Source organism: Mycobacterium sp. GA-0227b, assembly GCF_001499855.1.
GTDB lineage: Bacteria > Actinomycetota > Actinomycetes > Mycobacteriales > Mycobacteriaceae > Mycobacterium.
In genome coordinates, this window is the sequence record NZ_LQIK01000023.1 from 1 (window position 1) to 454,797 (window position 454,797).

The 454,797-nt window shown below is 67.5% G+C and carries 470 protein-coding genes, 6 tRNA genes and 8 pseudogenes (1 of these 484 only partly in view); 174 read left to right on the plus strand and 310 right to left on the minus strand.

Going from position 1 to position 454,797, the window contains the following annotated elements; genetic code table 11:
• Positions 1-225 (plus strand): annotated as a pseudogene (locus AU185_RS13355) (serine hydrolase); the annotation flags it as partial.
• Here AU185_RS13355 and nusB read toward each other — a convergent pair.
• The 3 genes from nusB to AU185_RS13370 are packed head-to-tail and all read right to left on the minus strand — an operon-like array spanning position 222 to position 2,412.
• Entirely contained in the window at positions 222-734 is a 513-nt protein-coding gene (gene nusB / locus AU185_RS13360; RefSeq protein ID WP_059099949.1) for a transcription antitermination factor NusB, read from the minus strand. The pseudogene AU185_RS13355 and the gene nusB sit on opposite strands and share 4 nt — an antisense overlap.
• Complete coding sequence (gene efp, locus AU185_RS13365) at positions 727-1,290, minus strand: elongation factor P (RefSeq protein ID WP_059099948.1); 564 nt, start codon at positions 1,288-1,290, stop codon at positions 727-729. Before efp ends, nusB begins: the two co-directional genes overlap by 8 nt.
• 18 nt (positions 1,291-1,308) lie before the next feature.
• Positions 1,309-2,412 (minus strand): M24 family metallopeptidase, encoded by a 1,104-nt coding sequence (locus tag AU185_RS13370; protein ID WP_059099947.1) that lies wholly within the window; start codon positions 2,410-2,412, stop codon positions 1,309-1,311.
• Between the two features lie 33 nt (positions 2,413-2,445).
• On the opposite strand from AU185_RS13370, the gene AU185_RS13375 reads away from it, so the two are divergent.
• Positions 2,446-2,991, plus strand: a complete 546-nt coding sequence (locus AU185_RS13375) for a B-4DMT family transporter (RefSeq protein WP_059099946.1) — start codon at positions 2,446-2,448, stop codon at positions 2,989-2,991.
• Here AU185_RS13375 and aroQ read toward each other — a convergent pair.
• The 13 genes and pseudogenes from aroQ to AU185_RS13440 form a co-directional block, all read right to left on the minus strand.
• Positions 2,940-3,425 carry a type II 3-dehydroquinate dehydratase gene (gene aroQ, locus AU185_RS13380; protein ID WP_059099945.1) on the minus strand — a complete coding sequence of 162 codons (486 nt, stop codon included), beginning with the start codon at positions 3,423-3,425 and terminating at the stop codon, positions 2,940-2,942. The two genes, AU185_RS13375 and aroQ, sit on opposite strands and share 52 nt — an antisense overlap.
• Positions 3,422-4,516 (minus strand): 3-dehydroquinate synthase, encoded by a 1,095-nt coding sequence (gene aroB / locus AU185_RS13385; protein ID WP_059099944.1) that lies wholly within the window; start codon positions 4,514-4,516, stop codon positions 3,422-3,424. Before aroB ends, aroQ begins: the two co-directional genes overlap by 4 nt.
• Positions 4,517-4,649: 133 nt before the next feature.
• A pseudogene (locus AU185_RS13390) lies at positions 4,650-5,156 on the minus strand (shikimate kinase); the annotation flags it as partial.
• Positions 5,156-6,364, minus strand: coding sequence for a chorismate synthase (aroC, locus tag AU185_RS13395; RefSeq protein WP_059100162.1), 1,209 nt, complete (start codon positions 6,362-6,364; stop codon positions 5,156-5,158). The gene aroC and the pseudogene AU185_RS13390, both read right to left, overlap by 1 nt.
• A gap of 37 nt (positions 6,365-6,401) precedes the next feature.
• A complete protein-coding gene (locus AU185_RS13400) occupies positions 6,402-7,004 on the minus strand; it encodes a TetR/AcrR family transcriptional regulator (protein ID WP_059100161.1) in 603 nt (200 codons plus the stop codon).
• Positions 7,005-7,095: 91 nt separating this feature from the next.
• On the minus strand, positions 7,096-7,584 hold the full coding sequence (locus tag AU185_RS13405; RefSeq protein ID WP_059099942.1) for a DUF3237 domain-containing protein: 489 nt from the start codon (positions 7,582-7,584) through the stop codon (positions 7,096-7,098).
• Complete coding sequence (locus AU185_RS13410) at positions 7,581-7,958, minus strand: nuclear transport factor 2 family protein (RefSeq protein WP_059099941.1); 378 nt, start codon at positions 7,956-7,958, stop codon at positions 7,581-7,583. The genes AU185_RS13405 and AU185_RS13410 overlap by 4 nt, the downstream gene beginning before the upstream one ends.
• A 63-nt stretch (positions 7,959-8,021) precedes the next feature.
• The gene (locus tag AU185_RS13415; protein WP_231740338.1) at positions 8,022-8,438 is read right to left on the minus strand and encodes a prepilin peptidase; all 417 of its coding nucleotides are present in this window, start codon (positions 8,436-8,438) and stop codon (positions 8,022-8,024) included.
• Positions 8,439-8,526: 88 nt separating this feature from the next.
• A complete protein-coding gene (locus AU185_RS13420; RefSeq protein WP_059099939.1) occupies positions 8,527-9,333 on the minus strand; it encodes a shikimate dehydrogenase in 807 nt (268 codons plus the stop codon).
• Positions 9,330-10,571, minus strand: coding sequence for an endolytic transglycosylase MltG (locus tag AU185_RS13425; protein WP_059099938.1), 1,242 nt, complete (start codon positions 10,569-10,571; stop codon positions 9,330-9,332). The genes AU185_RS13420 and AU185_RS13425 overlap by 4 nt, the downstream gene beginning before the upstream one ends.
• Positions 10,564-11,154, minus strand: coding sequence for a Holliday junction resolvase RuvX (ruvX, locus tag AU185_RS13430; RefSeq protein ID WP_059099937.1), 591 nt, complete (start codon positions 11,152-11,154; stop codon positions 10,564-10,566). Before ruvX ends, AU185_RS13425 begins: the two co-directional genes overlap by 8 nt.
• 4 nt (positions 11,155-11,158) lie before the next feature.
• Positions 11,159-13,882 carry an alanine--tRNA ligase gene (gene alaS, locus AU185_RS13435; RefSeq protein WP_059099936.1) on the minus strand — a complete coding sequence of 908 codons (2,724 nt, stop codon included), beginning with the start codon at positions 13,880-13,882 and terminating at the stop codon, positions 11,159-11,161.
• A gap of 122 nt (positions 13,883-14,004) precedes the next feature.
• A complete protein-coding gene (locus AU185_RS13440; protein ID WP_156425539.1) occupies positions 14,005-14,397 on the minus strand; it encodes a secondary thiamine-phosphate synthase enzyme YjbQ in 393 nt (130 codons plus the stop codon).
• A 110-nt stretch (positions 14,398-14,507) separates the two neighbouring features.
• Between AU185_RS13440 and AU185_RS13445 the strand changes: the two genes are divergently transcribed.
• Entirely contained in the window at positions 14,508-14,819 is a 312-nt protein-coding gene (locus AU185_RS13445) for a GlsB/YeaQ/YmgE family stress response membrane protein (protein ID WP_059099934.1), read from the plus strand.
• 54 nt (positions 14,820-14,873) lie between these two features.
• Here the strand turns inward: AU185_RS13445 and AU185_RS13450 are convergent, their stop codons facing one another.
• Together AU185_RS13450 and AU185_RS13455 are read right to left on the minus strand one after the other, a co-directional pair.
• The gene (locus AU185_RS13450; RefSeq protein WP_059099933.1) at positions 14,874-15,347 is read right to left on the minus strand and encodes an SRPBCC family protein; all 474 of its coding nucleotides are present in this window, start codon (positions 15,345-15,347) and stop codon (positions 14,874-14,876) included.
• Positions 15,344-15,700: an ArsR/SmtB family transcription factor gene (locus AU185_RS13455; RefSeq protein ID WP_059099932.1), complete on the minus strand. Its 357-nt coding sequence runs from the start codon at positions 15,698-15,700 to the stop codon at positions 15,344-15,346. The genes AU185_RS13450 and AU185_RS13455 overlap by 4 nt, the downstream gene beginning before the upstream one ends.
• Before the next feature lie 219 nt (positions 15,701-15,919).
• On the opposite strand from AU185_RS13455, the gene AU185_RS13460 reads away from it, so the two are divergent.
• Entirely contained in the window at positions 15,920-16,540 is a 621-nt protein-coding gene (locus AU185_RS13460; RefSeq protein ID WP_059156982.1) for an antibiotic biosynthesis monooxygenase, read from the plus strand.
• 5 nt (positions 16,541-16,545) lie between these two features.
• Here AU185_RS13460 and AU185_RS13465 read toward each other — a convergent pair whose 3' ends face one another.
• On the minus strand, positions 16,546-17,874 hold the full coding sequence (locus tag AU185_RS13465) for a replication-associated recombination protein A (protein WP_059099930.1): 1,329 nt from the start codon (positions 17,872-17,874) through the stop codon (positions 16,546-16,548).
• Between the two features lie 88 nt (positions 17,875-17,962).
• The gene (locus tag AU185_RS13470) at positions 17,963-18,793 is read right to left on the minus strand and encodes a DUF3097 domain-containing protein (RefSeq protein ID WP_059099929.1); all 831 of its coding nucleotides are present in this window, start codon (positions 18,791-18,793) and stop codon (positions 17,963-17,965) included.
• A 205-nt stretch (positions 18,794-18,998) separates the two neighbouring features.
• On the opposite strand from AU185_RS13470, the gene AU185_RS13475 reads away from it, so the two are divergent.
• Positions 18,999-19,754: a TIM barrel protein gene (locus AU185_RS13475; protein WP_059099928.1), complete on the plus strand. Its 756-nt coding sequence runs from the start codon at positions 18,999-19,001 to the stop codon at positions 19,752-19,754.
• A gap of 102 nt (positions 19,755-19,856) precedes the next feature.
• Here the strand turns inward: AU185_RS13475 and AU185_RS13480 are convergent, their stop codons facing one another.
• Positions 19,857-20,771 carry a DUF389 domain-containing protein gene (locus tag AU185_RS13480; protein WP_059099927.1) on the minus strand — a complete coding sequence of 305 codons (915 nt, stop codon included), beginning with the start codon at positions 20,769-20,771 and terminating at the stop codon, positions 19,857-19,859.
• A 32-nt stretch (positions 20,772-20,803) separates the two neighbouring features.
• On the opposite strand from AU185_RS13480, the gene AU185_RS13485 reads away from it, so the two are divergent.
• Positions 20,804-21,178 (plus strand): MmcQ/YjbR family DNA-binding protein, encoded by a 375-nt coding sequence (locus AU185_RS13485; RefSeq protein WP_059099926.1) that lies wholly within the window; start codon positions 20,804-20,806, stop codon positions 21,176-21,178.
• 132 nt (positions 21,179-21,310) lie between these two features.
• Positions 21,311-22,289, plus strand: a pseudogene (locus tag AU185_RS13490) (methyltransferase).
• Here the strand turns inward: AU185_RS13490 and AU185_RS13495 are convergent.
• Positions 22,261-22,740, minus strand: coding sequence for a winged helix-turn-helix transcriptional regulator (locus AU185_RS13495; protein WP_059099925.1), 480 nt, complete (start codon positions 22,738-22,740; stop codon positions 22,261-22,263). The pseudogene AU185_RS13490 and the gene AU185_RS13495 overlap by 29 nt on opposite strands.
• 94 nt (positions 22,741-22,834) lie before the next feature.
• Here AU185_RS13495 and AU185_RS13500 point away from each other — a divergent pair.
• Positions 22,835-24,017: pseudogene (locus AU185_RS13500) on the plus strand (thiolase family protein).
• A 36-nt stretch (positions 24,018-24,053) separates the two neighbouring features.
• Positions 24,054-24,845: an SDR family NAD(P)-dependent oxidoreductase gene (locus tag AU185_RS13505; RefSeq protein ID WP_059099924.1), complete on the plus strand. Its 792-nt coding sequence runs from the start codon at positions 24,054-24,056 to the stop codon at positions 24,843-24,845.
• Here the strand turns inward: AU185_RS13505 and aspS are convergent.
• On the minus strand, positions 24,842-26,632 hold the full coding sequence (gene aspS / locus AU185_RS13510; RefSeq protein ID WP_059099923.1) for an aspartate--tRNA ligase: 1,791 nt from the start codon (positions 26,630-26,632) through the stop codon (positions 24,842-24,844). The two genes, AU185_RS13505 and aspS, sit on opposite strands and share 4 nt — an antisense overlap.
• A 78-nt stretch (positions 26,633-26,710) precedes the next feature.
• Here aspS and AU185_RS13515 point away from each other — a divergent pair, with 78 nt between their 5' ends.
• Positions 26,711-27,628, plus strand: a complete 918-nt coding sequence (locus tag AU185_RS13515; protein ID WP_059099922.1) for an oxidoreductase — start codon at positions 26,711-26,713, stop codon at positions 27,626-27,628.
• Positions 27,629-27,737: 109 nt separating this feature from the next.
• The gene (locus tag AU185_RS13520; protein ID WP_059099921.1) at positions 27,738-28,241 is read left to right on the plus strand and encodes an SRPBCC family protein; all 504 of its coding nucleotides are present in this window, start codon (positions 27,738-27,740) and stop codon (positions 28,239-28,241) included.
• Positions 28,242-28,428: 187 nt separating this feature from the next.
• On the opposite strand, the gene AU185_RS13525 is transcribed toward AU185_RS13520, so the two are convergent.
• Positions 28,429-29,934, minus strand: a complete 1,506-nt coding sequence (locus tag AU185_RS13525; RefSeq protein WP_059100160.1) for a carboxylesterase/lipase family protein — start codon at positions 29,932-29,934, stop codon at positions 28,429-28,431.
• A 31-nt stretch (positions 29,935-29,965) separates the two neighbouring features.
• Between AU185_RS13525 and ypfJ the strand changes: the two genes are divergently transcribed.
• Genes ypfJ through AU185_RS13550 form a run of 5 tightly spaced genes read left to right on the plus strand, consistent with a single transcriptional unit; the run spans position 29,966 to position 34,831 of the window.
• Positions 29,966-30,862: a KPN_02809 family neutral zinc metallopeptidase gene (gene ypfJ, locus AU185_RS13530; protein WP_059099920.1), complete on the plus strand. Its 897-nt coding sequence runs from the start codon at positions 29,966-29,968 to the stop codon at positions 30,860-30,862.
• A complete protein-coding gene (locus AU185_RS13535) occupies positions 30,855-32,501 on the plus strand; it encodes a DUF885 domain-containing protein (protein ID WP_059099919.1) in 1,647 nt (548 codons plus the stop codon). The genes ypfJ and AU185_RS13535 overlap by 8 nt, the downstream gene beginning before the upstream one ends.
• A 40-nt stretch (positions 32,502-32,541) precedes the next feature.
• Positions 32,542-33,219 (plus strand): MBL fold metallo-hydrolase, encoded by a 678-nt coding sequence (locus AU185_RS13540; protein ID WP_059099918.1) that lies wholly within the window; start codon positions 32,542-32,544, stop codon positions 33,217-33,219.
• A gap of 28 nt (positions 33,220-33,247) precedes the next feature.
• Positions 33,248-33,994 carry an SDR family oxidoreductase gene (locus AU185_RS13545; RefSeq protein ID WP_059099917.1) on the plus strand — a complete coding sequence of 249 codons (747 nt, stop codon included), beginning with the start codon at positions 33,248-33,250 and terminating at the stop codon, positions 33,992-33,994.
• Positions 33,995-34,009: 15 nt separating this feature from the next.
• A complete protein-coding gene (locus AU185_RS13550; protein ID WP_059099916.1) occupies positions 34,010-34,831 on the plus strand; it encodes a mycofactocin-coupled SDR family oxidoreductase in 822 nt (273 codons plus the stop codon).
• A gap of 108 nt (positions 34,832-34,939) precedes the next feature.
• Here the strand turns inward: AU185_RS13550 and AU185_RS13555 are convergent, their stop codons facing one another.
• Positions 34,940-35,836, minus strand: a complete 897-nt coding sequence (locus tag AU185_RS13555; RefSeq protein ID WP_059099915.1) for an acyl-CoA thioesterase — start codon at positions 35,834-35,836, stop codon at positions 34,940-34,942.
• 81 nt (positions 35,837-35,917) lie between these two features.
• Between AU185_RS13555 and AU185_RS13560 the strand changes: the two genes are divergently transcribed.
• The 4 genes from AU185_RS13560 to AU185_RS13575 all read left to right on the plus strand — a co-directional run bounded on the left by AU185_RS13560 (position 35,918) and on the right by AU185_RS13575 (position 40,384).
• The gene (locus AU185_RS13560; RefSeq protein WP_059100159.1) at positions 35,918-36,577 is read left to right on the plus strand and encodes a TetR/AcrR family transcriptional regulator; all 660 of its coding nucleotides are present in this window, start codon (positions 35,918-35,920) and stop codon (positions 36,575-36,577) included.
• Between the two features lie 110 nt (positions 36,578-36,687).
• Entirely contained in the window at positions 36,688-37,911 is a 1,224-nt protein-coding gene (locus AU185_RS13565; RefSeq protein WP_059099914.1) for an amidohydrolase family protein, read from the plus strand.
• Positions 37,912-37,985: 74 nt separating this feature from the next.
• The gene (locus AU185_RS13570; protein ID WP_059099913.1) at positions 37,986-39,131 is read left to right on the plus strand and encodes an acyl-CoA dehydrogenase family protein; all 1,146 of its coding nucleotides are present in this window, start codon (positions 37,986-37,988) and stop codon (positions 39,129-39,131) included.
• Entirely contained in the window at positions 39,128-40,384 is a 1,257-nt protein-coding gene (locus tag AU185_RS13575; protein WP_059099912.1) for an acyl-CoA dehydrogenase family protein, read from the plus strand. Before AU185_RS13570 ends, AU185_RS13575 begins: the two co-directional genes overlap by 4 nt.
• Here AU185_RS13575 and AU185_RS13580 read toward each other — a convergent pair.
• Entirely contained in the window at positions 40,381-41,397 is a 1,017-nt protein-coding gene (locus AU185_RS13580) for an Rv2578c family radical SAM protein (RefSeq protein ID WP_059099911.1), read from the minus strand. The genes AU185_RS13575 and AU185_RS13580 overlap by 4 nt on opposite strands.
• Before the next feature lie 158 nt (positions 41,398-41,555).
• Between AU185_RS13580 and helR the strand changes: the two genes are divergently transcribed.
• Positions 41,556-43,733 carry an RNA polymerase recycling motor ATPase HelR gene (gene helR, locus AU185_RS13585; protein WP_502687987.1) on the plus strand — a complete coding sequence of 726 codons (2,178 nt, stop codon included), beginning with the start codon at positions 41,556-41,558 and terminating at the stop codon, positions 43,731-43,733.
• Positions 43,734-43,760: 27 nt separating this feature from the next.
• On the opposite strand, the gene AU185_RS13590 is transcribed toward helR, so the two are convergent.
• Positions 43,761-44,180 (minus strand): Rv2576c family protein, encoded by a 420-nt coding sequence (locus tag AU185_RS13590; RefSeq protein WP_156425520.1) that lies wholly within the window; start codon positions 44,178-44,180, stop codon positions 43,761-43,763.
• Positions 44,181-44,312: 132 nt separating this feature from the next.
• On the opposite strand from AU185_RS13590, the gene AU185_RS25360 reads away from it, so the two are divergent.
• Together AU185_RS25360 and AU185_RS13600 are read left to right on the plus strand one after the other, a co-directional pair.
• A complete protein-coding gene (locus AU185_RS25360) occupies positions 44,313-44,843 on the plus strand; it encodes a hypothetical protein (RefSeq protein ID WP_172800213.1) in 531 nt (176 codons plus the stop codon).
• Between the two features lie 17 nt (positions 44,844-44,860).
• The gene (locus AU185_RS13600; RefSeq protein ID WP_059099910.1) at positions 44,861-45,505 is read left to right on the plus strand and encodes a carboxymuconolactone decarboxylase family protein; all 645 of its coding nucleotides are present in this window, start codon (positions 44,861-44,863) and stop codon (positions 45,503-45,505) included.
• On the opposite strand, the gene hisS is transcribed toward AU185_RS13600, so the two are convergent.
• Both hisS and AU185_RS13610 read right to left on the minus strand, forming a co-directional pair.
• Positions 45,502-46,767, minus strand: a complete 1,266-nt coding sequence (gene hisS / locus AU185_RS13605) for a histidine--tRNA ligase (protein ID WP_059099909.1) — start codon at positions 46,765-46,767, stop codon at positions 45,502-45,504. The genes AU185_RS13600 and hisS overlap by 4 nt on opposite strands.
• 9 nt (positions 46,768-46,776) lie before the next feature.
• On the minus strand, positions 46,777-47,463 hold the full coding sequence (locus AU185_RS13610) for an MBL fold metallo-hydrolase (protein WP_059100155.1): 687 nt from the start codon (positions 47,461-47,463) through the stop codon (positions 46,777-46,779).
• Between the two features lie 103 nt (positions 47,464-47,566).
• Here AU185_RS13610 and AU185_RS13615 point away from each other — a divergent pair, with 103 nt between their 5' ends.
• Positions 47,567-48,436: a peptidylprolyl isomerase gene (locus tag AU185_RS13615; protein WP_059099908.1), complete on the plus strand. Its 870-nt coding sequence runs from the start codon at positions 47,567-47,569 to the stop codon at positions 48,434-48,436.
• Positions 48,436-49,443 (plus strand): peptidylprolyl isomerase, encoded by a 1,008-nt coding sequence (locus tag AU185_RS13620; RefSeq protein WP_059099907.1) that lies wholly within the window; start codon positions 48,436-48,438, stop codon positions 49,441-49,443. The genes AU185_RS13615 and AU185_RS13620 overlap by 1 nt, the downstream gene beginning before the upstream one ends.
• Before the next feature lie 15 nt (positions 49,444-49,458).
• Here AU185_RS13620 and AU185_RS13625 read toward each other — a convergent pair whose 3' ends face one another.
• From AU185_RS13625 to AU185_RS13660, 8 genes are all read right to left on the minus strand, one after another.
• Positions 49,459-49,752 (minus strand): DUF4333 domain-containing protein, encoded by a 294-nt coding sequence (locus AU185_RS13625; RefSeq protein WP_059099906.1) that lies wholly within the window; start codon positions 49,750-49,752, stop codon positions 49,459-49,461.
• A gap of 125 nt (positions 49,753-49,877) precedes the next feature.
• Positions 49,878-52,226, minus strand: a complete 2,349-nt coding sequence (locus AU185_RS13630; RefSeq protein WP_059100154.1) for a RelA/SpoT family protein — start codon at positions 52,224-52,226, stop codon at positions 49,878-49,880.
• 45 nt (positions 52,227-52,271) lie between these two features.
• Positions 52,272-52,853, minus strand: a complete 582-nt coding sequence (locus AU185_RS13635) for an adenine phosphoribosyltransferase (RefSeq protein ID WP_082683885.1) — start codon at positions 52,851-52,853, stop codon at positions 52,272-52,274.
• Entirely contained in the window at positions 52,820-54,430 is a 1,611-nt protein-coding gene (locus tag AU185_RS13640) for an ABC transporter substrate-binding protein (RefSeq protein ID WP_059100152.1), read from the minus strand. Before AU185_RS13640 ends, AU185_RS13635 begins: the two co-directional genes overlap by 34 nt.
• Positions 54,431-54,492: 62 nt before the next feature.
• On the minus strand, positions 54,493-55,749 hold the full coding sequence (secF, locus tag AU185_RS13645; RefSeq protein WP_059099905.1) for a protein translocase subunit SecF: 1,257 nt from the start codon (positions 55,747-55,749) through the stop codon (positions 54,493-54,495).
• A 3-nt stretch (positions 55,750-55,752) separates the two neighbouring features.
• Positions 55,753-57,534: a protein translocase subunit SecD gene (gene secD / locus AU185_RS13650; RefSeq protein ID WP_059099904.1), complete on the minus strand. Its 1,782-nt coding sequence runs from the start codon at positions 57,532-57,534 to the stop codon at positions 55,753-55,755.
• Positions 57,535-57,612: 78 nt separating this feature from the next.
• The gene (yajC, locus tag AU185_RS13655; protein WP_059099903.1) at positions 57,613-57,948 is read right to left on the minus strand and encodes a preprotein translocase subunit YajC; all 336 of its coding nucleotides are present in this window, start codon (positions 57,946-57,948) and stop codon (positions 57,613-57,615) included.
• Positions 57,949-58,086: 138 nt separating this feature from the next.
• Positions 58,087-58,926: an alpha/beta fold hydrolase gene (locus AU185_RS13660; RefSeq protein WP_059099902.1), complete on the minus strand. Its 840-nt coding sequence runs from the start codon at positions 58,924-58,926 to the stop codon at positions 58,087-58,089.
• Between the two features lie 58 nt (positions 58,927-58,984).
• Here AU185_RS13660 and AU185_RS13665 point away from each other — a divergent pair, with 58 nt between their 5' ends.
• Entirely contained in the window at positions 58,985-59,449 is a 465-nt protein-coding gene (locus AU185_RS13665) for a MarR family winged helix-turn-helix transcriptional regulator (protein WP_059100151.1), read from the plus strand.
• On the opposite strand, the gene AU185_RS13670 is transcribed toward AU185_RS13665, so the two are convergent.
• Both AU185_RS13670 and AU185_RS13675 read right to left on the minus strand, forming a co-directional pair.
• On the minus strand, positions 59,446-59,694 hold the full coding sequence (locus AU185_RS13670; RefSeq protein WP_231740329.1) for a cytochrome P450: 249 nt from the start codon (positions 59,692-59,694) through the stop codon (positions 59,446-59,448). The genes AU185_RS13665 and AU185_RS13670 overlap by 4 nt on opposite strands.
• Before the next feature lie 299 nt (positions 59,695-59,993).
• On the minus strand, positions 59,994-60,749 hold the full coding sequence (locus tag AU185_RS13675; RefSeq protein WP_059100150.1) for a hypothetical protein: 756 nt from the start codon (positions 60,747-60,749) through the stop codon (positions 59,994-59,996).
• Between the two features lie 73 nt (positions 60,750-60,822).
• On the opposite strand from AU185_RS13675, the gene AU185_RS13680 reads away from it, so the two are divergent.
• Positions 60,823-61,449, plus strand: a complete 627-nt coding sequence (locus AU185_RS13680) for a maleylpyruvate isomerase N-terminal domain-containing protein (protein WP_059099900.1) — start codon at positions 60,823-60,825, stop codon at positions 61,447-61,449.
• Between the two features lie 134 nt (positions 61,450-61,583).
• Positions 61,584-65,114: a carboxylic acid reductase gene (car, locus tag AU185_RS13685; protein ID WP_059099899.1), complete on the plus strand. Its 3,531-nt coding sequence runs from the start codon at positions 61,584-61,586 to the stop codon at positions 65,112-65,114.
• Between the two features lie 24 nt (positions 65,115-65,138).
• On the opposite strand, the gene AU185_RS13690 is transcribed toward car, so the two are convergent.
• From AU185_RS13690 to ruvC, 4 genes are read right to left on the minus strand one after another with little or no spacing between them, the layout of a single operon-like run.
• Entirely contained in the window at positions 65,139-65,777 is a 639-nt protein-coding gene (locus AU185_RS13690; protein WP_059099898.1) for a hypothetical protein, read from the minus strand.
• Positions 65,778-65,788: 11 nt separating this feature from the next.
• The gene (gene ruvB / locus AU185_RS13695) at positions 65,789-66,853 is read right to left on the minus strand and encodes a Holliday junction branch migration DNA helicase RuvB (RefSeq protein ID WP_059099897.1); all 1,065 of its coding nucleotides are present in this window, start codon (positions 66,851-66,853) and stop codon (positions 65,789-65,791) included.
• A complete protein-coding gene (gene ruvA / locus AU185_RS13700) occupies positions 66,850-67,437 on the minus strand; it encodes a Holliday junction branch migration protein RuvA (protein ID WP_059099896.1) in 588 nt (195 codons plus the stop codon). The genes ruvB and ruvA overlap by 4 nt, the downstream gene beginning before the upstream one ends.
• Complete coding sequence (ruvC, locus tag AU185_RS13705; RefSeq protein ID WP_059099895.1) at positions 67,434-68,000, minus strand: crossover junction endodeoxyribonuclease RuvC; 567 nt, start codon at positions 67,998-68,000, stop codon at positions 67,434-67,436. Before ruvC ends, ruvA begins: the two co-directional genes overlap by 4 nt.
• A gap of 161 nt (positions 68,001-68,161) precedes the next feature.
• On the opposite strand from ruvC, the gene AU185_RS13710 reads away from it, so the two are divergent.
• The gene (locus AU185_RS13710; protein WP_059099894.1) at positions 68,162-69,391 is read left to right on the plus strand and encodes a mechanosensitive ion channel family protein; all 1,230 of its coding nucleotides are present in this window, start codon (positions 68,162-68,164) and stop codon (positions 69,389-69,391) included.
• A gap of 18 nt (positions 69,392-69,409) precedes the next feature.
• On the opposite strand, the gene AU185_RS13715 is transcribed toward AU185_RS13710, so the two are convergent.
• Complete coding sequence (locus AU185_RS13715; protein ID WP_059099893.1) at positions 69,410-70,168, minus strand: YebC/PmpR family DNA-binding transcriptional regulator; 759 nt, start codon at positions 70,166-70,168, stop codon at positions 69,410-69,412.
• Positions 70,169-70,252: 84 nt separating this feature from the next.
• Complete coding sequence (locus AU185_RS13720) at positions 70,253-70,687, minus strand: hypothetical protein (protein ID WP_059099892.1); 435 nt, start codon at positions 70,685-70,687, stop codon at positions 70,253-70,255.
• An 82-nt stretch (positions 70,688-70,769) separates the two neighbouring features.
• Here AU185_RS13720 and AU185_RS13725 point away from each other — a divergent pair, with 82 nt between their 5' ends.
• A complete protein-coding gene (locus AU185_RS13725; protein WP_059099891.1) occupies positions 70,770-71,981 on the plus strand; it encodes an acyl-CoA dehydrogenase family protein in 1,212 nt (403 codons plus the stop codon).
• A gap of 63 nt (positions 71,982-72,044) precedes the next feature.
• Here the strand turns inward: AU185_RS13725 and pdxT are convergent, their stop codons facing one another.
• From pdxT to AU185_RS13780, 11 genes and pseudogenes are all read right to left on the minus strand, one after another.
• Positions 72,045-72,629 carry a pyridoxal 5'-phosphate synthase glutaminase subunit PdxT gene (pdxT, locus tag AU185_RS13730; RefSeq protein WP_059099890.1) on the minus strand — a complete coding sequence of 195 codons (585 nt, stop codon included), beginning with the start codon at positions 72,627-72,629 and terminating at the stop codon, positions 72,045-72,047.
• Positions 72,626-73,462, minus strand: a complete 837-nt coding sequence (gene tesB, locus AU185_RS13735; protein WP_059099889.1) for an acyl-CoA thioesterase II — start codon at positions 73,460-73,462, stop codon at positions 72,626-72,628. The genes pdxT and tesB overlap by 4 nt, the downstream gene beginning before the upstream one ends.
• A 10-nt stretch (positions 73,463-73,472) precedes the next feature.
• Positions 73,473-74,384 carry a pyridoxal 5'-phosphate synthase lyase subunit PdxS gene (gene pdxS / locus AU185_RS13740; protein WP_082683887.1) on the minus strand — a complete coding sequence of 304 codons (912 nt, stop codon included), beginning with the start codon at positions 74,382-74,384 and terminating at the stop codon, positions 73,473-73,475.
• A gap of 66 nt (positions 74,385-74,450) precedes the next feature.
• Positions 74,451-75,481, minus strand: a pseudogene (locus AU185_RS13745) (NUDIX hydrolase).
• Positions 75,478-76,680: a glycosyltransferase family 4 protein gene (locus AU185_RS13750; RefSeq protein WP_059099887.1), complete on the minus strand. Its 1,203-nt coding sequence runs from the start codon at positions 76,678-76,680 to the stop codon at positions 75,478-75,480. Before AU185_RS13750 ends, AU185_RS13745 begins: the two are co-directional and overlap by 4 nt.
• On the minus strand, positions 76,680-77,618 hold the full coding sequence (locus AU185_RS13755) for a phosphatidylinositol mannoside acyltransferase (RefSeq protein WP_059099886.1): 939 nt from the start codon (positions 77,616-77,618) through the stop codon (positions 76,680-76,682). Before AU185_RS13755 ends, AU185_RS13750 begins: the two co-directional genes overlap by 1 nt.
• The gene (gene pgsA / locus AU185_RS13760) at positions 77,615-78,289 is read right to left on the minus strand and encodes a phosphatidylinositol phosphate synthase (RefSeq protein ID WP_059100149.1); all 675 of its coding nucleotides are present in this window, start codon (positions 78,287-78,289) and stop codon (positions 77,615-77,617) included. The genes AU185_RS13755 and pgsA (AU185_RS13760) overlap by 4 nt, the downstream gene beginning before the upstream one ends.
• Positions 78,286-78,858 (minus strand): ATP adenylyltransferase, encoded by a 573-nt coding sequence (locus AU185_RS13765; RefSeq protein ID WP_059099885.1) that lies wholly within the window; start codon positions 78,856-78,858, stop codon positions 78,286-78,288. The genes pgsA (AU185_RS13760) and AU185_RS13765 overlap by 4 nt, the downstream gene beginning before the upstream one ends.
• On the minus strand, positions 78,855-80,909 hold the full coding sequence (gene thrS, locus AU185_RS13770) for a threonine--tRNA ligase (protein WP_059099884.1): 2,055 nt from the start codon (positions 80,907-80,909) through the stop codon (positions 78,855-78,857). The genes AU185_RS13765 and thrS overlap by 4 nt, the downstream gene beginning before the upstream one ends.
• Positions 80,910-80,973: 64 nt before the next feature.
• The gene (locus AU185_RS13775) at positions 80,974-81,393 is read right to left on the minus strand and encodes a TIGR02611 family protein (RefSeq protein ID WP_059099883.1); all 420 of its coding nucleotides are present in this window, start codon (positions 81,391-81,393) and stop codon (positions 80,974-80,976) included.
• Complete coding sequence (locus tag AU185_RS13780) at positions 81,390-82,019, minus strand: PaaI family thioesterase (RefSeq protein ID WP_059100148.1); 630 nt, start codon at positions 82,017-82,019, stop codon at positions 81,390-81,392. Before AU185_RS13780 ends, AU185_RS13775 begins: the two co-directional genes overlap by 4 nt.
• Before the next feature lie 93 nt (positions 82,020-82,112).
• On the opposite strand from AU185_RS13780, the gene AU185_RS13785 reads away from it, so the two are divergent.
• Entirely contained in the window at positions 82,113-82,610 is a 498-nt protein-coding gene (locus AU185_RS13785) for a DUF1990 domain-containing protein (RefSeq protein WP_059099882.1), read from the plus strand.
• A 132-nt stretch (positions 82,611-82,742) separates the two neighbouring features.
• Positions 82,743-83,444, plus strand: a complete 702-nt coding sequence (locus AU185_RS13790; RefSeq protein WP_059099881.1) for a GAF and ANTAR domain-containing protein — start codon at positions 82,743-82,745, stop codon at positions 83,442-83,444.
• An 8-nt stretch (positions 83,445-83,452) separates the two neighbouring features.
• Here AU185_RS13790 and AU185_RS13795 read toward each other — a convergent pair whose 3' ends face one another.
• The 3 genes from AU185_RS13795 to AU185_RS25160 form a co-directional block, all read right to left on the minus strand.
• A complete protein-coding gene (locus tag AU185_RS13795) occupies positions 83,453-84,205 on the minus strand; it encodes an alpha/beta hydrolase (protein WP_059099880.1) in 753 nt (250 codons plus the stop codon).
• 42 nt (positions 84,206-84,247) lie between these two features.
• The gene (locus tag AU185_RS13800) at positions 84,248-85,123 is read right to left on the minus strand and encodes a L,D-transpeptidase (RefSeq protein WP_059099879.1); all 876 of its coding nucleotides are present in this window, start codon (positions 85,121-85,123) and stop codon (positions 84,248-84,250) included.
• Positions 85,124-85,357: 234 nt separating this feature from the next.
• A complete protein-coding gene (locus AU185_RS25160) occupies positions 85,358-85,831 on the minus strand; it encodes a hypothetical protein (protein WP_059100147.1) in 474 nt (157 codons plus the stop codon).
• Positions 85,832-86,197: 366 nt separating this feature from the next.
• Between AU185_RS25160 and AU185_RS13810 the strand changes: the two genes are divergently transcribed.
• Entirely contained in the window at positions 86,198-86,599 is a 402-nt protein-coding gene (locus tag AU185_RS13810; protein WP_172800215.1) for a phage holin family protein, read from the plus strand.
• A complete protein-coding gene (locus tag AU185_RS13815; protein ID WP_059099877.1) occupies positions 86,596-86,925 on the plus strand; it encodes a DUF3618 domain-containing protein in 330 nt (109 codons plus the stop codon). The genes AU185_RS13810 and AU185_RS13815 overlap by 4 nt, the downstream gene beginning before the upstream one ends.
• Here AU185_RS13815 and AU185_RS13820 read toward each other — a convergent pair.
• Positions 86,922-87,338, minus strand: a complete 417-nt coding sequence (locus tag AU185_RS13820) for a pyridoxamine 5'-phosphate oxidase family protein (protein WP_059100146.1) — start codon at positions 87,336-87,338, stop codon at positions 86,922-86,924. The genes AU185_RS13815 and AU185_RS13820 overlap by 4 nt on opposite strands.
• Before the next feature lie 87 nt (positions 87,339-87,425).
• Positions 87,426-87,497 (minus strand) — tRNA-Val (locus tag AU185_RS13825).
• Between the two features lie 278 nt (positions 87,498-87,775).
• Between AU185_RS13825 and AU185_RS13830 the strand changes: the two genes are divergently transcribed.
• The 5 genes and pseudogenes from AU185_RS13830 to AU185_RS25635 form a co-directional block, all read left to right on the plus strand.
• Positions 87,776-87,848 (plus strand) — tRNA-Gly (locus AU185_RS13830).
• 27 nt (positions 87,849-87,875) lie between these two features.
• Positions 87,876-87,946: transfer RNA gene (locus AU185_RS13835), tRNA-Cys, on the plus strand.
• Positions 87,947-87,959: 13 nt separating this feature from the next.
• Positions 87,960-88,034: transfer RNA gene (locus AU185_RS13840), tRNA-Val, on the plus strand.
• A gap of 340 nt (positions 88,035-88,374) precedes the next feature.
• Positions 88,375-89,046 carry a thermonuclease family protein gene (locus tag AU185_RS25900; RefSeq protein ID WP_156425521.1) on the plus strand — a complete coding sequence of 224 codons (672 nt, stop codon included), beginning with the start codon at positions 88,375-88,377 and terminating at the stop codon, positions 89,044-89,046.
• An 89-nt stretch (positions 89,047-89,135) separates the two neighbouring features.
• Positions 89,136-89,237: pseudogene (locus tag AU185_RS25635) on the plus strand (excalibur calcium-binding domain-containing protein); the annotation flags it as partial.
• A gap of 780 nt (positions 89,238-90,017) precedes the next feature.
• On the opposite strand, the gene AU185_RS13855 reads toward AU185_RS25635, so the two are convergent.
• Together AU185_RS13855 and AU185_RS13860 are read right to left on the minus strand one after the other, a co-directional pair.
• Positions 90,018-90,686 carry a hypothetical protein gene (locus tag AU185_RS13855; protein ID WP_059099875.1) on the minus strand — a complete coding sequence of 223 codons (669 nt, stop codon included), beginning with the start codon at positions 90,684-90,686 and terminating at the stop codon, positions 90,018-90,020.
• Positions 90,687-90,862: 176 nt separating this feature from the next.
• The gene (locus tag AU185_RS13860; protein WP_231740328.1) at positions 90,863-91,153 is read right to left on the minus strand and encodes a hypothetical protein; all 291 of its coding nucleotides are present in this window, start codon (positions 91,151-91,153) and stop codon (positions 90,863-90,865) included.
• Between the two features lie 254 nt (positions 91,154-91,407).
• On the opposite strand from AU185_RS13860, the gene AU185_RS25165 reads away from it, so the two are divergent.
• Together AU185_RS25165 and AU185_RS13865 are read left to right on the plus strand one after the other, a co-directional pair.
• The gene (locus AU185_RS25165; RefSeq protein WP_156425522.1) at positions 91,408-91,578 is read left to right on the plus strand and encodes a hypothetical protein; all 171 of its coding nucleotides are present in this window, start codon (positions 91,408-91,410) and stop codon (positions 91,576-91,578) included.
• A gap of 132 nt (positions 91,579-91,710) precedes the next feature.
• A complete protein-coding gene (locus AU185_RS13865; protein WP_059099873.1) occupies positions 91,711-92,130 on the plus strand; it encodes a hypothetical protein in 420 nt (139 codons plus the stop codon).
• A gap of 5 nt (positions 92,131-92,135) precedes the next feature.
• On the opposite strand, the gene AU185_RS13870 is transcribed toward AU185_RS13865, so the two are convergent.
• Entirely contained in the window at positions 92,136-92,489 is a 354-nt protein-coding gene (locus tag AU185_RS13870; protein WP_059099872.1) for a helix-turn-helix transcriptional regulator, read from the minus strand.
• Between the two features lie 76 nt (positions 92,490-92,565).
• Here AU185_RS13870 and AU185_RS13875 point away from each other — a divergent pair, with 76 nt between their 5' ends.
• The 6 genes from AU185_RS13875 to AU185_RS13900 are packed head-to-tail and all read left to right on the plus strand — an operon-like array spanning position 92,566 to position 96,008.
• Positions 92,566-93,054 carry an SRPBCC family protein gene (locus AU185_RS13875; protein ID WP_059099871.1) on the plus strand — a complete coding sequence of 163 codons (489 nt, stop codon included), beginning with the start codon at positions 92,566-92,568 and terminating at the stop codon, positions 93,052-93,054.
• Positions 93,055-93,086: 32 nt separating this feature from the next.
• Positions 93,087-93,812: a Clp protease N-terminal domain-containing protein gene (locus tag AU185_RS13880; protein ID WP_059099870.1), complete on the plus strand. Its 726-nt coding sequence runs from the start codon at positions 93,087-93,089 to the stop codon at positions 93,810-93,812.
• Between the two features lie 35 nt (positions 93,813-93,847).
• Positions 93,848-94,330, plus strand: a complete 483-nt coding sequence (locus tag AU185_RS13885) for an RNA polymerase sigma factor (RefSeq protein WP_231740327.1) — start codon at positions 93,848-93,850, stop codon at positions 94,328-94,330.
• Positions 94,327-94,920 carry a methylated-DNA--[protein]-cysteine S-methyltransferase gene (locus AU185_RS13890; RefSeq protein WP_059099868.1) on the plus strand — a complete coding sequence of 198 codons (594 nt, stop codon included), beginning with the start codon at positions 94,327-94,329 and terminating at the stop codon, positions 94,918-94,920. The genes AU185_RS13885 and AU185_RS13890 overlap by 4 nt, the downstream gene beginning before the upstream one ends.
• Positions 94,921-94,976: 56 nt before the next feature.
• Positions 94,977-95,468 (plus strand): hypothetical protein, encoded by a 492-nt coding sequence (locus tag AU185_RS13895; protein ID WP_059099867.1) that lies wholly within the window; start codon positions 94,977-94,979, stop codon positions 95,466-95,468.
• A gap of 6 nt (positions 95,469-95,474) precedes the next feature.
• Positions 95,475-96,008, plus strand: coding sequence for a GNAT family N-acetyltransferase (locus tag AU185_RS13900; RefSeq protein WP_059099866.1), 534 nt, complete (start codon positions 95,475-95,477; stop codon positions 96,006-96,008).
• A gap of 48 nt (positions 96,009-96,056) precedes the next feature.
• Here AU185_RS13900 and zapE read toward each other — a convergent pair whose 3' ends face one another.
• Positions 96,057-97,094, minus strand: a complete 1,038-nt coding sequence (zapE, locus tag AU185_RS13905) for a cell division protein ZapE (protein ID WP_059099865.1) — start codon at positions 97,092-97,094, stop codon at positions 96,057-96,059.
• A 34-nt stretch (positions 97,095-97,128) separates the two neighbouring features.
• Here zapE and AU185_RS13910 point away from each other — a divergent pair, with 34 nt between their 5' ends.
• The 4 genes from AU185_RS13910 to msrB all read left to right on the plus strand — a co-directional run bounded on the left by AU185_RS13910 (position 97,129) and on the right by msrB (position 101,385).
• Positions 97,129-97,911, plus strand: a complete 783-nt coding sequence (locus tag AU185_RS13910) for a pyrimidine reductase family protein (protein ID WP_059100144.1) — start codon at positions 97,129-97,131, stop codon at positions 97,909-97,911.
• Positions 97,912-97,947: 36 nt separating this feature from the next.
• A complete protein-coding gene (locus AU185_RS13915) occupies positions 97,948-99,513 on the plus strand; it encodes an alpha/beta hydrolase (protein WP_059099864.1) in 1,566 nt (521 codons plus the stop codon).
• 6 nt (positions 99,514-99,519) lie between these two features.
• Entirely contained in the window at positions 99,520-100,881 is a 1,362-nt protein-coding gene (gene aftC, locus AU185_RS13920; RefSeq protein ID WP_156425523.1) for an arabinofuranan 3-O-arabinosyltransferase, read from the plus strand.
• Between the two features lie 90 nt (positions 100,882-100,971).
• Complete coding sequence (gene msrB / locus AU185_RS13925) at positions 100,972-101,385, plus strand: peptide-methionine (R)-S-oxide reductase MsrB (protein ID WP_059099863.1); 414 nt, start codon at positions 100,972-100,974, stop codon at positions 101,383-101,385.
• 15 nt (positions 101,386-101,400) lie between these two features.
• On the opposite strand, the gene AU185_RS13930 is transcribed toward msrB, so the two are convergent.
• The 4 genes from AU185_RS13930 to hemE are packed head-to-tail and all read right to left on the minus strand — an operon-like array spanning position 101,401 to position 104,895.
• Positions 101,401-101,712, minus strand: coding sequence for a hypothetical protein (locus tag AU185_RS13930; RefSeq protein ID WP_156425524.1), 312 nt, complete (start codon positions 101,710-101,712; stop codon positions 101,401-101,403).
• A 39-nt stretch (positions 101,713-101,751) separates the two neighbouring features.
• Complete coding sequence (hemQ, locus tag AU185_RS13935) at positions 101,752-102,447, minus strand: hydrogen peroxide-dependent heme synthase (protein WP_059099861.1); 696 nt, start codon at positions 102,445-102,447, stop codon at positions 101,752-101,754.
• A 4-nt stretch (positions 102,448-102,451) separates the two neighbouring features.
• On the minus strand, positions 102,452-103,834 hold the full coding sequence (locus AU185_RS13940; protein WP_059099860.1) for a protoporphyrinogen oxidase: 1,383 nt from the start codon (positions 103,832-103,834) through the stop codon (positions 102,452-102,454).
• On the minus strand, positions 103,831-104,895 hold the full coding sequence (hemE, locus tag AU185_RS13945) for a uroporphyrinogen decarboxylase (protein WP_059099859.1): 1,065 nt from the start codon (positions 104,893-104,895) through the stop codon (positions 103,831-103,833). The genes AU185_RS13940 and hemE overlap by 4 nt, the downstream gene beginning before the upstream one ends.
• Before the next feature lie 165 nt (positions 104,896-105,060).
• Between hemE and AU185_RS13950 the strand changes: the two genes are divergently transcribed.
• Both AU185_RS13950 and AU185_RS13955 read left to right on the plus strand, forming a co-directional pair.
• Positions 105,061-105,597, plus strand: a complete 537-nt coding sequence (locus AU185_RS13950; protein ID WP_231740335.1) for a DUF3000 domain-containing protein — start codon at positions 105,061-105,063, stop codon at positions 105,595-105,597.
• A 2-nt stretch (positions 105,598-105,599) separates the two neighbouring features.
• Positions 105,600-106,880, plus strand: coding sequence for an HRDC domain-containing protein (locus AU185_RS13955; RefSeq protein ID WP_059099857.1), 1,281 nt, complete (start codon positions 105,600-105,602; stop codon positions 106,878-106,880).
• Here the strand turns inward: AU185_RS13955 and AU185_RS13960 are convergent.
• From AU185_RS13960 to AU185_RS13980, 5 genes are all read right to left on the minus strand, one after another.
• Positions 106,877-107,788: an alpha/beta fold hydrolase gene (locus tag AU185_RS13960; protein WP_059099856.1), complete on the minus strand. Its 912-nt coding sequence runs from the start codon at positions 107,786-107,788 to the stop codon at positions 106,877-106,879. The two genes, AU185_RS13955 and AU185_RS13960, sit on opposite strands and share 4 nt — an antisense overlap.
• Positions 107,789-107,801: 13 nt before the next feature.
• Positions 107,802-108,992, minus strand: a complete 1,191-nt coding sequence (locus AU185_RS13965; RefSeq protein WP_059099855.1) for an alpha/beta hydrolase family protein — start codon at positions 108,990-108,992, stop codon at positions 107,802-107,804.
• Positions 108,993-109,095: 103 nt separating this feature from the next.
• On the minus strand, positions 109,096-111,009 hold the full coding sequence (gene dxs, locus AU185_RS13970; RefSeq protein ID WP_059099854.1) for a 1-deoxy-D-xylulose-5-phosphate synthase: 1,914 nt from the start codon (positions 111,007-111,009) through the stop codon (positions 109,096-109,098).
• A gap of 28 nt (positions 111,010-111,037) precedes the next feature.
• Positions 111,038-112,366, minus strand: a complete 1,329-nt coding sequence (gene nhaA, locus AU185_RS13975) for a Na+/H+ antiporter NhaA (protein ID WP_059099853.1) — start codon at positions 112,364-112,366, stop codon at positions 111,038-111,040.
• 177 nt (positions 112,367-112,543) lie between these two features.
• Complete coding sequence (locus tag AU185_RS13980) at positions 112,544-113,410, minus strand: SAM-dependent methyltransferase (protein ID WP_059100142.1); 867 nt, start codon at positions 113,408-113,410, stop codon at positions 112,544-112,546.
• Positions 113,411-113,529: 119 nt separating this feature from the next.
• Here AU185_RS13980 and AU185_RS13985 point away from each other — a divergent pair, with 119 nt between their 5' ends.
• Entirely contained in the window at positions 113,530-113,994 is a 465-nt protein-coding gene (locus tag AU185_RS13985; RefSeq protein ID WP_059099852.1) for an Rv1443c family protein, read from the plus strand.
• On the opposite strand, the gene AU185_RS13990 is transcribed toward AU185_RS13985, so the two are convergent.
• The 3 genes from AU185_RS13990 to AU185_RS14000 are packed head-to-tail and all read right to left on the minus strand — an operon-like array spanning position 113,976 to position 116,373.
• Positions 113,976-114,734, minus strand: a complete 759-nt coding sequence (locus AU185_RS13990; RefSeq protein WP_059099851.1) for an Rv2686c family ABC transporter permease subunit — start codon at positions 114,732-114,734, stop codon at positions 113,976-113,978. The two genes, AU185_RS13985 and AU185_RS13990, sit on opposite strands and share 19 nt — an antisense overlap.
• Positions 114,731-115,471, minus strand: a complete 741-nt coding sequence (locus tag AU185_RS13995; RefSeq protein ID WP_059099850.1) for a fluoroquinolone export ABC transporter permease subunit — start codon at positions 115,469-115,471, stop codon at positions 114,731-114,733. The genes AU185_RS13990 and AU185_RS13995 overlap by 4 nt, the downstream gene beginning before the upstream one ends.
• Entirely contained in the window at positions 115,468-116,373 is a 906-nt protein-coding gene (locus AU185_RS14000) for an ABC transporter ATP-binding protein (protein ID WP_059099849.1), read from the minus strand. The genes AU185_RS13995 and AU185_RS14000 overlap by 4 nt, the downstream gene beginning before the upstream one ends.
• Before the next feature lie 208 nt (positions 116,374-116,581).
• Between AU185_RS14000 and AU185_RS14005 the strand changes: the two genes are divergently transcribed.
• Entirely contained in the window at positions 116,582-116,995 is a 414-nt protein-coding gene (locus tag AU185_RS14005; protein WP_082683910.1) for a GbsR/MarR family transcriptional regulator, read from the plus strand.
• On the opposite strand, the pseudogene AU185_RS24740 reads toward AU185_RS14005, so the two are convergent.
• From AU185_RS24740 to AU185_RS14020, 4 genes and pseudogenes are all read right to left on the minus strand, one after another.
• Positions 116,950-117,430 (minus strand): annotated as a pseudogene (locus AU185_RS24740) (MSMEG_6728 family protein). The gene AU185_RS14005 and the pseudogene AU185_RS24740 sit on opposite strands and share 46 nt — an antisense overlap.
• 4 nt (positions 117,431-117,434) lie before the next feature.
• On the minus strand, positions 117,435-119,543 hold the full coding sequence (locus AU185_RS14010) for a catalase (RefSeq protein ID WP_059099847.1): 2,109 nt from the start codon (positions 119,541-119,543) through the stop codon (positions 117,435-117,437).
• A gap of 19 nt (positions 119,544-119,562) precedes the next feature.
• On the minus strand, positions 119,563-120,810 hold the full coding sequence (locus tag AU185_RS14015) for a class I SAM-dependent RNA methyltransferase (protein WP_502687752.1): 1,248 nt from the start codon (positions 120,808-120,810) through the stop codon (positions 119,563-119,565).
• Complete coding sequence (locus AU185_RS14020; RefSeq protein ID WP_059100141.1) at positions 120,798-122,792, minus strand: APC family permease; 1,995 nt, start codon at positions 122,790-122,792, stop codon at positions 120,798-120,800. Before AU185_RS14020 ends, AU185_RS14015 begins: the two co-directional genes overlap by 13 nt.
• Positions 122,793-122,878: 86 nt before the next feature.
• Between AU185_RS14020 and AU185_RS14025 the strand changes: the two genes are divergently transcribed.
• Both AU185_RS14025 and AU185_RS14030 read left to right on the plus strand, forming a co-directional pair.
• Positions 122,879-123,550, plus strand: a complete 672-nt coding sequence (locus AU185_RS14025) for a potassium channel family protein (protein WP_059099845.1) — start codon at positions 122,879-122,881, stop codon at positions 123,548-123,550.
• A gap of 37 nt (positions 123,551-123,587) precedes the next feature.
• Positions 123,588-124,253 carry a potassium channel family protein gene (locus AU185_RS14030; protein ID WP_059099844.1) on the plus strand — a complete coding sequence of 222 codons (666 nt, stop codon included), beginning with the start codon at positions 123,588-123,590 and terminating at the stop codon, positions 124,251-124,253.
• A 27-nt stretch (positions 124,254-124,280) separates the two neighbouring features.
• Here AU185_RS14030 and AU185_RS14035 read toward each other — a convergent pair whose 3' ends face one another.
• Positions 124,281-124,985, minus strand: coding sequence for a DUF3159 domain-containing protein (locus tag AU185_RS14035; protein WP_059099843.1), 705 nt, complete (start codon positions 124,983-124,985; stop codon positions 124,281-124,283).
• Complete coding sequence (locus tag AU185_RS14040) at positions 124,982-125,353, minus strand: OB-fold nucleic acid binding domain-containing protein (RefSeq protein ID WP_059099842.1); 372 nt, start codon at positions 125,351-125,353, stop codon at positions 124,982-124,984. The genes AU185_RS14035 and AU185_RS14040 overlap by 4 nt, the downstream gene beginning before the upstream one ends.
• A gap of 134 nt (positions 125,354-125,487) precedes the next feature.
• Between AU185_RS14040 and AU185_RS14045 the strand changes: the two genes are divergently transcribed.
• Positions 125,488-126,189: an alpha/beta fold hydrolase gene (locus tag AU185_RS14045; RefSeq protein WP_059099841.1), complete on the plus strand. Its 702-nt coding sequence runs from the start codon at positions 125,488-125,490 to the stop codon at positions 126,187-126,189.
• A 107-nt stretch (positions 126,190-126,296) separates the two neighbouring features.
• Here AU185_RS14045 and AU185_RS14050 read toward each other — a convergent pair whose 3' ends face one another.
• On the minus strand, positions 126,297-127,097 hold the full coding sequence (locus AU185_RS14050) for a DUF3710 domain-containing protein (RefSeq protein WP_059099840.1): 801 nt from the start codon (positions 127,095-127,097) through the stop codon (positions 126,297-126,299).
• A gap of 1 nt (position 127,098) precedes the next feature.
• Positions 127,099-127,563, minus strand: a complete 465-nt coding sequence (dut, locus tag AU185_RS14055) for a dUTP diphosphatase (protein WP_059099839.1) — start codon at positions 127,561-127,563, stop codon at positions 127,099-127,101.
• A 25-nt stretch (positions 127,564-127,588) separates the two neighbouring features.
• On the opposite strand from dut, the gene AU185_RS14060 reads away from it, so the two are divergent.
• Complete coding sequence (locus AU185_RS14060) at positions 127,589-128,065, plus strand: DUF3093 domain-containing protein (protein ID WP_059099838.1); 477 nt, start codon at positions 127,589-127,591, stop codon at positions 128,063-128,065.
• Positions 128,066-128,087: 22 nt separating this feature from the next.
• On the opposite strand, the gene AU185_RS14065 is transcribed toward AU185_RS14060, so the two are convergent.
• Positions 128,088-128,390, minus strand: a complete 303-nt coding sequence (locus tag AU185_RS14065) for a DUF4193 domain-containing protein (RefSeq protein WP_014815424.1) — start codon at positions 128,388-128,390, stop codon at positions 128,088-128,090.
• A 165-nt stretch (positions 128,391-128,555) separates the two neighbouring features.
• Here AU185_RS14065 and cei point away from each other — a divergent pair, with 165 nt between their 5' ends.
• On the plus strand, positions 128,556-129,212 hold the full coding sequence (gene cei / locus AU185_RS14070) for an envelope integrity protein Cei (RefSeq protein WP_059099837.1): 657 nt from the start codon (positions 128,556-128,558) through the stop codon (positions 129,210-129,212).
• A 38-nt stretch (positions 129,213-129,250) separates the two neighbouring features.
• Here the strand turns inward: cei and AU185_RS14075 are convergent, their stop codons facing one another.
• Positions 129,251-130,099, minus strand: coding sequence for an inositol monophosphatase family protein (locus AU185_RS14075; protein ID WP_059099836.1), 849 nt, complete (start codon positions 130,097-130,099; stop codon positions 129,251-129,253).
• Positions 130,100-130,234: 135 nt separating this feature from the next.
• Here AU185_RS14075 and ppgK point away from each other — a divergent pair, with 135 nt between their 5' ends.
• Entirely contained in the window at positions 130,235-131,041 is an 807-nt protein-coding gene (gene ppgK / locus AU185_RS14080) for a polyphosphate--glucose phosphotransferase (RefSeq protein ID WP_059099835.1), read from the plus strand.
• Positions 131,042-131,220: 179 nt separating this feature from the next.
• Positions 131,221-132,750 (plus strand): RNA polymerase sigma factor, encoded by a 1,530-nt coding sequence (locus tag AU185_RS14085; protein ID WP_059100140.1) that lies wholly within the window; start codon positions 131,221-131,223, stop codon positions 132,748-132,750.
• A 4-nt stretch (positions 132,751-132,754) separates the two neighbouring features.
• Here AU185_RS14085 and AU185_RS14090 read toward each other — a convergent pair whose 3' ends face one another.
• The 3 genes from AU185_RS14090 to AU185_RS14100 form a co-directional block, all read right to left on the minus strand.
• Positions 132,755-133,234, minus strand: a complete 480-nt coding sequence (locus tag AU185_RS14090; protein WP_059099834.1) for a hypothetical protein — start codon at positions 133,232-133,234, stop codon at positions 132,755-132,757.
• Positions 133,235-133,393: 159 nt separating this feature from the next.
• Positions 133,394-134,176, minus strand: coding sequence for a hypothetical protein (locus AU185_RS14095; protein WP_059099833.1), 783 nt, complete (start codon positions 134,174-134,176; stop codon positions 133,394-133,396).
• Between the two features lie 67 nt (positions 134,177-134,243).
• A complete protein-coding gene (locus AU185_RS14100) occupies positions 134,244-134,603 on the minus strand; it encodes a DUF952 domain-containing protein (RefSeq protein WP_059099832.1) in 360 nt (119 codons plus the stop codon).
• Positions 134,604-134,734: 131 nt separating this feature from the next.
• On the opposite strand from AU185_RS14100, the gene AU185_RS14105 reads away from it, so the two are divergent.
• The gene (locus tag AU185_RS14105) at positions 134,735-134,929 is read left to right on the plus strand and encodes a DUF7455 domain-containing protein (protein WP_059099831.1); all 195 of its coding nucleotides are present in this window, start codon (positions 134,735-134,737) and stop codon (positions 134,927-134,929) included.
• A gap of 64 nt (positions 134,930-134,993) precedes the next feature.
• Positions 134,994-135,983 (plus strand): YihY/virulence factor BrkB family protein, encoded by a 990-nt coding sequence (locus tag AU185_RS14110; RefSeq protein WP_059099830.1) that lies wholly within the window; start codon positions 134,994-134,996, stop codon positions 135,981-135,983.
• Here the strand turns inward: AU185_RS14110 and AU185_RS14115 are convergent.
• Positions 135,973-136,209 (minus strand): DUF3039 domain-containing protein, encoded by a 237-nt coding sequence (locus tag AU185_RS14115; RefSeq protein ID WP_059099829.1) that lies wholly within the window; start codon positions 136,207-136,209, stop codon positions 135,973-135,975. The two genes, AU185_RS14110 and AU185_RS14115, sit on opposite strands and share 11 nt — an antisense overlap.
• 66 nt (positions 136,210-136,275) lie before the next feature.
• Between AU185_RS14115 and AU185_RS14120 the strand changes: the two genes are divergently transcribed.
• From AU185_RS14120 to AU185_RS14130, 3 genes are all read left to right on the plus strand, one after another.
• On the plus strand, positions 136,276-136,689 hold the full coding sequence (locus AU185_RS14120; RefSeq protein WP_059099828.1) for a DUF3099 domain-containing protein: 414 nt from the start codon (positions 136,276-136,278) through the stop codon (positions 136,687-136,689).
• Between the two features lie 147 nt (positions 136,690-136,836).
• Positions 136,837-137,796, plus strand: a complete 960-nt coding sequence (gene sigB / locus AU185_RS14125; protein WP_059099827.1) for a sigma-70 family RNA polymerase sigma factor SigB — start codon at positions 136,837-136,839, stop codon at positions 137,794-137,796.
• A gap of 137 nt (positions 137,797-137,933) precedes the next feature.
• Positions 137,934-138,626, plus strand: coding sequence for an iron-dependent transcriptional repressor DtxR (locus AU185_RS14130; RefSeq protein WP_059099826.1), 693 nt, complete (start codon positions 137,934-137,936; stop codon positions 138,624-138,626).
• A 43-nt stretch (positions 138,627-138,669) separates the two neighbouring features.
• Here the strand turns inward: AU185_RS14130 and AU185_RS14135 are convergent, their stop codons facing one another.
• Positions 138,670-139,710, minus strand: a complete 1,041-nt coding sequence (locus AU185_RS14135; RefSeq protein ID WP_059100139.1) for a DUF4192 domain-containing protein — start codon at positions 139,708-139,710, stop codon at positions 138,670-138,672.
• Positions 139,711-139,881: 171 nt separating this feature from the next.
• Here AU185_RS14135 and sthA point away from each other — a divergent pair, with 171 nt between their 5' ends.
• The 4 genes from sthA to AU185_RS14155 all read left to right on the plus strand — a co-directional run bounded on the left by sthA (position 139,882) and on the right by AU185_RS14155 (position 144,306).
• Entirely contained in the window at positions 139,882-141,288 is a 1,407-nt protein-coding gene (sthA, locus tag AU185_RS14140) for a Si-specific NAD(P)(+) transhydrogenase (RefSeq protein ID WP_172800232.1), read from the plus strand.
• A gap of 186 nt (positions 141,289-141,474) precedes the next feature.
• Entirely contained in the window at positions 141,475-142,473 is a 999-nt protein-coding gene (locus tag AU185_RS14145) for a proteasome assembly chaperone family protein (RefSeq protein WP_059099825.1), read from the plus strand.
• A gap of 65 nt (positions 142,474-142,538) precedes the next feature.
• Positions 142,539-143,561 (plus strand): alpha/beta fold hydrolase, encoded by a 1,023-nt coding sequence (locus AU185_RS14150; RefSeq protein WP_059099824.1) that lies wholly within the window; start codon positions 142,539-142,541, stop codon positions 143,559-143,561.
• 58 nt (positions 143,562-143,619) lie between these two features.
• A complete protein-coding gene (locus AU185_RS14155) occupies positions 143,620-144,306 on the plus strand; it encodes a PhzF family phenazine biosynthesis protein (protein WP_059099823.1) in 687 nt (228 codons plus the stop codon).
• Between the two features lie 19 nt (positions 144,307-144,325).
• Here AU185_RS14155 and nrdR read toward each other — a convergent pair whose 3' ends face one another.
• Positions 144,326-144,796, minus strand: a complete 471-nt coding sequence (nrdR, locus tag AU185_RS14160; RefSeq protein ID WP_059100137.1) for a transcriptional regulator NrdR — start codon at positions 144,794-144,796, stop codon at positions 144,326-144,328.
• 159 nt (positions 144,797-144,955) lie between these two features.
• On the minus strand, positions 144,956-145,408 hold the full coding sequence (locus AU185_RS14165) for a LysM peptidoglycan-binding domain-containing protein (RefSeq protein WP_059100136.1): 453 nt from the start codon (positions 145,406-145,408) through the stop codon (positions 144,956-144,958).
• Between the two features lie 219 nt (positions 145,409-145,627).
• Between AU185_RS14165 and lexA the strand changes: the two genes are divergently transcribed.
• On the plus strand, positions 145,628-146,320 hold the full coding sequence (gene lexA / locus AU185_RS14170; RefSeq protein WP_059099822.1) for a transcriptional repressor LexA: 693 nt from the start codon (positions 145,628-145,630) through the stop codon (positions 146,318-146,320).
• Here lexA and AU185_RS14175 read toward each other — a convergent pair.
• Positions 146,317-148,398 (minus strand): LGFP repeat-containing protein, encoded by a 2,082-nt coding sequence (locus AU185_RS14175; RefSeq protein WP_172800388.1) that lies wholly within the window; start codon positions 148,396-148,398, stop codon positions 146,317-146,319. The genes lexA and AU185_RS14175 overlap by 4 nt on opposite strands.
• A gap of 610 nt (positions 148,399-149,008) precedes the next feature.
• Between AU185_RS14175 and mbp1 the strand changes: the two genes are divergently transcribed.
• Positions 149,009-149,269 (plus strand): microaggregate-binding protein 1, encoded by a 261-nt coding sequence (gene mbp1, locus AU185_RS14180; RefSeq protein WP_059099821.1) that lies wholly within the window; start codon positions 149,009-149,011, stop codon positions 149,267-149,269.
• A 63-nt stretch (positions 149,270-149,332) separates the two neighbouring features.
• Here the strand turns inward: mbp1 and hflX are convergent, their stop codons facing one another.
• The 5 genes from hflX to AU185_RS14205 are packed head-to-tail and all read right to left on the minus strand — an operon-like array spanning position 149,333 to position 154,184.
• Entirely contained in the window at positions 149,333-150,778 is a 1,446-nt protein-coding gene (gene hflX, locus AU185_RS14185; protein WP_059099820.1) for a GTPase HflX, read from the minus strand.
• Between the two features lie 45 nt (positions 150,779-150,823).
• The gene (dapF, locus tag AU185_RS14190; RefSeq protein ID WP_059099819.1) at positions 150,824-151,696 is read right to left on the minus strand and encodes a diaminopimelate epimerase; all 873 of its coding nucleotides are present in this window, start codon (positions 151,694-151,696) and stop codon (positions 150,824-150,826) included.
• 4 nt (positions 151,697-151,700) lie between these two features.
• Entirely contained in the window at positions 151,701-152,609 is a 909-nt protein-coding gene (gene miaA, locus AU185_RS14195) for a tRNA (adenosine(37)-N6)-dimethylallyltransferase MiaA (RefSeq protein WP_059099818.1), read from the minus strand.
• Complete coding sequence (locus tag AU185_RS14200) at positions 152,606-153,286, minus strand: class III extradiol ring-cleavage dioxygenase family protein (protein ID WP_059100134.1); 681 nt, start codon at positions 153,284-153,286, stop codon at positions 152,606-152,608. The genes miaA and AU185_RS14200 overlap by 4 nt, the downstream gene beginning before the upstream one ends.
• 10 nt (positions 153,287-153,296) lie before the next feature.
• Entirely contained in the window at positions 153,297-154,184 is an 888-nt protein-coding gene (locus AU185_RS14205) for a DMT family transporter (protein WP_059100133.1), read from the minus strand.
• 159 nt (positions 154,185-154,343) lie between these two features.
• On the opposite strand from AU185_RS14205, the gene AU185_RS14210 reads away from it, so the two are divergent.
• The gene (locus tag AU185_RS14210) at positions 154,344-155,669 is read left to right on the plus strand and encodes a DUF349 domain-containing protein (RefSeq protein ID WP_082683894.1); all 1,326 of its coding nucleotides are present in this window, start codon (positions 154,344-154,346) and stop codon (positions 155,667-155,669) included.
• Between the two features lie 4 nt (positions 155,670-155,673).
• Here AU185_RS14210 and AU185_RS14215 read toward each other — a convergent pair whose 3' ends face one another.
• Positions 155,674-156,087: a lipoprotein LpqH gene (locus AU185_RS14215; protein WP_059099816.1), complete on the minus strand. Its 414-nt coding sequence runs from the start codon at positions 156,085-156,087 to the stop codon at positions 155,674-155,676.
• Between the two features lie 144 nt (positions 156,088-156,231).
• On the opposite strand from AU185_RS14215, the gene AU185_RS14220 reads away from it, so the two are divergent.
• Positions 156,232-156,669: a lipoprotein LpqH gene (locus AU185_RS14220; protein WP_059099815.1), complete on the plus strand. Its 438-nt coding sequence runs from the start codon at positions 156,232-156,234 to the stop codon at positions 156,667-156,669.
• On the opposite strand, the gene AU185_RS14225 is transcribed toward AU185_RS14220, so the two are convergent.
• The 3 genes from AU185_RS14225 to AU185_RS14235 form a co-directional block, all read right to left on the minus strand.
• Positions 156,666-157,745: a S1C family serine protease gene (locus tag AU185_RS14225; protein ID WP_231740325.1), complete on the minus strand. Its 1,080-nt coding sequence runs from the start codon at positions 157,743-157,745 to the stop codon at positions 156,666-156,668. The two genes, AU185_RS14220 and AU185_RS14225, sit on opposite strands and share 4 nt — an antisense overlap.
• A gap of 92 nt (positions 157,746-157,837) precedes the next feature.
• Positions 157,838-158,164, minus strand: a complete 327-nt coding sequence (locus AU185_RS14230) for a hypothetical protein (RefSeq protein ID WP_231740324.1) — start codon at positions 158,162-158,164, stop codon at positions 157,838-157,840.
• A gap of 14 nt (positions 158,165-158,178) precedes the next feature.
• On the minus strand, positions 158,179-159,036 hold the full coding sequence (locus tag AU185_RS14235) for a SigB/SigF/SigG family RNA polymerase sigma factor (RefSeq protein WP_286131902.1): 858 nt from the start codon (positions 159,034-159,036) through the stop codon (positions 158,179-158,181).
• 239 nt (positions 159,037-159,275) lie between these two features.
• Here AU185_RS14235 and AU185_RS14240 point away from each other — a divergent pair, with 239 nt between their 5' ends.
• The 3 genes from AU185_RS14240 to AU185_RS14250 are packed head-to-tail and all read left to right on the plus strand — an operon-like array spanning position 159,276 to position 162,691.
• Positions 159,276-160,337 carry a glucose 1-dehydrogenase gene (locus tag AU185_RS14240; protein ID WP_059099813.1) on the plus strand — a complete coding sequence of 354 codons (1,062 nt, stop codon included), beginning with the start codon at positions 159,276-159,278 and terminating at the stop codon, positions 160,335-160,337.
• Between the two features lie 5 nt (positions 160,338-160,342).
• Complete coding sequence (locus tag AU185_RS14245) at positions 160,343-162,160, plus strand: glycoside hydrolase family 15 protein (RefSeq protein ID WP_059100130.1); 1,818 nt, start codon at positions 160,343-160,345, stop codon at positions 162,158-162,160.
• 9 nt (positions 162,161-162,169) lie between these two features.
• Positions 162,170-162,691 (plus strand): copper chaperone PCu(A)C domain-containing protein, encoded by a 522-nt coding sequence (locus AU185_RS14250; RefSeq protein ID WP_059099812.1) that lies wholly within the window; start codon positions 162,170-162,172, stop codon positions 162,689-162,691.
• A 20-nt stretch (positions 162,692-162,711) separates the two neighbouring features.
• Here the strand turns inward: AU185_RS14250 and AU185_RS14255 are convergent, their stop codons facing one another.
• Together AU185_RS14255 and miaB are read right to left on the minus strand one after the other, a co-directional pair.
• The gene (locus tag AU185_RS14255; protein ID WP_059099811.1) at positions 162,712-163,308 is read right to left on the minus strand and encodes an Rv2732c family membrane protein; all 597 of its coding nucleotides are present in this window, start codon (positions 163,306-163,308) and stop codon (positions 162,712-162,714) included.
• Complete coding sequence (gene miaB, locus AU185_RS14260) at positions 163,296-164,849, minus strand: tRNA (N6-isopentenyl adenosine(37)-C2)-methylthiotransferase MiaB (RefSeq protein WP_059100129.1); 1,554 nt, start codon at positions 164,847-164,849, stop codon at positions 163,296-163,298. The genes AU185_RS14255 and miaB overlap by 13 nt, the downstream gene beginning before the upstream one ends.
• Positions 164,850-165,006: 157 nt before the next feature.
• Between miaB and AU185_RS14265 the strand changes: the two genes are divergently transcribed.
• From AU185_RS14265 to AU185_RS14280, 4 genes are read left to right on the plus strand one after another with little or no spacing between them, the layout of a single operon-like run.
• Complete coding sequence (locus tag AU185_RS14265) at positions 165,007-165,735, plus strand: amino acid ABC transporter ATP-binding protein (RefSeq protein ID WP_172800233.1); 729 nt, start codon at positions 165,007-165,009, stop codon at positions 165,733-165,735.
• 29 nt (positions 165,736-165,764) lie between these two features.
• Positions 165,765-166,577: a glutamate ABC transporter substrate-binding protein gene (locus AU185_RS14270; RefSeq protein WP_059099809.1), complete on the plus strand. Its 813-nt coding sequence runs from the start codon at positions 165,765-165,767 to the stop codon at positions 166,575-166,577.
• Positions 166,578-166,604: 27 nt separating this feature from the next.
• A complete protein-coding gene (locus AU185_RS14275; protein WP_059099808.1) occupies positions 166,605-167,288 on the plus strand; it encodes an amino acid ABC transporter permease in 684 nt (227 codons plus the stop codon).
• Entirely contained in the window at positions 167,285-168,166 is an 882-nt protein-coding gene (locus tag AU185_RS14280) for an amino acid ABC transporter permease (RefSeq protein ID WP_059099807.1), read from the plus strand. Before AU185_RS14275 ends, AU185_RS14280 begins: the two co-directional genes overlap by 4 nt.
• A 19-nt stretch (positions 168,167-168,185) precedes the next feature.
• Here AU185_RS14280 and AU185_RS14285 read toward each other — a convergent pair whose 3' ends face one another.
• From AU185_RS14285 to AU185_RS14310, 6 genes are all read right to left on the minus strand, one after another.
• Positions 168,186-169,007 carry a TIGR03560 family F420-dependent LLM class oxidoreductase gene (locus AU185_RS14285; RefSeq protein WP_059099806.1) on the minus strand — a complete coding sequence of 274 codons (822 nt, stop codon included), beginning with the start codon at positions 169,005-169,007 and terminating at the stop codon, positions 168,186-168,188.
• A gap of 9 nt (positions 169,008-169,016) precedes the next feature.
• Complete coding sequence (locus AU185_RS14290) at positions 169,017-169,274, minus strand: hypothetical protein (RefSeq protein ID WP_059099805.1); 258 nt, start codon at positions 169,272-169,274, stop codon at positions 169,017-169,019.
• 60 nt (positions 169,275-169,334) lie between these two features.
• Positions 169,335-169,862, minus strand: coding sequence for a recombination regulator RecX (gene recX, locus AU185_RS14295; protein WP_059099804.1), 528 nt, complete (start codon positions 169,860-169,862; stop codon positions 169,335-169,337).
• Positions 169,828-171,960 (minus strand): intein-containing recombinase RecA, encoded by a 2,133-nt coding sequence (recA, locus tag AU185_RS14300; protein ID WP_059099803.1) that lies wholly within the window; start codon positions 171,958-171,960, stop codon positions 169,828-169,830. The genes recX and recA overlap by 35 nt, the downstream gene beginning before the upstream one ends.
• A gap of 250 nt (positions 171,961-172,210) precedes the next feature.
• Positions 172,211-172,405, minus strand: a complete 195-nt coding sequence (locus AU185_RS14305; protein WP_059099802.1) for a DUF3046 domain-containing protein — start codon at positions 172,403-172,405, stop codon at positions 172,211-172,213.
• Between the two features lie 9 nt (positions 172,406-172,414).
• Positions 172,415-173,587, minus strand: coding sequence for a glycosyltransferase (locus tag AU185_RS14310; protein ID WP_059099801.1), 1,173 nt, complete (start codon positions 173,585-173,587; stop codon positions 172,415-172,417).
• Positions 173,588-173,629: 42 nt separating this feature from the next.
• Between AU185_RS14310 and AU185_RS14315 the strand changes: the two genes are divergently transcribed.
• A complete protein-coding gene (locus tag AU185_RS14315; RefSeq protein WP_059099800.1) occupies positions 173,630-174,070 on the plus strand; it encodes a limonene-1,2-epoxide hydrolase family protein in 441 nt (146 codons plus the stop codon).
• Between the two features lie 8 nt (positions 174,071-174,078).
• Here AU185_RS14315 and pspM read toward each other — a convergent pair whose 3' ends face one another.
• The 4 genes from pspM to pgsA (AU185_RS14335) all read right to left on the minus strand — a co-directional run bounded on the left by pspM (position 174,079) and on the right by pgsA (AU185_RS14335) (position 176,922).
• Positions 174,079-174,909 carry a phage shock envelope stress response protein PspM gene (pspM, locus tag AU185_RS14320; RefSeq protein WP_059099799.1) on the minus strand — a complete coding sequence of 277 codons (831 nt, stop codon included), beginning with the start codon at positions 174,907-174,909 and terminating at the stop codon, positions 174,079-174,081.
• Between the two features lie 12 nt (positions 174,910-174,921).
• Positions 174,922-175,737 (minus strand): phage shock protein PspA, encoded by an 816-nt coding sequence (gene pspA / locus AU185_RS14325; protein WP_059099798.1) that lies wholly within the window; start codon positions 175,735-175,737, stop codon positions 174,922-174,924.
• 113 nt (positions 175,738-175,850) lie between these two features.
• The gene (gene clgR / locus AU185_RS14330) at positions 175,851-176,171 is read right to left on the minus strand and encodes a transcriptional regulator ClgR (RefSeq protein WP_059099797.1); all 321 of its coding nucleotides are present in this window, start codon (positions 176,169-176,171) and stop codon (positions 175,851-175,853) included.
• A gap of 154 nt (positions 176,172-176,325) precedes the next feature.
• Positions 176,326-176,922, minus strand: coding sequence for a CDP-diacylglycerol--glycerol-3-phosphate 3-phosphatidyltransferase (pgsA, locus tag AU185_RS14335; RefSeq protein ID WP_059099796.1), 597 nt, complete (start codon positions 176,920-176,922; stop codon positions 176,326-176,328).
• Between the two features lie 41 nt (positions 176,923-176,963).
• On the opposite strand from pgsA (AU185_RS14335), the gene AU185_RS14340 reads away from it, so the two are divergent.
• Positions 176,964-177,473: an amino-acid N-acetyltransferase gene (locus AU185_RS14340; protein ID WP_172800218.1), complete on the plus strand. Its 510-nt coding sequence runs from the start codon at positions 176,964-176,966 to the stop codon at positions 177,471-177,473.
• Positions 177,474-177,521: 48 nt separating this feature from the next.
• Here the strand turns inward: AU185_RS14340 and AU185_RS14345 are convergent, their stop codons facing one another.
• Positions 177,522-179,993, minus strand: a complete 2,472-nt coding sequence (locus AU185_RS14345; RefSeq protein ID WP_172800389.1) for an FtsK/SpoIIIE family DNA translocase — start codon at positions 179,991-179,993, stop codon at positions 177,522-177,524.
• 136 nt (positions 179,994-180,129) lie between these two features.
• Between AU185_RS14345 and AU185_RS14350 the strand changes: the two genes are divergently transcribed.
• Both AU185_RS14350 and AU185_RS14355 read left to right on the plus strand, forming a co-directional pair.
• The gene (locus tag AU185_RS14350; RefSeq protein ID WP_059100127.1) at positions 180,130-180,444 is read left to right on the plus strand and encodes a putative quinol monooxygenase; all 315 of its coding nucleotides are present in this window, start codon (positions 180,130-180,132) and stop codon (positions 180,442-180,444) included.
• Positions 180,444-181,259 carry a mycofactocin-coupled SDR family oxidoreductase gene (locus AU185_RS14355; RefSeq protein WP_059099794.1) on the plus strand — a complete coding sequence of 272 codons (816 nt, stop codon included), beginning with the start codon at positions 180,444-180,446 and terminating at the stop codon, positions 181,257-181,259. Before AU185_RS14350 ends, AU185_RS14355 begins: the two co-directional genes overlap by 1 nt.
• Before the next feature lie 2 nt (positions 181,260-181,261).
• Here the strand turns inward: AU185_RS14355 and AU185_RS14360 are convergent, their stop codons facing one another.
• The 3 genes from AU185_RS14360 to thyX are packed head-to-tail and all read right to left on the minus strand — an operon-like array spanning position 181,262 to position 184,620.
• Positions 181,262-182,941 (minus strand): ribonuclease J, encoded by a 1,680-nt coding sequence (locus tag AU185_RS14360; protein ID WP_059099793.1) that lies wholly within the window; start codon positions 182,939-182,941, stop codon positions 181,262-181,264.
• On the minus strand, positions 182,941-183,843 hold the full coding sequence (gene dapA, locus AU185_RS14365; RefSeq protein ID WP_059099792.1) for a 4-hydroxy-tetrahydrodipicolinate synthase: 903 nt from the start codon (positions 183,841-183,843) through the stop codon (positions 182,941-182,943). Before dapA ends, AU185_RS14360 begins: the two co-directional genes overlap by 1 nt.
• 24 nt (positions 183,844-183,867) lie before the next feature.
• Positions 183,868-184,620, minus strand: a complete 753-nt coding sequence (thyX, locus tag AU185_RS14370; RefSeq protein WP_059099791.1) for an FAD-dependent thymidylate synthase — start codon at positions 184,618-184,620, stop codon at positions 183,868-183,870.
• A gap of 104 nt (positions 184,621-184,724) precedes the next feature.
• Here thyX and AU185_RS14375 point away from each other — a divergent pair, with 104 nt between their 5' ends.
• The 4 genes from AU185_RS14375 to AU185_RS14390 all read left to right on the plus strand — a co-directional run bounded on the left by AU185_RS14375 (position 184,725) and on the right by AU185_RS14390 (position 186,301).
• Entirely contained in the window at positions 184,725-185,027 is a 303-nt protein-coding gene (locus AU185_RS14375; protein WP_059099790.1) for a DUF4193 domain-containing protein, read from the plus strand.
• 55 nt (positions 185,028-185,082) lie between these two features.
• Positions 185,083-185,538 carry a cyanase gene (gene cynS / locus AU185_RS14380; protein WP_059099789.1) on the plus strand — a complete coding sequence of 152 codons (456 nt, stop codon included), beginning with the start codon at positions 185,083-185,085 and terminating at the stop codon, positions 185,536-185,538.
• 86 nt (positions 185,539-185,624) lie between these two features.
• Positions 185,625-185,867 (plus strand): type II toxin-antitoxin system VapB family antitoxin, encoded by a 243-nt coding sequence (locus tag AU185_RS14385; protein ID WP_197413441.1) that lies wholly within the window; start codon positions 185,625-185,627, stop codon positions 185,865-185,867.
• Entirely contained in the window at positions 185,864-186,301 is a 438-nt protein-coding gene (locus tag AU185_RS14390) for a type II toxin-antitoxin system VapC family toxin (RefSeq protein ID WP_059156983.1), read from the plus strand. Before AU185_RS14385 ends, AU185_RS14390 begins: the two co-directional genes overlap by 4 nt.
• Here AU185_RS14390 and AU185_RS14395 read toward each other — a convergent pair.
• The 3 genes from AU185_RS14395 to AU185_RS14405 all read right to left on the minus strand — a co-directional run bounded on the left by AU185_RS14395 (position 186,269) and on the right by AU185_RS14405 (position 188,956).
• Positions 186,269-187,534 (minus strand): winged helix-turn-helix domain-containing protein, encoded by a 1,266-nt coding sequence (locus AU185_RS14395; protein WP_059099787.1) that lies wholly within the window; start codon positions 187,532-187,534, stop codon positions 186,269-186,271. The genes AU185_RS14390 and AU185_RS14395 overlap by 33 nt on opposite strands.
• Before the next feature lie 142 nt (positions 187,535-187,676).
• Positions 187,677-188,159 (minus strand): dihydrofolate reductase, encoded by a 483-nt coding sequence (locus AU185_RS14400; protein WP_059099786.1) that lies wholly within the window; start codon positions 188,157-188,159, stop codon positions 187,677-187,679.
• Complete coding sequence (locus AU185_RS14405; protein ID WP_059099785.1) at positions 188,156-188,956, minus strand: thymidylate synthase; 801 nt, start codon at positions 188,954-188,956, stop codon at positions 188,156-188,158. The genes AU185_RS14400 and AU185_RS14405 overlap by 4 nt, the downstream gene beginning before the upstream one ends.
• Before the next feature lie 43 nt (positions 188,957-188,999).
• Here AU185_RS14405 and AU185_RS14410 point away from each other — a divergent pair, with 43 nt between their 5' ends.
• A complete protein-coding gene (locus AU185_RS14410; RefSeq protein WP_059099784.1) occupies positions 189,000-189,740 on the plus strand; it encodes a dienelactone hydrolase family protein in 741 nt (246 codons plus the stop codon).
• Positions 189,741-189,797: 57 nt separating this feature from the next.
• Positions 189,798-190,721 carry an HpcH/HpaI aldolase/citrate lyase family protein gene (locus tag AU185_RS14415; RefSeq protein WP_059099783.1) on the plus strand — a complete coding sequence of 308 codons (924 nt, stop codon included), beginning with the start codon at positions 189,798-189,800 and terminating at the stop codon, positions 190,719-190,721.
• Here AU185_RS14415 and AU185_RS14420 read toward each other — a convergent pair.
• From AU185_RS14420 to dapB, 4 genes are read right to left on the minus strand one after another with little or no spacing between them, the layout of a single operon-like run.
• Positions 190,715-191,185: a hypothetical protein gene (locus AU185_RS14420; RefSeq protein WP_059099782.1), complete on the minus strand. Its 471-nt coding sequence runs from the start codon at positions 191,183-191,185 to the stop codon at positions 190,715-190,717. The two genes, AU185_RS14415 and AU185_RS14420, sit on opposite strands and share 7 nt — an antisense overlap.
• A 2-nt stretch (positions 191,186-191,187) precedes the next feature.
• A complete protein-coding gene (locus AU185_RS14425; RefSeq protein ID WP_059099781.1) occupies positions 191,188-191,646 on the minus strand; it encodes a flavodoxin family protein in 459 nt (152 codons plus the stop codon).
• Positions 191,643-192,107 (minus strand): hypothetical protein, encoded by a 465-nt coding sequence (locus AU185_RS14430; RefSeq protein WP_059099780.1) that lies wholly within the window; start codon positions 192,105-192,107, stop codon positions 191,643-191,645. The genes AU185_RS14425 and AU185_RS14430 overlap by 4 nt, the downstream gene beginning before the upstream one ends.
• A complete protein-coding gene (gene dapB, locus AU185_RS14435) occupies positions 192,107-192,841 on the minus strand; it encodes a 4-hydroxy-tetrahydrodipicolinate reductase (protein WP_059099779.1) in 735 nt (244 codons plus the stop codon). Before dapB ends, AU185_RS14430 begins: the two co-directional genes overlap by 1 nt.
• A 52-nt stretch (positions 192,842-192,893) precedes the next feature.
• On the opposite strand from dapB, the gene AU185_RS14440 reads away from it, so the two are divergent.
• Entirely contained in the window at positions 192,894-193,796 is a 903-nt protein-coding gene (locus AU185_RS14440) for an NAD-dependent epimerase/dehydratase family protein (RefSeq protein WP_059099778.1), read from the plus strand.
• Between the two features lie 15 nt (positions 193,797-193,811).
• Here the strand turns inward: AU185_RS14440 and aldR are convergent, their stop codons facing one another.
• Positions 193,812-194,354, minus strand: coding sequence for an HTH-type transcriptional regulator AldR (aldR, locus tag AU185_RS14445; protein ID WP_082683896.1), 543 nt, complete (start codon positions 194,352-194,354; stop codon positions 193,812-193,814).
• A gap of 64 nt (positions 194,355-194,418) precedes the next feature.
• On the opposite strand from aldR, the gene ald reads away from it, so the two are divergent.
• Positions 194,419-195,534 carry an alanine dehydrogenase gene (gene ald / locus AU185_RS14450; protein WP_059099776.1) on the plus strand — a complete coding sequence of 372 codons (1,116 nt, stop codon included), beginning with the start codon at positions 194,419-194,421 and terminating at the stop codon, positions 195,532-195,534.
• A 195-nt stretch (positions 195,535-195,729) separates the two neighbouring features.
• Here the strand turns inward: ald and bla are convergent, their stop codons facing one another.
• From bla to AU185_RS14475, 5 genes are all read right to left on the minus strand, one after another.
• Positions 195,730-196,623, minus strand: a complete 894-nt coding sequence (gene bla, locus AU185_RS14455; protein WP_059099775.1) for a class A beta-lactamase — start codon at positions 196,621-196,623, stop codon at positions 195,730-195,732.
• 18 nt (positions 196,624-196,641) lie between these two features.
• Positions 196,642-197,982, minus strand: coding sequence for a M16 family metallopeptidase (locus AU185_RS14460; RefSeq protein ID WP_082683897.1), 1,341 nt, complete (start codon positions 197,980-197,982; stop codon positions 196,642-196,644).
• Positions 197,960-200,218 (minus strand): polyribonucleotide nucleotidyltransferase, encoded by a 2,259-nt coding sequence (locus tag AU185_RS14465; protein WP_059099774.1) that lies wholly within the window; start codon positions 200,216-200,218, stop codon positions 197,960-197,962. Before AU185_RS14465 ends, AU185_RS14460 begins: the two co-directional genes overlap by 23 nt.
• A gap of 287 nt (positions 200,219-200,505) precedes the next feature.
• Positions 200,506-200,775, minus strand: a complete 270-nt coding sequence (gene rpsO, locus AU185_RS14470) for a 30S ribosomal protein S15 (protein WP_059099773.1) — start codon at positions 200,773-200,775, stop codon at positions 200,506-200,508.
• 135 nt (positions 200,776-200,910) lie between these two features.
• A complete protein-coding gene (locus AU185_RS14475; RefSeq protein WP_059099772.1) occupies positions 200,911-201,891 on the minus strand; it encodes a bifunctional riboflavin kinase/FAD synthetase in 981 nt (326 codons plus the stop codon).
• Positions 201,892-201,973: 82 nt separating this feature from the next.
• Between AU185_RS14475 and mntR the strand changes: the two genes are divergently transcribed.
• Positions 201,974-202,669, plus strand: a complete 696-nt coding sequence (gene mntR / locus AU185_RS14480) for a manganese-binding transcriptional regulator MntR (protein WP_059099771.1) — start codon at positions 201,974-201,976, stop codon at positions 202,667-202,669.
• On the opposite strand, the gene AU185_RS14485 is transcribed toward mntR, so the two are convergent.
• Genes AU185_RS14485 through pptH form a run of 4 tightly spaced genes read right to left on the minus strand, consistent with a single transcriptional unit; the run spans position 202,666 to position 205,649 of the window.
• Complete coding sequence (locus AU185_RS14485; RefSeq protein WP_156425527.1) at positions 202,666-203,085, minus strand: DUF6632 domain-containing protein; 420 nt, start codon at positions 203,083-203,085, stop codon at positions 202,666-202,668. The two genes, mntR and AU185_RS14485, sit on opposite strands and share 4 nt — an antisense overlap.
• A 52-nt stretch (positions 203,086-203,137) precedes the next feature.
• Entirely contained in the window at positions 203,138-204,019 is an 882-nt protein-coding gene (gene truB / locus AU185_RS14490) for a tRNA pseudouridine(55) synthase TruB (protein WP_059099769.1), read from the minus strand.
• Positions 204,016-204,696: a 4'-phosphopantetheinyl transferase PptT gene (gene pptT, locus AU185_RS14495; RefSeq protein ID WP_059099768.1), complete on the minus strand. Its 681-nt coding sequence runs from the start codon at positions 204,694-204,696 to the stop codon at positions 204,016-204,018. Before pptT ends, truB begins: the two co-directional genes overlap by 4 nt.
• Positions 204,693-205,649 (minus strand): ACP phosphodiesterase PptH, encoded by a 957-nt coding sequence (gene pptH, locus AU185_RS14500; protein ID WP_059099767.1) that lies wholly within the window; start codon positions 205,647-205,649, stop codon positions 204,693-204,695. Before pptH ends, pptT begins: the two co-directional genes overlap by 4 nt.
• 132 nt (positions 205,650-205,781) lie before the next feature.
• On the opposite strand from pptH, the gene AU185_RS14505 reads away from it, so the two are divergent.
• On the plus strand, positions 205,782-206,351 hold the full coding sequence (locus AU185_RS14505; RefSeq protein ID WP_059099766.1) for a DUF3558 domain-containing protein: 570 nt from the start codon (positions 205,782-205,784) through the stop codon (positions 206,349-206,351).
• 19 nt (positions 206,352-206,370) lie between these two features.
• Here the strand turns inward: AU185_RS14505 and AU185_RS14510 are convergent, their stop codons facing one another.
• Both AU185_RS14510 and AU185_RS14515 read right to left on the minus strand, forming a co-directional pair.
• Positions 206,371-207,435 carry a DUF7064 domain-containing protein gene (locus AU185_RS14510; protein ID WP_059099765.1) on the minus strand — a complete coding sequence of 355 codons (1,065 nt, stop codon included), beginning with the start codon at positions 207,433-207,435 and terminating at the stop codon, positions 206,371-206,373.
• Positions 207,425-208,558 carry a sulfotransferase family protein gene (locus AU185_RS14515; protein WP_059099764.1) on the minus strand — a complete coding sequence of 378 codons (1,134 nt, stop codon included), beginning with the start codon at positions 208,556-208,558 and terminating at the stop codon, positions 207,425-207,427. Before AU185_RS14515 ends, AU185_RS14510 begins: the two co-directional genes overlap by 11 nt.
• A gap of 53 nt (positions 208,559-208,611) precedes the next feature.
• Here AU185_RS14515 and AU185_RS14520 point away from each other — a divergent pair, with 53 nt between their 5' ends.
• Positions 208,612-209,229, plus strand: a complete 618-nt coding sequence (locus AU185_RS14520) for a TetR/AcrR family transcriptional regulator (protein ID WP_059099763.1) — start codon at positions 208,612-208,614, stop codon at positions 209,227-209,229.
• A gap of 82 nt (positions 209,230-209,311) precedes the next feature.
• Positions 209,312-210,904, plus strand: a complete 1,593-nt coding sequence (locus AU185_RS14525; RefSeq protein WP_082683912.1) for a CocE/NonD family hydrolase — start codon at positions 209,312-209,314, stop codon at positions 210,902-210,904.
• 12 nt (positions 210,905-210,916) lie between these two features.
• On the opposite strand, the gene AU185_RS14530 is transcribed toward AU185_RS14525, so the two are convergent.
• Together AU185_RS14530 and AU185_RS14535 are read right to left on the minus strand one after the other, a co-directional pair.
• On the minus strand, positions 210,917-211,462 hold the full coding sequence (locus tag AU185_RS14530) for a DUF1802 family protein (protein WP_059099761.1): 546 nt from the start codon (positions 211,460-211,462) through the stop codon (positions 210,917-210,919).
• Positions 211,463-211,469: 7 nt separating this feature from the next.
• Positions 211,470-211,745 carry a DUF2277 domain-containing protein gene (locus tag AU185_RS14535; protein ID WP_059099760.1) on the minus strand — a complete coding sequence of 92 codons (276 nt, stop codon included), beginning with the start codon at positions 211,743-211,745 and terminating at the stop codon, positions 211,470-211,472.
• A gap of 22 nt (positions 211,746-211,767) precedes the next feature.
• Between AU185_RS14535 and AU185_RS14540 the strand changes: the two genes are divergently transcribed.
• Both AU185_RS14540 and AU185_RS14545 read left to right on the plus strand, forming a co-directional pair.
• The gene (locus AU185_RS14540; RefSeq protein WP_059099759.1) at positions 211,768-212,526 is read left to right on the plus strand and encodes an enoyl-CoA hydratase; all 759 of its coding nucleotides are present in this window, start codon (positions 211,768-211,770) and stop codon (positions 212,524-212,526) included.
• Positions 212,527-212,630: 104 nt separating this feature from the next.
• Positions 212,631-213,194: a class I SAM-dependent methyltransferase gene (locus AU185_RS14545; protein WP_059099758.1), complete on the plus strand. Its 564-nt coding sequence runs from the start codon at positions 212,631-212,633 to the stop codon at positions 213,192-213,194.
• Between the two features lie 30 nt (positions 213,195-213,224).
• On the opposite strand, the gene AU185_RS14550 is transcribed toward AU185_RS14545, so the two are convergent.
• The 7 genes from AU185_RS14550 to rimP all read right to left on the minus strand — a co-directional run bounded on the left by AU185_RS14550 (position 213,225) and on the right by rimP (position 220,868).
• The gene (locus tag AU185_RS14550) at positions 213,225-214,532 is read right to left on the minus strand and encodes an MATE family efflux transporter (RefSeq protein WP_172800234.1); all 1,308 of its coding nucleotides are present in this window, start codon (positions 214,530-214,532) and stop codon (positions 213,225-213,227) included.
• Between the two features lie 28 nt (positions 214,533-214,560).
• Positions 214,561-215,559, minus strand: coding sequence for a DHH family phosphoesterase (locus tag AU185_RS14555; RefSeq protein WP_059099756.1), 999 nt, complete (start codon positions 215,557-215,559; stop codon positions 214,561-214,563).
• Positions 215,534-216,037 (minus strand): 30S ribosome-binding factor RbfA, encoded by a 504-nt coding sequence (rbfA, locus tag AU185_RS14560; RefSeq protein ID WP_059099755.1) that lies wholly within the window; start codon positions 216,035-216,037, stop codon positions 215,534-215,536. Before rbfA ends, AU185_RS14555 begins: the two co-directional genes overlap by 26 nt.
• Positions 216,038-218,740 carry a translation initiation factor IF-2 gene (gene infB, locus AU185_RS14565; protein WP_082683899.1) on the minus strand — a complete coding sequence of 901 codons (2,703 nt, stop codon included), beginning with the start codon at positions 218,738-218,740 and terminating at the stop codon, positions 216,038-216,040. It abuts the gene before it with no gap.
• Between the two features lie 67 nt (positions 218,741-218,807).
• The gene (locus AU185_RS14570) at positions 218,808-219,212 is read right to left on the minus strand and encodes a YlxR family protein (protein WP_082683900.1); all 405 of its coding nucleotides are present in this window, start codon (positions 219,210-219,212) and stop codon (positions 218,808-218,810) included.
• Positions 219,213-219,288: 76 nt separating this feature from the next.
• Positions 219,289-220,332 (minus strand): transcription termination factor NusA, encoded by a 1,044-nt coding sequence (gene nusA, locus AU185_RS14575; protein ID WP_059099753.1) that lies wholly within the window; start codon positions 220,330-220,332, stop codon positions 219,289-219,291.
• Entirely contained in the window at positions 220,329-220,868 is a 540-nt protein-coding gene (gene rimP, locus AU185_RS14580; protein ID WP_059099752.1) for a ribosome maturation factor RimP, read from the minus strand. Before rimP ends, nusA begins: the two co-directional genes overlap by 4 nt.
• Positions 220,869-221,001: 133 nt before the next feature.
• On the opposite strand from rimP, the gene AU185_RS14585 reads away from it, so the two are divergent.
• Positions 221,002-221,511 carry a hypothetical protein gene (locus AU185_RS14585; RefSeq protein ID WP_156425528.1) on the plus strand — a complete coding sequence of 170 codons (510 nt, stop codon included), beginning with the start codon at positions 221,002-221,004 and terminating at the stop codon, positions 221,509-221,511.
• A complete protein-coding gene (locus AU185_RS14590) occupies positions 221,508-221,978 on the plus strand; it encodes a ferritin-like domain-containing protein (protein ID WP_059099751.1) in 471 nt (156 codons plus the stop codon). Before AU185_RS14585 ends, AU185_RS14590 begins: the two co-directional genes overlap by 4 nt.
• Before the next feature lie 3 nt (positions 221,979-221,981).
• Here the strand turns inward: AU185_RS14590 and AU185_RS14595 are convergent, their stop codons facing one another.
• From AU185_RS14595 to mqo, 11 genes are all read right to left on the minus strand, one after another.
• Complete coding sequence (locus AU185_RS14595; protein ID WP_231740322.1) at positions 221,982-223,142, minus strand: sulfotransferase family protein; 1,161 nt, start codon at positions 223,140-223,142, stop codon at positions 221,982-221,984.
• An 8-nt stretch (positions 223,143-223,150) separates the two neighbouring features.
• A complete protein-coding gene (locus AU185_RS14600; RefSeq protein ID WP_231740321.1) occupies positions 223,151-224,131 on the minus strand; it encodes a zinc-binding dehydrogenase in 981 nt (326 codons plus the stop codon).
• Positions 224,132-224,242: 111 nt separating this feature from the next.
• Positions 224,243-224,881 carry a TetR/AcrR family transcriptional regulator gene (locus tag AU185_RS14605; RefSeq protein WP_059099750.1) on the minus strand — a complete coding sequence of 213 codons (639 nt, stop codon included), beginning with the start codon at positions 224,879-224,881 and terminating at the stop codon, positions 224,243-224,245.
• An 8-nt stretch (positions 224,882-224,889) separates the two neighbouring features.
• Entirely contained in the window at positions 224,890-226,641 is a 1,752-nt protein-coding gene (locus AU185_RS14610; RefSeq protein WP_059099749.1) for a proline--tRNA ligase, read from the minus strand.
• Positions 226,642-226,832: 191 nt separating this feature from the next.
• Positions 226,833-228,242, minus strand: coding sequence for an MFS transporter (locus AU185_RS14615; protein ID WP_502687753.1), 1,410 nt, complete (start codon positions 228,240-228,242; stop codon positions 226,833-226,835).
• A 215-nt stretch (positions 228,243-228,457) separates the two neighbouring features.
• Positions 228,458-229,663 (minus strand): uroporphyrinogen-III C-methyltransferase, encoded by a 1,206-nt coding sequence (gene cobA, locus AU185_RS14620; RefSeq protein WP_059100121.1) that lies wholly within the window; start codon positions 229,661-229,663, stop codon positions 228,458-228,460.
• A gap of 269 nt (positions 229,664-229,932) precedes the next feature.
• Entirely contained in the window at positions 229,933-231,339 is a 1,407-nt protein-coding gene (locus tag AU185_RS14625; protein ID WP_059099747.1) for a cobyrinic acid a,c-diamide synthase CobB, read from the minus strand.
• Positions 231,340-231,427: 88 nt separating this feature from the next.
• The gene (cobO, locus tag AU185_RS14630; RefSeq protein ID WP_059099746.1) at positions 231,428-232,042 is read right to left on the minus strand and encodes a cob(I)yrinic acid a,c-diamide adenosyltransferase; all 615 of its coding nucleotides are present in this window, start codon (positions 232,040-232,042) and stop codon (positions 231,428-231,430) included.
• A 14-nt stretch (positions 232,043-232,056) separates the two neighbouring features.
• Entirely contained in the window at positions 232,057-233,877 is a 1,821-nt protein-coding gene (locus tag AU185_RS14635; RefSeq protein ID WP_059099745.1) for a magnesium chelatase subunit D family protein, read from the minus strand.
• Positions 233,874-234,320: a GNAT family N-acetyltransferase gene (locus tag AU185_RS14640; RefSeq protein WP_059099744.1), complete on the minus strand. Its 447-nt coding sequence runs from the start codon at positions 234,318-234,320 to the stop codon at positions 233,874-233,876. The genes AU185_RS14635 and AU185_RS14640 overlap by 4 nt, the downstream gene beginning before the upstream one ends.
• Positions 234,317-235,876, minus strand: a complete 1,560-nt coding sequence (gene mqo, locus AU185_RS14645; protein ID WP_082683901.1) for a malate dehydrogenase (quinone) — start codon at positions 235,874-235,876, stop codon at positions 234,317-234,319. Before mqo ends, AU185_RS14640 begins: the two co-directional genes overlap by 4 nt.
• Positions 235,877-236,017: 141 nt before the next feature.
• Here mqo and AU185_RS14650 point away from each other — a divergent pair, with 141 nt between their 5' ends.
• Complete coding sequence (locus AU185_RS14650; protein ID WP_059100120.1) at positions 236,018-236,989, plus strand: alpha/beta hydrolase; 972 nt, start codon at positions 236,018-236,020, stop codon at positions 236,987-236,989.
• 3 nt (positions 236,990-236,992) lie between these two features.
• On the plus strand, positions 236,993-238,408 hold the full coding sequence (mtr, locus tag AU185_RS14655; protein ID WP_059099742.1) for a mycothione reductase: 1,416 nt from the start codon (positions 236,993-236,995) through the stop codon (positions 238,406-238,408).
• Here mtr and AU185_RS14660 read toward each other — a convergent pair.
• From AU185_RS14660 to AU185_RS14705, 10 genes are all read right to left on the minus strand, one after another.
• Entirely contained in the window at positions 238,405-239,139 is a 735-nt protein-coding gene (locus AU185_RS14660; protein WP_059099741.1) for an energy-coupling factor ABC transporter ATP-binding protein, read from the minus strand. The two genes, mtr and AU185_RS14660, sit on opposite strands and share 4 nt — an antisense overlap.
• On the minus strand, positions 239,136-239,909 hold the full coding sequence (gene cbiQ / locus AU185_RS14665) for a cobalt ECF transporter T component CbiQ (RefSeq protein ID WP_059099740.1): 774 nt from the start codon (positions 239,907-239,909) through the stop codon (positions 239,136-239,138). The genes AU185_RS14660 and cbiQ overlap by 4 nt, the downstream gene beginning before the upstream one ends.
• Positions 239,910-239,911: 2 nt before the next feature.
• On the minus strand, positions 239,912-240,271 hold the full coding sequence (locus AU185_RS14670) for a PDGLE domain-containing protein (RefSeq protein WP_059099739.1): 360 nt from the start codon (positions 240,269-240,271) through the stop codon (positions 239,912-239,914).
• Positions 240,268-240,945 carry an energy-coupling factor ABC transporter permease gene (locus AU185_RS14675; protein ID WP_059100119.1) on the minus strand — a complete coding sequence of 226 codons (678 nt, stop codon included), beginning with the start codon at positions 240,943-240,945 and terminating at the stop codon, positions 240,268-240,270. The genes AU185_RS14670 and AU185_RS14675 overlap by 4 nt, the downstream gene beginning before the upstream one ends.
• Before the next feature lie 82 nt (positions 240,946-241,027).
• The gene (locus AU185_RS14680) at positions 241,028-241,885 is read right to left on the minus strand and encodes a class I SAM-dependent methyltransferase (RefSeq protein ID WP_059100118.1); all 858 of its coding nucleotides are present in this window, start codon (positions 241,883-241,885) and stop codon (positions 241,028-241,030) included.
• Positions 241,886-241,995: 110 nt separating this feature from the next.
• Entirely contained in the window at positions 241,996-242,325 is a 330-nt protein-coding gene (locus AU185_RS14685; RefSeq protein WP_059099738.1) for an ArsR/SmtB family transcription factor, read from the minus strand.
• 57 nt (positions 242,326-242,382) lie between these two features.
• Positions 242,383-243,159 (minus strand): 3-oxoacyl-ACP reductase, encoded by a 777-nt coding sequence (locus tag AU185_RS14690; RefSeq protein ID WP_172800235.1) that lies wholly within the window; start codon positions 243,157-243,159, stop codon positions 242,383-242,385.
• Positions 243,156-244,520 carry an aldehyde dehydrogenase family protein gene (locus tag AU185_RS14695; RefSeq protein ID WP_059099736.1) on the minus strand — a complete coding sequence of 455 codons (1,365 nt, stop codon included), beginning with the start codon at positions 244,518-244,520 and terminating at the stop codon, positions 243,156-243,158. Before AU185_RS14695 ends, AU185_RS14690 begins: the two co-directional genes overlap by 4 nt.
• On the minus strand, positions 244,517-245,452 hold the full coding sequence (locus AU185_RS14700) for a gamma-glutamyl-gamma-aminobutyrate hydrolase family protein (RefSeq protein WP_082683902.1): 936 nt from the start codon (positions 245,450-245,452) through the stop codon (positions 244,517-244,519). The genes AU185_RS14695 and AU185_RS14700 overlap by 4 nt, the downstream gene beginning before the upstream one ends.
• A complete protein-coding gene (locus AU185_RS14705; protein ID WP_059099735.1) occupies positions 245,349-246,716 on the minus strand; it encodes a glutamine synthetase family protein in 1,368 nt (455 codons plus the stop codon). The genes AU185_RS14700 and AU185_RS14705 overlap by 104 nt, the downstream gene beginning before the upstream one ends.
• Positions 246,717-246,840: 124 nt before the next feature.
• Here AU185_RS14705 and AU185_RS14710 point away from each other — a divergent pair, with 124 nt between their 5' ends.
• Genes AU185_RS14710 through ngg form a run of 3 tightly spaced genes read left to right on the plus strand, consistent with a single transcriptional unit; the run spans position 246,841 to position 250,853 of the window.
• Entirely contained in the window at positions 246,841-247,233 is a 393-nt protein-coding gene (locus AU185_RS14710) for a DUF6463 family protein (protein WP_059099734.1), read from the plus strand.
• A gap of 57 nt (positions 247,234-247,290) precedes the next feature.
• Complete coding sequence (locus AU185_RS14715; protein WP_059099733.1) at positions 247,291-249,090, plus strand: N-acetylglutaminylglutamine amidotransferase; 1,800 nt, start codon at positions 247,291-247,293, stop codon at positions 249,088-249,090.
• Positions 249,087-250,853, plus strand: coding sequence for an N-acetylglutaminylglutamine synthetase (gene ngg / locus AU185_RS14720; protein WP_059100116.1), 1,767 nt, complete (start codon positions 249,087-249,089; stop codon positions 250,851-250,853). Before AU185_RS14715 ends, ngg begins: the two co-directional genes overlap by 4 nt.
• A 1-nt stretch (position 250,854) precedes the next feature.
• Here the strand turns inward: ngg and AU185_RS14725 are convergent, their stop codons facing one another.
• The 4 genes from AU185_RS14725 to map all read right to left on the minus strand — a co-directional run bounded on the left by AU185_RS14725 (position 250,855) and on the right by map (position 254,563).
• Positions 250,855-251,418 carry an alpha/beta fold hydrolase gene (locus AU185_RS14725; protein ID WP_059099732.1) on the minus strand — a complete coding sequence of 188 codons (564 nt, stop codon included), beginning with the start codon at positions 251,416-251,418 and terminating at the stop codon, positions 250,855-250,857.
• A 62-nt stretch (positions 251,419-251,480) separates the two neighbouring features.
• Positions 251,481-252,143: a hypothetical protein gene (locus AU185_RS14730; RefSeq protein ID WP_059099731.1), complete on the minus strand. Its 663-nt coding sequence runs from the start codon at positions 252,141-252,143 to the stop codon at positions 251,481-251,483.
• A complete protein-coding gene (locus tag AU185_RS14735; RefSeq protein WP_286131907.1) occupies positions 252,140-253,684 on the minus strand; it encodes a cobyric acid synthase in 1,545 nt (514 codons plus the stop codon). Before AU185_RS14735 ends, AU185_RS14730 begins: the two co-directional genes overlap by 4 nt.
• A gap of 18 nt (positions 253,685-253,702) precedes the next feature.
• Positions 253,703-254,563, minus strand: coding sequence for a type I methionyl aminopeptidase (gene map / locus AU185_RS14740; protein ID WP_059099730.1), 861 nt, complete (start codon positions 254,561-254,563; stop codon positions 253,703-253,705).
• An 84-nt stretch (positions 254,564-254,647) separates the two neighbouring features.
• On the opposite strand from map, the gene AU185_RS14745 reads away from it, so the two are divergent.
• Entirely contained in the window at positions 254,648-255,034 is a 387-nt protein-coding gene (locus AU185_RS14745; protein ID WP_059099729.1) for a PaaI family thioesterase, read from the plus strand.
• Between the two features lie 9 nt (positions 255,035-255,043).
• Entirely contained in the window at positions 255,044-255,490 is a 447-nt protein-coding gene (locus AU185_RS14750; RefSeq protein WP_059099728.1) for a nuclear transport factor 2 family protein, read from the plus strand.
• On the opposite strand, the gene AU185_RS14755 is transcribed toward AU185_RS14750, so the two are convergent.
• The 7 genes from AU185_RS14755 to dxr all read right to left on the minus strand — a co-directional run bounded on the left by AU185_RS14755 (position 255,487) and on the right by dxr (position 263,279).
• Positions 255,487-256,059 (minus strand): DUF1707 SHOCT-like domain-containing protein, encoded by a 573-nt coding sequence (locus tag AU185_RS14755; protein ID WP_059099727.1) that lies wholly within the window; start codon positions 256,057-256,059, stop codon positions 255,487-255,489. The two genes, AU185_RS14750 and AU185_RS14755, sit on opposite strands and share 4 nt — an antisense overlap.
• A 22-nt stretch (positions 256,060-256,081) precedes the next feature.
• Complete coding sequence (locus tag AU185_RS14760; protein WP_059099726.1) at positions 256,082-257,890, minus strand: penicillin-binding transpeptidase domain-containing protein; 1,809 nt, start codon at positions 257,888-257,890, stop codon at positions 256,082-256,084.
• A 188-nt stretch (positions 257,891-258,078) separates the two neighbouring features.
• Complete coding sequence (locus tag AU185_RS14765; protein WP_059099725.1) at positions 258,079-258,738, minus strand: GNAT family N-acetyltransferase; 660 nt, start codon at positions 258,736-258,738, stop codon at positions 258,079-258,081.
• 36 nt (positions 258,739-258,774) lie between these two features.
• Positions 258,775-259,629 carry a GNAT family N-acetyltransferase gene (locus tag AU185_RS14770; protein WP_059099724.1) on the minus strand — a complete coding sequence of 285 codons (855 nt, stop codon included), beginning with the start codon at positions 259,627-259,629 and terminating at the stop codon, positions 258,775-258,777.
• A 56-nt stretch (positions 259,630-259,685) separates the two neighbouring features.
• A complete protein-coding gene (gene ispG / locus AU185_RS14775; RefSeq protein WP_059099723.1) occupies positions 259,686-260,867 on the minus strand; it encodes a flavodoxin-dependent (E)-4-hydroxy-3-methylbut-2-enyl-diphosphate synthase in 1,182 nt (393 codons plus the stop codon).
• A 7-nt stretch (positions 260,868-260,874) separates the two neighbouring features.
• Positions 260,875-262,098 (minus strand): M50 family metallopeptidase, encoded by a 1,224-nt coding sequence (locus AU185_RS14780; RefSeq protein WP_059099722.1) that lies wholly within the window; start codon positions 262,096-262,098, stop codon positions 260,875-260,877.
• Positions 262,095-263,279 (minus strand): 1-deoxy-D-xylulose-5-phosphate reductoisomerase, encoded by a 1,185-nt coding sequence (gene dxr, locus AU185_RS14785; RefSeq protein WP_172800390.1) that lies wholly within the window; start codon positions 263,277-263,279, stop codon positions 262,095-262,097. Before dxr ends, AU185_RS14780 begins: the two co-directional genes overlap by 4 nt.
• A gap of 141 nt (positions 263,280-263,420) precedes the next feature.
• Here dxr and AU185_RS14790 point away from each other — a divergent pair, with 141 nt between their 5' ends.
• The gene (locus AU185_RS14790; protein WP_059099720.1) at positions 263,421-264,092 is read left to right on the plus strand and encodes a fasciclin domain-containing protein; all 672 of its coding nucleotides are present in this window, start codon (positions 263,421-263,423) and stop codon (positions 264,090-264,092) included.
• A 57-nt stretch (positions 264,093-264,149) separates the two neighbouring features.
• Here the strand turns inward: AU185_RS14790 and AU185_RS14795 are convergent, their stop codons facing one another.
• The gene (locus AU185_RS14795) at positions 264,150-265,025 is read right to left on the minus strand and encodes a TIGR03619 family F420-dependent LLM class oxidoreductase (protein ID WP_059099719.1); all 876 of its coding nucleotides are present in this window, start codon (positions 265,023-265,025) and stop codon (positions 264,150-264,152) included.
• Between the two features lie 39 nt (positions 265,026-265,064).
• Here AU185_RS14795 and AU185_RS14800 point away from each other — a divergent pair, with 39 nt between their 5' ends.
• On the plus strand, positions 265,065-266,357 hold the full coding sequence (locus AU185_RS14800) for a cryptochrome/photolyase family protein (RefSeq protein ID WP_059099718.1): 1,293 nt from the start codon (positions 265,065-265,067) through the stop codon (positions 266,355-266,357).
• A gap of 3 nt (positions 266,358-266,360) precedes the next feature.
• Here AU185_RS14800 and AU185_RS14805 read toward each other — a convergent pair whose 3' ends face one another.
• Positions 266,361-267,194: a mycofactocin-coupled SDR family oxidoreductase gene (locus AU185_RS14805; RefSeq protein ID WP_059099717.1), complete on the minus strand. Its 834-nt coding sequence runs from the start codon at positions 267,192-267,194 to the stop codon at positions 266,361-266,363.
• 80 nt (positions 267,195-267,274) lie between these two features.
• Between AU185_RS14805 and AU185_RS14810 the strand changes: the two genes are divergently transcribed.
• Complete coding sequence (locus tag AU185_RS14810; protein ID WP_059099716.1) at positions 267,275-267,529, plus strand: DUF2631 domain-containing protein; 255 nt, start codon at positions 267,275-267,277, stop codon at positions 267,527-267,529.
• 9 nt (positions 267,530-267,538) lie between these two features.
• On the opposite strand, the gene AU185_RS14815 is transcribed toward AU185_RS14810, so the two are convergent.
• Together AU185_RS14815 and AU185_RS14820 are read right to left on the minus strand one after the other, a co-directional pair.
• Complete coding sequence (locus tag AU185_RS14815) at positions 267,539-268,111, minus strand: hypothetical protein (protein WP_231740319.1); 573 nt, start codon at positions 268,109-268,111, stop codon at positions 267,539-267,541.
• Positions 268,112-268,235: 124 nt separating this feature from the next.
• A complete protein-coding gene (locus AU185_RS14820) occupies positions 268,236-269,663 on the minus strand; it encodes a WS/DGAT/MGAT family O-acyltransferase (protein WP_059099715.1) in 1,428 nt (475 codons plus the stop codon).
• Positions 269,664-269,767: 104 nt separating this feature from the next.
• Between AU185_RS14820 and AU185_RS14825 the strand changes: the two genes are divergently transcribed.
• The gene (locus AU185_RS14825) at positions 269,768-270,466 is read left to right on the plus strand and encodes a DUF427 domain-containing protein (protein ID WP_059099714.1); all 699 of its coding nucleotides are present in this window, start codon (positions 269,768-269,770) and stop codon (positions 270,464-270,466) included.
• Between the two features lie 59 nt (positions 270,467-270,525).
• On the opposite strand, the gene AU185_RS14830 is transcribed toward AU185_RS14825, so the two are convergent.
• Complete coding sequence (locus AU185_RS14830; protein WP_059099713.1) at positions 270,526-271,446, minus strand: LLM class F420-dependent oxidoreductase; 921 nt, start codon at positions 271,444-271,446, stop codon at positions 270,526-270,528.
• A gap of 102 nt (positions 271,447-271,548) precedes the next feature.
• Between AU185_RS14830 and AU185_RS14835 the strand changes: the two genes are divergently transcribed.
• Positions 271,549-272,496, plus strand: a complete 948-nt coding sequence (locus AU185_RS14835; RefSeq protein ID WP_286131904.1) for an LLM class flavin-dependent oxidoreductase — start codon at positions 271,549-271,551, stop codon at positions 272,494-272,496.
• Here the strand turns inward: AU185_RS14835 and AU185_RS14840 are convergent.
• The gene (locus AU185_RS14840) at positions 272,493-273,656 is read right to left on the minus strand and encodes an acyl-CoA dehydrogenase family protein (RefSeq protein ID WP_059099712.1); all 1,164 of its coding nucleotides are present in this window, start codon (positions 273,654-273,656) and stop codon (positions 272,493-272,495) included. The two genes, AU185_RS14835 and AU185_RS14840, sit on opposite strands and share 4 nt — an antisense overlap.
• Before the next feature lie 68 nt (positions 273,657-273,724).
• Between AU185_RS14840 and AU185_RS14845 the strand changes: the two genes are divergently transcribed.
• Positions 273,725-274,192, plus strand: coding sequence for an SRPBCC family protein (locus AU185_RS14845; protein WP_059099711.1), 468 nt, complete (start codon positions 273,725-273,727; stop codon positions 274,190-274,192).
• Positions 274,193-274,194: 2 nt separating this feature from the next.
• On the opposite strand, the gene AU185_RS14850 is transcribed toward AU185_RS14845, so the two are convergent.
• Genes AU185_RS14850 through AU185_RS14880 form a run of 7 tightly spaced genes read right to left on the minus strand, consistent with a single transcriptional unit; the run spans position 274,195 to position 281,022 of the window.
• A complete protein-coding gene (locus AU185_RS14850) occupies positions 274,195-275,109 on the minus strand; it encodes an alpha/beta hydrolase (RefSeq protein ID WP_059099710.1) in 915 nt (304 codons plus the stop codon).
• A 3-nt stretch (positions 275,110-275,112) separates the two neighbouring features.
• A complete protein-coding gene (locus AU185_RS14855) occupies positions 275,113-276,630 on the minus strand; it encodes a flavin-containing monooxygenase (protein WP_059099709.1) in 1,518 nt (505 codons plus the stop codon).
• Positions 276,612-277,340 (minus strand): SDR family NAD(P)-dependent oxidoreductase, encoded by a 729-nt coding sequence (locus AU185_RS14860; RefSeq protein WP_059099708.1) that lies wholly within the window; start codon positions 277,338-277,340, stop codon positions 276,612-276,614. Before AU185_RS14860 ends, AU185_RS14855 begins: the two co-directional genes overlap by 19 nt.
• Positions 277,337-278,083, minus strand: coding sequence for an HpcH/HpaI aldolase family protein (locus tag AU185_RS14865; protein WP_059099707.1), 747 nt, complete (start codon positions 278,081-278,083; stop codon positions 277,337-277,339). The genes AU185_RS14860 and AU185_RS14865 overlap by 4 nt, the downstream gene beginning before the upstream one ends.
• Complete coding sequence (locus tag AU185_RS14870; protein ID WP_059099706.1) at positions 278,080-279,048, minus strand: zinc-binding dehydrogenase; 969 nt, start codon at positions 279,046-279,048, stop codon at positions 278,080-278,082. The genes AU185_RS14865 and AU185_RS14870 overlap by 4 nt, the downstream gene beginning before the upstream one ends.
• A 1-nt stretch (position 279,049) precedes the next feature.
• Positions 279,050-280,288, minus strand: coding sequence for a cytochrome P450 (locus AU185_RS14875; protein ID WP_059099705.1), 1,239 nt, complete (start codon positions 280,286-280,288; stop codon positions 279,050-279,052).
• Positions 280,285-281,022, minus strand: coding sequence for a hypothetical protein (locus tag AU185_RS14880; protein ID WP_059099704.1), 738 nt, complete (start codon positions 281,020-281,022; stop codon positions 280,285-280,287). Before AU185_RS14880 ends, AU185_RS14875 begins: the two co-directional genes overlap by 4 nt.
• An 81-nt stretch (positions 281,023-281,103) precedes the next feature.
• Between AU185_RS14880 and AU185_RS14885 the strand changes: the two genes are divergently transcribed.
• Entirely contained in the window at positions 281,104-281,922 is an 819-nt protein-coding gene (locus AU185_RS14885; protein WP_059099703.1) for an SMP-30/gluconolactonase/LRE family protein, read from the plus strand.
• Positions 281,919-282,761 (plus strand): thioesterase family protein, encoded by an 843-nt coding sequence (locus AU185_RS14890; RefSeq protein ID WP_059099702.1) that lies wholly within the window; start codon positions 281,919-281,921, stop codon positions 282,759-282,761. The genes AU185_RS14885 and AU185_RS14890 overlap by 4 nt, the downstream gene beginning before the upstream one ends.
• On the opposite strand, the gene AU185_RS14895 is transcribed toward AU185_RS14890, so the two are convergent.
• From AU185_RS14895 to AU185_RS14905, 3 genes are read right to left on the minus strand one after another with little or no spacing between them, the layout of a single operon-like run.
• Complete coding sequence (locus AU185_RS14895; protein ID WP_059099701.1) at positions 282,762-283,544, minus strand: MarP family serine protease; 783 nt, start codon at positions 283,542-283,544, stop codon at positions 282,762-282,764.
• 39 nt (positions 283,545-283,583) lie between these two features.
• The gene (locus AU185_RS14900) at positions 283,584-283,775 is read right to left on the minus strand and encodes a ferredoxin (RefSeq protein ID WP_059099700.1); all 192 of its coding nucleotides are present in this window, start codon (positions 283,773-283,775) and stop codon (positions 283,584-283,586) included.
• 10 nt (positions 283,776-283,785) lie between these two features.
• A complete protein-coding gene (locus AU185_RS14905; RefSeq protein ID WP_156425529.1) occupies positions 283,786-285,027 on the minus strand; it encodes a cytochrome P450 in 1,242 nt (413 codons plus the stop codon).
• Positions 285,028-285,065: 38 nt separating this feature from the next.
• On the opposite strand from AU185_RS14905, the gene AU185_RS14910 reads away from it, so the two are divergent.
• Together AU185_RS14910 and AU185_RS14915 are read left to right on the plus strand one after the other, a co-directional pair.
• On the plus strand, positions 285,066-285,614 hold the full coding sequence (locus AU185_RS14910; RefSeq protein WP_059099698.1) for a TetR/AcrR family transcriptional regulator: 549 nt from the start codon (positions 285,066-285,068) through the stop codon (positions 285,612-285,614).
• Entirely contained in the window at positions 285,611-286,657 is a 1,047-nt protein-coding gene (locus AU185_RS14915) for a phosphotransferase family protein (RefSeq protein WP_059099697.1), read from the plus strand. The genes AU185_RS14910 and AU185_RS14915 overlap by 4 nt, the downstream gene beginning before the upstream one ends.
• Positions 286,658-286,670: 13 nt before the next feature.
• Here the strand turns inward: AU185_RS14915 and AU185_RS14920 are convergent, their stop codons facing one another.
• The 3 genes from AU185_RS14920 to AU185_RS14930 are packed head-to-tail and all read right to left on the minus strand — an operon-like array spanning position 286,671 to position 290,058.
• Positions 286,671-287,726 carry a phosphotransferase family protein gene (locus AU185_RS14920; RefSeq protein ID WP_059099696.1) on the minus strand — a complete coding sequence of 352 codons (1,056 nt, stop codon included), beginning with the start codon at positions 287,724-287,726 and terminating at the stop codon, positions 286,671-286,673.
• Complete coding sequence (locus AU185_RS14925) at positions 287,723-288,856, minus strand: Rv3169 family protein (RefSeq protein ID WP_059099695.1); 1,134 nt, start codon at positions 288,854-288,856, stop codon at positions 287,723-287,725. Before AU185_RS14925 ends, AU185_RS14920 begins: the two co-directional genes overlap by 4 nt.
• 29 nt (positions 288,857-288,885) lie before the next feature.
• Entirely contained in the window at positions 288,886-290,058 is a 1,173-nt protein-coding gene (locus tag AU185_RS14930) for a CaiB/BaiF CoA transferase family protein (protein ID WP_059099694.1), read from the minus strand.
• A 44-nt stretch (positions 290,059-290,102) separates the two neighbouring features.
• On the opposite strand from AU185_RS14930, the gene AU185_RS14935 reads away from it, so the two are divergent.
• Genes AU185_RS14935 through AU185_RS14950 form a run of 4 tightly spaced genes read left to right on the plus strand, consistent with a single transcriptional unit; the run spans position 290,103 to position 293,754 of the window.
• Positions 290,103-291,206, plus strand: a complete 1,104-nt coding sequence (locus tag AU185_RS14935; protein ID WP_059100112.1) for a phosphotransferase — start codon at positions 290,103-290,105, stop codon at positions 291,204-291,206.
• A 21-nt stretch (positions 291,207-291,227) separates the two neighbouring features.
• On the plus strand, positions 291,228-291,773 hold the full coding sequence (locus AU185_RS14940) for a TetR/AcrR family transcriptional regulator (protein WP_059099693.1): 546 nt from the start codon (positions 291,228-291,230) through the stop codon (positions 291,771-291,773).
• Between the two features lie 56 nt (positions 291,774-291,829).
• On the plus strand, positions 291,830-293,326 hold the full coding sequence (locus AU185_RS14945; RefSeq protein WP_059099692.1) for an aldehyde dehydrogenase family protein: 1,497 nt from the start codon (positions 291,830-291,832) through the stop codon (positions 293,324-293,326).
• On the plus strand, positions 293,323-293,754 hold the full coding sequence (locus tag AU185_RS14950; RefSeq protein ID WP_059099691.1) for a nuclear transport factor 2 family protein: 432 nt from the start codon (positions 293,323-293,325) through the stop codon (positions 293,752-293,754). Before AU185_RS14945 ends, AU185_RS14950 begins: the two co-directional genes overlap by 4 nt.
• A gap of 79 nt (positions 293,755-293,833) precedes the next feature.
• Here AU185_RS14950 and rlmN read toward each other — a convergent pair whose 3' ends face one another.
• The 5 genes from rlmN to AU185_RS14975 all read right to left on the minus strand — a co-directional run bounded on the left by rlmN (position 293,834) and on the right by AU185_RS14975 (position 298,056).
• Positions 293,834-294,967, minus strand: coding sequence for a dual-specificity RNA methyltransferase RlmN (gene rlmN / locus AU185_RS14955; RefSeq protein ID WP_082683903.1), 1,134 nt, complete (start codon positions 294,965-294,967; stop codon positions 293,834-293,836).
• 27 nt (positions 294,968-294,994) lie between these two features.
• A complete protein-coding gene (locus AU185_RS14960; RefSeq protein WP_059099689.1) occupies positions 294,995-295,873 on the minus strand; it encodes a phosphatidate cytidylyltransferase in 879 nt (292 codons plus the stop codon).
• Positions 295,873-296,430 carry a ribosome recycling factor gene (gene frr, locus AU185_RS14965; protein WP_059099688.1) on the minus strand — a complete coding sequence of 186 codons (558 nt, stop codon included), beginning with the start codon at positions 296,428-296,430 and terminating at the stop codon, positions 295,873-295,875. Before frr ends, AU185_RS14960 begins: the two co-directional genes overlap by 1 nt.
• 57 nt (positions 296,431-296,487) lie before the next feature.
• Positions 296,488-297,291 carry a UMP kinase gene (gene pyrH / locus AU185_RS14970; protein ID WP_059099687.1) on the minus strand — a complete coding sequence of 268 codons (804 nt, stop codon included), beginning with the start codon at positions 297,289-297,291 and terminating at the stop codon, positions 296,488-296,490.
• Positions 297,292-297,378: 87 nt separating this feature from the next.
• A complete protein-coding gene (locus AU185_RS14975) occupies positions 297,379-298,056 on the minus strand; it encodes a class I SAM-dependent methyltransferase (RefSeq protein ID WP_059099686.1) in 678 nt (225 codons plus the stop codon).
• Positions 298,057-298,092: 36 nt separating this feature from the next.
• On the opposite strand from AU185_RS14975, the gene AU185_RS14980 reads away from it, so the two are divergent.
• Complete coding sequence (locus AU185_RS14980; RefSeq protein ID WP_082683904.1) at positions 298,093-298,527, plus strand: MarR family winged helix-turn-helix transcriptional regulator; 435 nt, start codon at positions 298,093-298,095, stop codon at positions 298,525-298,527.
• A 62-nt stretch (positions 298,528-298,589) separates the two neighbouring features.
• A complete protein-coding gene (locus AU185_RS14985; RefSeq protein ID WP_059099685.1) occupies positions 298,590-299,714 on the plus strand; it encodes a glycerate kinase in 1,125 nt (374 codons plus the stop codon).
• Positions 299,715-299,720: 6 nt separating this feature from the next.
• On the opposite strand, the gene AU185_RS14990 is transcribed toward AU185_RS14985, so the two are convergent.
• From AU185_RS14990 to rpsB, 3 genes are all read right to left on the minus strand, one after another.
• Positions 299,721-301,127: an amidase gene (locus tag AU185_RS14990; RefSeq protein WP_059099684.1), complete on the minus strand. Its 1,407-nt coding sequence runs from the start codon at positions 301,125-301,127 to the stop codon at positions 299,721-299,723.
• A gap of 179 nt (positions 301,128-301,306) precedes the next feature.
• Positions 301,307-302,122 carry a translation elongation factor Ts gene (gene tsf, locus AU185_RS14995; protein WP_059099683.1) on the minus strand — a complete coding sequence of 272 codons (816 nt, stop codon included), beginning with the start codon at positions 302,120-302,122 and terminating at the stop codon, positions 301,307-301,309.
• Positions 302,123-302,133: 11 nt separating this feature from the next.
• Positions 302,134-303,000, minus strand: coding sequence for a 30S ribosomal protein S2 (rpsB, locus tag AU185_RS15000; protein ID WP_059099682.1), 867 nt, complete (start codon positions 302,998-303,000; stop codon positions 302,134-302,136).
• A 282-nt stretch (positions 303,001-303,282) separates the two neighbouring features.
• Here rpsB and AU185_RS15005 point away from each other — a divergent pair, with 282 nt between their 5' ends.
• Together AU185_RS15005 and AU185_RS15010 are read left to right on the plus strand one after the other, a co-directional pair.
• Entirely contained in the window at positions 303,283-303,783 is a 501-nt protein-coding gene (locus tag AU185_RS15005) for a M23 family metallopeptidase (RefSeq protein WP_059099681.1), read from the plus strand.
• Positions 303,784-303,880: 97 nt separating this feature from the next.
• Positions 303,881-304,846, plus strand: coding sequence for an LLM class F420-dependent oxidoreductase (locus tag AU185_RS15010; RefSeq protein WP_059099680.1), 966 nt, complete (start codon positions 303,881-303,883; stop codon positions 304,844-304,846).
• Here the strand turns inward: AU185_RS15010 and AU185_RS15015 are convergent.
• The 7 genes from AU185_RS15015 to AU185_RS15045 form a co-directional block, all read right to left on the minus strand.
• The gene (locus AU185_RS15015; RefSeq protein ID WP_059099679.1) at positions 304,830-305,717 is read right to left on the minus strand and encodes an alpha/beta fold hydrolase; all 888 of its coding nucleotides are present in this window, start codon (positions 305,715-305,717) and stop codon (positions 304,830-304,832) included. The two genes, AU185_RS15010 and AU185_RS15015, sit on opposite strands and share 17 nt — an antisense overlap.
• A gap of 68 nt (positions 305,718-305,785) precedes the next feature.
• A complete protein-coding gene (locus AU185_RS15020; protein WP_059099678.1) occupies positions 305,786-306,688 on the minus strand; it encodes a tyrosine recombinase XerC in 903 nt (300 codons plus the stop codon).
• A 32-nt stretch (positions 306,689-306,720) separates the two neighbouring features.
• Positions 306,721-307,881: a lactate 2-monooxygenase gene (locus AU185_RS15025; protein WP_059099677.1), complete on the minus strand. Its 1,161-nt coding sequence runs from the start codon at positions 307,879-307,881 to the stop codon at positions 306,721-306,723.
• Positions 307,882-307,905: 24 nt separating this feature from the next.
• Entirely contained in the window at positions 307,906-308,760 is an 855-nt protein-coding gene (locus AU185_RS15030; protein ID WP_059100110.1) for a siderophore-interacting protein, read from the minus strand.
• Between the two features lie 119 nt (positions 308,761-308,879).
• Complete coding sequence (gene dprA, locus AU185_RS15035) at positions 308,880-310,001, minus strand: DNA-processing protein DprA (protein ID WP_059099676.1); 1,122 nt, start codon at positions 309,999-310,001, stop codon at positions 308,880-308,882.
• Positions 309,998-311,512, minus strand: a complete 1,515-nt coding sequence (locus tag AU185_RS15040; RefSeq protein ID WP_059099675.1) for a YifB family Mg chelatase-like AAA ATPase — start codon at positions 311,510-311,512, stop codon at positions 309,998-310,000. Before AU185_RS15040 ends, dprA begins: the two co-directional genes overlap by 4 nt.
• A complete protein-coding gene (locus tag AU185_RS15045; protein ID WP_059099674.1) occupies positions 311,513-311,881 on the minus strand; it encodes a YraN family protein in 369 nt (122 codons plus the stop codon). It abuts the gene before it with no gap.
• Positions 311,882-312,018: 137 nt separating this feature from the next.
• Between AU185_RS15045 and AU185_RS15050 the strand changes: the two genes are divergently transcribed.
• The 5 genes from AU185_RS15050 (at position 312,019) to AU185_RS15070 (ending at position 319,094) form a co-directional block, all read left to right on the plus strand.
• A complete protein-coding gene (locus tag AU185_RS15050; RefSeq protein WP_059099673.1) occupies positions 312,019-312,837 on the plus strand; it encodes a DUF1206 domain-containing protein in 819 nt (272 codons plus the stop codon).
• 127 nt (positions 312,838-312,964) lie between these two features.
• On the plus strand, positions 312,965-313,981 hold the full coding sequence (locus AU185_RS15055) for an iron ABC transporter substrate-binding protein (RefSeq protein WP_059099672.1): 1,017 nt from the start codon (positions 312,965-312,967) through the stop codon (positions 313,979-313,981).
• Complete coding sequence (locus tag AU185_RS15060) at positions 313,982-315,562, plus strand: ABC transporter permease (protein ID WP_059099671.1); 1,581 nt, start codon at positions 313,982-313,984, stop codon at positions 315,560-315,562.
• On the plus strand, positions 315,559-316,608 hold the full coding sequence (locus AU185_RS15065) for an ABC transporter ATP-binding protein (RefSeq protein ID WP_059099670.1): 1,050 nt from the start codon (positions 315,559-315,561) through the stop codon (positions 316,606-316,608). Before AU185_RS15060 ends, AU185_RS15065 begins: the two co-directional genes overlap by 4 nt.
• Positions 316,605-319,094: an AMP-binding protein gene (locus AU185_RS15070; protein WP_059099669.1), complete on the plus strand. Its 2,490-nt coding sequence runs from the start codon at positions 316,605-316,607 to the stop codon at positions 319,092-319,094. The genes AU185_RS15065 and AU185_RS15070 overlap by 4 nt, the downstream gene beginning before the upstream one ends.
• On the opposite strand, the gene AU185_RS15075 is transcribed toward AU185_RS15070, so the two are convergent.
• From AU185_RS15075 to AU185_RS15100, 6 genes are all read right to left on the minus strand, one after another.
• Positions 319,072-319,878 carry an acyl-CoA thioesterase gene (locus tag AU185_RS15075; RefSeq protein ID WP_059099668.1) on the minus strand — a complete coding sequence of 269 codons (807 nt, stop codon included), beginning with the start codon at positions 319,876-319,878 and terminating at the stop codon, positions 319,072-319,074. The genes AU185_RS15070 and AU185_RS15075 overlap by 23 nt on opposite strands.
• Positions 319,875-321,095, minus strand: coding sequence for a CoA transferase (locus AU185_RS15080; protein WP_059099667.1), 1,221 nt, complete (start codon positions 321,093-321,095; stop codon positions 319,875-319,877). Before AU185_RS15080 ends, AU185_RS15075 begins: the two co-directional genes overlap by 4 nt.
• Before the next feature lie 36 nt (positions 321,096-321,131).
• Positions 321,132-321,872, minus strand: a complete 741-nt coding sequence (locus AU185_RS15085; protein WP_502687754.1) for an HAD-IIA family hydrolase — start codon at positions 321,870-321,872, stop codon at positions 321,132-321,134.
• 64 nt (positions 321,873-321,936) lie between these two features.
• Positions 321,937-322,281 (minus strand): heme-binding protein, encoded by a 345-nt coding sequence (locus AU185_RS15090; RefSeq protein ID WP_059099665.1) that lies wholly within the window; start codon positions 322,279-322,281, stop codon positions 321,937-321,939.
• 42 nt (positions 322,282-322,323) lie between these two features.
• A complete protein-coding gene (locus AU185_RS15095) occupies positions 322,324-322,569 on the minus strand; it encodes a hypothetical protein (RefSeq protein ID WP_059100109.1) in 246 nt (81 codons plus the stop codon).
• A 169-nt stretch (positions 322,570-322,738) separates the two neighbouring features.
• Positions 322,739-323,524, minus strand: a complete 786-nt coding sequence (locus AU185_RS15100; RefSeq protein WP_059156984.1) for a spirocyclase AveC family protein — start codon at positions 323,522-323,524, stop codon at positions 322,739-322,741.
• Positions 323,525-323,716: 192 nt separating this feature from the next.
• Here AU185_RS15100 and AU185_RS15105 point away from each other — a divergent pair, with 192 nt between their 5' ends.
• Complete coding sequence (locus AU185_RS15105) at positions 323,717-324,379, plus strand: TetR/AcrR family transcriptional regulator (RefSeq protein ID WP_059099663.1); 663 nt, start codon at positions 323,717-323,719, stop codon at positions 324,377-324,379.
• Between the two features lie 12 nt (positions 324,380-324,391).
• Here AU185_RS15105 and AU185_RS15110 read toward each other — a convergent pair whose 3' ends face one another.
• From AU185_RS15110 to AU185_RS15150, 9 genes and pseudogenes are all read right to left on the minus strand, one after another.
• The gene (locus AU185_RS15110) at positions 324,392-325,270 is read right to left on the minus strand and encodes a mycofactocin-coupled SDR family oxidoreductase (RefSeq protein WP_059100108.1); all 879 of its coding nucleotides are present in this window, start codon (positions 325,268-325,270) and stop codon (positions 324,392-324,394) included.
• Between the two features lie 22 nt (positions 325,271-325,292).
• The gene (locus AU185_RS15115; protein ID WP_059099662.1) at positions 325,293-326,561 is read right to left on the minus strand and encodes a cytochrome P450; all 1,269 of its coding nucleotides are present in this window, start codon (positions 326,559-326,561) and stop codon (positions 325,293-325,295) included.
• A gap of 95 nt (positions 326,562-326,656) precedes the next feature.
• Positions 326,657-327,865: pseudogene (locus AU185_RS15120) on the minus strand (cytochrome P450); the annotation flags it as partial.
• A gap of 41 nt (positions 327,866-327,906) precedes the next feature.
• Positions 327,907-329,355 carry an aldehyde dehydrogenase family protein gene (locus AU185_RS15125; RefSeq protein ID WP_059100107.1) on the minus strand — a complete coding sequence of 483 codons (1,449 nt, stop codon included), beginning with the start codon at positions 329,353-329,355 and terminating at the stop codon, positions 327,907-327,909.
• A 28-nt stretch (positions 329,356-329,383) separates the two neighbouring features.
• On the minus strand, positions 329,384-330,274 hold the full coding sequence (locus AU185_RS15130) for an SDR family oxidoreductase (RefSeq protein WP_059100106.1): 891 nt from the start codon (positions 330,272-330,274) through the stop codon (positions 329,384-329,386).
• The gene (locus AU185_RS15135) at positions 330,267-331,400 is read right to left on the minus strand and encodes a spirocyclase AveC family protein (protein WP_059099661.1); all 1,134 of its coding nucleotides are present in this window, start codon (positions 331,398-331,400) and stop codon (positions 330,267-330,269) included. Before AU185_RS15135 ends, AU185_RS15130 begins: the two co-directional genes overlap by 8 nt.
• A gap of 6 nt (positions 331,401-331,406) precedes the next feature.
• Entirely contained in the window at positions 331,407-332,519 is a 1,113-nt protein-coding gene (locus AU185_RS15140; RefSeq protein ID WP_059099660.1) for an ABC transporter substrate-binding protein, read from the minus strand.
• An 87-nt stretch (positions 332,520-332,606) separates the two neighbouring features.
• The gene (locus tag AU185_RS15145; protein ID WP_059099659.1) at positions 332,607-333,425 is read right to left on the minus strand and encodes a CbbQ/NirQ/NorQ/GpvN family protein; all 819 of its coding nucleotides are present in this window, start codon (positions 333,423-333,425) and stop codon (positions 332,607-332,609) included.
• Between the two features lie 71 nt (positions 333,426-333,496).
• Positions 333,497-335,176 carry a nitric oxide reductase activation protein NorD gene (locus AU185_RS15150; protein ID WP_231740318.1) on the minus strand — a complete coding sequence of 560 codons (1,680 nt, stop codon included), beginning with the start codon at positions 335,174-335,176 and terminating at the stop codon, positions 333,497-333,499.
• 297 nt (positions 335,177-335,473) lie between these two features.
• Here AU185_RS15150 and AU185_RS15155 point away from each other — a divergent pair, with 297 nt between their 5' ends.
• A complete protein-coding gene (locus AU185_RS15155; RefSeq protein WP_059099657.1) occupies positions 335,474-336,769 on the plus strand; it encodes a TetR/AcrR family transcriptional regulator in 1,296 nt (431 codons plus the stop codon).
• On the opposite strand, the gene AU185_RS15160 is transcribed toward AU185_RS15155, so the two are convergent.
• The 14 genes from AU185_RS15160 to rplS form a co-directional block, all read right to left on the minus strand.
• On the minus strand, positions 336,770-337,966 hold the full coding sequence (locus AU185_RS15160; protein WP_059099656.1) for a cytochrome P450: 1,197 nt from the start codon (positions 337,964-337,966) through the stop codon (positions 336,770-336,772).
• A gap of 43 nt (positions 337,967-338,009) precedes the next feature.
• On the minus strand, positions 338,010-339,083 hold the full coding sequence (locus AU185_RS15165) for an NAD(P)H-dependent amine dehydrogenase family protein (RefSeq protein ID WP_059099655.1): 1,074 nt from the start codon (positions 339,081-339,083) through the stop codon (positions 338,010-338,012).
• A gap of 15 nt (positions 339,084-339,098) precedes the next feature.
• Positions 339,099-340,067 (minus strand): LLM class flavin-dependent oxidoreductase, encoded by a 969-nt coding sequence (locus AU185_RS15170; RefSeq protein ID WP_059099654.1) that lies wholly within the window; start codon positions 340,065-340,067, stop codon positions 339,099-339,101.
• A 142-nt stretch (positions 340,068-340,209) separates the two neighbouring features.
• Positions 340,210-340,689 carry an Rv2253/PknI dimerization domain-containing protein gene (locus AU185_RS15175; RefSeq protein ID WP_059099653.1) on the minus strand — a complete coding sequence of 160 codons (480 nt, stop codon included), beginning with the start codon at positions 340,687-340,689 and terminating at the stop codon, positions 340,210-340,212.
• Positions 340,686-342,398, minus strand: a complete 1,713-nt coding sequence (locus AU185_RS15180; RefSeq protein ID WP_059100105.1) for an MCE family protein — start codon at positions 342,396-342,398, stop codon at positions 340,686-340,688. Before AU185_RS15180 ends, AU185_RS15175 begins: the two co-directional genes overlap by 4 nt.
• Positions 342,398-343,558, minus strand: coding sequence for an MCE family protein (locus AU185_RS15185; protein ID WP_059099652.1), 1,161 nt, complete (start codon positions 343,556-343,558; stop codon positions 342,398-342,400). The genes AU185_RS15180 and AU185_RS15185 overlap by 1 nt, the downstream gene beginning before the upstream one ends.
• Positions 343,555-344,988, minus strand: a complete 1,434-nt coding sequence (locus AU185_RS15190) for an MCE family protein (protein ID WP_059100104.1) — start codon at positions 344,986-344,988, stop codon at positions 343,555-343,557. The genes AU185_RS15185 and AU185_RS15190 overlap by 4 nt, the downstream gene beginning before the upstream one ends.
• Positions 344,985-346,085, minus strand: coding sequence for an MCE family protein (locus tag AU185_RS15195; RefSeq protein ID WP_059099651.1), 1,101 nt, complete (start codon positions 346,083-346,085; stop codon positions 344,985-344,987). Before AU185_RS15195 ends, AU185_RS15190 begins: the two co-directional genes overlap by 4 nt.
• A complete protein-coding gene (locus tag AU185_RS15200; RefSeq protein ID WP_059099650.1) occupies positions 346,085-347,110 on the minus strand; it encodes an MCE family protein in 1,026 nt (341 codons plus the stop codon). The genes AU185_RS15195 and AU185_RS15200 overlap by 1 nt, the downstream gene beginning before the upstream one ends.
• Complete coding sequence (locus AU185_RS15205) at positions 347,107-348,300, minus strand: MCE family protein (RefSeq protein WP_502687988.1); 1,194 nt, start codon at positions 348,298-348,300, stop codon at positions 347,107-347,109. Before AU185_RS15205 ends, AU185_RS15200 begins: the two co-directional genes overlap by 4 nt.
• A gap of 582 nt (positions 348,301-348,882) precedes the next feature.
• Positions 348,883-349,188: a DUF2469 domain-containing protein gene (locus tag AU185_RS15210; RefSeq protein WP_059099649.1), complete on the minus strand. Its 306-nt coding sequence runs from the start codon at positions 349,186-349,188 to the stop codon at positions 348,883-348,885.
• A gap of 54 nt (positions 349,189-349,242) precedes the next feature.
• Positions 349,243-349,965 (minus strand): ribonuclease HII, encoded by a 723-nt coding sequence (locus tag AU185_RS15215; RefSeq protein ID WP_059100102.1) that lies wholly within the window; start codon positions 349,963-349,965, stop codon positions 349,243-349,245.
• A gap of 38 nt (positions 349,966-350,003) precedes the next feature.
• Positions 350,004-350,873 carry a signal peptidase I gene (gene lepB, locus AU185_RS15220; RefSeq protein WP_059099648.1) on the minus strand — a complete coding sequence of 290 codons (870 nt, stop codon included), beginning with the start codon at positions 350,871-350,873 and terminating at the stop codon, positions 350,004-350,006.
• A gap of 35 nt (positions 350,874-350,908) precedes the next feature.
• A complete protein-coding gene (rplS, locus tag AU185_RS15225; protein ID WP_059100101.1) occupies positions 350,909-351,250 on the minus strand; it encodes a 50S ribosomal protein L19 in 342 nt (113 codons plus the stop codon).
• A 326-nt stretch (positions 351,251-351,576) separates the two neighbouring features.
• Between rplS and AU185_RS15230 the strand changes: the two genes are divergently transcribed.
• Positions 351,577-352,521: a serine hydrolase gene (locus AU185_RS15230; RefSeq protein ID WP_059099647.1), complete on the plus strand. Its 945-nt coding sequence runs from the start codon at positions 351,577-351,579 to the stop codon at positions 352,519-352,521.
• On the opposite strand, the gene trmD is transcribed toward AU185_RS15230, so the two are convergent.
• The 5 genes from trmD to AU185_RS15255 form a co-directional block, all read right to left on the minus strand.
• Positions 352,518-353,204 (minus strand): tRNA (guanosine(37)-N1)-methyltransferase TrmD, encoded by a 687-nt coding sequence (gene trmD / locus AU185_RS15235; RefSeq protein ID WP_059099646.1) that lies wholly within the window; start codon positions 353,202-353,204, stop codon positions 352,518-352,520. The genes AU185_RS15230 and trmD overlap by 4 nt on opposite strands.
• 2 nt (positions 353,205-353,206) lie before the next feature.
• Entirely contained in the window at positions 353,207-353,722 is a 516-nt protein-coding gene (gene rimM, locus AU185_RS15240; RefSeq protein WP_059099645.1) for a ribosome maturation factor RimM, read from the minus strand.
• A gap of 6 nt (positions 353,723-353,728) precedes the next feature.
• Positions 353,729-353,971, minus strand: a complete 243-nt coding sequence (locus AU185_RS15245; RefSeq protein WP_003928628.1) for an RNA-binding protein — start codon at positions 353,969-353,971, stop codon at positions 353,729-353,731.
• Between the two features lie 8 nt (positions 353,972-353,979).
• On the minus strand, positions 353,980-354,510 hold the full coding sequence (gene rpsP / locus AU185_RS15250) for a 30S ribosomal protein S16 (protein ID WP_059099644.1): 531 nt from the start codon (positions 354,508-354,510) through the stop codon (positions 353,980-353,982).
• Positions 354,511-354,789: 279 nt separating this feature from the next.
• Positions 354,790-355,218 carry a nuclear transport factor 2 family protein gene (locus AU185_RS15255; protein WP_059099643.1) on the minus strand — a complete coding sequence of 143 codons (429 nt, stop codon included), beginning with the start codon at positions 355,216-355,218 and terminating at the stop codon, positions 354,790-354,792.
• Positions 355,219-355,250: 32 nt separating this feature from the next.
• Between AU185_RS15255 and AU185_RS15260 the strand changes: the two genes are divergently transcribed.
• Both AU185_RS15260 and AU185_RS15265 read left to right on the plus strand, forming a co-directional pair.
• Positions 355,251-356,129 carry a D-alanyl-D-alanine carboxypeptidase family protein gene (locus tag AU185_RS15260; protein WP_059099642.1) on the plus strand — a complete coding sequence of 293 codons (879 nt, stop codon included), beginning with the start codon at positions 355,251-355,253 and terminating at the stop codon, positions 356,127-356,129.
• Between the two features lie 74 nt (positions 356,130-356,203).
• Complete coding sequence (locus AU185_RS15265) at positions 356,204-357,061, plus strand: D-alanyl-D-alanine carboxypeptidase family protein (RefSeq protein ID WP_059099641.1); 858 nt, start codon at positions 356,204-356,206, stop codon at positions 357,059-357,061.
• Positions 357,062-357,131: 70 nt separating this feature from the next.
• On the opposite strand, the gene AU185_RS15270 is transcribed toward AU185_RS15265, so the two are convergent.
• The 20 genes from AU185_RS15270 to AU185_RS15365 form a co-directional block, all read right to left on the minus strand.
• On the minus strand, positions 357,132-358,220 hold the full coding sequence (locus tag AU185_RS15270) for an amidohydrolase family protein (RefSeq protein ID WP_059099640.1): 1,089 nt from the start codon (positions 358,218-358,220) through the stop codon (positions 357,132-357,134).
• A gap of 2 nt (positions 358,221-358,222) precedes the next feature.
• Positions 358,223-359,800, minus strand: coding sequence for a signal recognition particle protein (ffh, locus tag AU185_RS15275; RefSeq protein WP_059099639.1), 1,578 nt, complete (start codon positions 359,798-359,800; stop codon positions 358,223-358,225).
• A 21-nt stretch (positions 359,801-359,821) separates the two neighbouring features.
• A complete protein-coding gene (locus AU185_RS15280) occupies positions 359,822-362,275 on the minus strand; it encodes a [protein-PII] uridylyltransferase (protein WP_059099638.1) in 2,454 nt (817 codons plus the stop codon).
• A gap of 77 nt (positions 362,276-362,352) precedes the next feature.
• Complete coding sequence (locus AU185_RS15285) at positions 362,353-362,691, minus strand: P-II family nitrogen regulator (protein ID WP_018600748.1); 339 nt, start codon at positions 362,689-362,691, stop codon at positions 362,353-362,355.
• 33 nt (positions 362,692-362,724) lie between these two features.
• Positions 362,725-364,089 (minus strand): ammonium transporter, encoded by a 1,365-nt coding sequence (locus tag AU185_RS15290; protein WP_059099637.1) that lies wholly within the window; start codon positions 364,087-364,089, stop codon positions 362,725-362,727.
• Positions 364,090-364,282: 193 nt separating this feature from the next.
• Positions 364,283-365,587 carry a signal recognition particle-docking protein FtsY gene (ftsY, locus tag AU185_RS15295; protein WP_059100100.1) on the minus strand — a complete coding sequence of 435 codons (1,305 nt, stop codon included), beginning with the start codon at positions 365,585-365,587 and terminating at the stop codon, positions 364,283-364,285.
• Positions 365,588-365,704: 117 nt separating this feature from the next.
• The gene (smc, locus tag AU185_RS15300; protein ID WP_172800391.1) at positions 365,705-369,292 is read right to left on the minus strand and encodes a chromosome segregation protein SMC; all 3,588 of its coding nucleotides are present in this window, start codon (positions 369,290-369,292) and stop codon (positions 365,705-365,707) included.
• Positions 369,293-369,318: 26 nt separating this feature from the next.
• On the minus strand, positions 369,319-369,603 hold the full coding sequence (locus tag AU185_RS15305; protein ID WP_059100099.1) for an acylphosphatase: 285 nt from the start codon (positions 369,601-369,603) through the stop codon (positions 369,319-369,321).
• A complete protein-coding gene (locus AU185_RS15310) occupies positions 369,587-370,003 on the minus strand; it encodes an OsmC family protein (protein ID WP_059099635.1) in 417 nt (138 codons plus the stop codon). Before AU185_RS15310 ends, AU185_RS15305 begins: the two co-directional genes overlap by 17 nt.
• 213 nt (positions 370,004-370,216) lie before the next feature.
• Positions 370,217-371,074 carry a DNA-formamidopyrimidine glycosylase gene (gene mutM / locus AU185_RS15315; RefSeq protein ID WP_059099634.1) on the minus strand — a complete coding sequence of 286 codons (858 nt, stop codon included), beginning with the start codon at positions 371,072-371,074 and terminating at the stop codon, positions 370,217-370,219.
• Entirely contained in the window at positions 371,067-371,768 is a 702-nt protein-coding gene (rnc, locus tag AU185_RS15320) for a ribonuclease III (RefSeq protein ID WP_059099633.1), read from the minus strand. Before rnc ends, mutM begins: the two co-directional genes overlap by 8 nt.
• On the minus strand, positions 371,761-372,336 hold the full coding sequence (locus AU185_RS15325; RefSeq protein ID WP_059099632.1) for a YceD family protein: 576 nt from the start codon (positions 372,334-372,336) through the stop codon (positions 371,761-371,763). Before AU185_RS15325 ends, rnc begins: the two co-directional genes overlap by 8 nt.
• Positions 372,337-372,380: 44 nt before the next feature.
• Positions 372,381-373,118 carry a cell division protein SepIVA gene (gene sepIVA / locus AU185_RS15330; RefSeq protein WP_059099631.1) on the minus strand — a complete coding sequence of 246 codons (738 nt, stop codon included), beginning with the start codon at positions 373,116-373,118 and terminating at the stop codon, positions 372,381-372,383.
• A gap of 228 nt (positions 373,119-373,346) precedes the next feature.
• A complete protein-coding gene (locus AU185_RS15335; RefSeq protein ID WP_059099630.1) occupies positions 373,347-373,913 on the minus strand; it encodes a hemerythrin domain-containing protein in 567 nt (188 codons plus the stop codon).
• An 84-nt stretch (positions 373,914-373,997) separates the two neighbouring features.
• Positions 373,998-374,477 (minus strand): pantetheine-phosphate adenylyltransferase, encoded by a 480-nt coding sequence (coaD, locus tag AU185_RS15340; protein WP_059099629.1) that lies wholly within the window; start codon positions 374,475-374,477, stop codon positions 373,998-374,000.
• Positions 374,478-374,501: 24 nt separating this feature from the next.
• A complete protein-coding gene (rsmD, locus tag AU185_RS15345; protein WP_082683917.1) occupies positions 374,502-375,071 on the minus strand; it encodes a 16S rRNA (guanine(966)-N(2))-methyltransferase RsmD in 570 nt (189 codons plus the stop codon).
• Positions 375,068-378,463 (minus strand): pyruvate carboxylase, encoded by a 3,396-nt coding sequence (locus AU185_RS15350; RefSeq protein WP_059099627.1) that lies wholly within the window; start codon positions 378,461-378,463, stop codon positions 375,068-375,070. Before AU185_RS15350 ends, rsmD begins: the two co-directional genes overlap by 4 nt.
• Positions 378,464-378,498: 35 nt before the next feature.
• A complete protein-coding gene (locus AU185_RS15355) occupies positions 378,499-379,131 on the minus strand; it encodes a vitamin K epoxide reductase family protein (RefSeq protein WP_059099626.1) in 633 nt (210 codons plus the stop codon).
• Positions 379,128-379,904, minus strand: coding sequence for a DsbA family protein (locus AU185_RS15360; RefSeq protein WP_059099625.1), 777 nt, complete (start codon positions 379,902-379,904; stop codon positions 379,128-379,130). The genes AU185_RS15355 and AU185_RS15360 overlap by 4 nt, the downstream gene beginning before the upstream one ends.
• A gap of 35 nt (positions 379,905-379,939) precedes the next feature.
• Positions 379,940-381,028: an alpha/beta hydrolase gene (locus tag AU185_RS15365; RefSeq protein ID WP_059099624.1), complete on the minus strand. Its 1,089-nt coding sequence runs from the start codon at positions 381,026-381,028 to the stop codon at positions 379,940-379,942.
• Between AU185_RS15365 and AU185_RS15370 the strand changes: the two genes are divergently transcribed.
• Positions 381,027-381,857, plus strand: coding sequence for an aldo/keto reductase (locus tag AU185_RS15370; protein WP_059099623.1), 831 nt, complete (start codon positions 381,027-381,029; stop codon positions 381,855-381,857). The two genes, AU185_RS15365 and AU185_RS15370, sit on opposite strands and share 2 nt — an antisense overlap.
• Before the next feature lie 5 nt (positions 381,858-381,862).
• The gene (locus AU185_RS15375; RefSeq protein ID WP_059099622.1) at positions 381,863-382,714 is read left to right on the plus strand and encodes an aldo/keto reductase; all 852 of its coding nucleotides are present in this window, start codon (positions 381,863-381,865) and stop codon (positions 382,712-382,714) included.
• A gap of 78 nt (positions 382,715-382,792) precedes the next feature.
• On the opposite strand, the gene AU185_RS15380 is transcribed toward AU185_RS15375, so the two are convergent.
• Genes AU185_RS15380 through AU185_RS15390 form a run of 3 tightly spaced genes read right to left on the minus strand, consistent with a single transcriptional unit; the run spans position 382,793 to position 387,338 of the window.
• A complete protein-coding gene (locus AU185_RS15380; protein WP_059099621.1) occupies positions 382,793-383,500 on the minus strand; it encodes an HNH endonuclease family protein in 708 nt (235 codons plus the stop codon).
• Positions 383,497-385,722 carry an ATP-dependent DNA helicase RecG gene (gene recG, locus AU185_RS15385; protein ID WP_059099620.1) on the minus strand — a complete coding sequence of 742 codons (2,226 nt, stop codon included), beginning with the start codon at positions 385,720-385,722 and terminating at the stop codon, positions 383,497-383,499. Before recG ends, AU185_RS15380 begins: the two co-directional genes overlap by 4 nt.
• A 2-nt stretch (positions 385,723-385,724) precedes the next feature.
• The gene (locus AU185_RS15390; protein WP_059156985.1) at positions 385,725-387,338 is read right to left on the minus strand and encodes a DAK2 domain-containing protein; all 1,614 of its coding nucleotides are present in this window, start codon (positions 387,336-387,338) and stop codon (positions 385,725-385,727) included.
• A gap of 264 nt (positions 387,339-387,602) precedes the next feature.
• Here AU185_RS15390 and rpmB point away from each other — a divergent pair, with 264 nt between their 5' ends.
• Both rpmB and AU185_RS15400 read left to right on the plus strand, forming a co-directional pair.
• Positions 387,603-387,797 (plus strand): 50S ribosomal protein L28, encoded by a 195-nt coding sequence (gene rpmB / locus AU185_RS15395; protein WP_059099618.1) that lies wholly within the window; start codon positions 387,603-387,605, stop codon positions 387,795-387,797.
• 53 nt (positions 387,798-387,850) lie between these two features.
• Positions 387,851-388,186: a hypothetical protein gene (locus AU185_RS15400; protein ID WP_156425531.1), complete on the plus strand. Its 336-nt coding sequence runs from the start codon at positions 387,851-387,853 to the stop codon at positions 388,184-388,186.
• A 47-nt stretch (positions 388,187-388,233) separates the two neighbouring features.
• On the opposite strand, the gene AU185_RS15405 is transcribed toward AU185_RS15400, so the two are convergent.
• Positions 388,234-388,917 carry a uracil-DNA glycosylase gene (locus AU185_RS15405; RefSeq protein ID WP_059099616.1) on the minus strand — a complete coding sequence of 228 codons (684 nt, stop codon included), beginning with the start codon at positions 388,915-388,917 and terminating at the stop codon, positions 388,234-388,236.
• A 38-nt stretch (positions 388,918-388,955) separates the two neighbouring features.
• A complete protein-coding gene (locus AU185_RS15410; RefSeq protein ID WP_059100098.1) occupies positions 388,956-389,915 on the minus strand; it encodes a thiamine-phosphate kinase in 960 nt (319 codons plus the stop codon).
• Between the two features lie 60 nt (positions 389,916-389,975).
• Between AU185_RS15410 and AU185_RS15415 the strand changes: the two genes are divergently transcribed.
• Positions 389,976-390,542: a DUF3515 domain-containing protein gene (locus tag AU185_RS15415; protein ID WP_059099615.1), complete on the plus strand. Its 567-nt coding sequence runs from the start codon at positions 389,976-389,978 to the stop codon at positions 390,540-390,542.
• A 1-nt stretch (position 390,543) separates the two neighbouring features.
• On the opposite strand, the gene AU185_RS15420 is transcribed toward AU185_RS15415, so the two are convergent.
• The 3 genes from AU185_RS15420 to AU185_RS15430 form a co-directional block, all read right to left on the minus strand.
• Positions 390,544-391,668 carry a D-alanine--D-alanine ligase family protein gene (locus tag AU185_RS15420; protein WP_059099614.1) on the minus strand — a complete coding sequence of 375 codons (1,125 nt, stop codon included), beginning with the start codon at positions 391,666-391,668 and terminating at the stop codon, positions 390,544-390,546.
• Between the two features lie 63 nt (positions 391,669-391,731).
• Positions 391,732-392,835, minus strand: a complete 1,104-nt coding sequence (locus AU185_RS15425) for a cystathionine gamma-lyase (RefSeq protein ID WP_059099613.1) — start codon at positions 392,833-392,835, stop codon at positions 391,732-391,734.
• A gap of 3 nt (positions 392,836-392,838) precedes the next feature.
• Positions 392,839-393,837, minus strand: a complete 999-nt coding sequence (locus AU185_RS15430) for an NAD(P)H-dependent glycerol-3-phosphate dehydrogenase (RefSeq protein WP_059099612.1) — start codon at positions 393,835-393,837, stop codon at positions 392,839-392,841.
• Positions 393,838-393,880: 43 nt separating this feature from the next.
• On the opposite strand from AU185_RS15430, the gene cofC reads away from it, so the two are divergent.
• The 3 genes from cofC to mutT1 all read left to right on the plus strand — a co-directional run bounded on the left by cofC (position 393,881) and on the right by mutT1 (position 397,760).
• Entirely contained in the window at positions 393,881-394,525 is a 645-nt protein-coding gene (gene cofC / locus AU185_RS15435) for a 2-phospho-L-lactate guanylyltransferase (protein WP_059100097.1), read from the plus strand.
• A 53-nt stretch (positions 394,526-394,578) separates the two neighbouring features.
• A complete protein-coding gene (locus AU185_RS15440; RefSeq protein WP_059099611.1) occupies positions 394,579-396,768 on the plus strand; it encodes an RNA degradosome polyphosphate kinase in 2,190 nt (729 codons plus the stop codon).
• Between the two features lie 68 nt (positions 396,769-396,836).
• Positions 396,837-397,760 carry an 8-oxo-(d)GTP phosphatase MutT1 gene (gene mutT1, locus AU185_RS15445; RefSeq protein WP_059099610.1) on the plus strand — a complete coding sequence of 308 codons (924 nt, stop codon included), beginning with the start codon at positions 396,837-396,839 and terminating at the stop codon, positions 397,758-397,760.
• Between the two features lie 132 nt (positions 397,761-397,892).
• Here mutT1 and AU185_RS15450 read toward each other — a convergent pair whose 3' ends face one another.
• From AU185_RS15450 to leuC, 3 genes are all read right to left on the minus strand, one after another.
• Positions 397,893-398,522 (minus strand): HU family DNA-binding protein, encoded by a 630-nt coding sequence (locus AU185_RS15450; RefSeq protein ID WP_059099609.1) that lies wholly within the window; start codon positions 398,520-398,522, stop codon positions 397,893-397,895.
• A 192-nt stretch (positions 398,523-398,714) separates the two neighbouring features.
• Positions 398,715-399,308 (minus strand): 3-isopropylmalate dehydratase small subunit, encoded by a 594-nt coding sequence (gene leuD / locus AU185_RS15455; RefSeq protein WP_059099608.1) that lies wholly within the window; start codon positions 399,306-399,308, stop codon positions 398,715-398,717.
• 11 nt (positions 399,309-399,319) lie between these two features.
• Positions 399,320-400,726, minus strand: coding sequence for a 3-isopropylmalate dehydratase large subunit (gene leuC / locus AU185_RS15460; protein WP_231740332.1), 1,407 nt, complete (start codon positions 400,724-400,726; stop codon positions 399,320-399,322).
• A gap of 91 nt (positions 400,727-400,817) precedes the next feature.
• On the opposite strand from leuC, the gene AU185_RS15465 reads away from it, so the two are divergent.
• A complete protein-coding gene (locus tag AU185_RS15465) occupies positions 400,818-401,519 on the plus strand; it encodes an IclR family transcriptional regulator (RefSeq protein ID WP_059099606.1) in 702 nt (233 codons plus the stop codon).
• Positions 401,520-401,590: 71 nt separating this feature from the next.
• Here the strand turns inward: AU185_RS15465 and AU185_RS15470 are convergent.
• From AU185_RS15470 to AU185_RS15485, 4 genes are all read right to left on the minus strand, one after another.
• Positions 401,591-401,663: transfer RNA gene (locus tag AU185_RS15470), tRNA-Glu, on the minus strand.
• Positions 401,664-401,726: 63 nt separating this feature from the next.
• Positions 401,727-401,801: transfer RNA gene (locus tag AU185_RS15475), tRNA-Gln, on the minus strand.
• A gap of 117 nt (positions 401,802-401,918) precedes the next feature.
• Entirely contained in the window at positions 401,919-403,400 is a 1,482-nt protein-coding gene (gene gltX / locus AU185_RS15480; RefSeq protein WP_059099605.1) for a glutamate--tRNA ligase, read from the minus strand.
• Complete coding sequence (locus tag AU185_RS15485; protein WP_059099604.1) at positions 403,397-404,215, minus strand: fumarylacetoacetate hydrolase family protein; 819 nt, start codon at positions 404,213-404,215, stop codon at positions 403,397-403,399. The genes gltX and AU185_RS15485 overlap by 4 nt, the downstream gene beginning before the upstream one ends.
• 115 nt (positions 404,216-404,330) lie before the next feature.
• Here AU185_RS15485 and AU185_RS15490 point away from each other — a divergent pair, with 115 nt between their 5' ends.
• Positions 404,331-405,542, plus strand: coding sequence for an MFS transporter (locus tag AU185_RS15490; protein WP_059099603.1), 1,212 nt, complete (start codon positions 404,331-404,333; stop codon positions 405,540-405,542).
• On the opposite strand, the gene AU185_RS15495 is transcribed toward AU185_RS15490, so the two are convergent.
• Entirely contained in the window at positions 405,539-406,549 is a 1,011-nt protein-coding gene (locus AU185_RS15495; RefSeq protein ID WP_059099602.1) for a 3-isopropylmalate dehydrogenase, read from the minus strand. The genes AU185_RS15490 and AU185_RS15495 overlap by 4 nt on opposite strands.
• Positions 406,546-408,132, minus strand: coding sequence for a phosphoglycerate dehydrogenase (gene serA / locus AU185_RS15500; protein WP_059099601.1), 1,587 nt, complete (start codon positions 408,130-408,132; stop codon positions 406,546-406,548). The genes AU185_RS15495 and serA overlap by 4 nt, the downstream gene beginning before the upstream one ends.
• Positions 408,133-408,186: 54 nt before the next feature.
• On the opposite strand from serA, the gene AU185_RS15505 reads away from it, so the two are divergent.
• The 10 genes from AU185_RS15505 to AU185_RS15550 all read left to right on the plus strand — a co-directional run bounded on the left by AU185_RS15505 (position 408,187) and on the right by AU185_RS15550 (position 417,507).
• Positions 408,187-409,617 carry a phytoene desaturase family protein gene (locus tag AU185_RS15505; protein WP_172800392.1) on the plus strand — a complete coding sequence of 477 codons (1,431 nt, stop codon included), beginning with the start codon at positions 408,187-408,189 and terminating at the stop codon, positions 409,615-409,617.
• A 164-nt stretch (positions 409,618-409,781) separates the two neighbouring features.
• On the plus strand, positions 409,782-410,879 hold the full coding sequence (locus AU185_RS15510) for a polyprenyl synthetase family protein (protein ID WP_059100096.1): 1,098 nt from the start codon (positions 409,782-409,784) through the stop codon (positions 410,877-410,879).
• Positions 410,879-412,396 carry a phytoene desaturase family protein gene (crtI, locus tag AU185_RS15515; RefSeq protein ID WP_059099599.1) on the plus strand — a complete coding sequence of 506 codons (1,518 nt, stop codon included), beginning with the start codon at positions 410,879-410,881 and terminating at the stop codon, positions 412,394-412,396. Before AU185_RS15510 ends, crtI begins: the two co-directional genes overlap by 1 nt.
• Positions 412,393-413,340: a phytoene/squalene synthase family protein gene (locus AU185_RS15520; RefSeq protein ID WP_059099598.1), complete on the plus strand. Its 948-nt coding sequence runs from the start codon at positions 412,393-412,395 to the stop codon at positions 413,338-413,340. The genes crtI and AU185_RS15520 overlap by 4 nt, the downstream gene beginning before the upstream one ends.
• 2 nt (positions 413,341-413,342) lie before the next feature.
• Positions 413,343-413,687, plus strand: coding sequence for a lycopene cyclase domain-containing protein (locus AU185_RS15525; RefSeq protein ID WP_059099597.1), 345 nt, complete (start codon positions 413,343-413,345; stop codon positions 413,685-413,687).
• Entirely contained in the window at positions 413,684-414,013 is a 330-nt protein-coding gene (locus tag AU185_RS15530; RefSeq protein WP_059099596.1) for a lycopene cyclase domain-containing protein, read from the plus strand. The genes AU185_RS15525 and AU185_RS15530 overlap by 4 nt, the downstream gene beginning before the upstream one ends.
• The gene (locus AU185_RS15535) at positions 414,010-414,741 is read left to right on the plus strand and encodes a class I SAM-dependent methyltransferase (RefSeq protein WP_059099595.1); all 732 of its coding nucleotides are present in this window, start codon (positions 414,010-414,012) and stop codon (positions 414,739-414,741) included. Before AU185_RS15530 ends, AU185_RS15535 begins: the two co-directional genes overlap by 4 nt.
• Entirely contained in the window at positions 414,738-416,255 is a 1,518-nt protein-coding gene (locus AU185_RS15540) for an FAD-dependent oxidoreductase (RefSeq protein WP_059099594.1), read from the plus strand. The genes AU185_RS15535 and AU185_RS15540 overlap by 4 nt, the downstream gene beginning before the upstream one ends.
• The gene (locus AU185_RS15545; RefSeq protein ID WP_059099593.1) at positions 416,252-417,259 is read left to right on the plus strand and encodes a Rieske (2Fe-2S) protein; all 1,008 of its coding nucleotides are present in this window, start codon (positions 416,252-416,254) and stop codon (positions 417,257-417,259) included. Before AU185_RS15540 ends, AU185_RS15545 begins: the two co-directional genes overlap by 4 nt.
• Positions 417,260-417,297: 38 nt before the next feature.
• Positions 417,298-417,507, plus strand: coding sequence for a hypervirulence associated TUDOR domain-containing protein (locus AU185_RS15550; RefSeq protein WP_059099592.1), 210 nt, complete (start codon positions 417,298-417,300; stop codon positions 417,505-417,507).
• A 32-nt stretch (positions 417,508-417,539) separates the two neighbouring features.
• On the opposite strand, the gene idi is transcribed toward AU185_RS15550, so the two are convergent.
• The gene (gene idi / locus AU185_RS15555; protein ID WP_059099591.1) at positions 417,540-418,103 is read right to left on the minus strand and encodes an isopentenyl-diphosphate Delta-isomerase; all 564 of its coding nucleotides are present in this window, start codon (positions 418,101-418,103) and stop codon (positions 417,540-417,542) included.
• A gap of 53 nt (positions 418,104-418,156) precedes the next feature.
• Positions 418,157-418,993: a MerR family transcriptional regulator gene (locus AU185_RS15560; protein ID WP_059099590.1), complete on the minus strand. Its 837-nt coding sequence runs from the start codon at positions 418,991-418,993 to the stop codon at positions 418,157-418,159.
• Between the two features lie 122 nt (positions 418,994-419,115).
• Here AU185_RS15560 and AU185_RS15565 point away from each other — a divergent pair, with 122 nt between their 5' ends.
• Complete coding sequence (locus AU185_RS15565; RefSeq protein WP_059099589.1) at positions 419,116-419,550, plus strand: hypothetical protein; 435 nt, start codon at positions 419,116-419,118, stop codon at positions 419,548-419,550.
• A 51-nt stretch (positions 419,551-419,601) separates the two neighbouring features.
• Here the strand turns inward: AU185_RS15565 and ilvC are convergent, their stop codons facing one another.
• From ilvC to AU185_RS15580, 3 genes are read right to left on the minus strand one after another with little or no spacing between them, the layout of a single operon-like run.
• Complete coding sequence (gene ilvC / locus AU185_RS15570) at positions 419,602-420,603, minus strand: ketol-acid reductoisomerase (protein WP_172800191.1); 1,002 nt, start codon at positions 420,601-420,603, stop codon at positions 419,602-419,604.
• A gap of 42 nt (positions 420,604-420,645) precedes the next feature.
• Entirely contained in the window at positions 420,646-421,152 is a 507-nt protein-coding gene (ilvN, locus tag AU185_RS15575; protein ID WP_059099587.1) for an acetolactate synthase small subunit, read from the minus strand.
• Complete coding sequence (locus AU185_RS15580) at positions 421,149-423,017, minus strand: acetolactate synthase large subunit (protein ID WP_059099586.1); 1,869 nt, start codon at positions 423,015-423,017, stop codon at positions 421,149-421,151. Before AU185_RS15580 ends, ilvN begins: the two co-directional genes overlap by 4 nt.
• Before the next feature lie 339 nt (positions 423,018-423,356).
• Between AU185_RS15580 and AU185_RS15585 the strand changes: the two genes are divergently transcribed.
• A complete protein-coding gene (locus AU185_RS15585; protein ID WP_059099585.1) occupies positions 423,357-423,704 on the plus strand; it encodes a PH domain-containing protein in 348 nt (115 codons plus the stop codon).
• Here the strand turns inward: AU185_RS15585 and AU185_RS15590 are convergent.
• Positions 423,701-424,534, minus strand: a complete 834-nt coding sequence (locus AU185_RS15590; protein WP_082683907.1) for a DoxX family protein — start codon at positions 424,532-424,534, stop codon at positions 423,701-423,703. The two genes, AU185_RS15585 and AU185_RS15590, sit on opposite strands and share 4 nt — an antisense overlap.
• A 138-nt stretch (positions 424,535-424,672) precedes the next feature.
• Here AU185_RS15590 and AU185_RS15595 point away from each other — a divergent pair, with 138 nt between their 5' ends.
• Positions 424,673-425,794, plus strand: coding sequence for a PQQ-dependent sugar dehydrogenase (locus AU185_RS15595; protein WP_059099583.1), 1,122 nt, complete (start codon positions 424,673-424,675; stop codon positions 425,792-425,794).
• 18 nt (positions 425,795-425,812) lie between these two features.
• On the opposite strand, the gene AU185_RS15600 is transcribed toward AU185_RS15595, so the two are convergent.
• Entirely contained in the window at positions 425,813-426,550 is a 738-nt protein-coding gene (locus AU185_RS15600) for an SDR family NAD(P)-dependent oxidoreductase (RefSeq protein WP_059099582.1), read from the minus strand.
• 98 nt (positions 426,551-426,648) lie between these two features.
• Here AU185_RS15600 and AU185_RS15605 point away from each other — a divergent pair, with 98 nt between their 5' ends.
• On the plus strand, positions 426,649-427,251 hold the full coding sequence (locus tag AU185_RS15605; RefSeq protein WP_059099581.1) for a TetR/AcrR family transcriptional regulator: 603 nt from the start codon (positions 426,649-426,651) through the stop codon (positions 427,249-427,251).
• A 69-nt stretch (positions 427,252-427,320) separates the two neighbouring features.
• Here AU185_RS15605 and gatB read toward each other — a convergent pair whose 3' ends face one another.
• Positions 427,321-428,823: an Asp-tRNA(Asn)/Glu-tRNA(Gln) amidotransferase subunit GatB gene (gene gatB, locus AU185_RS15610; protein ID WP_059099580.1), complete on the minus strand. Its 1,503-nt coding sequence runs from the start codon at positions 428,821-428,823 to the stop codon at positions 427,321-427,323.
• A 24-nt stretch (positions 428,824-428,847) separates the two neighbouring features.
• A complete protein-coding gene (locus AU185_RS15615) occupies positions 428,848-429,321 on the minus strand; it encodes a MarR family winged helix-turn-helix transcriptional regulator (RefSeq protein WP_059099579.1) in 474 nt (157 codons plus the stop codon).
• Positions 429,322-429,395: 74 nt separating this feature from the next.
• On the opposite strand from AU185_RS15615, the gene AU185_RS15620 reads away from it, so the two are divergent.
• Entirely contained in the window at positions 429,396-430,091 is a 696-nt protein-coding gene (locus AU185_RS15620; RefSeq protein ID WP_059099578.1) for an NAD(P)-dependent oxidoreductase, read from the plus strand.
• Positions 430,092-430,191: 100 nt separating this feature from the next.
• Here the strand turns inward: AU185_RS15620 and AU185_RS15625 are convergent, their stop codons facing one another.
• The 3 genes from AU185_RS15625 to gatC are packed head-to-tail and all read right to left on the minus strand — an operon-like array spanning position 430,192 to position 433,018.
• Entirely contained in the window at positions 430,192-431,223 is a 1,032-nt protein-coding gene (locus AU185_RS15625) for an ATP-dependent 6-phosphofructokinase (protein WP_059099577.1), read from the minus strand.
• 17 nt (positions 431,224-431,240) lie between these two features.
• On the minus strand, positions 431,241-432,722 hold the full coding sequence (gatA, locus tag AU185_RS15630; protein ID WP_059099576.1) for an Asp-tRNA(Asn)/Glu-tRNA(Gln) amidotransferase subunit GatA: 1,482 nt from the start codon (positions 432,720-432,722) through the stop codon (positions 431,241-431,243).
• Complete coding sequence (gene gatC / locus AU185_RS15635) at positions 432,719-433,018, minus strand: Asp-tRNA(Asn)/Glu-tRNA(Gln) amidotransferase subunit GatC (protein ID WP_059099575.1); 300 nt, start codon at positions 433,016-433,018, stop codon at positions 432,719-432,721. Before gatC ends, gatA begins: the two co-directional genes overlap by 4 nt.
• Positions 433,019-433,060: 42 nt before the next feature.
• On the opposite strand from gatC, the gene AU185_RS15640 reads away from it, so the two are divergent.
• From AU185_RS15640 to AU185_RS15665, 6 genes are all read left to right on the plus strand, one after another.
• Positions 433,061-433,717 carry an ACT domain-containing protein gene (locus AU185_RS15640; protein ID WP_059100095.1) on the plus strand — a complete coding sequence of 219 codons (657 nt, stop codon included), beginning with the start codon at positions 433,061-433,063 and terminating at the stop codon, positions 433,715-433,717.
• 91 nt (positions 433,718-433,808) lie between these two features.
• Complete coding sequence (locus AU185_RS15645) at positions 433,809-434,420, plus strand: DUF4178 domain-containing protein (RefSeq protein ID WP_059099574.1); 612 nt, start codon at positions 433,809-433,811, stop codon at positions 434,418-434,420.
• Positions 434,421-434,428: 8 nt separating this feature from the next.
• A complete protein-coding gene (locus AU185_RS15650; RefSeq protein WP_059099573.1) occupies positions 434,429-434,932 on the plus strand; it encodes a DUF2617 family protein in 504 nt (167 codons plus the stop codon).
• Positions 434,929-435,363, plus strand: a complete 435-nt coding sequence (locus AU185_RS15655) for a DUF4247 domain-containing protein (protein WP_059100094.1) — start codon at positions 434,929-434,931, stop codon at positions 435,361-435,363. Before AU185_RS15650 ends, AU185_RS15655 begins: the two co-directional genes overlap by 4 nt.
• Positions 435,364-435,397: 34 nt before the next feature.
• Positions 435,398-435,853, plus strand: coding sequence for a DUF350 domain-containing protein (locus tag AU185_RS15660; RefSeq protein ID WP_059099572.1), 456 nt, complete (start codon positions 435,398-435,400; stop codon positions 435,851-435,853).
• The gene (locus AU185_RS15665) at positions 435,850-437,433 is read left to right on the plus strand and encodes a polyamine aminopropyltransferase (protein ID WP_059099571.1); all 1,584 of its coding nucleotides are present in this window, start codon (positions 435,850-435,852) and stop codon (positions 437,431-437,433) included. Before AU185_RS15660 ends, AU185_RS15665 begins: the two co-directional genes overlap by 4 nt.
• A 3-nt stretch (positions 437,434-437,436) precedes the next feature.
• On the opposite strand, the gene AU185_RS15670 is transcribed toward AU185_RS15665, so the two are convergent.
• Both AU185_RS15670 and ligA read right to left on the minus strand, forming a co-directional pair.
• Positions 437,437-437,691, minus strand: coding sequence for a metallothionein (locus AU185_RS15670; RefSeq protein WP_059099570.1), 255 nt, complete (start codon positions 437,689-437,691; stop codon positions 437,437-437,439).
• A 94-nt stretch (positions 437,692-437,785) separates the two neighbouring features.
• Positions 437,786-439,858 (minus strand): NAD-dependent DNA ligase LigA, encoded by a 2,073-nt coding sequence (ligA, locus tag AU185_RS15675; protein WP_172800394.1) that lies wholly within the window; start codon positions 439,856-439,858, stop codon positions 437,786-437,788.
• 88 nt (positions 439,859-439,946) lie between these two features.
• On the opposite strand from ligA, the gene AU185_RS15680 reads away from it, so the two are divergent.
• Positions 439,947-440,351: an MmcQ/YjbR family DNA-binding protein gene (locus AU185_RS15680; RefSeq protein WP_059099568.1), complete on the plus strand. Its 405-nt coding sequence runs from the start codon at positions 439,947-439,949 to the stop codon at positions 440,349-440,351.
• 38 nt (positions 440,352-440,389) lie between these two features.
• Positions 440,390-442,003 (plus strand): 4-coumarate--CoA ligase family protein, encoded by a 1,614-nt coding sequence (locus AU185_RS15685; RefSeq protein WP_059099567.1) that lies wholly within the window; start codon positions 440,390-440,392, stop codon positions 442,001-442,003.
• Between the two features lie 694 nt (positions 442,004-442,697).
• On the opposite strand, the gene AU185_RS25640 is transcribed toward AU185_RS15685, so the two are convergent.
• Positions 442,698-443,075, minus strand: coding sequence for a hypothetical protein (locus AU185_RS25640; protein WP_286143156.1), 378 nt, complete (start codon positions 443,073-443,075; stop codon positions 442,698-442,700).
• Between the two features lie 167 nt (positions 443,076-443,242).
• Here AU185_RS25640 and AU185_RS25645 point away from each other — a divergent pair, with 167 nt between their 5' ends.
• The 3 genes from AU185_RS25645 to AU185_RS15710 all read left to right on the plus strand — a co-directional run bounded on the left by AU185_RS25645 (position 443,243) and on the right by AU185_RS15710 (position 445,543).
• The gene (locus AU185_RS25645) at positions 443,243-443,839 is read left to right on the plus strand and encodes a phage portal protein (protein ID WP_059099564.1); all 597 of its coding nucleotides are present in this window, start codon (positions 443,243-443,245) and stop codon (positions 443,837-443,839) included.
• A gap of 69 nt (positions 443,840-443,908) precedes the next feature.
• On the plus strand, positions 443,909-444,304 hold the full coding sequence (locus AU185_RS15705) for a hypothetical protein (protein ID WP_059099563.1): 396 nt from the start codon (positions 443,909-443,911) through the stop codon (positions 444,302-444,304).
• Positions 444,305-444,415: 111 nt separating this feature from the next.
• Positions 444,416-445,543 carry a phage major capsid protein gene (locus AU185_RS15710; RefSeq protein ID WP_231740316.1) on the plus strand — a complete coding sequence of 376 codons (1,128 nt, stop codon included), beginning with the start codon at positions 444,416-444,418 and terminating at the stop codon, positions 445,541-445,543.
• A gap of 179 nt (positions 445,544-445,722) precedes the next feature.
• On the opposite strand, the gene AU185_RS15715 is transcribed toward AU185_RS15710, so the two are convergent.
• The 7 genes from AU185_RS15715 to AU185_RS15745 form a co-directional block, all read right to left on the minus strand.
• Entirely contained in the window at positions 445,723-446,409 is a 687-nt protein-coding gene (locus AU185_RS15715) for a hypothetical protein (RefSeq protein WP_059099562.1), read from the minus strand.
• Between the two features lie 96 nt (positions 446,410-446,505).
• Positions 446,506-447,471, minus strand: a complete 966-nt coding sequence (locus AU185_RS15720; RefSeq protein ID WP_156425535.1) for a hypothetical protein — start codon at positions 447,469-447,471, stop codon at positions 446,506-446,508.
• 149 nt (positions 447,472-447,620) lie between these two features.
• Positions 447,621-448,532 (minus strand): hypothetical protein, encoded by a 912-nt coding sequence (locus tag AU185_RS25175; RefSeq protein ID WP_059099560.1) that lies wholly within the window; start codon positions 448,530-448,532, stop codon positions 447,621-447,623.
• Positions 448,533-448,656: 124 nt separating this feature from the next.
• Positions 448,657-448,977 carry an ArsR/SmtB family transcription factor gene (locus tag AU185_RS15730; RefSeq protein ID WP_059099559.1) on the minus strand — a complete coding sequence of 107 codons (321 nt, stop codon included), beginning with the start codon at positions 448,975-448,977 and terminating at the stop codon, positions 448,657-448,659.
• The gene (locus AU185_RS15735; RefSeq protein WP_059099558.1) at positions 448,974-449,468 is read right to left on the minus strand and encodes an SRPBCC family protein; all 495 of its coding nucleotides are present in this window, start codon (positions 449,466-449,468) and stop codon (positions 448,974-448,976) included. The genes AU185_RS15730 and AU185_RS15735 overlap by 4 nt, the downstream gene beginning before the upstream one ends.
• 166 nt (positions 449,469-449,634) lie before the next feature.
• Positions 449,635-450,318, minus strand: coding sequence for an alpha/beta fold hydrolase (locus AU185_RS15740; protein WP_059099557.1), 684 nt, complete (start codon positions 450,316-450,318; stop codon positions 449,635-449,637).
• 89 nt (positions 450,319-450,407) lie between these two features.
• Positions 450,408-451,418 carry a uroporphyrinogen decarboxylase/cobalamine-independent methonine synthase family protein gene (locus AU185_RS15745; protein ID WP_059099556.1) on the minus strand — a complete coding sequence of 337 codons (1,011 nt, stop codon included), beginning with the start codon at positions 451,416-451,418 and terminating at the stop codon, positions 450,408-450,410.
• A 59-nt stretch (positions 451,419-451,477) separates the two neighbouring features.
• Between AU185_RS15745 and AU185_RS15750 the strand changes: the two genes are divergently transcribed.
• A complete protein-coding gene (locus AU185_RS15750) occupies positions 451,478-452,122 on the plus strand; it encodes a sensor domain-containing protein (protein WP_059099555.1) in 645 nt (214 codons plus the stop codon).
• 5 nt (positions 452,123-452,127) lie between these two features.
• On the opposite strand, the gene mnmA is transcribed toward AU185_RS15750, so the two are convergent.
• The 3 genes in view from mnmA to AU185_RS15765 are tightly spaced (at most 44 nt apart) and all read right to left on the minus strand, a layout consistent with a single transcriptional unit that may run on beyond the window.
• Positions 452,128-453,195, minus strand: coding sequence for a tRNA 2-thiouridine(34) synthase MnmA (gene mnmA / locus AU185_RS15755; RefSeq protein ID WP_059099554.1), 1,068 nt, complete (start codon positions 453,193-453,195; stop codon positions 452,128-452,130).
• Positions 453,195-454,391: a cysteine desulfurase family protein gene (locus AU185_RS15760; protein WP_059099553.1), complete on the minus strand. Its 1,197-nt coding sequence runs from the start codon at positions 454,389-454,391 to the stop codon at positions 453,195-453,197. Before AU185_RS15760 ends, mnmA begins: the two co-directional genes overlap by 1 nt.
• A 44-nt stretch (positions 454,392-454,435) precedes the next feature.
• A protein-coding gene (locus AU185_RS15765; RefSeq protein ID WP_059099552.1) for a lysophospholipid acyltransferase family protein crosses the window boundary here: on the minus strand, positions 454,436-454,797 show its final stretch. It continues 469 nt past the right edge of the window; 362 of the gene's 831 nt are visible here — the last part of the coding sequence; its start codon lies beyond the right edge, outside the window; it ends in the stop codon at positions 454,436-454,438.

Here is a 454,797-nt window from a genome sequence, read left to right on the forward strand (position 1 = left end):
GACTTCGCGGGATCGGTGACCACCGGCACGTTCAGCTGGCCGGGCGCCTACGGCACGTGGTGGCAGGCCGATCCGTCGGCGGACCTGATCCTGATCTATCTGGTCCAGAACCTTCCCGAGGTCAGCGTCGACGCGGCCGCGATCGCCGGCAACACGTCGCTGGCCAAACTTCAGAGCGCTCAGCCGAAGTTCGTCCGCCGGACCTACCAGGCGCTCGACATCTAAAGCGTGCCCCCGTCGCCGGCCCCGCGCACCGCCTGCGCGGCGGCCCGGATCTGCGGCGTCACGAGCATCACCTGGCCCAGTACGCCGTTGACGAAACCCGGTGAGTCATCGGTCGACAACTGTTTGGCCAGTTCGACCGCTTCGTCGACGGCGACCGGCTCGGGCACATCGTCGGCGTGCAGCAGTTCCCACACCGCCACCCGCAGAATCGCGCGATCGACGGCAGGCAACCGCTCCAGAGTCCAGCCTTGAAGGTGCGCGGCGATCAGATCGTCGATGTGCGCGGAATGCTCGGTGACCCCCCGAGCCACCGTCACGGTGTACGGGTTCAGTGGCGCCACGTCGGACTCGTTCTCCGCCAAGGCATTGCGTGCCTCTGCCACCTCCGCCGAGGTGAGCCCGCGGGCCTCGGCCTCGAAGAGCAGGTCGACGGCGCGCTTGCGGGCCTGATGGCGGCCCCGGTCGGCGGGCCGACCAGTCCGGCCGGAGTCTCCTCGACGGTCAGGCATTCACCCGACCCAGATAGCTGCCGTCACGCGAGTCGACCTTGAGCCGGTCGCCGGTGTTGATGAACAGCGGTACCTGGATCTCGGCGCCGGTCTCCACCGTGGCGGGCTTGGTGCCGGCACTGGAACGATCGCCTTGCAGCCCCGGCTCGGTGTGCGTGACCTCGAGTTCGACGGTGACGGGCAACTCGAGGTACAGCGGCGAACCGTCGTGAAAGGCGATCTGCACCGGCATGCTCTCGAGGAGGAAATCGGCGGCGCGGCCGACCAGCGACTCGGGCAGCGGATGCTGCTCGTAGTCCTGGGAGTCCATGAACACGAAGTCGGAGCCGTCGCGGTAGAGATAGGTCGCGTCGCGCCGGTCGACCGTCGCGGTTTCGACCTTCACCCCCGCGTTGTAGGTCTTGTCGACGGTCTTACCGGAGACCACGTTCTTGAGCTTGGTGCGCACGAAGGCCGGCCCCTTGCCGGGTTTGACGTGCTGGAATTCGATGATCTGCCAGAGTTGCCCGTCGATCACCAGGACGAGGCCATTCTTGAAGTCGGCGGTCGTTGCCACGGTCGGTTGTTCTCCTGTTCAGAGGATGGCCAGTTCCTTCGGGAACCGGGTAAGCAAGTCGGAGGTGTCGTCTTGGGAGCCCGCCACGACGAGCGTGTCCTCGATGCGGACGCCGCCACGGTCGGGCAGATAGACACCGGGTTCCACGGTCACCGCAGAGCCAGCAAGCAGTGTACCGGCGGCCGCCGCGTTGATCCCCGGCGCTTCGTGGATCTGCAGACCCACCCCATGCCCGAGCCCATGTCCGAAGTTGTCGGCATAGCCGGCCTCGGCGATGACGCGACGCGACGCTGCGTCGACCTCCTTGAGCGACACCCCGGGCGCCAGCGCCTCCCGACCGGCGCGTTGCGCGGTGGCGACCAGTTCGTAGAGGTCGTGCTGCCACTGCGCGGCCGGTGCGAGCACAAAGGTCCGGGTCATATCCGAGTGGTAGCCGCTGACCAGCGCGCCGAAATCGATCTTGACGAAGTCGCCTGCGCCCAGCACCGCGTCGGTGGGCCGGTGATGCGGGATCGCCGAGTTGGGCCCGGCCGCCACGATCGTCTCGAACGACGCCCCGTCGGCGCCGTGCTCGAGCATCAGCGACTCGAGCTCGCGGCCGACCTCCTTCTCCGTGCGGCCCGCCCGCAGTCCGCCGCCGTCGACGAGGTCCCGCAACGCCGCGTCGGCGGCCTCGCAAGCCAGCCGCAGCAGCGCAACCTCGCCCGCGTCCTTGACTTCGCGAAGCGCCTCGACCGTTCCAGCCGCGCGCACCAGCTCGGTCTGCTCTCCGGCGGCAGCGGTCAACGCGGCGAACGCGTCGACGGTCACCACGTGACTCTCGAAGCCGAGCCGACGCACCCCATCCGCGGCGGCCCGGCGCGCCAGGTGCGGTCCGCAGGCCCGCTCGATGACGATCTCGGCGTCGGGCGCCTGCTGGGCCGCCTGCGTGCGGTAGCGGCCGTCGGTGGCCAGCACCGGCGTTTCCGTGTCTTTCCCGTCCACCCGGATGAGCAGGGCGGCGTTGGAGCCGGTGAACCCGCACAGATATCGCACGTTGACCAGGTCCGAAACCAGCATCGCGTCGAGCCCGGCGTTGGCGAGGCGCTCGCGCAACCGGTCCCGGCGCTGTGAAATAGTCACGGTCGATGACGCTACTCGCTAAGGTGAGGCCCCATGAGTAAGTGGTTGCTGCGCGGACTGGTGTTCGCGACCCTGATGGTGATCGTGCGATTGCTGCAGGGAACGCTGATCAACGCGTGGGAAACCAGGGCAGGGCTGATCAGCGTCGTGCTGGTGGCGCTGTTCGCGATCGCCGCGTTCGTTTGGGGTGTGATCGACGGCCGGGCCGACGCCCGCGCCAACCCGGACCCGGACCGCCGCGGCGACCTGGCGATGGTCTGGCTGCTGTCGGGCCTGTTCGCCGGGATCGTCAGCGGCGCGGTGGCGTGGTTCATCGGGATCTTCTACAAGAGCCTCTATGTCGAGGCGCTCCTCAACGAGGTCACCACGTTCGCGGCGTTCACCGCGCTGGTGGTGTTCTTGATGGCGATCGCAGGTGTGGCGCTCGGCCGCTACCTCGTCGACCGCAAGGCCGACCAGACACCGCATCTGCACCACGCCCACGATGACGACCGCGCCGATACCGACGTGTTCGCGGCCGTCGGCCGTCAGGACGCGGGCGGGTCCTCCGAGACAACACCACGCGACGACCGGGTGTAGCCGCCGAGGCTGGCCAAGTACCGCAGGGCGAGTACGTAGCCCTGCACGCCGAGGCCGACGATCACGCCGGTGGCCACCGCACTCAGGTACGAGTGGTGCCGGAATTCCTCGCGGGCGTGCACATTCGAGATGTGCACCTCGATCAGCGGCGCGCGCAGTTCGGTGCACGCGTCGCGCAGCGCCACCGACGTGTGCGTCAGTGCGCCGGCATTGAGGATCACCGGATCGCCCGCATCGGCGGCGGCGTGGATCCAGCCGAGCAGGTCGGCCTCGCTGTCGCTCTGCCGCACAACGGCTTTCAGTCCCATCTCCTCGGCCTCACGCTCGATGAGCGCGACCAGTTCATCGTGCGTGGCGCTGCCGTACACGTCGGGTTCGCGGCGGCCCAGCCGACCGAGGTTGGGGCCGTTGAGGATCAGCACCGTTCCGGTCATGACGCCACCGCTCCTATTTCTGCGTATGCCGCCGCAAGAAGTGACGGATCTGGGCCCTCCAGACGTCCCGGCTTGCCGAGGCCGTCGAGTACGACGAACCGCAGCACGCCCGCGCGGGTCTTCTTGTCCCCCGCCATGGTCTCCAGCAACTCGGGGAACGCGTCGGCGTCGTAACTGACCGGCAGGCCCAGCGAGGTGAGCACCGCCCGGTGCCGGTCGGCGGTTTCGTCGTCGAGGCGGCCCGCGAGCCGGCCGAGTTCGGCGGCGAACACCAGCCCCACCGACACGGCGGCGCCGTGGCGCCACTGGTAGCGCTCGCGGCGTTCGATCGCATGCGCCAGGGTGTGGCCGTAGTTGAGGATCTCGCGCAGTTGCGATTCCTTCTCGTCGGCGGCGACCACCTCGGCCTTGACCGCGATCGCGCGCCGGATCAGCTCGGGCAGCACGGTTCCGGTGGGATCCAGCGCGGCTTCGGGATCGGTTTCGATCAGGTCCAGGATGGCCGGGTCGGCGATGAAACCGGCCTTGACGATCTCGGCCATGCCCGCGACGAGTTCGTTGCGGGGCAGCGTCTCCAACGTGGCGAGGTCGACGAGCACGGCGGCGGGTTGGTGGAAAGCGCCGACCAGGTTCTTGCCCGCGTCGGTGTTGATGCCGGTCTTGCCACCGACGGCGGCGTCCACCATTGCGAGCAGCGTGGTCGGCACGTGGACGATGTCGATCCCGCGCAGCCAGGTGGCGGCCGCGAAACCTGCGACGTCGGTGGCCGCTCCGCCGCCGAGGCTGACGATCGCATCCCTGCGGCCGATCCCGATGCGGCCCAGCACTTCCCAGATGAATCCGACGACCGGCAGGTCCTTGCCTTTCTCGGCGTCCGGAATCTCGATGCGGTGTGCGTCGATGCCGGTGTCGGCCAACGTCTTGCGGATGAGCTCGGCCGTCTGCGCGAGCACGGGCTGGTGCAGGATCGCGACCTTGTGCCTGCCCTCGAGGGCACGTTGCAATTCGCCGAGCAGCCCGGCGCCGATGATGACGGGGTACGGCGGGTCGACGAGTACGTCTACGGTGACCGGGTCGGTGTGTTCAGTCACGGTTCGCCTTCATGTTTCGGGCGGCGACCGCCGCCGGTGACGGCGGCGCCTCGGTGCTGGGCTCGGCGGTGAGCGCCGACGGTCCGCGGCGCCAGGGTGGGCGACGCTTGCGCCGCTGCGGGTTGGGTGCGCCGGGGTTCTCCAGCCGGGTGACGATGTAGCGCACCACCGCACCGGGGTTGCGCCGGTTGGTGTTGACCCGGATCGTCGCCACCTTCCGGTATAGCGGAACCCGTTGCGACATCAGCGCTTTGAACTTCTCGTCGCGGTCGGCGCCCGCTAGCAGCGGACGCACCGTGCTGCCTCCGGTCCGGCGCACGCCCTCCGCGGCGCTGATCTCCAGGTAGATCACGGTATGACCGGCCAGCGCCTCGCGCACACCCGCCGTGGTGACCGCTCCCCCGCCCAACGACAGCACGCCGTCATGGGTCTGCAGCGCCGATCGGACGACCTCTTCCTCGATCCGGCGGAACTCCTGCTCGCCGTCGGTGGCGAAGATGTCGGCGATCGTGCGGCCCGTGGTCTCCTCGATCGCGGCATCGGTGTCGAGCAGCGAGAGTCCGAGCGCCTTGGCCAACCGCCGCCCGATCGTCGACTTGCCCGACCCGGGCAAGCCGACCAGTACCGCGCGCGGCGCCATCAGCCCGAGGCCTGCACCGGTCGCGTCGCCGGCTCACGGTCGCGCACCGCTCGCAAGTAGTTGTCGATGTTGGCCCGCGTCTCGGTCAGCGAATCGCCGCCGAACTTCTGCAGCGCCGCCCGTGCGAGCACCAGCGCCACCATGGTCTCGACGACCACGCCGGCGGCGGGCACCGCACAGACGTCGGAGCGCTGATGGATCGCGACGGCCTCGTCGCCGGTGTCCATGTCCACCGTCGCCAGGGCCCGCGGCACGGTGGAGATCGGCTTCATCGCCGCGCGCACCCGCAGCGGCTGGCCGTTGGTCATCCCGCCTTCCAGACCGCCCGCCCGGTTCGTCGAGCGCATCACCCCGTCGGGGCCCGGATACATCTCGTCGTGGGCGACGCTGCCGCGTCGGCGCGCGGTCTGGAACCCGTCGCCGATCTCGACACCCTTGATCGCCTGGATGCCCATCACCGCGGCGGCGAGTTGGCTGTCGAGCCGGTTGTCGCCGCTGGTGAACGACCCCAGCCCCACCGGAAGGCCGTTGGCGACGACCTCGACGACGCCGCCGAGCGTGTCGCCGTCCTTCTTGGCGGCCTCGATCTCGTCGATCATGGACTTTTCCGCGTCCTTGTCGTAGGCGCGGACGGGGCTCGCGTCGATCGCGGCCAGGTCGGCGGCCTGTGGCGGCGGGCCGTCGTACGGGTCTGACGCCCCGATCGAGATGACGTGGGACAGCACCTCGACGCCGAGCGCCTCTTTGAGGAACGCGCGGGCGATCGTGCCGGCGGCCACGCGGGCCGCGGTCTCGCGAGCGCTGGCGCGCTCGAGCACCGGACGGGCGTCGTCGAAGCCGTACTTGAGCATGCCCGCGTAGTCGGCGTGCCCGGGCCGCGGCCGGGTCAGGGGCGCATTGCGCGCGACGTCGAGCTCGGCGGGGTCCACGGGGTCCGGTGCCATCACGGTTTCCCACTTCGGCCACTCGGTGTTGCCGATCTCGATCGCGATCGGGCCACCGAGCGTGACGCCGTGCCGGACCCCGGCCAGCATCGTAACCAGGTCCTGCTCGAACTTCATCCGGGCGCCGCGGCCGTACCCGAGGCGACGGCGGGCCAGCTGCCCGGCGATGTCGTCCGAGGTGACGTGCACGCCCGCGACCATGCCTTCGACGACGGCCACCAGGGCGCGGCCGTGGGATTCACCAGCAGTGGTCCATCGCAACACGCGTCCCATCTTCCCACGTCGGCCGCCCGGCCCCGAATCAGCCGATCACCAGGCCATCGAGGATGCGGCCGAGTTCGGCTGCGGTGTGCCGATGCGCGGCCTTCTGGTCCTGCGCGCGGGCGACGATCATCGCCATCTCGCAGAGCGCGCCGAACAAGAAATGTGCCAGCGGTCCTGGTGGCCGCCTGGCGATCCGACCGGCTTCGACAGCGCGCACGATGGCCACTTCCATCATCTCGAGCAGCGGCGCCTCGAGGCGACGCACCTCCTCCCAGCCCAGCGCGGTGAACGCGTCGAGCAGCACGATCCGCTGCAGCCCCGGTTCGAGGCATTCGTCGAGGAATGCCCGGCACGCGGACCCGAACGCGTCCCACGGGTCCTTCCTGCGCCGATATGCGTCGACCAGCGGCCCCGCCATCCGCTCGATTTCGCCGGTGAACACCGCCTCGAACAGTCGGCGCTTGCCCTCGAAGTGGTGGTAGACGGCGCCCTTGGTCACATTCGCCCGTGCAGCGACCACATCCAGCGAGGTGGCCTCGTAACCGCGCTCGGCGAACAGCTGACGCGCCGCGACCACCAGCGCCGAGGTGGTCGCCTCGGTGCGCTCGGCCTGTGTCCGCCTTGCGCCCTTCGTCGCCACCGCCGAACGATATCCGGTCACAGGTCCGCGGGCTGCGTGCGTGGCCAGCGGTCGACAACCCGATTCGACTGCTGGGCAAGCCTTTCGTCGTTCACAACACTCCGTAGACGCGATAGTCGACGTGGTTCGGCGAAAGAACGTTGTAGCCCAGCGCGACGACCTCGCTGAGCCATGCATAGCGCTCGTCGGCGGTGGCGAACCTGGGCGTCGTTCGCACGTAGGTCTCGTCGAAAGGAAGGACCTCACCGCGTGCCAACCGCTCGAGTCCGTCCGCGGGGACCTTGATGATCCCTGCGCTCTCGAAGTGGATGAGCACACCGTCGTGCGTGCGCAGTGTGACGCGGACATCGACCCGACCGGACCCGTCGTCACCGACGAGAAGCCAGTCCCCGCCGCCGGGCAGCACTTCACCCCGCAGCCGTGGCCCATCGATGGTTCCACCGTCCGCGATGAACGTCATCCGGGCACCGGTAGGTGTCGAGATGGGTTGCGCCGGCTGGAGATCGACGTGCATGTCGAACAGGTGCTCGACGGGCAAGGCGTCGACGAGCGGTAGCTGGTCGACCGCGGCCGCCGTCACGCGCCGGCCCCTTTCATCGAGGCCATCATCTGCGCCGAGTCGATGAACGAGTCCTTGCGTGCGACGAGCCCCTCGCGCGAGACAACCACCACATCGAGGCAGTCGAAGCGCACACCGCCGGAGATCAACGCCCAATCGAGTATCCAGTGGGCATCGCCGTAGAGCACCCGATAGGTCTCGAAGGTGAAGTCCGGGAACTGCTCGAAGAACCCGGCGAACGCCTCGCGCGCATTGTCACGCCCGACGACCGGCTCCGCGCCCACATGTGTCCAGAACCGGGTGTCCTCGGTATGCAACCCAGCGATCGCGTCCGGGTCGCGTTTCGCCCACGCGGCGAAATACCGCTCCGAAAGGGCCTTCAAATCAGTTTGCATACTCGCAGTATGCAATAACCTACTCTGAGTATGCAAGAGTAGAGCTGCTCGCCTCGCCTGGCATTAGAGCGTCACCAACGCCGTCGCCGTTGCCGCCGCGAGGCACATCGAAACGCCGTGCGGGACAGTCGCTTCCCGATGCCGAGCCACGACGAGGGCCCACGCGGCCGTGATCAGTGGAGCTCCCATCGCGGCCAGCGTCCACACGTCGATGCCGAACGCACCCGTCAGCGCGCCGACACCGATCGCGAGTTTGACGTCGCCGGCGCCCATCGCCGCCGGTGCGAGCAGATGCGTCGTCACGTAGACGGCGAACAGCGCGACGGCCCCGGCCACCGCCGGAAGCCCGCGATCTGCCATCGCCGCAGCGCTCAGAATGACGAGCGCGCCCGGCAAGGTGAGCCAGTTCGGTAGTCGCCGCTCTCGGATGTCGCAGACGCTCAACGCCACGAACCACCACAGCACCGCAGCGCAAGCCACTCCCCCCATTCACGAAGGCTAACGGGCGCGCAGTACTCCCGGAGTCACCGAATCGGCCCACCGACTTGCACCGCGGTAAGCCGAACGCTCAGCTCGCGTCGAGCGCCGCTGCCATCGCTTCACGCGGTGCCGGGCGACCGGTGAACTGCTCGACCTGAGCGAACGCCTGGTGAAGCAGCATCTGCAGACCACTGATGACCCGCCCGCCGGCGTCCAGTACCGCCGCGGCCAACGGCGTCGGCCACGGGTCGTAGATCGCATCGAGCACAAGCGGGACGTCTGCGAACGCGGACGCGTAGCGCGCGGCCGCATCGGCGGGAATGGTGTTGACCATCAGATCCGCGTCGATGACCGTGCTGCGCAGTTCGGGGCCGTCGACGTCACACCACCGGGCGTCGGCACCCAACCGCGTCGCCAGATCCACCAGCGGCGCGGCCTTCTCGGGGTTCCTCGCCGCCACAGTCACCCGCTGGACTCCGAGCTCTGCCAGCCCGACGACCGCCGCCGGTGCCGTGCCTCCGGAACCCACCACGATCCCGTGCCCGGCCGTCACGTCGCCCAATGCTCCTGTCACACCGTCGATGTCGGTGTTGTCAGCTCGCCAGCCCGCCGGTGACCGGACCAACGTATTCGCCGAGCCGACGAGTTCGGCGCGGGTGGTGCGCTCGTCGGCGACCTCCAGCGCCGCGAACTTGCCGGGCTTGGTCACCGATACGCCGACCCAGTCGGGGCCGAAACCGGTGACGAGGCCGGGCAATTGCTCGGCTGTGCACTCGATTCGCTCGTAGGTCCAGTCGTGCAGGCCCAGCGCACGGTAAGCCGCGAGGTGCAGCTGCGGCGAGCGGGAGTGCGCGATCGGCGAACCGAGCACCGCCGCCCTACGGCGTGCGCTCATCGCGCGGAATCGAGCACACCGTTGCGCTGAGCCAGTTCGATGTTCGCGAGGTGCTCCTGGTAGTCCCTGGTGAACAACGTCGTGCCCTGCATGTCGATGGTGACGAAATACAGCCAGTCCCCGGGCGCAGGTTGCTCGGCGGCGGCCAGCGCCGCTTGGCTCGGCGAGCAGATCGGGGTCGCCGGAAGCCCGGGCCGGACATAGGTGTTCCACTGGTTGTGTTGCGCGCGATCGACGTCGGTGGTGGCCACCTCGATGCGGTCCAGCGGGTAGTTGACCGTGGAGTCGAACTCGAGCGTGCGGTTCTCGGCCAGCCGGTTGTAGATGACGCGCGCCACCTTGGCGAAGTCCTCGGGTGTCGACTCCCGCTGCACCAGCGAGCCCACGGTCAAGATCTGATACGGCGACATCTTCATGGCCGCGGCCGTCTCGAGTAGCCCCCCGTTCGCGTATTGCGTTGCGCTGGCGGAGATCAGGTTCGACAGGATCTCCTGCGGCTGCGCCGACGGGTCGATGTTCCACGTGCCCGCGGCGATCAACCCCTCGAGGCGCCGATGATCGTCTCCCATCGCGGTGACGGGCTCGATGGCCCAGTCCGGCACCGCCAGCGCCGCCGGCGCAACCGTCCCGGCCACCCGCTTCAGCGCGTCCGCCGACACACAGTGGCGCTCGCCGTCGAGGTCGACACACGTCGCGCGGGAGATCAGGCTGAGGATGCCGTCGGTGACCGCGTCGGTCTTCACGTCACGGACATCGTCGAGCTGACGTCCCTCGGGGATGGTGAGCTTACCGACCCGGTTCTGCGGATCTGCCAGCCGCTCAACGGCGTTGGCCGCCGGAATCTCGGTGCGCAGCTTGTAGAAGCCGGGCTGGATCGCCGAGATCGCGTCGTTGCCCTCGGCGGCGTCGACGAACGCGCTGGCCGTCGCGACGATGTTGTGCTCCTGCAGCGTCTTGCCGATCGCGGTGGTGGAGTCGCCGTCGTGTACCTGGATCACCACATCGGCGACGCCCTCGCCGGTGAAGTCGTTGCCGCCGAACAACGAGTGCCACAATTTCGAGCCGAGGAACACCGCGCCGACGACGACCACGATCAGCAGGCCGACCGCCAAGCTGCCCGCCAGGCGACGCCTGCGCCGGTTCCGCGCCTGCCGGATCCGGTCCGCGCGGGTCGTCCGGCGCCGCGGTGGGCCGACCGCAACCGGTTCGGCCCGTTCGCGGCCCCAATGGTCAGTCATCCACGACCTCTCCGTGCGCGGCACGGTGCTCTTGTGCCCCTTGTGTCCCCGGCGCCGCGCGCCGCTGGTCCAGCCAGTTCTGCAGAATGCCTACCGCTGCCGCTTGGTCGATGACCGAACGCTGGCCCCTGGCCCGAACGCCGGCCTCTCGCAACGAGCGTTGAGCCACCACGGTAGTGAGTCGTTCGTCCGCGAGTCGCACGGGTGTCGGCGCGATCCGCGCAGCGAGCGCATCGGCAACCGCGACGGCGTCCTGAGCGGAGGACCCGGAGCGGTCGGCGAGCGTGCGGGGCAATCCCACGACGACCTCCACGGCGCCCAAGTCTTGAACCAGGCCGGCGAGCCGTCGGATGTGCCGGTCCGAGTCCTTGCGCCGGTCCCGCGCCACGGTCTCGACCGGCGTGGCGAGGATGGCGTCCGGGTCACTGGCGGCCACCCCGATGCGCACGCTGCCGACATCGATGCCGATCCGTCGACCGCGTCCCGGGTCCGGAGGGTTCAGGGCACCCCCGGGCCGATCCGGCCGACGATCGTCCGATGCTCGTCGCGCAAGCGGCTCATCGCCGGCAGGTGTGGACTTCACGCGGCTAGCTCCGGTGAATCTCTGCGCGCAGCGCGGCCAATGCCGCGTCGATTCCTGCCGCCCCTTTACCGGAACCCTGTGCGAGATCGGCCTTGCCGCCACCCCGGCCGTTGACCGGCGCGCCCAAGTGCTTGACCAGGTCGTCGGCCCGCAGACCGAGGTCTTGTGCCGCCGGGTTGACCGCCACCACGAACGGGACGGTGTCGTTCTCGCCCTCGGCGATCAGCGCGACGACGGTGGGGTCGGCGCCGAGCTTGCCGCGGACGTCGCCGACCAGCGTGCGCAGATCACCGGCCGACATCCCACCGGCCATCCGCTGCGCCACGAGACGGACCTTACCGACAAGTTCCGCGCCCGCGGCGGCATTTGCTGCGGCGGCGCGCGCGTTCGCCAGGCGCAGCCGGTCCAACTCCTTCTCGGCCGCTCGCAGCCGCTCGACCAGATTCGCCACTCGGTCAGGCACCTCGTCGGACGGCACCTTCAGCGACGAGGCGAGGCCGGCCATCAAGGCTCGCTCCTTGGCCAGGTGGCGGAACGAGTCCAGACCGACGTAGGCCTCGACGCGGCGCACCCCGGAGCCGACCGACGACTCGCCGAGGATCGTCACCGGACCGATCTGCGCGGAGTTGTGCACGTGAGTGCCGCCGCACAACTCCAGCGAGAACGGGCCGCCGATCTCGACCACGCGAACCTGATCGGGGTACTGCTCGCCGAACAGCGCCATCGCGCCCATCGACTTGGCCTTCTCCAACTCCGTGGTGAACGAGTGCACCTCGTAGTCGGCTTCGACGGCTTCGTTGGTGACTTCCTCGATCTGGCCGCGCTGCTCCTCGGTGAGCGGACCCTGCCAGTTGAAGTCGAACCGCAGGTACCCGGGCCGGTTCAGTGAGCCGGCCTGAACCGCGTTCGGCCCCAACACCTGTCGCAGCGCGGCGTGCACCATATGAGTTCCGGAATGGCCCTGGGTCGCGCCGTGCCGCCACCGCGGATCCACGGCAGCGATCACCGTGTCACCCTCGACGAACTCACCGGACTCGACGTTGACCCGATGTGCCCACAGGGTTTTCGCGATCTTCTGCACATCGGTGACGGCGGCCTTCGCCGCGGTGGAGGCCCCCGAGCCGCTGATCGTGCCCTCGTCGGCGATCTGACCGCCGGACTCGGCATAGAAGGGGGTGCGGTCCAGGATCAGCTCGACCCGGTCCGGCTGCGGGCCACCGCCGGCGGCCGCGCCGCCGATACCGGCACCGTCGTGGGATACGACGGGCACCCGCTTGCCGTCGACGAAGATCCCGAGAATCCTTGCTTCCGAGGACAATTCGTCGAAACCGGTGAACTCGGTCGGTCCCGCGTCGACGAGCTCGCGGTACGCCGACAGATCGGAGTGCGCCTGCTTGCGGGCGGCCGCGTCGGCCTTGGCGCGCTGGCGCTGTTCGGCCATCAGGCCGCGGAAGCCCTGTTCGTCGACGGAGAGCCCCTGTTCGGCGGCCATCTCCAGCGTGAGCTCGATCGGGAACCCGTAGGTGTCGTGCAGGGTGAACGCGTCGGAGCCGGACAACACGGTGGCGCCCTTGGCTTTCGTCGCACCCGCGGCCTCGTCGAACAACCGCGAACCCGCGGCGAGCGTGCGGTTGAACGCGGTCTCCTCGGCCACGGCGATCCGCTCGATGCGGTCGAAGTCGGCCACCAGTTCCGGGTACGACGGGCCCATCTCGTCACGCACGGTGGCCATCAGATCGGCCATGATCGGCTGCTCGACCCCGAGAAGTTTGGCCGCGCGGATGATCCTGCGCAACAGGCGGCGCAACACATAGCCGCGACCCTCGTTGCCGGGGCTCACACCGTCGCCGATGACGATCGCCGCGGTCCGGCTGTGGTCGGCGATGATTCGGTAGCGCACGTCGTCGGAGTGGCTGCCCTGCCCGTATCCGCGGGGCGCACGCTCCGCCATGAGGTCGATGACCGGTCGCACCAGGTCCGTCTCGTAGACGTTGTCCACGCCCTGCAGCAGGCAGGCCACCCGCTCGATGCCCATGCCCGTGTCGATGTTCTTGCGCGGTAACGGGCCGAGGATCTCGAAGTCCTCCTTCGAGGTGCCCTCGCCGCGCTCGTTCTGCATGAAGACGAGGTTCCAGATCTCGATGTAGCGGTCCTCGTTGACGACCGGCCCGCCCTCGGCGCCGTAGTCGGGGCCACGGTCGTAATAGATCTCCGACGACGGCCCGCACGGCCCGGGGATGCCCATCGACCAGTAGTTGTCCGCCATCCCGCGGCGTTGGATGCGCTCCGGTGGCAGCCCGGCGACCTCCTGCCAGAGCGCTGCCGCTTCGTCGTCGTCCAGATAGACCGTCGCCCATAGGCGCTCCGGTTCGAGCCCGTAACCCCCTTGATCGACCGGGTTGGTCAACAGCGTCCAGGCGAATTCGATGGCGCCCTTCTTGAAGTAGTCGCCGAACGAGAAGTTGCCCGCCATCTGGAAGAAGGTGTTGTGCCGGGTGGTGATGCCCACCTCATCGATATCGGGGGTGCGGATGCACTTTTGAACGCTGGTGGCCCGACTCCACGGCGGCGCCTGCTGGCCGAGGAAGTAGGGCACGAACTGCACCATGCCGGCGTTGACGAACAGCAGATTGGGGTCGTCGAGGATCACCGAAGCGCTCGGCACCTCGGTGTGGCCCGCTTTCACGAAGTGATCGAGGAAACGCTTCCTGATCTCGTGTGTCTGCACGTCTGATACATCCTTGTAGTTTCGCTGGTACCTGCGACTATTCGACCGCACTACAGTACCGGTCGCCGTTGCCGCGCCGAAAAGTCAACGAACGGGCGTCGCTTCCGGTGCCCGTGCCGCCTTCAGGCTGCGGCGATGAAGCTCAGGCGCACGTTACGGCGCGGGTTGTCGCGGTTGAGGTCGACGAGCACGATGCTCTGCCAGGTGCCGAGCAGCGGTTGGCCGTCCTGCACGGGCAGAGTGACCGACGGCGACACCAGCGCCGGCAGGACGTGGTCGGCGCCGTGGCCCGGTGAGCCGTGCGAATGGCGGTAGCGGTCGTCCCGCGGAAGTAGGCGGTCGAGCGTGTCGACGAGATCGTCATCGGATCCGGCGCCCGTCTCGATGATCGCCACACCCGCGGTCGCGTGCGGTACGAAAACGCTGCACAACCCGTCGCGGTGGCGGCCGCAGAAGGAGCGCACCGCATCGGTCAGGTCGACGATGCGGCGCTGGCCGGTCTCGATGTCGAGCACGTCGGAGTCCACGCCTTCAAGGGTACGAGGCGCGTCCCCGATCGACCCGGGCCGTTTATTGACGTCTGTGTCGGGGTATCTCACGGGCACCCCGAGACCCTGGAGGAACAATGACCATCACCGGCGTAATCACCGCCATCTTGATCGGCGCAGTCGTCGGCGTGCTCGCCCGCCTGCTCCTGCCCGGCAGGCAGCCCATCGGCATGCTGGTGACCGTTCTCGTCGGCATCGTGTCGGCGTTGATCGGCACGGCGATCGCCCGTGCGCTCGGCCTGCCCACCGCCACCAGCGGAGTCGACTGGGTCGAACTTCTCGTCCAGCTTGTCGTCGCCGTGATCGGTGTGGCCCTGGTGTCCGCGCTCATGGGCCGTAGGCGCACCGGCGTGATGGGCACGCGTCGTCGCGGCGGCGTCATCCGGTAGCCGATCTGCCCCCGCGATCCCGGCTGCTTCCCCCGGCAGCCGGGATCGCTTCTGTCACAATGTCTTCAGCAGCGCGTCGAGCTTCTCGTAGCCTTCTTGCATGCCGCCCTCCATGCCGGAGGACAGCAGCGCGTCGCGGGCCTCGACGTTCGGGCAGATGGACCGGCCACGCAGCCTGCTGCGGCCACCGCCGAGGTCCTCGAACCACATGTACTCGATGTTGACCTGATCGGGCGCGCCGTCGAATTCGAAGGTCTGCAGGACGAACTCGTTCTCGCGCACGGTGTGGAAGGTGCCGTTGAAGCGGTACTCCCCACCCTCGTCCTTGTGCGAATAGCGGTAGCCGCCGTGGCTCTTGAAATCCCACTCCTCGATCGTCATCTCCAGCCCGTGCGGGCCCAGCCATTTCTTCATCAGGTCGGCCTCGGCGTGCGCGCGGAACAGCGCTTCGACGGGGGCGTCGAAATCCCGGGTGAACTCCATCGCGAGCGTGTCGACGGGCGCGGTCAGGTTCAGGGCATTGGTCATTTCTCGGTTCCTTTCTCTTCGGTCATGTCCGCCAGCAGGACATCCAGCCGGCGGTAGTTGCGTTCGGCGTCAAGCCGATACCGGTCGATCCATGCAGTCAGCCGCTCCAACGCAGCCGCGTCCAGGTGGACCGGCCGTCGCTGCGCGTCGCGGGTTCTGGTGACCAGGCCCGCCTGCTCGAGCACCTGAATGTGCTTGGACACCGCCTGTTTCGTGATGTCGAACGGCGCCGCCAGGTCGTTGACCGTGGCCGGCCCCCGCGACAGCTTCGCCACGATGGCGCGCCGAACGGGGTCGGCCAGTGCCAGGAAGGCACGGTCCAGCCGGGCGTCTGCATTCCCATCACCTCTCAATTGTCAACCTTTTGTTTGATCAACTGTTTTATTGATTACCAAGGTAGAGGCCCCTGCGGTACGTGTCAAGAGGTTCTCTTTCTCACGGTGAAGCCAGGGTTGTGACATGCGGGCGGATCGCAGCACGGGCACCCGTTGAATTGTTTGCGCTCCGGGAGGAAGCTAGGTAGATCCGGTGGCGCCACCGGGGCGCCGCCCCGACGCAGAGGGGTTGGATCCGTGTACGCACGCTCTACGACTATCGAGGCGCAACCGGGGTTCATCGATGCCGGAACCGCCTATGTCCGTGATGAAGTCATGCCGGCTCTAGAAGAAATGGATGGTTACGTCGGCCTGTCGATGTTGGTCGACCGGGAGTCCGGCCGCTGCATCGTCACCAGCGCCTGGGAAACCGAGGAGGCGATGCGCTCCAGCACGGAGAAAGCGGCTTCGCTTCGGGAACGGGCCGCGGAGATCTTCGGCGGCAGCGCCACGGTCGATCCATGGGAACTCGCGGTGCTGCATCGTGACCACCGCTCGACTGAGGGCGCCTGTGTGCGGGCGACGTGGCTGAAGTTGCCGCCAGATCACGCCGACCGGGCCGTTGAGTTCTATCGGACGTCGGTGTTGTCGGCACTGGAGAACCTCGAAGGTTTCTGCAGCGCCAGCTTGATGATCAACCGCTCGTCGGGGCGCGGGGTGTCATCGGCGACGTTCGACAGCCGCGACGCCATGGAGCGTAACCGCGAGCAAGCGAGCGAACTGAGGAACGCGCGGACCCGAGAATTGGGTGCCGACGTGATCGACGTCGGTGAATTCGAGCTCGCGATCGCACACCTGCGGGTGCCTGAGCTGGTCTGACGGCATCAGCGCTTGCGGCGGATGATCGCGCGCAACTTGTCCAGGCGACCGGCGATGTCGCGTTCGTTGCCGTGGGTGGTCGGCTGGTAGTAGTCGACGCCGACGAGCTCATCGGGCGGATACTGTTGCGGCACAACGCCATCCGGGTCGTCGTGGGCGTACTTGTAGCCGATCGCGTTGCCCAGTTTGGCTGCGCCCGAGTAGTGGCCGTCGCGCAGATGTGGCGGCACCAGGCCCGCCTTGCCCGCTTTGATGTCGCTCATGGCCGCGCCCAGTGCCGTCGTCACGGCATTCGACTTCGGGGCCGTCGCCAGGTGGACGGTGGCGTGCGCCAACGTCAGTTGCGCCTCGGGCATGCCGATGAGTTGGACGGTCTGCGCGGCGGCGACCGCGGTCTGCAGCGCGGCCGGGTCGGCCATCCCGATGTCCTCGCTGGCCAGGATCATCAGCCGCCGGGCCACGAAGCGCGGGTCCTCCCCCGCCACCAGCATCCGGGCCAGGTAGTGCAGGGCGGCGTCGACGTCGGAGCCGCGGACCGACTTGATGAACGCACTGATCACGTCGTAGTGCTGATCGCCGTCGCGGTCGTAACGGACCGCGGCCTTGTCCAGTGACTGCTCGATGGTTTCGACGGTCACCTCGTCCCCAGCTTCAGCGGCCACCTCGAGCGCGGTCAGCGCACGGCGGGCGTCACCGGCCGACAGTTGTACGAGGAGTTCGACGGCCTCGTCGGTGACCGTGACTGTGCCGCCGAGGCCGCGCGGGTCCTCGATGGCGCGACGGACCAGCGTGCGTACGGCGTCGGCGCCCAAGGGCTGCAACTGCAGGATCAGCGACCGGGAGAGCAGCGGTGCGACGACCGAGAACGACGGGTTTTCGGTCGTCGCGGCGACCAGTGCCACGACGCGGTTCTCGACGGCCGACAGCAGCGCGTCCTGCTGCGTCTTGGAGAACCGGTGCACCTCGTCGATGAACAGAACGGTCTGCTCGCCGTAGGCCGCCGCGCGCCGGGCCACATCGATGACCGCGCGGACCTCCTTCACCCCCGCAGACAGCGCCGACAGCGCTTCGAACCGGCGGCCGGTGGCCTGCGAGATCAGCGCCGCGAGCGTCGTCTTACCGGTGCCGGGCGGTCCGTAGAGGATGACCGACGCCGCGCCGGAACCCTCGACCATCCGGCGCAGCGGTGAGCCCGGTTGCAGCAGGTGATCCTGCCCGACGACCTCGTCGAGCGTCGCCGGACGCATCCGCACCGCCAGCGGTGCTGACGCCCCGACGGGGCCGACCGCGCTGGGGCCGGTATCGCCGGGCACATCGAACAGACCGTCGGACACGCTTTCTGCTTACCACCGTTTGCGCCGAACGGGGGTTACCCGCACGCGACGTGCGCTCCGGACGTGTATCGACCACACACTCGAACGCCTATGGGGTCGCGGTCACGAAGTCGATCAACTCCTCGACCCGGCCGATCAGTGCTGGCTCGAGGTCGGTCCAGTCGCGGACGCGGCCGCGGATGCGCTGCCAGGCCCTGGCGGTGTCGGCCTGCTGGGCGGCGGGCCAGCCCAGCGCACCGCACACGCCCTTCTTCCAGTCGACCCCCTTCGGCACGACGGGCCACGCCTCGATGCCCAGCCGTTCGGGCTTGACCGCCTGCCAGATGTCGATGAACGGGTGGCCGACGACGAGCGTGTGCTCACCGCCGGGTCCTTGTCGGACGGCTTGCGCGATGCGGGCCTCCTTCGAGCCCGCCACCAGATGGTCGACGAGCACCCCGAGCCGGCGGCCCGGCCCTGGTCGGAAATCTTCGACGACGGCCACGAGATCGTCGACGCCGCCGAGGTGCTCGACGACAACTCCCTCGATTCGCAGATCGTCGCCCCACACCTGCTCGACGAGTTCGGCATCGTGTCGGCCCTCGACGTAGATGCGGCTCGCCAGCGCGACCTTCGCCCGCGCGCCGGCCACGGCGACCGACCCCGACGCGGTGCGCGTCTGCTTCGGCGCCGTGCGTTTGGGCGCGGTGAGGATCACCGGCTTGCCGTCGATCAGGTAGCCCGGCCCGATGGGAAAGGGCTTGCGACGTCCGCGCCGGTCCTCCAACTCCATCCGGCCGTACTCGATGCGCACGACCGCGCCGACGTACCCGGTCTCGGCGTCTTCGACGACGAGACCCATCTCCACCGGCTGCTCGGTGGAGCGGATCTTGCGATGGGGGTTGTGGGACAGGACATCGGAGCCATAGCGATCAGCCACCGGGTGATCGTAGGGTCACCTCCCCACGCGAGCAGACGCAAAATGCACTCGACACGCCGTAATCCCGGACACTTCGCGACTGCTCACCCCGGGAAAACGGCATCGGAGAGGATGTTGTGGTGATCGACATCGCGCGGTACGGCCCGGCTGTCCATGCGGGGGATGCCGATACGGCGCATCGGGTGGCCGGCCGTTTCGTCACATCGTGACCGTGCACTTGGCCTTGACCCCTGATGCGCGGTGGAGCTGCGCGCTACCCGACCTGCTGGCGGCCGCGCGCACAACGGGTTTCGCGTCAGTCGGGATCAACGCCGACCAATCAGGTTCGGCCGCCTCCGCGTTCACCGCGGCCGGCGTGCCATGCCATGAGGTGCTGGCGCTGGTCATCGGGGACGAGGAAGCAGCGGCGCTCTCGGCGGCCGAACGCCTCGCCGAATGTGCCGCGCTCGTCGGTGCGCCGTGGGTGCTCACCGTGTTCGCCGCGCCGCCGCGCATGTCGCTGATCCGGCAGTGCGCGCGCATCATTGGCGCAGCCGGTGCCGCGATGGCGGTCGAGTTCAGCCCGCTCGGACCCGTATCGGTGATCTCGGACGGGATGGCCGTCGTCCGAGCGGCGCAACGGGATGCGCCGGCCGGCCTGCTGATCGACTCCTGGCACTTCTGCATGGGCCGCAGCACGTGGGCGGACCTGGCGACCGTGCCATTGGACGACATCGCCTACCTGCAATTCACCGATGCACTGGCGCCGGAGTCCGCCGACCGCCTCGTGCGCGAGACATTGCACCGGCGAACACTTCCCGGTGAAGGCGTGCTCGAGTTGGACCGCTTCGCAGGCATCCTGCTCGACCGCGGCTGGGGCGGCGTCGTCAGCATGGAGATCCTCAGCGCTGCGCTGCGGGCGCTCCCGCTCGAGTCCATGCTGCGCCGCGTGTACGACGCGGGCGCATCGTTTTGGCGGTGAGTGGACGCTCAAACCGCGCGACCGACCGCAGAATTTCCGCATTGCGCGGCGTGTCGTGTGCAGACGCGGTCGCGCGCGGGGTGGGGTTATGCCCGCGCGCCGCTACATCAGACGGTCGGCCAGTCGGCGCGTCCACAACACCAGGATGCCGGCCAGCACTATCGCGACGAGGTTCAACGCCAGTTGCGCAGTGGACTTGGCCGCGATGTCCCAATCGCCGACCGTCGCGGCGACGACGGCGAAACCGGCGGCGGGAACCGTCATCACCGAGATGAAAACACCAACGAGCGCGGCGGATTTCGACGAGATCAGCGACAGCATGCCCGCAGTGCCCGCGAGGAAGGCCACGACGAATGACAGCGGACCGACCTGAAAGATGAAGTCGACCTGGTCCAGTTCGCTGATGCTGCGTACCGTGATCCAGCCGATCGCCTCGCCCGCAAGCACCACGAGCGCGGTGACGAGCATCGCCGCGGGAAACCCGACCAGCAGTGCGACCGCCGCTCGTCGCGCGAGATACCCCCGACGGCGCACCAGTGAGACCGCAAGCGCGGCCAGCGGGCCGAACTCAGGGCCCAGCACCGTCGCACCCACGACAGTCACCGGCGAGTCGGTCACCACGCCGATCGATGCGATCAGACACGCCACGCACAAGAAGGCCAGGAATGTGACGTTCAGCGTCGACTCCTCGCGGGTGCGGACCGCCAGCTCGTCCCACACCACGGCGTCGGCGGGGTCGCCCTCGGCCTCGTCCTCGGCGCGGTAGGCGCGAGCGGAGAGGACGGTGTCGACGAAGTCGAGCGTGATGGCCCCACGGTCCTTGACCCGTAACGCCTTCAACGCGCCGACGACGTCGTTGGCCGACTCTCTGGCGATGTCGGCGGTGATCTCGTCACCGCGTGGTTCGACCGCGGCATCGCGGTGGATCACGATGTGGGTGACGCCCGGGTTGTCTCGGAGAACCGCCATGACCGCGTCGCGCTGATCGGTCGGCGAGATCACGCGCAGATGCAGCACACCGGCACACTAGCGACTGGAACAATGCCCTCGTGGCGACATGGACGGACGTGGGCCGCATCGTCGCGGGCCTCCCCGAGACGAGCGAGACCTCGCCGCGCACATGGCGGGTCCGCAAGAAGTTGATCGTGTGGGAACGCCCGCTGCGCAAAGCCGACTACGACGCGCTCAGGGCGGATGCACCCGAAGGCGACATTCTGGGCGCCCGCGTCGCCGACGAGGGCGTGAAATACGCGTTGATCGCCGACGACCCTGCCGTCTACTTCACCACGCCGCACTTCGACGGGTATCCGGCCGTGCTGGTCCGCCTGGCGGCGATCGCGGTCGAGGAACTGACCGAACTCGTCACCGAGGCGTGGTTGGCCCAGGCTCCCAAGACATTGGTGAAGGCGTTCCTGGCCGATTAGTCCGTGCGCGAGGATGACCGCATGGCAACGAAGATTCCACCGGCGGGGGTCGTCAAGGCGGTGGATCGCATACGCCACCACCTGGCGCAGCTGCATCGCAAGCTGACGCCCGCGCCGATCGCACTCATGGAAATGATCTTGGCGACCTGGTTCTCGCAGGCCATCACCGCGGCCGCGCAACTCGGTATCGCCGACGCGCTGGCTGAGCGCCCGCTGACCCGCGACGAGCTGGCGCGCGAAATCGGCGCGGACCCCGACGCCGTCGGCCGCCTGATGCGGGCGCTGATCAGCCGTGGCGTGTTCAAGCAGAACCGCGACGGGCGATTCGCGCTCAACCCTCTCGGCGAGGCACTACGCGCCGACGCGGAGGTGTCGATGAAAGGTGCGGCGCTGTTCTTCGGCTCACGTCAGCACCGTGAGCATTGGACGTATCTGTCCGAATCGGTCCGCAGCGGCAAGCCGTGGGCGCCCGTACTGCGCGGCAAGGAGTTCTTCCAATACCTCGAGGACGAACCTGAGTTCGCGGCGTTGTTCAACGGCGCCATGACCAGTACGTCGGACATGACCGAGGCGGCGCTGTCCGCCGCATACGACTTCAGCCGGTTCGGCGTCATCGCCGATGTCGGCGGCGGACAGGGCGGGCTACTCGCCGGCGTTCTCGCCAAGGCACCGCAGGCGCGGGGCGCTCTTCGACTTGCCGAAGGTGGTCGAGGGGGCACCCGCGCTGCTCACCCAACGTGGCGTCGCCGACCGGGTGGTGGTCGAACCCGGCTCGTTCTTCGAGAGTGCGCCCGCCGGGGTCGACGCGTATCTGATGAAAAACGTCATCCACGACTGGGCCGACGAGGACGCCGTCAAGATCCTGCGCAACATTCACGCCGCCGCCACCCCGAACGCCAAGCTCCTGCTGTTCGAACTGGTGATCCCCAACCACAATCGCGAATTCATCGGCAAGCTCATCGACATGGAGATGCTGTTGTTGGCCGGCGCCAAGGAACGTACCGCGGACCAATGGCGAGACCTGTTGTTGCAAGCGGGATTTCGGCTGACCCGCATCGTCCCCAGCGCGTCGCCGCTGAGCATCATCGAGGCCGAGATCGCGCCAGCCTGACGCCCAGTTCCTCGGCGGGTACGTCGTGTCCGTCGGCGCAGCGGATCGCCACCGTCGCCGGTGCGCCGCAGTTCTTGTGCGTCAGTTGCAGCGGCGTCGGCTTGCCGAGATGGCGCTGACCCCACTCGAACATCGCCCAGACAACGGGCATGAAGTCACGGCCGGCGTCGGTCAGCACGTATTCGTCGCGGCTGCGCTGACCGGGTTCGCGGTACGGCCGACGGCTCAACAGTCCGGCGTCCACCAGGTCGGACAGCCGGGCTGACGCCGCGGCCTTCGTGATGCCGACGCGGCGACAGAACTCCTCGAAACGAGTTGTGCCGTAATACGCCTCACGCATGATGAGGATCGCCGATTTGGTGCCGACCAACTCCATAGTCTTCTCGATCTTGCACACGCCGACGGCCGACCAGGCGTCGCGGTCGGCGAGTGTGCCCTGCAACACATTCACGGAATTCCCCCATTCCTGAGTTGTCACCACTATACCCAGGTGGTATAGCTGGGTATAGAAGGCTTTACTCAGAGTTGAGTCATAGGAGGCAGCAATGTCGGCATTCGGCGGTCGCGACGCGGTCATCGTGGGAGCGGTTCGCACCCCCCATCGGAAAGGGCAAGCCCAGCGGCGCGCTGCACGACGTGCTGCCCGTCGATCTGCTCGCACACAGCCTCACAGAACTGATGGCCAGGACCGGTGTCGAACCAGCGCAGATCGACGACGTCATCGCCGGCGCGGTCACCCAGGTCGGCGACCAGGCGGTCAACATCGCGCGCAACGCGGTGCTCGCCGCGAACTTTCCCGAAACGGTGCCCGGCACCACGATCGACCGTCAGTGCGGCAGCAGCCAGCAGGCCATCCACTTCGCCGCCCAGGGCGTAATCTCCGGCGCCTACGACATTGTGGTCGCCGCCGGCGTCGAGTCGATGTCGCGGGCACCCATGGGTTCCAGCGTGCTTCCCGGCAGTGACCCGTTCGGGGCGATGGCGCAGCGTTATCCCGAAGGCCTTGTGCCGCAGGGCATCAGCGCCGAGCTCATCGCCGCCAGGTGGGGATTCTCTCGTCGGCAGCTCGACGAGTTCTCCGCCGGCAGCCATGAGAAGGCCGCGGCCGCGACCAAGGAGGGCCGGCTCGACAACGAGCTGAGCCCGATCGCCGGACTCACCACCGACGAGATCATCCGTCCCGGCACCACCGTTGACACGCTGGCCGCGCTGAAGCCGGCGTTCTACAACCCCGCCTACGAGCAGCGCTTCCCGCAGATCGGCTGGGAGATCACCCCGGGCAACTCGTCGCCGCTGTCGGACGGCAGCGCCGCGGTGCTGATCACCACCAGCGAGGTGGCCGGGCGTCTCGGCTTGCGTCCACTTGCCCGCATCCACTCGATGACCGTCGTCGGCTCCGATCCGCTCTACATGCTGACCGGTGTCATTCCCGCGACGGAGAAGGTGCTGCAGCGCGCCGGGCTGACACTCGCCGACATCGACCTGTTCGAGGTCAACGAGGCGTTCGCGCCCGTCGTCCTTGCCTGGGCCCAGGACACCGGCGCCGATCTGGCCAAGACCAACGTCAACGGCGGTGCCATCGCGATCGGCCATCCGCTGGGTGCCAGCGGTGCGCGCATCATGACGACGATGGTCAACGCACTCGAGCAGCGCGGCGGCCGCTACGCCCTGCAGACGATGTGCGAGGGCGGCGGTATGGCCAACGCCACCATCATCGAACGTCTTTGATCATGCGGTCTGGGCCTGCCTGAATAATCGAGAGCCATGCGGGCCATCGTCACCGGCGGTAACAGCGGCGTCGGCAAGGCCACCGCGGCGGCGTTGGCGGCCTCGGGCCACGATGTCCTGATCGCCTGCCGCGATGTCGACAAGGCGGTCCGGGCAGCCGACGCAATGACCGGTCATGTCGAGGTGGCCGCCCTCGATCTCGGCGACCTCGCCAGTGTTCGGACGTTCGCCGAATCGGTGGAAACCGTCGACGTGCTGGTGAACAACGCCGGCGTGATGGGCATGCCGCTGACGCGCACCACCGACGGTTTCGAGTCGCACATCGGCATCAACCACCTCGGCCACTTCGCGTTGACCTGTCTGCTTGCCGATCGCATCACCGACCGGGTGATCTCGGTGGCCAGCGCGACGTATCTGTTCAGCAGGCTGCACCTCGAGGACCTCAACTGGCAGCGTCGCAAGTACTCGAAGTGGAGCGCCTATGGCGAGTCCAAGCTCGCCAACCTTCTGTTCGTCGCGGAGTTGGCGCGGCGCGGCGTGCGCGCCTACGCGACGGATCCCGGCGCCACCGACACCGACATCACCCGTTCCCTCGGGATGGGCGAGCACCGGCGGATCCGGCGCCTGATGCACACCCCCGCCCAGGGTGCTCGCGCCATTCTGCAGGCGGTCACGGCCGACCTGCCCAGCGGCACCTATCTGGCGCCGCGCTTCAACCAGTTCGGACCACCGAGGGTGACGCGGTTGCGCCCGAAGGCGGTCGATCCGGTGACGGCCCGCCGGCTGTGGGAGCTGTCGGCCGAGCTCACGGGGTGCGACCGGGCTTAGCCGTTCTTGTCGTCGGCCTTCGGTTTGGCGTCGATGCCGGATTCCTTGCGCTGCTGCGCGGTGATCGGCGCGGGTGCACCGGTCAGCGGGTCGACACCACCGCCGGACTTCGGGAACGCGATCACTTCGCGGATCGAATCCGCCCCCGCCAGCAACGCCGTGGTGCGGTCCCATCCGAATGCCAGCCCGCCGTGCGGCGGCGCGCCAAAGCTGAACGCCTCCAACAGGAATCCGAACTTCTCTTCGGCCTCGGCCTTGTCCAATCCCATCACCGCGAACACTCGCTCCTGAATGTCGCGGCGGTGGATACGGATTGAGCCTCCGCCGATCTCGTTGCCGTTGCACACCACGTCGTAGGCGTCGGCCAGCACACTGCCCGGGTCGCTCTCGATGCGGTCCTCGAACTCCGGCTTGGGCGCGGTGAACGCGTGGTGCACCGCGGTCCACGCACCGGATCCGACCGCGACGTCGCCGTGCGCCGTCGCGTCATCGGCGGGCTCGAACAGCGGCGGGTCCACGATCCAGGTGAACGCCCACACGTTCGGGTCGATCATGTCCAACCGCTTGGCGATCTCGATGCGCACAGCGCCCAGCAGCGCCCGCGAACTCTTCGCCGGGCCGGCGGAGAAGAACACACAGTCGCCCGGCGATGCGCCGACATGGGCGGCCAGGCCGTCGCGTTCGGCGTCGGACAGGTTCTTGGCGACCGGGCCGCCGAGCGTGCCGTCCTCACCGATGAGCACGTAGGCCAGCCCCCGGTGACCGCGCTGCTTGGCGAAGTCCTGCCAGGCGTCCAGCGTGCGTCGGGGTTGAGTTGCGCCGCCGGGCATGACGACGGCCCCGACGTACGGCGCCTGAAACACCCGGAACGGAGTGTCCCTGAAGTACTCGGTGCACTCGACGAGTTCGAGTCCGAAGCGCAAATCGGGTTTGTCCGAACCGAATCGGCTCATCGCATCGGCGTACGTCATCCTCGGCAACGGCAGGGGCACGTCGTAGCCGATCAACCGCCACAGCGCGGCGACGATCTCCTCGGATACCGCGATCACGTCCTCGGCGTCGACGAAGCTCATCTCCAGATCCAGCTGGGTGAACTCCGGCTGACGGTCGGCGCGGAAGTCCTCGTCGCGGTAGCAGCGCGCAATCTGGTAGTAGCGCTCCATGCCCGCCACCATCAGCAGCTGCTTGAACAGCTGCGGGCTCTGCGGCAGGGCGTAGAACGACCCCGGCTGCAGCCGGGCTGGCACCAGGAAGTCGCGGGCGCCCTCCGGCGTCGAACGCGTCATCGTCGGCGTCTCGATCTCGACGAAGTCGTGACGCGCAAGCACTTCACGGGCGGCGGCATTCACCTTGGAGCGCAACCGAATCGCGTGGCCCGGACCGTCGCGGCGCAGGTCGAGATAGCGGTACTTGAGCCGCGCCTCCTCGCCGGCCTGTTCGTCGAGCTGGAACGGCAGTGGTGCGCTCTCCCCCAGCACGGTCAACGACGTCGCGTTGACCTCGATCTCCCCGGTGGGGATCTCCGGGTTGGCGTTGCCTTCGGGGCGGACCTCCACGACGCCGTCGACCGCGATGCAGAACTCGGCGCGCAACCGGTGCGCCGCCTCGAGCACCTGACCCTTTTCGAGGCCTTCGCGGAACACGACCTGCGAGACCCCCGACGCGTCGCGCAGGTCGATGAAGATGACGCCACCGTGGTCGCGGCGGCGCGCCACCCAGCCGGCCAGCGTCACCTTCTGACCGGCGTCGGTGGGCCGCAACGATCCGGCGGCATGACTGCGCAACACTGAAAACTCCTGAGGAAATCGCCTGACGAGACAACTGCCCAAGTGTAGAGGGGGCAATTCCGCCGGTACCTTGGCGCTGTGGATGAGCGCTCGCGCGGAGACCGTGTATCAGCCACCCGCATCGCGCTCGTCGGACCCGGTGCGATCGGGTCGACGGTCGCCGCCCTGCTGTACGCGGCCGGCCATCCGGTGACGCTGTGCGGTCGCACTCCGCGCGATTCGATCGAGGTCAGACCCGACGACCGGGAGCCGATCGTGGTGCCCGGCCCGGTGTTGACCGATCCCGCCGTCATCGACGAAGCGGTCGACGTGGTGTTGCTGGCGGTGAAGGACACGCAGAACGAGCAGGCCGCCGGGTGGCTGGCGAAGCTGTGCGACGAGCGCACGGTGGTGGCGGCGCTGCAGAACGGCGTCGAACAGGTCGAACGCGTCGGCCGGTACTGTCCCGGGTCGACCGTGGTGCCTACGGCCGTGTGGGTCTCGGCGGAGCCGACGCCGGACGGTCACATCCGGTTGCGGACCCAGGCGCGCCTCGTGCTTCCCGATACCGCCGCCGCCCGCGATCTGGCGGATCTATTCGCGGGTAGTGCCGTCACGATCGACACCGATCCGAACTTCGTCACCGCGGCCTGGCACAAGCTTCTGGTCAACGCGGTCGTCGGGTTCATGGTGCTCAGCGGTCGGCGCGCGGGCATGTTCCGCCGCGACGACGTGGCCGTGCTGGCGCGACGCTATCTCGGCGAGTGCCTGGCCGTCGCGCGCGCCGAGGGAGCCAAGCTGGGCGACGAGGTGATCGACGAGATCGTCGACCTGCTAGCGAGGTCCCCGGAGGACATCACCACGTCGATCCTCACCGACCGCGAGGCGAACCAGCGGTTGGAGTGGGACATCCGCAACGGCGTGATCGCCCGCAAGGCCGCTGAGCACGGGCTGCCCACCCCGATCAGCGACGTGCTGGTGCCGCTGCTGGCGGCGGCGAGCGACGGCCCCGGCTAGCCGGGCGACGAACAAGCGGCGAGGCACGAGCCGGGTTATGGGGGCACCTCCCACGCGAAGCGTAGGGGGAAAGGCCGGCCATCAGACTAGACGCCGTCCTCTACTGTGTATGGCCATGCAGTCATGTGAACGCGTCGACCTGGACTTCATCGAGAGCGCGCCGTTCCGATTCGTCAGCAGGGTCGACCTCACGATCACGCCCGAGCAGCTGTTCGAGGTGCTCGCCGATGCCGAGTCGTGGCCACACTGGGCGACGGTGATCACCAATGTCGAGTGGACCAGTCCCGAACCGCGTGGCATCGGCACGACGCGCACCGTGACGATGCGCGGGGGCATCGTCGGCGACGAGGAATTCCTGGCCTGGAACCCGTACAGCCACATGGCGTTTCGGTTCAACGAGGCGTCCACCGGAAGTATCGCTGCGTTTGCGGAGGACTACCGGGTGGTGAAGACGCCGGGCGGCTGCCACCTGACGTGGGTGATGGCGATGAAGCCGAAGGGCGTCGCCGCAAAGTTCGGGATGACGTTCGGGCGGCCCGTCATGGCCTGGATGTTCCAGAAGTTCCTCTACAACCTGCGCGACTACTGCGCGAAACGGTTCGCCACGGTCTGATCCGCGCCGGCGCGTGTTGCTGATCCGCGTCGTTGCGGCACACGAAGTCGCGCTGTGGACACCGAGCTGTCGCACCGGACCTCAGTAGTCACAGCTTTCGACGTTTGGAGACCCGCCCCTCGCACTCTTCCTGCGAGACGTCGATCGGTGTGACGTCTGAGTTGGAAGCGACGCAAAGCGGCGGGGCTCAATACAGCCCGGCCCACGCCCGGCGACGCTCGGCGTCGGGGTCTTCGACGATGTCGTCGCGGGCCGACATGATGATGCGGGTGTAGCGGCGCTCGGTGTCGTACACCGGCCAGTCGTGCCCGCTGGACCACCGGATCTCGCCGGTGTCCCACCCCTTGGCGGCGAAGTCCAGCCAGGTCCGCTGCATGCGCCGACCGACTGACGGCTGCAACCGCCGGCCGAGCGGGTGCATCTTGCGGCCGAGATACGACGCGTAGCTGTGTTGGATGTGCACGATCTCGCTGCCGTGCGTCGCACCGAGGCCGAGCATCCGCAGGCTGAAGCCGACGTGGTCGAAGCGGTACATGTGCGTCGGGGCGTGGCCACAGTAGGCGTCGGCGAACGCCCACGCCGGTCCGCCGAACATCACATCAGAGCCGAACGCGATCAACGCCCTTCGGCGCGGATAGTCGGGATATGCGGCCAGCACCCGGTCCTTGGCGTCCGGGGCGACGCGCTCGAAGTAGGCGTCTATCGAGGCGCGGGTGGTGGGCAGCATCGGCGGTTTGGTCCATGCGAACATCGACGCTTCGTGGCTATTGGTGCCGATGATCAGCGGCACCCTCCGCAGCCTGCCGTCGCGGGCGGCGTCGACCGGGTGGCTCGGCAGCAGGTCGACGCCGTAGGTCAGCCCGTAGGCCAACGTCGGCGTGGTGGCGGCGCTTTCGAGTTGCAGCCCGCCCGCGACGCGACGCAACTGGCGCTGCGGTAGCCGCTTGACCTCAGCGACGGGCACCCCCAGGCGGCGCAGGAACTCGTGGGCCTGCTCGGCCCGCACCTGCCGGTCGGCGATCAGCGGCAGTGCCGGGCTCTGCGCGATCGCCCGGGTGAACAACCCCTCGGCGGCCGGGCTGGCGAGCAGCGCGAGCACCGACGTGCCGCCGGCGGACTCACCGAACACCGTCACGCGGGCCGGGTCACCGCCGAACGCCGCGATGTGGTCACGGATCCACCCGAGCGCGGCGATCTGGTCCCGCAACGCGAGGTTGTCGTCAAACCCTTCGCCGAGGTCACCGAGCTCGAAACCACCGAAGACGCCGATGCGGTAGGTGATGTTGACGACGACCACGTTGCCGTTGGCGGCCAGCCGCGAGCCGTTGTAGAGCTGAAACTGCCCGGCGCCGTAGACGAAGGCACCGCCGGGGATCCACACCATCACCGGCAGCGACGCCTTGGTGTCCGGAGACCACACCGTCAACGTCAGGCAGGCTTCGTCGCGGACCTTGGGGTCGTCGCGGCCACCGCCGACAAACGATTTGCCCTGCGGCGGCAGCGGTCCGTGTTCGATCGCGTCCCGAAGACCCGGCCACGGCCGCTTCGGCTCGGGACCGAGGAATCGGCGATCGCCCACCGGTTGCTCGGCGTAAGGAATCCCGCGCCAGACCCCGACGCCGCCCTCGGTGGTGCCGCGGAGATCGCCGAGGTCGGTGTGCACGACGCTCGAATGTCTGACAACGAGTGCCACGAGCGAATCGTAGTGTGCAAAGCTGAACGTCATGACCTTCAACGAAGGTATGCAGATCGACACGAGCACCACCTCGTCGAGCGGCGGCGGGGGCGGCCCGGGCCGGGGCATCGCGGTCGGTGGTGGAGTCGGCGGCCTCGTGATTCTCGTCGTGGCGTTGTTTCTCGGCGTCGACCCGAGCTCGGTGATGCCATCGCAGGGCCAGTACGACAGCCAGGGCGTGGAGACACCGGGCTTCGATCTGAGCCAGTGCAAGACCGGCGAGGATGCGAACGAGATCGTGCAGTGCCGGGTGGTGGCGACCGGCAACTCGGTCGACGCGGTGTGGGAGCAGTTGCTGCCGGGTGAGTATGTGCGCCCGCGCATGGAGTTGTTCGACGGATCGGTACAGACGGGCTGCGGTCCCGCCGACACCAGCGTCGGGCCGTTCTACTGTCCGCCCGACCAGACCGCGTACTTCGACGTCGAGTTCTTCGACGTGCTCAAGAACCAATTCGGTTCCAGCGGTGGCCCGTTGGCGCAGGAGTATGTCGTCGCTCACGAGTACGGGCATCACGTGCAGAACCTGTTGGGTGTACTGGGCCGGTCACAAGGTCCGGGCGCCGCAGGCGCGACTGGCGCGGGGGTGCGCACCGAGTTGCAGGCCGACTGCTATGCCGGTGTCTGGGCACACTTCGCGTCGATCACCAAGCAGGAGGGCACCGACGTGACGTTCCTGGAGCCGTTGACCGACAAGGACATCGCCGACGCGCTGTCGGCAGCTGCGTCGGTGGGCGACGACCGCATTCAGCAGCAGGCGACCGGCCGGGTCAACCCCGAGGCGTGGACGCACGGTTCCGCAGCGCAGCGGCAGAAGTGGTTCACCGAGGGCTACCGCACCGGCGACCCGAAGGCGTGCGACACGTTCGCGACCAACGACCTTGGGTAGGGCACCCACGGCCGTCGACGCGGTCGCCGAACGCTACCTCGCGACGTTGGCCGAGCTCGACCCCTGTGCGGCAACGGAAATGGGCATCGCAGGCTACGACGACGAGATCACCGACTACTCCCCCGACGGCGTCGCCGCGCGTGCCGACGCAGCACGCAACACGCTGCGTGAACTCGATACCGTCGCCGGAGTCGACGCGGTCGACGAGGTGACGGTGGCCGCGATGCGCGAACGCCTCGGCATCCTCGTCGAAATCAACGACGCCGGCCTCGATGTCGGCGAAATCAACGTGATCGCCTCACCGCTGCAGTCGATGCGCGACGTGTTCGACCTGATGCCGACGGAAACCGACGACGACTGGGCGGTGGTCGCCCGCCGGCTGGCACGGGTTCCCGAGCGCGCGGCCGGCTACGCCGACGCGCTGCGTGCCGCGATCGCGAGCGATCATCCGCCGGCGGTGCGTCAGGTGGTGCGGGGCATCGATCAGGCCGCGAGCATCCAGCACCTGCTGGTGGTGATGGTGGCCGACGCCGCGCCGGATAATTCCGCGCTGCACGACGAACTTCAGCACAACGCCGCCGTCGCCGCGAACGCCTACCGCGAACTCGGCAGGATCCTCGGGGACGAGATCGCCCCGCACGCGCGCGCGGAGGACGCGGTCGGCCGCGACCTCTACCGGTTGTGGTCGCGGTCCTTCCTCGGTGCCGAGGTGGATCTCGACGAGACGTACGAGTGGGGTCGGGCTCAGCTGGAAAGCATTGTCGCAGAACAGGAAAGCCTCGCGCAGCAGCTCTATCCGGGCGCGTCGATCGCCGACGCACTGCGCCGCCTGGACGGTGAAGAGCGCTACCTCGTGCACGGCGTGGACGCGCTGCAGGCCTGGATGCAGGACCTGTCCGACCGTGCGGTGGAGTCGCTCGCCGACACGCACTTCGAGATCGCGGAACCGTTGCGGCGTCTGGAATGTCGCATCGCGCCGACGCACACCGGCGGCATCTACTACACCGGCCCGTCGGAAGACCTCAGCAGACCGGGTCGGATGTGGTGGTCGGTTCCGCATGGAGTGGAGACGTTCCACACCTGGCAGGAGACGACGACCGTGTTCCACGAGGGGGTGCCCGGCCACCACCTGCAGATCGGCCGCGCCGTCGTGCTGGCCGACCAACTCAACCGCTGGCGCAGGCTGGGCTGCTGGGTGTCGGGACACGGCGAGGGCTGGGCGCTGTACGCCGAACGGCTGATGGCCGAACTCGGCTGGCTCGACGATCCGGGGAATCGAATCGGAATGCTCGACGCACAACGGTTTCGCGCCGCCCGAGTGGTGATCGACATCGGCGTGCACTGCGGGCTGACGGCGCCCGACGGCGGCGTCTGGGACGCCGAGCGGGCGTGGGAGTTCCTGGTGTCGCACAGCGCGATGAACGAGGAGCACCTGCAGTTCGAACTCGACCGCTACCTCGGGTGGCCGGGCCAGGCACCGTCGTATGCGATCGGGCAGCGAATCTGGCAGCAGCTGCGCGACGACATACTGGGTCGAGGCGTGTCGCTCAAGGAATTCCACAGCCGCGCACTGGATCTCGGTGGTCTGCCGCTCGACGTGCTGCGGTCCGCGCTGTCGGGCGGTTTCGCCGCCAGCTGAGTCCCTTCTTTCGCTGGCCGAGAGTCTCTACCGTTAGCGCATGGAATCCGTGACCGTCACACCGAAGCTCACCATGCTCGTCGTCGACGGCTGGCAGGTCTACGTGTGGCGGGACGGTGATTCGGTCACGCTGATCGACACCGGCGCGCCCGGGTCGGGTCCGGCCATCAGCGACGCAGTACCGGGTATCGACCGAATCGTGTTGACGCACGGGCACGTCGACCACACCGGCTCGGCGGCGCAGCTACGGGAGTCGACCGGGGCCACGGTGATGGCCGGTGCCGGCGACGCCGCCGCGATCCGCGCCGGCGCCGCCCTTCCCCCACCGGTGTTCGAAGAGTGGGAGCTGCCGATCCATGAGCGGGTCGCCGCCGGACTGCCCGCTGCGGCGGATCCCGTACCGGTGGACCGGGAGCTGCACGACGGTGATGTCCTCGACTTCGGTGGCGGCGCCGAGATCCTGTCCGTGCCGGGGCACACCGAGGGCAGCGTCGCGATCCACCTGCCGCGCCACGGCGTACTGCTCACCGGCGACACCATCGCCAATGTGGGAACCGTCATGCTGGGCACCTTCAACCAAGACCGCGCACGTACGGTGGCATCGTTCGGACGGCTCGCCGCGCTCGACGTCGACACCGCCTGTTTCGGGCACGGCGAGCCGATCGTCTCGGGTGCCGGCGCCCGCCTCCGCGAAGTGGCTGCCACACTGAGCGGGTGACCGGTCCGTCACCGAAAGGGGTCCAGCCATGCGCATCGCTGTCGCGGGAGCGACGGGAAACATCGGCGCCCGCACCGCCGCGTTACTCGAACGCGACGGCCATGAGGTTGTGAGGATCAGCCGCTCACTCGGCGTCGATCTGATGACCGGTGCGGGTCTCGACGAGGCGCTCACCGGCGTGGACGCGGTCATCGACGCGATCAGCGCACCTCCCACCGACCGTGAGAAGACGACCGAATACTTCGGGGCCACCACGCGCAACCTGCTTGCCGCCGAGCATCGGGCAGGAGTGCGCCACCACGTCCTGCTGTCGATCGTGGGGATCCACGGCATCGAGGGCAACGCCCACTACGCGGGTAAACGCGAACAGGAGCGCCTCGTCGCCGAGGGACCGGTGCCCTGGACAGTGGTGCCGGCCACCCAATTTCACGATTTCGCGGCCATGGTCGCCGGTTGGACCGAGCATGACGGAGTGGCCACCATCGCGCCGCTGCTCGTGCAGCCGATCGCGCCCGACGACATCGCCGAGGTCCTCGCCGAGGTCGCCACCGGCCAACCCCAGGGCCGGTATGTCGACGTCGCCGGACCCGAGCCGCAAGACCTCGTCGACATGGCCCGCCGCACCCTCGAAGCTCGCGGCCGCCGGGTCAAGCTCATCCCGACCTGGGATGGCGTTTTCGGCCTGTCGATGGCCGGGAACGTGTTGCTACCGAGCGAGAATGCCCGCATCGCTGCGACGACATTCGACGACTGGCTCGCCGCGGGCGCCGAGTAGACAGGAGCATCCAGCGTGACGGAACTTCCCTTGGCGGGCAAGGTGGCCTACGTGACGGGCGCCGCCCGCGGCCAAGGCCGTTCGCACTGCGTCCGGTTGGCCCGCGCAGGCGCCGACATCGTCGCGATCGACGCGTGCGGACCGGTCGCCGAGCACAACGGCTATCCGCCCACGGCACCCGAGGACCTCGCCGAGACGGTGAGCCTCGTCGAGGGCGAAGGGCGCAAGATCGTCGCCGACCGCGTCGACGTTCGCGATGCGGCCGGACAGCAACGCGTGGTGTCCGACGCGCTCGAGCAGTTCGGCCGCCTCGACATCGTGGTCGCCAACGCCGGCGTGATGAATTGGGGCCGGCTGTGGGAGATCTCGGCACAGCAGTGGCAGGACGTCCTCGACATCAACTTGACCGGCGTCTGGAACACCATCAAGGCGGTGGTGCCACCGATGATCGAGGCGGGCAACGGTGGATCGATCATCAACATCAGCTCGGCGGCGGGCATCAAGGCAGTCCCGGGCGCGGGCCACTACTGCGCCAGCAAGTTCGGCGTTGTCGCACTGACCAATTCGCTCGCGGTCGAACTGGGAGAGTTCGGCATCCGGGTGAACTCCGTTCATCCGTACGGCACCGACACCCCCATGGGCAACGACACCTCGATGTGGCAGACCTTCGCCGACCATCCGACCTATATCCACAGCTTCTCGCCCGGCGCGCTGCCGACCGAGTCGCTGGCCGACCCCGACCTGATCTCCGACATCGTGGTCTGGTTGGCCAGCGACGCGTCGTCACTCGTGACCGCCGCCCAGATCCCCGCGGACAAGGGCTATCTCAAGATTTGATTCCTGCGCGTGGGCCCACGGGTAAGCAGGGGACAGACGCAAATTGACCCATTTTCGCCGCAGTTCGGGACAATTTCCGTCTGCTCGCGGATAGAGGTGACGCCCCGCCTAGAGCCGGGACTGCTCCTTGATCGCCGTGTCGGTCTTGCGCAGCGGCCGGATCAGCGCGTCCTGCGCGAACGACGCGATCAGCTCACCGGATTCGGTGTGCACCGTGCCGCGCACGTACGACATGCCCGCCCCGACCTGAGTGCTCTCGTGGCCGTACAGCAACCAACCGTTCCACCGGAACGGCTCGTGGAAGCTGACCGACACCGTCATCGGCGCGGTCGACACGGTCAGATGCGACTGCGCCGTGCCGATCCCCTCGTGTGCCCGCATTGTCGTCGAAATACCAAGGTGCCCAGTGAGATAGGCAACGAGCGCCTTCGCGAGCTCGTCGCGGGTCGGGATCGGCTCGTAGTGCACCCAGGCGTACAGCTCCGGCGGCCCCACCTCGTCGGGACTGTTCACGTCGACCACGTCGATGAGCCGGATCTCCCTGCCGGTCATGGGCATCCGGGCGTCGTTCGCCTCGGCGGGCGGCTTGACGTCGGGGCGCGGCAACGCGTGGCGGATGACGTCGGGCGTTGGCACGTCGGTCAACACCGTCACCGTCACGCACCGTTTACCGTTCTGCTTGGCCGACACGATCGCCGTTGCGGTCGACCGGCCTTCGTTGACGACGTCGATCTCCAGCTCCAGCGGACCGGCCCCGACCATGACCGCACGCGAGAAGACCGCGTACACCGAGCGCACCGATTTGCCCCCGAAGCGTTTCGCCACCGCCACGATGACCTGGGCGAGCACCTGCGTGCCCTCCACCACCTGCCGGTCCTGCTCGCCGACGGGACCGGTTTCGGCGATGAACCGGTTCTCCCCATCGGGCCGCACGTCGAACAGGTCGAGCAGCTCCTCGACCGTCCACAGCTCCTTGGCTGGCTCCTGCGCTGAGTCTGTCGTCATGACAGGGAACAGTAACCGAGCTTCCGCAAAAGCGGTAACGTCATTACCAGCGAACCACCGATGAGCGGGAAGGTGCCGACGATGGCCAAGCCGAGCGGACGTACGGCGGCCGGAACCGCCCGGGTCGCGTCACCGGACGACCCCGCCGAGTCCGAGTCCCGGCCCAAGCGCTTCATGAAGTCGGCGCTGGCGATCCTCGGTGAAACCGGCCGCACGGATTTCACGGTGCTCGAAGTCGTCGAGCGCTCCAAGACGTCGCTGCGGTCGTTCTATCAGCACTTCTCCACCAAGGACGAGTTGCTGCTCGCACTCGTCGACAAGATCATGTCCGAGTCGACGCGCCGGTGGCGCGAGGACACCGCCGGGCTGCCGGCCACCACCGCACTTCGGGTCCTCGTCGACCGCATCTGCACACCGCCGGAGACGACGACCCAGGACAAGGTCAACCGCGGCCTGACCAACTACAACGACCGGCTCGCCGAGACGTTGCCCCGCGAGTACGCCCGGGTGCTCTCGCCGGTGCACGAGCTGATCAAGGACATCATCAACCGCGGGATCGCCGAGGGCGTCTTCCGCGCCGACGTGAACGTCGAGGCCCGAGCGGCGCTGATCATGCAATCCGCGCTGGGTGCGATCCGGCTGCAGGTGCTCGGCGCCGAGCTCAACGGCGTTCCGATCGGCGCCGACGACATCTACGACTACTGCCTGAGCGGGCTCACTGGCCCGGCCGACCCGGCCTGACCTGCGTCGCGCCGGCAGAAAAACCACCTTCTCGACGCCGCTGTTTTCGCTGGTCCGAAAGTGGTAATGTCATTACCACAATCAGCCAAGCAGACTTCCAGGAGGCGCAAATGGCCCGCCAGCTTCCCTACCCGGTGTTCGACGCCGACAACCACTTCTACGAGCCGAAAGAGGCGCTGACCAAGTTCCTTCCGGACCATCGCAAGCACGTCATCGACTACATCGAGGTCCGCGGCCGCACCAAGATCATGGTGCGCAACCAGGTCAGCGACTACATCCCGAACCCGACCTTCGAGGTCGTCGCCCGACCCGGCGCGCAGGAGGAGTACTTCAAGCACGGCAGCGGCGGCAAGAGCTTCCGCGAGGTCATGGGCAAGCCGATGAAAGCCATTCCCGCCTTCCGCGAGCCCGCCGCGCGACTCGAGGTGATGGACGGGCTGGGGCTCGACTATTCCCTGATGTTCCCGACGCTGGCGAGCCTCGTCGAGGAACGGATGAAGGACGATCCGGAACTGATCCTCGACGTGATCCATGCGCTCAACGAATGGATGTACGAGACCTGGCAGTTCAACTACGAGGACCGCATCTTCTCCACGCCGGTCATCAACCTCGGCATCGTCGACCGCGCCCTCTCCGAACTCGAGTGGTGTTTGGAGCGCGGCGCCAAGACCGTCCTCGTCCGTCCCGCGCCGGTGCCCGGTTTGAAGGGCACCCGGTCGTTCGGCCTGCCGGAGTTCGACCCGTTCTGGCAGGCGTGCGTGAAGGCCGGTATCCCGGTGTCGATGCACGCCTCGGACTCCGGATACGCCGAGTACCTCAACGACTGGGAACCCGCCGACGAGTACTTGCCGTTCAAACCGACGGCGTTCCGCATGGTCTCGATGGGCAAGCGCCCGATCGAGGATTCGATGGCCGCGTTGGTGTGCCACGGTGCGTTGACGCGCAATCCCGAACTGCGCGTCCTGTCGATCGAGAACGGCGCGGACTGGGTGCCCTACCTGTTCAAGCAGTTCGAGGGCGTGTACAAGAAGATGCCCCAGGAGTTCCCGGAGAATCCGATCGAGGCCTTCAAGCGCGGGGTGTACGTCGCGCCCTTCTGGGAGGACGACTTCAAGCAGATGGCCGATCTCCTCGGCGTCGACCGGGTGATCTTCGGTTCGGACTGGCCGCATCCGGAGGGGTTGGCCGAGCCGACGCACCTGATCGACGACCTGCAGGCCCTCGACGCGGAGGGACAGCAGAAGGTCATGGGCGGCAACATGATCGACTTGTTCAAGGTTCCGAACGAGATCGTCCACAACCCCGACGTGCCTGCGCTCGTCATTCCCGCCTGACCTAGAGGCACACGTCGCGAACGTGCGTGTCGACCCGTCGGCACGCACGTTCGCACCACCACGAAAGCGAGCCAGTGACCGACAGCGCGAACAATCCCGAGGTGCTGCTCTTCGCCTCGACGACACAGTCATTCCTCGAAAAAGAGGTGCCGCTGAGTCGAATACGCGAACTGCACGACGCGGGAACCGCGTTCGATCCCGGCTGGTGGCGCCGGGCCGCCGAACTCGGCTGGACGAGCCTGCTCGTCCCCGAGGACCTCGGCGGTGGCAGCGTGTCCGGCGGCGTCTCCGGGGGCGTCAGAGACCTGGCGCTGGTGGCCGAGATCGCCGGAAAGACCGTCGCACCCGGCCCGCTGCATCCGGTCAGCACCGTACTGGCCGGGCTGGCCGAGGCGCCCGACAACCATCAAGACACCATCGAAGCGCTGATCGCCGGTGAGATGGTGGCCACCTGGGCGGTCTACGAACCCGGTCGGCCGTGGTCGCCGCTGACGCCGTCGGTCACCGCGACACCCACCGGCGCCGGCTTCCGCATCGACGGTGTCAAGGACCGGGTCGAGGCCGGCGCTGACAGCGAAACTTTCCTCGTCACAGCGCAATCCGACGGAGCCGTGCGCCAGTTCCTGGTACCCGCGGACGCTCCCGGCGTGCGGGTCGAACCGCAACGCTCGATCGACATGGTGAAGAGCTACGCGCGGGTGCAGTTCGACGGTGTCGAGGTCGGCGAGTCCGCAGCCGTCGGGTCGGCCGAACACACGCCCGCGCTGGTCGAGCGGCAGAGCCAGCTCGCCGTGCTCCTGCAATGCGCCGAGATCGTCGGCATCCTGGAGACGGTGCTGGCCTTCACGATCCAGTGGGGCTTCGACCGGCATTCGTTCGGCCGCCCACTGGGCTCGTATCAGGCGCTCAAGCACAAATTCGCCGACCTGAAGATCTGGTTCGAAGGCTGTCGTGCGACGACGAACGCCGCCGTTGCCGAGGTGGCATCGCGCTCCCCCAGCGCCGAGATGGCGGTCAGCGTCGCGAAATCCTACGTGGGCGAACACGCACCAGGAATGCTTCAGCTGTGCGTGCAGCTGCATGGCGGCATCGGGGTGACCTGGGAGCACGACCTGCACTTGTTCCTGCGACGGGCCACGCTGTACCGCTCGCTGTTCGGCACACCCGAGGACCACAACCTGCGCGTCTACGCGCTCACCAAGGCGGAGCAAGCGTCATGACCGACACGACATCCGCGCGCGCCACCACCCAGGAGTCGGTCGAGGAGTTCGCCGCCCGCGCCGAGCGGTGGCTGGCCGAGAACATGCCGCCGATCGATCCGAACGACCCACCCGAACACGACCGCGGCGAGGAAGAACCCTGGCAGCGGGCTCGGGAACTTCAAAAGAAGCTGTGGGACGGCGGATTTGCCGGAATCTGTTTCCCGAAGGAGTACGGCGGTCTCGGCCTGCCGATCGCATATCAGAAAGCGTTCGACAACGTATCCCGCTGTTACGAGCTGCCGGTCATTCTCAACACCCCGACGTTCACGATCTGCGCGGCCACCATTCTCGACACCGGCAGCGAGGAGCAGAAACGCCAGCACATCTCCGCCGCCCTGCGCGGCGAGGAGGTGCTCGTGCAGCTGCTGTCCGAACCCAGCGGCGGCTCCGACCTCGCCGGCGTGATCACCCGCGCCGACCGCAAGGGTGACAAATGGGTCATCAACGGCGCAAAGACCTGGAGCACAAGCGCCTTCGCGGCCGACTACGGGTTGATGCTGGCCCGCACCAACTGGGATGTGCCCAAGCACGAGGGCCTGACCATGTTCCTGGTGCCGATCAACAGCCCCGGCATCACCTTGCGCCGCATCAAGCAGGTCAACGGTTCGGTCGAGTTCTGCGAGGAGTTCTTCGACAACCTCGAACTCGGCGACGACGCCGTCGTCGGCGAGGTCGACGCAGGCTGGCATGTGGCGTCGCGTCAGCTGTACCACGAGCGGCGCGCGGTCGGCGGCGGCTCGGAGTTCGCCAGCGGCGTTGGCGCCGAGGGCAAGTCCGATGTGCCGATCGACTATGTCGCACTGCTGGAGAAGACCGGACAGCCCGACAACGAGCGCCTTCGCGAGATGGCGGGACGAGCACTGGTGCATCGCGCGGTCCGGGAGCAGTTGATCGACCACGTGTACCACGGCGTGCTCGACGGCTCGCTCCCTCCGGCGGCGGGTTCGATCATCCGCATCGCGCACGCCGACATCCACCATCTGGAGTTCGACACGGCGTTGGCCATCACCGGCAGCGCCGGCGTGGTCGACGTCGATGGTGACCTGATCCGCTACGGCGAGCGGTATCTGTCCCGGCAGGCCGCGGCGCTCGGCGGCGGGACCACGGAGATCGCGCGCAACATCATCGGTGAGCGAGTTCTGGGCTTCCCCCGCGAACCGGCCGCCGACCGCGGTGTGCCGTTCAAAGAGGTCCGGCGCAACAGGGGCTAGAACAGCGTGGGCTGCAGCACCTCGGCCGGCGCTGCGGGCGGCGTGTCCGCGACCCGGAACGAGCGGCGCTCCGGCGCCAGCCCGTGCTTGGTGATAAGCGGTGCGGCCCTGTCGCGCAACGTCTTTCGGTAGTCCGGCGGAAGGTACGCCCCGCGGCGGTAGAGCTCGCGATACCTCGGCACCAGTTCGGCGTGATCGCGGGTCAGCCAGTTCATGAACCAGCCGCGCGTGGAGCCGCGCAGATGAAGTCCGAACACCGTGACGCCGGTGGCCCCGGCCGCCGCGATCTGGGCGAGCAACGCATCGAGGTGCTCGACCGAGTCCGTCAGATAGGGCAACACCGGCGCCACCATCACATGGCAGTCCAGCCCGGCGTCACGGATCGCGGCGATCAAGCCGAGCCGAGCCTGCGGTCCCGGCGTCCCCGGCTCGACCTGCTTGTGCAGATCGTGGTCGCCTACCGCGAGCGAGACCGCGACGCTGACCTCCACCCGTCGCGCGGCCTCGCTGATCAGCGGCAGATCGCGTCGCAGCAGGGTGCCCTTGGTGAGGATGGAGAACGGCGTGCCGGAATCGGTCAGCGCCGAGATGATGCCCGGCATCAGCGCGTAACGGCCTTCGGCCCGCTGGTACGGATCGGTGTTGGTGCCGAGCGCCACGGTCTCGCGCCGCCATGACTTGCGCGACAGTTCGCGGCGCAGCACGTCGGCGACGTTGGTCTTGACCACGACCTGAGTGTCGAAGTCGCGGCCGCAGTCGAGGTCGAGGTACTCGTGGGTGGGGCGCGCGAAGCAGTAGCGGCAGGCGTGCGAGCACCCGCGATAGCCGTTGACGGTGTACTTGAAGGGCAGCGCCGACATGTCGGGCACCTTGTTCAGCGCTGACTTGCACAGCACTTCGTGGAAGGTGATGCCGTCGAACTGCGGCGTCCGCACGCTGCGCACGAAACCGATACGCTGCAGGCCGGGCAGCGCGCCATCGTCGACCCCGACGCCCTGACCATCCCACCGCATGTATTCGATTCGAACCCATGTTCGATACAGTGTCAAGGACCGCTTCCCTCTTTCAAGCTATAAACGCACCGGGGGGCTTGCGGCAAGGCCGGGGTGATGGCTCAAAATCGCTGGCCTGACCCGAAACTCGGTGGTGAGCTGAAAGAAAGTGGGGCGGCGTGCCGATCGATGGCTACGACGACGAATTGCGGTCGGAACAGCGATATATAACCGGTTTGTATGCGCGCCTCGACGCCGAGCGCGCCCGAGTGAAGGAGCGCTATAGCGCGGCGCTGCGTGGCGACGGCGGGTCGCTCGTCGACCGCGATGCGGAGGTGCGCGCGGTCGCCAAGCGGATGAACCGCCTCGACGTGGCCGATCACGGACTGTGCTTCGGCCGGTTGGACAGCGTCGCAGGCGAACGCCTCTACATCGGTCGCATCGGATTGTTCGACGAGGCCGACGAGTACGAACCGCTGCTGCTCGACTGGCGGGCGCCGGCGGCGCGCGCGTTTTACGTCGCGACCGGCGCCCGCCCCGAGGGCATGCGTCGGCGCCGCCAGTTTCACTCCCTCGGGCGTCGCGTCACCGACTTCACCGACGAAGTCCTCGGCAGACCCGCCGGCGGCGAGCGCGGCGACGCGGCGCTGCTGGCGGCGGTCAACGCGCCGCGCGGCGACGGGATGCGCGACATCGTCGCGACGATCCAAGCCGAACAGGACGAGATCATCCGACTCGACCACCCGGGCGTCCTGGTGATCGAAGGTGGACCCGGCACGGGTAAGACCGTCGTCGCCCTGCACCGCGTCGCGTACCTGCTCTACACCCAGCGGGAGCGGATGGAACGCCACGGGGTGCTGGTGATCGGCCCGAACCCGGCGTTCCTGCGCCACATCGGCCGGGTGCTGCCGTCGTTGGGCGAGACCAACGTCGTCTTCATGACGACCGGCGACCTCGTTCCCGGTGTGCGGGCCACCGCCGAGGACGAGCCGGACGCGGTGCGGGCGAAGGGCTCATTGAAGATGCTCGACGTGCTGGCGGCGGCGATCGCCGACCGGCAACGCGTCCCCGAGCAGCCGCTGCCCGTCAAGCTGGCCGACGTCACCGTGCAGATCGATGCCGAAACCGCCGAGTGGGCCATTCAGGAAGCACGGGAAAGCGGTCTGCCGCACAACGACGCCCGGGCGGTGTTCATCGACGTCATAACGTGGGTGCTGACCGAGCGCGCGATCGCCCGGATCGGCAGGGGCTGGCTGACTCGCGACGACAAGCAGGCATGGGAGCACCTGCGGGCCGAACTGCTCGACGAGCTCGGTGATCACGATGAGTTCGCTGCGGCGCTCGACCGGCTCTGGCCCGAGTTGACGCCGCACACACTGTTGGCGGAGCTTTACGAATCCCGCCAACGACTCACGGCCGCAGGCGCGGACGACTCGCTGTGGCGCGCGCAGGGCGACGCCTGGACGGTGTCGGATGTGCCGCTGCTCGACGAACTGGTCGACATGCTCGGCGGCATCAAGCCCGATGCCGCCGCGGAGAAGGAACGGCAGGAGGAGGCCGCGTACGCCGCCGGGGTGCTGGACCTGATGGTCGCCCGCGAGGATCTGATGGACGACGAGGACCATCTGATCGCCACCGACCTGCTCGAGGCCGAGGAGCTCGCCGACCGCTTCGTCGAACGCGATACCCGCGACCTCGCCGACCGCGCTGCCGCGGACCGCGATTGGACGTACCGGCACGTCGTCGTCGACGAAGCACAGGAATTGTCCGAAATGGAGTGGCGGGTGTTGATGCGTCGCTGCCCGAGCAAGTCGTTCACCGTGGTCGGCGATCTCGCCCAGCGCGGATCGGCGGCGGGCGCGGCGTCATGGGCCGCGATGCTCGATCCGTATGTGGCTGGACGTTGGGTCTACCGGCCGCTGACGGTGAACTACCGCACGCCGGCGGAGATCATGGCCGTCGCCGCCGGCCTTCTCGGCGAGTTCGCCCCCGGGGTGCAGCCTCCCGAATCGGTTCGCGCCAGCGGTGTCCGGCCGTGGTCACGACACGTCAGCGAAGACGAATTGCCGCGCGCCATCGAGGATTTCGTCCGCGACGAGGCCGGCCGCGAGGGCACCTGCGTCGTGATCGGACCACCTGGGGCGCAGGGAACGGTGTCACCGGCCGAGACGAAAGGCCTGGAGTTCGACGCGGTTCTGGTCGTGGAGCCGGACCGGATCCTGGCCGACGGCACTCGCGGCGCCGCCGACCTCTACGTCGCTCTGACTCGCGCCACCCAACGACTCGGCGTGCTGCACTGCGAACCGTTGCCGCCGGCTCTGAGTGGACTGAGCCAGGTGGAAGCCGTGGCCGACTGACCGAACGTCAGACGGTCAGCGACGCGTTCACCACTGGCTCAGCTGGCACTGCACGGTGTAGGGACCGTCCTGCTGCACGGCGATCTGACCGTCGATCGTGATCTCGCAGTGCGGGTTCGGCGGGGCCGTCATCGCGTGCACGCCGGTGCTCGCGGTCAGGATCGCCCACTGCGGGTCCTCGAGCGTGGTCTCGAACACCCACGGCACGCCCGGCGCCAAATTCACCGTCTCCTTTTTCAGGTAGGCGTACGCGTCGGCGTTGTAGGCCTCCTTGCTCGGAGGTTGCGCTATCAGATAGTTGAGCTGGAAGTCGGCGGCGCCTGTCGACGTCAACGTGTACCGGACCTGATGACCGGCCGACTGAGCGTCCGCCGTCGCATGGCTGACCGCGACCGACGCCGCTGCCACCATGAAGGCCGCCCCGACCTTGGCTGTAGCTGTTCGCATGACCGTCACATCGCCGGACGGTACCAAATCGTTACGGCCATCTTTGGACGAGCGTGCGCGTCTGCGCGCGACACGCCGCCATCATTCGGCGGTTTGCGCACGTTCGCGACGGGCGAATGGCACAGTTCACCCGTGGACAGCCCAACCGAGAGCCGCGTGCTCGCCGACACCGGCGGGCTCGTCGTCACCGACGACGGCCGGCGGGTACTCCTCGTCGACCGAGGCACCGGATTCCTGACAGTGCTGGCATTCGTGCTCGGCATTGTGACGCTCGTGGTGGCAGGTTTCGGTGTCGTCGCCGTGCTGTCAGGCGTTCCATCCCGCACGTTGGGAGCGGCGTTCGTGGCGGTCGGTGTGGCGCTTGCGGCGGTGACGTTCGTCATCGTGCGCAAGTTCCGTCGCATGCGGAGCCGACCGCTGCACGAGTGCCGGCCGGCAGCGGTACTCGACCGCAAGCTCGGACTGTTCAGCTACCGCGGCGGCGCGCTGGTGCAGCTCGACCAGGTGCGGTTCGCCCGGAAATTCCAGATCGGTTCCAGCTCACCGAAACTCGTAGCGCTGACTCCGGGTGGGACGAAGCTGCTCAAGCGCGGCAATCCGTTCGACGGCGGGGTCGGCCACGTGGATGAGCTGCTCAACTCAGTCGCCCGCGGCGCCGGCTGAATCACCAGGAGAGCACCATGCCACGACTCGATCCGGTTCCGCGCGCGAAGGTCAGCGACGAATTCACGCTGAACATGTACGACTTCATGTTCGGCGACCGCGATCCGATCGCCGAACCCGGCACCATCGGCGGGACGACCGGGGACTGGTGGACGGTGTTCGCCCAATCCCCTGCGGCGTTGCGACACGCGGTCCGCGGCTTTCGGCTCTACCGCGAGGAGGTCACCATCCGGCCCGACCACCGGGAGCTGGGCCAGATTCGGGCCGGCTGGGTGGTGGGTAGCCAGTTCGTTTTCTCCCAGCACTGCAAGGCATGTCGGTCGGCGGGGCTGTCGGAGGAGAAGATCGCCGCGATCCCGTCCTGGCAGACCGCCGACTGCTTCGACCACACCGAACGCCTACTACTCGCCTACACCGACTGCCTGGCGGGTCAGCAGGGCCGAGTGCCCGAGCGGCTGTTCGAACAGTTGCGCGAGGTCTTCGGCGATCGCGAGATCCTCGAATTCACCTACACCACAACGATGTATGTGATGCATGCGATCATGTCGCGGGCCCTGCGGCTGGAGTTCGACGACCGCGACGACCCGGTTGTCGAAGTGAAGGCCGCCGACGGCAGCGACACACTCGACATCGGCGCCGCCACCTCGGGCGACGAGAATTAGGCGCGGTTGAGGCGTGAAAGCACCTCGGCCAACACGCCCTCGACCGCGACGTCCTTCTGCTCCCCCGTCGCCAGGCTCTTCACACCGATGGTGCCCGCCTCGATATCGCGGTCACCCGCCACCAGCGCAAGCAACGCACCCGAGCGGTCCGCGGCGCGCATCGCACCCTTGATGCCCCGGTCGCCGTAGGCCAGGTCGATCCGCACGCCCGCCGCACGCAAACGCGCAGCCAACACCGCCAGCCGCACCTTTGCCTGCTCCCCCAGCGGAACACCGAATACGTCGACCCGCGCCGTCCCGCCGACGCTCTTGCCCTCCTTCTTCAGCGCCAACACCGTGCGATCGACACCCAGACCAAATCCGATGCCGGACAGGTCTTTTCCGCCGAGCTGGGCCATCAGCCCGTCGTAGCGACCACCGCCGCCGATACCCGACTGGGCACCCAAGCCGTCATGCACGAACTCGAACGTCGTCTTGGTGTAGTAGTCCAGCCCGCGCACCATCCGCGGATTGATGACGTACGGCACCTCCAGCGCGTCGAGATGCGCCAGCACACTGTCGAAGTGCTGCTTGGCGACATCGGACAGGTGATCCAACATCACCGGCGCGTCGGCGGTCATCGCGCGCACCGCAGGGCGCTTGTCGTCGAGCACCCGCAGCGGGTTGATCTCCGCGCGCCGGCGTGTCTCCTCGTCGAGGTCGAGCTTGAACAGGAACTCCTGTAACAACTCTCGGTACTGCGGACGGCAGGTGTCGTCGCCCAGCGAGGTGATCTCGAGACGGAAGCCGTCGAGCCCCAGCGAGCGGAAACCGGCATCGGCGATCGCGATCACCTCGGCGTCGAGGGCCGGGTCGTCAACACCGATGGCCTCCACGCCCACCTGCTGCAGCTGGCGGTAACGGCCGGCCTGCGGGCGTTCGTACCGGAAGAACGGTCCGGCGTAGCACAGCTTGACCGGCAGCGGGCCACGGTCGAGCCCATGCTCGATGACGGCGCGAATCACGCCCGCGGTGCCTTCGGGTCGCAGGGTCACCGACCGGCCACCGCGATCGGCGAAGGTGTACATCTCCTTCGACACCACATCGGTGGACTCGCCCACCCCCCGGGCGAACAGCGCGGTGTCCTCGAAGATCGGCAGTTCGATGTCGCCGTAACCGGCACGCCGGGCCGTGTCGAGCAGACCGTCGCGCACGCCGACGAACTGTGCCGAATCGGGCGGCAGGTAGTCCGGGACGCCCTTGGGCGCCTGAAAATCACTCACTGGAGCTCACTAGGTCAAGCCTTCGAGGAACGGGTTGGTGCGGCGTTCGACGCCGATCGTGGTCTTCGGGCCGTGTCCCGGTAGTACCACGGTGTCGTCGTCGAGCACCAACAGTTTGTTGACGATCGAGCCGAGCAGGTCCCGGCCGCTGCCGCCCGGCAGGTCCGTGCGGCCCACCGACTGCCGGAACAGGGTATCGCCCGTGAACACCACCGAGCCGGGGCCCGACCCGATGGCCGAGTCGACGCTGAACACCACCGACCCGCGGGTGTGGCCCGGCGTGTGGTCGATGGTGACCGTGACGCCACCCAACTCGACCTTGTCGCCGTCCCTGTCGAGTTCGACGACCTGCTTCGGCTCCCGGAACAGCGCCCCGAAAGCATTGCGGGCAAGCCCGCCGAGGAAACCGGCCCCGAAGTCCTTGATCGGGTCGGTCAGCATGAAGCGGTCCTCGGGATGGATATATGCCGGGCAGCCGTAGGTGTCCGCCACCTTCTGTGCCGACCAGATGTGGTCGATGTGCCCGTGGGTCAGCAGCACCGCCGCGGGTGTCAGGTGGTTGTCGTCCAGGATCCGGCGCAGCGGCCCCATCGCCCGCTGACCGGGGTCGACGACGATGGCGTCGGCCCCGGTCCGTGGGGCCAGCACGTAGCAGTTACACGCCAGCATGCCGGCCGCAAACCCGGTGATGAACACGGCCTCCAGTTTCCCACCCCGCGATGACGTGGGGCGCAGCGCCACACTCAGCAACGCCTGGCACACTCGTTTCCGACCGATCGACACGAGGAGGACACCGGCGGTGCCGACCAACGAACAGCGGCGGGCGACAGCGAAGCGCAAACTCGAGCGGCAGATGGAACGCCGCGAGGAAAAAGCACGCAAGCGGCGTCTGTACACCATCGTCGCCTCGGTCGCGGGCGCGATCGTCGTGATCGCCGCGGTGGTCGCCACGGTCGTCATCACCAGGGATTCGGGCAGTCAGACGGCGGCCGCCACCGAAAGCTCCCCCGCCTCCGCCGCGCCGTCGGCGCCGGGCGGGCTGCCCGCGTTCGTCGCACCCGCCGGACTTGGCGAGAACTGCCAGTATCCGGCGTCGGCGGAAAAGGCCAGCAAGGACGTCAAGCCGCCGCGCTCCGGCAAGGTGCCCACCGACCCCGCCGAGGTCAGCGTCAGCATGTCGACCGACCAGGGCAACATCGGCCTGATACTCGACAACGCCAAGGCACCGTGCACGGTCAACAACTTCGCCAGCCTCGCCCAGCAGGGCTACTTCGACGGCACCACCTGCCACCGGCTGACCACGGCCGAACAGCTCAAGGTGCTGCAGTGCGGTGACCCGGTCGGCGACGGCACCGGCGGCCCGGGTTACTCGTTCGCCAACGAGTATCCGACCAACCAGTACCAACCCGGCGACCCGAAGCTTCAAGAGCCGGTCACCTATCCGCGCGGCACCGTCGCCATGGCCAACGCCGGCGCGAACACCAACGGCAGCCAGTTCTTCCTCGTCTACCAGGACTCGAAGCTGCCACCGAACTACACGGTGTTCGGCAGGATCGACGAAACCGGCCTGGCCACGCTGGACAAGATCGCCAAGGCCGGCGTCGCCGGCGGCGGTCAGGACGGTGCACCGGCCACTCCGGTCAAGGTGAAGTCGATCCTGCTGGACTGATGACGACACCGCCGAGCGGCGGATTCCAGCCGCAGCCACCGCCGCACGCCTATCCGCCGCATTACTACGGTTATCCGCCGCCCAAGCAGACGAACACGCTGGCCGTCGTGGCGCTGGTGTGCGCGTTCGTCTTTGCGCCGCTGGGCATCCTGTTCGGCCACATTTCGCTGTCGCAGATCAAGAGAACCGGTGAGGAGGGCCGTGGCCTGGCGATCGCCGGCCTGGTCATCGGATACCTGGTGACCGTGGCGACGGTGCTGATCATCGTCGTCAGCGTCATCTTCGTCGCGACGGTGGCGCGCGAACTCGAGTCGCTCGACGGCACGGACCCGAGCTACCCGGACGTCACGGCGACGCCGGGCCTGCAGACCAACGAGCTTCCGGAATTCAAGCCGCCCGCCACGCTCGGCGCGAACTGCCAGTACCCGCCGGCCTCCGAACCGGCCAGCAAGCCGGCCAAGCCGCCGCGAACCGGCCGGGTGCCGACCGACCCCGAGCTCGTCAGCGCCAGCATGACCACCAACAGGGGCAACATCGGCCTTCAGCTCGACAACGCCAAGGCCCCGTGCACGGTCAACAACTTCGCCAGCCTGGCCCAGCAGGGCTTCTTCGACGACACGCCGTGTCACCGCCTGACCACGAGCGACACCCTCGGGGTGCTGCAGTGCGGCGACCCGAGCGGCACCGGCATCGGTGGGCCGGGCTACCAGTTTCCGAACGAATATCCGACCAACCAGTTCCGGTTGAGCGATCCGGCGATCGAGACGCCGATCCGCTATCCGCGCGGAACGCTGGCGATGGCCAACGCGGGCGTCGGAACCAACGGCAGCCAGTTCTTTCTCGTCTACGAGGATTCGCAGCTACCGCCGACGTACACGGTGTTCGGCACGATCGACGAGACCGGCCTGGCCACGCTGGACAAGATCGCGGCCACGGGCGTCGCCGACGGCAGCGAGGACGGCGAGCCCGCCGCCGAGGTCTTGATCGAATCGATCCGACTCGACTGACCCGCCGACTCGCGACTATTCGCTGGGTGCGGTCTCGATGTAGAACTCGACGTCGTCACCTTCGACTTTGGTCACCCGCAAGTTCGCGGTGTACTCCTTGCCCTCCGGCCCGGTGAACGTGCACTCGAACTTCGTGCCCTCTTCGGCCTCGACGCCCTCGGGGCACTTCACGTCTGTGGGCTTGAACCCGGTCTGCTCCGAGACGAGGTCGACGACCGATTGCGCGGCCCCTTCCGGCTTGATCGTGGAACTGCAGCCGGCGAGCACGACGCCGAGCGAAACGAGAACAACGAGCAAGGCGGGACGCATCGTCGCAGTATCGCAGACCCGGCAAAAATTGACGGGTGTCATCTCAATTTGCCGGCGGAGCACCGAACGCGGCTCACGCCGCTTCTGCCCCATTGCGGCTCACGCCGCTTCCGCCCCATTGCGGCTCACGCCGCGGAAGTGACCCGGTAGACGTCGTACACGCCTTCCACATTCCGCACCACGTTGAGCACATGGCCGAGATGTTTGGGGTCGCCCATCTCGAAGGTGAACCTGCTGATCGCCACCCGATCGTTGGATGTCGTCACCGACGCGCTCAGAATGTTGACCTTCTCGTCGGCCAGCACCCGCGTGACGTCGGACAGCAACCGGTGCCGGTCCAGCGCCTCGACCTGGATCGCGACCAGGAACACCGACGACGGCGACGGCGCCCACTTCACCTCGATGATGCGCTCCGATTGTTGCTGCAGCGACGAGGCATTCGTGCAGTCGGTGCGGTGCACGCTCACGCCGCCGCCGCGCGTCACGAAGCCCATGATGTTGTCGCCGGGTACCGGCGTACAGCACTTGGCCAGTTTGGTCAACACACCCGGGGCGCCTGGAACGGCCACCCCGACATCGTCGCTGGTGCGGTGGCGCACCGGCATCGTCGCAGGGGTGGAGCGCTCGGCCAGTTCGTCGGAGGCTTCCTCGTCACCGCCGACCTGGGCGACCAACCGCTGCACCACATGCCGCGCCGAGACGTGACCCTCGCCCACCGCGGTGTAGAGCGCGGAGACGTCCACATACCGCAGTTCGCGGGCCAGTGCGCCCATCGATTCGGCATTCATCAACCGCTGCAACGGAAGCCCGCCACGGCGAACCTCGCGGGCGATCGCGTCCTTACCCGCCTCGAGCGCTTCCTCGCGGCGCTCCTTGGCGAACCACTGCCGGATCTTGGCCTTCGCGCGTGGCGACACCACGAAGGTCTGCCAGTCGCGCGACGGGCCGGCATTGAGCGCCTTGGAGGTGAAAACCTCGACCACTTCCCCGTTTTCGAGCTTTCGCTCGAGCGCGACGAGGCGGCCGTTGACCCGTGCGCCGATACAGCGGTGACCGACTTCGGTGTGCACCGCGTAAGCGAAGTCGACGGGTGTCGACCCGGTCGGCAGCGTGATCACGTCGCCCTTCGGGGTGAACACGAAAATCTCCTGCACCGCAAGGTCGTAACGCAGCGACTCCAGGAACTCGCCGGGGTCGGCGGCCTCACGCTGCCAGTCGAGAAGCTGTCGCATCCAGGCCATGTCGTCGATCTCGGCCGACGAGTGCTGGCTCGGAACGCCGTTGCGCCCCTTGGTTTCCTTGTAGCGCCAGTGCGCGGCGATGCCCAGTTCGGCGGTCTTGTGCATATCGTGCGTGCGGATCTGCACTTCCAGCGGTTTGCCCTCGGGCCCGACGACGGTGGTGTGCAACGACTGATAGACGCCGTACCGCGGCTGCGCGATGTAGTCCTTGAACCGCCCGGCCATCGGCTGCCACAGCGAGTGCACGACGCCGAGAGCCGCGTAACAATCCCGGATCTCGTCGCAGAGGATGCGCACGCCGACGAGATCGTGGATGTCGTCGAAGTCTCGGCCCTTGACGATCATCTTCTGGTAGATCGACCAGTAGTGCTTGGGCCTTCCTTCCACGACCGCATCGATCTTCGACGCGCTCAGCGTCGCGTTGATCTCCGCGCGCACCTTGGCGAGGTAGGTGTCGCGCGACGGCGCCCGGTCGGCGACCAGCCGCACGATCTCCTCGTACTTCTTCGGGTGCAGGATCGCGAACGCCAGGTCTTCGAGCTCCCACTTGACCGTTGCCATCCCCAGCCGGTGCGCAAGCGGAGCAATCACTTCCAGGGTTTCGCGCGCCTTGCGCGCCTGCTTCTCGGGCGGCAGGAACCGCATGGTGCGCATGTTGTGCAGCCGGTCGGCGACCTTGATCACCAGCACGCGGGCGTCGCGCGCCATCGCGATGATCATCTTGCGGATGGTCTCGCCCTCGGCGGCGGTGCCCAGCGCAACCTTGTCCAGCTTGGTGACGCCGTCGACCAGATGACCGACCTCGGTGCCGAACTCCTCGGTCAGCGCTTCCAGCGTGTACCCGGTGTCCTCGACCGTGTCATGCAGCAGCGCTGCGATCAGCGTGGTGGTGTCCATGCCGAGCTCGGCCAGGATGTTCGCCACCGCCAACGGGTGGGTGATGTACGGATCGCCCGAGCGGCGCAACTGATCGGCGTGGCGCTGTTCGGCGACCTCGTAGGCGCGCTGCAACAACTGCAGATTCGCCTTGGGGTAGATCTCTTTGTGGACCGCGACCAGCGGCTCGAGGACCGGGTTGATAGCGCTGCGCTGCGACGTCATCCGCCGCGCCAGCCGGGCGCGCACGCGGCGCGACGCGCTGGCTGAGGCTTTCGGTGTCTCCGGCGTCGGCGACTCGGGCTGCGTTTGCGGCGGCGACTGCACGGCCTGGCCCGTGCCGGGTTCCTCAGCCATGGTCACCTCCTCCAGCGATGTGTGGCCCGCCTCCGAGGATATCCCTCAGACCCGGTGCAACGATGTGACCGGCAGCGGCTCGAGCACTGCGCGACCGTTGAGCGCGGTCAGTTCGAGCAGCACCGCGGCACCGGTCACCGACGCGCCGGCGTGCTGCAGCAACCTGGCCGCCGCGGCCGCTGTTCCGCCGGTGGCGAGCACATCGTCGATGATCACCACCTTGCGGCCGCCGATGTCGATGCCGTCGGCCGGAATCTCCAGGGTCGCGGTGCCGTATTCGAGCGAATAGGTCTCGCTATGCACCGGCGGCGGCAGCTTGCCGCCCTTGCGGATCGCCAACACGCCCGTCCCCAGTCGCAGTGCGACCGCCGCACCGAGCAGAAATCCGCGCGCGTCGATGCCCGCCACCAGATCCGCGTCGGCGGCAGCTTCGGCGAGCGCATCGGTGACCGCGGCCAACCCGTGGCCGTCGGCCAACAGCGGGGTGAGGTCCTTGAACGCGATGCCCGGTTCGGGGAAGTCGGGCACCTCCCGCATCCTCTTCGCGATCAGCGTCGAGATGTCTCCCGCCGTCGGCCGGCCGGGTCCGTCGCTCACTGCTCGAGCACCCAACGGTCCATGTTCCATCCCGCGCCCCACCGGGTCGGGTTGCTGCTGACCGCGAACATCTTCTTGGACTTCAGAACGGTCCGCTGCTGTCGGTACAGCGGCAGCGTCGGCATATCGGCCCACAGCACCGGACCGCCCTCGCCGAGCAGTCGGGCCAGCTCCTTGGGGTCGTTGGTGATGGCCATCGTCGCGATGATGCGGTCGATCTGCGGGTTGGAGTACCGCGGCAGGTTGTTGCCGTTGCCGGTGTGGAACTGGTACGCGTCCATCGCCGAGGAACCGGACGACCCGCTGCCCGCCGCCCCGCCGGTGCTGGCGATGAGCACGTCGATCTCGTTGTTGCGCAACGACAGTGGGCCGACGGTGTTGCTCGCGACATCCTGAACGGTGATGCCCGCCGGCGCGCACGCCTTGGCAATCGCCCCGACGGTGGCGGCCAGCCGCGCGTTGGGGCTGTGGTAGCCGATCCTGACCGTCAACGGCCGCGCGTTGAGCGCAGCCCGCGCCGCCTCGGGGTTGGCGGCGACGAACTGCCCCGGTGCGGGGCCGCCCTCAGCCGCGCTGTACGCGTCCTCGGCGGAGGGGTTGAGCCGCGAGTTGGCGATGGGCACTTCGGCGTTGCGGGCGATCTCGTCGCGCGGTGTGCACAGGGCCAGCGCACGGCGCGCGGGCGGCGCGGCCATCACGCCCCGCGGGGCGAAGATGAGCTGTTCGATGCCGGCCGAGGGGGCGTCGGTGCGCACGTAGTCGTCGGGCATGTTCAGCGTGCCCGACGAACCGGCTGCGATGTCGACGACGTCGTAGGCGCCCTGGTTGACCTTTTCCTGGATGTCGGCGCCGCGCGGCCACACCGTCACCGTTTCGGTCACCGGTTCGGCGCCCCACCACTTGTCGTTGGCGACCAGCACGACCGCGCCGTCCTCGGTCACCTCGTCCAGCTTGTAGGGCCCCGAGGAGGGGAACTTCTTCAGGTCGATGCCCGGTTTGAGGTTCCACCCGGTGTTCCAGACCTGGGCGATGCGCTCCACCGCCGCACCGTCGTTCTGCAGGATGGCCTTCGTGACGCCCCCGTCGCCGAGCCCGAGCTGATCGGCGATGACGTGCGACGGCATCATCGACGTCGCGGAGAACAGCTGGCCGAAGTCGACGAACCCGCGATCCGGCGCGAACGACACCCGCGCCTTCTTCTGCCCCGGCGTGCAGTCCACTGATGCGATGTCGCTGTAACCGGCGCGGCTGGCGGCGTCGAAGGTTGCGAACCTGCCGGACTGCGATGCCCACGCCAACACCAGATCGTCGCAGGTGATCGGCTTGCCGTCGGAGTAGACCGCGTTGGCGTTGATCTCGTAGTCGAGCACCAACGGTTGCCTGCCGACCACAGAAATCGTTCCGAAGTCGTGATCTCCGACGATCTGCCCGTCCGGTCCGTGGTAGTTGAATCCGGTCAGGACCCGCGCGAACGCCTGCGGGCCGCCCGAGGCGGCGCCGGCGACGGTGTTGGTGTTGTAGGTGATCAGCGAGCCGTCGACGGCATAGTCCACGCTGTCGGCGGGGCTGGACGTACACGCCGACGCCAGCGCTGCGGCCAGCACCATGACCAGCGCCAGCACGCCGCAACGTCGCACCGGCCCCGGCCTTTTGCCGACGATCATCTCCCCTACCGCCGCCGGGCGTCGCGCTTGCCCGACGGTCGCCCGGTCCGGCTGCCGGTCGGCCGCACCGGACGGGCACCCGGGGCCGGCTTGTCCGGCGGCGGCGTCGTGTCGGCGCGCGCGCCTGCGGTGGCGCCGACGGTCTCCGGTTCTTCGGCGGTGCCCGTTTCGGCGGCTCGCGCCGTCGCGCCCTTGCGGCGGTTCATCACCCGGCGGGTGTGGTTGCGCACCAGTTCAGTTCGCTCCCGCAACGACACCAGCAGCGGCGTGGCGAAGTAGATCGACGAGTACGTCCCGACGATCACGCCGACCAGCTGCACCAGCGCCAGGTCCATCAGCGTGCCCACGCCCAGCAGCCACACCGCGACGACCATCAGCGCCAGAATCGGCAACACCGAGATGAGGCTGGTGTTGATCGATCGCATGAAGGTCTGGTTGACGGCGAGGTTGGCGTGCTCGGCGAACGTGCGCCGCGTCGTGTGTTCGAAGCCCTGGGTGTTCTCCTCGACCTTGTCGAACACGATGACGGTGTCATACAGCGAGAAGCCGAGGATGGTGAGCAGGCCGATCACGGTCGCGGGCGTCACCTCGAAGCCGACGAGCGAGTACACCCCTGCCGTCACCACGAGGTCGAACACCAGGGTGGCCAACGCCGCGATCGCCATGTAGCGCTCATAGCGCACGGTGATGTAGATGGCCGCCAGGACCAGGAACACCACCAAGGCGATCAACGCCTTCTGGGTGATCTGGCCGCCCCAGGTCTCCGACACCGCCGAATCACTGATCGCCTGCTTGCTCGGCTGGCCGTCGGCGCCTCTGGGCTTGAAGGCGTCGAAGAGCGCGGTGCGCAGCTCCTCGGTCTCGGCATTGGTCAGGTGCTCGGACCGGATCTGCACGGTGGCCGATCCGCCGCTGCCGACGACCACCACCGACTCCGGGCTCTGGCCCAGCGTCTTGCTGAACACGTCTTCGACCTGTTGTGTCGTCACCGTGCCCGACTCCGTCGCGGTCGGCATCGACACCTTGGTGCCGCCTTCGAAGTCGATACCGAAGGTGAAGCCGCGCAACAGCATGCTGGCCAGGCAGACCGCGACTATCAGGCCGCTGACCGTGTACCACAGCCTGCGTTTGCCGATGACCTCGAACGCACCGGTGCCGGTGTAGAGCCGGACGAAGAACCCGTGCCGCGGCGTTGCGGCCGCGAGGTCGGGCGCCTCCACCGCGCTGGTCTGTTGTTCGTCCGATGACTGCTTGGCCGCCATGTGTTAATCCCGTCCCGTCGCGTGCGCGGCTGCCCGTCGCTCCCTGGCGATCTGTTGCACCGCACCGAGGCCGTTGAGCGAAGGCTTGGCCATGGTCGGCGACTTCGACGCCATGTACACCAGCGGCCACGTCACGAGGAAGACCACCACCACGTCGAGAACCGTTGTCAGGCCGAGGGTGAACGCGAAGCCCTTGACCTGACCCACGGCCAGGATGTACAGCACCACCGCGGCAAGCAGTGTCACCGCGTTGCCGGAGACGATGGTCTTGCGCGCGCGTGCCCAGCCGCGCGGTACCGCCGACCGGAACGAACGCCCTTCGCGGATCTCGTCTTTGATGCGTTCGAAGAACACCACGAAGGAGTCCGCCGTCATGCCGATACCGATGATCAGACCGGCGATGCCGGCCAGGTCGAGCGTGTACCCGATCCATCTGCCGAGCAGCACCAGTATCGCGTAAACCATTGCGCCGGAAGCGACGAGCGACAGCGCGGTCAGTACGCCCAGCATCCGGTAGTAGAGCAGAGAGTAGAGCAGAACCAACGCCAATCCGACCGCGCCGGCAATGAGACCGGCCCGCAGTGACGACAGACCCAATGTGGCGGAGACGGTTTCGGCCTCCGACGACTCGAACGACAACGGCAGCGAGCCATACTTCAGCACGTTGGCCAATTCACGCGCGGTCTGCTGGTTGAACTGACCCGTGATCTGGGTACGTCCGCCCGGGATCGCCTCCCGGATCTCGGGTGCGCTCATCACTTTGGTGTCGAGCACGAACGCGGTCTGGGTGCCGACGTTGGCGGCGGTGAAGTCCGCCCAGGTCTTCGCTCCCTCACCCTTGAACTGGAGGTCGACGACGTACTCGCCGCGCTGCTGGTCCAGACCGGAGGTGGCGTCCTCGATCTGCTCACCGTTGATGATCGCCTTGTCCAGCAGGTACACCTGGCTGCCGTCGTCCGAGCAGGTGACGAGCGGAAGGTTCGGATCGTCATTGCCGGCGAGGACGTCTTCCTCATCGCAGCGGGTGGCCTGGAACTGCAGGGCCAGAATCTGGATCTGCTGGTCGGTGCTCTGCCGCAACTGCTTCTCGTCGGCGATGCGCTGCTGCAGCGGAACGTCCTCCGGTGACTGCGGCTCAGCCTGCGGCGGCGCGGGCGGTGCCGACGAGGGCGCCGGGGTGGGAGGCGGCTCGGGCGCCGGTTGCGTCGGCGGTTGCTGCGGATAGGGCCGCGGCTGCGGGGCCGGCGGTACCGCCGGGGCGGCGGGTGGCGCGGCGGGTGGCTCGCCCGGTTGCGTCGGAACCCCGGGCTCCGCGGGTGCGCCCGGCGGCTGGCCGGGCAGCATCGGGGCACCCGGTGGTGCGCCCGGCGGGGCCTCCGCCGGCGGCTGCTGGCCGGGGCTTTCGGCGGGGATGACATGGATGACCGGCCGGATGTACAGCCGCGCGGTCTGGCCCAGGTTGCGGGCGTCGCTGCTCTCGCTGCCGGGCACCGTGATGACGAGGTTGTTGCCGTCGATGATCACTTCGGAACCGGACACGCCGAGCCCGTTGACTCGGTCGTTGATGATCTGCTGCGCCTGGTTCAGCGCATCACGGGTGGGCGGCGACCCGTCGGGCGTGCGTGCAGTCAGGGTGACGCGGGTGCCGCCCTGCAGGTCGATGCCCAGTTTCGGCTCGGGCTTCTTGTCCCCGGTCAGAAAGACCAGGCAGAAGGCGCCGACGAGCAACACCAGAAACAGCGACAGGTAGCGGGCAGGGTGCACCGGCGTCGAAGACGATGCCACGTTTCCTCAGGTCTCCTCGAGATCGGTTCGTCAGCACCGCAAGGGTACGGGCTCCAGCTGTGTCCTTGGGCCTCGGACTCAGCCGTCGGTCTTGGTGTTCGGGCTTTCGGTGAGCTCGGTGGCCGTCGACTCGGGCTCGACGTCGTCGAACTCGTCGTCATCGGTGATGCGGTCGCGCACGGCGAGCTTCATCCAGGTGGTGACGACGCCGGGCGCGATCTCCAGCTCGACTTCGTCGTCGGTGATGCCGGTGATGGTTCCGACAAGACCCGACGTGGTGTGCACGCGGTCCCCGATTTGCAGCGAATTGTGCAGGTCGATGGTGGCCTGCATCGCCTTTTTCTGGCGGCGCGACGCGAAGAACATGAACGCGCCCAGCACGATGAGCAGGGGCAGGAAGACGACCAGATCCATGGCAACAAAGTCTTTCGTTAGGTCTTGTGGTCACGGCGCAGCGACAGTGGGGCCGCGCGCCCATAACTGACCAGTGTGCCATTGCGCATGTCCGCGCCGATGGGCCCGCCCTCCCGAGCCATCGCGATTTGCGGAGTCCTAACGGCGCTGACCGCCGGTGCGACTCCACAAATCACTCAGTAACCGGACGATTCGGTCGCGGTCGACCAGCAACGGAGACACATGCCCGGTCCCTGCGACCTCCTCGACGCGGCAGTCCGGGATGGCGGTGCACGTTCGGCGGGCCTCCTCGGGGCGCCAACCCATCACGTCCTCGCGCACCGACATCACCAGCGTGGGGACCTTGACGTCGGCCAGTAGGCCTTCCACGCCGGCGCGTTTGAGCATCATCGACCGCATCGCGTGATACATGCCGCTGCGGTCGGCATCTCGGAATGCCGCCATCGTCACCCGTGCGTGTTCCGGATGACCTGTCACGGATTCGGCGCCGAGCAGCGAGTCCGACAGCTGCTTCATGATGAAGCCGTTGGGTCCGGCAAACCGGTAGATCTCGACGAGCGGCCAACCCTTCGTGAGCTTCTCCGCCATGGTGAACCCCCGTACCGGCGTCCCGATCGTCGTGAGCGTGCGCAACCGTGGCTTGTCCGCGGCGGCGAGCCAGATACCGATGTGCCCACCCCACGCGTTGCCCACCCAGTCGACGGGCTCCGTGATGCCGAGACGATCCAATGCCTGCTCTGCTGCGGCGACGACTTCTTCGAAGGCGAAGTCGCGCCGGACGGCCTCACTCTTGCCGTGGGACGGACCGTCGATCGTGTAGACGGTTCGGTCGCGGGCGAGTGTGTCCACCAGGGCACCCCAAGACCGCGAGTCGACGAAGAGGCTGTGCCACAACACCACCGGCGGCCCCGCTCCCGTGCGACGAACGTGTAGCCGGCAGAGGTCGGTGCTGACGAAATTCGGGCTGGAGGCGGTCATGGGGCCCTCGATTACTTCGGAAACCGAAACTTCGGTAACCGTAGTATCCTCGGTGGTCATGGCTTCGTCAAGGCATCAGACGCCAGACCGTCAAGCGGTCGGACAACTACTCCTCCGTCTGCTGCGGGAGTTTCGCGACGATCTGGCAGCCCCCCGCGCCGAGGCCGGCTACGGCGATGTACGCGAGCCACACTTGGCGATCTTCGGCAATATCCGGACGGGCGGCATCCGGCTCACCGAACTCGCCGATCGCGCCCAGCTGAGCCTTGCTGCGACCTCGGAGCTAGTCAACGACCTCGAGTCGCTGGGCTACCTCAGCCGAGCGCCGGATCCCGCGGACGGCCGGGCCAAGCTGATCGATCTGACCAAACGCGGACGAGCTCTCATGGCCGACGCCGGCGCCCGCGTCGCCGACATCGAAGCGCGCTGGGCGGACGTCGTCGGTGAACGGAACTTCGCTCAGATGTGCCAGACGATGCAACGCCTGTTGGACGGACTCAACCCCGAAGATGCCCGGCGCTAGAAGGTGGCGGCGCCCACCAGCGTGGCGACGAAACGGTGGATGTCGTCGGCGGTGAGTTCGACGCCGTCGACCTCGAGGTCGATCAGGTGCGAAAGGAGATCGTCGGTCGGCTTCCAGCAGCGGTCGGCGATCATCACATCGACGTACTGGTACAGCGCTTCTTCGTCGTGCGACGTCATCGGACCCGCGGCCCACCGCGCGAACATCGGCCAGTCCTCTTCAGGGAAGCCGAGTGCCTCACACACCGCAGTTGCTGAATGTTGGCGTGCGGCAATGGAATCAGTGATGCCACGCCTCTCGGCCATCCGGGTCTCCTAAGCAATAAGTGAAAAGGCGGTTTATCGGCGCCACCGATACGGCGCGGTTACATAGCCAGGCTAGCTTCTGTGCAGGACTCGTTCAGTCATGCAGATCACAGCGACCCGGTGAGACTCGTCGCACGGGCGTCGACTTGGGACCTACGTCACCCGAACCCGGACACGACGAGACGCGCAGTGCCCCGAACACGGCGCGCGTCGGGGCACTGCGCGTCTGATACAGGCAGTTACCGGTGTGCGAAGCGGCCGCGGCTCCCACCACCGCTGCGGAACCTGTCCAGCAGGCTGCGGCGGCGCGGCGGCGTGGTGTCGGCCGTGGGGCCGACGACCTCGGTCCGCTGCTCGGCCATCGCGGGCTGCGCAGCCGCCACGGGTTGGTCCGTAGACGTCGTGCGTTGCTCTGCCATCGCGGGCTCACCGACAACGGGAGCAGGTTCGGCGACGGTGTGAGCCGGCTGCTCGGCGACCGCGCCCGCAGTCACCGGGCGGTCCGCCCACTCGACGTCACGAACGCTGCGCACCGAGATCCGCCCCAGCGCGGCCGCGCCGAGGAAGACGATCAGCGCGCCGAGCCCGTAGAAGTACGTCAGCTCGAGCGCGACCTCTTTGCCTTCGGTCGCGGCGACAGGCACACCCGCATCGCCGATCCCCAGCGGTCCGGCCAGGGCACGGCCGATGATGAACCACGCGCCGCCCGCGACGGCCAGCCAGCCGCCCAGCATCGCCGTCGCGCGGTTACGCGACATGAGCAGCAGCAATCCGCCCAGCACGGTCACCACGCCCGGCAGCACCTCCAGCCAGCCACGCCCGGTCGTCCACGTCCACGCCTGATCCGGGCTGAACGCGAAATTGAACAGCGGGCCGACGAATGGAACCAGCGCACCCCACGCGCCCAACAGAATCAACAGGAAACCGCTCATGGCCCCGCGGCTGCGCGGCATCCGCATCCGCCCACCCCGCGGCCGTACACGCGTATCGGTCATCATGCCTCCTAGGTCGCTGGCTGATTACCCACGTTGACGGCCCCGTAACCGGTGTTTGGCTACGTTTGGCCCTATGCGACTCGACGGTGACACAGCCCGCCGCGTTTTGGCCGACGCGTGGGACCGCTGGGCACGCCGGTGCGCGCAACTGACGGCGCAGGAGTGGGCGACACCGACCCGATGTAACGGCTGGGACGTTGCGGCGCTGCTCGCCCACGTCACTCCCGAGCCGGCCATGTTCGACCGGTTCGCCGACGCGGTCATCGCAGGGCCCGCCGCGGTCACGGACGCCGCGGTGCTGTTGCGCCGCTTCAACGAGCCCGACGGGGTGGCCAACACGGACGCCGAGAGCCTCGCCGAGTCGGCCGTGTCGCGAGCCGCAGCCCTGACCCCGCAGGCCGCCGCCGACCGGTTCACCGAATGCGCGCGGCTCCTGCGCGCCACCCCGATGCCGGCCGACATCGCGATCGCGTATCCGTTCGTCGGCAGCACCACGTTGGCGGTCGTCGCCGAGACCGCCTTGATGGAGGCGACGGTGCACCTGCTCGACCTTGCCGACGCGGTCGGCGGGGTCGAACCGTCCACCGAAGCGGTGACGGCGACGCGCGACTTGCTGATCGCCGTGCCGGATCCCACCGCCGCTGTCGAAGTGCTCGCCGGGCGCTCGGCCCCAGAAGCGGCCGTCCCGGCGATCCGCTGACCAGGCGCTACGCCACACGCCAAGCCCGGTCGCATGCCGGACGGGCATCAGGAATACAATTAGTTTTACTAACGATGTAATTGGTGGACGCAACGGCGCGCCCCTCATATCCGTGCACTTCGAAAGATTCCGTGATGACTTCTGATATTCGTGAAACCAGGTTGGCCCGCCGCATCTCCCACCTGTTCGCCAGCGATCCCCAGTTCGCCGCCGCCCAACCGAACGAACACATCGCCCACGCGATCGAAGCGTCAGACCTGACCCTCCCCCGTGTTCTCCACACGATCTTCGACGCCTACGCCGACCGGCCCGCGCTCGGACAACGCGCGCTCGAGTTCGTCACCGACGCCGATACCGGTAGGACATCTGCGCAACTGCTTTCGCGGTTCGACACCATCACCTATCGCGAACTGTCCGACCGCGTCGACGCCGTCGCCGCCGCGCTGACGCACAACGGCGTCCAGCCTGGTGATCGGGTCGCCATCCTCGGCTTCACCAGCATCGACTACACCACCATCGACATGGCACTGCTGCGTGTGGGCGCGGTTTCGGTGCCCCTGCAGACCAGTGCGCCGGTCGGACAACTCCGGCCCGTCGCCGCCGAAACCGAGCCCGTCGTGATCGCCTCGAGCGTCGACCTCCTCGACGACGCCGTCGAGGTGATGCTCACCGGCCACCTCCCGCAGCGACTGATGGTGTTCGACTATCACGCACAGCTCGATGACCACCGCGACGCACTTGCGGCCGCGCGATCGCGGTTGGCCGAAACCGACGTCGTGGTCGAGACGTTGGTCGACACGCTCGCTCGCGGCCGGGCACTGCCGACTCCGACTCCGTTCGACTTCGGCGACGACGACCTCGCGCTGCTGATCTACACCTCGGGCAGCACAGGAACGCCGAAGGGCGCGATGTACCCGGCCAAGATGGTGGCGGGCTCCTGGCGTCGGTCGAGCATGGCCACGTGGGGGGCCGGAGAAGCGCTTCCGTCGATCACGTTGAACTTCATGCCGATGAGTCACATGATGGGCCGCGGCATCCTGTACGCGACGTTGGGCGCCGGCGGCATCGGTTATTTCGTTGCCAGGAGCGATCTTTCGACGTTGTTGGATGACCTCGCGTTGGTGCGGCCCACCCAATTGAACTTCGTTCCGCGGGTCTGGGACATGATCTTTCAACAGTTTCAAAGCGAGGTCGACCGCCAAAGCGCCGCCGGCGTCGGCCGCGGTGCCGCCGAGACCGAAGTCCTGGCCGATCTACGCCAGAACCTGCTCGGCGGCCGGTTCGTTTCCGCGATGACGGGCTCCGCGCCGATCTCGGCGGAGATGACGGCGTTCGTCGAATCGCTGCTCGACTTGCACCTGACCGACGGTTACGGATCGACCGAAGCCGGCGCGGTTTTCGTCGACGGGCAGGTGGCCCGGCCGCCGGTCATCGACTACAAGCTCGCCGATGTCCCGGACCTCGGTTACTTCCGCACCGATCGGCCTTATCCGCGAGGCGAATTGCTGATCAAGTCCGAGACGATGTTCCCGGGCTACTACAAGCGCCCGGAGACCACTGCGGAGGTGTTCGACGCCGACGGGTACTACCGGACCGGTGATGTCGTCGCGGAATTGGGCCCGGACCGCCTGACCTATCTCGACCGGCGCAACAACGTGCTCAAACTGTCGCAGGGCGAGTTCGTCACGGTGTCCAAACTCGAAGCGGCGTTCGGCACCAGCCCGCTTGTTCGCCAGATCTTCGTCTACGGCAACAGCGCTCGCTCGTACCTGCTCGCGGTGATCGTGCCGACCGAGGATGCGCTCGCCCGCCACAGCGACGACTCGCTGAAGAGTGCGATCACCGAATCCCTGCAGGACGTGGCCCGGACCGCGGGACTGCAGTCCTATGAGATCCCGCGCGACTTCATCGTGGAGACAACGTCGTTCACGCTCGAGAACGGTCTGCTGACCGGTATTCGCAAGCTCGCGCGCCCGAAGCTGAAGGAGCGCTACGGCGAGCGGCTCGAACAGCTCTACAGCCAGCTGGCCGACACCCAGGCCAGCGAATTGCGCGACCTGCGCCTTCATGGCGCCGACCGACCCGTCATCGAGACGGTCAGCCGCGCCGCAGGTGCGCTCCTCGGCGCCGCGGCAGCCGACGTGCAACCCGATGCGCATTTCACCGACCTGGGCGGTGATTCGCTGTCGGCGTTGACCTTCGGCAATCTGCTGACCGAGATCTACGACATCGACGTGCCGGTCGGCGTCATCGTCAGCCCTGCGAACGACCTGACGGCGCTGGCGAACTACGTCGAGGCGGCCCGGCGCGGCTCCGTGCGCCCGACGTTCGCATCGGTGCACGGCCGCGACACCGTCGAAGCCCGCGCCGGCGACCTCACGCTGGACAAGTTCGTCGACGCGGAGACGCTCGCGGCGGCACCGTCGTTGCCGGGTCCGGCCTCCGAGGTGCGCACGGTGCTGCTGACCGGCGCGACGGGTTTCCTCGGCCGGTATCTGGCCCTCGAATGGCTCGAGCGGATGGAGCTGGTCGACGGCAAGGTCATCTGCCTGGTTCGGGCCAAGGACGACGCGTCGGCACGCGCACGGTTGGACGACACGTTCGACTCGGGTGATCCCGAATTACTCCGTCACTACCGTGAATTGGCCGTCGAGCACCTCGAGGTCGTCGCCGGCGACAAGGGCGAGGCCGACCTCGGCCTGGATCGGCACACCTGGCAGCGGCTGGCCGACACCGTCGACCTGATCGTCGACCCGGCCGCGTTGGTCAACCACGTGCTGCCCTACCGCCAACTGTTCGGCCCCAACGTCGTCGGAACCGCCGAGCTCATCCGGCTGGCGCTCACCACGAAGATCAAGCCGTTCGTCTACGTCTCGACGATCGGAGTGGGCGCGGGCGTCCCGCCCGGCCAGTTCACCGAGGACGGCGACATCCGGGTGATCAGCGCGACGCGCAAGGTCGACGACAACCCCACCACCGGATACGCCAACGGCTACTCCAACAGCAAGTGGGCAGGCGAGGTACTGCTGCGCGAGGCACACGATCTCAGCGGGCTGCCGGTGTCGGTGTTCCGCTGCGACATGATCCTCGCCGACACCACCTACGCGGGCCAGCTCAACCTGCCCGACATGTTCACCCGGTTGGTTCTCAGCCTGGTTGCGACCGGCATCGCGCCGTTCTCGTTCTACGAGGTCGACGGCGATGGGAACCGGCAGCGGGCGCACTACGACGGGCTGCCGGTCGAGTTCATCGCCGAGGCCATCTCGACGCTGGGCGAGCAGGTGGGCCATGCACCCGGTGCGGCGTTCGAGACCTATCACGTGATGAACCCCTACGACGACGGTCTCGGGCTCGACGAGTTCGTCGACTGGCTCATCGACGCGGGATATCGGATCGAACGCGTCGGTGACTACGCCACCTGGCTGCACCGGTTCGACACCGCGATTCGCGCGTTGCCGGAACGGCAACGTCAGGCGTCGCTGCTTCCGCTGCTGCACAACTATCAGCGGCCGGAAACGCCGATTCGGGGATCGATCGCGCCGACCGAGCGCTTCCGGACGGCGGTACAGGACGCGAAGATCGGCCCCGACAAGGACATTCCGCACGTGACCCGCGACGTCATCGTCAAGTACGTCACCGATCTGCAGTTGCTGGGGCTGGTGTAGACCGCTCGCCGAGCGTGCGGCGCCTTACGCGCCGACACTTTCCACGTGCACGACCGGCGGTATCGCCAGCATCAACAGCCCGGTCAACGCAATCCACGCGATCACGCTGTACGCGGCCGGCAGGCCGATCCAGGTGTGCAGCAACGCCGGCACGCCCAGCACCGCCAGCGCCGCCGACCACTTCGGCAGCACGCCAGTGCGCCAGACGATGTATGCGGTGGCGAATATCAGTGCCGCAGAACCGATATGGCTGTAGTGGTACAGCCACACCGCCAGGTCGAGGAACGGTTGGGAGTAGGCCGTCACGGTCATGTCGTCGAACCGCACGATGGCGGCTGGCACGGCGACCTCGGCGGCCAGTCCGGCAGCGGTCACGGACAGGAATACCGCCCCGCCGAGCGCGGCGGTGTACACCGCGCCCGTTGGCCCGGCGGCCGACCGCAGGATCGCCACGAGCACGCCGAGGAACAGCAGACCGAACAGGAGATGCAGCAACGGCAGCGTGCCGTTGACGGTGAGAAACGTTGGGGCGCCGTCGAAATAGGCCTGGACACCGTTGGCGTCTTTCGGCGTCTCCGGAGACCCCGCCACATACGCCGGCACCACGACGCCTGCGGAGGCAACGCCGAGTATTCCGCCGAGCCTGATCGTGCCGCTTCCCATCGCCGTCCTCCTCAGTCGAACAGGCCGACCTGCCCGAGACCGCCGACACCGCTCGGCGGCGTCATGCCGAGATGCGTCCACGCCTGCGCGGTGGCGACGCGACCGCGGGGGGTGCGTGCGAGCATCCCGGCCCGCACCAGGAAGGGCTCGCACACCTCCTCGACGGTGGTCGCCTCTTCGCCGACCGCGACCGCCAGCGTCGAGACGCCGACGGGCCCGCCGCCGAAACTGCGTATCAGCGCGGACAGTACGGCTCGGTCGAGGCGGTCCAGCCCGAGTTCGTCGACGTCGTAGACCTCCAGCGCCGCCTTGGCGATATCGCGGGTGATCACCCCGTCCGCGCGCACCTCCGCGTAGTCGCGGACTCGGCGCAGAAGTCGGTTCGCGATGCGCGGTGTGCCGCGCGAACGACGTGCGATCTCGGCCCCCGCATCAGCACCCAACTCGATGCCGAGGATCCCCGCCGAGCGCGCCAGCACCCGCTCGAGTTCGGCGGGTTCGTAGAAGTCCATATGAGCGGTGAAACCGAAACGATCCCGCAGCGGACCCGTCAGCGCACCGGACCGGGTGGTCGCCCCGACGAGCGTGAACGGCGCGACCTCGAGCGGAATCGACGTGGCCCCGGGGCCTTTCCCGACGACGACGTCGACCCGGAAGTCCTCCATCGCGAGGTAGAGCATCTCCTCGGCAGGCCGGGCGATGCGGTGGATCTCGTCGATGAACAGCACATCGTGCTCGACGAGGTTCGACAGCATCGCCGCCAGGTCGCCGGCGCGCTCCAACGCCGGACCGGAGGTGACCCGCAGCGACGACCCTAGTTCGGCGGCGATGATCATCGCCAGCGAGGTCTTCCCGAGGCCCGGCGGGCCCGACAACAGGATGTGATCCGGTGTGCCGCCGCGGTTCTTGGCGCCCTCGATGACCAACTGCAGCTGCTCCCGGACCCGGGGCTGGCCGATGAACTCCCCCAGCGACCGCGGCCGCAGGCTGGCGTCGATGTCGCCCTCACCGACGGTCAGCGCCGGGGAGACCTCACGGTCCTCGGACTCGGCGTCGTCGTCGGTGAACCGGCTCATTTGTTCCCCAGCATGGACAACGCCGCCCGCAATGCAGTCGACTGAGAGGCTTCGGGCTCGTTGGCCAACACCTTGTCGGTGGCCTCTTCGGCCTGCTTGGCCGCAAATCCAAGTCCGACAAGCGCTTCGACCACCGGACCGCGCACCGAATGCCCGTTCACCGTGGTGGCGCCCGACGGTGTACTCATGCCGACCTTGTCACGCAGGCTCAGCGCCATGAATTCGGCGGTCTTCTTGCCCACCTTGGGGATCCGGGTCAGCGCGGTGATGTCGCCGTCACCGATGGCCTGGCGAAGGGTGGGGCCGTCGTACATCGCCAGCGCCCCGAGCGCGATGCTCGGCCCGATGCCGGAAACCCCGAGCAGTGTGAGGAACAGGTCGCGCGCGTCGGCATCGGCGAAGCCGTACAGCGTCTGGGAGTCTTCGCGCACGATCATCGCGGTGATCAGGCGGGCCTCGGTGCCGCGCCTCAGCGTGGCCAGTGTCGACGGGGTCGCCATCACCTTGTAGCCCACCCCGGCCGCTTCGATCACGACGTGGTCGAGTGCGATGTCGAGAACCTCACCGCGGATGGATGCGATCATCGTGCCGCCTTCGCTTTCGCCTTGAGCGTCGCCTTGTACTTGCGTTGTTGTTCGGCGGCGAGAGCCTCTGCCGCCGCCATCCGGGCGATCATCGGTGCCCGCCAGCAATGACAGATCGCCAGCGCCAACGCATCGGCGGCGTCTGCCGGTGTCGGTTTGGTCTGTAGCGCAAGGATTCTGGTCACCATAGCGGTGACCTGGGCCTTGTCGGCGTTGCCGTTGCCGGTGACCGCCGCCTTGACCTCGCTCGGTGTGTGGAAATGCACGTCGATGTCGCGCCTGGCAGCGGCGAGTGCGATGACGCCGCCGGCTTGCGCGGTGCCCATCACGGTCGAGACGTTCTGCTGGGAGAACACTCGCTCGATCGCGATCACGTCGGGTTTGTGCGTGTCCATCCAGTACTCGACGGTGTCGCTGATCACCAGCAGCCGCCGATGCAGCGGATCCCCGGACGGAGTCCGTACCACGTCGACGTCCAACGCGATGACCTGCCGGCCCTTGCCGCCCTCGATGACGGACAGCCCGCAGCGCGTCAACCCGGGGTCGACTCCCATCACCCGCACGCCATGCCCTTCTGTGAACACTTGTTCGAGAGCTTAGCCGCCCGGGAGGACGACGCCCGGTAGGGACACGCCCTCGCCGATCGTGATGTGACGGCGGGCGGCCCCGCCGCTACCGTCGCGGAGAGACCGTGTCCCCGATTCGTGGAGTTGAGCTCATCCCCATGCCGGACGAGACCGAACTGCAGACCGCAAGCAACATCGCCGTCACCTTGGCCTGGGCGGCCGGAGCAATTGCCGCCGTATACGTCTTCGGGGTGGTGTTGACCTGGCTGATGGCGCGGATCAGTCGCCGCAGCGGTCTGATCAAGGACATCGAGGTGCTCACCCGCAAGCCCGTGCGCCTGCTGCTGATGGTGCTCGCGGCGACGATCGCGGTCCGACGGACCTCCGACACCGCCGACTCGTGGCGCGGATGGGTGGATCACTGGTTGCTGATCCTGCTGATCGCCTCCATCACTTGGCTGCTCACCGGTCTGGTCCGCGTCGCCGAACAGCGCATGATCGCCCGCTACGGCGGCGGCGGTGAGGAGATCTCGGACGCCGACCGGCTCTGGCGTCGAGTCCGGACACAGGTCACGGTGCTGCGCAGGCTCGCGATCGCCATCGTCGTCATCCTCGGCGGCGCCGCGATCCTGATGACCTTCCCGTCGTTCTCCGACATCGGCACCACGGTGTTCGCCTCAGCGGGGGTGTTGTCGGTGGTCGCCGGCCTGGCTGCACAGACGTCGCTGGGCGCGGTGTTCGCCGGTATGCAGATCGCGTTCTCCGGCGCAATCCGCGTCGGCGACATCGTGCAGCTCGAGAACGGCCAGTGGTGGGGCCGCATCGAGGAGATCACGCTGACCTACGTCGTCGTACGAATCTGGGACGAACGCCGGCTGGTCCTGCCGTCCACCTACTTCACCACCGAGCCGTTCGAGAACTGGACCCGCAGCGCCACCGAGATCATGGGCGCCGTGGAGTTCGACGTGGATTTCAACGTCCCGTTCAACGACATGCGCGCCGAGTTGGACCGCCTACTCGCCGAGAGTGACCTCTGGGACGGCCGGCGCGGCGTGTTGCAGGTGACCGACGCGGTCGGCGGTGTGGTGCGAGTGCGGATCGTCGTCAGCGCGCACAACGCGGGCGCGCTGTTCGACCTTCAGTGCGCGGTGCGCGAAGGGCTGGTCGACTGGGTCCAGCGCACCGGCGGCGTGGTGCCCATCCAGCGCATCGAACCCGCGGCGCCCGCCCCGGAAGCGCAGACCGACCGCGAAGTCGCCGGCGAGACCAAGCGCGTCGCGGCGGGAATGTTCTCCGGCAGTCCCGAAGCCGAGGAACGCGCCAAGGCGTTCGATCACACCATCGAGTGCGAGGACGACGAGCTCGTGCGGTCCAACGGCAGCCGCTGAGGCTGGACTGTCCGACCTCTAGTCGTCGTTGTCGAGTTCGGCCGCGACCTCGTCGGGGATGTCGATGTTGGTGTAGACGTCCTGGACGTCGTCGAGATCCTCGAGCGCGTCGACCAGCTTCATGATCTTGCGCGCACCGTCGACGTCCAGCGGCACGCTGACCGACGGCTCAAAACCGGCCTCGGCCGACTCGTAGTCGATGCCGGCGTCCTGCAGAGCGGTGCGCACCGCGACGAGATCACTTGGCTCGCAGAGGATCTCGAAAGAGTCGCCGAGATCGTTGACGTCTTCGGCCCCGGCTTCGAGCACTGCCATCAGCACATCGTCCTCGGTGAGGCCGTTCTTCTCCAGCGTGATGACGCCCTTGCGGGAGAACAGGTAGGACACCGATCCGGGGTCGGCCATGTTGCCGCCGTTGCGGGTCATCGCGACGCGGACCTCTCCGGCCGCTCGATTGCGGTTGTCGGTGAGGCATTCGATCAGCACCGCGACGCCGTTGGGGCCGTAGCCCTCATAAGTGATGTTCTGGTATTCGGCGCCGCCGGCTTCCTCGCCGCTGCCGCGCTTGCGGGCCCTTTCGATGTTGTCGTTGGGCACCGACGACTTCTTGGCCTTCTGGATCGCGTCGTACAGCGTGGGGTTACCCGCCGGGTCGCCGCCGCCCACGCGGGCCGCGACCTCGACGTTTTTGATCAATTTGGCGAACATCTTGCCGCGGCGGGCATCGATGACGGCTTTCTTGTGCTTGGTGGTGGCCCACTTGGAATGGCCGCTCATGCAGGTAGTACCTCTCCGTGCGCTGTTGGTGCGCCAAGTTCGTGTGCAGAGTCCGCCCGACGAGTCTACGTGGACGTTTGCGCCCTACCGAACAGCGTCGGGCGACGTCAGCGCGACGACACGGTAGTCCACCGCGGCCGGCCAACCCAGGTGACCCTGAACGTGCAATTGGAGCCACGTCGGGGCGCCCGACGGGTCGTCGGTGAACGTCGCCGCGGCGTCGACGATCACGCCCGTCTCCCCGGCGGCCCGCAGGACAACCGAGACAGACAGGGTCGGACTGCCCAGCGTGGCCCGGTCGTACGCGAGGCTGTCCGGAATGAAAAACGACACCGAGAAGTTCGGCGTGCGGATGCCCTTCGGTGTGTTCGCCGGTCGGCGCAGCACGAGGCCCGACACGATGGGCTTGCCGTCGAACCAGGCGGTTCCGACGTATTCTGTGCGCCGCACATCGCCGCCGCTCGCGAGCCGCACGATCGTGTCGATGCGCGGCTGCGGCTCCACTTCGACCATCGCCATGTGAGTTCCCGGGACTCAGCAGTGCTGTTACCTCGGACACAGTACTTCGCAGCTATCTTACTCCGGAGTAAGATATTGCTTCATGTCCTTCTCGCTGGAGCTCTCGCCCGATCTCGTTCACATCCGGGACTGGGTGCACGATTTCGCCGCCGACGTCATCAGGCCCGCCGCCGCCGAGTGGGACGAACGCGAAGAGACGCCGTGGCCGATCATTCAGGAGGCCGCGAAGGTCGGGTTGTACTCGATGGAGATGTTCGCCGAGCAGGCCGCCGAACCGTCCGGCCTCGGCATGCTGGTGGTCTTCGAGGAAATGTTCTGGGGCGACGCGGGCATCGCACTGTCCATCCTGGGCACCGGCCTCGCGGCGGCATCGTTGGCCGCCAACGGAACTCCCGAGCAGATGGCCGAATGGCTGCCGCAGATGTTCGGCACCGTCAACGAGCCGAAAGTGGCGTCGTTCTGTTCGTCCGAACCGGGCGCCGGTTCCGACGTCGGCGCCATCCTCACCCGCGCCCGCTACGACGAGGCCAAGGACGAGTGGGTGCTCAACGGTGTGAAGACCTGGGCCACCAACGGCGGAATCGCCGAGGTGCACATCGTGGTCGCCTCGGTGTATCCCGAACTCGGCACGCGCGGACAGGCGACGTTCATCATCCCGCCGAACACGCCCGGTTTCCGGCAGGGGCAGAAGTTCCTCAAGCACGGCATCCGCGCTTCGCACACCGCCGAGGTGGTACTCGAGGATGTGCGCATCCCCGGCGGGTTGATCGTCGGCGGCAGAGACAAGTTCGAGGAACGCATTGCGCGGGTGCGCGAGGGCAAGAAGGCCAAGGGGCAGGCGGCGCTGGCGACGTTCGAGCGCACGCGCCCCAGCGTCGGCGCGATGGCGGTCGGCGTGGCCCGCGCGGCCTACGAGTACGCCCTCGACTACGCCCGCCAACGTGAGCAGTTCGGCCGCAAGATCGGCGAATTCCAGGCGATCGCATTCAAGTTGGCCGATATGAAGGCCCGCGTCGACGCCGCCCGGATGTTGGTGTGGCGTGCCGGATGGATGGCGCGCAACGGCAAGCCGTTCGACAACGCCGAAGGCTCGATGGCCAAGCTGGTCGCGAGCGAGACCGCGGTCTACGTCACCGACGAGGCGATCCAGATCCTCGGGGGCAACGGCTACACCCGCGAGTATCCGGTCGAACGGATGCACCGCGACGCCAAGATCTTCACGATCTTCGAGGGCACCAGCGAGATTCAGCGCCTGGTGATCGGTCGCGCGGTCACCGGCCTGGAGATCCGCTAGCCCTCCGGCGATTTGTGGAGTGTTGGCGGCGCTCACCGCCGGTGCGGCTCCACAAATCGCGTCTTAGAGCATGTCGACGAACAGCTTGTGGATGCGGCGGTCGCCGGTCATCTCCGGATGAAAGGCCGTCGCCAGCCGCTTGCCCTGGCGCACCGCGACGATGTGCCCCGCCGCCTCGCCGAGCACCTCGACGCCGGGACCGACACGTTCCACCCACGGCGCCCGAATGAACACCGCGTGCACTCGGCCGTCGACGCCGCCGAGCTCGATGTCGTCCTCGAACGAATCAACTTGACGGCCAAACGCGTTGCGCCGCACCGTCATATCGATGCCCTTCAACGGTATGGCCTCCCGGCCGGGCGCCCCGGCGTCCAGGATCTCCGATGCGAGCAGGATCATGCCCGCGCACGATCCGTAGGCCGGCATCCCGTCGGCCAATCGCGACCGCAGCGGCTCCAGGAGGTCGAGTTCGCGCAGCAGGTGGCTCATCGCGGTGGACTCCCCGCCGGGGATCACCAGCGCGTCGACGGCCTCCAGTTCCCGCACCCGCCGCACGGTCGACGCCTCCGCGCCTGCTTCGCGCAGCGCGGCCACATGCTCGCGGGTGTCCCCCTGCAGCGCGAGCACGCCGACGTGTCGACCGCTCACGGCAGGTAGTCGCGCTTGTAGCGGGTGAGCCCCTCCTGCATGACCGCCGCCACCATCTCGCCGTACTGGTTGAAGATCTTGCCCTGGCACAGCGAGCGGCCGCCCGACGCCGACGGCGACGACTGGTCGTAGAGCAGCCATTCGTCCGCGCGGAACTGGCGCATGAACCACATCGCGTGATCCAGCGAGGCCACCTGCAGATGCCGGCGTTTGTCGGCGTGATGCACCTGCGCCGAACCCAGCAGGGTGAGGTCGCTCATGTAGGCCAACGCGCAGATGTGCAGCACGTAGTCGTCGGGCAGCGGGTCCCGGTGCCTGAACCACACCTGCTGCTGAGAAGCCTTGCCGGGCAGCAGCGTCATCTTCTCCTGCGGAACAATGCGGACGTCCCACTCGGCGAACTGGTTGAAGCCCGCGTCGTCGAACGCCTTGATCTCGGTCAGCCCCGGGCAGTCGTCGGGCGGCGGCGCCACGGGCATCGCGTCCTGGTGCTCGATTCCGCTCTGGTCGGTCTGGAAGGACGCCGACATCGAGAAGATCGTCTCGCCGTGCTGAATGGCGTTGACGCGGCGGGTGATGAAGGAGCCGCCGTCGCGCAGCCGCTCGACGATGTACACCGTGGTCGCCTTGGCATCGCCCGGCCGAAGGAAGTATCCGTGCAACGAATGCACCTGGAACTTCGGATCGACCGTGCGGACCGCCGAAACCAGTGACTGACCGGCGACGTGTCCGCCGAAAGTCCGTTGCAGGAAACCGGATTCGGGGCTGAAGACGCTGCCACGGTAGATGTTGACCTCGAGCTGCTCGAGGTCGAGGATCTGTTCGATCGCCATCTAGGAAGTCTTACCAGCCTCGCTCCGCGAGCCGGTGTGGGGCTGCGACGTCCTCGACGTTGATGCCCACCATGGGTTCGCCCAGGCCGCGCGACACCTTGGCCAGCACGTCGGCGTCGTCGTAGAACGTGGTCGCTTTGACGATTGCGGCGGCGCGCGCGGCGGGGTCACCGGATTTGAAGATGCCCGAGCCGACGAACACGCCCTCGGCGCCCAGTTGCATCATCATCGCCGCGTCGGCCGGAGTCGCGATGCCGCCCGCGGTGAACAGCGTCACCGGCAGCTTGCCGGCCCGCGCCACCTCGACGACGAGGTCGTAGGGCGCCTGCAGTTCCTTTGCCGCGACGTACAACTCGTCTTCGGACAACGACGTCAGCCGGCGGATCTCGCCGCCGATCTGGCGCATATGCGTGGTCGCGTTGGACACGTCGCCGGTGCCGGCCTCGCCCTTGGAGCGGATCATCGCCGCACCCTCGGTGATGCGCCGTAGCGCTTCGCCCAGGTTGGTCGCACCGCACACGAACGGCACGGTGAACTTCCACTTGTCGATGTGATGGGTGTAGTCGGCGGGGGTGAGCACCTCGGACTCGTCGATGTAGTCGACGCCGAGGCTCTGCAGGATCTGGGCCTCCACGAAGTGGCCGATACGAACCTTGGCCATCACCGGGATGGTGACCGCGGAGATGATGCCCTCGATGAGATCGGGATCGCTCATCCGCGCGACGCCGCCCTGGGCGCGGATGTCGGCGGGCACCCGTTCGAGCGCCATGACCGCCACCGCACCGGCGCCCTCGGCGATGCGCGCCTGCTCCGGGGTGACGACGTCCATGATGACGCCGCCCTTGAGCATCTCCGCCATGCCGCGCTTCACCCGGGCGGTTCCGGTCTGGGTCACCGACCCATTGTTAGGTGCGGTATCCACTGCTATCTCCTCCGAATCGCTACTGATCCAGTCTAAACGCGGTCGCAAATGTATTGATTCCGCAAGTCAGCGGATCGATTGCAACTGCTGGCGCGGACCGCCCCCGCGCGCGTCGGCGAACGCATTGGCGTCTTTCAGCAGTTCGCCGAGTTGCAGCGGGTAGACGGTTTCGCCATTGGCGACCAGCTCTTGGATCATTGTCTCATCACACCAGCGGTGGCCGTGAATCGTGCGCCGTTCCAGGGCGGTGTGGCCTCCCGTCGTCGGCTCGAACCGGATGGTGCGGTGCACGAAGAACAACTCTTCGCTGCGGATCACGGCGCCATCGAACTCGAACACCGCTTGACGCCGCCACAGCGGCCCGACGAGGTCGGCGGCGGCCACCTGTAAGCCGGTCTCCTCCCCGATCTCTCGCGCCGCGGCATCGGCCAGGCTCTCCCCCGGCTCCACCGCGCCACCGACGGTGAACCACCAGCGCGGGGCGTCGACCATCGAAGGATCCGAGCCACTGAGCAGCAGCACCGCGCCGGCCTCATCGAGCAGCACCACCCGCGCCGACGTGCGCCAGCTCACCGGCGGCCGACCTCCGGTGCCGTTTCGGGCCGCTCGACGATCTCGAAATACGTTGGCAGCGCCGCGGTTCCGCCGAGCCGCAAGATCCGCACCGCACGTCGCTCGCGCAGCGCAAGGGTGTCGCGCACCGCATCGTTGTGAAAGCGGCGGGCCAGCACCACCCGCGCTTCCGCGTCGGCCAGTTCGGTGATCAGCGGCTGCGGCAGCGACGCCGGGTCCACGATCGCCAGGGCAGCCGACAGTTCGTTCTCGGCGGCCTCCCGCGCAGCCCGCGGGGCCCGCTCGGCCGCGTCGGCCAGTACCGCCAGCCGCTTCCCTTCCGAACCGTCCCCGTAGGCGTCGACGGCGACCGCCCGGGCGACGACGGCACGGCGGGCCAATGCGCCGTCGAGCGCCTGCCAGGACAGGTCGTAACGGACATGCAGCCGGTCCAGCCGGTTGGCGGTCTGCAACGCCCACCCGCCGATAGCCAGGATGACGACGAGCAGCACCGCGAGCGTGATCACCACGATCCAGGTGATCACCGGACGCCTCCGGTCGCCTTCCCTGTCCTCGCCGTCCGCGCTGCCCTCGCGGCCTTGGCGCTGCTGCCACTGTCACCGCCGGCCACCCTCACCTTGGCTCCCGACCCGGAGACGGTCTCGTACACCCGCATGATCTGCCGGGCCACCACCGACCAGTCGTAGCGTCGGACCGCTTTCGTTGCGGCCTCGATGTAGCGCTCGCGCAGCCCATCGTCGGCCAGCACTTCGATCAGCCCGTCGGCCAATGCCGACGCATCGTCGACCGGGACCAGGCGCCCGGCCACCCCGTCGGCGAGTACCCGCCGAAACGCGTCAAGGTCGCTGGCCACCACCGCAGTGCCCGCCGCCATCGCCTCGACGAGGACGATGCCGAAACTCTCACCGCCGGTGTGCGGCGCGCAGTACACGTCGGCGCTGCGCATCGCCGAGGCCTTGGCCGCATCGTCGACCTGACCGAGAAAGCGTAGATGGGTGACCAGGTCACCGGCATCGTCGCGCAGCTCGTCCTCGTCACCGCGGCCGACGACCAGGACCTCGACGTCGGGGAACCGCTTCACCAGCTTCGGCAGCGCGCGAAGCAGCACGGCCATGCCCTTGCGGGGTTCGTCGAAGCGGCCTAGAAACAGCACCGATTTGCCCGCACGCGGGTAGCCGTCGAGCAGCGGCGCGGACGCGAACGACGCCACGTCGACCCCGTTAGGGATCTCGACCGCGTCACTGCCCAACGCCTCCATCTGCCAGCGCCGAGCGAGGTCCGACACCGCGATGCGGCCGACGATCTTCTCGTGCATGGGCCGCAGGATCGGCTCGAACACGGTGAGCGTCAACGATTTCGTCGTCGAGGTGTGGAACGTCGCGACGATCGGGCCCTCGGCGATGTTGAGCGCAAGCATCGACAGGCTCGGCGCGTTGGGCTCGTGCAGATGCAGCACATCGAAGTCGCCGTCGGCCAACCACCGCTTGACCATGCGATGCGTGGCGGGCCCGAACCGCAGCCGCGCGACCGATCCGTTGTACGGGATCGGCACGGCCTTGCCGCCCGAAATCACGTAGTCGGGCAACGCCATTCCCGGCGAGGAGGGCGCGAGCACGCTGACGTCGTGGCCGCGGTCGTGCATCACCGCGGCGAGCTGAAGCACATGCGACTGCACGCCGCCGGGCACGTCGAACGAATAAGGGCAGACCATGCCGATGCGCACTAGCCGGCCTCCAGTTTCGCGCGCCGGGCCGCGGGCAGGTCGGCCAGCCACTGCGGTTGCATCATGTGCCAGTCGGCCGGGTGCGCGGCGATGTTGCGGGCGAACCGGTCCGCCAGCGCCTGGGTGAGGACGGTGACGTCGCCGGAGGACGTGTCGACTTCGGGATACACCCGCATGCCCCAGCCGTCGCGCTCGTACCAGCAGTGCACCGGAAACAGCGCCGCGCCGGTGGCGATGGCGAGCTTGGCCGGGCCCGCCGGCATACGGGTCGGCTCACCGAAGAAGTTCACCTGCACCCCGCTGCGGCTCAGGTCGCGGTCGGCCATCAAGCAGACGGGCCTGTTGTCGCGCAGGCGGTCGGCGAGCACCTCGAACGGCGGGCGGTCACCACCGGTCAGCGGAACGACCTCGAAGCCGAGGCCTTCCCGGTACGCGACGAACCGGTTGTACAGCGACTCCGGCTTGAGCCGTTCGGCGACAGTGGTGAAGGTGCCGTAGTTCTGCGCCAGCCACACCCCGGCCATGTCCCAGTTACCGCTGTGCGGCAATGCCAGGACCGCACCGCGGCCTGCGTCCAGGGCGGCCCACAGGCGCTCGATATCGTCCACGACGAGTTCGCGGCCGAGCGCCTCATGGTCCATCGTCGGCAACCGAAACGCCTCCCGCCAGTATCGGGCGTACGAGGCCAGCGAATCACGAATCAGCGCGTCAGGCACCTGTTCGGGTGGTACGCCGATGACACGGGCCAGGTTCTTGCGCAATTGAGCCGGCCCGCCTCCGCGCGCCGCGTAGAGCGCCCCGGCGTCGAAAGCGTTGCGCGCCACGAATTCCGGCATCGCCCGGACCAGCCGCCAGCCCGCGGCGTACCCCCAGTCGGTGATCCAGCCACCCAACGGGTTAGCGAATACCGCCGTCGGCCCGGAGGGTGTGCTGGTCACGGTTCGTTCGCCTCGGTCTCGTCCTCGGTGCCCGACCCGCCGGGCTTGGTGATCTTGTCCATCGCGCCCGGCGACGTACGCACGCTGTGCACCCGCTGGCCCAGCGTGACCAGGCTGGTCACCGCGAGCGTCCACATCGCGACGTGCAGCAGCCACACCACGCCGAACAACCCGGACAGCCCGGCCCCGACCAGCACGATGATCAGCCGCTCCGGTCGCTCGATCAAACCGCCCTCCGCGGACAGTCCGCTGGCTTCGGCGCGCGCCTTGATGTAGGAGATGACTTGCGACGTCACCAGGCAGATCGCCGTCGCGACCACCAGCGACGTGCTCCGCAGTCCGAAGGCGGCCCACCACAGCAGTCCGCAGAAGATGGCGCCGTCGCTGATCCGGTCGCAGGTGGCGTCCAATACGGCGCCGAAACGGGTGCCACCACCACGCTGACGGGCCATCGCGCCGTCGAGCATGTCGGCGAGTACGAAGAACCACACGGCGACCGAGCCCCACCACAGCTGGCCGATCGGGTACAGCGTCAGCGCGCCCAGCACCGAACCCGCGGTGCCCAGGATCGTGATGCTGTCGGGTGTGAATCCGGCCCGTAGTGCGCCTTTGGCGATGGGCGTGCTGAGCTTCTCGTACGCCGCGCGCGTCATCAGGTAGAAGTTGCTCACCGCTGTTTCGCCCACTCCGTCGCCAGCAGTTCACGGGTCTCGCGCAGCAACTGCGGCACCGCTTTCGAGCCGCCGATGATCGTGATGAAGTTCGCGTCCCCGCTCCAGCGCGGGACCACGTGCATGTGTAGATGGTCGGCGAGCGAGCCGCCCGCCGACTGACCCAGGTTGAGCCCGACGTTGAAGCCGTGCGGCCGGGAAACCGACTTGATCACCCGAATCAGTTTCTGCGTGAACGAGATCAGCTCAAAACTCTCATCGGGGTTGAGGTCCTCCAGCTCGGAGACCCGCCGGTAGGGCACCACCATCGAGTGCCCCGGGTTGTAGGGGTACAGGTTGAGCACGATGTAGACAGACTCACCGCGCGCGACGACCAGGCCTTCCTCGTCGGGCATCGTGGGGATGTCGGTGAACGGCTGGGTGGATTTCCCTGATCCCGCCGATCCGGCCTTCATCGGCGACTCGGCGATGTAGCTCATCCGGTGTGGTGTCCACAGCCGTTGCAGGTGGTCGGGTTCACCGACGCCGCGGTCGATTATGGTCCGCTCTTCGCGTTCTTCGCGGCTCACTTCGACGCGCCCACCTCGAGCAGTTCTGCGGTGGGAGCGGCGTTCTGCCGGCTCGCGATCCAGTCGGCGATCGCGGCGACGGCCTCCTCTCGCGGCACGCCGTTGAGCTGGCTGCGGTCACCGAAGCGGAAGCTGACGGCGTCGGCCTCGACGTCGCGGTCCCCCGCCACCAACATGAACGGCACCTTCTGGTTGGTGTGGTTGACGATCTTCTTGGCCATCCGGTCGTCGCTGGCGTCCACCTCGGCCCGGATACCTTTCATCTTCAGTTGTGTCGCAAGGCCGTTCAGATACGGGACGTGGTCGTCGGCGACCGGGATGCCGACCACCTGCACGGGCGCCAACCAGGCGGGGAACGCACCGGCGTAGTGCTCGGTGAGGATTCCGAAGAAGCGCTCGATCGACCCGAACAACGCGCGGTGGATCATCACCGGCCGCTGCCGCGACCCGTCGGCCGCGGTGTACTCCAGCTCGAAGCGCTCCGGGAAATTGAAGTCCAGCTGGATCGTCGACATCTGCCAGCTGCGGCCGAGCGCGTCTTTGACCTGTACGGAGATCTTGGGGCCGTAGAAGGCCGCGCCGCCGGGGTCGGGCACGAGCTCCAGTCCCGACGCGGCACCCACCTCGGCCAGCACGTTGGTGGCCTCCTCCCACAGCTCGTCGGAGCCGACGAACTTCTTGGGGTCTTTGGTCGAGAGCTCCAGGTGGAAGTCGGTCAGGCCGTAGTCGCCGAGCAGGTCGAGCACGAAGCGCAGCAGGGAGGCCAACTCGCCACGCATCTGGTCACGCGTGCAGTAGATGTGCGCATCGTCCATCGTCAGCCCGCGCACCCGGGTCAACCCGTGCACGACGCCCGACAGCTCGTAGCGGTAGACGGTGCCGAACTCGAAGAGCCGCAATGGAAGTTCGCGATACGACCGCCCGCGCGATCGGAAGATCAGGCAGTGCATCGGGCAGTTCATCGGCTTGAGGTAGTAATCCTGGCCAGGCTTGCGCACGGTGCCGTCGGGATTGAGCTCGGCGTCGAGGTGCATCGGCGGGAACATGCCGTCGGCGTACCAGTCGAGGTGCCCGGAGATCTTGAACAGCTCCGCCTTGGTGATGTGCGGGGTGTTGACGAACTGGTAGCCGGCCTCGGTGTGCTTGCGTCGCGAATAATCCTCGAGCTCGCGGCGGATGATCCCGCCCTTGGGATGGAAAACCGCCAGCCCCGAACCGATCTCGTCTGGGAAGCTGAACAGGTCGAGTTCGGCGCCGAGCTTGCGGTGGTCGCGCCGCTGCGCCTCTTCGATGAACTCGAGGTGCTTGTCGAGGGCTTCCTGCGACTCCCACGCCGTGCCGTAGATGCGCTGCAGGCTCGCGTTGTCCTGATTGCCGCGCCAGTACGCCGCCGAACTACGGGTGAGTTTGAACGCCGGGATGTATTTCGTCGTCGGGATGTGCGGCCCGCGGCACAAATCGCCCCACTCCCGTTCGCGCGTGCGGGGATTGAGGTTGTCGTATGCGGTCAGCTCGTCGCCCCCGACCTCCATGACGTCGGGGTCGCCGGACTTGTCGTCGACCAGCTCGAGCTTGTAGGGCTCGTCGGCGAGTTCTTGGCGCGCTTGGTCTTTGGACTCGTAGACGCGCCGGGAGAACAGCTGGCCTTCCTTGACGATCTGGCGCATTCGCTTCTCCAGCGCGGCCAGGTCCTCGGGCGTGAACGCGCGTTCCACGTCGAAGTCGTAGTAGAACCCGTCGGTGATCGGCGGTCCGATGCCGAGCTTCGCCTCGGGAAACAGGTCCTGCACGGCTTGGGCCAGCACGTGGGCGGTCGAGTGCCGGATGACGCTGCGACCGTCGTCGGTGTCGGCGGCCACCGGAGTCACCTCGACGTCGGCGTCGGGTGCCCACGACAGGTCGTGTAACCGCCCCTCGGCGTCGCGGACCACCACGATCGCGTCGGGCGCCCCCCTACTCGGCAGCCCCGCCTCGCGGACCGCCTCGCCCGCGGTGGTCCCTGCAGCGACCCGGATCGGGGCTGCGGGGGCGGGGCGGGCGGCGGCGCTCATCGGGGGCTCTCCAGTTTCGTTGTCAACAGAGTCGAGGACGCGACCATGCTATCGGGGTGAGTCGTCAGTCTCCGATGCCGATCGGACTGTTCAGCCACTCGTGTTCGAACCCGACGAATTCGGCGGACCAGTCGAGTGCGCCCAGCAACCACAGTGTCAGCGCAACGACGAGCGCGGTGAACACGCCGCCGAGAATCTGCACGACGGCGTGCTGGCGGTGAAACCAGTCCATCACTTTGTCGTAACGCTCCTTGGCGTAGGCCAGCAGTCGTCGGGCCCAGTCGAACTCGGTGGCCAGGATGCCCAGCCCGATGAACACGATCGCCCACCCCGGCCCCGGATACGGGATGGCGAGGATGCCCGCGCCCAGCACGATCAGGCCCACGACCCCGACGACGATGCGGTAGACGAACTCCGCTCGGCGACGTTCGCGCAGCCGATCGCGCCAGCGTGCCCAGCGTCGTTTGACCTCGGGGCCGTTCACGGCTGCCCCGGCTTGAGCTTGACGAACAGCGCATGCGCTTCGGCGAGAACCGTGTCGGCGTCCAGCAGCCGCCCGGAGACGAAGATCTTGCGGCCCTCGATCCTGTCGATGCCGGCGACGACCTGGAACTGCTTTTCGACGTGTGCGATCTTGCGGTAGTCGACGTGCAGGAACGCGGTCCGCTGTGCCCTGCTGCCGCTCAGTTTGAACGCGGTGAAGCCGAGCAGCGAGTCGAACAGCATCGCGACCGCACCGCCGTGCGCGGCGCCGTTGCGGCCGAGGTGGAAGCGGCGGAACTCCGCGGTGCCGACGATGCGCCGGTCATCGGTGACGTGCACGTCCAGCGGCACCGCCAGGACGTTGCCGCGGTTCGGCAGGTCCATCCGCCGGCCGGAGGGCGAGGCCCACTCGTCGGCGTAATAGGGCGCAAGCAGCTGCGACACCTTCTCGATCTGGTCCGCGGCTTCGGTGATCACCTCGTCGGGAGCGTCGGCCGCGCGCGCATGGTCCTGCAGCGTGCGGACGGCTTCGATGAAGCGTCCGTAGTCGGGTCCTCCGCGCTCGGTGGGGACGGGCGGATTGAAGCCCCCACCGGGCTCCGCCGCGACAGGCTGCTCAAAGGTCACCGGACCACCGTATTGCCTCGCTCGGTCGCCGGCCGCTCCGGCGTTGCTCATGGTCACCGCACGACGGTACGGCGACGATGACAAGGTAGCCGGATGAAGCTGAGCGATCTCGCCACGCTGCCGCTCACCTATCTTGAGGTGGGCGCCACCGCGCACGTGCTGCCGTCCGGGTATCACCACGTGCACAAGACCGCCGTCATCGGCCGCGGCCGAAGCCGCTTCGAGGAGGCCGCCGCGGCGGGCATGCGATGGGGCATGCTGCGCGGTGCCGGAGTACGCGTGGAAGCGACGACGGAAGTCGCGGAGGTCGGATCCGAAGTGATCGTGCACCTCGGTCCGATCGGGGCGCCGTGCCGCGTGGTGTACGTCGTCGACGAACCCGACCGTCGGGGGTTCGCTTACGGCACCCTGCCCGGCCACGCAGAGTCGGGCGAGGAGCTGTTCCTGGTGCGCTACGACCCGGCATCGGAGCAGGTGTCGGCCGTGGTGACGGCCTTTTCCCGGCACGCGACCTGGTGGAGTCGCCTGGGGTCGCCGGTGACGTCGCTGGTGCAGCGGGTCGTCACCGAGCGGTACCTGCGGGCGCTGTAACGGATGTAGATCTGCGGTGTAGGCCTTACTCTGCACTGACGGTTTCTTGCGTCGCCGATAATTCCCGCCCGAACGCAGGATCAACCGCGGGCTCGTGCGCGTAGCCTTGAACGACTGGAAGAAGGACCTCAGATGGTGATGGCGAACGAACCCGACGAGCGCGAGGGCACGCACTTGCGCATCGCCGAACTTGTGCGCGGCCTCTACAACCGGCCCGACGCCGACACGGTGATCGCCGAGCTGGCCGAACATGCGGCCGTCGAGATCCCCGGCGCCCAGTACGCCGGCATCACCATCACCCGCAAGTCCAAGAGCGTCGAGACCCCCGCGGCGACCCACCTGTACCCGATGCTGTTGGACAAGATCCAGCAGCGCCATCAGGAGGGCCCGTGCCTGACCGCGGCGTGGGAGAAGAAGATCGTCTACGTCGCCGACCTCGAAACTGACGACCGGTTTCCGAACTATCGCCGAGATGCCCTCGCGGAGACGCCGATTCGGTCGATCATGGCGTTTCAGCTTTTCATCGAGGGTGAGACGATGGGTGCGCTCAACGTCTACTCGGAGGAGCACGACTCTTTCGGCGACGAATCCAGAAGCATCGGAATGGTTTTCGCGGCGCATTCTTCGGTGGCGTGGAACGCGGCACGTCGCGACGAACAGTTCAGACAGGCCTTGGCCAGCCGCGACACCATCGGCCAGGCGAAGGGCATGATCATGGAGCGCTACGGCGTCGACGCCGTTCAGGCGTTCGACCTGCTGCGCAAGCTGTCTCAGGACTCCAACGTGCCGCTGATCAAGATTGCGACGGAGTTCGTGGAGAACGCCAAGGCCTGAGAGCCTGGTTAGCCCACGAGGTCGAGCTGTTTGTTCAACCAGTCCAGGACCGGCGGCGCGACGTCATCGACCGCGGACTGCGCGATGATCCAGTGCGGCAAGCCGGGATGGACCTGATGCTCCGCGTTGTAGCGTGCCGCGATCCGTCGTGAGATCCATTGTGCGACATTTCGATCAGCACCCGCGCTGACACACAGCACGGGGCACGTGACGTCTCGGGCGCTCACCTTGGTGGACGACGCTCCCATCGACATCTCGCGGAAGACCCTGCCCGAGTCACGAACGAGTCGGGGCAGCAGATCGTCCTGTTCGGCCCGGTCGAGCGTGCTGAGCGGAACCTCCCGCATGGTGCGCTCGGACGGCAGGAACGGCTTGCCCGCGAGGATGCGCGGAAGCAGCGGGAACAGGTGTGGCAGGACGCGAAGTTGCGGCCAGAGCACGCCGGGCGGGATGGACGCCAGCAGCACCGCAGCACGAGGATCACGCGCTGCGGCGATCTTCTGAGCCAGCAGGCCGCCCATGCTGTGGCCGATGACGATCGGCGCGGCGTCCAGTTGGTCGTATGCCGCCAGCGCCACCCGGAAGCAGTCCTGGATGCCGGTGCGCGCCAGCACCTCGCCATTGGTCGGGTCACGCCCCGGCAGCACCGGCGCGTGGCATTCGAAGCCGGCGTTCTCGAGGAATCGGGTCCACGGCTGCACCAGTGACGGTCGACCGAACACGCCGTGCAGAAACAGAACGGGGGGCTTGGCCTTGTCCACTCGGGTCGGGGTCCTTCCGGTCGCGGTCGGCACGAAGCCTTGTCAACGGGCGATTACTCGAGGAACTTCCGGGTTTTCCGGTTCGACCCTCGGCCGTGGCACCTCGACGCTGTTCTGTTGCACGATAACCGGATCACCGACCTTCACGGTGTTGAAATACCACTCGGCGTCCTCGGGGCTGAGACTGATGCACCCGTGGCTGACGTTCTCGTAGCCGAGCGAATTGACCGCCCACGGTGCCGAATGCACGAAGATGCCGCGTCTGGTGATCCGGACGGCCCATTCGACGTCGAGCAGGTAACCGTCCTCCGAGTTGACCGGGATGCCGACGCTGCTCGAATCCATCATGACGTTGCGTTCCTTGGCCAATACGGTGAACGTGCCGACGGGCGTCGGATATTCGGGTCTTCCCATTGACGCCGGAAAAACGCCGGGCTTGCCGAAGTGTGGCCGGTGGTGTGGAGCAGGCAGGATCGAGGGCGGTCCCGCGTCGACGCCGTCAATCGTCACGGTGAACGTGTGTTCCGAGGTATTGGCAACACCGACGACCGCCGGACCCGTCGCGACGTTCGTCTTCAGGTTGCCTACGGAAAGCGCAATGGTGCTGTGCGCCGGCCAGAATCGGTCCGGCACCCATTGCACGGTCTCGTTGTCGAGCCATTCGAACTTGCCCGTCATGGCGGGCGTCGATGTGATGTCGAGAAACCGCTCGGCGGCGCGCTTGTCGACGACGGGCGTCTCGAAGGTCACCACGACGGGGTGCGCCACCCCGACGATCTGGCCTTCCGCGGGCAGGATGGAGGCGATGGCGATTCGCACCGACTGGCTGGCAGCTGCCGCGCCTTCGTCGGCCGGCCCGGCCACCACACAGGTAGCGACGACGACCGCGGCAAGAACACACCTGATGACCGCACGCAATCTTGGTGCCTCCCTCGAAATTACAACGATGTCAATAATGCTAAGGGAGCCGCGGCGGATTAAGTCCAAGTGTACGTAGGCAATTCGATTAAGTCTGCGTCACGTTTGGGCCACGGCCGACTGGACGAGCATTCTTCGGAGAGGTGAAGCTCGTTGTCCAGAAACGGATTTGGCCCGGCGGCTGGTCGTACTCGCCGCCGGGCCGAACCCGGGTGATTTGTCCTCAGCGCACCGTTAGCCCGCAGGACCGGGCGGTGTGGGCTGACCCGGCGCGGGCGCGCCCGGCCGCGGTGAGCCGACAGAGTCGCCCTTGCCGCCCTTACCGGCGGCGCCACCCATCGTGGTGAGTGGGGCGCCGGCTGCCACCGGAGCACCGGCCGCAATCGGCGGCACGACGGGCGGCGGCACCAGGGGCGGAGGCACGGCCGGTGGCACGAGCGGCGGGGGCACGATCGGCGGCACCAGCGGCGGCGGCACGACCGGTGGCGGCGCGACGGGCGGCGGACCGGGGAACGCCATCGGCACGCCGGCCATGTCGGTGAGCGGAGCGCACACCGCTCCGGGCGGTGCACCTGCAGGGGCTTCCCCAGTCGACGTCTGGACACATTCGTAGCCCCCGGCCAGCGCCGCCGGGCTCAACGCCATCGCCAACCCACACAATCCAGCCCCGATGGCTGCCGCGATGTTGACTCGTTCAAAGGTCGTCATCGACGTTGATCCCTTCATTCACGCTCGTACTTTCGTTCAACTGAGGCAGCAGAGGTGCATGCCGCATTGAAGTCGCGCCTCTGCGACCGCGTTAATATCAGCAGCGAACGGCCGGCGACGCACCACGCCGCACCGCACCGTTTCCAATTGGTGACCGGTTCGGAATGGTTGGACGACCGGGTGTCCCGCCGCCGGTGCCGCCGGCGCCCTGCCAATCGGTCTCACCTGCGGTTCTGTGTCGGGTCGACCGCTTCGTGCGCCCCGTCGCAGGTCTCGATGCATTCAAAGTCGACACGGGGTTTCGGGGCCGTTGACCACGGGCATCACTGTCGCGACAGGTCAGGACAAGTCAGAGGTTGGTATGTGATGACGGTGGAATCGAGGTCTACCGCAGACCCGTCGATCGGCGAACTGATGAGTCAGTTGTCGACGCAGACGTCGCGGCTGATTCGCGACGAGATGCGGTTGGCGCAAAAGGAATTTCAGGAATCAGCAAAGCACGCCGGAATCGGCGCGGGTTTGTTCAGCGTCGCGGGCTTGTTGGCCTTCTTCGGCGCGGCGACGTTGATCGCCGCGGCGGTGGCGGCGCTGTCCCTGGTGCTGGAGGTGTGGGCTGCGGCGCTGATCGTGGCGGCAGCGCTGTTCGTCGTCGCGGGTATCGCCGCGCTGATCGGACGCAAACAAGCTCGGGAGGTCACTCCCGCGGCTCCGAAGACCGTCGAGACGGTGAAAGCCGACATCCAGGAATTGAAGGACGCCCGTTCATGACCGCACCGGATTCACGTCCCGAACCAGGCCCGGAAGCGGGCGTTGACGATATTCAGGCCGACATCGAGCAGACCCGCAACGAACTCGGCGAGACGGTCGAGGCGCTGCAGGCCAAGTTGGATGTGAAAGGGCGCGCCAAGGACAAGGTCGACGAAACCAAGGAACGCGCCAAGGACAAGGCGACAGAGACGAAGGAGCGCGTCGTCGAGAAGGCGGACACGCTGCGGCATACGGCCACCGACAACCCGAAGCGGACGGTGCCCGTGGCGGCGGTCATCGCCATCCTTGCGGTGCTCGGGATCGTCGTCTGGCGTCGCCGCCGCTAGCCTTCCGACGGTCCGAACCGGAAGCGGCGGCCCGTGACCCTTGTCGGAAGTATGCGGACGTAGTGCTGTTTGACGTGCGAAGTCCACGACAGCAGTTGCGCCCGTTCGGCCTCCGCGAGGTCGTCGTCATCGCGCACCGGGCGGGCCACGCCCCGAACGACCACACTCCAGCCTTCGGCGACGTTGTGGTCGTCGGCTTCGAACACCACGTCGCGGTTGATCGCGGTGCTGACCAACTTGGTGCCATCGGCGGTGCGGAACAACAGCGTCCGACGCTGAACGACGAAGTTGACGGGGAAGATCTCCGGCTGGCCGTCGGCGCTGGTGACGAGTCGCCCCAACGACGCGCTGCCCAGCAGCTTCCAGCATTCGCTTTCCGGAAGTATCTCCCCGGGCTGGTTCACTTCAGACATGGTCACCCGCCGTCACCAGACCGATCACGTAAGGCATGGTCCCGAGTCTAGGGAGGCGCGCGGTGAGTGCCGAAGGCTGTGGCGGAGTGGTCCCGGCTGGGTTCGAACCAGCGACCTTCCGCGTGTGAGGCGGACGCTCTCCCACTGAGCTACGAGACCGGAGAGTCGACCGAATGGCCGAACGACGTCGAAGACTAGCACGGTAAGGCGTCACGACCCGAATCCGCCCGAGGTTTCAGCAGCGTCCACGGCTGCGGATTCCGACACGTGCCGCGCGGCCGGCTCGGCCCGCGGTTTCTGCGTCTCCTGCGAGTGCTACCAGCTGGTTTGAAATGCAAACGGGCGGAGACGCACCGGCAAACGCGGAGATTTGTGCAGCTACACTTTGGTGGACTATCGTCGTGCTTCGCGACGGGCGACGATGTCGTTCGTGGCGCGCGGATGTAGCGCAGTTGGTAGCGCATCACCTTGCCAAGGTGAGGGTCGCGGGTTCGAATCCCGTCATCCGCTCGAAGGTGCAGTGGCATCAACCCCAGCGGTGGAGTGGCCGAGTGGTGAGGCAACGGCCTGCAAAGCCGTGCACACGGGTTCGATTCCCGTCTCCACCTCAACGATGATCTGGCGCGATTAGCTCAGCGGGAGAGCGCTTCCCTGACACGGAAGAGGTCACTGGTTCAATCCCAGTATCGCGCACCAGTACCGCCGCACTTCAACGACTGGTTCTGAGGCCCCAACCTGCCGGCGTACGATTCCCAGGCCTGGGACTTGTGTCCCAGATAACATGTTAGCTAGAGTGCCTTTCAGGCCGGGGGGCTAATTTCACCAAGATCGTTATTCATGTGGGGGAACACATGCTTCGAGTCGTGGTTTGTGCTGTCGCCTTGGCCGTAGCTGGCTCAGGGTTCGCGCCAGCGATAGGCTCCGCTCCCTACGATTCCGGCCTGGACCGCGACCGCGACGGAATCGCGACCGAACCGAACACGTGAGGTTCGCAGCTTCTGCAGCGTGGCGCGTCTGCGCTGCAACCTCCGGCCTGATGGCAGCCGTTCCCCTGGCACCGTCGGCGGCCGCTGAACCGGTCGCCGCCACGGCGACGGTCCTCGAGGTGGTCGATGGCGACACCATCGACATTCGCGATGACAACCGCGGTCACTTGCGCGTGCGGGTCCTCGGCATCGACACCCCCGAGACAAAGAAGCCTGGCTCTCCCGTCGAGTGTTGGGGACCCGAGGCGACTGAGTTCGCCACGTCGAACCTCCTCGGGAGCAGAGTTGCGGTCGTCATCGACCCGACACAAGATCGAACCGACCGCTACGGCCGCACCCTCGCGTACCTTGTGCGAGCCGACGGCTGGAACTACTCGGTCGAAACAGCCCGCGCGGGTGCGGCCCGGTCGTACATCTACGGCGGTAACCCGGTCAGCCTCTACGACGAAATAGAAGCCGCTGAGCAAGAAGCCAGAAACGCTCCGCGTGGACTGTGGGGCCCGCCATGCAACGGTGACACGGCATCGACCGCCGCAGATACAGGAGCTCCGCCTCCACCGCAGGCTCTGCCAGCCGCTGACATCCCGCCGCCGTCCTCGAGCGTCTACTACGACGACTGCGACGCAGCGCGCGCAGCCGGCGCCGCACCTCTGCGAGCCGGCGAGCCCGGGTATCGCGCCGGCCTCGACGGCGATCGGGACGGGTCCGCATGCGAAACGTGATGCTGCGGCGAACTTTTCAGATCATTGGAGCCACTACGGTGGCAATGCCCCTTATGTTCAGCCCTACGGCCGTGGCGTTGCCCTTCAGCAACTGCGATCAAGCTGAGGCGGCAGGCGCGGCGCCCGTCTTCGCCGGCCAACCCGGTTACAGTGCGGAACTTGATCGCGACGGAGACGGCGTGGCATGCGAACAAGGCAACGGCTCTGCTAGCCCACTTAGACCGTCCGCCAACACATATACGACTCTCATCGCCTGGGACGGAGCGCCATGCATCGATGTGATCTGGCCGAACAACAACCAGATGATTCGGCAAAATATTTGCCACGAACCCGGAGAAGTGAAGCTGATTTTCCACACAGCTGCCCCAGGTCAGTTGATCGGCGCCGATCCGATCATCGGCGCGGCGAATGGCGTCGCCTGCTCGGTCATGCGCGACTCCGACAAGGCGATCCTGATCCGAAGCGACGCTGATGCGGGTGACGGCAGAGACGTTAACTGCACCATCGCCGCTTCCTGAGGGGGCGGGCGCGGTCGACACGTCGGATGATCAACAACGCCCGCGACTGGTAATGCTGCGCACCGCGGTCCCGTTGCAGTCCGCATTTTGAAGCGACATTGCCGTCCATGCCATTGCTGAATTGCAGACGCTGACTGTTTGCCCGGTGGATACTGCAACCTATGGTCAATGACGCTCAAGACGATTCCGTTCAGTACCCGAACGATCCCGAGAACTGCACCCACTCGCGCGTCAGCGTCAAGGGGTCGGGCGCAATGCAGGACGCCCAAATCGACGCTGGCACATCGAATTGGGGGACGTGCCAGGACTGCGGAAAGCGGGTCCCCAATCCGGCGCCAGGAGTAGGCGGGTCGACCGGCGCCGCGGACGATAAACCCTGAGCGGGTGACCGCAGCCGGCTATCTATAGGCGTCACCCCTGCCAAACAAATCAGTTGCGGAAGTCTGGCGTCAGTCAGGCCTCTACGCCGTAGCCACCGCGAAGATCCTTGTGCGCGGCTTTGAGAATGGTCTTGCACAGCTCCACCAGCGCCTCGACGTCGATATCCGCCTCATCGCCCAGTCGCTTGAGCCACTCTCCTTCTTCATCTTTCAGCTCGGTCCACTTGCGCTCCGCGAAGATCGCCTGTTCATCGGTTGGTGGGACGTCGCCCGCCGTCTGGACCAGTCGTCTCTTGCACGCATCCAGCTGCGCCAGCGAGTAGCCGTGCTCACGGAACTGGCGGTCCCATTCGTCAAGCACCACTTCGGTGAGGTCGCGAACCGGTTCGGCGGCATACATCATCAACTCGGCGATTCCGTCGTCGAGACCCAGCCGAACACGGAATTCATAGAGCTGCCTGATGGCTTCCGCCCGCCTCTGGCTGAGGCTTTGTTCGGTCGCTTCGGATCCGGCGAGTTGTTCTGCCCCGCGCTTGAGGTGGAGGGTCGCTGAAATGAGGCGCTTCAATGCGGCCTTCTTGTCTTCCCCCGCCCGCTTCTCGTAGTCCAAGACCAGTGCGTGGTCTCGTTCTTCTTTCTTGGTCTTCGCGTCGATGCGTTTCGTCCAAATCGCTACGGCCGCAGTGGATACGACGGATGCGAAAGGCACCAAGGTGGTCGAGACCATAGTTGCCAAACTCATCGGGTCGCAACTCCTCGCTAGGCAGACACGACTCCCCCGTATTCGCACGCTGTCGTCATTTGCCCGTGATTCAGTCTGCATGACTGCGCCCAAGCGCATGCAGTTTTGACGCTTCCGCCAATAGCTACTTCACACCGGAACTTTCCGAATGCAAGAGTCCTAGGAGCTGTCTGTCGTCACACCATGGCAGCGATGATCGCCAGCAGCGCGAGCACGACGACGATGAGCCCGACCATGACGAAAAACGCGCCCGTGGCCGTCAACTGCTGCACGCGGCTTGCCTCGTCGTTGAGCATGTCTTTGATCGACGTCTTCATCCGGGCAAAGAGGTCTTTCCACGAGATGCTCGTCAGGCCGCGCCCGGTGGCTGCCGGCTCGCGGCCGGGTTCATCGGGGACTTCGCCGACGCCGTTGCCGTAAAGCACCAGGCCGAACACGATCATGACAGCCGCCAGGACCAGCAGCACCACCGCGATTGCAATCAATTGCCGCTCTATCCGTCGAGTCGAAAGTCGTTACTGCGCTGATCGTCTCATTCGCATCGAGCAAGTTCAATGACATCCCTATCAGCCTCGCATAGAACTTCCGAAGCGACATTTCCCCCGATCGGTGGAGTCGATGTCCTCCGGAAGAACGGCCGATCAGACGACGCGTCCAAGCCCGAAACGTCAATACCTTCATGCCCGTATCCGCCATCCCCAAACACAGAAAAAGATTTCCGATGACCACCACCAATCTGATGGACGATCACTACACCGTCATCAGCCGCGCCGGCGGAGTCCGAACCTCCCGTGTCGTTATCGCGGGCAGCTGCGCCGACGCTGCAGAGACGCATCGTGAGCACTACCCGGGCGGCCACATCCTGCGCGTCTTTCACGATCGGCGTACATGACCTCAGTGCCTGGGACTACCGGCGGGCTCAGGTCCGTCGGTGCCCGCGTGTCGGGAAAACGCTCGGCGGTCGGCTCCCACCTACTACGCTTTGCTGCAGACCGACCGGTCATGACGACCCAAAGGGTGGGACATGATTCGCCAACTATTCGCCGCCGCTGCGATCGCCTGCGCCGCCGTCTGCGCGGCCCCGTTCGCCTCCGCTGACGACAGGGACTACCCCGACACGCCCGGTCGCTACGCCAGCGATGTACCGGGCATGAACTACGACGCGCACCTCACCGCCCCGTGCACCAACATGGAGCGCTTCACGTTCGGCCGCGGTCCCGGCGGCGAAGTCTTGCAGTGCCGCTGGATCGAAAACCAGTGGCCGCCGGTCTACACCGGCTTCTGGGTCACCGCCTACGAGCTGTACGGCGTGCAGGAAGTCGGATCGCCCTGCCCCAAGCCACAAGCCGCCGCCCAGGCGCCCGACGGGCGGCCGATGCTGTGCCTCGGAGCGCGAGGCTGGCAGCCCGGCTTCTTCACCCGCGAAGGCTTCTTCCCGAGATAAGCCCTTCAGGTGCGTAGCGTCTCGCTCGGCGCGGTCCCGAAGGTCCGCTTGTAGACGCTGCTGAATCGGCCGGCGTGACTGAATCCCCACCGGCCCGCGATCGCCATCACGGTGTCCCTGCGCGGGTCCGCAGTTTGCAGTTCACGGTGCGCGCGATCGAGGCGCACCCGCCGGAGATACTCCAACGGAGTCATGCCGAGGTGTCGCCGAAACGCGTACTGTACCGAACGCGGCGTCACGTTGACGGCGGCGGCAATATCGCTGAGTGTTATTTCCCTGTGCGCGTTCTCGTTGATGAACGTGATCGCGCGACGCAAGACGGCAGACTGTACGCGGGCCGGGTCAATGTGGTTGCGCATAGCAACTTCCGGATACCCCGGCCGCATCGGCCAAAACGACTCCCCCTAAGTTCTGCCACCTTGGCATGATTTGCCAATGGCCGACCGAATCGAAGTACAACGCACCATCGACGCACCCGCGTCCGACATATTCGCCGTGCTGACCGACCCTCAGGGGCACGTCGCAATCGATGCGACCGGAATGCTGCAGGACGCCGAGGGCGATCGGGTCCGCGCAGCCGGCGACACCTTCGTCGTACACATGGACCGCGAAGCGCTCAACGACTTTCCGATGAGCAAATACGACGTCACCGTGTCGATCCGCGACTTCGAGCAGGACGCCCTGATCTCGTGGACCATTCTCGGCCGAATCCGCCCGCAGATCGGTCACGTCTACGGCTATCGCCTGCAACCCGCCGCCGACGGCACGCTGGTGACGTCGTTCTACGACTGGTCCGACATCGACCAGCACTGGCGGGACGCGGGCATCTTCCCCGTCGTCTCCGAAAGTGCGTTGCGGGCGACGCTGGGCATCCTCGACCGCACCGTCAAGCGCGGGTATCCGCGATCGTCAACCAGCGGTTGACGCAGGCACTGTCGTCAACTTAAGGTTGACGCATGACGGAGAACGCGAAGATCACCAACCCGGTACGGCTCGACGACCTCATCGTCGTCATCAAAAATGTGCACTCCGAGCCGCTCGACCAGCTCACCGACGCGGTGTTGGCCGCCGAAGCCCTCGGCGAGATCGCCGATCACCTAATCGGCCACTTCGTCGACCAGGCCCGCCGGTCCGGGGCGTCGTGGACGGAGATCGGCAAATGCATGGGCGTCACCAAGCAGGCCGCCCAGAAGCGCTTCGTTCCCAAGACGCCGACCGATGCCGACGTGCTCGACCCGAACGCCGGGTTCAGCCGGTTCACGCCCCGCGCTCGCAACGTCGTCGTGGAGGCGCAGAACCTGGCCCATGCTGCCGGCAACCCAGAGATCGGCTCCGATCACCTGCTCTTGGCGTTGTTCAAGGACCCCAACGGCCTGGCCGCCAAGTTGCTGGCCGCACAGGGCGTCGACGTCGATGCGGTGACGAAGGTGGTGTCGCTGCCGGAGCGGACCGCAGATGAGCTTCCCACGCTCATCCCGTTCAACGCCGCCGCGAAGAAGGCGCTCGAGCTGACGTTCCGTCAGGCACTTCGGTTGGGGCACAACTACATCGGGACCGAGCACATCCTGCTCGCGCTGTGGGAAGCCGAGGACGACGACGGTCCCCTGCACCGCGTCGGCGTCGACAAGGACCGCTTCGAAAGCGAACTCGTCGCCGCGCTGGAAGCCTTCACCAAGGACTGATCTCACACCTGGCGACGCCGCGACGTCTTCATGATGTGAGAGTGCGACCGTTCGAAGAGGTGGTGGCCCAGCACGGACCGACCGTGCTGCGGGTCTGCCGCGCGGTCGTCGGCCCCGTCGACGCCGAGGACGCCTGGTCCGAGACGTTCCTGTCCGCATTGCGCGCCTACCCTCAGTTGCCCGCGGACGCGAACGTCGAGGCTTGGCTCGTCACCATCGCCCACCGCCGCGCCCTCGACGTCGGCCGTGCCCGCACGCGCCGGCCGACGCCCACCGACCCGATGCCGGATCTGGCGTCACCGCGCGCGGATCCAGCGGCCCGCGACCACGACCTCTGGGATGCCCTGGCACGCCTGCCCGCCAAGCAGCGACAGGCCGTCGCCTACCACCACATCGCCGGCCTGCCGTTCGCCGAGATCGCCGACCTGCTCGGCAACACCCCCGACGCCGCACGCCGCGCTTCCGCCGACGGCATCAAGACCCTGCGCAAAATCTACCGTGAGGACCAAATATCATGACTGCCAACGTGTTTGACGCTCTACACCCCGATCAGGAGACGCTCGACCGGCTGCACCGACGACTGGAACGCGCCGCCGATGACGACGGCATGCTCGACATCGCCTACCGCACGATCGAAAGTCCCGTCGGTCCTCTGCTACTGGCCGCCACCACCGCCGGGTTGGTACGCGTCGCCTTCGACATCGAGGGCCACGACAGCGCACTTAACCGGCTGGCGGAGGTCGTCAGCCCCCGCATCCTGCACGCGCCGGCCCGACTGGACCTCGTCGCACGCCAACTCGACGAGTACTTCGCCAAACGCCGCACGGTGTTCGAGGTGCCGGTCGACCTGCGACTCACCGGGGGCTTCCGGCGCAGCGTGATCGAGCACCTGCGCGACATCGGCTACGGCCGGCGCGAAAGCTACGCGACCGTTGCCGCCGCCGTCGGGAATCCGCGCGCCGTGCGCGCCGTCGGGACCGCATGCGCGCACAACCCGCTGCCGGTGGTGATCCCGTGCCACCGCGTCGTGCGGTCGGACGGATCGACCGGGCAGTACGTCGGTGGTCCGGCGGCCAAGTCGGCACTGCTGGATCTCGAAGCCGCCTGAGCGTGCCTGACGCGGAAGCAGCTGTAACACGTTTCAGTGTGTGCGATCATGCGGGGATGCGTCGCTGGTTCGTGCTCCTCGTCGCCGTCATGGCGACTGTCGCCGGGATAGTCGCTGCGCCTGCGTCGGCGGTCACCGCTCCGATCGGCAGGCTCGGCGACACGTTGCAGGTCAAGTTCAAGGGCCTGGTCGCCGACATCACCGTGCACAGCGTGGACCCGTCCCCTGTCCCGCCCGGCTTCGGCTATCCCCCGCGGCCGCCGCGCCACCAGGTGTGGCGCGCCTGGGTATCCGTGCATTCGATCCAGGTGCCGACGCCGTATGCGCAGTCGATCACCTACAGCTTCCGCGGCGTCACGGCGACCGGCGACAGCTACGAGCCGCGCAACACCGACGCTCCCGACGCCCTGCAGCCCGCGCTCAGCAATGCGCCCGCGGGGTCGACGGTCAGCGGTGCGGTGTTCTGGGACTGCTACCGCGACCTGGTGTCCAACGTGGTGCTGCTCGACCGGGTCACCGGCGAGCACCTGGCTCAATGGAACGTGTAGTCGCCGTTGGACATTGACGTCGCGACGGCCGTCGATTCCGACTTGGCCGAAGTCGCCGACGTCGCGGCCCGCACCTTCCCGCTCGCCTGTCCGGCGGGGGCGACACCGGACAACATCGCGGCGTTCATCGACGAAAACCTGTCCGAGGCGCGCTTCCGCGACTACCTCGCCGACCCCGACCGGGCGGTGCTCGTCGCTCGTGCTTCCGATGGGGCAATCACCGGTTACGCGCTGCTGATTCGCGGCGTGCCCGACGACCCCGATGTGCAGCGCGCCGTCGAACTGCGACCGGCCGTCGAGGTGTCGAAGGTCTATGTGCTGCCCGAACGCCACGGCGCCGGCGTGGCGGCTGCGCTGATGTCCGCGGCGCTGTGGGAGGCGGAGGGTCTCGGCGCCAAGGTGGTCTGGCTCGGCGTCAACCAGGAGAACCACCGTGCGCAGCGGTTCTACGCCAAGCACGGGTTCGCGGTCGCCGGCACGAAGACCTTTCGGTTGGGCGGCGGCATCGAGAACGACTACGTGATGGTGCGGGCCATCTGAGCGCGAGCAGACGCTAAGCGCCCGAAAAACTGGCGTTTTCCGGGCATTTCACGTCTGCTCGCCGAGGGAAGTGCCCTCCCTCGACAGCGCGAGCAAGCGCGAGATCGCGCGCAGGTACTTCTTGCGGAAACCGCCCGCCAGCATGTCCTCGCTGAAGAGGGTGTCGAGCTTGGCGCCCGACGCCACCACCGGTATCCCGGCGTCGTACAGCCGGTCGGTCAGCGACACCAGACGCAGCGCGACATTCTGGTCGTCGACCGTGTGCACGCCGGTGATGAAGACCGCGCTGACACCCTCGATCAGCGTCAGATAGCGCGACGGGTGCATGGTGGCCAGATGCGCGCACAGCGCATCGAAGTCGTCGAGCGTCGCGCCGGTTGACTGCGCCGCAAGCTCGCTGACCTCGGCGTCGCTCAGCGGCTCCGGCGCGGGCGGTAGATCGCGGTGCCGGTAGTCCGGCCCGTCGATGCGCACCGTCTCGAAAATCGCTGCCAGAGTGTTGATCTCGCGCAGGAAGTCCTGTGCGGCGAAGCGGCCCTCGCCCAGCTGCTCGGGCAGGGTGTTCGACGTCGCGGCCACCGACACCCCGCGTTCGACGAGTTGTGAGAGCAGCCGCGAGATCAGCGTCGTGTTGCCCGGATCGTCGAGTTCGAACTCGTCGATGCACACCACGACGTAGTCGGCCAGCAGGTCGATGCACTCGACGAACCCGAAAACGCTTGCCAGCTGTGTCAACTCGCCGAAGGTCGCGAACGCCTTCGGCCCCGGCAGCCGGTAATACGACGACGCCAGCAGGTGCGTCTTTCCGACGCCGAAGCCGCCGTCGAGATACAGCCCGACACCGGGCAGCACCTGACGCCGGCCGAACAACTTCTTCTTGCCCGCCCGTCGCTGCGCCGCCTGATTGCAGAACCGCACGCATGACTGCACCGCCGCGGCCTGCGACGGCTCGGCGGGGTCTGGGAGGTAGGTGTCGAAGCTGACGTCGGAGAACGTGGGCGGCGGGACCAGTTGAGCGATCAACCGGTCCGGTGTGACGTCCGGGTGGCGGTCGACCAGATGTTGCACCGCACCGGACCCGTCCATGCAGGCACCCTATCGACGTGCTGCAATCGTGTTCATGCCCGATACCGCCGCTGCGGCGCAGTTCACCGTGCTGGGGACCGATGGCGCCCCGATCGACAGCGCCGACCGGCGGCTCGCCGACTTCTACGCCTATCCCGCCGACCTGCAGACCTGCTGGGTGCGCGGCAACATGATCGCCAGCATCGACGGCGGCGCGACCGCCGGCGGCAAGACCGCTGGGCTCGGCGGGCCGGGCGACCGCAGCGTCTTCGAGCTGATGCGCTATGCCGCCGACGTGATCCTCGTCGGCGCCTCCACCGTGCGCACGGAGAACTACTCCGGCACCCAGGTGCCCCTCGCGCAGCGCCGCAACCGGCAGGCCCGCGGCCAGGCCGAGGTGCCGCCGATCGCCGTCGTCACCCGATCCGGGAACCTCGACCCCGGCGCCCGGTTTTTCACCCGCACCGAGGTGCCGCCGCTGATCCTGACGTGCACCACCTCCTATGCCGAAACCCACAGCCGCCTCGGCGCGGTCGCCGAGGTGATCAACGCCTCCGGTTCGCGCCCTGACGCAGTCGACGGTTTCACCGCGCTGCGGGCACTGGCCGAGCGCAATTTGTTCCGGGTGCTCACCGAGGGTGGGCCGCTGTTCCTGAGCGAGCTGATCGAGGACGATCTGCTCGACGAGCTGTGCCTGACCGTGGCGCCGTTGCTGGTAGGCGGCAGGGCGCCGCGGATCGCGACGGGATCCGGCGAGGTGCTGACGCGCATGCGGCCGGCGCATGTGCTGACCGACGACGACGGCTACCTGTACACCCGCTACGTCCGGCTCGGGTGAGCCGCGGCTGAACCGCGCATCAGTACTGTGGTCGGCATGAATCGGCGTGGTCAGCTGGTCCGGCTCCTGAGCCTGGCATCCGTCGCGGCGGTCGTCGCGGCGTGCTCGCCGGGCCTTGCCGCCAATCCCCGCTTCGCCACCGACTCCGGCGCGGGCCCGCAAGGCGAGCCGACGTCGACCCAGCAGGAGCAGGGCCCACCGGCCGTCGAGGCGCCGAAGAACAAGCTGGCGTGGCGGGACTGCACGGCTCGAGTGTTCAGCGACGCGGCGGTGCCTGCCGTTCCTGGGGTGACCCTGGACTGCGCGACGTACGACGCCGACCTCGACCCGATCAACGGCGTGTCGGGCTCGGTCAGCATAGGTGTGGTCCGCGCCCGCAGTCCGCAAACCCCAGCCGACGCCGGCCCGCTGGTCATGACGACCGGGTCGGACCTGCCGTCGTCGACGCAGCTGCCGGTGTGGTTGTCGCGCGCCGGCGCCGACATGCTCAAGACCCGCCCGATCGTGGCCGTCGACCGGCGTGGCATGGGCATGTCCAGCGCACTGGACTGCCGCGACCTGTTCGACCGCCAGGAGATGCTCGACCAGGCGCAGTTCCAGGCCGGCGACGACCCGGTCGAGAACCTGGGCGCGATCGTGCAGACCGCGACGACAAGCTGCACCGACACCATCGCCCCGGGTGACTCGGCCTACGACAACTCGCACGCCGCGGAGGACATCGAGCGCCTGCGCAGCACCTGGGACGTGCCCGCGCTCGCGTTGCTGGGTATCGGGAACGGAGCGCAGGTGGCGTTGGCGTACGCCGGATCGCACCCCAACAAGGTCGCGCGCCTGGTGCTCGACTCACCGTTGCCGCTCGGGATCGCCGCCGAAGCCGCGATGGAGCAGCGCGTCAAAGGCGAACAGGCCGCGCTGGACGCGTGGGCCGCGCAGTGCGCAGCGACGAACTGCCCGCTGGCGCCCAACCCGAAGGCCGCGGTCGATGAACTGCTCTCGGCGGCGCGTCAAGGTCGTGGGCCCAACGGCGCCGCGGTCGCGACCGTCGCGAACGCGATCTCGACAGCCCTGGGCTACCCGCGTGGAGACCGGATCGCGGCGGGCAACGCCTTGGCCGCGGCGGTGGCCGCCGCACGGTCTGGGGACACGAACCCGTTCACCAACCTGATCGCCCAGGCCGAAACCCTGCGCAACAGCGACGGTCAGTTCGTCAACGGCTGCAGCGACTCGCTGAACCGGCCGACCCCGAACCGGGTGCGGGAACTGGTCGTGGCGTGGGACAAGCTGTACCCGCAGTTCGGCGCCGTCGGTGCGCTGAACCTGGTCGACTGCCTGCACTGGCCCAGCGGGACCACGCCGCAGGAACCGAAGAACCTCGACATCCCCGTCCTGCTGCTCGGCACCCAGAACGACCCGATCGTCGGCAACGAGGGGGTCGCCGCGGTGGCGGCCACCGTGATCAACGCCGGGTCGGCCAACAAGCGGGTGATGTGGCAGGGCATCGGGCACGGCGCCTCGATCTACTCGCCGTGTGCGCTGCCACCGGTGATCGGCTACCTGGACAGCGGCAAGCTGCCCGAGACCGACACGTTCTGCCCTGCCTGACGCCTGATGTCGACGGCGGTCGGGTACCGTGCGGTCGTGCGCGATCTTGTGGCCAGTTCACTAGCGACGGCCTTCCGGCCCCGCACCTCCCCGCCGAGCGTGGCAGATGTGCTGAAGCTGATCCTGTGGCCGCTGGCGATCCTGTTCATCATTCACCGCAGCTACGTGCTGGCGACCAACGGCTACATCACCGACGACTACGGGCCCGTCTACCGGGCCGTCGTCAATTTCAAGATGGGCTGGGACATCTACAACGAGCACTTCGACCACGTCGACCCGCACTACCTGTACCCGCCGGGCGGCACGCTGCTGATGGCGCCGTTCGGCTATCTGCCCATCGACGCGTCGCGGTACTGGTTCATCTTCTTCAACACGGTGGCGATCGTGCTCGCCGCGTACTTCCTGATCCGGCTGTTCGGCTACACCTACCGCTCGGTGGCGCTGCCCGCGCTGCTGGTGGCGATGTTCAGCACCGAAAGTGTCATCAACACACTGGTTTTCGGCAACATCAACGGCTGCATCCTGCTGTTGGAGGTGCTGTTCTTCCGCTGGCTGCTCGACGGAAACAAGAAACACGAATGGTGGGCCGGTGTCGCCATCGGCCTGACCGTGGTGGTCAAACCCATTCTGCTGCCGCTGATGTTGCTACCGCTGCTGAACCGCCAGTGGCGACCGTTCGTGGGCGCCGTCGCGGTACCGTTGGTGTTCAACGCCGCCGCCTGGCCGTTGATCAGCGATCCGATGAACTGGGTCACCCGCACGCTGCCCTACATCCTGACCACCCGCGACTACTTCAACAGTTCCATCGCGGGCAACGGCATCTACTACGGCCTGCCGATGTGGCTGATCCTGTTGCTGCGCATCGGATTTGCGCTCCTGGCGGCCTATACGCTGTGGTTGCTCTACAAGTACTACCGCACCCGCGATCCGCTGTTCTGGATGCTGACGTCCTCGGGCGTGCTGCTGATCGCGTCGTTCCTGGTGCTGTCGCTCGGCCAGGGTTACTACTCCATGATGTTGTTCCCGTTCCTGATGACGGTCGTGCTGCCGAACTCGGTGCTGCGCAACTGGCCGGCGTGGCTGGCGATCTACGGGTTCATGAGCGCGGACCGCTGGCTGCTCGGGCATTGGCCCACGACGGGCCGGTTCCTCGAGTACATGAAGTTCACCTACGGCTGGGGGCTGATGCTCGTGGTCGTGTTCTCGGTGCTGTACTTCCGCTATCTGGACGCCAAGGCCGAGGGCCGACTCGACGGCGGGATCGATCCGGTGTGGTTGAAGAAGCGTTCGGCGCCTGAACCTTCTGCACCCGCGGAGCCTGTCGCATCGACGGCGCCGGCGAAGCCCACAGCACCACCGATCAGCTGACGCCAGCCCCGAGATTGCACTGAGGGTCGTGATCCGTCGCGTGGCTACAACCCTGGCTGCAATTTCGGGAATGGCGACTAGCGTGGAGGCATGACCACACCGGCTCCCAAACTGCAGCTGACCGATGACGAGTGGCGCCAGAAGCTCAGCCCGGAAGAGTTCCACGTGCTGCGCGAGGCCGGCACCGAGCGCCCCTTCACCGGCGAGTACACCGACACCAAGACCGAGGGTATCTACGAGTGCCGCGCCTGCGGTGCCGAGCTGTTCCGCAGCACCGAGAAGTTCGAATCGCACTGCGGCTGGCCGTCGTTCTTCGATCCCGCCGACTCCGACGCCGTCATCCTGCGGTCCGACGACTCGCTGGGTATGCGCCGCGTCGAGGTGCTCTGCGCGAACTGCCACAGCCACCTCGGCCACGTCTTCGAAGGAGAGGGCTATCCGACGCCGACCGACCAGCGCTACTGCATCAACACGATCTCGCTGCGGCTGGTGCCGAACAGCTGACCGCCGAGCGACGACCTACCCCGGGTAGACGGCGAACTCGGCGCGGTCCTCGGTGTCGGCGACACACTGGAACAGCAGCGGCGCGGTCATCGCGTTACCGGAGTAACAGGTGAAGGGGCCGATCACCTGGTACTTGTCGCCGTTGAGGTCGTACTGGACGGCGTAATCCGATGCGGTGATGCAGTCGATGTCACCGGCGGTGATGTCGATGACCTGACCGAACCGCGGAGCGCACCGCTCGCTGTCCGGTGGCTGCGCGAAGCTGCTGGGCGCTGTCACCAGCGCAGCAATTGACATCGTGGCGGCAACCAGTGCCTTCGTCCTCATCGACCAATGATGAACGAGCGCAACCGCCGGTGTGGCCTTTTACGGCAGGCGTTCGATCAACTGCTCGGCGCTGATCCGCGGGCCGGTGAAGAACGGCGTCTCCTCGCGGGTATGCCGGCGCGCGTCAGTGGCGCGCAGGTCACGCATCAGGTCGACAATCCGATGCAGTTCCGGCGCCTCGAACGCCAGGATCCACTCGTAGTCGCCGAGCGCGAACGCCGGCACCGTGTTCGCCCGGACCTCCTTGTAGCCGCGCGCAGCCATCCCGTGTTCCGACAGCATCCGCCGCCGCTCCTCGTCGGGTAGCAGGTACCACTCGTAGGACCGGACGAACGGGTAGACGCAGATGTAGTTGCCGGGCTCCTCGCCGGCCAGGAACGCCGGGATGTGGCTCTTGTTGAACTCCGCCGGGCGGTGCAGCGCGACGCTGCTCCACACCGGTTGGCTCGCGCGCCCCAATGCCGTGGTGCGACGGAAGTCGGCGTAGGTGGCCTGAAGCGCCTCGACGTTGTCCGCGTGCGTCCACATCATGAAATCCGCGTCGGCGCGCATGCCCGCGATGTCATACAGGCCGCGCACCACCACGCCGCGTTCCTCCTGCTGCTTGAGGAACGTCGCGGTCTCGTCGACGACCGCTGCGCGCTCCTCTCCCAGCTCGCCCGGCCGCACCGAGAACACCGAAAACATCAGGTAGCGGATGGTGGAGTTGAGCGTGTCGTAGTCGAGTTTGGCCATGGCCCTATCGTGCCACGCGCGGAGTGACCAGCGACGCCGCCGCCCTGGTCGCCGCCGTCACACACGCGGGCACGCCGATGCCGTCCAGGAACCCGCCCGCCACCGCGATCGTCGGCGGCAGCCCTGCCCGCAGCTCCGCTACCAGCTGACCGTGGCCGGGCCCGTACTGCGGCATCGCGTCGATCCACCGCTGCACGTGACAGTCGACCGGCTCCGTCCTCACCCCGAACAACGTCGCCAGATCTTGCGCAGACCAGGTAAGCAGCTCCTCGTCGCCGGCGCTGCGGGCCAGGTCATCGCCGAATCGGCCGAAAGACAACCGCACCAACTCGACGTTGCCGCGCGGACCCCACTTGCGCGAGGACAAGGTCACCGCTTTGGACCGCAGGCGTTCACCGCTGGCCACCAGCACCCCGGATTGCCGTGGCAGCGGCGTCCCGCCCGGCAACGCCAAGGCCACCAGCGCCGTGGAGGCCACCGGGATGCGTCGCGCTGCGGCGGCGGCACGCGGGGCCACGTCGGCGATGAGCCGCGCCAGCCGCGGTGCCGGCACGGCCAGCACCAGCGCGCCTGCGTGATGGCGGGCGCCCTCGTCGTCGACCACTTCCCAACCGTGCGGGGCTGGGTGCACGCTCTCGGCGGTGACCTGCCGCCAGCGCACCCCAGCGCGGCGGACGAGCTCCTCGACCAGCACCGCGTAGCCGCCGTCGACCGCGCCGAAGACCGATCCGGACACCGCAGGAGGCAGCGCTTCCCGCACGGCGTCGGTCAAGCTGGGCGCGCCGCGGTCCAGTACGGCGGTCAGTGCCGGAACCGCCGCCCGCACCCCGATCGTCGCCGCGGAACCGGCATAGACCCCGGCCAGCAGCGGCTCCACCGACCGGGTCACCACCTGCTCACCGAACCGGTCGCCGATCAGTTCGGCGACGGACGGATCGGCGCCGGGGCGCCACGACAACGGCCGCTGGCGTTCGGCGTGTATGCGCGCGAGCGTCGCGTCGTCGACCAACCCGGCCAGCGCCGACGCCTGCGCCGGTATCCCCTGCAGCGTGCCTACCGGCAATGGATGCAGGCGGGCCTGGCTGTAGATCAGCGGGCGCGCACCCGTCGTACCGATCTGCCTGTCGGCCAACCCGAGCTCGGCCAGCAACGCGGGGACTTCCGGCCGCCGCGCGACGAACGCCTCGGCGCCCACATCCATCGGCTGGCCGCCGACCCGTTCCGTGCGCAGCACGCCGCCCAACCGGTCCGCGGGATCCAACAGCGTGATCGATGCGTCAGGTCCCGCCGCAACGCGCAGTCGATAGGCGGCGACGAGACCCGAAATGCCGCCGCCGACAACGCAATACGACGGAACCCGGTGGTGCTCCTCGCGTGCGCGGGTCACAACGAATGCACCAGCGCCACCACATCGGTGATCATCCCCGGATCGGTGGCGGGCAGCACGCCGTGGCCCAGGTTGAACACATGGCCGGCCGCTCCGGCGTCGACAGCGCGCCTGCCGTCGTCGACAACGGCACGCGCTGCGCGTTCCGCGACCGGCCAGCCCGCCAGCAACACCACCGGGTCGAGGTTGCCCTGCAACGCCGTCCCGGGCACGACTCGGGCGGCGGCGTCGGACAGCGACGTGCGCCAGTCGACCCCGACGACGGCCGGGGCGCCGTGGCCGGAGGCCGCCTGCGACATCGCGCCCAGCAGTTCGGCGGTACCCACCCCGAAGTGCGTCATCGGCACCCCGGCGCCGGCCAACGTCGCGAACACCCGGGCGCTGTGCGGCAGCACGTAGCTGCGGTAATCGGCCAGCGACAGGGTGCCCGCCCACGAGTCGAACACCTGGATCGCGTCCACGCCGGCGTTCACCTGGACCTGCAGAAACGCGATCGTGATGTCGGTCAGCGCCGTCATCAATGCATGCCAGGTGTCGGGTTCGCCGAACATCATCGCCTTGGTGCGCTCGTGGTTGCGGCTCGGTCCCCCTTCGACCAGGTAGGACGCCAACGTGAACGGCGCCCCGGCGAACCCGATCAACGGCACGTCGCCGAGCTCGGACACCAACATGCTGACGGCCTCGACGACCGGCGCGACCTGCTGCGGCTCGAGCGGCCTGAGGGTGGCGACGTCGCCGGCAGTGCGGATCGGATGCTCGATCACCGGGCCGACGTCGGGCACGATGTCGAGGTCGATACCGGAAGCCCGCAGCGGCACCACGATGTCGGAGAACAGGATGGCGGCGTCGACCCCGTGCCTGCGGACCGGCTGCAGCGTGATCTCGGTGATCAGCCCGGCATCGAAGCAGGCCTGCATCATCGTGTTCTTCGCCCGCAGCGCGCGGTATTCCGGCAACGACCGGCCGGCCTGTCGCATGAACCACACCGGCACACGACTGGGTTTGCGGCCGCTCGCGGCGGCCAGATACGGCGACTCGGGCAGCTCACGGCGGATGTTCATCGCTTTCAATGCTGCCATGCGGACCGCCAACGACCGCCCTCGCCTCGAGGCGGACCGATGCCCGGCCGAATCGGCGCGCCATGCGCACAGACCAGCTCAGATCGGCTAGCGTGGATCGTCGTGACCACCGCCGAACCGGCTCAGTTCCGCGAAGCGGTGGCGGCAATGACTGCCACCACCGTCCGACCGGAGATCGAGCTCGGCCCGATCCGCCCGCCGCAGCGTCTGGCGCCGTTCAGCTATGCGTTGGGCGCCGAGGTCCGACATCCCGAAACGGTGATCGTCCCGGAGCGCTCGGAAGGCGATGCGTTCGGTCGGCTGATTCTGCTGCACGACCCCGAAGGCGCCGAGGCCTGGGACGGCACCATGCGGCTGGTCGCCTACATCCAAGCCGACCTGGACCCCAGCGAGGCGGTCGATCCGCTGCTGCCCGAAGTGGCGTGGAGCTGGCTCGTCGACGCGCTCGAGGAGAGGGCCGAACACGTCACCGCGCTGGGCGGCACCGTCACCGCCACCACCTCGGTGCGCTACGGCGACATCTCCGGCCCCCCGCGCGCTCATCAGCTCGAACTGCGAGCCTCGTGGACGGCGACGACGCTCGAGTTGGGGCCGCACGTCGAGGCGTTCTGCGAGGTGCTCGAGCACGCGGCCGGTCTGCCTCCTCAAGGCGTCACCGACCTGGGCTCGCGCACCCGCGCTTGACGATGACCAAGGCTTCATCGGAGGCATCTGGGGCCGAACACGCCGAGCCGGAAGCCACGCCGCTGCTGAGACCGCACGGCGGGGTGCCCCAACTGTCGAGCAGCGTCAGCGAAATCCGCAGGGCCGCCGACCTTCTGGCGTCCGGCCACGGGCCGTTTGCGGTGGACGCCGAACGCGCATCCGGGTTCCGTTACTCCAACCGCGCCTACCTCGTGCAGATCCGGCGCGACGGCGCGGGCACCGTCTTGATCGACCCGGTGAGCCACGGCGCCGATCCGGTCGAGACCTTGGCGCCGGTGGCCGAGGTGCTGGCCAGCGACGAGTGGGTGCTGCACGCCGCCGACCAGGATCTGCCGTGCCTGGCCGAACTCGGTATCCGGCCGGTCACCGTGTACGACACCGAGTTGGCCGGCCGACTGGCCGGCTTCGAGAAGGTCAACCTCGCCGCGATGGTGCAGCGCCTGCTGGGCCTGCAACTCATGAAGGGGCACGGCGCCGCCGACTGGTCCCGGCGACCGTTGCCCGACGAATGGCTCAACTATGCGGCGCTGGACGTCGAGGTGCTGATCGACCTGCGCGACGCGATCGCCGCGGAACTCGAGAAGCAGGGGAAAACCGACTGGGCGGCACAAGAATTCGACCAGCTGCGAAACTTCGAGGGGGCACCGACGCGGCGTGACCGCTGGCGGCGCACATCGGGCATCCACAAGGTCCGCGACCCGCACGCCCTGGCCGCGGTGCGCGAACTGTGGACCACCCGCGACCATATTGCCCAGCGTCGCGACATCGCGCCCGGCCGCATCCTGCCCGACTCGGCGATCATCAACGCCGCCACCGCCGATCCCGACACCGTCGAGAAGCTGACCGCGCTCCCGGTGTTCGGCGGAAACCGGCAGCGGCGCAGCGCGAAGGTGTGGCTGGACGCGCTCGCGCGGGCGCGCACCACGCAGGACCTGCCGTCGTCGCAGGAGCCCTCGAACGGGCCACCGCCCGCATCCCGGTGGGTCAGGCGCAAACCCGAAGCCGCCGCCCGGTTGGAGGCGGCACGGGCCGCGATATCCGAGGTGTCGCAGCGGGTTTCGGTGCCGCCGGAGAATCTCGTCTCCCCCGACGTCGTGCGCCGGTTGTGCTGGGATTGGGAGCCGCCGCGGGACTCGACCGTCGCCGCGGCGGTCGAGGAGTTTCTCCGCGAGGCGCGGGCCCGCCCGTGGCAACGCGAGTTGACCGTGCCGGTGCTGGCCGACGCTTTGGAGCGCACGCCAAGCCCCGGCGAGCCGAGTTAGCCGGTCACCTTATCGACGTGGGCGAAGAAGTGGCGCACCACTTCTGCGGGCGCCTCGAGTTGCGGCCAGTGACCGATGTCGTCGGCAAGCATCACGACGTCGGCATCGGGAATCACCTCGGCGTAGCGACGGGCCATGTGGGCGCCGGAGTTCGGGTCGACCGGGCCGTCGATCAGGCGCATCGGCACCGCGGTTTCCCGCATCGCGCGCACCCAGCGGTTGCGATGCGTGTAGCGGTCGCCGAGGAAACGTCCGACCTTGTGCAGCACCCGTTTCCCGTCGTTGTACTCGAGGATCTGGTGGAAGCGGTCCATCAGCTCACGTGACGGTTTGGTGTTCGGGCCGAACATCTCGTTGATCGTGGACTCGAGCAGGCGCCGCGACAGCGGGCTGCCCTGCAGCGGGCTCATCAACCCGCCCAACGGTGTTGCCGACATCAGCTTCTGCATGGTGCGCGGCGTGTACGCCTCGTTGAACAGCCCACCGTTGAGCCAGGTGATCGACTGGTACTGCACCGACCCGTAAGCCTGTTCGCGAAATTCGCTGCGGGCCAGCAGTTCCTGACCGACCGAATCGCCGAGGTCGTGGACCAGCACGTGGCAGCTCTCGACGCGCAGATGGTCGAGCAGCGCCTCGTGCATGTCGGCGTGATCGGCCACCGAGTACCGGTAGGCAGCCGGTTTCGCCGAGAACCCCAAGCCGATCATGTCCGGCGCGATGACGGTGAAGCGCTCTGTGAGCGTCGGCCAGATCAGCGACCAGTCCCACGAGTTGAACGGATAGCCGTGGATGGTCAGCAGCGTCGGCGCCTCGCCGAGCGGCGGACCGTCGACCCGGTAGAAGATGTCGAAGCCGAGGTAGTCGAAGTATCGGCCCGCGGCCTTCCAGCTCTTCAGCTCCGCATCCATCACCGCAGCCTAGTCAGCGGAACTGCTGCGCCAAGAACGGCGTGGAATCCGGCAGCGAAGCCAACACGGTGCCGCTGTGGTCCTCGTCGGGGTAAACCTTCAACGTGACGTCTTGACCGTTGGCGGTGAGCCGGTCGTTGAACCGCAACGTCAGGCTCGGCGGCACGTCGCGATCGAGCAGTCCGACGCCGAGAAATATCGGCCGGTCATACCCGTCCGCGGGGATTCCCATGAACGCGTCGACGGCCTCGACAGCGCCCGGAATCGACGCCAGGGGTTCATCGAAGAAGCCGGGCACCGTCATGTCGGCCAACGCCGCGGACAGCTCAGCGACACACACGGTTTCGGCCTGATCGGCGGCGGCGCGGCCGGCCGGGGTGAGGATGCGGTTGATGTCGAGGTCGGGGCGAGCCTCCCGCAGCGCGGCCACGATGTAGGCGGTGTAGGCGTTGGCGACCGGACCGAGTTCCGGGGGGACAGCCATGTTCGGGCCTGCCTGCTTGACGATGCTCTCGACATCGGCGGGGGTTCCGGTGGCGACAACTGCGCGATAGTCGAGACCCGAACCGGCACTGAACTCCGTGGCCCATCGGGCGGTGGCGACGGCTGCTCCACCGCCCTGCGACTGACCCACCACAGCCCATTTGGGTGACAGCGGCAGACCCATCTGGTGTGCCGCGATCATCGAATCCACCACGCCTCGGGCCGTGGTGACGCTGTTGAGGTAGCTCATCAATCCCGGGGTGCCCAGTCCCGCGTAGTCGCTGCCGACGACCGCGTAGCCCTGGTTCAGCCAATGCGTCAGGTACTCGTTGTCGCGTTCACTGCGCGGCTGTGCCGACGGCGTGCAGGCGTCACCGAGCCCGACAGTCCCGTGCGCCCAGGCGATGACGGGCCAGCCGCCCTGTGGCGGAGGGTTTTTCGGAGTGAAGACGACTGCCGTGCTCACCGCGGGGCGGTCGTGCTGGTCGATGGTGGCGTACAGGATGCGATAGGCCTCACCGGCTCCGGCCACCGAGAGAGCAGGGTCGAGCGGGACCGTCTCGATCAAACCGCCCGGCGCCGGGATCGGACCGTCGTAGGCGCGCGCATCGAGACCCGACCACTGCGGCGCCGCAGCCGATGCCGTGCCGGTTGTCCCCACCAGTGCGACCGCACACACCAGCGCGACAATCAGAACACGAACTACCCCAGCGAATTTCATTTCTACAGCCTAGACGCCTGCCCCCTACCGAGCTGACCAGACGCTAATTGCCCCAATACGGCGGCGTTTCGGGGCATTCTGCGTCTGCTCGCGCTGTCAACGACTAGTCGAACCGCTCGCTGACTTCGGGCTCGGTGGCCGCCGCGCCCTGCGCGGCGACCCACCCGGTGATCTGGCGGGCCACGGTGCGATCGGTCAAGCCGACCTCCGCGAGCACCTCGCTGCGGGACGCCTGCGCGAAGAACTCCTGCGGAAGGCCCACGTCGCGGCACGGCACGTCGATCTCCGCGCGACGCAGCGCCGCCGAGACCGCCGACCCGACACCGCCGTTGACGCCGTTGTCCTCGAGCGTCACGACGAGTTTGTGCTCGCGCGCCAGCCCGGCGATCGCCTCCGGCACGGGCAGCACCCACCGCGGGTCGACGACCGTCACGCCGATGCCCTGGTTGCGCAGCAGTTCGGCGATGGCTAACGCCATTGACGCGAACGGGCCGACCGCCACCAACAGCACGTCGTCGGCGAGACCGTCGGCGGGCACGGCCAGCACGTCGACGCCGCCGCGCCGTTCGACAGCCGAAATGTCTTCGCCGACATCGCCTTTCGGGAACCGGATGGCGGTCGGACCGTCATTGATGTCGAGGGCCTCGCCGAGTTCCTCACGTAGCCGGGTGCCGTCACGCGGTGCGGCCACCCGTATACCGGGCACGATGCCCAGCATCGACAGGTCCCACATGCCGTTGTGGCTGGCGCCGTCGGGGCCGGTGATCCCGGAGCGGTCCAACACCATCGTCACGGGCAACTTGTGCAGCGCCACGTCCATCATGACCTGGTCGAACGCGCGGTTCAGGAACGTCGAGTAGATCGCGACCACCGGATGCAGCCCACCCATCGCCAGCCCCGCCGCCGACGTCATCGCATGCTGCTCGGCGATGCCGACGTCGAAGAACCGGTCCGGGAAGCGCTGCCGGAACGCGCTGAGCCCCGTCGGGCCGGACATCGCCGCGGTGATCGCCACGACGTCGCGACGACGGGCGGCATAGCCGACGAGCGCCTCGGAAAACGTCGACGTCCAGCCGGGGCCGGGCACCGACGTCGCCAACCCGGTCTCGGGATCGATGACGCCGCACGAGTGCATCTGGTCGGCTTCGTCGTTCTCCGCGGGCGCGTAGCCCATGCCCTTACGGGTGACGACGTGCACTATGACGGGCCTGCTGAAGCCCCGCGCCCGGCGCAGCGCGATCTCCACCGCATGCTCGTCGTGGCCGTCGATCGGGCCGACGTACTTCAGCCCGAGGTCGGTGAACATCACCTGCGGCGACAACGCGTCCTTGATGCCGGCCTTGATGGAGTGCATGCTCTGATAGCACAGCTCACCGATGATCGGGACGCCGCGCACCGCCTTGCGGCCCTCTTCGAGCACCCGTTCGTAGCCCGGTTGCAGCCGCAGGCCGGCCAGGTGCTCGGCGAGACCGCCGATCGTCGGCGCGTAGCTGCGGCCGTTGTCGTTGACGACGATCACGACCGGCCGTCGCGCGGCGGCGATGTTGTTCAGCGCCTCCCAGCACATGCCGCCGGTCAGGGCGCCGTCGCCGACGACGGCGACCACGTGCCGGTTGCGGTGCCCCGACAACTCGAACGCCTTGGCCAGCCCGTCGGCGTACGACAGCGCCGAACTGGCGTGGCTGGACTCCACCCAGTCGTGCTCGCTCTCCTCGCGCGACGGGTAGCCCGACAGGCCGCCCTTCTTGCGCAGCGTGTCGAACTCGTGGCTGCGTCCGGTCAGCATCTTGTGCACGTACGACTGGTGTCCGGTGTCGAAGACGATCGGGTCGTGCGGCGAATCGAACACCCGGTGCAGCGCGAGCGTGAGCTCGACGACGCCGAGGTTCGGGCCGAGATGTCCGCCGGTCGCAGCAACCTTGTGGATCAGAAACTCGCGGATCTCACGTGCCAGATCGCTTAGTTGCGACTGCGTCAGGTGCTGCAGATCGGCGGGACCGCGGATCTGTTCAAGCATTCGTTCAGTTTACGCACGCCTGTGGTGGTCAGTCGTGTCGAGCTTCATAGATGTCGGGCACACCGTCGCGGTCAGTGTCGGCGGTCTCCAGCCGCCAGATGGCCCGGTAGCGGCGGTTGCGCAGCCGTAACAGCACCGCCGCCAGCAGCGCCGCGCACACCGATCCGGTCAGCACGCCGATCTTCACGAATTCGTCACGTTCCGACCCGATGCCGTAGGCGAGGTCCCCGATGAGCAACGACACGGTGAACCCGATTCCGGCCAGCATTGCGATGCCGAGCACGTCGATCCACCGGAGCGCCTCGTCGAGGTTGGCGCGCGTGACCGCGGCCAGCACTCTGGTGGTCAGGTAGATGCCCACGGGTTTGCCCACTACCAGCCCGAGCACGATGCCGAGCGTGATGGGATCGCCGAGCGCCCGGGTGAAGCCCTCGACACCGCCGATGCCCACACCGGCGGCGAAGAAGGCGAACACCGGCACCGCGACACCCGCCGACAGCGGGCGCAGGCGGTGTTCGAAAAGTTCGGCAAGGCCCGGTCCGGCCTCCGGCCCGCCCGCCGCAGCGGAGCGGATCACCGGCACCGTGAAGCCGAGCAGCACACCGGCCACCGTGGCGTGGATGCCCGATTCGTGCATCAACGCCCATGTCGCGACCCCGAGCGGTACCAACAGCCACCACGACCGGACCCGGCGTTGCACGCAAACCGCGAAAATAGCCAGCGGCGCGAACGCGGCCAACAGTGCCGCCCCGTTGATGCCTTCTGTATAGAAGACCGCAATCACCAACACCGCGAGCAGATCGTCGACGACCGCGAGAGTCAACAAGAACGTGCGCAGGGCCGAGGGCAGGTGGGTTGAGACGACCGCCAGCACCGCGACCGCGAACGCGATGTCGGTTGCGGTCGGGATGGCCCAACCTCGGGTGGCGCCGTCGCCGACGTGCGCCGTCGCCGCGACGAAGATCAGGGCGGGTACCACCATTCCGCCGACGGCGGCGGCGATCGGCAGTGCCGCGCGGGCGGGGTCGCGTAGATCGCCGGCCACGAACTCCCGCTTGAGTTCGAGACCGACCACGAAGAAGAACACCGCCAGCAATCCGTCGGCCGCCCACGTGCCCAGAGCGAGGTCCAAGTGCAGGCCGAACGGCTCTGCGCCCACTTTCAGATCTCGCAGCGCGAAATAGCTCTCGGACCAGGGGGTGTTGGCCCAGACGAGGGCCACAGCCGCCGCCAGGAGCAGGATCGCGCCGCCGACCGTTTCCTTGCGCAGAATCGCGGCGATGCGGTTCGTCTCGGACCACGACCCCCGCGAGAACAACGTCCGACGTGCGAACCGACGGGGTTGATTGGCGGTCAAGGCAAGTCCCGATCTGTGGCTGCGGTTGACAAAGAATCGCCGACCAGACTTCCCGGCACACCTGCAATCAGCTTATGCCACCGATAGGTAGGTCTGCGGCGGCGGGTCTCGTGCGCCCAGCGGACGCGAGTGCATTCCTCGCTAGGTGCGCGCTACTTCGTGCTCGCCTGACGGAGCTCAGCGCTCGGCATAGACGGCACGCTCGATCTCCGAGACCCCGTCGTCACGGCCGGCAGGCTTGAGATACCGGGACGCGTATTCATCGGGCCCGACCTGTTCGACCTCATGCCAGCCGTATTCGGCGAGGAATCCGCTCACTTGATCGGGATTCAGTCCGAAGTGCCAGAGTCCCCGTTTCACCACGGCTTCTTCGTGGATACCGCCCGCTCCATACCTTTCGTGGCCGTCCAGAAAGTCCCTGCGAATGAAGGTGAAAATCAGCCTGCTGCCGGGCGCCGCGCCCGACAGGTATTCCATCGTCTTGCGCACGGCCGGCTCGGTGAGATACATGGTCACGCCCTCCCAGATGTAGAAGATGCGCTTGTCTGGTCCGAAACCTTCTCGCGTGAGAGCCTCTGCGAGACTGTCGGATTCGAAATCGACGGCCAACAACCTCACGTGCGTCGGCACGCAATCGAAGCACCGCCGCACCGCGGCCGCCTTTTGTGCGACGTTACCGGGCAAGTCGACTTCGCAGACCGGGACAGTCGCCAACTCGGATAGGCGATACGCGCGGGTGTCGAAACCGGCGCCCAGAATGACGACCGCGTCGATGCCTTCGTCGACAGCGCTGAGCAGTTGATCGTCGACGTACCGCTTCCGGCACAAGAAGTTGGACCAGCCGCCGCCTATGCGCCTGTCGGTTATCGCCTTGAACGCACGTCGAGCCGCTGCCCACCGGGTCGACGATGCGGCGAACCGGCCGCCTAAAGGCAGTATCTTCGCGGCCCACGGATCGACGACCAAGGGCGGAGTTTCGTACTGGTCCGCCGCGACGATCACCATCGGACCGATAGCGGTTCGCTCAGCAGGATTCTTCACGATGTGCTCCCTGTTAGTCGGAATCGAATTGCCGACCAGGCTTCCCGGCACACCGCTGCCCAACCTAGCAGTGCATGCGGTGGCGCCCCGGGACCCGGCCACGTCGAATACCGTCAGAGGGCATGATCATCGAGCGCCAGAGCATCGTCGAGGCACCCGCCGAAGCGGTATGGGCCCGCGTGGTCACCCCGGAAGGCATCAACGACGAACTGCGGCCGTGGATGACGATGTCGATGCCGCGCGGCGCCGGGGATCTGACGGTCGACACTGTTCCGGTCGGCACTCCGGTCGGCCGGTGCTGGCTGCGGCTGTTCGGCGTGGTGCCCTTCGACTACGACGACCTCACGATCGCCGAGCTGTGGCCCGGGCGAGGCTTCCACGAGGAGTCGACGATGCTGTCCATGCGGCGCTGGCGCCATGAGCGCACCATCGAGTCCACCGCCGACGGCAAAACCATTGTGCGCGACCGCCTCACGTTCGACCTCAGAGCGCTTTTACGGCTTTTCACACCGCTCGTCGGGGCAGGCATCGGCGCGCTGTTCGGCCACCGGCACCGACGGCTGGCACGCTACTTCGCCGGACGCTGAGCCTTCGCCATGAAGCGCTGGAACAACATCCAGGCGACGGTCACGTTGTACACGACGCCACCAACGAGATATGGCCACCAGACGCCATGATCACTGGCTACCCAGAACGCCTTGGCAGCCCAGTAGGGCGGCAACACTCCAAAGGCCAGGTTCCACGCCGAGTCGATGAACCACGGCAGGCAGGGCAGCCCGGCGATCAGCATGCCAAGGGCGCGAATCATCGCGATGCCCTGAATCTTGTTGCTCGCCACCGCGACGATCAGCAGCAGCGTCACCACAGCCGACAACCCCGCCACCAGCCCGATCGGAATGAGGACAGGAATTAGCCCAGGCTCCAAAATTCCGCTGAAACCCATCGTTGCGACCACATAGATGGTGGTCACCACCATGACGGTGCCCGCACGATAGGCGAAGTAGGTAACCAGCGGTACCGGCGTCACCCGCAGCGCGGCCATCGTGCCGCCGTCCAGCTCGTCCAACACCAACATCGCCGCCAACCCGCCGACGATGATGATGCTCGTCAGCAGCAGGAACGCGGTGAGCACCAAGGGGTAGTACGGCACCAGGTCGAAACCGTAACGCTGCGAGAGCATCTCGGTGAACATCGGTGTCAGAAACGCCACCCCGGCAGTCCAGATGACGGGTGCGAGGACGACCATCACCAGCAGCGGTTCCCGATAGGTGCCGCGAATGTCGTTGCGGCCGAAGGCGGCCAGTGCGTTCGCCGATGCCGCCCTCACAGCACACCCGACCTCTCGACGACGTACCGGTCGAAGGCCGCCTTCGCCACCCAGCACAGTCCGGCCACGCAAACAAGCGGATACAGCACCGCATAGAGGACTTGCCACGGCGCGAGCGTCACCTGACCGAACGCCGAACCCAGCAGCAGCAGCGGCCCCTGCGAGGGGATGAGGTACATCACCGGGTTCGGCCACACGCCGGCGTAGAAGAGAATCGGCAAGCTCAACACCGCGAGCGGGATGGTCGCGGCGAGGAACCAGTCGGTCACCGACGAAAACGGCAGTGAGCTGATGAAACTCACCAGGAGCATCACCAGCGTGCCCAGCACAACACCGACGACCACGCGAACAGGGTCATAGCCGAACCCACTGGAGATCGTCGCCACGACAACCGCCACGAAGAGTGAAACAAACACCAGCACTGCGATTTTCGCAGACAGATACTCCCAGAACCGCAGCGGGGTGGAGACGATGGCGCCGATCGTGCGCTCCTGCTTCTCGAAGAAGACGATGCCCCCGATGAAGAAGAACCCGATGATCGAGATGTCGCCGAAGAGAACGTAGGGTTCGGTGACCGGGCGCAGGCTTCGCGGCATCGGCAACAACACCGCCAGCCACATCAGCCCGGAGAAGACGCCCGCGTGCAGGAACTTCTGCCTGTACTGCAGCGTCGCCTCGATGCGCACCGCACTGATCCACCTGGCCCAATGTCGCCGGAGTCCCGGCTCCGGTGTCATGTCAGTTGCCTTCCGGTGGTCTCGACGAAGACGTCGTCAAGCGTCGCCTCCCTGCTGTGGATCGTCTCGACGTGTTGGTTGCGGAGTACGGCGTGAAAGCCCGGGTCGTCTGCGAGCCCGTCCATACCGAACTCGGCCACATCGAGGCGTCCGCCTTCGCCGCGGTACTCCACGCGCACGCGCCGCTGGCTGCGGGCGATCTTGAGCTCGGCCGGGGTATCGAGCGCGACGATCCGGCCGTCGACGACGAAAGCCACTCTGTCGCAGAGCTCATCGGCGGTTGACATGTCGTGAGTGGTCAGAAAGATCGTTCGACCCCGCGCCTTCAGATCCAGGATGATGTCTTTGACCTTGCGCGCGTTGACCGGATCGAGACCCGAGGTGGGCTCGTCGAGGAACAGCAGCTCGGGGTCGTTGATCAGCGACCGGACGAACGTCAGCCGCATCTGCATTCCCTTGGAGTACTTGCCAACCCGCGTGTGCGCGTCGTCGGCCAGGCCCACCGCCTCCAGCAGTGCCACCGGGTCCGCCCTTTGGCCGCTGTAGAGCGAAGCGAAGAACTGCAGATTCTCCAGCCCGGTGAGCTTTTGGTAGTGATTCGGTAGCTCGAACGAGACGCCGATGCGCTCGTAATAGTCGGATCCCCAGGCCCGCGGATCCTTGCCCCACACCGTGGCATCTCCGCCGTGGCCATGCAGCAGACCGATCAGCAGTTTCTGGGTGGTCGACTTTCCGGCACCGCTGGGTCCGAGAAAGCCGAAGATCTCGCCCCGGCCGACGGCGAAGTCCATGCCGCGTATCGCCGGCTCGGCGGCCTCTGGATAGGTGAACGTCAGTCCACGGACACTTATCACGTCGGTTTCGACCCCACAGGGTGCGCCGGCCGATTCGGCAGTGTGCATCGCTGGTCAGATCCCTTCTGCGAACGAGTCAACAAAGATTCCGACCAGACTTCCCGGAGCGCCGCCCGCTAATATACTGAACTTTCAGAGAATTCTGAAGACGATTGTCGTTCAAGGCTTTGAGAGGAGTGCGGTGCCGGAAGCGCGCGACCAACAGGAGGCCGCCGAACGGCTCGCCCTGGTGTTGACCGATCACGGTCTGCAACGGATGACGGCTCGCGTTCTGTCCACGCTGCTGTGCACCGAGCAATCGGCGATGACTGCCGGCGAGCTGGCGGATCGCTTACAGGCAAGCTCCGGCGCGATTTCGGGTGCGGTCAAGATGCTCACCTCCGTCGGACTTGTCGAGCGCGTGCCCGTGCCGGCGAGCCGGCGCGACCACTACCGGTTGCGCGATGACGCGTGGGCCACTTTGTATACCGCGCAGAACGACGTGATCGGCGCGATGCAGGCGGCGGCAGATGACGCAATCGCTGTTACCGGCCGCGACAGCACTGCCGGGCAGCGGCTGACGCAGATGCGCGACTTCTACGCCTTCCTCATGGATGAACTTCCGGCGCTGCTGGACCGGTGGCGTCAGATCGACACCCGTCGGACGCGGTCTGACGCGGGCCAGACATAGGGCAGATCGTCGGGCACGTCGGGGAAAGAACCGGCGGTAGTGCTGCGGGTCCTTGCGCACCAGCACCGACTGGTGGCTGCGGTGAAACGCCGGATCGCCCAGCCACGGCGGCACCTCCCCCGCCGCCACCAGCTCCTCCTGCGTGCGCGGCGTGCCGATCCCGGTGCCGGTGGCGAGGTCGCTGACCATCGTCGCCGCGCACGTGTCGGCATGGCCCAGTCGACACCATGCAGCGCAGATGTCGAGCCCGTAGCGGACCAGGGCCTCTTCGTAGCCGGCCCACATCGCCGCGGCGGGGTGATGGCGCCACCCGTAACCCGGGACCGTCAGCGCCCGGACCACCTGGATGGCCTCCACCCGCTGCTTGCCCAGCCGCTTCGTGTCCAGGACGCCGGCGGTGTCGCCGAAGCCCGGGTAGGGCAGGAAGGTCTGCACGCGATCAGGCCGGTACCGGATCGGTCTCCCGGTCCCACGCCCGATGTTGGGCCAGCACCGAAGCCAGCGCCTCGGCGAACTCGTCGGTGAGGTCGCCGGCGGCCGCGGCGGTCGAGACAACGCCGTGGGACACAACGACGTTCGTGTCGTCGGCGAGTTCTTCGGCGACGCCGGCCTTGGGCAGCAGGTCCACGCCGGAACCCCATGCGCCGACGGCCTTGAGATGCTTGTACGCCTCGGTGATGAAGTGCATCGCATACCCGTCACCGGAGAGCGTCTGCGCCGAATCCGGCCCGCACGGCACGATCACCGCGTCGTACAGCACCGAAGCCATCGTCGTGATCGCGCGGTCGACGGGCAGTTCGCCGCCCGATCCGCCGGACAGCGTGCCGCCCGCGACCGGCGCCAACACCTCGACCACCGCACCGCGTTGCTGCAGCGCCTCGATGGTTCGCTGCGCGCCCTCCACGTCGACGCCGTCCGCGGCCAGCACCGCGATCTTGCGGGTGGCGATGCTGTCGGTCGCCGTGTTCAGCTGCGACAACGCCGGTGACGCGGGCATCTTGTCGTCCACCGCCTGCTCGGCGGGTTCGGGTAGCCCCAGCTTGCCTGCGACCTGCGCGGCCAGGTCGTGATCGACCTGGTTGAGCTGTTCGACGGTGCGCGCCCGAATCTCCTCCACCTCGACCTTGCCGAGTTCGAACGCGAACGCCGCGACGATGTGCTTGGCCTCCGGCGCGGACATGCTCTTCCAGAACATGCGCGCCTGGCTGTAGTGATCCTCGAAACTCTTGGCGCGCTGGCGGATCTTGTTGCCGTCGACTTTCTCGGTGTAGTGGCGGAACACGTTCTCGTCGGCCAGTGCCGGGCAGCCGCCCCCGAGGCTGTTCGGGAAGTAACTGGAGCGTCCCCGCGGTATCGCGTGCTGTCCGTAGCCGTCGTGCTGATTGTTGCGGACGTCTGCCAGCGGTCGGTTGACCGGCAGCTGCGCGAAGTTGGGCCCGCCCAGCCGGATCAGCTGGGTGTCGAGGTAGGAGAAGTTGCGGAACTGCAGCAGCGGATCGTTGGTGAAATCGATGCCGGGCACCACGTTGGCGGTGTGGAACGCGACCTGCTCGGTTTCGGCGAAGAAGTTGTCCGGGTTGAGGTTGAGCACCATCTTGCCGACGGGCCGGACGGGAACCTGTTCCTCCGGAATGATCTTGGTGGCGTCGAGCAGATCGAAGTCGAAGTTGAACTCGTCGCTCTCGGGCACCAGCTGCACGCCCAGCTCGTACTCGGGGAACTGGCCGGCCTCGATGCTGTCCCACAGGTCGCGCCGGTTGAAGTCGGGGTCCTTGCCCGCGATTTTCTGGCACTCGTCCCACACCAGCGAATGCACACCCAGGCGCGGCTTCCAGTGGAATTTCACGAAAGTGCCTTCGCCGCGGGCGTTGACGAACCGGAAGGTGTGCACGCCGAAGCCCTGCATCATCCGGTAGCTGCGCGGCAGCGCCCGGTCCGACATCAGCCACATGATCGTGTGCAACGTCTCCGGTTGCAGCGACACGAAGTCCCACAATGTGTCGTGCGCGGACTGCGCCTGCGGAATTTCGTTGTGTGGCTCGGGCTTGACGGCGTGCACGAAGTCGGGGAACTTGATCCCGTCCTGGATGAAGAACACCGGAAAGTTGTTTCCCACCAGGTCGTAGTTGCCTTGGTCGGTGTAGAACTTCGTGGCGAAGCCGCGCACGTCGCGCACGGTGTCGGCCGACCCGCGGGAGCCGGCCACCGTGGAGAACCGCACGAAGACCGGCGTCTGCTTGCCTGGCGTGGTGAGGAACTTCGCGACGGTGTATTCGGCGAGCGAATCGTCGTACGGCTCGAAGTAGCCGTATGCGCCGGCGCCGCGGGCGTGCACGACCCGCTCCGGGATGCGTTCGTGGTCGAAGTGGGTGATCTTCTCCCGGGCGTGGAAGTCCTCGAGCAGCGTGGGCCCGCGCTCCCCGACCGTCAGCGCGTCGTCGGTGTGGTCGACCCGCACCCCCTGCTGCGTGGTCAGGTAGCCCGTCGTCTTGTCGAACCGGGATCCGTCGAGCTGTTCTTGCTTTGCGTTCTGGCCATTGTCCGTCATGCCGGGGCGGGTACCCAGATCAGCGGGTGAGAACCGCGATGCACTCGACGTGATGCGTCAACGGGAACGAGTCGAAGACCCGCAGCGCCTGCACCGCATAGCCGTGCCCCTGGTACAGCCCGATGTCGCGGGCGAAAGAGGCTGCCTCACATCCGATGTGGATCACCCGCGGCACCCCGGCGCCGGCCAGCAGGTCGATCACCTCGCGACCCGCCCCCGTCCGCGGCGGATCCAGCACCGCGACGTCGGCCCGCTCAGGCTGGGCCATCAGCGCGCGGCGCACGGAGTCGGTGATGACCGACACCCAACCCATGTCGGCCAACGCGGCGCGTGCCGCCCGCGACGACCCCCGCGACGTGTCGACGCTGACGACCTTGCCCGTCTCGCCGACCTGCTGCCCCAGGACCGCTGCGAAAACCCCTGCCCCGCCGTACAAGTCCCATGCCGTCATTCCGTGGCTCAACTGCGCCCACTCGGCGATCAGGTCGCTGTAGAGCCGTGCCGCGTCCCGGTGCGACTGCCAGAACGCGGTCACCGGCACCCGCCAGGTCCGGTGCCCGACGCGCTGGACGGCTTCGTACTCGCCCTCGATCACCTGCGTATGGGCCTTGCGTCCACCCTTGTGTCGCGCCCGCGGCCCGGACTGCACGACGTGGCGCGCGCCGTCGTCGTCGAGCGCGACGTGCAGCGCCGCGCCAGGCGGCCAACTCCGGTCGGCCAGTCCGTCGAGCATGCCCGCGGGCAACTGCGCGCAGTCCAGCTCGGTGATCAGTTCGGCGCTGTGGAAGCGGTGAAAGCCCGCTCGCCCGTCGGGGGTGGTGTCCAGTCGCACCCGTGTGCGCCACCCCGTGGCGCCGGCGTCTCCGACCGGTTCGGCGGTCGCGTCGGTCTCGTCGCGCCAGTGGTAGCCGCCCAATCGCGTCAGCTGGTTGGCGACGACCGCGCCCTTGAGCCTGCGTACCGCCGCGGGTTCGGCGAACGCCATGTCGCAGCAGCCCGCACCGTCCGCACCGGCGATCGGGCACAGGGACGCGATCCGGTCGGGGGACGGCTCGAGGATCTCGACAGCGTCGGCGTGCCAATACTTTCCGTGGTCCGCTCGCACCCGGACTCTGACCCGCTCACCGGGCAGCGCGTATCGGACGAACACGACCCGGCCGTCGTGTCGCGCCACACAGCTGCCGCCGTTGGCGGGCGGCCCGGCGGTCAGCGTGAGTTCCAACGGCGGTCCTGGCGAACCGCCGGGGTCGTCGGTCAATCGAGGAATCCCCTGCGCGCGTCGCCGGGGGCGGACTGCGGCTGCAGCGTCTTGAGCCGCTCCGACGAGCTCAACTGCCACGGAACAGAGGTCACCATGACGTTCGGCTCGAACAGCAGTCGGCCCTTGAGCCGCAGCGCGCTCTGGTTGTGCAGCACCTGCTCCCACCAGTGGCCGACGACGTACTCGGGGATGAACACGGTGACAACGGTGCGCGGCGACTCCCTGCTGACCCGCTTGACGTACTCGAGCACCGGGCGGGTGATCTCCCGGTACGGCGAGGCGATCACCTTCAGCGGGACGCTGATGTCGCTGTCCTCCCACTTGTGCACGAGTGCCCGCGTCTCGCCGTCGTCGACGCTGACGGTGATCGCTTCCAGCGTGTCCGGCCGGGTGGCCCTGGCGTACGCCAGCGCACGCAGCGTCGGCAGGTGCAGTTTGGACACCAGCACGATCGCATGATTGCGGCTCGGTAGCACCATGTCGCTTTCGGCGGCGGCCTGCTCCTCGAGTTCGCGCGTCACGGTGTCGTAGTGCCGATGGATCAGCTTCATCATCCCGAAGAGCGCGCCCATCGCCAGGATCGCAATCCACGCTCCGACAAGGAATTTGGACACTACGACGACCACCAGCACCGTCGCGGTGCAGATGCAACCGATCGAGTTGATCACCCGCGACCGCATCATCTTGCGCCGGACCACGGGCTCGGTCTCGGTGCGCAGCAACCGCGTCCAGTGTCGGACCATGCCGACCTGGCTGAGCGTGAAGGAGACGAACACCCCGACGATGTAGAGCTGGATCAGCGCGGTGACCTCGGCGCGGAATGCCACCACGAACGCGATCGCCGCGAACGCGAGGAACAGGATGCCGTTGGAGAACGCGAGCCGGTCACCGCGGGTGTGCAACTGGCGCGGCAGATACCGGTCCTGAGCGAGGATCGATCCGAGCACCGGGAATCCGTTGAACGCGGTGTTGGCAGCCAGCAGCAGGATCAACGCGGTGACACCGGCGATGATGAACAGCCCGGCGCTGAAGTCGTGGAACACCGCGTCGGCCAACTGCGCGATCAACGTCTTCTGGTGGTAGTCCGCCGGCGCGCCGACCAGTTGTTCGTGTGGGCGCTCGGCCAGCTGCACACCGGTTTCCTTGGCCAGCATGACGATGCCCATGAACAGCGTGACCGCGATCAGCCCGAGCAGCGCCAGCGTCGTTGCGGCGTTGCGCGACTTCGGCTTACGGAACGCCGGCACCCCGTTGCTGACGGCTTCCACACCGGTCAGCGCCGCACTTCCCGACGAGAACGCCCGCGCGACGAGCAGAACCAGCGCGAAGCCGAGGATTTCGCCGTGCTCGGAATGCATCTCGAAGTCCGCGGATTCGGCCTGCAGTGGCTCGCCGAGCGCGTAGAGCTGGAAGAACCCCCAGCCGAGCATCACGAACATGCCGACGATGAACGCGTAGGTGGGGATGGCGAACGCGGTTCCGGACTCCCGGATGCCGCGCAGGTTCAGCGCCGCCAGCACCAGGATCGCGATGACGGCGAACAGCACCTTGTGGTCGTTGATGAACGGCACGGCCGAGCCGATGTTCGACATCGCCGAGGACATCGACACCGCGACCGTGAGTACGTAGTCGACCAGCAGCGCGCTCGCCACCGTCAGGCCGGCAGTCGGCCCGAGATTGGTGTTGACCACCTCGTAGTCCCCGCCGCCCGACGGGTAGGCGTGCACGTTCTGCCGGTAGCTGGCGATGACGATCAACATGACCGCCGCGACGGCCACGGCGATCCACGGCGCCATCGAGTAGGCGGCCAACCCGGCGACCGAGAGCACGAGAAAGATCTCCTCGGGCGCGTACGCCGTCGACGACAGCGCGTCCGAGGCGAACACCGGAAGGGCGATCCGCTTGGGCAGCAGGGTGTGCGAAATCCTGTCGCTGCGAAACGGCCTGCCGAGGACCAACCGCCGCGCGAACCTGGATAGCTTGGACACGAGTGCCAAGAGTAAGCCCAGCGGCAAATGGCCGTCAGGAAGCTGTAGCGTTCCGACTGCGCGGGTTCGACAGGAAGGACCGTGGAGTGCGTGTAGTGGTGATGGGCTGCGGCCGGGTGGGTGCGTCGCTGTCGGACAGCCTGGCCCGGATCGGTCACGACGTCGCGGTCATCGACCGTGACAGCACGGCATTTCACCGGCTGTCTCCGGAGTTCTCCGGCGAACGGGTGCTCGGTATGGGCTTCGACCGCGACGTGCTGCTGCGGGCAGGCATCGAGGAAGCCGGCGCCTTCGCGGCGGTCTCGTCCGGCGACAACTCCAACATCATCTCGGCGCGAGTGGCCCGCGAGACGTTCGGGGTGGAGCGTGTGGTCGCCCGTATCTACGACGCGAAGCGCGCGGCGGTCTACGAACGGTTGGGCATCCCGACGGTGGCCACCGTGCCGTGGACGACCGACCGGCTGCTCAACGTGCTGACCCGGGAAACCGAGACCGCCCGATGGCGCGACCCCACCGGCAACGTCGGCGTGACCGAACTGGCCATGCACGAGTCGTGGGTGGGTCGGCGGATCACGGATCTGGAGACGGCCACCGGCGGCCGGGTGGCGTTCCTGATCCGCTTCGGCGCGGGCCTGCTGCCCGACGGCAAAACCGTCATCCAGGCCAGCGACCAGGTGTTCATGGCCGCGATCGCCGGCCACATCGCCGAAGCGCTGGCCATCGCCGCCCTGCCGCCCAGCGAGGATCTCGAGAGCTGATGAAGCGCGCCGACGACGACATCGAGGAGTGGCGTAGTTGAAAGTCGCCATCGCCGGGGCCGGCGCCGTCGGCCGATCCATCGCACGCGAGCTCGTCGACGCCCACGAAGTGACGTTGCTCGAACGCAACCCCGACCACATCGACGTCGACGCGATTCCCGCCGCGCAGTGGCGGCTGGGCGACGCGTGCGAGCTGAGCCTGCTCGAGTCGGTGCAGCTCGAGGAGTTCGACGTCGTGATCGCCGCCACCGGCGACGACAAGGTCAACGTGGTGGTCAGCCTGCTGGCCAAGACCGAATTCGCGGTGCAGCGGGTGGTCGCGCGCGTCAACGACCCCCGCAACGAGTGGCTGTTCGACGAGAGCTGGGGAGTCGACGTGGCGGTGTCGACGCCCCGCATGTTGGCCTCCCTGGTGGAGGAGGCCGTCGCGGTCGGCGACCTGGTGCGGTTGATGGAGTTCCGCAAGGGGCAGGCCAACCTCGTCGAGATCACGCTGCCCGACGACACCCCGTGGGGCGGTAAGCCCGTCAAACGCCTCGAGTTGCCCCGCGACTGCGCGCTGGTGACGATCCTGCGGGGCCCGCGGGTGATCGTGCCGGAGTCCGACGAGCCGCTCGAGGGCGGCGACGAGTTGCTGTTCGTGGCCGTCGCCGAGGTCGAGGATCAGTTGCAGGATCTGCTGCTGCACCCGCAGCCGCGCTGACTCGCCGTGAGCGACGCGCCGCTGTTCTCAGCCGGCGTCGGGTCGGGTCGTCTCGGGCACCGCGTCGCGGAGATCCTCTGAAGCCTGGTCGCCGGTGAGGGCTTTCTGCGCCGTCCGGATGGCCAAATAGGTCACCAGCGCGGCGACCGCCGTCAGCGGCCACCCCATGGAGATGCGCGCGACGCCCAGCCAGCCGGTCTGTCCGGCATCGTAGAGATGCTGCTGCACGACGAACCGCGAGGCGAACACCAGCACCCAGAACAGGGTGGCGATGTCGAACGCCGTCAGCGCCCTGCGCACCCGGCGCCAGTCCGTGCCGCCGCCGCTGACCCAGCTCCACACGTAGCCGACGACGGGACGCCGGATCAGCACCGAGATCGTGAACACCGTCGCCCACAACAGCGACATCCAGATGCCCCAGAGGAAGTAGCCCTCCGACTCCCCGGTCACGTAGGCGATCAGCGCGCAGATTCCCACCCCGAAGAAGCCCGAGACCGCCGGCTGGGTGGACTCGCGGCGAGCCAGTCGCCACGCCAGGATCACCGTCGCCACGCCGAGGGCCGCGATGATCGCGGGCATCAACCCGAAGATCTGGGAGACCGGAACGAATGCCAAAACGGGCAGCGAGGAGTAGATCAGCCCGCTGACGCCGCCCATCTGTCGCAGGACTGCGTGGGCCTTGCTGGTCTGTTCGGTGGAGGGCTTCCCCGGTTCGGTTCCGGGATCGCTCACTTCTGAATCTCGTAGTGGGGGTTGTAGATCGCCTTGGCGCCGTTGTCGAGCTTGCCGACGCGGCCGTGCACCTTCAGCGTGCGCCCCGACTCGATGCCGGGGATGCGCCGCTGGCCGAGCCAGACCAGCATCACCGAGTCCGTACCGTCGAACAATTCGGCCTTCACACCGCCGGCACACGCCTTGCCGTTGCATTCGACGCTGCGCAGTGTGCCGACCATCGTGACTTCCTGACCGCGTTGACAGTCAATCGCCTTCTGGGCGCCGGTCGAGGCGACTTCGTCACTGAGTTCCTCGACGTCGAGCTGCTCGGGATCTTCTGTCAGCCGCCGGGTGAGCCGGCGCAGATACCCTTCGGCCGTAGCCATGGCCTCTCCTGACCTATCGCAGATCCACTATGGATCTACCCAATCCAACGCCACGCTAGACCTCTTGGTTCCGATTTGCCACGCGGGGTCGGGTCGGCGCGCCGAGCGGTCACCGGGCCGGGCACGATCAACGCATGACGGTCAATCTGCGCGGCGTCCCCACGGTGCTGTTGCCCGGCACGGGTTCCGACGACGACTTCGTCTACCGGGCGTTTTCCCCCGCCCTGCGTGACCGCGGCGCGACGGTCATCACCCCGGCGCCGCAACCACACCGACTGGTCGAGGGTTACCGCGCCGCCCTCGAGGACGCGGCCGTGACGGGGCCCATAGCCGTCGGCGGCGTGTCGATCGGCGCCGCCGTGGCCGTCTCGTGGGCGCTGGCACATCCCGGTCGGACGGTCGGTGTGCTCGCCGCCTTGCCGGCGTGGACGGGCGCGCCGCTGCGGGCGCCCGCAGCGGCCGCGGCGCGGCATTCCGCAGAGGTGCTGCGCCGCGACGGGCTGGCCGCCGCCACCGCAGCGATGCAGGCGTCGAGCCCGCAGTGGCTGGCCGACGAGCTGACCCGGTCATGGCTGGCCCAGTGGCCCGCACTGCCCGATGCGATGGAGGAGGCGGCGCGCTACGTCGCACCGAGCTGTCCGGAGTTGGCGCGGTTGACCGTGCCGCTCGGCGTCGCCGCGGCAACCGACGACCCGGTGCATCCCCTCGAGGTCGCGATCGAGTGGGTGACGGCGGCTCCGAAGGCGGCGTTGCGCACGTTCACACTCGATGAGATGGGCGCCGATCCAGCGGTGGTCGGCGCGGCATGTGTGGCGGCGTTGAGCGACGTTGACTAGCGAGCGGAGGACGGCGACCACGCGCGCGACCGTTCAGGTGGCACTGACTGGTGGATTGCATGCACCCGATGCGTGGGATCAACCCGTCAGTCGCAAAGTCCGAAGGGTCAGCCGCCGGTGATGGTGCGCAACTGCTGCATCGCCGAGCCCTGAGCGCTGCGCCGCGCCACGGGCTGCGCGGGCGGCGGCTCCTGCTGCTGCCCCTCCTGCTGACCTTGCTGCGCCTGTTGGGCAGCCTGTTCGGCGGCGGCGCGCAGCTGGTTGGCCATCGGCTCGGGCAACTCGACCGGCAGCGGAGTCCGCACCGGCAACGGGGTGTCACCGCGACGAACCACGGTGTCGGCCAACGCTTCTCGCGCTTCGGCTGCGAGCGCGTCGAAATGTTCCTCAGGGCCGTTGACGACGCAGCGGATCATCCAGCGGTAGCCGTCGACCCCGATGAAGCGCACCGCGCCGGGCTGACCCTGCTGCGCGGCCTCGCCCTGCTGCGCGGCCGCCACGCCGACGACCTCGCGGCCCCACGGCCCGTCCTTGATCGACACCTGGGCGCCGTCCTTGCGCAACGAGTCGGCCAGTTCGGTGGCGATCTCGCGCCACAGGCCGGCGGTCTTCGGAGCGGCGTAGGCGGCGACGGTGAACCGGCCGTGGGGTGTGACGACCCACACGGCGCTCGGCACCCCCTGCTGCGTGAGCTCGACCTGCACCTGACCGGCCGCTGGCAGCGGGATCAGGACCGAGCCCAGATTCAGCCGGCCGGTGGCGGCCGCCTCCGGGTCGTCGAAGTCCTCGATGTCGAAGGGGCCCTCCAGTCCGCTCTCGACCTCGTCGCCGGTCTCCTGCCCAGCACCGGTTCGATCGGCCAGGTCGCCGCCGATGTCGTCGTTGTCCTTGCGTTTACCGAATGCCATTTCACAAACTCGCATGTCCGCCGGAGGAGCCGTGGCCACCATCGCCACGGGATGTGTCACCGAGACCGGCCTCGTCGAAGGACGTGACCTCGACCAGCTCGGGCAGCTCGACCCGCTGGACCAGCAACTGCGCGATGCGGTCCCCGCGGTGCACGACGATCGGCACCTGCGGATCGAGGTTGATCAGCGCCACCTTGATTTCACCGCGGTACCCGGCGTCGATCGTCCCCGGGCTGTTGACGATCGAAAGCCCAACGCGGGCAGCCAAACCCGAGCGCGGGTGCACCAGACCGACCATCCCGTGCGGAATGGCCGCCGCGATGCCGGTCGGCACCAGCGCACGCTGGCCGGGGGCCAGTTCGATGTCGAGCGCACTGAATAGGTCGATGCCCGCGTCGCCGTGATGGGCGCGGCTGGGCATCGGCAGATCAGGGTCGAGGCGGACGACCGCCAGGGTGGTGGGCACGACGTCAGAGATTACTCTTGGCCGCGTGTCCGACACGCGCGCCACGTCGCAATCCGTGCGCTACCGCGAGCGGCTTTGGGTGCCGTGGTGGTGGTGGCCGCCGGGCCTGGGCCTCGCGGCGTTGATCGCCGTCGAAATCGAGATGGGCGTGCCCGGGGTGCCCGGATGGCTGCCTTATGCCCTGCTGCTGCCGGTCGCGGCCGTCGTCCTGCTGTGGCTGGGCCGGACCGAGGTGCGGGTCGTCGGCGGACCGGACGGCACCGAGCTCTGGGCCGGGGCCGCGCACCTTCCTGTCGATGTGGTCGCGCGCTCGGCCGAAGTGCCGCGCAGCGCCAAATCCGCGGCGCTGGGCCGTCAGCTGGACCCGGCCGCCTTCGTCGTACATCGCGCCTGGGTGGGTCCGATGGTTCTGCTGGTGCTCGACGATCCAGATGATCCGACCCCGTATTGGCTGGTCAGTTGCCGGCATCCGGACCGGGTGCTGTCCGCTCTGCGCAGTTGAACTGCGAATCCAGACCGCGCAGCTAGGCCGCGCAGTCCGAGCAGATCATGACGCCGTTCTTCTCGCTGGCCAGACGGCTGCGGTGGTGTACCAAAAAGCAGCTCGAGCAGGTGAACTCGTCGGCCTGCTTGGGAATCACCCGCACCGACAGTTCTTCGCCGGACAGGTCAGCGCCGGGCAATTCGAAGGACTCCGCGGACTCCGACTCGTCGACATCGACAACCGCCGACTGGGCCTCGTTACGCCGCGCCTTCAACTCCTCGAGCGAGTCTTCCGAGACGTCATCGGTCTCGGTCCGCCGTGGGGCGTCGTAATCGGTAGCCATCTCGTCCCCTCCGAATAAAGCTTGTGCGACAGAGCTTTGTACCAGCGTCGAACGCATCCGCCAAACGATTCGTGCCCGTATTGATACCCGTTCCACTGTGATTTATGTCACAGGTCGTATCGTGCCACGCGAACAAGGCGGCACCTGGGGCTTTAGAGTGCACTCGTGGTCGCGCAAATCACCGAGGGAACCGCGTTCGACGAGCACGGTCGCCCCTTCCGCCGGCGGTACTACCTGCCGGGAATCGTGTTGTTCGTCGCGCTGTCGGTGGTGACGCTGTTCGTCTGGGTCGTCGCGCTGAACCGTCCCGCCGACGTGCAGGAGGCGGCCATCTGCAATCCGCCGCCCGCGCCCGCCGACCCGGCCGCGCCCGCCCCGACGCTCGGTGAACAGGTCTCGCGCGCCGACATGGTCGACGTGGCTCCCGCCCGCCTCGCCGATACGAAGATCAAGGTGCTCAACGCCAGTGGCCAGGGTGGACAGGCCGCCGAGGTGGCCAGTGCGCTGAAGGATCTGGGGTTCGCCGAACCGACCGCGGCCAACGATCCGCTCTATGCCACCGCCCGCCTCGAGTGCCAAGGCCAGATCCGGTTCGGCGAGGCCGGACGCGCCGCGGCGGCCGCGGTGTGGCTGGTCGCGCCGTGCACCGAACTGTTCCAGGACGGCCGCGGCGACGACAGCGTGGACCTCGCCCTCGGTACCGAGTTCACCGAGCTGAGCAGCAGTGACGCCATCGAGGCGGTGCTCGCGAGCCTGCGCCCGGATGCCACCCAGCCGGCCGATCCGGATCTGTTGTCGGAGATCCACTCGGGCGCCTGCTGAGCCTGTAATCGGTTGTCCGGCAACCGCTTCTCGAAGACCTACACCGCGCCCGCGCGGCGCAGCGCGGCGTCCAGGGCGGCCGCGACGGCCGGCGCTGCGGCCACGATGAAGCCGGGACCGCCCGCCGACCCCTCCCCCGGCGGCAGGCGCAACGTGGCGCCCGCTTCGGCGGCGATCAGCGCCCCGGCCGCCCAGTCCCACAGGTGCACGCCGTCCTCGTAATAGGCATCGAGTTGACCCGCCGCCACCATGCACAGATCCAGCGCACACGAGCCGATGCGGCGCACGTCACGCACCGCGGGAAGCATCCGGGTCAGCACCTCGGCCTGTCGGGCCCGCTGCTCGCGGTCATAGGAAAATCCGGTGCCCAGCAACGACATTGACAAATCGTCGGCTGTGGTTGTGCGCAGCGGCGTGGTCGCGTCCGCGTGTCGCCGATGCGCGCCGTGGCCGACCGCCGCCGAGTACACCGCGCCGGTCGGCACGTTCGCGACGGCACCGGCCAACGAGACGCCGTCGCGTTGCACGGCGACCGAGACCGCATAGGCGTCCAACCCGTAGACGAAGTTCACCGTGCCGTCGATCGGGTCGAGCACCCAGGTCAGTTCGCCCTCTTGGGCCGGAGTCCCGCCTTCTTCTTCGCCGAGCACATGTTCGCCGGGACGGAGCACGGCAAGCCGGTCGCGGATCAGCCGTTCGGTTTCGGTGTCGACGATCGTGACCGGGTCGGTCGGCGAGCTCTTGGTCCTTACCCCGGGCGTGTCCGGTGACGACGCGGCGTCACCGAAAACCTCTGCGCGACGGCGTCGCACGAAGGCGGCCGCCTCGGTGGCCAGTTGCTCGGCGACCGAGCGCAGCAGGACGGGATCGGCGTCGTTGTCGGGCATTGACCCATCGCAGCATGTCCGGCCGACGTTGTCGCGACCTGCTCGCCCGACAGCCACGCGCAGCCTTCCGCGAGCCACTAAGGTGTGGGTCGCACGAAATCTCGGGCACGCCCTGGCTGAACTGGAGGAGCGCTCATGACCGCGACCGATTCGCCCTCCGTCGCGCCGAGCACCGCCGAGGGCCAACGCCGCGGGTTCGGCGTCGATGTGGGCGGCAGCGGCGTCAAGGGCGGCATCGTCGACCTGGACACCGGCCAGTTGATCGGTGAGCGGTTCAAGCTGCCCACGCCCCAGCCGGCGACGCCCGACGCGGTCGCCGAGACCGTCGCCGCGGTGGTCCGTGAGTTCGGGTGGACCGACAAGCTGGGGGTCACCTATCCCGGCGTGGTGACCGACGGGATCGTGCGCACCGCGGCCAACGTCGACAAGCGCTGGATCGGCGTGAACGCCCGCGATGCGATCGTGAACCATCTCGGCGGGCAGCAGGTGACGGTTCTCAACGACGCCGACGCCGCCGGGCTGGCCGAGGAGAAGTTCGGCGCGGGCCGGGACAACACCGGCGTCATCGTGCTGTTGACCTTCGGCACGGGCATCGGTTCGGCGGTCATCCACAATGGTGTCCTGCTGCCCAACACCGAGTTCGGTCACATCGAGGTCGGCGGCAAGGAAGCCGAGCACCGTGCGGCGTCGTCGGTCAAGGAACGCAAGGACTGGAGCTACGAACGCTGGACCGTCGAGGTGACAAAGGTGCTGGTAGCGATCGAGAACGCGATCTGGCCCGACCTGTTCATCGCGGGCGGCGGCATCAGCCGAAAGGCCGAGAAGTGGATTCCACTGCTGAAGAACCGCACGCCGGTGGTCGCCGCGGCGCTGCAGAACACCGCGGGCATCGTCGGTGCCGCGATGGCTGCTGCGGTGGACGTCACAGCTACTGCCAAGTAGCCACGCCCGGAACCTGCAATTTGCCGCTCGAGGCGGCGTTATCCCACACTGTCGTTACAATGGTCGACGGCGGCCGCAGCCCGGATAGCGGCGATTATCAACCGCCAATATTCGACAGCCGACGCTCCTCGATGGGGACACCCATGCCCACCGACGAGTAGCACAAGGAAAGGGTGTACGTGGCAGCGACAAAGGCAAGCCCGGCGACCGATGAGCCGGTGAAGCGCACCGCTACCAAGGCCGCCCCCGCCAAGAAGACAGCGGCGAAGCCCGCCAATGCGACGGCGCCGGCCAAGAAGGGCGCCAAGGCGCGCACGGCTACCAAGGCACCCGCAAAGAAGGCCGCCAAGACCGCGGTGAGCCGCGAAACGGGTGCCACCGCGACCAAGGCACCGGCCAAGCGAGCGACGAAGGCCGCGAAGTCAGCTGCGCCCCGCGGTCGCGCCAAAAAGGCCACCGCCGCCGATCCGGACACCACCAAGACCGACGTCGAGTCCGACGAACTCGAGACCGACGAGCTGGAAGCCGAGCCCGGCGACGACCTCGCGGTCGAGGAGGCCGACATCGACCTCGACGATCTCGAGGACGCCGTCGACGAGCCTGCCGAGGACGTTGCCGAGGCCGCCGACGGCGACGCCCCCGTGGCGGAGTCCGCCGATGAGGCTGCCGCTGCCGAGGACGACGAGATCGCCGAGCCGTCGGAGAAAGACAAGGCCTCCGGTGACTTCGTCTGGGATGAGGAGGAGTCCGAGGCGCTGCGGCAGGCTCGCAAGGACGCCGAGCTCACCGCGTCGGCCGACTCGGTCCGCGCCTACCTCAAGCAGATCGGCAAGGTCGCGCTGCTCAATGCCGAGGAAGAGGTCGAGCTGGCCAAGCGCATCGAGGCCGGTCTCTACGCCACCCAGCTGATGGCCGAGATGACCGAGCGCGGCGAGAAGCTGCCCGCCGCGCAGCGCCGCGACATGATGTGGATCTGTCGCGACGGTGACCGCGCGAAAAACCATCTGCTGGAAGCGAACTTGCGTCTGGTGGTGTCGCTGGCCAAGCGCTACACCGGCCGCGGCATGGCGTTCCTGGACCTCATCCAGGAAGGCAACCTGGGTCTGATCCGTGCCGTCGAGAAGTTCGACTACACCAAGGGTTACAAGTTCTCCACCTACGCCACCTGGTGGATCCGCCAGGCGATCACCCGCGCGATGGCCGACCAGGCGCGCACCATCCGTATTCCGGTGCACATGGTCGAGGTGATCAACAAGCTCGGCCGCATTCAGCGTGAGCTGCTGCAGGATCTGGGCCGCGAGCCGACACCCGAAGAGCTGGCCAAAGAGATGGACATCACGCCGGAGAAGGTGCTGGAGATCCAGCAGTACGCGCGTGAGCCGATCTCGTTGGATCAGACCATCGGTGACGAAGGTGATTCGCAGCTCGGTGATTTCATCGAGGATTCCGAGGCTGTGGTGGCCGTCGACGCGGTGTCCTTCACGCTGCTGCAGGATCAGTTGCAGTCGGTGCTCGAGACGCTGTCCGAGCGTGAGGCCGGCGTCGTGCGGCTGCGGTTCGGGCTCACCGACGGGCAGCCCCGCACGCTCGACGAGATCGGTCAGGTGTACGGCGTGACGCGCGAGCGTATCCGCCAGATCGAATCGAAGACGATGTCGAAGTTGCGCCACCCCAGCCGTTCTCAGGTGCTGCGCGACTACCTGGACTGAACGCCTACGTCGGCGTCGGCGTCGGCGCGGGTCCGGTCTTGGTCAGCATCATGTCGTTGTAACCGTTGTACGCCTCGCCACATATCCCGGGTTCGTAGAAGGACTGCACGGCCTCACCCGTCGCGGCGTCCCATGCGTAGTTCATCGGCAGATCGTGCTTCGAGCCGTCCTCGCACACGAGCGCATCACGGGTCAGGGCTTCGCGGGCGATCCACCAGCCGACCTGCCAGTAGGCGTTCGCACTCCATACCGGGGACTTCCGCTCGGTGTCGGCCGGATCGTATTCGGTGACATGCACACACTGGAACGCGTCGCCCTCGCAGGGTGTGACGACCCACGTCTTCGTACCCCACTCGTATTCGGCGTCGTACGTGCCGACCGCATTCGCCGTGATCTGGTCCGTGCCGTATGCCGGCGCAGCGAACGCAACCGCGACTACGCCCGCCGCGAGAACAGACGCCGGAGTTGCTCCCCTGAATCCCATGGCGCTCCTCGATATCTGCCGCTGCGTAGAGGGAAGTATGCATCACGGGCAAGCGAGCCCGGACGGAAGTCGCGAGTGTCGGGTTGTTACACGCGATTTCGCGTCAGGCGTGTATCAACCACACACTCGTCGTGAATTGGGTGCCGGGTCCGATCGGGATCATCGCTTCTTGTCGCGCACCTTGTACGTCGACGGCCAGGACTCGCGAGTCTCGTCACCGGTCAACGGAATTCCCTTGCTGCCGATTTTGATGTCGTAAGCCTCCTTGCCCGGGCCAACCTCGCGATTGGCGTGTTCGGTGGCCAGGTATATCAACTGATCGATCTCCGCCTCCGCGAACGCGACGAACGACGTCTTGCGGACGATGTCGTCCGCACCGGCCGCGATCCGGTCCGGTAGCACCCTCGTCGCAAACGCCGCGGCGGCCAACAACGCGAACGGGATCACCCAGTAGCAGATGAACGACAGCGGGGTCTTGGTGTCCAGGATGGTCGCGTCGCCGTACACGATCGGCGGGATCGCCGACGACAGCGTCATGCCGCCGAACGCCGCCACCCAGATCCAGGTCAGCAGCGAGGTGATCTTCGCGAAGAGGTCGCTTTTGACGACGTGTGGCGGCTGGCCGACCTCGGCGAACTCACGCACAAACGGCTTGCCGATCAGCACGCCGGTGAGTGTCACCAGGAAGATGCCGGCGCTGCTCAGCGGCTGCATCCACTGTTCCATGAACGACCGGTCGAGCGTGAAGGTCAACACGGTCAACACCAAAAAGGTTGCCAGCGCGCCTATTTCGAGTACCCGACCCGGTCCGCCGCGCACCTGCCCCAGCACGAATGCCGCGACCGCGACCGCCAGGGCGGTCAGTACCGCGACGGTGAACGGAACGTTGCCGATGAGCACCCAGTAGACGATCCAGGGTGCGAGACCTAACAGAATGCCCACGATTTGTAAGTGTACGTAGAAGCCCTCGGGCCGCGGACCGTGAACACCACGGCGCGGGCGAGGCCGCCTAGGGTGTGAGCGGAGCGAACCGGCCGTCGGCCCCGGGCAGATACGGCGTGACGCGTATCACAGCGTCCGTTGGCAAAGGCCCATACAGATGTGGGAACACCATTCCCACTGGATCAGCGGGCATACCGGGTTCCCAGCGAACGGGAGAGGACAGTTGCGCGGCGTCGATGTGCAGCAGCACCAGGTCGGTACGACCGGCGTAGAGCCGGTTGGCCGGCAGGTGTACCTGCTCGGCCGTCGAGAGGTGGACAAACCCGTTCGCGCCGAGCGAATCGGGGCGATGCGCGCCGAGCGCTTGTGCCGATCGCCACTCGTCCGTGCTACACAGGTGGACCAGCACTGGCGGCGAGTGGTTCATATCGCCAGCCTGCCGTGTCGGCAACTCGAGGTAACGGTGAGACACGACACACCGGTAAACCCCTTGGGAACAACGCCGGAAGCCAATACGTCTGAGACAGTAGATGCACGCGAACAGTACGGAGGTCCGCAATGACGAACGCAACGCTCACTAGTCCCCCGTTGAGCCGGGCTGACCGCTGCGATCGTTGCGGTGCCGCCGCCCGGGTTCGCGCGACGCTTCCGTCGGGAGCGGAGTTGCTCTTCTGCCAGCACCACGCCAACGAGCACGAGACCAAGCTGATCGAATTGGCCGCCGTTCTCGAAGTCAGCCCGGTGGAGGCATAACGCCCGACACGGCGCAGAGCCGCACTGGGCAGGAGCACACTTCGTCAGGAATGCTGGACTGGTCATGACCGACCAGCCCCAGCCGTTGCCGCGCAAGCCGTCACGCCACCACATTCGACACATTCTGCGGCGCACCTTGTCGAAGAGCTGGGACGATTCGATCTTCTCGGAGTCCGCGCAAGCTGCGTTCTGGTCAGCGTTGTCGCTGCCGCCGCTGCTGCTCGGCATGCTCGGCAGCTTGGCGTACATCGCTCCGCTGTTCGGTCCGGAGACTCTTCCGACCATCGAGACCCAGATCATCGACACGGCCGGCAGGTTCTTCTCGACCAATGTCGTCGCCGAGATCATCGAGCCGACGATCCGCGACATCGTCAAGGGCGCCCGCGGTGAAGTGGTCTCGGTCGGCTTCGTGATCTCGCTGTGGGCGGGCTCGTCGGCGATCTCGGCGTTCGTCGACTCCATCACCGAGGCTCACGACCAGACTCCGCTGCGCCATCCGGTCCGCCAGCGGTTCTACGCGCTCGGCCTCTATGTGGTGATGTTGGTCGTCGCGATCCTGACCGCGCCGTTCATCGCGTTGGGCCCGCGCAAGATCGCCGAGTACCTACCCGACAGCTGGGACCGCATCCTGCAGTTCGGCTACTACCCGGTGCTGATCTTCGGGCTGGTCGTGGCGGTCAACATCCTCTACCGGGTGTCGCTGCCGAAACCGTTGCCGTCGCACCGGCTTCTGCTGGGCTCGATACTGGCCACCGCGGTGTTCCTGGCGGCGACGTTCGGGCTGCGCTTCTACCTGACGTGGATCACCGCGACCGGCTACACCTACGGCGCCCTGGCGACGCCGATCGCCTTCCTGTTGTTCGCGTTCTTCCTCGGGTTCGCAATCATGATCGGCGCCGAACTCAACGCCGCCGTGCAGGAGGAGTGGCCGGCCGCCGAGACGCATGCCAAGCGGTTCCGCTGGTGGCTCGAAGAGAAGGCCGAGTCACGCAATGGGGCGCGGACGACCGAGGGGGTCTCACCCGAGACGGCAGCAGACGGGATTACTTCTTGAGCTTCTCGTAGATGCGCTTGCACTCCGGGCACACCGGCGAGCCCGGTTTGGCCGACTTCGTCACCGGAAAGACCTCGCCGCACAGTGCGACGACGTGGGTGCCCATCACTGCGCTCTCGGCGATCTTGTCCTTCTTGACGTAATGGAAGTACTTCGGGATGTCGCTGTCGGTCCCGTCGTCGACGCGTTCGTCGGTGTCGGTGCGCTCGATGGTCTGGGTCTGCATGACAACCATTTTGCCCGTAAGGAAACCGACCCGTACAGCGGAGCGACAATGTGCGACAGTGGAGGTATGAAACACGGCCCCGAGCTGAGTTTCGACGACGACGGCCGGCCCGTCTTGATCACTCGCGCCGCGCCCGCCTACGAAGAACAACACCGTCAACGGGTACGCAAGTACCTGACCATCATGTCGTTTCGCATTCCGGCTCTGGTGCTGGCTGCGATCGCGTACGGCATCTGGCACAACGGCTTGATCTCGTTGGGAATTCTGGTGGCCTCGATTCCGCTGCCATGGATCGCCGTGCTCATCGCCAACGACCGTCCGCCGCGGCGTCCGGAGGAACCGCGGCGCTACGACGCGCAGCGCCGCGCTGCGCAGTTCCCGACCGCCGAACGGCCGGCGTTGGAACACGGCCTGAAAAGTGACGGGGTCTCCCCGCCGCAACCGGATGGACCCGCCCGCAACGGCGATGTTCCCAGCTGAGCCGCTTCTGTTCCTTTTCTAAGGACATTCTCAGGTCGGCGGCGAGAAACCGCTGATCAGAAGGTGTGAACCGGTCGAGGGCCGGGAACTCTTACGTCCTCGTGGGCGTTGTAGCTCATGACAGTGCGACTTGATCAGGAGGCCGTCATGGCAAATGCCAGCACCATCCGCGTCGACCAGGACCTGGACGCGCAGAGTCCAGCGGCTGACCTCGTACGCGTGTATCTGAATGGCATCGGCAAAACGGCCTTGCTCAACGCCGCCGACGAGGTCGAGCTCGCAAAACGCATCGAGGCAGGGCTTTACGCCAAGCATCTGCTCGAAACACGGAAGCGCTTGGGCGAGAACCGCAAACGTGATCTTGCCGCGGTGGTCCGCGACGGTGAGGCTGCGCGACGCCATCTGCTGGAAGCCAACCTGCGCCTTGTGGTGTCGCTGGCGAAGCGCTACACCGGCCGCGGCATGCCGCTGCTGGATCTGATCCAGGAAGGCAACCTGGGTTTGATCCGCGCGATGGAAAAGTTCGACTACAGCAAGGGATTCAAGTTCTCGACGTACGCCACGTGGTGGATCCGGCAGGCGATCACCCGTGGGATGGCCGATCAGAGTCGCACGATCCGGCTGCCGGTGCACCTCGTCGAGCAGGTGAACAAGCTCGCCCGGATCAAGCGTGAGATGCATCAGAACCTCGGCCGCGAAGCGACCGACGAGGAACTGGCGGCCGAGTCCGGCATTCCCGTGGAGAAGATCACCGATCTGCTGGAACACAGCCGCGACCCGGTGAGCCTCGACATGCCGGTCGGCAGCGACGAGGAAGCGCCGCTGGGCGACTTCATCGAGGATGCCGAGGCGATGTCCGCCGAGAACGCCGTGATCTCCGAACTGCTGCACACCGACATCCGGCACGTGCTCGCGACCCTCGACGAACGCGAGCAGCAGGTGATCCGGTTGCGCTTCGGCCTCGACGACGGTCAGCCCCGCACTCTCGACCAGATCGGCAAGCTCTTCGGGCTCTCCCGTGAGCGGGTGCGACAGATCGAGCGCGAGGTCATGGCCAAGCTGCGCAACGGTGACCGCGCCGACCGCTTGCGGTCGTACGCCAGCTAGTCCGTCGACGACGCCTCCCCGCCGGGACGACCGGCGGGGACGCGTCTCGTCGCGCGCCCAGGGGCCGGTGTCGCGGACGTAACAACGCAGTTCAGGCCCTCACACCGGTAGACTCATCGCTGACGGAGGGTTAGCGAATGAATGATCTAGTCGACACCACAGAGATGTACCTGCGGACGATCTACGACCTCGAAGAAGAGGGCGTGGTGCCTTTGCGTGCACGCATCGCGGAGCGTCTGGATCAGAGCGGCCCCACCGTCAGCCAGACCGTGTCCCGCATGGAGCGCGACGGCCTACTGCACGTCGCCGGCGATCGCCACCTCGAGCTCACCGACAAGGGCCGCGCCCTGGCCGTGGCCGTCATGCGCAAGCACCGGCTCGCCGAGCGACTGCTTGTCGACGTGATCGGGTTGCCCTGGGAGGAGGTCCACGCCGAGGCCTGCCGGTGGGAACACGTGATGAGCGAAGACGTCGAACGCCGACTCGTTCAGGTTCTCAACAACCCCACCACCTCGCCCTTCGGTAACCCGATTCCCGGCCTCTCGGAGTTGGGCCTGATCAACTCGTCGCCGGGCGACGGATTGAACTTGGTCCGGCTCACCGAGCTGCCCGCCGGTATGCCCGTCGCGGTCGTGGTGCGGCAGCTGACCGAGCACGTCCAGGGTGACGTCGATCTGATCAGCAGGCTCAAGGATGCGGGCGTGGTGCCCAACGCCCGCGTGACCGTGCAGACCAACGAGCACGGCGGGGTGATGATCGTGATCCCCGGCCACGAGCAGGTCGAGTTGCCCCACCACATGGCGCACGCCGTCAAGGTCGAGAAGGTCTGACCCGCGATCTGATTCGCCGGAGCGAGCGCCCGCCGGGCCGCGGTCAACCGGCCCGCCGACCGAACACCTGTCGCGCCGGTAAGCGCACTCCCAGTTGGTCGGCCAACCGGTAGCCCGTGGTGGCCAGCTCACGAATGCGTTCGGGCCGCAACCCCGATTGCAGCGCGGTGTCGAGCATGCCCGCCATCCGATGCGTGCCGTCGCACCGTAGCGCCGCCTCCAGCGACACCCCCGCCAGCGGACCGTCACCCCGCGAATAAGCCGAAAAAGCCAGCAGCACAAGCGCTTCCACCCGCCACGGTTCGGGGAGCCGCCGGGACAGCTCAGCCCACAACGACTCCGCGGCTGTCGCGCTCTCCCCGACCGCCAGCGCGTAGAGCGTGTCGCGCACCTGCAGGTCGGTCAGCGCGGCCGCGATCCGGGCCACAACTGGATCCGGCAACTCTTCACCGTCGGCGACCCGGGCCGCCGTTGCGATGACGGACTCGATATCCCGGCGCGCGTCGGCGTGCGACCGACCCGACTGCGCGTCGGCGATGGATCCGGCCAACGCCGCGGCGCGGGCGGAATCGGTGACCGCTATCACGTCCTGAAGCTCGGCGCGCCGGGCGTAGAGCCTGCGCCCGTCGAGCACGGCGGCCATCGCGAGCGGCGACGCCGACGGGTCCTCCACGGTGCCCGCCTCGCCGCAACCGTCGGCGCAGTGCCACCGCCCTCCTGCCGCGACGCGGTCGACGACGTGCGCGGCGAGCAGTTCGATGCCGTGTCCGGCCAGGGCCGCCGCCAACATCGCGGCGAGTTCGCCGTACTCGTCGTTACACAGGCGGCAGCCGGCGCCGTCCTCGTCGACGATGACGGCGATCGCCGAGTCCGGTCTGGCGGCTGCGGCCACCTCGGCGATGTGGTCGACGGACTCGGGCAACTCATCGGAGAGGTCCACACGCATGACGCATCCCAGCGCGCCACGCTCCACGGTTACGAGCACGAGGGATTTCTCCGGGACGAAACCCAGGACGGCGGGCAGCGCCGCGATGAGGACTGCGGGGCGGTTCAGTTGGAAATCGGGTGATGGTGAGGTCGTCATGGGCCGACCTTCCCCGGCCGCTCGGACGCCCAGCGTCCGTCGCGGGTCGCAGCCGGCGAAGCTGTGGATCAATTCGAGGTTGGGGATGAAACTCATCCCCGGTGCCGCCTGTCGGCCTGCGGAATCCGCCCAACCGGCGTACACCTTGTTGCTATGGGTGCCGTGGGTTCCATGCTGGAGTACGACCTCGTTGTCCTCGGTTCCGGTCCCGGCGGTCAGAAAGCCGCGATCGCCGCTGCGAAGCTCGGCAAGACGGTCGCCGTCGTCGAGCGGGGCCGGATGCTGGGCGGTGTTTGCGTGAACACCGGAACCATCCCCTCCAAGACGCTTCGCGAGGCGGTCGTCTACCTCACCGGCATGAGCCAGCGCGAGTTGTACGGCGCCAGCTACCGCGTCAAGGAGAAAATCACGCCCGCCGACCTGCTTGCGCGCACGGCGCACGTGATCGGCAAGGAGCAGGACGTCGTCCGCTCGCAGTTGATACGCAACCGCATCGACCTCTTCCAGGGCCACGGCCGGTTCATCGATCCGCACACCGTGCTGGTCGAGGAACCCACCCGCGGTGAGCGCACCACGGTCAGCGGCGAATACGTCGTGATCGCCACCGGCACCAAACCGGCCCGGCCGGCCGGCGTCGAGTTCGACGAGGACCGCGTGCTCGACTCCGACGGGATCCTTGACCTCAAGTCGCTGCCCGCGACGATGGTCGTGGTCGGCGCGGGGGTGATCGGGATCGAGTACGCGTCGATGTTCGCCGCGCTCGGCACCAAGGTCACCGTGGTGGAAAAGCGCGACACCATGCTGGATTTCTGCGACCCGGAGATCGTGGAAGCGCTCAAGTTCCACCTGCGCGACTTGGCGGTGACGTTCCGGTTCGGCGAGGAGGTGACGGCCGTGGACGTCGGCGCGGCGGGCACCGTCACCACGCTCGCCAGCGGCAAGCAGATCCCCGCCGAGACCGTGATGTACTCGGCAGGCAGGCAGGGCCAGACCGAACACCTCGACCTGGCCAACGCGGGCCTGGAAACCGACGCGCGCGGCCGCATCGACGTCGACAGCAACTACCAGACAAAGGTCGACCACGTCTATGCCGTCGGCGACGTGATCGGCTTTCCGGCGTTGGCCGCCACCTCGATGGACCAGGGCAGGCTCGCGGCCTACCACGCGTTCGGCGAGCCCGCCAAGGGCATGACCGATCTGCAGCCGATCGGCATCTATTCGATTCCGGAGGTGTCCTATGTCGGCGCCACCGAGGTCGAGTTGACCCGCAACGCGATCCCGTACGAAGTCGGGGTGTCGCGCTACCGGGAGTTGGCCAGGGGCCAGATCGCCGGTGACTCCTACGGCATGCTCAAGCTGCTGGTCTCGACCGACGACCTGAAGCTGCTCGGCGTGCACATCTTCGGCACCAGCGCCACCGAGATGGTGCACATCGGTCAGGCCGTCATGGGCTGCGGGGGCACCGTCGAGTACCTTGTCGACGCTGTGTTCAACTACCCCACCTTCTCCGAGGCCTACAAAGTCGCCGCGCTGGACGTGATGAACAAGCTGCGGGCGCTCAACCAGTTCCGCACCTAGCCGCGCGACGATCAAGCGGCGAGGGACGAGCCGCGTTGAGGAGTGCGGCCATCGGATACACCGGCAAACAATTCGCTGGATCGGGCGTGGGATGACCGGCAACGGGAACGCAACGTGCGCGAGACTAGTTGTCACAGGTACGGAGGCACTCACTGTCTTGGCACCACCGCGAGGAGGCGAGGTTCGATGGCTGACCGCCCAGAACACCCTGGTAACCCCGACCAGCACTACCAGCCGGAACAATCCGGCATGTATGAGCTGGAGTTCCCCGCACCCCAACTGTCCTCGACGGATGGCCGCGGCCCGGTGCTCATCCATGCCCTGGAGGGGTTCTCCGACGCCGGACACGCCATCCGGTTGGCCGCCCAGCACCTCAAAGACACGCTCGACACCGAGCTGGTGGCGTCGTTCGCGATCGACGAGCTGCTGGATTACCGATCCCGACGTCCGTTGATGACCTTCAAGACCGACCACTTCACGCACTACGAGGACCCCGAACTCAACCTGTACGCGATGCGCGACAGCGTCGGCACCCCCTTCCTGCTTCTCGCCGGGCTGGAACCCGACCTGCGCTGGGAGCGGTTCATCACCGCCGTTCGGCTACTGGCCGAACGGCTCGACGTCCGCCGGGTCGTCGGACTGGGCACCATCCCGATGGCCGTGCCGCACACCCGACCCATCACCATGACCGCGCACTCCAGCGACAAGGAGCTCATCGCCGACCACCAGCCGTGGGTGGGAGAAGTACAGGTCCCCGCCAGCGTGTCGAATCTGCTCGAGTTCCGGATGTCGCAGCACGGACACGAAGCCGTCGGGTTCACCGTGCACGTACCGCACTACCTCGCGCAGACCGACTACCCCGCCGCGGCAGAGGCGTTGCTCGCCGAGGTGGCCAGGAACGCTTCGCTGGAGATCCCACTGGAGGCACTGGTGGCGGCGGGTGCCGAAGTGCTGGCCAAGATCAACGAGCAGGTCGAACAGAGCCCCGAGGTCGCGCAGGTGGTGGCCGCCCTCGAGCGCCAGTACGACGCCTTCGTCGCCGCCCAGGAGAACCGGTCGCTGCTGGCCAGCGACGAGGACCTGCCCAGCGGCGAAGAACTCGGCGCGGAGTTCGAACGGTTCCTCGCCCAGCAGGCCGAGAAGAAGTCCAGGGATCCGTTCCAGGACGGCGACGACGCCGGTTGACCACGTCGCTCGACAATCAGCGTCAATAATTAGCGCGTCTCGCGAACGCCAGCTAAGTTGGCGCAATGGCCGCGCGAAAGCCGAACCTCCGCCCGGTACGGGAACTGACGCCGATCCTGCAGTACCGCACCATCCACGGCTATCGCCGGGCGTACCGCGTGGCGGGTTCGGGCCCCGCGATCCTGCTGATCCACGGCATCGGCGACAACTCCACCACCTGGAATGCGGTGCAGGCGAAGCTCGCCCAGCGGTTCACCGTCATCGCGCCCGACCTTCTGGGCCACGGAAAATCCGACAAACCGCGCGCGGATTACTCGGTCGCCGCCTACGCCAACGGGATGCGCGACCTGATGAGCGTCCTGGACATCGACCGGGTCACGGTAATCGGTCATTCCCTCGGTGGCGGGGTGGCCATGCAGTTCGCCTACCAGTTCCCGCAACTGGTCGACCGGCTCATCCTGGTCGGAGCGGGCGGGGTCACCAGGGACGTCAACATCGCGCTGCGCTTTGCTTCGCTGCCGATGGGCAGTGAGGCACTGGCGCTGCTACGACTGCCGCTGGTGCTGCCGACACTGCAGGTGGTGGGCCGCGTCGCCGGCGGGGTGTTCGGATCCACCGGCCTGGGCCGCGACCTGCCCCAGGTGTTGCGCATTCTCAATGACCTGCCCGAACCGACTGCGTCTTCGGCGTTCGCCCGCACACTGCGTGCCGTCGTGGACTGGCGCGGTCAGGTCGTGACCATGCTGGACCGCTGCTACCTGACGCAATCGGTTCCGGTGCAATTGATCTGGGGCAGCGGTGACGCCGTGATCCCGGTAAGTCACGCCCGGATGGCACACGCCGCGATGCCCGGTTCGCGGTTGGAAATCTTCGAGGGTTCCGGCCATTTCCCGTTCCACGACGACCCTGACCGTTTTGTCGAGGTGGTGGAGAAGTTCATCGACGGCACCGAACCAGCGGTCTACGACCAGGAGTACCTACGCGGGCTGTTACGGGCGGGCGTCGACCAGGGCACGATCTCCGGCTCGGTCGACACCCGGGTCGCGGTGCTCGACGCGATCGGCGCCGACGAGCGCAGCGCCACCTGACCGCCGGACCGACCGCGGCCTCGCCGCTGCGATGCCACTAAGAAGTAGCATCGGCCCCATGGCTATCGACGTGAGCGTGCTGCGCGTCTTCACCGACCCTGACGGCAACTACGGAAACCCGCTCGGCGTCATCGACGCCAGCGTCGTCGACCCGGACGCCCGCCAACGGATAGCGACCCAATTGGGTTACAGCGAAACGATATTCATCGATTTGCCGACAGCCGGCACCAGCACGGCGCACGCCCACATCCACACGCCGGCCGTCGAACTGCCGTTCGCGGGACATCCCACCGTCGGCGCGGCCTGGTGGCTTCGCGAACGAGGCACGCCAATTCACACGCTGAGGGTTCACGCCGGCATTGTGCAGGTGTCCTACACCGACGACCTCACCTCGGTCAGGGCGCGAGCGGAGTGGGCGCCGGAATTCGCCGTCCACGACGTCGCCTCCGTCGACGACCTCCTCGCTGCCGACCCGGCCGATTACCCGGACGACGTCAACCACTACCTGTGGACGTGGGTCGACCGGGAACAGGGGATGGTGCGGGCGCGGATGTTCGCCACCGACCTCGGCGTGCCCGAGGACGAGGCCACCGGCTCCGCCGCCGTCCGGATCACCGACTATCTGAGCCGCGACCTCACGATCGTGCAAGGGAAGGGTTCGCACATCCACACCGAGTGGAGCCCCGATGGCTGGGTGCGCGTCGCGGGCCGCGTCGTCAGCGACGGCGTCAAGCAGATCGATTGAGTTTCGCCCCTGCGGCTGCTCAGCTGGCGGTCGGCTGCGGTGAATCGCGATGCGCGCGCAGCGCCTCGATTTCGCGCTCGAAGTCTTCCGCCGAGGTGAACCCCCGGTACACCGAGGCGAAGCGCAGGTACGCCACTTCGTCGAGGTCACGCAGCGGGCCCAGGATGGCCAGGCCCACGTCGTGGCTCGGCACCTCGGGCGAACCGGCGGCGCGCACAGTGTCCTCGACCTGCTGCGCCAGCAGGTTCAGCGCATCGTCGTCGACCTGGCGGCCCTGGCACGCTCGACGTACGCCCTTGACCACCTTCTCGCGGCTGAACGGCTCGGTGACACCGCTGCGTTTGACGACCGCCAACACCGCGGTCTCCACCGTGGTGAACCGTCTTCCGCATTCGGGGCAGGAGCGCCGCCGCCGGATCGCCTGACCTTCGTCGGTTTCACGCGAGTCGACCACTCGTGAATCGGGGTGACGGCAGAACGGACAATGCATCACCGCTCCTTCGCCGCGCCAACAAACGACCAACTCGAACCTCTCCGAGCGTACCTGCGGCACGCTCCTGAAACCCGTGACCGGGGTGATCGGCACGTAGGCCGACGATCTGTCGGTGAACACGATTGCGCGCCAGGCGTTCCACGAGCCGGCCGGCGATCAGCCGACCGGGGCGATGAGCGTCTGCCCCGCATCCAGCGCAGCCGAGTCGAGCTGGTTGAGCTCGCGAATCCGGTCCGCCACCTGACCCACCGGGGCGTCGGGCGCCACCCGCTGCGCCACCTGGTGCAGGCTCTCGCCGCTCTGCACCTGGACCACTGCGAGCCGATCGGGAACGGCTTCCGCGCCGGCGCCGACCACCCCGCCGAACTGTGCCACCAGGCCGAGCCAAACCGTGATCCCGGCGGCCACCAGCGCCAGGAGCACCGTGGTGCCCGGGGTGATGGGCCGCCGGCGGTGCGAGGCGCGCGACATCAGCACGCCGGTACCGCGGTACCGGACCGATGCTCCGCGGGGCCTGCCGGGCCGCGGGCCCCGCCGGGCGTCGGTGGGCCTGATACGGGGCCTGACCACCGGCGGGCCCTGAAATTCCCTGGTGTCGAGAGTCGTCATCGTGATGCCTTCCGGTCCGCTGCTTTCGCTCCTGTGTTCGAACATACTCGCTCATGCGTTCGAGCGATAGAACATGTGATCGAACTGTTGCCAACGATAAAACAGGCCACCGACAAAAAATTTGGGTCCGCTTTCGGGGGGCTCAAGTGGGCTCAAATGGTCCGACACACCTCGAACACATGTTTGATTAATCGCGTGCCGCGGGTTACATTCGGCGTCATGGATTCCAGCAGCGGTACTTCGGACGGCGCCGGCGGGGGGCGGGCACTCGATGGCCTAACCGAACGCCAGCGCACCATTCTCGACGTGATCCGGACATCGGTCACCACACGCGGCTATCCCCCGAGCATCAGGGAGATCGGCAACGCAGTCGGGCTGACTTCGACGTCGTCGGTGGCGCATCAACTGCGCACCCTGGAACGGAAGGGTTACCTGCGGCGTGACCCCAACCGACCGCGCGCCGTCGACGTGCGTGCTGCCGACGAGGCAGTGACCGCCATCGTCGCCACCGAGGTCGCGGGCTCCGACGCGCTACCGGAGCCGACGTTCGTGCCTGTGCTCGGACGGATTGCCGCCGGCGGGCCGATCCTCGCCGAAGAGGCTGTCGAGGACGTCTTTCCGCTGCCGCGCGAGCTGGTGGGTGAGGGCTCGCTCTTCCTACTCAAAGTCGTCGGCGACTCGATGGTCGACGCGGCGATCTGCGACGGCGATTGGGTGGTCGTGCGTCAGCAGAACGTCGCAGACAACGGCGACATCGTGGCCGCGATGATCGACGGCGAGGCCACCGTGAAGACGTTCAAGCGCACCCGCGGCCAAGTGTGGCTGATGCCGCACAACCCGGCCTTCGATCCGATCCCGGGTAACGACGCCGCGGTTCTCGGCAAGGTCGTCACCGTCATCCGGAAGATCTAGTCGGCTTTGACGAACCCGTTCGTGCGCGCGAATTCCTCGCTGGAGAACCAAATCTCGGCGCGCACCTCGTCGTAGTCGGCGGTGCCCGGCAGCCAGTACCGGCCGGACTGGGTGTCGGCCTTGATCGGGTATCCCTGCGGCGCCTCATCGGAACCGCCGACCGGTAGGCGGAATGCGGGACTCGGCACTTCCGGTTCGTCGACGATGATCTTGGCGTGACGGCCGGTGTCGGTCAGTGGATCCCGTTGGAAGCGTTCGGGTTCGGACTCAGGTTCGACTGGTTCGGCGAACGTATCGTGTCCGGCGGAAGGCTCGTCATCGATCGGTCCGTCGATCGGTTCGCCGGTCGTATCGCGCTCGACGACCGTCGGCGGTATCAGCGTCGGGGCTGTATCGACGTTGTCGGGATTCTCCTCCGGCTCGCCAGCGCCCTCGCCGAGACCCTCGCCAAGGCCATCGTCGACGCCCTCGGCGGCGTGGCCCGGCGCTGCCGCCTCGTCGCCGCGTTGCGGCGCCCCCCAGGGGTCGAAGGACGAGCCGGCAGACTCCCCCGATGGTGCGAGCGCCCCAAGCCCCTCGCTGGCATACCGGTCGCCGAACATCGCCGCGGAGTAGTCGCCGCCGCTGGATGCCTGCTCCCCGGCGCCCGCCGTGCTGTAGACCGGCTCGCCGTCGGCGCCGTACCGGCCGTAGTCCTCGTCGAAGCCGGGATGATCGTCGGCGCCGTGGCGGCGGTTACGCATGGCCGCGAACGCCACCAGGGCGAGGAGCACGAGCACCGGCACGATCGCCAGCAGCCACCACCAACTCCACTCGAACCAGCCGTTGTCGCCGGCGGAGTCCGAGGCCTGCGGCGCGCCCGGTGTTTCGGGGGTCTGCTGGGCGGGCACCTCGAGGCCGGCCAACCCGGCCGCCAGATTGGCCGGCTCGGTGCTGAACTCGCCGGTCGACCGGTCCCAGGAGATCACCCCGCCGCTGAACCGCTGGGTGACGACGTCGCCCTTCTCGGTCTGGTCGGCCACCGGTGCGCCGAGCTTGCCCTCGGCGCCGTCGAGCTTGTCCCAGGCTGCGCTCATCGCGCCGCGCACCAGGACCGCGCCATGATCCGGCGTCCAGAAGATCACCGGCTTGTCTTCGGCGGCGAACCTCGCCACGCGACTTGCGGTGGGCAGTCCTCCGTCGGCCTCGCTGGACACCGGGAACCCGAGCTCCCCCTCGGGCCCACCGAGGCTTTCGTACTTGGCGAGAACCTGACCGGTGACCACCCTCGCGCCGGTGGCCGGACTGTAGAAGATCTTGCCGCCGGCGAAGTTCTGCCCGAGGCCGTCCTCGCCGATCTGATAAGGCGGTCCTTCCGCGGCGCCGAGCGGTCCCAGCGGTCCGCCGGCAGCGCGGCGGGCCGCATTGATCTGCGCAGTCGGATCGTCCGGCACCTGCAGATCGGTCAACTGCTCGGCCAGTTCGGGCGGCACGGTGGTGAACGTCTTGTCGCGGGTGTTGTAGGTCAGCTCGCCGCCGGTGAACTTCTGGGAGATGAGATCTCCGCGGTAGGTCTCGTCGCCGGCGGGCACTCCCAACGCTCCCGTCGAGCCGCCCAACTTGTCCCACGCGGCGTTGATCGGGCCACGCACCACCCGCGCGCCGGTCTCCTGCGTCCAGAAGATCACCGGCTTGTCGCTGGCGCTGAACGTGGAGTTGAAGCTGCCCGGAGCGCGTCCGGGCCCGTCGTCGATGGTGGGGAAACCCAAGTCGCTGTCCGCGGGCCCACCGAGCGATTCGTACTTCTCCAGGATGGCGCCGCGCATGTAGTGGGCGCCGGTCTCGGGCGTGAAGAACATCTTGCCGCCGGCGAAGTTCTGCGCGAAGCCCTTACCCGCCGGATACACATCGCCCTGTTTGGGTCCCAGCGGGCCGCCGTCGCCGCCGCTGGCTTCCCAGGCCGCCGTGATGGCCGCATTGGCGGCATCGGATTCCGGCGTCGCGCCGGCCACCGGCGCCAAGAGCAGGGCGACGGCTGCGAGCAGACCTATCGCCATCCGGCCCCACACCGTCGTGCCTCGGCTGTTCTGCCCGATCATTCGTCCTCCCTGGTCGGCACGAAATTTCGCTCGAAGATTTCGCGCCCGTCAACTGTGTTGTCAGCAGACGTCAATAACCAACGAACACGCCGATCTTGGAAAGAAAATACCCGCCAATCCCCCGTTCGCTGTGGATAACCCCGCCGTGCCGCTCGGATTTGTCTGGAAACAACCCCAAGCCCGAGGCCGATGACTTTGCCCATGCGCCACCGTCTGCGAACCCCAAACAGTTTGCGCGTGTGCACCGTTGGAGCCTCGTGCCACGCGATATCACGGATATACCCGTAGCCAGCGCGCAATTGCGAGTCCCCCGATGATCATTTCCGCGTGCATTTCCGACGAATACGATTTCGTCCACGGCGCTGAGCCCATCTGATCGACATCGTCCCTCCGCCGGCGGCTGATCGCCGACACAGCGAGCCGAACAGATCGGCTGCGACGGAAGGATCTCGATCAGCCCAATCAGAGCTCGTTCTGGCGCGCAGTACCCGACAGCGGAATGGTTCGACATCCAGCGACCAAAGGAGTGTGACCTAGCCCACTCTTCGTTTGCCGGACAACGCGCTCAGGGAACCCCTGGGCCACTACCGAACCGAAGGGGAGGAACACCGTGTCCGACAAGAACAACAGTGGGCCAGAAGAAGCCGTCAAGGGTGTCGTCGAAGGCGTGAAAGGCAAGGCCAAAGAGGTCCTCGGTGCCGTCGCGGGCCGCGACGACCTGTACCGCGAGGGTCAGGCGCAGCAGGACAAGGCAGACGCGCAGCGCAACGCCGCTCAGAAGGAAGCCGAAGCCGAGAGCGCCCGCGCCGCCGCGAAGACCGCCGAGAAGCGTCAAGAGGCCGAGCAGCGGCCATCGGGCGAGCGCGACTAGTTCGGACCACAGGAAAGGCGCAGAGGGGCAATCCCTCTGCGCCTCTTCGCTTGTGGGGACGGTTTAGAACGTCGCGTAGTCGCGCAGGGCGGCGGCCAGCGGGACCGGCACCCGGGCCTTGATCCGAGTGCCCTCAGCGGTGTGCTCGGTGGCGTCGACCCGCCCGTCGGCGTGCACCCGGTTCACCAGATCCCCTCGGTCGTACGGGATCGTCACGTCGACCATCGCGTCCGTCGGCGTGATCAATTCCGCCATCCGCTGCTGCAGCCGATCCAGCCCGTCACCGGTGCGGGCAGAAACGAACACGGCATCAGGCAGGGCGCGGCGCAACTGTGCCAGAGTGAGACCGTCGGCGGCGTCGATCTTGTTGACCACCAACAGTTCCGGTGCCGGGGCGCCGTCGTGGTCGGCCTCGCTCGATGTCGCCGCCGGAGCGGCTCCCATGACGTCGTTGACCACTTCGCGCACCGCATTGATCTGGGCCAGCGGGTTGGCGTCGGACCCGTCGACGACATGCACCAGCAGATCGGCGTCGACGACCTCTTCCAACGTGGAGCGGAACGCCTCCACCAGCTGGGTCGGCAGGTGGCGCACGAATCCGACCGTGTCGGTCAGCACGAACGGCCTGCCATCGGCGAATTCGCCTCGGCGCGTTGTCGGTTCGAGGGTGGCGAACAACGCGTTCTCGACCAGGACCCCCGCGCCGGTCAGCGCGTTGAGCAGACTCGACTTGCCCGCGTTGGTGTATCCGACGATGGCGATCGACGGGACCTCGCTGCGGCGCCTGCCACTGCGCTGCGTATCGCGGATCTTCTTCATGTCCTTGATGTCTCGGCGCAGTTTGGCCATCCGCTCGCGGATGCGGCGACGGTCGGTCTCGATCTTGGTCTCACCGGGACCGCGGGTACCCACGCCGCCGCCGGCTCCGCCGGCGCGACCGCCGGCCTGTCGCGACATCGACTCGCCCCAGCCGCGCAGCCTGGGCAACATGTACTCCATCTGCGCCAGCGTGACCTGCGCTTTGCCTTCCCGGCTGGTCGCGTGCTGGGCGAAGATGTCGAGGATGAGCGCCGTGCGGTCGATCACCTTGACCTTGACCGCCTTCTCCAACGCCGTCAGCTGGGCGGGGCTGAGTTCACCGTCACAAATGACGGTGTCCGCGCCGGTCGCGAGCACGATCTCGCGCAGTTCGGCGGCCTTCCCCGAGCCGATGTAGGTGGAGGCGTCCGGTTTGTCCCGTCGCTGAATCAGTCCTTCGAGCACCTCCGAGCCGGCGGTCTCGGCGAGCGCGGCCAGTTCGGCCAGGCTGGCCTCGGCGTCGGCAGAGCTGCCTTCGGTCCAAACCCCTACCAGCACAACGCGTTCCAAGCGCAGTTGGCGATACTCGACCTCGGAGACATCGGCGAGTTCGGTCGACAGACCGGCCACGCGGCGCAGCGCCGTGCGGTCTTCGAGGGCCAGCTCGCCCGCGCTCGGGGTGTCGCGGATCGGGAAATCGGGATACGTCATGGGCGAATAGAGATTCGCACGGAGATCACTTTTCATGCACCCCAATTAACGTTGCGCAACGCTCCACCATTCCTCGGACAGCTCGCCGTGCGCCACCAGAATCGACGGGCCACGCAGGTAACTGCTGGCCTCGGTGATGGTGACGCAGACCTCGCCGCCCGGAATCCGCACGTCGAGGGTGCCGGTGGTGACACCGGAGAACGCCAGCGCCGCGACCGCGGCCGCGACGGTGCCGGTACCGCATGACCGGGTCTCCCCGACGCCGCGCTCGTGCACCCGCATGGACACCGCACCGTCGTGGGGCGCCGTCAGGACCTCGATGTTCACGCCCTCGGGGAACTGCGCATCGTCGAACGACACCGGCGCTGCAACATCGAGCGCGAGCAACTCTTCGAGCGTCATGTCCGGGTCCACGCACGCCAGGTGCGGGTTGCCGACGTCCACCGCCAGGCCGGCGAACGGCCGTCCGCCGACGATCGCCTCGCCGCCACCCAACTGGTTCACCTTGCCCATCTCGACGGTGACGTCGGCGGTCGTCGTGTCCCAGTCGTGCAGCACCACCGGCCGCGGGCCAGCCAGCGAGCCGACCACGAACTCATCGGTGGGCTCCAAGCCGGTGGCACGCAGGTAATGGGCGAACACCCGCACGCCGTTGCCGCACATCTGGGCGATCGAGCCGTCGGCGTTGCGGTAGTCCATGTACCAGTGCTCGGCCTCGACGCCCTCGGGCAGCTGTTCGAACAGCCCGGCTCGCCGGGCCGCTTCGGCGGTGGTCACCCGCAGCACACCGTCGGCGCCCAGCCCGCGGCGCCGGTCGCACAGTGCGGCCACCACTTCCGGAGACAGCTTCAACTCGAAGTCGATGTCGGGGAGCAGCACGAAGTCGTTCTGCGTGCCGTGTCCCTTGGCGAACTTCACGTGTTCAGGGTACGTCGCGCCACACCCGCAGCGTGTCCTCGACCAGATCCGATGCGGCGCCGTCGAGCCAGGTGATTCGGTGGTCGCGGCGGAACCACGACCGCTGCCGCCGGACGTAGCGTCGGGTGCCGACGAACGTCGGTTCCCGGGCGGCGGTGCCGTCGCCACCGGCGTCGAGGTCGGCGAGCACCTGTGCATAACCCAGCGCCCGTGAGGCGGTGACACCCTCGCGCAGTCCGCGAGCGAGCAGTGTTTGCACCTCGTCGACGAGCCCGTCGGCGAACATCTTGTCGGTCCGTTTTGCCAACCGGTCGTCCAGAGACGTTGTCTCCCAATCGAGCCCGATTATCGCGGTGTCCCAGCGCGGGGTGCCGATCGGCGGGAACGACGCCGCGAACGGCTGGCCGGTCAGTTCGACGACCTCGAGCGCGCGCACGATGCGACGCGCGTCGGTGGGCATGATGGCCGCGGCGGCGTCGGCGTCGACCCGCGCCAGCTCCTCATGCAGCGCGCTCACCCCGACCTCGGCGAGCCGCTGCTCCCACCGGGCGCGCACCGCCGGGTCGGTGGCCGGGAAGGTCCAGTCGTCGAGCAGCGACTGGACGTACATCATCGAGCCGCCGACCACCACCGGCACGGCACCGCGATTCCCGATCGCCTCGACGTCGGCGGCGGCCGCCTGCTGGTAACGAGCGACGCTGGCCGTTTCCGTCACGTCCAGCACGTCGAGTTGGTGGTGCGGGATGCCGCGACGCTCGTCGACCGTCAGCTTCGCGGTGCCGATGTCCATGCCGCGGTACATCTGCATCGCGTCCGCATTGACGATCTCGCCGCCGAGCCGCTCGGCGACGGCCAACGCCAGCGCCGACTTGCCGGTGCCGGTCGAGCCGACGATCGCGATCGGCCGGTTCACGGCTGCCAGACGCCGGCGAAATACCCGACGCCGTAGGGCGCGCCGCGGTAGAGCTCCTTGGCCGACCGCGGTTCAGCCAGGCCGGCGAGCACCTGGTAGGCCACTCGGCCGACGACGTTGCCGGGCAGCCGGGCCAGTGCCGCGGCGTCGCCAGTCGCCAACGCCTCGTCCAGCTCGGCCTGCACGGAGACGGATTCGGGGTCGAAACCGCCGGGCGCGGACTGGGTCAAAGTGGTCAGCCCGTCGGCGACGACCAGCACCCCGATGGCGTCGGCGGCCTCGTCGATCTCGGCCCGCAACCGCCTGCCGCGGGCCAGTGCGGTGTCGGCGTCGTGCGCGTCGGAGTAGACCCGCACGTCGGCGCGGGCGTCGGCGCGCGCCGCACCGCGCACCCAACCGGTGATCAACGCGCACAACGGCAGTGCGGCCGGGTCTCCGTCGGCGCCGGGCGACAACGAGACCCGCAGATCGACGCCGTAGCCGGCGAACGTGCCGACACGGTGGGCACCGATGTCGGCGTCGGTGTGCCCTACCCCGACGGCGATCCAGCGCGGCGGCAGCCCGGCGACCGCCGTGAACACGGCGTCGCGAAGATCGGCCAGCTCAGGGGCGGCCCCCGCGGCCAGTTCGGGCACCATGACCGGTGGCGACGGGACGATCGCGATCGCGCTCAGCACGCCGTCCACGCTAATGCGGGGCGACGGCCCGGTCCGCGCTGACCGCCTCGCCACGGGCCAGCGCGGCGGTCGCCACGACCATCACCGTCACGGCCGCGATCAACGTCAGCCAACCCGCCTCCCCCGGCCGCAGCGCCTCTCCCAGCACGACGACCCCGAGCACCGACGCGACCATCGGTTCGGCGACCGTCATCGTCGGCAGCGACGCGGTCAGCGACCCCGCCCGGAAGGACGCCTGCTGCCATGCCGTCCCGGTGAGGGCGACCAGCGCCCACACGTACAACTCGGGCGTGCGCAGCAGCTCCCACAGCCCGTCGTCGAGCCGGTCCACCACGCCCTTGGTCAGCACCGCGAACAGGCCCCACAGCGCCCCGGACGCCAGCGCGAGCAACACCGCGCTCACGGGGCCCTTCCAGATGCTGGCGCCGATCACGCACAGCACCAGCGCCGGACCCAGCACGGCGACCACCGCCGCCCACGTCTCCCACGAGGCGCGGGAGTGGCCCGCGGTCGGGTTGCCCACAGTCACGATCACCGCGACCGAAGCCGCCAGCAGCACGGCCCAGGTCCACTCCCAGCGCGTCACCCGGCGCCGCTCCTGCCGGGCGTGGATCGGCAGCGCGAACAGCAGCGACGTGACCAGCAGCGCCTGCACGAGCAAAACCGAACCGAGGCCCAGCGCCGCAGCCTGCAATGCGAACCCGCCGGCCGCGACGGCGCTACCGAGCCACCACCGCCGATCGCGAAGCAGCCGTGCGAACAGCGCCATGTGGCTGACCGATTCGTCGGTGACCTCCTGGGCCTGGCGCAGGTGAATCACATCGCCGATCGCGACGAACAACGCCGCGCCGAGCGCGAGCAGAGCAGCGAGGTCCGCCTCCCCGTTCAGTCCGGTCATCGCAGTGCTCTCGCCACAGCCGCTGAGCTTAGGCAAGTCCTGGCGAAACCCGTGCGCATGCGTCGCGGCGACCTGTTTGAATAGCGTTCGACAGCGATCAGGCGCCGCGGTGCGCGGCAGGTGCGCGGTGGTCCGCGCGGAGGGCACGAGGATAGGGACATGACGACCAGCGAGCCAGGAGGCCAGTCCTCCTCGCCCAAACCCGCTCCCCGGCCCGGTCCGCCGCGTCCCGTCCCCCGGCCAGGGCGCCCCGCGCCGACGGTGGCCGCGCCGCCGTCCAGCGATCCGCACCGGTTCGGCCGCGTCGACCCCGACGGCACGGTGTGGCTCATCACCGGCTCAGGTGAGCGGGTCATCGGATCCTGGCAGGCCGGCGACACCGAGGCGGCGTTCGCGCACTTCGGTAGGCGCTTCGACGATCTGCACACCGAGGTGGCGCTGATGGAACGCCGGTTGGAGTCCGGCACCGGCGACGCCCGCAAGATCAAGGCGGCCGCCCAGGCGCTGGCCGAGACACTGCCGACCGCTCATGTGCTCGGCGACGTCGACGCGATCGCCGCCCGACTGCAGGCGATCATCGCCCACGCCGACGAGACCGCGCAGGCCGACAAAGCGCGCCGCGAGGAGCACCGCGCCGCCCAGACCGCCCGCAAGGAGGCATTGGCCGCCGAGGCCGAGGACCTCGCCGCCAACGCCACCCAATGGAAGGTCGCCGGCGACCGGCTGCGCGAGATTCTCGACGAGTGGCGCACAATAAGCGGATTGGACCGCAAGACCGACGACGCGCTGTGGAAGCGTTACTCGGCCGCGCGCGAGCAGTTCAACCGAAGGCGCGGTTCGCATTTCGCCGAACTCGACCGTGAGCGCGCCGGTGCCCGCCAGGCCAAGGAGGCGCTGTGCGTGCGCGCCGAGGAGTTGGCCGATTCGACGGACTGGGGCCCGACGAGCGCGGCGTTCCGCGAATTGCTGACCGAGTGGAAGGCGGCGGGCCGCGCGGCCAAGGATGTCGACGACGCGCTGTGGCAGCGGTTCAAGGCGGCTCAGGACAAGTTCTTCACCGCCCGCAACGCTGTCACCGCCGAACGCGACGCCGAGTTCCGCGCCAACGCCGAGGCCAAGGAGGCGCTGCTGGCCGAGGCGGAGAAGATCGACACCTCCGATCTCGATGCGGCGCGGGCCGCGCTTCGCGTGATCGGGGACAAGTGGGACGCGATCGGCAAAGTGCCCCGCGAGCGCGGCGCCGACTTGGAGCGGCGACTGCGGGCGATCGAGAAGAAGGTGCGCGAGGCGCCGACGCACGGCGTGGACCCGGAAGCGCAGGCGCGCGCCGACCAGTTCCGTGCGCGCGCAGAACAATTCGAGCGCCAGGCCGAGAAGGCGGCCGCGGCCGGGCGGGACAAGGACGCCGCGGAGGCGCGGGCCAGCGCCGAACAGTGGCGGCAGTGGGCCGACGCGGCCGCCGAGGCCCTGAGCAAGGGCCGCTGAGTGCTCAGCAGTCGGTGGAGATCTCGAACGGCGCTTTGGTGCGTTCGCCCGGATCGTCGTGGAAGAACCCGACCGCCGTGCCGGTGATCGTGAACTTGCCGTCCACCAGGCTGGCTTCGGCCTCGCCGGTGGTCTTGTCCCAATAGCTGCCCGTGAACCCGCCCAGGTTGTTGATCTGCACCGATCGTGCGACGACCGGATCTCCGGTGCGAACCTGAGCGATGAGGCCGGGCGTCTGCTCGAGCGTCTCGAGATTCCACAGCCACCCCACCTGGGTGCACTCGACGAGGTGCCCGCCGGCGTCCTTCCCGTCGATGCTCACGTGGACGAGGTGCTTGGCCAGCAGTTCCGGGCCCGACGCGCATCCCGTCGGGATCATCAGCACGGCTGCTGTTGCAACGGCGAATCGTTTGTCCATGGTGCCGCCTCGATGACTTCCCGGCTACTCGTCTTCGCCGGGCGTTGACATTCGCATTCCCCACGGAGATTTGCTGTATACCTCCGGCGTATGGCCGGCAGCCATTGCGGGTATCACTTTGACCCGACTCCCGAAGGTCCGGTCATGGTCGAAGATGTCAGCGTCGCGCGCACCGCGGCAGCGCTGTTGCTGACCGCATGGCTCTCGGGCTGCTCGTCGCCACCGCCGGCTTCACCCGACACCATGGGCGGCACCGCGACGGTGTCCATCAACTCGCATCCCACCGGTGATCGGCACTACGTCAGCTGCGCCAAGGTGAATTGGCTGCTGACCATCGAAAGCGGGGACACCGACACGGGTTTCACGGCCATCGTCGATACGGACGGCGGCCCCGACGCGCAGGTCGTCAAGATCCGCGACCTCGGCGGGTTCACCGGTTCCGCGTGGACGGGTGGCGTCGGTCAACTGCGGGCAACCCGCGACAACGGCCGGATCACGATCAGCGGCACCGGTTACGGGTACTTCGCCGACGACCGTCACCGCCCGGCGACCGCGGCGTTCGACATCACGGCCGGATGCTAGCCCGGTTGTGAGAGCGAGCCCGTACGCGAACCGATCGTCACGGTCGTTTGCTCACGGTCACCGCCGCGCATGAACGCCATCGATTGCTCGGAACCCGGCTGCGTCTGGCGCAAGCCACCGAGTAGGTCCTCGACGGAATGCACCGGCTTGCCGGCGAACTCGACGATCACGTCGCCGGGCCGAAGCCCCGCACGGGCGGCCGGTGCGCCGGGATCGACGCTGGTCACCAACGCGCCGCGGTCGACCTGCACGCCCCGCAACTGCTGGATCGCCGGGGTCAGCCGGCCCAGGGAGATACCGAGGTACGGGTGCGTGGCTTCGCCGTCGGCGAGGAGTTGATTCGCCACGTCGAGCACCGTTGCCGCGGGAATCGCGAACCCCAACGACACCGCGCCCACCGCCGGCGGAATGTACGCCTCGTTGATCCCCACTACTCGACCCTCGGCGTCGAGCAAGGCGCCGCCGGAGTTACCCGGCGAGATGGGCGCGTCGGTCTGGATCAGATCCACCAACGACTGCGTTTTCGCCGCCGAGCCGGGGATGTCTCGGTGCAGGCCCGAGATGACGCCGACGGTGACGGAGTTCTGGAACCCCAGCGGACTCCCGATCGCGACGGCGACCTCGCCGGGCCGGGGTAGATCCTCACGGAACTGCGGTACCGGCAGGTCCTGGCCTTGCGTGCGCACCACGGCGAGGTCGGTCACCTCGTCCGTGCCCACCACGACGCCGGGCGAGCGTTCCTCGTCGGCGGTTATGACGGTCACTTCGCGGGCGTCTCCGACGACATGCGCATTGGTCACCACCACGTCGGGGCGAAGCACCACACCGCTGCCGACGCCGCCGTCGCGCTCGACGGTCACCACGCTCGGGCTGACGCGTTCCACCAGATCGGCGTAGCCGGTGCGGTCCAGCGCCGAAGGCGGGGAAGCCTCGGTCAACGGCGTCGATGCCGGAGTCGGTGTCGACGCCGGAGTCGATGTCGACGCGTCTTGCGTACTGGACTGCACCGTGCAGCCGGCGACCGCCACGAGCGCTGCCGCGGCAGCCGCTCCGACGCGAAAATGCTTGGCCTGCAAAGGTTTACCTCCTGAATTCAGTATGCACACGGCACGGTCCGGCCGCCGGCGGTAAGCGGCGGCTCGGACTGCCGAAGCGGTGGACGGGCCGGCTACGTGGACCGCGCGCCTCGCTTCCAGCGGGCACCCAGCGCGAGCGCACCGGCGGCGGCGACTGCACCGGCGACCGCCAGCGTGATCGTCCAGATCCGCCGATCCTCGAGATTCATCTGACACAGCCGCGTGAAGTCGGTGTCGGCGACCACCCCACCGGGAACCGGGATGTTGGCTGCGCTGCCGTCGTCGTGGGCGCGGGCGGCGGACAGGTCGGGCGCCACGGCGCTGCCGCACTCGATCGTCAGATTCTCGGGTGATGCCGAAACGGGAGTGAACAAGCCCGCGACGCCGACGATCGCCGCGACGACACCAACGAAAAGCACTATCCGTAGCACAATCATGCGACTGACATACCCATTGCCGCGGATTCCTCGCGGCAAGATTGCCGCAGCCGCTCCAGCGTCGCGGCGAGCAGCCGCGATACCTGTACCTGCGATACGCCGAGGCGCCGGCCGATTTGACTCTGCGGCAGGTTCTCACAGAACCTCAGCCGCAGGATCAGCCGTTCACGATCGGAGAGCGTGCTCACCAGTCCGGCGACGGTCAGCGCGTCCTCGATGCTGTTGTAGCGCGGGTCGTCGAGGCCTTGTCGTGCGGCGACCGGTTCGGATTTCCCGTCACCGGGGGCCGCCGCGTCGAGCGAGGACGGTCGGTACGCGACGGCCGCGTCGACCGACTGCACCACCTCGTCTCGGTCGACACCGAGTTCGGCGGCCAGTTCGGTGGCCGACGGCGCTCGGCCGAGACGCTGTGACATCGGACCGATGGCGGCGCGCACGCGCTGGCGGGTGTCCTTGATCCTGCGGGGCACGTGCATGACCCAGGTGTGGTCGCGGAAGTGGCGGCGAACCTCGCCCATGATCGTCGGTACGGCGTAGCCGAGAAACGGCCCCTTACCTGGGTCGTAGCGGTCGATCGCCTTGATCAGGCCCAGCCGGGCCACCTGCCTCAGGTCGTCGGCCGATTCGCCGCGGCCGACGAAACGGCCGGCGATATGGTCGGCCAGCGGCAAACATCTGGTGATGATCTGGCAACGAAGCGAGTCCCGTCGCGCCCCCTCCGGGGTGCGGCGGAGCTCGCAACACTGCGGGTGCACGTCGTCGTAGTCGTCGTCGTGAGTCCCCCCCGCGTCCGCGTAACCCATCGGTTCCACGAAATCCACGCGATTGTCAGCCTCCAGCAGGGCCGATACCATGACGGCCTCCCCTCTCGGTATTGACGTCGGACCGGGCTGCCCACTGTTCGACTGGGCGCTGTCGACCGGCCTGTAAGTGCAGCCTATCGGCGCAGGAATACCGCAACCTGAAAGGAATCTGATAAGAACCCGTGAACCCGGACTCGCAATTTCAGCAAACATAAGCAGGTGGTGTTGGCCCCGTCGCCGGTCGACCGCCGAACGTATAGGGACGCGGTCCGCGGGGAACTCGTGCCCTCATGCAAGCCCTCACCGTTGACCCGACCAAAGCCCAGTCGCTGCGAGTGGAAGACCTCGCCGATCCCACTCCCGGTCCAGACGAGTTGTTGGTCGAAGGGCTGGCGATCGGCATCTGCGGAACCGACAAGGAGATCGTGCGTGCCGAGTACGGCTGGCCGCCGCCACACCGCGACCGGCTGGTGTTGGGCCACGAGTCGCTCGGGCGGGTCGCGCGCGCACCCGGGGACAGCGACTTCCACACCGGCGACCTGGTCGTCGGAGTGGTGCGCAGGCCCGACCCGGTGCCCTGTGGGGCGTGTGCGCGCGGTGAGTTCGACATGTGCCGCAACGGGCGCTACACCGAGCGGGGCATCAAGGCACTCGACGGCTTCGGCAGCGAACTCTGGTGCGTGGAAACCGATTACGCGGTGAAGCTCGATCCCGGGCTGGCCGAGGTCGGTGTGCTGATGGAACCCACCACCGTGGTCGCCAAGGCGTGGGAGCAGGTCCGCCTGGTCGGCGAGCGCACATGGTTCGAGCCCGAGCGGGTGCTGGTCACCGGCGCCGGGCCCATCGGGCTGCTCGCCGCGCTGCTGGGCGCGCAACGAGGCCTCGACGTCCACGTGCTCGACCGCGTCACCGACGGTCCCAAGCCCGCGCTCGCCGCGGCGCTGGGTGCGACCTACCACCACGCCGACGTCGACGAGGTCGCCGGCCGTCTGCAACCCGATGTGGTGATCGAGGCCACCGGCGCCAGCAAGGTCGTCTTCGATGCGATCGCCAACACCAGTTCCAACGGCGTCGTCTGCCTGACCGGGGTGTCGGCGGCCGGGCGAACGCTGCACGTCGATGCCGGCAGCATCAACCGCGAGATCGTTCTCGAGAACGACGTGGTGGTCGGGTCGGTCAACGCCAACCTGCGTCACTACCGTCAGGCCGCCGAGGCGCTGGCCAAGGCCGATCCGGCGTGGCTGACCGGTTTGATCACGCGCCGTGTGCCGCTGAGCCGATTCGCGGAGGCCTTCTCCGCCCAGGACGACGACGTCAAAGTGGTCGTCACGCTCGACCAGGGCACGAGGTGAGCGGCATGGCCCCCATCGAGGACTACGCCCTGCTGGGTGATCTTCAGACCGCGGCGTTGGTCTCCCGCGAAGGCGCGATCGACTGGCTGTGCCTGCCGCGCTTCGACTCGCCGGCATGCTTCGCCGCGCTGCTCGACGACGATCCCGCGGGCACGTGGCGGCTGGCGCCGGCCTCCGGCGGGCCGGCTACCCGCCGGGCCTACCGCGGTGACTCTCTGGTACTCGACAGCGAATGGGACACGCCGGAGGGGACGGTGCGCGTCGTCGACTTCATGCCTCCGCGCGACGAATCCGCCGAGGTGGTGCGGATCGTCGAAGGAGTCACCGGCCGGGTGCCGATGCGCATGACGCTGCGTCTGCGTTTCGACTACGGGCACGTGGTGCCCTGGGTCCGCCGAAGCGGTGACGACCTGTCCGCTGTCGCCGGGCCCGACGCGGTGTGGCTGCGCACCCCCGTGCAGACCCAGGGGCGCGACCTGACCACCATCGCCGAATTCGACGTGGCGGCCGGGCAGCGCATCCCGTTCGTGCTCACCCATCAGCTGTCGCACCTGCCGCGGCCGCAGCCAGTCGCCGCCGGACAAGCCCTGCACGACACCGAACGGTTCTGGGCCGAATGGATGTCGCGGTGCTCCTACACCGGACCGTGGGAAGGCGCGGTGCGCCGCTCGCTGGTGCTACTCAAGGCCCTGACCTATTCGCCCACCGGAGGCATCGTCGCCGCCGCGACCACGTCGCTGCCCGAGGAGATCGGCGGGATGCGCAACTGGGACTACCGCTACTGCTGGCTGCGCGACGCGACGTTCACCCTGCAGGCGCTGCTCGGCACGGGGTTCGTCGCCGAAGCCCGCGAGTGGCGGGAATGGCTGGTTCGCGCGGTGGCCGGGGACCCGGCGCAGCTGCAGATCATGTACGGGCTCGACGGCCGGCGCCGGCTGCCCGAGATGTCGTTGCCGTGGCTGTCGGGTTACGAGGGGTCGGCACCGGTGCGGGTGGGAAACGGCGCCGCCGACCAGTTCCAGCTCGACGTCTGGGGCGAGGTGCTCGACGGACTCCATTTGGCCCGCGACGCGGGGCTGCCCTCGAACGACACCGCGTGGGACGTTCAGCGCGCGCTGCTCGACTACCTCGAGGGGAACTGGCGTCAGCCCGACAACAGCTTGTGGGAGGTGCGCGGCCCGCAACGGCAGTTCGTGCACTCCAAGGTGACGGCGTGGGCCGGGGTCGACCGCGCGGTGCGCAGCGTCGAGGAGCAGGGCCTGGACGGTCCCGTCGACAGGTGGCGCGCGCTGCGCGACGAGATCCACAGCGAGGTGTGCGCGAACGGATTCGACGCCGACCGCAACACCTTCACCCAGGCCTACGGCTCCGATGAGCTCGACGCCGCGCTGCTGCTGATCCCCCGGCTGGGGTTCCTGCCGTGGGACGACCCGCGGGTCGTCGGCACCGTCGACGCCGTCCAGTCCGAGCTCAGCCACGGCGGGTTCGTGCTGCGTTATCGGCCGGAGAAAACCGATGACGGGTTACCCGGAGGGGAAGGCGCCTTCCTGGCGTGCAGCTTCTGGCTGGCCGATGCGCTGGCAGGCATCGGCCGCGTGGAGGCGGCCACCGATCTGTTCGAGCGGCTGCTCGGATTGCGCAATGATGTCGGGATGCTCAGTGAGGAATACGACCCGGCGCACGGCAGGCATCTGGGAAATACGCCGCAGGCCTTCAGCCTGGTGGGGTTGATCAATACCGCGCGGCAGCTGCGTGGCAGCCGCACCACCACCTCGGCCGCTCCCCAGGACCAGAACCTCAGCCCGGCAACAGATTCGAGATAGGCAACCCACATGAAGACACTGATCGTTTCACGGCGTCGTGTTGCGGCGGCCGGTTTGGTGACTAGCGTCCTGGTCGCCGGTTGCGGCGGCGACCCGAACATGGACTCGTCGAACCGGGGCGCGGGTTCGGAGACCGAGACGACGTCGGTCGAGAACGCCTTCATCGTGCCGCGCTTCATACCGGGGTCGTGCGCCATCCAGGTCGGCGATGCGGCGGCGCTCACGTTCACGGTGACGAACAACCGGATCACCGAGCCCGAACGCCTGCTCGGCATCGAGACACCGGCCGCCGAGGCGATTCGGCTGTCTCCCGATGCGACGCTGCAGATTCCGCCCGAGACGTCGATCGCCGCCGGTCAACCGATCGAAGACGTCAACGACGGCGCCGCAGATCAGCCCTTCACGGCCAGCGTCGAGGGGCTTCGGGAATCGGCGACGCCGGGCAAGTCGGTGGACATGACGTTTCACTTCGACAAGCAGGGCGACCTCGTGATGAAGGTTCCGATCGAGGCCTGTCCCACTCAGAAGTAGGCCGTCCGCCGTTGGGTCGGTCAGCGCTCGGTCGAACCGTTGTCGTCGTCGAGGCCGTCGAGCAGTCCCCTCTTCTGCCGCTCGGCGGCCGCCCTGCGGCGTTCCTCCTCGGCGGCCAGTTGCAGCGCGGTGCGCGACCACACGGCGCGGGCCCAGTGAAACGTCACCAGCGCCACCGCGATCCACGCGAGGATGAGCCCGATCCCGGGCCCCGGATAGGGGTCGGCTGCCGTTTGGCGTGACCACACCGCGAGCAGGCCGAGCAACGTCGCCACCGTCGACCCGGCCAACGCGACCCACGCCAGCGCCCAACGCCGGGTGAGAAGGGCCAGCATCGAGAATCCGACGCCGAATACCAGTACCAGCCAAGCGAATACGCGCGACGGCAGGGAGATCCCCTCGCGGGCCGCTGTTTCGCCGCCGATCAAAACGTCCAATCCGCGGGCGTCCCCGGTGTGCGGCAGCACGAACGACACCAGCAGCACGAAGACGCCGATGGCGATGACCAGAGCCCGCGCGCCGGGATCGATCTCACCCGCGACGCGGCGTTCGGCGGCTTCGATGTCGCTCTTGTACTCCTCAAAACCGTTGTCGTCGGGCGACGTCATCGCGCACATCCTGTCGCTGTCGGCGTTTCGGTCGGCGCGCCGACGCCCGGCATGCCGAGTCCCACGCCGGTGCGCGGTCGCCGGCCGGCGGCGTGGGCATCCCCCGCCCGTGTGCGCCGGTGACTGTGCACGGCCGAGTCCGCGATCAGGTGATGCGGGGCGGCGCCAGTCACCGTCGTGGTCACGATGTCGCCGGGCCGGATGTCGAGCCGCTCCGGGTCGAAATGCACCAGGCGGCCGTCGCGGGCACGGCCCGACATTCTGGCCGTGGTGGCGTCCTTGCGACCCTCGCCCGTCGCGACCAGAACTTCGACGGTGCGGCCGATCTGCGCGCGGTTCTCCTCCAGCGAGATTTTCTCCTGAAGGTCGATCAAGCGTTGATAACGTTCGGCTACAACGGCTTTGGGGACCTGCTCGGACAGCTCGGCGGCCGGCGTCCCGGGCCGCTTCGAGTACTGGAACGTGAAGGCGCTCGCGAACCGCGCCTGCGCGACGACGTCGAGCGTGGCTTGGAAGTCGTCCTCGGTCTCGCCGGGGAATCCGACGATGAGATCGGTGGTGATCGCGGCGTGCGGGATCGCGGCGCGCACCCGCTCGATGATGCCGAGATAGCGCTCGGCGCGGTAGGACCTTCGCATCGCCCGCAGGATCCGGTCTGACCCGGACTGCAGCGGCATGTGCAGCGTCGGACAGACATTCGGCGTCTCGGCCATCGCGGCGATGACGTCGTCGGTGAACTCGGCGGGGTGCGGCGAGGTGAACCGCAGCCGCTCGAGCCCGTCGATGCGGCCGCAGGCGCGCAGCAGTTCGGCGAACGCCCCCCGGTTCCGCGGCTCGGCGGGGTCGGCGAACGAGACACCGTAGGCGTTGACGTTCTGGCCGAGCAGCGTCACCTCGAGAACGCCTTGATCGACCAGGGTCTGCACCTCGGCGAGCACGTCACCGGGCCGGCGGTCGACTTCCTTGCCCCGCAGCGCGGGCACGATGCAGAACGTGCAGGTGTTGTTGCAGCCCACCGAGATCGACACCCAAGCGGCGTATGCGGATTCGCGTGCGGCGGGCAGGGCGGACGGGAATTCCTGCAGCGCATCGACGATCTCGACCTGGGCGGCCCGGTTGTGTCGGGCGCGCTCCAGCAACGTGGGCAGCGATCCGATGTTGTGGGTGCCGAACACGACGTCCACCCACGGCGCGCGGCGTAACACGGCGTCGCGGTCCTTCTGGGCCAGGCAGCCGCCGACGGCGATCTGCATATCGGGATCGGCCTGCTTGCGAGGCGCCAGGTGGCTGATGTTGCCGTAGAGCTTGTTGTCGGCGTTCTCGCGTACGGCGCAGGTGTTGAACACCACCACGTCGGCGTCCTCGCCGTCGGTGGCCCGGTGGTACCCCGCGGCCTCCAGCAACCCCGCAAGCCGCTCCGAGTCGTGCACATTCATCTGGCAGCCGTAGGTGCGCACCTGGTAGGTGCGACCTTGCGCCCGCGCGGGAGCGGACTCGCCGGTCGCGTTGCGACGAACGGCCTGGTCAGCCGCCGCCTCTCGCGTCACCATCGAAGTCACGGGCCCATGGTACGGGCTGGTCAGTATGGCGATCCGGGCGGATTCTCCAGTTCCGGGCACGCCGGACACTCCCTCGGTAAGGTCTGCTCCCATGGAAACGAGCGGGTCGGATGGCGACCAGGCCGATCCGACCCGGTCGTCCGCACCGATGATCTCCATGTCGGGCGTCAACAAGCACTTCGGCTACCTGCATGTGCTCAAGAACATCAACCTCGAGGTGAATCGCGGCGAGGTGATCGTGGTGCTGGGGCCGTCGGGCTCGGGCAAGTCGACGTTGTGCCGCACCATCAATCGGCTCGAGCCCATCGACTCCGGCACCATCGCGATCGACGGTGAGGTGCTGCCCGAAGAGGGGCGCAAGCTCGCGGAGCTTCGGTCCGACGTGGGCATGGTGTTCCAGTCGTTCAACCTGTTCGCCCACAAGACGATCCTGGACAACGTCACGTTGGCGCCGATGAAGGTGCGCAGGAAGTCGAAGGCCGAGGCCCGCCAGAAGGCGATGGAACTGTTGGAGCGGGTCGGCATCGCCGATCAGGCCGACAAGTATCCGGCGCAGCTGTCGGGTGGCCAGCAGCAGCGGGTCGCCATCGCGCGGTCTCTGGCGATGAACCCGAAGGTCATGCTCTTCGACGAGCCGACCAGCGCGCTGGATCCGGAGATGATCAACGAAGTGCTGAACGTGATGACGTCGCTGGCTAAAGACGGCATGACGATGTTGGTGGTGACACACGAAATGGGTTTCGCCCGCGGCGCGGCCAACCGCGTGGTCTTCATGGCCGACGGCGCGATCGTCGAGGCGGCCGAGCCCGATGAGTTCTTCACCAACCCGAAAAGCGAACGTGCGAAGGACTTTCTCGGCAAGATCCTTCACCATTAGTCGAGCGATCATCAGTCGAAAGGAAACGGATGCCATCAATCTCGAAGCGCGTTGTGGGGGCGCTCGCGCTCGTCGTCGCGCTGCCGCTGGCGGCGACGGCATGCGGAGGCGGGGGCGACGGCGACACGATCGTCATCGGCACCAAGTTCGATCAGCCCGGCCTGGGACTCAAGAATCCCGACGGCACCATGAGCGGCTTCGACGTGGACGTGGCCAAGTATGTCGCCCAGCGACTCGGCTACGGCGAGGACAAGATCGAGTGGAAAGAAGCACCGTCCGGACAACGCGAGACGCTGATCCAAAACGGCCAGGTGAAGTTCATCGTCGCGACCTACTCGATCACCGATGCCCGTGAGGAGAAGGTTGACTTCGCGGGGCCGTACCTGGTCACCGGACAGAGCCTGCTGGTGCGCGAGGACAACACCGACATCACCGGCGAGGCGTCGCTGGAGAACAACAAGAAGCTGTGCTCGGTGTCGGGATCGACACCGGCGCAACGGATCAAGGACAAGTTTCCCGGCGTTCAGCTGCAGCAGTACGACACGTACTCGGCGTGCATCGAAGCGTTGAAGAACGGTCGCATCGACGCGGTGACCACCGACGAGGTGATCCTCGCGGGTTACGCGGCTCAGAGCCCGGGCGTCTTCAAGGTCGTCGGTGGCACGTTCTCCGAGGAACGCTACGGAATCGGTTTGAAGAAGGGTGATTCCGAACTGTTGACGCAGATCAACGACGCACTCGCCAAGATGGAGCAGGACGGCTCCTGGAAGAAGGCGTGGGACGAAAACCTCGGCGCGGCCGGCATTCCCGCCCCGCAACCGCCGCAGATCACCCAGAGATGACAGGCCTCCGCCCTCGGAGGAGGTGAGGTGGAGGTTCTCCCCGGCTACCCGGTCGGCCAGATCGTCGAGGCGTTCTGGACGACGATTCAGCTGACGGTCTACTCCGGTATCGGGGCGCTGGTGCTGGGCACGGTGCTGGCGGCGATGCGGCTGGCGCCGGTACCGGTGCTTCGCTGGCTCGGAACGACATACGTCAACGTGGTGCGTAATACCCCGCTGACGCTGGTCATCCTGTTCTGCTCGTTCGGGCTGGCGGACACCATGGGGATCACGCTGGTGGATCCCGAATCGCTGACGTCGATCGAGGACAGCAACTTTCGGTTGGCGGTTCTCGGACTGGCGTTGTACACCGCCGCGTTCGTGTGCGAAACGGTGCGTTCCGGGGTGAACACCGTGCCGCTGGGCCAGGCCGAGGCGGCGCGGTCACTGGGTCTGACGTTCGGACAGAATTTGCGGCTTATCCTGCTGCCACAGGCTTTTCGCGCGGTCATCATCCCGCTCGGGTCGGTGTTGATCGCGTTGACCAAGAACACGACAATCGCCGCGGCGATTGGGGTGGCCGAGGCCGCGTTGTTGATGAAGGAGATGATCGAGAACACCGCGGCGATCCTGACCGTCGGAACCATCTTCGCCGCCGGTTTCGTCATCCTGACGCTGCCGACCGGCTTGTTCTTCGGATGGCTGGGTAAGCGGATGGCGGTCACCAGATGAGCTCGGCATCGGTTCTTTTCGACGCGCCCGGTCCCCGGGCACGGATCCGAAACTGGGTGGTGACGGCTCTTGTCGTCCTGGTCACCGCGTTGGTGCTGCTGGCGGTGTTGATTCAGATGGCCGCCAAGGACCAGCTCACCGTTGCGAAATGGAGACCGTTCCTGACGGCCGACCTGTGGAGGACTTACGTGCTGCCCGGCGTGCAGGGCACGTTGACGGCTGCCGCGGTGTCGATCGTGTTGGCTTTGGCCCTCGGATTCGTGCTTGGCGTAGGCCGACTTTCGACGCACAGCCTGATTCGCTGGGTGTGTGCGGTGATCGTCGAGTTCTTCCGTGCGGTGCCGGTGCTGATCATGATGCTGTTCGCGTTCGCGCTCTACGCGGCCTACGACATGTTTCCGTCCAAGCACCTGGCGCTCGCCGCCGTCATCACTGGGCTCACTCTGTACAACGGCGCCGTCATAGCCGAAATCGTTCGGGCCGGCGTCCACGCGCTTCCCCGCGGACAGTCCGAGGCGGCCTTCGCGCTTGGCTTGACGTGGGGTCAGACGATGCGCTCCATCTTGTTGCCGCAAGCGATCACGTCCATGCTGCCGGTGCTGATCTCGCAACTCGTTGTGGTGCTCAAGGACACCGCGATCGGTTACATCATCACGTTCCTCGAATTGGTGCGCCAGGGTGTGCAGATGGGTACGGCATACAGCAATCTGCTGCCGGCGCTGATTGTGGTGGCCGTGTTGATGATCAGTGTCAATTTCACGCTGTCCTCGGTGGCCACGGCGGTGGAAGCGCGAATGCGGCGGTCGCGTCGCGGTCCGGCGCCCCTTGACACGGAGGCGGTCGAGCAGGAAGGCGCGCCCGGCGCAAAAGCCGTGTGATGTCAGGACTTTCGGACCGCTAGATCAGCTCCGCGCATCGGCGCAGCAGCGAGTCGTCGGGCGGCTGATAGAAGGACAGCACGACATGCTGACAGCCGAGCCGCGCGTACTCAGCGATGGAGTCGAGCTGGCCATCGACCTGATCCGGTTGGTTCGGGTGCAGGAACAGCTGCACACCTCGACGGATCGAGGACGGATCGCGGCATTCGGCCTCGCAGGCGGCGTCGAGGCGGCTACTGGCCGCCGCCCACTCCTGCGGACCGGTGCTCGGCATGTTCCACTCGTCGGCATGCCGGGCGGCGACGCTGAGCATCTTGGGCTGCGACGCGCCAACCACGATCGGCGGATGCGGACGCTGGACCGGTTTCGGGTCGCAGCGCGCTTGGCGGAGCGTGAAGAAGCGGCCGGTGAAGTCGACGGCCTCCTCGGTCCACAGCCGGCGGATGACGGTCAGCGCTTCGTCCACCATCGCGACGCGTTGCCCCGGCGACGGGAAGTCGATGCCGTAGCCACGGTGTTCGTCCTCGTGCCAGCCGGCGCCGAGACCGAAGTCCATCCGCCCACCGGAGATGTGGTCGACGGTCACGGCCATTTTCGCCAGCACTGCCGGGTTGCGGTAGGTGACGCCGGTGACCAGGCAGCCCACTCGTGCGCGCCGCACCACGACGGCCATCGCGGCGAGGCTGGTCCAGCCTTCGAGGGTGGGCGTCGTCGGGTCGACGAGTCCATAGAAGTGGTCGTAGTTCCACACGGCCGGGAACCCGAGTTCGTCAGCCGTCCGCCAGAACCGCTCGAGGACGGCATAGTCGAAGGTGGGTGCCAGCTTGACAGACAACTGCATGATCGCAAGTTACCCGTTGGCCGTCCGCAACCGATCCAGAGCTTCGGCTGCGGCGTGGTCGAGATCGCGGTGCTCGACGGTTACCTCGATGCCGGGCTTCACGCCGGCGAGTGCGGGCAGCAGATGGTTCATCACTTGTTCGGCAGTCGCGGGCATCCTGCGGCCACGTGTGGTGACCTTCGTCCACCGCTGTCCGTCGCGAAAGTAGTGCTCTTCGCCCGAGTTGAACCGCAATGTCACCAGATAGCAGTCGTTGGTCAGCCGCATGGCTTCACGGTCACACACCTTGTCGTCAGGGATCAGCCCCTAGGCGGGCTGCGACGCGAACTACACCCTTCGGCGTTCCCGCTCGCTGGCCAACGCGATTTTGACGACGTCGAACGCCATCGACTGACTGTAGCCACGGCGCGCAAGCATGCCGACCAGGCGGCGGGTGACCTTGACGTCGTCGCCGTCGTGGTCGAGCTTTTCGCGGCGGAGCTTGTCGGCGACCAGTTGTTCGGCCCGTGACCGTTCGGCATCGGCGTCGATGTCAGCGAGGGCCGCGTCGATCACGTCGTTGTCCACGCCCTTCGTCCTAAGCTCAGCGGCCAAGGCACGCTTGCCTTTACCCGCGTTCAGCTGACGGGAGCGGACCCACTGTTCGGCGAAGTCGGCATCATCGATGAGGCCGACCTGGGTGAGCCGCTCGAGCACGCGGGCGCTGACGTCGTCGGGGTACCCCCGTTTGGCCAGCTTTTCTTCGAGTTCGGCCCGAGTGCGGGCCCGCGCGGTGAGCAGGCGCAGACACAGGTTGTGCGCCTGCTCCTCGCGCGTGACCTCAGAAGTCGACGGGGGCGGGCAGGACTTCGTCATCGGTGATCACGGCGCCAATGCCGAGCTTCTCTTTGATCTTCTTCTCGATCTCGTTGGCCACGTCGGTGTTCTCGAGCAGGAAGTTGCGGGCGTTCTCCTTGCCTTGACCCAACTGCTCGCCTTCGTAGGTGAACCACGACCCGGACTTGCGGATGAAGCCCTGCTCGACACCCATGTCGATGAGCGAGCCTTCCTTGCTGATCCCCTTGCCATACAGGATGTCAAACTCAGCCTGTTTGAAGGGCGGCGAAACTTTGTTCTTGACGACCTTGACGCGGGTGCGGTTACCGACCGCGTCAGTGCCGTCCTTGAGCGTTTCGATTCGCCTGACATCCAAGCGGACTGAGGCGTAGAACTTCAAAGCCTTTCCGCCCGTTGTCGTTTCAGGAGAATTGTGCACCATCACGCCGTCGACGAAGTAGTTGTGATTGCCCTCGACCTCGATGTCGAATCGGTTCATTGAACGGGTATGCGGCTTGACATGAACGTCGAGCACCCGGGCAGGCACCAGGCGCTGGGACGGCTCCACGAATTGCGGCGTAACCGTGCCGAGCCCACGGAACCGCGGGAGCAGTTTGTACTCCATCGACGGCGCCATATATGGCGCCACCATTTCCTGGAACTTCGCACTAGCGGCTGTCGAAAAGACCATTACCGCCCTACCCGTGGCACCCGACTTGCGCAACCGCACGTCCAGGCCATGGGTATCGCGCAGATAATCGCGGAGCCGCACTTGCGACCCTTCACTCATCGCTTCCACGCAGAACTCGATACGGCCGCTGCCGCCTTCGGTTCGCTGTTGCAGTCCCTTGGACCGAACGGTGAACGAGCCGTCGTCCATGTACCAGATCGCAAGAGCCAGCGGCGTGAGCGCCTTCAGATACTCCTCGGACAGGAACTTCTTGCCGTCGCCCAGGTACATCGCGCGCTGCAACTCTCCCAACTCAGGCAGCGGGGTGAAGTCGACGAACCGTGCGCCCCTGTCGTTTTCACGTAGCGAGTGAGCGATGTTACCCATGAGCGCCGTCTTCCACTCCAGGTAGCCAATCTGCTTGGCGCCGTGTCCGAGCCGGAATCGCACGCCGTTGCGGTCTCGCCGGTTGGGCGACAGGTTGCCGTCACCCATCAGGGAACCGAGCACGACCTGAAACTGCTGATCGCTGAGTCGATGCGGTTCGGTAGCCATCACCCGGTCGCCGGCAATCAGGTCGCCTGCCTCGGTCCATCCGCCTGGAGTCCGGATGAGGTGGTTAGGCGTGGCAGCGAATTGGGACTTACCGTTTCCGCCCGACTTCTCGACAGTGAACTGCAGGAACTGCTCGGCGGGACCGTTGTTGAACCAGTTCACCACCTTACGCGGAACGACTCGGTCGGTATCCGGATCGTAGGACAACACCTCGACGTCCATTTTCTGGTTGACGATCTTGCCGATCTTCTCGGTCATCCCGTCGGCCAACTGAACGCGAGTGCTGTAGTTGAAACATCCGAACATCACACCGATCTTTTCGCGGAGCTGGTTGATGAAGATCGCGGTGGTACCCGAATTGTTCAGTGCGCCGGTCATTTTGCGCAGTGCCTGGCTCATCAGCCGGGCCTGAAGTCCGACGTGGCTGTCGCCCATCTCGCCTTCGATCTCCGCCCGTGGCACCAACGCGGCCACCGAGTCGATGACCAAAATGTCCAGCGCGCCGGATCGGATCAGCATGTCGGCGATCTCGAGCGCCTGCTCACCAGTGTCGGGCTGGCTCACCAGCAGCGCGTCGGTGTCCACGCCGAGCTTCTTGGCGTACTCCGGATCCAGCGCATGTTCCGCGTCGATGAACGCCGCGATGCCGCCTGCGGCCTGGGCGTTGGCCACCGCGTGCAACGCGACGGTGGTCTTACCCGAGGATTCCGGGCCGTAGATCTCGACCACCCGGCCCCGCGGCAGTCCGCCGATGCCGAGCGCCACGTCCAGGGCGATGGACCCGGTCGGGATCACCGAGATCGGCTGGCGGACCTCTTCGCCGAGCCGCATCACCGAGCCCTTGCCGTGACTCTTCTCAATCTGCGCGAGTGCCAGCTCGAGGGCCTTCTCGCGGTCGGGTGCCTGCGCCATGGTGGTCTCCGTCCTTCGGATGTCTAGCTGTTCGGTGATCGGGTTTCGATCAGTTGGCCGTGACGCTAGAGGCAGCCACCGACAAGTCGGCCTGACCAGCATCTAGCCGTCGAACACTGCCCACAGTAGCGAACGTGTGTTCGATGGCAAGGAGGCGCGCCGTGTCGCCCCGGTCAAAGGGCGAGCAGACCCGTAATGTCCGCTCCGGCGGCGTGTCGCGGGCAGTTTGCGTCTGCTCGCGTATGAGAAGTCACCACTGATCGCGCGGGACGTCGAAGTCCGAGCACAGCGCGCGCCAGACGTCCCGCGGGTCGACGCCGTCCTCGATGGCCTGCGCGGCGGTCCGCCCCCCGTATCCGCTCAACACGTGATCGACGAGCAGCGACGCACCGCGCACCGGACCGAACTGTCCCTCGACGAGTTCATGGAATTCCGTCAACCGCACGAGCCCAAACTACGCGGAAGACATCAGAGCTTCATGGCACACCCGTACCGGATCTTCGACGTCGGCAACCGTCGCTCCGGCCCGCCGCGCTGCGTCCCGGTAGCCGGGTTCGGCCAGCACCTCGCGCACCGCCCGCGCCAGCGCGTCCGGGCTGAGAGGACGCACGAGTTGCGCGCTGCCCTGCCGCACAACACGATTCGCAATCTCCCACTGGTCGCCGCCGCCCGGCACCACCACCATCGGCACCCCGGCCAGCAGCGTCTTGGCGACCATGCCGTGTCCCCCGCCGCAGATCACCAGATCGGCGTGCGACAGCAGTTCGTCCTGTCTACCCAGCCCGATGACCGCCCACGGCGGCACCGCGACGTCCGTGCCGCCGAGGCGCGACACCACCACCCGCGATCCCGGCGGCAACACCGGTCCCGGCGTCAGTGCCTCCAGCGCAACCTCGGCCAGGCCGCCGGCGCCGGTGGTGGCGGTGGACGGCGCGACGACCACCACGGGACCGGTACCCGCCGGGATGTCCAGCGTCGTCGACGTCGGCTCGAAGTGCAGTGGACCCACCACCACGGCTTCGGCCGGCCAGTCGGGCCGCGGCACCTCGAGTGCGGGCAGGGTGGCGATCAGCCTTCGGCGTGGACCGGGATCGGTTGCCGGCAATCCGATCTCGGCCCGCGCGGCCGCGCGCTGGCGAACGCCTTCCCGCCACGACCGGGCCGAAAGCGTACGCAGCACCGCGTCGCGCAACCGGCCGCGGACACCCACCCCCGGCGCCAACCCGGTGCCGATCGGCGGCAGTCCTTTCGACGGCCGGTACAGCGGATGCGGGTTCAACTCCACCCACGGCAGCTCGAGAAGTTCGGCGCACAACCCGCCGGCCGTGGTGATGACGTCGGAGACCACCAGATCCGGTGCGATCTCGCCCAGCTGCGGCGCGTTGAGCACCGCCATCCGGGCGCCGCGCCGGTGGATCTTCGCACCGGCGTCTGCATCGTCGTCGCTGTCGGTCGGGTCCAGCCCGAGCAGTTCGACGGCGGGCAGCCCGGCGCCGTGAGCGGTGTCCAGCCATTCCACACCGGTGAGCAGCATGGGCGAATCCCCATTGGCCAGAAAGCGAAGGCACAGTGCGATCGCCGGGAAGGCGTGCCCCGGATCCGGTCCGGCGACAACCGCGACGCGCATTGGGCCTACCCTGCCACAGCGACTCGGCACTAGGCTGGGCCCATGACCGACCAGGCTTCCGGACTGAGAACCGACGTCGACAACATCCGAGCGGTGGAGACCTTCCTCTACGCCCTGCAGGACGAGGATTTCGCGACTGCCGACAGCTTGCTCGCCGACAACACCGAATGGCAGAACGTCGGGCTCCCCACGATCCGCGGTCGCGAACGCATCATCGGCGTGATGCGGCGTGGCGAGGGCCGCTTCGGTTTCGAGGTGAAGATCCATCGCATCGCCGGCGACGGCAACAGCGTGCTGACCGAACGCACCGATGCGCTTGTGCTCGGGCCGGTGCGTCTGCAGTTCTGGGTGTGCGGGGTCTTCGAGGTGCATGCCGGCCGAATCACGTTGTGGCGCGATTACTTCGACTATGTGGATTTCGGGAAGGCCATCCTGCGGGGAATCGCCGCGACGGTGTTCCCGGCCCTGCGCCCCACGATGTAGTTCAGCCGTTACGCGCCGCGGACGTGGCCAAGTTCGTCGAACGCCTGGGCCCAGCCGAGCAGGCGGTCGGTGGCATTGGTCAACTCGTCGCGGTAGCGCTGTTGCCACATCGGCGAGGTAGAGGTGGATCCGGCGTTTGCCGCGGACACCAGTTGGGCTGCGGCGCCGACCATTTCGTTGTACTGCCGCGCGCCGTGATCGAGTTGCGCACTGAACGCCGCGATGGTGGGTGTCAGATGGGCGCGTGATTGCGGCGTCGACCGGATGGCCCGCTCCATCGACACCACTTCATTCGCGGTCGCGGCCATGGTCACTGCGGTCTGATTGGCCGCGGCGGTCAACTCGCGAAGCTCGTCGGCCGGCAGCATCCGTCCGCGCTCCATCACGCCCAGCAGTGAGAACAATCCGCGTTCAGAGGCCGCCAGTGCTGCCATCGGCTGACGGGCGGCCGACCCCCACGGTGGAAGCCGACGGGTGGCGCGGGATCGCGGCGGCGGCAACGGCTCGCGTCGCAGCCACCGGTACCGCAGGAATGCCAGCGTGGCCAGAAACGCCGCACCGACCGCGATCGGAGATGGGATGAGCAGCGCCCAAGCGGGCGTGTCCCACGCCGCCACCAATCCCGTCACGCCGATCCAGAACACACAGGAAACCGTGAAGAGCAGGGTGAGCCGCAGCGCCCAGCGCCGCTTGCGCAGCAACTTCGCGCGCGGATCCGCGGCGGCGTTCAGCTTGGCGGCCAGCACGTCGGACCACTCGGCGGCGGTGTCGATTCCGTTCTGGAAACCACGCTGCACCAGCGAGCGCCACGGCTCCGGTCGACTCGTTCGCGAACTCACTGGTGACCTCGGTTATTGGGACAGCGGATTTTCCGGCGTGGCCTGCTGCGGATTGGCCGCCGGGGTCGCGGGCTGGGCCGCGGCATTGCCGCCCGCAGGCAATTGCTCACCGCGCATCGAGGCGCGGATCTGCTCCAACCGCGAGTGCCCGGCCATCTGCACGCTCGCCTGCTGGACCTCCAGCATCCGGCCCTGCACCGAGTTCTGCGCGAGCTCGGCCTCGCCCATCGCGTTGGCGTAGCGGCGTTCGATCTTCTGACGCACCTCGTCGAGGCTGGGCGTGGTGCCCGGCGCGGCCAACTCGCTCATCGACCGCAGCGACGAGCTGACCTGCTCCTGCATCTTGGCCTGTTCGAGCTGGGACAGCAGCTTGGTGCGCTCGGCGATCTTCTGCTGCAGCATCATCGCGTTCTGCTCGACGGCCTTCTTGGCCTGGCCGGCCGCGTTGAGCGCCTGATCGTGCAGGGCCTTGAGGTCCTCCACGCTCTGCTCGGCGGTCACCAGCTGCGCGGCGAACGCCTCGGCGGCGTTGTTGTACTCGGTTGCCTTGGCGGCATCGCCGGAGGCAACGGCCTGATCGGCCAGCGTCAGCGCTTGGCGGACATTGACCTGCAGCTTCTCGATGTCGGCGAGTTGGCGGTTGAGCCGCATCTCCAGCTGGCGCTGGTTTCCGATCACCTGGGCGGCCTGCTGCGTCAACGCCTGGTGCTGGCGCTGAGCCTCCTCGATGGCCTGCTGGATCTGCACTTTCGGGTCGGCGTACTCGTCGACCTTCGAGCTGAACAGCGCCATGAGGTACTTCCACGCCTTGACGAACGGATTGGCCATGTCAGTTCACTCCGCCTTCGTGTCGTTGTCTCGGACTCGCCGCCCGGCTTACCGTGCTGCCCAATCTATCGGGTCAGCGCGCATCGCCACACCCACTCAGTGTCCGACCGGGCTCAGGCGACCGCCATCGACACGACCTGCGGGATGACCACCTTGGTGGTGGCGTCGATGTTGGCTGCCCCGGCGAACGCGGCACGCTCCTCGCGCTCCATCTCCAGACCGGCGTCGGAAAGCACCCGGGACAGCGGAATGTCGAGAGCGCCGCAGATCGCGCCGAGCAGTTCGCTCGAGGCTTCCTTGCGCCCGCGTTCGACCTCGGAGAGATAGCCCAGGCTGACCCGCGCGGTATCGGATACCTCGCGCAGGGTGCGCCCCTGGTCGACGCGGGCCCGACGCAGCACGTCGCCGATCACCTCGCGAAGCAATGCCGTCATCGTGCTCTCCCTCCGGAGTCAGTGGCTGGGCCTTGTAAAGGGCGGTGTACTAGGGCAACGCCGCATGCGGGGCGGTTGGTTCCCGGATGGCGCAGATCACTGTTGAACCACAGTCGTCTTGCTGCGATCGGCGGGGCCGCGACCGGTGCGCGGGTCACCGATCAGCGGGTCGGCCCTTGGAGTCCTTGATCGCGGAGACGACGTAGTCGACGCCGGTCACCACCGTCAGGACCAGCGCCGCCCACATGATCACCCAGGCCGAAGACAGCCACGCACCCGACAGCGGCAGCACGAACAGGCCGATCGCCACGGCCTGCACCAGGGTCTTGAGCTTGCCGCCCCGACTGGCGGGGATCACCCCGAACCGCAGCACGGCGAACCGCAACACGGTGATGCCGATCTCGCGAATCAGGATCACCGCCGTGATCCACCACGGAAGGTCGCCCAGTATCGAAAGCCCGATCAGCGCCGCACCGATGAGGGCCTTGTCGGCGATCGGATCGGCCAGTGTGCCGAATTCGGTCACCATGCCATAGCTGCGGGCCAGCGCCCCGTCGAATCGGTCGGTGATCACGGCGACGCTGAACACCACGAATGCCGCTATGCGCCAGAAGGTTTCATGGCCATCACCGACGAAGAGCACCACCAGGAAAACGGGAACCAACGCCATCCGCACGCCGGTGAGCACGTTCGCGATGTTCGCTACGCGGGCGCGCGGAGCCAGCGGATCTGTATGGGGTTGGCCCGGCACCGCAACAGAATATCGGTTGCTCAAACGGATACTCTCCACCTGTGAGCGCAGAATCCTGCGAGGTCGTCGTGCGGCGTGCGCGAACCTCGGATGTCCCCGCCATCAAGGCTCTGGTCGACATCTACTCCGGCAAGATCCTGCTGGAGAAGAATCTGGTGACGCTCTACGAAGCCGTACAGGAGTTCTGGGTCGCCGAGAGAGACGGCGAACTGATCGGGTGTGGCGCGCTGCACGTGCTGTGGTCCGACCTTGGCGAGGTGCGCACCGTCGCTGTGCACCCGAAGGTCAGGGGCCACGGCGTCGGGCATGCGATCGTCGATCGGCTGCTCGACGTGGCCCGCGAATTGCACCTCGAGCGCATCTTCGTGCTCACCTTCGAAGTCGAGTTCTTCACCAAACACGGGTTCAAGGAGATCGACGGTACCCCGGTCACCGCTGAGGTCTACGAGGAGATGTGCCGTTCGTATGACACCGGTGTCGCGGAGTTCCTCGACCTGTCCTTCGTCAAACCCAACATCCTCGGCAACACGCGAATGCTGTTGACTCTGTAGCGATTTGGGTGTAGTTGGTTGCCTTCGCCGCAACTAACTACACCGAAATCACTCGGACTCGTCGTCGCTGCCGGTGTCCGAACCGCGGATCGACGCGAGCGTCGCCGCCAGCTCGTCGGATTTGACGAGCACCTCGCGCGCCTTGGAGCCCTCGCTCGGCCCGACGATGTTGCGCGTCTCCATCAAGTCCATCAGCCGGCCCGCCTTGGCGAACCCGACCCGCAGTTTGCGCTGCAACATCGAGGTGGATCCGAACTGGCTGGACACCACGAGTTCGACCGCCTGCAGGAAGACATCCATGTCGTCGCCGATGTCGGGATCCACGTCGGTGCGCTCACTGGTGGTCTTCGCGGTCGTGACACCCTCGGTGTACTCGGGCTCGGCCTGCGCCTTGGTGGCCTCGACGACGGCGTGGATCTCCTCGTCGGTGATGAACGCGCCCTGCAGTCGACGCGGCTTGTTCGCGCCCATCGGCAGGAACAGCCCATCGCCCATGCCGATCAGCTTCTCGGCGCCCTGCTGGTCGAGGATGACGCGGCTGTCGGTCAGCGACGACGTGGCGAACGCCAGCCGCGACGGCACGTTGGTCTTGATCAGGCCGGTGACGACGTCCACCGACGGCCGCTGCGTGGCCAGCACCAGATGGATACCTGCGGCGCGGGCCTTCTGCGTGATGCGCACGATCGCGTCCTCGACGTCGCGGGGCGCGGTCATCATCAGGTCGGCCAACTCGTCGACGATGGCGACGACATACGGGTACGGCTTGTACTCGCGCTGGCTGCCCAACGGTGCGGTGATCTCACCGGAGCGCACCTTCTTGTTGAAGTCGTCGATGTGGCGCACCCGCGACGCCTGCATGTCCTGGTAGCGCTGCTCCATCTCCTCCACCAGCCACGCCAGCGCGGCGGCGGCCTTCTTCGGCTGGGTGATGATCGGCGTGATCAGATGCGGAATCCCCTCGTAGGGCGTGAGTTCCACCATCTTCGGGTCGATCAGGATCATCCTGACCTCCTCGGGCGTGGCCCGCACCAGTAGAGACACCAGCATCGAGTTCACGAAACTCGACTTGCCGGACCCGGTCGACCCGGCCACCAGCAGGTGCGGCATCTTGGCGAGGTTGGCCGAGATGTACTCACCCTCAATGTCTTTGCCCAAGCCGATGACCAACGGGTGGTGATCGCCGCGGGTGGTCGGATCGGTGAGCACGTCGGCCAGGCGCACCATCTCCCGGTCCACGTTGGGTACCTCGATGCCGACCGCGGACTTGCCGGGGATCGGCGCGAGCATCCGTACGCTCTCGGTCGCGACCGCGTAGGCGATATTGCGTTGCAGCGCAGTGATCTTCTCGACCTTGACGCCCGGGCCGAGTTCGACCTCGTACCGGGTGACGGTCGGGCCGCGGGTGCAACCCGTGACCGAAGCATTGACCTTGAATTGGTCCAGCACCTCGCTGATGGCCTCGATCATCCGGTCATTGCCCGCGCTGCGGCGTTTGGGCGGATCGCCGGCGATCAGCAGATCGAGTGGCGGCAGCGCGTACGGTCCGTCGACCACGCGGTCCAGCGACAGACTCTGCTGTCTGGCCGGCTTCTTCTTGCGGGACTTGGCGGTTGGCTCGGGAACCGTCGGCGCCTCGTCCTCGATGGGATAGTTCTCCATGGGCGTGCCGGTGGGCCACGCGCGCGCCGCATCGTCGCCGGGCGGGAATGAGTCGTCGTAATACCCGTCGGAGAAGTCCTCGCGCTCCGCGATGACGGCCGTGTCCTCGTCGTCGTAATCGTCGTAGTCATAGTCATAATCGCCGAAGCCCCGCGCGGAGAACATCGCCCGCACCGTCGACGGCACTTCGCGGATCGTGGTCCCGGTCACCAGCAGGACACCGAACAGCACACCGATGAACAACAGTGGCGCGGCGATCCACGGTGTCAGCCCGTCTGAGAGCGGACCGCCGATCGCGAAGCCGAAGAAGCCCGCGGCGTGTTGCCGGTCGGCTGGAGCCTGGGGGGAGCCGGCCCACAGGTGCCACAACCCGAGGGCAGGCAACGCGATCATCGTCGAGCCGAGAATCAGCCTCGGCCTGGCGTCCGGGTCCGGTTCGGTGCGCATGAGCGTGACGCCGACGGCCGCCACCGCAAGCGGAACGAGCACGACGGCAGCGCCGATCAACGTCCGCAGGAAGGTGTCGAGCCATTCGCCCACCGGCCGAGCGGCGCCGAACCACGAACTCGCCGCGACGACGACGGCGAGACCGAGCAGCGCAAGCGCGATGCCGTCGCGGCGATGGCCGGGTTCGAGATCGCGGGCACGACCGACCGAACGCGCGGTGCTGCCGGCACCCTTGGCCAGCATCAGCCACCCCGCCCGCACCCCACGGCCTACCGTGGCGCCGGCCGACGAGATCGGCGACGTGGTCCGGCGCGGCGCCGGTTTACGACGGGGCGCCGTCCGGCTGCCCGATCGCGAACCGGCCTTTGACCTGCTCGAACGGTTCCCAGAGCGGGCGGCGGTCTTACTAGGCATGCCTGTAAGCCTAGTCCCTTGAGCCCCAGAACCACCATCTGCCACACAGGTCACAGATGGGTATCCAAAAATTTAGTTAGGTTCGCTGAGTAGGGTGTTTCCCGTCCGGCCACCCCGCACCGAGGAGTTCATCGCCATGCCCGTCACCATCATCGCCACCATGAAAGCCAAGCCCGAGTCCGTCGACACCGTTCGAGAGGCGTGCAAGAAGGCCATGGAGGCGGTGCACTCCGAACCCGGGTGCGATCTGTACTCGCTGCATGAGGCCGACGGGACGTTCATCTTCGTCGAGCAGTGGGCCGACGCCGATGCGCTGCAGGAGCACAGCAAGTCGCCCGCGGTCGCGACGCTGTTCGGCACGGTAGGCGAGCACCTCGACGGCTCACCTGACATCAAGATGCTGCAACCGGTCGTCGCCGGTGATCCGAGCAAGGGAGCACTGCGTCCCTGATGGCTCCGCTCGACGGCAAGGTCGCCTTCATCACCGGCGCGGCCAGGGGCCAGGGACGGGCAGAAGCCGTCAAGCTGGCGTCCGATGGCGCCGACATCATCGCGGTCGACATCTGCGAGCAGATCGCGTCGGTCCCGTACCCCCTTGCGACGGCGGATGAGCTGGCCGAGACAGTGAAGCTCGTCGAGGACACCGGCGCGCGAATAGTGGCTCACCAGGCCGACGTTCGCGACCACGAGTCGTTGCAAGGCGCGCTGCAGGCGGGCCTCGACGAGTTCGGCGGGCTCGACATCATGATCGCCAACGCCGGAATCGCACCGATGAAGTCAGGCGAGACCGGTTGGCGTGACGTGATCGACGTCAACCTGACCGGCGTCTTCCATACGATCGAGGTGAGCCGCCAGCCGCTGACCGAGCGCGGCGGCGGCGCGGTGGTGCTGATCAGTTCGGTGATGGGCCTCGTCGGCGGCGGAAGCGACGATTCCGGCTCGATCGGCTACGCCGCCGCAAAGCACGGTATCGTCGGGCTGATGCGGGTCTACGCGAACCTGCTTGCGCCGCACAATATTCGGGTCAACTCGATACACCCGGCGGGCGTCGATACGCCGATGATCAACAACGAGTTCATCCAGCGGTGGCTCGACGAGGTCGTCACGCAGACCGGCAAGCCCATCGACATGGGCAACGCGCTGCCGGTCGAAACCCTCGACCCCGACGACATCGCCAACGCGGTCGCGTTCCTGGTCTCAGACGCCGCGCGCTACATCACCGGTGTGACGCTGCCCGTCGACGCTGGCTACATCAACAAGCGCTGACGCTACACCTCGATGACCGTCGGCACGATCATCGGCTGACGGCGGTAGGTCTCCCCCACCCACTTGCCGACGGCTCGCCGCGCGGCCTGGGCGATGCGGTTGACGTCGGTCACCCGTTCCGCGACAAGCGCTTCGAGCGCCTCGTCGACTTTGCGGCAGGCAGGCTCCAGCGCCTTTGGGTCCTCGCTGAATCCGCGCGAGTGTAGATGCGGCGGTGCCGCGGGCTTGCCGGTACCACGCTGGACCACGACGGTGATACCGATGAATCCCGAAGAGAGCGTGAGCCGGTCACCGACCACGGCGTCGCCCACATCCCCGGTGACCAGACCGTCGACAAACATCTTGCCCGTCGGTACCGCACCGGCGATCGATGCTCGACCCGCCACCAGATCGACGCTGACACCGTTCTCGGCCAGCACGATGTTGTCCTCGGGAACGCCGGTGCGCGCCGCGAGACCCGCGTTGGCTCGCAGCATCCGCCAGGTGCCGTGGACGGGCATCACATTGCGCGGTCGCACGCCGTTGTAGAGGAAGAGCAACTCACCGGCATATGCGTGGCCCGAAACATGAACGCGCACTTGTGCATTTGTGACGACACGGGCGCCGATCTTGGCCAGCGCGTCGAGCACACCGAAGATCGCTTCCTCGTTGCCGGGTATCTGTGACGACGACATGATGATGAGGTCGCCCGCCGTCAGGGTGATGCTGCGATGCTCACCCCGCGACATCCGCGACAGCGCCGCCATCGGCTCGCCTTGGGTTCCCGTGGTGACGAGCACGACCCGCTCGGGCGCCATCATCTCCGCGGCGCCGATGTCGATGATGTCGTCATCGTTGGTCAGCGTCAGGTAGCCAAGCTCCTTGGCGATTCCCATGTTGCGGACCATCGACCGGCCGACAAATGCCACCTTGCGGCCGAGCGCCACCGAGGCGTCGATGATCTGTTGCACGCGACCGACGTTCGATGCGAAGCAGGCCACGATGACGCGTCCCTGAGCGCTGCGGATCAGCCGGTGCATGTTCGGCCCGATCTCGCTTTCCGACGGTCCGACACCGGGAATCTCGGCGTTGGTGGAGTCGCACAGGAAAAGGTCCACTCCAGCATCGCCCAGTCGTGACATGCCTGGCAGATCGGTGGGCTTGCCGTCGGGCGGGGACTGGTCGAGCTTGATGTCCCCGGTGTGCAGCACGGTGCCGGCGCCGGTGTGTATGGCGATCGCCAGACAACCGGGTATCGAGTGGTTGACCGCGAAGTATTCGCATTCGAACACGCCGTGTCTGGAGCTCTGGCCCTCGTCGACTTCGATGAACACCGGCTTGATCCGGTGTTCACGACACTTCTCGGCAACCAGCGCGAGCGTGAACTTCGAACCGACCACCGGGATGTCGTGTCGCAGCTTCAGCAGGAAGGGGATGGCACCGATGTGGTCCTCGTGCGCATGGGTGAGCACCAGGGCTTCCACGTCGTCGAGGCGGTCCTGGATGAGGCGCAGGTCGGGCAGAATCAGATCGACGCCGGGCTCGTCGTGCGTCGGGAACAACACACCGCAGTCGACTATCAGGAACCGGCCGAGATGCTCGAAAACGGTCATGTTACGGCCGATTTCGCTGATTCCGCCGAGCGCGGTGACCCGCAATGCGCCGGGAGCCAGTGGCCCCGGTGGGTTGAGTTCTTCGTTCACTACCGCAGCACCGCGGCCGCCCGCATATCGGCGGCCAGCGCGTCGAGTTGTTCGGCCGTGGCGGGCATCTGCGGCAGCCTCGGGTCACCGGCCTCGAAGCCCTGCAGCCGCAGACCCGCCTTCGACAGCGTCACCCCACCGAGACGTGCCTGAGCGTCGCTCAACGGCCCCAGCGTTACGTTGATCTTGCGGGCCGTCGCGATATCGCCGGACTGGAAGGCCGACAACATGTCCCGCAGCTGGCTCGCGGCTAGATGAGCCCAGACACTGACGAAGCCGACGGCCCCCATCGCGAGCCACGGCAGGTTCAGCGCGTCGTCGCCGGAGTAGTAGGCCAACCCGGTTTCGCCGATGATCTGGCCGCCACCATGCAGATCACCCTTGGCATCCTTGACGGCCACGATGTTGGGATGCTCGGCAAGCTTGCGCATGGTGTCCCACATGATCGGGATGACCGACCGCGGCGGGATGTCGTACAGGATGACCGGCAGGTCCGTCGCATCGGCGATCGCATTGAAGTGCGCAACCAGGCCGGCCTGCGGCGGCCGCGAGTAGTAAGGCGTCACCGCCAACAGCCCGTGGGCACCCTCGGCTGCCGCGAGCTTGGCTCCGTGCACACTGTGGGCAGTGTCGTACGTACCGACGCCGGCGACGATGCGCGCGCGGTCGCCGACGGCCTCGAGCACGGCCCGTACCAGCGCAAGCTTCTCTTCGTCGGTGGTCGTCGGCGATTCACCGGTCGTCCCCGACAGCACCAGACCGTCACACCCGGAGTCGACGAGTCGATTCGCCAACCGGGCCGCGGCGTCGGTATCCAGCGAGCCGTCGGGCTTGAACGGAGTCACCATTGCGGTCAGCACGGTGCCCAACTGGGCCGTTACGTCGATTCCGCTGGTGCTCACGGGGCTCAGATTACTCGCTTACCGTCACGCTTCAGTGGCCAGAGGGGACGTGGCGACCTCGGTGCCGTCCGCCAGCGCAGAGATTTCGAAGTCGCTGAATACCTGCGGTGCGACATCGACGAGTCGGCGCAGGCATTCGATGGCCAGCCGGCGGATCTCCACGTCGGCGTGTTCACTGGCCCGCATCGCGATGAAGTGCCGCCATGCCCGGTAGTTGCCGGTGACGACGATCCGGGTCTCGGTGGCGTTCGGCAGGACCGCCCGCGCGGCCTGGCGTGCCTGTTTGCGCCGAAGGACCGCGTTAGGTTGATCGGCGAATTTGGCCTCGAGGCGGTCGAGCAGTTCGATGTAGGTGGATCGGCTGGCGTCGGCGGCGGCGGCGAAGATCTCCGTCAGCTCGGGGTCGTCCTCGATACCCGGAGGCACCACCACCTGAGCGTCGCGCTCGGGGACGTAGCGCTGCGACAGCTGGGAGTAGGAGAAGTGCCGGTGGCGGATCAGCTCGTGGGTGCATGACCGCGAGATCCCGGTGATGTAGAAGGAAACCGATGCATGCTCGAGCACCGAGAAATGCCCAACGTCGATGATGTGCCGGATGTAGGCCGCGTTTGTGGCGGTGCGCGGATTCGGCTTGGACCAGCTCTGATAGCACGCACGACCGGCGAATTCGACGAGTGCCGGCCCGCCGTCGGCGTCGGTGCTCCACGGCACATCCGGCGGCGGGGTGAACTCGGTCTTGGCGATCAGTTGGACGCGCAGAGGCGTGGTCTCGGCCACGGCTCACCCTAACGTGGACCAGGTTTCGGCCTCGGGCGCAGCGGGAACAAACCCCTTCTCAATCGGTGTTACTCAAGGACCGATCTTGAGAGGGAGTGTGACTGATGGCAACCGATTACGACGCACCCCGCGTGAAGGACAGCGACGAGGCGGTCGACGAGTCGCTCGAGGCGATCGCTGCAAAGCGCCGCGGACAGGTCGATGTGGCGGTGCTCGACGTCGACGACGGCGACCCGGTCGACTCGATCGACCTACCCGACGTCGACCTGTCGGGTGAGGAGCTCACCGTCCGGGTGATTCCCAAGCAGGCCGACGAGTTCACCTGCTCGAGTTGCTTCCTGGTGCAGCACCACAGCCGGCTGGCCCTGCGGTCGGGCGACCGGATGGTCTGCGCCGACTGCGCCTGACGCTCAACCGAGCGGGGCTCGAGTGTGCGAAACCGGTGCACAAGGAAGGGACCGCATGACCAGAGACGAGATCACCGCCGAGATCACCGCGGCGCGACTGGCGAAGGGGCTCAGCTGGCAGGAGCTCGCCGACGCCATCGACAAGCCGGTGGTGTGGACGGTCGCAGCCCTGCTCGGCCAACACCCGATTCCGGTCGAGGCCGGCGAGGTGGTCGTGGAGATGCTCGGGCTCGACAACGCGGCGATACCGGTGTTGGCGGCGGTTCCCATGCGCGGCGGCCTGCCGACTGCGGTACCCACCGACCCGACGATCTACCGCTTCTACGAGGCACTCCAGGTCTATGGAGGCGCCATCAAGGAGCTCATCCATGAGAAATTCGGCGACGGCATCATGAGTGCCATCAATTTCAGTGTCGACGTTCAGCGCAAGCCGCATCCCGGCGGCGACCGCGTCGTGGTGACGTTCGACGGCAAGTTCCTGCCTTACGACTGGACCGCGGCTCAAGAGTAGGACCGGCCGTTCGGCGGGGCAGTGTCGTGGATCTATGGCAGCACCGGAAGATATGGCTGTATGGCTTTGTTGGTATGGTTGCCCATATGAAGACGACGGTCAATCTTCCCGATGAGTTGCTGCGAGAAGCTCAGGATCTCGCGCGCCGGGAAGGTACTACGTTGCGGGCGTTGATCGAAACCGGGCTACGCGACGTCATCAAGCGGCAACGGGCAGGCGCTTCTTTCGTGCTTGCCGATGCCAGCGTCTCCGGGTGCGGCCTGCAACCGGAGTTCCGTAACGCATCGTGGGACAAGGTCCGCGACAGCGTCTATGGCAACCCGGCATGATCGCCGTTGACACAAATATTCTGGTCTACGCGCATCGACGCGACGCCCAGTTCCACACCGCGGCCGCCGAGCGGGTGAAATCACTTGCCGAAGGCCGGTCCGCCTGGGCAATACCCTGGCCATGTCTGCACGAGTTCTTTGCCATCTGCACACACCCCAGGATCTACGATCCGCCCAGCACTACCGGCCAAGCGATCGAACAAATCGATGCGTGGCTCGCATCCCCCGCACTGTCTTTGCTCGGCGAGCCGCCGGGTTACTGGGAGCGTCTCAAGACACTGCTCGAAGCGGGCAAGGTGGCCGGTCCGCTGGTGCATGACGCACGAATCGTCGCCTTATGCGGGTCACACGGCGTACGCGAATTATGGTCCGCCGACCGCGATTTCGGGCGGTTCAATTCGTCAGTGGCGGTTCGTAATCCATTGATTGCCTAAGCCGCATTGCTTCTTCCACACACTGGGCAGAGCCGCGCGTAGCCCGTCTGTCAGATCGCCGCGCTCCCCGACCACCACATCCGCCAGTCCCAGCCACGACGCCATCGACCGCAACTCAGCGGCCAGCGCCGACGCCACCCGCGGCCGCTCTGCACCTGGCTCAGCGAACGCGCCCACCACGTTCAAAGCGCCCGCCGTCCGATCGGCCTTCAAGTCCACCCGACCGACCAGTTCACCGTCGAGTAGAAACGGCCACACGTAATAGCCGTACTGGCGCTTCGCAGCGGGCACGTAAATCTCGATGCGGTAATGAAATCCGAACAGCCGCTCGACCCGGGGGCGGAAGAAGATCAGCGGATCGAACGGACACAACAGCGCCGTCCCGCGGTCACGCCGCGGAATGATCTGTCCCGCCCGCAGATACGCCGGCGCCGCCCACCCGTCGACCTCGACCTGCTCCAACTCCCCGTCGGCAACGAGCTTGGCAACAGCCGGCTTGGCCTGGCCGGGCGACAGCCGGAAGTAGTCCCGAATGTCCGGCTCGGTCGCCACGCCCAGTGCACCGGCCGCGCGCAGCACCAGCTCGCGTACGGCATCTTCGTCGTCGACCTCACGCGCCAACACTTCCGCCGGCAGCACCCGCTCGGCGAGGTCGTAATGCCGCGCGAAACCCACACGGGTGGCCGTCGCGAACACGCCCGACGACCACAAAGCCTCGGTCACCCACTTGGTGTCGCTGCGGTCCCACCACGGCCCCTTGCGACCGCGCTGTTCGGCGCCGAGGTAGGCCGCGATCTGCCCTGCCGTCGACGGGCCCAACTCGGTCACCGCGGCGACGATCTGCTCGGCCAGCTTCTCGTTGCGTCTGACGATGTGGGTGCCCCACCGGCCGTGGGTGTACTCGCGCATGCGCCAACGCAGCAGCGGCCAGTCCTCGACGGCCATCAACGCGGCCTCGTGCGACCAATATTCGACCAGCAGTCGCGGCGATCGCGCCGAGTGGCTCCACGCCGCCTGGTCCACCACGTCGCGGTTATAGGGTCCCAGCCGGCTGAACACCGGCGCGTAATGCGCGCGCACCGACACCGATACCGAGTCCAACTGCAGCACCTGGATCCGTGAGATCAGCCTGCGCAGGTGCGCACGGGTGACCGGACCGCTCGGCTTCGCCTCGGCGAAACCCTGCGCCGCGACGGCGATGCGTCGCGCCTGGGCCGCGGTGAGTGTCGGCACGCACCCATCCTGCAGGACACCACCGACAACTCAAGCGCGTCGGTAGCGGAGAACGTCACACCGATCGACGTTTCGCAGGCAAAGTGCGGGTGTAGGTCTGCAAAACGTCGATACGTGTGACGCACACGCACGTCACCGACCATCAGGCCCGCCGATAGCTGTAGAACCGGTAGCGCAGCCCCGACGTGCTGGTGAGCCAATCCCCCGCCGCGCCGATCCACGACTCGTCGAGCACCGGCGCCATCACGTCGGCATCCTGGCGCGGCAGGTCGACCTCGATCTCGGTCACCTCGCAGCGCGTGGCGATCGGCAGCGCCGCCGCGTAGATCTGCGCGCCGCCGATCACCCAGATCAGGTCATCGGTCAACGTGTCCTCCAGCGACGCCACCACGTCTGCGCCGTCGGCCGCATAGCCGGACCTGCGGGTGAGCACGACGTTCCGACGCCCCGGCAGCGGGCGCACCTTGGCGGGCAACGACTCCCACGTCAACCGGCCCATCACGACCGTGTGGCCCATCGTGAGTCCCTTGAAGCGGGCCTGGTCCTCCGGCAAGCGCCACGGGATACCGCCGTCGCGCCCGATGACACCCGAGGTGGACTGGGCCCAGATCAGCCCCACGCTCATACAGCCACGGGCGCCTTGATCGCCGGGTGCGGATCGTAGTTGAGGATAGCGACGTCTTCGTAGGTGTAGTCGAAGATCGAATCCCGCGGCGCCAGAACGAGTTCCGGGTACGGCCGCGGCTCGCGGCTGAGCTGCAACTGCACCTGCTCGACGTGGTTGTCGTAGATGTGGCAGTCGCCGCCGGTCCAGACGAACTCGCCGACATCCAGACCGGCCTGCGCGGCCATCATGTGGGTCAGCAACGCATAGCTGGCGATGTTGAACGGAACCCCCAGGAAGAGGTCCGCGCTGCGCTGGTAGAGCTGACACGAGAGCCGGCCGTCGGCCACATAGAACTGGAAGAACGCGTGGCACGGCGGCAGCGCCATCTGCGGGATCTCCCCGACGTTCCACGCCGAGACGATGTTGCGACGCGAGTCCGGGTCGGTCTTCAGCAGCTCCAGCGCGGCACTGATCTGGTCGATGTGCTCACCCGACGGGGTTGGCCACGACCGCCACTGCACTCCGTAGATGGGTCCGAGATCCCCTGTCGGAGAAGCCCATTCGTCCCAGATGGTGACGCCATGCTCCTGTAGCCAACGCACATTCGAGTCGCCGCGCAGAAACCACAGCAGTTCGTAGACGATCGACTTGGTGTGCACCTTCTTGGTGGTGATCAGCGGAAAGCCGGCCGCGAGGTCGTATCGCATCTGGTGGCCGAACAAGCTACGGGTACCGGTGCCGGTGCGGTCCGACTTGGGCGTTCCACGCTCCATCACCAGCCGCAGTAGATCCTCGTAGGGCGTGACGATCGGCACGCCGGTCAGCTTACTTGCAGACCGGGCGAGTAGAACGGTAGCCATGCCGAGCATCTCCGCGACCGTCACCACGCCCGACGGCACCTGCCCTGTCACCCTGCACACCCCCAACGGCGCCGGGCCGTGGACCGGAGTCGTGATGTACGTCGACGCCGGTGGCGTGCGCGACACCTTCCAGGAGATGGCGGCCCGCCTGGCCGGCTTCGGCCACGCGGTGCTGCTGCCCGACGTGTACTACCGCCATGGCGACTGGGAGCCCTTCGACATGCGGACGGCATTCACCGATCCGCAGCAGCGCACGCGACTGTTCGGGATGATCTCGTCGATCACCCCCGAGATGATGGCCACCGACGCCGCGGCGTTCTTCGACTTCCTGGCCGGCCGTCCCGAGGTCAAGGGCGACACGTTCGGCGTGTGCGGCTACTGCATGGGTGGCCGGACCTCGGTCGTCGTCGCCGGCCGGGTGCCCGACCGCGTCGCCGCAGCCGGCTCCTTTCACGCCGGCGGTCTGGTCACCGACGATCCCGCCAGCCCGCATCTGCTGGCGGACCGGATCAAGGCCACCGTCTACGTCGCCGGCGCTGCCAAGGACCGCGCGTTCACGCCCGACGATGCCGAGACCCTCGACAAGGCGCTGACCGCAGCCAACGTCGCCCACACTGTGGAGTTCTATCCCGCCGAACACGGGTTCGCGGTGCCCGACAATGCGCCGTACGACGAGGAGGCCGCCGAGCGTCATTGGATCGCGCTGCAGGAACTGTTCGAATCCGCCTTGCCCAATTGATGCCCAATTGCAGCTGTCCGAGCACACCGCGCGGCATCGATACGCAACGATGATCCGATGGACGGTTTCGAATCCGGCGCTCACCAGGACTACGACGACGTCGGCTCGCGTATCGACCCGGTGCTCGCCCGCAGCTGGCTTCTGGTCAACGGCGCGCAGTACGAGCGGTTCGCGCCGGCGGTGCGGTCCCGAGCGGACATCGTCGTCCTGGACATCGAAGATGCGGTCGCGCCGAAGGACAAGGTCCTGGCCCGGGACAACGTGGTCCGCTGGCTCGACGAGGGGAACACCGACTGGGTCCGCGTCAATGGGTTCGGCACGCCATGGTGGGCAGACGATCTCGACACTCTGGGAAAGACGTCGGTCGGCGGAGTGATGCTCGCGATGGTCGAATCGGTCGACCACGTCACCGAGACCGCCAACCGGCTGCCGAACGTGCCGATCGTCGCGCTGGTCGAAACGGCGCGGGGGCTGGAGCGCATCACCGCTATCGCCGCGGCCAAAGGCACGTTCCGGCTCGCCTTCGGTATCGGCGACTTCCGGCGCGACACCGGCTTCGGCGAGAGCCCGACCACTCTGGCGTATGCGCGGTCGCGGTTCACGATCGCCGCGAAAGCCGCCCACCTGCCGAGCGCGATCGACGGCCCTACGGTCGGTTCGAGTGCGCTGAAGCTCAGCGAGGCCACCGCCGTCAGCGCCGAGTTCGGCATGACCGGCAAGATCTGCCTGACACCCGAGCAGTGCGCCACCGTCAACGAAGGACTCTCCCCGTCCCCCGAAGAGATCGCTTGGGCCAAGGAGTTTTTCACCGAGTTCGAACGCGACGGCGGCGAGATCCGAAACGGCTCGGACCTACCCCGCATCGCGAGGGCCAACAAGATCCTCGAACTGGCCCGGGCGTACGGCATCGAGGTGTCCGAGTTCGACGACGTCGACGATCCGGCACACATTCCGGCGCCGTCGGACACCTACCACTACTGACGCTTGGCGGGCTCGCTGTCGTCGCGGTGCAGGAAGCGGCGGACCGCGCGCAGGATGCCCCGGCCCGCGTAGATGCCCGCGGCGACGGAGACCACGATCATCGCGATGAACATCACCAGCCAGTTGGATCGGCTGTGGCTAACGTTCCACCAGATGTAGGTGAACAGCAGAGCGCAGATGAAGACCACGATGTCGCGCCAATTGCCTTTGTACGACATCGCCGCCTCGCGCAGTTCGCGACTGCGTTCGCCGGCCGAGATCAGATCGTCGATGCGCTCGTCGATGCTGGCTTGCAGCCGGGCCCGGCGCTCGACCTGCTCTGCGGGGATCCGATCCAGCAGGTCGAGATCCTTGGTGATCAAACCCCGGACGTCGGGCGGCTTGAGATTTCCTGCGATCACACCCAACATGGCACCGCCCGCGATAGGCGCAGCGCCCAGTGCGAGATCGGCAATACCCGGCATGCCTAGTCCTCCATCAGGGTCGCGGCCAATGTGCCGCCCAATTCGTAGGCTCGCTCACGGACACCGGCGTCGACGGGTCCGACAACCTCGAGCACATCCGCCACCTTGGACAGTGCCAGCCCGGCAGCGAGCTTGTCCACCGCGTTGACCGCGCCGACCGTGTCGTTGTTGCCGTGCACCCATAACCCGTACGGGCGTCCGCCGACGTGGTCGAGGCTCGGGTAGTACACGGTGTCGAAGAAGTGCTTGAGTGCGCCGCTCATGTACCCGAAGTTCGCGGTTGTCCCGAACAGGTAGCCGTCGGCGTCGAGCATGTCGGGCAGGGTTGCGGCCAACGCGGGTCTGACGACGACGTCGACGCCGGTGATCTCGGGGTCCTTGGCGCCGTCGACGACGGCCTCGAGCAACTCGCGGGTGCCGGGCGATGGAGTGTGATGGACGACCAACAGCGTCTTGCTCATCGGCGCTCCTCCAGTTCGACGGCCTTCTTCATCGCCTCCCGCGCGCGACTGCGGTCACCGGCGTAGTCGTACGCCCGTGCCAGTCGATACCAGCGCCGCCAGTTGTCCGGGTCCTTCTCCAATTCTTCGCGCACGGTCGCGAACAGTGCATCGGCGGCGTCTCGCTGGATCCGCCCCGACGCCATCCGCGGCAGCGCGCTGACGTCGAGTTCCAGGCCCTCGTCTCGGACGATGCGCGCGAGCCGCTGATGGGTCAGGCCCGCGCGCAGCGTGCTGAGCATGGCCCACAGCCCGATCAGCGGCAGGATCATCAGCGCCAAACCCAAGCCGACGGCGGCCGGCTCCCCGGTGGTGACGAACGCCATCGCAATGCGCCCGAGCAGCACGAAGTAGACGACCAGCGCAACGCACATGAAGCCGATCAGCAGTTGAATGCGCAGTGCGCGACCGCCGTCGGCCATTACAGGTCGAGAAGCGGCTCGATACCCACCGTGAGCCCGGGGCGCTCGGCCACCCGCCGAACCGCGAGCAGAACTCCGGGCACGAACGAGGTCCGGTCCAGGCTGTCGTGCCGAATCGTCAGCGTCTCCCCCTGCGTGCCGAAAAGCACCTCCTGGTGGGCGACGAGCCCCGCCAAGCGCACGGAGTGCACCGGCACACCGTACACATCGGCGCCGCGAGCGCCTTCCAAACCGGTGCTGGTGGCATCCGGATTGGGCGGCATGTCTTTTCGCGCCTCGGCGATGAGCCGCGCGGTGCGTGCCGCAGTGCCGGACGGCGCATCGGCCTTGTGCGGGTGGTGAAGTTCGATGACTTCGACGGACTCGAAGTAGCGGGCGGCCTGCTGCGCGAAATGCATCGACAACACCGCGCCGATCGCGAAGTTGGGCGCGATGAGAACCGCGGCGTCCGGTTCGGCGTCCAACCACTGACGGACCTGTGCCAACCGGTCGTCGGTGAACCCGGTGGTGCCGACGACGGCGTGTATTCCGTTCTCGATGAGGAACTGGAGGTTGTCCATCACCACGTCGGGATGGGTGAAGTCGATGACGACCTCGGTCTGGGCGTCGACAAGCCGGCTCAGCGGGTCGCCGGCGTCGACGCCGGCCGTGAACGTCAGATCGTCGGCGGCCTCGACGGCCTCGACCATCGTGGTCCCTACCTTGCCCTTGGCGCCCAGTACTCCGACTCGCATGGGGTCACCCTATCCGGCCACGGCATGGGCGACCCTCCCCTACCATCGGCGCATGCAGGGCGCCAAGATACTGGTCACCGGTGCGACGGGTCAGGTCGCGGCCCCCCTCGCCGAGGCGCTCGTCGTCGACAACGAGGTGTGGGGCATCGCCCGGTTCACCGATGCCACGGCCCGCGACGGGCTCGCAGCGGCCGGGGTGCGCTGTGAAACCGTCAACATGGCGGCAGGGGTTTTCGACTCTCTGCCAAGAGATTTCGACTATGTGCTCAACTTCGCGGTTGCCAAGAGCGGCCGCTGGGACAAGGACCTCGGCGCCAACGCGGAATCGGTCGGCCTGCTGATGGCCCACTGCCCTGACGCCAAAGCGTTCCTGCACTGCTCGTCGGCCGCCGTCTACGACCCGCCCCACGACGAGCCGCGAACCGAGAACGCTGCTCTGGGCGACAACCACAAGCACCTGTTCCCGACGTATTCCATCTCCAAGATCGCCGGTGAGGTGGTCGCCCGGTCGATGGCCCGCGCGCTCGGCGTGCCGACGACGATCGCCCGGCTCAACGTCCCGTACGGGGACAACGGCGGGTGGCCGTTGTTTCACCTGGAGATGATCCTGGCCGGGATGCCGATCCCGGTGCCGCCGGGCGCAGCGGCGCTCTACAACCCGATCCACGAGCACGACATCATTGCGACCGTCCCGAAACTGCTTGCGGCCGCGTCTGTTCCCGCGACGACCATTAATTGGGCCGGCGAACAGACGATCAGCATCCAGGAGTGGTGCACCTACCTCGGCTCGCTGGTGGGCCGCGAGCCGGTGTTCGAGGTGGACGCGGATGCGTTGCGCGGCAACCCAGTTGACGTCAGCCGAATGAGGGAGCTCGTCGGCTCCACCACGGTCGACTGGCGCGACGGCCTGCGCCGCATGGCAACCAAGTTCCACCCGGATCTCGTCGGCACGTGAGACCGCTCGCCGGGGTTACAACGGCGAGGCGCCCCGCAGGTGCTCGAAGATCAGCGACGTCTGCGTACCCGCGACGTCCGCGTCGGCGTTGAGGTTCTCCACCACGAACGCCCGAAGGTCGTCGGTGTCTCGCGCGGCGACATGCAGGATGAAGTCGTCTGCGCCCGCCAGGAAGTACACGTTCATCACCTGCGGCATACGCCGGATCTGCTGGATGAAGCTGTGGATCTTGCCGCGCGCGCTGGACTGCAGGCTCACCGAGATCATGGCCTGGAGCGGCAGGCCGATCGCGGCCGGGTCGATGTCGGTGTAGAAACCGCGGATCACCCCCAGCTCCTGGAGCCGGCGCACCCGGCCGTGGCAGGTCGACGGTGCGATTCCCACGGCGTCGGCAAGCGCGTGGTTCGACATCCGCGCGTCGCGATGCAACGCGGTCAGGATCCGGCGGTCGACAGCGTCGACCGCGTACGGCCGAACATCCTTCGGCCGATCCGCCCTACCCGCGTCCGTTGTCGAAGAAGACGCCGTCACATGGCGACAATACAGAATTCTGAGCATGTTTGTTGCCGTGAATTCGAAGCTTCTTCAAACTGGAGGTACAGCGTCTTTGCGAGGAGCGGACATGCGCGTCGGCATCCCAACCGAGATCAAGAACAACGAGTTCCGGGTCGCCATCACCCCGGCGGGTGTCGCGGAGTTGGTGCATCACGGACACGAGGTGATCGTCCAATCCGGCGCGGGCGAGGGTTCGGCGATCGCGGACGCCGACTTCAAGCGCGCGGGCGCTCAGGTGATCACCAGCGCCGACCAGGTGTGGGCCGAGGCCGAACTGTTGCTCAAGGTCAAGGAACCGATCGACGCCGAGTACCACCGGATGCGCCACGGCCAGACCCTGTTCACGTATCTGCATCTGGCGGCGGCTCGCCCGTGCACCGATGCGCTGATGGCGTCCGGCGCGACGTCGATCGCGTACGAAACCGTCCAAACCGCCGACGGTGCACTTCCGCTGCTGGCCCCGATGAGCGAGGTGGCCGGGCGGTTGTCGGCACAGGTCGGCGCGTATCACCTGATGTCCAGCCACGGCGGCCGGGGCGTGTTGATGGGAGGCGTGCCGGGTGTCGCGCCCGCCGACGTCGTCGTGATCGGCTGCGGCACCGCCGGCTACCACGCCGCGCGGGTGGCTGCCGGCATGGGTGCGCACGTCACCGTGTTCGACGTCGACATCAACAAACTGCGCGAAATGGACGCCGAGTTCGGCGGCCGCATCGAGACCCGCTACTCGTCGATCCTCGAACTCGAGGACGCCGTCAAACGCGCCGACCTGGTGATCGGTGCGGTGCTGGTGCCGGGTGCCAAGACGCCCAAACTGGTGACGAATTCGACCGTCGCCCACATGAAGCCGGGCGCGGTGCTGGTCGACATCGCGATCGACCAGGGCGGTTGCTTCGAGGACTCCCGACCGACCACCCACGACGATCCGACGTTCGCCGTGCACGACACCGTTTTCTATTGCGTCGCCAACATGCCCGGCGCCGTGCCCCGCACCTCCACCTACGCCCTGACGAACGCCACCATGCCCTACGTGCTGAGGTTGGCCGACCAGGGCTGGCGGGCGGCGTGCCGGGCGGATGCCGCGCTGGCCAAGGGCCTGTCCACGCATGCCGGGGCGCTGCTGTCCGAACGCGTCGCGGCCGATCTCGGCCTGCCGTACACCGATCCGGCGTCAGTGCTGGTCTAGACCGTGCGCGCGCGGTTGTGCGCCCGGTGCCCGTCCCGTACCGGGCCGAAATGATAGGGATTCGCCCGATTCCTCCGCCGCCGTTGGTGCCATACCGTTGACGTCAGCGGCTGGCGCCGGGGGGCGCATGGGGGGACAGCCGCTCCACCGGTCGCCCCCGGCCGCGGGGGGTCGGGGCGGCTCGGGGGCCACGGATCAGGCGAGCAGCGCCGCAACGAGCAGGGCGGCCAGCTCGCCGATCAGTGGCCGCATGTTCGGTGCATTCGGGTCGTTCCCAGCGGATCGCGTCATCACCGCCAGCAGTAGCCGTCGACCGTCGGGACCAAACGCGACGCCCACGTCGTTGGTGCTGCCGTAGTCGCCGCTGCCGGTCTTGTCGGCCGTCGTCCATCCCGGCGCGAGCGCCGGTCGCACGCTTGACGTCTGATTGGCCCGCATCCAGTCCTCGAGCAGCCGGCGTTGCGGCTCCGCGAGCACGGCGCCGGTGAGCATCGACCGGTAGCCGCCGCCGATGGCCTCCGGTGTGGTGGTGTCGCGAGGGTCGCCGGGAACTGCCGCGTTGAGCTCGACCTCCCAGCGGTCCAGCCGTGACCGTTGGTCGCCGATGCTGCGGGCGAAGTCGGTGATTGCGGGCGGCCCACCGATCGCCCGGAGCAGCAGGTTGCCTGCGGCGTTGTCGCTTCTCTGCAGGGCCGCTTCACACAGTTCGGCAAGTGTCATCGTCTGCCCGACCCGAGTCTGGGTGACCGGCGAGTTGGGCACGATGTCGCTCTGCTCGACGGCCACGCGATCCGACAGCGCGAGCTCGCCGCGCTCGGCTTTCTGCAGGATCCGCGCGGCGGCGTAGCCCTTGAACGTCGAGCACATCGCGAACGGCTCCTGCGCGCGGTGCGCGATGGCCCGTCCGGTGTCCAGGTTGACGGCGAAAACCCCGATGAGCGCATTGTGCTGACGCTCGAATTCGCCGATCCGGGCGTCGATCGGCGGCACGGCGCGGGGATCGGCCACCGCTTGCTTTTCGGTGCAGGCGGCGACGGCTGCCAGCGTCAGGCCGCCGATCAGGACATGCCGCCTCGACAGTCGAATCATCGGCCCAACGGTAGTCGATCAGCTCGCGATCGACCGAAGCGGCTGTGGCAGCGACCTTTTCGACCTTTGCGGCCCCAGCACCGCGCCACCGTAGGGCCGGCTCAACAATTTCCGGGCGACCGCGTTGACCTCGTCGAGCGTCACCGCATCGATGTTCGCCAGCGTCTGTTCGATGGTGCGGTGCTCACCGAAATGCAGTTCGCTGCGGCCGATGCGGTTCATCCGCGAGCCGGAATCCTCGAGGCCGAGCACCAGACCGCCCCTCAGCGATCCCTTCGCGATCCGGCATTCCGCCTCGCTGATGCCGTCGCGGGCCACCGCCTGCAGGACATCGGTGGTCACCCGGACCACTTCGTTGAATCGTTCCGGCAGACAACCCGCGTAGACCGACAGCGCCCCGCTGTCGGAGAACGTGTCCACCGTCGAGTACACCGAGTACGCCAGCCCGCGGGTCTCGCGGATCTCCTGGAACAGCCGCGAGCTCAGCCCACCACCCAACGCGGTGTTGAGCACCGACAGCGCCCACCGGTGTTCCCAGTGCCGCCCCGGCGTGCGCACACCCAGCGTCAGGTGGGTCTGCTCGGCGTCACGGCTGACCAGCTGCAGGCTGGGCCGCCCACCGACCCGGCCGCTGCCCTTGCGGGGCGGCACCGGCGTGCGCCCACGGACCAGCCGAGCGCCGAAGTACTCGCGCGTGAGCGCCACCACCTCGTCATGGTCGACGTTGCCCGCGACCGCCAGCACCATCCGCTCGGGGGTGTAGCGCCGGAGGTGGAACGAATGCAGTTGCGCGCGGGACATCTCCGAAATCGACTTCACGCTGCCGATCACCGGACGGCCCACCGGATGAGAGCCGAACATCGCCGACAGGAACACGTCGCCGAGGGTGTCCTCGGGATCGTCGTCGCGCATCGCGATCTCCTCGAGCACCACGTCGCGTTCGACCTCGACATCCTCGACGGCGCACTGGCCGCGCAATACCACGTCGGCGACCAGGTCGACGGCCAGCTCCAGGTCGGAGTCGAGCACATGCGCGTAGTAGCAGGTGTGCTCCTTGGCGGTGAACGCGTTCAATTCACCGCCGACCGCGTCGACGGCCTGGGCGATGTCCACCGCGGACCGCGTCGGCGTCGACTTGAACAGCAGGTGCTCCAGGAAGTGGGCCGCGCCCGCGACGCTGTGGCCCTCGTCGCGCGAACCGACGTTGACCCACAGCCCGACCGATGCCGAGTGCACCGACGGGATGTATTCGGTGACCACGCGCAGGCCACCGGGCAACACGGTGCGGCGCACCGCCAACGATGACCCGTCGCCGCGTGCGCTGCGGCGCAACTCCCTAGCTGCTCGCCGTGGCGGCATCTGCCGGTGCAGTGTCCGGTTTGGAAGCGTCTGCGGTGTCCTCTTCGGCGACCAGGATCAGCGAGATCTTGCCCCGGTTGTCGATGTCGGCGATCTCCACGCGCAGCTTGTCACCCACCTTGACGACGTCCTCGACCTTGGCAATCCGCTTTCCGCGGCCCAGCTTCGAGATGTGCACCAGCCCGTCCCGGCCCGGCAGCAGCGACACGAACGCACCGAAATCGGTTGTCTTGACGACGGTTCCGAGGAACCGCTCGCCGACCTTGGGCAGCTGCGGGTTGGCGATCGCGTTGATGCGGTCGATCGCCGCCTGGGCCGAGGGTCCGTCGGTCGCGCCGACGAACACGGTGCCGTCGTCCTCGATGGAGATCTGCGCGCCGGTGTCCTCGGTGATCTGGTTGATGATCTTGCCCTTGGGCCCGATCACCTCGCCGATCTTGTCCACCGGCACCTTGATCGTCGTGATCCGCGGTGCGTACGGGCTCATCTCGTCGGGCCCGTCGATCGCCTCGGCCATCACCTCGAGGATGGTCAGCCGGGCATCCTTGGCCTGGCTCAACGCGCCGGCCAGCACCTGCGACGGGATGCCGTCGAGCTTGGTGTCCAGCTGCAGCGCGGTGACGAACTCCTTGGTGCCCGCAACCTTGAAGTCCATGTCGCCGAACGCATCCTCGGCGCCGAGGATGTCGGTCAGCGCCACGAAGCGGCGCTCGCTCTTGCCGTCAACTTCGATGTCGTCGGACACGAGGCCCATCGCGATGCCCGCGACCGGTGCCTTCAGCGGCACACCGGCGTTGAGCAGTGCCAGCGTCGACGCACACACCGAGCCCATCGAGGTAGAACCGTTGGAGCTCAACGCCTCCGACACCTGACGGATCGCGTAGGGGAACTCCTCGACGCTCGGCAGCACCGGCATGATCGCCCGCTCCGCCAGCGCACCGTGGCCGATCTCGCGGCGCTTGGGTGAACCGACGCGGCCGGTTTCGCCGGTCGAATACGGCGGGAAGTTGTAGTGGTGCATGTAGCGCTTGCTGGTCTCGGGCCCCAGCGAGTCGATCTGCTGTGCCAGCTTCATCATGTCCAGCGTCGTGACGCCGAGAATCTGCGTCTCGCCACGCTCGAACAGCGCGCTGCCGTGCGCCCGGGGCACCACCGCCACTTCGGCGCTCAGCGCGCGGATGTCAGTGATACCGCGGCCGTCGATGCGGAAGTGGTCGGTCAGGATACGTTGGCGCACAAGCTTTTTGGTCAGCGACCGGAACGCGGCGCCGATCTCTTTCTCGCGGCCCGCGTACTGCTCGGCCAGCCGCTCGAGCACCTCGCCCTTGATCTCGTCGGTGCGGTCGTTGCGCTCCTGCTTGCCCGCGATGGTCAGCGCCTCCGACAGCGCTTCGGTGGCCACCGAGGCGACCGCGTAGTAGACGTCGTCGCCGTATTCGGGGAAGACCGGATACTCGCCGACCGGCCTCGCGGCGCGATCGGCCAGCTCCTGCTGCGCCTCGCACAGCACCTTGATGAACGGCTTGGCGGCCTCCAGGCCCTCGGCCACCACTGATTCTGTAGGAGCCGCCGACCCACCTTTGATGAGCTCGACGACGTTGTCGGTGGCCTCGGCCTCGACCATCATGATCGCGACGTCCCCATCTTCGAGGACACGGCCGGCGACAACCATGTCGAACACCGCCCGCTCGAGCTGCTCGACGGTCGGGAACGCGACCCACGTCCCGTCGATCAGCGCGACGCGCACGCCACCGACCGGGCCGGAGAACGGCAGGCCGGCGAGCTGGGTGGACGCCGAGGCCGCATTGATCGCGAGCACGTCGTACAGATCCTTGGGATCGAGCGACAGCACGGTCACCACGACCTGGATCTCGTTGCGCAGGCCGTCGACGAACGACGGGCGCAGCGGCCGGTCGATCAGCCGGCAGGTCAGGATCGCGTCAGTCGACGGGCGACCTTCGCGACGGAAGAACGAGCCGGGGATGCGGCCGGCGGCGTACATCCGCTCCTCGACGTCGACCGTCAGCGGGAAGAAGTCGAAGTGGTCCTTGGGATTCTTGCTGGCCGACGTGGCCGACAGCAGCATGGTCTCGTCGTCGAGATAGGCGACGGCCGAGCCGGCGGCCTGCTGGGCGAGCCGGCCGGTTTCGAAACGGATGGTGCGGGAGCCGAAGCTTCCGTTGTCGATCACGGCGGTCGCCTCGTACACGCCGTCTTCGATTTCAACTACAGACATGGGTGTCCGGATGGCCTCTCTGGGTTCAGTGCTTGCACTGTTCAGCTGTTTCGCGTCGTCACAGCTTTCGAACCACCGGCCTCGATGCGGCTACGGCCATCGATCGAAGCTGCCGGCAATTGTTTCCGGCAGCCACTACCGAAGACCGCGCGATCAAGCAGGTCCTGGTTATGACGCGCGGGAACGGTGCTCGCGGAACTGCGAAGACCGCACCCTGGTCGTTCGAGCCAATCGGCAGTCGAACGATGCCATCGTACTCTGCGCAGGTACGGGGCCGAAATCCTGCGTCAGCGGCGCAGGCCGAGCCGCTCGATCAGCGAGCGGTAGCGCTGCACGTCGACCTGGGCCACGTACTTGAGCAGCCGGCGCCGACGGCCGACGAGCAGCAGCAGACCGCGCCGCGAGTGGTGGTCGTGCTTGTGCACCTTGAGGTGCTCGGTCAGGTCGGTGATCCGCTTGGTCAGCAGGGCCACCTGAGCTTCCGGCGAGCCGGTGTCGGTGTCGTGCAGGCCGTACTCGTTCAGGATCGACTTTTTCTGCTCGGCAGTAAGCGCCACGAAACAAACTCCATCTTCTCAGTTCGCGGGGAAGGGGCGTGCGGCCCCGAGGAAGGCGCAGCCGCCGCGAACTGCAGCACACGCCAGGTCGGCCAGAAGTCTAACAGCGGGTCGGGCGTGCAGTGAAACCGCAGCTCAGCGCAACAGAATCGTGCGGGCGTGCTCGGTGTCGGCGCCCATCTGCTCGACGAGGTCCTCGACGGTGGCGAACTTCTCCTGTCCTCGCAGCCGGGCCACGAAATCGACCGCAACATGCTGGCCGTACAGGTCGGCGGTGGTGTCGAGCACGAACGCTTCGACGGTGCGGGTGCGCCCGGAGAATGTGGGATTGGTGCCGACGGAGACGGCGGCCTGATACCGCTCGCCCGGGACGACGCTGCCGGTGATCGGCCCGTGGCCCAGCACGGTGAACCACGCCGCGTAGACCCCGTCGGCGGGGATCGCCGAGTACATGGGCGGCGCCACGTTGGCGGTGGGAAAGCCGAGCACCTTGCCGCGCCCGTCGCCGCGCACCACCACGCCCTCGACGCGATGTGGGCGGCCCAGCGCCTCGGTGGCGGCGACGACGTCGCCCGCGTCGACGCAGGACCGGATATAGGTCGACGAGAACGTGACGGTCTCGTCGTGTGTGGGCTCTGCTACTTCAGAAACCAGAGCCATCCCCTCGACGGCGAAGCCGAACCGCTCACCGGCCTTGCGCAGCAGCGAGACGTTTCCCGCCGCCTTCTTGCCGAAGGTGAAGTTCTCCCCGACCACGACCTCCACCACGTGCAGGCGTTCGACCAGGAGTTCGTGGATGTAGCGCTCGGGAGTGAGCTTCATGAAGTCGGAGGTGAACGGCATGACCAGGAAGACGTCGATGCCGAGTTCCTCGACCAGTTCAGCGCGCCGGGTCAGCGTCGTCAGCTGGGCCGGATGACTGCCGGGAAACACGACCTCCATCGGATGGGGGTCGAACGTCATCAGCACCGTCGGCACTCCGCGTGAACGGCCGGCCTTGACCGCGTGGTTGATCAGCTCCTGATGACCGCGGTGCACACCGTCGAACACCCCGATGGTGACGACGCATCGGCCCCAGTCGGTCGGGATCTCGTCTTGTCCCCGCCAGCGCTGCACGAGGGCAAGCCTACGGCGAATCGGGGGCCGGGCGCTTCGCTGGATGCCCAGATGAGGTGACCATTGCCTAAACTTTGCAACTGTGAATCCTGCCGGCGATGCGCGTGACCTGACGACCGTTGCCCAGGACTACCTGAAGGTCATCTGGACGGTGCAGGAGTGGTCGCAGGAGAAGATCAGCACGAAGCTGCTGGCCGAGCGGCTGGGCGTGTCCGCGAGCACGGCCTCGGAGTCGATTCGCAAGCTGGCCGACCAGGGGCTGGTCAACCACGAGAAGTACGGCGCGGTGACGTTGACCGAGGCCGGCCGGGCCGCCGCGCTGGCGATGGTGCGCCGCCACCGGCTGATGGAGACGTTCCTCGTCCGCGAGTTGGGCTACAGCTGGGACGAGGTGCACGACGAGGCCGAGGTGCTCGAGCATGCGGTGTCTGACCGGATGCTGGACCGCATCGACGCGAAGCTCGGCCACCCGATCCGTGACCCGCACGGCGACCCGATCCCCGCGGCCGACGGTCAGGTGCCCACCCCGGACGCCCGCCAGTTGTCGGCCTGCCACGACGGCGACACCGGCACGGTCGCGCGCATCTCCGATGCCGATCCGGAGATGCTGCGGTACTTCGACAGCGTCGGCATCAGCCTGGACTCGCGGCTGCGGGTGCTGGCCCGGCGGGACTTCGCCGGCATGATCTCGGTGGCCATCGAATCGTCCGACGGCGACGATACGACCGTCGACCTGGGAAGCCCTGCCGCAGAAGCGATCTGGGTGGTCGCGAGCTAACGTCGCTCGAGCGCAGCCGGCTGTTCCTCGGACCGTGTGAGCCCGGACGCCCGCACGAGCACCGCCAGCACGATCGCGACCAGCAGAAGTGCGGGCACATCACCGAACAGGTGTCCCATGTGATGCCCGCCGCCGCGCACAGACTGCACCGCCATGATGACCGCGTGAACGACGCTGGACCACACCGCGAACCAGATCAGGCTGAGATGAGCGCGAGGGTTTCGCGCCGCCAACAACAGGAATACGCCGAGCGTGGCGTACAGCCCGACGATCATCATGAAGTAGTCGGAATTGTGGGGCGGGCCCGCATGCCATGCCCACCCCGAGGGCCACAGCACGGCCAGCGGGTACAGGCAGAGCGCGACCACGCCGAAAACACCGAGTGCGATTTGAAGAGCCTTGTATGGAGACGGCATTTCGGCTCCCATCTGGAGAACGGGATGTCAGTATGCGCCCGAATGCGATGGCCTACAAGGTCGCCGGGCGCAGCACCACGACCGACTTCGTGCGCTCCGAGTGGTCTTTCAGCAGTGCGATGACTTGCCCGTCCGGGGCGGTCGCCGCGTAAGTGCCTTCGATACCAGCCGCTTTCAGCGGCCGCCCGTGGCGGGTGTCCTCCGCCTCACCCGCGGACAGGTCCCGCCGCGGAAACGCCAGAAGGCATGCGGCGTCGATGCTGTGCGACAGTCGCGGCGCATCGGCGAGGTCGTCGAGTGTGCGGGCCTCACTCAACCCGAAGCGGCCGACCCCGGTGCGCCGCAACGCGATGAGGTGACCGCCGACGCCCAACGCGGTGCCCACGTCGCGGGCCAACGCGCGGATGTAGGTGCCGCTGGAGCAGTCGACTTCGACATCCACATCGACGAGTCCGGGGCGCCGGCGGATATCGAGCACATCGAACCGGTCGATCCGGACGCGGCGCGGCGCCAGCTCGACGGCACTTCCCTCCCGTGCGAGCTTGTAGGCCCGCTGCCCGTCGACCTTGATAGCGCTGACCGCGGACGGAACCTGCTCGATCTCCCCTCGCAGTTCGGCCACCGCCCGGTGGATCTGCACATCGGTGACGTCGTCGGCCGAAACCTCCTGCAGGACTTCACCTTCGGCGTCATCAGTGGAGGTGGCCTGCCCCAGTCGGATCGTCGCGGCATACGCCTTGTCGGTCGCGGTCAGTAAGCCGAGGATCTTGGTGGCACGTCCGATGCCGACGACCAGCACCCCGGTCGCCATCGGGTCCAGTGTGCCGGCGTGGCCGACCTTACGAGTGCCGAACAATCGGCGGCAGCGGCCGACCACGTCGTGGCTCGTCATGCCCGCGGGTTTGTCGACGATGACGAGCCCGGCCTCGGTCATAACACGATTGCGGTGAGCGCGATGCCGTCGCGCACCGACCACCGCCCAGGCAGCGTCTCCAGCGGCGGCCCGTGCTCCGCGGCGGGATCGATCAGAACGCGTGAGACGAATGTGCCCGAGGTACCGCTGTCGTCGACGTCGAAGACGATGTGGGCATCCTCGAAGCCCAACCAACGCCGGGTCACCGGAAACCATGCCTTATAGGTTGCTTCCTTGGCGCAGAACAAGATTCGGTCCCAGTGCAGTCCGGCGGGCAGCTGCTTGAGTTCAACTCGCTCGGTGGGCAGGCTGATCGCGTCGAGCACCCCGTCGGGCAGCACTCCGTGCGGTTCGGCGTCGATCCCCACCGAACGCACGTCGCTCCGGCGGCCGACCACCGCACCGCGGTAACCGTCGCAGTGGGTCAGGGAACCGACCACGCCGTCAGGCCAACGCGGTTCGCCCTTCTCCCCCTTCAGGATCGGCACCGGTGCGATACCGAGGTCGCCGAGCGCCTGCCGGGCGCAGTACCGCACCGTGACGAATTCGTTGCGGCGCTTGGCCACCGACCTGGCGACGAGCGGCTCCTCTTCAGGCAACGGCGCCAGGTCCGGCGGATCACGGTAGAGCTCCGCCGCGGCCAGCCCATGCGTCGCCGCGGGCAACACACCGGACAACAGTGACGCCGCGATCGTCATCGCGCTACCTGCCTGTCGCGGATCCGTTGCTGCATCTTCTGGGCGTTGTCCCGCATCTCCTGGGTGATCTCGAAGTGGCCGCCGAACTCGTTGAGGTATCCGGGCGGGTACTGCGGATCCGGCAGGATCTGGCGCATCCAGCGATACGGCTTGCGGCGCCGCCATTCTCGCGGATAACCGACCGACACCTCCTCGAACCGCACGCCGTCGTACCACGTGGTGCGCGGAATGTGCAGGTGCCCGTACACCGAGCAGACCGCGTTGTAACGGGTGTGCCAGTCAGCGGTCGCGGTGGTGCCACACCACAGCGAGAACTCCGGATAGAACATCGCGTCGCAGGGTTCGCGCACCATCGGGAAATGATTGACCAATACCGTCGGCGTCATCCAGTCGAGATCTTCGAGCCTCTTGCGGGTGTAGGCCACGCGGCTGCGGCACCACGCATCGCGGGTCGCATACGGTTCGGCCGACAGCAGGAACTCGTCGGTGCCCACGACGTTCTTCTCCCGCGCGATCGCGAGCCCCTCGGCCTTGGTGGCCGCACCTTCGGGCAGAAAGGTGTAGTCGTACAGCAGGAACATCGGCACGATCGTGGCCGGGCCGCCCTCCTCGGTCCATACCGGGAACGGGTGCTCGGGGGTGACGATGCCCATCTCGTCGCACATGTTGACCAGGTAGTCGTAGCGGGCCTTGCCGAAGATCTGCATCGGATCCCGATTGGTGGTCCACAGTTCATGGTTGCCCGGAATCCAGATCACCTTGGCGAACCGTTTGCGCAGCAGATCCAGCGCCCAGCGGATCTCATCGGTGCGTTCGGCCACGTCGCCGGCGACGATGAGCCAGTCGTCGGGAGAGGCCGGATGCAGCGACTCTGTCACGGGTTTGTTGCCGGTGTGACCGGTGTGCAGGTCGCTGATCGCCCAGAGGGTGGGCCGTCGGCCTTCGCGTGTCACAACTGACCAGGGTACTTAAGCGGATGTCGGCGGCTCGCCCGGCAACTAGAACAGGTTCTCACTTCCCGTCCGGCCGCTGGTGGCCGCCCGCTAGACTCCCCGCAGGGTCGGACCGACGGACAAAGGGGTGTGATGGTCGCCAAGCTGCGCCTGGTGTCGGTGCTGTGCGCAATGGTCGCCGCGGCGATCGTGGTGTGGCAGACCAATCCGGCGGGTGTCCCGCAGGTGGATGCGAAAGAGATCCCGATGACCAACGTCACCACGTCGATCAAGTGGCCCGTCATCGACATCACCGACCCGTCGCCGTTCAACCCGTGCAAGGAGATCCCGCTCGACGCGGTGCAGGCCATCGGTCTGGCGCACACGCCGCCGATTCCCGAGGATCAGCTGCGCTGCAAGTACGACGCCGGGAACTACCAGATGGCGATCGAGCCGATCGTCTGGCGCACATACGAGGAGACGCTGCCCGCCGACGCGGTGCAACTCGACATCGACGGGCACCGCGCCGCGCAGTACTGGATCATGAAGCCGACCGACTGGAACAACCGGTGGTGGATCACCTGCATGATCGCGTTCGACACGAGCTATGGCGTGCTGCAGCAGTCGGTGTTCTACTCGCCGATCTACTCCAACCCCGACCCTGACTGCATGCAGACCAACCTGCAGCGCGCGCACGAGCTGATCCCGCACTACGTGTTCTGATGCAGGCTCGATTGACGGCTCAGCCGTCGGCGATCTGGTCCATCGGGCTCGAGCGCTCGAGCATGCCGATCGCCTCTTCGCCGTCCCAGCGATAGCGCACGCCGGCCTGCTGCAATGCGGGGAAGGTCCAGTTCGCCATCAACGCCAACTGGTCGGCCGGGATTTCGCTGCGATCGGTGATGTCGTGGGTCGACACCACCGTCTCGCCCTCGATCCGCACTGTGCCGCGGTCGGTTTCGAGCACCAGCGAGACGTCCTCGCCGCGGGGCCGCAGCCGACGCAGCCATGGCGCCTCCACGACACGGGCGGGCACGAGCGCGCCGTCGCCGTAATAGACGTAGCCCTCGTTGTAGTTCGGCTGTCCGTCCGGTCGCGGCGGATAGGCGATGTAGCCGAACGCCCGCCCGCTGCCGAACAGCGCGGACTGCCAGCAGTGACCCCAGAAGCCTTCGAGCTTGCGCACGCCCTGGCGCCGGATACGCAACCCGGTGCCGGAGAACGACTGTTGTGCGCCGGCCACCTCGACGGCTCCGGTGGCGCGGAACAACTGCTCGTAGCGCGCTCCGCCCATGAGGTCACCGACGATCGACGTCCTGAGCTGCTCGTCGGCGTCGGCCCGCATGGCGCCCTGGATCCACGGCGGAACCGCCATCCTCGCCTCGACCTCGAACCGCACGTCGACCAGGGGTCCGTCCTTGCGGCCCGCGGCGAGATCGGCCGACGACGTCTGCACGGCCTGCCCGTCGAAGGCCATGGTCCACACGTCGAAGGGCGCGATGCAGGCGAATGTCAGCGGCCCGGCGCCCAGCACCGTCGGCTTGCCGTCGGGGCCCTCGACCGGCCTGCCGGGACCGTCGGCGCGCAGCCGGTACACCCGGCCGTCGGCGAACGCGACGTTGACCTGGATTCCGTGCGTGTCCCAGTTCGACGCGACCGCCTCGATCCCGATGCGCGGCAAACCGATCTCGCCGCGGTCGTCGAACACCCAGAAGCTGACCGAATCACGCATCTCGGGTTCATCCGGCCGCTGGGCGAACACGAGTTCGCGGGCCGGATCCATCCCGCCGGTCAGGTCAACGCTCATGCGCGCTCCTCACGAATGTGTCGGCGTAGTGGGCGAACAGCGGCCGAACCCTGGTGGGGTCCAGCCCGAACGCTTCGGCATCCACTTTCGGGTGCGCTTCGCGATTCTCGGCGTTCGCGGCCCACCAGGCCCGCATACGCTGTTCGAATTCATCGGTGACGGGTTCGCCGAGCCACGCGTACAGGTGCCTCACCTCGCCGATCGGATCGGCTTGCATCGCACGGAAACCGATGTCGTAGAAGCGGTCGTCGGCACCGGCTTCCCGAAAGGCCATCACGCGCTGCATCCCCGCGGACCACTGCGCGACGTTCAGTTCGCCGAGATACCGCCGGTCGAGATGGTCGGAGAACCCGCCGACGATATCGGCGTAGACGTCGGCCACACTCAACATCACGTCGGTCGGGTCGCGGTGCGTCATCACGAAGCGGGCGTCACCGAAGACCCTGTCGAGATCGGGCAGCGACAGCACGTGCGCCGGGGACTTCAGCCGCCACGGCCGGGGCGGCGCACCCCACTGCAACAGCTTGAGCACCCGCCGCTCGTAGACGTAGGTCGAGGTGAAATCCGCTGTGTCGCAGAGCCATTGCGAATACGACGGAATCTGCGCGTAGGCCTGGAAAATCTGCGACTTGAAGTCGAGCGCCATGAGGTCGAGGCACTCCATCGGCCCGTGGACATCGTTCGGTACGTGCCTACGGCTGCCGACCATGACCGGCCTCAGATCCGGCGGGATGCGCGGGTCGTCGCCGTGGACCGTCGACGGCGGCGGGCAGGGCTGCGCGGACTCCCAGCTGCGCAGGTAGCGGACGGCCGGGTCCTGCGCGAGAAGGAAGGACAAGGCCGTCGACCCGGTTCGGGGCAGACCCAACCCGAACAGAGGCGCGACGAGGGGTTCGTCGTCGATCTCCGGATGTCTGCGGTACCAGTCCTCCACCTGCAGGCGCTGCGACAGGTGCAGTTCGATGCGGGGATAGACGAAACCCTCGCCGCGAACGTTGAGCCGGGCTTCGTCACGCAGCGCGCGGGTGAGGATTTCGAGGCCTTCGCGGAACGAGTCGTCGCCGAAGTCGTCGAGCCCGGTCCGATCGACGGCGCGGGCCATCAGGTCGGCCGCTGATGCCACGGTGCACCTCCCGCTCGGCGGGCTAACATTAATGACAGTACACTGTCATCATTATGGGTGAGCCGTCAAGAGCGCCGCGGCGTTCGTACGACAACAGTGCCCGCCTGCAGAAGGCGGCGCAGACCCGCGACCGCATCGTCAATGCAGGTAGTGAGCTGGTGCACCAGTTCGACAGCTGGGACTGGCGCGGGCTCACGTTCCGGGCAGTGGCCGAGCGCGCCGGCGTCGGGGAGCGCACGGTCTACCGTCACTTCCCCACCGAACGCCATCTGCACGACGCCGTCATGCAGCGACTCGAGGCCGAGGCCGGGGTGTCCTACGAGGACATGACCCTCGACACCCTCGGTGCGGTAACCGCACGGGTATTCGCGTCGTTGCAACGGTTCTCGGTGCGCGAGACCGTTCCGGCGCCCCGCGACCCGGCGTTCGTCGGCTCCGACGAGCGGCGTCGCGAAGCACTGCTGCGGGCGGTGGCCGACGCGGCGCCGCGGCTGGCGGAGGAACAGCAACGCAAGATCGCGGGCCTACTCGACGTGTTGTGGAGCCCGGCGAGCTACGAGCGCCTCGTAGGGGTCTGGGGGCTCGATGGCGAGGAGGCTACGTCGGCCATCGACTGGGCGATGACGCAAGTTGTGCAGGCGCTCGAGCCGAACGGCGGCGCGCCTGCGTAGCCTCGACGGGGTGACCATCGTCGCCGCTGCTGCCTCCCGCCCCAAGACCGCGCGGCTCGCCGGACGCACCCTGTCACGTCTGATGCGTCTGCCACCGCACACGTGTGACTTCGAGATCCACCGGGTCCGTGTGCCGATGCGCGACGGCGTCGAGCTCAGGGCGCACCATTACGCGCCCGCGACATCGGATCCCGCTGGCACCCTGCTGGTCCGCAGCCCCTACGGCCGGGACTTCCCGATCGCCGCGCTCTACGCCCGCGCCTATGCGGCGCGCGGCTATCACGTCGTCTTCCAGAGTGTGCGAGGCACGTTCGGCTCCGGTGGCGAGTTCGAGCCGATGATGAACGAGGTCTCCGACGGCGCCGACACGGTCTCGTGGCTGAGGCATCAGGAGTGGTTCACCGGGTCGTTCGGCACAATCGGGTTGTCGTATCTGGGGTTTACGCAGTGGGCGTTGCTCACCGATCCCCCGCCGGAGATGAAGACCGCCGTCATCACGGTCGGCCCGCACGACGTCAGCGGGCCGCGGTGGGGCACCGGCTCCTTCGCGTTGAGCGACTTTCTCGGCTGGAGCCACCTGGTCGCCAACCAGGAGGACCGGAACAGATTGCGGGCATTGCTGCGGCAGGCGCGGTCGCGACGGCTCCTCGCCCGCGCGATGAGGCGGGTGCCCGCCGGCGAGGCAGGACGGACGCTGCTGGGCGCGGGAGCGCCGTGGTGGGAGTCCTGGCTCGACCACCCCGAGGCGGACGATCCGTACTGGACCTCGCTGAACGTCGGCCGAGCGTTGGACACCACCGAGATACCGGTGCTGCTGATCGGCGGCTGGCAGGACTTGTTCCTCGAGCAGACGATCGCCCAGTACCGGCGACTGCATGAGCGCGGCGTGGAGGTCGGGTTGACCGTCGGCCCGTGGACGCACACCCAGCTGTTGACCAAAGCGGCGCCGACCGTCATCCGCGAAACGCTGGATTGGTTGGGCACCCATCTCGATGGCGGGACGAGCGCGCGACGCCAGCCGGTGCGGGTCTTCGTGTCCGGCCGCGGCTGGACCGACCTGCCCGAATGGCCGCCGGCGATGCCCGAGGTGGTGCGCTATCTACAGCCGGGAGGTCGCCTTGGCGACGCGGTCCCGCCGGAGACCGCACCGCCGTCGACGTTCACCTACAACCCAGCGGATCCGACGCCCACCGTGGGCGGCAGGTTGCTCTCGCGCGAGGGCGGTTACCGGAAAGACATCAGCCTGGCTCAGCGTGCCGATGTGCTGAGCTTCACCGGCGACCGCCTGCCCGCCGACCTGTACGTCGTCGGGGCGCCGGTCGTGGAACTGTCACACTCCTGCGACAACCCGCACAACGACCTGTTCGTGCGCGTGAGCGAAGTGGACGCGAAGGGACGGTCCCGCAACGTCAGCGACGGCTACCTCGCGGCGGCCCCCGATTCCGGCCGTGTGCGCGTCGAGTTGGATCCGGTCGCACACCGGTTCCGCGCCGGTTCCCGTGTCCGGGTGCTGGTGGCCGGCGGGTCGCACCCACGCTTCGCCCGCAACCTCGGCACCGGCGAACCGCTCGGCACGGGCCGCGGGTTCGCGTCGGCGACGCACACCGTGCATCTCGGCGACGGCGCGTCCCGCCTGCTGCTGCCCGCTGGACCGCAACCGCCGGCGGCCGACTGAGCGCGCCCCGACTCAGCCCACCGAGCGGCGCACCCGGTCGGCGACGTCGTGCAGAGTCGCGTCGTCGTGCACCGGCGGCGCCCATTCGGGGTCGACGGGCAGTTCCACCCAACTGATGCAACCGGCGTAGTCCGGGGTGCGCGCCAGGCGCAGCGGCCGCACCAGCGGGCTGGCCTGCACGACGAGTGCGGTGAGCCGATGCCTGGGACGAAAGTCGAGCCGGTCGGTGCGCACCGACTCGTTGGTCCAGATATGCAGGGGTTCAATCGATTCCAGCATTTGCGGGCGGTTCACCTCGATGGCGGCGACGACTCGGGCCCCGCCGCGGATCACCACCTTGTCGTCGCTGCTGTCGAGCGCCGCGGCGTCCAGCAGGTTGCGATGCTCGGTGCGCACCCGTTCGGCATGGCTGTGCGCGACCGTCGGAAACAGCAGAAAGCGGGACGCCGTCACAGCGAATCGCTTCTCGTGGATGCCACCCTTGCGCAGCAGCACCGTCTGCCGACCGTCGAGCAGCGCGTGTACCGCGGCGCTCCATTCCTTGAGCGCGGTGGTCATTCGGCGGCTACTGCGCCTTGGCGGCGTCGATGCGCGCACGCACCTCGGGCCGGCGCAGCGGCGGAACGGTCTTGGGGGGCTGGCGCCGCGGCGGCAGCGCGGCCAGCAGCCGTCGGGTGGTGGCGGTGACGTCGGCGACGGCCGCCTCGAAGACGTCGGCGTTGGCGGCGGTCGGCCGGGTGATACCGCTGACCTTGCGGATGTACTGGCGAGCGGCGGCCTCGACCTCCTCGTCGGTCGCCGCCGGCTCCAGCCCACGTAGCTCGGTGATGTTTCGGCACATGGCTCCACGATAGGTTCGGTTGGTGACCAACGACGACATCCTGCTCATCACGACACAAGACCGCGTGCGCACGCTCACCCTGAACCGGCCGCAGGCGCGCAATGCGTTGTCGGCCGATCTGCGCAGGCGGTTCTACCGCGCGCTCGGCGACGCTCAAGCCGACGACGAGGTGGACGTCGTGATCGTCACCGGCAGCGACCCGGTTTTCTGCGCCGGCCTGGACCTCAAGGAACTCGGCGACACCACCGAGCTGCCCGACATCTCGCCCAAGTGGCCGCCGATGACCAAACCGGCGATCGGCGCGATCAACGGGGCCGCGGTCACCGGCGGCCTCGAGATCGCCCTCTACTGCGACGTCCTGATCGCCTCCGAACAGGCCCGCTTCGCCGACACGCATGCCCGCGTCGGGCTGTTGCCGACATGGGGACTCTCGGTTCGGTTGCCGCAGAAGGTCGGCGTCGGTATGGCCCGCAGGATGAGCTTGACCGGCGACTACCTGTCGGCCGAAGAGGCCCTGCGCACCGGGCTGGTCACCCAGGTGGTGCCGCACGCTGAGTTGATGCCGACGGCCCGGCAGGTGGCGGCCTCGATCGTCGGCAACAATCAGCAGGCCGTGCGCGCGCTGCTGGCGTCGTATCACCGCATCGACGAGGCGCAGACCAATGAGGGACTGTGGATCGAAGCGGCGTCGGCGCGGGAATGGATGCGCACCGCCAGCGGCGACGACATCGCCGCCAACCGCGATGCCGTGCTGGAGCGAGGCCGCGCCCAGGTCCACTGACGCTTTCTATTTAGGCAAGGGGTTCCCCGGCGCTTCGCGGTGGGCCCAGCCCGAGAGACGCCGCGATCCCGCTGCATGTTGCGCACGCTCGTAGGCTGACGAGCGTGAACGAAGCGCACGAGTACTGCGGAAGCGACGAGTGGCGCCAGTTGATCCGCGAGGTCATCCTGCCGTGGGCGCTGGGTGAGGTCGACCTCGGCGACGACGTGCTCGAGGTCGGGCCCGGCTACGGCGCGACGACCGATGTGTTGAGCGAATCGGCGGCGCGGCTGACATCGGTGGAGATCGACGACGAACTGGCCGCGCTGTTGCGGGACCGGTTCGCCGATGTGCCGACCGTCGACATCGTGCGCGGTGACGCGACGGCGCTCTGCTACGACGACGACCGCTTCACCGGCGCAGCGTGTTTCACGATGCTGCACCACGTGCCCACCAGCGAGATGCAGAACCGGCTCTTCGGCGAAGTCGCCCGTGTCCTGCGTCCCGGCGCGGCGTTGGTCGCCAGCGACAGCCTCGGCAGCGACGAGTTGGCCGTCGCGCACGAGGGCGATACCTACAACCCTGTCGACCCGGCGACGCTGCCGGAACGCTTGACGGCGGCCGGTTTCGGTGACGTGCGGGTGAAAGTGACCGACTACGGTTGGTCGGCCGTCGCGCGCGCACGCTGAGCCTGCGTCGCGCACGCTCGCGGCAATCGGCTAAGCCGTGCCGGGGATCAGCCAACGTCCGGAGAACGCGCGCCAGCCCACGAACACCAAACGCAGCACCATGAACGTCGACAGCCCCGCCCAGATCCCGAGCAGGCCCCAACCGAACACCAGCGACAGCCAGATCAACGGCAGGAAGCCGGCCAGCGCGCTGGCCAGCGTCGCGTTCCGCATGAACTTCGCGTCGCCCGCGCCCAGCAGCACACCGTCCAATGCGAAAACGATTCCCGCAATTGGCAATTGGGCCACCATGAACCACCACGGCACCCCGATCGCGTCGAGCACGGACCGGTCGTCGGTGAACACGCTGGGGAACACCGAGGAGCCGACGGCGAACACCGCCGCGAGCACGACCGAGGCCAGCGTCGAAAAGATCGTCACCCGCCAGGCCACCGACTTGGCGTGCGTCAGTTGGCCGGCTCCCAGCGCCGCGCCCACCAGCGACTGGGCGGCGATGGCCAGCGAATCCAACACCAGCGCAAGGAAGTTCCACAACTGCAGCACGACCTGATGGGCGGCAACTGCGGCCGCACCGAAGCGGGCTGCGACGGCCCCGGCCGACACGAAGCAAGCTTGGAAGGCCAGCGTCCGCAACACCAGATCTCGACCCATCACCACCTGCGCGCGCAACACCTGCGGCTGCACCCGCACCGGCACCCGCTCGATAAGCAGGGCTCGGCAGAACAGCAGCGCCGCCAACCACTGCCCCACCAGGTTCGCGACCGCCGAGCCCGCCAGCCCGAGCCGCGGCATGCCGAGCCAGCCGTACACCAGCAGCGGACACAGCACCGCCGACACCGCGAAGCCGAACACGACGAACTTCAGCGGACGCACGGTGTCCTGCACCCCGCGCATCCAACCGTTGCCGGCCGCCGACACCAGGATCGCGGGCACACCGACGATCGCGATGCGCACCCACGGCAACGCCTGCTCGGCGATGGCGCCGCCGTCGGAGTCCCCGGCCAGCGCCGACACCAGGGGCACCGCGAACAGCTGCACGACCGCGACGATGACCGTGCCCAAACCCAGGGCCAGCCACGTCGCCTGCACCCCTTCCCCGACGGCCGCCGCGCGGTCCCCGGCGCCGAAGAAGCGGGCCGAGCGCGCCGTGGTCCCGTAGGACAAGAACGTCATCTGCGAGCTCAGCGTCGTCAGGATCAGCCCACCGATCGCCAGCCCAGCCAGCGCCAGCGCGCCGAGCCGGCCCACCACCGCGAGGTCGAACAGCAGATAGATCGGTTCCGCGGCCAGCACCCCGAGTGCAGGCAACGCCAGCCCGGCGATGCGGCGGCCGTCCACCGGTGCGTGCGGCGGCTGCGGTCCAGGCTCAGCCAAGGGCCGCGTGCAACGCCCTGACCACGTCCTCGACGAACCCGGTCGCCGAGTAACCGGCCGCCAGACGGTGCCCGCCACCGCCGAAGCCCCTCGCCACCGGTGACAAGTCGTAGGTCTTCGCGCGCATCGACACCGACCAGTGCGCGGGTTCGATCTCCTTGAACACCGCGGCCACTTCGGCCTGCTCGGTGGTGCGCACGATGTCGACGATGCTCTCGACCTCTTCCGGTCGCGCATCCGCCCATTCCTGGTATCGGACCACCGCATACACCAGGCCGCGACCGCCGACGGCCTCGGGCAGCAACTCCGCCGAGGACAGCACCCGCGACAGCATCGGCAGCCACGCGAACGGATGGGTGTCGAGAAGCGTGCGGCTGATCGCGGCGTTGTCCACGCCGATTTCGACAAGCCGTGCAGCCAGTCGGTGCGCGCGCGGGCTGGCCCACCGGAACGAGCCCGTGTCGGTGGTCAGTCCCGCGTACAGGCAGTGCGCGACGCCGATGTCGATCGGCTTGTCCCACGCATCGAGGAGGTCGGCCACCAGCATCGTGGTGGAGTCCGCCGAGGGGTCGACGTAGTTGGCGCTGCCGAATAGTTCGTTGGAGGCGTGATGATCGATGACCAGCACGTCGCGGCCGGGGTCGGCGAGCCCGCGCAGCGCGCCGAGCCGGTTGACGCTCGGGATGTCGACGGTGACCACGAGGTCGGGGTCGCGGCGCATCGCGTCGGGGCCGACCAGGAGGTGTCCACCCGGCAGCGACTGCAGCGATTCGGGCAGATCCGCCGGCGCGGCGAAGCTCACCTGGACACTCTTGCCGACCTGGTCGAGCACCAGCGCCAACGCCAAGCCGGCACCGATCGTGTCGGCGTCGGGATAGACATGGCAGACCACGCCGACCGACGAGGCCGCCGAGAGGAGTTCGGCGGCGGCGTGGGCGTCGACCCGATCGCCCACTTCGGGAACGTCAGTCGTCTTGTCTATCGCGGTCACCGATGTCCTCAGAGTCGTCAGGCCCCCCGGGTACTGCCTCGCCCTCCTCCTCACTGACACGGTACGGGTCGGCGTCCCCCGCGTGCTTGGCACCTTCGCGAACTCTCGCCAAATCCTCATCCGCGGCGCGGGCGCGGGCGAGCAGTTCTTCCATCTTGACCGCCGCGTCGGGCACGGTGTCGCGCTCGAACGCCAACGTCGGCGTGAAGCGGACGCCGAGGCTGGCGCCCATCTTGGAGCGCAGCACACCCTTCGCCTTGTCCAGCGCCGCCGCGGCTGCGCCGTAGTCGGGCTCCTCGGACAGCGACGAGCCGAGCACCGTGTAGTACAGCGTGGCGTCGTGCAGGTCGTTGGTCACCTTGGCGTCGGTGATCGTCACACCGGCCAGCCGCGGATCTTTGATCTCGTATTCGATCGCCGAGGCGACGAGGGTGGAGATGCGCTTGGCCAGCCGGCGTGCTCGTGCCGGATCGGCCATCTAGACCCTTTCCTTCTCGACCAACTCGTACGTCTCGATGACGTCGCCTTCCTTGATGTCGGAGTAGGTCAGCGTCAGACCGCACTCGTAGCCCTCGCGGACCTCGGTGACGTCGTCCTTCTCGCGACGCAGTGACGACACGGTGAGGTTCTCGGCGACCACGATGTTGTCACGCAGCAACCGCGCCTTGGCGTTGCGCCGCATGATGCCCGACGTGACCAGGCAGCCGGCGATGTTGCCGACCTTCGACGACCGGAAGATCGCGCGGATCTCGGCACGGCCGAGTTCGCGCTCCTCGTAGATCGGCTTGAGCATGCCCTTGAGCGCGCTCTCGATCTCGTCGATCGCCTGGTAGATGATCGAGTAGTAGCGGATCTCCACACCCTCGCGGTTGGCCAGCTCGGTGGCCTTGCCCTCGGCGCGGACGTTGAAGCCGATGATGATCGCGTCCGAGGCCGACGCCAGGTTGACGTTGGTCTCCGTGACACCACCGACGCCACGGTCGATGACGCGCAACTCCACCTCGTCGTCGACCTGGATGCCCAACAGGGCCTCCTCGAGCGCCTCGACCGTACCGGCGTTGTCGCCCTTGAGGATCAGGTTCAGCTGGCTGGTTTCCTTCAGCGCCGAATCCAGATCCTCGAGGCTGATGCGCTTACGGCTGCGGGCCGCCAACGCGTTGCGCTTGCGCGCGCTGCGCCGATCGGCGATCTGACGCGCGATCCGGTCCTCGTCGACGACTAGCAGATTGTCACCGGCGCCCGGCACGGACGTAAAGCCGATGACCTGGACGGGCCGTGATGGCAGCGCCTCGGCGACGTCCTCGCCGTGCTCGTCGACCATGCGGCGTACCCGCCCGTAGGCGTCACCCGACACGATCGAGTCGCCGACGCGCAGTGTGCCGCGCTGGATGAGCACCGTGGCGACGGGGCCGCGACCGCGGTCCAGATGTGCCTCGATCGCCACACCCTGGGCTTCCATGTCGGGGTTGGCCCGCAGGTCCAGGGCGGCATCGGCGGTCAGCACGACCGCTTCGAGCAGCGCATCGATGTTGGTGCCCTGCTTGGCGGAGATGTCGACGAACATCGTGTCGCCGCCGTAGTCCTCGGGAATCAGCCCGTACTCGGTGAGCTGACCGCGGATCTTGGCCGGGTCGGCGCCTTCCTTGTCGATCTTGTTGACCGCCACCACGATCGGCACTTCGGCGGCCTGCGCGTGGTTGATCGCCTCGACCGTCTGCGGCATCACGCCGTCGTCGGCGGCGACCACGAGGATCGCGATGTCGGTGGCCTTCGCGCCGCGGGCACGCATGGCGGTGAACGCCTCGTGGCCCGGGGTGTCGATGAACGTGATCGGCCGGACGTTGCCGTCGAGGTCGACCTGCACCTGGTAGGCGCCGATGTGCTGGGTGATGCCGCCGGCCTCGCCCTCGCGGACGTTGGCCTGACGGATCGTGTCCAGCAGTCGGGTCTTGCCGTGGTCGACGTGACCCATCACGGTGACCACCGGCGGCCGCTGCTCGAGATCCTCCTCGCCGCCCGAGTCTTCGCCATAGGACAGGTCGAAGGACTCCAGCAGCTCGCGGTCCTCGTCCTCGGGTGAGACGACCTGAACCTTGTAGTTCATCTCGCTGCCGAGCAGCTCGAGGGTGTCATCGCCGACGGACTGCGTCGCGGTGACCATCTCTCCGAGGTTGAACAGGGCCTGGACCAGCGCGGCCGGGTTGGCGTCGATCTTCTCGGCGAAGTCGCTCAGCGACGCACCGCGCGCCAGCCGGATGGTCTCACCGTTGCCGTGTGGCAGCCGGACACCGCCGACGACGGGCGCCTGCATGTTCTCGTATTCGGCGCGTTTCGCCCGCTTCGACTTGCGACCCCGCTTGGGGGCGCCGCCCGGACGACCGAAGGCACCTGCCGCGCCGCCGCGTTGGCCGGGACGGCCACCGCCGCCGGGCCGGCCGCGATAGCCGCCGCCGGCCGGGGCTCCACCGCCGGCGCCGCCGCCGCGATAGTTACCGCCGCCGCCACCGGCGCCGGGACGGCCGCCCTGGCCCGCACCGGGACGAGGCCCGCCACCGGGGCCGGGCCGCGGGCCGCCACCCGGACGCGGCGGGCGGGGCCCGCCGGGACGTGGCGGCATGTTGCTCGGCGACATGCCGGGCCGCGGAGCACCGGGCCGCGGGGCGCCGGGCCCGGGGCGGGGCCCTTGCGGACGAGGAATCGGCCGGTCAACCGGCTGCTGGGACGAGAACGGGTTGTTACCGACACGTGGGACGCGCGGCGCCGGCTTGGGGGCGCCCGGCGCGGGACCGGGCCGGGGGCCGGGTGTCGGACCCGGACGGGAAGGCGGTGCTGCGGGCGTGGCCGCCGGGCCGGCCGCCGCGGGAGGCGCGACGGGTGGAGCCTCGACAGGGGGCGCCGCAGGCTTGGGCGCGGGTGCTTTCGCGGGCTCCTTGGGGGCGGCGCTCTTGGTGGCGGCCCCAGCCGATGAGCCAGCCGACGAGCCGTTGCCGTCGGCCTTGACCTTCTCGGCGGCCGGTTTCCCGCCTCCGAAGGATTCGCGCAACCGGCGCGCAACCGGCGCCTCCACCGTGGAGGACGCGGATTTGACGAACTCGCCCTGTTCGCTCAGCCGAGCGAGAACTTCCTTACTGGTGACACCGAGTTCCTTGGCCAACTCGTGTACACGGGCCTTACCTGCCACTACATCTCCATCTCTAGAGGCGTCAGCGGTGGTAGGCGCCGCGCCTCGGGTTAGCTATGACGCATGGTCATCGGGACTTCACGGTGTGCTCATGTTCTTCGCTACCTGTTCTGTTGCCGGGCGGTTCGGGCGCTTCGGCGCTGTTCACAGCGCTGACGTGCTCGACCACCGCGGATACGTCCGGTGAACCGGTGATGCGCAGCGCTCGACCGAAGGCTCGCCGCCGAATTGCTGCGTCGAGGCAGTGCGGAGTGGGATGCAGCCACGCACCCCGCCCCGGCAGCTTTCTCGCCAAGTCGACGGTCACGGTGCTGGAACGATTCCCAGCCCCATCGACGTTGCCGACGGCGACCACCCGAAGCAGTTCGACGGCCAGCTCTCGTTTTCGGCAACCAATGCAGGTCCGCACCGGTCCGACAGGTTCGTCGGGGCTGCGTCGTTGCGCCGAAGCCGAAGTCTCGCGCTGGATCACAGGTGAGTCTACCGTCACTGTCGCTGGTAATTGAAATGGCTGCGCTGGTCGGCGTCGACGCGTGCGCGGGGCGGGCTTACCGGTCGCCGACGGGCCCGCGCGCCGCGTCCTGACCGGCCTCGGCCTTGCCCGCGGGGGCCGCGTCGCTGCGGATGTCGATGCGCCAGCCGGTGAGCCGGGCCGCCAGCCGCGCGTTCTGCCCCTCCTTGCCGATCGCCAGCGACAGCTGGAAGTCGGGCACCACGACGCGTGCCGCGCGCGCGGTCTCGTCGATGACCGACACCGACACCACCTTGGCCGGCGAGAGCGCGTTCGCGACGAACTTCGCCGGATCGGGGTCGTAGTCGATGATGTCGATCTTCTCGCCGGACAACTCGCTCATCACATTGCGCACCCGCTGGCCCATGGGTCCGATGCAGGCCCCCTTGGCGTTGAGGCCCGGCACCCGGGAGGTGACCGCGATCTTCGAGCGGTGGCCGGCCTCGCGGGCGACGGCCACGATCTCCACCGACCCTTCGGCGATCTCGGGAACCTCCAGCGAGAACAGTTTGCGCACCAGGTTCGGGTGCGTGCGCGACAGTGTGATCAACGGTTCACGCGCGCCGCGGCTCACGCCCACGACGTAGCAGCGCAACCGGTCGCCGTGTTCGTAACGTTCACCGGGCACCTGCTCGGCGGCGGGGATGACGCCCTCTGAACCCTTCGTCTCGCTGCCCATCCGGACCACGACGAGGCCTCGCGCGTTGGCGCGCGCGTCGCGCTGGATCACCCCGCCGACGATGTCGCCTTCGCGGGCCGAGAACTCGCCGTAGGTCTTCTCGTTCTCCGCGTCGCGGAATCTCTGCAGCATCACCTGGCGCGCGGTGGTGGCGGCGACCCGGCCGAATCCCTCTGGGGTGTCGTCCCATTCGGTGATCGGATTGCCGTCGTCGTCGACCTCGGTGGCGATCACCTTGACCTCACCGGTCTTGCGGTCGATCTCGATGCGCGCCTCGGCGGCGTGTCCCTCGGTGTGCCGGTAGGCGGTCAGCAGCGCGGACTTGATGGTTTCGACGAGTTCGCCCACCGGGATGCCCCGGTCCACTTCGATGGCGTGCAGTGCGGCCATGTCGATGTTCACGTCGAAGCCTCCTTCCCAGAACGGCCGACCAGCTCCAGCTCTCGCGGATTGGGAGGCGAGAATTCCACTTGCACAACGGCTTTCGCGATGCCTTCCAACGGCAGTTCGCGTACCGAGTAGTTGGCCCCTCGGCCGGCGCGGACCACCAGACGGACTACGCCGCCGGCGGTTTCGCCGAGCCGGCCGGTGAGCTGAGTGCCGTCGGACAGCGTCACCTCGACCTTGCGACCGCGGGCCCGGCGGAAATGCTTCTCGGCGGTCAGCGGTCGGTCCACCCCCGGGGAGGTGACCTCGAGGACATACGGCGCGGATCTGGCGTCGACCTCGTCCAGCAGCGCCGACGCCGTCCGGGACAGCCCGGCGATCGACTCGAGGTCGAGGCCGTCGTCCCCGTCGGCCACCACCGTGATGCGGGGCGGACGCGCCGCGGCGTCGACGACCACGTCTTCGATTTCGTAACCTGCGCGCGCGAACTCGCCGTCGAGTAGCTCGATCACCTCTTTCTGCGACGGCAATCCCGCAGAACGCTCCGTCACGGCGAGCTCCTCGTCTTGAGTTGTCCGGACTCGATTCCGCGGCACCACCGCCGAACCAACACTCAACGATACGCCAGGGCCGTCGCGGTAAACGCCAAACGCGCACCCGATGCGACGAGACCGCGATGGCAAGATGTTGCTCGTGCCGAGCACTCCGCCGACCATCAGCAGGAGACGCGTACTGGCCTCGGCCGCGGCGTTGGCCCTACTCGGCGCGACCGCGGCCGCCTGCGGGTCATCACCACCGCCGCCGGAGGTCGACGAACTCGCCGCCCAACTCGACCGGGCGCGCGCCGACAGCCAGCTGGCCACCGATGCCGCCGCCGAGGAGCGCGGACCCGTCGTGGCGGCGCTGACCGCGGTCGCCGCCGAACGCGCGGCCCATGCCCAGGCGCTGTCCGATGAGCTGGTCCGGATGCGCGGCGCCGAGGCACCCACCACCACGCCGTCGAGCACCACCGCCGAGGCGGCGAAGCCGCCCACGGTCAAGGACGCCGCCAACGCGCTGCGGGCATCGGCAGCCAGCGCCAGCGAGCTGGCGGCCAAGTTGTCGGGTTACCGCGCGGGGTTGATCGCGTCGATCGCCGCGGCCTGCACCGCCGCGTACACGGTGGCCCTCGCCGAGCCGAGGAGGCCGCAATGACGTCCGTGGAACCGACCGGACCGACGCGGCCGTCGAACCCCGCGGACGGTGCGCTGTTCGACGCGATCGCCACCGAACACGCGACGATCTACGGATACGGGCTGGTGTCGGCGCACTCCACGCCGGACGTCAACGACCTGGTGTCGAAGGCGATGGCCGAGCACCGCGAGCGCCGCGAAAAGGGCCTGGCCATGCTGAGCGGCCGGTCGGTCGAGGGTCCGCTGCCGGCCGCCGGATACCAGTTGCCGATGAAGGTCGACAGCCCGACCGACGCCGCCAAGCTCGCGGTCCGCATGGAGGAGGACGCGGCCGTCGCGTGGCGCGCGGTCGTCGAACAGGCCACCACCGAGCAGGAGCGCGCGTTCGGGGTGGCGGCGCTGACGCAGTCCGCGGTGATGGCCGCTCGGTGGAGCCGGGTGCTCGGGACGACGCCGGTCACGGTCGCGTTCCCCGGCGGCAACGAGTAGCCGCTAGCGCGACAGTTCGACGTGGACGTCGTACCGGTCGACGTAATCGGCGAACCGCTCGCGGATCCGCTCCTGGTGCAGTCCGTAATCCTCGAGCCGATAGCCGTGGGCGCCGAAGCGACCCCGTGGGTGGGAGCCGACGTAGTCACGGATCGCGTCGCGCGACCGGGGTGACAACACGCGACCGCAGGCCTGGTAGATCAGTTCGACGGTGCCGACCGGATCAGCGGTGAGGTCGGCGTAGTGCACATCGACGATGTGCCGGCCAGGGTTCGCGCGGCGGTATCGCTCGATCCGCTCGATGGACACCTCGAGCATCCGTGTCCAGTGCTCGGCGATGTAGGAGGTGTGGTCGGCGTCGCTGAAAGTCCCGGTCAGTGTCGACAACAGGCTGCACGCCGACGCGCACAGCACCGTCGGGTCGCGGTGCAAGACCACCAGTTGGGCGTCCGGGTACACGGCGGTCAGCGCGTCGAGCGCGATCGCGTGGTGCGGGCTCTTCAGGGTCCACCGCCCGCGCGCGCCGCTGCTCTGCAGGACCTGCAGGACAGTGCGGTGGTACTCGTATGCCGACCGCTGGTCGACACTCAACAACCAGTCGCTGTAGCTCGGCACATTGGCGATCGCCTCCCAGGTCAGGCTCTTGAAGTCCTGCCCCAGCAGCGTCAGGCACTCCGTCGGGCCGGCGGCATCCTCGTGATGCACCACTTTGATCTTCGGGTTCAGGGATTCGAGCATGTCGATGCCGGCCGCTGCCGCGTCGATGCGCGGGCCCGACCGCAGCGTCTCGACGGTCGGCGGCGGCACGCTGTCGCCCGCTTCCCAGCGCAGCAGAGACCGGTTGGCCGGGTCCCGGTCGAACAGTTCACTGACGAACGTGGTGCCCGCCCGGAACAAACCGATGACGACCATCGGTGCCTCGACGGGTTCGGCGACGACTTCCGGATGCCGACGTACCCAGTCGGTGACCCGCAGGCGATTCGCGAGACCGCCGATCATGTTCTGGCGCATGGCCATATCGCCGAGATCGTTGAGTTTGGCCTCGGAACCCGCCGCATCGCACAGCACCTCGAGACCCACGCGGAAGTCGCTGGGGCCGAAGTCGTCCGAACCCGCGAGTTCAATCGCACTCGCCATGATGTCGTCGGCGTCGAACGTCGTCACGGCCGGCCCTACCCGCGTCCGACCCTGACGACGGTCCTGCCCGCGGTGCGTCGCTGTGCGTGGTCCTGCAACGCTTCGGCCACCTTCTCCATCGTCACCTCTCGACCGATCACGGGCCGGATCGCGCCGGCGGCGACCAGGTCGCGCAACGCGCCGTGCACCTCCCTACCCACCTCGGCCGGGAAGAAGTTGAGGCCGAATCTGCGGAATTCGACCGGCATTTCGCCGTAGGCAAGGATCACGCCGAGGATCGAGATGTTGGCCATCGCGGCCTTGCGCAGCGGGCGACCGGTCAGGCCGGACTGCGGGTCATCGTTGAAGCCGACGGGCAGATACCGGCCCCCGCGGGTGAGGCAGGTCCAGATCTGTTCGGTTCGGTCGCCGCCGACCACGTCGAACGCGACATCGGCGCCGTGCCCGTCGGTGTGGGCGATCACGGCATCGAACAGGTCGACGGCGGTGTGGTCGACGCCCGTCGCACCGAGTCCTTCGCACAGTCGTACCTTCTCGACGCCCCCGGCGACGGCCAGGACGTCGGCGCCAATGGCGATGCCGAGTTGGATCGCGGCGGTCCCGACCGCGCTGGCCCCGCCGACGACGAGCAGTCGCTCCCCGGCCGTCAGACGCGCGCGGCGGTGCAGCGCAAGGTAGCTCACGTGGAACGGCAACGTGAATGCCGCGGCGTTCACATCGTCGAGTTCGGGCGGGGCGTCGAACACCGAGGTCGCCGGTGCGATGGCCAGTTCGGCGATTCCGCCCAATGACTGTTTGGTCATCGCGACCACCCGTCGTCCGACCCAGTCGGTCGCGCCCTCACCGGCGCGGTCGACGACACCGCACACGTCCATGCCGATCGTGAACGGCGGCTCGCCCACCACGGTGGCGACGGAGCCGCGGCACCGGGCGATGTCGCCGAAGTTCAGCGACGCAGCCGAGACCGCGATCCGGACCTCGCCGGGCCCGACGTCGGGCTCCGGAACATCCTGCATTGCAAGCACTTCGGTGGGTTCACCATGACGAATGACCTGAACTGCCTTCAACCCGAGACCTCCCGACCGCACGGACCCACCAGCAGCGGCTACGGTAATAAGCAGAGGTGCTTATGTCAATGGTGCGGCCAGCGCGGCGGCGGCCATCGCGACGAGGTTCTGCACGAACTGTTCGTAGTCGAGCTGTGGACGACTGCGCCGCCCCCGCCGCTCCAACAGCCGCGCACGGTCGGCGATCGCGCGCAAGATGAACATCACCAGCAACGAGAACCGTTCGATGCGCAACTCCTCGCTGAGGAATTGCGTTCGCGCGGTGAGCAATTCGTAAACATCGTCGCCTCCGGTCCTGGCGAGCACCGACTGCAACTCGACACTGTAAGAAGCCCTGTCCTCGCCCGTGAGTTCCACGATGATCAGCAGGCAGCACCGGCCCCGCCAGCCGCTGTCGGCCAATTCGGCCGCGGGCCGCACGATGGCTTCCAGGACGGGGGCCAGTTCGTCGTCCGGTGTGGCCAGCGCGACGTCGAGCAGGTCGCGTTCCCGGTGCGCCAGGAACTCGGCATGGCGGTCGATCACTGCGCACAGGATGCCGTCACGCGAGCCGAAGTGGTACCGCAGCGCCGCGCGGTTGCGCTGCCCCGCCTGGCGGGTGATGTCGATCAGCGACGCGTTGAACACCCCGTCCTCGGCAAACGCCAAAGCCGCGCAGTCGAGCAGCTTGTCTCGGGTCTTCGAAGCGTCCGGCGGCACAGGTCGCGCTATCCGATCACTGCGGTGATCTCCGCCGCCGCGCCCCCGATCGCGGCGTCGACGGGAATCTCGCGCGTCTCCCCGGTGAACCGGTTGCGAAGCTCCACGACGCCGTCGGCCCAGCCGCGACCGACCACGACGATCCACGGCACACCGAGCAGTTCGGCGTCCTTGAACTTGACCCCGGGTGAGGCCTGCCGGTCGTCGAGCAGCACGTCGTGCCCGAGCCGATCGAGGTCGGCCACCAACTCCTCCGCTCCGGCGCGCGCGGCGCTGTCCTTGTTGGCAATGACCACGTGCACGTCGAACGGCGACACCGACGACGGCCAGCGCAGCCCGATCTCGTCGTGGTGCTGTTCGGCGATGACAGCGACCAGTCGCGACACCCCGACGCCGTAGGAGCCCATGGTCAACCGAACCGGCTTGCCGTCCTCGCCGAGGACGTCGACCTCGAACGCGTCGGCGTACTTGCGGCCCAACTGGAAGACGTGGCCGATCTCGATGCCGCGGGCGGCCACCAGCGGCCCGGCCCCGTCCGGCGACGGGTCGCCCTCGCGGACCTCGGCGGCCTCGATCGTGCCGTCGGCAACGAAGTCCCGCCCCGCGACCAGGCCGACCACATGCTTGCCCGGCTCATCGGCGCCGGTGATCCACGACGTGCCGTCGACCACACGCGGATCGACGAGATAACGAACGCCGTTGGCCGACAACGCTTTCGGGCCGATGTATCCCTTCGCGAGGAACGGGTACTTGGCGAAGTCGGCATCGTCGAGCAGCGCGTAGTCCGCCGGTTCCAGCGCCGCGCCCAAGCGCTTGTCGTCGACCTCGCGGTCGCCGGGCACGCCGACGCCCAGCAGTTCCCATTCACCGCCGGGCTCCCGCACCTTGAGCATCACGTTCTTGAGGGTGTCGGCGGCCGTGACGGTACGGTCGAGCGTCGAGTTGGCCCAGTCGACCAGCGTGGCGATCGTCGGGGTGTCGGGGGTGTCGTAGACCTTGGCCTCGGGTTGGCCCTCGATCGGCAGCGCCTCCGGCACGGCGGTGATTACGGCCTCGACGTTGGCGGCGTAGCCGGACTCGAGGCAGCGCACGTAGGTGTCCTCACCGATCTCGCTCTCGGCGAGAAACTCCTCGGAGGCGCTGCCGCCCATCGCGCCCGACACCGCCGAGACGATCACGTAGCGGACGCCGAGGCGGCCGAAGATCCGCTGATACGCCTCGCGGTGGGCGTGGTAGGCGTTCTTGAGCCCGTCGTCGTCGACGTCGAACGAGTACGAGTCCTTCATGAGGAACTCGCGCCCGCGCAGGATGCCGGCGCGCGGCCTGGCCTCGTCGCGGTACTTGGTCTGGATCTGGTACAGCCGCAGCGGGAAGTCCTTGTACGACGAGTACTCGCCCTTGACCGTGAGCGTGAAGAACTCCTCGTGGGTGGGCCCCAGCAGGTAGTCGTTGCCGCGGCGGTCCTTCAGCCGAAACAGCGCGTCGCCGTATTCGGTCCAGCGGTTCGTCGCCTCGTACGGCGCGCGAGGCAGCAGCGCCGGGAACAGGATCTCCTGTCCGCCGATGGCGTTCATCTCGGCGCGCACGATCGCCTCGATTTTGCGCAGCACCCGCAGTCCCAGCGGCAACCAGCTGTACAGCCCGGGGCCGACCGGTCGGATGTAGCCGGCGCGGATCAGCAGTTTGTGGCTGGGCACTTCGGCGTCGGCCGGATCGTCGCGCAAGGTGCGCAGGAACAGCTCCGACATGCGGGTGATCACAGTCGACAACCTTACTGATGGCCCGGACTACAGCTCGCCGGCCTCCACCGCTTCCCGGGTGTGCTGCGCGGTGGCGATCTGGCGCGCCGAGAAGCCGATCCAGAACGCGGCGATGCCGACGATCACCTCGACGCCGGCGACTCTCCGGGGGTTGGATGTCGAGCTAAAGCTCTCCGGAGTCGGATGTCGAGCTAAAGCTCTCCGGAGTCGATCGCGTCCTTGACTTCCTGCGCGTGCGCGACCTGCGATGCGGTGTAGCCGATGAACAGCGCTGCACCGCCGACGATGACCGCGACCGCGGCCACCCACAGCAGGCCGTAGGTGTAGCCCTGGTCGAGGGCATGCAACTGCGCGGCGTTCATGTCGTTGACCGGGCCGGTGGTGCCGCCCAGATACAGCGTCCGCGAGGTGATCACGGCCTGGATCACGGCGAGCACGACGGGCCCGCCGAGGTTCTGCAGCATCAGCGCGATGGCCGACACCGGGCCGATCTGGTCGAAGCCGACGCCCGCGATCGCCGACAGCGTCAGCGGCACCACGATCATGCCGATGCCCGCGCCGCCGATGGTGATCGGCAGCACCAAGTTCGGGAAGTACGGGATGTTCGCATCCAGCGTCGAGCCGTAGATCATCGCGCCCAGCACCAGCACGCCGCCGGCGATCACCAGCACCCGCGGCGGGAACCGCTGCACCAGCTGCGACGACACGCCGAGGCCGATCCCGAGCGCGATGACGAACGGGATAAACCCGATCCCGGCCCGCAGCGGGCTGTAGCCCATGATGTCCTGCACGTACAGGCCGATCAGCACGGTCAGCGTGAACATCACGCCGCCGGCCAGGAACACCGCGGCGAACGTCGCGACCCGGTTGCGGTCCTTGAACAGGTCGAACGGCATGACGGGGTTGGCGGCGGTGCGCTCGACGTAGAGGAACGCGAGCAGCGCCGTGGCTGCGGCGAGCCCGGAACCCAGCGTGATGGGCGACAACCAGCCCTGCTCGGGCCCCATCGAGAACCCGAACACCGCGGCGGTACAGCCGAGGGTGGCCAGGATCGCGCCGGTGGCATCCAGCTTCAGGCGCTCGCGGCTCGTCTCCCGCAGCGTCCTGCGGGCCAGGTGGATCATCACCAACCCGATCGGCACGTTGATCAAGAACGCCCACCGCCACGACACCTCGGTCAGCGCGCCGCCGACGATCAGGCCCATCACCGAGCCGATACCGGTCATCGCGGCGAAGATCGCCGTCGCGGCATTGCGGGCCGGGCCCTTCGGGAAGGTGGTCGCGATCAGCGCCAGGGCGGTCGGGGACGCGATCGCCGCGCCGACGCCCTGCAGCAGCCGGGCGATCACCAGCGTCGCCTCATTCCACGCGAGGCCGCACAGGATCGAGGCGATAGTGAACAGCGCGACGCCGACGATGAAGGTGCGCTTGCGACCGATCGTGTCGCCCAGCCGCCCGCCGAGCAGCATCAGCCCGCCGAACGTCAGCACGTATGCGGTGATGACCCAGCTGCGGCCGGCGTCGGACAGGCTCAGCTCGTCCTGGATCTTGGGAAGCGCGACGATCGCGACGGTGCTGTCCATGGTCGCGAGCAGCTGCATGCCACCGATCGCGATGACCGCGGCGATGAACCGTCGCGACGGTAGCCACGCCGGATACCTGCTGGTTCGACCCTCCGCGGACTGCACAGCGTTCTTCTGCGGGCGAAATGAAAACGGTTGGTTTGCCCCACCCTCGGCGTCACGGCGCATGGCGGCACGCTCTGCGTCATTGAGAGCCGTCATGCGGGTTACCTTACAGTAATCTTAAGAATCCTTTAACCGCCGAAGGCGGCCACCGGCCCGATCACGATGATGGCGGGCGGCCGAATCGCGTCCTCCCGAATCCGTTCGGCGGCATCGGCGAGTGTCGCGCGCAAAGTCCGTTGCGCCGCCGTCGTGCCATGCTGCACCACCAGCACCGGCGTATCCGCAGGTCGCCCGCCATCCAGAAGTGCCTTGGCGAAAAGCTCGATGTGTTCGACCGCCATCAGCAACACGATCGTGCCCGACAGCGCGGCCAGCGCATCCCAATTCACTAACGATTCGGGATGCCCGGGCGCGACGTGGCCGCTGACCACCACGAATTCGTGGGTGACGTGGCGATGCGTGACGGGGACGCCGGCCAATGCGGGCACCCCTATGGCGCTCGTCACACCCGGCACAACCGTCACGGGAATCCCGGCTTCGGCGCACGCCAGCACCTCTTCGTAGCCGCGCGCGAACACGAACGGGTCGCCGCCCTTGAGCCGCACGACGAACTTGCCGGCCCTCGCGCGGTCGATGAGGATGCCGTTGATCGCGTCCTGCGCCATCGCCCGCCCGTACGGGATCTTCGAGGCGTCGATGACCTCGACGTGTGGCGACAGTTCGGCCAGCAGTTCCTGCGGCGCAAGGCGGTCGGCCACGACGACCTCGGCGTGCGCCAGCAGCCGGCGGCCGCGCACGGTGATCAGCTCCGGGTCGCCCGGTCCCCCGCCGACGAGCGCCACGCCGCCGTGGACGACATCGGGGGTCGCCGACATGTCCGGTGCGATGAGCCCCCGCTGCATGGCCTCGTGGATCGCCGTCCTGATCGCCGCCGACCGTCGGTGCTCACCGCCGGCGAGCACACCGACCGACAGTCCCTCGTACTCGAACGACGCCGGAGTGACCGCGGTGCCCTCCACGGCGACATCTGCTCGCACACAGAAGATGTGGCGGCGTTCGGCCTCGGCGACGACGGCGGCGTTGACGTCGGGGTCGTCGGTGGCAGCGATCGCGTACCAGGCGCCCTCGAGGTCACCGGTGCGAAACTCACGCAGCAGCAGTGTGATTCCGGTCATCGCCTCGACCGCGGGGGTGGCTTCGCGAGCGATCACGTGTACGTCGGCGCCGTTGGCCACCAGAAGCGGCAAGCGACGCTGCGCCACGCTGCCGGCGCCGACGACGACGACCTTCCTGCCGGTCAGGCGCAGGCCGACGAGGTAGGCGTTCTCGGAAATCACACTGCTCCTCGCGTCCGCGTCACTGGGTCCGATCCTCTTCGCGCAAGCGGCTCATCGGCGCGAGCTTAGGGCTACCCGAAGTCCTGCCGCACATCGAGCCGATGATCAACGGCGTCGAGATCCTCACCATCGCCGACTAGGGCGCCTCGATTGTGAATCTGACGACGCCCAGACGCGAATTTCCGTCGCCATTTTCACAATCGGCGGCGTCGACGACGCCCGACGGGTAGGCGTTCTCGGAAATCACACTGCTCCTCGCGTCCGCGTCACTGGGTCCGATCCTCTTCGCGTAAGCGGCTCATCGGCGCGAGCTCAGAGGTTGCCGCCGCGGCCACGAAGCGGCTGATCGCTTGCGGGTGGGCGACGGGATGGGTGTGCAGGTAGCCGGCGTGGACGCCGCCGGCCACGGCGCCGTCGTGGGTCCGCTTGACGTCGGCGTCGGAGAAGATCCAGGCGGGCGCGTAACTGTCGGCGAAAGAGACTGCGGTGCGGTGAAACTCGTGCCCCATCATCCGGTCGCCGATGCAGTGCAATGGCGAGTCGGCCACCACGACCGCTTCGCGGTAACCAAGGGTGAGGCGGTCGGTGAACGTCGCCGACCCGGACAACACACCGCACATCGGGTGGCCGTCGAGGTCGTCGACGAGATAGGTCAAGCCCGCGCATTCGGCATGCACCGGCGCACCCGCTGCGGCCAGGTGCCTGATCTGTGCGCGCGCGACGTCGTTGGCCGACAGGTCGGCGACGAACTCCTCGGGGAACCCACCGGGGATGACGACGGCCGACGTGCGTGGCGGCAGCGGGTCGGTCAGCGGGTCGAACTCGACGACGTCGGCGCCGGCCGCGGCGAGCAGTTCGCTGTGCTCGGCGTAGCTGAAGCTGAAGGCCCGGCCTGTCGCCATAGCCACCGTGGCGTTTCCGCCGACGGGGGTCACCTCCTCCGCGTCCCACGGATCGTCCATCACCCGGCTTCCGGCCAGCGCGGCGATCCCGACGAGGTCCACGTGGCGGCCGACGAGCGCGGTCATCGCCTCGACTGCCGCATGCGCCCTCTCGCCGTGTTCGACCGCGGTAACCAGTCCGAGATGCCTTGAGGGAACAGATAGTTCGTCGCTGCGCGGGATCGCTCCGAATACTCGGACGCCGGCATGTTCGCAGGCCTGACGCAGCACCTCCTCGTGGCGCGGCGATCCCACCCGGTTGAGGATCACCCCGGCGACGTGAACCGACGAGTCGAACGTCGAAAACCCATGCAGCAGCGCGGCGATGCTGTGGCTCTGCCCGCGCGCGTCAACGACCATGACGACCGGCGCGCCCAGCAGCGCGGCCACGTGCGCGGTGGAGCCGAACGCCGAGCTCCGCGAATCCTCGGCGATGCGCCCGTCGAACAGCCCCATCACGCCCTCGATCACCGCGATGTCGGCGCGTTCGCAGCCGTGCCGGTACAGCGGCCCGATCAGGCGCTCGCCCTGCAGCACCGGGTCGAGGTTGCGGCCGGGCCGCCGCGCGGCCAGCGAGTGGTAGCCCGGGTCGATGTAGTCGGGACCCACTTTGAACGGCGCGACGGCCCGGCCGGCGCGCCGCAGCGACCCCATCAGACCGGTCGCCACGGTGGTCTTGCCGCTGCCCGAGGCGGGCGCGGCGATCACCACAGCGGGCGTCGCCCTGCTCACACCGGCCGCTTTCTTCGCCGAGCAGATGGAAATTGCCCCGACACGCCGAGGAAAAAGGTCACTTCGCGTCTGTTCCCGCGAAAGACGGTCACCACTCGATGCCCTTCTGCCCCTTGCGGCCGACGTCCATCGGGTGCTTGACCTTCGTCATCTCGGTCACCAGATCCGCGGCGTCGAGCAGCGGCTGCGGCGCGTCGCGGCCGGTGATGACGACGTGCTGCGTGCCGGGCCGTGAGCGGATCGCCTCGATCACCTCGTCGACGTCGATCCAGCCCCACTTCAGCGGGTAGGTGAACTCGTCGAGCACATAGAAGTCGTGCCGTTCGTCGGCCAGCCGCCGCGCGATCTCGGCCCAGCCATCGGCCGCGGCGGCGGCGTGGTCGACCTCGTCGCCATGCTTGCGCGACCAGGACCAGCCGGACCCCATCTTGTGCCACTGCACCGGTCCGCCGACGCCGTGCTCGTCGTGCAGCCGCCCGAGCTCGCGAAAGGCCGCTTCTTCGCCCACCTTCCACTTGGCGCTCTTGACGAACTGGAACACCGCGATGTCGAAGCCCTGGTCCCACGCGCGCAGCGCCATGCCGAACGCCGCGGTCGACTTGCCCTTGCCCGCGCCGGTGTGCACGGCGAACAGCGGCGCGTTGCGGCGTGCGCGAGTGGTCAACCCGTCGTCGGGGACGGTGAGCGGCTGGCCCTGAGGCATACATCACTCCTTGGTCAGGCGGCGGTGCGGACCACGTCGGTGAGGCTGTCGGCCCGCAGCTCGGCCAGCCGCACCGCCGGGGCGCCCAACTGCTTGGCGAGCTCTTCGGCCAGCCCCAACCGCACATAGGACGTCTCGCAGTCCACCACCACCGCGGCGGCGCCCTCGGCGACCAACCGGGCGGCGGCCTCGCGCGCGCGGCCCAACGGGTCGGAGCCACCGGTGGCCCGGCCGTCGGTCAGCACGACCACCAGACTGCGCCGGGCGCGGTCGCGGGCCTTCTCGCGCACGACGAGGTCGCGGGCCGCCAACAGCCCCTGCGCCAGAGGCGTCCTGCCGCCGGTGTCGAATCGGGCCAGGCGCCGACTCGCGATGTGAACCGACGACGTCGGCGGCAGCAGCACCTGGGCGGCCTGCTGGCGGAAGGTGATGACGGCGACCTTGTCGCGCCGTTGGTAGGCGTCGCGCAGCAGCGACAGCGTCGCGCCGCCGACCGCGGACATCCGGTCCCGCGCGGCCATCGAACCCGACGCGTCGACGACGAAGATCACCAGGTTGCCTTCGCGCCCTTCCCGGATCGCCCGCCGCACATCGCCCGGCGCCGGCCGGGGCCGTCCCGGTCCACGCTGCCGCTCCACCGCCGCCAGCAGCGTGCCGAACACGTGCACACCGTGACCGGTCCCGTCGTCGCCGGTGGCCGAGATCGTCTTGCCGGTGCGGTTACGCGCCCGCGACCGTCGGCCGGGCGCTCCCTCGCCCACACCCGGTACCACCAGCGACCGGGTGCGAAAGACCGGCGACGGCGGGGCGCTCGGTCGTGACGCGTCGCCCGAAGTACGTTGTGGCCCTTGGCCATCCGAACCATTCTCCGATGAACCACCACCCGGCGGGTCGGGCTCGGGCTCGGGATCTCCGTCGGCGGCCTCGTCGGCCTGCGCCATCGCGTCGTCGAGTTGACCGGGGTCCAGACCGGGGTCGTCGAACGGGTCGCGGCGGCGGCGGTGCGGCAGCGCGAGTTCGGCGGCGACGCGGACGTCCTCCTCGGCCACCGTGTCGGCGCCGCGCCAGGCGGCATGCGCGACGGCGGTCCTGGCGACCACCAGGTCGGCGCGCATACCGTCGACGTCGAAGGCCGCACACAACGCGGCGATGCGCCGTAATTCGCTGTCGGGCAACGAAACCGAACCGACCGTGGCGCGGGCGGCCGCGACCCGGCGGGCCAGCTCGGCGTCGGCGTCGGCGTAGCTCTGCGTGAACCCGTCCGGGTCGGTTTCGTACGCCATCCGCTGGCGGATCACGTCGACGCGGACGTCGACCTCGCGGGACGCCCGCACGTCGACGGTCAACCCGAACCGGTCGAGCAGCTGCGGACGCAGTTCGCCCTCTTCGGGATTCATGGTGCCGATCAGGACGAACCGGGCGTCGTGGCTGTGCGACACCCCGTCGCGCTCGACGTGGACCCGGCCCATCGCCGCGGCATCGAGCAGCACGTCGACCAGATGGTCGTGCAGCAGGTTGACCTCGTCGACGTACAGCACGCCGCCGTGCGCGCGGGCCAGCAGGCCCGGGGAGAACGCGTGCTCACCGTCGCGCAGCACCTTCTGCAGATCCAGCGACCCGACGACCCGGTCCTCGGTGGCGCCGATCGGCAACTCGACGAGCGCGGCTCCGTCGACCGCCTCGAGCACTTTGGCCAGCCCCCGCACCGCGGTCGATTTCGCGGTGCCCTTCTCGCCGCGGATCAGCACCCCGCCGATGTCGGGACGGATCGCGCACAGCAGCAGCGCCAGCCGCAGGCGGTCGTGTCCGACAATCGCGCTGAACGGGTATGTCACGGCTTCAGCATAGGGACGTGCGGAATGCCGTCCTCGAGGAACTCCTCACCGTCGCGGACGAAGCCGAGGCGGGCGTACATGTCGGCCAGGTACGTCTGCGAGTCGATTCGGCAGGGGTAGTCGCCCACCTCGGCCAGCGCGGCCTGCAACAGCCGGGTGCTGTGCCCGTGGCCGCGGGCCTCCCGCTTGGTGCAGACTCGCCCGATGCGGAAGCCCTTCTGCCCGCCGGGGTGCTCCTCCATCAGCCGCAACGTCGAAATGACCTCGCCGGTGGGGGTTTCCAGCCAGAAATGCCGGGTCTCGGCCAGCAGGTCACGGCCGTCGAGTTCGGGGTACGGGGTGGCCTGCTCCACGACGAACACCTCGACCCGCAGCTTCAGCAGTTCGTAGAGCATCGCGGCGTCGAGGTCGCGCGACCAGCTGCGGCGCAGCGCAACCGTCATCCGGCGGCCACCGCCGAGGATTCGTCGAGCCGCAGCACGCGGGTCCCGTGCGACCACACTTCGTCGAACAGCGCCGGCTCCGAGGACAACTCGTGGCCCAGCGACGGCACCATCTCCCGCAGTTTCGGCAGCCACGCCTGGTAGCGCTGGGCGAAGCAGCGCTGCATCACGTCGAGCATCGCGGGAACCGCGGTCGACGCCCCGGGCGATGCGCCGAGCAGGCCGGCGATGGTGCCGTCGCCGGCAGCCAGTACGGTCGTGCCGAAGTCAAGCACGCCCTTGCCGCTCTTCCCGCAGATGACCTGCACCCGCTGTCCCGCGACATTGAGCTCCCAATCCGATTCCCTTGCGCTCGGGGCGAATTCGCGCAGCGCGTCGATCCGTTCGGCGTCCGACAGCATCAACTGACCGACAAGGTACTTCAGCAACCCGAACTGGGTGAGCCCGACGTTGACCAGCGACGCGACGTTGTTCAGTGTGACGGACTCCGGCAGATCGAAAACGTCGCCCTGTTTGAGGAACTTCGGGGACCAGCCCGCGAACGGCCCGAACAGCAACCACGCTCTGCCGTTGATCATGCGGGCGTCCAGATGCGGAACCGACATCGGCGGCGCACCCACCGGAGGCTGGCCGTAGACCTTGGCCCGATGCGCCGCGGTCAACCTCGATACGTCGGTGCGCAGGAATTTGCCACTGACCGGGAAGCCGCCGAAGCCCTTGGCCTCCTTCATGCCGGCTTTCTGCAGCAGGTTCAGCGCCCCGCCGCCCGCGCCGACGAAAACGAACTTGGATTTGAGCTTGCTGGTCCGACCGGTGCGCAGGTTTTCCACCTTCAACGTCCACGAGCCGTCGGACTCCTGGCGCAGGTCGCGCACCTCGTGCCCGAACCGTGTGGTCATACCGCGCTGAGCGACGAAGCCGATGAGTTGGCGCGACAGCGCACCGAAGTCGACGTCCGTGCCCTGCTGAGTCCAGTTCAGAGCCACCGGGTCGGAGAAGTCGCGCTTCTCGGCCATCAGCGGCAGCCGACGGGCGAACTCGTCCTCGTCGTCGATGAACTCCATCCCGGCGAACAGCGGATTGGTCACCAGCGCGTCGTAGCGGCGCCGTAGGTATTTCACATTCGCCGCGCCGTGCACGAAGCTCACGTGCGGAACGGGATTGAGGAAGCTGCGCGGATCGCTGATCAACCCGTTCTCCACGGCATAGGCCCAGAACTGGCGGGTCACCTGAAATTGTTCGTTGACGCGCACCGCTTTGGAGATGTCGATCGAACCGTCGGGCTTCTGTGGCGTGTAGTTGAGTTCGCACAGCGCCGAGTGGCCGGTACCCGCGTTGTTCCACGCATCGCTGCTTTCGGCGGCCGCCCCGTCGAGGCGCTCGATGAGCGTGATCGACAGATCCGGCTCCAGTATCCGCAGCATGGCACCCAGCGTGCCGCTCATGATGCCCGCCCCGACGAGCACGACATCGGTCGTCGGATGGTCCTCAGCCACTGTCAGCCCCCCAGACGCTGGACGCGGTTGTCCTTCGTGGTCGCGGTCATGGTCGGTCATCAGGTTAGCCCGCAGAGGGCCATCTCAACCCCCGCGCACGAAGTGGGACCGCTTCACCCGGGACGCTCGGCTGCGCCGACTATCGTTGCTGTCGTGCCCGACTGGAAGGCCGACGTACTGCCGGGCTACTGGCAACACACGATGGCCCTCGGCACAGACCCGGACGGCGAGGGTGAACTCGTCGCGACCGTGGTCCGCCGCGGTGAGCCCGATCCGTCGGCCACCCACGCGGTGCTGTTGGTGCACGGGTTCACCGACTACTTCTTCAACACCGAGCTCGCCGACCACTTCGCCGCGCGGGGATTCGCGTTCTACGCCGTCGACCTGCACAAATGTGGCCGCTCCTGGCGGGAGGGGCAGACCCCGCACTTCACCACCGACCTGACCCGCTACGACGTGGAACTCGAGCGGGCGCTCGACATCATCGCCTCGGTGTCACCGGCGCAGGTGTTGGTGTACGGGCACTCGGCCGGTGGCCTCATCGTGTCGCTGTGGCTGGACCGGTTGCGCAGCCGCGGGCTGACCGATCGCAAACGCATCGCCGGTCTGGTGCTCAACAGCCCGTGGCTCGATCTGCAGGGGCCGTCGATCCTGCGGGCCGCGCCGACCCGCGCCGCGCTGGGCGCGGTCTCGCGGTTTCGCAAACGGCTGGTGGTCCGCCCGCCGACGGAGGGCGGATACGGCACGACACTGCACCGCGACTACCACGGCGACTTCGACTACGACCTGCGGTGGAAGCCGGTCGGCGGCTTCCCGGTCACGACCGGCTGGATCCACGCCATCCGAAGGGGCCACGCGAAACTGCACCGCGGGCTCGACGTCGGCGTGCCCAACCTCATCCTGCGCTCGGACCGCAGCGTCCGTGAGGTCCGGGACCCCCGAAAAATAGATGAGATCCAGCGCGGCGACGCGGTGCTCGACGTCAGGCAGATCGCCCGGTGGGCCGGCTGCATCGGCAACCGGACCACCGTCGTGCCGATCGCCGACGCCAAGCACGACGTGTTCCTGTCGATGCCCGAACCGCGGCAGGCCGCCTACCACGAGCTGACCGGCTGGCTGGACTGGTATCTCGCCCACCGCTCCAACGCCACCACCCGTTCCCGAGGAGGCTGACCCATGACGCACTTCGACATCGCGATCATCGGAACCGGTTCCGGCAACACGATTCTCGACGAGCGATACGTCGACAAGAAGGTGGCGATCTGCGAGCAGGGCATCTTCGGCGGCACGTGCCTCAACGTCGGCTGCATCCCGACGAAGATGTTCGTCTACGCCGCCGGCGTCGCGCAGGACGTCCGGGAGGCGTCGCGGTACGGCGTCGATGCCCACGTCGACGCGGTGCGGTGGCCCGACATCGTCTCGCGGGTGTTCGGGCGGATCGACCCGATCGCGATGAGTGGGGAGAACTACCGCCGGTCCTCGCCCAACGTGCAGGTGTTCGCCAGCCACGCCAGGTTCCGGCCCACTCGCCCCGACGGCCGTTACGCACTGCGCACCGACGACGGTGAGGAGTTCACCGCCGACCAGGTGGTGATCGCCGCCGGTTCGCGAGCGGTGGTTCCCGACGCGGTCGCGGACTGCGGTGTGCCGTACCACACGAGCGACACGATCATGCGGATCGCCGATGTGCCCGAGCACCTCATCATCGTCGGCGGCGGGTACGTCGCCTGCGAGTTCGCCCACATCTTCTCCTCCCTGGGCAGCCACGTGACGCTGCTGATCCGCGGCAGCACGCTGCTGCGCGGCCACGACGACGACATCGCCATGCGTTTCACCGACATCGCCGCCAAGAAGTGGGAGGTGCGCAACCACCACGAACTGGCCGATGCCCGTGAGGTCGGCGGAGGCGTCGAGATCACCTGCACCGACGGCTCGAAGCTGCGCGGCGACACGCTGCTGGTCGCGACGGGCCGCGTTCCCAACGGCGACCTGCTCGACGCCGAGCACGCCGGTCTGAAAGTCACCGCGGGCGGACAGGTCGTCGTCGACGACTACCAACGCACCACGGCGCGCGGCGTTTTCGCGCTCGGCGACGTGTCGTCGGACTTTCAGCTCAAGCACGTCGCCAACCATGAAGCGCGCGTCGTCAAGCACAATCTGCTACAAGACTGGGACGACACGGATGCGCTGGTGGCGGCCAACCATCGCCATGTGCCGTCGGCGGTGTTCACCGACCCACAGATCGCCAGCGTGGGGCTGACCGAAAACCAAGCGCGTGCAAAGGGATTCCGGATCAAGGTCAAGATCCAGGACTACAGTGACGTCGCCTACGGCTGGGCGATGGAGGACACCACCGGCATCGCCAAGCTGATCGTCGACGACGACACCGGCCTGCTCCTGGGCGCACACATCATGGGCCATCAGGCGTCGTCGTTGATCCAGCCCATCATTCAGGCGATGGCCTTCGACCTGCCCGCCCAGGACATGGCGCGCGGGCAGTACTGGATTCATCCCGCGCTACCCGAGATCATCGAGAACGCGCTGCTGGCGCTCTGCGGGGAACCGCCGTGGCCGCCGTCCAAACGCCACTAGCGCGCCGGCACCTCGAAACCCCAGGGCAGCTCCAGGCGGTGTGCGGCAAGAAGTTCCGCATCGGCGAGGATGTCGCGGATCGGTCCGTCGGCCACAACTGTGCCGCGGTCCATCACCACCGCCCGCTCGCACAGTTGGGCGGCGTACGGCAGGTCGTGTGTGACGATCAGCATGGTCGCCTCGAGGCCCGACAGGGTTTCGGCCAGTTCGCGGCGCGCCACGGGATCGAGGTTCGCCGAGGGTTCGTCGAGCACGAGAATGTCGGGCGCACACGCCAGCACGGTCGCCAATGCCGCCCGGCGACGTTGGCCCGCCGACAGATGGGTGGGGCTGCGGTCGGCCTGTTCGGTGAGCGAAACGGTCTGCAACGCCTGCCGTACCCGCGCCGCCAGCTCGTCGCCGCGCAGCCCGAAGTTGGCGGGGCCGAACGCCACGTCCTGCGCGACGGTCGGCATGAACAGCTGATCATCGGGATCCTGGAAGACCAGCCCCACACGCCTGCGGATGTCGTGAATGGTCTTGCGCGTCAACACGGCATCACCGATCCGCACGGTGCCCGACGTCGCGGTGAGCACACCGTTCAGGTGAAGCATCAGCGTGGTCTTGCCGGCGCCGTTGGGACCCAGCACCGCGACGCGCTCTCCATGTGCGACGGCAAGGTCGACGCCGTCCAGTGCCACTTGGCCGTCCGGGTAGACGTGGCGCAGCGCCTCGATGCTGACGGCGTTCATCGCAGCACCCACGCCGTCGTGGCGATCGCCACCGCAGCGACGGCGGGTGTCATGGCGACCACCCATTGCGACGCGGCCGCCCGCGGCGGCGCCCCGATGACCGCCAGATCCGGTGCGCCGCCATCGAATCCGCGCGACAGCATCGCGACGTACACCCGCTCGCCACGTTCGTAGGAGCGCAGGAACAACGCCCCGATCCCCTTGGCGATCGCGCCCGCCTGATGCAGAACACGCGGCGAGTCGCCGCGCGAGACGCGTGCCATCCGCATGCGGCTGGCCTCGCCGGTGAGCAGATCGACGTAGCGGATCATCAGCACCAGGACCGAGGTCACCACGGCGGGCATTCCCAGCCTGCTCAACGCCATCGGCAACTCGGTCGTCGACGTGGTGGCCGCCACCGTCAGGGCCGCCGCCACCCCCAACGTGCCCTTGACGACGATGCCCCACGCCGCCCAGAGTCCGGTCACCGAAAGCTGCAAGCCCGCCACGTCGACACGCTGGCCGCCGTCGGCGAACGGTAGGAGCACCGCCAGAACCAGGAACGGCGCCTCGATGAGCATTCGGGGCAGGATCCATCGCAGAGGGATGCGTGCGAGCCGCCAGACGACAACGACGATCGCGGCGTAGACGGCGAAGGGCCAGAACATCTCTCGCGGCGTCGCGACCACCGCGAGGACGAACACCAGCAGACAGACGATTTTGACCTCGGCGGGGGCACGGTGCACTGCGGAGTCGTCGTGCCGGTAGAGCGGATGGGCGCCCGCGCCCATGGCTAGCGCCGGCTCCCGCTGCCGTCGTCCGCTTTGCGGCTGCGGGCGATCAACCAGAACACCGAGCCCGCGACCACCACCGTCGCCAGCACCCCGATGATGCCGGCGACTCCACCGGTGCCGTCGCGCCCGGCGATGGCGTAGTCGGCCAACGGCGACGCCGCGAGGCTGTGTTCGTCGGCGTGCTGGGCGATGCACTCGCCGGTCAGCTCCTCGCCGTCGGCGGTCTCGACGATTTCGCAGCCCCGCAGGGTCGCCGAATCCAGCCCGTCGGGGCTGGAACTCGCGAAGTAGGACACCACACCGGCGATCAGGAGGGTGGCGACGGCGAACACCGTCCAGAACCGCCACCGTGCCCTCATGCCGCGACCTCCTGTCGGGTCCCGCGCAACAGGTACACCAGGTCGGGACGCGACCGCGCGACGGCCATCACGGTGACCGCGGTGATCAGCCCCTCCCCGACCCCGATCAGCGCATGAGTGCCGAACATGTATCCGCTGACGGCGCCCATCGACGTCGCCGCCGCGCCGCCGATCCCGTACTCGAGTACGAATCCCATTGCCGCGCAGATTGTTCCGATCAGCGCGGCGATGAAGGCGATGACGCCGAGCCCGCCCACCGGGACGTCACCTCGCCTGCGGGCGACCGCGTAGAGCAACACGGCCGTCGAATATCCGGCGGCCACCCCGATCACGGCCATGTTGGTGATGTTGGTGCCCAGCGCGGTGACCCCGCCGTCGGCGAACAGCAGCGCCTGCACCACCAGGACGATCGCGATGCACAGCGCCCCCGTGTACGGGCCGACCAGGATCGCGGCGAGGGCGCCGCCGAGCAGATGCCCGCTGACTCCCGGCAGGATCGGGAAGTTCACCATCTGCACCGCAAAGATGAACGCGGCGACCAACCCGGCCAGCGGCACCGTGCGTTCGTCCAGTTCGTTTCGCGCTTTGGCCGCGCAGAATGCGACGGCCACGACGGCGATGAGGCCGAAGATGACGGAGGTCGGCGCATTGACGATGCCGTCGCTCATGTGCATGGCGACGTACTGGTAAGCCACCCCGCAACCCTAGAACTTGGGTCGATACCTGTCTAGCTGAACAGATGTTCAGCTAGAGGGCTCAACGCTTGACTGCGGTCACCACCAGGTACTCGGCCTCCCACAACGCCCGGCTGTCGTCGCCGGTGTTCCACTTCTGCAGGAACGCCAGGAAGTCGGCGTCGAGGGCCTCGATCCGCTCGGGATCGTCCGCGTTGAACTTGTACGCCGCGATGGTCGGGCCGTAGTTGCGCTTCCAGTACTCGCGAAACTCGGCCGGAGTCGCGCAATGCTCCAGCCGCACGGTCTGTTTGCGCATGGTCGCCTCGGCGACGCGATCGCCCAGCAGCGCCCGGACATGATCCTCGTCGCCCCATAGGGGCGGCGGGCCCGCGCCAGGGGGTGGCGGCGGAGCGTACGGCTTCATCGTGGCGAAGAGGTTGCCGATGAATCCCTGTGGCGTCCAGTTGATCATCCCGATGGTTCCGCCGGGTCGGACGACGCGGAGCATCTCGTCGGCGGTGTCCTGATGGTGGGGCGCGAACATCGCACCGACACAGGACATCACGATGTCGAAACTGTCGTCGGCGAACGGCAACGCCTCCGCGTCGGCCTCCACCCACTCCACGTCGACTCCGTGTTCGGCGGCGATGCGGCGCCCGGCGTCGAACAACTCCGGGGTGAGGTCGCTTGCGGTGACGACCGCGCCGAGCTTCGCAGCGGGGATCGCCGCGTTTCCGGAACCGGCCGCGACGTCGAGCACCCGGTCGCCGGCTCGCACGCCGCAGGCCCGGACGAGTTCAGCCCCCAGGCTGGGGATCAGGTCCGCGGCCACGGCTGGATAGTCGCCGGACGCCCACAGTGCCCGATGCTTGGCTTTCAGTGCGCGATCGGCATCCTGATCCTTCGCGCCGGGTTTCGGCTGTGCCGTACTCACCATCCAAGGCAACCAGCCGATGGTGAGCCGCACGACCGCATTGACCAAATTTTCTTCGTTGATCCGTCACGCAGTGCCGCCCTTTCACGGTCGGCGGTCTCGCCATCGCGGTATCAGCTGTGGCGGGCGCCGATCCAGTGCAGCAGGTCGTGCACGGTCTGGTCCTGCAGGCGGTAGCTGACCGTCCGCCCGACCCGGGTGGACGAGACCCAGCCCTGCTGGCGCAGTACTCGCAGCGCCTGGGACACGGCGTTCTCCGACCGGCCGAGCGCGGCGGCGAGATCACCGACACAGATGCCCGGCGCACGGTGCAGCACCAGCAGGATCTCGAGGCGGTTCGGGTCGGAGAGCAGATCGAAGCGCACCGTCCAGCCGGTCGTGTCCACGTCGGCCAAGGCGGACGTCACATCCTTGGCTTCCGTTCGGCTACCGGACCGGACCATGGTGCGCAGTTTATCGAGGAAGCCGAGCGTAAGCGCCGAAGCGATCTTTTGCGCCGCCTACAGCGGGGTGACGTAGTGACCGCTGATGCCGCCGTCGACGAGGAACGCCGATGCGGTGACGAACGACGCGTCGTCGCTGGCGAGGAACGCCACCGCGGCCGCGATCTCGTCGGGTTCGGCGAACCGCCCGATCGGGATGTGCACCAACCGCCTCGCCGCCCGCTCCGGGTCCTTGGCGAACAACTCCTGCAGCAGTGGGGTGTTCACCGGTCCCGGACACAGCGCGTTGACCCGGATGCCCTGCCGCGCGTACTGCACCCCCAGCTCGCGCGACATCGCGAGCACGCCGCCCTTGGACGCGGTGTAGGAGATCTGCGAGGTGGCCGAACCCATCACCGCCACGAACGACGCGGTGTTGATGATCGAGCCCTTCTGCCGGGGCACCATGTGGCGCAGGGCGGCCTTGCAGCACAGGAACACCGATTTGAGGTTGACATCCTGCACCCGTTGCCAGGCGTCCAGCCCGGTGCGCTCGATGAGGTCGTCCTCCGGTGGGGAGATACCGGCGTTGTTGAACGCGACGTCGACGCGGCCGTGCGCTTCGGCGGCGGTGTCGAACAGCGTGTCGACCGCCGCGTCGTCGGAGACGTCCACCGGTACGAACGTGCCCTCCAGCTCGTCGGCCACCTTCTGGCCGGCTGTCGGGTCGACGTCGCCGACGACGATGGCGGCACCTTCGGCGCGCATGCGCCGCGCGGCCGCCAACCCGATTCCGCTGGCGCCGCCGGTCACCACGGCCACCTTGCCGGCAAGCCGCCGCGTCAGATCCATCAGGCCTCCCGCACCGCGAAGAAGACGTTCTTGGTCTCGGTGAACGACAGCGGCGCGTCGGGGCCGAGTTCGCGGCCCAGGCCGGACTGTTTGAAACCACCGAACGGCGTGTTGTAGCGCACCGACGCATGCGAGTTGACCGACAGGTTGCCGGATTCGATCGCGCGCGACACCCGCAGCGCCCGCGACAGGTTGTCGGTCCAGATCGACCCGGACAACCCGTAGGGAGTGTCGTTGGCAAGCGCGATCGCATCGGCCTCGTCGTCGAACGGCAACACGGTGACCACGGGCCCGAAGATCTCTTCGCGCACCGTGCGGTCGGTGCGTTGCGGCGTCAGCACGGTCGGCGGGAACCAGTACCCCGGGCCCGACGGCGCCGACCCGCGGAACGCGACGGGCGCGTCGTCGGGCACGAACGTCGCGACGGTGTTCCAGTGCGCCTTGGACACCAGGGGGCCCATCTCGGTGTCGTTGGCTCGCGGGTCCCCGACGACGACGCCCTTGACCGCGGGCTCGAACAGCTCCATGAAACGGTCGTAGACGCTGCGCTGCACCAGGATTCGGCTGCGGGCACAGCAGTCCTGGCCGGCGTTGTCGAACACGCCGTAGGGCGCGGTGGCGGCAGCCTGCTCCAGGTCGCAATCGTCGAACACGATGTTGGCGCTCTTGCCGCCCAGCTCGAGCGTGACACGCTTGACCTGACTGGCCGCGCCCGCCATCACCCTCGTGCCGACCTCGGTGGAGCCGGTGAACACGATCTTGCGCACGTCGGGGTGGCTGACGAACCGCTCGCCGACCACCGCACCCTTGCCGGGCAGCACCTGCAACAGGTCAGCGGGTAGGCCCGCATCGACGGCCAACTCCCCCAACCGGATCGTGGTGAGCGGTGTCCACTCGGCCGGTTTGACCAGAACCGCGTTTCCCGCGGCAAGTGCAGGCGCGAAACCCCAGGACGCGATCGTCATCGGGAAGTTCCACGGGGTGATGACGCCGACCACCCCGAGCGGCTCGTTGAACGTCACGTCGATTCCGCCGGCGACCGGAATCTGCTTGCCCGACAGGCGTTCCGGTGCGGCGGCGTAGAACTGCAGGACGTCGCGGACGTGGCCGGCCTCCCATGCGGCGTTGCCGATCGGATGTCCGGAGTTCGCGACTTCCAACGCTGCCAACTCGTCGACGTGCGCGTCCACCGTCGCGGCGAAGGCGCGCAGCGCGGCGGCCCGGTCGACGGGAGCTCGACGCGCCCAATCCCGTTGCGCCGCTTTCGCTCGCGCGACCGCATCGTCGACAGCAGCTTCGTCGGTCTGCTCGACGGTTTGCAGCAGCTCCTCGGTGGCCGGGTTGATGACCTCGGACGCGCTCACGCCTCTACCCTTTCTTGCGCATACGTGCTCGCGGCCTCGACGACCCCGGCGAACAACCGCAGGTCGTCGAGGCGCTCTTCGGGATGCCACTGCACCGCCAGCACCCAGCGATCCGGGACTTCGACCGCTTCGATGACGCCGTCGTCGTCGCGAGCGCTGATGACCAACCCGTTGCCGAGTTCGTCGATGGCCTGGTGGTGGTAGCACTGCGCGTCCGACGACTCGCCGATCAGCCCGGCCAGCCGGCTACCCGGCACGGTGCGCACCGTCGAGGTGGTGAACACCGCATTGCCCTGCTGATGACGGCTGTGGCCGATGACGTCGGGCAGGTGCTGGTGCAGCGTCCCGCCGAGCGCAACGTTGAGCACCTGGGCTCCGCGGCAGATGCCCAGCACCGGCATGGCGCGCCGCATCGCACCCCTTACCAGCGCAAACTCGAACTCGTCGCGGCGCCGGTTGTCGGCGACGTCCGCGTCGGTGGCCGGGTGCGGCTGCTGACCGTAGTGCGCGGGCACGACGTCGCGACCGCCGGTGAGAATGAGTCCGTCGATGCCGTCGAGCACCCGGTCGGCGATGTCGTCGTCAACCTGTTGCGGAGGAAGCAGCATCGAGACGCCTCCCGCCAATTCCACACCCTCGGAGTAGATCGCCGGCAGGAAGCTCGCCCGGACATCCCACACCCCGGTCTGCGCCTGCTGCAGATAGGTGGTCAACCCGAGCACGGGCCGCACCTCTTTTCCGCGAGCAGGGCCCACGCGTGAGCTGGGGAACGCAAAGTGTCCTTTTTTCGTCCCATTTCCGGGCACTTTCCGCCTGCTCGCCGGGGAACTAGAGCCGCTCAAAGCCGCGCATCCTCTCCCAGTCGGTGACGGCGGCGTTGAACGCGGCCAGCTCGACGCGGGCGTTGTTGAGGTAGTGCTCGACGACCTCATCGCCGAACGCTGCGCGGGCGACCTCGGACTTCGCGAACAACGCCGCCGCTTCGGCGAGCGTCGTCGGAAGCCGCTCGGCGCCACTGGTATACGCGTTGCCCTCGGTGGGCTCGGGCAGCTCGAGCTCCCGGTCGATGCCGTACAGCCCGCCGGCGATCAGCGCCGACACCGCGAGGTACTGGTTGACATCGCCGCCGGGCGCCCGGTTCTCCATCCGCATGCCGTGACCGTGGCCGACGACCCGCAGCGCGCAGGTCCGGTTGTCCATCCCCCACGCGATCGCGGTCGGGGCGAAACTGCTGTCGACAAACCGCTTGTAGGAGTTGATGTTCGGCGCGTAGAACAGCGTGAGCTCACGCAGCGTGGCCAACTGCCCGGCAATGAAGCTGCGCAACATCGGCGACATGCCCAGCGGATCGGCATCGTCGGCGAACACCGGGCTGTCGTCGTCGCCGCGCAACGAGATGTGGATGTGGCAGCTGTTGCCTTCTCGCGCATCGAATTTCGCCATGAATGTCAGGCTCTTGCCGTGCTGGTCGGCGATCTCCTTTGCGCCGTTCTTGTAGATCGCGTGGTTGTCGCAGGTGACCATCGCATGGTCGAAGCGGAACGCGATCTCTTGCTGGCCGAGGTTGCATTCACCCTTGACGCCTTCGCAGTACATGCCCGCGCCCGTCATGCCGAGCCGGATGTCGCGCAGCAGCGGCTCCATCCGGGTCGAGCCCAGCATCGCGTAGTCGACGTTGTAGTCCGAACCCGCCGTCAACCCCCGGTAGCCCTTCGCCCAGGCCTCGCGGAAGCCGTCGTCGAACACCATGAATTCGAGTTCGGTGCCGACGTAGGGCACCAGCCCGCATTCGGCCAGCCGATCGATCTGGCGCTTGAGGATGCTGCGCGGGGCCTGCTGGACCGGCGTGCCGTCGTGCCAGCCGAGATCGGCCATCACCATCGCCGTTCCGGGTAGCCACGGAATCAGCCGCAACGTCGAGAAGTCGGGCGTCATCACCATGTCGCCGTAACCGGTCTCCCAGCTCGACATCGAGTACCCGTCGACGGTGTTCATGTCGACGTCGACCGCCAGCAGGTAGTTGCAGCATTCGGCGCCGTGTTCGGCGATCTCCTCGACGAACAGCCGGCCCGACACCCGCTTGCCGGTCAGTCTGCCCTGCATGTCGCAGAACGCGACGATCACCGTGTCGATGTCCCCGGCGGCCACCAGGCGCTCGAGATCGGCCTGCGACAACATGCCCGATGTGACGCTCATCCGCTGCGGGGCCCTTCCTCAACGACCAGAGATGACGGCTAGTCAACCATTGGCGGTGGTTCGCTCCGACGTTCGCAGCGAACACTTCATACAATTGTCGCTCCCAACGATAGGAACCCAGCCCGTGACGGAAGCCCGAACGAAGCGGCTCGGCGAGGCCGTGATCGCCACCGGCGTGCTGCACGATGCGCTCGGCGGCTACCTCTACCGCAGGCAGCTCGCCGGAATGGCCCGGGACGGTCTGCTGAACTCGGCTTCTGACGCCCGGCTGGGCACCGTCGACGGTGAACGGCGCCACACCGCGTTCTGGTTCCTGATCGGCGGCCTGGCCTTCATCACCATGGGCGCGAGCATCCGCAGGTCGGGGGCGTCCGGCGAACCGATCGCACCTGCGCTCGGGCCCGGAATGGCGGCGATGGGCGCGATCGGCGCCGCGGTCATGCCCGTCTCGGGATTCTGGTTGTTGCTCGTAGAGGGGCTTGCCGCCATGGCCCTACGGCGCCACCAGCGCCAGTAGAGCCAAGTCACACCCGTCACGGGTTTCGCCAGCTTCCACAAGGGTAAAGTCCTTGGCGTGTGTGGAGCCACCGGCGAGGTGCGTCTCGACGGCCGGGTACCTGACGTCACAGCTGTGTCAGCCATGGCGGAGGCGATGGCGCCGCGGGGTCCGGACTCAGCGGGCGTGTGGTCGCAGGGCCGGGTCGCGCTGGGACACCGTCGCCTGAAGATCATCGATCTGTCCGAAGCCGGCGGTCAGCCGATGCTCGACTCCGAACTCGGCCTGGCGATCGCCTGGAACGGCTGCATTTACAACTACAAGCAGCTGCGCCGCGAGCTCAGCGAGCACGGCTACCGGTTCTTCTCCCACAGCGACACCGAGGTCCTGCTCAAGGCGTACCACCATTGGGGCGACCGGTTCGTCGACCGGCTCTACGGCATGTTCGCGTTCGCGATCGTCGAGCGCGACAGCGGCCGGGTCCTGCTCGGTCGCGACCGGCTGGGGATCAAACCGCTGTACTTCACCGAGAATCCGGCCCGGATCCGCTTCGCCTCGTCGCTGCCGGCGCTGCTGGCGGGCGGCGATGTCGACACCCGCATCGACCCCGTCGCCCTGCACCACTACATGACGTTCCACTCGGTGGTGCCCGCGCCGCGGACGATTCTGCGTGGGGTGACCAAGGTGCCCCCGGCGTCGCTGGTCGCGATCGAACCCGACGGCAGCCGCAGCACCCGCACTTACTGGGAACCGGACTTCACCCGGCGCGCGGACCGCGCCGACTGGTCCGAACGCGATTGGGAGGACGCCATTCTGGGCGCGCTGCGGGTCGCGGTCGACCGGCGCTTGGTCGCCGACGTTCCGGTCGGCTGCCTGCTCTCCGGCGGCGTGGACTCCAGCTTGATCGTCGGGCTGCTCGCCGAGGCCGGTCAGCACGGGCTGGCGACGTTCTCCATCGGCTTCGAATCGGTGGGCGGCGTCGCGGGCGACGAATTCAAGTACTCCGACATCATCGCCGAGCGCTTCGGCACCGACCATCACCAGATCCGCATCGGCACCGAGCGCATGCTGCCGGCGCTCGACGGCGCGATCGGCGCGATGAGCGAACCGATGGTCAGCCACGACTGCGTCGCGTTCTACCTGCTCAGCCAGGAGGTGGCCAAGCACGTCAAGGTGGTGCAATCCGGCCAGGGCGCCGACGAGGTGTTCGCCGGATACCACTGGTATCCACCGATGGCCGGTGCCGCCTCGCTCGACGAGTCGGTGGGGATCTACCGCGACGCGTTCTTCGACCGCGACCGGTCCGGCTACGAGGCGCTCATCTCGCCCACATTCGCCACACCCGACGACCCGAGCCTGCGCTTCGTCACCGAGAACTTCGCGCGGGCGGGCGCCGAGACCGGCATCGACCGTGCGCTGCGGCTCGACACCACCGTGATGCTCGTCGACGACCCGGTCAAGCGCGTCGACAACATGACCATGGCATGGGGCCTGGAGGGCCGGGTTCCGTTCCTCGACCACGAGCTCGTCGAGCTCGCCGCGACCTGTCCGCCCGAGCTGAAGATCGCCCACGAGGGCAAGGGCGTGCTGAAGCAGGCCGCCCGGCGGGTCATCCCGGCCGAGGTCATCGACCGGCCGAAGGGCTACTTCCCGGTGCCCGCGCTCACCCACCTGGAGGGCCCGTACCTGGATATGGTGCGCGACGCGCTCTACGCGCCCGCCGCCAAGGAACGCGACCTGTTCCGGCCCGCGGCGATCGACCGGCTGCTCGCCGACCCGAACGGTCGTCTCACGCCGCTGCGCGGCAACGAACTCTGGCAGCTCGCGCTGCTGGAACTGTGGCTGCAACGGCACGGGATCACGGGACCGGCGGCATGACGGCGACCGGTCCCGAGACCGACCAGACCGAAGCCATCACCCTCGGCCTTCACCACGCCTCGCCGCAGCACCTCGTCGACGCGATGGCCGACGATGTGGTCATCGAAATGGGCTGGGGCCGACTCATTTTCGGGCAGACGTTCGCCGACCCCCAGAAGCTCGCCGAGGTATTGCGCCACGAGGGCCCGGGCCGTCGCGACATCTGCATCTACGCCCGCGAACCCCATGTGCTGGTGTCGATGGCCCCCGCCGAACTGTTCATCGATCCGAGCCACACCTATCGGCTGAGGTTCACCGAAGACCATGAACCGGACCCGGCGCCGACCGGCTTCTCGGTGCGCGGCCTGCAGAGCGCCGAGGACGCCGACGAGATGAACCGCGTCTACGTGCGCTGCGGCATGGTGCCCGGGCCGGTCGAGGTGTTGTGGCAGAACCACCGGACGCAGGACGCGCTCGACTACCTGGTCGCGGTGCGTGACGACGACGGCACGGTGGTGGGCACCGTCACCGGCGTCGACCACAAACGGCTGTTCTCCGACCCGGAGAACGGCTCGAGCCTGTGGACCTTGGCCGTCGACCCGACCACCAGCCTGCCCGGCGTCGGCGCGTCGCTCACCCGCGCGCTGGCCACGCTCTACCGCGACCGCGGCCGGGCGTACATGGACCTGTCGGTGAGCCACGACAACGTGGCGGCGATCTCGCTGTACGAGAAACTCGGGTTCGAGCGCGTTCCGGTGATGGCCGTCAAGCGCAAGAACGCGATCAACGAACCACTGTTCACCCATCCACCCGAGACGATCGAGGACCTGAACCCGTATGCGCGGATCATCGCCGACGAGGCCATGCGCCGCGGCATCTGGGTTGAGGTGCTCGACGCGGGGGCCGGCGAGATGCGGCTGTCCCACGGGGGCCGCAGCGTCCTGACGCGGGAATCGTTGTCCGAGTACACGTCTGCGGTGGCGATGGCCCGCTGCGACGACAAGCGGTTGACGCGGCGCCTGGTGGCCGAGGCCGGCATCAAGGTGCCCACGGGCCGGTTGGCCACCTTCGACGAGAAGGACCACGAGTTCCTCGAGGAGGTCGGCGACGTCGTGGTCAAGCCGACCCGAGGCGAGCAGGGCAAGGGCATCACCGTCGGGGTCAGCGGCCCCAAGGAATTGGACGCCGCGCTGGCGCGCGCTCGCGAGGAACACCCCAACGTGCTCATCGAGCAGCGCGCCGAAGGTGACGACCTGCGCCTGGTGGTGATCGACGGCAAGGTGGTGGCCGCCGCGTTGCGCAGGCCGGCGGAGGTCGTCGGGACCGGGCACCACACCGTGCGCGAGCTCATCGAGGCGCAGAGCCGGCGACGGGCGGCGGCGACCGGGGGCGAGTCCCGCATTCCGATCGACGCGGTCACCGAGGCGACGGTCACCGAGGCGGGCTGGACCTTCGACGACGTGCTCCCCGAAGGGCAGCGGCTACGGGTGCGCCGGACCGCGAACCTGCACCAGGGCGGCACCATTCACGATGTGACGGCGAAGGTCGACCCTCATCTGTGCGAGGTCGCGGTCAAGGCGGCGCACGCGATCGGCATCCCGGTGACCGGCATCGACCTGCTGGTGCCCGATGTCGCCGAACCGGAGTACGTGTTCATCGAGGCCAACGAGCGACCGGGGCTGGCCAATCACGAACCACAGCCCACCGCAAAGGCTTTCGTCGATTTTCTGTTCCCGGGAAGCCCCGCGCTGCCGCAGGCCTGGACACCCGAAGAGGCGACCTGAGCTACCAGGTGCTGGTGCGCATCACGATCTCTGCGGCCAGCTGCGCCGTCGATTCGTGAGCGTTGCGCCTGCCCAGCAGGTCGACCATCCGATAGTCGCCGTACACGTACCGCTGGCTGGCCCGGGCGATCGCGCGGGCGGCGGGGGTGCTGACCAGCGCGGTGGTGTTCATCTCCACCGGCGGGCAGTGCTCGTCGCGGATGACGCCGGCGGCGTCGGCGACGCGCGGATGTCCGCGGTCGATGACGACCAGCCCGATGAACCGGTCGAGTCGGGTCGCGGCGAGTTCCCATGCCAGTTCCCCGCCGATGCGGTCGCCGACGAGCAGCGCCCATTTCACGTCGAGCGCGTCGAGGATGGCCACGACCGACTTGGCGGTCAGCCGCGGATCGGGAGGGACGACGACGGTGCGCAGCGACGCGGTGTGCAGCCGCTGACAGACCGCGTCGTAGGCGGCGGTCGACTGGTGCGCCGCGCCGAGCACCACCACGACAGAGCCCTTGTCGGGACCTGCGACATCGACGGGCACGCTGATTCCCTCAACGGTGACCGTGGTGGATGGCATTGGGACACGCTACAGCGGCCGCTGGGCCGCCGCGGTCGTTTCGCGGCAGGTGAACACTCCTGTCAGCCCGTGGGAACACGCTCGGCCTGCCGGGCCGCGATGTCCAGAAAGGTCTGCGGCAGCGCGGCTTTGACCGGAATGGTCGGATTCGGCACCGGAAACGCGATGCCGTAGACGGCCATGGTCCCGACGTTCTCGAACGAGAAGTAGACGCGGCTGTCGACGCCGCTCAGGCGCATCGTCTGCTCGTAGACGAGCGCGTCGCTGCGGGTGCTGTCCATCTTGGTCGTCGTCATCGGGATGCCGGGCGAGAACGGGTCGAAGAACGTCTGGAACTGTGCGCAGCGTTCCGCTGTGGCCGCCAACTTGTCGAGATCGAGATGCCACGTCAACACCGTCATCACGACACGGGTGCCGTCGTAGCCGACGACGTACTCGGCGGCGCTGCCCGGCCCCCGTTCGGCCGACTCGGCGATGACCCGGGTGAGCCCCTCCGAGCAGCCTGCGGGACGCGACAGCATGGCCGGCGGGGGTCCCGCGCCGTCGCCCCGCCCCGGCTCGCGGACGACGCGGTCGTATTGCACCCCCTGCGGGAAGTCGGCGGCGGTGAGCAATGTCCGATCCAACCGGGCGCCGGGCCACGTCGCGGTGCCGGCGATCTGATGGGCGCATCCGGTCAGCGTCACCGCTGCGAGGACGACCGCCGTCCCGTGTCGCCAGCTCATCGCCGTAATCCGGTCACGACGGTGGGCCTGGCCGGGGCGCCGTCGTCCAGCAGGGCAAGAATCGCGTCGATGTCGAGATGGCTGGTCAACAGGTCGGCCATCAGGTCGAGTTGGGCGTCGCGGCGAGCGCTGACGTCGACGTCGTCGGCGACGACGAATCCGGTGCGGCCCGCAGCGGCGGCGGCCTCGGCCAGCCACGCCCGGCGGACGGCGTCGTTGTCGAGCAGCCCGTGCCAGTGTGTGCCGTACACCGCGCCGCGGCGAAGACCGACTGGAATGCCCGAGCCAAGCCACTCGTCCTCAGCCGAGCGGCTGACCTGGCCGTGGTGAATCTCATAGCCCGACAACGGTTCTTGGTGGCGCCGCAGGGTCTTGGCGGCGGCGAAGACGATGTCCGCGTCGAGCAGGCCCAGGCCCGTCACGACGCCGGCCCGTGACTCCACCGGATCGTCGATGCGCGTGCAGAGCATCTGGAAGCCGCCGCATATGCCGAGCACGGGCCGGCCGCGGGCGACGTGTGCGTCCAGCGCTTCGGCCAGGCCACTGCGGCGCAGCCAGTCCAGGTCCGCGACGGTGGCCTTGCTGCCGGGGAGCAGGACCACGTCGGCGTCGGCGAGATCGGCGGGGTCGGTGACCCAGCGCACCAGCACGCCGGGTTCGCATGCCAGTGCCTCGACGTCGGTCGAGTTGGAGATGCGAGGCAGTCGGATCGCGGCCACTCGCAGCCACTCCCGCCCGCGCGGGGGCGGCGGTTCGCCGACCACGCGGTGCGCCACGACCGAGACGGAATCTTCGGTGTCGAGCCACAACCCGTCGGCATAGGGAATGACACCGTAGGTCGGTCGTCCGGACAGCTGCTGCAGTTGCGCCAGTCCGGGTGCCAGCAGCGACGGGTCGCCGCGAAACTTGTTGACGACGAACCCGGCGATGAGCTGTTGATCCTCCTCGTCCAGCACCGCGACGGTGCCGAACAGGTGGGCGAGCAACCCGCCGCGGTCGATGTCGCCGACCACGATCACCGGAATGCCCGCCGCACGTGCCAGCCCCATGTTCGCCAGATCGTTTGCGCGCAAATTGATCTCGGCAGGAGATCCGGCGCCCTCGCAGATGACGACGTCGAAATCGGAGCGCAGCTGAGCGAGTTCGTCGGCGACCACCGCGGCGAGCCGGTCGCGGTGGGTGAAGTAGTCCTTGGCGCTGACGGTGTCGACGACCTTGCCGCGCACGACTAGTTGGGAAGTGCGGTCGCTGCCCGGTTTGAGCAGGACCGGGTTGAAGCGCGAGTGCGGTGCGAGGCCCGCGGCGCGCGCCTGCATCGCCTGCGCGCGGCCGATTTCGCCGCCGTCGACGGTGACCGCGGAGTTGTTGGACATGTTCTGCGCCTTGAACGGCGCGACGCGAATACCCTTGCGGGCCAACAGCCGGCACAGCCCGGCGACCACCATCGACTTGCCGGCGTCCGACGTGGCGCCCGCGACCAGCAGCGCGCCGCCCGCCGATTGTGAAAATGGCGACGGAAATCCGCGTCTGGGCGTCGTCAGATTCACAATCGAGGCGCCCTAGTCGGCGACGGTGAGGATCTCGGCGCCGTCGTCGGTGACCACCAACGTGTGCTCGAACTGCGCGGTCCACTTCTTGTCCGTGGTGGCGACCGTCCAACCGTCGTCCCAGATCTCGTAGTCCAGCCCGCCGAGGTTGATCATCGGCTCGATGGTGAACGTCATACCCGGTTCCAGTACGGTCTCGACGGCGGGCTGGTCGTAGTGCAGCACGACCAGGCCGTTGTGGAAGGTGGTGCCGATGCCGTGCCCGGTGAAGTCGCGAACGACGTTGTAGCCGAACCGGTTCGCGTACGCCTCGATGACCCGGCCGACCACCGACAGCTGGCGGCCCGGTTTGACGGCCTTGATCGCGCGCATCGTCGCTTCATGTGTGCGCTCGACGAGCAGGCGATGCTCCTCGGACACGTCGCCGGCGAGGAACGTCGCGTTGGTGTCGCCGTGCACCCCGTCGATGTAGGCGGTCACGTCGATGTTGACGATGTCGCCGTCCTCGATGACGGTCGAGTCCGGGATGCCGTGGCAGATGATCTCGTTGAGCGAGGTGCAGCAGGACTTCGGATAACCCTTGTAGCCCAGCGTCGACGGGTAGGCACCGTGCTCGACCATGTAATCGTGGGCGATGCGGTCCAGTTCGTCGGTGGTGACACCGGGCGCGACGGCCTTACCGGCCGCGGCGAGCGCACCCGCCGCGATCCGGCCGGCGACCCGCATCTTCTCGATCACCTCCGGCGTCTGCACCCAGGGCTCGTCGCCCTCGCGCGCCGTCGACCTGCCGACGTATTCGGGCCGGGCGATCGAGCTGGGCACCGGCAGCGTGGGTGACACCACGCCGGGGCGAAGGGCGGTACGAACAGGCATGACGCCAAGGATAGCCACGAGAACGGCAATCTCCGTAGTGGAGAACAGTGCTAACGTATAGCTATGCTAAGCGAGTCGGTGCCGATGGAGGTCACACCAGGCCATCTGCTCGGTCGCCTGGGTATGCGGGATGTGGTGGAGACCGACGAGCGGCTCATCATCGAGATGGACAACCGGCCCGACCTGACGAACATCCGGGGGGCGCTGCAGGGCGGCTTGGTCGCGACGCTGATCGATATCGCCGCCGGCCGGCTGGCCGCCCGCCACGTGGGGTCGGACCAGAGCGTGACGACCACCGACCTCAACGTTCACTTCGTCGCGCCGATCGTCGTGGGGCCCGCACGGGCTGAGGCCACGATCGTGCGCGCCGGCAAGCGGCTGATCGTCACCGCCGTCGACGTCACCGATGTCGGCCGCGACCGGCTGGCGGCCCGGTCGACGTTGAGCTTCGCGGTGCTCGATCCCCGCTAGCGTTGCGCCATGACGATCGACGAAGTTGACGACGAGTTCGCCACCAGGTTCGCCGAACGGTTCGCCGATACCTGGCGCACCCCTGACATGGCGAAACACGAGGCGCTGTGGAGCGACGACATCGTGCTGGTGCAGCCGATGATGGGCCGGCTGCGCGGCAAGCGGGCCTGCCGGGCGTCGTTTCAGCGGTTGTTCGCACTGGTGCCCGATCTGCACGCCGACGTCCATCGCGTCGGTCATGGCCGCCACGAGGTGTTCATCGAGTTCACGCTGAGCGGAACCTACGGCGGCAAGCCGATCGCCTGGGATGCGGTCGACCGGTTCACGTTCACCAACGGCTTGATCGCCGAACGTGTTTCGTATTTCGACTCCGCGCCGCTGGCGGTGAAATTGGCGGGCCGTCCCGCCGGTTGGGGACAGCTGATCCGCACCGGAGCGGCGCTGTTCAGGCGTTAGCCACGCTTGAACCAGGATTTGCGCGGTCCTCGGATGTCCACCGAGCCGCAGACCACCTTGCCGGTCAGGATGACGTGCGGCGTGCCCTCGGCCGGCGCGTCCCGGCGATGGTCGTGCGCGCTGCCGACGGCGACCTCCACATCGTCGATCGAGGCGCTGGCGCCGTCGGGTAGCCGCAGTGCGAGGCCACCGAACTTCAGGTCGAGTTCGATGACGACCATGGGCCCGGCGAACCGCGCCCTCGTGAGGTCCAGATCCACCGAACCCATCCGCCTGTGCAGGGCGAGCCGGCTGGGCACGGTCCATTCGCCGTGCCGCTTGAGCGAGCCCAACACACCGCGCAACTCCACCCGGTCGGCTGCCGAGGTGACGATCGCACCGGGTCCCGGCAGGTCGCCGACGAGCGCGTCGAGGTCGGAGTGCAGCCGCGCGCTGGCCACCGCCGCCGAGCGCTCCTCGAACTCCTCGATGTCGATCAGGCCCAGTGCGACGGCGTTGTGCAGCCGCCGCAGTGTGCCGTTGCGGTCGGCGTCGGAGACGCGCATCGCGTCGTGCTTGTCGATGGTCATGGCCTTGTAGGAAACAGGCTACTCAGGCCAGATAGTCCGGCGGCAGCCCGTCGAGCATGCCCTTGACCATCCGCACGGCGTACTCCGAGGAGCCCCCACCGACGATCAGCGCGGCGAACGCCATGTCGCCGCGGTAGCCGGCGAACCAGGAGTGCGAACCGCCCGCGAACTCCGCCTCACCGGTTTTGCCCCGGACGTCGCCGGCACCCTGCAGACCCTCGGCGGTGCCGTTGGTCACCACCAGTCGCATCATCGGCCGCAGCCCGTCGAGGATCTTCTGGCTGATCGGCTCCGGCGCATCGTGCACCACCGTCTGCCTGCCCTGAATGAGTTGCGGCACGGGCGTTTTCCCGGCCGCGACGGTCGCCGCGGCCATCGCCATGCCGAACGGGCTGGCCAGCACCTTGCCCTGCCCGAAGCCGTCTTCGGTGCGCTCGGCGAGGTCGACCGTCGGCGGCACCGACCCGGTCACGGTGGTGAGCCCTTCGATCTCGTAGTCGGTGCCGATGCCGTACTTCGCCGCGGCTTTCGTCAGACCGCGCGGCGGCATCCGGCTGGCCAGTTCGGCGAACGTGGTGTTGCACGAACTGGCGAAGGCCCGCGACATCGGCACGGTGCCGAGGTCGAACCCGCCGTAGTTGGGCACCGTGCGGTGGCCGATGTCCATCGTGCCGGGGCACGGAAGCAACGTGTTCGGGGTGGCCATGTCGCGTTCGATGGCCGCCCCCGCGGTCACCATCTTGAACGTCGATCCCGGTGGATACAGGCCGTTGGTGGCGATCAGGCCCTCGGCGTCGGCCGACGCGTTCTGCGCCACCGCGAGGATCTCGCCGGTGGACGGTTTGACCACCACGATCATCGCCTTCTTGCCGGTGAAGTCGACCGCGTTCTGCGCGGCGTTCTGGACCGCGCGGTCGAGGGTGATCGTGATCGAGGGGGCGGGCTCACCCGGCACCTCGTTGAGCACGCCGACGTCGACACCGTTCTGGTTGACGCTGACCACCCGCCATCCCGCTTGTCCGTTGAGTTCGTCGACCACCGCGTTCTTGACCTCGCTGACGATCGCGGGCGCGAAACTTTCGTCGGTGGGCAGCATTTCGGCTTGCGGCGTGATCACCACACCGGGTCGCGTCCCGATCGCGGCGGCCACCCGGTCATGGTCGGACTTGCGCAGCGTGATCAGGTTCAGCGGCTGTTTCGACGAGCTGGCCTGCTCCGCGAGCCGCTGCGGGTCCAGCGTGTTGTCGAACGGCCGCAGTGCGTCGACGACGGCGCGCGCGGTCGGCATCAACTCCTCGCCTGCCGCGCCGGCATCCAACGCGTAGCTGTAGTGGTAGCCGGGCACCAGCACCTCGGTGCCACCACGCTCGATCACCGAGGCCCGCGGCGGTGGGTCCGCGCGCAACGCGAAGGTCTGATTCTCGCCGAGTCTCGGGTGCAGTCCGGTGGTGCTCCACCGAACCTCCCAGCGGCCCTCGTCGCGGACCATGTTCAGCTGTCCGTCATAGGTCCACGTGCGGTCCTTCGGCAGATGCCAGGTGTAGCGGTACGTGACGCTTCCCGTGTCCTCGGCGTACTTGGAGCCCAGGATCTGGCTGTCCAGGTGCGTGGCCTGCAATCCCGCCCACGCCTCGTTGAGCGCTTTGCGCGCCTCGGCGGGCCGGTCGCTGAGTTCGGCCGCGCCGGTGGTGTCGCCGGTGGCCAGCGCGGCGAAGAACTTCTCGGCGGCCGGTTCGGGTCCGGCGGGCCTGGGCGTACAGGCGCTGTTGAGGCTGACGACCACTCCTCCGACCGCCAGCAGGGCTGCGACACGTGTTGCTGTAGTTGCCATTGGGGCAGATGTTACGAACTCGAGACCTGCATTCGCGGGAGGCGCACCGGGATTTGCATCACCAGTCACACTCACCTACACCTTGCAGCGAAAGTCCGAGAAGTGACATGCAAAACGTCGATCGGTGTGCCAAGCGGTAGCCGTGTGACGAGCCCGTCGGCCGAACGGCACCGGCACCGTCCCCGCGGCTAGGAACCCGCGGCCGGCGCCCGGACCACCAACGGCACCGCCGGGAAATAGGCGGCCATCTCCGATCGCGACTTGCGCAGCGCCGCGGTGCCGTACCCCTGCTTGCGGTAGTCGGGGTGGATCCAGATCCGCACGTTCACCTCGCCGCCGACGAGGTCCCCGAATACCATTCCGACCTTCTCGGTGCCTTGCACCGCGACCAGCCAGGCGGCCTCCTCGGCGTCGACGCGCCGCAACCCGGCGCGGATCTCGTCGTCGAGGTCGCCCGCCGGCCCCCGCGACCCGTCGCCCGACTCGCGGACATCCTGGGTCCGCGCGGCGAAGATGTCCCGGTCGGCCGCGGCGAGGAACGGACGCAACACCAGGCTGTCGGCCGTGCGCGCCGGTTCGCCCATGGTGAAGCTCAGCTGATTGTTGAGGTCCTCGAGTTCGGCGGCGATCCGGCGCCGCGACACCTTGGTCAGCCGGTCGAACGACAACCGCAGCACCGCTTCGGCGGCCACGTGCGACGCGCCGAGCATGCCCGCGATCGCCTCGATCGCCGCGTCGTAGTCTTCGGAATCCACGATGACGTCGAGAAGTTCGTGTCGCCGCTCGAGGGCCCGGACCATCGTGTCGGCGATCTCTCTGCGCGCGATTGTGCGATCGTCGTCAGCCATGACGTGAGCGTAGGACAGTCGGACGGGCGGGAACCGTCAGTCGAGCAGAACCGTCGCGAACGTTCCGACCTGTCGGAAGCCGACGCGGTCGTAGGTGGCTCTGGCGACGGTGTTGAAGTCGTTGACGTACAGGCTCGCGGTGCGACCGGACCGCACCACGGCCGCCGCCAAGGTGGCGGTACCCGCGGTGCCCAGGCCGCGTCCACGCCAGTCGGGGTGCACCCAGACACCCTGAATCTGCCCGACGGTCGGTGACTGCGAGCCGACCTCGGCCTTGAACACGACCTCGCCGCGCTCGAAGCGGGCCCAGGCGCGGCCCGCGGCGATCAGTCCGGCGACCCGTCGCCGGTAACCGCGGCCGCCATCGCCGAGGCGCGGGTCGATGCCGACCTCGCCGATGAACATGTCGATCGAGGCGACGAGGTACGCGTCGAGTTCGTCGGCACGCACCTGGCGCACGGCGGGATCGACGACGCATTGGGGCGGCGTGCTCAGCGCCATCAACGGCTGGTGCTCGCGCACGTCCCGCGCGGTGCCCCAGGCCGGCTCCAGTCGACGCCACATCGGCAGCACCAACTCGGCCCGCCCGACCAGCGAGGAGCAGCGCCGCGCGGTACTCATCGCCTTCTCGGCGAATGCATGGAGATCAATTGGCGCGCCGCGCAACGGAATCAGGTTCGCGCCGGCGTAGCACAGCGATTCGGTGGCCCGGCGCCGCGTCCACAGTTCGCCGCCGATCGCCGACGGCTCCACACCGTGTTCGGCCACCCGGCAGGCGAACATGCAGGATCCGACCGGATCCTCGTCGAGGACCCGCATCACGGCGCCGACGTCGCGCACCACGGAAACCCGTCGTTCGTCGACGTGACGAAACAGCGGCGGTGCCGACATGGGAACTCTTTCTAACCGACGCCGGGCGTGGAGTCACCCAGTGTGTGGGATCACACTCAGCTTACGGTCACGACCGGCGAACCGCTGGTATCTGTTCCGGGCCCGGTGTTCATTTCGTCGGCCAACCGCATCGCCTCTTCGATCAGCGTCTCGACGATCTGCGCCTCGGGGACGGTCTTGATCACCTCGCCTTTGACGAAGATCTGCCCCTTGCCGTTGCCCGACGCGACACCGAGATCTGCTTCCCGAGCCTCGCCCGGGCCGTTGACCACGCAGCCCATCACCGCGACGCGCAACGGAACCTCCATGCCCTCGAGGCCGGCGCTCACCTCGTTGGCCAGCGTGTAGACGTCGACCTGGGCGCGTCCACACGACGGGCACGACACGATCTCCAGCGACCGCGGACGCAGGTTCAGCGATTCGAGTATCTGGTTGCCGACCTTGACCTCCTCGGCGGGCGGCGCGGACAGCGAGACGCGGATGGTGTCGCCGATACCGCGGGACAACAGCGCGCCGAACGCGACGGCGGACTTGATGGTGCCCTGGAACGCCGGGCCCGCCTCGGTCACACCGAGATGCAGCGGGTAGTCACACTGCGCGGCCAACTGCTCGTAGGCGGCCACCATCACGACCGGGTCATTGTGCTTGACGCTGATCTTGATGTCGCCGAAGCCGTGTTCCTCGAACAGCGACGCCTCCCACAGCGCGGACTCGACCAGCGCCTCGGGCGTGGCCTTGCCGTACTTCTCCATGAATCGCTTGTCCAGCGACCCGGCGTTGACGCCGATGCGAATCGGAATCCCCGCGGCGCCCGCGGCTTTGGCGACCTCGCCGACCCGGCCGTCGAACTCCTTGATGTTGCCGGGGTTGACGCGCACGGCGGCGCAACCGGCGTCGATCGCGGCGAAGATGTACTTCGGCTGGAAGTGGATGTCGGCGATCACCGGGATCTTCGACTTCTTCGCGATCGCCGGGAGCGCGTCGGCGTCCTCCTGGCGCGGGCACGCCACCCGGACGATGTCGCAACCGGACGCGGTCAACTCCGCGATCTGCTGCAGCGTGCTGTTGACGTCGTGGGTCTTGGTGGTGCACATGGACTGCACCGCGATCGGGTGGTCGCTGCCGATGCCGACATCGCCGACCATCAACTGGCGGGTCTTGCGCCGAGGCGCCAGAACCGGTGCCGGTGGGGCCGGCATACCCAGTCCAATCTGTTGCCCAATGCTGCCGACGGACATAGCTCTCCTACTGGAAGATTCTGATCGGATTGACGAAGTCGGCGGTCACGGTCAACAGCATGTAGCCGGCCACCACGACGAGGATCACGTACGTGGCGGGCATCAGCTTGAGGTAGTTGACCGGACCCGCGGCCACCATGCCGCGCGCCGACCGGATCATGTTTCGGATTTTCTCGTAGAACGCGATCGCGATGTGGCCACCGTCGAACGGCAGCAGCGGGACGAGGTTGATCGCGCCGAGCACGAAGTTCAACTGCGCCAGGAAGAACCAGAACGCGACCCACAGCCCCTGGTCGACGGCGTCGCCGCCGATGATGCTGGCGCCGACCACGCTGATCGGTGTCTCGGGGTCGCGTTCTTCGCCGGCGATGGAGCGCACCAACGCACCCATCTTGGTCGGCAGCTTGGCCAGCGACTTGCCGATCTCCACGGCGAGGTCGCCGGTGAAGGCGAACGTGCCCGGCACCGCCGTCAGCGCGTTGTACTGGGTCGGTCCGAACCGCGCCGCGGTGATGCCGACCGAGCCGACCGGCTCGGGTGCGGACGTGTCCCCCTCGGTGACCCAGCGCTGGGCCGGGACGACGTCGACGAGCGTGGTGAACTCGCTGCCATCGCGCTGCACGGTGAACTGCGTGGGCTCGTCGAGTTTGCGCACGGCGGTGACCAGCTCGTCGAAGTTGGCCACCGGGGTGTCGCCGATCTTGACGACCGTGTCGCCGGCCTTGATGCCCGCGGCCGCGGCCGGCGAGGGCGCCAGGCAGTCGCCGAGCTGGCCCTTGCTGACTTCGGCCTTCACGCACGACGTCTCGCCGACGATCGCGGTGGTCGGCGCGTGCAGGTTGGGCAGTCCCCATACGATCGCGACGCCGTAGATCAGCACCAGGCCGATGACGAAGTTCATGCCGGGACCGGCGGCCAGCACGGCGGCCCGCTTCCAGGTCTTCTGCTTGTACATGGCGCGGTCGCGCTCGTCGGGTGCGAGTTCCTCGATCGCGGTCATGCCCGCGATGTCGCAGAACCCGCCGAGCGGGACCGCCTTGACGCCGTATTCGGTCCGGTCGCCGAGCTTGTTCGTGCGCCAGGTGGACCACAGCGTCGGGCCGAAGCCGACGAAGTAGCGACGCACCTTCATGCCGGTGGCCCGCGCCACCCACATGTGGCCGCATTCGTGCAGGGCCACCGAAACCAGGATGGCCAGCGCGAACAGCGCGACACCGATGAACCACATCATCTGGTGGTGATTACCTCCCGCTCGACCGCGCGCTGCGCGCGGTCACGTGCCCACCGCTGGGCGTCAAGTACGTCTTCCACGGTAGCGGGTTCGGCGGCCCACTGGTCGGCAGCGCGCAGCACCTCGCCGATGGTGCGCACGATGGCCGGGAACCGGATGCGCCCGTCGAGGAATGCCGCCGCCGCTTCCTCGTTGGCGGCGTTGTAGACCGCGGTCAGGCAGCCGCCCGCTTCGCCCGCCTCGCGAGCCAGCCTCACCGCCGGGAACACCTCATCGTCGAGCGGCTCGAAGTCCCAGGTCGATGCGGTGGAGAAGTCACAGGCCGGCGCGGCTGCGGGGACCCGTTGCGGCCAGCCGAGCGCCAGCGCGATCGGCAGCTTCATGTCCGGCGGGCTGGCCTGTGCCAGCGTCGAACCGTCGGTGAAGGTGACCATCGAGTGCACGATCGACTGCGGGTGAACCACCACTTCGATGCGGTCGTAGGGCACCCCGAACAGCAAGTGGGTTTCGATGAGCTCCAGCCCCTTGTTGACCAGCGACGCCGAGTTCAGCGTGTTCATCGGCCCCATCGACCAGGTGGGATGGGCGCCGGCCTGCTCGGGGGTGGCCGATTCCAGCTTGTCGGCGGCCCAGCCGCGGAACGGACCGCCCGAGGCGGTCAGCACGATCTTGGCGACCTCGTCCGGGGTGCCGCCGCGCAGGCACTGGGCCATCGCGGAGTGTTCGGAGTCGACGGGTACGAGCTGGCCCGGCTGGGCGGCCTTGAGCACCAGTGGTCCACCGGCGACCAGGGATTCCTTGTTGGCCAGCGCGAGGCGCGCGCCGGTCGCCAGCGCGGCGAGCGTCGGTTCGAGCCCCAGTGCGCCGACGAGCGCGTTGAGCACCACGTCGGCCTCGGTGTTCTCGACGAGTCGGGTGACGGCCTGCGGTCCGGCGTAGGTGACGTCGCCGACGCGCGCGGCCGCGCTTTCGTCGGCGACCGCGATGTTGGTCACTCCGGTCGCGGCGCGCTGGCGCGCCAGCAGGTCCGGGTTGCCGCCGCCGGCGGCCAGGCCGACGACTTCGAAGCGGTCGGGATTGGCGCCGATGATCTCCAGCGCCTGGGTTCCGATCGATCCGGTGCTGCCGAGGATCAGCACGCGCCGTCTTGCACTCACCGGACCATTGTGCCGCCTGCGCACGTCGCGACGTCATCCGGCGAGTGCCGGCGCACCAGGTGTGACGCAAATCTGACGCAATCCATCCGCGTTGCGACACGGATCCGAATCCTCCGGTGTCACAGCAGAGGGCGGCACCGACCGTCCGCGACAAGGGAGCAGCGCATGAATATCGAGTTCCGCAAGTCCGTCACGGCGGCGGGGGTGGCCGCGGCCGCGATCCTGACCTTCTCGGCGTGTTCGAACGACACCAGCAGCCCGGCGCCTACCGCGGCCGCGCAGACCACTGCCGGTGCGACCAGCGTCGCGCCCACCCCGATGGATCGGCCGATGGATCCGGCCGCCGGCCTGGTCGGTCCCGGCTGTGCCGACTATGCCGCCCAGAACCCCACGGGGCCGGGATCGGTGTCGGGGATGGCGCTGGATCCGGTGACGGTCGCCGCGGCGAACAATCCGATGCTGACCACGTTGACCTCGGCGCTGTCGGGCAAGTTGAACCCGAACGTGAACCTCGTCGAAACCCTCGACAGCAGCCAGTTCACGGTGTTCGCCCCGACCGACAACGCATTCGCGAAGCTCGATCCGGCGACCATCGAGACATTGAAGACCGATTCGGATCTGCTGACGAGCATCCTGACCTACCACGTGGTGCCCGGCCAGGCGGATCCGGCGCAGGTGATCGGCACGCACAAGACGGTGCAGGGCGCCGAGGTGGACGTCACCGGCGGCGGTGAGGCCATCAAGGCCAACGACGCCAACGTGGTCTGCGGTGGCGTGCGTACCGCAAACGCGACCGTGTACCTCATCGACGCGGTGCTGATGCCGCCGATGAATTGATTTGCGCCACAACAGGTCTGGAGGGCAGCCCGATACCCCGAGCCGGGCTGCCCTCCCTCATGTCCGCACCTTCGCGATGATGTTCTCGGCGAACCGCTCGATGGGCTCCTGGTAGCGCTCGACACCACCGCCGGACGGCAGGTCCATCCCCATCCACGGACTGCACATGACCGCGGTGATCCCGGCATCCTCGGCCCGCTTGTACAGGTCCGGCGACGGTGGTTCCAGCAGTGCCAGCATGATGGCGAAAGGCTCGCCATCGCGGCCGTATTCGCGCAGCAGCGAGCGCAACTTCTGCGCGTAACCCACGGCGTCGTCCCACTTGTAGGCGTAGCCGACCCAGCCGTCACAGAGTCGTGCTGCGCGACGGAGCGCCGCCTCCGACTCTCCTCCGCACAGGATCGGCACCGGCGCGACGGGATGAGGTTCGATCATCATCTCCGGCACCTGGTAGTGCTCACCGCTCCACGACACCCATCCGCCCCGCCACAGCGCCCGCAGAGCGGGGATCATCTCGTCGAGGCGCTTGCCGCGGGTGCCGAAGTCCTGGCCCATCAACTCGTATTCCTCGCGCATCCAGCCGACGCCCGCGGCCAGCGACACCCGCCCGTCGGACAGCACCGAGGCCGTCGCGACCTGCTTGGCCACCTCCAGCAGCGGACGCGCCGGCGCCACGTAGACGGCGTTGGAGAACCGCAACCGACTCGTCACCGCGGCCATCGCACCGATCTGCACCCAGCAGTCCGGCCAGGCGGTCTCGGGCGCCCACATCGGCTTACCGGTCGGCGAGTCGGGATACGGCGAGGTGAGCTCGCGGGGATAGATCATGTGGTCCGAGCAGACCATCCCGTCGTAGCCGGCCTCGTCGAAGATGCGCGCGAGACCGAGAATTTCTGACGTTTTCATGAACGCGGTGCCCGACCAGAACTCCATCCTGTTTCTCTATCGCGAATTCGGGGCAGCATCAATGCCATGCCCACGTTGTTGTGGTTTCGTCGCGATCTGCGGTTGCACGACCTGCCGCCGCTGCTCGATGCCGCCGCCGACGACGGCGAGGTCCTCGCCTGCTACGTCCTCGACCCCCGGCTCGAAGCGTCGGCGGGTGCGCGCCGATTGCAGTACCTCTACGACGCGTTACGCGATCTACGCGACAATCTCGACGGCAAGCTGCTGGTGACACGAGGCCGACCGGAACAGCGAATACCATTGGCGGCCAAGGCCGTCGGTGCATCCGCGGTGCACATCTCCGCCGACTACTCGCCGTTCGGCCGGCGGCGCGACGACGCGGTTCGCACGGCGCTCGGCGAGGTGCCACTGGAAGCGTCCGGCTCGCCGTATCTGGTCTCGCCCGGCCGGGTCACCAAACCCGACGGCAGCGCGTACAAGGTGTTCAGCCCGTTCTATGGGAGCTGGCGCGACCACGGTTGGCGCGCGCCGGCCAAAACGGGGCCCACATCGGCGCGCTGGCTCGACCCGGCCGAGGTATCCGGCGCAGTGGAGATCCCCGATCTCGGAGCCGAACTCGATCCACCCGCCGGTGAGACAGCTGCCCGCAAACAGTGGAAGACGTTCGTGGACAACGGGCTTGCCGGTTACGCCGACGTCCGCAACCGCCCCGATCTGGACGCCACCAGCCGGATGTCGGCGCACTTGAAGTTCGGCGCGATCCATCCGCGCACCATGGCGGTCGACATCGGCCGCGGCAAAGGCGCGCAGGCTTACCTGCGGGAGTTGGCTTTTCGCGACTTCTACGCCGCGGTACTCAACAAGTGGCCGCACAGCGTCTGGTGGAACTGGAACTCGTCGTTCGACGCGATGGAGTTGGACGGCGGACCGCAGGCCGAGAAGCGGTTCGAGGCGTGGAAGGCCGGTCGCACGGGTTTTCCCATCGTCGATGCCGGGATGCGTCAACTCGCCCAGACCGGCTGGATGCACAACCGCGTCAGGATGATCGTCGCCTCGTTCCTGGTCAAAGATCTGCACCTGCCGTGGCAGTGGGGGGCGCGCTGGTTCCTGGATCAGTTGGTCGACGGCGACATGGCCAACAACCAGCATGGCTGGCAGTGGGCGGCGGGCACCGGGACCGACGCCGCGCCGTATTTCCGTGTCTTCAATCCGGCCACCCAGGGTGCCAAATTCGATCCCGACGGCAGCTATGTGCAGCGGTGGGTGCCCGAGATCGACGACGGCGCCTACCCCGCCCCGATCGTCGATCACGCCGCCGAACGCAAGGAGGCGCTGCGCCGGTACGCCGCACTTGACTGACGCCTACTTGACAGCCAGGCCGGCGTCGACCGGCAGCGCGACCCCGGTCAGGTATCGGCCCGACGCGCCGCACAGATACACCATTGCGTCGCTGACGGCCTCCGGTGTCACGAGCCCGTCCGGCAGCAGCGGAATCTGCGATTCCCCGAATTTCGGGTGCTCCGTCAGGTAGCCGGCAACCGCGTCGTTGAGGATCATCGGCGTGGCGACCCCGCCCGGATGCACGGAGTTGACCCGGACGTTTCGCTCCGCCAAAGACGTTGCGTAGTACCGCATCAGGCCGACGACACCGTGTTTGGCGGCGTTGTAACCGGCGGCGCCGTGGCTCATCGTGTCCACACCGGGGCTGACGGACTTCAATCCGGCTGCGCTGCTGGTGATGACGATCGCTCCGCCGTCGCCGTGCGCCAGCATCGCCGGTAACGCGGCCTCGATCGTGAAATGGACACCCTTGAGCATCACGTCCACCGCGTCGACGAACGCCGCGACCTCGCCGCGATGCTCGCCCATGGCCGGCAGTACGCCCGCGTTGGCCAGCACGAAGTCGAGGCGGCCCAGTTCGGTGACGCCGTGCGCGACGATTTCCTGTAGCCGCTCGAAGTCGCGGACGTCACCGCGTTCGGCCACAATCCTGCGGCCGGTCTTCTCCACCAGGTTGACGGTCTCGTCGAGGTCCTCCGGAGTGGCCATCGGGTAGGCGACGCTGTCGATCTGCTCGCAGAGGTCGACCGCGATGATGTCGGCGCCCTCCTCGGCGAATCGGACCGCGTGTGCACGACCTTGCCCGCGCGCCGCGCCGGTGATGAATGCGACCTTGCCGTCGAACTGATGCGTCATGAGGCATCACCCTACGGCCGCGCGTAGTAGGCCTATGCCAGAATGTGGGCCAGTACCAAGCCCGACCGTGAGGAGCAGCCGTGGCCAGCACCGAGGTGCAGCGACACACCGGAGTCGACGTCGAAGACGTGCCGTCCGCGGAATGGGGCTGGTCGAAGGAGAACCCGAGGTTCTTCCACATCGGCGGACTGCTGGCGGCCCTCTTTCTGCTGGCCCTGATGCACGGCAACCATGTCGGCCACGTCGAGGACTTCTTTCTGATCGGGTTCGCCGCGCTGATCGTCGCCGCGGTGATCCGCGACTGGTGGCTGCGCCGGCGCGGCTGGATTCGCTAGACCGGGCACTTAGACCGAACACAGGGGCCGCAACGGCGACTCGGCCCCCAGGTCGAAGAACGTCTCTGTGGCGCCGACAGCCGGCGCCAGTTCGGCGGCGGCCAGCGCCCGGGCCTTGAACGCGCGCGCCGCGACGCTCAACCGGTGCTCGGTGGCGTCGACATGACCTCCGAGCTGCGCCGGCCAGACGTCGCCCCACGCCATCACCTCGGCGTCGCCACTGTTCACCAGCTCGAAGACGTGGGCGCGCATGTGCGGATCGTCGTTCAGCAATTCTGCGCTGACCGCCAGCGCGGCCCCCGGGGGCAGGTCGGACAGGACGGTCTCGGTGGACTCGTCGACAACGTTGGCGCCCAGGATCATCAGCGGCCGCAGATCCCGGCAGCCTTCGACCCGGACGCTGACATCCCATCCGGCGCGCGCCCGGTCAAACAGCCAACCGCCGGCCATCCCGACCACGTCAGCCAGGCCCGCGGCCAGGATGGTGAGCTGATGCTGGTTGATCCGGCCCTCGGCGGCCCGCGCTTCGTCGGCCAATACGTAGTCATCGGTGAGGGGTCGAGTCGGCAGTCGAGTTGGCATAGTTCCCATCCGAGTTCCCATCCGATCAGATCAGCGAGCCGGACGAGGGGCTGTCACGGCACGCATAGAGCGTGACACTATTGTGTCGATCTGTAAAGGTTCGGTTTGGTCGGACCCAGGCCGCTCAGCGCGCCGCGCCGGCCAGCGGCAGCGCCGAATCCACGGCGGCCAGCTCGCCGGGGAGGCCGGCGGCGCGCCGTATCTCGGCGAACGCCTCGAGCAACGCGTCGGTCGCCTCGTGCGGGTCGTCGAGCGTGCGGTCGTCGGTCAGCACGGAGATGGCGAGCTGGTCGACGTAGCTCCACACGGTGATGTTCATTCCGCTGCCGGTGACGACGGGCCCAACCGAATAGATCTCGCTGACGACGCCGCCGGCGACGTGTCCGCGTTCGCGGGGGCCCGCCACGTTGGAGATGGTCAGATTCATCACCGCGCCGGATTCCATCCGGCGGGCCTGCATCCGGAAGAATCGGGGGGCCAACGCCGGCGGCAGGTAGGACATCCACGCCGGCAACACCGTCGGCCCCAGCAGCTGATGGCTCTCCTTGGCGATTCTCGTCGCGACCGACGTGAGCCGGACCCGTTCCAGCGGATCGGGTATGTGCACCGGCAGTGACGGCATCATGTAGGTGAACTCGTTGCCGGTCAACCGATCTGGCGACGGGTCGGTACTCACCGGGACGCCCGCGATCAACGGCGCGTCGGCGCACCCGTCGTAGCGCAGCAGCATCTTGCGCAACGCGCCGGCGGCGGTGGCCAACACGACGTCGTTGAGCGTCACGCCCAGCTGCCTGCCGGTCTGCTTGACCTCCGCCAGGTTCAACGGTGCGGTCGCGAACCGCCGGCCCGGCGACACCACGTGGTTGAGGAAGGTCTGCGGCGGGGCGAAGTTGCGGGCCAGATCGGGATGCCGACCCCGCTCCCTGGCGCGCCTGCGCACCCGCGACACCCCGGCGGCGGTCTCGTTGACCAGCCTGGGCAATCGGCGGATGAGGTGCGCGTGGTCGCGGCCGGCGGCTTTGAGCAGTTGCGCAGTGGTCCGCGCCGCGGGGTCGGGAACCGCCCTGACCGGCGACGGCTGGCCGGGTTCGAAAGCCTTGGCGATCTGGTTCGCCGATGCGACGCCGTCGGCGAGCACGTGATGAACCTTGTGGATGATCGCAACACGGTCGTCGGCCAGTCCCTCGGCGACATACATCTCCCACAGCGGACGGCTGCGGTCCAACGGCGTGCAGGCGATCTCGCCGATCAGGTCGTCCAGTTCGCGGCGCCCACCCGGCGCTGGTACGCGCGCCCTCCGGAGGTGGTAGTCGAGGTCGATGTCGGGGTTCTCCCACCACATCGGATGGTGCAGCTTCAGCGGGATGTCGACGAGTTGATAGCGCAGGGCCGACAGCGCCATCAACCGCGGATACGCCACCTCCCGGAACATGTCGAAGCAGTAGCCGTCGACGCCCGACACGTCGAGGATGCCGATCTTGAGCGTGTGCATATGGATCTCGGGCGTCTCGCTGTACAGCATCAACGCGTCCACGCCGTTGAGTCGCTTCATCTCACCCCTCACGCTCGCTGCTACCGGTTTCCCAATTGCCCGCATTTCCACGCAAATTCGGCGAAGAAGTGACGCTGCGGCCGAGATTTGTAAAGCTGTGCGGCATGAGTCTCGTCGCCGCCCGCGGCCCGCTGAGCAAAGATCCGGCGGGCTGGTTCACGCCGCCGCTGCCCGCCGAAGTGGTGTTCATCGAGCCCCATCCGCGACGCGTGCAGGCGCTTCTCGACGGCCGCCTCGTCATCGACACCGAGCGGGCGCTGATGGTGCACCGTCGCGACCACCCGCTCAGCTATGCGTTTCCGGTCGGCGAGGTCGGCGACCTCCCGGGTGAACCCGTTCCGGAGGCACCCGGATTCGTCCGGGTGCCGTGGGAGGCCGTCGACACCTGGCTGGAAGAGGGCCGCACGCTGGTGCACTACCCGCCCAACCCGTACCACCGGGTCGACTGTCGGCCGACAAGTCGCCGGTTACGCGTGACGGTGGCGGGCGAACAGCTGGTCGACACGACCGAGACGGTGATCGTCTTCGAGACGTCGCTGCAACCGCGCCTCTACGTCGATCCATCGCACGTGCGGACCGCCCTGCTGCGGCCATCGCAGACGAGCAGCTACTGCAACTACAAGGGATACGCGACGTACTGGTCGGCGGCCGTCGGCGACGCGGTGGTCGACGACGTCGCGTGGAGTTATCCGGATCCCCCGCCGGAAACACTGCCCGTGAAGGGTTTCCTCAGCTTCGACGCCGGCCGCGCCGAGGTACTGGCGGAACTTCCGGGGGCTGCCTTGGTGCGCCGAGACTGCTGAGAGATCGCCGATGCGCACGAAACTGCGATCTGGCCGCAGTTTCGACGAGGGGCTCGGCGTCAGGCGGCGGCGCTGATCACCGATTTGCCGAACCGCTCGATGGTCTCCAGCACATGGGCGAGGCTGTCGCCGGGCAGCCCGACCTGAACCCACGTCACACCTGTCGCGGCCAGCTTCTCCAGGCCGGCGAGGTATGCGTCGGCGTTGAAATCGTCGCTACCCGGACTGCCGCCCTCCGGGTTGGTGAAGGTGATGTCGATGCGCGACCAGTCCCGGCCGGCCTCGTCGAACCGGCGACGGAGATCATCGATTCCGGTAGCGAGGGTCTCGGTGTCCATCGTCGCGGTGCGAGCCGTCTGTGCCAGCAGCGCGGGCGCCGGGAACGGACACCAACCGTCGCCGTAGGCAACAACGCGCTTGCGGGCGGCGGCGGTGTTGCCGCCGATCCAGATCGGCGGATGCGGATCGCTGACCGGTCGTGGATGCGCCGTGATGCCGCTGGCGGTGAAATGCCGCCCCCGATACGAGAAGTCGTCGGTGGTCCAGATTCCGCGGATCACCTCCAGCGCTTCTTCGAACAGCGCGGCCCGTTCCTCGAAATCGACTCCCAGCGCGGTGAACTCCCGTTTGAGATAGCCCACGCCGACGCCGAGCGTGAACCGGCCCTCCGACAGCAGATCCAACGTGGCGCCGGCCTTGGCGACGACGAACGGGTTGCGGTACGGCAGCACGACGATGTTCGGGATGAGCCGCAGGGTGGTCGTGGTCGCGGCGGCATAACCCATCGCCACGAACGGGTCCACGGCGTCGTGTCCGCCGGCCTCGAGCCAGCGCTGCGTCGGCGCGGGATGGTCGGTGAAGCCGAATCCATCGAAACCCGCGGCCTCTGCGGCCGCCGCGACCGTCGCAATCCCCTTACCGGTGACCAACTCCGGGTTGTACGGGTGAGTGTGCATCGGGTGGGTGAAGGTGAACCGCATATGAGTATTGTCCCGTCCTAGAACATTCTTCTCGATTTCTGAGAATGTCGTTACCATGCGAATCGCGGAAAGTACAGCGTTGCCGACGATTGGACTGCGGACGTGACTCACGCCGGACCCACGAAGCCCGAGATCGGCGTCTACCTGCCGCAGATGGGCTTCACCTACGAGCAGATGTTGCACCGCACCCGGCGGTGCGAGGGACTCGGCATCGACTCGCTGTGGCTTTACGACCATTTGTACGGCCCGGGCGCACCCGGCTACCCGTCGCTGGAGGCATGGACGCTGGCGACGGCGCTGCTCAGCAACACCGAGCGCATCCGCATCGGACATATGGTGCTGTGCAACCAGTTTCGTCATCCGGCGGTGCTGGCCAAGATGGTCACCACGCTCGACCAGATCTCTGCGGGCCGGCTGCAGCTCGGACTCGGCAGCGGGTCGATCGAGGACGAGCACGACCGGGTCGGATTGCCTTGGGGATCCTTCCGCGAGCGTTCTGAGCGGCTCGGCGAGACACTGGAGATCCTGACCCAGGCCTTCGCCGACGAGCGAATCGACTTCACCGGCAAGCACTTCACGGTCAAGGATTTTCCCGTGACACCGGGCGCGGTCCAGCAGCCGAGGCCGCCGATCGTGGTCGGCGGTGTCGGCGAGAAGTACACGCTGCCGCTGGTCGCCCGCTACGCCGACGTGTGGAACGTGCCCACCTATGCGCTCGGTACGCTGCAGTCCAAAGTGACGGCGCTGCGGGCCATCTGCGAGGACATCGGCCGCGACCCGTCGACCATCATGCTGTCGGTCGAGGCGGTGATGGCGCTGGCACCCGACGACGCGTCGCTGCCGGAGGTGCGCCGGCTCGCCGAGAAGCGTTTCGGCTCACCGGCGTTCGGGCTGACCGAAGCGGGACTGGTCGGCACACCGCCGACGGTCGTCGACCGCATTCACGAACTGCAGTCACAGGGTTTCGGCCAGATTGTGCTGTTCACCCACGACCGCGGCTCCGATCAGACGCTGGAGCTGTTGGCTTCCGAGGTGATCGCCCGGCTCTAGCGTTTCACCGGCGGCGCATACGCCGGGCGGCCGAGCCCCAACGCCTGCTGGGCGATCATGTTGCGGAACACCTCGAGCGTGCCGCCGTAGATCCCGGTCGGCCCGGCCAGCCGGAACATGTACTCCGCTCCCCCGTCGTCGGCGGCGCCCCCGACACCGACAGGCAGGGCCGCGGCCGCGCCGAGCAGGTCCATCAGGTCCGGGGCCACGTCGCGCATCGTCTGCGCGATCGCCACCCGGCCGTACATCTCCGGCGTGCTCGCCGCGGCCTCCGTCCGGGCGACCGCGCGACCGAGGCGATACCGGGCGGAGTCCTCGTCGCCCGCCACCGCCGCGACGCGGTCGACCGCCTCGCCCAGCAACAGCAGATGCTCGCTCATCGCCGCCAACTTCTGCAGACCCTCGTCGTCACGCTCGACGGTGCCGTGCTCGGCGTTGAGCGCCTCGCGCAATACCGACCAGCCGCCGTTGACGTCACCGATCCGGTACTTGTCGTCGACCCGGACGTCGCTGTAGTAGGTGATGTTGGTGCGATCGCCGTCCACGGTGCGGATCGGCTGGATCTCAACACCCGGCGAAGCGAGCGGCACCAGGAACATGGTCAGGCTCTGGTGCTTGGGCGCATCGGGATCGGTGTTGGTGATCAGGAAGACGTACTGCGCGTTCTGCGCGTTCGACGTGAACATCTTGGAGCCGTTGATGACCCACGCGTCTCCCGAGGCGTCGCGCACGGCGCGGGTCTTACAGGTCGCGACGTCCGAACCGCCCTCGGGTTCGGTGTAGCCGAGGCACAGCCGGTAATGGCCCGACAGCACTTTCGGCAGCACCTCCCGTTGCAGCTGCGGCGAGCCGAACTGCTGCACGCAGCGCGCGACCATCGCCGTCGTGCCCCAGTGGAACCATGGGGTGTGGGCGCGGCCGATCTCCAGTTCCCAGATGCGGCGGCGCACCACACTGAAACCGCCCTCGGCCTCGTCCTTGAAGTCGGCGGCGAGATAGCCCGCCGCTCCGAGTGCGAGATGCACGCCCTCGTCGAAGTTCTCGCCCGTCTCGCGATCCCGTCGGATGACCTCGTCGGTCACGACCGAACGCAGGAAACTGCGGAGCTCGTCGCGGAACGCCCGGTCGTCCTCGCTCAGCTGTACGCGAGAGAAGTCCACCTGGACACCGTGACACTATTGCGGTTAGTTGTAAAGTCTGGGCCGAGATCCGAACGGAAGGCAGCACCTTGGGCGTCGTCACCACAAGCTCGGAAACCGCGTTCCCGCACGCGCCCGAGACCGTCTACGACTTCGTCACCAACCCGGCGAACTGGCCAAAGACCTATCCCAGCAGCGTCAACATCGGCGGGCTTCCGGACGCCTTGCCGCTCAAGGTCGGTGATACCTGGACCGAGACGGGTCCCGACGGTGACCGCATCTTCACCTGGCACCTCGCCATCGCGATGCGGCCGACCATGTGGGTGTTCAACTCGGTCGGCCGGCTCGGACACGGTCGCGACGGCGACGGCGGCATGGAGGGCCGCATCACCGTGCAATACCACTTCACCCGACCGGGTGCCGACGTCACACTGTTCACCCGGACGATGACGATCGAGGCGTACCGGCACGCGCCGCTGCCCGACGGGTTCTTCCGGACGGTCAACCCCGCGCACATCGACGCCTATCACGCCGCGATCGCCCGCGAACTCGGCTGAGCTCACATCCGGTGCAGCGCGCGCCGCAACGCCGCCCCCTGCAGCTCGAACAGCCGCACGCTGGTCTCCCACTCCGGCAGCAGCGAGTCGAACCCGTGACACGTGCCGGGGAACACGTGCAGTTCGGTCGCGACCCCGGCGCGCATCAGCCGCAGCGCATAGTCCACCGCTTCGTCGCGCAGCGGGTCGAGGTCCGAACAGCTGACGAACGCGCCTGCCACGCCGGACAACTCGGCAGCCCGGCCCGGCACCGCCGCGGCGCACGCGGCCGTGTTCCCCAGATAGTGCCGCCACATCATTTCGGCCGCCGGCCCGTCGAAACCGGGCGTCGTGTCGAACTCCTTCTTGGAGTCGGTGGGCCGGTCGTCGAGCACGGGTTGATGCAGCAGCTGAAACACCACCGGCGGTGCCGCTGCCGCTGCCGAGCGCTGCGCGAGGCCCGTGGCCAGCGCGGCGCCTGCGCTGCTTCCCGCGACCGCCAGCCTGGCGGCATCGATTCCGAGTTCCGTCGCGCACTCCATCGCCCAGTTCAGCACGGTCAGCGCGTCGTCGAGCGCAGCGGGATACGGGTGCTCGGGCGCAAGCCGGTAGTCGACCGAGATCACCGTGCAACCGCCACGCCTGGCGAACTCGACACATTGCAGATGGTCGGTATCGAGATTGCCCAACACGAATGCGCCTGCATGGCAATAGATCACCGCAGGCGCAGGCGCAGGCGCGCCGCGGTAGATCCGCACCGGCACCGACTGAGCGACCCGATTCTCGATCTCGACGCCGATGTCGTTGACCGCCTTGACCGTTTCGGCCCGGCGCTGGTTCAGCGAGTCGCGGACGACACCGAGAAGCCCGGGCGACAGATCGGTGCGCGCATCGGCGAGGTGACGTAGCGCGGGGTCGAGCCGATCGGCGATGGTCACGGCTCAGCGTCTCGCCGCCGTCTGGGTTTCGGGCTGGCCGACGCTGGACCGCTCGGGCGGGTCGAATGTGTAATCGGAGCTCTTGAAACGCCGTGTCATCGCCCAGAACGCGCGTGCGCTGCGCGGCCACTGGGTGACGACGCGACCGTTGGCCGCGCGAAAGTAGTTGCTGCACCTGGTCAGCCACACCGTGCCCGCCATCGCGCGGTCGATGTCGGCGAGGTAGGCCGCCATTGCGCGCGGCCGAACCGCCACATACGACTTGCCCTTGCGCCGTAGGTATTTCAGTGCGCGCACGATGTAGTGGGCCTGCGCCTCCAGCATGAAGATGACGCTGTTGGAGCCGACGTTCGTGTTGGGGCCGTACAGCATAAAGAAGTTCGGGAACCCGGGCACCGCCATCCCGAGGTACGCGTACGCCCCGTCGCTCCAGGTCTCGCGCAGTGTCGTTCCGTTCTCGCCGACGACCTCGATCTGGCCGAGGTAGTCGGCGGCCGCATACCCCGTCGCGCAGAGCACCGCGTCGACGTCGAGTTCGGTGCCGTCCCCGGTCACCAGTGTGTTGGCGCGCAAAGTCCGTGCCGCGCTGGCGATCACCTCGACGTGGGGTCGGTTGAGCGTCTGCAGGTAGTCGTTCGCGAAGACCAGCCTCTTGCATCCGAACGGGTGGTCCGGGGTGAGCTTGCGCCGCAGCTCCTCATCGGCCACCGTGGCCTCCAGCGCCTTGAGCGCGATGCCCTTGAACTCCTGGGTCTTGTCGCTGCCGTGCTCGATGACCGAGATGTTCGACTCGCTGCGCAGCCACAGCCGCGTCCGGTAGATCTTCTTCGCCAACGGGATGTTGCGGAACACCCACTTCTCCCGATCGGTGTACGGGCGGTCGGGTTTGGGCAGGATCCAGGTCGGTGAACGTTGCACCGAATACACCTTCTCGGCCACCTTGGCGACCTCCGGAACGAGTTGGGCCGCTGTCGAACCCGTGCCCAGTACCGCCACCCGCTTGCCCGTGAGGTCGACGGAGTGGTCCCAGCGCGCCGTGTGCATCACAGTGCCGGCGAACGGTTCCTCCTCGATCAGGTCGGGCATCACGGGACGGGTGAACAGGCCGATCGCCGAGACGACCACGTCTAACTTGTACCGCTCGCCCGTGGCGGTGGTCAGCTGCCAGGCGTCGTCGATCCAGTGGGCCGAGGTGATCTCGGTGTTCAGCTTCAGGTTGGGCCCGAGCCGGTAGCGCTGCGCGCAACGCTCGAAGTACTCGAGAATCTCGCGTTGCCCGGACCACAACCGCGACCACTCCGCGTTGAGGTCGAAAGAGTAGGAATACAGATGCGACTTCACATCGCAGGCCAGACCGGGATACGTGTTGATCCGCCAGGTACCGCCGACGCCGTCCTCCCTGTCGAAGATCGTGAAATCACGAAACCCGGCCTTACGTAGGAAGATTCCCAGCGCGAGCCCGCCCGGCCCGGCGCCGATGATGCCGATCGTCATCCCGCGCGTCATCCGAGTCGCAGGCATTGCCCTCCGTCCACGACCAGTTCGGCGCCGGTGATGAACGACGCGTGGTCGGAAACGAGGAAGGAGACGACGTTGGCCACCTCGACCGGCTTGCCGAGGCGGCCGAGCGTGGCGGCCAGCCTGCCCTGAGTCGTTTTATCGAGCATCGGCGTCTCGATCGGGCCGGGGAACACCGCGTTGACGCGAATCCCAGAAGGGGCGAGTTCGGCCGCGACGATCTGGGTGAGCCCCCGCAGCGCCCACTTCGATGAGCCGTAGGCGGCATGGTTTGGGAAGGGGCGGATGGCGCCGGTGCTCACCGTGTTGACGATCGCGGCACCCTCGGCTCGCCGCAAATGTGGAAGTGCCGCTTGAATTCCCAGGAACGGGCCGAGGCAGTTGAATCGCCAGCTGCCCTCGAAGCCCTCGGGAGTTTCCTTCTCGAGCGCCGCGCGGTGCAGCACGCCGGCGTTGTTGATCAGCGTGGTCAGGGCGCCAAAGCGGGCGACGACGGTTTGCACCGCCGTCGCCCACTGCTCCGGCGACGTCACATCGAGCGGGACGGCGATGACGCCGTCGTCGCCGAGTTCTTCGACGTTCGCCTGCAACTCGTCCATCCGCACGTCACAGGCGCCGACGCGAACCCCGTCCTCGCGCAGCCGTCGCACGATCGCCGCACCCTGTCCCCGTGCGGCGCCTGTCACCAGGGCCACGCGGCCCGCCGGCGTCATCGCGCCTCCCGCAGGATCTCGGCCGCGCCGTGGCGCAACGCCTGTGACTCCGACGCGAGCGTCAGCATCCGAAAGCCCCACTCGGCGGCCATCTTCGCCGGCTTTCCGGCTCCGGCATGGATACCCGCGATCAGGCCGGCCGCCGTGGCGCTGTCCGCAATTCGTGCGATCGCGTCCTGCACCGCCGGAGCGGTCCAGGCTTCCGCTGGCCGGTGTCCGAGCGACAGCGCCAGATCGGACGGTCCGACGTAGACGCCGGCCAGGCCCGGTACGGCGCAGATTTCGTCGACCGTCGCCAGCGCCTGCGCACTCTCGATCATCACGAAAACGTCCACCCGCGCTTCGTGTTCGGCGGGCTCACGGCCGAGGTCCGCCCGCAGCGGTCCGTAACTGCGCACGCCCGCAGGGCCATATCGTGTCGCGGCGACCGCCTCGGCGGCCTGCTCGGCCGAATCGACCATCGCCACGATCACGGCGTCGGCCCCCGCGTCGAGCACCCGGCCGATCGGGGCCGGATCGGTCGACGGAACCCGCACCGCCGTCGCGATCGGCACGTGTTCCATTCGGCGCAGCAGCAGCGCGACATCGGCGTCGTCGAGGTAGCCGTGCTGGATGTCGAACCCGACGTAGTCGTACCCTGCGGCGGCAAACTCCTGGGGGCCGATGATGGTCGGGCCGACGACCCATCCGCCCCACGCCCGCTGTTTGGCCGCGAAAGCGTCCTGCAGCTTGCTCGTGGTCATTCGACGATCGCGATCTTGACGCGGTCGGGCGCCGGCCGGCACGCGAGTTCGAAGGCGGCCTGGGCGTCGTCGACACCGAATGTGTGAGTCACGTAGGCGGGCAACAGGTCCCGATGGCGTCGGGCGAACTCGTCGGCCGCGGTCAGCATGCGTCGCCGGTCGAGTGTCACGCCCGATTTGAGTGTCAGGTTGTTGCGCAGCATGGTGCGCATGTTGATCGGGTAGCTGTCGTCGTCGGGCACTCCGAAATAGAAGACCGTCCCTCCCGGGGCAGCGGCTTCGATCGCGTGGCCCAGGGTGGCGACCTGATGGCCGACCGCTTCGATCACCACATCGGGCCGGTCTCCGGGCTCCAGGTGGCTCACCCAGCGGTCGCTGGTGGCGCGCACAATCGTGTCGACACCGAACTCCTTGGCCACCGCATCACGGTCGACCGGATCGACCCCGGTCACCCGGCGCGCGCCGAAAGCTTTTGCTGCGTAAGAGAACAGCAGGCCGATCGACCCCTGGCCGATGACTGCGACGTGCAGCCCCTTGAGCTTCGGCAACTGTTCGATCGCGTAGAGCACGCACGCCAGCGGCTGCAGCGCGACTGCATGTTGCGGGGTCAGATTGTGATCGTAGGGTGCGAGGCCGTCACCGTCGGCGACGACGAACTGCATCAAGCCGTCGAAGCCCGACGCCCAGCCGACGACCCGGGTGCCCACGCCGTGGCTGCGGTGCCGGCTGGCGACCACCTCACCGACGACCTCATGGATCGGAAAGCCGGGCATCTCGGCCGCGTTCAACCCCTGATCGCCGGGGATCTTGCCGCGGACCCCGCGAAACGGCGATAGGTCGCTGCCACAGACTCCGGCGGCCTCGAAGCGCAGCAGCACCTGCCGGTCGCCCAGCGACTCGGGTGTCGGCTCCGCAATATCGGCTTTTTCCAACGTGTACGGCGCAACCAGTCGATACGACCACATCTCACACGCCCTCCACCTGGACCTCGACGGGAACACTGTTCCAGCCCCACTGGAAACTCGACGGTGGCCGCGAGGCGGCCGCGTCGTCGATGCGCCATTCGGTGACGCGGTCGAGCCATTCGCTGACCAGGATGCCGATCTCCAGCCGGGCAAGGTGCACACCGAGGCAGAAGTGTTGCCCGCGACCGAAAGCCAGCAACCGCTCGATGGGCCGGTTCCAGATGAAGGCGTCCGGATCGGGATACTCGCGTTCATCGCGGTTGGCCGACGCGAGCAGCGTGATGACCCGCTGACCGGGTCGAATCGTGGTGTCGTGGACCGTGAACGGCTTGCGGGCGGTGCGCGCAAACCACTGTGCCGGTGCGCAGTAGCGGATCATCTCCTCACGCGCCACGGGCACGTTCGCGTCCGGGTCGGCGCGCACGGCGGACAGTTGGTCGGGTCGCCGCCCCAGTTCCCACAGGCCGTGGGCGACGATCTTCGGCACGGTTTCGGTTCCGCCGATGAAGATTCCGAGCATCTGGGTGGCGGCCTCGATGTCGCTGAACGCCGATCCGTCCGGCAGGCGGTGGTCGATCAGGTTGTCCGCGATCGGGTTCTGTCCGGCGGCGGCGCGGCTGCGCTGGATGATCGGAACGAGATACTCGAGATAGCCCGGCCGGGCGTTGGCCACCTCCACGCCACTTCCCGGCTGTGCCAGGCTGCCGGCGTTGACGGTGGCCAACACATCGGCCGCGAGATCGACGGGCAGGCCGAGCAGTTCGCACACCACGGACGCGGCGACGAGCCCGCCGTAGTCCTGGGTCAGGTCGAAATTTCCGCGCGGCAGAAGCTCGTCCAGGCGTTCGTTGGCCAGCGTCCGGATGCGATCGGCCAGCTTGGCGACCGACCTCGGCCGCAGCGGGGGCGAGGTGCAGCGGCGCACGGTGTCGTAGATCGGCGCGTCGAAATTCGCGTGAAACGGCATCGGGTGCAGCGGCGGGTCGGGGACAGGCCCGTCGTTGCGCTTCGCCAGAACCGTTGCGGCGGGCAATGTTCCCTCCGACGCCACGAAGGTGCCGTCGTTGACCTCCAACACCCGCCAGATGTCGTCGAACCGCGACAGGGCGTAGGTGTCCCACTTGTCGAGGTAGTACACCGGATATTGATCACGCAGCGTCCGGTAGTACGGCAGCGGGTCGGCCATCACCGCCGGGTCGAACGGGTCGTAGGAGAAGCCTTGCAGCACTGGGCTCCTCATTGCAGCGGCGAGGGGGGTAGGGCCTGCAGGATGGAATCTTCCCAGCCGTCACGCAACGCGGGTGCGACGCTCATCCAGGTGACGATCTCGGCGGGCGGACTGTCTTTCCATGACGGGTAGTGGTTCGCGAAACAGTCCCAGTCGCCGTCCAGCGCCCAATAGTGGATGACCTCGTTGAAGCGGAACGTGGTGATGAACGAACCGAGCCAACGCTTTCCGGTGCGCTCGGACCACGGGACGTAGAGGCGTTCCAGTTCCCGGATGTAGTCGTCCTGCCGGCCGGGCTTGGTCTGCATGATCTCTTGGATCACCAGGCCGGCACCGAAGTTCGCCTCGCGTAGCTGCGCCAGCGTCCGGTTGTACTTGCCCGCGTACATGATGCGGCCCTCGCCCGACGCGCCGATCTCGGCGAGGAACGTCGACCATTTCGCTGCCGCCGCCTCATGCGAGCCGCCCCGGGCCCGCGCCTTTCCGATACGCGCGTAGTCGGCGAACTGGTCGATCTCCCAGACGATCGTGACCTGCGGCCAATGCCCGTTGTACGGCGTCGTCTCCCAGATCGCGAACAGTCGCGCGCCGAGTTCGGCCATCATCGGGTGGTAGAGGTCGCTGAACGCCTCGGTGAATTTCTCTTCGCGCGAGCGCTCATCGCCGGTGAATTGAGCGGCCAGGCCAGAGCCGAGCGCGATCGTCTCATGCAAGTAGAGCAGCGTGTGGCCGTAGAACTTCTTCATGACCTGCCCCCATTTGACAGTGGCACCCTGCGAGCGTGACACTTATCGCGTGTTTTGTAAAGGTGTGGGGGCGGCGAGCGGATGACGTTGACACCGCTGGCGAACGGGCTCTGCTTCGGCGAGGGGCCACGGTGGTTCGAAGGTCTGCTCTGGTTCTCCGACATGCTCGGTGAAGCGGTGCACACCGTCGACCTGCACGGCGACATGGCGACGCTGCCGCTGCCCGGCCATGCCCCCGCCGGCCTGGGCTTTCGCCCCGACGGTTCGCTGCTGATCTCCTCCACCGAAAAGCGCCAAGTGCTCCGTTACGACGGCGAGAACGTCGCAGCCGTCGCCGATCTGTCCGACACGGTGCCGGCCGGCCTCGGCGACATGGTCGTCGACGACAGCGGTCGCGCCTACGTAGGGTCACAGGCCCGCGAAGGTGGGGTGATCGTGCGGCTCGACCCCGACGGCTCGTCCGCCGTCGTGGCCGCCGACCTGGACTTCCCGAATGGCATGGTGATCACGCCGGACGGCGCGACGCTGATCGTCGCGGAGTCGACCGGCAGGCGGCTGACCGCGTACTCCATCGGCGCGGACGGATCGCTGACCGGTCGCCGGACGTTCGCCGACGCGCTCGACGGGCCGCCGGACGGCATCTGCCTCGACGCCGACGGCGGCGTGTGGACGGCGATGACGCTGGCTCATCGGTTCGCGCGGATCACCGAGGGCGGCACCGTCACCGACCGCATCGACATCGGCGCACGCATCGCGATCGCCTGTGCACTCGGCGGTCCCGAACGCCGCACGTTGTTCCTGGTGTCCAGCACCGACGCATATCCGCAGCGGCTGATCGGCACCAAGCTTTCCCGCGTCGACGCCACGACCGTCGACGTCCCGGGAGCGGGCCTGCCGTGACCGACGCCTACTACGAACTCGTCGACGACGCCGATCCGCTCGGCGAGAAGTTCCGCGCAACCGATCTCGTGCGCAGCACCTGGTCGGCCGCGATCCAGCACGGTGCGCCGGTGTCCGCGCTTCTGGTGCGGGCGCTCGAGCGCTGCGAGACCCGCGATGACACCCGATTGAGCCGGGTGCTGATCGACCTGCTCGGCGGTGTTCCCGCCGAAGGAGACCTCTGGGTGCGCTCCCGAATCGAGCGGGCCGGCAAGCAGATCGAGCTGGTCAGTGCCGAGCTGCTGGCTCAGCGCCCCGACGGCGAGCCCCGACCCGTCGCCAGGGCCAGCGGGTGGCGGTTGAAAACCATCGACACCCGCGCGGTACAGCACGCGTCGGCGCCGCCGCTGCGTCCGCTCGCGGAGGCGAAAAGCCGTGACATGAAGAAGGACTGGGACCGCAACTACGTCCACAGCCTGGATTGGCGGTGGCTGACCAGGCCGCTGGACGACGGCCCCGGCGAGTCGTGGATCCGGCCCGAGGTCGACCTGGTCAACGGTGAGACCATGACGCCGCTGGAGCGGCTGTTCGCGGTCGCCGACGACGCCAACGGGATCGGCACCAAACTCGACATTCGCAAGTGGACGTTCATGAACACCGACCTCGCCGTGCACGTACACCGGATCCCCGACGGTGAGTGGATCGGCATCCGTGCCGAAACCAGTTACGGGCCAGACGGTATCGGCACCACGCTCGGCACTCTGTTCGACGAACGCGGTGCTGTCGGTGCGATCCAGCAGTCGGTGTTGGTGCGGTCCGCGGGCGGAGTTGGGGTGGGAAACAGCATGCCGGGCCGGTGATCAGGCGACGACGCAGGCGCCTGTCTCGACGGGCTGACTTGCGGCGACACCCTCGAGCATCAGCGCGAAGATCTGCTTGGCGGTGAGCACGAACCCGGTGTCGGGCTCGTCGACCGCCGCCCCGAAACTGATGCCGAGCACGCGCCGGTCGAGCCCGAGAAGCGGTCCCCCGGACTCGCCCTGCCGGATCGCGCCCCTGATGACGTACACCTCACGCTTCAACGTCGTGGTGCGGTAGATGTCGGGCCCCTGAAGGTCGATGACCTCGCGGATCCGTGCGGGCGTGGCGGTGAACGGCCCGCCACCCGGGTATCCGAGCACCACGGCGTCGGTGCCGGTGATGGCCGGTGTGTCGGCGAATGCCAGCGGCGGCGCCTGCAGGTCGGGCACGTCGAGCACCGCGATGTCCATGTAGGGGTCGAAAACCACGACGGTGGCGGGCTGTTCCCGATCGCCGACCCAGACGCTGACCGTGCCCCCGCCGGCGACGGCGTGTGCAGCCGACATCACCTTGTTGGGCGCGATGACGACTCCGCTGCCCGCCAGCGTCTTCTGACACGACGGCGCGATGGTTTGGATCCTGACGACGCTGCGCGCAGCCTCGGCGACGACCGCGTTGTCGACCAGCGCGGCGTCGGGTGCGGCGACCGAGGCGATCGCGACGGGGCCGGTCGGTTCGGCGTCGACGGCGACGTCCAGGGATTCAGTGAACCTGCCGCAGCCAGGCACGCCGATCGACAGCGCGATCGCGAGCAGGCAGACCGCGAGTCTTCTCGGCGTCATGGCGGAAACGATAGCCGCCCGGCATCGCGGCAGGTGCGCTCAGTCGACCAGTCGCAACGCCGCGACGGGGCACTGCGTCACGGCCTGCTGCATGCGGTCGCGGTCGGACTCCGGCCGGTCCGGCTCGTGGATGACCACATAACCGTCGTCACCCACCTCGAACACCTCCTCGGCGATCGATTCGCAGATTCCGTGTCCGGTGCACTTGTCGAGGTCGACCGCGACGCGCATGCTCAGTCCCCTAACGAACGACGGCGGGCAGCCGTTTGACGCCGTGCACGAAGCTGCTGTACAGCAGGTCGGGCTCGGAGAACTCGATGGTTTTCAGCCGAGTCAACAACTCGTGGAAGAGGTTTCGCAGTTCCGCTTTGGCCAGCTGGCTGCCCAGGCAGTAGTGCGGACCGCCGCCGCCGAACCCCAGGTGCGGGTTGGGTGAACGGGTGAGGTCGAATGCGCCGGGAGCGTCGAACACGGTCTCGTCCCGGTTGGCCGAGCAGTAGAACAGGCCGACCTTGTCGCCGGCCGCGACCGGGTGGCCGTTGATCTCGGTGTCCTCGGTGACAAAGCGTGCGAACTGCAGCACCGGCGACGACCAGCGGACGAATTCCTCGATCGCCGTACCGATGCGACCGTCGAAGTCGGCCATCAACCAGTCGCGCTGTTCGGGGTGTTCGACGAGCGCCATCATGGCGTGCGTCGTCGCCTGCTTGGTGGTGTCGTTACCCGCCGACGCGAGCAGGATCAGGAAGGCGCCGATCTCTTCGTCGGTCAGCCGGTGACCGTCGACCTCGGCGTTGACGATGCTGGTCATCAGGTCGTCGCCGGGGTGGGTGCGCCGGAACTGCGCCAGTTCTACGCCGGTGTTCGACAGCAGCGCGATCTGCGCGACGGGGTCGGCCAGGCGTTCGTCCTCGGTGGCGTACTCGTCGTCGCTCATCCCGAACAGCTTCTCTGCGGCATAGGCGACCGCGGGCTGGTCGGCGCTGGGCACGCCGAGCATGTCCATGATCGTCAGCATCGGCAGCTTCGCCGAACACGCCGACACGAACTCGACTTCGCCTGCACCGACGAGGTTTTCGACGATGGCGACCGCATTCTTGTGGATCTGCTCCTCGATCAGGCGGATGTTGCGGGGGGTGAACGCCGAACTGATCAGCCGCCGGTACACGGTGTGCTGCGGCGGGTCCATGGCCAAGAAGAACGAGGCGAATCGCTGGATCTCGGCGGGCATCGGGTTCAGCGCCACCCCCTGAGCGAAGCTGAACAGTTCGGGGTGTTGGCTGACGTTGACGATGTCGGCGCGCCGCGTCAACGCCCAGAACCCGGGCTCCTCCATCGGGAACATCGACGGCAACGGCGGGTGCCAGGTCAACCCGTCGGCAGCACGCAACCGCGCGAACGTCTCGTCGCGAACGGCGAACGGCCGGCTCCAGAACTCTTCCGACGTGATGTCGACGGCACTGTGTTCACGGGCTGATGTCACGGAATCAGCGTGACACTTCGTCAAAAATTTGTAAAGCTATGGCGGTGCCGGTAGCCGACGCGGACTCTTCGACGCGGGAACGCATTCTCGCCGCGACCGCGGAGGTGCTCGGCCGCCACGGCATGACGAAGCTCAGCCTGTCCGAAGTTGCGGTGCAGGCGCAGGTTTCCCGGCCCACCCTCTACCGCTGGTTCGCCTGCAAGCGCGACCTCCTCGACGCGTTCGTGGTGTGGGAACGCCAGTACTACGAACGCGCGGTGGCCGAGGCGACCGCGCACCTGCCGGCGGGCGAACGACTCGACGCAGCGCTGCGGGTGATCGTCGAATATCAGCAGTCCTATCCGGGGTTGCGCATGATCGACATCGAACCCGAACAGGTCATCAGGCGACTCGCCCGCGTCATCCCGCTGATGCGGCAGCGCCTGGAACGGCTCGCCACCGGACCCGACGCCGCACTCGCCGTGTCGACCGCGGTGCGCGTCGCGGTGTCGCACTATCTGGTGCGCAGTGACGACGACGCCGACTTCCTCGCCCAGCTCCGCCATGCCGCGCGGGTCAAGCATCACGCGCCGGGAAGCGAACGATGAGGATTCCAGCCGGCGTCGAGGAACTCACACCCGACTGGTTCAGCGAGATATTGCACGCCCCGGTCGACGGGGTTCACGTCCTCGATGCCCACTCTGGCACCACCGGCCGAGCCCGCGTCAAGCTGACGAGTCGCGGCGACGTGCCGGACACGCTTTTCGTCAAGCTGCAGCCGTTCGTCGATGAACAACGCGCGTTCCTCCGCCGAATAGGTCTGGGGGTCGCAGAGGCACGGTTGTATGCCGAGGTCGGCAACGAACTCCCGGTGCGCGCGCCGCGCGTCTGGCACGCCGGCCACGACGATTCCGACGGTTCGTTCGTGATGGTCCTCGAAGACCTACAAGCGTCGGGATGCCGTTTCCCCACCCCGGCCGACAGCGACATCATCGACGTCGCGGCCTCGCTCGTCGATGAACTCGCCGCATTGCATGCTCATTTCCGGTCGCGTGACCTCGGCTGGCTGCGCACCCCCTCGGGGATGCGGAACAAGCCCGAGGATGCCGCGGTGGCCGCCCAACGGGCCCAGTTCATCTTGTCGGCAATCGAGCAGTTCGCGCAGGAGATGCCGCCGGCGTTTCAGCGCATCGGGGAGCTGTACGCCCAGCGCTCCCCCGACATCGTCGAGCTGTTCAACGAAGGCGAACGCACGCTGATTCACGGCGACACCCACAGCGGCAATCTCTTCGTCGACGCAGGCCGATCCGGCCTGTACGACTGGGCGGTCGCCGGCCGCGCGCCAGGCGTCCGCGACGTCGCGTACTTCCTGTGCAATTCGCTGCCGGTCGAGATCAGGCGCGCCGAGGAGCGCGCATTGCTGGATCGGTATCGGGCGGGCCTGGCCCGGCATGGAGTCGCACTCGACGAGGGCACCGCTCACGAGCAGTACCGGTTGTTCTCGGTGTACTCCTGGATTGCTGCCGCATCAACGGCGGCCATGGGGTCGCGCTGGCAACCGATCGAGGTGTCCCGCGCAGCGATGGTGACGACCACGCAGGCGATCGAGGATCTGGATGCCGTCGGCCTGCTCGAAAGCAGATTGAACTGACCGGATTTCGCTTTCAGGCGATTCTCACCGGCATCACCGGCCCGTCGTCCAATTGCTCGGACACGTCGAGGTCGGTCAGGCCCATCTGCGTGAAAAGCGGTATGCCGTAGGCGTTGAGCAAGAAGCGCTGGTCGTCGGTGGCGCCCGTGTCGAATAAATGGGCGCCGACGAGGTTGATCACCGCGAGCTTGAACGCATTGAGCGCGCGATACCACTCGCGGTGCCGGACCGCTATGCCGCTCGAGGTCTCATAGCGGGCGATGATCTCGTCGATCGTGAGGGCCGCTGGATGGGTGGGGATTCCGACGGGCATCCGCCACAACAGTTCCAGGTAGCCGATGTCGGTCAGCGGGTCGCCGACGGTGCTCAGCTCCCAGTCGAACACCGCGCTCACCTCGTCGCCGACGAAGGCGAAATTGCCCGGCTTGGCGTCGCCATGAACCAGCGCGACGCTCGAAGACGACTGTGGCCGCGAGTCTTTCAACTCCGTCAACAACCGCTCGAGGGCCGGCAACGGCCCGCGCTTCACCCGCTCCATCTCGCCGGCCCAGTGGTCGATCTCGCGGTCGAGATGACCGGCACCGTCGTCCAGCACGGCCAACCCGAGGGCAGCGATGTCGACGGTGTGGATCGCGGCGAGTTGGTCGGCCATGCTCTCGCACATGCCGCGCACGCCGGCCTGGGCCGGCTCGGGCGCCTCCATCTCGTAGACGGTTCCCGCCACCCGCTCCATGACGAAGAAGGGCCGGCCGAGCACGTCGCCGCTGTCTTCGAGCCACAGTGCCCGCGGCACGCGCACCGGCGACCCTTCCAGAGCGCTCAACACGGTGAACTGCTTGGCCAGGTCGTACGGTTCGAGCAGTGCAGGCGGCCGGGGCCGCAGGCGCACCACGACGTCACGCCGGATCTCCCCGGCACCGGTTCCGGTGACGATCGTCAGCATCATCATTTCCGCCGAGTGGCCGAATTCGACCCGATCGAACCCCTCGACCCGCAGCCCGTCGGTATCGGCGAGTTGAGCACGCAACCACTCGGCGAGCCGGTCGCGCACGGCACTGCCGGACGTCATGCCTGCGCCTCCTGCGCGGGCGGCCGGTCGACCACTTTCCTGTCTTGTTTGAACTTCGCCATGTCCATCGGGCGCCAGTTGGGATAGCGGCGGTAGGCCTCACCGCCCATGAGAATCTCGAACACGCCCCAACCGACTCGGCCGTCGAAGTCGAATCGCATCAGCTGGTCGATCGCCATGGCCTTGTCATCGTTTTCGATCAGCTCGTCGCGGTCGTTGCTGTCCCACAGGAAGTGGATGAAGTACGCGCCGCCGCCGAGATCCTCGTAGTTGCATTTCGCCATCGGCAGCCCGTAGTAGGCGTTCACATGCTGGTGCACAGACTCGGCGGTGACGCGGTACCGCGCGCCGTCCTCATCGGTGAAGACCAGCACGGCCCGGGCAGGGCGCTTGCGGTCGGCGTCGAATTCGACGTCGTGCTCGATCTTGACGAAACGCTTGGACAGTGTGCCGTCGTTGTGCGTGATGCCGCCGTCGACGTAGGTGACTGTGCCGTCGGAAGTTTCGAAGATCCACGCCTCGATGGCGCGGTCGTCGAACCCCGCGTCGAGCCAAAGCCAGAAGTCGATCTCGTCGGCGACGCGCACACCGAACGTGCGATCGCGACCGCCGTGGAATCCGTCGACGGAGATGCGCTCACCCTCGATCTCCACCCAGCCCGTCCATCTGCCGGGCTCCTTCATGTGGTACATGTCCGCGATGACGCGACCGTTCTCGCCGGTCACCTTGAGCGGCAACAGTTCCCACATCGGGGCCGTGGGTTCGTAGTACAGCTCCCAAGCGATCCCAGACCCGTTGGGCGCGACTTCGAGCTTCCACTTCTTCAGCGGCTCAACGCATGTCCACCGCAAGGGCCCGGCGCCCACGTCGGCGCGGTCTGCACCGTCCACGACGGGGCGGCCCGCCAGCAGGTCGTAGTGCCGCCCATCGGCGAGCGTCACCTTCACATAGCCCAGACCCGTCCCCGTGTTGGGGTTGTTCCCGTAACCGGACGCCAGGAGCAGATCACCGTCGGGCGACGCGGCGAAGAAGTAGCACCGATCCGACCAGGTGGCGTCGGGATGGTGCACTTCGTCGAACGGCCGGGGCAGCTGGTGGGTGAACGACTCGTCGGCGGCGCTGTATCCCATAGTCAGCAGAGCGTGACATTTTCTGACGATTATGTAAAGGTTGGCCGCTCGCCCAGTTCGGTCATGATCTCGTCAGTGTGCTCCCCGAGCCGCGGTGCGGCCGACCGCGCCTCCCATGGGGTGCCGTGGAAGTCGGCTGGGGTGGCGACCATCGGTGTACTGCCGTCGCCATCAGGCACGTACACCACTCCGCCGGCGGCGTGGAACTGCTCGTCGCCGACCACGTCTTCGAGTGTGTTGATCGGTGACCAGAAGAAATCCGGTTCGGCGGCGAAGGTTTCGGCCCACTCGTCGAGCGGCCTGGTTGCGAATATCTCGTCGAGTGCGGCGATCAGTTCGACGGCGTTGGCGGCGCGCGCCTGCGGGGTGTCGAAGCGCGGATCGGTCAGCCACTCGGGCCGCCCGACAGCGCGGCACAGCGGCGGCCAGTGGCGGCCGGCCTGCAGACCCACGATCCAGAACCGGCGCCCGTCTGCGGCCGCGTAGTTGTTCATGCACGGGTTGCCCATGGTTTCGCGCTGACCGATCGCGATGGTGCTTCCGGTGAGCAGGAACGTGTTCAGGTCGAAGCTGACGGTGTAGGCCCCCTGGCGGTACAGCGACGTGCTGACCAACTGCCCGGCGCCGGTGCGGGCCCGGGCGACGAGCGCCGCACACACCGCCGCGGCGAGTGTCATGCCCGCCATGTGGTCGCCCATTCCCCCGCGTTGGAACGGCGGCGTATCACCGGGACGGGTGAGCAGATGCGCCAGCCCCGACCGCGCCCAGAATGCCGCGACGTCGTAGGCCGCCCGGTCGGCATCGGGCCCGCTCTCGCCGTACCCGGTGATCAGCCCGTAGACCAGTCGCGGATTTGCCGCTGTCACCGCCGCGAAGTCGAGGCCGATGCGCTTGAGCGCCGCGGGTCGGACATTGGTGAGGAAAACATCTGCGCCGGTGAGCAATTGGCGAACGGTCGCGGCACCGGCGGCCGAGGTCAGGTCGAGGACGATGCTGCGCTTCCCGCGGTTGTCCATCTCGAACGGCGGGTTCGATTCGCCGTCGACGCCCAGCATCCGGCCGAACATCCGGCCGGGATCGCCCGCCGGGGGCTCGATCTTGACGACGTCGGCGCCCCAGTCGGCGAGTATCCCGCCGGCGGCGGGTCCCGCCACCCACACGCCGAGTTCGACGACCCGCACGCCCTCCAGTGGACCCGCCATCGACACCTTCTTTACATTCGAGCGGCAATTTGTAAACTGACGTGGTGACGCACGCCCCGCCGGCCGTCGGCCTGGCAGCACATCTGGGCCGCGGGATACAACGTATCGCCACCGACGCCGCCATCGGTCGTCGGCGATCACTTCCGCGCTCCGTGTCCGAACTCGACGAGCCCGCCATGTCGCGGATCATCCGGCGTCGCGTCACGTCGGTGTCGGTGCTGGGCGGTGACGCCGGCACGTCGTCGCGCGCCCGGCTCGCCCTTGCCGGTGACGACGTCCCGCCGACGGTGTTCGTCAAGATGGCGGCCGAGACGGTCGCCACCCGGCTGATGGGCGAGATGGGTCGACTGGGGGCGACCGAGACACGCTTCTACCGCGAGTTGTCCCCGCGGCTGACCGGAGTTCCGATCTGCCACGGCTCGGCGTTCGATTCGATGACCGGCCGCTACGTGCTCGTGCTGGAAGACCTACCCGCCGACGAATGCGAGTTCCCTGACACCCTTCATCCGATCGGCGCCGACCGGGCAGCGAAAATCGTCGAACTCCTCGCGAGGCTGCACGCGACGTTCTGGGAACGCGTCCCCGCCTGGCTGTACACCGCGTCAGGCGACACCGCGTCGTTGCTCACCGCGCCGCTGCTGAAGACGTCCGCGCGCCGCATCGCCGAGCGGTCCGACATCGCGGTCGACGCCGGTCGCTTCATCGACGACAACTACCGCGCGGTGGCCCGTCTCATCGACGAGCCGCCCCACACCGTCATGCACGGCGACGCACATCCGGGCAACGTCTACTTCCGAAGCGGCGCGGCCGGGCTGTTCGACTGGCAGGCGGCGCGGCGCGGCCATCCCGGCCGGGAACTGGCCTACACCCTGGTCACCAGCATGACGCCGGGCGATCGCCAGGTGCACCAACGCGACCTGCTCGACGTCTACCGTCGAGCGCTGGCCGCCTCGGGCGGTCCCGAGCTGAATCGCGACGAGCTATGGCATCGCTACCGGCAGGGCGCGCTCTACGCCTATGTCGCCGCGCTGATCACCGCGGGGATGGGCGGAATGCAGGCCGAGGGCATCGCGCTCGAAGGTCTGCGCCGCGCAGTGGCAGCGCTGGAAGATCTCGACACGGTGGCCGTACTCCAGAAGTCGATGTAAAGAAGGATCTACGATCGGCACGTGAACGAACCGCTGCGCGACACCTCCGGAATCGAGGACACCTCGACGCGGCACCGGATCCTCGTCGCGACAGCGGAGGTGCTGGCCCGCAGCGGACAGACCAAGCTCAGCCTCTCGGAGGTCGCCTTGCAGGCGGGGGTGTCCCGGCCCACGCTCTACCGCTGGTTCGCGTCAAAGGGTGAATTGCTCGACGCGTTCGGTGTCTACGAGCGCGACCTGTTCGACAACGGCATCAGCAAGGCGACGGCCGGTCTGCGGGGCACCGAGAAGCTGGACGCCGCACTGCGGTTCATCGTTGACTACCAGCACTCGTATTCGGGCGTGCGGTTGGTCGACATCGAACCCGAGGTCGTCATCGCCCAACTGACGAAGGTCATCCCCGTGATGCGCGCGCGGTTGCAGAAACTGCTGAGCGGTCCGAACGGAGCGGTCAAGGCAGCGACCGCAATTCGCGTCGCGATCTCGCACTACATCGTGCGCAGTGACGACGATGACCAGTTCCTCGCGCAGTTGCGGCACGCAGCCGGGCTCAAGCCGCAGGGCTGATCGCCCGACTCCGCCGATGGGCTGACACTCGCGCGAAAATTTGTAAAGCTGTCAGCATGACCCAGGTACAGACTGACAGCGGTGTGTTGGCCGGCGACGAGCGGATGTTGATCGACGGCGAGTTGCAGACCACCGCCGGCGGAGCGACATTCGAGGTGATCCATCCGGCCAGCGAGGAGGTCGCGGGCCGGGCCACCGACGGCACGGTCGAGGACATGGCGCGCGCGGTCGGCGCGGCGCGGCGCGCGTTCGACGAAACCGACTGGTCGCGTGATCTGGAGTTCCGCTACCACTGCCTGACCCAGCTGCACGAAGCCCTCGAGCGGAACAAGGAACGGTTGCGCCGGGTCCTGATCACCGAGGTCGGCTGCCCGGTCTCGGTGACCGGCAGCCAGATCGAGAGCCCGATCGAAGAGGTCAAGCACTGGGCCGAGCATGGACGCGCGTTCGACTATCTGGTCGACAACGGTGTGCACGACACGCCGCTGGGGCCGGCTCGGCGCAAGATCCACTACGAGCCCGTCGGTGTGGTCGGCGCGATCACGCCGTGGAACGTGCCGTTCTATCTCAACGTCGCCGAGACGGTGCCGGCGTTGATGGCCGGCAATACGGTGGTGCTCAAGCCCGCGCAGCTGACCCCGTGGTCGGGCAGTGAGTACGGACGCATCGTGGCCGAGGAAACCGACATCCCCGCCGGGGTGTTCAACGTCGTGGTGTCCAATGCCAACGAGGTCGGGGCCGCGCTCTCGGCCGATCCGCGCGTCGACATGATCACGTTCACCGGGTCGACGGCGACCGGGCGGGCGATCCTGGCCGCGGGTGCGCCGACGGTGAAGAAGACACTGCTGGAGTTGGGCGGCAAGTCCGCGCACATCGTGCTCGACGACGCCGACTTCAATTCGGCGTTGCCGATGGCGGCGATGATGGCCTGCGTGATGTCGGGACAGTCCTGCATCCTGCCGAGCCGGATTCTGTTGCCGCGCAGCCGCTATGACGAAGGTATCGAGGTCCTCAAGACGATGATGGAGGGCTTCCCGGTCGGCGACCCATGGACGCCGGGCAACATGCAGGGCCCGCAGATCAGCGAGACCCAGCGCCAGAAGGTGTTGGGTTTGGTCAAGAGCGGCATCGACTCCGGTGCGCGGTTGATCACCGGCGGAGGCATCCCGGAGAACCTGCCCACCGGCTACTACACCCAGCCGACGCTGCTGGCCGACGTCGACCCCAATTCGCAGGTGGCGCAGGAAGAGATCTTCGGTCCCGTGCTCACGGTCACCCCGTACGACACCGACGACGGGGCGGTCGCGATCGCCAACAACACGATCTACGGCCTGTCCGGCGAAGTGAGCAGCGCCGACGTGGACCGCGCGTTCGCGGTGGCCTGCCGGATGCGCACCGGCAACGTCACGATCAACGGCAAGAGCCACTTCGGCATCAACAGCCCGTTCGGCGGCACCAAGCAGAGCGGCCTGGGATACCGCAACGGCGAAGAGGGTTACAAGGAATACCTGGAAGCCAAGACCATCGGCATGCCGGACACGGTTGAACCGTGAATCAAGCCCTGAGTGTCGAAGCCGAGATCGCCGCGCTGCTGTACCGCTACGCGCGCGCCGTCGACACCAAGGACTGGGAGCTCTACCGCTCGGTGTTCACCGACGACGCGGTGATCGACTACTCGTCGGCGGGCGCCGTCGCGGGTAGCCGCGACGAGGTCGTCGACTGGTTCGCGGCGAATTTCGGCGTGATTCCCTGGAGCATGCACTACATCACCAACATCGAAGCCGACATCTCCAGCGGCCCCGACGGCGACACGGCCAAAGTCAGGGCGATGTTCTACAACCCGATGCAGCTGCCCGGCATGCCGGAGATGAGTAGCTGCGGCGGCTACTACCACCATGAATTGGTGCGCACCCCGGACGGGTGGCGCAGCCGGCGGCTGGTCGAAGAGAACGTCTGGTTCGTCAACGGGCCCACTCAGTAACGCCCAGACCGACGTTTTGGCGGAAATGCGCGAGCAAAATCCGCCAAAGCGTCGGTCTCGGGGCGACGAGACTGAAGGGTCAGCTCTGGGCCGCCAATTGCCCGCAGGCGGCGGCGATCTCACGGCCGCGGGTGTCGCGCACCGTGCACGACACACCCCGCTCGCGGACGCGCCGAACGAATTCGCGTTCGGCGGGTTTGGGACTGGCGTCCCACTCACTGCCGGGCGTCGGATTGAGCGGAATGACGTTGACGTGCGCCAACGGGCCGAGCGCGCCATGCAGCCGCTTGCCCAAAAGGTCTGCGCGCCAAGGCTGATCGTTGACATCGCGAATCAGCGCATACTCGATGGACACTCGCCGGCCCGTCACGTCGGCGTAGTACCGCGCGGCGTCGAGCGCCTCGGACACCTTCCAGCGGTTGTTCACCGGGACCAGCGTGTCGCGCAGTTCGTCGTCGGGGGCGTGCAGCGACAACGCCAGCGTGACGCCGAGCCGTTCGTCGGCGAGTTTGCGGATCGCCGGTGCCAGCCCGACCGTCGACACGGTGACGGAGCGGGCCGAGATGCCGAAGCCGTTCGGGGCCGGCGCGATTATCCGTCGCACCGCGGCCAGCACCCGGTTGTAGTTGGCCAGCGGCTCCCCCATGCCCATGAACACGATGTTGGACAGCCGCCCGCCGCGGGCCGCAGGAGCGATCCCGTCACCATCGCGGTCGCGCAACTCGACCGCGGCGGCGCGTACCTGCTCGAGGATTTCGGCGGTCGACAGGTTGCGCTTGAGTCCGCCCTGGCCCGTCGCGCAGAACGGGCAGGCCATGCCGCATCCCGCCTGCGAGGAGATGCAGACGGTGTTGCGCTGCGGGTAACGCATCAGCACCGACTCGAACGTGGTGCCGTCCACCGCGCGCCACAACATCTTGCGCGTCTCGCCCGCATCGGTCTCGATCTCGCGCAGCGCGTCGAGTAGCGTCGGGAACAGCGTCTCTGCGACCTGATCGCGCACGGCGGCCGGCAGGTCCGTCATCTGGTGCGGGTCGGCGATCAGCCTGCCGTAGTACTGGTTGGCCAACTGCTTACCGCGAAACGCCGGCAGCCCCAGTTCGCCGACGGCGGCGGCGCGGCCAGCCTCGTCGAGGTCCGCGAAATGCCGCGGCGGCATGGCGCGTCGCGGCGGATCGAACACGAGCGGCAGGGCCGCAGGAGAGTCAGCCATCGGGTCCTACCAGTATGCCGGGCCGCGTTACGCCAGCAGCGTCAGCACGATCCAGCCGGCCACCGCAGAGGGAAGCATCGCATCGATGCGGTCCATGATGCCGCCGTGCCCCGGCAGCAGCGTGCCCATGTCCTTGATCCCGAGGTCGCGTTTGACCTGCGACTCGACCAGGTCGCCGAGCACCCCGGTGATCACCAGCATCAGGCCTAGCGGCACCCCGACCCAGGCGGGCTTGTCCATCAGGAACGTCACCGACAGCACCGCGGCGGTGATGCCGAACACCAGCGAGCCGCCCAGCCCCTCCCAGGACTTCTTCGGGCTGATCGCCGGTGCCATCAGGTGTTTGCCGAACAGCACGCCGGCCACATAACCGCCGATGTCGGCGAATACGACGGTCGCGATCACGGTGAACACCCGGCCGCCGCCGTGGTCCTGGAAGATCAGCAGCGCGCTGAAGCTGGCGAAGAACGGCACCCACGTCGCCAGCAGCACCGCGGCGGAGATGTCTCGCAGGTAGTTGACCGGCTGTCGGCGCAGGCCCTGACCGACGAGGCGCCAGACCATGCAGACGACGATCGTCCCGCCGTAGGCGCCGAGCAGCCCGACCGCGCCGAACGGCCACGTCAACCAGATCATCGCCTGGCCACCGACCAGCAGCGGAACCGCGGGCAGGGCGTAACCGGAGTCGCGTAGCCGGCGGATCACCTCTGCGGTGGCGACCGGAATGAAGACCGCCAGCACCGGCAGCCACCCGATCGGCGCGAACAGCAGCGTGCCGATGGCCACGGCGCCCAGCAGGACACCCACCGCGATCGCCGCGGGTAGGTCACGGCCCGCCCGCGACTTCTTCTTGGGCGGTTCGTCGACCGGCGTCTCTGCCACGGGACCCTTGCGCTGTTCGGTCACTAGACCTCCAGCAGCTCGCCTTCTTTGTGCTTGACCAGCTCGTCGATCTGCGCGCTGTAGGTGTGGGTCAGCTTGTCCAGGTCCTTCTCCGCGCGAGCCACGTCGTCCTCGCCCGCCTCGCCCTCCTTCTTGATGCGGTGCAACTCCTCCATCGCCTTGCGACGGATGTTGCGCACCGCCACCCTGGCGTCCTCGCCTTTCGCCTTGGCCTGCTTGACCAGGTCGCGGCGCCGCTCCTCGGTCAGCTGCGGAATGGCGACGCGGATGACGTTGCCGTCGTTGGTCGGGTTGACGCCCAGGTCGGAGTTGCGGATCGCGTCCTCGATGTTGCGCAGTTGGTTGGCCTCGTAGGGCTTGATCACCACCATCCGCGCCTCGGGCACGTTGATGCTCGACAGTTGCGTGATGGGCGTGGCCGATCCGTAGTAGTCGACGTTGACGCGCGCGAACATGCCGGGATTGGCGCGGCCGGTGCGGATCGACGACAGGTCGTCACGCGCCACCGACACCGCCTTCTCCATCTTCTCCTCGGCGTCGAAGAGGGTTTCGTCGATCACGGTGCTTCTCCTTCATCCGCGTGCGCGTCTTCGTCATGCTTATCGCGTGCACTGCCCTCAGGTGGTGACCAGTGTTCCGATCTTCTCACCCGCGACCGCTCGCGCGATATTGCCATCTGTGAGCAGGTTGAACACCAGGATCGGCATGCCGTTGTCCATGCACAGGCTGAACGCGGTGGCGTCGGCCACCTTCAGGCCGCGGTCGATGATTTCGCGGTGACTGATCGCGGTGAGCAGTTCGGCGTCGGGGTGCTGGCGCGGGTCGGCGGTGAAGACGCCGTCGACGGCCTTGGCCATCAGCACCACTTCGGCGCCGATCTCCAGCGCGCGTTGCGCGGCGGTGGTGTCGGTCGAGAAGTACGGCAGGCCCATGCCCGCTCCGAAGATCACCACGCGGCCCTTCTCCAAGTGCCGCACGGCCCGTAGCGGGATGTACGGCTCGGCGACCTGCCCCATCGTGATCGCGGTCTGCACCCGGGTGTCGATACCTTCCTTCTCCAGGAAATCCTGCAGGGCAAGGCTGTTCATGACGGTGCCCAGCATGCCCATGTAGTCGCTTCGGGCCCGCTCCATGCCCCGCTGCTGCAATTGCGCACCGCGGAAAAAATTGCCGCCGCCGATGACGACGGCGACCTGCACCCCGCTGCGGACCACTTCGGCGATCTGGCGGGCCACCTGGTGCACGACGTCCGGATCCAGGCCTACGTCCCCGCCGCCGAACATCTCGCCGCCGAGCTTGAGCAGGACGCGGCCGTACTTCGGGCGGATCGCCCCATTGGGACCGGTTGTTGCCGCCGCGCCGGCGACGCTGGATTCAGGAGCCGCCGCGCCGGCGACAGAGTTTTCCCGGGGCTCCGGCATCCGACTCCTTCGGGGTCCGCGCTGAGATGCCCCTCATCCTGCCTCATGGCCGGCGGCACAGCCGCCTCCGGGTCGCGACTCGCCGGGTCAGCCCGGCAGGTGGGCGCTGAGCAACCAGGCGGGCACCGATTTGCGTCCTTTCGGCTCGTCCCGGACGTCGGTTACCGGGAAGAACTCCTGGAAGCCGTCCGGGAACACGGCGTGGATGCGCGCGGGCCTGATCTCGTCGATGGTCCAGTACTTCGAGACGACGTCACGCAGCTCGTCCTCGGTCACCGGGAAGGCCGGACCGCCGGGCATGCCCGCCTTGTCGAAAACCAGCACGAAATACGAGGCGCCGGGAGCCGCGGCCCGCACGATCGAGCGCTGATACCCCTCGCGCAGTTCGACGGGCATCGAGTGGAACAACGTCGAGTCGACGATTGTCCCGAACCGCCCGTCGTGACCGTCGAAGTCGCTGATGTCGGCCACCTCGAAGCTGGCGTTGGTCAACCCGCGATTCGCGGCCTCCGCTCTGGCCAGCTCGATCGCCGTGGGTGACTGGTCCAGACCGACCGTCGTGAAACCCCGCTCGGCCAGATACAGGGCGATGGCGGCCTCACCGCACCCGGCGTCGAGCACGTCACCGTGGAATTTGCCCTGTTCGATCAGGGCGGCGAGCTCGGGTTGCGGTTCGCCGATGCTCCACGGCGGTTTCGCGCCGCTCATCTCGGGGGCTTCGCCCTTGTAGGCGCTGTCGAACATCTCGCTGGTGGGTTCGGTCATGACTCGTTGATATCAATCCGGTTGATATATGTCAATATGATTGACATGGATGGGCCGCTCGAGGAACAGCCGCTCGGTTTTCTGCTCTCCCGGGTGGCGAACGCACTGCGCGCCGAGGTCACCACTACGGTTCTGGAACCGCTTGGCGTGGCGTTCCCGCAGTACCTGTGCATGCGGATCCTGTCGCAGTATCCCGGTCGGTCCAACGCCGAACTGGCCCGCGATTTCAACGTCTCGCCGCAGGCGATGAACATGGTGCTGCGCGGCCTGCAGGACCGGGGCCTGGTCAGCCGGCCGGCGAGCGTGTCGTCGGGACGTTCACTGCCGGCGCAGCTCACCCGCGAGGGCCGGGAGTTGTTGAAACGCACGGACTCAGGGGTGCGTGCCGCCGAGCGCAAGTTGATGACGAATCTGACCCAGCGCCAACAGCGTGAGTTCAAGCAGATCCTCGCGGCCCTCGGTACGGACTGAAGGTCTGCCAGACTACGGTTCATGAGCGGCTCGTATCCGTCCCTGACCTCAACGGCGCCGCGATGAAGATCGTCCTGGCGCCGGACTCGTTCAAAGAGTCGATGACCGCATCCGAAGCGGTCGCCGCGATGCGGGCCGGCGTGGCGGCGGTGCTGCCGGACGCCGAAGTCGTCGGCGTACCGATGGCGGATGGCGGAGAAGGCACCGTCGACGCCGTCGTCGAGGCGTTGCACGGCCAACACCTGGAGGTCCCGGTCTGCGATGCGCTGGGCCGCACGGTCACCGCCAGGTACGGCTATGTGCCGCTGCGTCAGCTCGCGGTGATCGAGGTGGCAGCAGCCGCTGGCCTGGAACGCATCCCACCCGATCAGCGAGACGTCCTGCGCGCCAGCACATTCGGCGTGGGGGAATTGATTCGGTCCGCCTTGGATCGCGGCGCCGAAGATTTCCTGGTCGGCTTGGGCGGCTCGGCGACCAACGACGGCGGGACCGGAATGCTCACCGCCCTGGGCGCAAAGTTTCTCGACACCGACGGGCGGCCGCTGATGCCTGGCGGCGCGGCGCTCGAAGGCCTCGAGCGCATCGACCTGACCGGTCTCGATCCACGCCTGCGCGACGTGCGCATCCGCGTGGCCTCCGACGTCACCGCGCCGCTGCTCGGGCCCAGCGGCGCCAGCGCGGTGTTCGGCCCCCAGAAGGGGGCCGGCCCGGCGGACGTGGCGCGCCTGGAATCCGGATTGTCTCGGCTGGCCGCGGTCGCGTCCGCGACGCTCGGCGGCACGCAGCCGGCGCTACCAGGAGCTGGCGCCGCGGGCGGCCTGGGTTTCGCGCTCGTCGAATTCCTCGGCGCGACAAGCAGATCCGGTGTCGACGAGGTCGCCGAAACCGTCGGGCTGGAACGAGCGCTGCACGGCGCTGACTGGGTGTTCACCGGAGAGGGCAGCGTCGACGCGCAGACCGTCATGGGTAAGACACCCTTCGGCGTCGCTGCGGCCGCGGTGAGCGCCGGCGCGCGAGTGATCATCTTCGCCGGCCGAGTCGCAGCGGACGCCGCGGTGTTGCTGGATCACGGCGTCGAACGATTGGTCGCGATCACCGCCGAAGGCACGCCGATCGAGCGGGCGCTGCGGGACGGCGCCGCGTCGCTGACGTCCGCAGTGGCCGAGGTCTGCCGCGACCTTTCCTAGCGGAAGTCAGTCCTGGATGCGCCGCGAGGGGCGGGCGTGTTCGAGCTCGTACGCCAATTGGAGCAGTCGGCCCTCCTGGCCCCACGGCGCGGCGAACATCATGCCGACCGGCAGACCCGACGCGGACTCGGCGAGAGGAAGCGAGATGGCGGGCTCGCCGGTGGCGTTCTGCAGAGGCGTGAACGCCACCCACTCGACGAGCCGGTCGATGATCTGCTGGTAGTCCAGGGTCGGGTCGAGGTGGCCGATCCGCGGCGTTACGTCGGCCAGCGTCGGGGTCAGCACCACGTCGTAGGTCTGGGTGACCCTCGCGGTGATCCGGCGCACCCGCGAGAGCCGCGCGATCGCCGACGGCAGCCGGTGCAGGTTCCGCGACGCGTGGCGGTCGAGCCCGAGTGTCAGGTTGTCGAGACGTTCGCGGTCGAAGCTGGGCCCGAGCGTGCGACGCCCACTGCGCACGAGCGCAAACGCCAGGAACGACCAGTAGAGCAGGAAGTCGTTCATGAAGTGTGGCGGCACGGGATTGTCGATCGTGGTGACCTTGTGGCCCAACTCCTCGAGCAGCGCGGCCGTTTTCAGCGTGAGCTCACGCACCTCCGGGCTGGCCTCGCGTGTGATCGACTGGGTGCACACCGCGATACGCAGGCGCTGCGCCTCGGGGCGTGTGACGTCGCCGATCGCGGGCAGCCGCGGGTTGCGATACACCCGCTCCATCTCGCGGTAGAACGAAGCGGTGTCGCGCACGGAGCGGGTCACCACGCCGTTGGCGACGATGCGCAGCGGCATCTGTCGCAGCGTGCGGTCGAGTGGCAAGCGGCCACGCGACGGCTTGAGACCCACCAATCCGTTGCAGGAGGCTGGGATCCGGATCGAGCCGCCGCCGTCGTTGGCATGTGCGATCGGCACCGCCCCGGCCGCGACGAACGCGGCGGAACCCGACGACGACGCGCCCGCGGTGTGCTCGGGATTCCACGGATTGCGCACGGGGCCGAGCCGCGTGTGCTCGGCCGACGCGCTGAAGCCGAACTCCGACATCTGTGTCTTGCCCAGCGCGGCCAGCCCCGTCGCGAGGAACGAACGCGCGAAGTCACCGTCGGCCCGCTCCGGACGCGGATCCCACGCGTCGGTGCCGTTCATCGTCGGCATGCCCGCGACCGCGACGTTGTCTTTCAGGTAGGACGGCACGCCGTCGAAGTAGCCGCCGTACGGACGCGCCGCGGCGGCGCGGGTCCGAGCCCGGTCGAATGCCTCGTACGCCAGGCCGTTCAGCGTCGGGTTGACGACCTCGGTGCGGGCGATCGCAGCCTCGACGAGTTCGCTTCGCGAAACCGCACCGGCGGCCAACTGTTCGACGAGACCTACTGCATCGAAGTCGCCTAGGGCGTCGTCGCCAAAGGCGGATATGCGACTCATGCGGATGACGGTACCAAGTCGTACCACCTCGCTGAGCCGGAGTGCCGGCATTGCTTCCTATGCGCGAGATTGCAGCCACGGTCGTGGCTCGGCACCAACCGTGGATGCAATCTCGCCCGTAGGCCGCGAACGGGAAAGACCCCCAGAGTCCTGGGGGTCTTTCGCGCAAGCTCGCGTTGTTACGCCTGGCCGACCTCGAAACGGACGAACCGCGTCACGGTCACACCCGCCTCGTCCAGCAGCGCCTTGACCGTCTTCTTGCTGTCGGACACCGACGGCTGGTCGAGCAGCACGACGTCCTTGTAGAAGCCGGTGACGCGACCCTCGACGATCTTCGGCAGCGCCTGCTCGGGCTTGCCCTCGGTGCGGGCGGTCTCCTCGGCGATACGACGCTCGTTGGCCACGACGTCCTCGGGCACGTCCTCGCGGGTGAGGTACTTGGCCTTGAGCGCGGCGATCTGCAGCGCGACGGCATGGGCGGCCTGCTTGTCATCGCCCTGGTATTCGACCAGCACACCCACGGCCGGCGGCAGATCCGCGGCGCGCTTGTGCAGGTAGGCCTCGACAGTGCCGTCGAAGTAGGCGACGCGGCGCAGTTCGAGCTTCTCGCCGATCTTGGCCGACAGGTCGGCGATGACCTGCTCGACCGTCGTATCGCCGATTTTGGCGGCTTTGAGCGCGTCGACGTCGTTCGCCTTGGCGGCCGCCGCCGCAGCGACGATCTGCTCGGCGACGGACTGGAACTCCGCGTTCTTGGCGACGAAGTCGGTCTCGGAGTTCAACTCGATCAGCGCACCGTCCTTCGCGGCGACCAGGCCCTCGGCGGTCGCGCGCTCGGCACGCTTGCCGACATCCTTGGCGCCCTTGATGCGCAGCAACTCGACGGCCTTGTCGAAATCGCCGTCGGCTTCGACGAGCGCGTTCTTGCTGTCGAGCATGCCGGCGCCGGTCAGCTCCCGCAGTCGCTTGACGTCGGCGGCGGTGTAGTTGGCCATATCAGGTCTCCCTAAGCGTCTGGGGTTTTCGGTTCGGTCTGGATTTCGGCCTCGGGCGTGCCGGGCTCGGCACCCGCGGCGGTGGGCGAGGCGGTCACGGTGCTCGTCGCGGTCGCCAGCAGCTCCTGCTCCCACTCGGCGAGCGGCTCGGCGGCGTCGGCATCGGGCTTGTCGCCGTCACGGCCCACGCCGGCGCGGGCCTGCAGGCCCTCGGCGACCGCGGCGGCGATCACCTTGGTCAGCAGCGCGGCCGAGCGAATCGCGTCGTCGTTGCCCGGGATCGGGTAGTCGACGAGATCGGGATCGCAGTTGGTGTCGAGGATCGCGATGACCGGGATGCCCAGCTTGCGGGCCTCGCCGACGGCGATGTGCTCCTTGTTGGTGTCGACAACCCACACCGCCGAGGGCACCTTGGCCATGTCCCTGATACCACCCAGCGAGCGCTCCAGCTTGTTCTTCTCGCGGGTCAGCATCAAGATTTCCTTCTTGGTGCGCCCCTCGAAGCCGCCGGTCTGCTCCATCGTCTCGAGTTCCTTGAGGCGCTGCAGCCGCTTGTGCACGGTCGAGAAGTTGGTGAGCATGCCGCCCAGCCAGCGCTGGTTCACATACGGCATGCCGACACGGGTGGCCTCTTCGGCGATCGACTCCTGGGCCTGCTTCTTGGTGCCGACGAACATGATCGTCCCGCCGTGCGCGACGGTCTCCTTGACGAACTCGTAGGCCTTGTCGATGTAGGTCAGCGTCTGCTGCAGATCGATGATGTAGATGCCGTTGCGGTCGGTGAAGATGAACCGCTTCATCTTGGGATTCCAGCGACGGGTCTGGTGCCCGAAGTGGGTGCCGCTGTCAAGCAGCTGTTTCATGGTCACAACAGCCATGAGTCCATGGTCCTTTTCGTCGGTTGATGCCGGCGTCGGGTGACGCCGGGCCCTGGTGACTGCTCGGAAGCCAGAACCCGTCCGGAGACGGGACCGACGGCATCCGGAATACGACCTAGTGGAACGGGTCGTGGTGCAGACACGCGAAGTCAGCCCGCGCAAGCGAGCTGCGGTTAGCAGTTTACACCGTGCGCAGGTGTGGTTTTTCCACACTGACCTGGCGATCCACAGATCGGCGCGCGGGGCTGGCGCCGAGCGCTCTCGATGCGCTGAGCTGGGCAGATGCGAACCTCGGTGCTTTTCCTCGTCGGGTTGGTCCTCGGGCCGGTGTGGGCGGCGCCCGCGACGGCCGCCGGTGATCGGCTCGACTGGCCGCTGCGACCGCGTCCTCAGGTGACGCGGGCGTTCGATGCGCCGTCGCCGAACTGGACACCCGGTCATCGCGGTGTCGACCTGGCGGCGGCGCCAGGTCAGTCGGTGTACGCGGCGGCGAAGGGGACGGTGGTGTTCGCCGGCCAGCTGGCCGGCAGGCCCGTCGTGTCGGTCGCGCACCCCGGCGGCCTGCGGACCAGCTACGAACCGGTCCGCCCGACGGTGCGGCCGGGGCAGCGGGTCGCGCCCGGAGCGGTCATCGGCGTGCTGCAGGCCGGACACCCCGGCTGCCCGACGCAGGCCTGCCTGCACTGGGGCGCGATGTGGGGGCGAGCCGCCAACGCCGACTACGTCGATCCGCTGGGCCTGGTCGCCACCACCCCCATCCGCCTGAAACCGACGCACAGCTGATCCGGCGCGAGCGACCGTGTCAGTACGCGACACGCCGACGAATGCTGTACCGCAGCGGTCGCTCGCAGCTGGTGAGAAGCCGCATACCGTCGAAATCATGACCACCGCAGCCCATCGATCCCGTCGCCCGCGATTCGGCTTGAACTGCGGCCGTCCCCGCACCGGCGAGCAGGCCCGCGAATTCGCGCAGTCGGTCGAGGCCGCCGGGTTCGACGTGCTGACCTTCGCCGACCACCTGGGGCCACTGGCGCCACCGTTCACCAGCGCGACAGCCGCGGCGATCGCCACCGAACGCCTGCACGTCGGAACGCTGGTGCTCAACAACGACTTCCGGCATCCCGTCGAAACCGCCCGTGAGACGGCGGGTCTGGCACTCGTTTCCGACGGACGGTTCGAGCTCGGCATCGGCGCCGGCCACATGAAATCCGAATACGACGCCGCCGGCATCCCGTTCGACGGCGGTGGCGTGCGGGTGTCGCGGTTGGAGGAGGCCGCCGGGCTGATCCGCACATTACTCGACGGCGAGGCTGTCGACGTCGACGGCAGGCACTACTGTGTGCGCGCCGACGCTGGTCAGCTCCTGCCGCGTCCACCGCAACGCGTGCCAATGCTCGTCGGCGGCAACGGGACTCGTGTCCTTCAGCTCGCCGGACGCCTCGCCGACATCGTCGGTCTCGCGGGCATCACCCACAATCGCGACGCCACCGAGGTATGGCTGAGCCACTTCGGCGCCGCGGGCCTCGAGGACCGCATCGCAGTGGTCCGCGAGGCCGCGGGCCAACGATTCGAGGAACTCGAACTCAACGCGCTGATCCAAGCCGTCGCCGTCACCGACAAACCGCGGCGGGCCGCCGAGGAATTGGCCGGCGCGATCGGCGTTGCCTCGCCGGCCGAACTTCTCGACTCACCGTTCGTCCTCATCGGCACATACGAGGAGATGGCCGAGCAACTCGTGCAGCGGCAGCAGCAGTTCGGCGTCAGCTACTGGACGGTGTTCGACGAGCTGCCTGGGCGGGCTTCTGCGATGCCCGACATCGCCGAGGTGATCAAGCTTCTGCGTTGAGCGTGTCGAGGAACTCGAGCATTTTGGGTACGACTACGTCGGGCCGATCGCGCTGAACCCAATGTGCGGCACCCTCAACCACTTTGAGACGTGCATCCGGCATGAGATCGGCTGCCGCCCGCGCCGCCGCGACAGGCACACTGGTGTCCTTCTCGCCGTGGATGATCAGCACAGGGCGCGGGAACGTCGCGAGCCGGGCGCGGTAATCGGTGGTGAGCCGATTCCACCTGACCTGATCGCGCTGCCACTGCCCGAACGCATCGAATGCGTGGTCCGCTCGTGCCGCCGACAGAATCTCGTCGACCAGTTCGGGCGTTCGTTGAGCGGGGTCGCCGATCAACGCCGGCATTACCCACCCCATGGCACGCTCGCTTCGTCCCGACCACCGGCTCACAGCGCGCAGCAGACCGGTGCGCAACATGACCCAGGTCGTCGCCTGTCGGACACCCGACAGCGGTCCTGAAGACAGCCGGGGCATGAGCCCGTAGCTGCCCAATAGCATTGCCCCCGTGACCTTTTCCGGGCGGTCCAACACGTGCCCGATCGTGATTCCGGCGCCCAGAGACAAGCCCCCTATCGCGTAGCGGTCCAGCCCGAGCGCGTCGACGAACTCGCCGACATAGGTCACCAACCGATCCTGGGTCGACGGCCATGGCGCCGGCGGGCTGTCGCCGTAGCCCGGATGATCCGGCGCAAGGACGCGGTAGCCGCTGGCCGCGAGCCGCGGCCCGACACCACTCCAGGAGAGCGACGCACTGTCTACTCCCCCGCCGTGCAGCAGCATCACTGTCGGCGCGGCGTCGGCGCCATCCGCTGTCCATTCGAGGTAGGAGATCGTGCCCCACGACAGTCGAACCGTTGCCCTTCGCACGTAGCCTCCTTGGTGATTTCGGTGCCCGCCGTTGCGCCCGGCGCGACCAATTACACCGAAATCACCGATTACGCCCGCGGGTGGGCCTGGTCGTGCACGGCGCGCAGCCGTGCGACCGTGACATGCGTGTAGAGCTGCGTGGTGGCCAGTGTCGAATGGCCGAGCAGTTCCTGCACCACGCGCAGGTCGGCCCCGCCCTCGAGCAGATGCGTCGCGGCGCTGTGCCGCAGCCCGTGCGGCCCGATGTCCGGCGCGCCGTCGACCGCGCCGATGGTCTGATGCACGACGGTGCGCGCCTGCCGCGGGTCGAGCCGACGCCCGCGCGCACCCAACAGCAAGGCCGGTCCCGAATCCGCCGTCGCGAGCTGGGGCCTACCGTCGTCGAGCCAAGCCGTCAGCGCCGCCTGCGCGGGCACACCGAACGGCACGGTGCGCTGCTTGTCGCCCTTGCCCAGCACCCGCAGCAGGCGTCGCGGCATGTCGACGTCATCGACATCCAACCCGCACAGCTCGCTGACGCGAATTCCGGTGGCGTACAACAACTCCACGATCAACTGATCGCGAATCGCCAACGGATCACCCTGCTGCGCACCGGATTTCGCAGCAGCCATCGCGTCGAGGGCCTGGTCCTGACGCAGTACCGCGGGCAACCTCCGACGAGCCTTGGGTACCTGCAGCCGAGTCGCCGGATCGCTCGTCATCAACCCACGCCGGACCGCCCACGCGGTGAACGTTTTTACCGCCGACGTGCGCCGCGCCAGCGTCGTGCGCGCTGCGCCCGCGGCCGCCTGCGCGGCCAGCCAGGACCGCAGCACCGGCAAATTCAAACCCGCCGGGCCGGCCTCTCCCCCGCGGTCGGCGACGAACTCGAACAGCGACCGCAGGTCCCCGAGATAGGCGCGCCGGGTGTGCTCGGAGCGGCCTCGCTCCAGCGCGAGGTACTCGTCGAACTCCTCGAGGACGGCATCCACGTCCTCACCGTCGCAGAAGCCGACCGCAACGCTCAGGTGACGCGCCGCAGTGTGTCGGGAGTGAGATCGGCCAGCGTGGGATAACCGTCGACGGCCATGGTCAGATCGGCCTCGGCGAGCAAGGAGCGCAGCACATGCACGACGCCGTCCACCCCGCCGAGTGCGAGCCCGTACGCATACGGCCGTCCGATCCCGACCGCGGTGGCGCCCAGCGCGAGCGCCTTGACGATGTCGGCGCCGCTGCGGATACCCGAGTCGAACAGCACAGGCAGCCCGTCGACCGCCTCCACCACGCCCGGCAGGCAGTCGATGGCCGCCAACCCGCCGTTGGCCTGCCGGCCACCGTGGTTGGAGCAGTAGATCGCATCGACGCCGCCGTCTTTGGCGCGCCGCGCGTCGTCGGGATGGCAGATCCCCTTGACGATAAGCGGCAGGTCGGTCAGCGAGCGCAGCCACGGCAGGTCGTCCCACGTCAACGGATTCCCGAAGAGCCCGACCCAATGCAACACCGTGGCTTGCGGGTTCTCCTCCGGTGGCTGCTGAAGGCCGGCGCGGAAGACCGGGTCGCTGGTGTAGTTCGCCAGACAGCGGCCGCGCAGCTGCGGGAAGTTCGACGTGGACAGGTCACGCGGTCGCCAGCCCGGCACCCAGGTGTCGAGGGTGACGATGATCCCCTTGTATCCGGCGGCCTCGGCGCGGTGGACGAGGCTGGCGGCCAACTCGCGGTCAGTGGGCGTGTACAGCTGGAAAAAGCCTGGGGTGTCACCGAATTCGGCAGCGACGTCTTCGAGCGGGTCCTCGGTGAGCGTCGAGACGACCATCGGCACGCCGGTGCACGCCGCGGCGCGGGCCGTGGCGAGGTCACCGTGGCCGTCCTGCGCGCAGATGCCGATCACCCCGACCGGCGCCATGAACACCGGCGACGGCAACGTCATGCCGAACAGGTTGATCGAGAGGTCGCGTTCGCGGGTCGCGCGGAACATCCGGGGCATCAGACCCCAGTTGTCGAACGCGGTGCGGTTGAGCCGCTGTGTGCGCTCGTCGCCCGCACCGCCCGCGACGTAGGAATACACCGACGGCGGCATGGCCGACTCCGCCTTGGCCTCCCACTCCGCGAAAGTCATCGGCAGCTTCGGCACGATGCCGGACAGGCCCTGCAGGTAGATCTCGAACTGGTAGTTACCGAACGTCATGCGGTCAGCGTGCCAGGCGGGGTCTCACGCGTTGGCCCGTTCCTCAGCCTTGGCCAGTTCGGCCTTCCACTGGCGGAAGGTCTCCTCCGTGCGGCCACGGCGCCAGTACCCCGAGATGGACGACGCCCACTTGGCCGGCACACCCCGTTCCTTGCGGATGTAGGGCCGCAGATTGTGCATGACCGTCTGCGCCTCGCCGTGGATGAAGACCTGCACCTGACCCGGCAGCCACGGCGTCTCCTTGACCGCGGCGATGAGCGGGGCGTGGTCACCGGCCTGATCCTCCGGCACCAGGTCGGCACGGCCCCCGCGGTAGATCCAGCGCACCTCTACGCCGTCGGGTTTCTTCAGCGGTACCTCGTCGTCGGGTCCCGCGACTTCGATGAAGACGCGGCCAATTGCATTGTCCGGCAACGCTTCCAGGGCTGCGCTGATCGCCGGCACGGCTGCCTCGTCGCCGGCCAGCAGGTGCCAGTCCGCGGCGGGGTCGGGTGCATACGCTCCGCTGGGCCCCATCAGGTATGCGGGTTGCCCGGGCACCGCCGAGGCCGCCCACGGTCCTGCGACGCCATGCTCTCCGTGCACCACGAAGTCGATGGAGATCTCGCGGCGCTCGGAGTCGACCTGACGCACGGTATAGGTGCGCACCGTCGGCCGCTGCTCGGGCGGCAGCGACGAGAAGCTGTCCATGGTCAGCGGCTGCGGCAGGCTCGCGACGTCGATGTCGGAGTTCACGATCACGATCTTGACGTAGGCGTCGGTGAACTCGTTCGGGGTGAACGTGTCGAATCCCCGGCCACCCAGCACCACCCGGATGAGATGCGGTGTCAACTGCTCGGTACGCACCACCTCGAAGGTGTGTATCGGACGCCCTGCCACGTAATCCTCCAAACCTCGACCGGTCATCAATTAGCCGGTCTTATCGACTATACGAGCGGGTTTCGCACGTCGGGGCGCTACCTCGCGCCGCTCCCTGTGCACTTCGGCTCCTGTGTACTTCATTGTGACGCCAGCTTCCACCGCCCGTCTCCGCACACCACGAGGCCGGAAAGCTCGAGATTCGCCAGCGGACCCAGCACCTGACGAGCCGGCAGCCCGGAGGTCACCGCGATCTCGTCGGCTGTAAGACCCCCACGGCGCGGCAGCGCGTCGTAGACCCGTTTGTCGGTTTCGGTCAGCTCGTCCAGCGGTGAGACGGCACGCTGCTCGTCCGGCGCCAGTTCCCCGATGCTTCCGACCAGTTCGACGACGTCTTCTGCGCGCGTCACGATGTGCGCAGCGTTCCGCAGCAGAGCATGGCATCCGACCGATGCCGCCGACGTGACCGGCCCGGGCACCGCGCATACCGCACGTCCCAACGAACGCGCCCAGGCCGCCGTGTTCGCCGCACCGCTGCGGGCCCCGGCCTCCACGACCACTGTGGCCCCCGCCAGCGCAGCGACCAATCGGTTGCGGGTCAGGAAGCGGTGGCGCGCGGGCCGTACGCCGGGCGGATATTCGCTGAGCAACAAGCCGTGTTCGGCGATCCGCCGCAACAGCGCCGCATGCCCCGCGGGGTACGGAACGTCGATACCTCCGGCCAGCACCGCAACGGTCAATCCGTCGGCGGCCAGGGCGGAGCGGTGGGCTGCGCCGTCGATGCCGAATGCACCACCGGATACCACCGCGACGTCGCGCTCCGCGAGCCCCGTGGCGAAGTCGGCCGCGACGAATTCGCCGTACGCGGTGGCCGCCCGGGTACCGACGACCGCCGCCGCCCGCCAGGCGACCTCGTCGAGGGCCGCCGGCCCGATGGCCCACAACGCCATCGGCGGGTGTGCCTGCGATCGCCGGTCGCCAACCCCAGCGAACCCGGTGAACGCCAGCAGCGGCCACTCGTCGTCGTCGGCGGTGAGCAGCCGCCCGCCGAGTCGCGCCAGCACGGCGAGATCCTCTGCGGCGCAGTCGATGTCACGACGAGCCTCGGCGTAGCGGTTGATCTCGTCGCCCGCCCGGCCGCGCCGCACGCGCTCCGCAGCCTCGACCGCGCCCACTCGCTGCACGAGGGCCGCCAGTGCGGGACATGGCGGTTCGGCCACCCGCGAGAGGTACGCCCAGGCTCTGGCGAGTTCATCGGTCATCGCGCACCTCCGGCGGGTCGGAAACTCAACGCGGTGGTGACGTCGTCCACCGTCGGCGACGTCCGGCCGGCGAGGTCGGCGAGCGTCCATGCGACGCGCAGCGTGCGGTCCATTCCGCGGACGCTGAGCGTGCCACGGTTGAGCGCCACCTCGAACGGTTTCATCACGGTCGGGGACAGCCGGAACTTGCGGCGCAGCAGGGAACCGCTGACTTCGACGTTGGTTCCGATGCCGTAGGGCCGCCACCGCTCGGCGGCGGCCGCTCGCGCTGTGGCCACCCGCTCGCGCACCACCTCGGTGGACTCGCCGTCCTTGGCCACGATCGCTCCCGCCCGCAATGAGTTCATGCGAACGTGCAGGTCCACGCGGTCGAGCAGCGGGCCGGAGAGCTTACCGAGGTAGCGGCGCTTCTCATGGCCGGTGCACACGCAGTCCCGAGGGTCGGGACGCGCGCATGGGCACGGGTTCGCGGCCAGCACCAGTTGAAACCGCGCCGGGTAGCGAGCGACACCGTCGCGGCGGGCGAGGCGAATCTCGCCGTCTTCCAACGGAGTCCGAAGCGCCTCGAGCACATTGCAGCCGATCTCGGCGCATTCATCGAGGAACAACACCCCGCGGTGCGCGCGGCTGACCGCGCCGGGCCGTGCCATCCCCGTACCGCCGCCGACCATCGCCGCCACGCTCGACGTGTGATGCGGCGCGACGAAGGGCGGCCGGGTGATCAACGGGGTCTTCTCCAACAGCATGCCGGCCACCGAGTGGATCGCCGTGACTTCCAGCGCCTCACTCTCCGCCAGCGGCGGCAGCAAACCCGGAAGACGTTGCGCCAGCATCGTTTTGCCCACCCCCGGCGGCCCGGTCAACATGAGGTGATGACCACCGGCCGCGGCGACCTCGACGGCGTATCGCGCCTGGGTCTGTCCGACCACATCGGCGAGATCGGATGTGCGTTCGGGTTGCGACGACGGCGATGCGATGCGGGATTCGAGTCGCCCCTTGCCCTTGATCCACGACTTCAGCTGACCCAGGTTGCGCACTCCCCACACTTCGATTTCGTCGACCAGGCTGGCTTCGGCGAGGTTCTCGGCGGGGACGACGGCCGCGGGCCAGCCCTCCCGCTTGGCGGCCAGCACCGCCGGCAGGATGCCCTTGACGGGCCGGACCCGTCCGTCGAGGGCCAACTCGCCGAGCAGTACGGTCTTCTCGAGCCGTGTCCACCGCTCCTTCACCTGCGCCGACAACACCGACAACGCCAGCGCCAGGTCGTAAACCGACCCGACTTTGGGCAGCGTCGCCGGCGAGAGCGCCAGCGTCAACCGAGACTGCGGCCAGTCATCACTGCCGCAGTTGGTGATCGCGGCGCGGACCCGGTTGCGCGACTCCTGAAGGGCCGCGTCCGGCAGGCCAACCAGGTGCACACCCGGCAAACCGGACGCGATGTCGGCTTCGATCTCGACGATCTGACCGTCGAGCGCGGACACCGCGACCGAGTACGCGCGCCCTAACGCCATCTACCCCACCCCCTGGAGATGGGTGATCTCCGGCGTGCGGCGCCGGCCGATCCGCACCCCGACGACGTCGATGCGCACCTGCGACCAGCGGGTGTCCTGGGCCGCCAGCCACAACCCGGCGAGCCGGCGCAGCCGGCGCACTTTCTGCGGGGTGACGGCTTGTGCGATGCCGCCGAACTGATCGCTCGTGCGAGTCTTCACCTCGACGAACACCACGATGCGGGCCGTGTCGTCGACGGCGATGACATCCAGCTCGCCGTACCGGCACCGCCAGTTGCGGCCCAGCACCCGCAGCCCCAGCGAGCGCAGGTGATCGACCGCGAGTTGCTCTCCGAGCGCGCCGATCTCGGCGCGGGTCAATGAAGTCATGCCGTCACCGTCGAGCAGGCGACCGACACCTCGACGGCGATCGGGCGCCGTTGCACCCAGTAATCCCCAACCAGCGATTCATCCACAGATCACGTCGGCGTTGTTTCGCCGGCGTCAAATCGGGGGTACACGCCGGCATGACTGACAAGTCGTTACAAGGTGTTGCCGACCGGGCCACCGACAGTGATGCGTTCGAATACACCGCGCGGGCCGGTTTCGCGGTCAGCGGCGTGCTGCACCTGCTGGTCGGCTATCTGATCCTTCGTATCGCATTGGGCTCCGGCGGCAACGCCGACCAGTCCGGTGCCCTGGCGACACTCGCCCAACAGACCGGCGGCGTCGTGCTGTTGTGGGTCGTCGCCGTGGGGCTGTTTGCGCTCGGCCTGTGGCGGATCGCCGAAGCGATCGTGGGCGCCAGACCCGGAGAGGGGTCCGGGCCGCACAACGACGACACCCCGGCGTGGAAGCGAGCGAAATCGCTCGGCCTGGCCGCGGTCAACGTCGCCATCGCAGTCTCCGCCGCGCGCTTCGCCATCGGCAGTGGCCACCAGAGCAGTCAGCAGAACGCCGGGCTCAGCGCGCAGATGATGCAGTCCGGGTGGGGCAAGGCTCTGCTGGTCGCGATCGGGCTGGGGTTGATCGCCGTCGGGGGCTACCACGTCTACAAGGGCGTGACGAAGAAGTTCCGCAAAGACCTGCGCACCTCTGGCGGCACCGGCGTCACCGCCATCGGAGTGACGGGCTATGTGGCCAAGGGTCTGGTCCTCGCGGGCGCGGGCGTGCTGGTGATCGTGGCGACGATGCACGCCGATCCCGCCAAGGCGAGCGGGCTCGACGCGGCGGTCAAGACGCTGGGGCAGGCCCCGTTCGGCAGGTTCCTTCTGGTGCTCGCCGCCGTCGGTATCGCCGCGTTCGGCGCCTACAACTTCGTGCGGGCCCGGCAGGGCAGGATGTAGCGCTACACCCCAGTAGAGCGGCAGCCGAAAGTGACAGAGCAAGCAAGCCGAAGGGCAGAACCGGTATGTTCATTAGGTAACCCTCAAGTGCGGGCTGACCTGCGCGAACGGCGAAAGGATCCCCCGGATGCGACCACAGTGGAGGCGGATCGCCGCCGTCTTGTCGGCCCTCGCCGTGGCGGCCGCCGCCAGCTCGTGCTCGGGTTCGGGTGACAGCGACGAACTGCTGGTCTACAACGCCCAGCACGAGTCGTTGACCAAGGAATGGATCGACGCGTTCACCGAGGAAACCGGAATCAAGGTCACCTACCGGCAGGGCGGTGACACCGAACTCGGCAATCAGCTTGTGGCCGAAGGGAAAGCCTCGCCAGCCGACGTGTTCTTGACCGAGAACTCCCCGGCGATGGCGGCCGTCGAGCGTGCCGGGTTGTTCGCCGACCTCGAGCCCGAGGCCCTCAATCAGGTTCCGCCGCAGTACCGTCCGCCGACCGGCAAGTGGACCGGGGTGGCCGCGCGCAGCACCGTGTTCGTCTACAACACGGACAGGTTGCAGCCCGATCAACTGCCGAAGTCGCTGCTGGACCTGCAGCGGCCCGAATGGAAGGACCGTTGGGGTGCCCCGCCCACCAAGGCGGACTTCCAGGCGATCGTCTCGGCGCTGCTTCAGTTGAAGGGCGAGCCCGCGACGGCGCAGTGGCTGGCCGCGATGAAAGCCAACGCCAAGCTGTACAACGACAACATCGCCACTCTCAAGGCGGTCAACGCCGGCGAGGTCGACGGCGGTGTGATCTACCACTACTACTGGTTCCGCGATCAGGCCAAAACCAAAGAGATGAGCGGCAACACCGCGCTGCACTACTTCAAGAACGAAGATCCCGGCGCGTTCGTGAGCCTGTCCGGAGGCGGGGTGCTGGCCTCGAGCGACAAGATGGACCAGGCCCAGCAGTTCATCCGGTTCATCACCGGCAAAGCGGGACAGGAGGTGCTCGAAAAAGGCACCTCGTTCGAATACCCCGTGGGCAGCGGTGTGCCGGCGAACCCCGCTCTGCCGCCGCTGAATACATTGCAGGCACCCGATGTCGATCCGTCGAAGCTGGATGCGCAGAAGGTGACCGACCTGATGACGAAGGCTGGCTTGCTGTAGGTGGTCGCCGCCGCCCCGCCCGTTCCACCTCCCGCGGCCCCGGTCACGCGGTCCGGTAAGGCGACCCGCCCCGGTCCCCTTGTGTCGGTCACCGTCGCCGTTCTGGTTGCGGCGACCTTCATTCCGCTGGGATACGTAGCGTCGGCGGCAGTTTCGGTCGGGTGGACACGAGCCTACGAGCTGATCGTGCGTCCGCACGTCGGCGAACTGCTCATCAACACGATCGCCCTGGTTTGCATCACCGTTCCGCTGTGCGTGGTGATCGGCGTCGGGGTCGCCTGGCTGGTGGAGCGCACAGATGTGCCCGGCAGGGCGTTGTGGCGACCGTTGTTCGTTGCACCGCTTGCCATTCCGGCGTTCGTCAACAGCTACGCGTGGGTTTCAGTCATACCGTCGCTGCACGGGTTGTGGGCCGGGGTGCTGGTCACCACGTTGTCCTACTTCCCGTTCATGTACCTGCCGGCCGCGGCGACATTGCGCAGGCTCGACCCGGCCCTCGAGGAATCGGCGCGGACATTGGGATCCGACTCGATCGGGGTGTTCTTGCGAGTCGTGTTGCCGCAGTTACGGTTGGCGATCCTGGGTGGTGCACTGCTGGTCGGTGTGCACCTGCTCGCGGAGTTCGGCGCATTCGCGATGGTGCGCTTCGACACGTTCACCGTCGCGATCTTCCAGCAGTTCCAGGCCACCTTCGACGGCGCGGCGGGCAGCATGCTCGCCGGCGTACTCGTCTTGCTGTGTCTGGCGTTGCTCACCGCCGAGGCCGCGGCCCGAGGCGGCGCCCGTCTCGCCCGGATCGGGTCTGGCGCACCACGCGCAGCGATGCCGGTCCACCTGCGCCACAGCAGAATTCCAGCGCTCGCAGTGTTGCTGGCAGTGACTGTGCTCGCCATCGGCGTTCCGGTGTGGACCATCCTGCGCTGGTTGTGGCTCGGCGGTGCCGAGGTGTGGATCGTCGACGACATCGTGACCGCACTCGGACAGACCATCGGGTTGGCGACCGCTGCCGCGGTCCTGACGACCATCCTCGCGTTCCCGATCGCGTGGGTGGCGGTGCGCTCCAGCGGTTTCCTCGCGCGCGCCGTCGAGGGTGCCAACTACGTCACCAGTTCTCTGCCGGGCATCGTCACCGCGCTCGCACTGGTGACCGTGACCATCCACTTCGCCCGTCCGCTCTATCAGAGCGTGGCGCTGATCGTGTTCGCCTATGTCCTGCTGTTCATGCCCCGCGCGCTGGTCAACGTCCGTGCCGGCCTTGCTCAGGTACCCACGAGCCTCGAGGAGGCGTCCCGGTCACTGGGTAGATCACCGACCGCGACGTTCTTCCGGGTGACGCTGCGCTTGACGGCGCCCGCGGCGGCGGCCGGCGCGTCGCTGGTATTCGTCGCCGTGGCAACGGAGTTGACCGCGACGCTGCTGCTCGCGCCGACCGGCACCCGCACGTTGTCGATGTTGTTCTGGTCGTTCTCCAGTGAACTCGACTACGCCGCGGCCGCGCCGTACGCGCTGGCGTTGGTGGTTCTCGCGATTCCGGTCACGCTGCTGCTGTACCGGCAGTCGACGAAGGCGGCGGCGCTGTGAGCATCCTTCAAACCCGGGGACTCGCCAAGTCGTTTCACGGCCACACCGTGCTGGACCACATCGACCTCGATCTGCACGAGGGCACCGTCACCGCAGTCGTCGGAGCATCCGGCTGCGGCAAGACCACGCTGCTGCGGTTGATCGCCGGCTTCGAGAATCCCGACGCAGGCACGGTCACCATCGCCGGGCGGCAGGTGGCCAGCCCCGCGGCCGCGGTGGCGCCGCACCGCCGTGCGGTCGGCTATGTCGCCCAGGACGGCGCACTGTTTCCCCACCTGACGGTCGGCCAGAACATCGCATACGGCCTGACCGGTTCGCTACGCCGCTCCGACGTTCGCAACCGGGTGGCCGAACTGCTCGAAACGGTTTCGCTCGACCCCTCCCACGCCGCGCGCCGACCCGATCAGCTGTCGGGAGGACAGCAGCAGCGCGTCGCCCTGGCACGGGCGCTGGCCCGCAAACCGGTTGTGATGTTGCTCGACGAACCGTTCACCGCGCTCGACACCGGCTTACGCGCGTCCACCCGAAAGGCCGTCGCGGGCCTGCTCACCGACGCCGGTGTCACCACGCTGCTGGTCACCCACGACCAGGAGGAGGCGCTGTCCATCGCCGACCAGGTCGCGGTGATGCGCGACGGGAGGTTCACCCAGGTCGGTCCGCCACAGCAGGTATACCGCGAGCCCAACGACCATTTCACCGCCGCCTTTCTCGGCGACTGCATCTCCCTGCCCTGCACCATCAGTGACGGCGTCGCCGATTGTGCGCTCGGGCGCATACCCGTGCACGGCAGCGAGTCCCGTACGGCCGGCCCCGCAACCCTGCTGTTACGACCCGAACAACTTGTCGCAACGGTGGTTTCGGACACCGAACGGCTCCAAGGAGTCGGTACCGTCCTGGCCGTCGAGTTCCTCGGCCACGACGTGCTGCTGACCGTCGACCCCGCCGGGGACGCGGACCCGTTCATCGTGCGCCAGCACAGCCTCGATCCGCCCCCTGTCGACGCGAAGGTGCACATCGAGGTCATCGGCAGCGGAGTCGCGCTGTGACCGAACACCTCATCGACCACTTGCGAAGGTACGGCGAAACCGTCGCCGTCTACACCGATTCGCAGACGTTGACCTATGCCGAACTGGCCGACCGGGTGCAGGCTGCTGCGGCGAATTTCGGCGACCGCCGACGGTTGATTCTGCTCGAGGCCCGCAACGACGCTTTCACGCTCGTGCAGTATCTCGGCGCCCTGGCTCATCGCCATGTCGTGCTGCCCGTCCCCGCCGGCCGCGACCACGACACCGTACTGCAGACCTACGCTTTCGACTCGGTCGTCGCCAACGGTGTCGTCCACCACCGCCGCGCCGAGGGCACGCACCGATTGCACGACGACCTGGCCATGCTGATGTCGACGTCGGGCAGCACCGGCTCACCCAAGCTGGTGAGGCTTTCGCGCACCAACCTGATCTCCAATGCGCTCGCCATCTCCGGCTACCTCGGCATCGGCGAGTCAGACGTCGCCGCAACGACATTGCCGATGTCGTACTGCTACGGACTGTCGGTCATCAACAGCCATTTGATTCGTGGCGCCGGCCTCGTCCTCACCGACCACTCGGTCACCGACGAGCGGTTCTGGCGGTTGTTCCGCCGACACCGCGGAACCTCGTTCGCCGGCGTGCCCTACACATTCGAACTGCTCGAACGGATCTCATTCGAGACAATGGACCTGCCCGATCTGCGCTACGTCACGCAGGCCGGCGGGCGGATGCCGCCCGAGCGTATCCGTCGATTCGCCGAACGGGCCCGCGACGGCGGCTGGCAACTGTTCGTCATGTACGGGGCGACCGAAGCCACCGCGCGGATGGCCTACCTCCCACCGGAACTCGCGCTGTCACACCCCGAGGCGATCGGTAACCCGATACCCGGCGGATCGTTCAACATCGAACCCCTCGCGAATGGATCCGACGCAGCGGTCGGGGAACTGGTGTACCGCGGGCCCAACGTCATGATGGGCTACGCCCACGGACCGGCCGACCTCGCGCTCGGCAAGACCGTGGAGTCGCTGCGCACTGGCGACCTGGCCCGTCAGACCTCCGATGGGCTGTACGAGATCGTCGGGCGCACCAGCCGCTTCGTCAAGATGTATGGCCTGCGCATCGATCTGCAGCGGGTCGAGTCCGCGCTGAGCGCCAAGGGAATCACCGCATTCTGCACCAACGACGACGACCGGCTGGTCGTCGCGGCGACGGGCGCGGTCGCCGGACACGACGCCCAGCACATCGCAGCCGAAGCCGCCGGTGTGCCGGCCTCGGCGGTGCGCGCCGTCACCGTCGACGAACTGCCGCTGCTGCCATCGGGCAAGCCGGACTATTCCGCGGTCCGCGACTCCGCGCGCGAGCTTGACGAACGTGCCCCGGCGAACCTACGCGAACTGTTCGCCGACGTCCTGCAATTGGTCCCGGCCGACATCGACCCGGGCGCGAGCTTTGTCGACCTGGGCGGCAACTCGTTGACTTACGTCGCGATGTCGGTGCGGTTGGAGCGCACGCTCGGCCAGCTGCCCGCCCAGTGGCAACAGCGGCCGATCCGGGAACTCGAGTCGGTTGCGAAGCCGGAAAGACGACGGCGGCGGTTGTGGACCGCGACGCTGGAAACCAGCGTCGCGTTGCGCGCCGCCGCGATCGTACTGATCGTCGGCTCGCACGCTGGATTGTTCGAGCTGTGGGGCGGCGCTCATCTGCTGCTCGGTATCGCGGGGTACAACTTCGGCCGGTTCTGCCTGACGTCATTGCCGCGCACGGACCGGGTTCGCCATCTGCGCAACACCATCGGCTGGATCGCGGTGCCGTCGGCGCTGTGGGTCGTTCTCGCGCTGATGATGACCGACGACTACGCCTGGACCAACCTGCTGTTGGCCAACAAGATCCTGGGTCCGCACGACAGCATGACCGCGGGCCGGCTGTGGTTCGTCGAGGTGCTGGTGTGGACGCTGGTGGCGCTGGCTCTGCTGTTCTGGGTTCCGGCGATGGATCGCGTTGAGCGACAACGGCCTTTCGCCGTCGCGGTCGTCTTCCTGACGCTCGGCTTGGCGTTGCGCTACGACGTGCTCGGGCTCGACATGGGCCGCGAGGCATGGTTCACCATGCTCGCGTTCTGGTTCTTCGCGATCGGGTGGGCGGCTTCGAAAGCCACCACGGCCGCTGCGCGTGCGCTGCTGACGGTGGTGCTGGCGGTCGCGCTGCAGGGCTATTTCGACAGCATGACGCGCGAGCTGCTGGTGTTCGGCGGTCTCGCGCTGATGATTTGGCTGCCGACGATCCGATGTCCAGCCGCGTTGACCGTCGTAGCCGGCGTCCTCGCCGAAGCGTCGCTCTACACCTACCTGGTGCACTATCAGGTGTACGCGCTGTTTGAGGGCTACCCCGCGATCGGGATGGCCGCATCACTCGCCGTCGGGATCCTGCTCACACACCTGCTGGCGATGCTGCGACGCCGCGTACGCAGCGGTTCGCCCGGCTCGATCAGGGTTGCCGTTCGGCGATGAGGCCTTCCTGCGCAAGGGTGGCGGCGACGACGCCGTCTGATCGAATCAGGCTGGCGGTCACCACGCCTCGTCCCCGTGCTGCGGCGGGCGAGGTCGATTCGAGCAGGTTCCACTGATCGGCGTACACCGGCCGGTGAAACCAGATCGATGAATCCGTTGTGCCGCTGCGGTGTGTCCGCGCCTGCATCGAGTGACCATGGACCTGCAGTGCGGGGTCGATCATGTAGACGTCGCAGACGTACACCGCGACCAGGGTGTGCATCAACGAGTCGTCGGGAAGCGGCACGGTCGCGCGCCACCACAGCCGGCGGACGAACTCGCCGGTCGACGTGTCGTCGGCGATTCTGATGTCGAGTTCCTCGAGCGGCATCGACGGTGCCGGACCGGCGGGGCCGGTCTTCGGCAGCGAATCAGGATCGTGCGGCGCCGCGGGCCGCTGACCATGTTCCGGTCCGCGGGCAGGCAATGCGAACGACACGGTGGCCGTCGTCAACATCCTGCCCTGCTGATGGGATTCGATTCTGCGGGCCGACGACGTGCGGCCGTCGAAAACCCTTGTGACGCGGTACTCCACGTCCTCGCCGGCCTCACCCCCACGCAGGAACTGCAGGTGCATGTTGGTGGGCAACCGGCCGGTGTCGACGGTGCGGCATGCCGCAGCGAGGCTTTGCGCGACGAACTGCCCTCCGTAGGCCCGCTTTTCCGGCGGGCCGCTGGCCGGCCCGATCCAGGAATCGGTTTCGGAACCGGCCCGCAGGTTCAGCAGGGTGAGCAGGGCGCTCACTCGACACGTCCGGTCGCAACGGTGCCGGCCCGCACCAAGCGGTCGACCTCGTCGGCGGACATGCCCAGCCAGTTGTTGAGCACGCCGACGGTGTCGTCGCCCAGCGCGGGTGACGCGGTGGCGGGAGGGTAACGTCCGCCGATCGACATCGGCAGGCCCGGCGCAAGATAAGTGCCGATCCGCGGTTGATCCAGCGAGGTGAACAACGGGTTGGCAGTGACCTTGTCCTCGGTGGCCGCCTCGGCGAAGGTGCGGTACCGCTCCCACAACACCGACGTCGCCGACAGCGCCGCGGTGATCTCCTCGGCGGTGTGCATGCCGAACCACTCGCCGAACAACCCCGTCAACGCCTCGCGGTGCTCGAATCGCTGTCCTTCGTCGGTGAAGTCGGCGCCGAGCGTCTCAGCCAGCGCGGCAACGGCTTTCGATGTCCCTGTGAGCTCGGCGAGGTCGCGGAAGTGCCTGCCGGTGAGCGCGACGATCATGAACGAGACGCCGTCGCTGCTGAGGAAGTCCTGACCGTACTGGCCGTACACCGAGTTGCCGATGCGCTCACGCGCGGTGCCGTTGATCATCACCTCGGTGAGGAAGCCGAGGTTGCCCGCCGTGGCCAGAGCCACGTTCTCCAGCGGAATACTGATTCGCTGGCCTTGACCCGTCGCATCGCGTTGCCGCAGGGCGGTCACGACGGCCAGCGCCGTGTAGATTCCGCATGCGACATCCCAGGCGGGCAGCACGTGGTTGACGGGTGCGCCGAGTTCGGACGGACCGGTCACCATCGGAAAACCGATGCCCGCGTTGACCGTATAGTCGACCCCGGTGCCACCGTCAGCGCGCCCGGAAACCTCCACGTGTATCAGATCGCCCCGCAGCCTGCTCAGGGTGTCATACGAATGCCACTGGCGCCCAGCTACATTGGTGATCAGCACACCGCTGCCCGCGATCAACCGTTGGACCAGGGCCTGGCCCTCTTCGGAGCGTACGTCGGCGGCCACCGATCGCTTGCCCTTGTTCAACCCTGCCCAGTAGATGCTCTCGCCGCCGTCGGTGATCGGCCAGCGGCGGTAGTCGGCGGCCCCGCCGATCGGGTCGACGCGCGTCACCTCCGCCCCGAGTTGGGCCAATGTCATCCCGGCGAGCGGAACCGCGACGAAGCTGGAGATCTCGACGATGCGCACGCCGTCCAGTGGCCGCGTCGCCTCGGGTGTGTCGGTCATCGGGCACAGTGTAAGCAAGGGCTCGACCGGCGGCGATCACACCAGTTCGATGGCGTCGGCGATGGACGGCAGGACCCGGCTGGGCCGGAACGGATACCGCTCCACCTCCTCGACGGTCGTCGACCCGGTCAGCACCAGGATGGTCTCCAGGCCGGCCTCGATACCCGCAACCACGTCGGTGTCCATCCGGTCGCCCACCATCACCGTGCTTTCCGAATGTGCCTCGATGCGGTTGAGCGCGCTGCGGAACATCATCGGGTTCGGCTTGCCGACGAAATAGGGCTCGCGCCCCGTCGCCCTGGTGATCATCGCGGCGACCGAACCGGTGGCCGGTAGCGGCCCCTCGGCCGACGGTCCGGTCACATCGGGGTTCGTCGCGATGAACCGGGCGCCCCCGAGAATCAGCCGCACCGCCTTGGTGATCGCCTCGAAAGAGTAGGTGCGGGTTTCGCCGAGCACGACGAAGTCGGGGTCGATGTCGGTCAGCGTGTAACCCGCCTCGTGCAGGGCCGTGGTCAGCCCGGCCTCACCGATGACGTAGGCCGATCCGCCCGGTAGCTGGTCGTTGAGAAACGCCGACGTCGCCAGCGCCGATGTCCAGATCGACTCCACGGGCACGGTCAGGCCGCTGCGCCGCAGCCGCGCCGACAGGTCCCGCGGTGTGAAGATCGAGTTGTTGGTGAGCACCAGAAAGGGCCGCTGCCGGTCGACGAGCCGCTGCAGGAACTCGGCCGCGCCGGGCAGCGCATGCTCCTCACGGACGAGCACACCGTCCATGTCGGTGAGCCAGCACTTCGGGGTGTCGCGCACACCCCCAGTGTGTCAGCTCCGCGCTCGATCGTTAGCGCATCGGCAGGTCGGGCATGGCCACGTTGCAGCGATCGCGGAAGTCGGCTGCGGCCTGCCGAACGGCCCGCAGCTCGTCGCGGACCCGCGGGTTCGCGTCCATGTACGCGTGGATCTCCGCCGTCATCTGCTCCCGCGGCTTGCCTTTGAGTCCGGTGAAGAACGCGTTGACGTCCGGATGCGTGAACAGATACGACGATGTCCCCGCCGACACGCCGGCCATGACGCCGGCGAGATCGGCGGCCGTGCAGTTCGACGGATCGGCGGCGGCGGTGGCCGCGTTGCCGAAGAACATCGCGCCGGCGATCAGGGTTGCGCCAATTGCCTTTCGGGTCAACATATGGGACTCCTCACTCGGATAGTCGACGAGAATGCTTGAAGCTCAACGCGGTCCGCGGCCACCACCGCCGGGGCGGTCGGGTCGATCCGGACGATCGATGACGATGTCGATCCCCCAGTCATCGCTGCAATACCAGGGGTCTGCACAGTATCCCGGATAGACCGGTCCGGCGTGCGGTGCATCGGGGCCTCCGCCACGAACCGACCCCTGTGCGCAGACCGTGGCGGCGCCTGCGTCCGTGCAGTCCGCCGCCGCCGTAGGTGAACCCACCACGACGGCGGCCGGCATCACCGCCGACAGCGCCAACACGACCGAACGGAGCGGATTGAGGTTCACGCGTGCCCCTCCTCGACCGACCGAAAATCTTCGTATGCCGGGAGGATACGGCCGCCGCTTTTCGTTTTCCGGCTATTCGAGCAAGTTGGGGTCACCCTTCCGAAAGTAGCGTGACAACAGCCTATCTGGGTTGGTTCGGCACACCGGGGAACAACTGCACGTCCGGTCCCGAGGTCACGTAACCCAACTGTTTCGTCAGAAGGTGTGGTGCGAAAACAGCGCCGTAGAGGACGTTTCCGACGACGATGACGGAAACGATGGAGACGACCGCGGCTTGGACCCGCGTCTTCGACACCTTGTCGGCGAACATCTCGATCACATTTCGCCCCTGCGAATCCGTGCGGCCGAGCAGGTAGGTGAACACCATCATCTGAATGCCCATCGCGATGGCGTCATAGATCGGGTACTGGTGCAGAGTCCCCTCGAACAGTCCGAGTCCGGGAATCACGTAGGCGTAGTAGAAGACGCCGAGCCGGGCGCCGAGGCCGGCATTGAACAGCAATGCCCAGCAGAACCCCACCGCGAAGCCGACGATCAGCAGCGTGATCGGCGCGCGCCATCGGAACCGCGCGCTCAGCCGTCGGCCGAGCGCGGCACCGACGACAGCTGGAATGCAGAAATAACCGATGTAGCCCAGCGGGACCGACGACGGCAGTCCACCCCAGGTCATGTTCAACGGCCACCAGGACGGCGTGCGGGGAAGCGCGGGTGGGAACTGCGCGTACATCGCCCAGTCGTAGGGCGCCTCGATCCATGAGAACGAAATCGCCGAAATGCACAGCAGCAGTAACGGGTGCAGTCGGCCACGTCGAACGCTCAGATAGATTCCGGCGACGGTGAACCCGATGCCGCTGAGCCAGCCGAAAGCGTTCGCCGCTGCCAGTAGCGGCGTCAGCTCGGTGTTCATCGGTCGCGATCGTCGCCCGCGGCGCCGCGCGCTTCGGGATCGAAGTAGAAGACCAAGCCGAAGATCAGGACGATCAACCCGAACAGCGTTCCGAGCATGATGAGTTGGCCCACGGCCACACCCCTTCCGTACGACTAGTAATAGTGCACACTATTACAGGGGCGCGGTCAAGGACCGCTATCGTGATCACCGATGCCTCAGCGAGGTTCGCCCAAAAAGTCGGCCAGGTCCGCCGCGTCGTCGGCGGCCGTACGCCGGCCCCGCGGCGAGGCGCGCCGGCTCCTGCTCGACGCCGCCCGTGAACTGTTCGCTCGCCGGGACTACCGGGCCACGACGACCCGTGAGATCGCCGAGGCCGCCGGCGTGACCGAGTATCTTCTGTTCCGCCACTTCGGCTCCAAGGCCGGCCTGTTCCGCGAGGCGCTCGTGCTGCCCTTCACCGACTTCGTCGCCGCCTTCGGCAAGACGTGGCAGGCCGTCGATCCCGAGGCGACCGACGAAGAGGAACTGTCCCGGCAGTTCGTCGGGCGCCTCTACGACGTTCTCGTCGAACACAAGGGTCTTTTGCTCACCCTCGTCGCATCCGACGGCCTCAGTGAGGAGGAGATCGAGAGTGCCGGCATCGCCGACATCAGGCGGGCGCTCGCCTTGCTCGGCCAGATCAGCGCAGAGGGTATGCACCTTCGCGGACTGCACTCGGGTCAACCGGATCTGCCGGCGCACTCGACCGTGGCGATGATCGTCGGGATGGTGGCGTTGCGGTCGACGTTCTTCGGGACCAAGCCGCCGCCGCGGGAGGCGATCGTCGACGAACTCGTCCAGGCGATCCTCCACGGCTTCCTGCACCGGCCGTAGCTTTCGCCCCGCCTAACCGCCGGGTCCGTTGGGCCACTTCAGAAGTGACCCCGCGTCGACGCGGATCTGCTGGCCGGTTATGTAACGGCTGTCGTCACTGGCGAGGAACACGCCGAGGTTCGCCATGTCCTCCGGTTCGATGTACGGAATCGGCATGGCCTGGAAGATCGAGAACAGCGGTTCGGCCTCCTCACGCGTCGGCTTCTTGCCTTCGGCGATGAGGTCGGGCCGGAAGACTCCGTACATGCCTTCGTTCTGAAGCAGATGTGTGTTGCAGTTCGTCGGATGGATGGCGTTGACGCGGATCATCCGCGGCGCCAGGTGCAGACTCATCTCCTCGACGTACTCGATCACGACGCGCTTGCTCCACCCGTAACCGGCACCGCCGGGCCCCATGTCCGGGCTTGTGGTGGTGCCGCGGATCATGCCCGCCGTAGATCCCGTCACGATGATCGACGCACCGTCGGGTAGATGCGGGATGGCCACCGCAACCGTGTTCATCACGCCCACCAGATCGACATCGGACGCGTCGACGAACCCCATGGGATCCGGATTTCCCATGGCCATCGGCAGAATGCCCGCATTCGCCACGACGATGTCGATCTTGCCGAGGTCGGCGACGCCTGCCTCGACGGCATCGCGCAGTTCGTGGCGCTCACGAACGTCGGCGACCCGGGCCACCACGCGTCTTCCTGTCCCCTTCACCGAGCGTTCCGTTTCGGCGAGATCCTCCGGTGTCGCCAACGGGTATGGGTTGGACGGAATGTCGCGGCAGATGTCGACCGCGATGATGTCGGCGCCCTCCTTCGCCATCGCGATCGCGTGCGCGCGGCCTTGACCACGCGCCGCACCCGTGATGAAAGCCACCTTGCCGTCGAGCTTTCCAGCCATTTCGCGCTCCTTTTCGCCCAATTCAGGCGATCGGTGTGAAGGTGATGTGCAGTTCGCTGAGGCCACGCATGATGAACGTCGGCTCGTAGGTGTACCTGCGGTTTTCCGGGGGGCCGTGGTGCTCGGCGGAGATCGTGATATCGCTCATCCGGTCGAGGATCCTGTTCAACGAGATCCGTCCTTCGGCGCGAGCCAGCGGCGCCCCGGGGCAGCTGTGCACCCCCCGGATGAACGCGATCTGCTCGCGCACATTGGCGCGGTCGGCTCGGAAAGTATTGGGCTCGGGGAACTTCCGTTCATCTCGGTTGCAGGCCCCCGGCAGCAGCATGACCGTCGTCCCCGCAGGCACCTCGACATCGCCGACCTTCGTCGTCGTGCGCGCCATCCGGAAGTGCGATTTCACCGGGCTTTCCATCCGCAGCGTCTCTTCCAGGAAGGCCGGAATCTTGCTGCGGTCGTCACGCAGTTCCGTCTCGAATCCATCGTTGTCGCCGATGAATCGGGCCGCCGAGCTGACCAGCTTTGTCGTTGTCTCGGTGCCTGCAGCGAACAGAAAGGTCGACAGATTCATGACATCCTCGATGTCGGGTGTCGACCCGTCTTCGTGCCTGGCCTGTGCGAGTTCGGTCAGCACGTCCTCGCGCGGTGAGCGTCTGCGGTCTTCGATGTAGGCGTAGAACTTCTCGTTGAGCCACTGCAGCGGATTGTGGGACGTGGGCGCTTCCTTGCCCAACTCACCGACGGTCTCGAGCGCGAACACCGCCTTGAACTCGTCGTGGTCCTCCGGGGGCACACCGAGCAGGTCGGCGATGACCAGCAGGGAGAACGGCTTTGCGTAATCGCCGAGGAACTCACAGCCGCCCTTCTCGATGAACGTGTCCAGTTGCCGATCGGCCAGCCGCCACATGAAGTCCTCGTTCGCCTTGAGGCGCTTCGGGGTGATCAGCTTGTTCAGCAAGCCGCGAGTTCGGGTGTGCAGCGGTGGATCCTGTGACGTGATGTGTTCGGCCATCGGAACGGCGTCGCGATGCTTCTCGATCAGCTCCGTGACGTCGTCGGTCTCGCCAGCCCCGAAGGGCATACCGGAGAACGGCCCGGCGACCGACACGCACGACGAGAACGCCGGGTCTCGGTAGACAGCCAGCGCCTCGTCATAGCCGGTGACCGCCAGCACATTGAACGGGGTGGCCCTGGCCACCGGACATTTCGACCGCAGGTGGTCGAAGTAGGGGTACGGGTCGGGCACAAGGGATTCGTCGGTGAAGAAGTCCACCGTCTCGAAGTCGGTCACGAAGTGCTCCTCACCGGTGTCGAATCGCCGGCACGGCCGGCCGGTGTCGAATCGCCGGCTCGGCCGGCCGGTGTCGAATCGCCGGCTCGGCCGGCCGGGTCGAAAACAACCGGAACGGACGTCGGCGAGCGGAACGCCTGACCGCGGATGTACGGGTCTTCGGCGTCGGGGTCCAATCGCAGATTCGGCAGGCGATCGAACAGCAGATTCAGCGCCACGCGCATCTCGAGCCGGGCCAAATGCATGCCGAGGCAGACGTGAACGCCGTGGCCCCAGCCGATGTTGGCCTTCGCCTCCCGAAAGATGTCGAACCGGTCGGGATCGGGGAAGCGTTCCTCCTGCCGGTTCGCGGCGCCGAGCACCGGCATGACCGACGACCCTTCGGGAATCTGCACGCCGCCCAGTTCGGTGTCGCGGTTTGCCACCCGGGTGATCATGATCAGCGGAGGCTCCCACCGGACGCCTTCTTCGATCGCCTGCGGGATCAGTGAGCGATCGTTGCGGACGGCCTCGAGCTGATCGGGGTTGGACAGCAGAGCGAACAGGAGATTACCCAGTGACCGATAGGTCGTCTCGACACCGGCGGGCAGCAGCAGGCGTAGGAACGAGAAGATCTCCTCGTCGCTGAGTTTCTCGCCGTCGATCTCCGCGGCCGCCAGCCCGCTGATCAGGTCGTCGCGCGGGTCCTCGCGGCGCGCGGCGAGGATCGGGGCGAAGTACTCTGCCAGCGCTTGCGAGGCTTCGCGGCCGCGTTCGGGATTCACGGTGAACGACAGCAGCGAGATCGACCACTTCTGGAACTGCGCGTAGTCCTTCTGGGGAAGGCCGAGCAGGCCGGCGATGATCAGCGTCGGATACGGGAAGGTGAATTCCTTGACCAGGTCCGCGCTGCCCCGGCCCGCGAAGCGGTCGATCAGCGCGTTGCCGATCGCGGTGACCAGCTGGTCTTCCCAGCGGGCCAACGCCTTCTGGGAGAACGCTTTTGCCACCAGTGCTCGGTGCCTGCCGTGTTCGGGTTCGTCCATGCCGAGCATCACAAACTTGCCGAAAACGTCGCCGAACGCCTGAATGATGATGGAGGACGAGAACGTCTCGTTGTCCCGAAGCATCTGCTGGGCCTCTTCATAGCGGTACACCATGACGATGGGCTTGCCCTCTTGCCCCGGGATACCGGGGATCTCGATCTTCTGGATCGGCTCTTCCCGGCGCAGCCTCGCGAGTTCGGTGTACGGGTCGCGGACATCGCCGGACACGAAGTCGTCGAACTCCCCGAAGTCCTCGAGGTCATCGAATAGCTGTTGCACGAAATCCTCCTTCGGGCCTTGGTTCCTCGCGCGAGCGCTCGTCAGCAGGCGGGGTAAGCGACGGACTTGATCTCGGTGTACTGGTCGAATCCAGCGACGCCGTTCTGCCGGCCGACGCCGCTCGCCTTGTATCCGCCGAACGGGGTGTCGGCGCCGTATCCGGCTGTGCCGTTCAAACCGATGAAACCTGCGCGTAGCCGCTTCGCCACGGAAAGCGCCCGGTCCACAGTGCCCGCCATGACGTTGCCGGCCAGACCGTACGGGCTGTCGTTGGCGAGGCGCACCGCATCGTCCTCGTCGTCGTACGGGATCACCGATAGCACGGGCCCGAAAATTTCCTCCTGAGCGATGGTCATCGAATTGTCGACATCGACGAAAAGCGTTGGCTTGACGAAGAATCCCTTCTCCATGCCCTCGGGAGCCTCGGCGCCGCCGACCAGCAGGGTCGCCCCTTCGTCGATCCCGTTCTGGATGTAGCCCCGTATACGGCTGCGTTGTTTGTCGGAGATGACGGGGCCGCACAGGGTCGCCGGATCCTGTGGATCGCCGGCCGCGACACCTTCGTAGATGCCTCTGAGGATCTCGACGCCCTCGTCGTATCGGCTCCGCGGGAGAAGCAAACGGGTCGGGTTGGCACACCCCTGGCCGGCGTGCATACACGGGGCGATGCCCATCATGCAGCCGACCGCGAAATCAGCGTCCTCCAGAACGATGGTCGCGGACTTGCCGCCGAGTTCGAGGAACAGGCGCTTCATCGTCGCGGCGCCCTTTTCCATGATCCGCTGCCCGACCACCGTCGATCCGGTGAACGAGATCAGGTCGACCTTCGGCGACAGCGTGAGTTCCTCACCGACGAAATGATCCGAAGCGGTGACGACGTTGACGACACCCGCTGGGATGTCGGTGTTCTCGGCGATCAGCCGGCCCAGCCGGGTGGCGTTGTACGGCGTGTTCGGTGCCGGCTTGAGAACGACGGTGCACCCTGTTCCCAACGCCTGGCCGATCTTCTGGATGGTCACCTCGAACGGGAAGTTCCACGGCACGATCGCCCCGACGACACCGACGGGCTCGCGCCATACCTTGCGGGTGGTGTTGACTCCGGTGACCGACACGACGGTGTCGCCGAGCGAGGTTTCCCACGGGTACTCGTCGATCAGCTTGGCGGGGTATCTCAGCGCGTCCGAAAGCGGTGCGTCCAGCGCAGGACCGTGGGTGATGGCTCGTGGGCACCCGACCTCGAGAATGAGCTCCTCGCGCAGCTCCTCCCGTTCGGCTTCCAACGCCTCCTGCAATTGCAGCAGGCACCGTTGCCGGAACGCGTGATTGCTGGCCCAGTCCGTCTCGTCGAACGCACGTCGGGCCGCGTCGATCGCGCGGTGCATATCGGCTTTCGACGCGTCGGCCACTTCGCCGAGCACTTCCTCAGTCGCGGGGTTGATGTTGGTGAACGTGCCCGCGCGTCCATCGACGAGCTTGCCGTCGATCATCATCTTCGTTTCGAAACGGACTGCTGGTGTGTCAGCCACCGGTGCTGCCTCCTGGCCGTAGTGCGCCGAACCGCGGGATGCCCATCATCAGCCGGGTCATCTGATGTAACCCGGCCGAAGGGAGTATTCGGTTGGCGATCAGTAGCATTCGTGCGTCAGGCCCGACTGCCGTCTTGACGAACGGTTTCCTGCTGTCGAGCGCCTTGGCCAGGCCCGCGGCGAACTTGTCCGGAGACCGGGCGGCCATCCGCATCGCGGCGCGGCCCCGCTTGTCCATGGTCTGATGGTGACGGGCGTACGGGCCGTCGAGGTCACGACAGTCGGTGGTGCCCGCATCGGTGATGATCTCGGTGTCGTAGGTGCCCGTGACGATGATCGTCACACCGATGCCGAACGGTGCCACCTCTCCCGCCATCGACTCGCCCCACCTCTCGAGGGCGCCCTTGACCGCGGAATACGGTGCAGTCGCGGGCATTCCGCGCACGCCGCCCTGACTGGACACCAGCACGATTCGTCCGGCCCCGGCCGCCCGCATCGACGGCAGCAGCTCCTTGGTCAACAGCACGGGCCCGAAGATGTTGGTCGCGAACATCCGCTGCCACAGGTCGGCCGGCGTCTCCTCGACCATGCCCGCCGCGGAAATCCCCGCGTTGTGCACCAAAGCGTACGGCGCTCCGACGGCTTCCTGGATGTCCGCCGCGGCCGCGGTGATCGATGCCGGCACGGTGAGGTCCACCGGAACACAGACCAGCCGGGGATCGTCCTCACCTGCGCCGGTCGCCTCGCGAAGCGCCTTGATGCCGGTGTCGGCCGATCGCATTGCGGCGACGACACGCCACCCCTGCCGGTAGAGGTGCGTCGCCGACGCAAAGCCAAGACCCCTCGACGCGCCGGTGATGACGACGCTGCGCGGTTCAGCCATCGGGGGCATCCGGTGCGCAGCGGTCACTCTTGGACCCCAACTCGACATCGGGCCTGCCGTCGGGTTGCATACTCATCCACGTCGACCAGATGCCCACCGAGTATGGGCCCGGATGTCCGTTCTCCTCGTAGAAGCCCTGTGGGTCATACACTTTGGCTTCCGGGTACGGCCACGGGCAGGCCACTGAGGTCGCGGTCCTGGTCCATTTGATGATCGCAAAGCCGGTGCCGTAGGCGAAGTACGCAAGGTTGATGATCACGAACATCACCACGAACATGCCCAGCGCCGGCCGACCGACGAAAATCCGCGCGCGCTGCGCCAACTTCTCGGCGACGGTGCGGCCCGTGTCGTCGCGGTAGAGCAGCACGCCGGCCGGGATCATCACGAACGTGACCATCACCGATTCCCAGATGAGCGGGAACTGGTATGTCTCGCCGACGAATATCGAACCGAACGGAATCACCTGGGAGTAGATGTAGAAGCCGGTCCGCACCAAGGTGACCTCGAGCATCATGTCGATCAGGAACCCGATCGGCAGGATCAGCAACGCCATGCTGATCAGCGGATGACGCCAGACGAACGCCGTCGGCGGTCGCTTGGCCTGCAGCCTGCGAAGGATCCAGTTGGCCGGGAAGTACGGCCCGAGATAGAACATGATGTAGCCGATCACCAGGAACGGTTCCACCGTCGGCGAGATCGACACCAGCGGCCAGTCTTCGGGCCAGTGCCACAACTCAGGGTTGTACACCGCGAACGGCGACCAGTTCATGATCGGGTCCTGCCAGACGATCAACGTCGTGACGATGCCCATCAGCAGCACGGGGTGGGCGCCGTAACGGCGCCAAGCCACCACGTACACGACGATGATGATCGACATCGAGATGATCGTGAAGATCTGGAACAGGTCGAGCCAGTTGTCATAGCCGAAAAGGGGCTCGACCGGGCGCGGCGCCCCTTCGACGGCGGGGTTGCGAATCCGGGGTGACACCGCGCCTTGGCGCGCGTTGACCGCGATCAGGACAAGCAGTACGAGGGCGACGGCGATCCACACGGCCGCCTGCCACGAGCCGCGTTTCTCTTCAGCGGCAGGTCTTTCCGGCGCCGGCGTTGCTTCCTGCGTTGCCATCGACGATCACTCCTCACCGAATCGATCGACGAGATGGGAGTTGACGCCGTCGGCGTCGAGTCGACGGGCGACGAGGTAGCCGGCGCCCATCCATGCGCGTCGTGTCCAGTTGCCGAATGACACCCGGGTGCCGGGCGCCCCCGCCGCGGCGGGCATCATCTTCACCCGCTCCAGCGCTTCTTTCACCCCTCGGGGACTCAACGGATGAGCGTCGGCGCAGGCGCGAAGCAACGCCGTCGCGACATCGCAGTTCACCACCGGCACGCAATATTCGGGGCGGCGACCGAACTTCAGTTGGTACTTGTCGAGGAAGCGCTGGCCGACCGGGTTTCCCTCGTCGTACTGGTCGACACCGGTCCAGCCCATGAACGCGTTCCACATGATCGGGTTGATCCACGCGTTCTGGAACGCGGTGCTTGTGAACCGCGGAGGATCCCAACCGAGTTCCTCGAGTGCGGGATTGACGAAGACGATGCCGAAGCCGAATCCGGCGTGCACGATGGCCTGAGCTTTGGCCTCGTGAAGCGTCCGCACCGCCTCGGACACATCCTGCGCGGTCTGCGCGATCGCGGCTTCGGCGACGATGCGAATGCCCTTACCGCGACACGCTTTTCGGAAGTTCTTCACATACGTCTCGCCGACCAGCGACTGTTCCATGAGGACACCGACCTCGACGTGCCCGCCCTTGGCGAGCAGGTCCGCCCAGAAGATCGGTTCGTCGGTCAGCGACCCCTGCGGGAACGAGAAGGTCCACTCGCCGAGCCACGCGTCGCTGCCCGTCACGCTGAGCGCCGGCACCTTGAACCGCTCCTCGATCGCCTCCCGCGTCGGAACACAGTTGTCCGTGATGTGTGGGCCGAAGACCGCGAGACATCCCTCGTCGACGAGCTCGCCGAATGCGTCGATGACCGCCTTGACCGACCCCTTCGGCAGTCCTTCGACTTCCCTGTAGATGATCTGGATCGGCCGGTCGATCACGCCCTCTTCGACGGCTTCTCCGAAGATCAGCTCGAAGGGGTTCGACAGATCCTCCTTCATCTCCTGCGGATACAGGTCCGGGAGTTTGAAGTCCATCAGGTAGCCGAACTTGATCGGCTCTGCGCTGCTCTCGTACGACATGCAACCTCCGTTGGCGTGCAGCTCCGCGGTGCCGAGATGAAACCTAAAATTTGTTCAGACACTATCGAGGCAGCGCCTCAGCGTCAATCACCGAGCTTCGGACTGTTCGCCGAGGTAGACGTCGATCATCTCGACAAGTCCGCGCGCCACAGTTGAATCGTCGGTCAGCGGCCCCGCTATCGCGGCCCGCGCGGCATCATGCGGGCTCAGTCCGGCCGCGATCAGCCGGCCCGCAGCGATCAGCACGCGCGTGGAGGCCACTTCCCGCAATCCCCCGGTTTCCAACCGTCGGATCGCCTGACCGAGTCGTACCAGTTCCGCCGCGCGTTCGTGGTCGATACCGGCCTCGGTGGCGAGGATCTTCTCCTCGACGTCAGGCGCGGGAAAGCCGAACTCGATGGCGACCATCCGCTGGCGCGTCGAGTCCTTGAGGTCTTTGAGCACGCTCTGATATCCGGGGTTGTATGAAACCACCAGGCAGAAGCCCGGAGCGGCGGCCAAGGTGACACCCAACCGCTCGATCGGGAGCTGGCGGCGGTGATCGGCCAGCGGATGCAGCACGACCGTGGTGTCCTGCCGAGCTTCCACCACTTCGTCGAGGTAACAGATCGCACCTTCGCGAACCGCATGCGTCAGCGGGCCGTCCACCCATTCGGTCTCACCGCCACGCAACAGGAAGCGGCCTACGAGGTCCGCGGTGGTCAGGTCGTCATGGCACGCGACGGTGACGAGGGGCCGATCCAGATCGTGGGCCATCGCCTCGACGAACCGGGTCTTACCGCAACCTGTGGGGCCCTTCAATACGACGGACAGCCCCTGGTGGTACGCGGCCTTGAAGACCTGTTCCTCGTTCGCGACGGGCACGTAGTACGGCCTGGCGGGACTCGGCGGGGGATTCACCGGCATCGTTTCCTCCTCGCGACGCTTCGCAGGCAATGTAGCGCGGAACAGAAGTTTGGTTCAAGGCGGGCGAGCGGTCATGCGGCCCGCCGGCGGATATCGGCGGTGCGCAACGCCGCGCGGAACAATGGTCCGATCACCTCCGCGAGTTGTCTCGGTTTGGGAATCGACGCATGTGCGGCGCTGCCGAAGACCTTGCGAAGCTCGCCTGTGTCGGTGGCCGCGCCGATGGTCAGGCACAGACAACCGATGCCCTGCCGCCGCGCTTCGGCAAGCGCGCGACGTGCGTCGGCGGCGCCGTACACCCGTTCGTATCCGTGGTCGTAGGCCAGTCCATCGGACAGCACGACGAGCAGGCGGCGTTTGGTGCCCGCCTTGTCGGCGATCACCGAGGTGCCGTGGCGGATCGCCGCGCCCAGCCTGGAATACGCGCCCGGCTCTAAGCCCTGCAGTCGCTGCATCACCCGTGCGTTCATCGGGTCGTCAAATCCCTTGACCGGCATCAGATTCACCGAAGCACGGCCCTGCGACCGGAATGCGTAGAGCGCGACGCGGTCGCCGAGTTCGTGCAGCGCGATGGTCAGCGCGGCCGCGGCTGCCCGCTGTTGCTCGTGAATGTTCTCGCCGAACGTACCGGCTTCGCCTGCAGAACCAGACACGTCGAGCAGGACGAGTACGGCGAGATCACGACGGCGACGCAGGCTGTCGACGTAGACGGCCTCGTCAGGGGCTGAGCCGGCCAGCAATTCGACCCTGGCCTCGACCGCCGCGTCGACGTCGATGTCGTCGCCCTGCGCCTGGCGGTGGCATCTGTCGAGCCCGATTCCCAACCGGGTCAACGGCCGCCGCAGTGCGTGCACGTCGGGGCGCGGTAGAGCTCTGAGGCCGTCGGCGAGTGGTTCGATCTCGTGCACGGTGCACCAGTCACGCCGATATCGCTTACGGCGTACGTCCCATTCGGGATAGCTGTGCCCGCCAGTCCCGTTGTCTCCGGCGTCCACGGAATCCGACAACGCGGCCGCCACCGAGCTCACCGCGCCCGAGCCACGTATGCCCTTCGCCGACCGGTGGGTCGGCGTGTCCGCACCCGGTGGGCCGCCGCCACTGAGCTGGCGGACACGGCTCATCATGCGCTGCAACAACTTCCCCGCTACTCCGCCTCCGCCGACCGGACTGGAGAACGGATCCATCACGTCCTGACCGTCTTCGGCGGCCTCGTCGAGTTCGGCCAGCTCCTTGCGCGCCTCTTTGCGGGGCACGTGCGCGGTGTGCGCCTCGGCATGAGACGCCGGCGTGGCCAACAGCCTGCGTGCCTTGATGGCACCAAAACTTATGGGCGGATCGGCGATTCCGGTGTCCTCTGCCGCAAGGGCCAGCGACGCCTCCGGAGAGTCGGAGCGTGTCGCGGTCTCGAAGTCGATCAGCCGGCGCACGGACCGCGGCAGCAGCTCGTCGTTGGCCGACAGGGCGCGCTGGCCCTCGAACGCGAGATACCGCCGGGCCAGGGCTGTGCGTCGAACAAGCTTGCGCACCAGAGGCGGATCGAGGCTGCCGCCCGCCAGAAGGCAGGCCTGAACTGCCACCGATTCGAGTTGTTCGGAAGGGCTCGCCGCACCGTCGAGGAAGATCGTGACGCCGTCGGTCCAAGCGCGTTCGCCGCGTTCGCCATCGGCGACCGCGACGGTGCGGCCGGCCAGTGCGGACGCCAGCAGCGCGAGCCGATGCGGGCCGCCGCCGTCGGCCGTTGCCTGCTCCACACCATACCTTTCGTTGACCAAATATCTGTTCCACCGTAGAGTTCGGTATCGCCGCCAGTCAATGACCGGTCTACGACGAGGTCTTCGCAGCCACGCGCCGGCCCCTAGCATGACCTAACTTTTGTTCTGGCGGACCTTGGTGAATGGCGATGGCCCGGTCGAAAACCCACTGCAACCGATCTACCGGGGCTTTTACCATGCACACGGCTGGGCGTCGGCCGAACTTCTGGTAGCGTCTACCAAACATCTGGTCGGGGCGACCAAACAGATGACGGGAGACGGTTCCTTGGAGGTGCTGTGGGGCGTCCACGCGTGACGCCGAAGGCCGACCTCGCCGTTCACGCCGGCCACTCGTACGACGACGGAACCCGCCGTACCGAGATCCTGCACACCGCGGCGTCTCTGATCGCCACCTCCGGCCTGCGGACATCGCTTCAGGAGATCGCCGATGCCGCAGGCATCCTGCCGGGCAGTCTCTACCACCATTTCGAGTCCAAGGAAGCGATCCTCGTCGAATTGCTCAGGCGCTACCACGCCGACTTGGACCGCATCGCGGAACAGGCGCAGCGCCGACTGGACGATCCGACGTCGCTGTCCGCGTTCGACCGCCTCGTCGACCTCGGTGCGGCGATTGCGCAGTGCGCGGTGACCCACCGTGCGGCGCTGCAGATGACGTTCTACGAGGGACCGTCGTCCAATCCCGAACTGACCGCACTGGCGCAGCAGCGCCCGACCGCGATTCTGCAGGCGATGCTGCAGACGCTGCGCGCTGCGAGATGGAGCGGGTATGTCCGGGCCGACGTGGACCTGCCGGTGCTCGCCGACCGCATAGTCCAGACGATGCTGCAGGTCGGCCTCGACGTCATACGGCACAAGGCAAGTGCGGACAGGGCGGCCACTCTGCTGTGTCGGATCCTGCTGGAGGGTCTGGCCACGACACCCATTACCGACGCGGCGTTGGATGCCTCCCCCGCCTTCGTCGCGGCCGATGAGGTCGTGCGGTCCTGGGAAGAACTCGACGACCCCGATGACAAGGGTGCACACATCCGCGCCGTGGCCAGGGCGGAGTTCGGACGCAGGGGCTATGAGGTCACCACGATCAGAGACATCGCCTCGGCGGCGGGGCTGGGCACCGGCACGGTCTACCGGCTGATCGGGTCGAAAGACCAGTTGTTGGTCTCGATCATGCGGTCGTTCGGTGAACGGGTCGCCCAGGGCTGGACGAGCGTGCTCGGCTCGAGTTCCTCCCCCGTCGAGAAGATCGATGCGCTGTCGTGGATCAACACCAACGTGCTGGACCGCTTCGGGGACGAGTTCCGCATCCAGTTGGCGTGGATGCGTCAGTCACCACCGGATACGCCCAATCCCGGCTGGCTCTTCACGAAACGCATCAAGCAGATGAAAGCGCTTCTCGCCGAAGGGATCCACTCGGGCGAGATCAAAATCGACAGCCCGTCGAACGAGATGCTCGCCCGCGCGGTGATCGGCGTCGGGTGGATTCCGGAGAACATCCTGCATGACCTCGGGACGCGCGCATCCCAGGTTCACATCCGCGACACGCTGTTGCGGGGAGTGACCAACCGCGACAACTGATCAGCCGACGATCATCGGGAGCTTGCCCCAGCCCCGCACACTCGAGGTGTGCGCCATCGCGGCATTCTCGTAGTCGACCTCCCACTCGGGCCACCGGCTGAGCAGTTCTTCCAGTGCGACCCTGGCCTGCATGCGGGCCAGTGAGGAGCCCAGGCAGAAATGCAAACCCTGTCCGAACGACAGATGTGGCCCGGTGCGGTGAATGTCGAAGCTCTCACCATCGCGGTAGTGCCGCTCGTCCCGGTTGGCCGATCCGTTGAGCAGCAACATGATCGAGCCTTCGGCAATCGGCTGCCCGCGGCATACGGTGTCGCGGGCGACATAGCGTGCCTGCACCGGCGAGGGCGCCTGGTATCGCAGCACCTCTTCGATGGCCCCGGGAATCAGGGAACGGTCGTCGACGAGTTCGCGTCGCTGTTCGGGATGCTCGGCGAGTACTTGGGCGATGAATCCGATCAGCCGGGTCGTCGTTTCGTTGCCGGCACCGGCGATCATGCTGGTATAGGTCAGGACTTCGATGCGGGTCAACGGTCGCAGCTGTCCGTCCTCCTCGATCTGCGCATTGAGCAACTGGGTCATCAGATCGTCGGATGGATGCTCGGCACGCCACTCGATGTAGTCGGCGAAAAGCTGGTACGAATTCTCGAAGGTCGCCGCCGACACCGACCGGAAGCTGCCTTCCTTCAGCCCGATCGACGCATCTGTGTTGTCCCGGATCTGCTGCTGCCCTTCCTCGGGTATGCCCAGGAGATAACCGATAGTCCGCATCGGGATCAACGCGCCGAAATCCGAGATCACATCGAACCGTGAGGCGCCGGCCAGTGCATCAAGCGCCCGGACACAGAACTGACGGGTCAGCGGCTCGATGGCCTCCATCCGCCGGGGCGTGAAAACCTTGGACAGCACCCGCCGATGGAGATCGTGAAGCGGCGGGTCTTCGAAGAGGATGACGCCGGGCGGCACTTCGACGCCGCTCATGATGACGTCCATCGTGGTGCCCCTGCCGGACCGGTAGGTGTCCCAGTTGTGAAGCTCGCGCGCGACGTCCTCGTAGCGACTCAACGCATAAAAGTTGTATTTCTCGTTGTGGTAGAGCGGCGCTTCGTCCCGCATCCGTTTCCAGATCGGGTACGGATTGTCGTCAATCGCGAAATCGAACGGGTCGTAATACAGGTCGACGGTGTGTGCGCCGGTCATCGGGTCATCCCTCGGGTCGGCATGTCCAGATCTCCTTTGTGAATCAATCGAATGCGTGGCGCGGCAGGGTGTTCGGTAGGTCCAATGAGCTCAGCAGGCCCGAGGGAGCCGCAACGACATAGGGAATGGCATTGACCACCCGCATCGCGGTGGCGGTCATCGCCGCGTGGCCCGCGGCGTGCCCCTGCCCCGCCCCGACATTCATCGCGCAGTGAATGTCGGGATCGCCCTCGATGTCGACGCGGTATGTCGCGTCGAACTCCGAAGCGAGCCACTCCGGCGCGACGTCGCGTGCCATCCGGATGATGTGCTCGACAACGATGGCCTCCCGGCCGTTGACCACTCCGGCCGCCCGGGTGCTGACTGCGCCGCAGGTGCCCGCCTTGATCGTGCCGAAGGCCACCTCGATGTCACGATGGGTGCGGCGGCGGTCCAGTGTTCCCCGGACCTCATCGACCTCGACATCCAGTCCCGCGGCCATCAGGCAGATCGGCGCTCGCCATGCCATTTCGATGAAACCCGGTGTCTTCAACAGCGGTTCGAAGTCGAGCGGGCGACCGAAGCCCATGCCGTTCATCATCACGTCGGCCACCGGATAGTGATCGTTGAGCGCGACCTCGGTGACCTTGAGGCAGCGGATCTTTTTCGACTGAGTCGCAAGCGACAGCGCGAGCTCGTCGGAGCCGAACCCAGGGAAGATGCCCGACGCATAGAACGACGCATCACCCGTCCTGGCCGCATCTTCCATCTGGGCACGCCACTCGGGCGAGTAGTACGCCGGCGGGTACACCAGGCTGGTCGACGACGTCGACACGACGTTGATCCCCGCTTCGAGCAAGTTCAGATAATCGGGCACGGCTCCCGCGTCGCGTTCGGGGCCGCTGGCGGCGTACACCACACAGTCGGGCCGCAGCGCGATGAGCGCCGCCCGGTCGTTGGTGGCTGTCACTCCGATCGGGTCGATACCGGCGAGCACGCCCGCGTCTTTGCCGACTTTCGTCTCCGAATGCACCCACACCCCAACGAGTTCCAGGTCGGGTCTGCCGCGGATCGCGTCGATGGCGATCGAGCCGACGCCGCCCGTCGACCAGACCACGGTTCGCAGCGGAGATGTCACAGATCCTCCTCTCGGTCACGCACGCTCGGACGCCATCACAGCGCGTTCCAGGTACGGCCACGCGACATCGGGTGGGACACCGCCGCAGAGCGGCAGAAGCGGCAGTGGCTTGCCGCCCCGGACGTACGCGGCGGCCTCGTCGATGGTGAAGATCCGGTAGGGGCCCTGTGGATCTCGCAGTGCGGCGACGGTGTCGGCTCGCGAGATGCTGGCCACCGAGTCGTCGCCGTGTCGGTATGACGCCGCCGTCACCGCGTCGTGCAGCAGATGTGGTCCGAGCTCAGCCCAGGCGGCATCCACATCGTCGGCGACGAATACCGTTGTGGGCGCACCAGGTTCCGGAAACTGAATGATGCCCGGCTCGTGCCCGTTGGCGCGGCACTCTGCTTCATAAAGCTCCTTCAGTGCCGACGACGCGGTCTGCGCGATGAAGCCCAGCCCGTGCCTCGCGGCGCGCCGCGCTGCGGCTTTGCTGCCGCCGGCGACGAGCATGATCGGGCCACCGACCGTGACGGGTGCTGGTGTGACGTGTATACGCCTGCCGCCACGGTCGACCGGCTCACCCGCGAGCAGCAGGCGAAGAAGCGCCAGCGACTCATCGGCCACCTTGCCGCGCCCGGCCATCTCGACGCCGAAATGCTCGTATTCCTCGGTGCGGTGTCCGATGCCGAAGGCATACGACACACGGCCCTTGCTGATGATGTCCAGGACGCTGATCTCCTCCGCCAGCCGGACCGGGTCCCAGAACGTGATCGGCACCGCCGCCAGCAGGATCGCAAGCTGCCGAGTGCGGGCGGCGATCGCCGATGCGAGGATGAGCGGCACCGGCAGGTGGCCGTCGTCGGCGCCATGATGCTCGGACAACACCGCGATCAGCGCACCGCGCGTCTCCGTCCACGCGCACATGTCGATGGCCGCTGCGCACAGGTCGCTCACGGCTGCGCCGCTGGCTGGCGCGCGCATGTCGAACCGCAAGGTGAACATCAGCGCTGAATCATGACCGGAGGGCTCACTTCGACCGACTATAACCTAATTTTTGTTCTCTCTTGATGATAATAGTGAATGCTATTCTAAGCTGGCGTACTCAGCTCGGTCGACCTACCGGTGACCATCCCGCGGCACGCGGTCAACTCACGCGGGTCAGCGTGAACGGCATCTCGATGTCGAGCACCTTGTTGAATCCGCAGGCGCCACTGGGACCCTCGGTCTTGTCCCACCCGACGTACTTGTTGGGGTCCTGCGGATAATCCAGCCAGAACACCCACGCCTGTTTGCCCGGGTAGGCCGTACCGTCGATGCACGGCTCCCAGTCCGGGACCGTCCGGCTGACCTTCCACCGGCCGCTCATGTACACCAGATCCGCGCTCCAGCCCTGATCGCTCTCGACCCGACCGGTGCAATCCTGATACGTCGTACACGTCGAGGTGATGGTCCACGTCTGCGTGACGCTTGCCTCGTCGTGACGCGAATCGTTGGTCTTCGCCCACCGGCCGTCGGAGAACGCGGTGAAGACGCCGTTGATCGCGACCTCGTTCTGCGCCTGCGCGGGGGGCGCGAAGTGGACGGCCGCGATGATCGTCGCCGCGATCGTCAACGCCCGGATCACTGTGCGCCTCCCTCGTAGATCAGCTCCTGCCACGACTTCGGGGTCTGCACGAGATCGGTTTGGCGGCCGACGTTTCCGTCCGGTGTCGCATACCGGCCGGTCTGCGGATCGTAGTGCGCGATGGCGACGGACGGACTCTCCGCCGGACCTGTGGTGGCAGAACTCGGTGTCGCGGGCACCGCCCCCGGCGGGGGCGCCGACCCCTCCGCCGGCTGCGGGCCCTGCGCCGCCGGTCCGTGTGGAGTCGCAGGCTGCGGTGCAGTCGCGTTGGCACCTTGCTGGTCCACCTCCCGCGACACCAGGGGCGGGATGGCGTTCGGCGGCAGCGAGGGCATCTGTGCACCGGGCGCCAGCGGCGGAGGCGGGATCGGCGGCAGCGGACCTCGCGGGACGGCGCCGGGCGGAAGTGGCGTGCCCTCGAGCGGCGCGAAGAGGTTTTCGTCGGCCCTGACCCGATCGTCGGGAAGCACGCCCTGTGCGATGAGGTTCGGGTCGATGGGATACGCGCCCAGCGAGTGTTGGCGCATCGCGAGCGGCTCATAGGGTTTGTCGCTGTAGCACAGCTCGACGGTGGGCGCCCGCTTACCGGGAACCCCCATGCACGGCGCGTTGCGCGCACCCCGCACGACGATCGGCGAGTCCTGAGGCAGCTTGCAATACAGACCGTCTGGCGTGTCGATCGTGGTCTGGTCGTCGGGGCTACGCCACTCCGAGGGCGGCAGGAACCCGACGGTACAGGGGTTGGGGTCGGCCATCTGAATACGGAAGTCACCCAGGGGGATACCGGTGGGATTGTTGTGGGGAGCGGACGAATGCACGTTTGCCACGAACGGCGGGAACAGCACAAGCACCTGTTCGAGCGAGGGCCGATAAGTCACCGCCACCTGACCGATGGTGGTCATGTTGGCCAACAGCACCGGCAGGGTCGGCTTGATCTGCTCGAGCAGTCCGGAGACCTCGTTCGCGGCGGCGGGGCCCTCCTCCAGCAGTGTGCGGATCTGCGCGTCGTCGGCCACGACCTGGCCGGTGATACCGGCAAGGCTGGAGGCCCACAGACGAAGCGCGTCGGTCGAGCGGGCCTGCGAGTCCAGCAGGGGCACGGAGTCTTCGGCCAACGTCGCCGAGCGGGACGCGTCCTTGTTGAGGGCTTCCGAGAGTGTGGCCGACGAATCTACCAGGGAACCCATGTCGAAACCGGCCCCGCTGAACGCTTTGTACGATTCGTCGATCAACTCGGATAGTTGGCCCTCGGGGATGCTGGCGATCAATGTGTTCACCTGCTCCAGCATCGGGCTCACCGGCTGCGGAATCGTGGTGTCGGCCATCGGGATCACCGATCCGTCTTCCAGATACGGTGGAGAGTCGGTGCGCGGAAGCAGTTCTACGTACTGCTCACCGACGGCTGACACACTGCGCACTTCGGCCTGCAGATCGGCCGGGATCCTGGGTGACGTGTCGAGCCGCAGCGTCGCGGTGGCCCGGGTGCGGGACACATCCATCTCGGTCACCTTGCCCACCTGCACACCGCGATAGGTGACGTTGGCGAATCGGTAGAGACCGCCGGACGAGGGCAACTCCAGTGTGACGGTGATCTTCCCGATGCCCAGCAGGGTGGGCACCTGCATGTAGGCGAACACCATCGCGACCACGCCGATGATCGACGCGATCGAAAAGATCACGAGCTGGATGCGCACCATCCGCGGGAGCATCAGCCACCACCCGCCGGTTCCCACGGCGCGGGTGCGGCATTGGGAATCGGACCGAAGGGCGGCGAGGTACCAACGCCCAGAGGGAATTTGGTGTAATACTCGTCGTACCCAGGATCACCCGGCGCGGGTATCAACGATGCACGGTCCTGCCCGAGTGCGGTGCCGAGCAGCAGTCCACGCTTGAGCCGCGGATTCGTCCAGTCGACGGTGACGAAGAGGTTCACGTAATCCCCGCGCACCCCGCGGTCGATCAAGTTCTGGGTCAACGGGAACGTCGGCAGCCACGCCAGCGCCGTGTCGATCTCGGCGCCCACGTCGGCTAGTGCGCGCAGCGTCGGCTCCAGGTTCTTCAGATTCGTCACGAGGTCGGCCTGCGTGTCGTTGATCAGGCCGGAGACCGTGTCGCTGAACTGCCCCAACCGATTCAGTGCGGTGGTGAAGTTGGGCCGTTCGCGGATCAGGACGTCGAGCGCGGGCGGGATCTTGTCGAGTGCCCGGGTGAGCACCTCCTGTTCATCACCCAACCGCTGCGAGAACCTGTTCAGTTCGTCGATGGTGGCGATGATGTTGTCGCGCTGTTGGTAGAGGGTCCCGACGAAGGTGTCCAGCCGGGCGATCAGGTCGCGCACGGTTCCCTGGCGTCCCGACAGCGCGGTGTTGAAGTTGGCGATGATGTCGCCGATCTGGCCCAGTCCCCCGCCGTTGACCACCGCCGCCAGGGACGACAGCGTCCGTTCCGTCGACGGGTAGGTCGACGTCTTGTCGAGACCGATGGTGGCGCCCGGACGGAGCCTGCCACTCGGCCTTTCACCCGGCGGCGGGTCCAGCGCCACGTGCATGGAGCCCAGGAGGCTGGTCTGGCCGACCGTGGCGACGGCATTGGCGGGCACCGCGACGTCGGGCTTGACCGAGATCTCGAGGTCGATGTGCCAGCCGTGCAACGTCATCCTGCCCACGCTGCCGACCACGACGTCGTCGATCATCACGGGCGAATTCGATTCCAGCGTCCCGACGTTGGCGAGTTCGACGCGGTAGACGTGGGCGTCCGGCCCTCGGCCCACTGCGCCCGGCAGCGGCAGCGAGTTCACCCCTTGGAACGAGCACCCGGTGAGCGTCAGCAGCAGGGTCAGCCCCGCGGCCACCGTACGACGGCCGATCATGAGGGTCCCCCGCCGTGTGGAACCGAGGGCGCACCCGCCGGCGAGTTCGGCGGCGCCGGAGGTGCCTGCGGGTCGGGCCGCTCCGCGGGCAGCAGCATGTCCTGCAGGGTCGGCGGACCGGGTGATGCGGGTGCAGCGAGTGGTGCGGGCGGGATGCCCGGCGGTGGCGGAGGTGTTCCCCAGCCCGGTGGCGGCGGCACGTCGCCGATCCCGGTGTAGGCCGATACCGCGGGCGGGGCCTCCGGCTGGTCGTCGGGCGGCCCACCCGCGCCGGGCATCAACCCCGGTTCCGAATACCGCAGCATGTACGGCGGTGGGTTCGACGTCAGGAACAGGCTGAACGGGAACGGCACGTTGTTGATGCTCGCCGTGCGCAGGCCGGGCCCGAGGTACTGCGCGCACAGCTTGCCGGTGGTCGGCGAGGTGACGTTTTGCAGTGCTCCGATCATGCCGCAGATTGCCCACACCGGATCCGACAGGTTGTTGAGCACGAACACGCCGCTGGCAGCGCCGGTCCGGGGGTCGAACATGTTGACCGCGTTGGCAATCGAGTGCGGCGCTATGTGCAGGACGTTTTCCAACGCCATGCGGTTGTCGACGAGGTTCTGGGTGACGTTGGCCAAGCGTTGAATCTGTTCGGCGGTCTGGTCGCGCGTGCCCCGGATGAATCGGGTGGTCTCGCCGACGACCTCGGACAGGTTCTTCAACGCTTCGTCGAGATCGGATCGGCTGTCGTCGACGACGCTGGTCAACGTCGCAAACCTGTCCTGGAACTGCACGATCTGCTCGTTGCTGTCCCGCAGCGCGGTGACGAACGCCTGCAGGTGGTTGATGGTGTCGACGATGTTGCCGCTCCCGTCGGCGAGTATGCGACCGACGCCGGACAGCTGCGCGAGCGTTTGGCGCAGTTTGTCGCCGTTGCCGTCGAGCGCGTTGGCCGCGCTGTCGATGAACCGCCCGACCGACCCGGTCGACATACCCTCCGCGGGCCCCAAGTCGGTCGCCAGGCGCATCAGCTGCTCTTTGACTTCGTTCCACTCGACCGGAACGGCCGTGCGCTCCAACGGTATAACGGCACCATCGGACATCACCGAACCCGACTCGTAGGCGGGCGTCAGCTGGACGTACCGCGCCGAGACCAGGTTCTGGGCGACGATCACCGCCTTGGCATCGGCCGGCACCTTGACGCCGTGGTCGACGGCCAGCCTCATCTCCGCCTCTGTGCCGACCGGTTTGATCGACTCGATCGAACCCACCTTGACACCGGCGATCCTCACCTCGTCACCGGGATAGATCGCGGTGGCGGTGGTGAAGTGAGCGGTGATGGTCGTGGGCCGGAACACGGTCTGCCGGATCAGGACCACGACCCCACCGACGAGGGCCACGGCCAACGCGGCCGCCAGCGCGCGCTTCACCCAGATGTTGTTCATCGTCCCGGCCCCCACTGCTCGTGAGGCATCGGAATTCCGTTGTAAGGAAACGGAAGCTCGGCGCGCGGTCCGGCGTTGTCGGGTGGCTGGCCGGCGTTGACCCCGCGCCGGAACCCGAACGCGTAATCGAAGAACGGTTGGAAAATCTGACCGAAGAAGATGTTGGGGACGTAGGCCTGGTAGTACGGGCCGTTACCGATCGTCTCGCCCAACGTGGTCTGGAACTTCGCCAGCCCGGGCAGCGCCTTGGCGATGTTGTCGCGATTCTCTTCCAGGACCTCGGTTACGCCGTTGAGCTTCTCCAACGTGGGTGCGAGCTGCTTCTCATTGTCGGCGATGAGACCGGACAGCTGCTGGGACAGCGCCGAAGTGTGCGCGAGCAGTTCGACGATGGCGTAGCGCCGTGCCGACAACACCGCCACCAGGTCGTTGGCGTTGAGGATCAGTGTGTTCACCTGCTGGCTGCGGTCCGACAGGATCTCGGTGACATCGGCGCCGTTTTCGAGCAAGTCCCCCAGCGTTTCGTCCCGCTCGTTGATCGCCTTGGACAGCCGGGTCAGCCCGTCGATCGCGGGGCCAAGTTGCGGCGCCACCTGCTCCAGGGTCGCCGACAGGGTGTCCAACGACTGGTTCAACGACGCGGTGTCGGTGCCCGCGGTGTTGCTCGTCAGCTCGCTGACGGCCTCGGTAAGCGAGTACGGGGATGCGGTGCGCGACACGGGAATCACATCCATCGGATGCAGCGACCCCTCGCCCTTGGACTCCAGGGTCAGGACCCGCTCGCCCAGCAAGGTGCCGGTGCGGATGTGTGCGGTCGTGGCCGATCCCAACGACACCGACCCGTCGACCTCCATCGTCACCAGTGCGTTGCGCCCTTCAAGCGCCACGCTGGAGACGGTGCCCACCTTGATTCCCGAGATCGTCACGTCGTTGCCCACTGCCAGCCCGCCGGCGTCGGCGAACTGCGCCTGATACCGCACCGCTGTCGCCCATGACACCAGCCGTTCCGGAGCGAGCCCGACGGCGATGACGAGGACGATCAGCACCACGCCGAGGACCCCGGCGCGGATGAGTTGTCTGCCACGGTATTTCAGCATCAGGGCTCGGCACACCTCCCGGTTTCCTGTTTGAGCCATGGGAATACGGCAGTGCGGCCCTGCAGGTCGGTCACCCGCCACTTGAGTTCGCAGATGTAGTAGTTGAAGAAGCTTCCGTACGACCCCGTGCGGATCAGTTTGCGGTAGTTCTCGGGTGCTTTCTGCAGGCTCGTGTCGAGCCGGTCCTTCTGGAAGTCAAGGTTGGTGGCCAGCCGGGCGAGTTCGTCGACTGTGCCGGCCAGCGGTGCGCGCGCATCGCTGAGGAGGTCGGCCACCGATGCCGATCCGTTGTTCAGCGATTCGATCGCCTTGCCGATCGGATCGCGTTCGGCGGCAAGCTCCGTGACGAGTTTCTCCAGGCGGTCGATCGTTCCCGAGAATTTGTCCCCTTCGCGATTCAGGGTCGCAAGCAGGGTGCGCAGATTGTCGATCAGCGCCTGAATCGTCCGGTTGTGCTCGGCGAGGGCCGTGGTGAAGCCGGAGGTGTTGTTCAGCAGCGACTGCAGGGTGCCGCCCTGCCCCTGGAAAATCTGGATCAGCGAGGCCGACAAGGCATTCACATCTTCCGGATTCAGTCCCCGGATGACGGGTTTGAGCCCGCCGAGGAGAAGATCGAGATCGAGCGCGCCCTGGGTCCGCTGCAACGGGATTTCCGAGCCGGGTGACAGCGGCGTTCCGTCCGGTCCCTCGATCAGTTCCAGGTACCGGTCCCCCACCAGGTTCAGGTACCGCACCGCCGCCCGTGTGCCCGTGGTCATGCGCACATTCGGATCGGCGTCGAATCTGACGAGCACCGTCTTGTCCGGACGTAGCTTGACGCTGTTGACCGTGCCCACCCGCATCCCGGCCACCCGCACGGACTGGCCCGCCTTCAGACGGGAAGCGTCGGCGAACACCGCCGAATAGTCCTTCGTGCTCCCGGTTTGGTACTGGCCGAAAATGAAGAACAGCGACGCGGTCAGCATCGTCATCACGACCGCGAATATCCCGAACTTGACCAGGGTCGGCCGCACCGAACGCCTCATCCGGGCATTCCGATCTGTGCTGTATTGCGGGGTGGCCCAGCGGTTTCGGTGTCGGGGAACATGATCTGCTTGATGATGTCGGCGTTGAGAACGATGCCCGGGTAGGTGCGTCGCCAGGGATTGGTTCCGGTGTCGGCCACGACATACGGTGCTGCGGTTTCGAACGGCAGCTTCGGCAGTCCGGTGCACTGCGGACCACCTTCGGCGCCGGCCTTGGGCAGGTCCAAGGGATAGCGGTACCGCTCCTGGGCCCACAGGAACCCGGCCAGCACCTCGACGCCTGGTGGCTTCAGCGGTGGCCAGTGCGACGCCTCGACCATGCCGGCCAACGCACACCACAGCGCCTGGTTGTACTCGTTGGTCAACGCGGTGGTCGGGACCAGCAGCCGCACGACCTCCGTCAGCGACTGCCGGTTCTGACCGATCACCTCGTTGCCGACATCGGCAAGGCCGATCACGCTGACCAGCGCCGCGTCCAGATCGTCTTGTTTGTCGACGATGGAGTCGCTGATGTGTGCCGCGTTGTCGGCGATCGCCACGAAATCCCCTGTGGCGTCGGCGTATGCACGCAGCACGTCCGGAGCGAGTTCGAGATCGCGATTGAGCGCAGGCAGGCTGGGTTCGAGCGTCGCGAGGTAGGAATCCAGATCGGAGAGCATCTGGCCGAACTTCTGCCCGCGACCGGATACGGCCTGTGCGATCGCGCCGAGGGTGGCGTTGAGCTTCGCCGGTTCGATTGTGGACAGCACCGAGGTCAGTTGTTCGAAGATGGTGTTGATCTCGACCATCACGTGCTGGGCCTCGATCACCTGACCGGCCTGCAGCGATTGCGGCGATGGGTTGTCGGGGAAGACGAACTGCACTTGCTTCGCGCCGAAGACCGTCGGCGACGCGATGTCCACCAGCGCATTAGCCGGGATGGCGCTGAGCCGCGAGGGATCCATCGCGAGATGGATTGCGGCCTGACCGCCCGGCAATTCTTCGATCGAAGTGACTCTGCCGACCTGGACACCCCGAACTTCAACCTTCGCATCCGGATTCATCACAAGGCCCGCACGCGCGGAGATGACCGTCACCGGCACGCTGTCAGAGAAGCCGCCCCGAAAGAGGTTCGCCGCCAACACGAACACCGCGACGGCCAAGACGAGGGACACCAGCCCGACGAGTGGACGCAGCAGCTGCCGACTCACCGAACGACCCCGGTTTCGCGCCCGAGGCGCTCGGAACCGCACCACGCCGCTCGGTATGACAATCCCGTTTTCCCCCCAGCATGCAATCGAGGACGGTGCAGGACTTTACGCCGGAACATATCTTTGGGTCAATCGCTCCCGAGTGGAGGTGGTCAACGCCTGGACTGCCCTGCCTCCTTCCGTCGGCCGCGAACCGCGAAGAATGTTTGCTGTGCAAGCATGCCACACACTTCGACACTGCTCAAGGGCGAGTAATGGAACATCGTCGTGTTTTCTGTCTCACGCGTGCAACGCTACCGCTCGACGCGTCAACGCCCGGGGATATCAGGGCATAGCGGAACAAGAATTAGGCTCCGTTGCAACTCGGCCGCCGACAACGGTTGGTTGCGAGCCTCGAGCCGCCGACCCAGCGCCCCAATGATCATGCCGTGAGCACACCCGGCGGCACGGGTAAATGGCAATTTTTATGACAATAGAGACGGCCAGTATCAAAAGCCGCTAGCCGCCGCGGCTTAGCCGACAGCGCGACAAGTGTTGTCGCGCACGTCAAAAGCGCGTTCTGAGGAGACTGTCGAAGCGCCGCTACTCGGGCAGGCGCAGCTCGGGTTTCTCGACCTCTTCGATATTGACGTCTTTGAAAGTGATCACACGCACCTGCTTGACGAAGCGCGCGGGTCGATACATGTCCCACACCCAGGCATCGGCCAGCCGCAGCTCGAAGTACACCTCGCCCTCGGAGTTACGCGGCACCACCTCGACGCTGTTGGCGAGATAAAACCGCCGCTCGGTCTCCACCACATAGCTGAACTGACCGACGATGTCCTTGTATTCGCGGTAGAGCGAGAGCTCCATCTCGGTTTCATACTTCTCGAGATCTTCGGCACTCATCAGCTCAGCTGTCCTTCATGTCGGTCACGGCGCTCTCACTGGCCCTATTGTCCCCTACCCCACTTCACCACGCTGATCCGGTGCGCAGTCATCGACCAGCTCGGTGACGACCCTGATACCGCCGGCCGTTGCCACCCGGCGCACGTTGATGAACGAGTACCGATGCTGCGCGCACGGCCCCAGCTCCGCGAGTGCCGCGCCGTGGGCCGGGGTGCTGTAGCCCTTGTGATCGGCGAAGCCGTAGCCCGGATGCTCGGCCTCCATCTTGACCATCAACCGGTCGCGGCTCACCTTGGCCAGCACACTGGCCGCCGCTATACAGGCCGCGGCCGCGTCGCCACCGACCACGGGCAGCGAGGGTGCCGGCAGGCCGGGCACGCGGAACCCGTCGGAGAGCACGTAACCGGGCCGCACCGACAGACCCGCGACCGCCCGGCGCATGCCCTCGATGTTGGCCACGCGCACGCCGCGCCGGTCCACCTCCGCGGCGGGGATGAACACCACGTGATAGGCCAGCGCGTATCGGCGGATCAGCGGGAACAGCCGCTCGCGTTCCTTCTCGTTGAGTCTCTTCGAGTCATCGAGGGCGGCCAGGCTCTCGAGCCGGTTAGGACCGAGCACGCAGGCCGCCACCACGAGCGGTCCAGCGCACGCTCCGCGACCCACCTCGTCGACGCCGGCGACCGGCCCCAGGCCGCTGCGATACAGCGCCGATTCCAGGGTGCGCAAACCCGAGGATTTGCGGATCACCGTGCGCGGTGGCCATGTCGCCGGCAAGAACACCCTCTCCTATGCGTCCTACTGCGTCTTGGCGGTCACGTCTGCGGGTTCACGCTGCCCACGCCGCCCCACCGGGACGGGGGCCAGGCGATGAATCGTGCTTTCCCGATCACATTGTCCACCGGGACGGTGCCTGCCATCGGGTCGCCCGTGCACAGCACTCCCTTCTGGACGTCGGCCGGAATGTTGGAGCAGTGCGCGCGCGAATCGGCCGAGTGGGTGCGGTTGTCGCCCATCACCCACAACCGGTCCTCGGGCACCGTCACGGGCCCGAACTCACTGCCCAGACACGGGTAGACCGCAGGGTCGGCCCGCATCGTCTCGGGGTCCAGGTACGGCTCGTCGAGCCTCTCGCCGTCGACGGTCAGCCCGGTCGCGGCGCGGCATGCGACGGTCTGTCCGCCCACCGCGATGACCCGCTTGACGAGATCGTTCTCGTCCGGCGGAACGAAGCCGATGAACGACAACGCGTTCTGCACCCATCGCACAGCGGTGTTGTCCGAGCGGATCGACTGGTAGTTGATGTTCCAGTTCGGCGGACCCTTGAACACGATCACGTCGCCGGGTTCGGGGGACGAGAACCGGTAGGTCAGCTTGTCCACCATGATCCGGTCACCGGTACAACCCGCGCACCCGTGCAGGGTGGGTTCCATCGACTCGGACGGAATCAGGTAGGGCCGCGCGACGAACGTCAGCATGACGTAGTACAGGACCAGCGCGATCGTGATGAGGATCGCGAATTCGCGCAGCGCGCCGCCCTTCTTCTTCTCAGGCTTGTCCGTGTCGGGCGCTGAAGCGGTGTCCTCGGGCGGGCGCTCGGCTGACGACTCGTCGGACTTCGGGGAACCGGTCACCGCATCAGGGTAGCCAGCGCGGTGCTCGGCACCGCGCGGCTCGCGCGGCATGGATCAGCCCCCGATGCCGACGGCCGACTCGCAAGTCAGCGCTTTTCCTTGATCTTCGCCTTCTTGCCGCGCAGCTCGCGCAGGTAGTAGAGCTTGGCGCGACGGACGTCGCCGCGGGTCACGACATCGATGTGATCGATGTTGGGTGAATGCACCGGGAAGGTTCGCTCCACGCCGACGCCGTAGCTCTCCTTGCGCACCGTGAACGTCTCCCGCACACCGCCGCCCTGGCGACGCAGAACAACGCCCTTGAAGACCTGGATGCGCTCCTTGGAGCCCTCGATGACCTTGACGTGCACGTTGACGGTGTCGCCGGGGCCGAATTCCGGGATGTCGTCGCGCAGCGATGTCTGATCGACGAAGTCCAGCGTGTTCATCGGTGACACTTCCTTGCGGTTGGCGGCTGCGGGCGCTGCCGTCACGATGGACGTCGTGACATAAGACTGCCGAGCCGATCTGATCGGGCGTATCGGGGTGTATCTCGCAGCGGGCGGAACTAGGCCGTTCCCGGGTCCTGCACAGACAACTGCTCAATTGTGCCAGATGGGGTCGAATCCGGAGAAATCGAGCGGCATCGGCGTTCCGAAGCGAGCGCATTTGCGTGCGCGGGCGGCGCGGATCCGAACCGGTTAGGCTGGTTTCGCGGGGCTGATCGCTGGTGATGACCCTGAGAATCCTCGTCCACTGCACCGTGAGGAGGGCCATGCGGCGTCGGCCGTCAAGGCTGGTGAGGGTGGCTGCAACCATCGTCATCGCGGTACCGGTCGTCGCGGGTTGTGAGGCCAAGGTGTACGGGACACCGCCCGAACGAGCGGCGCCCTATGCGACCGTCGTCGTTCCGCAGGGCAAGTTGGCACCGCTGCCAGAGGCCCCACCCGACGAGCCCGCCGCATCGTTCACCGGCCTGCAGTTCCGGGTGCAGCAGGCCACCGTCGAGGCCGCCGGGGCCGGCGCCGACATCTCGGTCACGGTCCTTGACCGCAACACCGGCCAACTCGTCTCGAACGGGAACGACGAGGCGATGCCCATCGCCTCGGTGGTCAAGCTGTTCATCGCCGACGACCTGCTGCTGCAGGTGTCGCGGGGGAAGGCCGAACTCTCCCCCGACGACTGGCGGGCGTTCGAGGCGATGTTGCGGTCCTCGGACGACAGCGCGGCCGAGGTCTTCTGGAACCGCGGCGGCGGCAGCGTGATCGTGTCGCGGGTCATCGCGCGGTACGGCCTGAAGGCGACGAGGACGCCCTACAACGGGCGGTGGTTCAACACGTTGAGCACGACCCGTGATCTCGTTCGGTACTACGACAAGCTGCTCTCGGGCAGCGGCGGGTTGCCTGAGGACAAAGCCGACATCATCCTGTCGAACCTGGCGGCGTCCACACCGACGGCACCCGACGGCACCGTGCCCGGTGGCGTCTACCCGCAGCGGTTCGGCATTCCCGAGGGTCTCTACGCCGACCGGGTGGCGGTCAAGCAGGGCTGGTTCTGCTGCTGGAACGGCGGCAACTGGGTGCACTGGTCCACCGGAGCGGTCGGCGGCGACCGTCGATATGTGATGGCGATCGCCTCCATGCAGCCCGCCGACGACGTGACCGCGCGCAACACGATCACCCAAGCGGTCAAGACGATGTTCCCCGGCGGGCGCATCTAGTCGGTGCGGTCGAGCAGCTCCGGTCGACGTTGCCGGGTGCGTTGCAACCCTTGTTCTCGCCGCCATGCCGCGACCTTCGCATGGTCGCCCGACAACAGGACGTCGGGCACATCGAGGCCGCGCCAGCTCGGCGGCCGGGTATAGCTCGGCGCCTCCAGCACTCCGTGCGAGTGCGAATCATCCTGATGCGACGCGGGATTGCCCAGCACACCGGGTAGTAATCGGACGATCGCCTCGATCATCACCAGCGCCGCCGACTCGCCGCCGGGCAGCACGTAGTCGCCGATCGACACCTCCGCGACGCGCATGCGGCGCGCCGCATCCTCGACGACCCGTTGATCGATCCCCTCGTACCGACCGCACGCGAACACGACATGCTTCTCACCGGCCCATGCCTGTGCGTCGGCCTGCCGAAACAGCCGCCCGGCCGGCGTGGGCACCACGAGAAGCGTTTCGTCCGAACAGATCTCGTCGAGCGCATCGCCCCACACGGGGGCCTTCATCACCATTCCCGGCCCGCCGCCGTAGGGGGCGTCGTCAACCGAATGGTGTACATCATGGGTCCAGCGACGCAGGTCATGCACGGCAAGCTCCACGATGCCCGATTCGATCGCCTTGCCGGGCAACGACTGTCGTAGCGGGTCGAGGTAGGCCGGAAATATCGTCACGACATCAATGCGCACGGTCAGATCTCCAGCAGGCCCTCGGGGGGATCGATCTCGATGAGCTGTTCGGTCAGCGAAACCGACGTCACGATCGCGCTGACGAACGGGATCAGCACCTCACGTTCGGCGCTGCGCACCGCGAGCAGTTCACCCGCCGCGGTGTGCAACACCTCCGCCACGGTACCGATGTCATCGCCGGCCGCGGTGCGCACGTGCAAACCTTCGAGCTGATGGTCGTAGTACTCGTCGGGGTCTTCGATGGGCGGGAGCTCTCCCGAATCGACGACGAACAACGTGCCGCGCAGCGCGTCGGCGGCGTCCCGGTCTGCGACGCCGTTCAACCGCACCAGCAGCCGACCGCCGTGCGCGCGCGCTGACTCGACGACATAGTCGCGCTCGGCTCCGCCCTTGGTGGGGCGGCCGCGAAGTGACGCGCCGGGCGCGAAGCGCGCGTCGGGATCGTCGGTGCGGACGTCCACCACCACCTCACCGGTGATGCCGTGCGCTTTGACGATGCGCCCGACAACGAGGTCCATGTCGGATTACTGGTCGGTGTCCACCACGTCGACGCGAATACCGCGACCGCCGATGCCGGCGACCAGCGTGCGGAGCGCGGTCGCGGTGCGTCCACCTCGCCCGATCACCTTGCCGAGGTCGTCGGGATGCACATGCACCTCGACGGTGCGTCCGCGCCGGTTGGTCACCATGTCGACGCGAACGTCGTCGGGGTTGTCGACGATTCCGCGGACCAGGTGTTCGACGGCGTCGACGACGACAGAACTCACGGCCGGGCTCAGCTCTCGCGGGTGCTGGCGTCGGCGCCTTCGGCGGCCGCTTCGGACTCGTCCTTGGCACCCGACGGATCGGCCGTCGCCTCGGCCTCGACGGCCTTCTGATCAGCCTCGTCGCCGGCCTTTTCGGCAGCCTTTTTGGCGGGCGCCTTCTTCTTCTTGGGCTGGGTGGCCTCGGTACTCGGGCCGCCCTCGGCCTCGGCCAACGCTGCGTTGAACAGGTCGAGCTTGCTGGGCTTGGGCTCCTTGACCTTCAGCGTGCCCTCGGCGCCGGGCAGACCCTTGAACTTCTGCCAGTCACCGGTGATCTTCAGCAGCGCGAGCACGGGTTCGGTGGGCTGGGCACCGACGCCGAGCCAGTACTGGGCCCGCTCCGAGTCGATCTCGATGAGGCTGGGCTCTTCCTTCGGGTGATACCGGCCGATGACCTCGATCGCCCGGCCCTGACGGCGGGTGCGCGCGTCGGCGACGGCGATGCGGTACTGGGGGTTGCGGATCTTGCCAAGCCGAGTGAGCTTGATCTTTACAGCCATGGTTGTGCTACTTCTCCTGTGATTGCCACGCTGCAATTCAGCGATCGAGACGGGTTGCCTCGGCCCGGTTTTGCCTTGCGTGTGTGACCGCCGCAGAGCCGGAGTCCTGCGGTAGACAGCCGCCCATTGTGCCAGAACGGGTTCTACCGGCAAAAATCCGGCATTCTCGGCCCGGCCGTGCTTGTTGCGGCGTTGACGGGTTGATCCCACACACCAGGTGAGGGCAATCAACCCGTCAAGGCCTCCGATGGCGGCCGCGTCCGCGCCCGGTCCGGGCGCTCAGAGCAGCTTGTCGAAGCACTTCTCCTCGACCCGTCTGCTCATCCGCCAACCGTCGGCGGTGCGCACGAACTCGTCGACGTACCAGATCCCGACGAAGTAAATCTGACCCTCCCCGCCCATCACCATCGGGTTGAAGCAGACGGCGCGCGAGGACGCGGTGTCGCCGGCCGGATCGTAGGAGACGCGTACGTCGACGTTGCCGAGCATGTGGTAGTACGCCGGAAAGTTCGGCAGCACCTCCTTAAGCCAAGCCTTCACCTCCGGGTAGCGGCCGTCGATTCCTCCGGTGACGCGGTAGTCGATGTAGGCGTCGGCGGTGAACACCCGGTCGAGGTCGTCGAATCGCTTCTGATCGATCGCCGTGGAGTAGTCGATCAGCAGTTGCTGTATTTCCAAGCGATCCGAAATCTCCTCGAGGCTCAACATGCGTCGATTGAACACGACTAGGCTGCCTGCCCATGCGGAAGCTGTTGATCTGCTTGATGACCCTGCTGAGCCTGGCCGTCGGGGGGACCGCCGTCGCCACCGCCGCTCCTATCGGGGTCACTCAACCGTCGGGATCGGTGCCGATTCCCGACGGGCCCGCCCAGGCGTGGGTGCTCGCCGACATGGACAGTGGCGCCGTGCTGGCCGCGCGCGACGAGTACGGCCAGTACGCGCCCGCAAGCACGATCAAGGTGCTGCTGGCGCTGACGGTGCTCGACGAATTGCCTCTCGACGCCACTGTGGTCGCGAACGAGGCCGACACCCAAGTCGAATGCAACTGCGCGGGCGTGACGCCCGGCATGGTCTACACCGCGCGCCAGCTGCTGGAGGCGCTGCTGCTGGTGTCGGGCAACGACGCGGCGAACACGTTGGCCACCATGCTCGGCGGCCACGACGTCGCCATCACCAAGATGAACGCCAAGGCCGCGTTGCTCGGCGCGCACGGCACCAACGTGGGCTCGCCGTCGGGACTCGACGGCCCCGGTATCGACATGTGGTCGTCGCCGCACGATCTGGCGGTCATCTTCCGCGCCGCGATGGCCAACCCGGTGTTCGCCTCGATCACCGCCCAGCCCACCGCGGTCTTTCCCACCGAGGCCGGCGACAAAGTTCTAGTCAACCAGGACGAACTGCTCAAGCGGTATCCGGGCACGCTCGGCGGCAAGACGGGATTCACCGATCGCGCACAGAAGACCTTCGTCGGTGCCGCCGAACGCAACGGCCGCCGACTGGTCGTCGCGTTGATGTACGGGATGGACAAGCCGGGCCAGCCGACGTACTGGGATCAGGCCGCGAGCCTGTTCGACTGGGGTTTTGCGCTCAATCCGGGAGCCAGCATCGGCACGCTGTGACCGCGCCCGTGAGTTGCTGAATCGCAACCGATCCGAGACCGGGACGGCGAACGCGGGCGATACGCTCGGCGGCCATGCGAGGCATGTTGGCTGCGTTGGCCATTGCGCTGGCCACCGCGCTGACCTTGGCAACGAGCCTGGCCATCAGCGTCGCGTCACCGGCGTCCGCCCAGCCCGGAAGCGAACCGTCGGGCGCCGTCGCGCTGCCGGACGGACCGGCGCAGTCCTGGTTACTCGCCGACCTCGATTCCGGCCGAATCCTGGCTTCCCGCAACCCTCACGAGCCGCACGCGCCCGCGAGCACCATCAAGGCGTTGCTCGCCATGGTCGTGCTCGACCAGCTTCCGCTGAACGGGGCGATCGCGGCCCGTCCGGCGGCCGCCGACGTCGAATGTTCTTGTGCGGGAGTAAAAGCGGGGCGTGCCTACACGGTGCGTCAACTGCTCGACGGGTTGATGCTGGTGTCGGGCAACGACGCCGCCAATGTTCTTGCCGACGGCCTCGGCGGCTATCGAGTCGCGGTCGCGAAGATGAACGCCAAGGCGTCGACGCTGGGAGCGCGCAGCACGCGCGTCTCCTCCCCGTCGGGGCTGGACGGTCCGGGGATGGAGTCGGTCACCACCGCCAATGACCTCGCGATGATCTACCGCCAAGCGCTGCGGTATCCCGCGTTCGCCGCGATCGTGCGCCAGCCGTCGTCACTGTTTCCGACCGACAACGGCCCGAAGACCATCACGAACCAGAACGAGTTGCTGAAGCGGTATCCGGGCACGCTCGTCGGCAAGACCGGCTACACCAACCTGGCCCGCGACACGTTCGTCGCCGCCGCACAACGCAACGGTCGCCGGCTGGTGGTCGCGCAGCTCTACGGCAACGGCGACCTCTACGGCCAGGCGATCGACCTCTTCGACTGGGGCTTCAGGCAGCCCTAAATCTTGTGCGAGCGACCGCGTTTGCCCGCGACACGCCGCCATTGCGCGGCATTTTGCGGTCGCTCGCGCGTCACGGGAAAGCGCGGCCCCGCAGGATGACCAGATCCGGCTGGTTGACGACGGAGGCGCCGAGCCGCGGATCGTCGGCGTAGCACACCAGGTCCGCGGGTGCGCCGTGCTGGATACCCGGCCGGCCCAGCCACTCGCGTGCGCTCCAGCAGGCAGCACCCAACGCCTCGGTGGCGCTCATGCCGATGCCCTTGAGCGCGTCGATCTCATCGGCGATGCGACCGTGCGCGACCATGCTGCCCGCGTCGGTACCGGCGAATATCGGTATGCCGGCCTCTCGGGCCGCGGCGATGCGCGGGTAACTCTTCTCGTGCAGGTCGCGCATGTGTCGCGCGTATTTCTGGTACTTCTCGGCGGCGGCGTCGGCGATGCCCGGAAAGTTCGCGATGTTGATCAACGTCGGCACCAGCGCAGTGCCGTGCTCGACCATCATGTCGATGGTGTCGTCGGTCAGGCCGGTGCCGTGCTCGATGCAATCGATACCGGCCTTGATCAGCCCCGGCAGCGCGTCCTCGCCGAACACGTGGGCGGTCACGCGGGCACCGTTGTCGTGGGCGGCATCGATCGCGGCCTTGAGCACGTCGTCGGACCACAACGGTGCGAGATCGCCGACTTCCCGGTCGATCCAGTCGCCGACGAGCTTGACCCAACCGTCGCCGAACCGCGCCTGCTCGGCCACCGCGGCCGGCAGCGCGGACTCGTCGTCGAGTTCGATCGCGAATCCACGCTGGTAGCGCTTCGGCCTGGCGAGGTGGCGGCCGGCCCGGATGATCTCGGGCAGATCGTCGTGGTCGGCGAGGCTGCGGGTGTCGACGGGCGATCCGCAGTCGCGGAGCAGCAGCGCTCCCGCATCGCGTTCGACCTCGGCCTGCTCGATGCAGTCGTCGAGGTTGTCGAGCGCGCCGTGCGCGCCGAGCCCGACGTGGCAGTGCGCGTCGACGAGTCCGGGCAGTATCCAGCCGTCAGCCCGGTCGGCACCGAAGACGGTCTGAGCTCCGCTCACCGGTTCGGCGCTCAGCACACCGTCGACGATCCACCACTCCACCGGCTCCTCGTCGGGAAGTCCCCGACCGCGCACATGGAGGCGCATCCCTATTTCTGGCCCGGGAACTTCAGCTTGGACAGGTCGATGTCGGCCAGTCCCGGTGGGAGCTCATCGAGGCCCTTGGGCATATCGGACAGATCGGGGAACCCCGCGGGCATCCCCGGCATTCCTGCGCCGAGCGGATTGCGCACCTTCGGCGGCGTCGGCCCGCTCCCCTTCTTCCGGCCCTTCTGCCCCTTCTTACCCTTCTTGCCCTTGCGGTTGGATGGCTTGCGGCCGAACGGCATTCCCATCTGCCCGGCCATCTGCGACATCATCTTGCGGGCTTCGAAGAACCGCTCGACAAGCTGGTTCACCTCGCCGACCGTCACACCGGAGCCATTGGCGATGCGAAGCCGGCGCGAGCCGTTGATGATCTTGGGATCGGCACGCTCCTCGGGTGTCATGCCGCGGATGATCGCCTGCAGGCGATCGAGTTGCTTGTCGTCGACCGCGGCCAGCGCATCCTTCATCTGGCCCGCGCCGGGCAGCATGCCGAGCAGGTTGCCGATCGGACCCATCTTGCGGATCGCCAGCATCTGCTCGAGGAAGTCCTCCAGCGTCAGTTCGCCGCTGCCGATCTTGGCGGCGGCCTCCTCGGCTTGCTGGGCGTCGAAGACCTGCTCGGCCTGCTCGATCAACGACAGCACGTCGCCCATGCCGAGGATGCGACTGGCCATCCGATCGGGGTGGAAGACGTCGAAGTCCTCGAGCTTCTCTCCGCTCGAGGCGAACAGGATCGGCACGCCGGTGATCTCGCGGACCGACAGCGCGGCCCCACCACGGGCGTCGCCGTCGAGCTTGGTCAGCACGACGCCGGTGAAGCCGACGCCCTCGCGGAACGCCTCGGCGGTCGTGACGGCGTCCTGGCCGATCATCGCGTCCAGCACGAAGATCACTTCGTCCGGGTCGACGGCCTGCTTGATCGCGGCGGCCTGACCCATCAGCTCCTCGTCGATACCGAGGCGGCCCGCCGTGTCGACGATGACCACGTCGAAATGCTTGGTCCGGGCCTCGGCGAGACCGGCGGCGGCGACCGCGACCGGATCACCGGGCGCCGCGTCCGCCGATCCCCCGCTGCCCTCGGGTCCGACACCGGGGTGCGGTGCGAAGACCGCGACGCCGGCACGCTCGCCCACGATCTGCAGCTGACTCACGGCCCCCGGCCGCTGCAGGTCGCATGCCACCAGAAGCGGCGTATGCCCTTGCCCGCGAAGCCATTTCGCGAGCTTTCCGGCCAAGGTTGTCTTACCGGAGCCTTGCAGACCGGCCAGCATGATCACGGTCGGCGGAGTCTTGGCGTACGCCAGCGTGCGGGTCTCCCCGCCGAGGATGCCGATCAGTTCCTCGTTGACGATCTTGACGACCTGCTGGGCCGGGTTGAGGGCGCCGGACACCTCGGCGCCGCGGGCGCGCTCCTTGATGCGGTTGACGAAAGCGCGCACGACGGGCAGCGACACGTCGGCTTCCAGCAACGCCAACCGGATCTCACGGGTCGTCGCATCGATATCGGCGTCGGTCAACCGCCCCTTGCCACGCAGGCCCTGCAGGGCGCCGGTCAACCGGTCGGACAGGGATTCAAACACTTAAGCCTCCTGCGGCCTAGCCTAACTGGCCTCGGAGACCGCCTTGGCGGGCGGCGGCGCGGGCAGCACCGCGTACAGGTCACGCTCGATGTCGTCGCGAACGGCCGCGCCGGCGGTGATACCGAACACATCCACCACCGAGGAGCCCAGCGTGGTCACCTTCGCCCAGGCGATGTCGACGCCATCGCGCTCGAACACCGCGGTGAGCCTCGCCAGCAGACCGGTGCGGTCGGTGCTGCGGATCTGCACGATCAGCTCGCCCGGGTTAGCGCCCTCCGACCACAGGATGCGCGGTGGAGCGGTGACATGATTGATCGGCACCGCTGCCAACACCTCACCGGCACGGGTGGTGCCGTGTTGCGCGGCGTCGCGATCGCGGCGGTCGAGTGACTCGAGCACGTCGAGTTCGCCGTCGAGGGCGAGGATGAACTGCTGACGCAACAGCTCGCCGGCGGGTGGTGATCCGAAATGCGGTGAGACGACGAACGTGTTGATCGCCGAGCCCTGGTGGCCGTTGACCGACGCCGAGTGCACCCGCAGCGAATTCAGCGCCAGCACCCCGGCGGCCTTCGACAGCAGCCCCCGTCTGTCCGGCGCGATGATCGTGACGTTGTAGATGTGCGGGCTGTCCGCCGGCGTCAACTCGACATGCACCCCAACCTCGGCCGCCAGTGAAAGATACCGCGGGTCAATGGGATCCGGTTCGGGCAGCGGCTCGCCGGCCATCACCATCTTGCACCGGTGGACCAAGTCGCCGATCAGCGACGCCTTCCAGTCGCCCCAGACGCCGGGGCCTGTCGCCAGTGAATCCGCTTCGGCGAGCACATGCAGCAATTCCAGCAGCACGGCGTCGCCGTCGAGATCGGCGACCACCGCTGCGATCGTGTTGGGGTCTTGCAGGTCGCGCCGTGTCGCGGTGTGCGGCAACAGGAGATGATGGCGCACGACCTTGGACAACACCTCGACGTCCGAGGGCCACAGGCCCAGTCGGGTGCCGATCTGGGTCGCCAACTCGGCGCCGATGACGCTGTGATCGCCGCCGCGTCCCTTACCGATGTCGTGGCACAGCGCGCCCAGCATCAACAGGTCGGGTCGAGACACGCGCGTGGTGAAAGCGCTTGCGCGCGAGACTGTTTCGACGAGGTGCCGGTCGACGGTCCAGATGTGCACGACGTCACGCGGCGGAAGGTCGCGGACCGCGCCCCACTCCGGGAACAGCCGGCCCCACAGACCGGTGCGGTCCAGCGCCTCGATCGTGGCGACCGCCGACGGCCCCGCTGCGAGCATCACCAGCAGGTCCTTCAGAGCCTGCCGCGGCCAGGGCGTGCGGAGCTCGGGCGCCGCCTCGGCAAGCCGGGCCAGCGTGGATGCGGCCATGGGCAGCCCGGTGGTCGCCGAGGCGGCGGCCACCCGCAGGATCAGGCCGGGGTCGCGTTCGGGTCGGGCGTCGCGCGCGAGGATCACCTCGCCGCCGAACTCGATGACGCCCTCGTCGAGGGGGCGGCGGGTGGGGCGGCGCAGCGACGCGAATCCGCGGCGGGGCAGCGCGTTCGCCGCGGTGCGGACACCGGCGTCGACGTAGAAGCTGATGGTGCGCGCGGCATCGGAGAGCGTGCGGGCCAGATCGAAGCGGTCCCCGATGTGTAGTGCGGCGCCGATCTCGTCGGCATGCTGGGCCAGCAGCAGGTCTCGCCCGCGCCCGGCGACCCTGTGCAGCTCGGTCCGCACGTTGAGCAACGCCAGGTGGGCCTCCCCCAGCGTTCCGAGCGGCGAGGCGGAGGTCCGATTGGGGTAGACGTCGGTCAGCTGCGCGATCGCCAGCGCGTTGAGCAGTTGCACGTCGCGCAGACCGCCGCGGCCACACTTGAGATCCGGCTCGGCACGGTGCGCGATCTCACCGCTGCGTTGCCAGCGCGCCCGGGTGTGTTCGACGAGTTCGTCGAAGCGCGAGACGATTCCGGTGCGCCACTGCCGACGGGCGCCCGCGATCAGCAATGCCGACAGGTCCGCATCGCCCGCGATGTGCCGCGCTTCCAGCATTGCCAGGCCCGCCGAGATGTCATCGCCGCCCACCTTCAACGCCTCGGGTACCGTCCGCACACTGTGATCGAGACGAATGTTGGCGTCCCACAACGGGTACCACAACAGCTCTGCTACCTGCCCGACCAAGTCGGGCGGCATGTTGTCGTGCAACAGCGTCAGGTCGAGGTCGGAGTACGGCACGAATTCGCCCCGGCCGAGTCCACCGGTCGCGACGATGGCGAAGCCGCTGGTGGGTGTGATGCCGACCTCGGCGGCCTTCGTGGTGAGCCAAAACTCGTACAGATCCTGCAGTGCCTGCCGCAAAGCTGCCGAATTCAGTTGGCGGGCAGTGCCTGCCAGCAACTGCTTGCTCGCAGCGGCGAGGTCCGTCGCTGGCCGAGACGAGCCCGCCGCCGGCGCCACCCATCGGGGATCGGGTTTCTGCTCAGTCATCTCGGTTTCTCCCGCCCTGTCGAGAACTGCTCATGGTGTCATCGGTCGGGAGATGAACTCTCAGTTCTTCAAGCGGCTCAAAGGGCGTCGGCTCCGCGTTCGCCGGTTCGCACCCGCACGACGGTGTCGACAGGACTCACCCACACCTTGCCGTCGCCGATCTTCCCCGTCCGTGCGGCCTGGACGATGACATCGACCACTTTGTCGACAGCGGAGTCTTCGACGACCACCTCGACGCGCACCTTCGGCACGAAATCCACGGAGTACTCGGCGCCGCGGTAGACCTCGGTGTGCCCTTTCTGCCGGCCGTATCCCTGGACCTCGCTGACGGTCATCCCGAGGATCCCCGTCTGCTCGAGCCCGGTCTTGACGTCTTCGAGCGTGAACGGCTTGACAATCGCAGTAATCAGCTTCATGTAGTCGATCCCTTCCGAGGAAATTGTTGCCGATCAGACGAGCTCGTAAGCGGTTTCGGCATGTTCGGTCTCATCGATGCCGGTGTCCTCGTCTTCCGCGGTAACGCGCCAGCCCAACGGCTTAACGATAAAGGCAATGATCGCCGTCATGATGCCAGTGAAGATCACGGCCACCGAGGCGATCACCACCTGCACGACGAGCTGGCGGATGCCACCGCCGTAGAACAGGCCGGTGTCCAGCGCCAAGAAGCCGATGCCGACCGTGCCCCACAGGCCCGCTACCAGGTGCACACCGACCACGTCGAGCGAATCGTCGTAGCCGAACTTGTACTTCAGGCCCACTGCGAGGGCGGACAACACACCGGCGATGACGCCCAACATCAGCGACCCGATCGGCGACAGCGCACCGCAGGCCGGGGTGATCGCCACGAGGCCGGCGACAATGCCCGACGCCGCGCCGACACTAGTCGCGTGACCGTCCCGGATCCGCTCCACGAGCAACCAGCCGAGCATCGCCGCGGCGGTTGCCGCAGTGGTGTTGACCCAGACCTGGCCGGCGATCATGTCGGCCGCGCCTTCGGATCCCACGTTGAAGCCGAACCAGCCGAACCACAGGATGGCAGCGCCGAGCATCACGAACGGAATGTTGTGCGGCCGATAGGCCATCCTGCCGAACCCGGTCCGCTTGCCCAGCAGCAGCGCGAGCACCAGTGCGGCCATGCCGGCGTTGATGTGGACCACGGTGCCGCCGGCGAAGTCGATCGGAGCGACGTTCGCCAAACCTTCTTCGTTCACCCCGAACAGCTTGGCCGCGATGCCGCTCCCGGACGACGACATCAGGCCACCGCCCCAAACCATATGGGCAAGTGGGAAATACACCAGGGTGACCCAGATTCCGCCGAACACCAGCCAGGTCCCGAACTTCATCCGCTCGGCCACCGCGCCGCTGATCAGTGCGACGGTGATCACCGCGAAGGTGAGTTGGAAGCCGGCCCAGACGATCGCGGGGACCGTGCCGAACCCGCCGAGTACGTAGAGAGTGGTCTCGCCGACCTCCTTGGTTTCCAGAAGTGGACTCAACCCGAACAGCGCGAACGGGTTGTCGAATACGCCGAGGATGTCGTCGGTACCGGTGTGCCCCGATGCAAACGACATCGAGTACCCCCACAACACGTAGATGACGCTGACGACGCCGAGGGTGCCGAACGACATCATCATCATGTTCAGCACCGACTTCTGCCGGGAGAGGCCACCGTAGAAGAACGCCAGACCGGGTGTCATGAACAGGACTAGCGCCGCGGCCATCAGTACCCACGCGGTGTCGCCCGCGCTCAACCCTTCCGGGCCGAACGGCGCGAACGCATCATCGGGAAGAGCCAGGGGTAAGGCTGAAACCACTTTGTGTGAACCTCCTCGGGAAGTGCGCCGATCGGATCGGCCTCCCGAAGAGACTCTTCGGCCCGCGTTTCACCGGTGATTCTGTTCGGTTTCCAGTAAGTGAACGCGCACGCGAGAAGCGTTACGCTCGTGTTTCTGCGAGCGGCCGCCAGCAAAAACGGTGTCTGCCGAGGTCCTTGGCGAGTGCAAACGCTTACCCGAGGAGCGCGTCGACGAAGGCCGCCGGCTCGAACGGCGCGAGATCGTCGGCCCCTTCCCCGAGCCCAACGAGTTTCACCGGTACTCCCAGTTCCTGCTGCACCCGAAAGACGATTCCGCCCTTGGCCGTGCCGTCGAGTTTCGTCAGCACGACGCCGGTGATGTCGACGACTTCAGCGAACACCCTGGCCTGCGGCAGACCGTTCTGGCCGATCGTGGCGTCGAGCACCAGAAGTACCTCGTCGACCTCGGCGCGGCGGCTGACCACCCGCTTGACCTTGCCCAGTTCGTCCATCAGGCCGGTCTTGGTGTGCAGCCGCCCGGCCGTGTCGATGACGATGACGTCGGCGCCGTCCTCGACGCCCTTGTCGACCGCGTCGAAAGCCACCGATGCGGGATCCGCGCCCTCCGCGCCACGCACCACGTGTGCGCCCACCCGCGACGCCCAGGACTGCAACTGATCGGCCGCGGCGGCCCGGAAGGTGTCGGCCGCGCCGAGCACCACGCGGCGCCCGTCGGCGACCAGCACGCGGGCCAGCTTGCCGACGGTGGTGGTCTTGCCGGTGCCGTTGACCCCGACGACCAGCAACACCGACGGTTTGTCCGCATGGGGCAGCGCCTTGATCGACCGGTCCAGGTCGGGCCGCAGTTCGGCGATCAGGACATCACGCAGCACGGCGCGGGCATCGGCCTCGCTGCGCACGTTGCTGCTGGCCATCCGGGCGCGCAGCGACGACACCACCGACTCCGTCACGACCGGCCCGAGATCGGCGATCAGCAACGTGTCCTCGACCTCTTCCCAGGACGCCTCGTCGAGGTCACCACCGCCGAGCAAGCCCAACATGCTGCGGCCGAGTGTGTTGTGCGACTTGGCCAGGCGGCCACGCAGCCGCTCGAGCCGGCCTTCCGTCGGCGCGATCTCGTCGAGGGCCGGAGCGGGGGGTGCGCTGTCGGGGGCGGGCGCGGTCGGAGCCGCAGCGGGCTTCTCGAGAGGCTTCTCGACCGGCGCCTCGGGCAGCTGGACGTCCGCGATCGGGCGCTTCGGCGAGTCCCGCGGGATCGTGGCGTCATCACCGACCGCGGGCAGGCCAGTGGTGTCGATCCGCTCGGCCGGCCTGGCCGGTGCCGACTGGGTGAACGTGATGCCCGACGACGCCGTATAGCCCCCGGAGCGGTCGATTTCGGGGGCCGTGTCGGCCTTCGACAAGCTGATCCGGCGGCGGCGGTATCGCACCAGGCCAACGACCAGCGCGGCGATCAGCAGTACGGCGATGACCGCAATCGCGATCCACAAACCCATCCAGGCGGCATCTGTCACCGCGCCATTGTCTCAAGGTGACTCGGCGTCGACGCCCCCGGTGCATGCGATTTGTGCGCGTTCAGGAGCGCTCAGCGCTCCTCGATGTGCGCAAGTCGCCTAATTGGTGGCCGCGACCAATTCCTGACCACGCATCCGCTGGCTGATCACCGCGGTGATGCCGTCGTCGCGCATGGTCACCCCGTACAAGGCGTCGGCGACTTCCATCGTCGGCTTCTGATGCGTGATGACGATCAGCTGGGAGCGCTCACGCAGTTGCTCGAACAGGCTGATCAGCCGGCGCAGGTTCACGTCGTCGAGCGCCGCCTCGACCTCGTCCATCACGTAGAACGGCGAGGGCCTGGCGCGGAAGATCGCGACGAGCATCGCGACCGCGGTCAACGACTTCTCCCCGCCCGACAGCAGCGACAGTCGCTTGATCTTCTTGCCCGGCGGACGGGCCTCGACCTCGATGCCGGTGGTGAGCATGTCGTTGGGGTCGGTCAGCAACAGCCTGCCCTCCCCACCGGGGAACAGCGCGGAGAACACCCCACGGAACTCGCGTTCGACGTCGGCGTACGCCTCGGTGAACACCTGCAGGATGCGTGCGTCGACGTCATCGATGACATCGAGCAGATCCTTGCGCGCGCCCTTGACGTCCTCGAGTTGGGTGGACAGGAAGTTGTAGCGCTCCTCGAGCGCGGCGAACTCCTCGAGCGCGAGGGGGTTGACCCGGCCCAGCTCGTTGAGCTCGCGTTCGGCCTTCTTGGCGCGTCGTTCCTGCGTCGCGCGGTCGAACGGCATCGGCGCAGGCGTGGTGACCTGCTCCCCGCGCTCGCGCGCCTGCTCGAATTCGGCCATCTCCAGTTCCGTGGGCGGCAGCGGCACCTCCGGGCCGTACTCGGCGACCAGATCATCGGTCGCCATGCCGAACTGTTCGAGGATCTGTTCCTCGAGCTGCTCGATACGCATTGCCGCTTGCGCTTTGGCGACTTCGTCCTTGTGCAGTGCCTCGGTCAGACCGTTGACCTTGGTGGTGAGCTCGTTGACCGCGTCGCGCGTCTTGGCCAGCGCCGCGGTGCGGTGCTGGCGTTCGGCGGCAACCTCGTCGCGAGCGCGTGACGCCACCGCCACCACGGCGCTCAACCGTTGTGCGACAAGGCGGCCCGAGTCCGCAACCGCGGCGGCCACCGCCGCTGCATGCTGACGCGATTCGCGGGCACGAAGGGCGCGCAGCCTCGCCTCACGCTCGGCGGCCGCCGCCCGGCGCAGCGAATCCGCCCTTCCGCGAACGGCATTCGCGCGCTCCTCGGCGGTGCGCAGCGCCAACCGGGCCTCCACCTCGGCGCCGCGGGCCGTCTCGGCGGCAGCCATCGTCTCTTGCCGGTTGACGGGCTCGGCTTCGAACGTCGGCTCCTGCTGGGCGTTGTGCAGACGCTGCTCGAGCCCGGCGAGCTCCTCGACGGTGCGGGATCGGTTGGCCTCCAACTCGTCTCGCTGCTGGATCAGCCGTTGCCATTCGTCGTCGGCGGCGCGGGCCTCCTGGCCGAGTCGACCCAGCTGCTCGTAGATCGCCGAGATGGCGGCGTCGGATTCGTTGAGCGCGGCGAGCGCCTGCTCCGCGGCGTCCTGACGGCTGGCCTGTTCGGTCAGCGCGCCGGACAGGGCCGCCATCAACTCGCCGACCTGCCTCTCGGCTTCGGCCAGCTCGGTGCGGGCCTTCTCGACCTCCGAGGCGATCTCGAGCGTGCTGGGTTTGCGGTCCGACCCGCCGCTGACCCAGCCCGCCCCCACCAGGTCGCCATCGGTGGTGACGGCCCGCAGCTTCGGCCGCGAGGCGACCAGGTCCAGCGCGGCGGTCAGCTCCGACACGACCACCACGTCTGAGAGCATCGCCCGGATCGCGCCCCGCAGTCGCGGCGGCGCTTCGACCAGCTCCACCGCCCACACGGCGCCTGCGGGCAACGATTCAGCTTGCGGCGCTGCGTGTTCCGGCCAATCGCCGAGCACGATCGCCGCCCGCCCACCGTCGGACTCCTTGAGCGCCGCGACCGCAGCGCGGGCGGCCCCGGGGCTTTCGGCGGCGACCGCGTCTGCGGCGGCACCGAGCACCGCCGCGACGGCCGCCTCGTAGCCGTTGCGCACCTTCACCAGGTTGGCGATCGAACCCAGAAGCCCTGCGCCACCGCGATTTTGCTGCAGCCAGGCCGCCCCGTCCTTGCGATCCAGACCGACGGAAAGGGCTTCGATACGAGCGCGCAGCGAGGCGACCTGACGTTCTGCGCCGCGCTCGGCGGCCTGCAGTTCGGCGACGCGTTCGTCGGCCAGCCGCAGCGCGGTCACCGTGCGGTCGTGGTGTTCGTCCAGACCGACTTCGCCGGCGTCGAGTTCGCCGACGCGGCTTTGCACGGTCTCGAACTCGGCCTGGGCCTGCTGGGCCCGGGCGGCGGCCTCGTCGATGCTGCCGGTGAGGCGAGCGACGGTTTCGTCGATGGACTCCACGCGGGTGCGCATGGTGTCGACCTGACCGGCCAGCCGGGCCAGGCCCTCGCGGCGGTCGGCTTCGGCGCGGGCCGCGGCCAGGTGCGCCCGTTCGGCTTCGGCGGCGACGCGCTCACGCTCGGCCAGCTCGGCACGGGCGCCCTCGAGCTTCGCGCGCGATTCGGTCAGCTCGTCAAGCAGTTGCCGTTCCTGCGCTGCGATCTCGTCTGCCTGGGCTTCCAGCGCATCGGGATCGGGGCCGGTCGACGCCTCGGGCTCGATTTCGAGGTGCTGTGCCCGCTCGCTGGCGATACGCACTGTGGCACTGACGCGTTCGGCGAGCGCCGACAGCGAGAACCAGCTCTGCTGTGCGGCGTCCGCGCGTTCGCTGAGGCCGGCGACCGCCGCTTCGTGGGCGGCCAGCTCCGCGGTCTTGGCCTCCAACAGCGTCGCGATCTCGTCATGCTCGCGGCGCAGCGTGGTCTCGGCCTGGTTGGTGTTCTCGAATTCGGCACGGCGCGTGACGAGATCGTCGGCGGCCAGCCGCAGGCGGGCGTCACGCAAATCAGCCTGAATCGTCTGGGCGCGCCGGGCCATCTCGGCCTGCCGCCCGAGCGGCTTGAGTTGACGGCGCAGCTCGGTGGTCAGGTCCGTCAGCCGATTCAGGTTGGCCGACATCGCATCGAGCTTGCGGACCGCCTTCTCCTTGCGCTTGCGGTGCTTGAGGACGCCGGCCGCCTCCTCGATGAACGCCCGCCGGTCCTCGGGCCGCGATTCCAGGATCTCCGAGAGCTTGCCCTGGCCGACGATGACGTGCATCTCGCGGCCGATGCCGGAGTCGGACAACAGTTCCTGGACATCCATCAACCGGCAACCGCTGCCGTTGATCTCGTACTCGCTGCCGCCGTCGCGGAACATCCGCCGGGTGATCGAGACCTCGGAGTACTCGATCGGCAGCGAGTTGTCGGAGTTATCGATCGTGACCGTGACCTCCGCGCGGCCCAGCGGCGGCCGCGACGACGTGCCCGCGAAGATGACGTCTTCCATCTTGCCGCCGCGCAGCGTCTTGGCGCCCTGTTCGCCCATCACCCAACTCAGCGCGTCGACCACGTTCGACTTGCCCGAACCATTGGGCCCGACGACGCACGTGATGCCTGGCTCGAAGCGCAGAGTCGTCGGCGAAGCAAACGACTTGAAGCCCTTCAGGGTCAGACTCTTGAGGTGCACGACGTGCCACACTACCGCCGCGCGGGCTACCGCTCGGTGAACCCTTCTAGCGAGTCGCGAGGTTCTGAGAAGTCGGCGACGACATTGTCGACCCGACCCGGCGCCTCACCGCTTTGCAGCAGGTCAAGTAGCCGCTGGCACGCTTGGCGTGGACCCTCGGCGACCACTTGCACCCGGCCGTCGGGTTTGTTGGCCGCGAAACCGGTCAGCCCGAGTTCCAGTGCGCGCGACCGCGTCCACCACCGGAAGCCGACGCCTTGGACGTGGCCGTGCACCCACGCCGTCAGCCGTACCTCAGCTAACTCCTGCATCATGAACCTCAAAGGTCACTTTGGTCCCGGATTTGAGCGTGCGGCCGACGGTGCAGACCTGGTCGACCGCGCGCTCGACCACGGTGAGTACCCGCTCGACCTCGGCTTCCGACAAGCCGGACAGGTCGAGCTCCATGTGCTCCTCGAGCAGCGGGTACCGCTCCTGCTCGCGGTCGGCAGGCCCGGAGACGCGGATCGTCGCGGGGTAGTCGTCGCCGAGCCTGCGGCGCAGCGGCGCGTCACTGGCCATACCGCTGCATGCTGCCAGCGCGATCTTCATCAGCTCGCCCGGCGTGAAGACGCCCTCGACGTCCTCGCTGCCGACGAGCACCTCGGCGCCGCGCGAGCTACGCCCGGTGTAGCGGCGCTCGCCCGTCCGCTCAACCCACAGTTCCGTCATGCAGTATTTCTACAACGCTCGACGGGCGGGAATTCCGCTGCGGCCCGTCGGCGCTTACTCCTCAGACGTCACAGCGAGCCACGTTTCGCAGGGAAAGTGCGCGAAAACGACTGCGAAACGTCGATACGTGTGACGGCAGTGGTCTACGGGAACGCGCCCGCCCAGTGGACAGGGACATCTAGCCCGCCGGACGCCGGCCGCCCAGCGCGCAGCTTAAGCCCGCCTCGCCCGCGGCCGGGGTTGGCACCGTGGGCAGTAGAACGACGAGCGGTTCATGAACTTCTCCCGCCGCATCACCGCACCGCAGCGCCGGCACGGCTCACCTTCGCGGCCGTAGGCATCCAGCGACCGGTCAAAGTAGCCGGATTCGCCGTTGACGTTGACATACAACGCATCGAACGACGTGCCGCCCTGCTCCAGCGCCTCCCGCATCACCTCGGCGGCCGCGTCGAGCACCTCCGCCAGCTTGGACCGGGTCAGCGACGACGCCAGCCGGGCGCCGTTGACCTTGGCGCGCCACAGCGCCTCGTCGGCGTAGATGTTGCCGATGCCCGACACCACCGTCTGATCCAGCAGCTGCCGCTTGATCTCGGAGCGCTTGTGCCGCAACACCGTAACCACACCATCGCGGTTGAACAGCGGATCGAGCGGGTCGCGGGCCAGATGTGCGACGGGCACCGGCACCTGACTACCGTCGACGGTGACCATGTCGCTGAGCATCCAGCCGCCGAACGTGCGCTGGTCGACGAAGCTCAAGGCGGTGCCGTCGTCGAGCAGTGCGGCGATGCGCAGGTGATCCTCCCGCGGCAGCTCGCCCAGCAGCATCTGCCCGCTCATCCCCAGATGCACCACCAGCGCCGAATCGTCATCCAGAATCAGCCACAGATACTTTCCCCGCCGGCCCGTGCCGACGATGCGTGAGTTCAGCAGCCGCGCGGTCAGATCGGCGGGGCCGGCCTCGTGTCTGCGTACCGCGCGCGGATGGTGCACACGCACCGCGGTGATCGTCTTGTCGACAACGTGCGCGGCCAGTCCGCGCCGGACCACCTCGACCTCGGGAAGCTCAGGCATCTACCTCGGCGGCGGTCAGTGCGTTCCAGGCCGCCGCGGCCGCCTTGAGCTCGGCCTCCTTCTTCGTGCGCCCGACCCCCGTGCCGTATTCGGTGTCGGTGACGACCACCGTCGCGGTGAATTCCTTGTCGTGGTCCGGCCCGGTGGAGGTGACGACGTAACTCGGTGCGCCCAGCCCGCGCGAGGCGGTCAGCTCCTGCAAGCTGCTCTTCCAGTCCAGCCCGGCGCCCAGGGTCGGCGCCGTGTCCAACAACTCGCCGAACAGCCGCAGGATGACCTGCCGCGCGACGGTGATGCCGTGCTCGAGAAAGATTGCGCCGAGCAGGGATTCGACGCCGTCGGCCAGGATGCTGGCCTTGTCGGCGCCGCCGGAGTTTTCCTCTCCCTTGCCGAGCAACAGGTACGCGCCGAGCCCGCCTTCGGTCAGGTGACGCCCCACGTCGGCCAGTGCCTGGGTGTTGACGATGCTGGCGCGCAGCTTGGCCAGATCGCCCTCCGACCGGTCGGGGTGCCGGTGGTAGAGCTCCTCGGTGATGGTCAGCCCGAGCACCGCGTCACCGAGAAACTCCAGTCGCTCGTTGGTCGGCAGACCGCCGTTCTCATAGGAGTAGCTGCGGTGGGTGAGCGCGATGGTGAGCAGTTCGTCGGGCAGGTCGACGCCCAGTGCCGCCAGCAGCGCGGCGCGCTCAGTCACGCGTGTCCTCGTCGAACATGCCGGCCAGCTTGGCCCAGCGCGGATCGATCCGCTCGTGGTGGTGTCCGGGTTCGGCTTCGGCCAGCGCCACGCCGCAGTCCGGGCACAGCCCCGCGCAGTCGGGACCGCACAGCGGGGCGAACGGCAGCGCCAAGCCGACGGCGTCGATGATGGGCTGCTCCAGGTCGACGGTGTCGTCGACCACGCGACCGACCTCGTCGGCTTCGGTGGTCTCGTCGGTGGCGCTGTCGGGGTAGGCGAACAGTTCGGTCAGATCGATCTCGACGTCACCGGTGACCGGCGTCAGGCACCGTGCGCACTCGCCCGCCGTCGGCGCGGAGACCGTGCCGCTGACGAGCACGCCCTCCGATACCGACTCGACCCGCAGGTCGAGCGCCAGCGGGGCGCCTTCCTCGATTCCGATCAGGTCGAGCCCGATCCGCGCCGGGGCGGGCACCGTCTCGGAGACGGCCATCATCGCCCCGGGCCGCCGGCCGAGCCGGGAGATGTTGATCACGAGCGGCGATTGTGACGCGCGATGCGCCGCCGCTTTGGCATGCGTCGCCATGACAATCGAGTTTACGGCGAGGATTTTTGGCGACCCCTCGGCGCTCAGCGCGCCGCGTAGTCGTGCGTGCCGGCGGCGGTGCGAAGCTGGTGTCGCCCGCGGCCGACCGAGCGCAGTGTGCCGTTGAGGAAGTCCTCGAACTCCGCGAGCTTGCTGTCGACGTAGATGTCGCACTCTCCGCGCAGCCGGTCCGCCTCGGCGTGTGCCGAGTCGATGAGCCGGGTCGCCTCGGCCGTCGCGGTCTGCACGATCTCGGTCTGCGATACCAGCCGCTGTTGCTCTTTGATGCCCTCTTGCACGGCCTTCTCGTAGGCGAGGTTGCCGCTCTCGATGAGCCGGTCGGCTTCGGTCTTGGCGCGTCCGGCGCTGGCCTCGTACTCGCGTTTGGCGGTGGCGGCGATGCGGTTGGCTTCCTCGCGGGCCTCCCCGACCATCCGCTCGCTGTGCTGGCGGGCCTCGGCCACCATGCGGTCGGCCTGGGCTTTCGCGTCCGCCAGCAGCCGGTCGGCCTCCGCGCGGGCGTGGTTGAGCACCGAGTCCGCCTCCGCCGTGGCCGTCGAGACCATCGAGTCGGAATGGTCCTTGGCCTCGCGAAGCATCCCGTCGCGCGCATCGAGGACATCCTGGGCGTCGTCGAGCTCACCGGGAATCGCGTCCTTGATGTCGTCGATCAACTCGAGGACATCACCGCGGGGCACTACGCAGCCTGCCGTCATCGGCACGCCGCGCGCTTCTTCCACAATCGCGCTCAGTTCATCGAGCGCCTCGAAAACTCGGTACACGGCAACACCCTCCAGGCGTAGTTGACAGTTACCAGTGTGCCTGGTGTTGCCCGTGTGACTCGGCTTCCGCGTCGGTGTGTCGCTTCGGACCTCGTTCATCCTCGACAAACACCGCGGTTGGCCGGGTCGCACCGCTACCCCAGACCGCAACTGCCTGCTGAATTGCTCGTGCGCATTATGTCAAGCGCGCGGTTGACGCGACGATCGGGGAAGGCCGGCGCGCGGCGACTACTTCAGCGCTGCACCGATGAGGTCTCGGGCGCGGTCGAGCATCGAGGCGAACGGCCCAACCGCGAAGTTGGCCTTGGCCGACTCCACGCCGGCGTGCGGATGGGTCGGCGCGATCGCCTCGGCGGCCCGCACCGCGCCCGCCATCCGTTTGAGGTCGTCGCCGTCGAGCTTGCGCTGCAGCTTGTTGAACTCCTCGTGCTCCTCGTGCTCGGCGTGCTCGACCACGTCGTCGCGGAACTTCGTCAACTCGTCGATGAACTCCTTCGATCCGAGGTCCATCTTCTCCAGCCGCGACAGGAACTCCTTGGCCTCGTGTTCCTCTTTGAGCCGTGCGTCGACGATCGAGTCTCCGTCGGCCACCTCTTTGCGGGCCCGCGGATGCACCACCATCTCCTCGGCGGTCTCGTGCACGGCGAGGAGTTGACGAAGATCGGTGAACGCCTTCTCGCGGGCTTTCGTGTCCGACGCGCCGAGCACCTCATCGAACATGTCCTTGATCAGATTGTGTTGATCGGTGAGGAACTTCACGACGTCGTCGGTGTTCTGGACGAACGTTTCGACCATGGCAGAAACCTCCTGCGTTTTCGCTATTGGTGTGGGCGCGGATGGGCTGTGCGCCACCTTCCGCCTACCCGGCGCAGACGGAAATTAACCCTGGCGAAGCTTGGCTTGCAGTCGCTTGTTGACCGGCGCGGGCAGCAGGTCGGAGACGTCGCCGCCCAGCGTGGCGACCTCCTTGGCCAACGACGAGGACACGAACGAATACCGCGGTGTGGTGGCGACGAAGAATGTGTCGACGCCGGCGATGTGCTTGTTCATCTGCGCCATCTGCAGTTCGTATTCGAAGTCGGTGCCGGTGCGCAGGCCCTTGACGATCGCGGTCATGCCGCGCTGTCGGGCGAAGTCGACGACGAGCCCCTGGCCGGACTCGACGCGCAGGTTCGACAGATGCTCGGTGGACTCCTCGATCATCGCGATGCGCTCGTCGAGCGTGAACATGCCCTTCTTATTCGGGTTGACCAGCACGGCGATCAGCAATTCGTCGAACTGCGCGGCCGCGCGCTCGAAGATGTCGATGTGACCCAGGGTCACCGGGTCGAAGGAGCCCGGGCATACCGCGCCGCTCATGAGCGATGACGGTATCAGGGCTGCTCAATCGCTGACTTGGGCCAGCTCCAGGCGGGTGTCGCCGTAGCTGCGCGACGGCCACACGTGCCACCCCGGCGGCCAGTTCAGCGGTGGTCCGCTTGCCCCACGCTCGACGACGACGACGGTGCCGTCGGTGGTCCACCCGCCGTCGACCAACGCCGCGAGCACCTCGGCGACCTCGGCCGCGTCGACGTCGTAGGGGGGATCGGCGAAGACCACGTCCACGGGCGACGACGCACCGGCCGAGAGCACCGCGGCCACGGTGCCGCGTCGCACGGTCGCCCGCGACGCCCCCAAGGTGGCGATGTTGTCGGCGATGACGCGGGCGGCCCGGGCGTCGGATTCCACGAAGACCGCCGACACCGCTCCCCTCGACAACGCCTCGAGGCCGAGGGCTCCGGAGCCGGCGTACAGATCGAGTACCGCCGCCCCTGCGAGATCGATACGCGCGGCGAGCACGTTGAACAACGATTCGCGGACCCGGTCGGTGGTGGGCCGGGTGCCCCGGCCAGATCGATGCTGCGGCACCGTGATTCGTCGACCGCCGAAGGCCCCGGCGACGATGCGGGTCAGCTGACCACCACCAGTAGATCGCCGCCTTCGACTTGTGCCGTCTCCGACACCGCCACCCTGCTGACCTTGCCGGCCTTGGGCGCGGTGATCGCGGCCTCCATCTTCATCGCCTCGATGGTGGCGACCGTCTGCCCCGCCTCCACGTCGTCGTCCACCGCGACGTTGACGGTCACCACGCCCGCGAACGGCGCGGCGACATGGTCGGGATTGGCGCGGTCGGCCTTTTCGGCGGTCGGGATGTCGCTGGCGACACTGCGATCGCGCACCACCACCGGCCGCAGCTGCCCGTTGAGGATGCACATCACGGTGCGCATGCCGCGTTCGTCAGGGTCGGAGATCGCTTCGAGCCCTATCAGCAGTTCGACCCCACGTTCCAGCTGGACGCGGTGCTCGTCGCCGTGGCGCAGCCCGTAGAAGAACTGGTTGGCCGACAGGCTCGAGGTGTCGCCGTACTGTTCGCGGTGGGCGTCGAGTTCCTTTGTCGGGCCGGGGAACAACAACCGGTTCAGCGCGGCCTGGCGTTTCGGGCCGGCTTGGGCGAGCACCGCTTCGTCTTCCTCGCTGAGTTCCTGTTGTGGTTTCGCAGGCGCCCGCCCGGCCAGCGCCTTGGTCCGCAGCGGTTCGGGCCACCCGCCGGCGGGCTCGCCGAGTTCGCCGCGCAGAAATCCGATCACGGACTCGGGAATGTCGAATCGCGAAGGGTCCGAAGCGAACTCATCGGCGCTGATGCCCGCACCGACGAGGGCCAGCGCGAGGTCGCCCACCACTTTGGACGAGGGGGTCACCTTCACCAGTCGGCCCAGCACCCGGTCGGCGGCCGCGTAGTTGGCCTCGATCTCCTCGAAACGGTCACCGAATCCGAGCGCGATAGCCTGCTGGCGAAGGTTCGACAGCTGTCCGCCGGGGATCTCGTGGTGATAAACCCGCCCTGTCGGGGCCGGAGGGCCGGCGGCCACAACATCGAAGGGGGCGTAGACCTTTCGCAACGCCTCCCAGTACGGCTCCAAGTCGCACACCGCCTGCAGCGACAACCCGGTGTCGTACTCGGTGTGCGCGGCGGCGGCGACGATCGAGCTGAGCGCGGGCTGGCTGGTGGTGCCCGCCAGCGGCGCCGCCGCCCCGTCGACCGCGCTGGCGCCCGCCTGCCAGGCGGCCAGATATGTCGCCAGCTGACCGCCCGGGGTGTCATGGGTGTGTACGTGCACCGGCAGGTCGAATCGACTGCGCAGCGCCGTGATCAGCGTGTGGGCGGCCTGCGGCCGCAGCAGCCCGGCCATGTCCTTGATCGCCAGCACGTGGGCGCCGGCCTCGACGATCTGCTCGGCCAGCTTGAGGTAGTAGTCCAACGTGTAGAGATTCTCGCCGGGGTCGGACAGATCGCCGGTGTAGCTCATCGCGACTTCGGCCACCGCCGTGCCGGTTTCGCGGACCGCGTCGATGGCCGGCCGCATGGACTCGACGTTGTTGAGCGCGTCGAAGATCCGGTAGATGTCGATGCCGGTCGCGGTCGCCTCGGCGACGAACGCGTCGGTGACGGTCTCCGGATACGGGGTGTAGCCGACGGTGTTGCGGCCCCGCAACAGCATCTGCAAGCAGATGTTGGGCACCGCCTCGCGCAGCGCGGCCAGCCGTTCCCACGGGTCTTCCTTCAGAAATCGAAGCGCCACATCGTAAGTCGCGCCGCCCCAGCATTCGAGCGACAGCAGCTGCGGTGTCATCCGCGCGATGTAGGGCGCGACCATCAGCAGGCCGGTGGTGCGCAGACGGGTGGCCAGCAGCGACTGGTGCGCGTCGCGGAACGTCGTGTCGGTGACAGCCAACGGCTTGGAGTCGCGCAGCCAGCGGGCGAACCCGTCGGGCCCGAGTTCGGTCAGCAGTTGCTTGCTGCCGGCCGGCGCCGCGGCCGCGAGGTCGATCTCGGGAAGCTTGTCCTGCGGATACACCGACGCGGTGCGGGGGCCATGGGGCTGGTTCACCGTGACATCGGCCAGGTAGTTGAGGATCTTGGTGCCGCGGTCGGCCGGGGTCCGTGCGGTCAGCAGATACGGGCGTTCGTCGATGAACGACGTGCTGATGCGGCCGGCGCGGAAGTCGGCGTCGTTCACCACCGCCTGCAGGAACGGGATGTTCGTCGACACGCCGCGGATGCGGAACTCGGCCAGCGCGCGGCGCGAGCGTGCCACCGCCGCACCGAAGTCGCGGCCCCGGCACGTCAGTTTGACCAGCATCGAGTCGAAGTGGGCGCTGATCTCCGCGCCGAGGTGGGTGCCGCCGTCGAGCCGGATGCCCGCGCCGCCCGGCGTGCGATAGCCGGTGATGCGGCCGGTGTCGGGCCGAAAGCCGTTGGCCGGATCCTCGGTGGTGATGCGGCACTGCAGGGCGAAACCCCGCGGCGCCGTCATCATGTCCTGGCCCAGGCCCAGATCCTCGAGCGTCTCGCCGTCGGCGATGCGCAGCTGCGACGACACCAGGTCGACGTCGGTGATCTCCTCGGTGACGGTGTGCTCGACCTGGATGCGGGGATTGCACTCGATGAACACGTAGTGACCGCGCTCGTCGAGAAGGAATTCGACGGTGCCCGCGAAGGTGTAGTCGATCTGACGGGCGAAGGTGACCGCGTCGGCGCAAATCCGTTGCCGCAGTTCTCCGGACAGGTTCGGCGCCGGCGCCATCTCGATGACCTTCTGGTGCCGGCGCTGCACGCTGCAGTCGCGTTCGAAGAGGTGCATCACGTTGCCGTGGGTGTCGGCCAGGATCTGCACCTCGATGTGGCGGGGGTTGAGCACCGCCTGCTCGAGATACAGCGTCGGGTCGCCGAACGCCGACTCGGCCTCACGCGACGCGGCATCGATCGCATCCGGCAACGCGTCGAGGTCGGCGACGCGTCGCATCCCGCGGCCGCCACCGCCGGAAACGGCCTTGACGAACAACGGGAACTCCAGGCTCGACGCGACGGCCATCAGCTCATCGGCCGATGCCGACGGTGCCGACGAGTTCAGCACCGGTAGGCCCGCGGCGCGGGCCGCGTCGATCGCGCGGGATTTGTTGCCGGTCAACTCGAGCACTTTCGCGCTGGGCCCGATGAACGTGATCCCGCTGTCGACACACGCGGCGGCGAGCTCAGGGTTCTCCGACAGGAAGCCGTAGCCGGGATACACGGCGTCGGCGCCGGCATGCTTGGCCACCCGGATGATCTCGTCGACCGACAGGTAGGCCCGGACCGGGTGTCCGGTTTCGCCGATCTGATAGGACTCGTCGGCCTTCAGCCGGTGCAGGGAGTTGCGGTCTTCGTGTGCATACACCGCAACCGTGTCGATCCCCATCTCATAGGCGGCACGGAATGCCCGGATCGCGATCTCGCCGCGATTGGCGACCAGGACTTTAGAAATCACGGGCGCTCACGCACGTACTGTATCGCCCGGGGACCCTAGACCAACGTGGACCAGTAGCTCCAGAAGCGCACGAGGATCAACAGCAGCAGGCCGGTGAACCACAACGCCACCAGCGACCACCGCCAGGTGTGCAGCCCGCGCACGACCGCGTTGCCCCGCTGCGGCTGCAGAGCGATGGCGGCGACGACGACCAGCAGCGGGATCGTCACCGCCCACACCACCATGCAGTACGGGCACAACGCGCCGATGCGGTACAGACTCTGGAAGATCAGCCAGTGCACGAACGCGGTGCCCAGCAGCGTGCCGGTGGCCAGGCCGGCCCAATACCAGCGCGGCAGCTCGACGCGCGCCAGCGCCAGCACGCCGGTCACCACGACGATCGTGAACGAGACGATGCCGATCAGCGAGTTGGGGAAGCCGAACACCGAGGCCTGCGGCGTGATCATCACCGAACCGCAGGACAGCACCGGGTTGAAACTGCAGGAGGGAACGTACTCCGGGTCGATCAGCAGCTCGATCTTCTCGACGGTCAACAGGACCGCCGCGACGAGCCCCAGCACACCCGCGATCAGGATCCAGACCGCGCTCGGGCGCCCCACCGGCAGGCCCGTCGGCTCCTCAGCCGCGGGCTCGGTCGGCGAGACGGCGCCGGGCGCGGCGACCGTCACGGCGCCGACTGCGGTGTCGGATCGGGGTTTGGCGGCGGGGCCCCGGCGTCCAGCGCGGGCACCTCGCCGACGATCTTCTCGATCTCGGCGATCAACGCGTCAGGGGTGGACGGCGAGTAGTCCTCGCCGTTGATGCGGATCGTCGGCGTCGAGTTGACGCCGGCGGCTTTGGCAAGGCCCTTGACCATCTTCTCGTAGCGGCCGCTGTTGATGCACTCGGGAACCTCGCCGGTCACACCCGCTTGCCGGGCGATTTCGATGAGCCGGGCGTTGTCGGGGAACGGGCCGACGCCCTCGGGCGGCTGCTGGGCGAACAGCGCGGAATGGAAACGCCGGAAGGCTTCCTTGTCCGCGTCGGCCACGCAGTACGCCGCGTTGGCCGCGCGTGTCGAGTAGCCCTGCCCCGCCCGGTCGAGGATGGAGACCATGTAGTAGTCGGCGGCAACGGCGCCGCTGTCGATGAGCTTGTTGATCGTGGGCCCAAACTGCTTTTCGAAGTTGCCGCACGCGGGACACAGGAAGTCCTCGTAGAGCGAGATCACGGCCTTGGGCTCGGACGTGCCCTCCTTGGTGATCACGTTGCTCGACGCGATGTGGACCGCCCTGACTTCACCCTCACCGGGTTTGTCGCCCTTGGTCATCACGATGTACACCACCAGCGCGACGGCGAAGACCACGACGACGGCGGTCAGGCCGATCTGCACCGCCAGATTGCGCTTGCGATCGGCTGCCTTCAGGTCGTAGCGCGGAGTCTTCTTCGGTTTCGAGGCCACGGGGGTAAGAGTACCGGCGCTGCTGCGACGGCCTGTCAGTCGCGGGCCAGATGAGCCCGCAGCGCTGAGATCACCTCGGCGACGGCGGTGGTGCTGTCGCCGCCGAACGGGAAGAAGTTGGCGAATCCGTGGACCAACGAACCGAACTCGCGGTGGTCGACCGGTACGCCCGCGGCCCGCATCGCTTCGGCGTACTGCCTGCCCTCGTCGCGCAGCGGGTCGAACCCGGCGGTGATGACCAGTGCGGGCGGCAGCCCGGACAAGTCGTCGGCCAGCAGCGGCGACACCCGCGGGTCGTCGGCGGCGATTCCCCCGTTGAGATATCTGTCGCGAAACCACCCGAGGTCGTCCCTGGTCAGGAAGTAACCGTTCGCGAAAAGGGTCTGCGACCGCGTCTCAGCGCTGTAATCAGTGACCGGGTACAGGAGCAGCTGCACGGCCGGCAGCGGGCCGTCGGCGCGGGCGCGGTGCGCGACGAGCGCCGCCTGGTTACCGCCCGCGCTGTCGCCGCCGACGGCGATGCGGTCCGGATCGACGCCCAGCTCGGTGGCGTGATCGTGCGCCCACCGGAACGCGGCGTACGCGTCGTCGGTGCCCGCGGGCGCCGGATGCTCTGGCGCCAGGCGATAGTCGACCGAGAGCACGTGCATGCCGCCGCGACGGCAGATCTCGCGGCACAGGTCGTCGTGGGTGTCGATGCTTCCGATGACCTGGCCGCCGCCATGGAAGAAGACCAGCAGGGGACCGTGGCCCTCGACTGGCAGGTAGTGACGCGCCCGGATGGGTCCGGCCGGCCCTGGGATCGAGATGTTACGCACCGCGGCGACGGGGATGCTCTGCTTGAAGCCGGCGGCCAGTACCTCCAACTGATCCCGGGCCGCGCCGACGTCGTCGGCGTTCACCAGTCCGTCGATGCCGGCGAGTTTCTGACCGGCGAGCATCAGCGCAAGTGTGGTGTCGAGCGTGTTGCCGTCGATGGTGACCGTGCGGCCGCCGAGCAGCACGCGTTTGACCGCGTGCGGAATGTGCGGAAGTGCGCGCAGGGTGACACCGGCCGCGGCATTGACGACGGCCTCCCGGCGGCTCGGGCTCCGGGAACCTTCGGCTGGCAGACTTTCAGTCATGGCTTCTCCATCGATCACGTTGAATGACGGTAATTCGATACCTCAGGTCGGACTCGGCGTTTGGCAGACCCCGGCGGAGGACACCGAACGCGCCGCCGCGACCGCCCTCAACGCCGGCTACCGGCACATCGACACCGCTGCCGCGTACGGCAACGAACGCGAGGTCGGCCGGGCCGTCGAGAAATCGGGGCTGCCTCGCGAGGACGTCTTCATCACCACGAAACTGTGGAACGCCGACCAGGGCTACGACAGCACGCTGACCGCGTTCGACAAGAGCATGGAGCGATTGCAGCTCGACTACCTCGACCTCTACCTCATCCACTGGCCGATGCCGGCCAACGGCGCGTTCGTCGAAACCTTCAAGGCCTTCGCACATCTGCGTGAGCAGGGCCGCATCCGGTCGATCGGGGTGAGCAACTTCGAGCCCGAACACCTGCGGGCGCTGGTCGACGCCACCGGGATCGTCCCCGCCGTCAACCAGATTGAACTTCACCCGCTGCTTCAACAGGAGGAACTTCGGGAGGTGCACGCACAGCTGGGCATCGCCACCGAAGCGTGGAGTCCGCTCGGACAGGGTTCACTGCTGTCGCACGACGCCGTCGGCTCGGTCGCCGAGGCGCATGGTAAGACGCCGGCACAGGTGTTGATTAGGTGGCATATGCAGCTCGGCAATATAGTCATCCCGAAGTCGGTGACCCCCGAGAGAATCGTGAGCAACTTCGACGTGTTCGATTTCGAGCTGAGCGAGCAGGACATGGCGTCCATCTCCGCGCTCGGCGACGGCACTCGGTTGGGTCCCGATCCGCGAACATTCGAGTTCACAGGATAGGTGAGATGACCCAACCGCAGGCCAACGCCGGCGCGATTCCGACCGTCACCCTCAACGACGACAACGCGATGCCGGTTCTCGGCTTGGGCGTCGGCGAACTGTCGGAAACCGAGACCGAGCAGGCGGTGCTGGCGGCGTTGGCCGCCGGCTACCGGCTGATCGACACCGCGGCGGCGTACGGCAACGAGGAAGCGGTCGGGCGGGCGATCAAGGCGTCCGGTGTGCCGCGCGAAGAGATCTTCGTCACCACCAAGCTGGCCACCCCGGACCTCGGCTTTCAATCGTCCCAGGATGCGCTCAAGGCGAGCCTCGGCCGGCTGGGTCTCGACTATGTCGATCTCTACCTGATCCACTGGCCGGCCGGCGAGCACGGCAAGTATGTCGACAGCTGGGGCGGGCTGATGAAGCGTAAGGAGGTCGGCGACACGAAGTCGATCGGGGTCTGCAACTTCCACGCCGAGCATCTGTCGAACATCATCGACTTGTCGTTCTTCACCCCCGCCATCAACCAGATCGAACTGCACCCGCTGCTGAACCAGGCAGAGCTGCGCGAGGTCAACGCGGGCTACGGGATCGTCACCGAGGCCTACGGACCGTTGGGTGTCGGCCGGTTGCTCGACCACGAGACCGTCACCACGGTCGCGCAGTCGAACGGCAAGACCCCCGCGCAGGTGCTCATCCGGTGGAGCCTGCAACTGGGCAACGTGGTCATCGCCCGCTCGTCGTCATCGGAGCGGATCGCCTCGAATCTCGAGGTGTTCGACTTCGAACTCAGCGACGATCAGATGGCCGCGCTCAACGGCCTCGACGAGGGCACCCGATTCCGTCCGGACCCGGAAACCTACACCGGCACCTAGTTTTTTCTGCGCGAGCAGTCGCAAAGTGCCCCGAAAACATCTGGGATAAGGGCAATTTGCGTCTGTCCGCGGGAAGACTCAGCCGGTCGGGCAAGTCGCCGCGGCTTGGCGCAGCACCGTGGCCGACGGCATGTCGACCGGCAGCGCATACCCGCGCAGCACTTCGATGAACTGCATCGCGTACTGACAGTGGAATGCCGCGTTGGGCGGCATCCAATCGGCGGGTTCGGAATCGCCCTTGTCCTGGTTGGCCGCTCCGGCCACCGCCAGCAGATTGGCGGGATCGTTCGCGAACCGGATACGCAGGTCGTCTGGCCAGTGGCGCGCCCCGAGATCCCAAGCAAGCGCGAGCGGAACGATGTGATCGATCTGCACATCGGCGCCCGTCTTCTCACCGCGGGTGAAGGCGACCACGGCGTTGGTGTACGGGTCGTGCAGCGTGCCGGTGGCCACCGCGTCGGGGCAGCGTTTGATCGACACGAACGTCTTGTCGTCGAGGTCGCGGTCGAGAATGTCGTTGCGGGTGTCGCAGCCGTTGTACCCGCCGGGAGCGGAGTTGTCGTCCGTCCAGCTGTCTCCGAAAGCGGCTCTGCGGTAGTCGTATCCGCGCACGCGCATCGGTATGACGGGCACGCCCGCGAGAACGTCGGCCTCCGGGGCGACGGTCGGAATGTCGGCGCGCGCGATGAAGTGCGTCCGGTCCGCCGCCGACCTGACGGCCTGGGCGGCAACGACGACAGCGAGCGCAACGATCGCGGTCAGCCACAGTAGATGCTTGCGGTTCAAGTCTTGTCCAAGAACTCGACGCGGTCGGTGTCGACGAACGGCGCGGCCAGTGAAGCCATGCCCGGGTTGGCGGGATCCTGCTCATAGAGCGCCGAGCAGAAGTCCCGGGCCGCCAGGATGATGTCGAGGTGTTCGAGCAGCGACAGGAACCGCAGCGTGATCGCCCGTCCGGACTGGTTGAATCCCAACACATCTCCTTCCTGGCGCTCGTAGAGGTCCAGGTCGGCGAGCTTGAAGCCGTCCAACGTCGATGCGACGGCGTTCAACCGGGCACCGGCCTTCGAGCCTTCCGGCAGCTTCGTGACGAGCAGGCACAGGCTGGGATGCTGTCCGCGACCGATTCGCCCGCGCAGCTGGTGCAGCTGGCTGATGCCGAAGCGGTCGGCGTCCATCACGACCATCACGGTCGCATTGGGCACGTCGACGCCGACCTCGATGACGGTGGTGCACACCAGCACGTCGATCTCTCCCGAGCGGAACGCCGCCATCACCGCGTCCTTCTCGTCAGAGGGCAGCCTGCCGTGCATGAGCCCGAGCCGAAGTCCCGCCAGCGGGCCGCTGCTGCTCAGCCGGTCGAAGAGTTCGACGACCGTGATCGGGGGCGGGCCGCCGCGCTGCTTGTCGTCGTCCTCGCCTTTGGGCTTGTCGTTCTCGTCGATGCGCGACGCGACCACGTACGCCTGCCGCCCGGAGCTGACCTCTTCGGCGATGCGGGTCCACGCACGGTCGAGCCATGCGGGCTTCTGGGTGGCAAAGACGGTGTTGGTCGTGATCGGCTGGCGGCCTCGCGGCAGCTCGCGCAGCGTCGAGGTCTCCAGGTCGCCGTAGTAGGTGAGCGCTACGGTGCGCGGTATCGGCGTGGCGGTCATCACCAGCAGATGCGGTGTCACATCTTCGGGAGCCTTGGCGCGCAACCGGTCTCGCTGCTCGACACCGAACCGGTGCTGTTCGTCGACGACCACCATGCCGAGGCGGTGGAACTCGACCGCATCCTGCAACAGCGCGTGCGTGCCGATCACGATGCCCGCGTCGCCGCCGGCGACCTCGTCGCGCACCGCACGTTTCTGTTGGGCTGTCATCGATCCGGTCAGCAGCACAACGCGGGTGGCGCCGTCCGCGCCGCCGAGTTGTCCGCCCATCCCCAGCGGACCGAGCACGTCGCGGATGGACCGCGCATGTTGGGCCGCAAGGACTTCCGTCGGCGCAAGCAGCGCACACTGATAGCCGGCATCGACCATCTGCAGCATCGCGAGCACGGCGACGATCGTCTTACCCGAACCGACCTCGCCCTGCAGCATTCGGTTCATCGGCCGGGTGGATGCCAGCTCCGATGCAATGACGTCGAGCACTTCCCTCTGGCCATCGGTCAATTCGAACGGCAACCGGTTGTGCAGGGCGCAGACGAGCCCGTCGTCGGGGCGGACCGCGACCGGACCGGATTCGCTGAGCTCGCCGTGGCGTCGATCGGTCAGGGCCCATTGCAGACCGATGGCTTCGTCGTAGGTCAGGCGCGCGATCGCGGCATCGCGTTCGGCGGATCTCTCGGCGGTGTGGACCGCCCGGAGCGCCCGGTCTTCTGTGATCAGATCGTGTTGTCGCAGAAACGATTCCGGCAGCGGCTCGGGAATCGGGTCCAACACGTCGAGCACCTGGCGTACGCAGGCGTAGATCTCCCAGGTCTGCACCTTCTTGCAGGCCGGGTAGATCGGAAAGAAGTCCCGTTCGAAGGCCGCCAGCAATTCGTCGCCGGTCGCGCCGGACGCCTCGGCGATGGCCTTGAGCGACTTCGACCCCTTCATCGCGCCACTCTCGTGTAGGACGAGGAATGCCGGATGGGTCAGCTGCATGGTGCCCTTGAAGTAGCCGACCTCGCCGGACAACATCACCTTCGCGCCCTCGACCAACTGCCTCTTGAGGTATTTGACGTTGAAGAACGTTGCGGTCACCTTCGGCGTGCGGCGGCCGAGGGTGACGACGAGGTACTCGCGCCGGGGCGCTCGATTCGTCCACTTCAGTTCGGCTCTCGTGATGACGTCGACGAAGGTGACGTGAACGCCTTCCTCGAGATTCTCGTCGTCGTTGACGGTCGTCATCTCGTCGCTGTACTTGCGGGGATAGTGGCGCAGCAGATCGTTCACCGTGCGGATGCCGAAGTGCTCCTCGAGCGGATCGGCCGCCTTCCTGCCGAGCACGTAGTCGAGGCGGTCGGTCAGCGTGGCCACGGCTACTCCACCCCGATCAGCAGCGCGTCGCCGCGGTGGCCGGTGTGATACGTGACCAGCTCCGCGCCGAGGTGCCGCTGGTGGACGTGATCCTGCAGCGCCGCAGCGACGCCCTCGTCGACTCCGGCGCCGGTGAGCACCGTGACCAGTTCCCCACCGGCGGCGAGCAGCAGGTCGATCAGGCCCGCACCCGCCGCGGTCAGATCGTCACCGACAATCAGCACCTCGTCGCCCGAGATGCCGAGGCCGTCGCCAGGCTTGCACATTCCGGCCCAGGTGAGCGCTTCCTCCGTGGCCACCCGCACAGACCCGTGCCGCGCGCCCGCGGCCGCCCTGGCCATCGTGTATCCGTCATCGACGGCCTGGCGCTCGGCGTCGTGAACCGCCAGCGCCGCCAGTCCTTGCACCATCGAAGCGGCGGGCACCGGCACCACGTCGATGCCCCACCCCATCGCAGCTGTGCACCCGGCGACGAGTTCCTCGGCCGCGACATACCCGTTCGGCAGGATCATCGCCTGCCCGGCATCGGCGTTGACCAGCGCGTGCAGCAGTTGCTTGGCGCTGACCGGCGTATCGCGCTCGATCCGCAGCACCTGCGCGCCCTCGGCCGCGAACAACTGCTCGGCACCAACCCCGTCGACGACCGCCAGCACCACCCGACCGCGCGACCACCCGGTCGTCGGCCGTGCCTCCGCGCTGCCGGTGAGCGCCGTGACCTGGATGCGGCTGGGAGTGCCCACCGCGAAGGCCGCTTCGACCGCCGCGCCGCCGTCGTCGGCGTGCACATGGACCGAGTACTGCCCGGCGCCGCCCGACGAGGCGGCGATCGCCACCGAGTCGCCCAGCGCGTCCAGTTCGCTGCGCAGTCGCTCCACCCCCGCCGCGTCGCAGCCACTGAGCAGGTACATCACTTCGAACTGCGGGGCCGCGACGACGTGGGCCGTGGCCGCATCGGTGCGCTGCGGTGACGGCGCGTACTCGGCTCTGTGCGGCGCATGCCCGGTCAGCGTCTTGGTCATCGCGTCGAGCAGGACCAGCAGTCCGCGCCCCCCGGCGTCCACCACGCCGGCCCGGGCCAGCACGTCGAGTTGTCCGGTGGTCTTGTCCAGCGACCGCGCCGCCGCGTCGGCCGCGGTGAACACCACATCGGCGAGTGGGACGCCCTCGGCGACGGCGTGCCGGGCGCCGTCAGCCGCGTCCTGAAGCACGGTGACGATGGTGCCCGGCACGGCGCGCCCCATGGACTCGACGACGAGGTCGACGGCGTGGCGCAGCACCTCCGCGAACAGCGTTCCGTCGACGGTCGGGGCTCCTGCGGTGCGCTCGGCCAGCGCGCGCAGGATCTGGGACAGGATCACGCCGGAGTTTCCGCGCGCCCCGCTCAGGGCCCCGCGAGCCAGCGCCGCGGCCACCTCGGCGACGGCTTCGGCGCCGGTCAGCGCGTCGGCCTGTGCCCATGCCGAACGCATGGTGAACAGCATGTTCGTCCCGGTGTCGGCGTCCGCCACGGGGAACACGTTGAGCCGGTTGATCTCCTCGGCGTGGGTGATCAGGTCACCGACCGCGGTGTGCGCCCATTCCCGCAGGGTGGAGGCATCGAGCAGTCGAGCCGACATGCTTAACCTCCAACAGAATGTGGCGTCCTCCACGCCCCCGCCGTGCGGGTCAGCCTAACCACTGGACCCGACAGTGCCGCCCGCGAATCCGTGATGACGTTCGCGCCGGTGGACGGGCTTCTGAGCGTCCGCGCGCCGGATGGGGACAGCGTTTTGGCGATCACTGCGGCGGCCGGTATCCTGGTCAGGTTGTCGGGTCGAGCCGCGCCGGTCGCGGCGCAGCGACCCGGACCCCCACGTACTGATCGACAGGAGTTGGAGCATATGGCTGCCGTGTGCGATATCTGCGGGAAGGGCCCCGGCTTCGGCAAGTCGGTCTCGCACTCCCATCGCCGGACCAGCCGTCGGTGGAATCCCAACATCCAGACTGTGCGCGCCGTGACCCGACCCGGCGGCAACAGGCAGCGGATGAACGTGTGCACGTCGTGCATCAAGGCGGGGAAGGTCGCGCGCGGCTGACGCTGCTCCCGTGCCCGGTTTAGCCTCCACTGGGTCTGGTTAGACGTTGGTCCATGACCTCACGCGCAGCTGCAAAATCCACTCTGACCGCTCTGGCGTCCGGCCTGGCAGTGGCGTCGCTGTTGGCCGCCTGCGGTGGTGACGACACCTCCGGCGAGGAAACCACAACGACGACCACCACCACGACGACTTCGCCGACGACGACTGTGACCGTCGAGACGGAAACCGTCGTGCCGCCTGCGACCACCACCCCATACCCCGAGCCGCCGGCCACCACCACCGAAGGCGACGGCACGATCGAGATTCCCGTGCCCGACATCCCGTCGCCGCCCGCGATCCCGTCGCCCCCGCCGATTCCGTCACCGCCTCCGATCCCGGGCGTCGGATAGCCGTCACCGGTGGGGCACCGCGCGGTGCCCAGGTCGGCCGACGATGGCTAGGGAAGACGCCAGTCGATCGGCTCGGCACCCAACTTCTCGAGCAGTTCGTTGGCCCGGCTGAACGGCCGCGAGCCGAAGAAGCCGCGCGTCGCCGACAGCGGCGACGGGTGCGGCGACTCGATCGCGACGCAGTCGGCGCCGTCGAGCATCGGTTTCAACGTCGAGGCATCACGGCCCCACAGCACCGCGACCAACGGCTGGTTGCGTGCGACCAGTGCGCGGATGGCGCACTCCGTAACGGCTTCCCAGCCCTTACCCCGGTGCGACGCCGGACTGCCCGGCCGGACCGTGAGCACCCTGTTCAACAGCATCACCCCGCGCTCGGCCCACGGCGTCAGGTCACCGGTGGTCGGCGCCGGATATTCCAGGTCACTGGTGTACTCCCGGAAGATGTTCTCCAGACTGCGCGGCAGCGGTCGAACGTCCGGCGCCACCGAAAAACTCAGACCGACGGCATGGCCGGGCGTCGGGTAAGGGTCCTGACCGACGATCAGCACCCGTACGTTGTCCATCGGGAAAGTGAACGCGCGCAACACGTTTCGACCGGCTGGCAGATACGCGTGGCCCGCGGCGAGTTCCGCGCGCAGGAACTCCCCCATCTGCGCGACCTGGCCGGCCACCGGCGCCAGGGCCTCGGCCCAGCCCTCGTCGACGAGCTCGTGCAGCGGCCGCGCGGTCACGTGAGTCCCTGGATCAGCGTCACGATTGGCCACCCTAACTAGTGGAAGGACTGCCAGCCCGGATTGCCCTTCCACGCCGCGCCGTCGACGAGGACCCGGTGCGGGCCGTCGTGCACCCGCCCGATCACCCGCCAGCCATCGGGCGGCGGACCGCTGAACGTCGCGACCAACGCATGGTCCTCACCACCGCCCAACACCCAGGCCCACGGATCGGCGTCGAGCTCATCGGCGGCATCGGCGAGCGCGGCCCGGTCACCGGACAACGCTTCCGTCGACAGGTCGATCCCGACGCCCGACGCCTCGGCGATGTGGCCGAGGTCGGCCAACAACCCGTCGGACACATCGGTCATCGCGGTGGCGCCCCCGTCGGCGGCGATGCGGCCCTGTCCGTACGGCGGCTCAGGGGCGACATGACGCCGACGCAGATCATCGAACCGCCCAATGCCGTTGTGCCACAACTGGAATCCTGCGGCCGAACGACCGACGTCACCGACCAGCGCCACGGCGTCACCTGACTTCGCCCCGCTGCGGCGCACCGGCTCTCGGCCGTCCAGGTCGCCGAGCACCGTCACCGAGATCACCCATTGCGGCGCGCTGACCAAGTCACCGCCGGCGATACCCGCGCCGATCGACTCGGCCTCCCGCCACATGCCGTCGGCCAGCTCCAGCACCTGCGCCGCCGGCGTGTCCGGGGGCGCGCCGAACGCGACGACGAACGCGCTCGCACGCGCCCCCATCGCCTCGATGTCGGCGGCGTTCTGCGCGATCGACTTGCGTCCCACATCGTGCGGCGTCGACCAGTCCAGCCGAAAGTGACGGCCGGCCACCAGCATGTCGGTGGATACCACGGTCCTTCCATCGCGGGCGAACAACACCGCCGCGTCATCACCGGGTCCCAACGCGACGGCGTCCGGCTGGTGGCGACCCGCGACCAACCGATGGATCACCGCGAACTCACCCACTTGCGCCAGGGTTTCAGCCGCATCGTCGGTCGCCATGTTCATCTCCTGTCGCGGCCGCACCGTGGCCTGGAGTCTATGCGTCTTTAGAGTTGAGCCGTGCAATCCGAAAGCGGTGATGGCCCGCCGCGGGCGCTGCTGATCGCAGCGACCGTGGTGGCGGTCGCGGCGGTCGTGGCGGTCCTGGTGATCGCGGTGCTACGGCAGGATCCGGCGCAGCAGCAACCCGTGCCGGTGGCCGCGGTGCCCGCGCCGCAGGCCTCCAGCGCTGAATGCTCCGAACTGGCCGCCGCATTGCCGGAGAACCTCGGCGACGCCTCCCGCGCGGCGCTGGCCGAACCCGCACCACCCGGCGCGGCGGCGTGGCGCTCCGACGGCGGAGGTGAGCCGATCATCCTGCGTTGCGGGCTGGACCGACCCGCCGAATTCGTCGCGGGGGCGCCATTGCAGGGCGTGGACGACGTGCAGTGGTTTCGTGTCGGTGAAGCCGGCGCCGAAGATCAGAGCACCGAACAGCAACGCAGCACGTGGTACGCCGTCGACCGCGGCGTGTACGTGGCGTTGACCCTTCCGCAGGGCGTGGGCCCGACGGCGATCCAGCAGCTTTCCGCCGTCATCGCAAAGACGTTGCCCGCCAAGCCCGTTGATCCGGCACCGGTGCGTTGATTCAGCGCAGGCCGGTACCTCGTTTGAGCGCGGTGTCCACCATGGTGGCCAACAGCGTCGGATAGTCCACGCCGCTGGCCGCCCACATCCGCGGATACATCGAGATCGTGGTGAACCCCGGCATGGTGTTGACTTCGTTGATCACCGGCCCGTCCTCGGTGAGGAAGAAGTCGACGCGGGCCAGACCCTGGCAGTCGATCGCGTCGAAAGCTTGAATCGCCAACCGGCGCACCGCGTCGGCGACGTCGTCATCGACCTTGGCGGGCACGTCCAGTTCCGCGGCGTCTTCGAGGTACTTCGTCGCGAAGTCGTAGAAGCCGTCCTCGCGCCCGCGCACGCCGACGACGCGGATCTCGCCGACCGTGCTCGCCTCCACGCGGCCATCGGGGAACTCGAGCACTCCGCATTCCAGTTCACGGCCGGGCACCGCGGCTTCGACGATCACCTTCGGGTCGTGGCGGCGGGCCGCCTCGACGGCCAGCGGCAGCTGATCCCATGCCGTGACCCGGCTGACACCGATCGACGATCCGCCGCGCGCGGGCTTGACGAAAACGGGCAGGCCGAGGCGCTCGCGGGCCTCCAGGCTCAGCGTGTCCCGGCCGGCCCGCAACACCTCCTGGTCTCCGATCGGCAACCCGGCGGCGGCCAGCAGCTTCTTGGTGAACTCCTTGTCCATGGCCGCTGCGCTGGCCAGCACCCCGGCGCCGACATACGGCACACCCGCAAGCTCGAGCAACCCCTGGATGGTGCCGTCCTCGCCGTACGGGCCGTGCAGCACGGGGAACACCACGTCGACCGCGGCCAGCAGCTCACCCGGGCCCTGGCCGAGCGAGAGCAACTGGCCGCGCCGGCGTGGGTCGGCGGCCAGCGCCAGCTCGGTGCCCGACGCGGCGCTCACCTCCGGCAGCCGGCCATCGGCGATCGCGAGGGTGTCGGGCTGGGCGTTGGTCAGCACCCAAGCACCCTCGGGAGTGATGCCGACCGCGACGACGTCGAACCGCTCCGGATCGAGGTTGCGCAGGATGCTGCCTGCGGAGACGCAGGAGATCGCGTGCTCGGAGCTGCGTCCGCCGTAGACGACGGCGACCCGGACGCGCCCCGAGCCGGAGTCATGGCGGGCAGTCACAACCTAGAGACGGTACCGTCCGGCCCGGCCGCGAGTCGTCCCGGTTTCGGGCGGGTCGCCGTTTCAGCCCAGTGCCTGCTCGATGTCGGCGATGAGGTCATCGGTGTCCTCGATTCCGAGCGAGATGCGCGCGAAACCGTCGCTGACCTCATCGCCCCAGCGCGCGCGGCGGTCCACCGATGTGTGGATGCCGCCGAAACTCGTCGACGCGATCAGCAGCGCGCTGCGCTCGACGAGGGCGTGCACGGCCTCCGCGTCGGTCAGCTCGACGGCGACCAGACCGCCGAACCTCTTCATCTGGGCACACGCGATGCGATGCGACGGGTCGTCGGGCAGGCCGGGATAGCGCACCGCCCGTACGGCGGGGTGCGCGTGCAGCGTCACGGCGAGGGCCGCCGCGTTGTGGCACTGGCGTTCGAATCGAAGCCCCGCGGTGCCGAGGCTGCGTAACAGCAGCCACGCCTCGAACGCCCCGAGGATGGCGCCCGAAAGCAGCCGTTCACGCGCCACTGCGGTCATCAGCTCGGAGTGGCTGCTCGCGACATAGCCAGCCAGCAGATCGCTGTGGCCCGACAGTGCCTTGGTCGCGCTGGCCACGACGACGTCGGCGCCCAGCGAAAGCGGCTGCTGGCCCAGCGGAGTGGCGGTGGTGTTGTCGACGATGAGGATGGCGTTGCGGCGGCGGCACTGCATCGCCAACTGGTGCAGATCCACCACGTCCAACCCTGGATTGGCCGGGCTCTCGGCCAGTACCACGTCTGCCTCAGCCGAGGCGGCCCCCATGTCGCGGGTGGCTGCCGCAATGACGGTCACACCCTGCGCGGCAAGGTATTCCAAAGCATACCGGCGCACCTGGTGATAACCGTCCGCGGGTACGACGAGCCTGCTGCCCGGCTTGGCCAGCACCCGCAGGACCGACGAGATGGCAGCCATGCCCGACCCGAACGCCAACGCCGCCGCCGCGCCCTCGAGTTGGGCCAGCGCCGACTCCAATTGGCGCCATGTCGGATTCGAATTGCGACCGTAGGTGTCCAGCGGGTCGTCCAGCTCCGACGACAGATGGAAGGCAGCCGCCGGAATCGGCGACGGTCCCACCGGTTGTCCTGGAACCGCTTCTGAGGCAACTGCTTTGACGCTGCGAGTGGATTCGCCGTACTGACCGTCCACCGGTTACTCCGGTTTGGTGGTGCGTCCGAGCAACAACGCGACGGCCTCATCGACCGACAACCCCTTGTGGCACACGCGGAAAACAGCGTCGGTGAGCGGCATCTCGACGTCATAGCTGTTGGCCAACGCGAGCACCGATTCACACGATGCGACACCTTCGGCGACATGCCCGCCGGTCGCGAGCATCGCCGACTCCATCGTCCCGCCCCGGCCGAGCCGCTCACCGAAGCCGCGGTTGCGGGAATGCGCCGAGGTACACGTGGCGATCAAATCGCCGACCCCGGCCAGCCCGGCGAGTGTGGCCGGCTTGGCGCCCAATGCGATTCCGAGCCGCATGATTTCAGCCAGTCCACGTGTGATGATGGCGGCCGCGGTGTTCTCCCCCAACCCCACGCCCGCCGCCATGCCGCTCGCCAGCGCGATGACGTTCTTGCATGCGCCACCCACCTCGGCTCCGATGACGTCGGCGTTGGTGTAGGGCCGGAAGTACGCCGTCGAGAGCGCCCTCTGCAGGGCGACCGCACGCCCGGAGTCGCTGCAGGCGACAACGGTGGCCGCCGGTTGTTCCTCGACGATCTCGCTGGCGAGATTGGGGCCGGTCACCACGGCGACCCGCGCCGGATCGGCGCCGGTGACCTGGACGATGACCTGGCTCATCCTCATCAAGGTGTCGAGTTCGATGCCCTTGGCGACGCTGACCATGGTGACGTCATCGCCGATCAGACCCGCCCACCGCTCGAGGTTGCCCCGCAATGTCTGGGCGGGCACCGCGAGCAGCACCGTGCAGGCGCCGTCCAGCGCTTCGGCCGCATCGCTGGTGGCCCTGATGGTCTTCGGCAAGTCGGTATCACCGAGATACGACGAGTTGCGATGGGTGTCGTTGATCTCGTCGGCCAACTCGGGCCGGCGGGCCCAGAGCCTCACCTCGCTGCCCGCATCGGCAAGGACCTTGGCCAGTGCGCTCCCCCACGCACCGGCGCCCAACACCGCTGCCTCGACCACGCCTAAGCCTAACCCGGCTCGGCGTGCTGGCAGGATGACGCACATGAGCGGGTCACCGGAAGGCGACATCGGGTTGGTGATCGCGGTGAAACGACTCGCCGCCGCCAAGACCCGGCTGGCTCCGGTCTTTCCAGCACCCAGTCGCGAGAAGGTGGTGCTGGCGATGCTGATCGACACGATCACGGCCGCCTCGGCGGTCCCGGCGTTGCACGCCATCACCGTTGTCACGCCCGACGACACCGCCGCCGAGGCCGCCGGCCGTCTCGGGGCGCGGGTGCTCATCGACCCGACGCCCGAGGGCCATCCCGACCCGCTCAACAACGCGATCGCCGCCGCCGAAGCCGAGGTCCGTCGCGAAATTTCCAATGTCGTTGTGTTGCAAGGTGATTTGCCCGCACTGCAGCCACATGAGCTGGCCGCGGCCGTGGCAGCCGCTCGTGAGCACCGGCGCAGCTTTGTCGGTGACCGGCACGGCACCGGAACATCGGCCCTGTTCTCGTTCGGCGTCGCCCTGAACCCACAGTTCGGCGTCGACTCCACTCGGCGCCATCGCCGTTCCGGCGCCATCGAGTTGACCGGCGCGTGGCCGGGACTGCGCTGTGACATCGATACACCCGACGACCTGCTGGTCGCGCGCCGTCTCGGAGTCGGTGCGGCGACGGCGGCGGCCATCGGTGCGGCAGGCTGAGCGGACGCGCCTGCGGTGGCACGATCACCGATGTATAGGGAATCATCTGAGGCATGACGGAAGCCGAGACCCAGGTTCGTGACAGCGACAACGAGTCGGTGGCCGCGACCGTCCGGCCCGTCATGCCGGACTCGGGTGATTCGGCGCCCGAAGCGCCGCCCGCGGCCACCTCGCCTGCGATCGAGGATGCGCTTCCCGAAGACCGCTATCTCAACCGTGAGCTGAGTTGGCTGGATTTCAACGCCCGGGTGTTGGCGCTCGCCGCCGACCCGTCGCTGCCGCTGCTGGAGCGGGCCAAGTTCCTTGCGATCTTCGCGTCCAATCTCGACGAGTTCTACATGGTGCGGGTCGCGGGGTTGAAGCGGCGCGATGAGATGGGGCTGTCGGTGCGCTCAGCCGACGGGCTCTCGCCCCGCGAGCAACTACGTCGCATCAACGAACGCACCCAGCACCTCGCCGACCGGCACGCGCACGTGTTCCTCGACTCGGTACGTCCTGCGCTGGCCGACGAGGGCATCGTGATCGTCACGTGGGCCGAACTCGACGAGCCCGAACGCACGCGGCTGTCCACCTACTTCCAGGAGCAGGTGTTTCCCGTGCTGACTCCGCTCGCGGTGGATCCGGCGCACCCATTTCCGTTCGTCAGTGGGCTGAGCCTGAACTTGGCGATCACCGTCAAGCATCCCGATGACGGCGGTCAGCACTTCGCCCGGATCAAGGTGCCCGACAACGTCGACCGCTTCGTCGAACTCTCGCCCCGCGAAGGCGATTCGCAGATCGTGCGGTTCCTGCCGATGGAGGAGTTCATCGCGGCGTTCCTGCCCGTGCTTTTCCCCGGTCTGGAGATCGTCGAGCACCATGCGTTCCGTATCACGCGCAATGCGGATTTCGAGGTGGAAGAGGACCGCGACGAGGACCTCCTGCAGGCGCTCGAACGCGAGTTGGCTCGCCGCCGGTTCGGTTCTCCCGTCCGGTTGGAAGTCTCCGATGACATGACCGAGAGCATGCTCGAGTTGCTGCTGCGTGAACTCGATGTCGCGCCGGGCGACGTCATCGAGGTCCCCGGCCTACTCGACCTGTCCTCGCTGTGGCAGATCTACGACCTCGATCGACCGGCGCTCAAGGACCGGCCGTTCGTGCCCGCCACCCCGCCGGCGTTCGGCGAACGCGAGACGCCGAAGAGCATCTTCTCCACCCTGCGCGACGGGGATGTGCTCGTTCACCACCCGTACGACTCGTTCTCCACCACGGTGCAACGGTTCATCGAACAGGCCGCCGCCGATCCCAACGTGTTGGCGATCAAGCAGACGCTCTACCGCACCTCGGGTGACTCGCCAATCGTCAACGCGCTCATCGACGCTGCCGCAGCGGGTAAGCAGGTCGTCGCCCTCGTCGAGATCAAGGCCCGCTTCGACGAGCAGGCCAACATCAAGTGGGCCCGTGCCCTGGAGCGCGCGGGTGTGCACGTGGTGTACGGGCTCATCGGCCTCAAGACCCACTGCAAGACCTGTCTGGTGGTGCGCCGGGAGGGCCCGTTGATCCGCCGCTACTGCCATATCGGTACCGGCAACTACAACCCGAAAACCGCACGGTTGTACGAAGACATCGGCCTGCTGACGGCCGCACCCGACATCGGTGCGGACCTGACCGACCTGTTCAACTCGCTGACGGGCTACTCGCGCAAGGATTCCTACCGCAACCTGTTGGTGGCCCCACAGGGTGTGCGCAGGGGCATCATCGAACGTATCGAACGGGAGATCGCCGCCACCCGCGACGGCGCCGAGGGTCAAATCAGGCTGAAGGCCAACGCATTGGTGGACGAGCAGGTCATCGACGCGTTGTACCGAGCCTCGCAGGCCGGCGTGCGGGTCGAAGTGGTGGTGCGGGGCATCTGCGCGCTGCGCCCGCAGGCGGCTGGATACTCCGACAACATCGTGGTCCGCTCGATTCTCGGCCGGTTCCTCGAACACTCACGAATCATTCACTTCCGCGCCATCGACGAGTTCTGGATCGGCAGCGCGGACATGATGCATCGTAATCTCGACCGGCGGGTCGAGGTGATGGCCGAAGTGAAGGACCCGAGGCTGAAAACACAACTGCACGACGTCTTCGAGTCCGCGATGGATCCGGCGACCCGGTGTTGGGAGCTGGGCATGGACGGCAAGTGGACGGCGTCACCGCAGGAGGGTCACACCGTTCGCGACCATCAGGTGTCGTTGATGCAACGCCACCGCCAACCGTGACCGCCACGATTCACCCGGCGTCCGTCGCGGCGGACCGGTGACACCCGGAATGATCTGCAGGAGCTGAGGTGCCGAAGGACACATCCGAGAGCGATGCCGCGGCGAAGACCATCCTCGCCGCCGGGGCGGTGTTGTGGCGGCCCAACGGAAATCCCGATGCGCCGGAGATCGCACTCATTCACCGCCCCCGCTACGACGACTGGTCGCTGCCGAAGGGCAAAGTCGATCCCGGCGAGACCGAACCCGTCACCGCGATTCGCGAGGTGTGCGAGGAGACCGGATACATCGCGCAACTCGGTCGCCGGCTCGCGTCGGTGAGCTATTCCGTCGAGCAGGGTAAGAAGAAGGTGCGCTACTGGGCCGCGCGCCAGGTCCACGGCGATTTCCGCCCGAACGACGAAGTCGACGAGCTCAAGTGGCTGCCCGTTCCCGCGGCGATCAAGCAACTGGACTATCCACACGACCGAAAGGTTCTGCGCCGCTTCATGAAGCATCCCGTCGACACCAAGACGGTGCTCATCGTGCGCCACGCGACGGCGGGCAGCAAGTCACGCTTCAAGGGCGACGACCGCAAACGGCCGTTGGACAAGAACGGCCGCGCGCAGGCGGAGTCACTGGTCGGAGTGCTGCTCGCCTTCGGCGCTGACCATCTATATGCCGCCGACCGGGTGCGCTGTGTGTCGACACTGGAACCGTTGGCCGACGAACTCGGCGCCACGATCCACAGCGATGACCTGCTGACCGAGGAAGCGTACGCCGAAGATCGCAAGGCGGCCCGGCGTCGTTTTCTCGAGATCGCCGACACCGCGGGCACACCGGTGATCTGCACTCAGGGCAAGGTGATCCCCGATCTGGTCGAATGGTGGTGCGAGCGTGACGGCGTGCGGCCCGACAAGTCCCGCAACCGCAAGGGCAGCACATGGGTGATGTCGCTGTACGACGGACGGTTGGTGGCGGCGGACCACATCGGCAGCCCGTTGGCGCGAAAGTGAGACCACCCGGGGCGATGAATCCAACTTCGGGCCGCGACGCGCCCGAAAAGATTGAGCCGGAGATGTTTTAAGCCAAGAACGCACCCAAAGGCGCCGCGGGTCGCGATGACCCACGGCGCCTCCGGTGTAGAACTACTTGCGGCCGCGCTTCGCCGGCGCCTTGCGGGCCGGCGCCTTCTTCGCGGTCTTCTTGGCTGCCGTCCGCTTGGTCGCCGCCTTCTTGGCCGGAGCCTTCTTCGCGGCGGACTTCTTGGCGGGCGACTTCTTGGCCGCGGTCTTCTTGGCCGTGGTCCGTTTGGTCGCCGCCTTCTTGGCGGGCGACTTCTTGGCCGCGGTCTTCTTGGCCGCTGTCCGTTTGGTCGCCGCCTTCTTGGCCGGTGCCTTCTTCGCCGCGCTCTTCCTGGCCGGAGCCTTCTTCGCGGCCTTGCGGGCGCTTCCCGCCGTAACGCCTCTCTTCACTGCTGGTCCTTCCGCCGGGAGGCGCTGCGCCCCAGAGACAACGGCTTTGAACTGTGCGCCGGGTCGGAATGCCGGCACGGAGGTGGGCTTGACCCTCACGGTCTCGCCTGTGCGCGGGTTACGCGCGACGCGTGCTGCGCGGCGGCGCTGTTCGAAAACGCCGAAGCCGGTAATGGTGACACTGTCACCCTTGTGAACCGCACGCACGATGGTGTCAACGACGTTCTCCACCGCGGCGGTTGCCGACCGACGATCCGAGCCCATTTTCTCCGTGAGTACGTCGATGAGCTCTGCTTTGTTCATGCATAACCTCCGGAAACCAGTGGCCCTCTTTGGACCGACTAGAGGACACGGTAAACCCATTCCCCATTGATTTCCAAGAGCCACGCGCAGTTTCAGGCGTGGCTAGCGAACTTTCTTGCCTCCCTTGGCCTCCTGGGAGACCCCCGAAGAACCGGGTTCAGGGGCGGTGATTTCGACTTGCCGACGGCTTTTTCAGCCGGGCAGAGTGCGTGGCTTCCAGCTCGGCCTGGCCGCTTCGTATGCCTCGATCTCTTCGCATTTCCGCAGCGTAAGGCCTATATCGTCGAGTCCCTCGAGAAGTCGCCAGGCCGTGTAGTCGTCAATTCTGAACGGCACCATGACCGTTCCAGCGGTGATGTTCCGATCTTGAAGATTCACAGTGATTTCCAGGCCCGGCTGCTGCTCGAGGAGCTTCCATAAAATTTCGACATCATCTTGCGAGATTTCTGCCGCCAGCAGTCCGGCCTTGCCTGCATTGCCCCGAAAGATGTCGGCGAAGCGTGACGAGATGACGACCCGGAATCCGTAATCCATGAGTGCCCACACGGCATGCTCGCGTGATGAACCGGTGCCGAAATCGGGGCCGGCGACCAACACCGAACCCTTGTCGAACGGCGGCAGGTTCAACACGAAGGACGGGTCGTTGCGCCAGGCGGCGAACAAGCCGTCCTCGAAACCCGTTCGCGTGACTCGTTTCAGATAGACCGCCGGGATGATCTGGTCGGTGTCGACATTCGACCGACGCAGCGGGACGCCGATGCCGGTGTGGGTGTGAAAAGCCTGCATCGCTTCTCCTTCTAATCGGTCAGGTCTGCGGGCGAGGACAGCGTTCCGCGGACCGCGGTGGCGGCGGCGACCGCGGGCGACACCAGATGCGTACGGCCGCCCTTGCCTTGCCTGCCCTCGAAATTGCGGTTGGAGGTCGACGCGCAGCGCTGGCCCGGCGACAGCTGATCGGGGTTCATCCCCAGGCACATCGAGCAGCCCGCCTGCCGCCACTCCGCGCCGGCCGCGTCGAAGATCTCGCCGAGGCCTTCGGATTCGGCCTGCGCGCGCACGCGCATGGATCCAGGCACGACGAGCATGCGCACACCGTCGGCGACCTTGCGCCCGCGCAGCACGTCGGCAACGACCCGCAGGTCCTCGATCCGGCCGTTGGTGCACGAGCCGACGAACACGGTGTCGACGGCGATGTCACGCATCGCCGTCCCGGGCCGAAGGTCCATGTAGGTCAACGCCTTTTCGGCCGCTTGACGTTCGCCGTCGTCGAGCATCAGTTCGGGGTCGGGCACCGAAGCGGACAACGCCACCCCCTGCCCGGGGTTGGTTCCCCAGGTGACGAAGGGACTCAATGTCGAGGCGTCGATGTAGACCTCGGTGTCGAATTCGGCGCCGTCGTCGGTGCGCAGCCGCCGCCATGCGGCGACCGCTTCCTCCCACTGCACACCTTGCGGCGCGTGCGGTCGTCCGCGCAGGAATTCGAAAGTGGTGTCGTCGGGCGCCACCATTCCGGCCCGCGCACCGGCCTCGATGCTCATGTTGCAGATCGTCATGCGCCCTTCCATCGACAGCGATTCGATGGCGCTGCCGCGGTATTCGATGACGTGCCCCTGTCCGCCGCCGGTGCCGATCTTGGCGATCACCGCGAGGATGATGTCCTTGGCGCTGACCCCGTCGGGCAATTCGCCGTCGACGTTGACCGCCATGGTCCGGAACGGACGCAACGGCAGCGTCTGCGTGGCGAGCACATGCTCGACCTCAGAGGTGCCGATGCCCATCGCCAGCGCGCCGAACGCGCCGTGGGTGGAGGTGTGGCTGTCCCCGCACACGACCGTCATACCGGGCTGCGTCAGACCGAGCTGCGGTCCGATGATGTGCACGATGCCCTGTTCGGCGTCACCCATCGGGTGCAGCCGGATGCCGAACTCTTCGCAGTTGCGCCGCAGCGTCTCCACTTGTGTCCGCGAAACCGGGTCGGCGATCGGCTTGTCGATGTCGACCGTCGGCACGTTGTGGTCTTCGGTGGCGATCGTCAGATCCGGCCTGCGCACCGGACGCCCGGCCAACCGCAGCCCGTCGAACGCCTGCGGGCTGGTCACCTCGTGCACGAGATGCAGGTCGATGTAGATCAGGTCGGGTTCTCGCGCGGGACCGTCACCGGCCCCTTCGACGACGACGTGATCGGCCCACACCTTCTCGGCCATGGTCCGGGGCTTGTCTACGGGCACGCGAGGAGCATTGGACACACCGGTGGACATGTGGCTATCTCACAATCTGGGACGTTAGTATCTCCTTATGAGACAGGATAGCGGCATCGGCGTGTTGGACAAAGCCGTCGGCGTACTGCATGCGGTGGCCGAGTCCCCGTGCGGGCTGGCCGAACTGTGCGAGCGCACCGGGCTGCCGCGCGCCACGGCGCACCGGCTGGCCGCGGGGCTGGAGACTCACCGCCTGCTCACCCGCAACGGCGATGGGCGCTGGCGGCTCGGCCCGGCCGTGACCGAATTGGCCGGGCAGGTCAACGATCCGCTCGTGGCCGCGGGCGCGGTGGTGCTGCCCCGGCTGCGCGAGATCACCGGCGAGAGCGTCCAGCTCTACCGTCGGGAAGGGACGTCACGAATTTGTGTGGCCGCGCTGGAACCGCCTGCCGGGCTGCGCGATACCGTGCCGGTCGGCAGCCGGTTGCCGATGACCGCAGGTTCGGGCGCCAAGGTGCTGCTGGCCTACGCCGACGAGGCCACTGCGCAGGCGGTGCTGCCGACGGCGAAGTTCACCGATCGCGCGCTCGCTGAGGTGCGCAAGCGTGGCTGGGCGCAGAGCGCCGCCGAACGCGAACCCGGTGTGGCGAGCGTCTCTGCGCCGGTGCGTGACGGTCGCGGCGCGGTGGTCGCCGCGGTATCGGTGTCCGGCCCCATCGACCGGATGGGCCGCCGACCGGGTGCGCGATGGGCCGCCGACCTGCTGGCGGCTGCGGACGCGTTGACGCGCCGCCTCTGAAAAGTAAGGAGTGCTTTCGGTGCGCTACCAGTCGCTCAGCGATCACTCGCGCACCGAAGTCCCACAAGTTGTACCCCCGATGGGATTCGAACCCACGCTACCGCCGTGAGAGGGCGGCGTCCTAGGCCGCTAGACGACGGGGGCTAGAACTGGTTTTCCGGATGGCCAGCATATCTCAGCAGGAATTGTCGGCCTAATCACGGTCATTGGCTGGGGTACCAGGACTCGAACCTAGAATGGCTGAACCAGAATCAGCTGTGTTGCCAATTACACCATACCCCATTGGCTCCCATAACCGCAGGTCACGGGACTATTTCGATCCCCCGCGGCGACGAGTGGATCCCGTCGCGCGTGTGATCGGACCGACGTGCAGACTACCAAAGATCTGCGGGCCGCTTTTCACGCCTGGGCTGCGGCCGCGGCATGCTCACGGCCGGCGCGCAACCGGGCCAGGCTGCGCTCGCGACCCAGTAGCTCGAGCGATTCGAACAGCGGCGGGCTGACCGACGCGCCGGTGGCGGCGACGCGGATCGGCCCGAACGCCTTGCGTGGCTTGAGCCCCAGACCCTCGAGCAGAGCCTCCTTGAGCGCCGCCTCGATGGCCGCCGTGGTCCAGTCGCCGGTGTCCTCGAGCGCGGCCAGCGCGGCGTCGAGCACCGGGACCGCCTCCGCCCGCAACTCCTTGCCCGCGGACTTCGCATCGAGTGCGAATTCGCCGTCGTTGAGGAACTTCAACAGATCCCACGCATCACCCAGCACCACGATGCGGGTCTGCACCAGCGCGGCGGCTTCGGCGAATCCCTTCTCGTCGAGGCCCGTGTCGTAACCGCGTTGGGCGAAGTATGCGTTCAACCGAGCCGTGAAATCCTGCCCGCTCAGCAGCCGAATGTGCTCGGCGTTCAACGCGTCGGCCTTCTTCTGGTCGAAGCGGGCCGGATTCGAGTTGACGTCGGTGACGTCGAACGCGGCCACCATCTCGTCGAGGCTGAACACGTCGCGATCCTCGGCAATGCCCCATCCCAGCAGCGCCAGGTAGTTCAGCAGGCCCTCGGGGATGAAGCCACGCTCGCGATGCAGGAACAGGTTGGATTGCGGGTCGCGTTTGGACAGCTTCTTGTTGCCGTCACCCAGAACACTTGGCAGATGGGCGAATTCGGGAACCTGCTCGGCGACACCGATGCGGATCAGCGCCTGATACAGCGCTATCTGACGCGGGGTTGACGACAGCAGGTCCTCACCGCGCAGCACATGGCTGATCTTCATCAGCGCGTCGTCGACCGGATTCACCAACGTGTACAACGGCTCACCGTTGCCACGGGTCAATGCGAAATCGGGGACCGACCCGGCGGGGAACGTCGTTTCTCCGCGCACGAGATCGCGCCAGCCGATGTCCTCGTCCGGCATCTTCAACCGCACGACCGAGCGCCTGCCCTCGGCGCGCAAGGCCGCACGCTGCTCCGCGGTCAGGTTGCGGTCGAAGTTGTCGTAGCCCAGTTTCGGGTTTCGCCCGGCAGCCAGATGCCGCGCCTCGACTTCCTCAGGCGTGGAGAACGACTCGTACGCGTCACCGGTCTCGAGGAGCCGGGCGATCACGTCACGGTAGAGGTCGAGCCGCTCGGATTGCCGGTACGGCCCATACGGTCCACCGACTTCGGGCCCCTCGTCCCAGTCCAGACCCAGCCAACGCAGCGCATCGAGCAGCGCGCGGTAGCTCTCCTCGGAGTCGCGCGCCGAATCGGTGTCCTCAATGCGAAATACGAATGTTCCGCCGGTATGGCGGGCGTAGGCCCAGTTGAACAATGCGGTGCGGATGAGGCCGACGTGCGGTGTACCCGTCGGCGACGGGCAGAACCGCACCCGGACGGCGTTTTCGGTTGTCATGTTTTCCCTTTGCGCACAACTGGATTCGTCAGTGTGCCGATGCCCTCGACGGTGATACTGACGGTATCGGAGTCCTCGATCGGCCCGACCCCCTCCGGTGTGCCGGTGAGGATCAGGTCGCCGGGCAGCAGCGTCATCACCCGCGAGATCCACTCGACGATGGCCCCGACGTCGTGAATCATGTTCGAGGTCCGGCTGTTCTGTTTGACCGCACCATTGACCTCGGTGCGGATCGCCAGATCCGCGGGGTCGACGTCGGTGACGATCCACGGCCCGATCGGGCAGAACGAGTCGTGGCCCTTCGCGCGGGTCCACTGCCCGTCCTTCTGCTGCTGGTCGCGCGCCGAGACGTCGTTGCCGATGGTGTAGCCGAGGATGTTCTCCGCGGCCCGCGCGGCAGGTACGTCCTTGCAGGGCCGGCCGATCACCACGGCCAGTTCACCTTCGAAATGGACGGGATTGGCGTCGGCGGGCAGTTGGATCGGCACGTTCGGGCCGATGATCGCTGTGTTGGGCTTCATGAAGATGACCGGCTCCTCGAACGACGTCACGCTGTGTCCGGTGCTGCTTCTCGCCTGCGCAGCCATCTCCTCGATGTGCGCGGCATAGTTCTTGCCGACACAGACCACCTTGCTGGCCAGGATGGGCGCGAGCAGGCGGACATCGGCGAGCGGCCACTGCCTGCCGGTGAACTGGGGGGCGCCGAACGGATGCTCCGCGATCTCCCGCGCGACTGCCTGGTCAGGATCGTCGGGCGGGCCCTCGACGCTGACGAAGGCGACTCCGTCGGGACTGGCGATTCGGCCAAGGCGCATGCCGTCAGCCTAGTGGGGGTGGTCATCGCGGCCGCGGACCGCTCCCCCGCCGCCGATGTCTCACTACATGAGAATGGGATTCAGCATCGTGAGAAGCCTGTGCCACCATGGACCGATGCCCGTCGAGTCGATCAGCCGTGCGCGGCGCTGGTCGCTGCTGGGGACCGCGCTCGCGGCGACGACGAGCGCCAACGTGTTCATCAACGGCGCGGCGTTTCTCATTCCGACGCTGCACACCGAGCGCGGACTCGACCTCGCCGCGGCCGGGCTGTTGTCGTCGATGCCGAGCCTCGGTCTGGTGATCACGTTGATCGCGTGGGGCTATGTGGTCGACCGCGTCGGGGAACGCTTCGTGCTGACGGTCGGCTCGGGCCTGATCGCCGCCGCGGCGTTCGCGGCGGCCTCGGTGGATTCACTGTTCGCGATGGGCGCCTTCCTGCTCCTGGGCGGAATGGCCGCCGCCAGCAGCAATTCGGCAAGCGGGCGGTTGGTGGTCGGCTGGTTCCCGCCGGATCAGCGCGGGCTCGTGATGGGCATCCGCCAGACCGCGACGCCGCTCGGCGTCGGGTTCGGCGCGCTGGTGATTCCGCGGTTGGCCGAAAGCCACGGTGTGTCAGCGGCATTGCTGTTCCCGGCGATCGTATGTGCCGTCTCGGCGGCGGTCTGCGCGGTCGCGGTGATCGACCCGCCCCGGCCGCCGCGCTCCGAAGCGCCCGCCGATCATCTGGCCAACCCCTATCGCGGATCGTCCGTGCTGTGGCGCATCCACGCCGTGTCGGTGTTGCTGGTCGTTCCGCAGGCCGTCCTGTGGACGTTCACGTTGGTGTGGCTGATGACCGACCGCGGTTGGTCGGCGGCCTCGGCGGGCGTCCTCGTCACCGTGGCTCAAATACTCGGTGCCGGTGGCCGTATCGCCGCCGGGCACTGGTCCGACCGACTGGGCCAGCGGTTGCGGCCGATCCGGTGGATCGCTGCGGGCGCCGCCGTCTCCATGGGCCTGCTGGCGCTGTCGGACTGGCTCAGCTCACCGGTGAGCGTGGCCGTGATGGTCGTCGCTTCGGTGATCACCGTGTCCGACAACGGGTTGGCCTTCACCGCGATCGCCGAGATAGCCGGCCCGTTCTGGAGCGGACGCGCGCTGGGCACCCAGAACACCAGCCAGCACCTGGCGTCGGCGGCCGCGGCCCCGCTGTTCGGTGCGTTGATAGGCGCGGGGGGATATCCGGCAGCGTTCGCGGTGAGTGCATTGCTACCGCTGGCGGCGATTCCGGTCGTGCCGGCGGACGAACCGGCTTTCGCGAAACGGCGAGAGGTGCGAAACGACTAGAGGTTGGCCGCGATCCGATCACCGATCTGCGTGGTGCTCAGCGTGGCGTCTCCGCGTGTGGCCAGATGCTGTTCGACGGCCTTGTCGACGCGGGCGGCCGCGTCGATCTCGCCGACGTGGGACAACAGCAGCGCGACCGACATGACCGCAGCGGTCGGATCGGCGACCCCCTGCCCCGCGATGTCGGGGGCGCTGCCGTGCACCGGTTCGAACATCGACGGGTTGGTCCGTGTCGCATCGATATTGCCGCTGGCCGCCAGGCCGATACCCCCGCACACCGCGGCGGCGAGATCGGTGACGATGTCGCCGAACAGGTTGTCGGTGACGATCACATCAAAACGATCAGGACTGGTCACCATATGGATGGTTGCGGCGTCGACGTGCTGGTAGGCCACCTCGACGTCGGGGTAGTCGGCGCCGACCTCTTCGACGATGCGCGACCACAGCGCGCCCGCGAAGGTCAGCACGTTGTTCTTGTGCACCAGGGTCAGATGCTTGCGGCGCTGCTGCGCCCGGCCGAACGCATCCGTCACGACCCGACGCACGCCGAACGCGGTGTTGACGCTCACCTCGGTGGCGATCTCGTGCGGGGTTCCGACCCGGATCGCCCCGCCCGTACCGGTGTACGGGCCTTCGGTGCCTTCCCGCACGACGACGAAGTCGATGTCGGGGTCGCCGGCCAACGGACTGGTCACTCCGGGATAGAGGCGACCCGGCCGCAGGTTGATGTGGTGGTCGAGGGCGAACCGGATGCGCAGGAGCAGACCGCGTTCCAGCACGCCGCTGGGCACCGACGGATCACCGATCGCGCCGAGCAGGATCGCGTCGTGCTCGCGCAGTTCGTCGAGCACCGAGTCCGGCAGCACCTCGCCGGTCTCGTGGTACCGGCGCGCCCCCAGGTCGTAGCGCGTCTTGTCCACCCCGGGCACCACCGCGTCGAGCACCTTGACGGCCTCGCCGACGACCTCAGGACCGATGCCGTCGCCGGCGATGATCGCCAGTTTCATGACAGGTCAACCACTTCCAGCATGTTGGCGCCGACCTGGTCGGCGATCGCGGACCGCACATCGTCGGGCACATCGCGGTCGATGCGCAGCAGGATCGTCGCGCCCGGTCCCTCGGCGTCCTCGCTCAGTTGGGCGGCGTGGATGTTGATGTCGGCACCGCCCAGGATGGTTCCGATCTTGCCGAGCGTGCCCGGCCGGTCGAAGTAGTTGATGATCAGGTAGACGCCTTCGGCGCGCAGATCGAAGTTGCGCTCGTTGATCTGGACGATCTTCTCGATCAGCTGCGGGCCCGTCAGCGTGCCGGCCACGTTGGCGGTCGACCCGTCGGCGTAGACCGCCCGCACGTCGACCATGCTGCGGTGGTTGGGGCTTTCGGTCGCAGTGGTGATGTCGGCCTGCACCCCGCGTTCGGCGGCGAGCGCCGGCGCATTGACGAATGTCACCGGATCCTCGATGACCGCTGAGAACAACCCGCGAAGCGCCGAAAGTCTCAGCACCTCAGCGTCTTCGGCCGCGAGCTCGCCGCGCACCTGAACCGAGAGCGACACCGGCAGCTCGTCGCCCAGCACGCCGACCAGCAAGCCGAGCTTGCGGACCAGGTCGAGCCACGGCGCGACCTCTTCACCGACGACTCCGCCGCCGACATTGACTGCGTCGGGTACGAATTCGCCCGCCAGTGCCAGCTTCACGCTCGCCGCGACGTCGGTACCCGCCCGATCCTGCGCCTCTGCGGTCGACGCCCCCAGGTGCGGGGTCACCACGACCTGAGGCAATTCGAACAACGGGCTTTCGGTGGTCGGCTCCTTGGCGAACACATCGATGCCCGCCGCCCGGACATGGCCCGAGTTGACCGCCTGGGCCAGCGCATCCTCGTCGATCAGCCCGCCGCGGGCCGCGTTGACGATGATCACGCCGGGTTTGGTCTTCGCCAGCGCGTCCTTGCCGATCAATCCCGCCGTCTCCGGCGTCTTGGGCAGGTGCACCGAGATGAAGTCCGCGCGGGCCAGCAACTCGTCGAGGGTCAGCAGCTCGATACCGAGTTGCGCCGCGCGGGCCGCCGAGACGTATGGGTCGTAGGCCACGACGTGAGTACCGAACGCGGCCAGCCGCTGGGCCACCAGCTGGCCGATGCGGCCCAGGCCCACCACGCCGACCGTCTTGCCGTAGATCTCGGTGCCCGAGAACGACGAGCGCTTCCAGGTGCGTGCGCGCAGCGACGCATCGGCGGCGGGAATATCGCGCGCCGCGGCCAGCATGAGGGCCAGCGCATGTTCGGCCGCGCTGTGGATGTTCGACGTCGGCGCGTTGACCACCAGCACCCCGCGGGCGGTGGCGGCGTCCACGTCGACGTTGTCGAGGCCGACGCCGGCGCGGGCGACGATCTTGAGTTTGGGCGCCGCGGCGAGCACCTCGGCGTCCACCGTCGTCGCCGAGCGCACCAGTAGCGCGTCGGCTTCGGGCACCGCGGCCAGCAGCTTCGGCCGGTCCGGGCCGTCGACCCAGCGGACTTCTACCTGGTCGCCGAGGGCGGCGACCGTCGACTCAGCCAATTTGTCGGCGATCAGTACAACGGGCAGGCTCACGCGGTCAGCCTAATGGGCTTGACTCGGCGGGTGGTGGGCGGGAGAAATGCGAGCGTGGATATCACCGTCGTCGGAAGCGGACCCAACGGCTTGGCCGCCGCCGTCATCTGCGCCCGGGCCGGCCTGTCGGTGCAGGTGCTGGAGGCGCAACCGACTTTCGGCGGTGGCGCGCGCACGCTGCCCGATCCCGAATTCCCTGAAATCTCGCACGACATCTGTTCGGCCGTGCATCCGCTGGCGCTGGCATCACCGTTCCTTGCCGAGTTCGATCTGCCCGCCCGCGGCGTGACCCTGAACGTGCCCGAGGTGTCCTACGCCAATCCCCTTCCGGGTTCACGCTCGGCGGTCGGATATCACGACCTCGACCGGACCGTCGCGGAGCTCGAACACGGGCAGTCCTGGCGCAGGTTGTTCGGGCCGATGGTCGAACGCGACGCCGCGGTGCTGGACCTGCTGCTCGGTGACAAGCGCTCGCTCCCGACGAATCCGGTTGCCGCCGTACAGGTGGCCCGCCGGCTTCTCGAACAAGGCACGCCGGCGTGGGGTGCGCTGTCCGGCGCCGACGCGCGCGCGTTGTTCAGTGGTGTTGCCGCGCATGTGATCTCGCCGATGCCGTCGCTCGTGTCAGCGGGCGGCGGGTTGATGCTCGGCACGCTCGCGCACACCGTCGGCTGGCCGATCCCCGTGGGCGGCAGCCAGGCGATCGTCGACGCGCTGATCGACGACCTACGCGCCCACGGTGGCGTGCTCATCGCCGACCACGAAGTCACCGAACCCCCAACCGGTGTCACGCTTTTCGACACCGCGCCCACCGCGCTGGCCGCCATCTACGCCGACAAGCTACCTCGCCGGTACGCAAAAGCGTTACAACGGTACCGATTCGGTCCGGGTGTGGCCAAAGTCGACTTTGTGTTGTCCGACGATGTGCCGTTCACCGACGAGCGGTTACGACGGGCGCCCACCCTGCACATGGGTGGCACCCGCGAGCAGATGGCCCACGCCGAACGCGAGATCGTCGCCGGCCGACACCCCGAGTGGCCGATGGTGCTCGCCGCTCTGCCACACCTACTCGATCCTGGTCGAATCGACGCCAAGGGTCGGCGGCCGATGTGGACCTACGCGCATGTGCCGTCCGGTTCGACCGTCGACCAGGCCGAGCCGGTCAACAGAATCTTCGAGCGCTTCGCGCCGGGCTTCCGCGACGTCGTGGTGGCGGTCCGGTCCGTGCCCGCCGCCCGACTGGCAGAGCACAATGCCAACCTCGTCGGCGGCGATATCGGCGTCGGCGGCAACACGCTGATGCATGCTCTGGGCGGACCGACCCCCCGGCTCAATCCGTGGAGCACACCCGTGCCCGGTGTCTACCTGTGTTCATCGGCCACCCCACCCGGTGGCGGCGTGCACGGCATGGCCGGCTATTTCGCCGCCCGAACAGTTCTGCGCCGTGAGTTCGGTATCAAGACGATGCCCGCGCTGTCGCCCTGAGCCCACAGCGTCGCTCAGCCATCGATGCAAAAACGATGCATAGATGCGGCCACCCTGGGGTACCCCGATTGAGTTGCCCCGATTCGGGTACTTGTCGTCGCATCGAGTGAAGGGGACGCTGCTTGAGCGGTACCAACGGATACACGCGCGCCCCGCTGCTGGCGATGGCGGAGCCCGTCGCTCCGCAGAGAGGCCTGCTGGCGACGGCGTTTCCGGTATGGCGCGACTCCTTGCGGCGTGAGGTGTTGCGGTCCCTCGCCGATTTCGTCCGTACGCGCTGCGCTGACGAGCTCAGCGCCGCAGGAGTCGATCTCGCGACCGAGGTACTGCAGGCTTTCGTCGCCGGCGGCAAGTGTGTGCGCTCGACGTATATGTATCTGGGCTGGCTGTGCGGAGCCGACGACGATCCGGGCGCGCTGCGTGCCGCCGCCAGTTTCGAGCTGCTCCACGCGTTCGCGCTGCTGCAGGACGACGTGATGGACGGCTCCGAGCTGCGGCGCGGACGCCCCGCGGCCCACATTCGGTTCGCGCAGTGGCACCGCGAGCGAGCGATGTCGGGTTCACCGGAACGCTTCGGTGAGGCGGCCGCCGTCCTGCTCGGTGACCTGTGCCTGGTGTGGGCCGAGCAGATGATGCGCGAGAGCGGAGTCGACGACGTCGCACTGTCCCGCGGCTGGCCCCGCTACGACGCGATGCGCACTGAACTCGCCGTCGGCCAGTTCGCCGACCTTGTCAACGACGCCGCCGAATTCCCGCAGTGGGAAAAGGTTCTCGACGTGCTACGGCGCAAATCCGGCAACTACACCGTGCGCAGGCCGCTGGAGATCGGGGCCGCTATGGCCGGATGCGCGCCCTCTCAGCTGCGGCTGCTCGGGGAGTACGGCGAAGCGGTCGGCGAGGCGTTCCAATTGCGCGACGACGTACTGGGTATCTTCGGCTCGCCCGAGATCACCGGTAAGCCCGCGGGCAGCGATCTCTTCGAGCACAAGGCGACGAGCGTGGTGGTGGCGGCCTACCGGCTCGCCGATGCGACACGTCGGCGCGAGCTGACGCAGTTGATGAGCACCTCCGATCTCCGCGACGCCGACATCCGGCGGTGGCGGAAGCTCATCGTCGCCACGGGTGCCGTGGAATGGATTGAGCAGCTTATCGATTCGCGCCTCACCCGCGCTCTCGACCTGATCGACACCGGACAGGTGGACCCGCTGACCCGCACCGCGCTGGCCGACATGGCCGCCGCCTGCACCGAACGGGCCGCGTGATGCGCACCGTCGGGGGCAGCACCGACCGCGTGGTGGTGGTCGGCGCCGGGCTCGCCGGACTGTCGGCGGCGCTGCAACTCGCCGGCCGCGGCCACACCGTGACCGTCGTGGAACGCGGACAGCACCCCGGCGGACGGGTCGGCCGCATGGACATCGGCGGCTACCGCCTCGACACCGGCCCGACGGTGCTGACGATGCCCGACATCATCGACGACGCGTTCGCCGCGGTCGGCGAGACCGTCTCGGACCGACTCGACCTGATCGGCGTCGATCCCGCATACCGCGCGTCGTTCGCCGACGGCAGCACGCTGCAGGTGCGCAGCGATCCCGATGCGATGGCCGCCGAGATCGAACGCTTCGCCGGCAGTTCCGAAGCGGACGGCTATGTGCGCCTGCGTAACTGGCTGTCGAAGCTGTACCAGGCCGAGTTCGACGGGTTCATCGCCGCGAACTTCGACTCACCGCTTTCGCTGCTCACGCCGCAACTGGCCCGGCTGGCCGCCATCGGCGGGTTCCGCCGGTGGGACAAGATGGTGCGCCGCTACCTGCGCGACGAGCGATTACAGCGGGTGTTCACGTTCCAGGCGCTGTACGCGGGCGTGCCGCCGCATCGGGCGCTGGCGGTGTACGCGGTGATCGCCTACATGGACACCATCGCGGGCGTCTACTTCCCCCGCGGCGGGGTGCGTGCGCTTCCCGACGCGCTGGCCGCGGCCGCATCCGATGCGGGCGTCGAGTTCCGTTACGGCTCCGCGGTGTCGGCGCTGGAACGCAGGGGCGACCGCGCGGTGGCCGTGCACACCGACGGCGGTGACCGGATACCTGCCGACGCGGTGGTGCTCACCACCGAGCTGCCCGACACCTATCGGCTACTCGAAAGGACACCGCGTCGCGTGCTTGCGCTGCGACCCGCGCCGTCTGCGGTTGTTGCCCATGTCGGTTGCCGCGCGGTCGGACCGGACGCCGCCGACATCGGCCACCACACCATTGTTTTCGGTGACGAATGGAAGCGGACGTTCACCGACATCATCGACGACGGGCGCGTGATGACCGATCCGTCGTTGCTGGTCACCCGGCCCAGCGCTGGCGACGCCTCGCTGGCGCCCGCCGGCCGCGACCTGCTCTACATCCTCGCGCCGGCACCCAATCTCCAAGTGGGACAGGTCGACTGGGCGTCGATGCGGGACCGCTATGTCGGTCAGATGATGGACGTCGTCACCACCCGGCTGCCCCGATTGGGGGTGGACGCCGAGGTGTTGCACGTCGTGGATCCGGCGGATTGGGCGCGTCAAGGCATGGCCGCCGGCACCCCGTTCGCCCTCGCGCACACGTTCGGCCAGACCGGCCCCTTCCGTCCCGCCAACACCGTGCGCGGCATCGCGAATGTGGTGCTCGCCGGGTCGTCGACCGTCCCCGGTGTCGGCGTGCCCACCGCGCTGCTGTCGGGGCGGTTGGCCGCCGACCGAATCACCGGCCTACCGATTCGGCGGGCCCGCAGCCAGGTGGTGCAAACATGATCGGTTCCGAACTCGACGCCGCGGGCGTCCATGACCCGGCCCTGCGCGAGGCCTATCGTCGTTGCCGCACAATCAACGCCGAGCACGGCCGCACGTTCTTCCTGGCCACCCGGTTGCTGGCCCCCGAACAGCGTCCCGCCGTGCACGCTTTGTACGGTTTCGCCCGCCGCGCCGACGACATCCTCGACGACTTCGACCCCGTCGTCAGCATGGGTGAACGCGCAGACCAGTTGCAGCGGCTGGCCACCGAGCTCTTCAACTGCCTTGCGCAGGGCAGCTGCGACGACGACGACCCGACGCTCACCGCGGTCGTGCACTGCGCGCGCCGGTACGGCATCCCGTGGGAGCTGTTCGACGACTTCCTCGGCTCGATGCGCATGGACCTGACCGTCACCGACTATCCCGACCGGGCCGCGCTCGACCGCTACATGTACGGCTCGGCGGAGGTCATCGGCCTGCAACTGCTGCCCGTGCTCGGAACCGTCGGACCGCCCGAAGAGGCGGCACCGCATGCGGCTGCGCTCGGAAAAGCGTTCCAGCTCACCAACTTCCTGCGTGACATCGACGAGGACCTCGAGCGTGGCAGGGTCTACCTGCCCGCCGACGAACTGGCCAACCACGGCGTGGACCGTGACGTGCTGACGTGGTGCCGCGAGAACCGGCGCACCGACGCCAAGGTGCGGCGTGCGCTGGTCGAGCAAATTGCCGTCAACCGGCGCGTGTACGACTACGCGCGGCACGGTATCGCCCTTCTGCGCCCGCGTTCGCGCCCGTGCGTGACGGCGGCCCTGACGCTGTACTCCGAGATACTCGATCGCATCGAGGAGATGGACTTCGCCGTGTTCAGCCAGCGCGCCTCGGTGAGCATCGGCCGCCGTATCCGGGTCGGCGGGACCGGGCTGTTCAAGGCCTGGGCCGCACGGCATCGGGAGCACAGGGTGTGACGATGGACAACTGGCAGTACCTCCTCGTGCTGGCCGCCTGCCTCACGATCACGGCGCCGTTGGAACTGCTCGGCGAAGGGGTTTACCGGCAGGCGCGGCGGGCCGCCGCCGCGGTGCTCCCCGTCGCGGCGGTGTTCGTACTCTGGGATGCCATCGCGATCGCCGCCGACGTGTGGACGTACAACCCGCAATACGTCACGGGTATCGACGTCCCGGGCGTGATGCCCGTCGAGGAACTCCTGTTCTTCGTGGTGATCCCGCTGTGCGGCCTACTGACCTACAACGCCGTCGACACCATACTGGGCTGGCTGCAACGGATGCGGAACCGAGCGGAGCGCGTGAAGTGATCGGACTGGGATACACGGTGCCCGCCGTGCTGGCGGTTATCGCGGTCTGTGCAATGGAATTGGGCGTTCTGCGGACCGGACTGTTCCGCAGACCGGCGTACTGGATCTCGATGGTCATCGTGACGGGTTTCCAGATCCCGGTCGACGGCTGGCTCACGAAGTTGAGCGCACCCATCGTCATCTACGACGAGAAGCACACCAGCGGGATCCGCTTTCCGTTCGACATCCCGGTCGAAGACTTCCTTTTCGGATGGGCCATGGTCACCGCGGTGCTGCTGCTGTGGGAGCGGCAGCGGCTACGCGCACAAAGAAAGGACGTGTCGTGAAGGTCGGTGCGGGACGTCATTCCGAAGACCCCTGCGATGTTCCGGCCGCATTCGACGACGGCGCACCGGCGTATGACACGCTGGTCGACTCCAATCCGGGATACCACGCGCACCTTCGGATCTCCGCACAGCGGATGCGGTTACCCGACGCCGGCCGCGGGCTACGCCTGCTCGACGCCGGGTGTGGCACCGGCGCATCCACCGCCGCGCTGCTGTCCGTGGCGCCGCACGCGCAGATCGTGGGCGTGGACGGCTCGCAGGGCATGCTTGCCGAGGCGCGCGCCAAGCGGTGGCCCTCGACGGTCCGATTCGTACACAGCCGCATCGAAGACCTCGCCGCCGCCGGTGTCCACGGGCCCTTCGACGGTGTCTTCGCCGCCTACCTCGTGCGCAACCTGCCCGACCCCGACACCCAGCTGCGCGAGTTCCGTTCCCTGCTGCGGCCGGGCGCGACGCTGGCGGTGCACGAGTACTCGGTGCGGGACTCACGGCTGGCCACCGCGGTGTGGAACGCCGTCTGTGCCGCGATCATCATCCCGAGCGGTCGGCTCCGCAGCGGTGACGCGTCGCTATACCGGTATCTGCGCCGCAGCGTGAACCGCTTCGACGGTGCCGCCGAGTTCCGTAACCGGCTGCGCCGCAACGGGTTCACGGCGGTACGCAGCGAGACGATGCCGGGCTGGCAACGCAACATCGTGCACACCTTCCTCGCCGAGGCCCCCCGATGACCGATCCGCGCCGCGTGACGCACGCCGCCCCGACCGGCTCTCCCGCCGCGGCCGCGCTGCCGGACAGACCGCAAGTGGTGGTCGTCGGCGCGGGCATCGCCGGTCTGGCTGCGGCCACCGGGCTGGCCGAACGCGGGGTGCGCGTAGACGTCCTCGAACGCGAGCCCTACCTCGGTGGGCGCGTCGGAAGCTGGACCGAGTCGCTCGAAGACGGCACGCCGGTGGCCATGAACCGCGGCTTCCACGCATTCTTCCGGCAGTACTACAACTTGCGAAACCTGCTGCGGCGCATCGACCCTGCGCTGCGAATGCTCAGCCCCGTGCTGGACTACCCGCTCGTCGATGCGCACGGCCGGTGCGATACCTTCCGCGGTCTGCCCCGCACCCCACCGTTGAACGCGCTGGCCTTCGCGCTGCGCAGCCCGACGTTCCGCTTGCGAGACCTGGCGCGGCTCAACGCGCGCGCCGCAGCACCGTTGGCCGCGGTCACGGTGCCCGGGATCTACCACGAGCTGGATCACCTCGATGCCGACACTTTCCTGCGCGACATCAACTTCCCCGAGCCCGCACGCCATCTGGCCTTCGAGGTGTTCTCGAGAAGCTTCTTCTCCGAGCCGGCCGAGCTCTCCGCCGCGGAGCTGGCGACGATGTTCCACATCTACTTCCTGGGTTCCAGCGAAGGTCTCGTCTTCGACGTCGCCAACGCCAACTTCGATGCGGCACTGTGGAACCCGTTGCGTGCTTATCTGGATTCACTGGGCGTTCGCGTACACACCGGCGTGTCGGCGACCGAGGTGCACGGCGGGGCCCGGTTCGTGGTGCGTACGGACGGTGGAGCCCGCATCGAGGCGGACGGGATCGTGCTCGCGACCGACGTGGCGGGCCTGCAGCGCATCGTCGACGGCTCGCCTGCCCTCGGCGACGTCGAATGGCGGTCCCGGATCGCCGCGATGCGTACCGCCGCACCGTTCGTCGTGCAGCGACTGTGGCTGGACCGGCCGGTGAATCCGGACCGCGCCGCGTTTCTCGGGACGGGCGGGCGACCGCCGCTGGACAATGTCAGTGTGCTGGAGAGATACGAGCGCGAGGCCATGAGCTGGTCCCGCAGCACCGGCGGCTCGGTGGTGGAGTTGCATTCGTACGCGGTGACCGACGGGTCGGCCGACGTACGCGAGCACCTACCGGCGCGGATGCGCGAACTGTATCCCGAGACCGCCGGCGCCACCATCGTCGGTGAGCGGGTGCTGTGCCGTCAGGATTGCCCACGTTTCGCCCCCGGTGACTTTGCGCGCCGCCCGACCGTCGCGACACCGCAGGCCGGTTTGGTGTTGGCCGGCGACGGAATTCGCGTCGACCTGCCTGTCGCGCTGATGGAGCGTGCCGCCACCACCGGATGGACGGCGGCCAATCTGCTGTTGAAGCGCTTCGGCCTCACTGGACACGATCTGCACACCGTGCCGACCCAGGGTCGCTTCGCACCGTTGCGGCGTCTGGCCGAAAGGCAGCACACATGAGCATGTTCGCGGACCTGAAAGCCCGGTTGGCGAAAACCACGCCGTTCGAGGTACTTTCACGCACCCCGTGGTCCGGGCAGCGGCCCACCTACCGCGACGCCGAAGCGGCGGTCATCCAGTCCGCGCTGCGGCGCTCCCAGCGCAGGCCCAGCGGCAACTGGTACGCGTTCGCGGCCAGCGACACCATCGACAAACGGCCGATCGGTGCCACCGTCGGTGGTATCGAACTGGTCGCGTGGCGGGCCCGAGGCGGTGCGCTCGCGGTCGGTCCCGCGGCCTGCCCACACCTCGGCGCGGACCTCTCGACGGGCACCAACGACTGCGGAACGTTGATCTGCCCGTGGCATGGTTTGCGCTTCGACGGCGCCCGGACATGGAGTTGGCGGCCCTATCCGACGCATGACGACGGGGTGCTCGCCTGGGTTCGACTCGACGCGCTAGGCGGTGAAAAACCCACGGCGGCACCGCTATTGCCGAAGCGTCCGCGGGGACCACACCTGTCCGCGGTGACCCGGCTGGTCGGCACCTGCGAACCCCGCGACGTGATCGCCAACCGGCTCGACCCTTGGCACGGGGCGTGGTTCCACCCTTACTCCTTCACGCGACTCGAGGTCCTTTCGTCGCCGGCCGCCGACGACGAACTGCCGGGGGAGGCGGACCGCTTCCTGGTCGCCGTCACATTCCGGATCGGCCGTCTGGGTGTCCCCGTGATCGCGGAGTTCAGCACTCCGGAGCCGCGAACCATCGTCATGCGAATCATCGACGGCGAAGGCGCGGGCAGCGTGGTGGAGACACACGCCACTCCGCTCGGGACCGCCGGCGACGGTTCGGCCCGCACCGCGGTGATCGAAGCGGTCATCGCGCACTCCGACCGTCCCGGCTTCATCCATGCGTTGCGCGGCGCACCGTTGATCACCCCGTTCATGCGACGCGCGGCCACGCGGTTGTGGCGCGACGACCTCGCCTACGCCGAGCGGCTCTATCGTCTCCGTCAACTCTCTTGAGTCGGTTTTGCATCGATTTTGTCGGGTATCCGCGCCTGATGAGCACAAACATCGGCAAGGGCGACAAGGTTCAGTGGAAGAGCCACGGCAACACCGTGACCGGGACGGTCGAGGAGAAGATCACCTCGGACACCGAGGCCGCGGGCCGCACCGTGCGCGCCGACTCCGACAATCCGCAGTACCGGGTACGCAGCGACAAGAGCGGCCGAGACGCGGTGCACAAGCCGGAATCGCTGAAGAAGAAGTAGCGCCGTGGCCGACACAGCGAGGCGCTACTTTCTCAGGAACTGGGCCACTCCCCATGCACGTAGCGCTCGTCGAGTAGCGGTATCTGGTCCATGGCCCACGGACTGATCGACCACGGCAGCCCGACGGCCGAGCGAAGCTGCCTCCAGGAGACCCACATCCATTCCATGACCTCGTCCGGATCGGGTCGAAGCCGGTCGTCGCAGCGGGCGAAGAACACCGGGCAGATCTCGTTCTCGACGGTGCCGTCGGCGGCCACCGCGCGATACCGGAAGTCGGGCAGCACGCAGACCAGCGAATTGATCGACACGCCCAATTCCTGTGCGGCGCGGCGGCGCACCGCGTTCTCGACCTGCTCCCCCGGCGCCGGATGTCCACAAAACGAGTTCGACCACACCCCCGGCCACGTCATCTTTCCCAGGGCACGACGGGTCAACAGCACGTGGCCGTCCGCGTCGAACAGGTAACAGGAAAATCCGAGGTGCAGGGGGGTCGCGGCATGATGGACGGTCGTCTTGGCGGCGCTGCCGATGTGGCGGCCGTCCTCGTCGAGCAGCACAACGGACTCATCCGTCGTGGCGGTGGTCGATGCTGACACCTCGAATACATACCCAGAATGGGGCTAACCGACGCGAAGTCGATGCGCAGGCGTCACGGGCCCGGTACGCAGCACTTCACCGCCTCGCGCAGGCTGTGCACGCGCACGCCCGGCTTCACCGCGGACACGGCCTCCCACCCCGGTCCGCCGAGCAGTACCACCGCATCAGCGGCCACCGCCCCAACCATGTCCCCGTCGGCGGTATCGGCGGTCTGCGACCACAACATCACCGTGACGGGCGGCCGCACCCGCGCGATCGCGTCGGTCAGCGCCGAAAGTGGAACGTCCGCGCCCAGTGTCAGCGCACCGTGTCCACGTTCCCCGAGCGCAGCGCGCAATGCCTCGAGCGGCAGTGCGTGCGTCTCTCGCGAGGTGCACGCCAAGACCACCGACGTCGACGTGTCGAGCGGCGCGAGCGGCTCCCGCTGCAGCGCCCGCGACACCGCCCAAGACAGCGCGTGCTCGACGTCGATACAACCGCCGCTCGCATCCTGTCTGGCAACGATTGTCGCGAACGCCGGCCGAACGATCAGGTCCCACGTATCGAGTACGCCGAAGTGATGCAGGTGCGACTCCAGCAGCCGGCCCAGCGCAACGTGGTCGAGTTCGAACGCGGCCGCCAACAACGAGTCGACGTCGCCACGTGGGGGCAGAACGGATTCCATCGCCAGCCGCGCCGCGCTGCGCGCGCTCGTGCCCTGGCCCATCAGCTCGTGCATGTGCCGCACGACCACGACGTCGTTCTCGCTGTAGAGCCGATGCCGGCCGGGCCGGTGGCGCGAGGGCCCCACGCCGTAGCGCTGACTCCAGCTGCGCAGCGTCGCCGTTGGGACACCGACACGTTCGGCTACCACACGGACGGTGTACCTGGGCTCGTCAGCGTCGTCCATCGGGCTTTCCACTGCGGTTTCGACCTCGTCACAGTAAACCCGTCGGCGAACTCAACGCACAACCGATGCAGCGATTCGTCTTCTGGATATTGCGGGGCCGCGAAGGGGGTAACTGTAGCGACATGAGCGATCAGGGCAAGGATCACAACAGCCGTCCCGAGGGAGTCGACGACGCGACGGTCGAGGCGGTCGGCGCCCTGTCGGAGGCGCTGGAGTGGGTGGAACGCGCGCGCGGCGAACTGTATTCGTTCCATCAGCTGATGGGCCGGGCCGATGTTCTGCTCGGCGAGGCCTGCGACAAACTGCGCGACGCCGGTCACGCGGCGGTCGCCGACCGACTTCAGGACGATCTCGTCGGTCGCAATGTGCTCCACGGCCGCTGGACCTTTCAGATCGTCGAGGAGTTCGACGACTGCTACTGGTCGGTGTTCCGCGACCACGAGCGCATGGTGCGCGACGAGCTACAGCAGGGCCGCAGACATGTATACGAGTCCGAAATGAAGGAGCGGCGCCGGACCCACGGCAAGCCGGGTCACGAACGCCGTCCCAACGAGTGATTTGTGGAGTCTTGGCGGCGCTCACCGCCGCTGCGGCTCCACAAATCGCCGCTACGCCGTCTCGGTGATCGGCCGGTCCACCCAGCTCATCAGGTCGCGCAGCTTCTTGCCGGTGACCTCGATCGGGTGCTCGGCGTTCTTCTTGCGCAGCCCTTCGAGTTCCTTGTTGCCGCCCTCGACGTTGGCGACCAGCTTCTTGACGAAGGTGCCGTCCTGAATCTCCTTGAGGATGTCGCGCATCCGGTCCTTGGTGTCCGCGTCGATGACCCGCGGACCCGACAGGTAGCCGCCGAACTCGGCGGTGTCGGACACCGAGTAGTTCATCCGCGCGATGCCGCCCTCGTACATCAGATCGACGATCAGCTTGAGCTCGTGCAGCACCTCGAAATACGCCAGCTCGGGCGCGTACCCGGCCTCGACCATCACGTCGAAACCCGTCTTGACGAGTTCCTCTGTGCCGCCGCACAACACGGCCTGCTCGCCGAACAGATCGGTTTCGGTCTCGTCCTTGAACGTGGTCTTGATGACGCCGGCGCGGGTGCCGCCGATGCCCTTGGCGTACGACAGTGCCAGCGCCTGGCCCTCGCCCTTGGGGTCCTGGTCGATCGCGATCAGGCACGGCACGCCCTTGCCGTCGACGAACTGGCGCCGCACCAGGTGGCCGGGGCCCTTCGGGGCGACCATGCCGATGGTGACGTTCGCCGGCGGCTTGATCAGGTCGAAGTGGATGTTGAGGCCGTGGCCGAAGAACAGCGCGTTGCCGTCGGAGAGGTTGGGCTCGATGTCGCGGGAAAAGATCTCGGCCTGAGCGGTGTCGGGCGCCAGCAGCATGATCACGTCGGCCCACTTGGCCACCTCGGCAGGCGTGTCGACCTCGAGACCCTGCTCGCTGACCTTCTCGCGTGACTTCGATCCCTCTTTGAGGCCCACCTTCACCTGCACGCCGGAGTCGCGCAGGCTCAGCGAGTGCGCATGACCCTGGCTGCCGTAGCCGATGACGCCGACCTTGCGGCCCTGAATGATCGACAGGTCCGCGTCGTCGTCATAGAACATCTCTACTGCCACTGAATTTCCTTATCTCTCACCTGACGGGGCTTACTTGGTGGTGGCGATCCCGCGGGGACCGCGGGACAGCGACACCACTCCGGACTGTGCGATCTCCCGAATTCCAAAGGGCTCCAACACCCGTAGTAGCGCCTCGAGCTTCTCGGGCGTGCCGGTCGCCTCGATCGTCAACGACTCCGTCGACACGTCGACGACCTTGGCCCGGAACAGGTTCACCGCCTCGATGACCTGACCGCGGGTCGACGCGTCGGTGCGCACCTTGATCAGTGCAAGCTCACGGGAGACCGAGTTCTCTTCTTCCTGCTCAACGATTTTGATCACATTCACCAGCTTGTTGAGCTGCTTGGTGATCTGCTCGAGAGGCGCTTCCTCCACGCTGACGACGATCGTCATCCGCGACATGTTCTTCTGCTCGGTCGCTCCGACCGCCAGGGACTGAATGTTGAAACCGCGCCGCGAGAACAGCGACGCGACCCTGGCCAGCACGCCGGGTTTGTCCTCGACGAGCACCGATAACGTCTGCGTGGTGGTGCTCATGCGTGTCCTTCTTCCGGATCGTCGAACAGCGGACGGATACCGCGAGCGGCCTGGATCTCGTCGTTGCTGGTGCCCGCCGCGACCATCGGCCACACCTGGGCGTCCGCGCCGACGATGAAGTCGATCACCACCGGACGGTCGTTGATCTCACGCGCCTGCCTGATCACATCCTCGACGTCTTCGGCTCGCTCACAACGCAATCCGACGCAACCCAGCGCCTCGGCCAGCTTGACGAAGTCGGGGATGCGACGGCTGTGGGTGGCCAGATCCGTTTGGCTGTACCGCTCTTCGTAGAACAGCGTCTGCCACTGCCGCACCATGCCGAGGTTCCCGTTGTTGATGACCGCGACCTTGATCGGCGCGCCCTCGACAGCACAGGTGGCCAGCTCCTGGTTGGTCATCTGGAAACAACCGTCGCCGTCGATGGCCCACACCTCGGCCTCCGGCCGGCCGAACTTGGCCCCCATCGCCGCGGGCACGGCGTAGCCCATGGTGCCGAGCCCGCCGGAATTGAGCCACGTCTTGGGGTTCTCGTAGGAGATGAACTGCGCGGCCCACATCTGGTGCTGGCCGACGCCTGCCACGTACACCGCCTCCGGCCCGGCCATCTTGCCCAGCGTCTCGATCACGTACTCCGGCGACAGGCTGCCGTCGCTCTGCGGCCCGTAACTCAACGGGTAAGTCGCCTGCACGCCGCGCAGATACTCGAGCCAGTTGTCGATGTGGATAGCGCCGATGATGCCGTCCCGGTGCAGGGCCGCGATCAGCTCGACGATCACCGCCTTGACGTCACCGACGATGGGGACGTCGGCGTGGCGGTTCTTGCCGATCTCGGCCGGGTCGATGTCGGCGTGAATCACCTTGGCCTCGGGCGCAAAGGAATCCAGCCTGCCGGTCACCCGGTCGTCGAAGCGGGTGCCCAGCGCGATCAACAGGTCGCTGCGCTGCAGCGCGGCCACCGCGGACACCGTGCCGTGCATCCCCGGCATGCCCACGTTCTGCGGATGGCTGTCAGGGAACGCCCCGCGCGCCATCAGCGTGGTGACGACGGGTATGCCGGTCAGCTCCGCGAGTTCCAGCAGCTCGGGGCTGGCCTCGCCGCGGATCACGCCGCCGCCGACGTAGAGCACCGGCTTGCGGGCCGCCGCGATCAGCTTGGCGGCCTCGCGGATCTGGCGGCTGTGCGGTTTGGTGTTGGGCTTGTAGCCGGGCAGGTCGACGCGCGGCGGCCAGCTGAACGTGCACTGGCCCTGCAGGACATCCTTGGGGATGTCGACGAGCACCGGACCGGGGCGGCCCGACGAGGCGATGTGGAACGCCTCGGCGATCGCCTGCGGGATCTCATCGCCGCTGCGCACCAGGAAGTTGTGCTTGGTGATCGGCATCGTGATGCCGGAGATGTCGGCCTCCTGGAACGCGTCGGTGCCGATCAGTCCGCGTCCGACCTGGCCGGTGATCGCCACCACCGGGATCGAGTCCATGTGCGCATCGGCCAGTGGCGTGACGAGGTTCGTGGCGCCGGGACCCGAGGTGGCCATCATCACGCCGACCTTGCCGGTCGCGTGCGCGTAACCGCTGGCCGCGTGTCCCGCACCCTGCTCGTGACGGACCAGCACATGGCGCAGTTTCTGCGAGTCGAACAGCGGGTCGTAAACGGGCAGCACCGCCCCGCCGGGGATCCCGAAGATCGTGTCGACGTCGAGTTCCTCGAGCGATCGGATCACCGCCTGAGCACCGGTCATCTGTTGCGGCGCAAGCCGTTTGGCCGGCGTGGGCGCCGGCTTGGCCGCAGGTTTCGCGGCATGTCCATCGTCGGGCACGGTCGCCGCCGCTTGCTGCAGCGGTCGGGTGGTTGGTGCGCTCACGGTGTTCGTTCTCCTAAATCCTGGTCCGGATCCGTTTCTAGGGTCTCAAATCAGTGGTCGGGAAAGAAAAAACCCCCGACAGCTGGGCTGCTGTACGAGGGTCGCGCGTCGGTGCCGGTGGTTATGCCCGAGTAAGGGCGAGCGCGGCATCAACGCGCTTCCCAATTACTACGAGCAACCCCACGGCCTGCATAACCGTCGACCGTAGCCTCCGCACTGGTCACAGGTCAAATTGCGGCACCCCGGCGGTCGATTTCCCGGCCCGCGCAGCAGCGGTGCGAAGATGACCAGGTGAGTCCCGACGCCGTACCCGCCCCCGTCGTCATCCGAATCTCGCCCATGGCGCATTTCGCGGTGGGATTCCTGGCGCTGAGCCTGCTTTCGCTGGTTCTGGCGGGGCTGACCTGGGTGGCCGTCCTGCTGATCATTCCGATCGGACTGTCGGTCTATGTCGTGCGCTACCGGACCGTTGCCGACCGCGACACCGTCACCGCACGATCCCTGCTGGGCAGCGAGACGGTGCGATGGGACGACGTCGACGGTCTGCGGTTCGGTAAGGGTTCTGCGGCCTACGCCCATCTCAAGGACGGTAGGGACCTGCGTCTGCCGGCGGTGACGTTTGCGACTCTGCCGCTGCTGACCGAGGCCAGCGGCGGCCGCGTGCCGAACCCGTATTCGCAGGGTTAGGCGAGCGGGTTGCCGCCGTTGAACAGCACCCAGATCGCGACACCCGCGCCCGCGCCGAGCACCAGCGCACCGAACGACCCGATGAACGGCCGGCGCGCCCACCCGCGGCCGGCGTCGAACCCGTACCGGCCGGGGCCGGTGAGCACGAGAGCGGCCACCGCGCACACCAGGAACACCTTGTACTCATGCCCGTCGGTGAGGAAATCCGACAGCCGCGCCGCTTCGTGGGCCTCCATCGCGTCGGCCAGCACGCCGGTCACCAGGTAAGCCAGCGCGCCGGCGGCCGCCACCGGCGTGAACAGACCCAGGATCAGCAACACCCCGGCGGCGATCTGACCGCCGGTGGCGACGTAGGTCAGGATGTCGGCGTAGCGGAAGCCCATGTCGGACAGTTCCGCCTCCCAACCGTTGAGCCCGGGCCCGCCCCACAGGCCGAAGGCCTTCTGTAGGCCGTGGCCGATGAACAGCGCGCCGATCGCAACCCGCAACAGAAGAATGCCGAGGTCGAGGGTGCCGCGCCGGTCCGTCGCACGACCGAGCGGCTCGGGTTCGATTTCGGCCGGTTCGGCCGCGAAGCCGGTCATCGCATGCCGCCCGCCGGGCTGCACGTACGGCAGCGGCTCGGGTTCGTTGAGTAACCCGAACCCCGGCGTGCCCGAAGCGGTGCCGTTGGCGTCGTCGTAGTGCGGGATTGCGGTGGTTTCGAAATCGCCCGCGTAGTTGGCGGACGGCAGATCGTCCTCGGGATCGACCAGGCTCGCCGACACGGGCCGCCCAGCCGCGTCGTCGGGCCGCTGCCAGGCGAGTGGGTCATTGGAATGACTGGTCACGTTGCCAGCGTAAGTGCTAGTCACCCGCTAGCCGGGTATTGGCGCGGTGCTTTCGGACCTTAATTCACGAGGTCCCCGCGGCGACGTCAAACCGGTGTGCATGGCGCGTCCCGCCGAATGATCCGTAACCTGGCTCGCATGAAACTGCGCCGGCCGATGAGGGGCGTGCTCGCCGTGTTGTGCGCGGCGGCGCTCGTCGGGTCCGGGTGTGCGCGGTTCGACGACGCGCAGTCGCAACCGTTCACCACGGAGCCGAAGCTCGAGCCGGGTCCGACATCGACGCCGCCGCCCCCGCCTCCGCTGCCTCCGACGCCGTTCCCGAAGGAGTGCCCGGCACCCGGCGTCATGCAGGGCTGCCTGGAGAGCACGAGCGGGCTGATCATGCTGCCCGACAGCCAGTCGGCTCTGGTCGCCGAGCGCACGACCGGTGTGGTCAAGGAGATTTCGGTCCGGGCTGAACCCAAGGTCAAGACCACGCTACCGGTCGACGGCTCGGGTGACGGCGGGCTGATGGACATCGTGCTCTCGCCGACGTATCAACAGGATCGGCTGATGTACGCCTATGTCAGCACGCCGACGGACAACCGGGTCATCCGCATCGCCGACGGCGACATCCCCAAGCCGATCCTGACCGGCATCCCGAAGGGCGCCACCGGGAACACGGGAGCATTGATCTTCACCAGCCCCACGACGCTGCTGGTGCAGACCGGCGACGCGGGCAATCCCGCCGATGCGGCGAATCCGGACTCGTTGGCCGGCAAGGTGTTGCGCATCGAACAGCCCACCACGGTGGACCAGGCCCCGACGACGACGGCGCTGTCGGGCTTGGGCGCTGCCGGCGGCATGTGCATCGACCACTCGGACGGGTCGCTGTACGTCACCGATCGCGCGCCGTCCGGCGACCGGTTGCAGCGCATCACCAAGGACTCCAGGACGTCGACGGTGTGGACCTGGCCCGACCGTCCGGGCGTGGCGGGCTGCGCGGCGCTCGACGGCACGGTGTTGGTCAACCTCGTCAACACCAAGCAGACGGTCGCCGTGCGGCTCGCTCCCGATACCGGCGCGGTCACCGGCGACCCCGAGGTCGTGCGGCAGGATCAGCACGGCCACGCCTGGGCGCTGGCGATGTCGCCCGACGGCAACGTCTGGGGCGCGACGGTCAACAAGACGGCAGGCGACGCACAACGACTAGACGACGTCGTCTTCCCGTTGTTCCCGCAGGGCGGCGGGTTCCCGCGGCAGAACGCCGACAACACCTGATCCCCTCGCCATCGCGGGTCACGCATTCGTTCCACCGTCGACGGTGAGCACCGCGCCGGTGATGTTGGACGCGCCCGGGCCCGCCAAGAATGCGACGGCATCGGCGACATCACGGGCGGCGGCGTACCGGCCGAGCGCGCTCATCGCTCGTTGTTCGTCGGCACCGGCAGCGTCGGCGGGGTTCATGTCGGTGTCGGTCGAGCCGGGTTGCACGAGGTTGACGGTGATGTTGCGACCGCCGACGTCGCGCGCCAGGCCCTTGGTGAACCCGACGAGGGCGGCCTTGCTCATCGAATACAGCGTGACGCCCGGAAAGGGCACGCGTTCCGCCAGATTGCTGCCGATGCTGACGATCCGGCCACCGTCGGGCATGTGCCGCAGCGCGGCCTGGCTGGCCAGGTAAACCGCGCGGGCGTGGATGGCGAGCGTGCGATCGATTTCGTCGACCGAGACGTCGTCGATCGGGCCGTACGGGAAGACGCCCGCGTTGTTGACGAGGATGTCGAGCCGGCCCAACTCGGCGTTCGTCTGTTCGACGGCGGCCACCACGTCGACGGAGGCGCTGTCCGCCTGAATGGCCAGGCCGCGGCGGCCCTGCGCAGTGACCCCGTCGATCACGTCGTCGGCACGCTCCTTGAACCGGGCGTAGGTGATGGCGACGTCCGCGCCGAGTTCGGCGAGCCGAGCCGCGATGGCGGCCCCGATGCCCCTGCTGCCTCCGGTAACCAGGGCGGTCTTTCCCGACAGGTCCGACATGGCGTTCTCCTTTTTTGTGTCGTTCGATACATAATTGCCTGACGTGCTTATACTTGTCAACGATTACTTTGTCGTTCGATACAAAAGGAGGGGTGCGGATGGTGTCACGCGGCAGGCCCCGCACCTTCGACCGAACGGACGCGTTGGAGCGGGCCATGGAGGTGTTCTGGCAACACGGCTATGAAGGTGCGTCGATGACGGACCTGACGACATCGATGGGAATCAACTCACCGAGCTTGTACGCGGCGTTCGGCTCCAAGGAGGAGTTGTTCCGCGAGGCCGTCGCCCACTACGACCAGACCTTGGGCGCCGCGGCGGCCGCCGAATTGCGCGATCGGCCAACCGCGCGCGACGCCATCGCGGGGGTGCTGAGACACCACGCCGACGTGTTCTGCGATCCCGACAAACCTCGTGGCTGCATGATCGTGCTCGCCGCCACCACATGCACCGAGCGCACCCGGTCAGTGCATGAACACCTCGCGGAGTGGCGGATCGCCACCGAGGACGCCTTCCGTGCGCGCGTCGAACGCGGCATCGCAGACGGTGACGTACCCCCCGGTGCCGACGCCGCGACGATCGCCGCGTTCTACAACACCGTGAACCACGGGATGGCGATTCAGGCCCGCGATGGCGCGGACACAACCAAGCTGTCGGCGATCGCCGAAGCCGCGATCGCCGCTTGGGACAGTCTCATTGGCTGAAGCATTCGCGAACCTGCGTCCAGGGCTGTGGTTCGGCCCGGGCGAACAGCCCTCAGCGCGGTCTCGCGGTCAGGAGCAAGCAGCCAAGACCAGTTCGCGCACCCGGGCCGCGTCGGCCTGTCCCTTGGTCGCCTTCATCACGGCGCCGACGATCGCGCCTGCGGCCTGCACCTTGCCGCCGCGGATCTTCTCGACGATGCCGGGGTTGGCCGCCAGCGCCTCGTCGACGGCGGACTGCAGCGCCGAGTCGTCACGCACGACCTCGAGGCCGCGGTCCTTCATCACCTGTTCGGGTTCGCCTTCACCGGCGAGCACACCCTCGACGACCTGGCGGGCCAACTTGTTCGACAACTTGCCGTCGTCGACGAGCTTGACCACCGCGGCCACCTGCGCGGGCGTGATGGGCAGCGCGTCCAGTTCGACGCCTGACTCGTTGGCCTTCTGCACCAGGAAATTTCCCCACCATGCCCGGGCGGCGTCGCTGGACGCCCCCTGTGCGACGGTCTCGGCGATCAGATCCAGAGCTCCGATGTTGACGAGGTCGCGCATGACCTCGTCGGAAATGCCCCAGTCGTCCTGAATCCGCTTGCGCAGCAACCACGGAAGTTCGGGGATCGTGCGACGCAGCCGCTCCACCCACTCGGCGTCGGCAGCCACCGGCTCGAGGTCGGGTTCGGGGAAGTACCGGTAGTCCTCGGCGGTTTCCTTGCTCCGGCCCGGGGAGGTGTAGCCGTCCTCGTGGAAGTGTCGGGTCTCCTGCGTGACGTGTCCTCCCGAATCGAGAACCGCTGCCTGGCGGCGCATCTCGTAACGGACGGCGACCTCGACGCTCTTGAGCGAGTTGACGTTCTTGTTCTCGGTGCGGGTCCCGAACTGCTTCTGCCCGATGGGCTTGAGTGAGACGTTGGAATCGCAGCGCATCGACCCCTGGTCCATCCGTACGTCGGATACGCCCAAGCCCCGCAAGAGATCCCGCAGCGCGGTCACATACGCACGGGCGATCTCGGGAGCGCGCGCACCGGTCCCCTCGATCGGCTTGGTGACGATCTCGATCAGCGGCACCCCGGACCGGTTGTAGTCGATCAGCGAGGTCGTCGCACCCTCGATGCGGCCGGTGTCGCTGCCGAGATGGGTCAGTTTGCCGGTGTCCTCTTCCATGTGGGCCCGCTCGATCTCGACCCGCCAGGTGGACCCGTCATCGAGCGGCACGTCGAGGAAACCGTTGATCGCGATCGGCTCGTCGTATTGCGAGATCTGGTAGTTCTTCGGCATGTCCGGATAGAAGTAGTTCTTCCGCGCGAAGCGGCACCACGGCACGATCTCACAGTTCAGCGCGAGCCCGATCCGGATCGCCGACTCGACGGCCTTCTCGTTGAGCACCGGCAGCGACCCCGGCAGCCCCAGACAGACCGGGCACACCTGGGTGTTGGGCTCGGCTCCGAACTTGTTGGCGCAGCTGCAGAACATCTTGGTCGCGGTGGACAGCTCGACGTGCACTTCCAAGCCCAGCACCGGCTCGTATCGCGCGACCACGTCGTCGTAGTCAATGAGTTCGGCGGCGGCGACAGTCATGCGACCGATCCTAGTGGGCCCGCCCTACCCCAGTTTGGGGTGCACACCTGGGGTGAGTCCGGCCGCCACCGCCATCTGTTGCAGGAGCCGGCGCACGGTAACGCGGTCGTTCTCCGACAACGTCGCGGTGATCTCGTCCTCCTGCGCATCGCCCTGCGCATCAAGTCCCGGAAGCATTTCGCGAGCCCTGTCGGTCAGCGTCACCGCGAACGCCCGCCGGTCGCCGGGGTGCGGCAGCCGCTTGACCAGACCCTGACCTTCCAGCTTGTCGACGACCGCGACCATCACGTTGCGGTGAATGCCGAGCTGCGTCGACAGCTGGCGCTGCGACCGGCCGTCGTCCTCGCTGAGCGCCTTGAGCACCGCATAGGACCGCGGATCGACACCGAAGGGCTCGAGCCGGCGCACGAAATCCTCGGCGAGGTAAACGCCGAGCTGAGAAAGGAGAAACGGAATCCGCTCGTGCAGTCCGGCGATACCGGGCGAGCGCTCGGCCATAGGGCGACACTAGCACCTTAGATGATAGTCATCTATCATGATAATCATGTCGAGTGACTAATCAGGAGAAGACCATGAGAATCGCGATCTTCGGCGCCAACGGACAGACCGGCCGGCTGCTGACACGCCGCGTGCTCGACGCCGGTCATGAGGCGGTGGCGGTGACGCGCCGACCCGCCGACTTCCCGTTCGACCATGCCGAGCTGACGGTGGCCCGCGCCGATGTGCGCGACGCCTGCTCGACGGCCGGGGTACTCGACGGGGCCGACGGCGTCCTGTCGACGCTCGGGGTGCCGTTCAGCATGCGACCGATCGACACGTATTCGACCGGCGTCCGCAACATCACCGCGGCAATGCAGCAGACCGGCGTGCGGCGACTCGTCGTCGTGAGTTCCACCGGCGCATACCACTATCCGGACCGCATCGACACACCCTTCGCGTTGCGAATCGTCGAACCCGTCATCACCCGAACCATCGGCAAGAGCACCTACGACGACCAACGCCGCATGGAGACCATCGTGCGCACCAGCGGACTGGACTGGACGATTGTGCGGCCGTCGGGCTTGTTCGACCTACCCGCCGCGACGAATTACGTTGCGGGCGAGGTGGAACCGGTCGGCGGATTCACCGCGCGCATCGATTTGGCTGACTATATGACCAGACTGGCCGGTGATGCTGCGGCGGCGGGCCGAACCGTTGTCATCTCCACCACAGAACACACGCCGACGATGTGGCAGATGATCCGCCGGGAAGCCTTCAAGAGCGCATGATGACGACGACTGTCTCCCTCGCGCAGCAGTTCGGCCCGGCGATCGGATTCGTCGCGCTCAACGTCGGGCGCGCTGGCGATGGCGCTTCCTCAACCAGCACCTAGCCGAAGAACTCTGCGGCGTCGTCGTAGCGGCTCTGCGGGACCAGCTTCAACTGGCGGGTCGCGTCGGCCAGCGAGACGCGTCCGATCTCCTGCCCGCGCAACGACACCATCATCCCGTACTCGCCGGCGTGTGCGGCGTCGGCGGCGTTGACCCCGAAGCGGGTGGCCAGCACGCGGTCGAACGGCGTTGGAGTGCCGCCGCGTTGCACATGACCGAGAACCGTCACCCGCACCTCTTTGTTGATCCGCTTCTCTACCTCGAGCGCGAGTTGCTGCGCAACGCCGGTGAAGCGTTCGTGGCCGAACTCGTCGATCCCGCCTTCGCGCAACTGCATTGAGCCCTCGGCGGGCTTGGCGCCTTCGGCCACCACGCAGATGAAGTGTGAATCGCCGCGCACGAAGCGTCCTTTGATCAGCCGGCACACCTCTTCGACGTCGAACGGCTGCTCGGGGATCAGCGTCATGTGGGCGCCCGAGGCCAGCCCGGCGTTCAGCGCGATCCATCCGGCGTGGCGGCCCATCACCTCGACGAGCATCACACGCTGGTGCGATTCGGCGGTGCTGTGCAGCCGGTCGATGGCCTCGCTTGCCACGCCGAGCGCGGTGTCGTGACCGAACGTCAGATCCGTGCAATCGATGTCGTTGTCGATCGTCTTGGGCACACCGACCACCGGGACGTTCTCCTCCGACAGCCAGCGCGCCGCGGTGAGCGTGCCCTCGCCGCCGATCGGGATCAACACATCGATACCGTTGTCGTCGAGCGTCTGCTTGATCTGGTCCAGGCCGGCGCGCAGCTTCTCCGGATGCACCCGTGCGGTGCCCAGCATGGTGCCGCCCTTGGCCAGCAGCCGATCGTTGCGGTCATCGTTGGCGAGTTGGATGCGCCGGTTCTCCAGCAGACCGCGCCAGCCGTCCTGGAAGCCGACGACCGACGACCCGTACCGCACGTCGCACGTGCGCACGACCGCCCGAATGACAGCGTTCAGTCCCGGGCAGTCGCCGCCGCCGGTCAGCACTCCGATACGCATGCCTACATCCTCCCCCGTCAGACCGCCGTTGGCAGCGGTCCTCGGGCAGCTTCGTAGGCCGCGCCGACGCGGTACAGCCGGTCATCGGCCAGCGCTGGCGCCATGATCTGCAGCCCCACCGGCAGGTTGTCGTCGGGCGACAGGCCCGCGGGCACCGACATTCCGCAGTGGCCCGCCAGGTTCAGCGGCAGGGTGCACAGATCGAACAGGTACATGGCCAGCGGGTCGTCGACCTTCTCCCCCAATGCGAACGCGGTGGTCGGCGTCGCCGGCGAGACCAACACGTCGACCTTCTGATACGCCTCGTCGAGATCGCGCGCGATCAGCGTGCGTACCTTCTGCGCCTGGTTGTAGTACGCGTCGTAATAGCCCGCCGACAGCGCATAGGTACCAATCATGATGCGGCGCTTGACTTCCGGACCGAATCCCGCAGCCCGGGTCAACGCCATGACTTCCTCGGCGCTGTGCGTGCCGTCATCGCCGACACGCAGCCCGAAACGCATCGCGTCGAACCGCGCGAGGTTGCTCGACACCTCGGACGGCAGGATCAGGTAGTACGCCGACAGCGAGTAGTCGAAGTGCGGGCAGTCCACCTCGCTGACCTCGGCGCCCAGCGCGGTCAGCTGTTCGACGGCGGCGTGGAACGACTGCAGCACGCCGGGTTGGTAGCCGTCGCCGTGCAACTGCTTGACCACGCCGATCTTCACGCCGGCAAGGTCGCCGGCCGCGCCCGCCCTGGCCGCACCGACGACGTCGGGCACCGCGGTGTCGACCGAGGTCGAGTCCTTCGCGTCGTGACCGGCGATCGCCTGATGCAGCAGCGCGGTGTCGACGACGGTGCGCGCGCACGGGCCGCCCTGATCCAGTGACGACGCGCAGGCCACCAGCCCGTAGCGCGACACCGTGCCGTAGGTCGGTTTCACCCCGACCGTCGCGGTCAGCGCGGCCGGTTGGCGGATCGAGCCGCCGGTGTCGGTGCCGATGGCCAACGGCGCCTGGAACGCCGCCAGCGCCGCCGCGCTGCCGCCCCCGGAGCCGCCGGGGACACGGTCGACGTCCCACGGGTTGCGGGTTGGCCCGAATGCGGAGTTCTCGGTGGACGAACCCATCGCGAACTCGTCCATGTTGGTTTTGCCGAGAATCGGTAGGCCCGCCGCACGCAACCGCATCGTGACGGTGGCGTCGTACGGCGCCATCCAGCCCTCGAGAATCCTCGAGCCGCAGGTCGTCGGCATGTCGGTTGTGGTGAACACGTCCTTCAGCGCGACCGGCACCCCGGCCAGCGGCGAGGGTAGGTCCTCCCCGGCGGCCACTGCGGCGTCCACACGCGCCGCCGCGGCCAGCGCGCGGTCCTCCGCGACGTGCAGGAACGCGTGGTAGCGGTCGTCGCTCGCCGCGATCTGGTCCAGGCATGCCTTGGTGACCTCGGTCGAGGACACCTCCTTGGTGGCGATCTTGCGCCCGAGCGTCGCGGCGTCCAACCGGATCAGGTCGGTCACTGGGCCTCTCCCAGGATGCGCGGGACGGCGAACCGGCCCTCGGCCGCCTTGGGCGCCTGGTCCAGCGCCTCCTGTTGCGTCAGGCCCGACTCGACGGCGTCGGGACGGAACACATTGACATCGGTGAGTGGATTACCGGTCGGCTTGACGCCCGCGACGTCGACGGACTGGATCTGGCTGACGTGGCCGAGGATGGCGTCCAGCTGTCCGGCATAGCTGTCCAATTCGTCTTCGGTCAGGGCGAGGCGGGCGAGACGGGCCAGGTGGGCCACCTCGTCTCGGGAGATCTGCGACACGACACGCAAGCCTAGTCACCGCGTTGTGCAACAGTGTTGCGCGTGCCTTCGTACCTGCTACGGGTCCAGCTGGAGGACCGACCGGGCAGCCTCGGTTCGCTGGCCGTGGCGCTCGGATCGGTGGGCGCCGACATCCTCTCGCTCGACGTGGTGGAGCGGTCGGCCGGCTATGCCGTCGACGATCTCGTGGTGGAGCTGCCCGCCGGCGCGATGCCCGACATGCTGATCACCGCCGCCGAACAGATCAAAGGCGTCTACGTCGACTCCGTCCGTCCACACACCGGGCTGCTCGAGGCGCACCGCGAACTCGAGCTGATCGACCACATCGCCGCCGCGGACCGCGGCCACAAGCTGCAGGTTCTCGCCGACGAGGCACCCCGGGTGCTCCGGGTGGGCTGGACCACGGTGGTCCGGCTGGCCGAATCGGGACCGGAGCGCGTCGTCGGCAGCCCGGGCGCACCCGAGACGCAGGCAGCCCAGACGCCGTGGTTGCCGCTCGACCGGGCACGCGCCCTGGACGGCGACGCCGATTGGGTGCCCGAGCTGTGGCGCGACATGGCGACCACGCTGGCCGCGGCCCCGCTCGGCGATCCGCGCACCGCAGTGGTGTTGGGCCGCCCCGGTGGACCCCTCTTCCGCCCCTCGGAGGTCGCCAGGCTCGGCTATCTGGCAGGCATCGTCGCGACGATTCTGCGCTGACTTGCGCGTACGGCGCGGCTGTTACGGTGACAACGATCCCATCAACCGCACCGCACACTGCTGAACGTCGCGGCCGATCGGAAGGTTTCGCGTGGACACGCTGCTGATCGTGCTCGCCGTCGTACTGCTCCTCGGGGCGGTCGTTGTGTTGGTGATGGCGCTTCGACGGCCGAAGAAGCCGAAAGCCCCGACCACGCGAGAAGATCCGCTCAAGTTCGCCGCCACCATGCCGCAGTTCGGCCCCCGCCAACTCGGGCCCGGTGCGATCGTCGCCCACGGCGGAATCGACTACGTCGTCCGCGGCACCGCCACGTTGCGGCAAGGCCCGTTCGTGTGGTGGGAGCATCTGCTCGAAGGTGGTTCCGAGCCGGTGTGGTTCAGCGTCGAAGAGGACGAGGGCCGACTCGGACTGGTGATGTGGACGCGACGCAAGGACGCGTCGCTGCAACCCGGTGGCGACCTCGTCCTCGACGGAATCAGCTACCGCGAGATCGAGCGCGGCCGCGCATCGTTCACCACCGAGGGCACCACCGGACTGCCCGCAGGCGGCGAGATGGAGTTCGTCGACTACGCCGACGCCGACAAGACGTCATTCCTCGGATTCGAGCGGTGGGCTGCGGACATGCCGTGGGAGGTGTCGGTCGGGAAACCGGTGCTGCCCGGCGAACTCACGGTGTATCCCGCGCCTCCGCCCACCGAGTAGGACGCCGGGTGCCGTTTCACCGACTGGTAGTGAACCCGGCCGACGTGTCGGGAACGACGCTGCGGCTGGCGTTGAACTCTCCTGCACCGCGGCCGCTGGCGACCTTGCCGCTGGCCCGTCCCGACGGCAGCACGCTTGTGCTCGGCGTGCTCGGCGCATCGCATCTGGTCACCGTGGAACATTCGAAACACTTGTTCTCCGAGGAGGTTTCGTGCACAGCACACACAGATGCCGCCTTGCCCGGCTGCGCCGTCGCGCCCGGTTACCGCATCGAGTCCCGCACCGAAACGCATGACACTGCCGGTTTTCGCAGGCTCGCGGAGAAGCTGCAAATCAGGTGTGAGCGGATGGACGGATGGCTCGGCGGTGTGTTCCCCGGTGACGATGCCGCACTGACCGCACTGGCCGCCGAAGCCGACGGCACCGGATGGCGTTGGCGGACATGGCATCTTTATCCCGACGGAGCCGCAGGTGGCACGGTCGTCTACACCAGCAGCCGGTGGCGGCCGTGAGCCGCACCGCGTTGTTCTGGCTGGCCGGCGGGCTCGCCGTGGCGGGCATCGCATGCCTGCTTCTCGGTATCTCGTTGCAGAACCGCGACATTCGTACGTACGTCGCCGAGAACTACGCCGCGTACTCCCACGGCGCGGAGGCCAGCAGCTACGAATGCACCGGCTCGCCCGCCGAAGTGGCCGACCGGCTTGCCGACTACCGGCGTCCGGAGGCGCGGGCCACCGACCGCGGTATCGAGTATCTGCGTTACGAGGACGACATCGTGATCGTCGGGCCCGACGGCAACCGTCCGTGCACCATCCGGGTCGAGGACGTTCGGGGCAGCAGATACAGCGGGGGCGGGTTCATCTTCCTCGGACCCGGGTTCTTTCCCGGGTCACCCGCCGGCGGCGCGGGCGGCAGCCCGGGCGGACCGGATGGGACGAAATGACCCGCGCATCGAGGCCAACCGGTAAGGAGAACCCATGAATCTGGCGGTCGAATTCGGCACCATCAGCGGCGAGAGCCTCGCTCAGAATGTGGTCGCCGCGATCCTGTACTTCATCGTCGGCGTCGCCGTTCTCGCGGCCGGTTTCGCCATGGCCGACCTGCTGACCCCGGGCAACCTGCGCCGGTTGGTGTTCGTCGAGCGGCGGCCCAACGCGGTTGCGGTCGCGTCGGGAATGTATGCCGCCCTCGCCATCGTGGTGATCTCGGCGATCGTGGCCAGTGCCAACGAACTCGGCCAGGGACTCGTCGACGCGACGGTGTACGGTCTCGTCGGCGTGGTGCTGCAAGGCCTGGCGCTGGTCGTGCTGGAGGCTGTGGTGCCCGGACGTTTCCGCGACCTGATCGCCGAGGAACGGTTGCACCCCGGCGCCGTCGCCACCGCCGTGATGCTGATCGCCGTGGGAGGGGTGAACGCCGCCGCGCTGTCATGACGGTGACCGATCACGACGCTCCTTCACCGGCACCGCGGCTGGCAGGTTCGGCGACGCGCTGGCGCGCGGTGTTGCTGGCGGCAGTGGCGGCGTGCGCGGCGTGCGGCATCGTCTACGAACTGGCACTGTTGACGCTGTCGACCAGCTTGCACGGCGGCGGTGTCGTGGCGATGTCGCTGATCGTCGCCGGCTACGTCGCCGCGCTGGGCGTCGGCGCGTTGCTGGTGAAGCCGCTGCTGCACCGCGCCGCGGTCACCTTCATCGCCGTCGAGACGGCGCTGGCGATCGTCGGCGGATTGTCGGCGGCCGCACTGTATGTCGCGTTCGCGTTCGTGGGCGGCTCGCTGTGGGTGCTCGCGATCGGCACCGCGCTGATCGGCTGCCTCGTCGGCGCCGAGGTGCCGTTGCTGATGACGCTGCTGCAGCGCGGACGGACAGCAGGCGCCACCGACACCGGCCGGGTGCTGGCCAACCTGAACGCCGCCGACTATCTGGGGGCGCTGATCGGCGGGCTGCTGTGGCCGTTCCTGCTGCTGCCGTACCTGGGCATGATCCGCGGTGCCGCCGTCACCGGGATCGTCAACCTCTCCGCGGCGGCCGTGGTGGCGGTGCTCCTGTTGCGCCACATCGTCAGCGTGCGTGAGCTGGCCGCGTCCCTGATGGTGCTGGCGACCGCGCTCGCCTTGCTCGTCACGCTGCTGGTGCGCGCCGACGGCATCCAGGCCTCGACCCGCCAACGGCTCTACGCCGACCCGATCATCGCCCATGAGCATTCGGCGTACCAGGAGATCGTGGTCACCCGCCGCGGCGACGACATGCGACTGTATCTCGATGGCGGACTGCAGTTCTCGACCCGCGACGAGTACCGCTATACCGAAAGCCTGGTCTACCCGGCGCTCGCAGACGACGCCCGATCGGTGTTGATCCTCGGCGGCGGCGACGGACTGGTGGCGCGGGAAGTGTTGCGCGACAAGGACGTCGACACGATCGTGCAGGTGGAGTTGGATCCGGCGGTCATCGAGATGGGGCGCACCACATTGCGTGAGGCGAACGGCGGCGCGCTGGACGATCCCCGGGTTCAGGTGGTGATCGCCGACGCGATGACGTGGCTGCGGGACGCGCCGCGCGACGTCGCGCCGGGCGGATTCGACGCGGTGATCGCCGATCTGCCCGACCCCGACACCCCGGTGCTGGGACGGCTGTATTCAGTGGAGTTCTACGCGTTGATCGGCCGCGCGCTGGCGCCGGACGGTCTGTTGTCCGTGCAGGCAGGCAGCCCGTTCTCCACCCCCACCGCTTACTGGCGCACGGTGTCGACGATCCGGGCCGCCGGGTACGCGGCGACGCCGTACCACGTGCACGTGCCGACGTTCGGCGACTGGGGCTTCGTGCTGGCCCGCCGCGGGCCGACCGCGCCGAGGCCGACGGTCCCCACCGACGCCCCGCCACTGCGCTATCTCGACCAGCGTGCGCTCGACGCCGCCACGGTGTTCGGCGGCGACATACGACCCCAGTCGTTGGAGCCCTCGACGCTGGACCACCCGCGCATCGTCGACGATGTGCGGCGCGGCTACCGGTGACCTTCAGCCTCCGGCGGGCACCGGGTAACGGTCATTGACGTCGGCGTTGCTGTCCTTGCGCGCGCAGTGCGCACAGCAGAAGATCGCTTCCTCGGTTTCGATGCCGTGGCCGAGGATGCGGCATCCGCAGTGGGCGCATTCGGGCGCCACCTGTACGGCGGCGCACTCGATGCTGTCGAACGTCGCGTTGCGGCCGTCGGGCCATGTCACGGTGAACGCCTTGTCGTAGTCGTTGCCGCAGGTATCGCAGATAGCCATCACAACTCCTTGTCGCCTCGAACCTGTCGAGTGCCCGGTGGAGGGGGCCGACAAACGCCCGAGCGCTCGAGATCGAAGACCGCGGAGCGCGTGCTCAGATCCCGTCGGGCCCGTTCTCCAACAGGCGCGCGAACCCGTCTTCGTCGAGGATCGGCACGCCCAGCTCGACGGCCTTGTCGTATTTCGAGCCGGGAGAATCGCCCGCGACCACATACGCGGTCTTCTTCGACACCGAGCTGGCCGCCTTACCGCCGCGCGCGACGATCGCCTCTTTCGCGTCGTCGCGGGAGAATGCGGTCAACGACCCGGTGACGACGATCGAGAGTCCCTCGAGGGTGCGCTCGACGGTCGGGTCGCGTTCGTCGGCCATCCGCACCCCGGCGGCGCGCCACTTGTCCACGATCGCGCGATGCCAGTCGACGGTGAACCATTCGGTCACCGCGGCCGCGATCGTCGGGCCCACGCCCTCGACCACCGACAGCTCGGCCTCCGACGCCGACATGATGGCGTCCAGGCTGCCGTACTCGGTGGCCAGGGCGCGGGCAGCCGTCGGGCCGACGTGCCGGATCGACAGCGCGACGAGTACCCGCCACAGCGGTTTGGACTTGGCCTCGTGCAGGTTCACCAGCAACCGCTTGCCGTTGGCCGACAGGTTGCCGTCCTTGGTCCGGAACAACTCGGTGCGCAGCAGGTCCGCACTACCGAGCGTGAACAGGTCCCCCTCGTCGGCGATGACGCCGGCCTGAAGCAGAGCGGTTGCGGCCTCATAGCCCAACCCCTCGATGTCGAACGCGCCGCGGCCCGCGACGTGAAAAACCCGTTCGCGCAACTGCGCTGGACACGACCGCGTGTTCGGGCAGCGGATGTCGGCGTCACCCTCTTTGGCCGGCGCCAGCTTGGTGTGGCACTCCGGACAGTGCGTGGGCATCACGAACTCGCGTTCGGAGCCGTCGCGCAGATCCACGACCGGGCCGAGCACTTCGGGTATCACGTCACCGGCCTTGCGGATCATCACCGTGTCGCCGATGAGCACGCCTTTGCGCTTGACCTCGGACGCGTTGTGCAACGTGGCCTGGCTGACCGTCGAACCGGCCACCTTGACCGGCTCCATCCACGCGAACGGGGTCACCCGGCCGGTGCGCCCGACGTTGACCTTGATGTCGAGCAGCTTGGTCTGCGCCTCTTCGGGCGGGTACTTGTAGGCGATCGCCCAACGCGGCGCCCGTGACGTCGATCCGAGGCGGCGTTGCAGTGCGACGTCATCGACTTTGACCACCACACCGTCGATTTCGTGTTCCACGTCGTGGCGATGCTCACCCCAGTAGGCGATGCGCTCGGTGACCGCGTCCATGCCCGTGACTTGAGCGGTGTGCTCGGAGACCGGCAGACCCCACGCCTTGAGCGCCCGGTAGGCGTCGTGCAGGGTCTTCGGCCGGAAACCTTCGGCGCGGCCCAGGCCGTGACAGATCATCCGCAACTTGCGCCGCGCCGTGACGGCGGGATTCTTCTGCCGAAGCGAGCCGGCGGCGCTGTTGCGCGGATTGGCGAACGGCGGCTTGCCCTCGGCGACCAGCCCGGCGTTGAGTTCCTCGAAGTCGGCCACCCGGAAGAACACCTCGCCCCGCACCTCGAGAACCTTCGGGACAGGGAATTCTTTTGTGCCGGTGAGTCTTTCGGGAACGTCGTCGATGGTGCGGGCGTTCAGCGTGACGTCCTCACCGGTGCGGCCGTCCCCTCTGGTGGCGGCGCGTTCCAGGCGCCCGTCGCGATACACCAGCGACAGCGCCACGCCGTCGATCTTGAGCTCGCACAAGAAGTTCGCATCGTCTCCGATCTCGCCCTTGATTCGGCCCGCCCACCCGGCCAGTTCCTCCGGCGTGAACGCGTTGTCGAGGCTCAGCATTCGCTCGAGGTGCTCGGCCGCGGTGAAGTCGGTGGCGAAGCCGGCGCCGCCGACCAACTGCGTCGGCGAGTCCGGGGTACGCAGCTCCGGGTGGTCGTCCTCGAGGGCCTGCAGTTCGCGCAGCAGCTTGTCGAACTCGGCGTCGGTGATGATCGGCGAGTCACGCACGTAGTAGCGGAACTGATGCTCGCGCACCTCGTCGGCGAGCTCCTGCCAGCGGCGACGCACGTCCGCGTCGGGTCCGTCGTCGGCCTGTGCGGCCAGCGTCGTCTCGGGATCGGGCGTTGCCTCGGGACTCACTCTCGCAGGCTAACGGAGCGGCCCGACAGGACCGCACCATTACCCTGGCCCCATGCCGCACCCGATCATGTTCCGCGACGACGACCCGGTACTGGCGCGGGTGCGGGCGGTCGCGCTGGCGTTCCCCGAGGCCTACGAGAAGGTGTCGCATGGCAGGCCGGCATTCTTCGCCGCGAAGATGTTCCTCATGTACGGCGGCAGCGTGCGACCCGAGACCGGGGGCGAATACCTGCAGTACCCGCAGTCCATCATCGTCAAGGTCGACCAGAGCGACCAGCAGGCACTGCGCCAGGATGGCCGGTTCTACTACCCCGCTTACCTGGGCCCGTCGGGTTGGCTGGGCCTGGACCTGACGGCCGCGAAGAAGGCCGCCTGGGCTGAGGTGCGTGAGCTGATCGATGCCTCATACCGGCTGACCGCTCCGAAGAAACTCATCAGACAGCTCGACGAAGTTTGACCCGGTAGCCGGCAGGCCATGATTCGATCGGAGGCGCCATGAGTTTCGCGAGCCCGTTCCCCGAAGTCGACATTCCGTCCACCAGCGTCTACGACTTTCTGTTCGGCGGCCTTGCCGACACCGATGCCGAAGCCGACCTCGATCGCGTCGCGCTCGTCGACGCGAAGTCCGGGCAACAGACCACTTACCGCGAGATGGTCGCGCGCGTAGACGCGTTCGCGGGCGCGCTCGCCGGCCGCGGCATCGGCGTCGGCGACGTCGTCGGCCTGCTCTCGCCCAACAGCTCGGGGTTCGCGGTCGCCTTTCACGGCATCCTGCGCGCCGGTGCGACGGCCACCACCATCAACGCGCTGTTCACCGCCAAGGACATCGCCAAGCAGCTGACCGACTCGAACGCCAAGATGCTGGTGACGGTGTCGCCGCTGCTGGCGCAGGCCAAGGAAGCGGCCGCGGCCGCCGGAATTGCCGACGACAACCTCGTCGTGCTCGACGGCGCCGGCCGACACGCCGACGGGCATCCCAACGCCACCGACCTGATGGGCCCCGGGCAGCCGCCGCCGCGGGTGAGCTTCGCGCCGTCGTCACATTTGGCGGTGCTGCCGTACAGCTCGGGAACGACCGGAAACCCCAAGGGCGTCATGCTCACTCACCGCAACCTGGTGGCCAATGTCGCCCAGATCCGGCCGCTGCACGGGATGGTCGCCGACGACACGGTGCTGGCCGTGCTGCCGTTCTTCCACATCTACGGGATGACGGTCCTGCTCAACGCCGCACTGCATGCGCGTGCCCGGTTGGTCATCATGGGTAGCTTCGACCTCGCCGACTTCCTGGCCAACATCCAGAATCACCAGTGCACGATCGCGTTCATCGCACCGCCGGTCGCTGTGGCGCTGGCCAAGCATCCGCTGATCGATGAGTACGACCTGTCGTCTCTGAACGTCGTGATGTCGGGAGCGGCCCCACTGGACGCCGACCTGGGCCACGCCGTCGCAAAACGCCTTGATTGCCGCGTCGTGCAGGGCTACGGCATGAGTGAACTCAGCCCGGTCAGCCACATCACGCCGTTCGACGGCGGCCAGCAGGAGATGAAGATGGTCGCGCCGCTCAGCTCGGTCGGCTGGACGGTGTCCAACGCGGTGTCGAAGATCGTCGACCCCGAGACCGGTGACGAAATCGACCCGCCCGCAGACGGTCTCAGCGAAACCGGCGAACTGTGGTTCAAGGGGCCGAATGTGATGGCCGGTTATCTCGGCAACGAGAAGGCCACCCGGGAGACGATCGACGACGCGGGCTGGTTACACACCGGCGACCTCGCCCAGGTCGACGCGAACGGCTGCGTCTACATCGTCGACCGGCTCAAGGAGTTGATCAAGTACAAGGGCTATCAGGTGCCTCCCGCCGAACTGGAGGCCGTACTGCTCAGCCATCCTGACATCGCCGACGCCGCGGTGGTCGGGGTCAACGACGCTGAGGGCGAAGAGATCCCGAAGGCGTTCGTGGTCAAGCGATCCGGCGCCGAGTTGACCGAAGACCAGGTGATCGAGTTCGTCGCCGGCCAGGTGGCGCCCTACAAGAAGGTCCGCGAGGTCGCGTTCATCGACGCGGTGCCGAAGACGGCGTCCGGAAAGATACTTCGCAAGGACCTGAAGTAGACATATCCGCCATAAAAGCATCTCTGCCTGGAGATTCAGTCGATTTTTTTGCGAGGCTGATGGACTTGCATAACGCTGTCAGACAAGATCCTGAATATGCGGAATACAGTTGACGCACCCGACCTGAATGAACTGATCTCGTCGCGGGAGCTGGCGTTGCGGTCCCAGCACAAACCTGGGCAACCCGGTAGGTCTGCGGGTTCGGGTCGGGTTAGGTAGGGCCGAATACCCGACGGGTATGCGTGGGTGCGGTTGTCGCGCAGGGCGAGAGTGCTACAGCCGTGGTGTACCGACTGCGGTGCGACAGAGCAACTTTCGTTGGACCACTCGGTTGCAGCATGGAAAAAGGTGCAGGCCGGAAAGACGTTGACGCTCAAGGGCTGTGCCGATGGGTTGTTGGTCGTGCGGCGCCTGTCGTGCAACTCCAAGCGTGGTGCGGCGCGTGGGCGTCGAGTAGCGCGTACAAACTGAATCACGTTGCAACACAATTCTATTGGACCACGCTGCGAGACAACGGAAGTCGGGCCAGGGTCTGAGTGCCGATCTGAGCCACTGACCTAGCTCGCCCAACCCGACCCACGCCACCCATACCTCTTACGTCCGCCCACGGCGCAGCTAGGGGGCTTTAACGGGCCACCTGGGGGGTGCCCTCCGACGGCATGTCCACGACGGCGCACAACGGCCGCAGGGACGATTACTTTTTGTTCATCCGGGTCACGAGGTCGCTCAGCGCAACAGAAAGCCGGTCGTCGTCCCCCTTGCCGGAGAACTGCCTCCCGGCGACGTCCTCGAAGACGTCCTGCACGCCGGTCCCTTCGGTGTAGACCTTTCTGCGGATCGTGATGTCGTCAATTGCCATGACGGTGAACCACTTCATGAGTACGCGGTGGTAGATGCTGTCGCCTTTGACGATCTTGATTGCAGGCACGTCTTCGGTTTGCGCTGTATTGGCCATAAGGGCCGAGTATACGGGCAGGATCGCGGGACCCGCGAAGCGACAGCGGCATTCAAACGCTGGACCACCGACCGCACCACCGAGGCAGTGCTGTACCTGCCCGATGAGGTTGTGCACCTTCGCGCCGACACCGTCACCACCGCGACCCATGCATTCCGCGTCGTGGAAAGGCTGCCCAACCCGATGGGGGTTGTTCCCGTTGTGCCGCTGCGCAACTCCGACCTGCTGGAAGATGGCTGCTCAGAGATTACCGACCTCATGCCCCTCGTGGAGGCCTCAACAAAGTGCTCACCGACATGATGGTCACCTCCGAATATGTCGGCAGACCCCGGCGTTGGGCCACCGGCATTGAGTTGATTCAGGTTCCGGTACTGGATGAGGACGGCAACGAGACCGGCGAGTTAAGCACCGTCTCACCGATTCCCGAGGGCGACCGCCTCATGGTCGCCGAGAATGAAACCGCCAAATTCGGCCAACTCGACCCCGCAGGACTTGAGGGCTACAGGACCGCCGTAGACGTTCTCCTGCAACAGATCATGGCTGTGTCCGCACTGCCCGCGCGCATGGTCGGTATCACCACCGCCAACCCATCGTCCAGCGAAGCCATCCGATCCGCCGAAGCCGGATTGACCGCCCGTGCCGAAGCCCGCCAACAGGTGTTCGGGCGAGCATGGGAACAGGTGGCGCGTCTCATGGTCGCCGTCCGTACCGGCGTCCCGCCGTCTGCGGTGTCGGTGCGGGTCCTGTGGGCACCGGCAGAGAGCCGCAGCACGTCAGCCGAGGCGGACGCCGCCGTCAGGCTCTACGCCGCCGGAATCGTAAGCCGCGCCAGCACCCTTCGCGCACGGGTTGGTCCGAGGACGCCATCGCCGCCGAGCTAGCCGCCATCGCAGCCGAACACCCCACCCCCATCCACCAAAGCGCCGCAGAACGGCGCCGAGAGGACATAAATGGACACCGAGAACCCATCGGGCGCAGAGAACACCAACGATCAACCCGACAGCACGGACGATGCCGAGGACACCTTTCCCCGGCATGTGGTGACCGATCTCCGTAAAGAGGCAGCCGGATACCGCGACCGCGCCAAGACCGCCGAAACCTGCGCCGACGACTACGCCCGCCGACTGCACACCGCGCTGGTGCAACAGGACGGCAGATTGGCCGACGCCCGTGACCTTCCGTTCCGACCCGAACACCTAGAAGACCCCGAGACGCTAAGAGCCGCGATTACAGCCCTGTTGGAAGACCGCCCTACCTTGGCGTCGCGGACGCCACGCGGTGACGTTGGGCAGGGTGCACGCGGCAATCATGTTGTGCCAACCGACTTCTCATCCCTATTCCGCTGATACACTTAGAGTAACCAGGCGTCCTGGTGACGCCACACTCTCGGGTCAGGCACCCATTCATCCGTTACGTCCCGGCGACGAACGTTCCACACGCAACACAGAGGAACTTTCGTGGCTGTACTCAACAGCAACCTCCAAACCGCCTGGACACCCGAGGACTACGGCAAGCTCATCGACGTTGTCATTGCCGAAAAATCCATCGCGTTCAAGGCAGGCACCGTCATCCAGACCGCATCGGAATCTATCCGCTTCCCGATGCTCACCGCCGATCCCGCAGTCGGGTGGTATGCGGAGAACACCCAAATCACGCTCACCGACCCGACCACCAACGAACTGGTGGTCACCCCCAAGGCAGTCAAGGGCCTCACCCAGATTTCCAATGAGGCCGCCGAGGACTCCAATCCTGCTGTCGCCGAACAGGTCGGGCGGTCTCTCGCCCGGTCGGTAGCCAAGAAGATTGACGCCGCGTTCTTTGGCAACACCGTCACCAACGGGCCAAACGGTCTCCTGTCCCTGTCGGGCGTGAACGTGGTCGACACCGGCACGATCACCTTGAACACCTTGGACGCTTTCCACCAGGCCAAGGCCGACGCCCTGGCCGATGGTGCCGAACTGTCGGTGTTCGTCCTGGCCCCCGACGTGGCGCTGACCCTAGCCACCGCCAAGCAAGGCACCGACCTCAACACCAGCCTGCTTACCGACGTGTCTGATGGTGTGACCATCACCGGGATCCCGGTATTGGTCTCCACAGACGTGGCCGCCGGGAATGCTTGGGGCATGGACACGTCTCAGGTTCTCGTCGTGCAGCGCACCGGCACCACCGTCACCGGTCATTCGATGCCGCGTTCGATTACGACGCCGTACAGGTCCGCGCCACCGCCCGCGTGTCCTTCGGGTTCCCCAACCCTGCCGGAATCGTCCGGCTGTATGACGCCGCCTAATGCCCACCACCGAAGACCTCACCGCCTACATCGGTTCAGGCCACAGCGCCGACCGCATGGACGCCGTGCTCAATATCGTAACGGCACAGGTGAAGTCCTACACCCGTGGGCAGGGATTTACACCCGAACCTGCCGAGGACCTAGAAGCAGTCATTCTGACCGTGGCGGCGCGAATGGTCACCAACCCCACCGGTGTGAAAACCGAAGCGATGGGGCGATTTCGGTCACTCACGCGGCACCGGGATTCACCATCCCGGAATTGTTCGTGCTCAACCGTTACCGCGACCGTGCCCTTTAGAGCGGGCTGCCGAAAAGTAATACTCCACATTAGTTTCCCGCTGCGGTTTACTTCTTTTCCCTCAGCGGACAAGGGCACCGGCCAGCCCTGAGGCCGGGGTGGGTGGTCCCCCACACGAGACGCGGGAGTGTCTCAATCGGATCAATGGGGCCAGTGTCCTACGTACCGGCCCCTTGGCATCAGTCCAACGCGGAAAACTTGCCCGAGCAGTACGCCAGCAGCTGGTCGGTAGCGCCAGCAAGCGCCTTGGTCTGCGCGTCTCTGCGCTCTTGGATTCGTCGAAGTGTGATCGGATCTCTTGGCTTAGGGGCTATTTCGAGTGCCACAGCGTAGTCCGCAAGGTCCGCCTTCAAAACCTCCTCGATCTCTCCAATGCGATCAACAATCTGACTGTCGTTGGTCAGCATCCGAACTGCATAGGCGTGGCCATTTATCTTCGCGTACAACGCACCAACAGACTCATTCAGCGCCGCTTGTATCGCGACCATAAGGGTGCCTCGGTCGGCGACGCTCGGGGTTCCCGCTATCAAGTCATTGACCTGCTTCGCGAAAACTTCCATCTGAGATCGTCGTTGCCCAGACGCACTAAGCAGTGCGGCAACCTCTGACCTGAGTTTGTCGTAACGGCCGTCAAGCCGACCTTGGTCGTGTCGTTCGGCGGCACTGCTAAGGGTCCGGCGGTTAAACCACGCGCCGACGGCAAGGGCGGCTGTGGCAACTGCCACGGTGAACAGGTTTCCCCAACCTGGCGTCCACCAGCCGGTGAACACTCGCCAGCCGAAAACCATCCCCACAGCGGCGGCGCAGCACATGACGATGATTCCAACGGCCCAAAGGGTGATTGTCTTGTTATCCGGCTCCTGCATGACGCTGATGATCCCCTCGTAAAAGTCCCTCGGTCCGAGTCGGATCTCCGATCCAACGCGCTACCGGGCGGTAACAACGGCGGTGTGGGAGCGGCCTTAGTCAGCGGTCGTTTCCGCCTCGCTTAACCGGATGATTAGCGCCCCGACAACATGGACCACCATCCACGCATCGCTCGGCGTGTAACCGTGTTCTGCGGTGTGCGCCTCGCCCTTATTCCTCTGTGCGACTACCCATTTGCCCGCGATGGCGTCGGACAGGGGAGCATCGCCGCCGCGGAGAAGCCCCATCGTCTTAGCCAACTTGAGTTGATCACCGAGCACCTTTCCATTGCAACCCAATGCTTTCAGCGTCTCCTGCAACGCCGTGCCCGCATCGGTGATGGCATCGCCGGAGTCACCGTTGCGTAGCTCTCTGAGGGCGTCCTGATAAGCGGACTCGGCAGCTTTGAAGCGTGCATCACCGTTCAAGAGAAAAAGAGTCGGCTCTACAACCGCATCGTGCATCTCATGTGACTGCATGGGAACGAATTTGCTGTTGTGATGCAAACGGAGCCCGACCAGATGGGCTTCGAAGATGCGGTTGACGTCGTTGAGGAACGCGCCAGGGTCAACGGTCGGTAAATCTCCGAACGATGCGCCAGTCCCAGATCGAAGCCCCGCAAAGGACACCCGTCCGCGCGGCTCGGGCGCTTGCGGATCATCTTCGGGGGGGACGGCGGTCCACGGATCGTTCAACGAAGCGGCCAGCACGGTTAGTGCCTCGTGTTCGGCCTCGATAAGCGACAGCAGTCTTTCGTCGGAGCAGTAGTAGGAGCTGGTGTAATTGTCTTTGGGGGTCAGCTTCGTTGCCATTGACCTAAGTGACCGATCTTCGATCTGCTTCGCGAGAAAGTCACGATGGTGCCCCTGAAGCGCTTGGACAGCATCGAGCCATGCCAAACGCAACTTTGTTCGTGCGTCGCTGTCGATCTTGGTTGACCACTTGGCCGTACCCTCAGAAAGCTGAGCCGCCTGCGCCTTGCGGCGCAGCCGCTCGGCATACAACTCCCCCTCGTACTCCATAGCGTTATCGTAGGGTCGAGGGGGGACGGCCTCGCGCCCCTTCCGCGAGTCAAGGATCTTGCAGACCATAGCGCTTCTGGCCCACCGCGAACTACCAGGTCAGCGCATAGCGCTCAGCCAGTCATCCTTCGAAGGACCTGCGTGCTTGATCAGGGCCGGCGTATCCGTTCGGCGGCCTGCGCCGCACGCGCCTGCCGGTAGCCCAGCACGGCGCCCGCCGCCGGGATGAGCAGCAACCCGGCGACGCCCCACAGCGGGTCGGTCGACCCGGCGCCGGGCGCGACGACGAACTGCCGCGCGCTCGCCGGCGGCGTGGCCACCCGGTGCACCCACGCCGGCGCGGGCGTCGGCGGTGGTGGTGGCGGCGGTAACGGGGGTGGCGGCGGCGGCGGATCGGCGGGTGCCGGTGCGGGAGCCTGCCGACGCGGTTCGGGTCCGCCGCTCTGGATTCCCGGTGAACGTCCGTTGCCGAACGTCACCTGAGGCGGGTCGAATGCCGACCCTCCTGCGCCGGGCGCATCGGATCCGGCGGGCGAACCTCCGCCGCCCGCGCCGCCCGACGGGATTTCGCCGCCTGCGATCGACTCGCTGACGACGGGCCCGCCGCTGACCGCCGCCCGGTCAGCCGATCCGCCGCTGACCCCCGCGCGGTCAGCCGATCCGCCGCCGACCCCCGCGCGGTCAGCCGATCCGCCGCCGACCGCCGAGCGTCGCGCCGCATTCGAGTCGTCGGCGACCGCCGACCGGTTACTCGACGACAACTGGGGTAGGTCCTCGCGGCCGGACCCGACCCGTGACGACGGACTGCCGCCGGTCTTCTCGGTGCCGCCGCCACGGTTGCTGGTGCCGTTGCGGTCGCCGCGGTCACGATCACGTCGACCGCTGCCGTCGTCGTCATCGTCCGACCCGCGGCCGTGATTGCCACCACCACGGTCGGAGCTGCTTCCCCGGTCGGAGCCGTGCGAATCGCCGGGATGCGCCGATGCGACGGCAGCGCCCCACCCGCCCAACAGAAGAACGGCGGACACCGCTCCGACACCTGCCGCGAGGCGCGGATTCACTCGGGGCACCATTCCTCTCGGGCAAAGAAGATCGACGACGCGTGCGAAGCATTCTTGCACGGGGGCCAACTCCACATCCCGCGTCTGGACATAACGCGCGCAAATCGTCCAGCGAACCGCGGCTTCAGTCCTCGACGTAGGCGCGCAGCCGGTCGATTGCGCGGTCCCACCGCTGCGACAGCTTCGCGAGGTATTCGCTCGCGTCGCCCAGCGGGGCGGGTTGCATCCGCCAGATGCGCTCGCGGCCACTGCGTTCACTGCTCACCAGGCCCACCGATTCCAGCAGCAGCAGGTGTTTGGTCGTCGCCTGCCGGCTCACCGGCACCACCGCGGTGATCTCGGTTGTCGAACACGGTCCGCCCTCGCACAGTTGGGTGACTATGCGCAGGCGGTTGGGGTCGCCGAGTGCGTTGAAAATGGGGGCTTCGACCGGTGGGGCGCTCACACCGTCTCGCTGATGGCGAGGTACTTGCGCACGAGTTCGACCTGCGCGGCCCAACCCTCGCTGTTGCCCTCGAAGGCCGATGCGCGGCGCTCGGCGGGGAGGGCGTCGAATCCGGATTCAACGATGCGCAGCAGCACTCCGTCGGCGGTCTCTTCGAGCGTGAACTCCACCAGCGTGGTCGGTTCGTCGGTGACGTCGACGCCTTCCTCGACGCCGTAGGGGTGCCAGCGGAACGCCAACCGCCGTTGCGGCTCGACCGCCTCGATGTGCCATGCGTCGGCCGTGCCCGCATACGGCTCCTGAGCCTTGGCGACGTCGGCGTCGACCGCCGTCGGGGTCATGACGCCGGTCACCGACCTGCCGGCCACGAACGGTCCGTCGAAGCGCACCCCGAACCACTGCCCGAACTCGTCGGCGTCGCTGATCGCCCGCCAGACGCGCGCGAGCGGCGCCTTCAACAGAACTTCCTTTTCGATACGATCCGTACTCATATGCAACCTCCTGGTTGCGTCTCACGGTATCGCTTATCGCGGCTTAATGCAACCATTTGGTTGCGTTTCCTTTCGGGCCGGCGCTTTTGTCTACTTCGCGCCGTCGATTTCTGCGTCAGGGTCGTGAATTCTCGCGAATCACAGCCATATCGCAGATCTCGGCGGGCTAGGTCGCAATCACGTCGTTGAGAATTGCCGCGAGTTCGCGCGGCTTCGTGACCATCACCATGTGGCCGGCGTCGAGAGTCCGATAGTCGACCTGACCGACATTAACCAGCATCTGCTCGACCAGCGGCGGCGGAACGGCCACGTCGTCGGTCATCGCGATATACGTCGTAGGCACGCCGTCGGGATAGCCGCTTAGTGGAGCGTTGAAGAGACGCTCGGAGTCGGGGACGAACGCGGCGAAGGTCGTCTCCCACTGGGCGTCGTCCATGTCATTGCCAAAGATCGCTCTGGCGATGGGCTCCTCGATCGTCACGACCTGACCGGCCGGCCACTGAGCACCGCTCTGGGTCACCGACCCTCCCACACCCGGTCCTGGGATGAGCGCGCCGATATAGATCAGCTGGGCAACCCGATCGGGGTGCCGCCATGCGGTCTGGGTCGCGGTGACGCCGCCGAGGGAATGGGCGATGAGCGCGAACCGGCCGAACCCCGCCTCGTCGGCGGCGTCGATGACGGCGCCAACGCAGCCGTCGAGGGTAACGGTGGCCAGATCCGCTGGGTGTCCGGCGCGGCCCGAGAGGTCAACGGCGATTACGGGCATACGCAGTTCGGGCACGACCGGATCCCAGCACTTCGACGTGCACATACCGCCGTGCACGAGCACCACACCGTCAATGCCCATCAGCTACCGCCACCCTCCTGCCCATGTCCCAAGTGTCGAACGGGGAGAAGCGTTCCGGATGAGTAATGGACTGATCGAATGTTCGCTATCTATACAGCGTCGGGATCCTCGGTGAAGGCGTCCGCCGTTTTCTGCGCCAATCCGATCGCGGCGCGTGCCCACTCGGCGGTGGTGCCGGCCAGGCCGCACGCCGGCGTGATGCCGATGCGCTCGCTCAGCACGGAACGGGTGAAGCCCAGCCGATCGGTCACCGAGATCGCGGCCCGGGCGATCTCTTCGACCGACGGTCGGCCGTCCGGAGCCGTCGAGGGCACCACGCCGAACATCACAGTGCGCCCCGCGTCGACGAATTCACCGATACCGTCGAGGTCGGCGGCGACAAGAGTGGTCGTGTCAACGGAGACAGCATCGACATCGCTGCGCTGCAACGCTTTCCAAGGCACACCCGATGCACAGCTGTGCAACACCACGGGAGCGCCCACCGCGGCGACGCACTCGTCGAGCAGGCCGACGGCCACCGGCTCGTCGACCGGATGCACCGGCGTCAGGCTGGTCACCCCCGTCAACCGGCCCTGCAGCGCGGCGGGTAACAGGGGCTCGTCGAATTGCACCACGACCGCCGCGTCCAACCTGCGCGCGACCTGTGCCCGGTGCGCTGCCACGCCGTCGGCCAGCGAGGCGGCCAGGTCACGCACCGCGCCGGGATCGGTGAGCGCGCGGTGGCCGTTGGCGAGCTCCAATTGCGCCGCAAGTGTGACGGGACCCGGCGCCTGGACCTTGACGGTGCGGCCTCCGCCACGCAAACCCGCCTTCTCCCAGGCCTCCTCGAGCGCGTCGAGGTCCTCGTCGAGCAGGCTCAGCGCCCGCCTTGCCGCGGCCGTGCGGCCCGACGCGATCCGATAGCCGCGTGGGACGGTGTCCATGCCGATGTCGACAAGCAGCGCCGCGGCCCGCCCGATCATGTCGGCGCCCACGCCGCGGCCCGGCAATTCGGGCAGATGCGGCAAGGTGTGCAATTCGCCGATCACGATCTCGGCGGCCTCGCGTGGCGACGTCCCCGGCCACGACCCGATGCCGGTGGCTGCGGCGAAGGCATTCACTCGTTTGACAGTATTCGATCGGGCTAATCTCGGTCCGGAAGGGTTGGGGAAGGACGCACATGCCCGCAGTGCTGAGGACGATCGTGCTGGGGTGTGCGACGGCGGCGCTCACGGCAGCGTGCACGCAGAGCATCAGTGGTCACGCGATTCGCGCCGTCCCCGGCATCGACGACGACTCGCTGTCGCCGATCGACGTCGAAACGATCATGCTCGACCAGTCGCAGATGCGCGCAATCACCGGTGCCGGCGAGGATCTCACGATCATCCCGACCATGGACGGCAAGACTCCGGTCGACATCGAGCCCCTGGCCGAGACCACTCCCCCGCAATGCCAATGGATCTTCGCCGAAACCCAGACGTTCGGACCCGACGTCGAGGAGTTCCGCAAGACCACCTTCCAGCACCCGCCCGACGGCGGGCTCATCTCCGAGGGCGCGGCCGCCTACCGCGACGCCATGACCGCGCGCCGGGCTTTCGATGATCTAGCCGCCCTCGTGGAGGGGTGCAGCGCAACGGCTTTGGGGTCGATGTTCGTCGGCGATTGGACGATCGGTGCTGACATCCTGCAAACCCGCCCGGCAGGCGCCTGCGGTCGCGACTACCGGGTGAAGTCGGTCGTGCTGGTGGAGGTGACCGCATGCCGGTTCCCCGACTCCGTGCCCGAGATCGTCATGACGAACATCCTCGCCAATGTGCCCGAATAGCGCGGCTATCGGGTGATCGTCGCGCTGCCCAGCACCTCGTCGCCGGCGGGGTGGGGGCGGTACAGCACCATGGTCTGACCGGGTGCCACACCGCGCAGCGGAGCGCGCAGGTCGACGGTCAGCAATCCGTCGCGAAGCGCGGCCACCCCGTCGCCGAGGCCGCCGTGCGCGCGGACCTGCACCTGGCATTCCACCGGGCCCGTGGGCGCGACACCGGAGGTGAAGATCGGCCGCTCACCGGCCAACGTCCACACGTCCAGATCGGCGGCGTCACCGACGCACACCGTCGCGCTGTCGGGGTCGATCTCGGTCACATAGCGCGGCCGCCCGTCGGGACCGGGCCCTGCGATGCCCAGCCCTTTGCGTTGACCGACGGTGAACCCGTGCACACCGTCGTGTTCGGCCAGCACCGTGCCCGCAGCGTCGACCACCGAGCCCCGCCGGACCCCGATCCGGGTGCCGAGGAACGCGCGTGTGTCGCCGGAGGGGATGAAGCAGATGTCGTGACTGTCCGGCTTGTCGGCGACCGCAAGACCGCGGCTCGCGGCTTCCTCGCGGATCTGCGGCTTGGGCGTGTCTCCGACCGGGAACACGGCGTGGCGCAACTGTTCTGCGGTCAGGACGGCCAGCACGTAGGACTGGTCCTTGTCTGCATCGACCGCACGCCGCAACCGTCCCTCGGACAGCCGCGCATAGTGACCGGTGGCCACGGCGTCGAAACCCAGCGCCAGCGCTCGGGCTGCCAACGCGGAGAACTTGATCCGTTCGTTGCACCGGACACACGGGTTCGGGGTCTGGCCGCGCGCATAGGAGGACACGAAGTCGTCGATGACGTCTTCTTTGAAGCGGTCGGCGAAATCCCAGACGTAGAAAGGGATACCGAGTACATCGGCAACTCTGCGCGCGTCGCCGGCGTCCTCTTTCGAGCAACAACCGCGAGATCCGGTGCGCAAGGTGCCCGGCGCGGCCGACAACGCGAGATGCACACCGACCACGTCGTGGCCGGCGTCGACCATCCGGGCGGCGGCGACCGACGAGTCGACACCACCGCTCATGGCCACGAGGACCTTCATCAGTCGACCACCCCCGAACTGGCCAGGGCGGCTTGCCGGGCACGGTCCACCGCGGCGGGGAGCACCGCGAGCGCAGCGTTCACGTCGTCCTCGGTGCTGGTGTGGCCCAACGAAAGTCGTAGCGAACCGCGCGCGCTCACCGGGTCGGCACCCATTGCGATCAGTACGTGCGAAGGCTGCGCGACACCGGCGGTGCACGCCGACCCTGTCGAGCACTCGATACCCTTGGCGTCCAGCAGCATCAACAACGAGTCACCTTCGCAGCCGCGGAATGTGAAGTGCGAATTGCCCGGCAGCCGGTCGGCTCCCGTCGCCCCGTTGAGGTCGACGTCGGCGATGGTTGCCAGCACACCCTCGACCAAGCGGTCACGCAGCGCCGAAACCCGCACGCTGTTGGTCTCCAGCCCTTCGACCGCGACCTTCGCCGCCGCGGCCATCGCGACGGCGCCGGCAACATACGGTGTGCCCGAACGAACGTCGCGCTCCTGACCTCCGCCGTGCAGCAGCGGCACGCAGGCGGTGTCGCGGCGCAGCAGCAACGCGCCGATCCCGGTCGGACCGCCGAACTTGTGCGCGGCGATGCTCATCGCCGACAATCCGCTCGCCGTGAAGTCGACCGGAATGTGGCCGACCGCCTGGACAGCGTCGCTGTGCATCGGCACATCGAATTCCGCTGCGACGGCCGCAAGTTCGGCGATCGGCATGATCGTGCCGACCTCGTTGTTGGCCCACATCACCGACACCACTGCCACGTCGTCGTGATCTTGCAACGCCTGCCGCAGCGCCGCCGCCGTCACCGAGCCGTCCTGTTCGACGGGCAACCAGGTCACCTCGGCGTCCTCGTGCTCGACCAGCCACTCGACGGAGTCGAGCACGGCGTGGTGTTCGACCGGGGTGGTCACGATGCGCCTTCGGTGCGGGTCGGCATCCCGGCGCGCCCAGTAGATGCCCTTGACGGCCAGGTTGTCGCTCTCGGTGCCGCCCGCGGTGAAGATCACCTCCGACGGGCGCGCGCCGAGCAGCTGGGCCAGCGTCTCGCGCGACTCCTCCATCCGCCGACGCGCCGCGCGGCCGGTGCCGTGCAGCGATGATGCGTTGCCGACCGTGGCCATCGCAGCCGTCATCGCGTCGATGGCAGCGGGGTGCATCGGCGTGGTGGCGGCGTGATCGAGGTAGACCGGCTTGTCCGAGGTCATAACCAGTCAAGAATAGCCGCCGACCCGGTCGGCCCCCGATTCGCTCAGGCCGCGAGCGCGTGACCGGCCGAGCGTGGCGTGGTGTCGCCGCGCACCGCGCGCTCACAGCGGGCTGCCAGGTCACGACGGTCGGCACCGGGCAGCTGCAGGGACTCGACCTGCACCCGTACCACGGTGCGCTTCGCGGTGATCAGGCGGCGGATCGACGCGAGCAGTGTGTCGTCGCCCACATACGCCGCGACCGTGGACGCCCTGCCGTCGCGGTGGTGGTAGCTCAGCCGCAGCGGTTGGACCGGCCGTCCCGCGTCGACGGCGGCCTGGAACATCGCGGGCCGGAACCGGCCGTAGCCCAGGCCGCAGTAGGTGGTGCCCTCGGGAAAGGCCACGACGGTCTGGCCCGCGCGCA

Coding starts and splice junctions, on each gene's coding strand:
- AU185_RS13505 (WP_059099924.1), top strand. CDS start 24,054: ATGCGGGCCATCGTCACCGGCGGTAACAGCGGCGTCGGCAAGGCCACC.
- AU185_RS15180 (WP_059100105.1), bottom strand. CDS start 342,398: ATGCTCCCGCGGATGGTGCGCATCCAGCTCGTGATCTTTTCGATCGCG.
- AU185_RS13660 (WP_059099902.1), bottom strand. CDS start 58,926: ATGACCGCCTCCAGCCCGAATTTCGTCAGCACCGACCTCTGCCGGCTA.
- AU185_RS15585 (WP_059099585.1), top strand. CDS start 423,357: ATGGCGCATTTCGCGGTGGGATTCCTGGCGCTGAGCCTGCTTTCGCTG.
- AU185_RS15195 (WP_059099651.1), bottom strand. CDS start 346,085: ATGCTGAAATACCGTGGCAGACAACTCATCCGCGCCGGGGTCCTCGGC.
- AU185_RS14520 (WP_059099763.1), top strand. CDS start 208,612: ATGGGTGAGCCGTCAAGAGCGCCGCGGCGTTCGTACGACAACAGTGCC.
- AU185_RS14400 (WP_059099786.1), bottom strand. CDS start 188,159: ATGAGCGTGGGGCTGATCTGGGCCCAGTCCACCTCGGGTGTCATCGGG.
- AU185_RS13580 (WP_059099911.1), bottom strand. CDS start 41,397: ATGCGGTGGGATGGTCAGGGCGTCGGGGTCGACGATGGCGCGCTGCCC.
- crtI (WP_059099599.1), top strand. CDS start 410,879: ATGCGCACCGTCGGGGGCAGCACCGACCGCGTGGTGGTGGTCGGCGCC.
- ruvB (WP_059099897.1), bottom strand. CDS start 66,853: ATGAGCCGGTTCACCGACGACGACGCCGAGTCCGAGGACCGTGAGGTC.
- AU185_RS14685 (WP_059099738.1), bottom strand. CDS start 242,325: ATGGTCCGGTCCGGTAGCCGAACGGAAGCCAAGGATGTGACGTCCGCC.
- cynS (WP_059099789.1), top strand. CDS start 185,083: ATGACCAGAGACGAGATCACCGCCGAGATCACCGCGGCGCGACTGGCG.
- AU185_RS13965 (WP_059099855.1), bottom strand. CDS start 108,992: ATGAAATTCGCTGGGGTAGTTCGTGTTCTGATTGTCGCGCTGGTGTGT.
- coaD (WP_059099629.1), bottom strand. CDS start 374,477: ATGAGCGGCGCGGTATGCCCGGGCTCCTTCGACCCGGTGACCCTGGGT.
- AU185_RS14800 (WP_059099718.1), top strand. CDS start 265,065: ATGCCCACGTTGTTGTGGTTTCGTCGCGATCTGCGGTTGCACGACCTG.
- AU185_RS14205 (WP_059100133.1), bottom strand. CDS start 154,184: ATGACCGGACTGAACGGGGAGGCGGACCTCGCTGCTCTGCTCGCGCTC.
- AU185_RS13640 (WP_059100152.1), bottom strand. CDS start 54,430: ATGGTGCTGGCCGCAGCGCTGGCGTCGGCGTGTACGTCCAGCCCCGCC.
- AU185_RS14045 (WP_059099841.1), top strand. CDS start 125,488: ATGACGGTCAATCTGCGCGGCGTCCCCACGGTGCTGTTGCCCGGCACG.
- ispG (WP_059099723.1), bottom strand. CDS start 260,867: ATGTCCGTCGGCAGCATTGGGCAACAGATTGGACTGGGTATGCCGGCC.
- AU185_RS15255 (WP_059099643.1), bottom strand. CDS start 355,218: ATGTTGAGCCTCGAGGAGATTTCGGATCGCTTGGAAATACAGCAACTG.
- AU185_RS13520 (WP_059099921.1), top strand. CDS start 27,738: ATGGCCATGCAGTCATGTGAACGCGTCGACCTGGACTTCATCGAGAGC.
- AU185_RS14745 (WP_059099729.1), top strand. CDS start 254,648: ATGGAGGTCACACCAGGCCATCTGCTCGGTCGCCTGGGTATGCGGGAT.
- map (WP_059099730.1), bottom strand. CDS start 254,563: ATGCCTGTTCGTACCGCCCTTCGCCCCGGCGTGGTGTCACCCACGCTG.
- AU185_RS15005 (WP_059099681.1), top strand. CDS start 303,283: ATGCGAACCTCGGTGCTTTTCCTCGTCGGGTTGGTCCTCGGGCCGGTG.
- AU185_RS14110 (WP_059099830.1), top strand. CDS start 134,994: ATGACCGACCAGCCCCAGCCGTTGCCGCGCAAGCCGTCACGCCACCAC.
- AU185_RS14460 (WP_082683897.1), bottom strand. CDS start 197,982: ATGCCGCCACGGCGAGCAGCTAGGGAGTTGCGCCGCAGCGCACGCGGC.
- AU185_RS14945 (WP_059099692.1), top strand. CDS start 291,830: ATGACCCAGGTACAGACTGACAGCGGTGTGTTGGCCGGCGACGAGCGG.
- AU185_RS15045 (WP_059099674.1), bottom strand. CDS start 311,881: ATGACTTCATTGACCCGCGCCGAGATCGGCGCGCTCGGAGAGCAACTC.
- AU185_RS14600 (WP_231740321.1), bottom strand. CDS start 224,131: ATGCAGGATGTTCCGGAGCCCGACGTCGGGCCCGGCGAGGTCCGGATC.
- AU185_RS15085 (WP_502687754.1), bottom strand. CDS start 321,872: ATGGACGGTGTGCTCGTCCGTGAGGAGCATGCGCTGCCCGGCGCGGCC.
- ppgK (WP_059099835.1), top strand. CDS start 130,235: ATGACCGCGACCGATTCGCCCTCCGTCGCGCCGAGCACCGCCGAGGGC.
- AU185_RS14760 (WP_059099726.1), bottom strand. CDS start 257,890: ATGGCAACTACAGCAACACGTGTCGCAGCCCTGCTGGCGGTCGGAGGA.
- rpsP (WP_059099644.1), bottom strand. CDS start 354,510: ATGGCTGTAAAGATCAAGCTCACTCGGCTTGGCAAGATCCGCAACCCC.
- AU185_RS14780 (WP_059099722.1), bottom strand. CDS start 262,098: ATGATGTGGTTCATCGGTGTCGCGCTGTTCGCGCTGGCCATCCTGGTT.
- AU185_RS13630 (WP_059100154.1), bottom strand. CDS start 52,226: ATGGCTGAGGAACCCGGCACGGGCCAGGCCGTGCAGTCGCCGCCGCAA.
- AU185_RS14050 (WP_059099840.1), bottom strand. CDS start 127,097: ATGGCATTCGGTAAACGCAAGGACAACGACGACATCGGCGGCGACCTG.
- AU185_RS15185 (WP_059099652.1), bottom strand. CDS start 343,558: ATGATCGGCCGTCGTACGGTGGCCGCGGGGCTGACCCTGCTGCTGACG.
- aroQ (WP_059099945.1), bottom strand. CDS start 3,425: ATGACCGGAACGGTGCTGATCCTCAACGGCCCCAACCTCGGTCGGCTG.
- AU185_RS14855 (WP_059099709.1), bottom strand. CDS start 276,630: ATGCCTGCGACTCGGATGACGCGCGGGATGACGATCGGCATCATCGGC.
- AU185_RS15605 (WP_059099581.1), top strand. CDS start 426,649: ATGGTGTCACGCGGCAGGCCCCGCACCTTCGACCGAACGGACGCGTTG.
- leuC (WP_231740332.1), bottom strand. CDS start 400,726: ATGGCCGAGAAGGTGTGGGCCGATCACGTCGTCGTCGAAGGGGCCGGT.
- AU185_RS15055 (WP_059099672.1), top strand. CDS start 312,965: ATGCGACCACAGTGGAGGCGGATCGCCGCCGTCTTGTCGGCCCTCGCC.
- AU185_RS15010 (WP_059099680.1), top strand. CDS start 303,881: ATGACCACCGCAGCCCATCGATCCCGTCGCCCGCGATTCGGCTTGAAC.
- AU185_RS15550 (WP_059099592.1), top strand. CDS start 417,298: ATGAGCACAAACATCGGCAAGGGCGACAAGGTTCAGTGGAAGAGCCAC.
- AU185_RS13560 (WP_059100159.1), top strand. CDS start 35,918: ATGGCCAAGCCGAGCGGACGTACGGCGGCCGGAACCGCCCGGGTCGCG.
- AU185_RS13420 (WP_059099939.1), bottom strand. CDS start 9,333: ATGAGCGCACGCCGTAGGGCGGCGGTGCTCGGTTCGCCGATCGCGCAC.
- ilvC (WP_172800191.1), bottom strand. CDS start 420,603: ATGTTCTATGACGACGACGCGGACCTGTCGATCATTCAGGGCCGCAAG.
- AU185_RS15110 (WP_059100108.1), bottom strand. CDS start 325,270: ATGGCTGGAAAGCTCGACGGCAAGGTGGCTTTCATCACGGGTGCGGCG.
- rlmN (WP_082683903.1), bottom strand. CDS start 294,967: ATGGCTGACTCTCCTGCGGCCCTGCCGCTCGTGTTCGATCCGCCGCGA.
- AU185_RS14150 (WP_059099824.1), top strand. CDS start 142,539: ATGGCCGCGCGAAAGCCGAACCTCCGCCCGGTACGGGAACTGACGCCG.
- AU185_RS14790 (WP_059099720.1), top strand. CDS start 263,421: ATGAATATCGAGTTCCGCAAGTCCGTCACGGCGGCGGGGGTGGCCGCG.
- AU185_RS15720 (WP_156425535.1), bottom strand. CDS start 447,471: ATGGAGTACGAGGGGGAGTTGTATGCCGAGCGGCTGCGCCGCAAGGCG.
- AU185_RS15200 (WP_059099650.1), bottom strand. CDS start 347,110: ATGAGGCGTTCGGTGCGGCCGACCCTGGTCAAGTTCGGGATATTCGCG.
- AU185_RS15280 (WP_059099638.1), bottom strand. CDS start 362,275: ATGACTGAGCAGAAACCCGATCCCCGATGGGTGGCGCCGGCGGCGGGC.
- AU185_RS14885 (WP_059099703.1), top strand. CDS start 281,104: ATGACGTTGACACCGCTGGCGAACGGGCTCTGCTTCGGCGAGGGGCCA.
- AU185_RS14615 (WP_502687753.1), bottom strand. CDS start 228,242: ATGCAGCTGCTCGCGACCATGGACAGCACCGTCGCGATCGTCGCGCTT.
- nrdR (WP_059100137.1), bottom strand. CDS start 144,796: ATGCATTGTCCGTTCTGCCGTCACCCCGATTCACGAGTGGTCGACTCG.
- AU185_RS15135 (WP_059099661.1), bottom strand. CDS start 331,400: ATGGCAACGCAGGAAGCAACGCCGGCGCCGGAAAGACCTGCCGCTGAA.
- ftsY (WP_059100100.1), bottom strand. CDS start 365,587: ATGGGTTTGTGGATCGCGATTGCGGTCATCGCCGTACTGCTGATCGCC.
- AU185_RS15335 (WP_059099630.1), bottom strand. CDS start 373,913: ATGGTCGAAACGTTCGTCCAGAACACCGACGACGTCGTGAAGTTCCTC.
- AU185_RS15025 (WP_059099677.1), bottom strand. CDS start 307,881: ATGACGTTCGGTAACTACCAGTTCGAGATCTACCTGCAGGGCCTGTCC.
- AU185_RS13450 (WP_059099933.1), bottom strand. CDS start 15,347: ATGACCAATGCCCTGAACCTGACCGCGCCCGTCGACACGCTCGCGATG.
- AU185_RS13785 (WP_059099882.1), top strand. CDS start 82,113: ATGAAGCTGAGCGATCTCGCCACGCTGCCGCTCACCTATCTTGAGGTG.
- AU185_RS14255 (WP_059099811.1), bottom strand. CDS start 163,308: ATGTGCGCGATGACGTCGCCCGACGACAACGGTTTTGAGGAGTACAAG.
- AU185_RS14925 (WP_059099695.1), bottom strand. CDS start 288,856: ATGGGATACAGCGCCGCCGACGAGTCGTTCACCCACCAGCTGCCCCGG.
- AU185_RS14105 (WP_059099831.1), top strand. CDS start 134,735: ATGACGAACGCAACGCTCACTAGTCCCCCGTTGAGCCGGGCTGACCGC.
- rplS (WP_059100101.1), bottom strand. CDS start 351,250: ATGAACACGCTGGACTTCGTCGATCAGACATCGCTGCGCGACGACATC.
- AU185_RS15565 (WP_059099589.1), top strand. CDS start 419,116: ATGAGCGATCAGGGCAAGGATCACAACAGCCGTCCCGAGGGAGTCGAC.
- AU185_RS15260 (WP_059099642.1), top strand. CDS start 355,251: ATGCGGAAGCTGTTGATCTGCTTGATGACCCTGCTGAGCCTGGCCGTC.
- AU185_RS14670 (WP_059099739.1), bottom strand. CDS start 240,271: ATGAGGGCACGGTGGCGGTTCTGGACGGTGTTCGCCGTCGCCACCCTC.
- sthA (WP_172800232.1), top strand. CDS start 139,882: ATGCTGGAGTACGACCTCGTTGTCCTCGGTTCCGGTCCCGGCGGTCAG.
- AU185_RS15170 (WP_059099654.1), bottom strand. CDS start 340,067: ATGTTCACCTTGCGGTTCGACATGCGCGCGCCAGCCAGCGGCGCAGCC.
- ngg (WP_059100116.1), top strand. CDS start 249,087: ATGACGGCGACCGGTCCCGAGACCGACCAGACCGAAGCCATCACCCTC.
- mutM (WP_059099634.1), bottom strand. CDS start 371,074: ATGCCTGAGCTTCCCGAGGTCGAGGTGGTCCGGCGCGGACTGGCCGCG.
- AU185_RS13820 (WP_059100146.1), bottom strand. CDS start 87,338: ATGTCTGAAGTGAACCAGCCCGGGGAGATACTTCCGGAAAGCGAATGC.
- AU185_RS14010 (WP_059099847.1), bottom strand. CDS start 119,543: ATGACGGACAATGGCCAGAACGCAAAGCAAGAACAGCTCGACGGATCC.
- AU185_RS13675 (WP_059100150.1), bottom strand. CDS start 60,749: ATGACCGATACGCGTGTACGGCCGCGGGGTGGGCGGATGCGGATGCCG.
- AU185_RS14350 (WP_059100127.1), top strand. CDS start 180,130: ATGCCCGTCACCATCATCGCCACCATGAAAGCCAAGCCCGAGTCCGTC.
- AU185_RS14465 (WP_059099774.1), bottom strand. CDS start 200,218: ATGTCTGTAGTTGAAATCGAAGACGGCGTGTACGAGGCGACCGCCGTG.
- mnmA (WP_059099554.1), bottom strand. CDS start 453,195: ATGAAGGTCCTCGTGGCCATGAGCGGTGGTGTCGACTCGTCGGTCGCC.
- AU185_RS13950 (WP_231740335.1), top strand. CDS start 105,061: ATGACTGCCACCACCGTCCGACCGGAGATCGAGCTCGGCCCGATCCGC.
- AU185_RS14270 (WP_059099809.1), top strand. CDS start 165,765: ATGCCATCAATCTCGAAGCGCGTTGTGGGGGCGCTCGCGCTCGTCGTC.
- AU185_RS15485 (WP_059099604.1), bottom strand. CDS start 404,215: ATGCGCCTTGGCCGAATCGCCAGTCCCGACGGAGTCGCCTTCGTCAGC.
- AU185_RS15370 (WP_059099623.1), top strand. CDS start 381,027: ATGGCTTCTCCATCGATCACGTTGAATGACGGTAATTCGATACCTCAG.
- AU185_RS14755 (WP_059099727.1), bottom strand. CDS start 256,059: ATGACCATCGACAAGCACGACGCGATGCGCGTCTCCGACGCCGACCGC.
- rimM (WP_059099645.1), bottom strand. CDS start 353,722: ATGGACCTCGTTGTCGGGCGCATCGTCAAAGCGCACGGCATCACCGGT.
- AU185_RS15665 (WP_059099571.1), top strand. CDS start 435,850: ATGACGGTGACCGATCACGACGCTCCTTCACCGGCACCGCGGCTGGCA.
- AU185_RS15040 (WP_059099675.1), bottom strand. CDS start 311,512: ATGGCGTTAGGGCGCGCGTACTCGGTCGCGGTGTCCGCGCTCGACGGT.
- AU185_RS14285 (WP_059099806.1), bottom strand. CDS start 169,007: ATGCAGTTGTCTGTCAAGCTGGCACCCACCTTCGACTATGCCGTCCTC.
- AU185_RS14220 (WP_059099815.1), top strand. CDS start 156,232: ATGGTCGAAGATGTCAGCGTCGCGCGCACCGCGGCAGCGCTGTTGCTG.
- AU185_RS14280 (WP_059099807.1), top strand. CDS start 167,285: ATGAGCTCGGCATCGGTTCTTTTCGACGCGCCCGGTCCCCGGGCACGG.
- cofC (WP_059100097.1), top strand. CDS start 393,881: ATGAGCGGGTCACCGGAAGGCGACATCGGGTTGGTGATCGCGGTGAAA.
- AU185_RS14390 (WP_059156983.1), top strand. CDS start 185,864: ATGATCGCCGTTGACACAAATATTCTGGTCTACGCGCATCGACGCGAC.
- secF (WP_059099905.1), bottom strand. CDS start 55,749: ATGGCGGCCAAGCAGTCATCGGACGAACAACAGACCAGCGCGGTGGAG.
- AU185_RS14505 (WP_059099766.1), top strand. CDS start 205,782: ATGGTCGCCAAGCTGCGCCTGGTGTCGGTGCTGTGCGCAATGGTCGCC.
- AU185_RS15600 (WP_059099582.1), bottom strand. CDS start 426,550: ATGTCGGACCTGTCGGGAAAGACCGCCCTGGTTACCGGAGGCAGCAGG.
- AU185_RS14175 (WP_172800388.1), bottom strand. CDS start 148,398: ATGATCGGGCAGAACAGCCGAGGCACGACGGTGTGGGGCCGGATGGCG.
- gltX (WP_059099605.1), bottom strand. CDS start 403,400: ATGACAACCGAAAACGCCGTCCGGGTGCGGTTCTGCCCGTCGCCGACG.
- AU185_RS14910 (WP_059099698.1), top strand. CDS start 285,066: ATGGCGGTGCCGGTAGCCGACGCGGACTCTTCGACGCGGGAACGCATT.
- AU185_RS15540 (WP_059099594.1), top strand. CDS start 414,738: ATGACCGATCCGCGCCGCGTGACGCACGCCGCCCCGACCGGCTCTCCC.
- AU185_RS13915 (WP_059099864.1), top strand. CDS start 97,948: ATGAATCGGCGTGGTCAGCTGGTCCGGCTCCTGAGCCTGGCATCCGTC.
- AU185_RS14980 (WP_082683904.1), top strand. CDS start 298,093: ATGATTGACATGGATGGGCCGCTCGAGGAACAGCCGCTCGGTTTTCTG.
- AU185_RS14375 (WP_059099790.1), top strand. CDS start 184,725: ATGGCAACCGATTACGACGCACCCCGCGTGAAGGACAGCGACGAGGCG.
- AU185_RS13930 (WP_156425524.1), bottom strand. CDS start 101,712: ATGAGGACGAAGGCACTGGTTGCCGCCACGATGTCAATTGCTGCGCTG.
- AU185_RS13620 (WP_059099907.1), top strand. CDS start 48,436: ATGACGACACCGCCGAGCGGCGGATTCCAGCCGCAGCCACCGCCGCAC.
- zapE (WP_059099865.1), bottom strand. CDS start 97,094: ATGGACGGGTCCGGTGCGGTGCAACATCTGGTCGACCGCCACCCGGAC.
- AU185_RS13690 (WP_059099898.1), bottom strand. CDS start 65,777: ATGGGAAGCGGCACGATCAGGCTCGGCGGAATACTCGGCGTTGCCTCC.
- AU185_RS13600 (WP_059099910.1), top strand. CDS start 44,861: ATGCCACGACTCGATCCGGTTCCGCGCGCGAAGGTCAGCGACGAATTC.
- lepB (WP_059099648.1), bottom strand. CDS start 350,873: ATGCCGCGCGAGCCGCGCGGTGCCGAGCACCGCGCTGGCTACCCTGAT.
- AU185_RS14880 (WP_059099704.1), bottom strand. CDS start 281,022: ATGAAGAAGTTCTACGGCCACACGCTGCTCTACTTGCATGAGACGATC.
- AU185_RS14135 (WP_059100139.1), bottom strand. CDS start 139,710: ATGACGACCTCACCATCACCCGATTTCCAACTGAACCGCCCCGCAGTC.
- AU185_RS14250 (WP_059099812.1), top strand. CDS start 162,170: ATGAAGACACTGATCGTTTCACGGCGTCGTGTTGCGGCGGCCGGTTTG.
- AU185_RS15145 (WP_059099659.1), bottom strand. CDS start 333,425: ATGCCGGTGAATCCCCCGCCGAGTCCCGCCAGGCCGTACTACGTGCCC.
- AU185_RS14770 (WP_059099724.1), bottom strand. CDS start 259,629: ATGTCGGCACCGCCGCTGTTTCGTCACGTCGACGAACGACGGGTTTCC.
- AU185_RS15440 (WP_059099611.1), top strand. CDS start 394,579: ATGACGGAAGCCGAGACCCAGGTTCGTGACAGCGACAACGAGTCGGTG.
- pptT (WP_059099768.1), bottom strand. CDS start 204,696: ATGACGATCGCGGCGTCACTGTTGTCCGGTGTGTTGCCCGCGGCGACG.
- AU185_RS14310 (WP_059099801.1), bottom strand. CDS start 173,587: ATGCGCGTCGCGGTTGTCGCCGGACCGGATCCGGGGCACGCCTTCCCG.
- AU185_RS14730 (WP_059099731.1), bottom strand. CDS start 252,143: ATGAGCTGGCGACACGGGACGGCGGTCGTCCTCGCAGCGGTGACGCTG.
- AU185_RS13720 (WP_059099892.1), bottom strand. CDS start 70,687: ATGGCGATGGTCGAAGTGGAGCCGCAGCCGCGCATCGACACGATCGTG.
- msrB (WP_059099863.1), top strand. CDS start 100,972: ATGACCACACCGGCTCCCAAACTGCAGCTGACCGATGACGAGTGGCGC.
- AU185_RS14725 (WP_059099732.1), bottom strand. CDS start 251,418: ATGCCATCCACCACGGTCACCGTTGAGGGAATCAGCGTGCCCGTCGAT.
- AU185_RS15465 (WP_059099606.1), top strand. CDS start 400,818: ATGAGACAGGATAGCGGCATCGGCGTGTTGGACAAAGCCGTCGGCGTA.
- AU185_RS15125 (WP_059100107.1), bottom strand. CDS start 329,355: ATGATGATCGACGGCAAGCTCGTCGATGGACGCGCGGGCACGTTCACC.
- AU185_RS15760 (WP_059099553.1), bottom strand. CDS start 454,391: ATGACCTCGGACAAGCCGGTCTACCTCGATCACGCCGCCACCACGCCG.
- AU185_RS14165 (WP_059100136.1), bottom strand. CDS start 145,408: ATGACGACTCTCGACACCAGGGAATTTCAGGGCCCGCCGGTGGTCAGG.
- bla (WP_059099775.1), bottom strand. CDS start 196,623: ATGATTCGACTGTCGAGGCGGCATGTCCTGATCGGCGGCCTGACGCTG.
- AU185_RS14075 (WP_059099836.1), bottom strand. CDS start 130,099: ATGCCCGACAACGACGCCGATCCCGTCCTGCTGCGCTCGGTCGCCGAG.
- AU185_RS14920 (WP_059099696.1), bottom strand. CDS start 287,726: ATGACGTCCGGCAGTGCCGTGCGCGACCGGCTCGCCGAGTGGTTGCGT.
- AU185_RS15400 (WP_156425531.1), top strand. CDS start 387,851: ATGACCTCACGCGCAGCTGCAAAATCCACTCTGACCGCTCTGGCGTCC.
- rbfA (WP_059099755.1), bottom strand. CDS start 216,037: ATGGCCGATCCGGCACGAGCACGCCGGCTGGCCAAGCGCATCTCCACC.
- AU185_RS15230 (WP_059099647.1), top strand. CDS start 351,577: ATGCGGCGTCGGCCGTCAAGGCTGGTGAGGGTGGCTGCAACCATCGTC.
- AU185_RS15525 (WP_059099597.1), top strand. CDS start 413,343: ATGGACAACTGGCAGTACCTCCTCGTGCTGGCCGCCTGCCTCACGATC.
- AU185_RS14675 (WP_059100119.1), bottom strand. CDS start 240,945: ATGCACATGAGCGACGGCATCGTCAATGCGCCGACCTCCGTCATCTTC.
- aldR (WP_082683896.1), bottom strand. CDS start 194,354: ATGCTCAGAATTCTGTATTGTCGCCATGTGACGGCGTCTTCTTCGACA.
- AU185_RS15545 (WP_059099593.1), top strand. CDS start 416,252: ATGAGCATGTTCGCGGACCTGAAAGCCCGGTTGGCGAAAACCACGCCG.
- AU185_RS13445 (WP_059099934.1), top strand. CDS start 14,508: ATGACCATCACCGGCGTAATCACCGCCATCTTGATCGGCGCAGTCGTC.
- tsf (WP_059099683.1), bottom strand. CDS start 302,122: ATGGCCAACTACACCGCCGCCGACGTCAAGCGACTGCGGGAGCTGACC.
- AU185_RS14895 (WP_059099701.1), bottom strand. CDS start 283,544: ATGACGCCGAGAAGACTCGCGGTCTGCCTGCTCGCGATCGCGCTGTCG.
- tesB (WP_059099889.1), bottom strand. CDS start 73,462: ATGGCGATCGAACAGATCCTCGACCTCGAGCAGCTCGAGGTCAACATC.
- AU185_RS14660 (WP_059099741.1), bottom strand. CDS start 239,139: ATGAACGCCGTCAGCATCGAGGCGCTGCGCCACGTCTACCCGGACGGC.
- AU185_RS15615 (WP_059099579.1), bottom strand. CDS start 429,321: ATGGCCGAGCGCTCGCCCGGTATCGCCGGACTGCACGAGCGGATTCCG.
- AU185_RS14425 (WP_059099781.1), bottom strand. CDS start 191,646: ATGAGCAAGACGCTGTTGGTCGTCCATCACACTCCATCGCCCGGCACC.
- cobO (WP_059099746.1), bottom strand. CDS start 232,042: ATGCCTCAGGGCCAGCCGCTCACCGTCCCCGACGACGGGTTGACCACT.
- AU185_RS13375 (WP_059099946.1), top strand. CDS start 2,446: ATGAGTAAGTGGTTGCTGCGCGGACTGGTGTTCGCGACCCTGATGGTG.
- AU185_RS15410 (WP_059100098.1), bottom strand. CDS start 389,915: ATGGCGACCGACGATGCGGCTGAAACCCTGGCGCAAGTGGGTGAGTTC.
- AU185_RS14795 (WP_059099719.1), bottom strand. CDS start 265,025: ATGGAGTTCTGGTCGGGCACCGCGTTCATGAAAACGTCAGAAATTCTC.
- AU185_RS13995 (WP_059099850.1), bottom strand. CDS start 115,471: ATGACACCGGAGCCGGGACTCCGGCGACATTGGGCCAGGTGGATCAGT.
- AU185_RS15310 (WP_059099635.1), bottom strand. CDS start 370,003: ATGACGGAACTGTGGGTTGAGCGGACGGGCGAGCGCCGCTACACCGGG.
- AU185_RS13425 (WP_059099938.1), bottom strand. CDS start 10,571: ATGACTGACCATTGGGGCCGCGAACGGGCCGAACCGGTTGCGGTCGGC.
- AU185_RS15520 (WP_059099598.1), top strand. CDS start 412,393: ATGATCGGTTCCGAACTCGACGCCGCGGGCGTCCATGACCCGGCCCTG.
- AU185_RS15595 (WP_059099583.1), top strand. CDS start 424,673: ATGAAACTGCGCCGGCCGATGAGGGGCGTGCTCGCCGTGTTGTGCGCG.
- AU185_RS14530 (WP_059099761.1), bottom strand. CDS start 211,462: ATGACCACCGCGCTCAAGGAATGGAGCGCCGCGGTACACGCGCTGCTC.
- AU185_RS15490 (WP_059099603.1), top strand. CDS start 404,331: ATGCCCGTCGAGTCGATCAGCCGTGCGCGGCGCTGGTCGCTGCTGGGG.
- AU185_RS14915 (WP_059099697.1), top strand. CDS start 285,611: ATGAGGATTCCAGCCGGCGTCGAGGAACTCACACCCGACTGGTTCAGC.
- AU185_RS14265 (WP_172800233.1), top strand. CDS start 165,007: ATGATCTCCATGTCGGGCGTCAACAAGCACTTCGGCTACCTGCATGTG.
- AU185_RS14100 (WP_059099832.1), bottom strand. CDS start 134,603: ATGAACCACTCGCCGCCAGTGCTGGTCCACCTGTGTAGCACGGACGAG.
- AU185_RS14415 (WP_059099783.1), top strand. CDS start 189,798: ATGGACGGTTTCGAATCCGGCGCTCACCAGGACTACGACGACGTCGGC.
- AU185_RS14090 (WP_059099834.1), bottom strand. CDS start 133,234: ATGGGATTCAGGGGAGCAACTCCGGCGTCTGTTCTCGCGGCGGGCGTA.
- thrS (WP_059099884.1), bottom strand. CDS start 80,909: ATGAGCGCCGCCGCCCGCCCCGCCCCCGCAGCCCCGATCCGGGTCGCT.
- AU185_RS14430 (WP_059099780.1), bottom strand. CDS start 192,107: ATGGCCGACGGCGGTCGCGCACTGCGCATTCAACTGCTGATCGGCTTC.
- AU185_RS15620 (WP_059099578.1), top strand. CDS start 429,396: ATGAGAATCGCGATCTTCGGCGCCAACGGACAGACCGGCCGGCTGCTG.
- AU185_RS14005 (WP_082683910.1), top strand. CDS start 116,582: ATGACGGCTCGCGTTCTGTCCACGCTGCTGTGCACCGAGCAATCGGCG.
- AU185_RS13890 (WP_059099868.1), top strand. CDS start 94,327: ATGACTGCCAACGTGTTTGACGCTCTACACCCCGATCAGGAGACGCTC.
- mqo (WP_082683901.1), bottom strand. CDS start 235,876: ATGACCGACCATGACCGCGACCACGAAGGACAACCGCGTCCAGCGTCT.
- AU185_RS14145 (WP_059099825.1), top strand. CDS start 141,475: ATGGCTGACCGCCCAGAACACCCTGGTAACCCCGACCAGCACTACCAG.
- AU185_RS14805 (WP_059099717.1), bottom strand. CDS start 267,194: ATGACGCATCAGTTCGACGGCAAGGTCGCATTCATCACCGGCGCGGCG.
- lexA (WP_059099822.1), top strand. CDS start 145,628: ATGGATTCCAGCAGCGGTACTTCGGACGGCGCCGGCGGGGGGCGGGCA.
- AU185_RS13565 (WP_059099914.1), top strand. CDS start 36,688: ATGGCCCGCCAGCTTCCCTACCCGGTGTTCGACGCCGACAACCACTTC.
- AU185_RS13960 (WP_059099856.1), bottom strand. CDS start 107,788: ATGGATGCGGAGCTGAAGAGCTGGAAGGCCGCGGGCCGATACTTCGAC.
- AU185_RS14290 (WP_059099805.1), bottom strand. CDS start 169,274: ATGCGGCTGACCAACGACTGCTATCTGGTGACATTGCGGTTCAACTCG.
- AU185_RS13895 (WP_059099867.1), top strand. CDS start 94,977: ATGCGTCGCTGGTTCGTGCTCCTCGTCGCCGTCATGGCGACTGTCGCC.
- AU185_RS15685 (WP_059099567.1), top strand. CDS start 440,390: ATGAGTTTCGCGAGCCCGTTCCCCGAAGTCGACATTCCGTCCACCAGC.
- rpsB (WP_059099682.1), bottom strand. CDS start 303,000: ATGGCTGTTGTGACCATGAAACAGCTGCTTGACAGCGGCACCCACTTC.
- AU185_RS15265 (WP_059099641.1), top strand. CDS start 356,204: ATGCGAGGCATGTTGGCTGCGTTGGCCATTGCGCTGGCCACCGCGCTG.
- recX (WP_059099804.1), bottom strand. CDS start 169,862: ATGACGAAGTCCTGCCCGCCCCCGTCGACTTCTGAGGTCACGCGCGAG.
- AU185_RS14485 (WP_156425527.1), bottom strand. CDS start 203,085: ATGCCGTCTCCATACAAGGCTCTTCAAATCGCACTCGGTGTTTTCGGC.
- AU185_RS14930 (WP_059099694.1), bottom strand. CDS start 290,058: ATGGCGGGTCCACTGGAGGGCGTGCGGGTCGTCGAACTCGGCGTGTGG.
- AU185_RS14235 (WP_286131902.1), bottom strand. CDS start 159,036: ATGGTATCGGCCCTGCTGGAGGCTGACAATCGCGTGGATTTCGTGGAA.
- pspA (WP_059099798.1), bottom strand. CDS start 175,737: ATGGCCAATCCGTTCGTCAAGGCGTGGAAGTACCTCATGGCGCTGTTC.
- gatB (WP_059099580.1), bottom strand. CDS start 428,823: ATGACTGTCGCCGCCGCCGAACTCATTGACTACGACGACGTGGTCGCG.
- AU185_RS15390 (WP_059156985.1), bottom strand. CDS start 387,338: ATGTCGGCTCGACTGCTCGATGCCTCCACCCTGCGGGAATGGGCGCAC.
- AU185_RS14510 (WP_059099765.1), bottom strand. CDS start 207,435: ATGAGCGTTGACCTGACCGGCGGGATGGATCCGGCCCGCGAACTCGTG.
- AU185_RS14590 (WP_059099751.1), top strand. CDS start 221,508: ATGACGTCCGTGGAACCGACCGGACCGACGCGGCCGTCGAACCCCGCG.
- AU185_RS13625 (WP_059099906.1), bottom strand. CDS start 49,752: ATGCGTCCCGCCTTGCTCGTTGTTCTCGTTTCGCTCGGCGTCGTGCTC.
- AU185_RS14210 (WP_082683894.1), top strand. CDS start 154,344: ATGACGACCAGCGAGCCAGGAGGCCAGTCCTCCTCGCCCAAACCCGCT.
- AU185_RS14875 (WP_059099705.1), bottom strand. CDS start 280,288: ATGAGGAGCCCAGTGCTGCAAGGCTTCTCCTACGACCCGTTCGACCCG.
- AU185_RS13955 (WP_059099857.1), top strand. CDS start 105,600: ATGACCAAGGCTTCATCGGAGGCATCTGGGGCCGAACACGCCGAGCCG.
- hemQ (WP_059099861.1), bottom strand. CDS start 102,447: ATGGCCAAACTCGACTACGACACGCTCAACTCCACCATCCGCTACCTG.
- AU185_RS15285 (WP_018600748.1), bottom strand. CDS start 362,691: ATGAAGCTGATTACTGCGATTGTCAAGCCGTTCACGCTCGAAGACGTC.
- AU185_RS13855 (WP_059099875.1), bottom strand. CDS start 90,686: ATGAGTTTGGCAACTATGGTCTCGACCACCTTGGTGCCTTTCGCATCC.
- AU185_RS14315 (WP_059099800.1), top strand. CDS start 173,630: ATGACCGACCAGGCTTCCGGACTGAGAACCGACGTCGACAACATCCGA.
- AU185_RS13725 (WP_059099891.1), top strand. CDS start 70,770: ATGTCCTTCTCGCTGGAGCTCTCGCCCGATCTCGTTCACATCCGGGAC.
- AU185_RS14860 (WP_059099708.1), bottom strand. CDS start 277,340: ATGACGCCGGCGGGCCGCGTGGCCCTGGTGACAGGCGCCGCACGGGGA.
- AU185_RS15560 (WP_059099590.1), bottom strand. CDS start 418,993: ATGGACGACGCTGACGAGCCCAGGTACACCGTCCGTGTGGTAGCCGAA.
- clgR (WP_059099797.1), bottom strand. CDS start 176,171: ATGACGGCATTGCTTCGCGAGGTGATCGGCGACGTGCTGCGTCGGGCC.
- AU185_RS13540 (WP_059099918.1), top strand. CDS start 32,542: ATGGAATCCGTGACCGTCACACCGAAGCTCACCATGCTCGTCGTCGAC.
- AU185_RS14975 (WP_059099686.1), bottom strand. CDS start 298,056: ATGACCGAACCCACCAGCGAGATGTTCGACAGCGCCTACAAGGGCGAA.
- AU185_RS14525 (WP_082683912.1), top strand. CDS start 209,312: ATGCGTCTGCCACCGCACACGTGTGACTTCGAGATCCACCGGGTCCGT.
- AU185_RS13870 (WP_059099872.1), bottom strand. CDS start 92,489: ATGCGCAACCACATTGACCCGGCCCGCGTACAGTCTGCCGTCTTGCGT.
- AU185_RS15090 (WP_059099665.1), bottom strand. CDS start 322,281: ATGTTGACCCGAAAGGCAATTGGCGCAACCCTGATCGCCGGCGCGATG.
- ypfJ (WP_059099920.1), top strand. CDS start 29,966: ATGACCTTCAACGAAGGTATGCAGATCGACACGAGCACCACCTCGTCG.
- AU185_RS13810 (WP_172800215.1), top strand. CDS start 86,198: ATGACGGTGGAATCGAGGTCTACCGCAGACCCGTCGATCGGCGAACTG.
- miaB (WP_059100129.1), bottom strand. CDS start 164,849: ATGGTGACGCGAGAGGCGGCGGCTGACCAGGCCGTTCGTCGCAACGCG.
- AU185_RS14420 (WP_059099782.1), bottom strand. CDS start 191,185: ATGCCGGGTATTGCCGATCTCGCACTGGGCGCTGCGCCTATCGCGGGC.
- AU185_RS14830 (WP_059099713.1), bottom strand. CDS start 271,446: ATGCGGTTCACCTTCACCCACCCGATGCACACTCACCCGTACAACCCG.
- AU185_RS15080 (WP_059099667.1), bottom strand. CDS start 321,095: ATGACCGACACACCCGAGGCGACGCGGCCACTGGACGGCGTGCGCATC.
- AU185_RS15210 (WP_059099649.1), bottom strand. CDS start 349,188: ATGAGTGCCGAAGATCTCGAGAAGTATGAAACCGAGATGGAGCTCTCG.
- AU185_RS14870 (WP_059099706.1), bottom strand. CDS start 279,048: ATGTGGTCGTATCGACTGGTTGCGCCGTACACGTTGGAAAAAGCCGAT.
- AU185_RS13790 (WP_059099881.1), top strand. CDS start 82,743: ATGGTGATGGCGAACGAACCCGACGAGCGCGAGGGCACGCACTTGCGC.
- AU185_RS15660 (WP_059099572.1), top strand. CDS start 435,398: ATGAATCTGGCGGTCGAATTCGGCACCATCAGCGGCGAGAGCCTCGCT.
- AU185_RS14705 (WP_059099735.1), bottom strand. CDS start 246,716: ATGAGCGTCACATCGGGCATGTTGTCGCAGGCCGATCTCGAGCGCCTG.
- leuD (WP_059099608.1), bottom strand. CDS start 399,308: ATGCAGGCTTTTCACACCCACACCGGCATCGGCGTCCCGCTGCGTCGG.
- truB (WP_059099769.1), bottom strand. CDS start 204,019: ATGACCGAGGCCGGGCTCGTCATCGTCGACAAACCCGCGGGCATGACG.
- AU185_RS13635 (WP_082683885.1), bottom strand. CDS start 52,853: ATGGAACATGGACCGTTGGGTGCTCGAGCAGTGAGCGACGGACCCGGC.
- AU185_RS14765 (WP_059099725.1), bottom strand. CDS start 258,738: ATGGCTGACGACGATCGCACAATCGCGCGCAGAGAGATCGCCGACACG.
- AU185_RS13665 (WP_059100151.1), top strand. CDS start 58,985: ATGGCTTCGTCAAGGCATCAGACGCCAGACCGTCAAGCGGTCGGACAA.
- mtr (WP_059099742.1), top strand. CDS start 236,993: ATGACGCACTTCGACATCGCGATCATCGGAACCGGTTCCGGCAACACG.
- recA (WP_059099803.1), bottom strand. CDS start 171,960: ATGGCGCAGGCACCCGACCGCGAGAAGGCCCTCGAGCTGGCACTCGCG.
- AU185_RS15160 (WP_059099656.1), bottom strand. CDS start 337,966: ATGACCGGCGCACACACCGTCGACCTGTATTACGACCCGTTCGATTTC.
- AU185_RS13410 (WP_059099941.1), bottom strand. CDS start 7,958: ATGCAAACTGATTTGAAGGCCCTTTCGGAGCGGTATTTCGCCGCGTGG.
- AU185_RS14680 (WP_059100118.1), bottom strand. CDS start 241,885: ATGGTGAGTACGGCACAGCCGAAACCCGGCGCGAAGGATCAGGATGCC.
- AU185_RS14385 (WP_197413441.1), top strand. CDS start 185,625: ATGAAGACGACGGTCAATCTTCCCGATGAGTTGCTGCGAGAAGCTCAG.
- AU185_RS14120 (WP_059099828.1), top strand. CDS start 136,276: ATGAAACACGGCCCCGAGCTGAGTTTCGACGACGACGGCCGGCCCGTC.
- AU185_RS15625 (WP_059099577.1), bottom strand. CDS start 431,223: ATGCGTATCGGAGTGCTGACCGGCGGCGGCGACTGCCCGGGACTGAAC.
- dapB (WP_059099779.1), bottom strand. CDS start 192,841: ATGCGAGTCGGAGTACTGGGCGCCAAGGGCAAGGTAGGGACCACGATG.
- sigB (WP_059099827.1), top strand. CDS start 136,837: ATGGCAAATGCCAGCACCATCCGCGTCGACCAGGACCTGGACGCGCAG.
- AU185_RS15705 (WP_059099563.1), top strand. CDS start 443,909: ATGGACACCGAGAACCCATCGGGCGCAGAGAACACCAACGATCAACCC.
- AU185_RS15105 (WP_059099663.1), top strand. CDS start 323,717: ATGCCTCAGCGAGGTTCGCCCAAAAAGTCGGCCAGGTCCGCCGCGTCG.
- AU185_RS15130 (WP_059100106.1), bottom strand. CDS start 330,274: ATGGCTGAACCGCGCAGCGTCGTCATCACCGGCGCGTCGAGGGGTCTT.
- AU185_RS14245 (WP_059100130.1), top strand. CDS start 160,343: ATGGCCCCCATCGAGGACTACGCCCTGCTGGGTGATCTTCAGACCGCG.
- AU185_RS15735 (WP_059099558.1), bottom strand. CDS start 449,468: ATGAGTACGGATCGTATCGAAAAGGAAGTTCTGTTGAAGGCGCCGCTC.
- AU185_RS14535 (WP_059099760.1), bottom strand. CDS start 211,745: ATGTGCCGAAACATCACCGAGCTACGTGGGCTGGAGCCGGCGGCGACC.
- AU185_RS15190 (WP_059100104.1), bottom strand. CDS start 344,988: ATGAACAACATCTGGGTGAAGCGCGCGCTGGCGGCCGCGTTGGCCGTG.
- dprA (WP_059099676.1), bottom strand. CDS start 310,001: ATGACCGATGAACTCGCCAGAGCCTGGGCGTACCTCTCGCGGGTGGCC.
- AU185_RS14900 (WP_059099700.1), bottom strand. CDS start 283,775: ATGCGCGTCGCGGTCGACCTCGACAAGTGCACCGGACACGGAATCTGC.
- yajC (WP_059099903.1), bottom strand. CDS start 57,948: ATGGATCTGGTCGTCTTCCTGCCCCTGCTCATCGTGCTGGGCGCGTTC.
- AU185_RS15050 (WP_059099673.1), top strand. CDS start 312,019: ATGACTGACAAGTCGTTACAAGGTGTTGCCGACCGGGCCACCGACAGT.
- AU185_RS14155 (WP_059099823.1), top strand. CDS start 143,620: ATGGCTATCGACGTGAGCGTGCTGCGCGTCTTCACCGACCCTGACGGC.
- ald (WP_059099776.1), top strand. CDS start 194,419: ATGCGCGTCGGCATCCCAACCGAGATCAAGAACAACGAGTTCCGGGTC.
- AU185_RS15670 (WP_059099570.1), bottom strand. CDS start 437,691: ATGGCTATCTGCGATACCTGCGGCAACGACTACGACAAGGCGTTCACC.
- AU185_RS14215 (WP_059099816.1), bottom strand. CDS start 156,087: ATGGACAAACGATTCGCCGTTGCAACAGCAGCCGTGCTGATGATCCCG.
- rpmB (WP_059099618.1), top strand. CDS start 387,603: ATGGCTGCCGTGTGCGATATCTGCGGGAAGGGCCCCGGCTTCGGCAAG.
- AU185_RS13715 (WP_059099893.1), bottom strand. CDS start 70,168: ATGAGCGGCCATTCCAAGTGGGCCACCACCAAGCACAAGAAAGCCGTC.
- dxs (WP_059099854.1), bottom strand. CDS start 111,009: ATGCTTGAACAGATCCGCGGTCCCGCCGATCTGCAGCACCTGACGCAG.
- AU185_RS14985 (WP_059099685.1), top strand. CDS start 298,590: ATGAAGATCGTCCTGGCGCCGGACTCGTTCAAAGAGTCGATGACCGCA.
- AU185_RS15100 (WP_059156984.1), bottom strand. CDS start 323,524: ATGAACACCGAGCTGACGCCGCTACTGGCAGCGGCGAACGCTTTCGGC.
- AU185_RS13555 (WP_059099915.1), bottom strand. CDS start 35,836: ATGACGACAGACTCAGCGCAGGAGCCAGCCAAGGAGCTGTGGACGGTC.
- AU185_RS14040 (WP_059099842.1), bottom strand. CDS start 125,353: ATGGCTACGGCCGAAGGGTATCTGCGCCGGCTCACCCGGCGGCTGACA.
- AU185_RS14865 (WP_059099707.1), bottom strand. CDS start 278,083: ATGACCACGAGCAAGCTGCAGGACGCTTTCGCGGCCAAACAGCGGGCG.
- nusB (WP_059099949.1), bottom strand. CDS start 734: ATGCCTGACCGTCGAGGAGACTCCGGCCGGACTGGTCGGCCCGCCGAC.
- AU185_RS14990 (WP_059099684.1), bottom strand. CDS start 301,127: ATGAGTCGCATATCCGCCTTTGGCGACGACGCCCTAGGCGACTTCGAT.
- AU185_RS14115 (WP_059099829.1), bottom strand. CDS start 136,209: ATGCAGACCCAGACCATCGAGCGCACCGACACCGACGAACGCGTCGAC.
- pyrH (WP_059099687.1), bottom strand. CDS start 297,291: ATGCCGGAGCCCCGGGAAAACTCTGTCGCCGGCGCGGCGGCTCCTGAA.
- AU185_RS14240 (WP_059099813.1), top strand. CDS start 159,276: ATGCAAGCCCTCACCGTTGACCCGACCAAAGCCCAGTCGCTGCGAGTG.
- AU185_RS15495 (WP_059099602.1), bottom strand. CDS start 406,549: ATGAAACTGGCGATCATCGCCGGCGACGGCATCGGTCCTGAGGTCGTC.
- AU185_RS13815 (WP_059099877.1), top strand. CDS start 86,596: ATGACCGCACCGGATTCACGTCCCGAACCAGGCCCGGAAGCGGGCGTT.
- cbiQ (WP_059099740.1), bottom strand. CDS start 239,909: ATGGGCGCGGGCGCCCATCCGCTCTACCGGCACGACGACTCCGCAGTG.
- hemE (WP_059099859.1), bottom strand. CDS start 104,895: ATGAACATCCGCCGTGAGCTGCCCGAGTCGCCGTATCTGGCCGCCGCG.
- AU185_RS15375 (WP_059099622.1), top strand. CDS start 381,863: ATGACCCAACCGCAGGCCAACGCCGGCGCGATTCCGACCGTCACCCTC.
- AU185_RS14750 (WP_059099728.1), top strand. CDS start 255,044: ATGACGATCGACGAAGTTGACGACGAGTTCGCCACCAGGTTCGCCGAA.
- AU185_RS14585 (WP_156425528.1), top strand. CDS start 221,002: ATGTTGCTCGTGCCGAGCACTCCGCCGACCATCAGCAGGAGACGCGTA.
- ruvA (WP_059099896.1), bottom strand. CDS start 67,437: ATGATCGCATCCATCCGCGGTGAGGTTCTCGACATCGCACTCGACCAC.
- AU185_RS14815 (WP_231740319.1), bottom strand. CDS start 268,111: ATGCCAACTCGACTGCCGACTCGACCCCTCACCGATGACTACGTATTG.
- AU185_RS13590 (WP_156425520.1), bottom strand. CDS start 44,180: ATGCGAACAGCTACAGCCAAGGTCGGGGCGGCCTTCATGGTGGCAGCG.
- AU185_RS15325 (WP_059099632.1), bottom strand. CDS start 372,336: ATGGCGACGCATGCCAAAGCGGCGGCGCATCGCGCGTCACAATCGCCG.
- AU185_RS25900 (WP_156425521.1), top strand. CDS start 88,375: ATGGCAGCCGTTCCCCTGGCACCGTCGGCGGCCGCTGAACCGGTCGCC.
- AU185_RS15305 (WP_059100099.1), bottom strand. CDS start 369,603: ATGCAGGAGTTAGCTGAGGTACGGCTGACGGCGTGGGTGCACGGCCAC.
- AU185_RS14700 (WP_082683902.1), bottom strand. CDS start 245,452: ATGAGGTCGTCGAGCACTACCTCAACAACGCCCGCGTCGAGCTGGCCG.
- AU185_RS15510 (WP_059100096.1), top strand. CDS start 409,782: ATGGCGGAGCCCGTCGCTCCGCAGAGAGGCCTGCTGGCGACGGCGTTT.
- AU185_RS25160 (WP_059100147.1), bottom strand. CDS start 85,831: ATGACGACCTTTGAACGAGTCAACATCGCGGCAGCCATCGGGGCTGGA.
- AU185_RS15365 (WP_059099624.1), bottom strand. CDS start 381,028: ATGACTGAAAGTCTGCCAGCCGAAGGTTCCCGGAGCCCGAGCCGCCGG.
- AU185_RS13575 (WP_059099912.1), top strand. CDS start 39,128: ATGACCGACACGACATCCGCGCGCGCCACCACCCAGGAGTCGGTCGAG.
- AU185_RS13710 (WP_059099894.1), top strand. CDS start 68,162: ATGCCGGACGAGACCGAACTGCAGACCGCAAGCAACATCGCCGTCACC.
- AU185_RS14410 (WP_059099784.1), top strand. CDS start 189,000: ATGCCGAGCATCTCCGCGACCGTCACCACGCCCGACGGCACCTGCCCT.
- AU185_RS15750 (WP_059099555.1), top strand. CDS start 451,478: ATGCCCGCAGTGCTGAGGACGATCGTGCTGGGGTGTGCGACGGCGGCG.
- AU185_RS14130 (WP_059099826.1), top strand. CDS start 137,934: ATGAATGATCTAGTCGACACCACAGAGATGTACCTGCGGACGATCTAC.
- ilvN (WP_059099587.1), bottom strand. CDS start 421,152: ATGAGCACCACCACGCAGACGTTATCGGTGCTCGTCGAGGACAAACCC.
- AU185_RS14355 (WP_059099794.1), top strand. CDS start 180,444: ATGGCTCCGCTCGACGGCAAGGTCGCCTTCATCACCGGCGCGGCCAGG.
- AU185_RS25165 (WP_156425522.1), top strand. CDS start 91,408: ATGACCACCACCAATCTGATGGACGATCACTACACCGTCATCAGCCGC.
- AU185_RS15740 (WP_059099557.1), bottom strand. CDS start 450,318: ATGGGCATTGACGGTGTGGTGCTCGTGCACGGCGGTATGTGCACGTCG.
- AU185_RS15450 (WP_059099609.1), bottom strand. CDS start 398,522: ATGAACAAAGCAGAGCTCATCGACGTACTCACGGAGAAAATGGGCTCG.
- AU185_RS13545 (WP_059099917.1), top strand. CDS start 33,248: ATGCGCATCGCTGTCGCGGGAGCGACGGGAAACATCGGCGCCCGCACC.
- AU185_RS13880 (WP_059099870.1), top strand. CDS start 93,087: ATGACGGAGAACGCGAAGATCACCAACCCGGTACGGCTCGACGACCTC.
- AU185_RS15095 (WP_059100109.1), bottom strand. CDS start 322,569: ATGCCGGCCGCCGTCGTGGTGGGTTCACCTACGGCGGCGGCGGACTGC.
- AU185_RS13680 (WP_059099900.1), top strand. CDS start 60,823: ATGCGACTCGACGGTGACACAGCCCGCCGCGTTTTGGCCGACGCGTGG.
- AU185_RS13985 (WP_059099852.1), top strand. CDS start 113,530: ATGATCATCGAGCGCCAGAGCATCGTCGAGGCACCCGCCGAAGCGGTA.
- AU185_RS13875 (WP_059099871.1), top strand. CDS start 92,566: ATGGCCGACCGAATCGAAGTACAACGCACCATCGACGCACCCGCGTCC.
- AU185_RS13910 (WP_059100144.1), top strand. CDS start 97,129: ATGCCCGATACCGCCGCTGCGGCGCAGTTCACCGTGCTGGGGACCGAT.
- AU185_RS15715 (WP_059099562.1), bottom strand. CDS start 446,409: ATGCAGGAGCCGGATAACAAGACAATCACCCTTTGGGCCGTTGGAATC.
- AU185_RS14650 (WP_059100120.1), top strand. CDS start 236,018: ATGGCCCTCGGCACAGACCCGGACGGCGAGGGTGAACTCGTCGCGACC.
- AU185_RS14345 (WP_172800389.1), bottom strand. CDS start 179,993: ATGCCTAGTAAGACCGCCGCCCGCTCTGGGAACCGTTCGAGCAGGTCA.
- AU185_RS14825 (WP_059099714.1), top strand. CDS start 269,768: ATGAGTCTCGTCGCCGCCCGCGGCCCGCTGAGCAAAGATCCGGCGGGC.
- AU185_RS14000 (WP_059099849.1), bottom strand. CDS start 116,373: ATGCACACTGCCGAATCGGCCGGCGCACCCTGTGGGGTCGAAACCGAC.
- aftC (WP_156425523.1), top strand. CDS start 99,520: ATGTCGACGGCGGTCGGGTACCGTGCGGTCGTGCGCGATCTTGTGGCC.
- AU185_RS15140 (WP_059099660.1), bottom strand. CDS start 332,519: ATGTCGTACGAGAGCAGCGCAGAGCCGATCAAGTTCGGCTACCTGATG.
- AU185_RS14640 (WP_059099744.1), bottom strand. CDS start 234,320: ATGACGGTTGCGCTGCGCCGCAGCTGGTCGCGCGACCTCGACGCCGCG.
- AU185_RS15680 (WP_059099568.1), top strand. CDS start 439,947: ATGCCGCACCCGATCATGTTCCGCGACGACGACCCGGTACTGGCGCGG.
- hflX (WP_059099820.1), bottom strand. CDS start 150,778: ATGACGTATCCCGATTTCCCGATCCGCGACACCCCGAGCGCGGGCGAG.
- AU185_RS14440 (WP_059099778.1), top strand. CDS start 192,894: ATGCAGGGCGCCAAGATACTGGTCACCGGTGCGACGGGTCAGGTCGCG.
- AU185_RS13865 (WP_059099873.1), top strand. CDS start 91,711: ATGATTCGCCAACTATTCGCCGCCGCTGCGATCGCCTGCGCCGCCGTC.
- AU185_RS15270 (WP_059099640.1), bottom strand. CDS start 358,220: ATGCGCCTCCATGTGCGCGGTCGGGGACTTCCCGACGAGGAGCCGGTG.
- AU185_RS14065 (WP_014815424.1), bottom strand. CDS start 128,390: ATGGCTACCGATTACGACGCCCCACGGCGGACCGAGACCGATGACGTC.
- car (WP_059099899.1), top strand. CDS start 61,584: ATGACTTCTGATATTCGTGAAACCAGGTTGGCCCGCCGCATCTCCCAC.
- AU185_RS14820 (WP_059099715.1), bottom strand. CDS start 269,663: ATGAAGCGACTCAACGGCGTGGACGCGTTGATGCTGTACAGCGAGACG.